This is a genomic window from Cellulomonas sp. URHD0024, assembly GCF_000426185.1.
In the GTDB taxonomy this organism is placed as follows: Bacteria; Actinomycetota; Actinomycetes; order Actinomycetales; family Cellulomonadaceae; genus Cellulomonas.
In genome coordinates this window covers 57,672-516,849 of sequence record NZ_AUEW01000004.1, presented here as the reverse complement: position 1 = coordinate 516,849, position 459,178 = coordinate 57,672, and the positions used below count along the sequence as shown (strand labels likewise).

Sequence of the window (459,178 nt, the reverse complement as noted above, 5' to 3'; positions counted from 1 at the left end):
CCTCGTCTGGATGGGCTCCGTGCGTCCGACCTGCCCGAACGGGACGACGGGCGTGGTGGCAGGTGCCGGAGTCGTGCTCGCGGAGGCCACCTGCCCCGGCCAGGGCGCCGGTCCTGGGTCCAGGCCGAACTCGTCGCCGTGTCTGTCGGTCACCCCAACACTGTCGCACGCGCAGATGTGTTCCGCGCACACGCTCACCCGACGGGCCCCACGAACGCCCGGACGCCATGCCGTTCGTTGCAGCGGCTGGGTGCGACGCCCTAGGGACGCCTTCCGGGTGGGCGGGTCACGACGGGTTCGGCACGTCCTCGAACGTGCTGCGTGGGTTGTGCAGGACCTCGAACCGCGACACCGGCCAGACCGTCACGAACGCCGTGCCGACCACGTTCGCCAAGGGCACCGAGCCGCCGCCCGGCTTGTCCTGGTGGAACCGTGAGTCGAGGGAGTGCTGCCGGTTGTCGCCCATCACCCACATGCTGTCCGCGGGAACCGTGATGTCGAACTGGAGCTGACTCGGGATCGCCCCCGCGGCCAGGTACGGCTCGTCGATCGCGACGCCGTTGACCGTCACAGGCTCACCCGGCCCGGCGCACGCGACGTGATCGCCGGGCAGACCGATCAGACGCTTGACCAGGTGCTGGTTGGCATCCGCGGGGTACAGGCCGACGAAGGTGAGCGCGCTGGTGACAGCCGCACGGACCGGCCCGGGATCCGGCACCACCTCGCCGGTGAGCCAACCACCCGGGTCCTTGAACACGACGACGTCACCCCGGCGCAGGTCCAACGGCCCGGGACGCAGCTTGTCGACGAGGATCCGGTCGTGCCTGATCAGGGTGTCCTCCATCGACTCGCTCGGGATGAAGAACGCCTGCACCAGGAACGTCTTGACGATCAACGACAGGACGAGTGCGCTGACGAGGATGACGACCGTCTCGCGCAGGAGGGATCCCGCACCACCGCGGCGCTTGTCGGCGGCAGGCCGCCGCACCCCGGTCGGGACCGGGCCGAAGCGCGAGACCTGCCCGGGAGGCACGACGGGCACGGTGGGCGCCGCGGCGGGAGTCGGAGCGGCGCCGGTGACCGCCGCCTGCCCCGGCCAGGCGGCCGGTCCTGCGTGCGGGCCTGACTCGTCGGCGTGTCTGTCGCTCACCCCGAGACTCTCGCACGTGCAGATGTGTTGCGTGCGCACGTTCGCCAGCCGGGCACACGAACGGGCGGCCACCGTCAGGTGACCGCCCGTTCGAGGCGTGCTGGAGCGCTGAGGCGTCAGGCCTTCTTGGCCGGGACGAAGTCGCGCTTCTCCTTGATCTTCGCCTTCTTGCCGCGCAGGTTGCGCAGGTAGTAGAGCTTGGCGCGACGGACGTCACCGCGGGTGACGACCTCGATCGACTCGAGGCTCGGGGAGTGCACCGGGAAGGTGCGCTCGACGCCGACCTGGAAGCTGACCTTGCGGACCGTGAACGTCTCGCGGACGCCGCTGCCCTGGCGCGCGATGACGACGCCCTGGAACGCCTGGATGCGGGAGCGGGTGCCCTCGACGACCTTGACGTTGACCTTCAGGGTGTCACCGGCGCGGAAGTCCGGGATGTCGGAGCGCAGCGACGCTGCGTCGACGGAGTCAAGCGTGTGCATGTGATGTCACTTCCTCGCCCTGCCACAGGTCAGGAGCGTCGTCGGGACGACTCGGTCAGGCCGCGTGGGCAGGAACCGGCGTCCGTGGGCTCATGGTCGTACGCGTCCGACTATCTCGGGTGGCCGGTGATCGTCTCCCCTGTGGCAGAGACGCGGCCTTGCGCGCACCAACGGACAAGTCTGCCACACGGACCGGACGGTCAGGTAATCGGGTCGGGAGCGAGGCGCCCGTCGACGGGATGCCAGCCGAGCTCGGCGAGCAGGCGCAGGTCGTGGGTGTCGAGCTGGTCGAGCGGCAGCGCGGCCACGAGGTCCGGTCGGCGTGCCGCGGTGCGCGCCAGCGCCGTGTCGCGCCGCCAGCGGGCGATCTTCGCGTGGTGCCCCGAGAGCAGCACGTCGGGCACCTCCAGTCCCGCCCACGCCGGGGGCTTGGTGTAGACCGGGTACTCGAGCAGCCCCGCCGCCCCGTGCGACTCCTCGACGAGCGACTGGGGGTTGCCGACGACACCCGGGAGCAGGCGCCCCACGGCCTCGACGACGACCAGGGCCGCCACCTCGCCCCCGTTGAGCACGTAGTCGCCGATCGAGAACTCCGTGACCGTCAGGTCCGCGCGCGACCGGTAGTGCTCGGCGACGCGCGCGTCGATCCCCTCGTAGCGGCCGCAGGCCAGGACGAGGTGGGACTGGGAGGCGAGCGCCTCCGCGGTCCTCTGCGTGAACGGCTCCCCCGACGGTGTGGGGACCAGCAGATGGGAACCCGGCGCCAGGACCTCGTCGAGCGCCGCACCCCAGACGTCGGGGCGCATCACCATGCCGGCGCCCCCGCCGAACGGGGTGTCGTCGACCGTCCGGTGCCGGTCGGTGGTCCAGTCCCGAAGGTCGTGGACCCGCAGGTCCAGCAGCCCGGACGTCCGGGCCTTGCCCACGAGCGACAGCTCGAGCGGCGCCAGGTACTCAGGGAAGATCGAGACGACGTCGATGCGCACGTCAGTCGTCGGCCCCGTCGGCAGTGTCAGCGCTGTCGGCCCTACCGGTCGTGTCCTCCTGCGCCACGCCGACCGTCTCCTCGGAGACGACCAGGTTGGCGACGTCAGACGCCAGCAGACCACCTGGCGGGTCGAGCACGACGCGACCGCCGGCCACATCCACGACGGGCACGATCACCCGCACGAACGGGATCAGCGTGCGCGTGCCGTCGAGCTCCCGCAGGACCAGCATGTCGTGCGCAGGCAGGTGCTCGAGCCCGACGATCTCACCGAGCACCGTGCCGTCGACGTGCTCGGCCCGCAGGCCTGCCAGCTCGTGCGGGTACCAGGCGTCGTCCTCGTCGGAGGAGTCCTCCTCCACGACCAGCTCGGTCCCTCGCACGGCCTCGGCCGTGGTGCGGTCGGTGATCTGCGCGAAGGTCACGTACCAGCGACCGTGCTGCATCCGGGTGCTGACCACGGTCAGCGGTCCGCGCGCGGCCGGTTCGGTGCGCAGCTCGGCCCCGATGCCGAAGCGGTCCTCGGGGGTGTCGGTGCGCAGGTCGAGCGCGACCTCTCCGCGCAGGCCGTGGGCACGGCCGATCCGCGCGACGGTCAACAGCATGGGAAACCTCTCGGGTCAGGTGGAACGAGCGAAGGCCCGGTCCCCAGGCTAGGGGACCGGGCCTTGCGCGATCGTGCGGGTGCTCAGCTCAGCGCCGGTCGACGTCCACGACGTCGACCCGCACGGAACCGTCCGTGGACAGAGCGCCGACGACGGTGCGCAGCGCGCGAGCGGTCCGGCCGCCGCGGCCGATGACCCGACCGAGGTCGTCCGGGTGCACACGGACCTCCAGCAGGTCGCCACGACGCAACGTCGAGGCGTTGACCCGCACGTCGTCCGGGTGGTCGACGATGCCGCGCACCAGGTGCTCGAGCGCCTGCGCGAGCATCAGGCCTGCTCGTCCTCGGCCGGAGCCTCGGCAGCAGCAGCCTTGTCGGAGGCCTTCTTCTCGGACGCCTTGGCCTTGGCCTTCTCGGCGTCCAGGTTGGCGGCCTCGATCGCGGCCTTCGGGTCGACCTTGTCGGCCTTGGTGCGCAGGGTGCCCTCGGTGCCGGGGAGACCCTTGAACTTCTGCCAGTCACCGGTGATCTTGAGGAGCACCTGGACCTGCTCGGACGGCTGTGCGCCGACGCCGAGCCAGTACTGGGCGCGCTCCGAGGAGATCTCGATGAGCGACGGCTCCTCGGTGGGGTGGTACTTGCCGATCTCCTCGATCACGCGACCGTCGCGCTTGGTGCGCGAGTCGGCGACGACGACGCGGTAGTACGGCTGACGGATCTTGCCGAAACGCTTGAGACGAATCTTGGTGGCCACGGTGTGGTCTTCTCCTGAGGTCTGCTGAGGTGACGTTCCCGCGCATGGCCCGTGGGGTTGGGCGCGCCGGTTCGGTCGGGACACGGCGAACGCAGGTAGAGGGGCTGCAGACGCCGGGTACAGCCGACCATTGTGCCAGACGCGGAGCCACTCCCCCAACCACACCTCGAGAAGCAGCCCGCGGTCACGCCCGCGCGACGACGTGCCCCCGGAGCACCACGGCGCGCGGGTGCTGGAGCGCGCCGATGTCCAGCCGTGGGTCCGCGTCGAACACGACGACGTCCGCGCTCTGCCCCTCGCCGACACCCGGGACGCCGAGCCACTCCCGGGTCCGCCAGCTCGCGGCGGCCACCACCTCGCGGGCGGGCAGGCCGGCGCGGACCAGCTCGGCCGCCTCGTCGGCGATCCGACCGTGGCCGAGCGTGCCACCGGCATCGGTGCCGACGAGCACCGGGACCCCCGCCTCGTAGAAGTCCCGCACGAGCTGGTAGCGACGAGCGTGCAGCTCGCGCAGCCGTCTCGCGAACCGTGGATAGCGGGCTTCGCCCTGCGCGGCGATCGCCTCGAACTGGGCGATCTGCAGAAGGGTCGCCGTCACCGGGACACCTGCCGCGGCGATGCGGTCGATGTGCTCGGGCGTGGCACCCGTGGCGTGCTCCAGACAGTCGATGCCTGCGTCGAGGAGCGCGTCGAGCGACTCCGTCGCGAAGGTGTGTGCCGTGACCCGAGCTCCGACGGCGTGCGCTGCGGCGACCGCCGCGGCCAGCACGTCCGCGGGCCACAGAGGGGTGAGGTCGCCGTCGGCACCGAGGTCGCGGTCGATCCAGTCCGCCACCAGCTTGACCCAGCCGTCCCCGCGAGCGGCCTCCTCGAGCACCGCTGTCGGCAGGTCCTGCGGCGCGCCGAGCTCGCGGCCGTAGTGCCGCAGGTACCGCTTGGGCAGGGCCAGATGCCGCCCGGCGCGAAGGAGCCGAGGCAGGTCCGCGCGGTCGTGCACCCACCCGGTGTCGGCCGGCGAGCCGGCGTCGCGCACCAGCAGGACCCCGGAGTCGCGGTCGGCGAGCGCCTGGAGCTCCGCGGTGCCGGGATCTACCGGGCCGTCCGCGGCGAGCCCGATGTGGCAGTGCACGTCGACCAGCCCGGGAAGCACCCAGCCGTCGAGGACCGCCGACGGCTCGAGCGTCGGCCGCTGGAACGTGAGGCGGCCGTCGACGACCCAGGCTTCCCCGACCTCGTGCTCGTCGTCGATGACGACCGTGCCACGCAGGTGCAGGACCATCAGGCCGGCCGCCGTCTGACGAGCCGTGGCTCAGCGACCGCCGAGGAAGCGGTCGAGGTCGGCCGGCAGGGTGAGGTCGGCGGGATCGACGTCCACGGGCGCCTTGGGTGCGGCGACCCCGAACGCCGAGCCCGGGGCCGAAGCCGGCCGGCTCGTGATCCCACGCTCCTGCTCGGCACGCTTGGCGGGGTTGCCGGACTTGGCCTTGACCCGACGGACCGGCGCGGCAGTACGACCCTTCGACTTCTTGCCGCCCATGCCCGGCAGGTTCCCCATGCTGCCCGGCATGCCCGGGGGCATCCCGCCGCCCTTGGCCATCTGCTTCATCATCTTCTGGGCGCCGTCGAAACGCTCGAGCAGCTGGTTGACGTCGCTGGGCTGCGTGCCGGAGCCGCGCGCGATACGGGCGCGGCGCGATCCGTTGATGATCTTCGGGGTGCGGCGCTCCGCCGGCGTCATCGAACGGATGATCGCCTCGATGCGGTCGACCTCGCGCTCGTCGAAGTTGTCGAGCGCCTCCCGCATCTGGCCCATGCCGGGCAGCATCCCCATCATCTTCTTCAGGGGACCGGCCTTGCGCAGCTGCTGCATCTGGCTGAGGAAGTCCTCGAGCGTGAGGTCCTGACCCGCGGACAGCTTGCCCGCGAGCGCCTCGGCCTCGCCCGCGTCGAACGCCTTCTCGGCCTGCTCGATGAGCGTGAGGACGTCACCCATGTCGAGGATGCGCGACGCCATGCGGTCGGGGTGGAACACCTCGAAGTCGGTGAGCTTCTCACCGGTGGACGCGTAGAGGATCGGGCGACCCGTCACGCTGGCCACCGAGAGCGCGGCGCCACCGCGGGCGTCGCCGTCCAGCTTGGACAGGACCACGCCGGTGAACCCGACGCCGTCCTGGAACGCCTGTGCGGTGGTGACCGCGTCCTGACCGATCATCGCGTCGATCACGAAGAGGATCTCGTCCGGGTCGAGCGCGTCACGGATGTCGGACGCCTGCCGCATCAGGTCCGCGTCCACACCGAGGCGGCCGGCGGTGTCGACGATCAGGACGTCGTGCAGCTTCTGCGTGGCCGTGGCCAGACCTTCGCGGGCGACCGCGACCGGGTCGGCGTCGGCCGGCAGGACGTCCTCGTGACCCTGGTTCCCCTTGTGCGGCGCGAAGACCGGCACACCGGCTCGCTCGCCGACGACCTGGAGCTGGGTGACCGCGTTCGGGCGCTGCAGGTCGGCTGCGACGAGCAGCGGGGTGTGGCCCTGCGACTTCAGGTGCAGCGCGAGCTTGCCGGCCAGCGTGGTCTTGCCCGCACCCTGCAGACCCGCGAGCAGGATGACGGTCGGTGGGTTCTTGGCCAGGTTCAGCGTGCGGGTCTGCCCGCCGAGGATGGCGACGAGCTCCTCGTTGACGATCTTGACGACCTGCTGCGCCGGGTTGAGCGCCCCCGAGACCTCGGCCGACAGCGCACGTTCGCGCACGGCACCGGTGAAGGAGCGGACGACGGGCACCGCGACGTCGGCGTCGAGCAGGGCGCGACGGATCTCGCGCACCGTGGCGTCGATGTCCGCCTCGGACAGACGGCCCTTGGTGCGCAGGTTCTTGAAGGTCGACGTCAGTCGGTCGGACAGGGTGGCGAACACCTGGCGATCCTCACGTGTTTCGGGGCGTGCTGGACGGACTCACTGACGGCCTAGCGTACCTGCCAGCGCACGGGTGGCCCGCGCCGTCAGGTCGTCGACGAGAGTCGCGCGCCACGTGCTCCACGCGAGCGGCCCGGCAGCGCCGGCGTCCGCCTCCGTGAGTGCGCGCAGCAGGCCGAGCAGGTCCGGACGGTGGTCGACAGCGTCCAGCAGTCGCGCCATCGTCGCCGGGTCGTCGGGGTCGGCGGTCGTGGCCAGCTCGGCGAGCGTCAGGTGCTCGCGCACCAGCCGCGTCACGTCGGCGACGGTCTGCTCGTCGAAACCCATCCGCGCCACGATCGGACCGGCCAGGCGCGCGCCCTCCACCGAGTGGTCGCCGGCGCCGGCCCGCTTGCCGATGTCGTGCAGGAGTGCCGCGACCAGCAGGGTGTCGGCGTTCTCGACCACCCGCTTGTCGCGGCTCGCCCGGGCGACCGTCTCGATCAGGTGCCGGTCCACCGTGTGCCGGTGGACCTGGGAGCGCTGCGGCCGGTTGCGGACGCCGGCCCACTCGGGGATCCAGGTGGTCACGACGCCGGCCAGGTCGAGCGCCTCCCAGATGGGCACCTGCGCCGGACCGGAGCCGAGCAGCTGGAGCAGGTTCGTCCGCGCCGCCTTCGGCCACGGCGTCGGCAGGGCGGGCGTGGACGTCAGGCTCGCGACAGTCACGGGCGAGAGGTTGAGGCCCGTGCGAGCCGCGGTGGCGGCCGCGCGCAGGGAGAGCAGGGGGTCGTCGCCCGGACGCGCGTCGACCGCGAGCACGATCTCGCCGTCGTGCTCGACCAGGTCCTCCGCGATCGAGCGCAGCCGTGGCGCCGCGCGTCGACCGCGCACGAGCCGCGCGGTCCGTGCGGGGCGCTGGAGCGCCTGTCGGGCGTTGCGCACGGTCGTGTCGAGGGCGTAGGAGATGACCCGGCCCGCCTCCGCGATGCTCGCGAGGAGGTCGTCCCGGTCGTCGAAGCCGACGTGGGCAGCCACCTCGTCCTGGTCCGTGAGGAGCAGGCGGTTCGTGTGCCGCCGCGTGACCACCTGGACGGTGTCCCGCACGTCGAGCAGGTGGGCGTACGCCGTGTCGACCGCACCGTGCGGGCGGTCGGTGAGCCAGGTGGCCGCGAGCGCGCTGAGCACGACCGCGTCGCGGATGCCGCCGCGCGCCTCCTTCAGCTCGGGCTCGATGAGGTACGCGAGCTCCCCGTGCCGCTCGGCACGCTGTCGCGTGGAGCTCAGGAGCTCCGGCAGCCGCCGGCGGGCGGCGGAGCGCCAGTCCTCCAGCAGGGCCGACTTGGCGCGCGCGATGACCAGCGCGTCGCCGGCCACCGGTTGCAGGTCCAGCAGACCGACCGCGGCAGGCAGGTCCTTGGAGGCCACCTGGCGGCACTGCGCGAGCGAGCGGACCGAGTGGTCGAGGTCGAGCCCGGCGTCCCAGATCGGGTACCAGATGCGCTGCGAGAGCTCGGCGAGCTCGTCGGGAGGGTGCCCCCGGCCCTCGTGCACGAGCAGCAGGTCCAGGTCGCTCACCGGGCTGGCGTCCCCACGCCCGATGCTGCCGACGGCACCGAGCGCGATGCCCGAGACGTCCTCGCCGTGCGTGGCCAGCGCCCACTGCTCGCCGAGCCGTCGGACCACGAGGTCGACGATCGCCCGGCGTCGACCGATCCCGTCGGATCCCGGACCCGCCAGGCTCGCGGCGAGGTCGAGCCGTTCTGTGCGGAGGTCCCGCACCCCCACCGGGGGGTGCGGGACCTCGGGCGACCCGTTGCCGGCCGCGCCGGCCGCGGGCGGCCGCTCGTGTGTCATGTGCTGGCGCTGACCGTCCTGCTAGCTGGGCCTGTTGTTAGAGAGCATCGTCGCCGTGCTCACCGGTGCGGACACGTGCGACGTCCTCCACCGGCACGACCCAGACCTTGCCGTCACCGATCTTGCCGGTCTGGGCGGCACGGATGATGACCTCGGTCACACCCGCCACGTCCTCGTCGGTGACCAGGACGTCGATCTTCACCTTCGGCACCAGGTCGACGGTGTACTCCGCACCTCGGTAGACCTCGGTGTGGCCCTTCTGACGGCCGTAGCCGCTGGCCTCGCTCACCGTCAGCCCTCGGACTCCGGCGGCCTCGAGGGCCGACTTCACGTCGTCGAGCCTGTGCGGCTGGATGACAGCCGTGACGAGCTTGGTCATCAGTTCACCTCCGTCAGGACCCGGGTTCCACCCAGGGTCTCGTACGCCGTCTCACCGTGCACTGCCAGGTCGATGCCGTTCACCTCGTCGTCCTCGCTCAGCCGCAGACCCGTGATCGCCTTGAGGATGAGGCCGATGACCAAGGTCAGGGTGAACGAGAACACGATGGCGGTCAGAGCGACCACGGCTTGCGACGCCAGCTGGGTGAAGCCGCCACCGTAGAACACTCCCTCCTGTGCACCGTCGGGGAGGAACCCGTTCTGCTTCGTCGTCGCGAAGAGGCCGATGAGCAGCGTGCCCGTGATGCCACCAACCAGGTGGACACCGACCACGTCGAGGGCGTCGTCGTACCCGAACTTGAACTTCAGACCGACCGCGAGGGCGCACACGACACCGGCGATGGCGCCGATGAAGATCGCACCGTAGGTGTCCACCGCGGCCGCTGCCGGGGTGATGGCGACCAGGCCGGCGACGATGCCCGAGGCGGCACCGAGGGACGTCGCGTGACCGTCGCGGACCTTCTCCGTGATGAGCCAGGTGAGCATCGCGAGGCAGGTGGCGACGAACGTGTTGATCCACGCACGGCCTGCGGTGCTGTCAGCGCCGAACTCCGAACCAGCGTTGAACCCGAACCAGCCGATCCACAGCAGGCCGGCACCGAGCATGGTGTAGGGCAGGTTGTGCGGCCGGATCGGCTCCTTCGGCCAGCCCTTGCGCTTGCCGAGCAGGAGCACGAGGGCCAGGCCCGCGACACCGGCGTTGATGTGGACGACCGTGCCACCGGCGAAGTCGATGGGGGTCGACAACCACTTGGAGACCTGACCGCCGATGCCCAGGAACCCGCCGCCCCACACCATGTGTGCGAGCGGGAAGTAGACGACCGTCGCCCACACCACCGTGAAGGCGACCCACGTGCCGAACTTGATGCGGTCGGCGATCGCGCCCGAGATGAGCGCCACGGTGATCACGGCGAACGTGGCCTGGAAGCCGACCGCGACGAGGGCCGGGACGCCCGACAACGCCATCAGGCTCTTCTCGTCGGGCAGGTCGTTCAGGCCGAAGTAGGTGAACGGGCTGCTGACGATCTGCCCGAAGCCCGTGGTGCTCGGGCCGAACGCCATCGAGTAGCCGTACATCACCCAGATGAAGCCGACGGTCCCGACCGCGATGAAGTTCATCATCAGCATGTTCAGGACCGACTTGCTGCGGACCATGCCACCGTAGAAGAACGCCAGGCCGGGGACCGTCATCATGAGGACGATCGCGGCCGAAGTCATCATCCAGGCGGTATTGCCGGAGTCCAGCGTAAATTCCGCGGAAACCAAGGTGGAGCCCATTGCGCGTCTCTCCCTCCGCCGGCCTGGCGGCCGGACGGGTCAACAGTCGGGGAGGCCCGTTTCCTTCGTTCACCAGGCGCGTTACGGCCGTGTGACAAGCAGGGATCCTAGGTAAACGTTCGATTTCGTGGTGAGCGGCCGTCCAGGACGCCCGGACGTGTCAGCCCTCCAGCAGCCCGTCCACGAACGAGGCCGCGTCGAACGGGGCCAGGTCGTCGGGACCCTCGCCGAGGCCGACGAGCTTGACGGGGACGCCCAGCTCACGCTGGACCGCCACGACGATGCCGCCCTTGGCGGTTCCGTCGAGCTTGGTCAGGACGATGCCGGTGACCCCGGCGACCTCGCTGAACACGCGCGCCTGGTTCAGGCCGTTCTGGCCGGTCGTCGCGTCGAGCACGAGCAGCACCTCGGACAACGGTGCCTCGCGCGTGATCACGCGGGTGATCTTGCCCAGCTCGTCCATCAGGCCGGCCTTGTTCTGCAAGCGCCCCGCCGTGTCGACGAGCACCACGTCGACACCGTCCGCCTTGCCCGTCCGGACAGCGTCGAACGCCACGGCCGCGGGGTCGGCGCCGTCGCGGTCCGAGCGGACGGTATGGACGCCGACCCGGGAGCCCCAGGTCTGCAGCTGGTCCGCGGCAGCGGCCCGGAACGTGTCCGCGGCACCGAGGACGACGGTGCTTCCCTCGGCGACCAGCACCCGGGCGAGCTTGCCCACGGTGGTCGTCTTGCCGGTGCCGTTGACGCCGACGACCAGCACGACCGCGGGAACCGGCGAACCGTCGTCGGCGACCGTCGGGGAGGTGTTGATCGACCGGTCGAGCGACGGGTCCACGAGCGCGATCAGCTGCTCGCGCAGGAGGGAGCGCACCTGCGCCGGGTCCTTGAGCCCGTCCACGCGGACCCGGGTGCGCAGGGCCTCGATCAGGTCGCCGCTGGGGCCGGCCCCGACGTCGGCGAGCAGCAGGGTCTCCTCGAGCTCCTCCCAGTCGTCCTCCGTGAGGTGGTCGCGCGAGAGGACGGCAAGCAGTCGCGAGCCGAGCGGGGACCCCGAGCGGGCGAGCCGCGAGCGCAGCCGAGCCAGCCGTCCCGCGACCGGCTCCGGGACCTCGAGGACCGGTGCCTGGGCGGCCTCGTCGGGAAAGACCTCCACGGGTGCCACGTCAGGGACGGTGGCCGTCGCGGCATCGTCGACCGTCCCGACAGACGCGGCGCCGGGCTGGGCAGGAGCGACGGTCGGCTCGGCGGGTGCCTCGTCGTCGAGGCCCGGGCGGCGCCGGCGCACGAGGGCCGTCGCGACGACGACGAGCAGGGCGATCGGGATACCGGCGGCGAGGAGGACCTCGATGCTTTCGTTGGTCACCGGGACAGTCTGTACGGCGGCGGCACCCGGAAGCGAGTCAGTCCGTGAGCCCCACGGTCAGCGTCGCAGGACCCCGGCGGCCTTGGCGCGGGCGTCGTGCAGCGTGGCGGTCAGGTCGTCCACGTGCAGGTAGGGGTCCCCCTCCTCGACCGTGGCGCGCAGGAAGTCCGCGAGCGAGAGGTCGACGGGCTCCGCGGCGGCTGCCTCGCCCACCTCGGCGTCCGGGTGGTCCTGGCCGGTCAGGCCGGCGCGAAGGGCCGCCAGGGGCGACGTGCGCCGGTCACGACGCGTGCTCACGACGCTGGCCACGAGCAGCACGCCACCTGCCACGAGCAGGGCGACGAAGATCGCAACGAGAATCGGCATGTCACCCAGTCTCCGTGGCGATCGACGTCGAGACACGCTCCCACGCCCCCTCGGGAGACAACCGCACACAATCTCCACACGGCGTCCAGCCGTCAGACGGCGACGTCCTCGCGCATCCGCTGGCTGATCACGGTCGTCACGCCGTCCCCGCGCATCGTCACCCCGTAGAGCGCGTCGGCGATCTCCATCGTGCGCTTCTGGTGGGTCACGACGATGAGCTGGGAATCCTCCTGCAGCTCGCGGAAGATCTCGAGCAGCCGGCCCAGGTTGGCGTCGTCCAGCGCCGCCTCGACCTCGTCCATCACGTAGAACGGGCTGGGCCGCGCCTTGAAGATCGCGACGAGCATCGCCACCGCGGTCAGCGACCGCTCACCGCCCGACAGCAGCGACAGGCGCTTGACCTTCTTCCCGGCCGGTCGGGCCTCGACGTCGATGCCCGTCGTGAGCATGTTGTCGGGGTCGGTCAGCACCAAGCGGCCCTCCCCGCCCGGGAACAGGCGCGGGAACACCACGTCGAACGCCGCGGCCGTGTCCCGGTAGGCGTCCGCGAACACCTGCTCCACGCGTTCGTCGATCTCCTTGACGATCTCGAGCAGGTCGGAGCGCGACTTCTTGAGGTCGGCGAGCTGTTCGACGAGGAACTGGTGACGCTCCTCGAGCGCCGCGAACTCCTCGAGCGCGAGCGGGTTCACCCGCCCCAGCAGGGACAGGGCGCGCTCGGCGGCCCGGAGCCGCTTCTCCTGCTGCTCGCGCACGTACGGCACCGCCGTCGGGTCGTCGGAGTCCGGGTCCGGCGGCGGGATGACCGGGACGTCCTGGTGGGGGCCGTACTCCTCGATCAGCACGGCCGGGTCGAGGCCCAGGTCGTCGACCGCGCGGGCCTGCAGGGCCTCGATGCGCAGCCGTTGCTGTGTCCGGGCCATCTCGTCGCGGTGCGCGACGTCGGTGAGCTGGGCGAGCTCGCCGGCCCGGACGTCGACCTCGGCGCGAGCGGCGGCGACTGCCCGGTCGCGCTCCCCGCGCGCGGTCTCGGCGGCGTCCCGCTCGCTCGACGCCCGGCGCAGCGACTCGTCGAGGACGACCAGCGCGCGCTGCGCACCGTCGCGGACGGCCTCGGCGACACCCGCCTGACGCGCCCGCGACCGCTCCCGCTCGGCGGCCCGTTCGCGCGCCACCCGCTCGGCCTGGGCGGCCCGTTCGAGCGACTCCGCGCGTCCCGACAAGGCGCGTGCCCGCTCCTCGCCCGTGCGCAGCGTGAGGCGCGCCTCGGTCTCCCGGGCGCGGGCACCGGACGCCAGCTCGGCCAGGCGGTCGCGACGGGCGCTGCCCTCCACGATCGCCGCCTCGCTCTCGGCGGGCTCGACCTCGGCGGCCGCGAGGCGCTCGGTCAGCTCGGCGAGCTCCGCGGTGTCCGCCTCCAGGGTCTTCGACGCACCGTCGAGCGAGGTCTGCAGGCGGGCGGCCTCGGCGTTCGCCGCGCGTGCCGTCGAGCCCAGGTGTCCCAGCTGCTCGGCGACCGCTGCGAGTGCCGCGTCGGACTCGTTGAGCCGGTCGAGGGTGTTCTCGTGCGCCGTGCGCGCAGCGGCCAGCGACTCGGTCGCGCCGACCAGCGCGAACCGCACGCGCTCCCCCGCGGCCTGCGCCTCCGCGGCACCCGATCGGGCGGCCTCGAGGGCGGCCTGCAGGTGCAGTGCGCTGGGCGCGGTCGCCGAACCGCCGGACGCCCGGTGCTGGGACAGGACGTCGCCGGCACGGGTCGCGACGACGAGGTCGGGGCGGCTCGCGACGATGGCCCGCGCCGCGGCCAGGTCGTCGACGACGACGACGTCGGCCAGCAGCGTCTCGACAGCCCCTCGGACGTGGGCAGGCGCCCGGACGAGGTCGACCGCGCGGTCGGCACCCGCGGGCACGTCGGTGATGGGTGTCGCGCTGTCTCCGGTACCGCTGACGAGGAGCGTCGCGCGGCCCGCGTCCTCCGTGCGCAGGTAGCGGATGGCGTCGACCGCGGCGTCGACCGAGTCCACCGCGACGGCGTCCGCCAGCGATCCGAGGGCTGCCACGATGGCTTCCTCGTCCTTGGGGTCCACCGCGAGCAGCGCCGCGACCGACCCGACCAGCCCGGGCTGACCGTCGGCCGCGAGCAGGGCACCCACGCCGTCCTTGCGCGTCAGGCTGAGCTCGAGCGTCTCCGCGCGCGACTCCAACGAGGCCCGCTCGCGGTCGGCGGTACCCAGCTGCTCCTGGAGGGCTGCGAGGCGTTCGGTCGCCTGCTCGAGCGCCTCGACGGCGGCCTCGTGCTCGGCGTCCAGCCCTTCCTCGCCCTCCTCGACACCCGCGACCTGCGACTCCAGGACGGCGAACTGCGTGGTCGCCTCCTGAGCCCGCAGCTCGGCGGCGGCCAGCGACTCACGCAGCCGCCCGAGCTCGGACTGCGTGGCCTCGACCCGGCTCCGCCGCGCGGCGACCTGACCGGCCAGCCGGGCGACGCCCTCGCGGCGGTCGGCCGCGCCCCGCAACGCGGTCGCCACAGCCTTCTCGGCCGCGGTCGCCTCCGCCTCAGCCTGCTGGCGCGCCGTGACGGCCGCTTCGAGGCCGACCCGCGCGATCTCGACCTCGGCTGCCAGCTCGGCCTCGGCTGCCCGGACGCGCTCGGCCTGGGCCGACAGGTCGTCGGGGTCGGCTCCACCGGAACGCTCCGGGCCGGCGCTGCCGAGCAGCCGCACACGGTCGGCAGCGAGCGACGCCGTCCCCCGCAGCCGCTCGCGCAAGGAGGACAACCGGTACCAGACCTCGCTCGCCTCGCTGAGCGCGGGTGCAGCCTCGGCGGCTTCCCGCTCGAGCGTCGCGAGCCGCGCGCGGACAGCCGCGAGGGCCTGCTCGACCTCCTCGCGACGGACGCGCAGCGCACTCTCGTCGGCGATCTCCTGCTCGAGCGTGGACGTCAGCTGCGCCAGGTCGTCGGCGAGCAGCCGCGCACGCGCGTCGCGCAGGTCCGCCTGGACGGTCTGCGCCTTGCGCGCCACCTCGGCCTGCCGCCCGAGCGGGCCGAGCTGTCGTCGGATCTCGCCCGTCAGGTCGCCGAGCCGCGTCAGGTTCGCCTGCATGGCCTCGAGCTTGCGGAGCGCCTTCTCCTTGCGCTTGCGGTGCTTGAGGACCCCCGCGGCCTCCTCGATGAAGCCGCGGCGCTCCTCGGGGGTGGCCCGCAGCACCGCGTCGAGCTGGCCCTGGCCGACGATGACGTGCATCTCTCGGCCCAGGCCGGAGTCGGACAGGAGGTCCTGGATGTCGAGGAGCCGGCAGCCCTGGCCGTTGATCGCGTACTCGGACCCGCCGTTGCGGAACAGGGTCCGCGAGATCGTGACCTCGGAGTACTCGATCGGCAGCGCGCCGTCGGCGTTGTCGATCGTCAGCGACACCTCCGCACGGCCCAGCGGGGGCCGGCCGGTGGTGCCGGCGAAGATGACGTCCTCCATCTTCCCGCCGCGCAGCGACTTCGCGCCCTGCTCCCCCATCACCCAGGCCAGCGCGTCGACGACGTTCGACTTGCCCGAGCCGTTCGGCCCGACCACACAGGTGACGCCCGGCTCGAAGTTCAGGGTCGTCGCCGAGGCGAACGACTTGAACCCCCGCAGGGTGAGGGTCTTGAGGTGCACGCCCAGAGCCTAGACGGCCGGACGCACCGCCCCGCGGAGGCGGCTCAGAGCGCCGGGAACCAGAGCGCGACCTCGCGGGCGGCGGACTCGGGCGAGTCGGAACCGTGCACGAGGTTCTGGATCACCTTCAGGCCCCAGTCGCGGGCCAGGTCGCCGCGGATCGTGCCGGGGGCCGCGACGGTCGGGTCGGTGGCGCCGGCCAGGGAGCGGAACCCCTCGATGGCACGGTGGCCCTCGACGACGACTGCGAGCAGCGGTCCCGAGCGCATGAAGTCGACCAACGGGGTGAGGAACGGCTTGCCGGCGTGCTCTGCGTAGTGCTCGGCGAGGAGCTCCGGCGAGGCCTCGCGGAGCTCGACGGCGACCAGGGTGTACCCCTTGGCCTCGATGCGGCGCAGGATCTCGCCGGTCAGTCCGCGTCGGACTCCGTCGGGCTTGACGAGGACGAGGGTGCGCTGCGTGGTCGGTGCGTCAGTCATGGCCGTCACCCTAACGGTGCAGCCGGCGTCACGGTCCGACCGCTCCGGGGTGAGCAGCGTCATACTCCGCGCGCTCGCGGTCGATGCGGCCGCCGAGGCTGAGCGCGACCCACCACAGGACCACGAAGATCCCGCCGATGGCGAACATCATGGGGACCAGGAACCCGCCCGCGAGGACGAGCACCTGCCCGACCCAGCCCGCCGTGTAGCCGCCCGGGCGCGAGACGCGGCCCGACAGGAGGATGAGCAGCACCGACAGGGCGCCGCCCACCAGCCAGATCGTCGCCGTCGGGGCAAGGCGCAGGCCGTACGCCACGAGCGTCGCGAAGAACACCAGGAACGCCTCGAGCACGAGGATCGTCTGCGTGAACATGGCCTTCGCGGGGCGCTTGCGTCGCACGGCCGGACCGTCGGCAGTCGAGCCGTTGCCGGCGGTGGAGCTCATGGGCCCAGGCTACCGGCGCGCGGGAGCGCCGATCTCCTGCGCCGGCTCGCGGTGCGGGTGGGGGATGTCCGGGTGAACGGGCGCCGAGAGCTCGTCGAGGACGACCGAACCGTCGACGGTCACCGCGCCCGACCCGTCGGCCGCCAGCGCCTCGCCGCGGGCCACCATGCCGGCCACGTCGGAGAGCGTGACCTCGCGCAGGAAGAGCGCGAGCACGAACCCGAGGAAGACGACCGGGACGAGGTACCAGAACGACGGGGCCAGGGCATGGGTGAACGCGTCGATCACGCCGGTCTTGTACGGCTCGGGCAGGGTCTGCACGGCGGCCGGGGTCAGGCCCGCAGCACCACCGCCGGTCCCCGCCGGCGCCCCGGCGAAGACGTCGGTGAGGTTGTCCGCGAGCTTGGTGGTGAACAGCGTGCTGAACAGCGCGGTGCCGACGGCCGCGCCGATCTCGCGGAAGAAGTTGTTGGTGCTGGTCGCGGTCCCGATCTCGTGCGGGTCCACCGAGTTCTGCACGGCGAGCACGATCGTCTGCATGACCAGGCCCATGCCGACTCCGAGCACGAAGATCATCGCGCCGAACAGGATCATCGACATGTCACCGGTGATCTGCGTGAGCCACGCGACGCCGCCGGTGGTGATCGCCAGACCGACGACGGGGAACAGCTTGTAGTGGCCGGTCTTGGTGATCGCCAGACCCGAGCCGACCGCCGCGACCATGACGCCGACCATCATCGGGAGCAGGAGGAAGCCGGACTGGGTGACGCCGGCGCCGGTCGACATCTGCAGGAAGGTCGGCAGGAACGCGAGAGCGGCGAACATGCCCATGCCGAGGATGAGGCCGATCGCGGTCGCGATGGTGAAGGTCGGGTTGCGGAAGAGCCGCAGGGGCAGCAGCGGCTCCTGCGCCCGCAGCTCCACGAGGATGAAGGCGGCGATCGACACGACGGTGCCGACGACGAGCGCGAGCAGGCCCGGGTTCGTCCAGTCGTAGCCGCGGTTGCCGGTCCAGCTGTCCCAGCTCGTCGTGAGGACCAGGCCGGACGTGGCGACGACGAGGAAGAAGATGCCGGCCACGTCGATCTTCTTGCCCGAGCTGTGCGACGGCAGCTTGAGCGTGAACCAGGCGATCGTGAACGCGGCCGCTCCGATGGGGATGTTGATCCAGAAGCACCAACGCCAGTCGGCGTGCTGGGTGAACAGGCCTCCGAGCAGCGGGCCGACGACGGCGGAGATGCCGAACAGGGCACCCATCGGGCCCATGTACTTGCCGCGCTCCTTGGCGGGCACGATGTCCGCGATGATCGCCTGCGACAGGATCATCAGCCCACCACCACCGAGACCCTGCACGAACCGCCAGGCCACGAGCTGGCCGAACGTGTCGGCGAAGCCCGCACCCGCGGACGCCACCGTGAACAGCCCGATCGCGACGAGGAACGGCCAGCGGCGACCCCAGAGGTCTCCGAACTTGCCGTAGAGCGGCATGACGATGGCGATCGCCAGGATGTAGGCGGTCACCACCCAACCCTGGTGCTCGACCCCGTTGAGCTCTCCGACGATCGTGGGCATCGCCGTGCCGACGATCGACTGGTCGAGCGACGACATGAACATGCCCGCCATGAGCGCACCGAAGATGAGCCACACGGTGCGGGGGGTCAGGACGATCAGCGGCTTGTCTGTCGTCGGAGCCCCAGGAGCGGCGATGGCCATGCGTGAACCTCGTTCTTCGGTGCGTTCGGGCAACTGTCTTCCCGTGGACGGGCGTGCCGCTTTCCGGTGGAGCTGCGGTGGGTCGAGCGATCGCCCGCAGCTCGGCGACCACCGACGCGAGGTGGTTGCCTCCCTGCACATCGGCAGGTGACGTCTCGTTTCGAAGGAAAGCCGCGAACATCCCGAAGGGGGACGGCTCACGCAGCGAGCCCAGGCACCGCGCGGATCCGTCAGATCTCGCCGAAGCCGCCCTCGACCGCCTCGACGAACGCCGTGACGGCGTCGGCCGCCTGCGGGCCCTCGGCCACGACGACCAGCTCGTGCCCCTGCGTGGCGCCCAGCTTCATGAGGGCCAGGACGCTGGCGCCGTTCGCGCCGTCGACCTGCACCTTGGCCTCGTAGCCGGCAAGCATCCGGGCCAGGACGGCCGCGGGTCGCGCGTGCAGCCCGAGCGGGTTACGGACCGTGACGGTCGCGCGGACAGCACCGTCGGCCAGAGTCTCCTGGGGGGCAGCGGCCGAGCCGGCGAACAGGCCCCCCGCCGCTTGGGCCGAGGCGAGGACCGTGTCCAGGTCCGCTCCCCCGTTGGCCGTCACCGCTGCCGCGACAGCGCCCTCGACGAACGGGGCGTCCGCGAGACGTACCCGCTCGACGACGCCGGGATCGGCGAGCTCCAGGACCGACTCGGCGGTGAGGACGGCCGAGCCGAGGTCGGTCAGGACGACCGCCGACCCGCCGTCCGCGGTCGCGGTCGCCAGCGCGGCCTCGACGGCGTCGTAGCTGGTGCCGATGCCCCCGTCGTCCATCCCGCCCGCGGCGATCAGGAGCACGTCCGGCGCCATCTGGCCGGCGAGCTCTGCCGCGCCCTCCGCGAGCGCGCGGGAGTGCGAGACGAGCACGAGCGCGACGCGGCCCTGCTCCGTCACTCTGCGGCCTGGGCTGCAGCCCGCAGGATCAGCTCGGTCGAGCGCGCCCCGGGGTCCATGTGGTGGAGCGAACGCTCGCCCAGGTAGCTGGCGCGCCCCTTCGTCGCGACCAGCTCGACCGTGGCTTCCGCGCCCAGTGCGGCGGCCTGTGCCGCAGCGTCGAGGACAGCTCCTGGCGTGGCGCCCGAGTCGGCGGCGGCGACCGCCGCCTCGACTGCGGGCGCCCACGCGTCGACCATCGTCTTCTCACCGGTGTGGGCCTTGCCGCGCGCGACGATGCCCTCGAGCGCCCCTTCGAGCAGGGCGACGACCCCGTGGCTGTCCAGCTCCGGCACGCCCGTGGCCTTGGCCGCCCGCAGGTAGGCCGTGCCGTAGAGCGGACCGGCCGCGCCACCGACGGTTGACATCAGCGTGGTGGCCACGAGCTTGAGCACGTCACCGATGTCGGCCGGCCGCTCCTCGAGCGCATCGAGCTTGGCGACCACCGCCGTGAAGCCACGGAACAGGTTCTCGCCGTGGTCACCGTCGCCGATCTGCCGGTCGAGCTCGATCAGCTCGGTCCGGTGCTCGGTGACGGTCTGCGCGGAGAGGCGCACCCACTCGATCGCCCACGCGACGTCCAACGTCATACCCACGCTCCCATCGATACCCTGCACGTTGCTCGAGCGCGGACGGGTTGTCGTGCCCAAGAACTCACCTGCTCACCAACGCAGTGCGGTCGTGTGCACGGGGGCGTCCCACAGGGCGGTCAGCTCGTCGTCCAGGCGGAGGACGGTGACCGAGGCGCCCTGCATCTCGAGCGATGTCACGTAGTTGCCCACGAGCGATCGGGTCACGACGACCCCTCGCTCCTCCAGCAACGCGCGGGCCCGACGATAGACGACGTAGAGCTCGGACGCAGGTGTGCCGCCCATCCCGTTGACGAAGAGGAGAACACTCTCACCGGAGGACAGCCCCAGGTCGTCGACCACCGGCGTGAGCAGCATCTCCGTGATCTCGTCGGCGCCGGCCAGGGGGATGCGGTGCCGGCCCGGTTCACCGTGGATCCCGATGCCGATCTCGATCTCGTCGTCGGGCAGGTCGAAGCTCGGCTTGCCGGCGTGCGGCACGGTGCACGCCGTCAGCGCGACCCCCATCGACCGCACGTTCGCGATGACCTTCTCTGCGACCGCCGTCACGGCGTCGAGGTCGTCCCCGCGCTCGGCCGCGGCACCGGCGATCTTCTCGACGGCCACGGTGCCCGCGACACCGCGGCGACCGGCTGTCCACAGCGAGTCCTCGACGGCGACGTCGTCGTTGACGACGACCGAGCGCACCGTGATGCCCTCGGCGTCCGCCAGCTCCGCCGCGGTCTCGAAGTTCAGCACGTCGCCCGTGTAGTTCTTGACGATCGCGAGCACCCCTGCACCGCCGTCCGACGCCTGGAGCGCCGGCGCGATCTGGTCCGGGGTGGGCGACGTGAAGACGGCACCCGGTACGGCCGCGTCCAGCATCCCGACACCCACGAAGCCCCCGTGCAACGGCTCGTGCCCACTGCCACCGCCGCTGACCAGCCCGACCTTGCCGGCGACCGCGCCGCCCGCGCGGGTGACGAACCACGGGTCGCGTTGCACGGAGACCACGTCGGCATGTGCCGCCGCGAATCCCTCCAGCGACTCGGCCACGACGGTCTGCGGGTCGTTGATGAGCTTCTTCACTGCAGCCATCCCTTCCAACGGGTGCCCGCCGTGGGCCCCACGCACCTCCGTCAGTGACCCCTTTGTCCCGACATGTTCACCTTGTGGGTGCCGGTCAGGACCGTCAAGGCGAGAACGTGCGCCACCGGTGCACATTCGTGCACCGTCCCTCGGACGGGTGACGCGTGCTCAGCGACGGCCGAGCAGCAGCCGGGCCTCCGCGACGAGCACGATCGAGCCCGTCACGAGGACGCCTGCGCCACGCTCGGCCTCGCTCTCCGCGCGGGTCACGGCGAGATCGAGGGCGTCGTTGAGGCGCTCGGCCACGTGCACCCGGTCCTCGCCGAAGATGTCGATCGCCACCTCGGCCAGGTCCTCCACGTCGAGCGAGCGCGAGTTCGACGCACGTGTGACCACAACCTCGGCGAGCAGCGGCTCGAGCAACGACAGCATGCCCTCGGGGTCCTTGTCGGCCATCACCCCGACCACGCCCACGAGGCGGGAGAACTCGAAGGCCTCCTCGATCGCAGGGACGAGGGCCTCGACGCCGGCGGGGTTGTGCGCCCCGTCGACGATGATCGTCGGGCTCGACCGCACCACCTCGAGACGGCCCGGGGAGTCGACGTCCGCGAAGGCGACCTCGACGATCGCCGGGTCCAGCGCCCGACCGCCCGTCAGCAACGCCTCGACGGCCGTCAGCGCCAGGAGCGCGTTGTGCGCCTGGAACGGCCCGTGCAGCGGCAGGAAGATCTCGGTGTAGGTGCCGCCGAGGCTCTGCAGCGCGATCAGCTGGCCACCGACCGCGACCTGACGGTCGACCACCTGGATGTCGACCCCCTCGCGCACCACCCGGGCGCCGCGCTCAGCGGCAGCGGCGAGGACGACGCCCTCGACGTCCTCCTGCTGAGCGGCAAGCACGAGCGTGGCGCCGTCCTTGACGATCCCCGCCTTGACGGACGCGATGTCGAGCAGGGTGTCACCGAGGTAGCGCTGGTGGTCCATCGAGATCGGCGTGATGATCGCGACCTCGCCGTCCGCCACGTTGGTGGAGTCCCACAGGCCGCCCAGGCCGACCTCGATCACCGCGACGTCCACCGGGGCGTCCGCGAACGCCGCGAACGCCATGACCGTGAACACCTCGAAGAACGAGAGCCGAGGCTTGCCCTGCTCGGCGGACCGCTGGTCGACGAGGTGCACGTACGGCGCGACGTCCTGCCACACCTCGACGAACTTCTCGTCACTGATGGGTTCACCGTCGATGACGATCCGCTCGTTGACCCGCGTCAGGTGCGGGCTGGTGAACCGGCCGGTGCGCAGGCCGTGCTCGCGGATGAGCCGTTCGACCATCCGCGCCGTGGACGTCTTCCCGTTCGTGCCCGTCAGGTGCACGACGCGATAGGCCTTCTGCGGGTCGCCGAGCAGCTCCATGACCGCGAGCGTGCGGTCGAACGTCGGGTCGATCTCGTGCTCGGGCGCCCGCGCGAGGATCGCCTGGTATACCTCGTCGGCGGCCTCCCGGGCCTCCTTCTCAGCCTGACGACGCACGTGCTCGGCTCCACTGCTGCTCGTTGTCACGCCTCGTACCCTCCACCCTCGACGGCTGCCACGGTCACGCGGAGCTCGGGCGACGCGTTGGCGACCTCGACCGAGATGGCCAGCGTCTCGCGGGCGATCGTGTCGCGGTGTGCCTCCACGGCGGCGAGGTGCTCGGACGGCACGTCGAGCGTGAGCACGATCCGGTCCCCCACCTGCAGCCCGGCGGCCTTGCGCGCGTCCTGAACGGCCCGCACGACGTCGCGGGCGTAGCCCTCGGCGCGCAGGGCGTCGTCGAGCGTGAGGTCGAGGACGACGAACCCGCCGCCGGGCAGCACCGCGGCGGTCCCACCCTCTCCGCCGACCACCGTCGTCAGCTCGTACTCCGAGGGTTCGAGCGCGACGTCGCCGACGACGACCGTCTCGCCCTCGACCCGCCAGTCCCCCGCCCGCGCGGCCTGGATGACCGTCTGGACGTTCCTGCCCAGCCGGGGACCGGCCGCGCGAGCGTTGACCGCGAGCCGCTGCGTGATCCCGAACCGCTCGGCGGTACCGGCGTCCGCGGCGACCAGGTCGACCACCTTGACGTTGAGCTCGGCGGCCAGCAGCTCGGCGTACGGCACCAGCGCGTCCGCGTCGTCGACCGCGACCGTCAAGGTGCGCAGCGGCTGGCGGACGCGCACCCCCGCGGCCTTGCGCAGCCCGAGAGCGGTGGAGGTCACGGCGCGGACCTGGTCCATGGCGCCGACGAGCGACTGGTCGGACGCGCCGGCCGTCGGCCAGTCGGCCAGGTGCACGCTGCGTCCACCGGTGAGCCCCCGCCAGACCTCCTCCGAGACGAGTGGCGCCAGCGGGGCCATGACCCGCGTGAGCACCTCGAGCGAGGTCCACAGGGTGTCGAACGCGTCCGCGTCCTCGGCCCAGAACCGGTCACGCTGGGTGCGGACGTACCAGTTGGTCAGCACGTCCAGGTGCTCACGCACCGACTCGCAGGCGGCCGCGATGTCGTAGGCGTCCATCTGCGCGGTCACGGTCGCGACGAGGTCGTCGGTGCGCGACAGGACGTACCGGTCCATCGGCGCCAGACCAGCGACACGCTCTGCAGAGACGGCCTTCGCGGTGTAGCCCGCGCCGCCGTTCGCTGCGCCCGAGTAGAGCGAGAAGAAGTAGTACGTGCTCCACAGCGGCAGCAGCACCTGGCGGACGCCGTCGCGGATGCCCTCCTCGCCGACGATGAGGTTGCCGCCGCGCAGGATCGAGCTCGACATGAGGAACCAGCGCACGGCGTCGGAGCCGTAGACGTCCCACATCTCGACCGGGTCCGGGAAGTTGCGCAGGCTCTTGGACGCCTTGCGGCCGTCGTCGCCCAGCACGATCCCGTGGCACATGACGTTGCGGAACGCCGGCCGGTCGAAGATCGCGGTCGCCAGGACGTGCAGCGTGTAGAACCAGCCGCGGGTCTGGCCGATGTACTCGACGATGAAGTCGCCCGGGTAGTGGTGCTCGAACCAGTCCGCGTTCTCGAACGGGTAGTGCACCTGCGCGAACGGCATCGAGCCCGAGTCGAACCAGACGTCGAGCACGTCCGGGATCCGACGCATCGTCGAGGCACCCGTCGGGTCGTCCGGGTTCGGGCGCGTCAGCTCGTCGATGAACGGCCGGTGCAGGTCGGGCTCACCCGCCTCGTTCGTCGGGACGCGGCCGAAGTCCGCCTCCAGCTCCGCGAGCGAGCCGTAGACGTCGACGCGCGGGTGGGCGGGGTCGTCGGAGACCCAGACCGGGATCGGCGTTCCCCAGTACCGGTTGCGGCTGATCGACCAGTCCCGCGCGTTGGACAGCCACTTCCCGAACTGACCGTCCTGGATGTGGTCCGGGGTCCAGCTGATCTCCTGGTTGAGCTCGACCATGCGGTCCCGGAACTCGGTGACGCGCACGAACCAGCTGGAGACCGCCTTGTAGATCAGCGGGTTCCGGCAGCGCCAGCAGTGCGGGTAGGAGTGCTCGTAGGTCTCGTGCCGCACGACGACGGACCGCTGTCCTGCGGGCGTGCGCTCCAGCGGCCCGGTGCCCGCTTTGAGGTCCGCCGTGATGGGCTTGTTGGCCTCGAACACCTGCAGGCCCGCGTAGTCGGGCACCTCGGTGGTGAACCGGCCGCGCGAATCGACGGGGACCACCGGCGCGATGCCGGCGGCGTCGCACACCGCCATGTCGTCCTCGCCGAACGCGGGCGCGAGGTGCACGATGCCGGTGCCGTCCTCGGTGGTGACGAAGTCTCCGAGCAGCACCTGGTGCGCGCTCTCGTGCCCGGCGAAGTACTCGAACGGCGGCGTGTACCGACGACCTGCGAGGTCCCGGCCCTTGGCGGTGGCGACGACCGTGGCCTCCCCGAGCTCCTTGGCGTACGCGCCGACGCGAGCGGCCGCGAGAACGACGAGCTCGCCCGCGAGCGCCGAGTCCGGCCCGGGTTCGACCGTCACGTAGTCCACGTCCGGGCCGACCGCGATCGCCAGGTTGCTCGGCAGAGTCCAGGGCGTGGTGGTCCAGATGAGCGCGAGCTCGCCGGTCTCGAGCCGCAGCCCCACCGTCAGCGCGGGGTCCTGGCGGGACTGGTAGACGTCGTCGTCCATGCGCAGCTCGTGGTTGGACAGCGGGGTCTCGTCGCGCCAGCAGTACGGCAGGACGCGGTAGCCCTCGTAGGCCAGACCCTTGTCGTAGAGGCGCTTGAACGCCCAGATCACCGACTCCATGAACGTCGTGTCGAGGGTCTTGTAGTCGTGGTCGAAGTCCACCCAGCGCGCCTGGCGCGTCACGTACTCGCGCCACTCGCCGGTGTACCGCAGGACCGACTCGCGGCACGCCTGGTTGAACGCCGCCAGCCCCATCTCCTCGATCTGGGAGGTGTCCGTGATGCCGAGCAGCCGCTGCGCCTCCAGCTCCGCCGGCAGGCCGTGCGTGTCCCACCCGAACCGGCGCTCGACGTGGTGCCCGCGCATGGTCTGGTAGCGCGGCACGACGTCCTTGGCGTAGCCGGTCAGCAGGTGGCCGTAGTGCGGCAGACCGTTGGCGAAGGGCGGACCGTCGTAGAAGACGTACTCGTTGCTTCCGTTCTCGCCCGCGGGGCGCGCGTCGATCGACGCCTGGAACGTGCCGTCGGCGTCCCAGTAGGCGAGCACGTCCTTCTCGAGGGACGGCAGGTCCGGGGACGCGGGAACGGGGACGGACGGGCGGTGCAACGGGTAGGCCACCGTACGGATCTCCTGTGGTCGGCACCCTTCGCGGGTGCGTCGCTCTCGGCTGCGAGGACGATCGGACCCGGACCGGCCGGGCTCAACCGCGGTACCACCTCGCTTGCCGGCTCCCCTTGCGGGTCGTCGACCACTTCGTGAGGGCTGTGACGGGCCTACCCGTCCGGCTCTACTGAGGCCGTGTTGCCTGACCCGTTCTTCCGGAGGCTCACCGGTGATAGCCGGGTCGATGCCTGTGCGCGTCACAATATCGGGTTTTGCCCGCCGGGGCGGAACCCGGCGGCCGGTGCGCATCGGCACCCACTCGTGGTCGGGTTCGCCGACGGTGTGCAGCACACTCGTGCCCGTGACCCGACCCCTGTGCCTGTTCGACCTCGACGGCACGCTGATGGACTCCGCACCCGGGATCACGGCATCCGCCGCGTCGGCGTACGCCGCCCTCGGCCTGGACGTTCCTCCGCCGGACGTGCTGCGCTCCTTCGTCGGTCCGCCGATCACCGGGAGCTTCGTCGCGCACGGCGTACCGGCAGCACGGGCGCCCGAGGCGGTCCGCGCCTACCGCGCCGAGTTCGTCACGCGGATGATCAGCGGCAACGCCGTGTTCGAGGGCATCTCGACCGTGCTCGTCGAGCTGCGTGCGGCCGGCGTCCTGCTTGCCGTCGCGACGTCGAAGCCCGAGGTCTACGCCCGCCCGATCTGCGACGCGTTCGGCCTCTCTGGACTCCTCGACGGCGTCTTCGGCGCCCCGCTGGACGACACCCCGTCGACCAAGGCCGACGTCGTTGCCGCGGCCCTCGACGCGTTCCCCGGCGCGTCGCCCGTGCTCATGGTCGGCGACCGCGAGCACGACGTGCACGGTGCCGCCGAGCACGGCGTGCCGACCGTGGGCGTGACCTGGGGCTACGCCGCCCCCGGCGAGCTGCGCGACGCCGGCGCGGTCGAGCTCGTCGGCGACGTCGGCGACCTGGCGAGCGTCGTCCTGCGTCGGCTGAGAGCGGTCTGATCCCACGCTTGACCTTGACGTTGCGTCAACTCCTACGGTGGTGGGCATGGAGGCATCGATCCAGCAGGTCGCGCGGCTCACGGGTACGACGAGCCGCACGCTGCGCCACTACGACGCGCTCGGCCTGCTCGAGCCCAGCCGCATCGGCGACAACGGGTACCGCTGGTACGACGACGGCGCCCTGGTGCGCCTTCAGCGGATCCTCCTGCTGCGCGGCCTCGGGCTCGGCCTGCCGGAGATCCGGCGCGTGCTCGACCAGGAGCAGGACGAGACGACCGCGCTGCGTCGCCACCTCGAGTGGCTGCGCGGCGAGCAGCAGCGGCTGGCGCGGCAGGTCGCGTCCGTCGAACGGACCATCACGGCACGACAGGACGGAGGGCCACTCGTGGCCGAGGACATGTTCGACGGGTTCGACCACACGACGCACCGAGAGGAGGTCGAGCAGCGCTGGGGCGCAGCGGCGTATGCGTCGTCCGATGCCTGGTGGCGCGGCATGACCGAGGCGGAGCGCGCCGCGTGGAAGGCACGCAGCGCCGACCTGGTCGCACGCTGGAGGGCGGCCGCGGTGGCGGACGCGGAACCCGGTTCCGACGAGGCCCAGGAGCTGGCAGCCCGGCACGTCGCCTGGCTGGGCAGCATCCCCGGCACGCCCGGGCACGGCACCGGTCCGGTCCGTGAGTACGTCCTGGGGCTGGCCGACACGTATGTGGCCGACGAGCGCTTCGCCGCGAACTACGGGGGCGTCGAGGGTGCCACATTCGTCCGGGACGCCCTGCACGAGTACGCGGCGCGGCACCTGTAGGCGCTCGGCGTGCGCGTCCAGAAGTTTGGCGACAGAGTGTGACACCCGGCGACGACCGGACGGTCGCCCACCCTCCCCCCAGACGGCGCGGCAGGAGTCTCACGATGCGGTGGACAGCACGACGGATCCTGGTGGCACTCGTCGCGGTGGTGGCGCTGGTGGTCTCCCTGGCGGGCCCCGCCTCGGCCGCCGTCGTCGCGGGACCGGCACCGATCGTCGGTGTCGGCTCCGGCCGGTGCCTGGACGTGGACGGCGCGGCGCGGACGGCGAAGACGGGCGTCTCGATCTACGACTGCCACGGTGGCGCCAACCAGGCGTGGTCCCTGACCACGAACGGTGAGCTGCAGGTCTACGACGCAGCGACGTGCCTGGACGTCGCAGGCAACGACACGACGGCCCCCGCGGTCGTGCAGATCTACCCGTGCAACGGCGGGCAGAACCAGAAGTGGGCGCTGCAGGCCAACGGCAGCATCGTGGGCGTGCAGTCGGGTCTGTGCCTGGACGTCTCGGGGCGCGGTACCGCCAACGGGTCCGACGTCATCCTGTGGACGTGCAACGGGCAGACGAACCAGAGCTGGACCACCGCGCTGCGTACGAGCGACACCACCGCGCCGACCGTTCCGGGCAACCCCCGGATCAGCAACCTGACGTGCACCACCGTGACGTTCTCCTGGAACGCCTCGACGGACGCCGTCGGGGTCGCGTTCTACGACGTCTACCACGACGGCCAGCTGATGACGTCGGTCAGCGGCTCCACGCTGTCGGCCAACCTCACGGTCGTCCCGGGCGTCACGTGGGGGCTGTTCGTGAACGCCCGCGACGCCGCCGGCAACGTGTCGCAGGCCAGCACGACCGTTCCCGTCACTCCCCCGCAGTGCCAGGTCGACACCCAGGCGCCGACCGCGCCGGGCAAGCCGACCGCGTCGGTCTCCGGCACGACGGTCACGCTGACCTGGGCGGCGTCCACGGACAACACCGGCGTCCGGACGTACACGGTCCTTCGCGGCGGTGCCGCCGTCGGGACCGTCACCGGGACGGCCACGGTGCCGCCCGCGACCACGTTCGTCGACAGCGGCCTGGCGGCGACGACCGCCTACACCTACTCCGTCGTCGCGCGGGACGCGCAGGGCAACGCCTCCGCCGCGTCGCCGTCCACGACCGTGACGACGGGCGGCGCCTGCGGGACGTCCGTGTGCGGCGTGACCCAGGTCGGCACCGACACCGACATCCCGTGGGGCCTGGCCACCCTTCCCGACGGCTCGATCCTCTACACGCGCCGCGACGCCCAGACGGTCGCCCGCCTGGTCCCCTCGACAGGCGTGACGACGACGGTCGGCACCGTACCCAACGTGCAGAGCACCGACGGCGAGGGCGGCCTCCTCGGTCTGGTCCTGTCCCCGACCTTCGCCAGCGACCACTGGGTCTACCTGATGCACACGTCGCCGAGCGACAACCGGATCGTGCGCATCAAGCTCGAGAACAACGTCCTGGTCACCAGCAGCGAGCAGGTCCTCCTGTCCGGCATCCTGCGCAACAAGTTCCACGACGGCGGCCGCCTGCGGTTCGGGCCGGACGGCAAGCTCTACGCCAGCACCGGTGACGCCCAGAACGGCGACAACGCCCAGAACGTGTCCGGCCTCAACGGAAAGATCCTGCGGCTCAACCCCGACGGATCCGTCCCGTCGGACAACCCGTTCGGCAACTACGTGTGGAGCTACGGCCACCGCAACCCACAAGGCCTCGCGTTCGACTCGCAGGGCCGGCTCTGGGAGCAGGAGTTCGGAAACTCGGTGATGGACGAGACCAACCTGATCACCAAGGGCGGCAACTACGGCTGGCCGGCCTGCGAGGGAACGTCCGGCACCTGCGGGACCGCGGGGTTCATCGCGCCGAAGCGCACCTACCCGACGGCTGAAGGCTCGTGCTCCGGCATCGCGATCGTGCGGGACGTGCTCTACGTCGCCTGCGAGCGCGGCGCCCGCCTCTACCGCGAGGTCATCAGCGGAACGTCCCTCACCGACGTGCAGGTCTTCTTCAACGGCACCTACGGACGGCTGCGGACCGTCGAGCCGGCGCCGGACGGCGGCCTGTGGCTGACCACGAGCACGCTCGGCGACAAGGACAGCACCCCGAACAACAGCAACGAGCGGATCTTCCACGTGACCTTGGGCGGGTAGCGCTCGCAGGTGAGGAGAACGCCGCCAGCCTCCTCACGTCGATCGCTGCAGCGAACGCTGCCAGTCGTCGTACAGGTCGGCGAACCGTCCGCCGGCATCGACCAGCTCGAGGGGCGTCCCGTCCTCGACGATCCGGCCGCCGTCGACGACGAGAACCCGGTCGGCACCCATCACCGTCGAGAGCCGGTGCGCGATCACGACGGAGGTCCGGTCGTCCAGCAGGGTCGCGAGGCCGTCCTGGACGAGAGCCTCCCCCGGGACGTCGAGCGAGCTGGTCGCCTCGTCCAGGATCAGCAGGGCGGGGTCCGCGAGGAACGCCCGCGCGAAGGACACCAGCTGTCGTTGCCCTGCCGAGAGCCGCACACCGCGCTTGTCCACCTCCGTGTCGTAGCCGTCGGGCATGGCCACGATGAGGTCGTGCGCGCCGACCGCACGCGCAGCCGCCTCGATCTCGTCCTGCGCCGCCCCGGGCCTGCCGAGCGCGATGTTCGCACCGACGGAGCCCGAGAACAGGTAGGCCTCCTGGGTCACCATGACGACCGCGCGCCGCAGGTCGGTCGGGTCGATCGTGCGCAGGTCGAGGCCGTCGAGCCGCACCGAGCCGGCGCGGACGTCGTAGAACCGCGCCAGCAGCTTGGCCACCGTCGACTTGCCGGCGCCCGTCTCGCCGACCAGCGCCACGGACTGGCCCGCCGGGATGTGCAGGTCGAGCCCCCGCAGGACCGTCGGTCCCGTGCCGTAGCCGAACTCGACCGCGTCGAACCGGACGTCGCCGCGGGGAGCGGTCAGACGGACCGGGCGGACCGGCTCGGGGACCGTCGGCTCCTCGGCGAGGAGCGCCGCGAGCTTCTCGAGAGCAGCCGTGGCCGACTGGAAGGAGTTGTAGAACATGCCGATCTGGGCGAGCGGGGAGAAGAACCGGCGGGCGTAGAGCACGGACGCGGCGAGCAGGCCGACCTCGAGGCCACCGTCGAGCACGCGCAGTCCGCCGACCAGCAGGACCGCGGCCACCGTGACGTTGCCGATGAGGACCAGGCCGGTGTCGAAGACGCCGTTGAGCCGGATCGCCTCAGCCGTCGAACCGCGATAGGTCTCCGAGAGCTCGCCGTAGACCTGCTCGACGGCCCGCTGACGACGGAACGCCTGCACCGCGCGGATTCCCGTCATCGTCTCGACGAACCGCACGATCAACCGGGCGGCCGCCGAGCGGTTCTTGCGGTACTGCCGCTGCGAGCGCACCTGGAACCACCGCGTGAGCAGGACGCCGGGAACGACGGCGACCAGCAGGACGAGTCCGCTGCGCCAGTCGAGCAGCACCAACGAGACCGCGGTGAGGACCATCGCGAGGATGCCCGTGGCGAGCGTGGTCACGCCGCCGTCGAGCAGCTCGCGCAGCGCCTCGACGTCGGACGTCTGCCGGGAGATGATCCGACCCGACGTGTAGCTCTCGTGGAACTCGAGGCTCAGCCGCTGCGTGTGCCGGAACACGCGGCGCCGCAGGTCCAGCAGCATCGTCTGGCTCACGCGCGCAGAGGCGCGAACCGTGGCCGCGACCAGGACCCCGCCCAGGAGCGCCGCGACGAGGTAGGCGCCGGCGGCGAGCAGGAGCGGGCCACGGTCGCCGTCCTGCAGGGCGGGCAGTCCGTGGTCGATGCCGTACGCGACGAGGGCAGGACCTGCAACAGCGGCAACCTGAGATCCGACGACGAGCGCCGCTGTCCACCACGCTGCGCCGGAGACGGGCGCGAGCAGGGAGGCGAGCAGGGTCAGGGACCGCCTCCGCAGGCGTCGGGACTCGGTTCGCGAGGGGGCGTCGTCGCGGGACTCGTCGTCCGTCACGAGCGCACCTCCTCGTGCTCGGACAGTGCGGTGAGGACGTAGCGGTAGTGCGGGTGGCTCGTCAGGAGGTCTGCGTGGCGTCCGACACCGGTGATGCGGCCGTCCTCGAGCACGGCGACCCGGTCCGCGAGGGCCACGGTGGACGGCCGGTGAGCGACCACGAGGGTCGTCGTTCCTCGGAGCATGGTGCGCAGGCGCCCCGTGACCTCGGCCTCGGTGGTCACGTCGAGAGCGGAGAGCGGGTCGTCCAGCACCAGCACCCGGGGTCGCACGGCGATCGCGCGCGCGAGGGCGATGCGTTGTCGCTGACCGCCGGACAGGCTCAGGCCCTCCTCGCCGATGATCGTCCCGAGCCCGTCGGGGAGTCCGTGGACGAACTCCGCACGCGCGACGGCGAGCGCCTCCTGCAGCAGGGCGTCCGCAGCCGGGCCCGTCACGTCGGCACCGAGAAGCACGTTGTCCCGGACGGAGGCGGAGAACAGGATCGGATCCTCGAAGGCGACGGATACGGCGCGCCGGAGGTCGTCGCGCGTGAGGTCGCGGACGTCGACGCCGTCGATCCGCACCGACCCGGCCGTGACGTCGTGCAGCCGGGGCACCAGCTGGAGCAGGGTCGTCTTGCCGCTGCCCGTGAGGCCGACGAGGGCAAGCGTCTCGCCCGGTTCCAGGCGCAGGTCGACGCCGTCGAGCACGGCAGCGCTCGACCCGCCCGGATGGGCGAAGCCGACGCCGGCGAGCTCCACGACAGAGCCGGCCGCGCCCGCAGCGGGCAGCTTCGCCGGCTCGGCCGGGTCGCGGACGGAGGACCGGGTCGTCATCACCTGCATGTACCGATCCGTGGCAGCCCGGGCGTCCAACGTCATGGCGAGCAGCATGCCGAGGCGCTCGACGGGGTTGTTCACGACGGCCGCCGTGGCGAAGAACGCGACGAGAGCGCCGACGCTCAGCTGGTCGTTCGCCGTCAGGGTCACGCCGATCGCGAGAGACACGGCCAGCACGGCCTCGGGGACGGCACCGAGGGCGAAGGAGACCCGCGACAGGGTCCGAGCCTTGTGCACCTCGGTGGTGCGCAGCGCGTCGGCCTGCCGCGCGAAGTCGTCGAGCGCGTCCTGTCCCCGGCCGAACGCCTTGAGCACGCGGATGCCGTGCACCGACTCCTCGACCGTGGTCGCCAGGTCCCCGGTCTGGTCCCGGGCACGGCGTGCGACGGCCTTGTAGCCCTCCCGGAAGCGGAAACCGAGCCAGATCATGGGCACGGCACCGACGAGGTAGACGGTGCCGAGCACCGGGCTCGTCCAGATCATCAGCGCCACACCGACGAGCACCGTGGTGGCGCTGACCAGGAGCATCACGAGCCCGAACACGGTCCAGCGCCGGATCGTGCTCAGGTCGGACATGATGCGCGAGAGCAGCTGGCCGCCCGGCCACCGGTCGTGGAACTCGACCGGGAGGTCGAGCAGGTGCCGGAACAGGTCGGTGCGCATGTCCCGTTCCACGGCGGTTCCCGGCGTGAGGATCAGTGCGCGCCTGCACCAGACGAGGAACGCCTCCAGCACGCCCAACGCGAGGACGACCAGCGCTCCCAGGACCACGGCCTGCGTCGACCCCTCCGTGAGCAACGGGCCGTTGACGATGACGCGCAGCACCTGCGGAACCGCGAGCGCGAGCAGGCTGGCGCCGAGTGCGGTCAGCCCGCCGAGCGCGATTCTCGGCAGAGCGGGCCGGGCCCAGCGACGCAGCTGCAGCAGGACTGCCGTGGTGGACGCGGCCTTGGCTGGTGGGAGCTCGGTGGAGGGAGCGACGGGCACCCGATAACCCTACGTATCCGGTCGGACATCCGAGGACGCGGACGGGCCCCGGTCCGGAGCAGGGCGGGCGGCTCAGCTCGTCGTTCGGGCGATCTTCGTGTTGCTCGCCTGGGCGCGTGGTCGCACGACGAGCAGGTCGATGTTGACGTGCGGCGGGCGCGACAGCGTCCACGCGATGGCCTCGGCGATGTCGTCGGCGACCAACGGCTCGTAGCCGTCGTAGACCGCGGCGGCCCGCTGCGCGTCACCGTCGAACCGGACCAGCGCGAACTCGTCCGTCGCGACCGCGCCCGGCGCGATCTCCAGCACACGGATCGGTTCGCCGACGATCTCCCAGCGCAACGTCGTGGCGAGCATCCGCTCTGCCGCCTTCGCGCCCGTGTAGCCGGCGCCGCCCTCGTACGGGCCGTACGCGGCGGTCGAGGTCACGACGACCACGTCTCCCCCGCCGTCGGCCCGCAGCTGCGGCAGCAGGGCCTGCGTCACGCGCAGGGTCCCCAGCACGTTGAGCTCGTACATCCGACGCCACTGGTCCAGGTCGGCCTTCTCGACGGGGTCCAGGCCGAACGCGCCGCCCGCGTTGTTCACCAGGGCGTCGAGCGGTCCACCGGCGGCCACGAGCTCCGCGAGCCTCTCGACGTCGGCATCGTCCGTCACGTCCGCGACGACGGTCTCGGCGCCGGTCTCCTCGGCCAGCGCCCCCAGACGGTCGGCGCGGCGGGCCGTCGCGACGACGTCCCAGCCCTCCGTGCGCAGCCGCCGGACGGTGGCCGCGCCGATGCCGGAGGACGCACCCGTGACCAGGGCGCGACGGGGTCGTGTGGTGCTCATGCGGTGTGCTCCTCGGCGGTGCGGTATGTGTCCATGGCACGGGTTCCGGTGACGTCATTCAGACGTCCGCTCCGCTTCCGTCAGGCGACGGTCGCCGCGACCTCGTCGAGTGCCTCTTCCAACAGGCCGAGGCCGGTCCGAGCCTCGTCGGGGGTGACGACGCAGGGCGGGACCACGTGGACGCGGTTGTCGGCGAGGAACGGCAGGAGCCCGCGGGCCAGCGCCGCCGCCTTGACCTTGCCCATCACTGCCGGCTCGACGGGTTGGTGGGTGGCCTTGTCCTGGACGATCTCGATCGCCCAGAACACCCCGAGGCCGCGGACCTCGCCGACCAGCGGGTTCCGGTCCGCGAGGGCCGTCAGGCCCGGGCCGAGCACGTCAGCGCCGATCGTGGCGGCGTGCTCGACGATGCCCTCGTCGGCCATCGCGTCGAGCGTCGCGACGATGGACGCCATCGCCAGCGGGTGCCCCGAGTAGGTCAGGCCGCCCGGGAACACGGCGTCGTCGAACGTCGTGGCGATCGGGTCGCTGAGGATGACGCCGCCCGCCGGGACGTAGCCGGAGTTGACGCCCTTGGCGAAGGTGATGAGGTCCGGGCGCACGTCGAACCCGTCGAACGCGAACCACTGGCCCGTGCGACCGAACCCGCACATCACCTCGTCGAGGATCAGCAGGATCCCGTACCGGTCCGCGATGGCGCGGACGCCCGCGAGGTAGCCCGGCGGCGGCACGAGGACGCCGGCGGTACCGGGGATCGTCTCCAGCAGGATCGCCGCGACGCTCGTCGGCCCCTCGGCCTGGATCACACGCTCCAGATGGTGCAGCGCACGCTCGCACTCCTCCTCGGGCGTGGTCGCCCAGAACTCCGAGCGGTACAGGAACGGGCCGAAGTGGTGCACGTGGCCGCGGGCGTACTCGTTCGGCACCCGTCGCCAGTCTCCCGTCGCGACGACCGCCGCGCCGGTGTTGCCGTGGTAGGAGCGGTAGGCCGAGACGACCTTGTCCCGCCCGGTGTGGAGGCGGGCCATGCGGATCGCGTTCTCGTTGGCGTCGGCACCGCCGTTGGTGAAGAAGACGCTCGAGAATCCTGCGGGCGCGTGGGACAGGATGCGCTCGGCCGCCTGACCGCGCGTGAGGTTGGCGGTGGCGGGCGCGATCGTCGTCAACGTGGCCGCCTGCTCCTGGATCGCGGCCACGACCCGAGGGTGCTGGTGACCGATGTTGACGTTGACCAGCTGGCTCGAGAAGTCCAGGTAGCGGCGCCCGTCGTGGTCCCAGACCGTCGACCCCAGTCCGCCGGCGATCACCAACGGGTCGAGGTGCGCCTGCGCCGACCACGAGTGGAAGACGTGGTCACGGTCGAGCCGGAGCGCCGTGGCGCCGTCCTGCGAGGTCATCTGCGTCGCGCTCCTTCGTCGTGCCGCGGCTCGTCCGCGGGGGGTGGCCGACTCCTCGAGCCACCCTCCGCAGAGCCTGCCCTACTTCCCGCCGGCCTCCAGTGTGACGTCGCTCCGGGCGCGCCGGTGCTCGTCACCAGATCGGTCATCCGGTGGCGACCACCGACGTCGCCATCCCGGGGATGACGTGCTCGCCGTACTGCCGGAGCGTCTCCTCCTTGTTGTCGTGCTGGAGGTACCCCGCGAACTGGGTGACGCCCAGGGCTCGCAGCTCCTCGAGCCTCTCGACGTGCTCGGCGGCGGGGCCCAGGATGCAGAACCGCTCCACGATCTCGTCCGGCACGAAGGCCGCGTGCGTGTTGCCCGCGCGCCCGTGCTCGTTGTAGTCGTACCCCTGACGGCCGGCGATGTAGTCCGTGAGCGCCTTCGGGATCGGGGAGTCGTTGCCGTAGCGGGCGACGATGTCCGCGACGTGGTTGCCGACCATCCCCCCGAACCACCGGCACTGCTCCCGCATGTGGTCACGGTCGTCCCCGACGTACATCGGCGCGGCGATGCAGAACTCGATCGCGTCCGGGTCACGACCGGCTCTCTCGGCGGCGTCGCGCACGACCTTGATCGTCCACGCCGCGATGTCCGGGTCGGCGAGCTGCAGGATGAACCCGTCGCCCACCTCGCCGGCGAGCTTCAGAGCGAGCGGTCCGTACGCGGCCACCCAGATGTCGAGCGCCGACCCCGTCGACCACGGGAACCGCACCTTGGCGCCGTTGACCTCGACCGCTCGGCCGTTCGCGAGCTCGCGGACCACGTGGATCGAGTCGCGCAGCGTCGCGAGGTTCGAGGGTCGGCCGTGCAGCGTGCGCACGGCCGAGTCGCCGCGGCCGATGCCGCAGATGGTCCGGTTGCCGTACATCTCGTTGAGCGTCGCGAACAGGCTCGCGATCACCGTCCAGTCCCGGGTCGCCGGGTTGGTCACCATGGGCCCGACCATGACCTTGCGCGTGGCCGCCAGGATCGCCGAGTAGATGACGAACGGCTCCTGCCAGAGCAGGTGCGAGTCGAACGTCCACACGTGGCTGAACCCGTACGTCTCCGCCTGGCGCGCCAGCTCGACCGTGCGCGAGGCCGGCGGGTTCGTCTGCAGCACCACACCGAAGTCCATGGGCGACCCTTCTGTTGGCGGGCTCTTACAGGAGGTACTGAGTCAGACCACGCGGCACGTACTGACCGTGGCCCGTGCGCCCCCGGTAGCCCGTCTCGTCGACCACCACCTCGCCGCGGGACACCACGACGTCCACGTGCCCGTCGATCTCGAACCCCTCCCACGCGGAGTGGTCCATGTTCATGTGGTGCGTCTTGTCCACCCCGATCGACGTGTGCCCGTTCGGGTCGTACACCACGACGTCTGCATCCGCCCCTGGCGCGATGACGCCCTTCTTGCCGTAGAGGCCGAACATCCGGGCGGGAGTCGTCGACGTCAGCTCGACCCACCGCTCCAGCGTGATCTCGCCCGTCACGACCCCCTGGTACATGAGGTCCATCCGGTGCTCGATCGAGCCGATCCCGTTCGGGATCGCACGGAAGTCGCCCACGCCCAGGTCCTTCTGTCCCTTCATGCAGAACGGACAGTGGTCGGTGGAGACCATCTGCAGGTCGTTGGTGCGCAGCGCCTGCCACATGTGCCGCTGGTGCCCCTCCTCGCGGGAGCGCAGCGGCGTCGAGCACACCCACTTCGCGCCCTCGAAGCCGGGAGCGCCCAGCTGCTCCTCGAGTGACAGGTACAAGTACTGCGGACACGTCTCGCCGAACACGTTCTTGCCGTTGTCACGCGCCCACGCCAGCTGCGCCACGGCCTGCTTGGCGCTCACGTGGACCACGTACAGCGGCGCGTTCGTGACGTCGGCCAGCATGATCGCCCGGTGCGTGGCCTCCTCCTCGAGCTGCCAGGCCCGGGCGATGCCGTGGTAGTACGGGTCGGTCTTGCCCGCCTCGACCAGCTGCGCCGCGAGCACGTCGATCGCGGGCCCGTTCTCGGCGTGCATCATCGTCAGCAAACCGAGGTCCGCGGCCTTCTGCATCGCCCGCAGGATCTGGGCGTCGTCGGAGTAGAAGACGCCGGGATAGGCCATGAACAGCTTGTAGCTGGTGATCCCCTCGGCCACCAGACCCTCCATGGCCTTCAGCGCGTCGTCGTCGACCCCGCCGATGATCTGGTGGAAGCCGTAGTCGATCGCGCAGTTGCCGGCGGCCTTCTCGTGCCAGGCGGCCAACCCGTCCATGACTCGCTCGCCGGTGCGCTGGACGGCGAAGTCGATGATCGTCGTCGTCCCACCCCATGCGGCGGCCCGCGTCCCCGTCTCGAAGGTGTCGCTGGCGTTGGTTCCCCCGAACGGCAGCTCCATGTGCGTGTGCGCGTCGATGCCCCCCGGGATCACGTACTTGCCCGACGCGTCGATCACCTGGTCCACGTTCGCCGCGAGGTCGAAGCCGAGCAACGTCGAGCCCGGGCTGAGCACCGCCGCGACCGTCTCGCCGTCGATCAGCACGTCCGCGGGTGTGCGCCCCGTCGCGCCGACCAGCGTCCCGCCCGTGATGAGCGTCTTCATCGGGTCCTCCTCGCCGTGTTCTGCGTCGTGCCCGTCGTCGTGAAGCCCTGCCGTGCTCCGTCGTCGTGACGCCTTCCCTACCCCCGGTCGTCGGCCGTGTCCGTCGCTCGACGCCGACCGCTCGCCCATCCCACGGGCGGCTACGGCGCGACGATCGGCCCGTACGCCTCCGGCCGACGGTCGCGGAAGAACTGCCACCTCTCGCGCACCACCCGCACCTGGTCCATGTCGAGGTCCCGGATCAGGAGCTGGTTCTCGCTCGAGGACCCGAGCTCGCCGACATAGTTGCCGTCCGGACCGACCGCGTACGACGAGCCGTAGAAGTTCACGGCCTCGTCGCCGTACTCGTTGTCCTCACGACCCACCCGGTTGTTCGCGACGACGAAGTAGCCGTTGGCCACCGCCGCGGCGGGTTGCTCGATCTCCCACAGCTTGTTCGAGATGCCCGGCGCCGTCGCGTTCGGGTTGAACACGATCTCGGCACCGTTCAGGGCGAGCACCCGCCAGCCCTCCGGGAAGTGCCGGTCGTAGCAGATGTTCACGCCGATCCTGCCGACAGCCGTCTCGAACACCGGGTACCCCAGGTTGCCCGGGCGGAAGTAGAACTTCTCCCAGAACTTGGGCAGGTTGGGGATGTGGTGCTTGCGGTACTTGCCGAGGTAGGTGCCGTCCGCATCGATCACCGCCGCGGTGTTGTAGAGCACCCCGGGCTGCTCCTCCTCGTACACCGGGAGCACGATGACGATGCCGAGCTCCTTCGCCAGCGCCGAGAAGCGCTCCGTCGTCGGACCAGGTACCGACTCGGCATAGTCGTAGTACGCCGTGTCCTGCGTGATGCCGAAGTACGGGCCGTAGAACAGCTCCTGGTACGCGATCACCTGGGCACCCTGGGACGCGGCCTCACGGGTCCAGGCCTCGTGCAGGGCGATCATCGACTCCTTGTCGCCCGTCCAGGTGGCCTGGGTGAATGCGACGCGCACGACGGTCATGGAGTGCCTCCGGTCTTCGTCCGCCGAGGGTCGACCCCCAGCTCAGACGCCGGGGCGCCCTCGCCTGGAATGTGACTGTCGGGGTTGAACATTTCAGTGGCGTTACCGCGAGTTTCGTCCGAGCGAACACCCGTGTCGAGCGTGTAAACATCTTGGCCGACGGACGAATCGGACGCTTGCCGGGGCCCGGAAGGGGCCCCCACCTGTAGATACGCAGGCATTCTGACCCGCATGGATCTCGCTGCCCATGTCGACGACCGTAGCCCTCGAGGCATCGCGGCGACCGTGGCGCGGCTCGTCCGGGGCGGTGACCTGCGGCCCGGCGACCGGTTGCCGACGGTCCGCGTCCTCTCCGCCGAGCTCGGCGTGAGCCCCGCGACGGTCAGCGGTGCGTGGCGGGCGCTCGCCGCAGTCGGCATCGTGACGTCCCGGGGCCGATCCGGGACCGTCGTCCTGCCTCCGCCCGCAGCCTGGCTCCCACCGCGGTACCGCGACCTGGCCGGTGGCGCTCCGGCACGTCTCGACCTGTCCAGCGGTACGCCCGACCCCGAGCTCCTGCCGCTCATCGGCCCGGCCCTGACCCGCGTGGCAGCGCAGCGGCCGTCCGCGGAGACCGGTGCCTACCTCGCCTCACCGGTCGTGCCCGCGCTCGAGGCCCTCCTGCGAGAGTCGTGGCCGTTCGCTCCCCAGAGGATCACCGTCGTCGACGGCGCCCTCGATGCGATGAGCCGGACGCTCGAACGGGTCGCCGGTTTCGGGTCGCGTGTCGCAGTCGAGAATCCCGGCTTCCCGCCGCTGTTCGATCTGCTCGACCACCTCGGCCTGGAGCGCGTCCCCGTCACGCTCGACCACCAGGGCATGCGTCCCGACGAGCTGCGCAACGCCCTCGAGACCGGAGCCCGGGTCGTCGTCGTGCAGCCACGGGCCCAGAATCCGACCGCCGTGAGCATGACCGCGACCCGTGCACGCGAGCTCGCCGGCGTCCTTCGTCGGCACGACGCCATCGTGGTGGAGGACGACCACTCGGGCGAGATCGCCTCCGCCCGCGACGTCAGCCTCGGCGTCTTCCTGCCTGATCGCGTGGTGCACGTCCGCTCCTACAGCAAGTCGCACGGCCCCGACCTGCGCATCGCCGCGGTCGGCGGCCCGGCCACCGTGCTCGACGCCCTCGTCGCTCGCCGCATGCTCGGCCCTGGGTGGACGAGCCGGCTCCTCCAGCACGTCCTGGTCGATCTCCTCACCGACTCGACCGCCCTCGAGGCAGTCGCCCATGCCCGTCGGGTCTACTTCGCCCGCCGGCGCGCCCTGCGCGAGGCACTCGCCACCCACGGCGTCCTCGTCGACCCGGGCGACGGCATCAACCTCTGGCTCCCCGTCCACGACGAACGCACCGCACTGGTCCGGCTGGAGGCCGCCGGCGTCCGCGTCGCACCAGGCACCCCGTTCCGTGCCGACACCCCGAGCGGCACCCTCGAGCTCCTCCCGACCGGCAGCGGCAGCGTCCCCGAAACCGCCCGAGCACGCGACTCGGGCACGGGTGACCACGTCCGCATCACCGTCGGACTCCTCGACCGCGAGACCGACGAGGTTGCCCGAGCACTCGCCGTCGCCGCGACCGTCTGATCCGGACGTGGCGAGCCGGCGTCACGGTGTCCCCCGCGATGCGACAAGCCGCCCCGAGGCACCGGCGCGCCCCATGCGACGAGTCGCCGCGCGACGCGGTGAGTCCCGACGGCCATCGGGACGTCGACGTCGGCGGGGCGCCGGCCACCCTGGGCTCAGACCGTAAGCAGCTCCGTCGCATCATCGGTAGGTGACATCCCGGTCGGGACCGGATCCTCCGGCCGACCAGCGGCCCGCCGAGCGGACCCCGCCAGCACCGCACCGCTGGGCAGGCGAAAGACGTAGGTCGGCGGCGGGCCCGCCCCTCCTGCGCGCCCGCGAGCGCCTCCGGCCCCACCGGGCGCAGCTGGGAGCCGCTCGATGGACAGCTGGAACCGGTGGACCTCCTTGTGGTGGAAGACGCAGAGGAGCACGGCGTTGTCCACGCTGGTCGTGCCGCCGTCCCGCGACCACCACCTGATGTGGTGCACCTCGCCCCACCGCGCCGGTTTGCCGCAGCCTGGGTAGACGCAGCACCTGTCGCGTGCGATCACAGCTCGACGCTGGACGCCCGTGTACAGACGCTCCGTCCGCCCGATGTCCATCGGCTCGCTCCCGGCCCGCATGACGACCCGGGTCATCTCGGCATCGCAGAGTGCGCGCAGCGCCTCGGACATCGGCACGGGCATCCCGTCCGGCAGCGTCGCGGGCTCGAACCCAGCCGCGGCGCAGCCGGCGCCCGGTGCGGGCAGCAGGGTCACGGGCACCACGTTGTCGGGAAGGGCCCGGAACGCGGCCCAGGTCTCTTCGGTCACGATCAGCGACACGTGCGGGCGCACGGCCGAACCAGAGCCCGTGTCGGGCATCGAGAGGACCTTCTGCGCAACCGCGCCGAGCGCGTCGGCACGCGCCTGTTCGGGAGAGCGATCGTCACCCGGCGCCTCACCGACGGCCTCGAGCGCGAGGCGCAGCACATGGCCCGTCATACGGTCGAGCCGCCCCCGGACATGCGTGCCGTCCGGTTGGTCCGACAGATGCAGGAAGCGTTCACGCCGCTGCGCCTGGTGGTCGCGTTCGTGCGCGGCCGGATCCAGCGACGCGGCCCACCGCGACACGTTGCGCGCGAACGTCGGCGCGTCCTGCTCGCAGGCCATCGCCACGAGCGTCTGCTGGCCGTGGGGCGAGGCCAGCACGGCAGTGACGTGCTCTGAGGCGGTGGACAGAAGACGGGCGATTCCGTTGAGGTGCTCGACCGGAACGGTGCCTGCACCGACCGCTGTCGCGACGGACGGCAGGACCGCCAGCGCCTCCGCCTGCTGGACCTCACGCCTGGCAGCACCGCTTCCGGACCGAGAGACCGCCGAACGAGCAGCCTCGAGCGAACCGATGCCGGGCCGTCGCCACTCCCCCGAGTCGCGTTCGGCGATGAGCAGCTGCCCTCGGACGGTGGCGATCACACCCTCGAGCACGTCGAGCCTGCCGAGGACGCGAGTCCGCTCGACGCCCATCTCCGGGATCGAGGCGAGACCGCGCAGGCCAGCTCGCGCGCCGCCACCACGACCGCGTCGGCGAGGCCTACGAGATCGGCTTCCGCCGCCCACGCGTCACCCGAGAGACGTACCGGAGGACCCGGGTCCGCTCGCTCGAGTACTACGGCACGCATCGTCGAGGGGCCGTACTCGAGGGCATGGGTGGGATCCAGAGCATCCCCGCGCTCTGGATCACCGCCCATGCCGTCTTCGAACATACGTTCGACTCTACGTGACATGGAACCGCAGGTCAACGAGCCACAGTTCGCTGAGGACGAAACGTCGGCACTTGCACGCAGGGGTCCGGACAGGCCTACTCTGTGCGCGGAACCCGGCCGCATCTGGCTCGGGTCGCGCCGCCCGGCTGTGGGCGGCCCTCCGGAGGCGCGACGTGCGCCCCACCCCCCGACGCCCAGAGGCGCGCACGCGCCCAGCACCGCCCCGGAGCCCCATGCCCGCCACTCGGCGCGTTCTCGTCGCAGCGACCGCAGCGGTCGTCGCCACCCTTGCCGGCTGCTCGACCCAGAGCACCCCGCAGGCGACGTCGGCCGCGACCGTCACGGGCGCCGCGGCCTTCACTGCCGTCACCCTCGACAACTGCGGTACCCACGTCACGGTCGACCAGCCCCCGCGCAAGGTCGTCACGATCAAGTCGACGAGCACGGAGATGCTCCTCGCGCTCGGCCTGCAGGAGGCGATCGTCGGCACGGCGTTCGCGGACGGCCCGTTGCCGGACACGTACAAGGACGCGGACCTCACGGTGATCTCCGACAAGGTCCCGGGCCAGGAGGCGCTGCTCGCGCTCGAGCCCGACTTCGTCTATGCCGGCTGGGAGTCGAACTTCTCGGCCGACGGGGCCGGTGATCGCGCTGGCCTGCAGGAGCTGGGCATCGGCACGTACGTCTCCCCCGCGGCCTGCAAGGAGCCCGGTTACATGCCGGACCCGCTGACCTTCGACAAGGTCGACGACGAGATCCGCGAGGTCGCCGGCATCTTCGGCGTGCCGGACCGAGCCGAACGCCTCATCGCGACCGAGAAGGCAACGCTGGCGAGCGCGAAGAAGCCCGCCGAGAAGACCACCGCCCTCTGGTACAGCTCCGGCGACGACACCCCGTACGTCGGGGCAGGCATCGGCGCGCCGCAGATGATGATGGACGCCGCCGGGCTGACCAACATCTTCGCGGGCGTGCACGACACCTGGACCTCCGCCGGCTGGGAGACCATCGTCGCGGCGGACCCGAGCGTGATCGTGCTGGTCGACGCCAGCTGGAACACCGCGGACAAGAAGATCAAGGCGCTCGAGAGCAACCCCGCCACCGCCCAGCTGAGCGCGGTCAAGAACCACCGCTACCTGACCATCCCGTTCGCGGCGTCCGAGGCCGGGGTCCGCAACGCCGAGGCCGTGAAGTCGCTGGACGACCAGCTGGCGGCCCTCGACCAGTGAAGCCACGGGCACTGTGAAGCGACGCGCTCCGCTGACCCTGCTCGTCACGGTCGGCGTGCTGGCCGTCGTCGCGACGATCCTGGTGGCCGTCACCATCGGTCCGGCGAACCTCGACGTCGGGGAGGTCGCACGCAGCATCGCCGGCCACCTCGGGTTCACCACCAGCGGCGTCCCGAGGCTGCACGACGCGATCGTGTGGGACCTGCGGCTGCCGCGCGTGCTGACGGCGGCGGCGGTCGGGGCGGGTCTCGCGCTGGCGGGTGCGGTGATGCAGAGCCTGACACGCAACCCGCTCGCGGACCCGTACCTCCTCGGTCTGTCGTCGGGCGCGTCGCTGGGTGCGGTGGCGGTCCTGGTGGTCGGAGTGAGCCTGCTGCTTCCGGTCGCGGCCTTCGCGGGCGCGATGCTGGCGCTGCTCGCGACGCTGACCCTGGCCCGCACGGGCGGCACGCTCACGCCGGGCCGAACGGTCCTGGCCGGCCTCGCGGTCTCCCAATTCGCCGCCGCGGGGACGTCGTTCGTCATCTTCTGGACCGCGACCGGCGACTCCTACCACGAGATCCTCAACTGGCTGCTGGGTTCGCTGGCCGGGACGACGTGGGGTGACGTCGCGATCGCGGGGACGGCCACCCTGGTCATCGGCGTCGTCCTGCTGACGAGCGCCACCCGCCTGGACTCGTTCGCGTTCGGAGACACGTCGGCGGCATCCCTCGGGATCGACGTGAACCGCACGCGGTGGACCCTGATGGTCGTCGTCGCCCTGCTCACCGGCGCGATGGTGGCGGTCAGCGGGGCCATCGGGTTCGTCGGCCTGATCCTGCCGCACGCCGTCTCGTCGCTCACCGGGCCGGCGCACCGGCGCCTCCTGCCCGTCTCGGCACTGGCCGGGGCCGTGTTCCTGGTCTGGGCGGACACCATCGCGCGCACCGTCTTCGCCCCGCGCGAGCTGCCCGTCGGCATCGTCACGGCCCTCGTCGGCGTGCCCGTGTTCGCGTTCCTGCTGCGGCGCGGGAAGGGGTCGGCATGGACCTGACCCTCGACGGCGTCGGCACGCGGCTCGGCGGGCGCTGGGTGGTCGACGGGGTCGACGCGACTCCCCCGACCGGCGCCCTGACCGGTCTGCTCGGCCCCAACGGCGCCGGGAAGACGACGCTCCTGCGCATGATCGCGGGACTCGTCGGTCCCGAGAGCGGGGCGGTCCTGGTCGAGGGCGAGAACATCCAGACCATCCCCCGTAGGACCCGCGCCCAGCGGATCGCGCTGCTGGAGCAGGAGTCGACGAGCTCCGTCCCGCTGACCGTCCGCGAGGTGGTCGCCCTGGGTCGCATCCCGTACCGCACCCTCTGGGGCAACGACCCAGACGGCGCGGCCGTCGACCGCGCGCTGGTCAGCGCGCGCGCCGAGCACCTCGCCGACCGCGCGTGGTGGTCGCTGTCCGGCGGCGAGCGGCAGCGCGTCCAGATCGCGCGCGCGCTCGCGCAGGATCCCGACCTGCTCCTGCTCGACGAGCCCACCAACCACCTCGACGTCAGCGCGCAGCTGAGCCTGCTCGCGTTCGTGCGCGACCTGGGCACGACGACGGTCGCGGCGCTGCACGACCTGAACCTCGCGGCCGCCTTCTGCGAGCACGTCCTGGTCCTCAAGGACGGCCGGCTCGCCGCCGCTGGCCATCCGCTCGAGGTCCTGACGCCCGACCTGCTCAAGGCCGTCTACTCGGTGGAGGCCGACGTGCTGAGCAACCCCCGGACCGGCCGACCGGTCATCGCGTTCCACGAACCGGAGCAACCGGAGCACCCATGAAGATCACGGTCCTGTCCGGTGGCGTCGGCGGAGCACGCTTCACGCGCGGGCTGCTCGCGCTCGTCGGCACCGAGCACCAGGTCACGGTCATCGCCAACACCGGCGACGACATGTGGCTCCACGGCGTGCGCGTCTGCCCCGACCTCGACACCCTGATGTACACGCTCGGCGGGGCCGTGCACGAGGAGCAGGGCTGGGGCCGACGAGGCGAGACGAGGCGCGTCAGCGACGAGCTGGCCGGCTACGACCTCGGCTGGGACTGGTTCACGCTCGGCGACCTCGACCTGGCCACCCACCTCGCCCGCACGGAGCTGCTGCGCGACGGACTGCCGTTGTCCCAGGTCACCGCGCGCCTCGCGGCCCGCTGGCGGCCCGGGGTAACCCTCCTTCCGATGACCGACGACGAGGTCGAGACGCACGTGCTCCTCGACGACGGCCGCGAGATCCACTTCGAGGAGTGGTGGGTCCGGCACCGCGCCACGCTCCCGGCGCGCGGGTTCGTGCAGACGAACATCGCCACCGCGACCCCCGCTCCGGGCGTGCTGTCCGCTCTGTCCGATGCGGACGTCGTCGTCGTCCCACCGTCCAACCCGGTCGTCTCCGTCGGGACGATCCTCGCGATCCCGGGTGTGCGTGACGCACTGACCAGCACAGACGCACCGGTGGTGGGCGTCAGCCCCGTGGTCGGCGGCGCGCCGGTGCGCGGGATGGCGGATGCGTGCCTGACCGCGATCGGCGTCGAGACCACGGCTCTCGCCGTCGCCCAGCACTACGGGCGACGCGCGGACGGCGGGATCCTGGACGCGTGGCTCGTCGACGAGGTCGACGCACCGGCGGCAGCAGTCCTGCGGGGGGTCGGCTGGGCGTCCCGCGCCGTGCCCGCCCTGATGACCGACGTCCCGACCGCGGCCCGCATCGCCGCAGACGCCCTATCCCTGGTCGACCGTCGACCCTGAGCCGAGCCCCATCCGGGACAGCGCCGCAGCGGTCCGGCTCCCCACGCCCAGCCGTTCCACCGCGGTGACATCGGCAGGCAGGTCGACGTCCCGTCGCAGCGTCGACCCGGACGGGATGTCCAGCCGGACGTGCCCGCTCGCCTCGTGCAGGGCAGCCGAGCCGGTCCCGAACTGCGGTGTGAACGCGGTGAGCCCGGTCAGCAGGGTGGTGCCCGTGCCGTCGGCATCGGCGACGAACGCGCGGGGATGCCGTTCCGCCAGGACGAGTGCGGCGTGCAGATCGTCGGGCCGCAGCGCGGGCAGGTCGCCCAGGAGCACCGCCACGGTTCCCGTCGCCGCGGCCAGACCCGCGCGCACGGCCGCGTTGAGCCCGCCGCCGGGATCGTCGACGACGAACGGCACCGCCGCTTCGAGCTCGTCGTCGGACGTCACGACGAGGACCCGGGCGACGCCCGGAGTCGCCGCGGCCGCCTGGATCGTGTCGAGCGCCATGGCCCGCGCGAGCGCGGCCCGCTCGCTCGGGCACAGCAGCCCGGCGAGGCGCGTCTTGCCCTCGGCGGCCGGCTTCACCGGCACGACGACGACCCAGTCCACGCCGCACCGCCTTCCGTCCCGGTCGAACCCCGCGAGAGGATGCTGCCATGACCCTCTGGCTCACGGGCGACCCGACCGCCGACCAGCTCCTGACCGACGACCCGTTCGCCCTCCTGATCGGCATGCTGCTGGACCAGCAGTACCCGATGGAGGCGGCATTCGCCGGTCCCGCCAAGATCGCCGACCGGATGGGGGGCCTGGACGTCCACCGGATCGCGGAGGCCGACCCGTCGGAGTTCGCCTCGATGTGCGCCACCCCACCTGCCGTGCACCGCTACCCCGGCTCGATGGCCGGCCGCATCCAGGGCGTCGCCGCGGCGCTCGTCGAGCAGTACGACGGTGACGTCACCCGCCTGTGGAGCGACGGCGACCCCGACGGCCCGACGGTCCTGAAGCGCCTCAAGGCGCTGCCCGGCTTCGGCGACCAGAAGGCACGCATCTTCCTGGCGCTCCTCGGCAAGCAGGTCGGCGTGCAGCCGGCTGGCTGGGCCGAGGCGGCGGGCGCCTACGGCGAGCCCGGTGCACGGCGGTCGATCGCGGACGTCACGGACGCGGCGACCATGGCCCAGGTCCGCGTCACCAAGCAGGCCGCCAAGGCCGCCGCGAAGGCTACGGCTGCCCCCTGAGCGCGTCCTTCCAGCCCTGCGCGTACGCCTCGGCGCTCCCCTGCGCGAACATGTCCTCGTCACCGAGCCGCACCAGCGAACGCGCGCCCGGCCCGTCCGCACCGGTGACGAGATGCCGGAGACCTCGGACGACGGCGAGTGGGCGCCCCTCGGCCTTGCCCTTGACCAGCTCACCGGCCGACGCGATCTCGTCGGCGACTGCGGCCTGTGTCATCACCAGCGGGCGGCCGAAGGTGTCGACCTGACCGCGCAGGTCGTCGAGCACCACGAGCCCCGCGGCGCCGATCGCGATGTCGGTGACGCCCTGCCGCCACGGACGCCCGGCGGTGTCGGTGATGACGACGCCCAACCGGACCCCGAACACCGCGGAGAGCCCCTCGCGCAGTCGTCGCGCGGACGCGTCCGGGTCCACCGGGAGCAGCAGCACGGTCCCCTCAGGCGTGTTGCTCGCGTCGACCCCCGCCGCAGCCATCACCAGGCCGAGCCGGTTCTCGACGATGCGGGTCACGCCCGCCGAGTGTTCGCGGGTCGCGACGACGCGCACGGTCTCGTCGGTGATCGCCTGCTCGCGGTCGTCGGCGGAGACCACGCGGCCCTCCGCCTTGGAGACGACCTTCGACGTGAGCACGAGGACGTCGCCGTCGAGCGGCGGCTCATCGGCCAACAACGCCGCGAGCAGCACCACCAGGTCGTCTCCGGGCGCGATCTCGGGCAGCCCGTCGGGAGCCCACACCTCGAGGCGCGTGGTCATCGGACGAGCTTGGGCAGCACGTCCGCCCCGAACGTCTCGATCCACTCGCGCTGGTTGCGACCGACGTTGTGCAGGTAGATCCGGTCGAAGCCGAGGTCGACGTACTTCTGGATCTCGGCCCGGTGGACATCGGGGTCGGCGGAGATGACCATGCGGCCCTCGAAGTCCTCCGGACGGACCAGCTTGGCCATCTGCTCGAAGTCGAACGGCGACCGGATGTCCGCCTTCGGGAACTTCATGCCGCCGTTGGGCCACTCGTGCATCGCGTTCGCGAGCGCCTCCTCGTCCGTCGACGCCCAGGACAGGTGCAGCTGCAGCACCTTCGGCAGCGTGGCGGGGTCCTTGCCGGCCTCGCGGGCGCCCTCGTCGAACTTGCCGAACAGGCCGCTGATCTTCTCCAGCGGCGCACCGACGGTGATCAGCCCGTCCGCCAGTCGCCCCGCACGCTTGGCCGTGACCGGTCCGGCTGTCGCGACGAGGATCTCGGGAGCGACCTCGGGCATCGTCCACAGACGGGTGGACTCGAGCTTGTAGAACGGACCTGCGTGCTTGACGTCCTTGCCCGCGATCGACGCGCTGAACAGCTTCTTGATGAGCTCGATCGCCTCGAACATGCGGTTGATCCGCTCCGGCGCCTCCGGCCAGTAGCCCGCGACGATGTGCTCGTTGAGCGCCTCCCCGGAACCCAGGCCCAGCCAGTGCCGTCCCGGGTACATCGCGGCGAGGGTCGCGGACGCCTGCGCAACCATCGCCGGGTGCCAGCGGAAGGTCGGAGCCGTGACGCCGGGGCCGATGTCACCCGTCGTCCGCTCGCCCAGGGCCGTGAGCACGTTCCACACGAACGCCGCCTGACCCTGCGCGGGGACCCAGGGCTGGTAGTGGTCCGCGGCCATCACGCCGGAGAACCCGTGGGCCTCGGCGTGCACCGACAGCGCGACCGCCTCCGTGGGGTGGAACTGCTCCAGCATGGCTGCGTACCCGACCGTGAGGCCGGGGGCGGTGACTGTTGACATGCACACTCCCGATCGCGGGGATCTCGCGGTGGTCCGCGACGACGTCCCTGACCACCCTAACGACGCGCCGGGGCACGTCGCTTCCCGGCGGCAGGGGTCGACGGGCTACAGAGCCGACCCCAGGACGACACAGCACCGGTCGGGCCGGGGTTCCAGCCGAGCGACGACCCGGTCACGGCCCACCTCGTCGGCCACCGCGGCGACGAGGCAGAGGTTGGCGTGGCAGACCAGCTCCGTCTGCGTCTGGGCCAGAGCATGGAACGGACAGTTGAGCAGGTGGACCTCGTCCTCGACGCGACGCGGCTCGTAGCCCTCGCCGACGAGGACGTCGGCGGTGACGTCGAGCGGGTCACCCTCCCGCACGGTGGCTGCCCGGCCCGCGGCGGTCCCGTGCGCCGTGAACGCTCGCTCCACCGCGTCGAGCACGGGCGTCCCTGCCCGCGCGGACTCGGCGACCGCGTCGCTCAGGAGCCGTCCGGCGAGCTCGTACCGCCGCTCCGGGAGCGTCACCGAGAACTCCCGGGGTGCGCGGCTGTACAGCTTGGCCGGCCGGCCCGCGCCCGGTCCCGTACGACCCGTCAGCCGTGCGCGGCTGGTGGTCAGCAGACCGTCGGCCTCGAGCCGGTCGAGGTGGAACCGTGCCTGGTGGTGCGGGACGCCGACGCCCTCGGCCGCCTGGTCCCGGCTCACCGGCTCCGGTGCCGCGACGACGAAGCGGTAGAGCGCGAGACGCACGGGGTCCGCGAGGGCACCGATGCTCTCGGCGTCCGCCGCGAACGACGTACTGGGCTCCATGCCCTTGACAATACCCACGCAGATTTCTAATGTACAGAAGTATGTTCGATAGAAACTTGGCGATGTTTCCCGCCGTCGACGACTCCGTCAGCCTCGACGCCGCGGAGGACGCGGCCCGCGCGTTCCTCGAAGCCCTGGGCATCGACTGCGACAGCCCCGGCACCGAGCGGAGTCCCCGCCGGATGGCCGAGGCCTACGCCGAGATGCTCGCGCCGCGCCCGTTCGAGATGACCACGTTCCCCAACGACGAGGGGTACGACGAGCTCGTGGTGGTCCGCTCGATCCCCGTCCAGTCGATCTGCGAGCACCACCTGCTCCCGTTCTTCGGCGTCGCCCACGTGGGCTACCTGCCGGGCAGGCGGATCCTCGGGCTGTCGAAGTTCGCGCGCGTCGTCGAGATGTTCGCCCGTCGCCCGCAGGTCCAGGAACGACTCACGCGCCAGGTGGCGGACTGGATCGAGATGCGTCTCGCCCCGCGTGGCGTCGGCGTCGTCATCGAGGCGGAGCACCTGTGCATGAGCCTGCGAGGAGTCCGGGCCGGCGGTACCGTCACGACGACGTCGGCGCTGTCCGGTCTCCTGCGGGACTCCCCCGCCACCCGTGCGGAGTTCCTCTCCGCCGTTCGTCCCTGACACCCGGAGGTCGTCATGGCAGGAACCGTCGTCATCGGAGCGGGGCTCGCCGCCGCCCACGTCGTCTCGACCCTGCGCGAGGAGGGGGACGACCGGCCCGTCACCCTCGTGGGCGACGAGATCGACCGCCCGTACGAACGACCGCCGCTCTCGAAGGGGTACCTCCAGGGCACCGCGGAACGTGACTCCGTCTTCGTGCACAGCCCCGACTGGTACGCCGACCACGACGTCACCACCCGGTTCGGGACCACCGCGACGCTCGTCGACCGTGCAGCCCGCACCGTCGCCCTCTCGGACGGCACGGAGCTCGGCTACGACCACCTCGTGCTCGCCACGGGGTCGAGCCCACGCTTCCTCGACATCCCCGGCGCCCGGCTCGCCGGCGTGCACACGCTGCGCCGCCTCGCAGACAGCGACGAGCTGCGTGACGAGCTCGCTCACCGGCAGCGCCTCGTGGTCGTCGGCGGCGGGTGGATCGGCCTGGAGGTCACCGCTGCCGCGCGGCTCGCCGGGCTGGAGGTCACCGTGCTGGAGTACGCCGCGCTGCCGCTGCTCCGGGTGCTCGGCCCAGAGCTCGCGACGCACTTCGCGGAGCTGCACCGCGCGCACGGGGTGGACCTGCGGACCGGCGTCGGTGTCGACGGGTTCGACGGCTCAGCCGGCCGCGTCACGGGCGTCCGGGTCGGCGGCGAGGTCGTACCCGCCGACGTCGTCCTGGTCGGTGTCGGAGCCGCGCCCAACGTGGCCCTCGCGAACGCGGCCGGCCTCGCGGCGGACGCGCGGGGCGTCCTCGTGGACGCCCAGCTGCGTACTGCCGACCCGGCCGTCCTGGCCGCCGGCGACGTGGCCAACGCCCACAACACCGCCCTCGGGCACAGCCTGCGCGTGGAGCACTGGGACAACGCGATCCGTCAGGGCGCCCTCGCGGCGCGCTCGATCCTGGGCCGACCCGACGTCTACGACTGGCAGCCGTACTTCTACACGGACCAGTACGACCTCGGCATGGAGTACGTCGGGTACGCCGACGCCGACGACCCGGTCGTCATCCGCGGCGATCGGGCCGGCGGCGAGTTCGTCGCGTTCTGGCTGCGCGACGGACGCGTGCGCGCCGCGATGAACGTCAACGTCTGGGACGTCAACGACCAGCTGCGCGCCCTCGTCGGCCGCGAGATCGACCCGTCCCGTCTCGCCGACGAGTCCGTCCCGCTCGAGGAGCTCTAGCGGGCCGCCCAGACGGGCAGCCGCCGCTCGTAGAGCCACGGGTGCAGCACGGCCGCCACCGGGCGCCCGGACACGAGCTCGGCGCAGACCACGAACTCCTCGGTACTGACCGTGCCGTGCCGGTAGCGGCTCGTCCACGTGCGCAGGACCTCGAAGAACGCCTCGTCGCCCAACGAGACACGCAGGGCGTCCAAGGTCAGGGCGCCGCGCTTGTACAGGCGGTCGTCGAACATCGAGTCGGGACCGGGGTCCCCGATGACCAGGTCCTGCGGCAGCCCTGCCAACCGCGTGTGGGCTGCCCGAGCGTGCTCGGCCGCGCTACGCCCGCCCGATGCCTCGGACCAGAGCCACTCGGCGTAGCAGGCGAACCCCTCGTGGAGCCAGATGTCCCGCCACAGGCCGACGGTCAGGCTGTTGCCGAACCACTGGTGCGCGAGCTCGTGGGCCACGAGCCGCTCCGACCCTCGTCGGCCGTCCATGTGGTTGGCACCGAAGACCGAGAGCCCCTGGGCCTCGAGCGGGATCTCCAGGTCGTCGTCGGTGACCACGACGGTGTAGGCGGCGAACGGGTACGGCCCGAAGAGGTTCTCGAAGAGCGCGATCATCTCGGTCTGCCGACCCAGGTCGTACGCCGCGGCGGCGCGCAACCGTGGAGGGACGACCGCCTCCTCCCGGGGGCCGGTCGCGATCCGCAGGTACCGCCCGACCTGCAGCGTCGCGAGGTACGCCGCCATCGGCTCGGGCTGCTCGTACTGCCACCGGATCCGTCCGGCGCGCGCGGACCGGGACACCAGGTGGCCGTTCGTGACGACCTCGTAGCCCGCCTCGGCGGTCACGGTGAACCGGTAGGTCGCCTTGTCCGCCGGGCTGTCGTGGCACGGGAACCAGCTCGGCGCACCGTCCGGCTGGCCCGCGACGATGACCCCGTCGGAGAGCTCCTCCCACCCGACCGCACCCCACGGACCCCGCACGGGTCCGGGCTGACCGGAGTACCGCACGTCGACGACCAGCGACGTCCCGGGCGCGACCTCGTGCTTGAGCTTGAGAACGAGCAGGTCGCCGCGGTGCGTCCACCGGTCGGGCCGGTAGCCGTCGACGAACACCTGGCTCACCCGGAGCCGGTGCTGGAGCTCGAGCGACACCCGCAGCGTGGACCGCACAGCGGTGGCGTACACCTGGGCGCGACCCTCGAGCCGGTTCGTCGCCACGCGGTAGTCGAGCTCGAGCTCGTACCGGTCGATGTCGAGATCTCCGTCCGGCCGACCGGGCAGGTACGGGTCGGCGGCGGCTGACGTCACGCGGGCACCGGGGCGACGGGGTTGCCGGTCCAGCGCGAGCCCGCGGGGATCGCGTCACCGCGCAGCACGAGCGACGCCGGTCCGACGCTCGCGCCGTCGTCGAGCGAGGCGGCGGGCAGGACGACGCCGTGCGGACCGAGGCTCGCTCCGACGCCCAGCCCCACGGTGTCCATGCTCATCACCCGATCATGGAACAGGTGCGTCTGCAGCACACAACCGCGGTTCACGGTGGACGCGTCGTCGAGGCGGACCAGGTCGGCCTCCGGAAGCCAGTACGTCTCGCACCAGACGCCACGGCCGATCCGGGCCCCGAGCGTCCGCAGCCACACCGTGAGCGCGGGCGAGCCGATCGTCGCCGGTCCCATCCACGGCACCGCGACCGACTCCAGGAACGTGTCCGCCAGCTCGTTGCGCCAGATGAAGGAGCTCCACAACGGGTGGTCCCCCGGGCGCAGCCTGCCGACGAGGAGCCACTTGGCGGCCGTCGCCAGCGCACACGCCACGGCCGCGGCACCGAGCACGACCACCCACGAGACCGCGGCCGCACCGGCCAGCCCCCACGAGTCGAGCGCCGCCTGCAGGACCAGCAGCACGAGGACGGCCAGCCCGAAGGTGCAGATCACGGGGATGATCCGGCAGAGCTCGACCAGGGCACGCGCGACACGCAGGCGGGTCGGCGGCTCGAACGTGCGCGAGTCGTCGCCCTCGCCAGCCACGCGCCGCAGCTTCACCGGCGGCGAGCCGAGCCACGACGTCCCGGCCCGCGCACCTTCCGGGGTGGCCGACAGGACCGCGACGAGTCCGCGCTTGGGCACGGCACGACCGGGCGCGATCATCCCCGAGTTGCCCAGGAACGCGCGCTTGCCCACCTTGCTGCGCTCCACGCGCAGCCAGCCACGGCCCAGCTCGTACGAGCCGATGAGAGTGTCGTCGGCCAGGAACGCCCCCGCGCCGACGGTCGTGAGCGACGGGATCATCAGTGCCGTCGACGCCTCGACGTCCTTGCCGATGTCCGCCCCCAGCGCGCGCAGCCACAGCGGCGTCGCCATGCTCGAGTAGAGGGGGAACAGGCTCGTTCGCGCGTCGTCCATGAGCCGCTGAGTCGCCCAGACCTGCCATCCGTGCCGACTACGGACCGCGTGGTAGCCCTCGCGCAGCCCGATGCCGAGCAACCGGACCGAGACCAGGGTGACGAGCAGCAGGACGAAGCCCATGGTCAGCGCACCCAACGGGACGGCCCGCATCGCGTCGGCTGCCGCATCCCGCCAGCTCTCTGAGCCGCGGACGAAGTAGCCGACGACGAGGAGCCCACACAGTGCCGCGACGACCGGCAGTGCGGCCATGACGGAGGCGGTCACGCCGTAGACGCCCAGCCACAGGCGCCCCCGGGGCGCACGCTCGGCGGGCCACTGGGCGAGTGCTGGACCGACGAACGTCGCGGGGGAACCGACCCACAGCTCGCCGGGTGGTACGGACTGCAGCACGGCCGACCCGGGTGCGATCTCGGCGCCCTGCCCGATGCGGGTCCCGGGTCCGATCGTCGACCGGGTGCCCACGCTGGCCCGCTTGTCGATGCGGATGCGTCCGACCTTGAGGATGTCCCCGTCGAGCCAGTGACCGCGCAGGTCGACCTCTGGCTCGACCGAGCAGCCGTTGCCCAACCGGAGCATGCCGGTGACCGGCGGCGGCGTGTGCAGGTCGACGGACTTGCCGACGGTCGCGCCGAGTGCGCGGGCGTACGCGGCCGTCCAGGGCGCGCACGACAGGTTCTCCGACCCGGCGGCGGCCGCCCAGGACTCCGTGAACCAGATCCGCAGGTGCACCGAGCCACCTCGGGCGTACCAGCCCGGCCGCAGGTCGCGCAGCAGGCGTCGCGCGACGAGCACGGTCGTCCCCATGCGACCGAGCGGGCTGATGAGCGCGACCCAGCCGAGCGCCACCCACCACCAGACCCCGGGGACCACGGGGACCCACGCGGGGTCGGTGGTCGCGTGCAGGACCGCATCCGCGGCGAGCAGCCAGGTGAGCCAGCGCAGGCCGACGAGCAGCGACAACGGCACCGCGAGCAACGTCTGGACCAGCTGCGTCCGGACCGGGGTCGGGACCACCACGCGCTGGTCGGCGACGCCGGCAGGTTCGAACTCGTCGAGCGTGCGGGCGAGGTCGCCGATGCGCGGGTTCTCGTAGACGTCGGCGACGGTGACCGTCGGGAAGCGGTCGCGCAGTGCCGAGACGAGCTGCGCGGCCACGAGGCTGCCGCCGCCCGAGTCGAAGAAGTCGTCCTTCGGCCCGGTCACCGCGACCCCGAGGGCCGCCGTCCAGCGCTGCGCGACCCACGCGGCGGTCTCGGACAGGCCGACCGGCGGGGGTGTGTCGTCGTCGGGTCGCGCGAGGGGCCACGGAAGGGCGTCGCGGTCGACCTTGCCCGAACCCCGGGTCGGGACCTGGTCGACGGGAGCAAGCAGCGGCACGAGGGCCGCGGGCAGCACCCCGCGCAACGCGTCGCGCGACGCGGCGAGGTCGATCTCGACGCCCGGCTCGGGCACCAGGTAGCCGACGAGCACCGACGTCCCTGCCGGTGTGCGGCGGACAGCGGCCGCGGCGCTCGCCACACCGGGTAGCGCCAGCAGCGCGGCGTCGACCTCGCCGAGCTCGATCCGTCGGCCCCCGACCTTGACCTGGTCGTCGGCACGCCCCTGGAACAGCAGGCCCTCAGGCTCGTAGCGGACCAGGTCGCCGCTGCGGTACGCGCGTTCCCAGCCGAGGGTCTCGACGGCCGCGTACTTCTCGGCGTCCTTGGCACCGTCGAGGTACCGCGCCAGGCCGACCCCGCCGATGATCAGCTCCCCGACCTCGCCCTCCGCCACGTGCACGCCGTCGGGTCCGACCACGGCCAGGTCCCAGCCGTCGAGCGCGTGCCCGATCCGGACCGGTCCTGCACCCGTCAGCAGCGCGCCGCACGCGACGACCGTCGCCTCGGTCGGACCGTAGGTGTTCCAGACCTCCCGCCCGTCGCCGACGAGCCGGGCCGCCAGCTCGGGCGGGCACGCCTCGCCCCCGAAGATGAGCAGCCGGACGCCCGCGAGCACCTCCGAACGCCAGAGACCGGCCAGCGTCGGGACCGTGGAGATGACGGTGATCCCCTGCGCGACGAGCCATGGTCCCAGGTCCATGCCCGTACGCACGAGGGCCCGCGGTGCCGGGACCAGGCACGCGCCGTGCCCCCAGGCCAGCCACATCTCCTCGCAGCTCGCGTCGAACGCGACGGACAACCCGGCCAGCACGCGGTCGCCGGGGCCGAGCGGTGCGTCCTGCAGGAACATCCGGGCCTCGGCGTCGACGAACGCAGCGGCCGACCGGTGCGTGACGGCGACCCCCTTCGGCGCGCCGGTGGAGCCCGACGTGAAGATGATCCAGGCGTCGTCGGTGGTGCTGGGCGGCTGCGGCGGGGCGTACCGCTTGGTGAGGACCGCCAGGTCCCCCTCGGTCAGCACCCGCGCGACCCGCGCTTCGGAGAAGACCGTCCGGGCACGCTCGTCGGGGTCGTCCACGTCCACCGGCACGTACGCGGCACCGGCTGCGAGGACGCCGAGGATGGCGGTGTAGAGCTCGGCGGTGCCGGACGGGATCCGCACGCCGACCCGGTCGCCCGGGCCGATCCCCACCGCGGCCAGGCCCGCGGCGACGCGATGCACGGCGTCCCAGAGCTCCCGGTAGGTGAGGCTCGCACTGCCGTCGTCCAGGGCCGGGCTGTCGGCGTGGGCGTCGGTGGTCGCCTGCAGGACGTCGAGCAGCGTCCGCGGGTCGGCGGCGAACCGGGACCGGAGGAACCCCTCGGTCGTCATCCCCACCTCATGTTCCTCGCGCATGCATGACCTCCAGATCATGGCCCCATGACCCGGCGAACGGCGATCCTGCCATCCACCTCCGACAGTGTCGGCACCGTTCATGGACTGGTCACCCACCGTTCACCCGCGCCTCACCTGCGCCGACCGGCCACGGGCGGTGGACGCGAACTCGTCGCCACCGACGATCTGGGAAGATAGGGCCCCATGAGCTCCGACTCCCCTGTGCGCATCACGGCCCCCCGACATGTCCCGGACAAGGTCTCGCTCGACGGGGTCGAGGATCGCTGGGACGCCGCATGGACGGCGCAGGGTCTGCACACGTTCGACCGCACCGCCACGCGCGAGCAGGTGTACTCGATCGACACCCCGCCGCCCACCGTCTCGGGCTCGCTGCACGTGGGCCACGTGTTCTCCTACACGCACACCGACGTGGTCGCGCGCTTCCAGCGGATGCGTGGCCGCGAGGTCTTCTACCCGATGGGCTGGGACGACAACGGCCTGCCCACCGAGCGCCGCGTGCAGAACTACTACGGCGTCCGGTGCGACACGTCCCTGCAGTACGACGCGACGTTCGAGCCGCCGTTCGCGGGCGACGTCCCCAAGGGCGCCCAGCAGGTGCCCGTGAGCCGCCGGAACTTCATCGAGCTCTGCGAGAACCTGACGATCGAGGACGAGCGCCAGTTCGAGGCCGTCTGGCGCCGGCTCGGCCTCTCGGTCGACTGGGACATGACGTACCAGACCGTGTCCGCCGAGTCGCGCGCGGTCGCGCAGCAGGCTTTCCTGCGCAACCTCGCGCGCGACGAGGCGTACCAGGCCGAGGCACCTGGCCTCTGGGACGTGACGTTCCAGACCGCGGTCGCCCAGGCCGAGCTCGAGGCGCGCGACTACCCGGGCGCGTTCCACCGCGTCGCCTTCCACGGTGCGGACGGCCCGGTCTACATCGAGACGACGCGCCCGGAGCTCCTGCCGGCGTGCGTCGCCCTCATCGCGCACCCCGACGACGAGCGGTACCAGCACCTGTTCGGCACCACGGTGCGCTCTCCGCTGTTCGGTGTCGAGCTGCCGGTGCTGGCCCACCCCGGCGCCGAGCCCGACAAGGGCGCCGGCATCGCGATGTGCTGCACGTTCGGTGACCTCACCGATGTGCAGTGGTGGCGCGAGCTCCAGCTGCCCACCCGCTCGGTCATGGGCCGCGACGGTCGCCTGCTGCGCGAGACGCCGGACTGGATCGCCACGGACCAGGGGCGGGCCACCTACGAGGAGATCGCCGGGAAGACCACGTTCTCCGCACGCGAGGCCGTCGTCGCCGGGCTGCGCACCGCCGGCGACCTGGACGGCGAGCCCGTGCCCACACAGCGCAAGGCGAACTTCTACGAGAAGGGCGACAAGCCGCTCGAGATCGTCACCAGCCGGCAGTGGTACATCCGCAACGGCGGGCGCGACGAGTCGCTGCGTGAGGCGCTCCTGGCTCGCGGCGCCGAGCTCGGCTTCAGCCCCGACTTCATGCGCGTCCGCTACGAGAACTGGGTGGGCGGCCTGAACGGCGACTGGCTCGTCTCGCGCCAGCGGTTCTTCGGTGTCCCGTTCCCGGTCTGGTACGCGCTCGACCCGGACGGTGAGCCGCTCTACGACACCCCCCTGGTGCCGAACGAGGACCAGCTGCCGGTCGACCCGTCCTCCGACGTGCCCGAGGGGTACACAGCCGACCAGCGCGGCGTCCCCGGTGGCTTCATCGGCGACCCGGACATCATGGACACCTGGGCCACCAGCTCGCTGACCCCGCAGATCGTCGGCGGCTGGCGCACCGACCCCGACCTGTTCGCGCGGGTGTTCCCCATGGACCTGCGCCCCCAGGGCCAGGACATCATCCGCACCTGGCTGTTCTCGACCGTCGTGCGCAGCCACCTCGAGCACGGCTCGCTGCCGTGGTCGACAGCGGCCATCAGCGGCTGGATCCTCGACCCCGACCGCAAGAAGATGTCGAAGTCCGTCGGGAACGTCGTCACGCCGATGGGTCTGCTCGAGGAGCACGGCTCCGACGCCGTCCGCTACTGGGCCGCGTCCGCACGCCTGGGCACGGACGCCGCGTTCGAGGTCGGGCAGATGAAGATCGGCCGCCGCCTGGCGATCAAGGTCCTCAACGCCTCGAAGTTCGCGCTCTCCTTCGGGGAACCCGACGAGCCGCTGTCGCTCGACCCGTCGCTCGTGACCGCCGAGATCGACCGTGCGATGCTCGGAGGGCTCGCGGACGTCGTCGAGAAGGCCACGGCCGCCCTCGCCGCGTACGACCACACCCGGGCCCTGGAGCTCTCCGAGACCTTCTTCTGGACGTTCTGCGACGACTACCTCGAGCTGGTCAAGGACCGCGCCTACTCCTCCGGGGAGGCAGCCCAGTCCGCCCGCACCGCGCTCGCGATCGCGCTCGACGTGCTGCTCCGCCTGTTCGCCCCGGTGCTGCCGTTCGCGACCGAAGAGGTCTGGTCGTGGTGGCGTGAGGGCTCCGTCCACCGCGCCCCCTGGCCGGACCCCGCTCCCCTGCGCTCGGCCGCCGGATCAGCCGACGCGGGTGTCGTCGCGGCGGCCGGATCCGCCCTGGCTGCCCTGCGCAAGGTGAAGTCCGAGGCGAAGGTGTCGATGCGGACGGAGATCGCGGCCGTCACGCTCGCCGTCCCGGCGGGCCTGCGTCCGGGCGTCGAGGTCGCCCTGGACGACGTCCGCTCCGCCGGCCGCGTCACGGGCACCCTGGCACTCGTCGACGGCGACGCCGAGACGGTCGTCGCCAGCGACGCGGAACTGGTCCCCCCGACCCCGACCGCCTGAACACCCCAGCAACGTCCGCACTCGTGGGGTCTATACCCCCCACGAGTGCGGACGTCGCGGTGTCCGGTGGTGCGTTTGTTAGATGACTGTGCGCAGGCGGGCCTGGTCCGCCGACTGGGTCGGGACCGCTTCGCTCGGGGTGGAGCCGTCCGACCAGCGGAGCACCGCGCCGACGCCGTCGACGAGATCCACCGAGCCGTTCTCCGCGAACGTGAGGCCCGCGTCCTGACCGATCGCCGCGCGCACCAGGGCGACGTCCGCCGCCAGCCGGCGTGCGCCCTCGGAGACGCCGATCGCCGCCAGGTCGTCGGCCGACGTCGCCAGCTGCAACGGCTCCTCACCGACCCACAGCTCCCGGTCCGAGAGCCCTTGCGACAGTGCGTCGACGTGCAGGACCAGCTCCGAGACCTGCCCCCGGCGGAGCACCTCGAGGACGTCGTCCAGGGCGGTCACCGCGCCTTCGCCGCGCCCCTGTGCCTGCCGGAACCGATCCAGGACCGCCGCGCGACGACGTCCGCGGAACCCGCTGAGGGCCTCGGCCACCCGTGCATCGAACACCTCCTGCTTCACGCCCTCGCCGCGCGCACCGCCGGGGACGTCCACGAGGACCTCGCTCACGTGCTGCGCGACAGCGTCACGGACGAGACCGACCGCCCGGCCGTCGCCCGTCAGGAGCACGACGTCGGGGCAGCGCTCCGACACCCGTTTGTCCAGCACAGCGGCCACGGCCTCGGCGTTGCGCTGCCACGAGTCCTCGGCCCGCGTCTGGCTGCGCCGGTCGAGCCCGCCCTCTCGGGTCTTGTGCACGTCGTCGTGCCCGCCCTCGACGGTCTCGACCTCCGGACCGCCGGCGGTCCGGACGCTGCCGCCGGTGGCCCAGGTCAGGTCCGCACCGTTGCGGTCCACCTCCACGAGCAGGTAGCTGACGGTCTGGTCGGCTGCGCGGATGGCCGGCAGCAGTGCCGGGACCGGTCCGTACACGGCGTGCGACTGTGCGGGCGGCTCCGCCAGCACCCGGTCGACGACCACCGACTCGGCGTCCGACACGATCACGCGGCCGTGCGGTCCGCGAACGCCGGTCGGCGTGGCGACCAGGTCTCCGATCTCGTCCAGTACGTGGGCAGGCGCACCGTCGCGCTCCAGCTGACGTCGGACGGCCTTCCAGCGGTCGGCCGCCTCCGCCTCGCCGGCCGCATCAGCACGAGTCACGTCCAGGTAGACGGTCGTGAACGGCGACGGGCGTCCGAGCAGCGGTTTTAGCCAGTGCAGGTCCATGGGCAGGTCCTCCGGGATCGACGCTCCCCAGCGGTCGCGGGTCCCCCCCGTTCGGCCCGCCGGAGCTGACCTGTCTACCTTCCGCCACGTACGGACCGCGCGCTACCCCGGCGGGCGATCACGCACGTCTCAGGAACGGCTCGCGTGGCCCTGCGCGATCTCCTCGTGGTGCCGGATGACCTCTTCGACGATGAACGCCAGGAACTTCTCCGCGAAGACCGGGTCGAGGTCGGCCTCGTGCGCCAGCTGACGAAGGCGTGCGACCTGCTGCTCCTCGCGGCCGGGGTCCGACGGCGGCATGCCCCGCGTCGCCTTGAGGACCCCGACCTGCTGGGTCGCCTTGAACCGCTCGGCCAGCAGGTAGATCAGCGCGGCGTCGATGTTGTCGATGCTGCCTCGCAGCCGAACCAGGTCCGCCGGGATGGGCGTCGGGAGGTCGCTCACGAACGCGATCCTAGGCGGTGGCGCGGGGTGTTCAGGCGCTCTTCTCCCGCGGGGTGCGCTTCTCCCGGGGCGTCTCCCGGGGGATGAGGGTCGGGTTCACGTTCTCCAGGACGACGGCTCGCGTGATCTCCACCCGGGCGACGTCGTCACGGCTGGGGACCTCGAACATGACCTGCTGGAGGACCTCCTCCATGATCGCCCGCAGACCGCGCGCACCCGTTCCGCGGAGCAGCGCCTGGTCCGCGATCGCGGCCACGGCGTCGTCGTCGAACTCGAGGTCGACGCCGTCGATCTGGAACATCCGCTGGTACTGCTTGACCAGCGCGTTCTTGGGCTCCGTGAGGATCCGGACCAGTGCGTCCTGGTCGAGACGTGCGACAGCCGCAACGACTGGCAGTCGTCCGATGAACTCGGGGATCAGGCCGTACTTCTGCAGGTCCTCGGGACGAACCTCGGAGAAGAGGTCACCCTCGTCGACGGACTCGAGCAGCGGCGCCCCGAAACCGACGACGCGCTTGCGGGCCCGGGCCGCGATGATGTCGTCGAGCCCCGAGAACGCTCCCGCGACGATGAACAGCACGTTCGTGGTGTCGATCTGGATGAACTCCTGGTGCGGGTGCTTGCGGCCGCCCTGCGGCGGGACCGAAGCCGTGGTGCCCTCGATGATCTTCAGCAGCGCCTGCTGGACGCCCTCGCCCGAGACGTCGCGCGTGATCGACGGGTTCTCGCTCTTGCGGGCGATCTTGTCGATCTCGTCGATGTAGATGATGCCCGACTCGGCCTTCTTGACGTCGTAGTCAGCGGCCTGGATGAGCTTGAGCAGGATGTTCTCGACGTCCTCGCCGACGTAGCCGGCTTCCGTCAGGGCCGTGGCGTCCGCGATGGCGAACGGGACGTTGAGCATGCGGGCCAACGTCTGCGCGAGGTACGTCTTGCCGGTGCCGGTGGGGCCCACGAGCAGGATGTTCGACTTCGCGATCTCGATCGGTTCGTCGGTCGTCGTGCGACCGGCCTCGCCGGCCTGGACACGCTTGTAGTGGTTGTAGACCGCCACCGACAGCGCTCGCTTGGCCGACTCCTGGCCGATGATGTACTGCTCGAGGAACTCGAAGATCTCCTTCGGCTTGGGCAGCTCGACCAGCCCGACCTCGGTGGCCTCCGCCAGCTCTTCCTCGATGATCTCGTTGCAGAGCTCGATGCACTCGTCGCAGATGTAGACCCCAGGGCCCGCGATCAGCTTCTTGACCTGCTTCTGGGACTTGCCGCAGAACGAGCACTTCAGGAGATCGGCCCCGTCTCCAATTCGAGCCACGTCGATCCCCTCTCTCGTGTCGCCTCCGCCCGGCGGGCGATGCGTCATTGCTGCGCCACCCCGGAGCGTGCGCGTTCCCCCATTGCACACCACACCGGCCGGGATGTCAGCCGAACACACGGGCCGGGGTGCGCCGGGTTGGGAAATCTCCCCGGATGGTCCAGGGACCGGGTCACACGAAGGCGACCCGGTCCCTGGATGGTGGTCCTACTAACTACTTCGGCTGAACTGTCGTCGCGATGACACCTTTTCGGCTCTCGAGAACCTGGTCGACGATCCCGTACTCCTGCGCCTGCTGCGCGGTGAGGATCTTGTCGCGCTCGATGTCCTTGCGGACCAGCTCGATGTCGCGTCCCGTGTGGTGCGCGATCGTGAGCTCGAGCCACTCGCGCATGCGGATCAGCTCGTTGGCGTGGATCTCGATGTCCGACGCCTGGGCGTAGCCGCCGCCCTCCATCGCAGGCTGGTGGATCAGCACGCGAGCGTTCGGCAGCGCCAGTCGCTTGCCCGGCGAGCCCGCGGAGAGCAGCACGGCCGCGGCGGAGGCCGCCTGCCCGAGGCAGACGGTCTGGATCTGCGGCTTGATGTACTGCATCGTGTCGTAGATCGCCGTCAGCGCCGTGAACGATCCGCCGGGCGAGTTGATGTACAGGATGATGTCGCGGTCAGGGTCGGTGCTCTCCAGCACGAGCAGCTGGGCCATGACGTCGTCAGCGGACGCGTCGTCCACCTGCACGCCGAGGAAGATGATGCGGTCCTCGAACAGCTTGGTGTACGGGTCCTGGCGCTTGAAGCCGTAGGCCGTGCGCTCCTCGAACTGCGGAAGGACGTACCGGGCCGCCGGCGACGCCGGCGCCAGGCCACCGGGACCCGCCAGCATCCCGGCGCGGGCCATGAACTGGGACTCCATGCTCACGAGATTCTCCTCAAGATGGTGATGGCTTCGGCGCTTTCCCGGCGGATCAGTTGGTGCCGCCGCCACCGGCGACCGAGTCCGCCTTCTCGACCACGTGGTCGATGAAGCCGTACGCCAGCGCCTCGGGAGCCGTGAACCAGCGGTCGCGGTCTGCGTCGCTGTTGATCTGGTCGACGCTCTTGCCGGTCTGGCCCGCGGTCAGCTCCGCGAGCACGGTCTTCATGTGCAGGATCAGCTGAGCGTTGATCCGGACGTCGGTGGCCGTGCCGCCGATGCCGCCGGACGGCTGGTGCATCATCACGCGGGCGTGCGGCGTGGCGTAGCGCTTGCCCGGCGCGCCGGACGAGAGCAGGAACTGGCCCATCGATGCCGCCATGCCCATCGCGATCGTCGCGACGTCCGGCTGGATGTACTGCATCGTGTCGTAGATCGCCATGCCCGCGGTGATCGAGCCACCGGGCGAGTTGATGTACAGCCAGATGTCCTTGTCCGGGTCCTCCGCAGCCAGCAGCATCATCTGGGCGCAGATGGCGTTCGCGTTGTCGTCGCGCACCTCCGAGCCCAGCCAGATGATGCGCTCACGCAGGAGCCGGTTGTAGATGGAGTCATTGAGGCCGAATGCCGGGGACTCGGCCCGGGCCAGCGTCGGCACGTACTCGTTCACGAAGGCTCCCTCGTCTGACGGTGACATCTGTCCTGCACGCGCGTGGGTGCGGGATGGCCCCGTCCACCTGTGCGATGCAGTGACCCTAACGCGCAGGAACACCCCTCCATGTCCCCGCCGCGAGCGTTTTCGCTGACGGCAGAGCCACAGCCCGGACGCGGAGGGATGCACGAGGGCCCCGCACCGACCACGGTCGGAGCGGGGCCCTGGTGGCGTTCCGGCTCAGGCCTTCGCGTCCTCGGTGAACGCCGAGATGTCGGCGGCCGCGTCGGTGCTCGGCTGGTTCCCCTCGGGGTCGGCCTCGGACTGGACGTCGGCGAGCACGGACGCCTGCTGGGCGAGCTCCTCGGCCGCGTCCTCCTCGTCGGACCCGATGAACTCGCTCAGGTCGACGGCGTTGCCGGCCGAGTCCGTGACCGCGACCCGACGCAGGGCGACCGCGAGCGCCTTCGAACGCGCGACCTCGGCGACCATCGTGCCGATCTGACCCTGCTGGTCGATGGTCTGGATGAACGTGTTCGGGTCCATGCCGTACTGCCGCGACGCGCTGACCAGGTAGTCCAGCAGCTCGGGCTGGCTGACCTTGATCTCCAGGTTCTCGGCGAGCGTGTCCAGCAGGATCTGGTTGCGCAGCGCGGTGGTGGCCTGCTCGCCGACCTCGGCGCGGTGCTCGTCGTCCTCGAGGCGCCCCTCGCCCTCGAGGTGACGGTGCACCTCGGCCTCGACGACCCCCTGCGGGACCGGGATCTCGGTGCTGGCGAGGAGCTGCTCGAGGAGCAGGTCGCGGGCCTGGACGGCCTGGTTCGAGATCTTGGTCTTGGACGCCTGCTCGCGCAGGTCCGCCGTGAGCTCCTCGAGCGTGTCGAACTCGCTGGCCAGCTGGGCGAAGTCGTCGTCGGCCTCGGGCAGCTGGCGCTCCTTGACGGTCGTCGCGGTGACGGTCACCAGGGCGGTCTCACCCTCGTGCTCGCCGCCCGCGAGGGCCGTCTCGAACGTCGTGGTCTCGCCGGCCGACAGGCCGGTCAGCGCCTCGTCGAGACCCTCGAGCATGTTGCCCGAGCCGATCTCGTAGCTGACGCCGCTGACCTGGTCGACCTCCTCGTCACCGATCTTGGCGACGAGGTCCAGGACGACGAAGTCCTTCTCGGCGGCCGGGCGGTCGATGCCGACCAGGGTGCCGAAGCGCTCGCGGAGCGCGTCGAGGCGACCGGTGACGTCCTCGTCGGAGACCTCGACGTCGTCGACCGTGAGCGTGATGCCGTCGAACGCCGGGACGGTGATCTCGGGACGCACCTCGACCTCGGCGGTGAAGTGCAGCTCACCCTCCTCGCCGGCGGGCGACGCCGTCAGGCCGGGCACCTGCGTGACCTCGACCTCGGGCTGACCCAGCGGGCGCAGCTTGTTCTCGCGGACGGCCTCGGCGTAGAAGCCGGACAGACCCTCGTTGATCGCGTGCTCGAGGACCGCGGGACGACCGATGCGCTGGTCGATGATCCGCGGCGGGACCTTGCCCTTGCGGAAGCCGGGAACGGTGACGTCCTGAGCGATGTGCTCGTAGGCGTGCGCGATGCTCGGCTTGAGCTCGTCGTACGTCACCTCGACGGTCAGCTTGACCTTGGTCGGGTCCAGGGTCTCGACGGCGCTCTTCACTTCGATGGTCTCCAACTGATCGGGTCCGGCGCCGGTGACTCCGGCGTTCTCCGTGGATTTCGGGCCGCGCGCAAGCCCGTCGGGCGCACGCTGGCGACCCTCGATATTACGTCACCGCCACGTCGGACCCAAAAGCCGGCACCCCCGCGCTCGGTGCGCACCTCCGCGGTCGTCAGGCCAGGATCCGCCGCGTGGTCTCGACCTGCTCCTCGAGAACCCCGCTGATCGTCACCTGGGTCTCGTTGATCCGCTCGACGAGGTCCTGGATCTGCCCGAGCGAGCCGACGACGGCACCGACCTGGTCCTGGATCGCCGCCACACGTGCGTCGACGTCCAGCGTCGCCAGAGCCGTCGCGTTCGCCAGCTCCTTGACCTCGTTCGCCACGACGGCGAACCCCTTGCCGGCCTCACCGGCCCGTGCCGCCTCGATCGTCGCGTTGAGCGCCAGCAGGTTCGTCTGGGCCGCGATGCGCTGGATGACCTTGACCACGTCCCCGATCTCCGCGCTGGCATCGCCGAGAAGAGCGACCTTCGAGTTCGCGTCACCGGCGAGCTGTCGGCCGTTCTGCGCGACGGCCGCTGCTGCGACCACGTTCCGCTCGACCTTCTCGATCAGCACCGCGAGCTCTCCACCGGCCGTGGCGAGCCGCTCACGGGCCGCGAACCGGGCAAGGGCCTGAGCGAGCAGGAATGCCGTGCTGCGCAGTGCGTCGGCTCGTGCGTCCGACAGCGTCAGGTGCGTCGTCGTGAAGAAGTCCATGGTTCCGATGACCTCTCCGTCGACGATGATCGGCAGGCACACACCGGAACGCACTCCCGCGCGTCGTGCAGCCGGTGCGCGGACGCAGTCCGTGATGTCGGCGAGGTCAGGTACGAAGACGAGATCGCGTGAGCGCCATGCCCGTCCAGAGAGGCCGACTCCCTCCCGGAACGACGCCGTGAGCGTCACCTCGCGGAACTCCTCCCCCGCACTGCCGGACTCCTGGAGGAAGTGCAGAGCCTGGTCGGACGGGTCGACGGCCCAGTACGAGGCGTACTCCCACCCGAAGCCCTCGCGGATCGTCCCCAGTGCGGCGCTGTACGCAGCCTCGTAGGTCCCGGCCGTCGTGATGGCGTGCAGAACCTTGGTCACGGAGGCGAGGTCGCGCGCGGCAGCATCTTGCTCGTCCGCGACCGCCTCGCGCGTCAGCGCCTGCGAGACGAGCACGCCGATGCTGCGCAGCGTCGCACGGCGCAACACGGAGACCTCCCGCTGCTCCATGGACATGAAGTCCATCGTCGCCACGACGTCGCCGTTGACGACGATGGGGAAGCACACCGCGGAGTGCACGCCGACCTTGCGCGCGACCGGTGCTCGTACGCAGTCGGTGACCAGGCCCAGGTCGTCGACGACGACGAGGTCGCGCGTCTGCCAGGCCCTGCCGGACAGGCCGACCCCTTCGGTGAAGGTCGCGCCGGCCGTCACGCGGCGGAACTCCGGGCTCACGTCGCCGGACTCCTGCGCGAACGCCAGGTGCTCACCCGACGCGTCGAGGACCCAGTAGGAGCCGTAGGTCCAGCCGAAACGTGCCCGGACGAGCTCGAGGACGCTGGCGACCTTGGCGTCGCTGGTCCCGGGTTCAGCCAGCGCCCTGACGGCCGCGGTGATGGCGTCGATGTTGGCGCTCGCCTCGTCGTCGGCGACGTGCGACGAAGACGTCGGGGCTTGCTTGCGAAACATGGTGCGACTCCTGGGGTGTGGGGACGAGCGACCGGCCCGCTGCCCCTGATCGACCCGATCGGGTCCCGCCGTCGTCTGCTGAGGGTTCCGGGGGCGCGTACCTGTGCGATCTCGACCGTGGCATCGACGTTCGTACGAATCTGTGTCAGACGGATCGCGGCACGCCCACGTTCTTCACCCGCGGCGATTGGTCCGATTAGTACGCTTCGGCCCGAGGGGTGCGCCGACGTCGGCACATCCCTGCCCCTCCGATGACGCAACCAGAAGGACTTCCCATGCCCCCGAAGCTCCGGACCGCGCTGATCTGGGCAACAGCGATCTTCCTCGTGTACGCCGTCGTCACCAGCCCGGACCGTTCCGCCGACGTCGTCCGGGCAGCCTGGGACGTGGTCGCCGGGGCGTTCGAGAGCTTCGCCGCGTTCTTCGGGAACCTCACCGCATGATCGGCCTCTAGAACATGTCGGGCTGGGACCCGCGGGTGCCGCACCCGAACTTCGAGCGCTACCTCGTACCCGAGGAGCGCGTGGTCGTCGCGGTCCGGCTGCACTGGGCCAAGGTCGTCGAACCCGTGCTCACGGCGCTCGCCGCGTTCGTCGTCGTCGGCTGGCTCGTCGGGCCGGCGACCCGGGCCTTCGGGGACGGCGGGGAGCTGCTGTGGTGGCTCTGGATCGCGGTGCTCGCCCGGTCGGTCTGGCTGGTGCTCAACTGGCGCGCCGAGTGGTTCGTCACGACCGACCGTCGCATGCTGCTCATCTTCGGGCTGGTCACACGCAAGGTCGCGATGATGCCGCTGGGCAAGGTGACGGACATGAACTACAAGCGCTCGCCGCTCGGGCTGCTGCTCGGGTTCGGCGAGTTCGTGCTGGAGTCGGCGGGCCAGGACCAGGCGATGCGCTCGATCCCGTTCGTTCCCCGCCCCAACGACACCTACCGCGAGATCTGCGCGGTGATCTTCGCACCGCAGAACGCCGGCCCGGACAAGCAGGCCCCGGCGCCGGCTCCCCGTGCAGTCCCGCCCTCGTTCCGGCCTTCGTGGCCCCCCGCACCCACGAAGGTGTCGGCCGAGGACCTGACGCAGCCCATTCCCGTCCGCCGGATCAACCCCGTCGATCCGGGGGACGACGCCGGAGTCGGCTGGGCCGTCTCCGAGACCCCGTCCCGGTACGTGGACCTTCGCACCGACGAGACCGACGAGTCCTGAGCCTCATCTCGGTCGGGATGGCGGGATTCGAACCCACGACCTTCCGCTCCCAAAGCGGACGCGCTACCAACCTGCGCCACATCCCGGCACACCCGTTCGGGCCCGAAGGCCGGACGAGTGCACGTTGCGCCCCCATGCACCCGTTACCCTAGGTGCCGCAGTCCGGACTGCTCACGCAGAGCCCGGACCTGTGCGGACGTAGCTCAATGGTAGAGCCCCAGTCTTCCAAACTGGCTACGCGGGTTCGATTCCCGTCGTCCGCTCCGTGGGTGGTTTCGTATTTGCGCTCCCTGCAGTTCCGCAAGGTCTGTCGCGAGTCCCCCATGCCGGAATGGGGTTCGAGGTCGGACCATTGCGGGCGACCTCGGTGGGCGTGCGGTAGGCCAGCTCCGAGTGCACTCGTGGTCGCCGGTGGCGCCGACGTTGCCGCCTTCGCGCAGGACACGCCCGCCTGGACGGAGCCGGCCGGCTCCGTGGCGTCACCCGATCCAGCGAGCTGCGGCCTCGTACGTGGTATCAGGGGTGCTGTTGAACGCGATCGCCGCGTCGGGCGCGTGCCGCCGGATGAGGTTGACGACCTGCTCCAGCAGCTCGACGTTGTCGTCCGAATGGCGCAGGCCTCCCCCCACGACCACGCACTCCCACCGGTACGCCCGCAGCGCGCGGCCAACGACCGCTCCCACGTCGTCGCTCCCGTCGATTCCCACGAGGCAGACCTCGACCCCGACACCGTGGTCGGCGAACGTGGACAGGCCCTGCGCGATCGCCTGGGCGACGGGCGCCGGGTCCCACGGCCCGGGGACCCGGTAGGGATCGAGGCCGATGACGAGAACCCTGGGTGAATCGGTGATGGTGTCGTCCATGTCAGCACGATAGGACTGGACGTGAGCACACGGGTGTCCAGGGCTCGCGCCGTGATCGCCACCGGACGTCGGCCCGTACATCCGCCGTCGACTTCAGAAGGATCAGCGTCGTCGAGTTCGCTGTTGTGCGGCACTCCACCCCACGGTGCGGGTCGGCCGATTCGACGCGTGGCAGCGCGATTCTGCCTGCAGGTCCGGAACGGAGCTCGCCGGTGATCTCCACAACCCGCAGGTCAGGGCACGTGTGGAGCGCGTGACACCACGTGTCTGGAGGTACTCCCCGAATGTCACGGGCGCCGCAGGTCAGACCCCTTTCCGGAACCACCCTCCGTGGTTCCGACCCGCCCGTGCACGCCGGCGCCGGCGTGCGACTCACGCCGGAGCGAACGCGCGCACCCCCGTCGCCGTCCCGACGGCGCGGGCTGCGGCCCCAGCCCCTCCGGCGAGCACGCAGGCGGCGGTGCCGACGGCCGCGAGAGCCAGCGCACCCCCGATACCCAGTGCGGCGCGCGGGCCGAGCGTGTCCGTCAGCCATCCCACGAGTGGCGCGCCCGCCATCGAGGCGAGGGAGCCGACGAGACCCTGGACGGCCAGGACGCGGCCGCGCACATGCCCCGGGGCCAGGAGCTGCACGGTCGTCGACACCGCCGTGTCGTAGACGATGCAGCAGGCAGCCACCGCGAACATGGCCCCGGCGAACACCCATGCCACGGGCGCGGCGCCGGAGCCGGCCTGGAGGAGTCCCGCGGCGGCCGCCGCGCCGAGCAGCACCGGCATCCGCAGGTGGCGCAGTCGCGCGGCCACCGCGGCGCCGACGAGCGCGCCGACGGAGAAGCAGGTGAACAGGCGTCCGTAGAGGCCGGGGCCACCGTGGAAGGTCTGTTCGGCCATCGCCGCCATCGTCACCTGGAAGTGACGGCCCACCGCACCGGTGACCGTGCCCATGAGGAGGACGACGACGAGCTGCCTGCTCGCCAGCACGTGGCGGAGGCCGTCCCGGACCCCGCTCGACCCGCGGGTCGCCCGCTCCATCGGGTGCAGCAGGTCTGTCCGTAGCCGCAGGACCGTGAGCGCGACGACCGTGAACGACACCGCGTCGATGGCGAACACCACCCACGGGCCCGGCCCGGCGAGCACCACCGACCCCGCACCCAGACCCAGCACCCAGCCGGTCGAGTGCGTCACGGAGCCCAGCGCGATGCCGTTCGACAGGTTCTCGCGACCGAGCACCTGGGCCAGCAGCCTGCCGAAGCACGGGCCGTCCAGCACACCCAGGACACCCGTGAGAGCCGCGAACACGTACAGGTGCCACAGCCGCGTGTGGCCGCCCGAGGTCATCATCGCCAGTCCGCCGGCGAGCACCGCGTAGGCACCTTGGGTGAGCGGCAGGACCCGTCGCGCGTCGAGCCTGTCCGCGAGCGCCCCGCCGGCCAGCCCCAGGACGAGCGCGGGCGCCTGCTTGACGGCGACGACGGCCCCGAGCGCGGTGGCCGACCCGGTCATGTCGTAGACGAGCCAGCCGAGCGCGGCGGTCGACATCCACGACCCGACGTTGGACACGAGGTCCGCGAGCGCCCAGCGCCGGTAGTTGGGCAGTGCCAGCGCCCGCAGTGCGACAGGTAGGCGGCTGGCGCCGCCGTCCTTGCGGGCGGAGGGGCGCGGCGGCGCGGCGGGGTGCAGGGTCACGAGCCAGCAATCGGCGCTCGTGGCCGAGCCCTGACCAGGACGAGGTGCCGTGTCCGTCACACTTCAGCGGTGCAGCGGGCGGCCACCGCACCGCGCGCGGGCCGGCCCGGCCGGGCGAGACTGGGGCCATGAGCGACTGGAACCAGCAGATCATCGACGAGTTCCGGACGAACGGCGGTTTCGTGCAGACGAACGGGTTCGGCAAGGGCCTGGTCCTGCTCCACCACCGAGGCGCCAGGTCCGGGACCGAGCGCATCAGCCCCGTGGCGGCCATCCGGATCGACGACGAGGACGCGTGGCTCGTGGCAGCCTCCAAGGGCGGTGCACCGCAGAACCCCGGCTGGTACCACAACCTGCTCGCGCACCCGGACGTGGAGATCGAGACACCGGACGACGGCACCGTGCCTGTGCACGCCACGGAGCTCGTCGGCTCCGAGCGCGACGCCGGGTGGGCCCGGTTCCTCGACCGCTCGGCGGGTTTCCGTTCCTACGAGCAGCGCACCACACGCACGATCCCGGTGCTGCGGCTCGCACGCCGAGACGTCTGACACAGACCAGCCTGTGCCCACTGAACGATGAGGAGCCCCGTGGAGATCACCGTCGAAGTCCAGCCGACCACGCTCGTCGCCGTCCTGCGTGAGCGCGTCGCCATGGATGCACTGGTTGCCTTCTATGACCGCGCCTACCGGCTGGTCGCCGAGGAGGTCGCGGCGGCGGGGCTGACGATCACGGGTCCGGCGTTCGGCTGGTACCGCGACATGCCCACGGACTCCGTCGACCTCGCGGCGGGCTTCGTGGTCGGTGCCGACGTGGTCGAAGACCTCGGCGGCGGCGTCGAGGTCGTCGAGCTGCCGGGCGGTCCCGCCGCGGTCGGGGTGCACGTCGGCAGCTACGACGGCCTCCCGGGCGCATGGGGCGAGCTGCGGACCTGGCTCTCTCAGCACGCGGCGCAGATGCGGGGGGACTTCCTCGAGGTCTACCTCACGGACCCCAGCGAGGTCGCCGAGCCGAGCCAGAACGAGACTCGGCTCGTCCTGCCGGTCATCGCCTGACTCCCGGGGCAGGCGATGTCAGGCTGTGCGCATGCCGCGCCTGACCCTCCCCGAGCCGCGAACCCCTGACCCCATGGATGCGCCCGTCCTGCGCTGGGGCATCCTCGCCCCGGGCCACATCGCCGGGCACTGGGCGACCGCGCTGCGCCAGCACACGCGCCAGCGGCTGGTCGCGGTCGGGTCGCGCTCACCGGAACGCGCCGCGGAGTTCGCCCGCAGGCACGGCGTCGACCGGGTGCACACCTCCTACGAGGCGCTCGTCGACGATCCCGAGGTCGACGCCGTGTACGTCGCGAGCCCGCACAGCCACCACCGAGAGCACGCCCTGCTCGCGCTCGGAGCCGGCAAGCACGTCCTCGTCGAGAAGGCGTTCACGCGCAACGCCGCCGAGGCACGCGAGCTGGTCGCAGCCGCGGCAGGCGTCCTGCTCATGGAGGCCATGTGGACGCGCTACCTCCCGCACACCGACGTCGTCCGCCGGGTGCTCGAGGACGGCCTTCTCGGGCAGGTGCACCGGATCACGGCGGACTACGGCGTGCACGCCGGCCTGAGCCCGACGCACCGGTTGCTCGACCCCGCCCTGGCGGGCGGCGTCCTGCTGGACCTGGGCGTCTATCCCCTGTCGTTCGCCTCGGCAGTCGCGGGCGCCGCCGGTCTTGCCCTGCGTCCGACGAGCGTCCAAGCCGCCGGGACGCTCGCGGCGACCGGGGTGGACGCGCAGGTGAGTGCGCAGATCGGCTACGGCACCGCTCAGGCACAGCTGTTCACGTCGATGCTCACCGCTTCGGGGCACACCGCGCAGGTCTTCGGCTCGCTCGGCCGGATCGAGGTCGACGACAGGTGCTACGTCCCCGCCGGTGTGACGCTGACCATCGGTGAAGCCACCGGCACCTGGGACGCGAACAGCATCCACGGCTACGGCGGGCTGAGCTTCCAGACCGCCGCGCTCGCCACCTACGCCGCGGAGGGGCGGACCGACTCACCGCTGCTCCCCCTCGACGAGACGGTCACGATCCTCGAGACGGCCGACGACATCCGCCGGCAGGTCGGCGTCGTGTACCCGGGCGAGTCCTGACGACGACCGTGCAGGCGCTCGCTGCGCGGGTCCTCAGTGATCGGCGTGCGCCCGTGCTGCCGCGAGGTCGACGAGGACCCGCGGGAGGTCGACCGCGCTACGGCCGTTCGGCGCGACCACGCGATCGAGTCCGGAGGTGTGACGACGTAGGTGCCCTACCGGGTCCCAACGCGTGGTGCGCAAGGTCAGGACGACGAACGGCGCGACGACGATCAGGGCTGCCACCAGGGTGAGGACTGTTCTCATACCTCGAGCGTCGTCCTCGGAGCATGCCCCGGACGAGTGGCAGAAAAGCCGATGATCATCGATTTCCCGCCACGCTCGCGGGAGCGCCGGATCTAGGGCTCAGAACCGCTGAGCGGCGAGCGGTCCCCGACGAACCAGAGGTGGCCGAACGGGTCGACGAAGCCACCCTGCCGGTGGGTCCCCCACGGTGCGTCATGGTCGCGCAGAGGGTGGTCGCCGGCGTCGGCGCCGGCCTCCACCGCCCTGGCGACGAACGCGTCGGGGTCGTCGACGAACACCTCGATCCGCACGGTCGGGTTCCCGACGCTCAGCGGGTCGGCCCAGCCGTTGCCCTCCGGCTCGCCGAGGAACAGTGGAGCCCCGTGCACAGAGAGCCCCACGACGCTGCCGAGGTCCCACAGCCGCGTGGCGCCCATCGCCGCCTCGTACCAGCGGGCCGCGGCCTGCGCGTCGGGCACGGCAAGCATGAGTGACACGACCGGATCGTCGTTCATCGCCACACCACCCGTCCGCCCGTGCCGGGGTTCGGCCTGGTACGCAGCGTCTCACAGGAGCCCAGCGCCGGGCTCCCGGTCGCGCTACGCACGGACCCGCCTCGCGGGGCTTCGCAGGCTGGCCGGTCCTCGGGCAGGGCGAGAAGCGGACGTCCTGTGACGAGACCGTCCGGCCCCGGCAGCGCCGCTCGGACGGTCGGCGAGCCCGACTCCGGGTACGACATCGACTCGTGACGACGGGCGCCGGACGGTGTCGGCCAAGGGGAGCCTGGTGGCAAGGTGAAGCGGGTGCGCCGCACTGGTCGCCCGAACGAGCGATCCACGATCCACAGACGAAGGAGACGCTGCCGTGCCCACGATCCTCAACCCGTACCTCAACTTCCGTTCCAACGCGAAGGAGGCGCTCGAGTTCTATGCGGCCGTCCTCGGGGGCGAGCTGGTGACCAGCACGTTCGGGGAAGGCGGGATGAGCCAGTCCCCCAGCGACGCCGACCTGATCATGCACGGTCAGATCACCAGCCCGTCGGGCCTGGTTCTCATGGCCGCGGACGTCCCGGAGCACATGGAGTGGTCGCCCACCAGCAACATCTCGGTGTCGCTCAGCGGTGACGACCTCGGCGAGCTCACGGGCTACTGGGACAAGCTCTCCGACGGCGCGACGATCACGGCCCCGCTCGAGACGGCCCCGTGGGGCGACACGTTCGGGATGCTGGTGGACAAGTTCGGGGTGAGCTGGCTGGTCAACGTCTCAGCGCCGACCGCCTGAGCCCCGCCGGCGCCGCTAGGGTGGGAATCGTCCCGTCCCGCAGGGGGTGCCATGGGCCCGACGCTCGTCAGGGTGCCGCAGGGTGGCAGGCTGCGTCCGCGCGACCTGGGAGTGCCGAGCGGGCGACCGGTGGTGGCCCTCTTCGGCTCGACGAATCCCCTGGAACCCGAGCTCGCCGCCACCCTCGCACCGCTCGTGCGGGAGCTGTTGCTCGGAACTGCGCTACGCCGCGGGGTCGTCGTGACCGGGGGGACGGACGCCGGCGTCTTCGCCCTGGCCGGCGCGTCCTCGCTCGCCGTCCGCCCTGCGCCGCCGCTGGTCGGTGTCGCGCCGGCTGCCCTCGTCGACTCGGGGGACGTGCAGGGTGGGGTACCGCTGGAACCGCACCACCACGCCGTCGCGCTGGTGGCGGGCACGGACTGGGGCGACGAGCTGCCCGCGATCAGCGACCTCGTCGACGCGGTCGCCGGGCGGCGCCAGGTGGTCGTCTGCGTGCTGGTGGGCGGTGGCCCCGTCTCGCGCACCGAGCTGCGCGAGCACCTGCGCCGCGGCCGGACCGTGCTCGTCGTCGCCGGGTCGGGCCGCCTCGCCGACGACGTGCTCTCCGGGCGCGCGACCGACGGCGATCCCGAGCTCGCCGCACTGCTCGACGCCGGACTGGTGATTCCCGTGGACCGTGCGGGCGGAGCCGATGCAGTCCGCGAGGCGCTCGAGACGGTGCTCGGTCCTGTCCGCCCCGCAGGCCGTGCCGCCGCGTTGGACGCCGTGCCGCGGCGGCGGGTGCGCACCGCACCGGCGACCCATCTGCTCCCGCCCGACGCCGCGGTCAGGTACCCCAACCTGGCGACCGCGATCGCCGTCGCGGAGCAGGTCGTGGCCCCGGCTCTGCGCGTCTGTGACGCGACCGCGTTGCGGGAGCAGAACCGGCACCGCTGGATCGTGACTCTCGGGCTGGTCGGCGGCCTGGCGACGACCACGCTCGGCGCCGTCCAGTCCTGGCTCACGTCGGCCGCGTGGCCCGGCGTCGCCCTCGCGGCGGTCGGCGCGGCGACGTCCGGCCTGCTCACGATCTCCCGCAGGCAGGGCGCCCTCGACTCGTACGTCAGCGCACGGACCAGGGCGGAACGCCTGCGCAGCCTGTACTTCGAGTTCGTCACGACCATGCCGCAGCGCGCGGGCGACGACGCCGTCGCCAAGCTTCGCGAGGAGACTGCCCGTCGCCGGTACGGGCTGCCGGCCGCGCCAGCGTCGAACGCGCAGGCCTCGGCACAAGCGCTGCTCGACGACGCCTCGACCCAGCCTGTCCAGGCCGACGCGCCTCCCCCAGCGCCGGCCGGCACGCCTGCGTCGTGGCCCGCCGAGGCCCTCGATCTCTACCGACGGCACCGGCTCGAGGAGCAGGCGCGGTGGTATGAGCAGCGATCCCGTCGCCTCGAGACCGGCCTGCACCAGACGGTCACCGCGTCGGCGCTCCTGCTCGTGTGTGCCGCCCTCTTCGGGGGACTGGGCGTCGCAGACCCGCTGCATCGCGCGGCGTGGGCCTGCGTCGCGGCCTTCTGCGGCGCGCTCGCCGCCGCGACCAACACGTACGAGGCGATGTCGGGCTTCGGCACTCTCTCCCGCCGCTACGACGACACCGCCGGAGCGCTACGACTCGCTGCGGCACGCGCCTCGTCGATCGACGTCGGCGACGGGCGCGCAGTCGACTCGTTCATCGCCGAGGCGGAGGCGATCCAGCTCGGCGAGGTCGGCACCTGGTCCATGCTGCTGCGCCAGTCCGTCGACGACACGGGGACGACGCCACCGAAGCGCTAGTAGCCCGAGGACGAGCCGGAGTTGGCGAGGATCCCGATCCAGATGAGTGCCATCGGGATCCCGACCACCAGCGAGACCACGAGCGCGGCCGTGGCCATCGGCTCGCGCTTCCGGATGGCGAACACGGCGGGGATGATGCCCCACCAGCCGGTCAGTGACAGGACCATCGCCACGATGGAGAGCGTGTTCGACTTCTCCGGCGGGCGGGCGGGCGGGGGTGAGGGCCGGCCGCCTGGAGCGACCGGGCGGGGCGCTTCGTGCCGGAACTCGGTCCACCGCGCGCCGTCCCAGAAGCGCTGCCCTGTTCCACTCGGGTCGGGATACCACCCGGGGGCCCAGGCCGTCTGCGTCGGCGGTGCGGACGTCTTGCGCTGGTCGTTCGACGCGGGCGCACCCGTCGTCGCACCCGTCGTCGTGTTCGGCGCCGAACGGTTCGCTGGGCCCGCCGTCGCCGTGCTCGCCGTGCTCGCCGTCGCTCCGGTCGGGGTGTTCGAGCTGTTCGATGTCGTCGTGCCCGTCGCGGCCACCGGAGTGGCCCCGGTCGACGCTCCGAGCCCCCCATCGGCCGCCGACCCGGTGTGCACGCTCTGCGCCACCGTCACGGCGAGGACCCGGTCGATGTCCTCGGAGATCCGCACGGCGAGGTCCGGGCGCTTGCGCAGGTCACGCATCAACGTCCGCAGCTCCTCGCCCGCCGACTCGTCGCGCTCGGAGTCGAGCCCGTCGCGAAGCTGCCGGAAGAGGTCGACCTGCTCCGCGTACGTGAGCGACGGCGCCGCGACCTGGGCCGAGAGGTCCCTGAAGATCGCGTACGGCGACGGCGGCCGGGCCGGCGGCGGGTCCGTCGGCGTCCACGGCCGCGCCGACTTCTGCTCCAGCGCCGAGATCAGCTGGATTCCGGCGTTCGCGGCGCGGTCGACGTACGGGATGATGTGCAGGTTCGCGAAAGGGTTGAGCCGCGGGTTCGCGACCGATCCCACCTGGACCGGCAGGACCGGCGCCCCGAGGGCCTGCGCGTACGCGAGCTCGACGCCGCAGGGCTTGGAGCGCAGCGAGTTGTCCGAGAGCGCGAAGATGAACACCTCGCACGTCGCGATCTGGCCGAGGATCTCGTTCCACCAGTCGTCGCCACCGCGCAGCTCCTGGTCGAACCAGACGTCGAAGCGCGTCGGTCCGAGGTCGTCGACCAGTCGTTTTACCGCGGCCAGGTCCTTGCTCGAATAGCTCGCGAACAGCATCACAGCCCCCAGTCAGCCGACCGCACACTCCGTCTTGCGTCGTCCAGCGGCCCTTCTTCTGATGCTCGCAGATCGCCGATATGCCTGAGAAGGCTTGGAATGGGCGAATCCTTCCTCGCCGGAGGGCTACGTCATCGTGAGCTCGCGCCGCCCGACGACGTCGGGGGCCGCTCCAGGGTGCCCGGGAGTCGTCCGACGACAACGGCCCCGGTCCGACGCCACGACTCTCGTCGCGCGCCGTTCCGGGGCCGCTCGTCTGTTCAGCACCGTTCAGCCATCGCCCACCGCGCCCGCTTGTCCTTGTTGCGCGCGGCTTGAACCGCCTCCAGCGCCATTGGAGGCTGTCGATGACCAGCCACCCGGTCAGTGCTCGTCAGTCGCTCTCGTAGCGACGCGTTTCACTTCCGGGCCGGTCGTTCGCGATGGGATGCTGACACCACCACGCAGACCGGGAGATTGATCAATCGCCGACAGTACACGGCAATCGGTCGCCTGTCCAGAACAGGTGTGCGAATCGCTTCGCACGGGACATCGCCACAGGAGCCGGCGCGTACCGCCGCGCCCGGCCCGTCCGCCTGGTGGGGCACCTTTGCGCTGGCCCCGGCGTTGGCACTAGCGTCAACCCGATTGCGGTCCCGACACTCCTGTCAGGCCCGCCCGCCAGGACGTCTCGGCCCGGTCCGGTCATGGAGGATGCGATGCGCGCACACACTGCCGCCCCCGCCGCCCTCCCCCGCGACGGCGCTCCCGCCTGTTGTCGCTGTCTCTAGAGCGCTGGCTCTCCTGAGCGCGAGGGTGCCCTGACCGGGGCGCGCCTCACGCGCCAGCGCTCGCCCCGGGGTCAGCGACGGGCGCCACGCGCCGCACACACCCGCCGCGGACCCTCCGCTGCCACACACTGTGCACGACCCGGGACACACGTGCCCCGGCCCAGCCCATCAGTCCCCCACCCACCGCCGCGTCCGCGGCGGCTCGACCGAAGAGGAACCATGGCACGCATCTACGACGACGCGACGGCGCTCATCGGCAACACCCCGCTGGTCCGCATCAACAAGATCACCGACGGTGCGCCCGCCACCGTCGTCGGCAAGCTCGAGTTCTACAACCCCGCGAACTCCGTCAAGGACCGCATCGGTGTCGCGATCATCGACGCCGCCGAGGCGTCCGGCGCCCTCAAGCCCGGCGGCACGATCGTCGAGGCGACGTCCGGCAACACCGGCATCGCGCTCGCGTTCGTCGGCGCAGCCCGTGGGTACGACGTCGTGCTGACCATGCCGGAGACGATGTCGAAGGAGCGTCGCGCGCTCCTGCGCGCATTCGGCGCCGAGCTCATCCTGACGCCGGGCTCCGAGGGCATGAAGGGCGCGGTCAACCGTGCCGACGAGATCGTCGCCGAGCGCGAGGGCGCCATCCTTGCCCGCCAGTTCGCCAACGAGGCCAACCCCGAGATCCACCGCCGCACCACGGCCGAGGAGATCTGGGCGGACACCGACGGCAAGATCGACATCTTCGTCGCCGGCATCGGCACCGGCGGGACGATCACCGGTGTCGGGCAGGTGCTCAAGGAGCGCAACCCGAACATCCAGGTCGTCGGCGTGGAGCCGGCCGAGTCCCCGATCCTCAACGGCGGAGCCCCCGGTCCGCACAAGATCCAGGGCATCGGCGCCAACTTCGTCCCGGAGATCCTGGACACCACGATCTACGACGAGATCATCGACGTCGACGCCGAGACCGCCGTGGCCGTCGCTCGTCGGGCGGCCGCCGAGGAGGGCCTGCTCGTCGGCATCTCCTCGGGTGCCGCACTGCACGCCGCGACGCTCCTGGCCCAGCGGCCCGAGAACGCCGGCAAGCTGATCGTCACGATCATCCCGTCGTTCGGCGAGCGCTACCTCTCCACGGTTCTCTACGCCGACCTGCTCGACTGACCGTCCTGCACGTGGTCCGGTGCCCGCCGCCACGGCGGGCACCGGGCGTCCCCCTCAGACCCCACAGGACGAAGCCCTCGATGTCCGTACCCCTGCACTTCCTCGCCACGCTCCAGGAAGACCTGCAAGCAGCCCGCGACCGCGACCCCGCGGCCCGCTCGCTCGCCGAGGTGGCCCTGGGCTACCCGGGCGTGCACGCCGTGTGGGTCTACCGCCTCGCGCACCGGATGTGGCAGCGCCCAGGGCTGCAGCTGCCGGCCCGGCTGATCTCGCAGCTCTCCCGGGCGTTCACGGGCATCGAGATCCACCCGGGCGCCCGACTCGGTCGTCGCCTGTTCATCGACCACGGCATGGGTGTGGTGATCGGGGAGACCGCCGAGGTCGGCGACGACGTCGTGCTGTTCCACGGGTCCACGCTGGGCGGCAAGTCGATGCGGCACGGCAAGCGGCACCCCACGGTCGGTGACGGCGTGGTCGTCGGCGCGGGCGCCAAGATCCTCGGCCCGGTCTGGATCGGGGCGGGCGCGCAGATCGGCGCCAATGCGGTCGTGATCCACGACGTCCCTGCCGGAGCGATCGCCGTCGGCGTGCCGGCGCAGATCCGCCAGAGGCCGGCCGCCGCGCCGTTCGACGCCGAGATCGACGATCCCGCGATCTACATCTGAGGTCCTGTCGGACGCCCATCGCCACCCGAACGACGCTAGCGAGGCTCCTGCTTCGCCGTCGGCCAAAGAGCACTTGTTCTAGTTGTAAGCAAACAACTAGGGTGGCGACATGCTCTTGCGGATCGACCCCACCTCTCCCGAGCCGCTGTTCGTGCAGCTGGCCGGCCAGGTCCGCGCGGCCGTCGCACGCGGCGAGGTGACCGTCGGAGAACGCCTCCCCGGCGCCCGCGAGCTCGCAGCCTCGCTCGACATCAACCTGCACACCGTGCTCCGCGCCTACCAGGACCTGCGCGACGAGGGACTGATCGAGCTCCGCCGCGGACGAGGAGCCGTCGTCACGGCCATCCCTGCGGACAACGCCGAGCTGCACGCCGCGATCGACGCGCTCGTCCGCGTGGCACGGTCCCTCGGCATCACGCCCCAGACCACCACAGCCCTCGTCAAGGAGGCCTTCCGATGAGCACGGTCCCGCACCGCACCATGACCACGGTCCTGACCCTGGTCGTCCCCGGTGCCCTGCTGGGCTCCACGCTGGCCGTCGCGGCCGCCTGGTCCGACCAGCTGCCCGATCCGGTCGCCTCGCACTTCGGCTCCGAGGGACCGACCGGGTACTCCTCGCTCGCGGGGCTGCTCTGGCCGACGGTCGCGGTGTCTGCGCTCGTCGCGGTCGGCTCGTGGGTGCTCGCCTTCTTCTGGGGCCGTGCTGCCCTCGTGCGCCGCGTCGCCGCCGGGACGGCCGTCGGGGTGTCCGCCGTGATGGCGACGATCGTGATCGGCATCCTCGACGCGCAGCGCGGACTGACCGACGCCGCGGACACCGGCGACATCGCCGTGGTCACCGTCGTCGCACTGGTCGTCGGGGCGCTCGCGGCAACGCTCGCCGCCGTCGCGATGCCCGGCGACCCGCACCAGCCGGCCGGGCAGGCGGTGCCGGACGACGCTCCACGGCTCGCGCTCGGCGCCGGAGAGACGGCCACCTGGGTCGCGGTCGCGGCCAGCCGCGCGATGCTCGTCGGCGGCTGGGCGGCCGCGGCCTTCGTGCTCGTCGTCAGCGTCCTCACCCAGAAGTGGTCGTTGGCGCTCGCGAGCCTCGCGCTCGTCGTGGTCGTGCTGGCGACCGCGCGGTTCACCGTCGTGGTCGATCGACGGGGCTTCACCGTCCGGTCCGCTCTCGGCTGGCCGCGTGTCGTCGTCCCGCTCGACGAGGTCCTGCGCGCCGAGGTGGTCCAGGTGGCAGCAGTCTCCGAGTTCGGCGGCTGGGGCTACCGCGTGGGCCGGGGAGGCCGCGTCGGGATCGTCCTGCGCTCCGGAGAGGCGCTCCAGGTCGAACGCACGGGCGAGCGCTCGCTCGTCGTCACCGTCCACGACGCTGCGACCGCGGCCGCGCTGCTCAACACGCTCGCCGCGCGTTCGCGCGTCCTGTGACCGCATAGCCTGGCGCTGCGGCGTCGCCGGGCGCCGGTCACGGAGGACGCGCGATGCAGCTGGGCTATCACACGGGCTACTGGTCTGCGGGGCCGCCGCCCGGCGCCCAGGAGGCGGTGCTCGGCGCCGAACAGCTGGGGTTCGACTCCGTCTGGACGGCCGAGGCGTACGGGTCCGACGCCTTCACACCGCTGGCCTGGTGGGGATCGCGCACGTCACGCATCCGGCTCGGCACGGCGATCGCGCAGATCTCGGCCCGCACACCGACCGCGACGGCGATGGCCGCACTGACGCTCGACCACCTGTCCGGCGGCCGGTTCGTGCTCGGTCTCGGGGCCTCCGGCCCGCAGGTGGTCGAGGGGTGGTACGGCCAGCCGTACCCCCGGCCGCTGGCCCGGACGCGTGAGTTCGTCGCCGTCGTCCGACAGGTCCTCGCTCGCGAGGCACCGGTGACGTTCGACGGCCAGTTCTACCGTCTCCCGCTGGGGGCCGACGAAGGGTCGGGGCTGGGCAAGGCGCTGCGCTCCACCGTGCACCCGTTGCGGTCCGACCTGCCGATCCACCTGGCGGCCGAGGGTCCGCGCAACATCGCGATGACGGCCGAGATCGCCGACGGGTGGCTCCCGCTCTTCTACTCGCCGCGCATGGACGGCGAGTACCGGACGCTGCTGGCGGAAGGCTTCGCGAAGCGCCCGACGCCGACGGACGACTTCGAGGTCGTCGCGACCGTGCCCGTCGTCCTCGGCGACGACGTCGAGTCGGCGGCCGACGCCGTTCGTCCGTTCATCGCGCTGTACGCGGGCGGGATGGGCGCGAAGGGTGCCAACTTCCATCGCGACGTGCTCGACCGGCTCGGTTACTCCGAGGCGTGCGACGAGATCCAGGCCCACTACCTGGCGGGCGACCGCACGCGCGCGACGGCGGCGGTTCCCCTGGAGCTGGTGCAGGACATCGCACTGGTCGGGACGGTCGACGACGTGCGAGGCCAGCTGCCCCTCTGGGAGGCGACGGCGATCACCACGATGCTCGTGCAGGCGGACCCGCGCACGTTGCCCGTGATCGCAGCAGCCCTCGCCTGACGTGGACGACGACTACGCCGAGGCGGTCCTGGACCTCGTCGCCCAGATCCCGTCCGGGCGCGCGATGACGTACGGACTGATCGCGGAGATCGTCGGGGACCGGCTCGAGGCCACGGAAGGCAAGCGCCGCGGCGGACCGCGTCAGGTCGGGACCGTCCTCGCCCGCGCCGGCGTCGACGTGCCCTGGTGGCGCGTGGTCAACACGGTCGGGCGACCACCCGAGCACCACCTGCAGCGCGCCCTCGAGCAGCTCCGTGCCGAGCGCACGCCACTGACCTCGGACGGAACGCGCGTCGCACTTCGGACAGCGATCTGGTTTCCGGACGAATGAGCGTGTCTCTTTAGGCGACCGGCACCGCGCCACGTAGCCTGACCGCGCACGAGCGGCCGTGACCCGGCCGCGCGGGTACAGCTGGGGAGATCCATGACCACGACCGGGCGGAGCATCACGCTCGAACGTCCCTCCCCCGTTGCTGCCCCCGCGCCGGTGCGGATGCCCCATCTGCGCGGCCTGGACGGGATCCGCGCCCTCGCCGTCACCGCGGTCGTGATCTACCACCTGGGCGCCCCGTGGATGCGCGGCGGCTTCCTCGGCGTCGACGTCTTCTTCGTCCTCTCGGGCTTCCTGATCACGACGCTGATCCTCGACGAGGTCGAACGGACCGGCCGCTTCTCGCTTCGACACTTCTACGCCCGTCGCGCTCGGCGGCTGCTCCCGGCACTCGGGCTCCTGCTGCTCGTGATGGCTGGGGTCGGGCTGGTCCTGCGCAGCGAGGTGGGTGAGCTCCGCGGGGACATCGTCGCCGCCCTCGGTTACGCCTCGAACTGGTGGCAGGTCGCGGCCGACCGCTCGTACTTCGAGCTCGTCAGCCGTCCGCCGTTGCTCCAGCACCTGTGGTCATTGGCGGTCGAGGAGCAGTTCTACCTGGTGTTCCCGCTGGTCGCTCTGCTCGCGATCCGCTGGGGCCGCGCCCGGGTCGGGCAGCTCGCCGCGCTCCTCGCGATCGCGTCGACCGTGGCGATGGGCGTCATCGCCATCCGTACGTCGAGCCCCGTCCCCCACGACCCGAGCCGCGTGTACTTCGGCACCGACACCCACTCGATGGGACTGCTCGTGGGCGCCGCGATGGCGTCGGTCTGGATGCCGTGGCGGAGCTGGCAACGAGCCGGTTCGTGGACCCACGAGCGAGGCCTGTCGGTGCGCAGGTTCGAGGCGGGCGTCACGGACGTCGTGGGGTGCCTCGCGCTGCTGGCGGTCGTGGCGGCCTTCGTCTGGGTCGACGAGTTCAGCGCGGCGCTCTACCGCGGCGGGTTCCTCGCGTTCTCGGTCATCGCCGCGATCCTCGTCGGCGCCGTCGTGGACCCGGCCGGGCTCCTGGGTCGTCAGCTGGGCCGTCAGCCCCTGCGCTGGGTGGGAGAGCGCTCGTACGGCATCTACCTGTGGCACTGGCCGGTCTTCGTGCTGACCCGGCCGGGTGTCGATGTCCAGGCCTCGCCGTGGCTGGCGACGCCGGTCCGCGTCGCGGTCGTGCTCCTGCTCGCCGAGCTGTCCTACCGGTACGTCGAGCTGCCGATCCGCCGCGGCGCGTTGAGCCGCGCGTTGTTCGCGGTCCGGTGGGGCGGCGTACGACGGCGGTCGGCCATCCTGGTCGGCGCCCTCGCCTCCGTCGTCGTCGCGGTGACGACGACCGTTGCTGTCGCGTTCGCCCAGGTCCCCGCTGCGAGTGCCGTCGGGAACGTGCTGCAGCCCGGCGTCCCCGCGGCCTTGCACCTGGCGCCGAGCCCGGTACCGACCGGCGCTCCTGCGACATCGGCTCCCGACCCGACGCCGGGCATCTACATGTCCTTGACCACGCCTCCGCGAGCAGTCGCCCCGGTGCCCGCCCCGCCGCCGCCTCCTCCGCCGCCCCCTCCCGCGCCGCCGGACCCGATCGGCGGAGCCTCGGCCTTCGGCGACTCCGTGATGCTGGGCGCGGCCGCCGAGCTCAACGCCCGCGGCATCGGCGTCGACGCCGCCGAGTCGCGCCAGTTCGGGGTCATGGTGGACCTCGTGCTCGCGTCGCGGGCAGCCGGGACGCTCGGGCACACCGTGATCGTGCATGGCGGCACCAACGGACCGATCGACGAGGCGACCCTGCGACGGCTGCTGGACAGCACTCGCGATCGCCGGGTGTACCTGGTGAACGTCCACGTGCCGCGCACCTGGGAGGCGTTCAACGACGAGGTGCTCAGCCGGGTCGCGGCCCAGTACCCGAACGTGCACGTGCTGGACTGGTCGACGCTGGCCGCCGGGAACCGTCCCTGGTTGTACTCCGACGACATCCACCTGCGGCCCGGCACCGGCCGGGACGGGTACGCCGACTGGGTCCTCGCCTCGATCCAGCCGTAGGCAGGTCAGTCGCGCCGGATCAGCACCACGGCCCGGTCGTCGTCGTCCCCGGCTCGTACTCCGGTCAGGACCTGTGCAGCGTGCCCACCGCCCGGCGAGAGCACCCGGTCCGCGACACCCATGAGTCGGTCGATGCCCTGGTCGAGGTCGCCGTCGGCACCGCCCTCGATCACACCGTCGGTGTACAGCATCAGGACGTCACCACGTTCGAGCCGGCCAGACCGCGGCGTGCAGACGAAGTCCGCGACGATGCCGAGCGCCGGACTCCCGATGCTGTCCACGACCTCGAAGCGACCCGACCCCGCGTGCCGCTGGACGGCCGGCGGGTGACCGGCCGACGACACCCAGTAGTCACCGCTCGGCAGGTCGACGGCCACGTGGATCGCGGTGGCGAAGCCCTCCTCCCAGTCCTGGTCGAGCAGGTACCCGTTGGCCGCACCCAGGAAGTCCTCGCGCCGCAGCGCGCCGAGAAGGCCACCGAACGCGCCGGAGAGCTGGAGCGACCGGACACCCGCGCCCAGACCTTTGCCCGACACGTCGACCAGGACGAGCTCGAGGAACTTCCCTCCGTCCCGGCTGCCCGCGACCATGAAGTCGCCCGAGAACCCGTCACCGTGCGCGGACCGGATCACGCTGTCGACGTGCCACCCGTCCGGAAGTCGCGGCACCCGGCCGTGGGCCGCGAGGCGGTCCCGCAGGTCGACCAGCATGAGATCTCCGGGAACGCCCTGCAGACCCAGGCGCGACCGCTCACGCGCGAACGCGATCGTCGCCGCCACCGACACGGAGATGACGACGACGATGCCCGGCAGGAGCGTCGGCGTGCCCACCCACCACAGCCAGAACGTCCCGGCGAGCACGACCGAGCCGACGACCACGAGCGGACGCAGCAGGAGGAGGAACGCCGCGACGAGCTCGAGCAGGAGGAGGCTCGACGGCGGGACCCAGTCGGGGTAGAGGCGCACGCCCGCGACGACGAGGACGGCGAAGGCGACCATCGCGGCCGTGAGGACCTGCTGCGAACGCAGACCCCACCGCCGCAGGAGCAGCGACGCGCGCGTGAGCAGCCCCCTCTTCGGCGCTCGCGCAACTCGCACGTCGTGAGCGTATCCGCCGCTCGCACCGACGGAAATCGTGGTGCCGTCGAACCGTGAACCCGGGCACGATGGGTCGATGCGCCCACTGCCTGCCGGATACCGGATCGTCGACGTCGCGGAGTCCCGCAAGGACGAGTTCCAGGAGGTGGACCGCCTCGCGTTCGGGTTCGAGCCCACGCCGGAGACCGACGCGCTGGTGCCGGTCACCGTCACGTGGGATCGGACCGTCGGTGTCGAGTCGGCCGACGGGCGGCTCGCCGCGGTGCACGCCTCCTACGCGTTCCAGCTCCCGGTACCCGGCGCGACGATCCCGTGCTCCGGCCTGACCTGGGTGGGCGCCCGGCCCGACGAGCGACGGCGCGGGCTGCTGCACGCGATGATCGACACCCACTTCGAGCGCTCGCTGGCCCGGGGAGAGCCGGTCTCCGCGCTGTTCGCCGCCGAGCACACGATCTATGGCCGGTTCGGCTACGGCTCGGCCGCCGACGACGTGCGCCTCACGCTCCCCCGCGGCGCTGCCCTCCGCGACGCGACGCCGACCGCCGGCGCGGCGGATCTGTCGGTCCGGCTCGACACGGTGGACGTCGAGCGGCACACCCCGCTCGTCGACGCGGTCCACCGGGCGGCGGGAGCCGGGCGACCTGGCTGGATCACCCGAGACACCCCCGCGCACCAGCGGCGGGCGCTCGCAGACCCGCCCGCCTGGCGCGACGGCGGAGAGCCGCTGCGCATCGCGACGGTGGTCGACGGCGCCGGGGGCGTGCGCGCGTACGCCCTCTTCCGACGCAAGGAGAAGTGGCAGGAGGGCCGTCCGGCAGGCATCGTGCAGGTTCGCGAGGCCGCGGTGGTCGACGCCGCTGCGGCGCGCCTGCTCTGGTCGTTCCTGCTCGACCTCGACCTGACGGGCACGGTCGAGGCTGCGATGCTGCCCGCCGACGACCCCCTCCTGCTCCTGCTCGCGGACCAGCGCGGAGCCGCACCCCGGCTCACCGACAACATCTGGGTCCGGCTGCTCGACGTCCCGACCGCCCTGGCGGGCCGCCGCTACAGCGCGCCGGTGGACGTGGTCCTCGACGTCGCGGACGACCGGCTCCCGGCGAACGCGGGCCGTTGGCGTCTGACCACCGCCGACCGGGACGACGACGGTGCATGGCCATGGCCGGCGTCCGCGACGCGGACCGACGACGAGGCCGACCTGACGCTCGACGTCCGGGTGCTCGGCGCCGCCTACCTCGGTGCGCGATCCCTCACCGCCCAGGGACGTGCTGGGCTCGTCGCGGAGCGGACGACCGGGGCCCTCCAGGCGACCGCAGCGGCCTTCGCCTGGCCCGTCGCGCCGCTGTGCAGCTGGGTCTTCTAGCGCGAGCGCTCGTACTCGGTGAGCAGGTCGATCCGGCGTTGGTGACGCTCACCCTGGCTGAACGGCTCGGCGATGAACGCGTCGACGAACGCGAGCGCCTCGTCCACCGTGTGCTGCCGGGCACCGATCGAGACCACGTTCGCGTCGTTGTGCTGGCGGGCGAGCTGGGCGGTCGCCAGGTTCCACGCGAGCGCCGCGCGCACCCCGTCCACCTTGTTCGCCGCGATCTGCTCCCCGTTCCCGGACCCTCCGATGACCACACCGAGCGAGCCCGGGTCCGCGACGACCGCCTCGCCCGCCGCGATGCAGTACGGCGGGTAGTCGTCGAGCTCGTCGTAGGTGTGCGCCCCGTGGTCCACCACGTCGTGCCCGGCGGCCCGCAGATGCTGGGCGACGGCCACCCGCAGGTCGAAGCCGGCGTGGTCGGAGGCGACGTGGATCCGCATGGGCCCATCCTGCCGTACCCGCCCGGGTCACCGGGTCCGTGTTCACGGGCGTCGTTCGTCCGGCGCGTTTCGCGATCAGCGCAGCCCCCTGGGGGCGTCCCTCCTGGCGGCGTCGGTGGTGATCCGTACGCTGTCCCCATGACGCGCAGTGGCATCGACCTGACCGCACTCGACCCCGACGTCCGTCCCCAGGACGACCTCTACGCCCACGTGAACGGCCTGTGGGCCGCGTCCCACGAGATCCCCGCTGACCGTGCGATGGACGGCTCCTTCCGTGCGCTGCACGACCAGGCGGAAGAGCAGGTCCGGGACATCATCGTCGACGCGGGCAAGGCCGCCGCTGACGGGACCTCGACGGACCCGGTCGAGGCCAAGGTCGGTGGCTTGTACGCGAGCTTCATGGACACCGACACGATCGCCGCACGCGGGCTCGACCCGCTGCGCGTCGAGCTGGCGCTCATCCGCGACGCCACGTCGCAGGCCGAGCTGACCGGCGTGCTCGGCGCGCTGCAGCGCACGGGCGGAGCCGGCGCCGTGGAGTTCTACGTCGACAACGACGACAAGGAGCCCACGCGCTACGTCGTCCTGCTCGGACAGGGCGGCCTGGGCCTGCCCGACGAGTCGTACTACCGGGACGAGCAGTACGCCGGGGTCCTCGCGGCCTACCGGCCGCACGTCGCGACGATGCTCAGGCTGAGCGGTGCGGCGGCGGACGAGGAGGCCGCGGACGAGCTGGCGGGCCGGGTCGTCGGGCTCGAGACGACGCTCGCCGCCGCCCACTGGGACGTCGTCAAGGACCGCGACGCAGACCTGACGTACAACGCGATGACGCTCACGGAGCTCGTCGAACGCGCGCCGGGCTTCGACTGGCACAGCTGGGTGCTGGCGCTGGGCGCACCCGCCGGCGCGTTCGACCGGCTGGTCGTGCGCGAGCCGTCGTTCGCCGTGGCCTTCGCCGGTCTCTGGCAGTCCGAGCCGCTCGAGGACTGGCAGGCCTGGCTCACGTTCCACCTCGTGAGCAGCCGCGCGTCCTACCTGACGGACGACCTGGTCGACGCGAACTTCGACTTCTACGGCCGCACCCTCACGGGAGCGCAGGAGCTTCGCGACCGGTGGAAGCGCGGGGTCTCCGTGGTCCAGGGCGTCCTCGGCGAGGCCGTCGGCAAGGTCTACGTCGAGCGACACTTCCCGCCCGCCCACAAGGCGCGCATGGAGGAGCTGGTCGGCCACCTGGTCGAGGCGTACCGCGAGTCGATCAGCCAGCTGGACTGGATGGGTGAGGACACCCGCGCCAAGGCGCTCGCGAAGCTCGACTCGTTCACCCCCAAGATCGGGTACCCGGTGCGCTGGCGTGACTACTCCGCGCTCGTGGTGGAGCCCGACGACCTGGTCGGCAACATCCGGCGCGCGCACGCGGCCGAGCAGGACCGCGACCTCGCCAAGATCGGCAAGCCGATCGACCGCGACGAGTGGTTCATGACGCCGCAGACCGTGAACGCCTACTACAACCCCGGCATGAACGAGATCGTCTTCCCGGCCGCCATCCTGCAGCCGCCGTTCTTCGACGCGGACGCCGACCCGGCCGTCAACTACGGGGGGATCGGCGCCGTGATCGGCCACGAGATCGGCCACGGGTTCGACGACCAGGGCTCCAAGTTCGACGGCGACGGTCTGCTCGAGGACTGGTGGACGGCCGAGGACCGCGCGGAGTTCGAGACGCGCACCAAGGCGCTGATCGACCAGTACTCGGAGTTCTCGCCGGTGCAGCTGGACGGGAGCCACCACGTCAACGGTGAGCTCACGATCGGCGAGAACATCGGCGACCTCGGGGGGCTGTCGATCGCTCTCAAGGCCTACCGGATCGCCCTCGGCACGCCGCTGTCGCAGGCCCCGGTGATCGACGGCCTCACCGGCGTCCAGCGAGTGCTGCTCGGCTGGGCGCAGGTCTGGCAGGCGAAGGGTCGCGACGAGGAGATCATCCGACGCCTCGCGATGGACCCGCACTCCCCGAACGAGTTCCGCTGCAACGGCGTGGTGCGCAACATCGACGAGTTCTACGACGCCTTCGACGTGGAGCCCGGTGACGCGCTCTACCTCGCACCGGAGGACCGCGTCCGCATCTGGTGACCGTCGACCGGTCACCGGTGACTGTCGGTGACCGGTGACCGTCGGTGACCGGTGATCATTGGTGACTGGTTGGCCGGCGGTCAGTGAACGCGAGGTCGCGAGCAGCTCGTCGCGGCCCGCGCGTCTCGGAACGACGCCTGGGGCGAACGACTCAGGGGATCTCCTTCCAGCTGCCGCTCGCCAGCTGGAAGCCCTTGCCCGATCCGTCGACGCACTGCACGCCGTCCGTGGCGCTCGTGCAGGTGTACTCGCCGACAGTCGTGGTCTTGCCGTACTCGAGGTGCGGGACGTCGTCGCCGGCGGCGGCAGGCGGCGGACCACTGACGCACGAGAACGCGACTCCGTCGGCGTTCAGCACCAGCACGTGCCCGGTCACCTCCGTGCACCCGGCGACCACCGGCGGCGCGTAGGTGTATCGGGCGATCGTGCACGTCACGCCGTCGACGGACATCGCGCACGCGATGTTGCCGCTCGGCATCGCGAACGACGTGATCTTGGTCGATGGCTTCGACGCGCTGACCGACGGGTGTGACGAGGCGCTCGGTCCCCCAGAGGTTGCCGCCGTGTCGTCGCCCCCGTCGCCGTTGCCGCCGCTGCCGCGACTGAGGGCGATCGCCACCAGCAGGACCACGAGCAGGACGTCCAGAACGACGAAGACGACGACGAGCGTGCGTCGGGACCTCATGGCACCTCCGGGGTCGCTACCGACCCGATCGACTGCGCTGACCGTCGACCAGGATCACACGGGACCAACCGGAGAGGCGAACGACGTGACACCGCGCTCCGTTCCGCCTGCGCGCAGCGGGACGCTCAGCAGTCGGTGCCGGCCTCCGTTCGCAGCCGCATCAGAACGACGGGCTGGCCGTCCGCGAGCGCTTGAGCTCGTAGAAGCCCGGCACCGTCGTCATGAGCGCCAGCCCGTCGAACAGCCGACCGGCAGCCTCGCCGGTAGGTGCAGGGGTGATGACGGGTCCGAAGAACGCCACCCCGTCGATGGCCACGACCGGCGTCCCGACGTCCTCACCGACGAGCGAGATGCCCTCCGCATGGGACTCGCGCAGCAGGCCGTCGACCTCGTCGGTGCTCGCGACCGCGGCGAGCGAGGCGGGCAGCCCGACCTCGGCGAGCGACTCGGCGATGATCGCTTCGTTGTCCGAGCGACCGCCCGGGTGCCGGCGCGTACCCATCGCGTCGTAGAGCGGCTTGACGACACCCTGGCCGTGGTCGCGGGCGGCGGCGACGATCACGCGCACCGGTCCCCAGGCCTGGTCCATCATCGCCCGGTAGTTCTCCGGCAGGTCGCGCTTCTCGTTCAGGACGGCCAGGCTCATCACGTGCCAGCGCACGTCCACGTCGCGGATGACGCTCACCTCGTCCATCCATCGTGACGTCAGCCAGGCCCAGGGGCAGAGCGGGTCGAACCAGAAGTCGACGACAGGGCGCGGGGTGCTCACAGGGGGTCCTCCTGGGTGGACGAAAGGGGCCGCCGTCGTCAACCACACCTGTCGCGAGGTTCTTCCCGCTCACGTGCGCGAGACCACGACCATCGCCGCGGCACGACCCGGGATCGCACTGACGCCTCCACCGCGGCGAGCCCCGGCACCGGCCAGCAGGACCCGCGGGTGCGCGGTCTCCACGCCCCAACGGCCCACGTCGTCCTCGTCCTCGGCCCACGGCCAGGACAGGTCGCGGTGGAAGATGTGCCCGCCCGGCAGGGCCACGTCCGCCTCCAGGTCCACCGGGCTGCGCACCTCGAGGCAGGGGGCGCCGTCGGCGTCGGGCAGCAGACAGTCCTCGATCGGCTCCGCCAGCACGCTGTTCACGGAGGCGATCGTGGCGGCGAGCGCCGTCGCTCGGGCGCCGTCGGGGTCGTCGACGAACAAGCGCGCCGGCATGTGCAGGCCGAAGGCGGTGAGCGTGTGCGCGCCGGTCGCGCGCAGCTCCGGGCCGAGGATGGAGTGGTCGGTCAGGGAGTGGCAGTAGGTCTCGACGGGGGGCAGTGCCGGGATGCGACCCGCTGCCGCGTCGGCGTGCGCGGACTCCAGCTGGGTCGCCGTCTCGTTGACGTGGAACGTGCCCGCGAAGGCGATCGCCGGGTCGATGCCCGAGCGCAGGCGCGGCAACCTGCTCAGCACCATGTTGACCTTGAGCTGCGACCCTTCGGGCGCCGGCTCGCTCGGCTCGTCGCCGAGCAGACGCTCGAGCACCGCCGGGGCGCACGCCGCGAGCACGAACTGGGCGCCGGCGCAGTGGGACACGCCGTCGTCGTCGCTCCAGGTGACCTCGGCGGGTCGGTGCCGTCCCCCCGGGTCGACGGTCGTGACCGTAGCCCGCGTCCGCAGGTCCGCGCGCCACGCACGGCCCGCGTCCTCGAGCGCACGCTCGACAGCCCCCATGCCACCGACCGGCACGTCCCAGTCGCCCGTCCCCCCGCCGATGACGTGGTACAGGAAGCAGCGGTTCGCCCGCCCCCGGTCGCGAGTGGAGGCGAACGTCCCGATGAGTGCGTCCGTGAGGACGACGCCGCGGACCAGGTCGTCCCGGAACGTGGCTGCCACGACGTCCCCGATCGGGTTCTCGACGAGATCACGCCAGTCGGCGTCGCCGAGCAGCGCGCGGGCGGCGGCGCTCGAGAGCAACGGCTCCGTCATCGTCGGGAAGAGCCGTGCGGCCAGCGCGGCCGTGCGTGCGCCGAACCCGCGCCAGGCGTCCACGTCGCCGGCCGCACCGACGGACGCGAACGAGGTCGCGGTCGCCGCGTCGTCGCCCGTGTCCACGAGCAGGCCGCGGGTGGGGTCGTGCGGGACGGGCGTGTACGAGGCGTACCGGCGTCGGCGCAGCCGGATCGGGAGCCCGAGCTCGACGAGCACGCGGCGAGGGAGCAACGAGACGAGGTACGAGTAGCGCGAGACGTGGGCATCGACGCCGGCGAACACGCGCTCGGACCGCGTGGCGCCACCGAGGTGCTCACCCCGTTCGAGCACGAGGACGCGCAGGCCCACGCGGGCCAGGTACGCGGCGGCGGTCAGCCCGTTGTGGCCACCGCCGACCACGATCGCGTCGTAGGTGCCGTCCACGCGACGACCCTAGGCCCGTCCACAGCGCCCGACCCGGCTCGCTCGTGCGTGCGATGATCGAGCAGGCTTGTCACCGCACCCCGCGCACTGCTGCGGCCGACCGCTGCAGACCCACGACCCAAGGAGACTCTGCGTGCCTGGAGAGAACCTCACCCGTGCCGAGGCGCGCGAGCGTGCATCCGTCGTGCGGACCGAGTCGTACGAGGTCGCACTCGACCTCACGACCGGGCCGACGACCTTCACCTCCCGCACCACGGCACGGTTCGGCGCCACGCCCGGGGCGAGCACGTTCATCGACCTCATCGCACCGGCGGTCCGCGAGGTCACGCTCAACGGTCGTGCGCTCGACGTGGCCGCGGTGTTCGCCGACTCGCGCATCGCCCTGGCCGACCTCGCCGCCGACAACGAGCTCGTCGTCGTCGCCGATGCCGCCTACACCAACAGCGGCGAAGGCCTGCACCGCTTCGTCGACCCGGTCGACGACGAGGTCTACCTGTACTCGCAGTTCGAGGTGGCCGACTCCCGGCGCGTGTTCGCGGTGTTCGAGCAGCCCGACCTGAAGGCGACCTTCGCCTTCACCGTGACGGCGCCCGCGCACTGGACCGTGGTGTCCAACTACCCGCAGGTCGGCTCACCGGTCCAGGTCGAGGGTGGCAGCAACAAGAACGGCGGCGCCGACGAGGGAACCGCGACGTGGACCTTCGAGGCGACGCCGCGCATCGCGTCGTACATCACCGCGATCATCGCCGGCCCGTACCACGGGGAGCACCAGGAGCTCACGAGCTCCGACGGTCGCACCGTCCCGCTCGGTGTCTACTGCCGCGGGTCGCTGGCCGAGCACCTGGACGCGGACAACATCCTCGACGTCACCCGGCGCGGGTTCGAGTTCTACGAGCGGACGTTCGGGGTGCCGTACCCGTTCGCCAAGTACGACCAGCTGTTCGTCCCCGAGTTCAACGCGGGGGCCATGGAGAACGCCGGGGCGGTGACGTTCCTCGAGTCGTACGTCTTCCGGTCCAAGGTCCCCGAGGCGACGATCGAGCGGCGCGCGGTGACGATCCTGCACGAGCTGGCGCACATGTGGTTCGGCGACCTGGTGACCATGCGCTGGTGGGACGACCTGTGGCTCAACGAGTCGTTCGCCGAGTACGCGTCCACGCTCGCGGCCGCCGACGCGACGCGGTGGACCAGCGCGTGGACGACGTTCTCCTCGCTCGAGAAGAACTGGGCCTACCGGCAGGACCAGCTGCCCTCGACCCACCCGATCGTCGCGGACATGCGCGACCTGGAGGACGTCGAGGTCAACTTCGACGGCATCACGTACGCCAAGGGCGCCAGCGTGCTGAAGCAGCTGGTCGCCTGGGTCGGCCAGGACAAGTTCTTCGAGGGGGTCCGCGCCTACTTCGCCAAGCACGCGTGGGGCAACACCGAGCTGCGCGACCTGCTCGCCGAGCTGGAGACGACGAGCGGTCGTGACCTGGCCGCCTGGTCGGGCCTGTGGCTGGAGAAGGCCGGCGTCACCCTGCTGCGCCCCGAGATCGCGGTCGACGACGCGGGCGTCATCACCTCCTTCGCCGTCCTGCAGGAGGTTCCCGACGAGTACCCGGTGCAGCGCCCGCACCGCCTGGCCGTCGGCGGGTACGACCTCGACCCCGCGACGGGCCGGCTCGTGCGCACAGTGCACGTCGAGCTTGATGTCGACGGTCCTCGGACCGAGGTGCCCGCCCTCGTCGGCGTGCCGCGTCCGGCGCTGATCCTGGTCAACGACGACGACCTCGCGTACGCCAAGATCCGGCTGGACCCGCAGTCGCTCGCCGCCGCGATCGAGCACCTGGGCAAGTTCGACGACTCGCTGCCCCGCACGCTCGTGTGGACCGCCGCGTGGGACGCCACCCGCGACGGGGAGACTCCCGCGCGGGAGTTCGTGCACCTGGTCCTGGGCAACCTCGCCCAGGAGACGGACTCGTCGGTGCTCCTGGTCCTGCTGCGGCAGCTGTCGACGACCCTCGACCTGTTCGTCGCCCCCGAGCACCGGCCGTCCGTCGCAGCCGACGCCGCCGACGCGCTGCTCGAGCTCGCGCGCGCTGCGGCCGCCGGGTCGGACACGCAGCTGCAGCTGGTCAAGTCGTTCGCCGGTCGCGCCGCGACCACCGCGCAGCTGGACGCGATCCGTGACCTGCTGGACGGGCGGGCGACGCTCGAGGGCCTGTCGATCGACACCGACCTGCGCTGGGAGCTGCTGACCTCGCTGGTGGCAGGCGGACGTGCCGGCGGACCCGACATCGCGGCGCAGCTCGCCGCGGACGCGACGGCCACCGGCCAGCGCGCGGCGGCCGCCGCCCGGGCCGCGGTGCCCACCGCCGAGGCCAAGCAGACCGCGTGGAGCGCGGTGGTCGACGGCGACGGGCTTCCGAACGCCATCCAGGCCGCCACCATCTCGGGCTTCGGCCGGGTGCACGACGTGGGGCTGCTGCTGCCGTTCGTCGCGCCGTACTTCGACGGCATCGAGCAGGTCTGGGAGTCCAGGACGAGCGAGATGGCCCAGAACATCGTCGTCGGCCTGTACCCGACGGAACTCGCCGGCGACAGCCGGGTGGACGTCCTCGCGCTGACCGACGAGTGGCTCGACGGGCACCCCGACGCCTCGCCGGCCCTCCGCCGGCTGGTGGTGGAAGCCCGGGACGGCGTCCGTCGCGCTCTCCTGGCCCAGGAGGCCGACCGCCGCGCCTGATCGCTGGACGGCCCTGCGCGCACGTGCGCGCGGGGCCGTTCGTCTCAGAGGGCGGCCATCCGCCGGCGGGCCCCGGTGCCGGACGCCCGGATCAGCACGCGGGGGCCGGCCAGCTGGTGGCGGACGTGCAGGTCACGCGTTGAGGACGGCCGCCAGCGAACGCAGGCGCGAGTTGGTGAACAGGTCGTCGACGAGCACGACGCGACCGGACCCGTCGGCGAGTGGCACCTTCCAGTTCGGGTACTCCTTGTCGGTGCCGGGCTGGTTCTGGGCGCGCCGCTCCCCCACGGCGTCGGCCAGCGAGACGCCGACCAGCACGGACGGTGTGGCCAGGACGTACGTGTGCAGGGCCTCGATGATCTCGCGCTCGGACGGGTCGTCGCCGAGGAGCCCGCGCTGACGCAGCACGTCGAGCATCTGGTCGCGCTCGGCGTTCGCGGCCGCGCGCACCAGCTCCACGGGCTCCGTCAGGAGCCCGAGCCGTTCGCGGATCGCGACGTGCTCGCCGGCGAGGTACCCGGCCGTCGGCGGCAGGTCGTGGGTGGTCACGGTCGCCAGGACGAGCGGCCGGTAGTGCTCCGGCGGCAGCGGGGCGCCGTGCAGGTCGCGCTCGAACCACAGCACGGACGTGCCCAGGATCCCGCGGTCGGACAGGTAGTCGCGGACCCACGGCTCGACGGTGCCGAGGTCCTCGCCGATCACCACCGCACCCGCCCGGTGCGCCTCGAGCGCGAGGATCCCGACGAGCGCCTCGTGGTCGTACCGGACGTAGGCCCCGTCGACGGAGTCGGCGCCCTCGGGGATCCACCAGAGCCGGAAGAGCCCGATCACGTGGTCGATCCGGATGGCGCCCGCGTGCCGGAGCACGGTGCGCAGCATGTCCCGGTACGGCTTGTACGCCGCCCGGGCCAGCGCGTCGGGGCGCCACGGCGGCTGGGACCAGTTCTGCCCCTGCTGGTTGTACATGTCCGGCGGGGCGCCCACCGTGGCACCGCGCGCCAGCACGTCGCCCAATGCCCAGACGTCCGCGCCGTCGGGGTGCACGCCCACGGCGAGGTCGTGCATGATCCCGAGCGCCATACCGCCGTCGAGCGCGGCGCGTTGTGCGGCGGCGAGCTGCTGGTCGGCCTGCCACTGGAGCCACATGTGGAACTGGACGCGGTCGGCCAGCTCGCGGCGGGCCTCCGCGACGAACGCCGACGCCGGATCCCGGGCCTCGGACGGCCACTCCCGGTCCTCGTACCTCTCCGCCAGCGCACACCAGAGCGCGAACGTCTCCAGCCCCGCGCCCTCCTGCTCGACATAGCTGTCGAAGGCGGCCTGCCGTGCGGCGGAACGCGGCGCGGCGAAGACGACCTCCAGGGCCGCCCGCTTCGCCGTCCAGGCTGCGTCGCGGTCGATCGGCCCCGGGTCCCCGTCCGTGGCCAGCACAGGTTCGGCTGCCCACTCGACGAGCGTGCGGTCCGCCGCGGAGAGGTAACCGGCCTCGCGCACGTCCTCGACGCGGATGTACAGCGGGTTGACGAACCGGCGGGTGGTCGGCAGGTACGGCGACGGGGTCATCGGCACCGTCGGCTCGGCCGCGTGCAGCGGGTTGATCAGCAGGAAGTCGGCACCGAGCTCGCGTCCGGCGAGCCAGCCGATCTCAGCGAGGTCCGCCAGGTCCCCGACACCCCACGAGGCGCTCGATCGGACCGAGTAGAGCTGCGCCATGAGGCCCCACGACCGGTGCGTGCGGATCGGTTCGGGGAGGTCGAGGTGCGACGGCGTCACGACGAGCGGGCTGTGCGCATCCACCGACGGGCCACGGGCCACGATCTCGTGCCAGCCGAGCGGCAGGTCGTCGGGGAGCGTGAACGTCGCCCGACCGACCAGGCGCCCGTCGACGCTCCGCGGGTCGACCGGCACGTCAGCCTGCGAGACCTCGCGGCGGCCGCCGCCCACCTCGGGGTCCAGCTCGATCCAGACCTCGACCGGGTCGCCGTGCCGGACGTGCACGGGAACATGCGCGTGCCGACCCTCGCGGACCACCAGGACCGGCGGCAGGACGCGGCGCCACGGCATGTCCTCGACATGCGCGATCGCCAGGTCGATGCGCTCGGGCGACGAGGCGTCCACGCCGAGCGCACGGAGCACGCCCTGCAGGGTCGCCGTGCTGGCGCGGCGGTTCCGACCATGGAAGTCCCAGTGATCGGGCACCACCCCGTAGGCCGTAGCAAGGCGTAGCAGGGCGTCGGACGCAGGTACCGGGTCGTCGGCCACGTCTCGATCCTGCCAGACACACAACGACAGACACGGCCCCATACGCAGCACATACGTCGCGCGCGTGCGTCACACGAGACGTCCACCGGCACGCGACGTAGCCTTGCGGACCATGACGGCCCCCGCTCCACGCCTCTACCCGACGACCCTCCGGCTCGACCTCGTCGAGGACCTTCGCGGCCACCAGGTGTCCGACCCCTACCGGTGGCTGGAGGACGAGACCTCTGCCGAGACGCAGGCGTGGTCGGCGGCGCAGGACGAGCTCTACCAGGCGTACCGGGCCGGGCTGCCCACCGACGGGCCGCTGTCGACCGACGCGTTGACCGCCCGGCTCCGGGAGCTGCTCGGCGCGGGCTTCGTGAGCCCGCCGGCGTGGCGCGGCGACCGGCGGTTCTTCTCGCGTCGCTCCGGTGACCAGGAGCACGCCGTGGTCGTCGTCGCGGAGGGTGATGGCGAGCGGGTCCTGCTCGACCCGATGGTGATCGACCCCGACGGCACGACGACCCTGGACTCCTGGCAGCCGTCGAAGGAGGGCCATCTCGTGGCCTACCAGGTCTCGTCCGGCGGCACCGAGGAGAGCGTCCTGCGCGTCCTCGACGTGACGACCGGCGACGTCGTCGACGGACCGATCGACCGCGCCCGGTACTCCCCTGTCGCCTGGCTGCCCGGTGGCGACGCGTTCTTCTACGTCCGGCGCCTGGCCCCCGAGCTGCTGCCGGCGGACGAGGTCCAGTACCACCGCCGCGTGTGGCTGCACCGGCTGGGCACGCCGGCCGACCAGGACGTCGAGGTGTTCGGCGACGGGCTCGACCACACCAACTACTACGGCGTCTCGGTGTCGCGGGACGGGCGCTGGCTGATCGTCTCGGCGTCCGCCGGCACCGCACCGCGCACGGACGTCTGGATCGCCGACCTGTCGACGACCCCGCTCGAGGCCCCGACGTTCGCCGAGGTCGCGGTCGGGCTCGACGCGCAGACCGGTGCGTGGGTGGGGCGCGACGGGCGGCTCTACGTGCACACGGACCTCGACGCGCCCCGCGGGCGCCTTGCGGTGGCCGATCCCCTCGAGCCGGGAGTCGAGCACTGGACGACCCTCGTCGAGGAGGACCCGACGGCTGTGCTCGAGGATGTCGCGTTCGCCGACGGCGGTGGGGACGACACCACACCGACCGAGCTGTTCGCGTCGTGGCGTCGGCACGCGGTCTCGGAGGTGACGGCGCACGACCCCCGGACGGGCGAGCTGCTGGAGCTCGTGCCGCTGCCGGGGCTCGGGTCGATCTCGGGACTGGTGACGCGTCCCGAGGGCGGCAAGGACATCTGGTTCTCGTACACCGACCACACCTCGCCGTCGACGGTCCGGCACCTCGACGCTGCGACGCGCCGGACCACCCTGTGGGCCGCTCCGCCCGGACTCGTCGCCGATGTCCCCGACGTCGTCGCGCAGCAGATCGACGTGGTCAGCAAGGACGGCACCGTGGTCCGAGCGTTCGTGGTCGCGCTCGAGGACTCCCTCGACGCGACCGGCGCACCGACCAGGCCGGCGCCGACGATCCTGTACGGCTACGGCGGCTTCCAGGTCTCCCTCGACCCCGCCTACTCCGCGACGACCCTCGCGTGGGTCGAGGCGGGCGGCGTCTACGTCGTCGCCAACCTGCGCGGCGGCGGCGAGGAGGGCGAGCAGTGGCACCGCGACGGCATGCGGGGCAACAAGCAGAACGTGTACGACGACTTCCACGCGGTCGCCGAGCACCTCGTCGCGAACGGCTGGACGACGCCCGACGCGCTCGCCTGCTGGGGAGGCTCGAACGGCGGCCTGCTGGTCGGTGCGGCGGTGACGCAGCGGCCGGACCTGTTCGCGGCGGCGGTGTGCTCCGCCCCGCTGCTCGACATGGTCCGCTACCAGCAGTTCGGGCTCGGCGTCACGTGGACCGAGGAGTACGGGGACGCCGAGGACCCGACGGAGCTCGGCTGGCTGCTCGGCTACTCGCCCTACCACCGCGTGGTGCCCGGCACCGCCTACCCGGCCACCCTCTTCACCGTGTTCGAGGGCGACACCCGCGTCGACCCGCTGCACGCCCGCAAGCTCACCGCGGCGCTGCAGGCGGCGTCGACCGGCGACCCCTCGACACGGCCGATCCTTCTGCGTCGCGAGACCGGCGTGGGACACGGCGGCCGCTCGCTGTCCCGGAGCATCGGGCTGTCGGTCGAGCAGCTCCAGTTCGCGGCGGACCGCACCGGTCTGTGGGCCCGCGCGTGATCCGGGCGGCCGACGACGGGGCCCAGACCCCCGCGCAGTGGTTCCTCGGCATCCCGTTGCGCATCATCCTCATCGTCGCGATCAGCTCGATCGCTCTGTGGCTCATCCGGCGATCGATCCGCTCGATCACCAACCACGTCGCCGACGGCACGCCGTGGCTGGAGCGCGAGATGCTCCGGCCGCTCGGCGACAGCCCGGTCGGCGCGGTGCTCGACAGGGCCAACCCCTTGGCCAACGCCCGGCGGGCCCAGCGCGCACGAACGATCGGCTCGGTACTGCGCTCGACCGCGTCGATCGCGGTCGGGTGCACGGCGTTCTTCCTGATCCTGGACACGTTGGGCATCAGCCTCGCGCCGTTCATCGCGTCCGTCGGCATCGTCGGCGTCGCCCTCGGTTTCGGTGCGCAGAGCCTGGTCAAGGACTTCCTCACCGGCCTCTTCATGCTCCTGGAGGACCAGTACGGCGTCGGCGACGTGATCGACGTGGGGCCCGCCAACGGCACCGTCGAGGCGGTCACGCTGCGGGTCACCAAGATCCGCGACGCCGACGGCACGCTCTGGTACGTCCCGAACGGCACGATGCTGCGGGTCGGCAACAAGACGCAGGGCTGGGCGATCGCGGTCGTCGAGATCGACGTGGACTACTTCGCCGATCTCGACGAGGTCCGCGGCCTGCTGGCCGAGGCGGCCGCGCGCGTCGTGGCCGACCCGGTGATCGGCTCGCACATCCTGGGCGAGCCGACGATCACCGGCATCGAGAGGCTCAGCGCCGAGGCCGTCACCCTGCGGCTCAAGGTCAAGACGTCACCCGCGCAGCAGTGGGAGGTCGCACGCGAGCTGCGGATCGCTACGCGACAGGCTCTCGAGCAGGCGCACGTCCCGCTGGCCGGCCAGCGGGACCTGATGGCGACGCATCGCGCGGCCGTGGCGGAGCGGACCGGGACCCGGGACCCGCACGACACGCCGCTCGACGACATCGCCAACGAGCAGGGCGCCCGCGAGGCGGCGTCGTCGGGTCCTGCGGAGGCCTGACGGCCCTGGGGCAGGCACCCCCGGCAATGGCGTCGTCGCGCCTCGAGGACGGCAGCCCACCGCGTTCACGCCCAGTCGAGCAACGGTTCCCCCGCGTGGACAGTGCCCCCCTCGGGCACCAGGACGGTCAGCAGGTCGGGCTCGGCCTGGAGCGCGACGACCGGGCAGATGGTCGCGAGCTGGGCCGCGTGCACGTCGAGCGGCGACCACGTGACCAGGTGGTCGCCGGCACGCACGGCCTGCCCACGCTGGACGTGCAGCGTGAAGCCCGAACCGGCCAGGCTCACCGTGTCGATCCCCAGGTGGACGAGGATGGTGCGCCCCTCGCTCAGCTCGAGCGCGAACGCGTGCGGGTGCAGCGCACCGATGACCCCGTCCGCGGGGGCGACGACCGTCTGGGTCGCAGTGCGCAGCGGCTCGATCGCGAGACCGGGTCCAACCATCCCCTCGGCGAACACCGGGTCGGGCACGGCGGTGACGGGCAGCACGACCCCGGTCAGGGGGCTGAGGAGCCGCACGGAGGCCATCGCCCTGTCCGGGGCGGTGCTCAGCGCAGGGAGTCGAGCTCGGCGGCGAGGTTGTCGGCTTCCGGGCCGACGATCACCTGGACGATGCGACCCGAACGGACCACGCCGAACGCGCCGCTGGCCTTCAGGGCGATCTCGTCGACCAGGTGTGCGTCGGTCACCTCGACGCGGAGCCGGGTGATGCAGGGTTCGAGGTCCACGACGTTCGAGTCCCCACCCAGCGCTGCGAGGATCTGCTCTGCCTTGCTCATGGAACTCCTCAGCTCGCGGGCGCGCTGCGGTACGCGCGACGCAAGAGTAACGCCGTGCGCTGGACACCGGGCTCAGACGCTCGGACGCGTCCGGCTGGCGTTCGGGGACAGGCAGGGCCCACACTTCGATAGGTCGACGAGGAGGTCACGCCGGTGAGTGCCGTGCAAGCCGAAAATCCCACGGTCATCACGGGCATCGGGGTGAGTCCTGGGCGCGTCGTGGCCCCGGCAGTCCTCATGCCGGACCCCGTCGCCGAACCCCCGTCGGGTCGTCGCCTCCCGCCCGGTACCGACTACGCCGCCGCAGCGACCCGCATCGGTGAGGCGTCCGAGGTGGTGCGCGCCGCGCTCGACGCCGCCGCCGACCGCGCCTCGGGCGAGAGCGCCGACCTGCTGCACGCGACCGCGGCGATCGCGGCCGACCCGACCCTGGTCGAGGACGCCGAGCAACGCGTGATCAACGACCGGCTCGTTCCCGAGCGTGCCGTGTGGGAGGCCGCCGAGGCGGTGGCCGAGCAGTTCGAGGCGCTCGGTGGGTACTTCGCCGAGCGCACCCAGGACATCGCCGACGTGCGCGACCGGCTCGTCGCGCAGCTGACCGGCCGGCCGGCGCCGGGCGTCCCCGCGCACGAGGCCCCGTTCGTGCTCGTCGCGGCCGACCTCGCGCCGGCGATCGTCGCGACCCTGGACACGACACGCGTGCTGGCCATCGTGACCGGCACCGGTGGGCCCACGTCGCACACCGCGATCCTCGCCCGCGCACGCGGCATCCCGACCGTCGTGGCGGCACGCGGTGCCGAGGCCGTCGTGCACGCCGAGGGCCTGCTGCTCGTCGACGGGTCGGCGGGCACGGTCACGGTCGACCCGTCCGAGGAGCAGGTCCGTGCCGCACGGGCGCTCGGGCGCTCGGTGCGCACGTTCGACGGGCACGGCCGGACCTCCGACGGGCACGCCGTGGCGCTCCTGGCGAACGTCGGCGACCCGTCCGACGCCGAGCCGGCCGCCGCCGCGGGCGCCGAGGGCGTGGGACTGTTCCGCACGGAGTTCGGGTTCCTCGGTCGCACGGAGGCGCCGACGGTCGACGAGCAGGTGATCGCCTACCGGCGCGTCCTGGCCGCGTTCCCCGCACGCAAGGTCGTGATCCGGACCTTGGACGCGGGAGCCGACAAGCCGCTGCCGTTCCTGACGGACGACCACGAGGTGAACCCCGCCCTCGGCGTGCGCGGTCTGCGCACCGCGGTGCGACACCCGGAGGTGCTCGAGGACCAGCTCACCGCGATCGCGCGCGCGGCCGACCAGGAGCAGGCCGACGTCTGGGTCATGGCGCCGATGGTGTCGACCGTCGACGAGGCCGAGCAGTTCGTGGCCTCGTGCGCCGGGCACGGGCTGGACGTGGCCGGCGTGATGATCGAAGTGCCCAGCGCCGCGCTGCTGTCCGGGCCGATCCTGGCGCACGCGGCGTTCGCGAGCATCGGGACCAACGACCTGACGCAGTACACGATGGCCGCCGACCGCCTGCTGGGCGCCGTCGCCGAGCTGTCCGACCCGTGGCAGCCCGCCGTCCTGCACCTCATCGCTGCCGCCTGCGCGGGCGGCGCGCAGCAGGGTCGGCCGGTCGGCGTCTGCGGGGAGGCCGCCGCCAGCCCTGCGCTCGCCGTCGTGCTCGTCGGCCTGGGCATCACGTCGTTGTCCATGACCCCCCGCGCCCTGCCCGACGTCGCGGCCCTGCTTGCAGTGACGTCGCTCGACCAGTGCCGACGACTCGCACAGCTGGCGCTCGCCGCGGCGACAGCCGCCGACGCGCGGGCCGTCGTGCGCGCCGGGCTCCCGGCGCTGGAGGACCTGGGGCTGTAGGTCAGCGTGTGAGGATGGTCGGCGTGAGACCCGACTCCTTCTACGCCGCGGTCGGCGGGCACGAGACGTTCGTCAGGCTGGTCGACGAGTTCTACCGGGGCGTGGCCGACGACCCCGCGCTGCGGCCGATGTATCCGGAGCAGGACCTGGGACCCGCGCGCGAGCGGCTGACCATGTTCCTCGAGCAGTACTGGGGCGGACCGACCACCTACTCCGACCAGCGCGGCCACCCCCGGCTCCGGATGCGGCACGCGCCGTTCACGGTGAACCCGGCTGCGCGCGACCGCTGGCTCCTGCACATGCGGGCCGCGGTGGACACCCTCGACCTCGCCCCGCTGCACAAGGCCGAGCTCTGGGACTACCTGGAACGTGCCGCGCACTCGATGCTCAACACCTTCGAGGACTGATGACCACCGACCCCATGCGGCCCGTGCTCGACATCCTGCGCCTCGACCCCACCGACCCGGACGTGTTCACCGGGTCGTCCCTCCCCCAGCCGGGCGGGCGCGTGTTCGGCGGGCAGGTGCTCGCTCAGGCCCTGCTGGCCGCCGGCGCGACGGTGCCCGACGGGCGGCTCCCCCACTCGCTGCACGGGTACTTCCTGCGGGCGGGCGACGTCGCCGAACCGATCACGTTCGCGGTCGAGCGCCTGCGCGACGGCCGGTCCTTCACGGCCCGCCGGACGCACGCGCTGCAGGGCGGCACCGCGATCCTGTCGGCGATCACGTCGTTCCAGGAGACGCAGGACGGCGTCGACTACGCCGACCCGATGCCCCCCGGGGTACCGGATCCCGAGGACGTGCCGTCCGCGCTCGACGTGCTCGGCGGCATCGACCACCCGGTCGCGAAGTTCTGGACGCAGGAGGCGGCATTCGACGTGCGGCACGTCGACGGGCAGCTGTACCTGGGACCGGCCGGCGACGCGATCGGTCAGCAGTCCGTCTGGTTCCGGTCTCGGGGCCCGCTCCCGGACGACCAGCTGCTGCACCGTGCACTCCTCGCCTACGCGAGCGACCAGGTGCTGCTCGAACCGATCCTGCGCAGGACCGGGCACTCCTGGGTCACCCGCGGTCTGTCGATCGCGTCGCTGGACCACGCGATGTGGTGGCACCGGGACGTACGAGTGGACGACTGGTTGTTGTACGTGCAGTCGTCGCCGAGCGCGCAGGGCGGTCGCGGGCTCGGTGCAGCGCGGGTGTTCACACGGGACGGCGCCCTCGTCGCGTCCGTCGCCCAGGAGGGCATGGTCCGGTTCCCCGACTGAACCCTCGCCCTCAGCCGGTGCCGGCACGCTCGCCGCGCGCACTGGAGCTCGCCGGGTGAGACTGCGCGCATGGCCCGCCTTCGCCGTGTCCGCATCGACTCCCCCGGCTGGTCGCGTCGCCGCGTCGGGCGCGGGTTCGTGTACCTCGACGTGTCGCGCGAACGCATCGACGACGAGGAGGCGCTGCGCCGCGTCCGGGCCCTCGCCATCCCTCCGGCCTGGCGTGACGTGTGGATCAGCCCCTGGCCGAACGGCCACATCCAGGCGGCCGGCCTCGACGACGCCCGGCGGCGCCAGTACCTCTACCACCAGCAGTGGAGGCTGCGGCGCGACCGTCTGAAGCACGACCGCGTGCTCGACATCGCGCGCCGGCTCCCCGCAGCCCGCCGCAGGGTTCGTCGCGACCTCCGGCTGGAGGGCATGCCACGGGAGAAGGTGCTCGCGCTGGCCTTCCGCCTGCTCGACCTGGCTTACCTCCGGGTCGGCGGCGAGGGCTACGCCCTCCAGCACGGCTCCTACGGGCTGGCCACCCTGCTGCGCACGCACGTCCGGGTGGTCGCGGACGACACGGTGCACCTGCACTTCCCAGCCAAGTCCGGGCAGATCCGGGACACGCTCGTCCAGGACGAGGACGTCGCAGCTGCCATCCGCTCGCTCAAACGCCGCGCGGACGACGGCGAGGAGCTGCTCGCCTGGCGCGACGGCGACACCTGGCACGACGTGACGAGCGCAGACGTCGGAGCGTTCGTGAAGGAGCTGCTGGGCCCGGACGCCACGCCGAAGGACTTCCGCACCTGGCACGCCACGGTGCTCGCCGCACGCGGGTTGGCCGCGGCCGGGCCGCCGCCGGCCTCGGAGCGCGCACGTCGCCGGGTGGTCACTGCCGTGGTCCGCGACGTCGCCGAGGAGCTGGGGAACACCCCGGCGGTGTGCCGCAGCTCGTACATCGACCCACGGGTGATCGACCTGTGGGAGCACGGGCAGACCATCACGCCGACGCGCTCGCAGGCCGTCGCCGAGCGGGAGACGCTCGCACTGCTCTCCTGAGGGGTCCCACAGGCGCAGGGCGTGCGGCGTCGTCGGATCGAGCCCAGACTGCCCACATGACCCCCGACGACCTGCTGCCCGAGCCTGTCGCGGACACGCTCGCGGACCTCGTGCCGGGCCTCGGGGGGGACGGTCGTCCACGCCCCGACGCGCCCCTCGTCGCCGTCACCGGGGTGACCGGGTACGTCGGCGGTCGGCTGGTGCCCGAGCTGCTGGCCGCCGGCTATCGCGTCCGGGCCATCGCACGGGACCCCGACCGGTTGCGTGGCCGGCCCTGGTACGACGAGGTCGAGCTCGCGCGGGCCGATGCCGGCGACCTGCACCAGATCCGCGCGGCGCTGGCGGGCACGGACCTCGCGTACTACCTGATCCACTCGCTCGGCTCCGGCCGGCGCTTCGAGTCGACGGACCGCAGGACCGCACTCATGTTCGCGCAGGCGGCCCGCGAGAGCGGAGTCGGCCGGATCGTCTACCTGGGCGGCCTGTACCCCGAGGGCGAGGACCTCTCTCCCCACCTCGCGTCCCGCACCGAGGTGGGCGAGATCCTGCTGGCCTCGGGCGTGCCGACGACCGTGCTGCGCGCCGCGGTGATCCTCGGGTCGGGCTCGGCGTCCTTCGAGATGATGCGGTACCTGACCGAGCGCCTGCCGGCGATGACCGTGCCCCGCTGGGTGGAGAACCGGATCCAGCCGATCGCGATCCGCGACGTCCTGCGCTACCTCGTCGGGTCGGCGGGAATGCCGTCCGACGTCAACCGCGGCTTCGACATCGGCGGACCTGAGGTCCTGACCTACCGCCAGATGATGCAGCACTACGCCCACGTCGCCGGGCTGAGGCCGCGGGTCATCGTCGGCGTCAAGGTCCTGACGCCGAAGCTGTCGAGCCTGTGGGTCTCGCTCGTGACGCCTGTGCCGTCCGGGCTCGCGCGACCGCTGGTCGAGTCGCTCGTGCACGAGGTGGTGTGCGACGAGCACGACATCGCCGACCTCGTCCCAGATCCGCCCGGGGGGCTGATCGGCTTCGACCGGGCAGTCCGGCTCGCGCTGCGGCGGGTCCAGGACGCCGCGGTCGCGACCCGGTGGTCGTCGGCCGCCGTGCCCGGGGCACCGAGCGACCCCCTGCCGAGCGACCCGGACTGGGCAGGCGGCTCCCTGTACGTCGACGAGCGCCGGGTCGAGGTCGACGCGTCGCGCGAGGCGCTCTGGCGGGTGCTGGAGGCGGTCGGCGGTGAGCGCGGGTGGTACTCCTGGGGGCTCGCGTGGCGCATCCGCGGGCTGGCGGACCGACTCATCGGCGGGCCCGGGCTGCGCCGGGGTCGTCGCGACCCGATGACCCTGCTCGTCGACGATGCCGTCGACTTCTGGCGGGTCGAGGCGATCGACGAGGGTCGGCTGCTGCGCCTGCGGGCCGAGATGCGGGTGCCCGGGCTTGCCTGGCTGGAGCTGCGCGTCGAGGACGGGTCGCCCACGGTCTTCGCGCAGCGCGCGCTGTTCCATCCGAAGGGGCTGCTCGGGCAGCTCTACTGGTGGTCCGTGTACCCGTTCCACGGCATCGTGTTCGGCGGCATGCAGCGCAACATCGCACGAGCCGCCGAGACCGCAGAACGCTCTCGGATCGGTATCACTCGTGGCCCTTCCTGACCGCTCCCCCGGCGCGTCTGCCGAACGTTCCTGACACGCCTACCGACGACGACGGATCGCGACCGGCTCCTCGACGTACGGCTCCCAGGCGGCGCGCTCGTCGGGTCCGATGCGCACGGGAGCACCAGAGGCGGTGCTGACCAGCACGACGGTCGTCGTCGCGCGGGCGTAGACCACCGGCGAGCTCCCCTCCACCAACGGGTCGCGCATCTCGTAGCAGACGTCGAGGCTCGCACCGCCCAGGTGGCCCAGCCACATCTCGACGATGACCGGGGTCCGGCGGTAGCTCAGCGGCCGTAGGTACTCGATCTCCTGCCGCGCGACGAGCGTCGACATCTGGGCGGCCGGGCCCGCGTCGAGCACCGCGGTCGGCCAGGGCGCCAGGTCGCCGGTGGGTGCCCGCCAGAACGCGGTGATCCGCGCTTCCTCGAGCAGCGTCAGCATCGCGGCGTTGTTGACGTGCTGGTACGCATCGAGGTCGGACCACCGGAGCAGGACAGGAACCTCGAGGCGCGCCATCCCTCGATCCTAGGAGAACGTCGTCCGCGCCCGAGCACCCCCGCCGCGCGCCGACGCGGGCGACGCAACGTCCGAGCGCGGGCCATGCGCCCGGACCTCAGCTGGACCCTGCGGATTCGCGACGCAACGTCCGAGCGCGGGCGCGCTACGGCGACCCGCGCTCGGACGAAGCCGTCGTGTGCTCAGTCCCGCCGGAGCTTGCGGTACGTCACGCGGTGCGGGCGGGCGGCGTCCGCACCCAGCCGGTCCACCTTGTTCTCCTCGTAGGACGCGAAGTTCCCCTCGAACCAGTACCAGCTCGCCGGGTTCTCCTCGGTGCCCTCGTAGGCCAGGATGTGCGTGGCCACCCGGTCGAGGAACCACCGGTCGTGCGACACCACGACGGCGCAGCCGGGAAACTCGAGCAGCGCGTTCTCCAAGGAGCCGAGCGTCTCGACGTCGAGGTCGTTGGTGGGCTCGTCGAGGAGCAGCAGGTTGCCGCCCTGCTTGAGCGTGAGGGCGAGGTTGAGTCGGTTGCGCTCACCGCCCGACAGGACGCCGGCGGGCTTCTGCTGGTCCGGTCCCTTGAACCCGAACGCGGCCACGTAGGCCCGCGACGGCATCTCGACGTTGCCGACCTTGAGGAAGTCGAGCCCGTCGGACACGACCTCGAAGAGGGTCTTCTTGGGGTCGATCCCGCCACGCGACTGGTCGACGTAGGAGATGTTGACTGTCTCGCCGACCTTGAGGTCGCCGGCGTCCAGCGGCTCGAGCCCGACGATCGTCTTGAACAGCGTCGTCTTGCCGACACCGTTGGGACCGATGACGCCGACGATGCCGTTGCGCGGCAGCGTGAAGCTCAGCCCGTCGATGAGCACCCGCCCGTCGAAGCCCTTCTGCAGCTTGCTGGCCTCCAGGACGATCGCGCCCAGGCGCGGCCCCGGCGGGATCTGGATCTCCTCGAAGTCCAGCTTCCGGGTGCGGTCCGCCTCGGCGGCCATCTCCTCGTAACGGGCGAGGCGGGACTTCGACTTGGTCTGGCGGCCCTTGGCGTTGGACCGCACCCACTCCAGCTCGTCCTTGAGGCGCTTGGCGAGCTTGGCGTCCTTCTTGCCCTGGATGGCCAGGCGCTCGCCCTTCTTCTCCAGGTAGGTGGAGTAGTTGCCCTCGTACGGGTACAGACGGCCGCGGTCGACCTCACAGATCCACTCCGCGACGTGGTCCAGGAAGTACCGGTCGTGGGTCACGGCGAGGATGGCACCGGGGTAGTCCTTGAGGTGCGCCTCGAGCCAGAGCACGCTCTCGGCGTCGAGGTGGTTGGTGGGCTCGTCGAGAAGCAGGAGGTCGGGCTTCTCCAGCAGCAGCTTGCACAGGGCGACCCGTCGGCGCTCACCACCCGACAGCACACTCACGTCCGCGTCCGGCGGCGGGCAGCGCAGGGCATCCATGGCCTGGTCCAGCTGCGCGTCGAGGTCCCACGCGTCGGCGGCGTCGATGGCCTCCTGCAGGACGCCCATCTCGGCGAGGAGCGCGTCGAAGTCGGCGTCGGGCTCGCCCATCAGCACCGAGATCTCGTTGTACCGGTCGAGCTTGCCCTTGATCTCGGCGACGCCCTCCTCGACGTTGCCGAGAACGGTCTTGGCCTCGTTCAGCGGCGGCTCCTGCTGGAGGATGCCGACCGTGTAGCCCGGGCTGAGTCGCGCCTCGCCGTTCGACGGCTGGTCGAGGCCGGCCATGATCTTGAGGATCGTCGACTTGCCGGCGCCGTTGGGTCCGACGACGCCGATCTTGGCGCCGGGAAGGAAGTTGAGGGTGACGTCGTCGAGGATCACCTTGTCGCCGTGCGCCTTGCGCGTCTTGTACATGGAGTAGATGAACTCAGCCATGCGGCAAACCCTAACGGCTCACTCGGCGCCGACCATTCGCGCACCTACCCCTGCCATCGGCGCGAGCACGCTGCACGTCTCCGGCCAGGTGCCGCCGATCTGGTGCCCGCCGTCCTACCACCGCCGCTCTGCTCGCAGCGCTCCCGAGCGATCGAACCCGTCAGCGGTGACTCATGATCTCCGACGAACCCCTAGGAGACCTTCCAGACGTACGCGTACGGCTGGGGAAGCTGAGTGATCCGGAACGCTCGCACGACCACGGTGCACGGCCCCGGCGGGATGTCGGTCCAGAGCACTTGTTCGACGTTGTTCAGCCGGTCGAAGTCGTCGGTGGTGCCGGCGTTGCCGTGGCGTTCTGTACCGTCCGCCGCTACCACGATCAGGTCGAGGTCGTTCTGCAGCAGGGCGCCTGCCGGGTCCGACCAGACCAGGGAGACCTTGAAGGTCGCGCCTACGCCGGCTGTTCCCGCGTCCTGCTCCCCGCGTCCCGGCGGGATGTCGACCGTGAAGGTGTCTTCCTGGCCCTGGTCCAGCGGCCCACCTTCGCCGAAACCGGAGTCGACCGGATTGCCCGGGAGGATCACGGATCCAGCCAGGTTCACGCGTCCCCACCCGGAGCTGACGTTCGGCGACGCCCCAGCCTCCGTGGGGCTGTACTGACCGGGAAGTGCCTCCGCTCCGTTGATCAGCAGCGCCTTGATGAGTGCGGCGCTCGGCGTCGGCGTCCCGTTCCTCACGAGGGACTCGCGCAGCACCGCCGCACACCCGGCGACGAGCGGCGTCGCCATCGACGTCCCCGAGTCGAAGAAGTACAGCGGGTCCGCCGAGGTACCGAAGGCGGAGTCGTCTCCGGCCTTTCGGGAGCGGGTCGAGAGGATGCTCGTCCCGGGGGCGACGACGTCCGGCTTGATCCGCTGCTCCCGCGTCGGCCCTCGGCTCGAGAACGCTGCCATGCCGTCCACGTCGTCGGCCTGCTGGTCGCTGTTCACCGGATCGACCGGAAACTTGTCCGGCCAGTAGCGGCCCCAGGTCGGCTCGAAGTGCGGCCGGTGGCTCTCGCTCGCCCCGACCGTGATGCAGTTCTTGGCTGCCGATTCCGACCCGATCTGGCCCGGGTCGACCACACCGTCCCCGTCGCGGTCGATGCCGTCGTTCCCTGCGGCGAAGCAGATGACCTGGTCGGGGTGGTTCCAGACGAACTCGTCGATCTCACGTGACGCGGCGCTGTACGGCAGGCCTGGGGTCGTTTCCCCCCACGAGTTGGTGTGCACCCGTGCGCCGCTGTCGTAGGGCGTCCGGAAGAGATCGTTCAGGTCGACGGGGATACCGCCGAGGCCGCCGCCCGAGTCCAGCAGGCTCTGCAGCACCAGGTGCGCCTCGGGCGCCGTCCCCTCGATCGATCCACCCATCGTCGGCGAGCTGCCCTGCCCGAGGACCGAGCCCGACACGTGGGTTCCGTGGCCGTGCGGGTCATCCGTCTGGTCGGGTCCGGTGCGGCCGAGTGCAAGCAGTGCGTCCACGCGTCCGGTGAAGGCGGGGTGCGGGTTCGCCGGGTCGCCCGTGTCGAAACCCGTGTCGGCCACGGCGATGAGCTCGTCGCGACCACGGTAGGCAGTGCCGTTGACGACCACCTCCGCGTTGAGGATTCCGCGCGCGACATTGTTGAACAGGCGACGCTCGGGCACCGGGTGGATCTCGCGCACCTCGTCGATGGACGCGAGAGAGGGCAAGTTGCCCGCCTCGGTCGTGACCCGAAGCTTCGAGGCGGTCGCGACCACCTGGTCGGAATTGACCCCCGCGACTGCCGCCACGCGCTCGACCAATTGGTCCGACGCGGTGATTCCTGGGTGCAGCAGGAGGTCGACCGATTCGAACTGCCGCGCGGGGTGCGGAGTCGCGTCGGCGAGATCTCGCACGCTGCTCGGGTCGACGCTGCGGTCGAGCAGAGACGGCGGAATCTTGAACGCCTTCGAGTACGGTCCCGCCCAGTCGACGAATGGCAGCGCTTCGACCGGGGCGATGTCGGCGGGTCTGTAGGTCGCGAGATACGTGTCAGCAGACACGTACTCGTGCACCTCGGCTCCGGTCGCCGCGATTTCGTCGCGCTGATCCGCCGTGAGCGGTGCAGTCGTATGGATGAGGATGTGGTCCGACGACGCCACGGATGCCGCATCCATCGCCAGCGCCTGCAGGTGCGGCGCGTGCTCTGCCGTGTCGATCGTTATGCCATTGATCGTGATCGAAGGCACCGGGCCACCTCATCATTTCCGAGACCGACGACCACCGGGATCCAGCGGACGGACCACTCAGGACATTGCAGGTTTCGAATCGGCTGAGAAGAACGTATCAAGTCGGGCATGTCGAAAGGAACGGCTCGTGCGGCAGCCTGTCGTTGCTTGTCGGCTGGTGAGTCGGGCTGCGAGCCGTCGAATTCGGATGCCGTAGCTGGTTCAGAGCCGGTTCTAGGGATGCTCCTGACAGCGTCGAGGACGCGATCGGCCGCGCGGCGGGTGCGCGCGGTCCGATCAGCGCCGTTCGGAGGCTGCGCGGCCCCTGGCTAGCCGATCACCGCACTCCGGCAAGTGCCAGCGGCGCGGCCTCGTCGTCAGCGACGTCCTCGGCGGGCACCAGGTTCTCGTCGTTGTCCTCGGGCAGCTCGGCGAGGCCCGTCACGTCGGTGTGCTCCGCGGTCTCGTCGGACGACGACCCCGCCGCCGTGCTCATGGTGCGTGCGAAGTGGCTGCTCCCGAAGGCGAGATCGTGACCGAGAGCGGTCGCCTCGAGGACGAGGGACGTACGCGGTCCCTGCTCGGAGATCCACTCCTCGGTCGACAGCCGGCCCTGCACGATCACCGGGTCACCCTTGCGCAACGAACGCGCGACGTTCAGGGCTGCGGTGCGCCACACCTTCACGGTGAACCACTCGGTCTGGCCGTCCTTCCACGCGCCGGTCTGCCTGTCGAACCAGCGGCGCGTGCTACCGAGCCGGAACGTGGTGAACGGGGTGCCGCCGTCGTTCTCGTGGAAGGTGCGCACCTCCGTGCCGATCCAGCCGACGACGGTCAGGTCCAGGGACTGCGTGCTCATCGATGCCTCCAGGTCCGTGTGCCCCGACGTCTGCGGGGCTCGTGCGGCCAGCCTCCGCTCGCACGTGCCGTCGCGGGTCCTCGCCGGCGGATCGGTGCGACGAGCGCGCAGACCGGTGGCTGTGGACGCGTCAGCCGCGGGCCGACGCGATGAGCTCGCGCACCGTGCGGTGCTCGGCGAGCACCTGCTCCGTCGGCACCGCGAGTCGCGCCCGGGACACCGCCTCGAGCGCCGCACGCCCGTCTCGAAGCACCCGGTCCGAGCGTCGTCGCGCGGCAGCCGACCGCGCCGCCCGACTGGCGACGAATGCGGCTGCGGCACCGACGAGTGCGACCACAGCGACCGCGGGTGTCCACGCGTTCGTCTCGCCCGTGCCCTGTGCCGACCCGACCGCGACCGATCCGATCACCAGCGCGGCGCCCGTCAGGAGGACCGCGACGACGAACAGCCCGAGCGCGAGCGCAGAACGGCGTGCGGTCAGGCTCAGCTCGGCGATCGAGTCGGCGACGGCGATCCGCAGCTCGCCGGTCGAAGCGATCCGGGAGCCGACGTCGTCCGCCCAGCGCTTGGGCAGACCTCGCGTGACGGTCTCGAGCCACAGTCCGCGGGCCAGCGCGACCGCGTCCTCCTGCACGGCACCGAAGCCTTGTGCCGAGGGCGTCCCGCCGCGGACGGCCGTCGCGACGGAACCGGCCACGGCGGAGAGGCCGACCGACCGCGCGAGCGTGTCGACGATCTCCGAGAGGGACGCAGCGGCGGGCTCACGGGCCGCGACCTGCGTCTCGAGCGCCGCGACAGCGTCGTTCAGCTCCGCACCGGCGTGCCGGGCGGCCAGCGACTGCGACGCCACGACACCGGAGAGCGCCACGCGCAGTGCTCTGACGCCTTCACCCGTGGTCGCCGACGCCGACGTGACGGGCACCCCGGTGAGCCCGTCGTCGACGAGCAGGCGTTCGAGGTCCGCGATCAGTGCGGGTCGCACGTCGGGCGACACGGTGTCCACCTGGTTGAGCACGACGACCATCGACGACTCGTGGCCCACGAGCTGGCGCAGGTAGCCGCTGTGCAACGCGTCGTCGGCGTACTTCTGGGGATCGACGATCCACGCGAGCAGGTCCGCCTGCGGGATCAACCGGTCGACGACCTCCCGATGCTCCGGTGCGATCGAGTCGTGGTCGGGCAGGTCGAGGAGCACGAGCCCACGCAGAGAGGCTTCGGAGTCGCCGTCGAGCAGGCTCTCGCGCACGATCCGGCGCTCGGGCACGACGCCGAGCCAGTCGAGCAGCGCGTCCGCGCCGTTGCCCCATACGCACGCGGTGATCTCCGACGTGGTGGGACGCCGCACGCCGACGTCCGCGAACTGCAGACCGCTGATGGCGTTGAACAGGCTCGACTTGCCCGACCCGGTACCCCCGACGAGCGCGACGACCGTGTGGTCGACCCCCAGGGCGAGGCGGGCCCGGACGCCGTCGATCGTCGACGTGATCCGCGCGGACGTCGTGGACGACACCCGGCCGTCGCCGAGCGCCAGGGCACGGTCCAGCGCGTCCACCCGCGCGGTGAGCAGAGCTGTCTCGTCCGTCGTCACGTGAGTCCCTTGAGCACGGCGAGCCGCAGGCGCAGCCGCGAGGCGGCGTCGGCGGCGAGGTCGGGGTCGGCGAGCACCTCGGCGACCGCCGCGCGTTCGAGCGCAGCCTGGGCGGCCGTCCGTTCGACCAGATCGGCGCGCAGCTCGTCGGCGGCCCGCTCGCCCGCCTCGTCGATCAGGGCGACGAGGAGGTCGCGTGCATGCTGCACACCGGCGGCGGCGGCGAGCGCGACGGCAGCCAGGCCGTCGTCGCCCAGAGCACGCTCGGCCTTGCGACGACGGCGTGCGCGCCGCGAGGCGTCGACGTCCGGCGCCACGGCGAGCGCTGCTCGGACCACCCGTGCGCCCTGGGCCGTCCATGCGCGCGCAGCCTGGTCGGCCGGGGAACGCCGATTCGCTCCGGCGGCCCAGGACGCGTCGACCGAGGGCCCACCGTCGGGGCCCTGTGGTGCCAGGAGCGCCGAGCGGAGCACCTGCTCGGCGTGCCCGCCCGCCGCCGTGAGGGTCGCGCTCGCGGAGTGCGCGAGGTCCTCGACGAGCGAGCCGACCCTGGCCGAGCGGGCGCGCCCGTCGCGCGCGGAGCCCCGGATGCGCCCCTTGCCCGTGACGACCCGGTCCAGCGGGCCGCGGGCCGACGTGAGCTCGGACCACCGCGCGCGGACCGCGCCGTCGGCGACCGCGCCCGCACGGATCGCGTCGGCCGACTGCGCGACGGACTCGGCGAGCGCCGCGTCGAGGGTGACACCGATCGCGGCCGCCGCGTCCGACTGCGCCTGCACAGCGTCCGCGAGCTCGTCGACCCACGGGCGGAGGGCGGCCAGCGACCCTCGCAGGGTGCGGCCGATGACGGTGCGGGCCTTGTCCGGACCGGCCAGCATGGACAGCCACCGCTGGATCGGCGCGACGGACGACGCGGGCAACAACCCCTCGTGCGGTCCGAGGTCGGGCACGACGAACAGCGGCGAACCCTGCAACCCGTTCTCCCGCAGCCGCCCGAGCAGGTCACCGCGGACGGTCGGCAGCGACGCAGGCGGGACCCGGTTGAGCACCATCGCGATCGACGCGCCCCGTTCCACGGCACCCTGGAGCACCCGCCAGGGCAGCGCGTCGCCGTACCGGGCGGCGGTCGTCACGAAGAGCCACAGGTCGGCGGCCTCGAGCAGCCGGTGCGCCGACTCGCGGTTCGACTCGAGGACGGAGTCGAGGTCGGGGGCGTCGAGCAGCGCGATCCCGCGGACCATGTGGTCGTCGGCGACGACGGTCACCGACTCGAGGACGGGATGGTGCGAGAGCAGCTCCGTGTCGAGCGGGTGGTGCACGAGCACGGGTCGGCGCGTCGTCGGCCGCAGCACGCCGGCGGTACTGACCTCGCTGCCGACGAGGGAGTTCACGAGCGTCGACTTGCCCGCCCCCGTCGAGCCCGAGACGACGACCACCGCAGGCGCCGACAGCTCCGTGAGCCGCGGCACGAGGTGCTCCCCCAGCTGGTCCACGAGCCGGTCACGCGAGGCGCGCGCTTCCTCGATCCCCGCGATCTCCAGCGGGAAGCCGGTCTTCTCGACGTCGCGCCGCAGATCCTTGACCGCGTCGAGCAGCGAGGTCTGGGCGAGCGGCCGGGCCAGGATGTGGCTCGGGTCGTCGGCGACGTGGCGCGGCGAGCCGACCAGTGGCTGCGCGTACTGCGCGGGCTGCACTGGAGCCGTGCCGGGCTGCGCGCTCACGTGACCATTGTCCCGGTGCGATCTGACCTGGCAAAACGCCACGCGGTGCCGAATCGGGACGGTTCGCCCGGGCGCGTCGCGCGGGCCTGAGGACGACACCCCCGCGATTAGGCTGTGTCCATGCGTGCTCGCACGCACCCGCCCCCGTAGCTCAATGGATAGAGCAACGGCCTTCTAATCCGTAGGTTGCAGGTTCGAGTCCTGCCGGGGGCGCATATCCGCAGGTCGCAGAACCGTCCGGAGAGGCCCACACCTGGGCCGGTCCCCGACGGACACTCGGCGCCACGGCCGCCGAGAGCCCGCAGTCCGGGCTCGCCGGGTCGTGCGCGAGCTGCTCCGGCATGGCGTGGCACGGCGGGGCGCCCTCCGTCGGGGCGCCCCGCCGCGCCGTGGCCTAGGGGCTTGTCAGCTGGTGACCTTGCCCTCAGGCGTGGCGACCGTGGCCGTGGCCGCGTGCTTCTTCACGTGTCCCCCGCCCTTGTGGCTCGAGCTGAACACCTGGGTGTCGTAGGCCATGTGCCCGACCATGTTGGCGAAGGTCTTCGACATCCAGGTGAGGACCACCGGGTCGTTGTTGCTCAGGTTGTCGCACCACCGGAACGGGTTGTCGACGCAGCCTCCGTCGTCGCTCGGGATGTTGCCCTCGAAGTTGCCCTCGTAGCCGCCGAACAGATCGACGTCCGACGCGAGCTTGCAGCAGTCCTGGCCGGTGAGGACACCGCTGGCCGGGATCCCCGCCTGCTGGAACATGAAGGCGTCGGTCCCGTCGGCCGAGAACAGGATGTGGTTCTGCCCGATCGAGTTCAGGTAGTCGATCCCGTAGTCGCGCGCGATCGCGGAGGGAGCCCAGATGCTCGGCGGCATCGGGGTGCCCGGTTCGCGGTCGAACAGGCCGACCCCGTCCTTCGGGTCGAGAACGCCGGCCACGTAGTTCGGTGTGGCGGTGACGTCGGCGTCCAGGTCGAACTTGATCTTCGCCAGCTCGTCGGCCGGGAGCGTGTTGACGTAGTAGTCGGAGCCGAGCAGGCCGAGCTCCTCGCCGCCGAACCAGATGAAGCGCAGCTTGTTGCGCGTGTTCGTGTTCTTCAGCTGCTGGGCGATGTCGAGGATCGTCGCCGAGCCCGAGGCGTTGTCGAGCATCCCGGCGCCGTAGATGGCGTCGAGGTGGGCGTCGATGACGAGGATGTTGTTCGGGTCTCCGCCCCTGGAGTCGGCGATCACGTTCCAGTCGGAGCGGTTCGGGTCGTCGATCGCCTGGACGTCAACGGTCACGACGGGGCCGGTGCCCGGGGTGTACTGCGCCAGGAGCTGGGTGCCGACGTCGTAGGGCGTGAAGATGACGGGGATGGTCTCCGTACCCGCCAGGCTCCCCGAGTAGAGCCCGGTGCGCCCGGGGTTGCCCTCGTTGAAGATGACCGCGGCCGTGGCGCCCGCGGCCTCAGCGTTCGCCACCTTCTGGGCGAAGGTGCAGGTGCCACGCTGGATCAGGGCGATGTTGCCCGGGACGAAACCGCTGAAGTCCGAGGCCGCGCAGCCGCTGGCTGAGCTGGGGGTCGGCGTGGCGGGCACGACGATGCCGCCTGCGGGCTGGACCTTCGCGGTCGTCGTACCGACGGAGGCTCCGGGGTTGAAGTCCGTGCCGACGACGTAGGAGTGCGGCGTCGGCGACTCCTCACGCAGGACCGGCGTCCCGACGAAGCTGAAGTAGTGGAACTTGTACTCCTGGAGCGTCACGTGGTACCCGGCGGCGCGCATGACGTCGGCCACGTAGTCGGCCGAGGCCTTGTAGCCGGGTTCCCCCGAGTTGCGGGACGGATGCCCGTCGGCGCCGGGGTTGGCGTCGGCGATCTGCTGGAACTTGACCATGTGGGCCCAGAGATCGGCCTGGTTGACGCAGTCGACGAGCTTCTTGGGCGTGTTGTTGACCCGATGAGCGCACGCTTTGTGGTTGGCGTCATGGCCGGACGCCGGGGCTGGGGCGCTCGACGCCGCTTGGGGCAAGGCCCAGGTCGCCGCGACAAGTGCTGCAGTGACCAAGGCGAGACGCCCTGCCCGAGCTCGTCTGTGCAAAGAGATCATCGTGTCTTCTCCTCCGTACAGCGGATCCCGCCGGCGTCGTCGTCGACGAGCGTTCCGAGGGTGCTGTCCGGCACTCACCACGCGATCAGCATCCTGGCGAGAGCCACGCACGCATGGAGTCCACCGGTGCCCTGTTGGGCCGACTGGACTCATCGATGAAAACGAACGCATCGACGTTACCGAAGCAGGGCGTCGCTCGCACCACCAAGAAATGCGTGCGACGCCACGCGCAAACGTGCAGGTCAGGGACGTCATGGGACCGTCGGCGCGGCGCCCCTTGCGCGCTCGGGCCGTGACAGCGCCGTCTGCGGGTCGAGCGCCGCCAGGAGAGTCCGTCGCGCTCGGTCGTGGTCACCGCTGCGGACGCGCAGGTCGAGCACCACGCGACCGGGCCGGTCGGACAGCACCACCACGCGGTCGGCCAGGAGCAGCGCCTCGTCGACGTCGTGCGTGACCAGCACGACGGTGCGCGCGTGCGGGCGCCCATGACCCACGAGGTCGAGCCCGGCCAGCCAGGTGTTCATCCGCCGCCGCGTGAGGGCATCGAGCGCCCCGAAGGGCTCGTCGAGCAGCAGCACCGGCCGGCCCGGCAGGCACGTCCGCAGCAGCGCGAGCCGCTGGCGCATGCCGCCCGAGAGCTCGTGCGGCCAGGACCGCTCGAACCCGGACAGCCCGAACTCGTCGAACAGCTCCCGGGCTCGCGCCAGGGCCGACGTCCGGTCGATCCCCGCGATCCGGGCACCGACCAGGGCGTTCGCAAGTGCACGCCGCCACGGGAGCAACCCGTCGCGCTGCGGCATCCACGCCGACGATCCGGTCGGGACCGTGGCTGTCCCGCCGACGGTGGCACCCGACGGCGTCAACCCGGCAAGGACCCGCAGCAGCGTGGACTTTCCGCAGCCCGACGGGCCGACGACGGCGACGAACTCCCCTGCGTCGACCCGCAGGTCGACGTCCCGGAGCGCCACGACCGGCTCGGGGCGCCGACCACCGGCGGTGAACGTGACGGACAGCCCGGCGACCTCGATCGCGGGTGCCACGACGACCGCGGCGTCAGTGTCCGGGGAGGAAGTCATTGGTCCACGCGGCGTCCGTGTCGAACGTCGGCTCGGCGAGCTTGTTGTCCTGCAGGAAGCCCACGAAGCCGTCCCAGACCGTCGCCTCCTGCAGACCCCACCGCTCCGGGGCGTCGGTGTAGCGGGGCGCCAGCCAGGTCGCGCTGCGGTCCAGCAGGTCCCCGTCGACCTCGGGGGCGGCCTGGTGGATGGCCTCGGCAGCGGCCTGCGGGTCGACGATCGCGTCCTGGTACCCGTGGGTCAGGGCGGCGACGAACTCGCGGACCGTCGTGGGGTCGTCGTCGATGTGCTTCTGGGACGTCGCGACGAGCGGGGTGTACCAGTCGGGGATGCAGTCGGTGTGGTCGATGAAGGGCATCGTCGAGACGTCCAGCCCGTCGATGTCCCGCAGCCTGATGGTGTCCCACCCGTCGAACACCCACGCGGCGTCGAACTGGTGCTCCGTGAGGCCGATGCGGAAGTCGTCGCTGGCGAGCGGTGGCATCGTCACGGCGGCCGGGTCGCCACCGTCGCACGCGACGAGCCTGCGGATCAGGGCCTCTTCGAGGTCCGAGCCGTAGGACCCGTAGGAGTGGCCCACGAGGTCGCGTGGCCGACTCAGCCCCGACGACGCCAGGGAGATCAGGCTGGAGGTGTTGTGCTGGATGACGGCCGCCACCGAGACGACCTCGGCGCCCTGCTCCCGGGCCGGCACCAGCCCCTCGGCCACGGAGTAGGCGAAGTCGGCCTTCCCCGCGGCGAGCAGCTGCAGGCCCGAGGTGTCGCCGGGCTGCACGATCGTCACGTCGAGCCCCTCGTCGGCGAAGTAGCCGCGCGCCTGAGCGAGATAAAGGCCCGAGTGGTTGGTGTTGGGCGTCCAGTCCAGGACGACGGACACGGGTCGAAGGTCCGACGAGGGTTCGCTGGACTGTGCTGTCGAGCAGGCGGCGAGCAGCGCGAGGCTTGCGCACGTGGCGAGCAGGCGGGCGTTCACGGAGTGGTCCTTCCCGGACGAGAGGTGGGGGTGGTGGTGCGCTGCCACGGCGTGGCGATGCGGGCGAGGCCGTCGACGAGCAGGAAGAGCGCGCCGGTGAGCACGGAGACCAGAGCGACGGCGACGAGGATCTGGTCCACCTCGTAGCCCTTGCGGGAGCGCTGGATGAAGACGCCGAGACCGCTCTGCCCAGCGAGGTACTCCGCGACGACCGCGGCCCCGATCGCGTAGGTCGCGGCGACGCGCAGTCCGCCGAGCGCGCCGGGCACGGACGCGGGGAGCTGCACCAGCCAGAACTGGTGCCGCCGGGTGCCGCCCAGGCCGGCGACCATCTCCGCGTGCTCGGCGTCGACGGCGGCCATCGCGGTCACCGCGGCGACGAGGACCGGGAAGAAGGCCGTCAGCGCGACGAGCACGACCTTGGGCAGCAGCCCGAACCCCGCCCACAGGATGAGCAGCGGCGCCAGCACGACCGTCGGGATGGTCTGGGTGAGCGTGACCAGCGGGTAGAGGGTGTCGGAGACGAGCGGGAACGCGCCGATGAGCACGGCGAGCAGCAGCCCGACGACGGCGCCCACGAGGAGCCCGAGGCTCGCCTCCGTCAGCGTCGTGACGATGTCAGGGCCGAGCAGGGGTGCGACGTCGACGGCCGTGCGCGCCACCTCGGACGGCGCCGGCAGCACGAACGCCGGAAGGCCGGACACGCGCACGCCGACCTCCCAGCCGACGAGCAGCAGCATTGCGGCCACCGTCGGCGCGAGCACCCGTCGCCAACGGAGCACCTCTCAGGCCCGGAACTTGCCGACGAGGTCCTGGATCGTCGGCCCGTCGTCGTCCTTGCCCTGGCCGACCTTGATGACGCTCGAGACGCCCGCAGCACCGGCCAGCACCGTCGCCTCGTGGACGGCGCGCAGCAGCGGCCACAGCTGGTCGGGGGTGCCCTGGATCGTCGTGCCCATCGCGCCGACCTCGTAGACGAGCCCGGACTGCTGGATGACCGCGATGGCGGCGTCGACGTAGGCGTACCGGTCGTCGTCGGTGCCGCTCGGGCGGGGTGAGACCTGGATCTGTGCGAGCACGATGTTCCTCCGGTGAGGTCGGAACGGGGTACGCAGCGACAGGTCGACCCGTACCGGGGCGACGACGACGGAGGCCTGGTCGCGGCCAGGAGACCGCCCACGCCGCGCTCGGTGGCGCATCCCTCCGCTGGCATTACCCAGTTCAGGTTCTCGGGTCGACCTGCGCTGGCACCCTGCGGTGTCGCGGCACGTCCTCTCAGCCCGGCTGTCCCGAGCTCCCCTGCGTTGGCGGGACGAACCTACCCGGACCGGACGACGCGCGCCCCGGCCTTCTCACCCAGTGGTCTCCCCCGCCTCCTCCCACCGGTCACCCACCCCGGTGCCGGTGCCCTGCCCGGACCCGTGCGCGTGGCCGTGGCCGTGCCGAGCGGACCGGACCCGGCCGACGACGACCGCCACGATCGCGAGCCCCAGGGGCACCAGCAGGTGCCACCCCGCCAGCGCGGCCAGGACCAGCGCGAGCCCGCACGCGACCATCCCGCACCACCAGCCGGCGCTGCCGCGCTCGAGCAGCCGGACGGCGGCCGCCGACCCGAGCGCGTACACGCCGACCATGCAGCTCGTGTGCACGAGCACGAACGGTTCGAGGTCGCCGCCCACGGCCACCACGAGTGCGAAGTACGCGAACGAGAGTGCCGCGACGACGAGCAGCGCCCGACGTGGCACGCCACCGGGTTGCGCGCCGTCGGCGATCCAGCGCGGCAGGTCGCCGTCCCGGCCCAGCGAGGCCCCGAGCTTGGCGAACGCACCGAAGTACGCACCGAGCACCCCGAGCGTCACGATGCCCGCGACGAGCGCCACCGCGACACGCCCGGCACCGGGCAGGCCGACGTCGACGAGGTCCATCAGCGGGACGTCGGACACCGAGCCGTCCAGCGCTGTCACGGCGACGTACTGCAAGGCCAGGTACGCGGCACCGACGACCACCAGGGCGATCGCCGTGGCGCGCGGGATGGTCCGCCGGGGGTCCCGGAACTCCCCCGCGAGGTGCGTCACCGCCTCCCAGCCCGCGAAGGCCCAGACGAACAGGCTCGCGGCGGCACCGACCCCGGACCAGCCGTGCGGCAGGAACGGCCGCAGGGCGGCAGGTTCCGACGACGGCAACGACGCGAGCACGACGAGCACCACGAGGATCACCAGCAGGCCCGTGAGCACGAGCTGCACGGGACCGCTCAGTCGCAGCCCGACGGCGTTGGTGACGAGCGGCGGCAGGAGCAGGACCGCGCCGACCAGGTACACCTGGCCCTGCGACCCACCCAGCATCGCGACGACGTACTGCGCACCGACGAGCGCGACGACCGGCGCCCCGACGCACACGCCGAAGAAGAACCAGTAGCCCGTCGCCCGCGCAGGTGTCGGCCCGAGGGCGAGCCGGACGTAGGTGGCGACACCGCCGGAGTCCGGGTGCCGCGTCGCGAGCGCGGCGAACGCCGAGGCGAGCGGGACGGACACCGTGAGGACGGCGGCCACGGCCAGCAGCGACGCCGGCCCGGCCGCCCGAACGGCGAGCGTCGGCAGGAGCAGGATCCCGGTGCCGAGCACCGCGGCGACGTACAGGGCCGAGCCGAGCACCACCCCGATCCGGCCGGCCGCGACAGGGGGGCTGGTGGGCCGCACGGCGGTGGTCATGCCCTGAGGGTCGTCCCGGGAACGCCCGGACACCAGGTGGCGGAGTGTCCAGGTTCGTCGAGATCTCGCCAACGGCCGGACGTCGACAACGGGTTCTCAGAACCCCCAAAAAGGGCGTGACTCACACCACGCACGCGTGATCGAGTAGCCCCACACCACCACATCGACCCGGGCAACCGCCCTGGCCGAGCCATGTCCAGAGGAGATTCCTGTGCATCCCACCAGCACGTTCGAGCTCCACCGTCAGCAGTACGGTCAGCGCCTCGCCCGCTCCCACCAGGAGCGCGTCGTCGAAGCAGCCCGCGCCGAGAGACAACCGTCCGAGAACACGCGGCGACCTCCTGATCCGTGGCGGGCCGTCGGTCAGTCGGCGTTCTTCGCCGGCGCAGTCAGCGCTCGCTGAACCTCGCACGAGCACCCGACCAGGGCGCGGACCGGACCACGGTCCGCGCCCTGCCGCGTCTGACCCGGCTCGTCGTGCCACGATGACGCCATGCTCGTCGAGAACCCCGGAACGTCCCGCTGATGGGACGGCACGCCTCGGCCGGACCTGAGCCGGAACCGGGTCCCGAACCCGTCACGGCGACAGGCCACCTGGTGATCTGGGCCGAGCGCGTCCTGCTCGGCATCGCGGCAGGCGTGGGCATCCTCGTGGTCCTGCACTGGGCGGGTACACCGTGGTCGTCGTCCCTCTGGATCGCGGCGGTCGTCGCGGTCCTGGTGCCTGCGGCGGCCTGGTTGGCCTCGACCGTCCCCGGGAACGAGCACCATCGTCCCTAGGGGACTCGTCCTGTGTGCCAGCGGTCGACGATCGACACCACCCCGAGCACGGCCACCGCGAGCGCCACGGAGGCCACCACGTCCGTGAGGAAGTGGTAGCCCAGGTACAGGCGGCTCAGCGCCACGAGCACGGTCCCGACGACGGTCGCGGCACCCCAGGCGACGAGGAGGCCCGGCGTGGGCCGGCGGCTGCACACGAGGTAGCCGGCCACCAGCAGCAGGGTCGCCGTGCCGAGCGTGTGCCCGGACGGGAACGACGCGGTGAGCTCGGCGCCGGGGATCAGCATCGTCTCGCTCGGCGGGCGTGGCCGGTCGACCAGCCCCTTGACCGTGAGCCCGAGGAGCGTCGAGGCGACCATGGTGGCGGCGAGCAGGACCGGGCGCCATCGTTCGCGGCGGACACGCGCCCAGATAAGGCACCCGACGCCGACGCCGATCGGCAGGACGAACGGACCCGTGACGAACGTGATCGTCGCCAGCACCGCGGTCCAGGCCGGGGTCCGGTGCGCCACGAGCCAGTCGAGGACCGGCTGGTCGAGGTCCCAGAGGTCGTCGTGCTCGCGCACGGCGTCCAGCACCGCGAAGAACACCGACAGACCCAGCCCGACGAGCACGAGCCCTGGCAGCACCGTCCACACGAGCGTCCGGGAGCGTCGCGAGTCGATGTCGCCACCAGTCATGACGCGACGCTAGCGCGGTCGCGCCCGGACGCATTGCACCGCCGTGACCCCTAGGCTGACCAGCGTGAGCAGCACGCCGACTCCCGCACCCGCACCCACCGGCCATGAGAGCGCCGACCGCATCGTCTGGATCGACTGCGAGATGACAGGCCTCGACCTGGGGGCCGACGCGCTCGTCGAGGTCGCCGCGGTGGTCACGGACTCCGAGCTGACCGTCCTCGGCGAGGGCATCGACGTCATCATCGCCCCGCCGGCCGAGTCGCTCGTGCAGATGAACGACTTCGTCCGCGCGATGCACACGACGTCCGGCCTCCTCGACGAGCTCGCCGGTGGCACCACGTTGGCCGACGCCGAGCAGCAGGTGCTCGCCTACATCCGCGAGTGGGTGCCGGAACCAGGCAAGGCGCCCTTGGCAGGCAACTCGGTGGGCACGGACAAGTCGTTCCTCGACCGCGACATGCCCGAGCTGGTCGACCACCTGCACTACCGGGTCATCGACGTCTCCTCGATCAAGGAGCTCGCACGCCGCTGGTACCCACGCGTCTACTTCGCGTCGCCGCGCAAGAACGGCGGTCACCGCGCGCTGGCCGACATCCTCGAGAGCATCGACGAGCTCCGGTACTACCGCGCGGCGCTGCTGCCCGCGCAGCCGGGACCTGACTCCGCAGCAGCGAAGCGGATTGCCGCCGAGGTCGTCGCGACGTCCGTCAAGGGTGCACTGCTGTCCGAGGGGTGACCCCCGCGCCTTGCGCACGCTCAGGCGGGAACGGCGACGGGCGCCGACCACGGATGGTCGACGCCCGACGCGATGGGGTGGCTAACGGGACTTGAACCCGCGACCCCCTGGACCACAACCAGGTGCTCTACCACCTGAGCTATAGCCACCACGATCCCCCGACGCGTACGCCGGGGCGTCGAGAAGTGTACCTGAGGGGTCGCCGACTTCTGGCATCGGTCCCGCGCCCGTCCATGGGCCGCCGGCTGCGGCTCAGAGACGCGCCGCGACGGCGTCGGCGAACCGCTGCACCGAACCCTCTGCGTGCGCGAAGAACAACGACGGCTCGGTCAGCTCGACCTCGAGGACCACGGGGGTGCCGTCGTCATCGGGGATCAGGTCGACGCGCGTGTACAGGAGCGGCCCGTCGACGCCGGGGATGACATCCGGCAGTGCCGCGACGACCCGGTCGGCCAGTTCGCGCTCTGCGTCGTTCGCCTCTCGCGCGGTCATGATCTCCTGGCGGTACAGCTCGTCCGCGAGCCCCACGCGGTAGGGCCCCTCAAGAAGGGCGTTCTTGCGCACCGAGTGGCTGAACTCACCGTCGACGTAGACGAGCCCGGTCTCGCCGGTCGTGTCGACGTTGCGCAGGTAGCGCTGGATCATCACCCGCCGGCCGACGCCGAGCAGGTTCTTCGCGTGGGTGATCGCCATGGACCGCTGCTGGGTGACGCCCGCGTTGTACCGGCCCGTGTCGCGGGAGCCGGCGCTGACGGTGGGCTTGATGACGAAGTCGCCGAAGGCCGGGAACCGGGTGTGGATGGCGCGGGAGTCGAAGTTGCGCTCCGGGTCGAGCCAGATGGTCGGCACGATCGGCAGACCAGCGTTCTCCAGGTCCCGCAGGTACTGCTTGTCGATGTTCCAGCCGACGACGGTGGCGGGGTTGAGCAGCGTGCTCGTCCGCTCCACCCGGCGGGTCCAGTCGGCGAACTGCGCCGGCCGCTCGGTGTAGTCCCACGTCGAACGGATCAGCACGTGCGTGTACGTGCCCCAGTCGATCGTCGGGTCGTCCCAGACGACCGCCTCGATCGCGACCCCTCGCTCGGCGAGCGCGTCACGCAGTGCGTGGTCGTCCGGGTCGAGATCGGGCAGCTCGGCACAGGTGGCGAGGGCGAGGCGGGCGGTGGTGGGCGTCACGAGCGCACTGTACCGACGGGGGCGTCGGTGAGGTCAGTGACCTGCGTCTCGTCTGGCTGGCCGGAGGTCACCCGGTCGAGCGCCCGGACGACCGTCGCGGGGGTCGCACTGCCGACGACCGTGCCCGTCGCGTCCACGACCGGCACGGTCTGCGTCGCACCGACGAATGCGTGCAGGACGTCGCCCAGCTCCGTGCCGACCGTGACCGGCTCCCCGTGCACGTCGCCCGCCACGGGGGCGAGATCCGCGAGCTCGAGGCGACCGAGCGCGAGCAGCCGGGCCGTGCGCCCGCGCCCGACCAGGTCGGAGACTGCGGCGGACGCCGGACGCGCCACGACGTCGAGCGGCGCGGCCAGCTGCTCGATGTGCGCGCCCGTGCTCAGCACCGCCACGCGGTCCGCCATCCGCACCGCCTCGTCGATGTCGTGGGTCACCAGGATCACCGTGATCCCGAGGGCTCGCTGGATGCGCGCGAACTCCGCCTGCAGGTGCCGTCTGCCGACCGGGTCGACCGCACCGAACGGCTCGTCCATGAGCAGCACGGGCGGGTCGGTGGCCAGGGCGCGCGCGACCCCGACCCGCTGACGCTCACCACCGGACAGCTCGTGCGGGTAGCGGCGCGCGTACCTCTGGGGGGGCAGGCCGACCAGGTCGAGCAGCTCCTCGACGCGCGCCGCCGTGCGCTTGCGGTCCCACCCGAGCAGACCGGGGACCGTCGCGACGTTCTGCGCGACCGTCCGGTGCGGGAACAGCCCGACGTTCTGGATCACGTAGCCCATCCGTCGCCGGAGCTTCACCGGGTCCACGCGCGTGACGTCCTCGCCCTCCAGCAGGATCCGCCCCGACGTGGGCTCGACGAGCCGGTTCGCCATCCGGAGCGTCGTCGACTTGCCGCAGCCCGACGGACCGACCAGGACGAGCACCTCGTGCGGCCGGACCGCGAGGGTCAGGTCGTCGACCGCGGACGCGTCCCTGGCGTCCTGCGTGCGCGCCGAGTACACCTTGCGCACGTGCTCGAAGCTGATCGCGGGTTCGTCGGCCACCTCTGGGACGCTAGTCGGTGCGTGTGCCACCCGCACTGTCGGACGGGCCTCCGGCGCGCAGAGCTGGCCGAGTGCCTGGTGCGCGTGTCAGTGCGTCCCCCTAGGGTTCTGACCATGCTTCTGCGCGAGGCACCACCCAACCCGTGGTTCTCCTGGCAGTACGTCGAGCGCAACAGCGCTGACATCGCGCACGCCCTCGAGCAGCACATCTCGCTGACGCTCGAGGCCGTGGCGATCGCGTTCGTGCTCGCGCTGCCGCTCGCCGCGCTCGCGCACCTTCGCCCGAGGCTGGCCGGACCGGTGCTGGGCGTGGCCGGCGTCCTGTACACGATCCCGTCACTCGCCCTGTTCGCGATCCTCGCGCCGTACACGGGCATCAAGCGCACGACGGTGCTCATCGGGCTCGTCTCCTACGCGCTCCTGGTGCTCACCCGCAACGTGCTCGTCGGGCTGCAGGGCGTGGATCCTGCCGTCCTCGACGCTGCTCGCGGAATGGGATACGGGCGCGGCCGGTTGCTGGTCTCCGTGGAGTTCCCGCAGGCACTTCCGAGCATCGTCGCGGGTCTGCGCCTGGCGACCGTGACCACCGTGGCCCTCGTGACCGTAGGCGTCGTCGTGGGCTACGGGGGCCTCGGGCAGCTGATGTTCCGGGGGTTCCGGAGCAACTACCACGCGGAGATCATGACTGCGACGGTCTTGTGCCTCCTGCTCGCCCTCGTCCTCGACCTGGTCCTGGCCGGAGTCGGCCGCCGACTGACGCCGTGGTCCCGCGTCGAGAGTCCGGTGTGACATGAACGTCTTCCAGGACGCTCTGGCGTGGTTGAACGACCCCCTCAACTGGACCGGTCGCAACGGCGTCCTCGCCCTCACCAAGGCCCATGTCATCGTCTCCGCGCTCGCCGTGCTGCTCGCCGCGGTCGTGTCCATGCCCCTGGCCCTGTGGCTCGGGCATCGCCGACGCGGCGCGAAGATCGGCGTCGTCGTCGCGAACACCACACGAGCGCTGCCGACGCTCGCCCTGCTCACGCTGCTGGCTGCGAGCGGGCTCTTCGGCAACACCGCGACCGTGCTGGCCTGCGCGGTCTTCGCCGTCCCACCGCTGCTGACCAACACGGTGACCGGGCTCGGTGACGTCGACGCCGACGTGCGCGACGCCGCACGGGGGGTCGGGATGTCCGGTGCGCGAAGCCTCTGGGCGGTCGAGGTCCCGCTCGCGATCCCGCTGATCGCCGCCGGCCTGCGCACCGCGTCGGTGCAGGTGGTCGCCACCGTGCCGCTCGCGGCCCTGGTCGGCGGTCGCAGCCTCGGCTCCATCGTCGTCGCGGGCTTCGGCACGGAGAACTACGGTCAGGTGCTTGCCGGCGGCCTGCTGGTCGCCGCGCTGTGCCTGATCGTCGAGGGCCTCCTGGCCCTCGTGCAGCACCTGTCCACCCCGGCCGGGCTGCGCTCGCTCGCCCGCGAGACGTCCACAGGCCGCACGCGGAGCCGGCCGGGCCGATCCTCACCGGTTGCCGAGCCCGTCACCAGCGGATCGAATGGGCCCAGCCCATCCTCCTGACTCATCGGCGACGGCACCACCGCCGCCTCCGGGAACCTTCCCTCCCCGCCCAACAGCCCGAGGAGAGCACCATGCGAGCATCCCGCACAGCCGTCCTGACTCTGGTCGCCGCAGCCACCCTGGTGCTCGGCGCCTGCGGGTCGCCCGGATCCGGTGGAGGCAAGGCCGAGACCACGGCGCCCGGCGCCACCGCCATCGCCGCGTGCGACCCGGTGGCCGGCGACAAGCTCGTCGTCCTCACGGACGACAAGGGTCTGCAGAACGCCGACAACATCATCCCGGCCGTGAACAAGGCGGCCGCAGACGCCAACCCGGCCCTCGTCAAGACCCTCGACACGGTCTCGGCCGCCCTCGACACGGACACGCTGATCCAGCTGAACAAGGCGGTCGACATCGACCGGCGCACGTCGAGCGAGGTGGCCAAGGAGTTCGTGACGAAAGAGAAGCTCGCCGCGCCGGACTCCGCGGCAGGAGCGGGAACCTCGCTGACGGTCGGCGCCGCGAACTTCTCGGAGAGCTCGACGCTCGCCGAGATCTACGCGGAGGTCCTGCGTACGGCCGGCTTCAAGGCGACCGTTCAGACGATCGGCAACCGGGAGACCTACCTGCCCGCGCTCCAGGACGGCACCCTGGCGGCCGTGCCCGAGTACGCGGCCACGCTCGCCGACTTCCTCAACGCGAAGGCCAACGGGGCGGATGCACCGTCGGTCGCCTCCGGGGACGTCGACGCCACGGTCGCGGCGCTCAAGCCCCTCGCCGAGGCCGCAGGCCTCACCGTCGGGACCGCCTCCGCGGCGCAGGACCAGAACGCGTTCGCCGTGACCGACAAGTTCGCCGAGGCGCACGGCGTGAAGACGCTCAGCGACCTGGCCGCGACTTGCGGCGGCCTGGTGCTGGCCGGGCCCGCCGAATGCCCCGAGCGTCCGTTCTGCCAGCCCGGGCTCGAGGACAAGTACGGCCTGCAGTTCGCGGACTTCAAGTCCTACGACTTCGGGCTCATCGGCCAAGCCGTGCTCAAGGGCGACGCCGCGATCGGGCTGGTGCTCTCGAGCGACGGCGCCCTGGCTTCCTGAGAGCCCCCGGCGGGCGGCGCCACCGTCGCCCGCCGGCCCGATGCCGGGTGCCGCGACCGCCGTGCGCGGCTGGCGGGCGCTCGCGCCTCTGGCGATCCCCCGCGAACGACCGAGCGGCCCCATCCGAAGGATGAGGCCGCTGGTCACGTGTGGTGCGCCATCAGGGACTCGAACCCCGAACCCGCTGATTAAGAGTCAGCTGCTCTGCCAATTGAGCTAATGGCGCGCGGAGAGAAAGTTACCAGGCGAGTCGCCCGAACTGCCAATCGGACCCTTCGGTCGTGACGACCGTCACGGTTCCGGATCGTCGGTGGGCGCGGAACCCTCCTCCGGCTCCCACCAGGCGACCTCGGGCAGACCCTCGGACTCGAGGATCTCGGCCGACGTCGACTCCGGCGCGACCAGGTCTACCAGCAGCGCCAGAGGCACGTGCTCGGCGAGGAGGTCCTTCACCGGCTGCGTCGTGTCGTCGGCATCGGTCGCCTGCACCGACGGCTGGGCGTCGTCCTCGCTCATCGTGACCTCCTCCGCGGTCGGTGGTGTTTCGATCCCTCATGGCACCACCACGTCGCGCCTCCGGCAAGGCGCCGCGCGGAGCACCCGGTCGAGCCGGGTCCGGCCCGTCGAGGCCGTCGGACCTGCTGTCTTCGTCCGTCGTACGATGACGACGCATCCACCGCCCGTCACCAGGAGACACCGTGCCCCGCCTCGCCGTCGGCGACATCGCGCCCGACTTCACGCTCACGACCGCCGACGGAGGCAGCGTCACACTGTCGGACCTGCGGGGCCGCCACGTGATCGTCTACTTCTACCCGGCGGCCATGACCCCGGGCTGCACCACACAGGCGTGCGACTTCCGCGACAACCTGGCGTCGCTGCAGGCGGCCGGCTACGCGGTGGTCGGCATCTCCCCCGACGACCTGCCGGCCCTCGAGAAGTTCGTCGAGGCCGAGCACCTGACGTTCCCGCTGGCCTCGGACCCCGATCGGTCGGTGCTGGAGGGTTGGGGCGCCTGGGGTGAGAAGTCGCTGTACGGCAAGACGGTGACGGGCGTGATCCGCTCGACGGTCGTCGTCGACCCCGAGGGCCGCGTCGAGCTGGCGCAGTACAACGTCAAGGCCACCGGGCACGTCGCGAAGCTACGCAAGGACCTCAAGGTGGCGTGATGCTCGGGCCCTCGGGCCCGTCGCGGGAGTGGTGAAATGGCAGCCACGCCAGGTTTAGGTCCTGGTGCCCGAGAGGGCGTGCGGGTTCGACTCCCGTCTCCCGCACCCCACAGCTGGACTCAGCGAACGCTCCGAAGCCATGGTTCGGCTCGCGAGGAGGCGTGCAGAGCGGGCAGCCCGCACGCAGGCAGGAACGACGAAGGCCGGTCGCTCCGTCGGGAGCGACCGGCCTTCGGTGTCGGCTCAGATCAGGCGTTCGCCTTCGCGGCTATCGCCGCTCGGACCTCGTCCATGTCGAGCGCCTTGATGCCCTGGACGACCTGCTCCAGCATCGGTGCAGGCAGGGCCCCAGCCTGGCTGAACACCTGGATGCCGTCGCGGAAACCCATCAGCGTCGGGATCGAGAAGATCTGGAGCTGCATGGCGAGCTCCTGCTCAGCCTCGGTGTCGACCTTCGCGTGCACGATGTCCGGGTGCTCCTCGGACGATGCCTCGAACACGGGACCGAACCGCTTGCACGGACCACACCACTCGGCCCAGAAGTCGATCAGGACGATCCCGTTGTCCCGGATCGTCGGGCCGATCGTCGAATCGGTGACCTCGATAGTCGCCATGACGTTTCCCTCCACTCCTCGTATACCGAGTGGTAGAGCGTCTCGCCGCCGTGGACTATTCCCCGGGCCGGACGTGATGCACACCTCACGAGAGCGAGCGCAGCGCGCCGACAGGCCCCGGCGGCCGCCCGCGGGGTAGACATGGGGCGTGACTGCTTCCGCCGAGTTCCCCCGGGAACCCGAACGCCCCTCCGGCTGGTTGAGCGCCGACGACATCACCCGCGTCCGCTCGCAGCTGCCGATCCTGTACGTCGACGCGATCCCCGTGCGGGTGGACGACTCCGGGGACGTGATCTCCGTCGGTCTGCTGCTGCGGGTCACCTCCGAGGGCGTGATGTCCCGCGCACTGGTGTCGGGACGGGTGATGTACCACGAGCGGGTGCGTGATGCCCTCGTGCGGCACATCGAGAAGGACCTCGGGCCCGTCGCCCTGCCGCAGATCCCCGCGTCGCCACAGCCGTTCACGGTCGCCGAGTACTTCCCGACCCCGGGTGTCACGCCGTACCACGACCCGCGCCAGCACGCGGTGTCGCTGGCCTACGTGGTGCCGGTGCTGGGCGACTGCCGACCGCAGCAGAATGCGATCGACCTCGCGTGGATGACGCCTGAGGAGGCGTGCGCCGAGCAGAACCAGGTCGAGATGCACGGCGGGCAGAGCGTCTTGCTCCGGCAGGCGATGGCTCACGTCGGGCGCCTCCAGTGAGCGGCCGGGAGTAAGTAGCCTGTAGGGAACAGCCGTGGCCTGCCCGCCGTGGTCTGCGTTGCGTGGTCTGCCCGCCGTGGTCTGCCCGTGGCCTTCCCGCCGTTCCGTGGCCTCAGCCGAGGGTGAGCTCGGGCCAGTCGGACAGGTCCGCTCGGAGACGGCGGTCGTGGGTCGCGACGACGACGGCGGCCGACGTGACCCGCAGTGCAGCCGTGAGCTCGTCGACGAGCCCGACGGACAGGTGGTTCGTCGGCTCGTCGAAGATGAGGACGTGCGGCGCGGCCAGCAAGGCGCACGCGAGGTCGAACCGGCGGCGCTGACCTACCGACAGCTCTCGCAGCGGGCGCTCCAGGTCCTCCTCGGTCAGCAGCCCCTGGGCCGCAACGGGAACCAGTCGCGCAGGGTCGAGGGCGCCCGCCTCCAACAGGGTCAGCGCATGGCGCGCGTACGCCTCGAACCCGGTGAGCTCCTCGGGCGGGCCAGCGACGTAGGCGCGCTGCGCCGCGGCCGTCGCGTGCTCCGTCGGGCCCTCCTGCGCGAGCACGCCCAGCCGGACGCCGGGTGCGATGCTCCGCACGCCTCGGTCCATCTCGAGCGTTCCTGCCAGTGCCGCGAGCAGCGTCGACTTGCCCGACCCGTTCGGGCCCGTGACGAGCAGCCGACCGCACGCCGGCACCTCGACACGCACGCCGGGCAGGTCGAGCCGCGACCCGATGCGGGGCGCCCGCAGCTCGAGCAGCGGACCCGGCCGCGGATCGGGCGGGAGCGAGGGCAGGTCGGGGAAGGTCAGCTCGAGCGGCGGCGTCGGGACCTGGACGGACTCCTGCTCGAGCTTCTGGATGAGCCGGTCGGCGGCCTTGACGTGGCCGCGCGCCCGGGTCGCTCGGCGGTGCGTCTGCGACCCCTTGGGCGGTCGCCACTCGTCGGAGAGGTTCTCGTACGTCGAGTCGAGCCGTTCGGCCAGCGCGACGGCACGTTTGCGCTCGGCCCGGTAGCGGCTTCGCCAGCGACGCACCATCTGGCTCTTGAGGAACCGGTAGTCGGAGTACCGGGTGGCCCCGTACAGCGCCGGCCGACCGTCCATCGACGGGTCGAGATCGAGGATCGCCGTCATCACGTCGTCCAGCAGGCGACGGTCGTGGGTCACGATGACGATCGCGCCCGGCCAGTCACGCAGCTGCCCCGTCAGGTACTCGATCCCCGCCGCGTCGAGGTGGTTGGTCGGCTCGTCGAGCAGCAGCACGTCCGCGCGCTCTGCGATCCGGCACGCCAGCCGCACCCGGTAGCGCTCCCCCACGCTCAGCTCGTCGAGAAGCAGCCCTGGGTCACGAGGGGCACCGAACCGGGTCAGCGCCTCGTCCACGCGTCGGTCGGCGTCCCAGCCGGCCAGCTGCTCGTACCGTGCCACCGCGTCCGTCAGCCGGCCCAGGTCACCGCGCTCGTGGTCGAACGACGCGATCACGGCCTCGAGATCGGCCGAGGCCGCGCGCGCACCGGCCAACGCCTCCGAGACGAACGTGCCTACGGTCGCGGCGGGCGGGACGGTCAGCTCCTGGTCGACCACGGCGACCGAGCCGACCCGACGCACGCGTCCCGCCTGCGGCTCCAGGGAACCAGCCAGAACCCGCAGCAGCGTCGTCTTGCCCGCGCCGTTCTCCCCGACCACCCCCACCCGGTCCCCCGGTCCGACGACGAGGTCGACCGCGTCGAGCACCGCGTGGCCGGCGTAGCCGTACGTCACCGACTCGGCGACGAGCTGCACGGCACCGGCCGAGGCAGCCGGGCCGAGCTCACCTGCCTGGGAAGCCGGGCCGAGCTCGCCCGCCTGGGAAGCCGTGCCCAGCCGCCCCGCCCGGGGAGCCGGGCCGAGCCCGCCGACGACACCGCCCTCAGACATGCGTGAGGCTCATCCGCCCAGCACGCGGACCAGCGTCGGCACCAGGGCCCGGAACGCGGTCCCGCGATGGCTGATCGCGTTCTTCTCCTCCGGCGTCAGCTCCGCACAGGTCCGGGTGTCCCCGGACGGCACGAGGATCGGGTCGTACCCGAACCCGTACGAGCCGCGCGGTGCGAGCGCGAGCGCTCCCTCGAGAGTGCCGATCTCGACGTGCTCGAAGCCGTCCGGAGTGACCAGCGCGGCGGCGCAGACGAACCGCGCTCCCCGGTGCTCGGGGGCGATGTCTGCCAGCTGCGCGAGCAGGAGGTCGAGGTTGGCACGGTCGTCGCCGTGCCGCCCTGCCCAGCGCGCAGAGAAGATTCCCGGTGCGCCGCCGAGGATGTCGACGCTCAGACCGGAGTCGTCGGCCACCGCGGGCAGGCCGGTGAACGACGCGAGCGCGCGGGCCTTGAGGAGGGCGTTGTCCGCGAACGTCACGCCGTCCTCGACCGGCTCGGGCGCACCGACGTCACGCGCGCCGACCACCGACGCCGGGTCGAGCCCGGGCAGCACCGGCGCGAGGATGGCACGCAGCTCGCCGACCTTGTGCGCGTTGTGGGTGGCCAGAACGAGCCGCACGCCGCTCATCGGTTCGCGCGCGTGGCCGAACCGTCTCCCGGCGCCTGAGCGAGAGCTGCGACCTGCAGTGCGGTGAGCTGCGCCGACCCGGCGACCGCGAGGTCCAGCAGCGCGTCCAGCTCGGCGCGGTCGAACGGAGCGTGCTCGGCCGTGCCCTGCACCTCGACGAACGTGCCGGAACCGGTGACGACGACGTTCATGTCGGTCTCCGCGCGGACGTCCTCGACGTATGGCAGGTCGAGGACCGGCAGGCCGTCGACGATTCCGACGCTCACCGCCGCGACCGAGTCCCGCAGGACCACCTTGCTCTTCGAGATGTGGCCCTGGGCGACAGCCCACGCGACGGCGTCGGCCAACGCCACGTAGGCACCCGTGATCGAGGCGGTGCGCGTGCCGCCGTCAGCCTGGAGGACATCGCAGTCGAGCACGATCGTGTTCTCGCCGAGCGCAGAGACGTCGATGATCGCGCGCAGCGAGCGCCCGATCAGTCGCGAGATCTCGTGGGTGCGGCCGCCGATCCGCCCCTTGACCGACTCGCGGTCGGAACGGCTGGACGTCGCACGCGGGAGCATCGAGTACTCGGCCGTGACCCAGCCCTCGCCGGACCCCTTCTTCCAGCGCGGCACACCCGGCGTGAACGAGGCCACGCAGAGGACCTTGGTGCCACCGAACTCGACGAGCACGCTGCCCTCGCCCGCCGCCAGGAACCCGCGGGTCAGGGTGACCGGACGGAGCTGATCGGGGGCCCGGCCGTCGGCGCGGACGGCGGGCACGGTGGAGGCGGAGGTCGCAGACGTCATGCGCAGGAGCCTAACCGGGCCGTCCGACAGGGGCCGAGCGTGTCCGGAGCCTCCGATCCTGGAGCTCCGGTGTGGCGGCGCGCGCCCGAGTCCCGAGTCCCGGTTCCGAGTCCCAGGTCCCGAGTCCCGAGCGGCGGGCCGCTGGTCGCGAGTCCCGGGTCAGACGACGTACACCGCGCCCGGGTAGGCCAGCGCGATCGGGCCGTCGTACACGGCACGCGCCTCGGCCTCCGTCACTGCGGGGTCGTTCCAGGCCGGGATGTGGGTCAGGACCATCCGCCGGGCGCCCCCGCGGGCCGCGGCCTGTCCGGCCCGGCGACCCGTCAGGTGGATGCCACGCAGGTGGTCGTCCCGGCCCTCGAGGTACGCCGCCTCCACGAGCAGGAGGTCGACGTCGGTGGCGAGGGCATCCAGTCCGGGACACGTGTCGGTGTCACCGCTGTAGGAGAGCGTCGCGGTGCCACCGTCGGGCAGCGAGCTCGGACCGGTGACGCGCAGACCGAAGGCGGGAACCGGGTGCTCGACGGGGATCGGCGTCAGCGTCAGCGGCCCGACGACGACAGCGGCGCCTGCCTCCCAGGACGCGACGTCGAACTGCTCGCTCGGGTGCTCGGAACCGCTCAGCTGGAGAACGCGGTCCGCGGTCCCGGCCGGACCGAACAACGGAACGGCGGGGAGGGCGCCGGTCGGGTCGTACTTGCGCAGCACGTGCAGCGCCGCCACGTCGGCCACGTGGTCGACGTGCAGGTGCGACACACCGATCGCGTCGAGCCTGCGGGCGTCGCCGTACTTCTGGAGCGCGCCCAGAGCACCGCTGCCCAGGTCGAGGACCACGGACCACGTCCGGCCGTCCTCGTCGTCGGCCTGCACGAGGTAGCCGGACGCGGCGGAGTCCGCACTGGGGAAGGAGCCGGCGCAGCCCAGGATGGTCAGCCTCACAGCAGCACCCCGCTCGTCGCCGCGCCCCGCTCAGCGCAGCGCCCGCTCATCGCAGTGCCGCACGGGATTCGACGGCCTCGACCTCGGGCCCCAGGAACCGTCGGGCCAGGGACTGGAACGCGGCCGGGTCGCCCGTGGCGAGGAACCGGTGGTTCGGCGGACCGGCGTCGGTGGCGCGTTCGAGGTCGTGGGCCACGAGCGTGCGGTACACGTCCTTGGCGGTCTCCTCTGCGCTCGACACCAGGGTGACGTCCTCACCCATGACGTAGGAGATGGCACCCGTGAGCAGCGGGTAGTGCGTGCAGCCGAGCACGAGCGTGTCGACACCTGCGACTCGGACCGGGTCGAGGTACTCGTGGGCCAGCGCGAGAACCTCGGGACCGGAGGTGATGCCGGCCTCGACGAGCTCGACGAACCGCGGGCACGGCTGGGTGGTCAGCTGGACCCCCGGCGCGACGGCGAAGGCGTCGTCGTAGGACTTCGACTCGACCGTCGACTTGGTGGCGATGACACCGATCCGACCGGTGCGGGTGGCCGCGACGGCACGCCGGGCAGCGGGCAGGATCACCTCGACGACGGGGATGCCGCGCCGCAGCGTGTACCGCTCGCGCGCGTCGCGCAGCATGGCCGAGGACGCGGTGTTGCACGCGATGACCAGCAGCTTGACGCCGGCGTCCACCAGGTCGTCCATCACCTCGAGGGCGTGCGCACGGACGGCGGCCAACGGCTTGCTGCCGTACGGCGTGTTCAGCGTGTCGCCGATGTAGATCGTGGACTCGTGCGGCAGCTGGTCCAGGATCGACCGCGCCACTGTCAGCCCGCCGACACCGGAGTCGAAGATCCCGAGGGGGGCGTCGTTCACGCGGTCGAGCCTATCCGCTCGGCGGACGCTCCCCCGCCGGGGGCCGGCCGGGCGGGGTGTCGTGTCCGCCACCGGACGCGCGCAGGTCGGTGAGCAGGGCCTCGACGAGTGACTCCTGCAGCCAGCTCAGCGCCCCGTAGACCGCGACGAGGTAGCGCCGCGTCGCGGGATCGAGGCCGTCCGAGACCGGCTCCTCCAGCTCGGCCGTGGGCGAGGTGAGCAGCAGGTCGTAGAGGCGCTCGGCCTCGCCGTCGGTGCGGATGTCGAGGCGTTCGGCGAGCACGAGCCGGACGTCGGTCAGCGCCGCCGCGACGTCTTTCGCGTCGCTGGGCTCGATAGCGAAGGCGTCGGCACGCTGACCCTCGCTGGGCGTCGTGAGCGCGGTCCACAGTCGGCTCAGACGCGCGATCTTGCCCGCTCGGATGTCGTCCTCCGTCAGGCGCCGGAACTCGGCGGAGACCTCCGGGTCGTCGCGCGACGCGTCGGGCAGCAGACGCCTGACCGCGGGGTCGCTGGGCGGCGGGACGGGTTCGAGCTGGAGGCGGGGCGACCCGTCACGCGTGGCCGACACGGGATCGTCGGCGCTCTCCTCGTCGATCCGGCCCCCGCCGAGGAGCTCGACGACGTCGGCCACCAGGGCCGCGATCACGCCGCGCTCGTCGTCGTCCAGGCGTGCGACGTACAGGCCGCGGCGACGCCGGAACGCGCGCATCACTGCCCGCTTCGCTGCAGCGTGGCCCAGAGGCCGAACTCGTGCATCGCCTGCACGTCGACCTCCATCGCCTCGAGGGACCCGGTGGACACCACGGCCCGCCCCTGTTCGTGCACCTGCCGCATCAGCCGCTCGGCCTTCGCCCGCGGGAAGCCGAAGTACGACTCGAACACGTACGTCACATAGCTCATGAGGTTGACGGGATCGTTCCAGACGATCGTCACCCACGGGTCTGCGACCACCGTCGCGTCCTGCGCCTCGACGCTCCGGTCGGGAAGGGTCTCCACAGGCACAGGCCAACTGTACGGGCGGGCGTGCACTCGGGTCCCCGGCTGCCTACGTTGGCGCCATGACGACCGCTCCGGGCACCGGACCGAGCACGGCACCGAGCACGGCACCGAGCACGGCACCACGCACGACACCGGGTACGGCGCCCCCCACCGGCCCCAGCACCGCGCTGCTGACCGACCGGTACGAGCTCACCATGCTGCAGGCCGCCCTGGCCGACGGGACCGCGCGGCGACGCTGCGTCTTCGAGGTGTTCACGCGTCGGCTGCCGCCGGGGCGGCGGTACGCGGTGCTGGCCGGGACGGGGCGCGTGCTGGAGGCGATCGAACAGTTCCGGTTCGGCACGGCGGAGCTCGACTTCCTGGCCGACGAGGGCGTGGTCGACGACGCGACCCTCGACTACCTCGCCGGCTACCGGTTCGGGGGATCGATCGTCGGGTACGCCGAGGGCGAGACGTTCTTCCCGTCGTCCCCCGTCCTGGTCGTGGAGGGGACCTTCGCCGAGGCGGTCATCCTCGAGACGCTGGTGCTCTCGATCCTGAACTTCGACTCGGCGGTCGCCTCGGCCGCCTCCCGGATGACCAGCGCGGCGGTCGAGCGTCCGGTCCTGGAGATGGGCTCACGGCGCGCGCACGAGGAGGCAGCCGTCGCCGCGAGCCGCGCGGCCGTCATCGCCGGATTCGCTGGGACGTCCAACCTGGAGGCCGGGCGCCGGTACGGGCTGGCGACGATCGGCACAGCCGCGCATGCGTTCACGCTGCTGCACGACGACGAGCGGGCGGCCTTCGAGGCTCAGGTCGCCTCGCAGGGCGTCGCGACGACGTTGCTCGTCGACACCTATGACGTGCAGCGCGGGGTGGACAACGCCCTGGCAGTCGCCGGGGCCGACCTCGGAGCCGTCCGCCTCGACTCCGGCGACCTCGGTGTTCTCGCCGACGAGGTCCGCCACCGCCTCGACGCTGCGGGCGCCCGGGCCACCAAGATCGTCGTGACGTCGGACCTGGACGAGTACGCGATCGCTGCGCTCGCTGTGGCTCCGGTCGACAGCTACGGCGTCGGGACCTCGGTGGTGACCGGGTCCGGGGCGCCGACGTGCGGCATGGTCTACAAGCTCGTCGCCCGTGAGGGCTCGTCCGGGGCGCTCGAGCCGGTGGCGAAGGCGTCGCAGGCCAAGTACGGCGTGGGGGGCCGCAAGGCGGCCGCTCGACGCCTCGACGCCGAGGGGCGGGCGTCGGAGGAGGTCCTTGTCACGGGCCCCGACGACGACGTCAGCCGCTGGCGGTCCGACGACCCGACGCTCCGGGCGCTGCACGTCCCGCTCGTCACCGACGGCGAACCGGACCAGAGCTGGATGGGGGCGGCCGGCGTGCGGGCCGCCGTGGGTCGGCATCGAGCCTCGCGGGACGAGCTGCCGCGGGGGGCGAGGCGCTTGTCCGCGGACGAGGCCGCGGTGCCGACGGTCACGCTACGGATCGGGGACTGACGCCCGCGTGCGGGCGACGCCGAACCCGGTGGGGCCCGCAGCTGCGCCCGACCGGGTGAGGTCCGTCGCGGACGGGTGAACGAGCGACCGAACGCCCACGCAGGGCTCGGTCCTGTTGGCACGATTCGCCCGGCCGGGGGGTAGATCGTTCCCCGACTCGCTCGTCGTCGGAGGACATCGTGAACGCGTTCGGACCCCGCATGCTCCGTCTCGTGGTTGCCACGGTCGCTGCGGTCAGTGTGACCCTGGTCGGACCCCTGGCCGGAGGTGCTTCGGCGCTGGGGCAGGCCGCCGCCGCCGCACCGGTGTCAGCCCCGGGTGCGTGGCGGCAGGTCGACCCGACCCTCGCCTGGGGCGGCCTCCTGGGGACTGCGGTCGCGACGGGCGAGCGGCGCGACGCGACCCTGGCGCTGGGCAACGCCGTGCCGAGCGGCGTCCGTTCGCTCGTGGTCCAGGTCGACGTCCTCACCGCGACGACTGCCGGCACGGTCACCGTGTGGCCCAGGGGCGGGACCGAGCCTGCCGGGTCGACCGTCTCGTTCTCCCGCGGCGTCTCGTCGGCGACCACCTTGGTGACCACCGACGCGACGCGGGGCGTCTACGTGCGGTCCTCGTCGGCCGCGCGGCTCGCACTCACGGTCGTGGGATACGTCACCGGCGACGGTTCCATCCCGGTGGGCGTCGGCGGGACCACGGTGACGTCGACCCGTCCAGTCGTCGACCAAGCGACGGGCGCCGGCGGGACGGTCCCGCCTGTCGGCGTGACCTCGACGATCCCGGTCGCGGGCCTGGCCGGTGTGCCGGTCCACGGCGCCCGGGCCGTGTGGCTGTCGGTGCAGACCCAGGGCACCGGCAGCGGAACGGTGTCGTTCACGGGTGCCCCGAGCGTGGCCTACGGCCCGACATGGTCGACGTCGCTGGTCCTGGCCCCCCTGGACGATGACGGCTCGTTCGCGTACACCCTGGCCGGGTCGACCACGGCTGGGCTGCGGATCGCTGTGGTCGGGTGGCTTGCCGGTCAGTCCGCCGACGTCGCGCGCAGCCCCGTGCCGGACGGCCTGGTCGCGATGCCCGCGCGGTCCTTGAGCGGCACGGCAGCCTCGAACGGCACCCGGACTGTGATGGTCTCGGGCGTCCCGACGGCCGCCAAGGCCGCCGTCCTGCAGGTCACGGTCCGAGCCGGGGTGCTGCCCGGGCTGCTGCTGTCCGGCTCGAGCGCGGCCCGCGCGCTGCTCGGTAGTGCCGGGGGTGCGTTCGTCCCCGCCCTGACCACGACGAACCTCACCGTGCTCGCACCGCTCAGCAACGGTCAGACGTTCCTTGCCGCGCCCTCGGGCAGCACGATCACCGCGATCGCCGCCACCGGCTACCAGACGGGCCCCGTCGCGGCGTCCGCGGACACCGTCGCGCCGACCCTGGCCGTGACGACGCCGACGCAGAACGCCACGATCAACCAGGCGGACTCCCCTGAGCTGACGATCGCCGGGACCGTCTCGGACGCCGGTTCGGGCGTCAAGAGCGTCACGGTGAGCGTGAGCGGCGACGTCGTCGGCACCGCCCAGATCACCGGCTCAGGCTCGGGCGCGCAGCACTGGACGGTCGTCACGCCCGCCCCCGAAGGCAGCGCCACGTTGGCGGTGAAGGCGACGGACTGGGCTGGTCGCACCACGACCGTCACCCGTGCGATCACGATCACCGCCGCCCCGGCGGACGAGCCCGTGATCGCACCGGAGACGCACGTCCTGACGGCAGCCGAGGCCGACGCGATGACGAGCGTCCAGCCGGCGACCGTGACCTTCGAGGGTCCCGCGCCGGTCGTCCCGGGCGACATCCTGGCCAGCGGCGCCACGCCGATCGCGCCGGACGGTCTGCTGCGTCGGGTCGAGGCCGTCGAACGCGTCGGGAGCACCTCGGTGGTCCACACGACCCAGGCCGCGTTGACCGACGCGATCCTGCGGGCCGACGTCGAGACCGTCGAGACCGAGCTGACCGGCGGGTATGTCGTCGTCCCTGACGCAGCTCCGGCGCCGCCCGTCACGGGTCGGTTCTCCGCGCCGACCGCCCTGGCGGGTCTGCTGTCGGCGGGCGACGACACGTCGCTCGGGTTCACGCTCAACGGGCCTGACCTGCCGAGCCGGGACGGGCTGGTCGACGTCAAGCCCTCGATCTCCGTGCGGCCGTCGTTCTCCGTGTCGATCCACATCGCCTGGCACGTGACGTGGGGGTTGCTCCAGCCCGAGCTCAAGTCGTTCTCCGTGGCCGAGACGATCAAGACGTCCCTCAAGGTCACCGCAACAGTGAGGCGGTCGACGCCCGAGCTCGAGATCTCGCACGACTTCCCGGACATCAAGCTCGGGACCGCCATGTTCCCGATCGGGCCGGTGCCCGTCATGATCGTCTTCACCCTGACGCCCAGCATCTACGCGACCGTCGCGGCGAGCGACACCGTCACGGGGACCTTCACGTTCAGCTCCTCGAACACGCTCGGGGTGGCCTGGACCGAGGCAGACGGCTGGAAGGCCATCAACAAGCACGACGCATCGTCGAAGTTCTCCCTGAGCGACATCAGCGCGGCCACCACCCTCAAGGTCGGCGCAGGAGTCGGCGTCGAGCTCCCGATCGCCATCTACGGGTTCTTCGGGCCCTACGCGATGGCAACACTTGGCTTCGAGCGCGAGATCGAGTCCGACAGTGCCGAGCACACCGTTCGGGTGCAGGACTCCGTCGCCGTCACCGGCAGCGTCGGCGTCAAGGTGGACCTGGGCGAGATCCTGCACATCGGTTCGCTGTCTGCGCGCTGGAACGTCCCGCTGGTCAGCTGGCGCTGGGGTCTGCGTGACGAGACCTACCAGTCGGGCAGCTGGACCACCCCCGGCGACGGTGACGACGGAACTCCAGGCGATGGCACGCCCGGCGACGGCACGCCCGGCGACGGCACGCCCGGCGATGGCACGCCCGGCGATGGCACGCCCGGCGACGGCGGGACCGACCCAGGTGACGGCGGGACGGATCCCGGCGACGGTGGGACCGACCCCGGCGACGGCGGCATCGGCACCGGCGGCGGCACCCCGAGCGTCATCGAGGTGTCCGCCTCGATGGACCTGGATCCGTTCGGGAGCGGCAAGGCGCGTGCGTTCGCCACCGACGGCACGTCGATCGTCGTGACGGACACCGAGGGCAACTTCGGTGTGTACAGCCGCTCGGGCGGCGCCTGGACGCTGGACAGCGTCACACCGTTCGACGGTGGAGATGCGGACAGCCCGGCAGGCCAGCAGGTCGCCATCTCCGGCGACACGATCCTGGTCACCTCGGGTGCGTACCAGCCGGGGCCGTATGAGCTGTGGCTCTACACCCGCAGCGGGAACACCTGGGTGCGGACGCAGACGTTCACCGCGTCAGGCAGCACGTGGGAGTTCGGGGGCATCGGCTACCAGCTGGCCATCGACGGTGACACGTTGATGTTCACGGACGCCGTCCGGGACGAGAACTACACCATGTCGCGCGTGGTCCGCGTGTACCAGCGCACCGGCCAGAGCTGGACGCACACGCAGGACCTGAGCTCGTCCGGGACCGACTACTGGACCTACGCGACCGGTGACATCGACCTCAGCGGCGACGTCGCGGCCGTCGGGTCGTCCTGGGGAGCCAACCCCCAGCACGCCGTCCACGTGTACCACCGGGACGGCGACGGCACGTGGACCGAGGAAGGTCAGTGGAGCGACGACGTCCGGTACACGCCGCTGGGCGGGACGGTCGCCGTCGAGGGCGACACACTCGCCTTCGGCTACGGACCCACGGATGCTGCCGGCAAGGTGCGGGTCTTCACCCGGTCCGGGACGTCCTGGGTCGAGCAGAGCCCCCTGACCGCCCCCGACGGCACCGGTGACTCGTTCGGGATCGATGTCGACATCACCGAGGGCCGCGTGCTCGTCGGCCAGCCCTACGCCGACGGCTCGACCGGCCGTCTCGTCAGCATTGGCACGAGCGATTCACCGGTGCGGTCCTACCTGTTCGGCACCATGCAGACCGCCGGCTGGTTCGTGGAGGCAGCCGAGGGGATTGCCGTTGTCGGCGGAGGTTCTCAAGGATCGAACCTCTGGGAGTGGCCCCGCGTCGTCACAGTCAGCTGAGGTCCAGCTGACGTCCGTACCGGCCTGCTCGCACAGTCCCGTGCGCAGTCCTCAGTGCGCGGGCCGTGGACGCCGGTCCGTAGTACTGCCGCGCCCGGCAGTGCGCGCGCCGACGGCGCGCGCACTGCCGGGCGACGGGGTCGGTACTGCCGGTGGGTCGGCACCGCGTGCCTCGCGGGACGAGCTGCCGCGGGGGCGAGGCGCTTGTCTGCGGGCGAAGCCGCGGTGCCGACGGTCAGGCTACGGATCGGGGGCTGACGCCCCGGGTGCTATACCCGACGACCCCGACCGACCAGCCCGAGGATCAGGCTGATCACCAGTACGGCGATGCCGATCCAGATCAACCAGTGAGCGGCCGTGACGGCGACACCGAGGATCAGGAGCACGACACCGACGATGATGAGGATGAGCCAGCTAGGCATGAGGGAGCCTTTCGGTTCGAGTCACCGTGCCCGGTCCCCGGGGGTACCCGGGCCGTTCGGCGACACCAGAAACGCTGCCAGGACTGCACGTGATTCGCCCGCTGAACGCCGAGTTGCGCAGGGCCCCCGGCTGTGGGTGGTCGCACGTCCAGCGCGCTGACCTGCGCAAACACGACCTTCACAGGCTGTCCACATTGCGAGACGCCCCTTGTGTTTCCGTCGCCCGAAGGGGTGACTACTTCTTCCCGACGAACCAGCCCCGGACCATGGCGACCCGATCGGTCAGCTGGTCAGGGTCTGCAAGGGCGACCTCCGGTCCCCCGCAGCGCCGACGAAGCTCGTTGTGCACCGACCCGTGCGGCTGCCCGCTCTTGCGCGCCCAGGCACCCACGAGCTGGGAGAGCTCCTTGCGCAGCTCGGCCTGCTTGCGGTGGTCCATCGGCGCGGCTTCCTCGACCGGCGCCCTCTTGCGACCGCTCAGCTGGTCGGCCTGACGCTGGCGCAGGAGCGCGGACACCTGGTCGGCATCGAGCAGGCCGGGCAGTCCGAGGAAGTCGAGCTCCTCGTCGGACCCCATCTCCGCGCCGGTCCCGAACTCGCCACCGTCGAACAGGACGCGGTCGAACGACGCCTGAGCCTCCAGGGCCTCGAACGCACCCTGCTTGCCGTCCGGTCCCACCGCGTCAGGACCGTTGCGCTCGGCGTTCGCGGCCTCCATCAGGGCTTCCTCGGGGTTGAACCCCTCGCCCAGCTCCTCGGCGGTCTTGGGGCGGTCCAGCGCGTGGTCGCGCTCGAGCTCGAGGGTGTTGGCCAGCGCGAGCAGCTGCGGGACGCTCGGCAGGAAGACCGAGGCGGTCTCTCCGCGGCGCCGGGCGCGCACGAACCGGCCGACGGCCTGCGCGAAGAACAGCGGCGTGGCGGTGCTCGTCGCGTAGACGCCGACTGCGAGCCGCGGGACGTCCACCCCCTCGGACACCATGCGCACGGCGACCATCCAGCGCGAGGTGCCTGCGGAGAACTCGTCGATCCGGTCGCTCGCACCGTCGTCGTCGGAGAGCACGACCGTCGGCGACCTGCCCGTGAGCCGCGCGAGATGACCGGCGTAGGCGCGGGCGTCCGTCTGGTCGGTCGCGATGACCATCGCACCCGCGTCCGGGACTGTGCGTCGAACCTCCGTGAGCCGGCGGTCGGCGGCAGCCAGCACGCTCGGGATCCACTCACCCTCGGGGTCGAGCGCCGTCCGCCACGCCTGCGCGGTCATGTCCTTGGTGAGAGCCTCACCGAGACGTGCGCTGATCTCGTCGCCGGCCTTCGTCCGCCAGCGCATCGAACCGCTGTAGGACAGGAAGATCACCGGCCGCACGACGTGGTCGCGCAGCGCGTCGCCGTAGCCGTACGTGTAGTCCGCGACGCTGCGCCGGATGCCGTCGCGATCGCGGTCGTACCGCACGAACGGGATCGCTGCGGTGTCCGAGCGGAAGGGCGTACCCGTGAGCGCGAGGCGTCGTGTCGCACCCTCGAACGCCTCGCGGACCGCGTCGCCCCAGCTGAGCGCGTCGCCGCCGTGGTGCACCTCGTCGAGGATCACGAGCGTGGGCGCCGCAGCGGTGCGCGCCGCGTGCAGCGCAGGCTTGCTGGCGACCTGGGCGTAGGTCACCGCGACGCCGTCGAAGCCGTGCCCGTGCCGACCCTGCGCGTTGCTGAAATTAGGGTCGAGCGTGATGCCGACGCGCGCAGCCGCATCGGCCCACTGCCGCTTCAGGTGCTCGGTCGGCGCGACCACCGTCACCCGCCGCACCACCTTCGCCTCCAGCAGCTCGGTGGCGATCCGCAGCGCGAACGTCGTCTTGCCCGCACCAGGCGTGGCCACCGCGAGGAAGTCCCGCGGGTTGCTCACGCGGTACTGCTCGATCGCCTCCGCCTGCCACGCACGCAGCTTGTTCGCCGTCCCCCACGGCGCACGGGCGGGGAACGCCGGCGGCAGCTGGGAGGCGGCAGAGGACGACGCGTGGCTGCTCGTGACAGAAGCGGACGGGACGACGGACGGGCGCGGGGCGGCCGTCACGAGCCGCCGTTGGTCGAGCCGGCCGACGAGCCGAACGTGCCGGTCGAGGTGGCATCGCCCCCGGAAGCACCGGAGTCGCCCGAGCCACCGGACGGGTTGCGGCCGAAGCCCCAGCGCCGGCCGCCGGACTTGCCCTCGCCGTTGCTGTCGCCGTCCTGCGGCTCGCGCAGGCCCTCGTAGATCTCCTTGCACATGGGGCAGACCGGGAACTTGTTCGGGTCCCGACCGGGCACCCAGACCTTGCCGCAGAGGGCGATCACGGGCTTGCCGGTGAACGCGGACTCCGTGATCTTCTCCTTGCGCACGTAGTGCGCGAACCGCTCGTGGTCCCCCGGTTCGACCTGCTCCGTCGTCTCCTGGCGTTCCAGGACACTGGTCGACGTGCCCTGGTCCGGTCCGGACGGGTCGTCGGGCGCGGAAGGCATCGGGAACGGCTCACTCATGGCGTCGAGTGTACGTGGCGGTTCCGACACGAGCCCGGCCCGACGCCGCCGTTCGCACGCGTCCGGAGGGCAATGTCACCCGCGTCAGAGACCCTGCCACGCCGGCTTCGCCAGATACGTCTCCCGGTAGTAGTCGGCGAGCTGCAGCCGGCTTGCGGCGGCGTCGTCGACGAGGACCGTGACGTGCGGGTGGTGCTGCAGGATCGTCGCGGGCCACATCGCACTGACCGGGCCCTCGACCAGCTGGTGCACGGCCTCGGCCTTGCCCCTGCCGGTGGCCAGCAGCACGATGTGCCGGGCCGACATGATCGTCGCCAGGCCCTGGGTCAGGCAGTGCGTCGGCACCTTGTCGACGTCGCCGTCGAAGAACCGCGCGTTGTCCTCGCGGGTCTGGCGCGTCAGCGTCTTGATCCGGGTGCGCGACGCCAGGGACGACCCGGGCTCGTTGAACGCGATGTGGCCGTCGGTCCCGATCCCGAGGATCTGCAGGTCGACACCGCCGACCGCCGCGATCGCCTCCTCGTAGGCGCGGCAGGCGACCACGAGGTCCTTGGCCAGTCCGTCAGGCCCCTGCACCGCACCGGGGGCGAGATCGACCCGGGTCGCGATGTCCTTGTCGATGACGTTCCGGTAGCGCTCCGGGTGGTCCTCCTCGAGGCCGACGTACTCGTCGAGCATGAACGCCCTGGCACGCGCGAACGACAGACCTTCCTCGTCGTGCCGACGAGCGAGCTCGTCGTAGACGACCAGCGGGCTGGACCCGGTGGCCAGCCCGAGAACCGCGTCGGGCTGCGCGCGCAGGAGGAGCGCGATCGCGTCCGCGGCGAGCCGTCCCAGCTCCGGAGCGGGACCGATGACGACCTCCATCAGAAGTACTCCCCTCGTCCGAGCAGCGCCGCTCCGACCGCGCCGACCGGCACGTCCGCGGGTGCCAGGCTGACGCGTGCGGGCAGACCCATCGACGCGAGGAACGGCGACGCCCCGGCCTGCCGCTCCAGCTCGGCACGCACCGCCCGCAGCAGGGGCTGCCCGAGCGCGCTGACGCCGCCGCCGATCACGACGATGTCGACGTCGGTCGTGAGCACGAGGATGCGCACCGCCGCGGCGACCGCCCACGCGAACCGGTCGCGGACCTCGATCGCCCGGGGGTCGCCGTCCGCGGCCGCGCTGAACAGCTCGGCGGGCGCGGGTCGGCCGAACGTGCTCGGCCACGCGACGTCGAGCGCCGATCCGGAGGCGTACTGCTCGAGGCAGCCCAGCTGACCGCACTTGCACGGCAGCCCGTCGGGGACCAGCGTCAGGTGGCCGATCTCACCGGCACCTCCGTGCGAGCCTCGCCGCAACCGGCCCTCGAGCAGCAACCCCGCGGCGAGGCCGGTGCCGAGCGCCAGGAAGGCGACATCGTGCACGCCGTGCTCGCTGGAGGCCTGTGAGCCGTCGACCGTGTGCGCAGCGCCGACGACGGCGACGGTGAGGTCGTTCTCGACCCGCACCTGAACGCCGAGCCGCTCGGACACGAGGGAGGCGAGCGGCGTGCTCTCCTCGATCCCGAGGTTCACCGCGTGCTCGACCAGGCCCTTGTCGGCGTCGACGACGCCGGGCAGCCCGATGCCGACACCGGCGAGCTCGGACACCGGCAGCCCCACGCGGCCGGCGAGGTCCTCGACCACCGCGACGGCGACGTCGACGAGCCCTTGCACACCCGTGGCGCTGGCGAGCCGGACCTGGTGGCGCACCACGCCGTCGCCGTCGAGCGCCACACCGAGCACCTTGGTGCCCCCGATGTCGAGCCCGACCGACCACGGGCGCGGCCCGTCGGCCGACGCGAGCGTCGGAATCCCCTGCAGGCTCACCGTCAGCCCTTCACGGCACCCGACACGAGGCCGGACGTCAGTCGACCCTGGACGAACAGGAAGAAGATGATCACCGGCACTGCGATGAGCGACGACGCCGCCATGACCTGGCCCCAGTCGATGTCCTTGGTGGAGCTCGTCTGGACGAAGCCGCGCAGCCACAAGGGCAGTGTCCTCGAGGTGTCGGTCTGCAGCACCACCAGGGCCACCGTGAACTCGTTCCAGGCCTGAAGGAACGCGAACACGCCCGACGCGATCAGTCCAGGGGCGAGCAGCGGGAACGTGATGCGCAGGAACGCCCGGGTGCGGCTGAGCCCGTCGACCATGGCCGCCTCCTCGAGCTCGGCGGGCACGCCGGCGACGAAGCCGCGCAACATCCAGATGGTGAAGGGCACCACCGCGGCGACGTAGATCATCGTCACGCCGATCACCGAGTTCATCAGGTGCAGCGAGCCGACCAGCTTGTACTGCGCGATGAACAGGCCCTCGGCCGGGAGCATCTGGATGAACAGCACCGCGAGGATGAACGACTTGCGACCCCTGAACTTGAACCGGCTGATCGCCAGGGCACCCAGGAACGCGAACATGATCGTGATGATCACGGTCAGCACCGTCACGGCGATGCTCATCCGGAGCGCGGTGTAGAACGTGCCCGACTCGAGCACGGCCCGGTAGTTCGCCAACCGGGCTCCGGTCGGGAAGAAGATCGGCTTTCCCGACGAGAGCCGCACGTTGGGCAGCAGCGACGAGCTGATCATGAAGTAGACGGGGAACACCCAGGCGAGGGCGACGCCGACACCGACCAGGCTGAGCACGACCTTGGTGACCGACCGACCCGAGATCCGACTGCGGTTCGGGACGGTGGCCGCATGTCCGGCGCCGGCCGAGACGCCGGTCAGCCCGCCGCTCGCCCCGCCCGTCGCCAGGCCGGTCGTGATTCCGCTGAGCTCACTCATGATTCGTCCTCCCGGAGCAGCGTGCGGACATAGCCCCAGCTCAGTGCGATCGTCAGCACGAGCACGAAGATGGAGACTGCCGACGAGAGACCGAAGTCACCCGATCCGATGCCGAGCTGATAGATGTAGGTGCCGAGGAGGTTGGTCTCGCTCGGCGTGCCGCCGGCGTCCTGCAGCAGCTTGATCTGCGCGAACACCCGCAGGTCCCAGACGAGCTGCAGCAGCAGGACGATCGCGAGGACCGGTCGGACGATGGGGAGCGTGATCCCCCAGAAGCGCTGCCAGCCGTTCGCACCGTCGATCGCCGCGGCCTCGAGGACCTCGTCGGGAACCTGCGTGAGACCCGCGAAGACCGAGAAGGCGACGAACGGGACGGCGCCCCAGACGACGATGACGGCGGCGACGAAGAAGAAGGAGAGCGGGTTCTCGAGCCAGCTGTGGCCGACGAAGTCGAAGCCCATCTGGGTCAGGACGTAGTTGACGGCGCCGCGGCGGTAGTCGAACAGCCAGCGCCACACGGTCATCGACGCGACGACCGGCATCGCCCAGGCGAGCAGCATCGTGATCTGCAGGAACAGGCGGACGGGCTTGTGGACGTTCTTCATCAGCAGCGCCACACCGACACCGAGCACCATGGTGGCGGCCGCACAGACCACGCAGAACACGATCGAGCGGACGATCACCTCCCACAGGTACGGGTCGGTGACGAGCTTCGCGTAGTTGTCCAGGCCGACGAACTTGGCGGGAAAGCCGAACTGCTGCTTGAGCCCGAACTGCTTGGTCGAGGTGACGACCTGCCAGAAGAGCGGGTAGCCCAGCGCCAGCGCGAGGATCGCGATCGACGGGATCAGCAGGAGGTACGGAACCTTCGGGGTGCGCCGGCGGCGCAGGACCAGCGGGGCGGGGACCGGCGCCGTGGTCACCCGAGAGGCGGCTTGCGGGTCGTCGTCCGGTGCGCGGACGTCGCCGTCGTGCCGGGTGCTGCGGGACATGCGTCGTCTCCTTCGTACGCCGACGGCGTGGCCTCGGGTCGGTCGGACCCGGTGCGGGTCGGTGGGTCCGCGGGCCCCGGCTCGTGGCCGGGGTCCCGCGGACCGTCCAGCAGGTGGGTCAGCTGGCCGTGCCGTTGAGGATCGGCGTTGCCTCGTCGTCGAACGCCTTGGCGGTCGCCTTGATGTCCGCACCCTCGGAGATCTTCTGGAAGAACTCCTCGAGCTTCTTCGAGTTCTCGAGCGACGCCCAGCCCGGGGCTGCCGGGGTGAGCTTGGCCGAGAGAGCCGAGTCGACGAGCGCCTTGGCGAACTGGTCGGTGCCCAGCGAGTCCGTGTAGGTCACGTTCGACGGGCCGAGGCCGTTCTTGCCCATGAGGTTCTGGAACTCGGGCGTGTAGAACAGCTTGAGCAGGTTCTTGGCGAGCTCGGGGTGCTTCGTCGCAGCCGAGATGCCCACGTTGGAGCCGCCGGCGAAGACCGGAGCAGCACCGCCGTCGACACCGGGCAGCGGGAAGACGCCGAACGTGTTGTCGTTCCAGACGCGCTTGTCGTCGACCAGGTCACCGATCGACCAGTGCGCCCAGCCCGGCGCCATGATGGTGGCGGCGTCGAGCGAGTACGGCGTGACGGTGCCGTCTGCCGCCTTCACGGAGTCGGCGTCGTTGATGTGGTTGTACGTGTTGGCGTCCGTCGCGTCACGGGGAGCCTTGGAGGCAGACTTCCAGATCTCCTGCAGCTGCTCGAGGCCCTTGATCGACTTCGGGTCCGACATCGTGGACTTCCACTTGTCGCCGTCCTTCACGGCAAGCTCGCCGCCGTTGGCGAAGATCCAGGAGATGGCGTTGCGCCAGTCCTGGCCACCGATCCAGAAGCCGGAGAGGTTCGGGATGGCCTTGGGGTCGGCCGCGGCGATGGTCGCGACGTCCTTGTTGTAGTCGGCGAGCGTCGTCGGCGGCTCCGTGATCCCGGCCGCGGCCCACAGGTCCTTGCGGTAGAAGACGTACCGCGAGCCGAAGTAGTACGGCAGCGTGAAGTTCTTGCCGTCGACCTTGCCGGCCTCGACGAAGCCGGGCAGCAGCTTGTCGCCACCGAGCTCGTCGTACATGTCGGAGATGTCGAGGAACGCGCCGACGTTGGTGAACGTCGAGGACTGCGTGTTGCCGATCTCCGTGACGTCCGGAGTGTTGCTGGCGTCGGGCAGCGACGTCGTGAGCTTGGTGACCAGGTCACCCCAGGGCTGGTACTCGATGACCAGCTTGGAGCCCGGGTTCTGGGACTCGAACGTCGTCTTGAGGTAGTCCTGCATGTCCTGGGGCGTGTCCTTCTCGGTGCCCGCGAACCACAGCTTGATCGTGGCCGCTTCGGGCGTGCCCGAGGCGCTCGGCGTGTCCGACGACGAGTCGCCGTTGCTGCAGGCGGCGAGCGCGAGCGTCGCCGCCACGCCGACGGCCGCGAAACGTAGGATCTTCACGTTGGGGTTCCTCCCGTGAGCGAGACGATCGCCAGACGGCGTCGCCGGGGGTTTCTTCCGACCTGCAGTAGCCGGCTGGGGGTCGTCACGAGACCCCCAGCTGGCCTGACAGGACGAGGACGGCCGCACCTGCGAGCGCCCCGTCCTCGTCGAGCGATCCCATCCGCATGGCCAGCCCGTGCCCGATGACAGGCATGGTCCGCGCGCGGACGGTGGTGAGCGCCGCGTCCCGCAGAGGTCCGTCCAGCAGCTCCGGCGGACCGGAGAGCAGGACCTCGGCGAGGTCGAGCGCACTGACGACCGGTGCCAGGGCGATGCCCAGCAGCCGTCCGACCGACGCCAGTGCGGCGTCGGACTCTTCAGGGTTGAGACCCGCGATGCGGCGGCGCAGGGCCGGCACGCTCAGCACGGTCTCGAGGCAGCCGGAGCGGCCGCAGGCGCAGTCGAGCGCCGGCACGTCCCGCAGGTCGCCGTCCAGCACGGTCAGGTGGCCGATCTCGCCTGCGGCGTGGTGACGTCCCAGCACGAGCGCACCGTCGACGACGATCCCGGCACCGACGCCCTGGCCGACCGTGACCACCATGCAGCCCGAGCCGGCGGCCGAGCCGTAGGTGAACTCGCCGAGCGCGCGCGTGTTGGCGTCGTTGGCGACGTGCACCGGGACACCGAGGCGCTCGGAGAGCCTGCCCCCCAGCGGGACGTCGTACCAGCCACGGTTCGGGGCCTGGACGACCGTGCCGTCGAGGTCGATGACGCCCGGCGAGGCGATGCCGACGCCGATGACGGGCCGGGTCGCGGAGGCGAGCAGGTTGCGGCACAGGGACTCGAGCAGGTCGACGGCGGACTCCCCCGTCCGCCCCTCGAGGGCCACGGACTGGCGGAGCACGACGTCACCCACGAGCGTCATCACCGCACCGTGGAGGCGGCTGTCGTCCGTGAGGTCCACGGCGACGATCTGGAACGCCTCCGTCCGCATCCCGACCAGGGTCGCCGGCTTGCCGACCTTGCCCTCGCTGCGGATGCCGAGCTCCTCGACGAGCCCCTCGCTGATCAGGACGGCCATCAGACCGGAGACCGTGACACGGGTCAGACCCGTGCTGCGAGCAATGTCGGCGCGGGATGCGGGACCGACGTGGAACAGGTGCCCGAGAACCAGCGACCGGTTGTGCGCACGTGCGTGCTCGGGGAGCACCTTGCCGGTGGGCCGCAGGGCCCGACCGACTCCCCGTGCCGCGGCGGGCGGCTGTGTGGTCGCTGTCACGTTTGTTAGTAGACGTTCCTTACTAATCGCTGTCAACCAACTCCCGTGACCGTGATCACATCGTGACCCGACGTTCACACGTCCGTTTCGTCCGATGACTTGTGGACCGGCGCCGCGTGATCGCTCACACACGGTTCGCGCCCGGTGCTTCTCTGACCTGCACATCTGTCGTCGAACCCGGTCGACCTGCGGGAACACGGCGATCACTCGATGCGTTCGCACGAGAATGGAACTCGGGATGTACACGTTCGGCGACGTCCACCCCGACCCCGTCACCGGCGAGGTCACCAGCCCGGGCCAGCGCATCCGTGACGTCCTCGAACGCATCCGCCTTGTCGAGGAGGTGGGCCTCGACTACGTCGGGATCGGCGAGCACCACCGGCCCGACTACGCCATCTCGTCGCCGTCCACGGTCATCGCCGCGGCACTCGCCCAGACCTCCCGGATCACCGTGGGCAGCGCTGTGACCGTGCTGTCCACCGAGGACCCGGTCCGGGTCTACCAGCAGTTCGCGACCATGGACCTGCTCTCGCAGGGTCGTGTCGAGCTGCTCGCGGGACGCGGGTCGTTCATCGAGTCCTACCCGCTCTTCGGGGCGTCTCTGGACGACTACGACGAGCTGTACGACGAGAAGATCCGGCTGCTCCTGGAGATCGACGCCGCCGAGCGCGTGACGTGGACCGGCCGGTTCCGGCCCGCGCTCGACGACGCGCTGGTCCTCCCCCGTCCGTTCGACCGCCCCGGTCGCGGACCGCACCTGACCATCGCCGTGGCCACCGGTGGCAACCCGCAGTCGTCGGTCCGCGCCGGCGTGCTCGGACTGCCCGTCAGCTACGCGATCATCGGCGGCCAGCCGGCGTCGTTCGCTCCCCTGGTCGACGTCTACCGCCGCGCGCACGAGCAGACCGGGCACGACGCGACCGCGCAGTTCGTCTCGGTGGCAGGCATGGGCTACTTCGCCGAGGACGGCAAGGCCGCACGGGACTTCTACTACCCGTACTGGCTCGAGTCGATGCGCCGGATCTCCGCCGAACGCGGGTTCCCGATGCCCAACCGGATCTCGTACGAGTCCCAGGCCTCCCGCGGCGGGGCCTACTTCGTCGGGGAGCCGGAGCAGATCGCCGAGCGGATCGTCGCCCTGCACGACGTGCTGCACCACGACCGTCAGTCGTTCCAGATGGACCTGTCCGGGGTGCCGCAACGCGAGTCGCTGAAGTCGATCGAGGTGCTGGGCACCCAGATAGCTCCCCTGGTGCGCGAGGCGCTGGGCACGGCCTGACGAGCGGCCCGCCGTGCGGCGAGCCACATGGAATCGACGCGCCAGGCGGGCGTCCGTCCGCTACTCGCTCTCAACCGCCCCGGCTCGCTCGACCGACCCCGGCTCGCTGAACCGACCCCGGCTCGCTGAACCGACCGCGCTCGCTCAACCGACCGACCGCGCTCGCCCAACCGACCGCGCTCGCCCAACCGACCGCGCTCGCCCAACCGACCGCGCTCGCCCAACCGACCGCGCTCGCCGAACCGACCGCGCTCGCCCAACCGACCGGGCTCGCCCAACGACCGGGCTCGCCCAACCGACCGGGCTCTCCCAACCGACCGGGCTCGCCCAACCGACCGACCGCGCTTGCCCAACCGACCGCGCTCGCTCAACCAACCGACCCGGGCTCGCTCAACCAACCGCTGTCACCAGGTCTCGACCGTGGCGATCGACGAATCGCCATCTCCCGCCAGCTCCTCGGCACACCTCGATCCCCCGGTCGTGGACTACCTGGTGGTGGTGCCAACAGATGAGCGCCCCGGTCTGGACGTTGGTTTCCCCGCGGTCGCGGAGCCAGTGATCGGTGTGGTGCACCTCGGACATCGCGGGCGGTGCGGAACACCCGGGGAACTGGCAGAACCTGTCCCGCGCAATGATCGCGCGCCGCTTCGCTCCGGTGTAGGTGCGCTCGGCACGCCCCACATTGAGCACCACGGAGTCCGCGCCGAACACGACCCGGGTGATCTGGCTGTCGCACGCCAACCGCGCGAGCACCGAGTCGGGGATCGGCCCGGTCCCGATCAGCTCGGCCACCGAGAACCTCTCGATGTCGACCACTCGTTGGCCACCATCTCGGTCGACATCGATCACCACCGGCGAGTCCGCCTCCCGTCCGTGCGGCGGATCCGCCGCGTCCCAGCCGGGCGGCGAGTCCACGTCGCATCCGAGCGGCGAGTGCACGTCGCATCCGAGCGGCGAGTGCACGTCGCATCCGAGCGGCGAGTGCACGTCGCATCCGAGCGGCGAGTGCACGTCCGGCCTGTGCCGTGAGTCCACATCCATTCTCTGCGCGGGATCGTCGTATGCCATCTCGCTGGACGCTGGCCTTGGCGATGAAGAGCGCAGGGCCTTGAGTGGACCGTCTTCAGGTGCACGTGCGTCTCGGCCAGATCCACGTGTCGTCTCGGAGCTCGAGCATGAGTCGAACGCGATGGCAGTCGACTCGCCATCCGAGCGCCCGGAGCACTCGGAGCACCCGCTCGGCCGTGCCGTCACGCGATCGGTCACCTCTCGCGCGAGGGCGCGGTTGAGCGTCGCCAGATCGGTGACCACCGTGAGCTGTGGTCTGTGGTCGCCCGTCGCGCCCGTGAGGTCGCGATCCAGGACGGTGCGCACCACGTTGTTGAGGGCGGTCGCACGTCGTCGACCTGCGGGCTGCCCCGCCTGGTCGGCTGAGCGACCAGCCATCGCCTCCAGCGCGGCGGTCAGGGCGTGGCCATGATCGGTGCTGAGGAAGCCGCTCAGGTGCCAGCCGTCGGTGGTGTTGGCGAGATCGAGGAACTCGCGCGCCGACGCCTCCCGATAGCCACGCTCGTCGGCGTCGGGGTCTGCGTGGCTGGCCCACCGACGGGCGAGGACGCGGAGCTGACCGACCGACAGTTCCCGAGCATGCTCGACCAGGAACGCCTCGCCGCAGTCCTGCGCGGACGCGGCGAGGGCGGCCTTGCGCGCCGGGGTGGTCGTCACCGTCGCCAGGACGTGCGCCGCCTCGATGCTCACCTCACCGGAGACGGCCTCGACCGCGGTCACCGGAAGGTCGTCCCGCAGCGCCCGACCCAACCGGACGAGGCGCGCGGCCTGTCCGTGCGAGACGCGACCGTTCGCTGCCACCCACGTGGTGACCGACCGCGCACCCTCGAGCGACCACCAGCCGTCGGCCTCCACGATCGGCATGGCGCGTGCAGCGACGGCCGAGAGCCGACCGGCGAGGGCGAGGGCGCCCGTCACGATGGACGCTGCATCGGCCCTCTCAACCCTGGGACATGCCGTCGGATCGGCCAGCCCAGCCAACCGGTCGACGGCCTCGGCGAGGGCAGCAAGGGCGTCCTGAACGTGGTTGCGCGAACGCGGCCCAATGCTCGTCATTTTGCCGCCTCCCGCCGGCCGGTGTGGAATGTGATCCGCGATTTCCGCTGGGGATCATTGTGCACCCGACCACTGACACGGGTCCGCGACGATGATGTTCATGACCTGGACACATGCCGGTTCGCCGGGCTGCGAACATTGCGCATTCCATGCGTCGAGCCGTCCACAGCCCCCGAGTCGACTGGCGTATTGGCGACGTTGTGGAAAATGCACTCCGCCGCTCACGATTCGATCAGAATGGCGCTGGTGCACTTTGCATCCGACCGCGACGATGGGAGTTGAGTGGACAGCCGAACACGCACCGCGTCGTCGCGAAGCGTCCGGTGCAGGCGTCACCCAGGCGACGAACGCCCGGCGCTCCGTCCGGCGCGACCGACACTCCGCCTTCAACCGGCCCTACGCTCCGTCCGGCCCTACCGACACTCCGCCCTTCAGCCGGCACGACCCTTCAGCCGGCCCGACCGACACTCGGCCTTCAACCGGCACCGACCTTCGCTCCCCTCGAGCCGGGCGCGACTGACAGCGCTCTCAGCCCTTCAGTCGGCCCGTCTCGTACGCCCACATCGCCAGCTCGACACGGTTTCGCACCCCGAGCTTGCCCATGAGGCTTGCGAGGTGGGTCTTCACGGTGCTCATGCTGATGTGCAGCTCGTCGGCGATCTCTGCGTTCGTCCGCCCCCGCGCCACCGTGATGAGCACGTCCTCCTCGCGACCGGTCAACGGCGTGATCGGCTGGGAAGGCGGACCGCCACGCGCGTCGGCGAAGACGGCGAGCAGTCGGCGCGTGATGCTCGGGGCGATCAGGGCGTCCCCGTCCGCGGCCGCGTGGATCGCCTGGACCAGGAGCTCCGGGCCCGCGTCCTTGAGCAGGAACCCGCGGGCTCCGGCCTGCAGCGCGCCGTGGACGTACTCGTCGAGGTCGAAGGTCGTGATGACGACGATCGCCATCGGCTCGGCGACGGCCGGTCCGGCGAGCTGGCGGGTCGCCTCGATGCCGTCGATGCCCGGCATCCGGATGTCGAAGAGGCACACGTCCGGCCGCAGGCTGCGGGCCAACGCCACCGCGGACCGCCCGTCGACCGCCTGACCGACCACCTCGATGCCCGGCTGGGCGTCGAGGATCATCGACAGTCCGGTGCGGACCAGCTCCTGGTCGTCCGCCACCAGGACCCGGATGCTCGTCGAGGCGCTCCCGGCGGTGCTCGTCGCGGTGCTCGTCGGCACGCTCATCATCGGGACGCTCCTGACTTGGGCAGGACGGCGTCCACCGTCCAGCCGCGTTCCGCGCCGGGACCGGCCGCGAGGGTTCCACCGAGCAGGGCGGCCCGCTCCGTCATGCCGATCAGCCCGTAGCCGGTCCAGCCGCGCCCGGTCACGTGCGGTTCGCCGTCGTCGGTGACGACGAGCCGGACGGTGTCGTCGGATCCCGTCACGTCCACGGTGATCCGGGTGGCGTGCCGGGCATGCCGCACCGCGTTGGTGATCGACTCCTGGGCGAGCCGGTACACGGCGGCCCCGACGGTGGGTCGCAGGTCGTCGAGGGGCCCCCGCAGCGAGACGGCGACAGGAGGTACCGAGCCGAACGCGAGGCGCTCGATGTCGTCCACTCCGCGCTGGGGAGCGAGGTCGACCTCGTCGCCCTCACGCAGCGTCCGCACCATGAGCCGCATCTCGCTGAGCGCACGGGTCGCCTCCGCCTCGATCACGCCGAGCGCATCCAGCGCGGCGGTGGGGTCCGAGGCCGCGACGACCCGGCCGGCCTGCGCGCGGATCGCGATCGCGGAGACGTGGTGCGCGACCGTGTCGTGAAGCTCCCGCGCGAGCATCTCGCGCTCCCTGAGCTTGACCTGGTCCGTCTCGCGCAGCCGCGCGGTCGACGCCAGCCGGACGACACCGCCGAGCACGCACGGGAAGAGGAAGAAGACGGCCTCCCCGACCGTCTCGCCGATCGTCGTGTAGTGGGCGGAGACGCCGGCCACGCCCGTGAGCACGATCAGGACCATGCCGAGCGTGACCTCCCGACCGCTCCCCCAGCGACACAGCGCATAGGACAGGACGAGGATCGAGGTGGTCGTGTAGAACCCGATCGAGTCGTCGAAGCGGGACCAGCTCGCGATGTTCACCGCGAGGACGGCGCCGTACGCCACCCCGACGGCGAGCAGCGGGCGCGTACGACGGAACAGCAGCGCACCGATCGCGAGCAGCGCCATCGGGATCGACACCGGCAACCACACGATCGCGCGGGTGGCCAGCTCCACAGCCGAGAGCACCAGCAGGATGCCGACGAGCCACCAGTCCCGCCAGACGCGCGCCGGCGCGCCGGGGCTGCGGGGGGCGGCCCAGAGGCGACGGAGGGCGGTGATCACGTCTGCAGCCTAGGCATCCGCGCCTGACCTGCGGATCGGCCGATCGAGGTGGATCTGGTCGGCCGTTCGGACGAGGTCGGGACCGCGGCTCCTCAGTGCCCGACCCAGCCGAGCGCGCCGCGGTGCCGGACCGACTCGGACGCCTGCTGCACCCCGTCGCGGATGGCTTCGAGGATGTCGACTTCCCGGGCCAGGGCCGCCGCGATCGCACCATGCAGCACGTCGCCTGCACCGAGGGTGTCGACGACGTCCCCGACCGGGACGACGGGCGGCAGGACCTCGGACCGGACGACCGGCGAACCGCTGAGGCGGATCTGGACCGGACCGGCACCGGCCGAGCGCGCGACGGTCCGCGGACCGAAGGCGGCAACCACGTCCAGGACGTCGCCGTCGAGGGTGCCGGGCACCGCGAAGTCAGCCGAGAGCACCGCGTGATCGACGTGCGCGAGCAGCCGTTCCAACCCGGGCTTCCAGCTGCCACCGTCGAGCAGCACAGGGACGGCAGCGCCAGCGGCGAGCACCGCGGCCGCTGCACGGTGGTGACCGTCGACGAGCAGCGCGGTCGCGTCGTCGAGCACGTGGGCGACCGACCGCGCGGCCTCCTGCAGGTCGGCGGTGCCCGTCGCGTTCACCGAGACCACGGCCCGCTCACCGCTCGACCGCGTCACCAGCACGGTCGAGACGGCCGGCGACCCGAGGACACCGTCCAGCAGGTCCACGACCTCGATGCCCGCCGCGACGAGTCGCGCGCGCACCAGCTCGCCGACCGACCCTGCCCCGAGGGCGGTCACGAGCGTCGTCGGCACGCCCAGCGCGACTGCCGTCGCCGCGGCGTTCGCGGCCGGACCGCCGAACGTCACGGTCAGGTCCTGGGCGACCAGCTTTTCGTTCGGTCCCGGGACATGGTCGACCACCTGGACGACGTCGAGGGTGGCAAGCCCGCAGCAGACGAGGTGGGCGGCAGAGCTCATGGCTCAGACCGTGGCGTTCAGCGCACGTACCGGCCGCCGGTCGACCACCGCGTACGTCACGCCGGCGAGCACCAGAGCGACGAGGACGACCGACGGCCAGGCGCCGAGGTGGGGCGCCAGCAGGTGGGACGCGACGAAGCACCCAGCACCGGCGAGCACCACGATCGACAGCCGCCACCACCCCGCCGACCGCGCCCGCACGACGCACCAGGCGACGCCGGCGAGCAGCACCGCGCCGCCGAGGGCGCGGACGCCCGTGGCCTGCGCGACGGCGAACCCCACCACGAGGGTCAGTCCGGCAAGGAGGGCAGTGGGGACGCGAGCCATGCCGCACACCCTAGGCACTGTGACCGACCCCGCTCGGACGCCGTGTGCAGCACCACCGGCGCGCGCAATAGGTTGGTCTTCGACCCGACGCCGCGATCAGCCATCCATCGGTCGCGAGCAGACACATTCGGCGAACGCCCGTAGAGAGGGAACCACCGTGCCCACGCCCCCCGTCGATGCCACCGCAACCGCCGCCTGGCAGGACCTCAGCGCGCACGAGTCGACGCTGACGCCGGACCTGCGCGGGTGGTTCGCCGACGACCCCGAGCGCGCCACCCGGCTGACGTTCCCGCTCGCCGACCTCACGGTCGACCTGTCGAAGAACCTGATCACCGACGACACGGTCGCGCTGCTCCTGCGGCTCGCCGACGAGGTCGGTCTGGCGGACCGCCTCCAGGCCCAGCTGCGCGGCGACCACATCAACGTCACCGAGGACCGCGCGGTCCTGCACACGGCGTTGCGTCGTCCGGCGGGGTCGGCACCGGCGCTCGTCGTCGACGGCCAGCAGATCGACGTCGACGTGCAGGCCGAGCTCACCAAGATGTACGCGTTCGCCGACCAGGTGCGCTCTGGCGGGTGGACGGGCGTCACCGGCGAGCGGGTGAAGACGGTGGTCAACATCGGCATCGGCGGTTCCGACCTCGGCCCCGTCATGGCGTACGAGGCGCTCAAGCCCTACGTGCAGGACGGCCTCGAGGTGCGGTTCGTCTCCAACATCGACCCGACGGACCTCGCCGAGAAGGTCAAGGGCCTCGACCCGACGACGACGCTCTTCATCGTCGCGTCGAAGACCTTCGGCACGCTGGAGACGCTCACCAACGCTCGCCTCGCGCGCGCCTGGCTCTGGGAGCAGCTGGGTACCGCCGACGACGACGAGTCGCGAAACGCCGCCGTCGCCAAGCACTTCGTCGCCGTCTCGACGGCCCTGGACAAGGTCGCCGCGTTCGGGATCGACCCGACCAACGCGTTCGGCTTCTGGGACTGGGTCGGGGGCCGCTACTCGGTGGACTCGACGATCGGCACGTCGCTCGCGATCGCGATCGGTCCGGACGGGTTCCGTGACTTCCTCGCCGGCTTCCACGCGGTCGACGAGCACGTGGCCAGCACGCCGTTCGCGCAGAACGTGCCCGTCCTCATGGGCCTGCTGAACATCTGGTACGTCAACTTCCTCGGCGCCCACACGCACGCCGTCCTGCCGTACGCGCAGTACCTGCACCGCTTCCCGGCCTACCTCCAGCAGCTGACCATGGAGTCGAACGGCAAGTCGGTCCGCTGGGACGGGACGGCCGTCACGACCGACACCGGCGAGGTGTTCTGGGGCGAGCCGGGCACCAACGGCCAGCACGCCTTCTACCAGCTCATCCACCAGGGCACCCGGCTGATCCCCGCCGACTTCATCGCCGTCGCCAACCCGGCGCACCCGCTCACCGACGGCGGCGTCGACGTGCACAGCCTGTTCCTCGCCAACTACTTCGCGCAGACCAAGGCACTGGCGTTCGGCAAGACGGCCGACGAGGTCCGTGCCGAGGGAACGGCCGAGGACATCGTCCCCGCCCGCGTGTTCTCGGGGAACCGCCCCACCACGTCGATCCTGGCGGGGTCACTCACGCCGTCGGTGCTCGGACAGCTGATCGCGCTCTACGAGCACATCACGTTCGTGCAGGGCGTGGTGTGGGGCATCGACTCGTTCGACCAGTGGGGCGTCGAGCTCGGCAAGCAGCTGGCGCTCGCGGTGGCCCCTGCCGTCCAGGGCGACGCCGCCGCGCTCGCCGCCCAGGACCCGTCGACGAAGGCACTCATCACGAAGTACCTGGAGCTGCGCGACTGACGCACCGATACGCGGAGTCGGGTGGCCGGGCCGTGGCGGCCTGGCCACCCGCGCGTGAGAGGCTCGCCCGGTGAGCGAGGTGACGCGTGCGCGGGTGGACGCCTGGACCTGGGCGGTCCGCCTCTTCCCGACGAGGTCGGCGGCCGGTGCCGCCTGCAAGGCAGGCCACGTCCGCGTGAACGGCGAGCGCGCCAAGCCGGCGACGATGGTGGTGCCCGGCGACGAGGTGCACGTCCGCGGTGGTGAGCGCGAACGGATCGTCGTCGTGCAGAGGACCGTCGTGAAGCGCGTCGGCGCGCCCGTGGCGGTCGCCTGCTACCTCGACCGGTCCCCTGCGCCGCCGCCCAAGGAGCACATTCCCGCCGGCACCCGCGACCGCGGCGCCGGGCGTCCCACCAAGCGCGACCGCCGTCTGATCGAACGCCTCCGAGGGCACTGAGCCGACTCTGCGCCGACACTGAGCCGACACTGGGCCGACTCTGAGCCGACACTGGGCAGGCTGCGGGCCGGCGCTGTGCCGACAGTGACCATGCACTGACCCGCCTCCGCGCCGGCCGGTCAGGGTCTCGGCCCGACACCCAGCCGGGCCGCGAGCGCCATCGCGTCGTACGGCGCGCGGACCTTGATGTCGTTGTCGAAGTAGACGAACACGTCCCGATCGGCGACCGGGGGCACGGCCGGACCTGACAGCCGCTTCGCGTCCGCCGGCTCGCCGCCGTCCGCCCAGACCCGCACGCGCGCCGCCCAGCGGTCCAGCGACGCGTCGTCGTACCCGCTCGCGTAGAGCTCCTTGTCGCCGTGCAGCCGGAGGTAGACGAGGTTCGAGGTGACGTCCTCGATCACCGGCCACCGTCCGCCGGCGTCCGCGACCACGATCCCGACGTCGTGCTCGCGCATCAGCTCGACGAACGACGGGGTCTCGAACGTGGCGTGCCGGACCTCGAGCACGTGTCGCAACGGTCGGTCCGCGTCGGTCGTCGTCCAGGCCCGGCCGTCCAGCCGCTCGTCGTGCTCGGTCGCCATGGCGGCGGCAGCCGCGGTGCTACGGGGAAGGAGGTCGAAGAACGAGGTCAGCCGGTCGGCGTCGTACCCGAGGTTCGGCGGCAGCTGCCACAGCATCGGACCGAGCTTCGGGCCGAGGGCGAGCACGCCGCTGGCCAGGAAGTTGGCCACCGGCGTGCGGACGTCGGCCAGCTTCTTCATGTGGGTGATGAACCGCGGCGCCTTGATCGAGAACAGGAAGTCGTCAGGCGTCTGCGCCGACCACGCCTGGAAGTTCTCCGGCTTCTGGAGCGCGTAGAACGACCCGTTGATCTCGATCGACGTCAACCGGCTCGCCGCGTACTCGAGCTCGCTGCGCTGCGGGAGGCCGGCTGGGTAGAACACACCGCGCCACGGCGCGTAGCGCCAGCCCGAGATGCCCGTCCGGATCGTCATGCAGGCATCCTCGCGCAACCGGCGCATAGTGGGAGGCGTGACCTCGACAGTTCCCCTCGCGGAGCCGCTCGCCACCGTCTACCGACCCACGGCACCCCTCGACCTGCGGCTCACCCTGCGCGCCCTGCGACACGGCGGCGGCGACCCGTGCTGGTCGTTCGCGCCCGACGGCAGCGTCTGGCAGGCCACCCGCACGCCGGACGGGCCGGTCACGCGACACCTGGTCCGACGCGCTGACGGCGTCCACGTGACCGCCTGGGGTCCCGGCGCGGAACGCGCGCTCGCGCAGACGCCGGACCTGCTCGGCGCGCGGGACACCGCCGACGGCTTCGACTCTCGCCTGCACCCCGTCGTCCACGACGCGCACCGACGCCTGCCGGGCCTGCGGATCCCGCGCTCGATCAACGTCCTGGAGGCGCTCGTCCCGGCCATCCTGGAGCAGAAGGTGGTCGGCCTGGACGCGCAGGCCTCCTGGCGCCGGCTGGTCGTGCAGCACGGGACCCGGGCGCCGGGCCCCGGTCCCGGGACCCTGCGCGTCCCTCCCGATGCGGCCGGCTGGCGCGCCGTGCCCGTGTGGGACTGGCGGCTCGCGGGCGTCGACCAGCAGCGGGCGGGCACCGTCCAGCGCGCTGCGACCGTCGCACACCGCCTGCAGGAGTCCGCCGACCTGCCGATGGCCGAGGCCTACCGACGACTGCTGACGGTGCGGGGGGTCGGGCCGTGGACGGTGGCGGAGGTCGCGTCACGGGCGCTCGGCGACACCGATGCGGTCTCGGTCGGCGACTTCCACCTCGCCCACCTGGTCGGCTGGGCGTTGACGGGCCGACGCACCGACGACGCCGGGATGCTCGAGCTGCTGGCACCGTGGGCCGGCCAGCGTCAACGGGTCGTCCGGCTGATCGAGCTCACCCAGACGTCGTCGGCACCGCGCTACGGCCCTCGGGCGCCACGTGCCCGCCCGATGCGCTGAACTCTCGTCGTACATCTGCTCGTCGAACCGTGTCGGACCAGAGTGTCGATCCGGTGCGCACGTCCGCGTCGTGGCGGTGAAGGATCTACCCCGACAACCCGCTGGAGGACACCATGCAGTTCCTGATGCTCGTCTGGACCGACCCGACCGCGGACGCCTACGTGGCTGCCGACGACAACATCGAGGCCTGGGTGGCGGAGAACGACGCCGCGGGACGACGCCGCGACGGCGACCGCCTGCAGGCGGCGCAGGACGGCCGCACGGTCCGGGTGCGCTCGGGCAGGCTCCTGGTCACCGAGGGGCCGTTCGTGGAGACGCAGGAGCAGATCGCCGGTTTCGACCTGCTCGAGTGCGCCGATCTGGACGAGGCGGTCAAGGTCGCCGCCGACCACCCGATGGCGAGGTTCGGCACGCTGGAGGTCCGGCCCCTCTGGATCTGGAAGGACTGAGCGCAGGCACAGTCCTCCGGCAAGCAGGAGGACCGAGCCCGCACGGGGTGCCCGCGTCGTGGCGCGGGCACCCGCAATCCGCTGACCACTGGCTAGGCTGGCTTCAGTCGCAGCTGATCGAGCGTGCGGACGACACCGGAGGACACCCATGAGCCAGCCGCTGATCCAGCACCGCGAGGACGAGACCAAGTCCCCGGGCCGCGCGATCTCGTTCGTCTTCCCGATGATCTTGTTCCTGGGCGGCCTGGCGCTCTTCACCGTCGCGTTCAACTACCCCGACTGGACGGGCTGGCTCTTCGTCGGGGGCATCCTGGCCGTCGCGCTCGCCTTCGCGATCCCGACGACGATCCTGCCGGCGCTCGAGGACCGCGAGTAGCGCTCACCGCCACCAGGAGCGTCGTCGCGTCCCCACGTCGGGCGCGGGCTCGGGCACGGCGCGGCGGGACGCCCACGCCGAGACCTCCCGCTCGACGTCCCGCAGCGGGGTCACCACCGGCGGCCCACCCATGAGCTGACGGCGAGCGGCGACGATCCGGGCGTTGAACTCGGTCAGTGCCTCCCGGACCTGTGACTCGTCGCGCAGGCCGTCCAGCCGCTCGTCGAGCACCGCGTCGTCCTTGCGCAGCTGGATCGCTTCCGGGAGCACCCCCGAGATCTGCTCGCGCTCGATGAGCGCCTTGAGCCACCAGTCCGGGTCGTGGTGCGCTCCGATCCCCGGGATCGGTTTGCCCGCCAGCGGCAGGTTGTCGAACTCTCCCCTGGCGATCGCCTGGTCGACCACGCGGTCCACCCACGCGGTGCGGAACTGCATGCGGCCGGCCATCGGAGCCGGCCCCGCAGGCATCTGGGCACCGTCGCCCTGCTCGCCGTCGCCCTGCTCGCCGTCGTCCTGCGCAACGTCGTCCTGCGCAACGTCGCCCGGCTCGCGGCCCGCGCGGTCCCGTGCGGCGTCCCGGTCGGCCACGTAGCGGGCCACGTCCAGCGGCACATCACGCACGGGGTCACGGCCGGCGTCGATCGGATCGGGCTGGGGCATCGGTCACCTCCGGCGGTCGTCGAGAAACCACCGTACGACGACGTTCCGACGAGCCGCACGGGCTGCTGGAGGCGGGCGCGCGAGGCTCGACGCGGGACGGGGTGACTCAGCTGACCGGAACCCGCAGCTCCGCGCGCAGCCCGCCGAGCGGTGACCGCGACAACCTGATGTCGCCGCCCTGCTCACGGGCCACCTCCCGGGCGATCGCCAGCCCGAGACCACTCCCGCCCGCGTCCCGCTCGCGCGCGTCGTCGAGTCGCACGAAGCGCTCGAACACCCGCTCGTAGTCCTGCTCGGCGAGGCCGGCGCCGTCGTCGTCGACCACGACGAGCCCGTCGGCGACGGTCACCCTGACCTGGGCCGTCGCGTGTCGCAGAGCGTTGTCGACGAGGTTGCGCACCACCCGCCCGACCAGCGCCTCGGCGGCGAAGGCGCGACCCGATCCGTCGACGACGAGGGCCACCGCCGTCATCGGCACCACGTCGCGCACCACGGCGGCGAGGTCGACGTCCGTGCGCGCCGACGGTGCCGAGCCGACGCGTGCGAGCAGCAGGAGGTCGTCCACGAGCGCCTGCATCCGTAGCACCTCGGCCTCGAGATCGGAGGCGAGCTCGGCGGTGTCGTACGACTCGGGGTGCAGACGCGCGACCTCGATGCTCGCCCGGAGCGTGGCCAGCGGGGAGCGCAGCTCGTGCGCGGCGTCGGCGACGAACCGTCGCTGTCGGGCAGCACCGGCCTCGAGCCGGTCGAGCATCGAGTTCAGCGTCCGCGCCAGCGCGCCCAGCTCGTCGTCGCGTCGCGGCACCGGCAGCGAACCGGGACCGCCCGTCGAGGCGACCTGCGCGGCGCCGCGACGCAGCTCCTCGACGGGTCGCAACGCGCGTCCGAGGATCAACCAGACGACCAGCCCGAGGAGGAGGGTCAGCACCGGCACGACCATGACGAGCGCCAGGCGCAGCGCGTCCAGCACGCTCTGGACCTCGGTGATCGGGACGGTCGCGACCACCGTCACCGGCTCGCCGCGGTACGTGGACGAGCGCACCGCGATCCGCGCCTCGTCGTCGTAGGCACTCTCGCTGGTACTGCCGACCGCGGTCCCACGGCCGACGGCGACGGTGTCGAGCGGCACGACCGGGAGGGTCCGGCTCGCGTTGGGGGACGTGGCCAGGACTCCGCCGCGCGCATCGAGCAGCTGCGCGATCTCCCCCGGTTCCGCCACGGGCAGCTCGTCGGGCAGCCGGTCGTCCTCCACCAGCACGGCGATCGTCGCGACACGCTCCCGGACCACCGTGTCGAGTGCGTCGATCCGCGTACGGCTCAGCACCGTGGTCAGGGCGAACGCACCCACGACCAGCGCGACGAACAACGCGCCGGAGGCGATGAGCGTCAGACGCATCCGCAACGACGGGCCGTGCCAGGGGTGCTCGTGCTTGGTACGCCGCATGCCTAGGACGCTCGCCTAGCCGGCAACGCGATACCCCGCGCCGCGGACGGTCTCGACCGACTCGCGACCGAGCTTGCGACGCAGGTAGGACACGTAGACCTCGACCACGTTCACGTCGTCGCCGTCGCCGTCCCACACGTGGTCCCGCAGCTCGACCTTGCCGACCACGCGGTCGGCGTGGTGCATGAGGTACTCGAGCAGCGCGACCTCCCGAGCGGTGAGCGGCACGGACTCGCCCGCACGCGTGACCTTCCGCGTCGACGGGTCGAGGGCGATCTCGCCGACCGTCAGGATCGGGGGGCGCGCCTGCATCTGGCGCCGGAGCAGGGCCCGGAGCCGGCTGACGAGCACGACGAACGCGAACGGCTTGGTCAAGTAGTCGTCGGCCCCCACGTCGAGCCCGTCGGCCACGTCGTACTCGCCGTCCTTGGCGCTCAGCATGAGCACCGGCGTCCACACGTCACGCTCACGCAGCGCGGTCACGACGTCGTAGCCGTTGCGCCGCGGGAGCATCACGTCCAGCACGATCGCGTCGTAGTCGTTCTCCGACGCGAGCTCCAGACCTGTGTCGCCGTCCAGCGCGACGTCCACCACGAACCCCTCGGCGGTCAGGCCGCGCTTGAGCGCGCGCACCAGGCCGCGCTCGTCGTCCACCACGAGAACCCGCATGTCGCGAGCATGCCACCCGGCACGCCCCGCGGACGGCCTGCCGCCTCACCCCGCTCTCAGGGTCCGCTCAGCGACGATGACGCACAGTGGTGCCATGACCGAGCAGCCGATGCCGCAGATGCCCACCACCAGTCGCCGCCGCGGCCTGTCGAACCGGGCCCGTTGGACCGTTCCGTTGGTCGCCGCGGCCGCCGTCGGGATCGCGTTCGCCGCCCCGCCCCTGCTGGCCAGCGCCGACAGCTCCGGGCTGCCGACCATCTCGCCCGAGCAGCTCGCAGCCCAGGTCGCAGCCGCACCCCAGCAGCCGCTGTCCGGCACGGTCGTCTACACAGCACGGCTCGGCCTGCCCGCGCTCCCGTTCAAGGACGTCGGCGGTGCCAACCCCGTGTCGCTGCTCGGTGGCAGCTCGACGATGCGCGTCTGGACGGATGGCGCCGAGCGCTCGCGCGCCGCTCTGCTCGGCGACGTCTCCGAGTACTCCGTCGTGCAGGACGGCCCGCAGGCCTGGACGTACTCCAGCACCGACAACGCGGTCGTGCACTACACCCTGGACGCCGCCGACACCGCGCGGTACGACGACCTGAGCGCCAAGGCCGCAGCCGGCGATCTCCCGGTGACGGGCGACCTGCCGACCCCCGCGGAGGCCGGCCAGCAGGCCGTCGCGATGGCCAAGCAGTACTCGACGGTCGCACTCGACGCGCAGACGACGGTCGCGGGACGCGACGCCTACCAGCTCGTCGTGACCCCGAAGAGCCAGACCACCCTGATCGGGAGGATCGTGGTGGCGGTGGACGCCAAGACCAGCACGCCGCTGCGACTGCAGGTCTGGAGCCGCTCGGACACCAAGACGCCGTCGCTCGAGCTCGGGTTCACCGACGTGTCGTTCGGGACGCCCGCCGACTCCGTGCTCAGCTTCTCGGCCCCGCCCGGGGCCAGCACCAAGGACGTGGTCGTGCCCCTGCCCGAGGAGGGCGCACAGGCCCCGGCGGTGCCCGGCACGCTGCCCGAGGGTGTGACGGTGTCCGGCACGGGCTGGGACAGCGTCGTGCAGGCGTTCGGGGTCGACGTCCCGGGCCTGCTCGCCGGCGACCCGGCGGCGGCGACATCCCTGCCCGGCGCGAAGCGCCAGTTCGACTCGAAGGGCGCTCAGCAGCTCTACGACCAGTTCGCCCCCGAGAACAAGCGCGGCAGCGGCTCGCCGATCGGGTCGCTGGACACGTCGGCGCTCTACGACCAGCTGACGACCGTCGTCCCGGAGGGTCACCTGCTGACCTCGGCGCTGCTGTCCGTGCTGGTGACCGACGACGGCCGGGTGCTCGTCGGCGCCGTGCCGGGCGCGACCCTGCAGGCCCTGGCCCGATGACGGACCCGCTGCCCGTTCCCGCATCCTCGACCGGGGGTGCGGGCACGGGCGACCTTGCAGGCACGGCCGACCTTGCAGGCACGGGCGGCCTTGCGGGCACGGACCTCGCCATTCGCACCGAGGGCCTGACGAAGCAGTTCCGCTCCGGGCAGGTGGCCGTCGACGGGATCGACCTGCGCGTCCCCCGGGGCGCGGTCTACGGGTTCCTCGGCCCCAACGGGTCGGGCAAGACGACGACGATCCGCATGCTGCTGGGCCTGGTCCGGCCGACGAGCGGGCACGCCGAGCTGCTCGGGGGTCGGATGCCCGAGTCCGGCGCCGACGTGCTGCCGCGGGTAGGCGCGCTCGTCGAGGGGCCGGCGTTCCACCCCTACCTGACCGGTCGGGCGAACCTGGCGCGCCTCGACGCGAGCGACGCGACCGCCGACCCGCGCACGTCCCGCCTCCGTGCAGGCGAGGCCCTCGAGCGGGTCGGACTCACAGCGGCCGCATCGAAGCCGTACCGGCAGTACTCGCTCGGCATGAAGCAGCGGCTGGGACTGGCCGCGGCGCTGCTGCGACCGCGCGAGCTCCTGGTCCTCGACGAACCGACCAACGGGCTCGACCCCCAGGGCACGCGCGAGGTCCGGCACCTCGTGCGCGACCTCGCGCAGGCCGGGTCGACCGTGCTCGTGTCGTCGCACCTGCTCGCCGAGATCGAGCAGGTCTGCTCGCACATCGGGATCATGGGCAAGGGCCGGTTGCTCCTCCAGGGCGACCGCAGCGAGCTCACGGCGCGCGGGGCGGCCCGCATCCTGGTGACTACGTCCGTCGACCACGTCGGCGCGGTGGCCGAGGTGCTCGGCGGGCTCGGGATGGCCGACGTGTCCGTGGACGGCACGACCGTCGCTGCCCTGCTCGACGACACACCGCCCGAGAAGGTGTCGGCGGCGATCGTGCACGCCGGGGTCGACCTGCTCGGCCTCGAGGTCCGGCGGCCGAACCTCGAGCACATCTTCGTCGAGCTGACCGGGGAGGGCTTCGATGTCGCTCGTTGAGAGTCCGTCGGCCGTCGCCGCTCAGCCCGTCCGCGGCGCCCTGGGTCGCCTGGCCCGCAGCGAGCTCCGGCTCGTCTTCGGGCGCCGCCGCAACATCGTCCTGCTCGTGGGCCTCTCCCTGGTCCCCCTGCTGCTCGGCCTGGTGCTCTTCCTGACGCAGGACAGCGCGCTCGGCGGTCAGGGCCCCGGGTTCATCGGGAACGTCACCGGCAACGGGCTGTTCCTCGTAGTCGCGGCGCTCTTCATCTGCCTGCCGTTCCTCCTGCCGCTGACCATCGGCATCGCCTCCGGCGACGCCGTCGCGGGCGAAGCCTCCGCGGGGACGTTGCGGTACCTGCTCGTGGTGCCCGTGTCCCGCACCCGGCTGCTCGGCGTGAAGGCGATGGGCGCGCTCCTGTTCGCCGGTGCAGCCGTCCTCTCGATCGCGATCGTCGGCCTCGTGGCCGGGGCGGCGTTCTTCGGGCTGCGCGACATCACCTTGCTGTCCGGCACGACGGTGCCGTTGCTCGACGGTGTCGTCAGGGTGGCGGGTGTCGTCGCGTACGTCGCGCTCTCCATGACAGGGCTCGTCGCGGTCGGGCTGTTCTTCTCGACGCTCACCGAGGTACCCGTCGGCGCGATGGCCGCGACCGTCGTCGTGGCGATCGTGTCGGGGGTGCTCGACCAGCTGCCGGCGTTGCACGCCATCGCACCGGCGCTGCTGACGCACCACTGGCTCGGGTTCGCGGAGTTCCTCCGGCTCGAACCTGACTGGCACGTGCTCGGGCAGGGACTCGCGCTGCAGGCGGCGTGGGTGGTCATCTTCGGCGCGCTCGCGTGGAGCAGGTTCACCACGGCAGACGTGTCGTCGTGATCGGCAGGCGTTCGTCCGTCCGCTGACGGCAGAAGGCCTGCCGGCCGTCGCCGGTGGTTCGCGGGCTACCGTGACGAGGACCGCGATCACCCCCGGAGGCTCCGATGACGCAACCGATCAGCACGCTGGGCCGAGCCGTCGCGCCGCGTCCCGTCGAACCACTGCTCCGGCACCTGGTCGGCGCGATCCTGCGAGCACGACGCGAGGGTCAGAGCCGCACCCTGCGGGACGTCGCCGAGAGTGCACGGGTCTCGGTGGCGTACCTCTCCGAGGTCGAGCGCGGTCGCAAGGAGCCGTCGTCGGAGGTGCTCGTCGCGATCTGCCGGGCCCTCGGACTACGGCTGGTCGACCTCGTCGGCGCAGCGCATGCCGAGCTCGCCCGCGCCGAGGGCCGCGTGGTCGTCGACCTGACGGCACCAGCCACCGCAGACCTCGTCGCGACGAGCACCGAGCACGAGCTCGCGACGGTCACCCGGCTCACGGTCCGCACCGCCTCGACGACGCCCGTCCTGCTCGCCGCCTGACCGCTCGCCGCGCGACTGCTCGCCGCCTGATCGCTCGCCGCCCGACTGCTCGCCGCCTGACTGCTCGCCGCCTGACTGCTCGCCGCGTGACCACTCGCCGCCTGACTGCTCGCCGCCGGACCCCGCCTGACGACTACCCGGCGACCGCTGCGGGCACCTCCTTGAGGGTGCGGACCACCCGGTCGGCCAGGCCGTAGTCGACCGCCTGCTGCGCCGTCAGGATCAGGTCCCTGTCGGTGTCGAGCCGGAGCTTGTCGAGGGGCTGGCCCGTGTGCCGGTGCAGGATGTGCTCGACCTCCTCCCGGAGCCGCAGAACCTCCCGCGCCTGGATCTCCAGGTCCGCCGCCGTCCCCTCCCCACCGCCCGACGGCTGGTGCAGCAGCACCCGCGCGTGCTCGAGCACGTGCCGACTACCGGGTGCGCCCGCCGCCAGGAGCACCGCAGCGGCGGAGGCAGCCTGCCCCAGGCAGAACGTCGCCACGGTCGGCTTGATGTACGAGATGGTGTCGTACACGGCCAGCAGGGCGGTGATCGAGCCCCCGGGCGAGTTGATGTACAGGTGGATCGGCGAGTCCTGGCTCTCGGACTGCAGGTGCAGGAGCTGCGCGATCACCACGTTGGCCACACCGTCGTCGATCTCCGTGCCCAGGAAGATGATCCGGTCGCCGAGCAGCCGCGAGTAGACGTCGGACGCGCGCTCGCCGTTCGGCCGCTGCTCGACGACGACGGGAATCGTGTAGCTGGCCATCACAGACCGACCTTCCGGGGGCTGTCGGGGCGGACGTCGTCCAGCTGCTCGACGACCTTGTCGACGAACCCGTACTCGAGCGCCTCCGCCGCGGTGAACCATCGGTCGCGGTCGGCGTCTGTCTCGATCGTCTCTATCGACTGGCCCGTGTGCTCGGCGGTCAGAGACTGCATCGTGCGCTTCACGTGCGCCATGTTCTCGGCCTGGATCGCGATGTCGACCGCGGTCCCCCCGATCCCGCCCGACGGCTGGTGCATCAGCACCCGCGCGTGCCGCATGGCGTACCGCTTGCCGGGCGTGCCGGCGCTCAGCAGGAACTGACCGGCGCTCGCGGCAAGTCCCATGGCGAGCGTCGACACGTCGTTGGGGATCAGCCGCATGGTGTCGTACATGGCCAGAGCGGCGCTGATCGAGCCGCCCGGAGAGTTGATGTAGAGCGCGATGTCGCGGCGCGGGTCCTCGGCGGACAGGAGGAGCAGCTGCGCGCAGATGCGGTTGGCGACCGGGTCGTCGACCTCCTGGCCGAGCACGACGATCCGCTGGTGCAGCAGGCGCGTGGACAGGTCGTCGTCGAACGGGCGCAGAGTGGGCGGGGCGGCGGTGCGGGCCGTGGGGTACATGCGGAACCTCCGGGTGGTCGACGTGCTGACCACTCGAACGTCGCACGCCGACGCCCGCCTGGGCCCCTGCTCTGCCGTCGGCAGATCCGCCACCGGCAGACACCGCGGGGCATCGGCCCGGACGCACCGCATGCGAGCCCTCGGTGCCACCGACTCGAGCGAGGAGACACTGGCTCACCCCGTACCGGGTGGCGCAGACTGCACAGGGTGACCACGGACCGCAGCGACGCCGACGATCGGGTCCCCGTGGAGCGCGACCTCGTGCAGCGCAACGTCGTGCAGAGCGACCGCGAACCCCTCGACCCCGTGCAGCGCGACGTCATGGGTCTCGATCTGCGCTCGGACTGCTCCCGGTGCGTCGGCCTGTGCTGCGTGGCCCTAGGGTTCACGCGCTCGTCGGCGTTCGCCTTCGACAAGCGCCCGGGCACGCCGTGCCAGAACCTCAGCGGCGACCACCGCTGCCGCATCCACACCGAGCTGCGGGAACGCGGGATGACCGGGTGCACGGTCTACGAGTGCTTCGGCGGAGGCCAGAAGGTCAGCCAGCTGCTCTACGCAGGCCGCAGCTGGCGCGACGACCCGGCGACGGCGAGCGCGATGTTCGCGGACTTCCATGCCGTGCAGAACCTCCACGAGCTGCTCTGGTACCTGACCGAGGTCCTGACCATCGAGGCAGCCGAGCCGATCCACGGTGACGTCACCGTGCTCGTCGACGAGCTGACAGGTGCGACCGGCGACCTCGACGCGCTGCACTCGGTCGACCCGCTCGCGATGCCGGACGTCGTCGGACCGCTGCTGGAGAAGGCCGTGGCCCTGGCGCGGCCGACGGGACCGGACCATCGTCGTGCCGACCTGGCCGGACGGCGCCTCACCGACCTGCGCGCCGCGGACCTGCGGAGCGCGAGCCTCATGGGCGCCGACCTGCGCGGCGCGGACCTGCGCGAGGCCGACCTTCTGGGTGCGGACCTGCGGGGCGCGGACCTGCGGGCGGCGGACCTGTCGACCGCCTTCTTCGTCACCCCGAGCCAGGTCGCCCCGGCCCGCGGCGACGCGACGACCCGGCTGCCCGGACGTCTCGGCGCCGCGCCCTCCCACTGGGTCTAGCCGAGCTCGGCCAGTGGGCCCACCGCCGGCGCGACGTGGTCGCGGACCCAGGCCGACAGGCTCGTGGCCGGCGGGCGCAGGATCACGGTCTCGACGCCGAGATCTCGGTACGGCGTGATCTCCTCGACGAAGGCGTCGACGTCACCGTTCAACAGGTCCGCACCGCCGTGCAGCATGGTGACGCGGATGTCGCCGGGGTCGCGACCGACGTCGGCGCAGTGCCCCCGCAGCACCTCCAGCTTGTGCGCGATCAGCTCCGGCGTGGTCGCGAACAGGTTGCAGGCGTCGCCGTACTGAGCCACGAGACGCAAGGTCTTCTTCTCTCCGCCGCCGCCGACCATGATCTCCGGCGCGTGCAGGGGCTGCGGCGAGCAGAGGGTCTCGGCCAGCTGGTAGTGGGTGCCCTCGTACGGCCCGTCGTTCGAGGGGTCGAACATCTGGCGGCAGATCTGCAGCGCCTCCTCGAGCCGCTCGAACCGCTCACCCAGCGGCGGGTACGGGACCCCGAACGCCTGGTGCTCCTCCTCGTACCAGGCGGCGCCGATCCCGAGGGTGGCTCGCCCGCCGCTGAGCACGTCCAGCGTGGCGACGATCTTGGCCAGGAGGCCCGGGTGCCGGTACGTCACCCCGGTGACCAGAACGCCGAGCTGAACGCTCGAGGTGACGCCGGCCAGGTAGCCGAGGGTCGTGTACGCCTCGAGCATCGGGTCCTCGCGCGGGAAGCCCGCCGCGATCATCTGGAAGTAGTGGTCCATGACCGAGACCCACGCGACCCCGGCGTCCTCGGCCGCCACGACCGTCTGGGCGAGCTCCTGGCGCAGGTCGGAGGCAGGCACCGAGTCGAACCGCATGAGATGGATTCCGACGCGCACAGCAGACTCCTTCGACGAGAGGACAGGACACCCAGCAGCGTGCCCCTTCGAGCGCACTCGAAGTCAAACGCTCGCCGACGCCTCAGCGCGGCACCACCCAGTCCGAGAGGACGAGCAGGACGACGTCGACGCCGGCCACCGCGATCGCCGCGGAGAACGGCAGTCGGCTACGGCCCCCGTTGAGCGCGATCGTCGTGCCCAGGATCGTCAGCCCCAGCGCGACGACGAGCGCCGCGGCCGCGCCGATCGACGGCACCCCCGGCGGCGCCAGGACCACGAGGACCGTCGCCGCGACGAGGGCGAGCGCGGAGCCGATGCTCGTCGCGGTGCCCCCGATGCGGTGCGGCAGCCCCCGCACGCCCGTGCTCCGATCGTCCTGCAGGTCGGGGACGACGTTGGCCCCGTGCGCACCGAGACCCAGCAGCGCACCGCCGAGCACCGCCCACCACGCCGCGACGGGGTATCCCGGCAGGGCCAGGGCGACCGCCATCGGCAGGAAGCCGAACGAGAACGCGTACGGCGCCCACGACCAGACGGTGCTCTTGAGCCGGACGTTGTACGACCACGCCGACGCGACGGTCGCCAGGTGCACGAGCCCGGCCCGCCACCCCAGCGCCAGCGAGAAGGCGACACAGGCCGCCAGCGCGACGAGGGCTGCCCGGCGGACCGACGAGGCGGTCAGGCGGCCGTCGCCGACGGGCTTGTCGGTGCGACCGACGGCGGCGTCCCGAGCCGCGTCGATCCAGTCGTTCGACCACCCGACCGACAGCTGCCCGGTGAGGATCGCCGCCCCGACCAGGGCGGTCGTCGTGGCCGGAGCCTCGGCGCCGACCGCCATCGCCACCGCGAACAGAGTGACCGCCAGCGTCGGACCCGGGTGGCAGGCCAGCGCGAAGTCGCGCGCACGACCCGTGCCGGCCCGTCGCAGTTCGTCGACCATCGCGCTCCTTCGCTCCACCCGCGCCATCGTCGCAGGTCCGAACCAGCCCGCGCCCTGTGCCGGGACCGTCCCCGTGGCACGATGCGCGAATGGTGCGAATCGCCTCGGTCGCCGCCGTCCTGCCCGAGCACGTCCATGCCCAGGGACACATCGCCGACGTGCTCGCCCCGCTGCTGACCGACGACGAACGGCTCTGGCCGACGATTCGTCGCGTCCATGCGGCCGAGGGCATCGAGACGCGGCACCACGCGCTCGCGCTCGAGGAGTACGCCTCGTTGACCACGTTCGGCGCGACGAACGACGCCTTCCTGCGGGTCGGCACCGACCTCGCGGCGACGGCAGCCCGGCGCGCACTCGCCGACGCCGGCCTCACCGCGACCGACGTGGACTACGTGTTCTTCACGTCCGTCACCGGCATCGGTGCACCGTCGATCGACGTGCTGCTCGCGGACCGGCTCGGCATGCGTCCCGACGTCAAGCACGTCCCCGTGTTCGGCCTGGGCTGCGTGGGCGGGGCGGCCGGGATCGCACGGGTACGCGACTACCTGCAGGGGCACCCGCACGACGTCGCGCTGCTCGTCTCCGTCGAGCTCTGCTCCCTCACCCTGCAGCACGATGACGTCTCGATGGCCAACATCGTCTCGAGCGGGCTGTTCGGTGACGGCGCCTCCGCGGCCGTGATGGTGGGTTCCGGCCGGCCCGAGGAGGGCGTGGAGGTCGTCGACACGCGCAGTGCGCTCTATCCCGACACGCTCGACCAGCTGGGCTGGGACATCGGCGGCAGCGGGTTCCGGATCGTCCTGTCGCCGAGCATGTCCGACATCGTCGAGGAGCATCTGGGCGCGGACGTCGTGGACCTGCTCGCCGCGCATCAGCTGAAGGTCAGCGATGTCGGCACGTGGGTCGCGCACACCGGGGGCCCCCGCATCCTCGAGTCCGCTGCACGGGCCCTCGGGCTTCCCGACGAGGCGCTGGCAGCGAGCTGGGCATCGCTCGCGCGGGCCGGGAACCTCTCGTCGTCCGGCGTCCTGCACGTGCTGGCCGACGAGCTGGACGCGGGCGGTCAGCTGCCGGGGTCCTTCGGCGTCGTGTTCGCGTTCGGCCCCGGAGTCTGCGCGGAGCTGGTGCTGCTGCGCTGGCCGGAGAGCCGCCCGCAGAGCCGCCAGGAGGAGGTCCGATGACCTGGTACGTCGTCCTGGTGCTCGCGGTCGGCATCGAGCGCCTCGCGGAGCTCGTCGTCGCCCAGCGGCACGCCACCTGGGCGTTCGCGCACGGTGGCATCGAGAGCGGCCGGCGCCACTACCCGCCCATGGTCGCGCTGCACACCGGGCTGCTCGTCGCGTGCCTGGTCGAAGCCGAGGTGGCCGACCGACCCTTCCTCCCGCTGCTCGGCTGGACCGCGTTCGCTCTGGTCCTGGCGTCTCAGGGTCTGCGCTGGTGGTGCATCGCGACGCTCGGAAACCTCTGGAACACGCGCATCATCGTGGTGCCGGGCGTCGCACTCGTGCGCCGCGGACCGTACCGCCGGCTGCAGCACCCCAACTACATCGCCGTCGCGGTGGAGGGTGCCGCGCTCCCCCTGGTGCACACAGCCTGGGTCACCGCGCTGTGCTTCACCGTGCTCAACGCGATCCTCCTGCTGCGTTTCCGCATCCCGGCCGAGGAGCGCGCCCTTCGATCGGTGGCTGCGCCCGTATGACAGGCCGCCCGGTATGACGGGGCGCCCCGCATGACGGGCGCGACACCCGACGTCGACGTCCTGGTCGCCGGGGGCGGCCCCGTCGGGCTCGCCGTGGCGATCGAGGCGCGTCTGGCCGGGCTGCGGGCGGTGGTCGTCGAGCCGCGTTCGACCCCGATCGACAAGGCCTGCGGCGAGGGCCTCATGCCCGGCGCGGTCGCGGCGCTCGCTCGTCTGGGGGTCCACCCAACCGGACACCTGCTGACGGGGATCCGGTACGTCTCCGGCGACCGGGTCGCCGACCACCTGTTCACCGGCGCGACCGGGCTCGGGGTTCGGCGCACGGCACTGCACCTCGCGCTCGCCATGCGCGCGCAGGAGCTGGGCGTCGAGGTCCGGTCCGGCAAGGTCGACACCATCGCGCAGGACGCGCAGTCCGTGACGGCCGCCGGCGTCCGAGCGAACTGGCTCATGGCATGCGACGGCCTGCACTCGTCGGTCCGCCGCCAGACCGGGCTGGACCGGCCCGCGCGGAACGTGCATCGACGCTTCGGCATCCGGCGGCACTACCGGGTCCCGCCGTGGAGCGACCTGGTCGAGGTGCACTGGGGACGGCACGTCGAGGCGTACGTGACCCCCGTGGCGGACGACGTCGTCGGCGTCGCGATGCTGGGTCCGCCGAACTACGACTACGACCGCAGTCTCGCCGGTTTCCCCGCCCTGGGCCGGCACCTCGGCGCGGCGCCGACCCTCGGTCCGCCGCGCGGCGCCGGTCCGCTGCTGCAGCGCACCCGCGCGCGGACGGCCGGCCGGGTCCGGCTCGTCGGCGACGCCTCCGGCTACGTGGACGCACTGACCGGCGAAGGCGTCCGCGTCGGGCTGGCGCAGGCCGCCGCGGCCGTGCGCACCCTCGGGCCGGACGTCGAGCGGTCGTCGGCGGCGTACGAGAAGGCATGGACCGCCGCCACGCGCGACTACCGGCTGATCACGAGCGGGCTGGTCATGGCCGCCGGTTCGCCGTTGCGGCGCAGCATCGTGCCGATCGCCACCGCGGCGCCCGGTCTCTACGGCGGGATCGTCGAGCGGCTCGCGCGGTAGCAGTCGTCGTGCCTCGGCGGTGTTCCGGCTGTCGAGGTCACCACGGCACGACGCCGGTCGCGTCCGTGAACGTTCCGGTTGGTGCGCCGGGCTCCAGCGTGGCCGCCCGGACCGTCGACTCGGCCCCCTGCTCCACCGTCTGCGTGCCGCGGAAGCCGTTGAACTCGGTCGACGTGTAGCCCGGGTCGACCGCGCTGACCTGGTAGCCGGTGAGCGACTTGGCGTACTGCGTCGCGATCATGTTGAGCGCGGCCTTGGAGGACGTGTAGGTGAGCGCGTGCAGCGTGGACTCGAAGCGGTCCGGGTCCGAGGTGATGCCGAACGAACCCATGCCGCTGGAGACCATGACGATCCGGGGCTGCGACGAGCGGTCGAGCAGCGGCAGGAACGCGTGCGTGGTGCGCACGGGGCCGAGCACGTTCACGCCGTAGACCGGCAGGAAGTGCGCCGCCACCGTCACGCGCGGCGACACGAAGCCGCCGGGCACGCCGGCGTTGTTGACGAGTACGTCGAGGCGGCCGCACGCCCGCTCGATGGTGTCCGCTGCCGCGGTGACCGAGGCGTCGTCGAGGACGTCGAGCCCCACGACCCGGACGTCCCCCGGGATGTCGGCCGCGACGGCCGCTCCCTGTTCTGCGTCCCGGGCGCCGAGCCAGACGGTCCACCCCAGAGCGGCGAGCCGACGGACCGTCTCACGGCCGATGCCCCGGGTGGCGCCCGTGACGAGGGCGATGGTGGTGGAGGTTGTCGTTGCTGTTGTCATGCCTCCACGGTGCGTCCGGGGCGGGACCCGTCGCCAGGACGAGCGGAGCCTAGGACCGGCGCTCCTACGCTCTGCCGCCGCAGACACGGCATCCTGGACCGATGGACCGCCCTGAGCTGGCGCGCGTACTCGTCCAGGCCCGGACCGCGCTGACCCCGCAGGACGTCGGGCTGCCTGCGGGCAGCCGTCGCCGTGTGCCGGGTCTCCGTCGGGAGGAGGTCGCGCAGCTGGCGGGCGTGAGCGTCGACTACGTGGTCCGCCTCGAGCAGGGGCGCGGTCCCCAGCCGTCCACGCAGGTGCTCGCGGCCCTGGCGCGGGCGCTGCGGCTGGACGACGACGCCCGCGACGAGCTCTTCCACCTGGCGGGTAGCGCTCCTCCACGGCCCGGTCGGGTGGACGAGCACGTCCGCCCCAGCGTGCAGCGGCTCCTCGACCGGCTGTCCGATCTCCCGACGATGGTGCTCAGCGCTCGCGGCGACATCCTGGCGTGGAACGCGATGGCGTCGGCGCTGCTGGGCGACTGGTCGGTGGTCCCGCGTCGGCAGCGGAACATCATCTGGCAGCGGTTCCTCGGCAGCCCCGATCCGCGGCGGAGCCGGGTGGCGATGTCCGACGAGGAGCGCGCGGAGACCGCCGCGCAGTCCGTGGCCAGCCTGCGCACGACCGCGGCCCGCTACCCGGACGACCCGAGCGTGCGTGAGCTCGTCGCCGAGCTCCGGCGCGGGAGCCCGACGTTCGACGAGCTCTGGCGCACTGGCGGCCCGGGCGCGTGGCAGATGAGCCGCAAGACCATCGAGCACCCGAGCCTCGGGCCGATCACGCTCGACTGCGACGCCCTGCACGTCGTCGACAGCGACCAGAAGGTGATCGTCTACTCAGCGGAAACCGGGTCCCCGGCGGCCGAGGCGCTCGCCCTGCTGCGCGTCCTGGGGACGCAGTGGATGTCGTCGGAGGACCCGGCAGCACAGTCAGAACTCGAAGTCGGCCGGCCCGTCAGGCCGTAGCGCACGCTCGATCCGGGACCGCATCTCCGACGACATCGGCGGCAACCCGTCCAACGGGAAGAACGCCGCCTCGGTGTTCTCCTCGTCGCCGGGTGTCGGCTCCCCCGAGACCCAGCGGAACCGGAACGTGTGGTCGAGGTACTGCGCCTCGTCGCCGTTCGCGTACCGCATCGGCGCGAGCGTGTTCACCCAGGCCAGCCGCTCCGGCACCGCCACGACCGATGCCTCCTCGAGCACCTCTCGGGCCGCCGCGACGGCGGGCTGCTCACCCGGGTCGATGATGCCCGTGACCGGCGTCCAGGCACCCGTGTCCGAGCGCCGCACCAGCAGCACCTGCTCGACGGCCCCCACCTCGCGCAGGACGACGGCGGTGACGCCCGAGAGCCACAGCGGGCGATGACCGACCGCGGCGCGCAGGTCGACGACGAAGGACGGGATGGCCATGCGCCCGATCCTAGGCAGGCGCAGGTTCCGTCCCCCCGCTCGTCGACGGACGACATCCCCCGCGAGCGGCCAGGGCGCCGCAAAGGGACGGAGATCACTCGGACGACCCCTCGGTACAGGGCACCGAGGCTGACGAGAGGGGGACAATGGACGTTCCGCCGAGCACCGAAGGACGTCAGCCGTGAACCAGCCCCGCATGAACGTCGAGTCGTTCAACCTCGACCACCGCACCGTCGTCGCGCCGTACGTCCGGCTCGCCGACACCAAGCGACTGCCCGCCGGCGACGAGCTGAGCAAGTACGACATCCGGTTCACGCAGCCGAACGTCGCCCACCTCGAGATGGCGACCGTGCACTCGCTCGAGCACCTGTTCGCGGAGCACTCGCGCAACCACTCCGAGCGTGTCGTCGACTTCTCCCCGATGGGCTGCCAGACGGGTTTCTACCTGATCCTGCAGGGCGTCTGGACGTACGACGAGGTGCTCGACCTGGTGCAGTCCACGCTGGAGGACATCCTGACGGCCACCGAGGTTCCGGCCGCCAACGAGATCCAGTGCGGGTGGGGCGCCAACCACACCCTGGAGGGCGCCCAGGAGGCCGCGCGGACCTTCTTGAGCGCCCGCGCGGACTGGAGCACGGTGACCGCGTGATCGCCGTCGACGCGGTCGTCGTGACCGCGATGGCCGACGAGTCGGCACCGTTCATGGAACGGGCCGACGTCGTGGGCGACCCGACGCAGATGGGTCACGCCGTGCACCGGTTGCTGACCGTCGGTGCACGGCAGGTCCTCCTGGTGCAGTGCGGTATCGGCCTGGTCAACTCGGCCACCGCCGGCGCGGTCGCCATCCAGGGCACGCACCCGCGCGCGGTCATCAGCGCGGGAACTGCAGGCGGCGTCGGGCTCGACGTGCGGGTGGGTGACGTCGTCGTCGGCTCCGAGTACGTCTACTCGGGCGCGGACGCCCGCGCCTTCGGGTACGAGCTGGGCCAGGTGCCCGGCATGCCGGAGGTGTACGAGGCCGAGCAGGTCCTCCACGAGGCCGCGATCGGCGCCGACGTGGACCTGCGCGTGCTCACCGGAACGGTGCTGTCCGGCGACGCCTTCGTCGACGCCACCCGGGTCGAGCGGATCCGCGCCGCGTTCCCGACAGCCGTCGCCATCGACATGGAATCCGCAGCGCTGGCCCACACGGCACACCTGTACGGCGTGCCCTTCCTGTCCGTGCGCGGCATCTCCGACCTCTGCGGCCCGGTGGCCGGCGCGGACTTCCTCACGCACGTGGACGACGCCGCGGACCGGTCCGCCGCCGTGGTCCTCGAGGTCCTGCGGCGGCTGGCCGTGGGCGACATGGCCCACGCGCGCTGAGCTCGGAGCCGGCTGTCAGTGGTCGGTGGGACGGTTGCGGCATGGAGATCACCTATCCGCAGCCGGCCGGCCTCGTGGTGAGTCCGGCATTCAGCCATGTCGCCGTCGTGCCTGCGGGCGCGACGACCATCTACGTCGGCGGCCAGAACGGCGTCGACGGCTCGGGCGCCGTCGTCTCGGCTGACGTCGCCGAGCAGTCCGTCCGTGCGGTCGAGAACGTGAGCACGGCCCTCGAGGCCGCCGGCGCCACGCTTGCCGACGTCGTGCAGTGGACCGTGCTCATCGCCGCGGACGCGGACCTCGGCGCGGCCTACGGGTCGATCGCGCCGCGCCTCGCACGGGCCGGCGCTCCGCCGCTGGTCACGGCGGCGCGTGTCGCCGGACTGGCCGTTCCCGGTGCGCTCATCGAGGTCGCCGCGACCGCCGCCGTCGTGCCGGTCTGAGGTCCCGTCCCGTGCGCGAGTCGATCCGTTTCCGTCTCCGCGACCACGAGCGCGCGTCGGAGCCGACGGCCGACAGCGACGACCCGCTCGTCGGTGGGGGTCTCGGCAAGCGAGAGTCCGATCCAGATCCTGAGGACGAGTTCTCGGTCGTCGGCGGCCCAGCATGGCCGTACGGCCCGGGACCGGGCCACCGACACCCCGTCGACACCCTTTCGTCAACCTCGGGTTGACGTTCTCCGATGCGTCAACCTACGGTTGACGCATGCCTACGACGCGCCTCCCGAAGACCGTCCGCCTCGACGACCTGATCGATGCCATCACCGCCCACGAGGACGACGTCCTCTCGCGACTGTGCACAGCGGTGCAGACCGCCCAGCACCTCGACGGCATCGCCGACCACCTGATCGGGCACTTCGTCGACCAAGCTCGTCGGTCCGGCGCCTCCTGGACCGAGATCGGCGCCAGCATGGGCGTCACCAAGCAGGCGGCCCAGAAGCGCTTCGTCGCCAAGGAGCCCGACCTCGACGCACAGCAGGGGTTCGCGCGGTTCACCGCCGCCGCAGCCAACGTCGTCGTCGCGGCACAGGAGGAGGCGCGGGCCGCCGGCAACGACCACACGACCGCGGCGCACCTCGTGCTCGGTCTGCTGGCCGAGCCGACGGAACTCGGCCCCCGGGCACTGCTGGCCGCGGGTGCGGGTGCGACGCCCGACGCCGTCCGCGCCGCGGTCGTCCTGCCGCCCTCGGTGGCCGACGTCCCGCCGCTGATCCCCTACGACGCGACCGCGAAGAAGGTCCTCGAGCTGACGTTCCGTGAGGCGATCCGGCTCGGCGCCGAGCACGTGGGAACCGAGCACGTGCTGCTCGCACTGCTCGAGGTCGAGAACGGCAACGGCCCTCTCTCGTCGCTGGGGGTCACCAAGGACGCGGTCGACGGGTTCGTCGCCGGCAGCTGATCAGCCTCCGGAGGACGCCGTGTTCGTGTGCTCTGCCGGCGCGAACACCACGATGACGTGCAGCTCCTCGACGACGTCCACGAACCGGTGCTCCTCGAGCGCAGGCACGAACGCGATCGAGCCAGGGCCGACCTCGACCGTCCGGTCGGGCGTCCACAGCTTCGCCCTGCCCTGGGTCACCACGTAGATCTCGTCCTCGGTGTGCGGATGCTGACCATCGGCGGCCCCGACCGCGAGCACGGCTGTGCCGACGCTCATCGAGGGGACTCGCAGGTGCTCGGTGTACGACACGTTTGCGTCGGAGCCGGTCGCGACAACGAGGTGCATGTGCCCATGCTCGTGGACGTCGTCCCGTGCCGCGAGGTGTCCGGTCGAGCGTCGCGGACGACGACGGAGGCCTCGACCGAGGATGATGCTCCGGGTGAGCACATCGAGCGTGACCTCCGCGAACCGCCCCGAGACCGGTCGCAGGTTCCGAACCGCCCTGTTCGTCGACTTCGACAACGTCTACATCGGCCTGCAGCGGCTGGACCCCGTGGCTGCCGAGGCCTTCGCGACCGATCCCGCTCACTGGCTGAGCGAGCTGGAGAGCGGGACGGACTCGGAGGGTGACTTCTCGCGGCGGTTCCTGATCCGCGCGTGCTACCTGAACCCGTCGAAGTTCGCGACCTTCCGGCCCAACTTCACGCGAGCCGGCTTCCAGGTGGTCGACTGCCCGTCGCTGACGCAGCAGGGCAAGAGCAGCGCCGACATCAACCTCGTCCTCGACGCCGTGGACGCCCTCGCGGCTCCCACGCACTACGAGGAGTTCGTCATCGTGTCGGCCGACGCCGACTTCACTCCCCTGGCGCTGCGCTGCAGGGCAGCGGACCGCCGGGTCACGATCATGACCGCGAGCCCGGCTGCGGCGGCGTACCGCGCGGTCGCCGACCACGTGATCACCGCGGACGACCTCGCCGAGCTGGTCACGAGCACCGCGTCCACCCTGAACGTCGAGGCGCCGCGGACGCCCGTGGTGGCACCGACCACCCGAGGGCGTTCCAGGCAGGCAGGCAAGGTCGAGCAGCCCGAGAAGCTCGACGAGCCGCCCGCGGCGACCGCGGTCGTCGACGCGAGCGAGGCCGCGCACAAGGCGATCCTGCAGCGCGTCCGCACGGCGGACCGGCCGGTCACGCTCGGCGCGGTCGCCGGCGCCGCGCAGAAGGCCGACCCGAGGTTGACCGGATCGAGCTGGGGGGGCGCCGGCGGGTTCCTGCAGTGGCTCGCACGCAACGTTCCCGAGGTCGCCTCGTCGCCGCGCCCACCGGGCTACGTCTGGGACCCGAAGCGGTTCGGCGAGGCCGACCTTCCGGGCGCCGTCGCCGAGCCCGACACCGATCCGAGCGCGCTGCAGCGCCAGGTCACCGCCGTCACCGACACTCCCGGCCTGAGCCGGTCGAACTACCGGGTGCTCCTCACGGCACTCGCCGCCGATCTGGCGTCGCACCCGTTCGACCGGGCGGAGACCTCTCGGCGCGTGCGCAACGCCTGCCAGGAGGCCGGCGCCGCCGTGGGCCGCTCGACCGTCAACTTCGTCATCTCGGGCGCCCTGTACGGCGGTCAGCAGCTCACGTCGAAGACCACGGCACAAGACCTCGCGGCCGCATGGGCCGACAACGTGGTGGGCCTGTGCCGGGGCGCTCGCATGGAGCTGAGCAACGGCGACGTCGCCGCGATCCGGGAGTGGGTGGGCGGCGGCCTGCTCAAGGAGGCGCCTCAGCGGTCGTAGTCGAAGCGCAGGCGCAGCCGGTCGCCGCGGAACACGATCGAGCTGTACTCGAACGGGCGGTTGAGGGCGTCGAAGATCACGTCCTGCAGCTGCAGGGCCGGCTCGCCGCGACGCATGCCCAGGTGGCGGGCCTCGGAGGTGCTCACGGCGACCGCCTCGAGGTCCTCGCGCACGTGCTTCATGGGCAACCCGTAGTGCTCCTCGAGCACGACGCACAGCTGGTTCGCGACGACGTCGTGATCCGCGAGCCCGGGCGCCAGCCGGGCAGGGACGTAGGAGCGGTGCAGGCTGATCGGCTCCCCCTGCACGGATCGGACGCGGACGACGAGGTACGTCTGGTCGTCGGCGGCCAGCGACAGTCGCTCGCGGACGCCCGACGACGGCGTCTCGAGGGTGAGCGAGATGAGCTGCGTCGACGTCTCGTAGCCCTGGGACTCGAGCTGCTCGCGCACACCGCGATACGCCGGCGAGACCGCGCTGATCTTGGGTGTCGCCACGTAGGTGCCCTTGCCCGGCACCCGCACGAGCAGCCCGTCGCCGACGAGCTTGGTGAGCACCCCGCGCACCGTCATCCGGCTCAGGCCGAACATCTTGTTGAGCTCGTTCTCGGACGGGATCCGCTGCCCGGGCGCCCACTGCCCGCCGACGATCCGCCCGTGCAGGATCTGCTCGAGCTGGGCGTAGAGCGGGGTTGCGGAGTCGCGCTCCAGGACGTCGGTCATGGATCACAGACTTTCACGGATGCCACTCGACTGGTCGCGCATGAGTAGACCTGTCTAGACTGCCGAATCGGACATATCGATCCGAGGGTCTCGGTCGGACGTTCTCGATCCGGGGCCGAGGCCGAGGGCCGGAGGCCGGAGAGCCGGGCACATGATCGCGTCGACGCTGACGATGACACAGGACGCCCGAGCGCGCGGCTACGCGGTCCCCGCGGTCAACATCCTCGACGACCTCAGCCTGCGCGCCGTGATCGCCGCAGCCTCCCGGGCGCGGTCCCCGTTGATCGTGCAGGTGTCCGTGAAGACCGTCCGCTCGATCGGCACGGACCTCATGACGACGATGTTCCGCTCCGCCGCCGGCACGGCCGACATCCCGGTCGCGCTGCACCTCGACCACTGCCCCGATCGCGCGGTGATCAGCGACGTCGTGCGGGCCGGCTGGTCGTCGGTGCTGTTCGACGCGTCCGACCGGTCGCTCGCCGACGCCGAGCGGGAGACCGCCGAGGTCGTCGCCGAGGCGCACGCGAACGGCGTCGACGTGGAGTCCGAGATCGAGAACATCGTGGGGGTCGAGGACGGGGTCGGCTCCGACGTGGCCCTGCACGCCTACGACGTCGAGACGCTGGCGGCCGTCGCGGAACGGACGGGCGTCGACCTGCTCGCCCCCCAGCTCGGCACGGCGCACGGCGAGTACAAGGCCAAGCCGGTCCTGCGGCCGGACCGCGTCCGCGAGCTCGCCCAGCGAACCGACCGCCCGATCGTGCTGCACGGCGGGACCGGGTTGTCGCGGGAGGACTTCCGGGCGTTCATCGAGGCCGGCGTGTCCAAGATCAACATCTCGACCGCGGTGAAGGTCGCCTACATGCGCTCCGCCGAGACGCACCTCGCGGGCGCCCGCGAGCGCGGCAGGTGGGACCCCCCGAGCATGTTCCGGGACATCTCGGCCGCCGTGACCAGCGCGGTCGCGGAGTGCATCGACGAGTTCGGCTCGGCGGGGCGCACATGACGCGCGCCCTGATCTTCGACTGCGACGGCGTGCTCGCCGACACGGAGCGCGACGGGCACCTGCCCGCGTTCAACCGGACGTTCGCGGACGCCGGCGTCCCGATCCACTGGTCGCAGGAGGAGTACGGGCACCTGCTCGCGATCGGTGGCGGCAAGGAGCGGCTGGCGTCGGTGTTCACGCCGGTCTTCGTCGAGACCGCGGGTCTGCCCGCCGACCCGGACGAGCAGAGGACCCTCATCGCCGCCTGGCACAAGACCAAGACCGCCCACTACACCGAGATGGTGGCGGCGGGGCTCCTGCCCGCTCGCCCGGGGATCGCCCGGATCGTCGAGGAGGCGGCTGCGCATGGCTGGCGGCTGGCGGTCGCATCGACGTCTGCGGAGGCGTCGGTGCACGCCGTGCTCGAGCACGCGGTCGGAGCGGACCGCGCCCGCGACTTCGCCGTCCTCGCCGGGGACGTCGTGCCCGCCAAGAAGCCCGCTCCGGACATCTACCTGCTCACGCTGGAGCGGCTCGGGATCGGCCCGGACGAGGCGCTGGTGATCGAGGACAGCGCCAACGGTCTGCGTGCGGCGCTCGGGGCCGGTCTGCGCACGGTCGTCACGGTGAGCAGCTACACCGCCGAGGAGGACTTCACGGGGGCGTCGCTCGTCGTCACGACCCTCGGTGACCTGCCGGACCATCCGGCGGAGGTGCTCGCCGACCCGCACCACACGAACCCCGCCGGCGAGGTCGACCTCACCCATCTCGAGCACCTCCTGAACGAGAGCGAGCAGTCCCGTGTCCCCTGACGTCCCCCGCGTCGAGTCCGTCGTCCGCACCATCGCCGACACCTGCATCGAGAACGAGAAGTACTTCGGGGACCTGGACTCCGTCGTGGGCGACGGTGACTTCGGGTTCTCGCTGGCCCGCGGGTTCGAGAACGTGGTCGCGCAGTGGGACACGTTCGACCGGTCCGACGTCGGCACCTTCCTGCAGAAGATCGCGATCGTGATGACCGGGCGGATCGGCGGCACCTCGGGGCCGATCTGGGGTACCGCGTTCCTGCGCGCGGCCGCCGTGGTGAAGGGCAAGCCGGACGCGACGGGCGAGGACGTCGTCGCGATGCTGCGCGCCGCGATCGAGGGCATCAAGGCCCGCGGGGGCGCGGACCTGGGCGAGAAGACCCTGCTGGACGCGCTCGCACCGATGACGGACACGATCGAGGCGAACCTCGGCGCCGAGCCGAAGGACGTCGCGAAGCGGGCTGCCGAGTCCGCTCGGGCGGCCGCGGAGGCGACGAAGTCCATGCAGGCCCGCCGGGGCCGCGCGTCCTACACCGGTGAACGCAGCATCGGCTCGGTCGACCCGGGTGCGATCGCGGTGGCCGTGCTCGCCGAGAGGGTCGCCGAGACCTGGTGACCTCGGCGCGACGCAGACGTCCGCGCCCCGGGGGCGACGCGGCGACAGGAGACAGACCGACACGACGATGTGTGGAGGCACTTGTGATGAAGAAGTTCGTGAACGACCCCAAGAACTTCGTCCCGGAGATGCTCAAGGGGATCGCGCTGGCCAACCCGGACACGCTCCGCTACGTGCCCGAGTACAACCTCATCATGCGGGCCGACGCCCCGAACCACGCCAAGGTCTCGATCGTCCAGGGCTCCGGCTCGGGGCACGAGCCCGCGCACGTGATGGTGGTGGGCAAGGGCATGCTCGACGGCGCCTGTCCTGGTGACGTGTTCGCCGCGCCACCGATGGAGTACGTCCTGGAGACCGCGAAGCTCCTCGCGTCCGACAAAGGCGTCCTGCTGCTCGTCAACAACTACACCGGCGACAAGATGGCGTTCGAGATGGCCGCCGAGCTCGCCGAGGCCGAGGGTCTGAACGTGCGGACGCTGTTCATCAACGACGACGTCGCCGTGAAGGACTCGACCTGGACCGTGGGGCGTCGCGGCGTTGCGGGCAACTTCTTCGTCATGAAGGCCGTCGGTGCGGCCTCCGAGGCGGGCGCCGACCTGGACGAGCTCGTGCGCATCGGGGAGAAGGTCAACTCGGTCACACGCACCATGGGCATCGCCCTGACCCCGTGCACGCCGCCGGCCAAGGGCTCCCCGCTCTTCGAGCTCGCCGACGACGAGATGGAGGTCGGCGTCGGCATCCACGGCGAGCCCGGACGGCGACGCGCCACGCTGGTGAGTGCCGACGAGATCGTCGACGAGCTGCTGGGCGCGGTGGTGCCGGACCTGCCGTACGCGAGCGGCGACGAGGTCGCGCTCATGATCAACGGCCTGGGTGGCACGCCGATCAGCGAGCTGTACCTGCTCTACGGCGCTGCGCACGAGAAGCTCGCCGCCCAGGGCATCACGGTCGGACGCAGCTACGTCGGCGAGTACTGCACCTCGCTCGACATGGCCGGCGCGTCGCTCACGCTGGTGAAGCTCGACGACGAGATCACGCAGCTGCTGCTCGCACCCGCGGAGATCGCCAACCGAGTGTTCTGAGATCGCCCAGAGGTGTCCTGAGAGTGCCGGCCGAGTGTGCTGGGATCGCCCGGGCGCCACGGCCGCGCTCTTTTCCTTACCGGTACACCTTGCGCAGACGTGTCCGATTCGTCATGATCTGGGGACGGCTGTGGGAGCGCTCCCCTGCCAACCGCGAGAACTGTCATCCGACAACGACGTAGGAGACTTCCGTGACCCATCCCCTGGTTCGAACGCGCTCGAGAGCGCTGGCGGCTAGCGCCGTGGTAGCGCTCTCACTCGGCCTGGCGCTCGGCACAGCCGCCCCCGCCAGTGCCCACGACGGCCACCAGCCCCCGGCGACGCGTCTGTTCACTCCGCCGCCGGACAAGGGCGCGGTCAAGCAGATCACCCAGCTGGCCAAGGCCCACCAGTGGTCCGACGCCCTCGCCCTGGCCACGATGGCCGCGACGCCCCAGGCGGTCTGGTTCACCGAGGGCACGCCGGCCGAGGTGAAGAGGTCCGTGCAGAAGACGATGCGCCAGGCGAGGCTCACGCACACGATCCCGGTGCTCGTCGCGTACAACCTGCCGTTCCGCGACTGCTCCCAGTACTCCGCCGGCGGCGCCGCCGACACAGCGAGCTATCTGGCGTGGATCGACGGGTTCGCGGCCGGGATCGGATCCAGCAAGGCGATCGTGCTGGTCGAGCCCGACGGCCTGGGCATCATCCCCTGGTACGTCCCGATCACGGACCCGAAGCACCTGCCCGAGTGGTGCCAGCCGGCGTCGCTCGACCCGGCCACCGCCGCGGCCGACCGGTTCACGCAGCTCAACGGCGCGGTCGACCGGCTCACGGCGCTGCCCGACACGAAGGTCTACCTCGACGGGACCCACAGCGGCTGGCTGGGCTCGGGCGACATCGCCGACCGGCTGCACAAGGCCGGCGTCGAGAAGACGGACGGCTTCTTCCTCAACGTGTCCAACTACGAGACGAGCGAGCGGCAGGCGAAGTACGCGTCGTGGATCTCGCAGTGCCTCTGGTACGGGACCAACCCGGCGGAGGGTGGCTGGCGCCTCGGACACTTCGACTACTGCGGGAGCCAGTACTACCCGGCGACGGCGAGTGACTTCAGCACATGGGGCCTGACCGACCAGTGGTACCTCGACAACGTGACCAACGCGGCGAACCCGCCCAGCGGACCCGAGGTGCTGAAGCACGCCGTGGTGGACACGAGCCGCAACGGTCAGGGCCCGTGGACCGCCCCGGCAGGGAGCCCGTCGGGTGACCCGCAGGTCTGGTGCAACCCGCCGGGTCGCGGGCTGGGCCTGAAGCCGACGTTGAACACCGGCAACCCGTACGTGGACGCCTACCTCTGGGTCAAGATCCCGGGCGAGTCCGACGGCCAGTGCACCCGGTGGGCGCCCGACGGCGGCATCGACCCGGTCCGTGGCTACGCGGACCCGGCCGCCGGCGACTGGTTCCCGCAGATGGCTCTCGAGCTCGTGCACAACGCGAACCCGAGCCTGTAGAGGACCGGCTGACCGGGGCGGCACATCCCGCCGCCCCGGTCAGCCGTGGGCCGGGTCTCCGCGCCGAGCACGCGGCTGGGGTCGACTACGCGCCTTCCCGACGGCGCGCCACGGCGCGGGCGATCTTGCGGGCGTCCAGACGAAGCTCGCGGAACATGCCGCTGATCGGGTTGGTGAACCCCGTGAAGTAGAGGCCGGGAACGGAGCGCTCGGGCACTCCGCGCTCGTCCAGCACGCCCAGGTCCCCGACCAGCGGTTCGAGGCCGCGCCGGTACCCGGTGGCCAGCAGGACGACGTCCGGGGTCACCCGGGCCCCGTCGGCAAGCACGACGTCCGAGCCGTCGAACGACGTCACGGCCGCGACCGGCTCGACGAGTCCGGCCTTCACCGCCGCGATCAGCCCGACGTCCTGCAACGGCACCGAGCCCTCGCTCACGCGCGAGAGGAGCCCCGTGGTCGGCCGGGGCAGCCCGTACGACGAGAGGTCGGGCACCTCGACGCGCGCGATCAGGGAGGCGACGAGGTCGATCACCCGCACGGGCATGTGGCGCACGAGGATGCCGGTCCCCTGCGCCGGCCAGCCGAAGTTGGAGCGACGGACGATGTGCGGCGCAGTCCGCACGGCGAGCCGGACCCGCGAGGCGCCGCCCTCGGTCAGGTCGACCGCGATCTCGGCGCCGGTGTTCCCGACGCCGACCACGAGCACGTCGCGGCCGACGTACGGCCCGGCGTTCCGGTAGGTCGACGCGTGCACGACCTCGCCCTCGAACACGCCGGGCCAGGCAGGTGGGACCGGGGTGTGGTTGTAACCGGTCGCGACGACCACCTCCGGCGCGCTCATGACGCCCGCACTCGTGTCGAGGAGCCACCGGCCGTCGTCGTCCTGCGAGATCCGGGTGACCTCCACGCCCGTCCGCACCCGCAGGTGGTGATGCTGCGCGTACTCCTCCAGGTACGTGACCACGTCGTCGCGAGCCACCCACCTGCCGTACCGGCGCGGGATCGGCATGCCACCGAGCCGCGAGAGGTGACGCGTGGTGTGCAGGTGCAGCCGGTCGTAGTGCCGCCGCCACGACGCGGCGACCGCGTCGGACCTCTCGAGGACGAGCGCCGGGATGCCACGGCGGTGCAGCGCAGCCGCGGCGGCCAGACCGGCGGGACCGCCGCCGACGACGAGAACAGGGTCGATTGCCATGCGCATTGATAACGCACCGGGACCTGAGTCGCGCGGTGCGCCGCGCGATCGACCGTCCAGACCGGGTGCCGCCTCGGCGAGACGGGCACGACTCCCGAGATCCTGGTGGTGACGCCGCGTCAGGCCCGTTCCAGCAGGGTCAGCACCTCGTAGTGCGTGGTCTGCGGGAACATGTCGAGCAGCTGCGCGCGGGCCGGCCGCAGCGACGGCATCGCGGCCAGGTCGCGGGCCAGCGACTCGGCGTTGCAGCTGGAGTAGACGACGTGGCTCGCCGACGACGCCTCCAGGTACCTCGCCAGCTCCGCACCGATGCCGCGCCGAGGCGGGTTCACGATGACGAGCTCCGGAGCGTCGTGCGCGAGGGCGAACGCGGTCGCGTCGGCCGCCTCGAAGCGGACTCCGTCCATGCCGTGCGCAGACAGGCAGGCGCTCGCGACCGCCTCGACGCTCGTCTCGATACCGACGACGTCGCGGTGCTCGTCGGCGACGTGCAGCGCGAACCCGCCGACCCCGCAGTACAGGTCCCACACGCTGCCCGGGTCGACGTCCTCGACCCACTGCGTCGCCTGCCGGTACAGCGCCGCGGCGACCAGGGTGTTCGTCTGGAAGAAGCTCTGCGGCCGCAGGTGCAGGTCGATGTCGTTCACGCGCATCCGCAGCGTCTCCTGGGTGGTCAGCAGGATCTCCCGCTCCCCCTCGAGCACGGCCTTGTGGTCGGGCAGCAGGTTCACCGACACGACCCGCAGGGACGGCAGCGCATCGAGCAGCGCGGGCAGGTGCTTGCGGATCCGTGTCACGGGCTCCTGCGACCGTACGACGAACCGCACCATCAGCTCGCCGTCCGGCGACTGGGTCACCAGCAGGTTCTTCAGCTCGCCGCTGCGGGCTGCCAGGTCGTAGGGCGTGATGTTCGCGTGCGCGACGAAGGCCGCGAGAACAGGGAACGCCGCCTGCAGGCTCGGCCCGTACAGCCCGCACTCGCGCAGGTCGACGCCGTGACCGGCCGCGTCGAGGATGCCCAACGTCGGCTTTGCAGCGGTCCCCGTGACCACCATCTTCGCCTTGTTGCGGTAGCCGGACTCCTCGCTGGCGAACGGCGGCAACCACTGCGGGCCGGTGGGAAGCAGCGTCTCGACGTGCGCCTGCTTGGCGGCCAGCTGGTCGGCGTAGGGCCGGCCCATCCACGTGCACGAGCGGCAGACCTCGGCATCGAAGTAGGCGCAGCGCATGCGGTCGAGCCTACGTCGCGCGCTGCAGCAGCCCTCGCACGAAGGACGCCTGACCGGCGTGCTGGAGGCTGTCGCCGATGATGCTCACGAGCCGGACGCCGAGCGTCACCGGCGGGTCCCACCCAGCGTCGACCACGCGGTCGAGGTCCGCCTCGGTGAGCCCGGCCAAGAACTCGTGGGTGGCCTCCGCGACCGCGTCGTAGTAGCCGAGCAGCTGCTCCGCGGTCGCCTCCACCTCGCCGACCTCGGTGCTGCTCTGGCCGTAGCCCGTCGCGTCGTCGTCGAACGGCAGCGCGAACCGTCCCGACCAGTCCTGCGCGGTCCACACCTGCGGCGTCCCGGCCACGTCGGCGACCTGGGAGTCCTCGCCGCGGGCCGCGTGCCACGCCAGCCACGCGATCGTGTTCGCCTCGGGGTCCGCCCGCCAGGTCAGCTGGACCGCGTCCAGCCCGCCCACGGCCCGGTGCAGCACCCCGCCCACACGGCCGTGCGACTCGATCAGCAGCTCGGTCACGTCCATGGCACCACTCCCCCTCCGGCGCGGCCGCTCCGTCCGACCGCCGTTCCGACGCTAAGGGAACCGCGGCGTCGTCGCCCGCTGTGGGGCGAAATCGACCCCGCCCGGTATCTGCCCATTCGCGCCGGGGCTCCTCTCAGTGCACGTGCGCAGAGGCACGGGCACACCGACAGAGGGGGATCCATGAGAGCGACCTTTGGCGTCGAGGCCATCCGGCACTTCGGCAACGCCCGAGCGAACGGCGTCTCGACAGCGCCCGACCTGACGTACACCTTCAACCGCAGCAACGGCTTCGACCAGCAGCTGCGCAACGCGGGGCACACCCGCTCCTTCTACTGGGCCGAGCGCGACGTCTGGGAGAACGACCTCCAGGACAACGACTTCGGCGGCAGCGACCAGACGTGGGCCGACTCCGTCGACCTGTTCTGGATCGAGACCCACGGCAACCACGAGTCGGACGGCCGCGCGCGGCTGCTCTACGACACCCCGCAGGACCAGTGGCGGACGTGGTCGGACACCTGGCAGCTCGGCGAGGACTGGAACGCCGAGTGGATCATGGCGTACGCCTGCGAGACCGCTCCGCTCGGCACCCTCACGGGGCTCTGGAACATCTTCGACCGGCTCCACCTGTTCTGCGGCTCCTGGGAGAACATGTGGGACGCCTGGACCACGGACGAGTGCGGCGAGGACGTCGCCTCCGACCTGACCGACGGCGACACCGTCAGCGACGCGTGGATCGACGGCGTCTCCGACTGGGCCACCGACAACCACCCGATGGTCGTCGGACCCGCGACGAGCCAGACCTGGAACGGCGGCAACGTCGTCTGGGCGCTGAGCCCGCACAACCGCGACCACCTGCACGGCGAAGGCACCGTGTCGCCCGATCTCCCGCCGTCGCAGCAGGGCTGCCTGCTGTGGCGCTGGGCCGAGGGCTGAGAGGACGAGGACATGACCACCACGAAGGAGCTCACCGAGAAGCTCGTCGAGCAGCTGCGCGACGTGCCGCACATCACCGAGATCGTCGAGCTGGCGACCCCGTCGCCCGAGGAGTTCGTGCGCCGCAACGAGCTGCTGATCGAGGGCTTCGCGGACGCGACCGGCGCGCGGATCGACCCGGGCAAGAGCGTCCGGGAGAAGGAGCGCACGGTCTACCGGTTCGAGGACGGCGGCCGCGCGGTCACGTTCCACGCCTCCGGCGCCCTCAGCCTCCGGACCGGCGTCGAGTCCCTCGACGACCTGTTCGGCCAGATCCCCGCCGACGAGGAGCTGCGCGCACTCGTCGAGAAGGCGGGTGCCAGGCTCGCCCTGTCGGGTCTCGTCGACCGTGACGACGCCTTCGGCTTCGAGCGGCTCTGGAAGCTGAAGGCGGCCGGCAGCGACCGCGACGGCACCTTCAGCGACCCGGTGCTCACCCGGGCCGTCGGCGCGTACCGGCACGTCGTGCGCGACCTGCCGGTGCTCGGCCGGGCGTCGGCCAGTGTCGAGGTCACGGGCAGCGGGCAGGTGTCGGCGTTGTCCGTGTCGCTTCGTCGGTTCGCGGGCGACGCCGGCGGCGCGACCCTCGACAAGGTCCGGACCCGGTCCGTCGAGGAGGCCGCCACCGAGGTCGCGGGCCGCCTGTCGAAGGCGCTCGGCGGCCGGGAGGAGGACGTCACGCTCGACGCGCGAGGCTTCGCCTTCGGGTACCTGAGCCTCGGTCGGCGCCGGTCCCAGGGCCTGCTGGCGCCGATGTACGTCGCGTCGGTGAGCGTCGACGGCGACGAGAAGGGCGAGCGGTCGGCCCACATGGTCGCGGTTGCCGGAACGCAGGAGACGTACCTGCGGCTCCCCGTGGGCGGCCGCCCGGCGTCGATCCGTCGCGCTGCGTGAGCCGTCGGGACGGCCCGGCCTCCTGCGAGGTCGGGCCGTCCCTGTGGCGGTCGGTATCTGCGCCCGTTCGTCGCTCTCCTTCTGACATCACGGAGGAGGCGCAGCATGGCACTCTCGACCCGCGGCCAGACCACGCACCTGGTCGTCGTCACCCCGGGGCCGGACGTCGGTCGGCACATCGAGCTTCCCGAGCACCGGATCGTCGTCGGCCGCGCTCCGGACTGCGACGTGTGCCTGAGCGACCCGCGCGTCAGTCGCTCCCACGCGATGCTCGACCGCCGCGGCACCCGCGTCTTCGTCGAGGACCTCGGGTCGACGAGCGGCACGTACGTGAACCACGTCCGGCTCTCGTCTGCCTGTGAGCTGCACGCCGGCGACGTCGTCGCGTTCGCCGCCGTCGAGGCGCAGGTCCAGGCCGATCAGCCTGAGACCGCCGCCGCCCGCTACGACATCGGTACCCAGCAGGGCGGCACGATCAACAACGTCGGACGCGACCAGTTCAACCAGCACATCCACCAGCAGCGCGAGAGCTTCCTGCGGGAGGTGGCGGCGACGAGGTCGAAGGCCCGGGCGCTGGTCTGGTTCGGGGTGCTGACGTTCGTCGTGGGCTTCGGGCTCTTCGCCTACGGCGTGCTGTCGTTCATCGGCGGCATCGCCAACATCGCCCAGCAGTCCCAGTTCGAGTCTGAGAGCGGACTCGGGCTCTCGCCGTTGGGGCCGCCGGTCTTCGGGGTTCCGCTGGGCATCATCGGGTGGGGGCTCGCGGCGATCGGCGCCCTGCTCCTCGTCCTCGGCATCGTCCTGCACGTGGTCGCGACCTCGCGGCGCAAGCGTGTCGAGCGTGAGTTCCCGTCGTTCCCCGGTCGTTGAAAGAGGCGTACGTCATGGGCATCCACATCGGCTCGCAGAACGCGGGCACCATCAACAACGTCGACGGTGACCAGACCATCTACGGCGGCCAGCAGGGCACGCTCGTCCTCCTGCACGATGCGCGGCTCGCCGCGTCGTCGTTGCGCCACGTCGTCGGCACCCTGAGCCTGGACCCGGCGCAAGCCGCGGCGGCGCGGGCCGACGTCGAGCAGGTCAGCACCGCACTCGAGGAGCCTCAACCCGACCGTTCCAGGATCGCCGGAGTCCTCGAGCGCCTCACCCGGCTGCTGAAGGGCGCGGGCTCGCTCGCGGCGGCGGGAGCGGCGCTCATCGGGCCGATCTCCACGGTCGCGGCGTGGCTCGGGCACCTCGGCGCACCCGTGCTCGGTCTGCTCGCGCTCTGACCGCGGCCCGCGGGTGCCGAGTCAGCCTGCGAACCGGCGGCACTCTTCCAGCCGTGACGCGCGAAAACCGTCGATGGATGTCTCGACCATCGCGTTCGGGTCCGTCGCGCCGAGATCCACAGCGATGGCGTTGCCCCTCGCCGGCCACTGATCGAACGCCGCCGTGGACAAACCGTCGCCATACCTGACCCGGACGAAGAACGGCAGACCGAGCTCGTCGAGATGCTCGTCCGAGTCTTCCTCGAAGGTGAGGCTGTCCGGCATCGTGTTGTCGCTGAGATTCAGCGCCCACGGGCCGGAAACGTCGGGGTCAGCAGAAAGCCGTGCGGTCGCGGTGCCCCACCAGTCGTCACCCGGACCAAGAACGAGCCCCTCGGTGTCGTCGGCGGGGCACGCCTCCACGAGCAGCAGGTGGTTCCCGGTCTCGTCGGTGGCGATTCCGATGCTCCTCGAGGCCGACCCTGGTTCGCCGCAGGCCGTCAAGGTGAGCGCAGCACTCACGAGGGTGAGCACTCCGAGCACACGTCTGCTCACGACGCTGAGCACCTCCATCGGTCGCCGCGGCCCTGGCCGTCCGTCGCTCAGGGAGCGCGGTGACCCGTCCAGCGGGCACCGTCCCAGTACTCCTGCCCTTGCGTGGTGGGCGCCGCGTACCAGCCGGCAGGGACCGAGGGCTTGCTGGTGTCGTGCTTGGTCAGGAGGACCTTGGGCGGCGACGGAATCTCCAGTGGCGGCCGCTCGTCGGCCGGTCGGGCCTGCACAGCGGGCGGCTGGGTGTAGCTCGCCTGGACGTGCCCGACGAACACGGCCACCGGCGCGGCCACGACCTGGTGCGCGGAGCATGCCATGACGAGCGCGACGATCCACCCGACGAAGGTCCAGCCGAGCAGCAGGTTCACGACACCCACCGCCGCCTGGTTCGACCTGCCACGGGTCGCGGCGACCGCCCACGGAAGCATGTAGAACGACGTCAGCAAGGCGCACACCCACGCGATCGCGACGACCGCGCCGTTGGGCGTCTGCTGGTCGGTGCGGACAGGGACCTGCGGCGCGTACCCGTGCTGATAGCTCATGTCCTCTCCATCGGCCGAGCTGGCGCGCGGATGAGCGTGGCGATCGTGCCGGCGTCCTTCACCCGGACGCGCACGTCGATGCCCCACGCGACGTCACGGTGACCGCTACGTTCGCCTGTGTTCCAGCGAGACGACACGAGGGGGTTCGGGTCATGGGTCGGGGAGTAGCTCCACCGCGTGGCACGACCGTCCGGACGCCGGCCCGGGTCAGGGAGGCGCCCGTCAGCACGTCAGATCAGGTCTGCCAGCATCGCCGCCGCCCGAGCAGCCCCGTCGGTCGCCACGGGCCGGTACCGCACGTCGCGACCGGCCTCCTTGACGATGGCCTCCGCGAGCGCGTCGGGGTCGAGGGCGTCCTCGTACGCCAGGTGCCGGCCCGCCTCGTAGCGGTCGAGCCGGCGGCGGACGTGGAAGTTCTGCTCGAAGTGGTGGCGCAGCGGCACGTAGACGAACGGCTTGTTCAGCGCGGTGAGCTCCATGGTCGTCGTGAGACCGCCCTGCACCACCGCCACGTCGCACGCCGCGAGATGCCGGAACAGGTCGGGGACGTACCCGAGCACCGTTGAGCCGTCGTACGCGGGCAACGACGACGGGTCGATCCGCGGACCCGTGACGAACGCGAACCGCACCTCGGGGGCGATCGCGCGGACGAGGGGCACGACGTCCATGACGCGGCGCAGGAGCGACGTGCCGACGCCCGAGCCGCCGACGGTGACGAGGCACAGGGTGTCGCCCGGAGCGACGCCGAGTCCGGCCCGGATCCGTTCCGTCCCTTCCACCGCGGCCGGGTCGAAGCCGGTCACGTAGCCGGCGAAGTCGAAGTTGTCCTCGGTCCAGGTGCGGATGCTCGGCAGCCCGGGCCCGAAGTCGTCCTCGACCACGTCGTCCGGGTCGCCGACGAACACCGACCGGTCCCGGATGCGCGCGAACCGGGCGCGCTGCTCGATCATCTCCGCGTTGTAGTCCGCGGTGAGCGCGGCCTCGCGGGGGCCGCCGTCCGGCATCGGGAGCCAGCCGACGAAGTCCGTCAGCCACGCGAACGCGAAGCGCTTGAGCTCGGGGTTCTCGTGCAGGAAGTAGTCGACGTCCCACGCCTCGTCGCCGATCACCAGGTCGTAGTCGCCGTCGGCCACGACCTCGTCGAACACCATGAAGTTGTGCACGAGGATCTCGTCCATCCGACGGATCGTCTGGAACGCGTGCAGGTCGTGCTCCCCTGCCTCGTGCTCGAGGTGCCCGGACTCGTTGCGCAGCCACGCCGACGCGGGGTGAACCCGCTCGTCGTGCTGCCCGAGCACGCGGGTCACCGGGTGCTGCGCGAGCCAGTCGATCTGCAGGTCCGGCCGCCGGGAGCGCAGCTCGGCCGCGATCGCCACGTCGCGCTGTGCGTGGCCCAGCCCGACAGGGCTCGAGAGGTACAGCGCGCGCTTGGGCCGGGCGGCGGCCCGGACCCATCGGGGCTTCGCCGGCCGGGGATGGAGCCGGTCGACGAACTGTGCGATCAGGTGGTTGACCCTGACCGGGTCGCGGGCGGACGGACCGTGGCCGGCGCCGTCGAGCAGGACCAGGTCGCCGCCCGTGAGCTCGGCGAGCCGCTCGCCGAACGGATGCGGTCGGATCCGGTCGTCGGTGCCGTGCACGACGAGGACCGGGCACGCCACCTGGCGGGTGAGCGGAACGAGCGGCTCGCACACGGCCCCGTGGCAGCCGAGCCTCCCGGACGTGCTGTCCGCGAGGGTCTGCGGTGTCAGCTCGTGCGACCAGCCGATGCAGTCCTCGATCTGCTTGGTCGAGTGCGGCTCGGGGAACATGCGCCCGAAGAAGAAGCCGACGAAGTCGTCGTACCCACCGCCGAGCCAGTAGTGCTCGTTGTACTTGGCCCAGCCGCGGGTGGTGTCCAAGGGCTGGTCGAACGGGACGTCGTCGCGTCCGGGCGTGGGCACGTCCAACCCGCACGACGGCGCGATGGCCAGCAGGCCGGAGACGCGCGCGGGGTGCTTGGCGGCGACGTGCACCGCCCACGACGCCCCGCACGATTCGGTGACCAGCACGGCCCGGTCCGTCCCGGACGCGTCGAGGACCGCCACGATGTCCGCCGCGTACTCGCCGTCCGTGTAGGCGGCGGCGCCTGCCGGGCGACCCGACAGCCCGCTGCCCCGGCCGTCGAACGTCACCACGCGGTAGTGCCGTGCGAGGAAGCCGATCTGCGCCTTCCAGAACCGTGACGGGACGATCGCCCAGGTCGGGACGAGCATGACCGTCGGCGCGGCCGGGACGGCGTCGTAGATCTCGTAGGCGAGCTCGACACCGTCGCGCACCGTCGTCCCGACGACGTCGGGATCCGCAGACCTGCTCGGGTGCGTGCGCACCCGAGCAGTGTCCGCCTGGAGGAGGTCCGCAGTCACGGACGGATCTCGAACACGTTGTTGAACGGCGTGGTCGCCGCGGTCCGGAACGCGGTGAACCCCGCCGCGGTCGAGACGTCGCGGATCTTGGCCGGGCCGGCCTGGGTCCCCAGTGCGAGGCCGACGTCCTGGCTCAGCGACGCGGGCGTGCACAGCAGCGTCGAGAAGCCGTAGAACGCGCGGCCGACCGTGTTCAGGTTGTCCTCGACGTGGTCGCCGGCCATCGGCTCGACGACCATCCACGTGCCGTCGTCGGCGATCGCGCTGCGCACCTGCCTGGCCGCGCCCACCGGGTCGCCCATGTCGTGCAGGCAGTCGAACATCGCGACGAGGTCGAAGTCGGTGCCGGAGAAGTCGCTCGCCGAGGCGAGCTCGAACGTCACCCGGTCGTCCACCCCCGCCGCAGCGGCCCGCTCACGCGCGATCGCGATGGACTCCGGGTGGTAGTCCGATCCGACGAACGTCGCCCTCGGGAACGCCTGGGCCAGCAGGATCGTCGACGCGCCGTGCCCGCAGCCCACGTCGGCCACCCGACCGCCTGCCTCGAGCTTGGCCGCGACGCCCTCGAGGGCCGGGATCCACTCGGTCAGGAGGTGACCGTTGTACATCGACCGGAAGAACCGCTCGGTCCCGTGGTGCACGTCGGTGTTGTGCGCGTGCCAGCCGACGCCGTCTCCCACGCGAGCGGCGTCGTAGATGTCCGGGGCGTCGCGGACGGTGCCGTGCGCGATCTGGAAGAAGCCCGCGAGGTACGCGGGGCTCGTCGGGTCGGCGAGCGCGACCGCGTGCTCGGCCGGCAGGGTGTACCGACGCTCCTGCGGGTCGTAGTCGACGAAGCCGCCGGCCGCCTGGTTGTTCAGCCACTCGCGGGCGTAGGGCTCGTAGGTGCCTGTCTGCTCGGCCAGCTCGGCCGGGGTGATCGGTCGGCCGTCGGCCATCGCGGCGTAGTAGCCCAGCTTGTCGCCCATCACGACGAGGGCGGTGTTCAGGGTCGCGCCCACCTCGTCGACGGCGCGGAACACGAACGACATGAGCTTGTCGGGGTCGATGGTCCGCTGGGGCAGGGTCTCGGTCATGGTGCTGCAGCTCCTTGGGTGTGCCTGTCGTGCTGTTGGATATGTCGCTCTCGACCTTCGTCGAACCGATGCCGCCGTCGAATCAGGGGACCCCCCTGGTCTGCTCCCTAGACTCGGGACGTGCTGGTCGGCCGCGAGCGCGAACGCCAGGTCATCGCGACGCTGGTGGCCGGCGCGCGGGTGGGCGAGAGCGGCACGCTCGTGCTCACCGGCGAGGCCGGCATCGGCAAGAGCGCCCTGCTCGAGGACGCCGCCGCCGCGGTGACCGACGCCGGGATGCGGGTGCTGCGCGCCGCGGGCATCGACGCCGAGCAGGAGGTGCCGTTCGGCGGTCTGCTGCAGCTCCTGCGCCCGGTCCTCGACCACCTCGACGCGATCCCGGCGCCCCAGGCCGGGGCACTCGGCTCCGCCCTCGCCCTGACACCTGGGTCGGGTGGAGAGCGGTTCGCGGTGGGTGCGGCCGTGCTCAGCCTGCTCAGCCGCGTGGCGGAGGACGGACCGGTCGCCGTCCTCGTCGACGACGCCCACCTGCTGGACCCACCCTCCGCACAGGCGTTGTGCTTCGCCGCTCGACGGCTCACCGCCGACCCCGTCGTCGTCCTTTTGGCCGTGCGCGACGAGGCGCCGTCGGTCGTCGGCTCGGCCGGGCTGCCGATGTTCCCGGTCGAGGGCCTGGGCGCAGCCGACGCGGCCGAGCTCGCAGGCCGACTCGGCAGCCGCCTGTCCGACGATGCGCGGGCGCGGCTGCTCGCGGCGACCGGTGGCAACCCCCTCGCGCTGCTCGAGCTCACCGACGACGGCGTCGGAGCGCTGCCTCCTGACGCACCCGTGCCGGTGCCCGCATCCCTCGCGCGGACGTTCGCGCGCCGCGCGGACATCCTGTCGCCGGGAGCGCGCACCGCGGTGATCGTCGCGGCGGCGGCCGGCGGCGACCTGGCCGTCGTCGCCAGGGCCTGTGAGCTGCTCGACGTCAGCCTCGCGGACCTGGACGAGGCGGCGGCGGCACACCTGCTGACGATCGGCACGACCCACGTCCGGTTCCGGCACGACCTGGTCCGCTCGGGCATCTACGCGGAGGCCACCCCCGCGACCCGACGCGCCGTCCACGCGGCGCTCGCCGAAGCGGTCCCCGTCGACGACCTGGACCGCCGGGCGTGGCACCTCGGCGAGGCCACGAGAGCACCCGATGCCGTCGTCGCGGCGGTCCTCGACGAGGCCGCGAGGCGTGCGCACGCCCGGGGTGCGCACGCCGTGGCGGCCGCCGGCTTCGAGCGCGCCGCTCGGCTGTCGCCCGACGCCGCAGACCGCGTGAAGCGGTTGGTCTCGGCCGCGGAGAGCGCGTGGGGCGCGGGCGCTCCCGACTCCGCGACGGACCTCCTGGGCCGAGCCGCGACCTTGCCGCAGACCCCCGACCTGCGCATCCGCGCCGCCGCCCTCGACGGCGCCGTCGCGTTGCGCACCGGATCGGTCGAGCGGGCGCGGGACGTGCTCGTCGCGGCCGGAGCCGCCGCCGCCGACGAGGACCCCGACGCTGCCGTCCTGCTCCTCGCGGACGGTGTGGAGGCCAGCCTCTTCGGCGGAGACATCGCCACCGCTGCTCGGGCCGCCGACCTGATCCAGCGGATCGAGCCGCGGACCGGGCGCGCACGCTGGGTGGGCACCATGGCCGTCGCGGTCGCCGCCGTGCTTGCCGGTCGCGGCGGGCTCGACCTGCTGCGGGCAGCCATGGCCGAGGCCGACGACTTCCTCGACGACCCGCAGCTCGCACCGTGGCTGGTCTTCGGTCCCCTCTTCCTGCGGGAGAGCGCCGTGGGCCGCGACGTCATCCCCGCGGTCGTCGCCCACACCCGCAACCGCGCCGACATCGGCGGTCTGCCGCTGCTGCTGTTCTACGTGGCCCGAGACCAGGCCACGACCGACGACCGCTGGGACGACGCTGTCGCCGGCTACACCGAAGGCGTCGCTCTGGCGCGTGAGGCGGGCCAGTCCACGGACCTCGCCGCCTGCCTCGCCGGCCTCGCCTGGCTCGAGGCGCGCCAGGGTGCCGCCGCAGCGTGCGCCGCGCACGCGGCGGAGTGCCTCGACATCACCCGCGCCCACCACCTCGGCTTCTTCCAGGCATGGGCGATGACCGCGCTGGCCGAGCTGGATCTCGGGCTGGGCCGCACCGAGAGCGCGCTGGAGCGGTTCCGTGCGCTGGAAGGGCTCCTGTCCGACCTGGGCCTGCAGGACGTCGACCTGTCCCCCGCTCCCGAGATGGTGGAGGCGCTCGTGCAGCTCGGCCGCGACGACGAGGCGGCGGCTCTCGCGGTGACGCTCACCCGGCGCGCGGAGGTCAAGGGTCAACCGTGGTCGCTGGCCCGCGCCGCGCGGGCCGCCGGGCTGACCTGCCCCGACGCCGATGTCGACGTCACCTTCTCGGTCGCGCTGGCCTACCACCAGCACACGCCCGACACGTTCGAGACGGCTCGGACCCAGCTCGCCTACGGCGCCCGGCTGCGGCGGCTGAAGCGTCGGGTCGACGCCCGCGGTCCCCTGCGCTCGGCGTTCACGACGTTCGAGGAGCTCGGCGCCGGACCCTGGGCGGACCGTGCGGCCGCGGAGCTGCGCGCCACGGGCGAGACCGCCCAGCGGCGCAGCACGACGGGCCTCGGACACCTCACGCCGCAGGAGCTCCAGGTCGCCCGCATGCTCGGCGGCGGTCGGACCACCCGCGAGGCTGCCGCCGCCCTGTTCCTCAGCCCGAAGACGATCGAGTACCACCTCCGGAACGTCTACCTGAAGCTCGGGATCCGCTCGCGCGGCGAGCTCGCGGACGCCGTCAGTGGGCGTCCCTAGGCTGTCGGCGTGACGTACGAGTTCGACGCCCCGCTCTGGCGCTGGTCCGCGCGCACAGAGACGTGGACCTTCGTCAGCGTGCCGCCGGAGATCTCTGACGAGATCCTCGACCTCGCCGGCCCCGCCGTCCGCGGCTTCGGCTCGCTCCGCGTCGAGGCGGAGATCGGACCGAGCACCTGGCGCACCTCGATCTTCCCCGGCGAGTCCGGGTACGCGCTCCCGGTCAAGAAGGCGGTCCGGACGGCGAACGCGGCGGACGTGGACGACGTCCTGCACGTCCGGCTGACGGTGCTCGACCTCTGAAGTTCCGGTTCGCCTGCGCCGATGCACCCTTGTGTTCCTCACCCTGGTGCTGATCGGGTTCCTCGCCGTCGCGACGATCGTCTCGGTCCGGTGGGTGCTCACCCGCGTGGACGTGCTCGGTCGGGTCGGGCCCTTCCCGAAGATCAGCGTCGGCCTGTGCCTCGCCGTCGCGGTCGGGTGCGCCGTCCCGCTCGGTCTGCACGCGCGCCTCGAGCACCGGTTGCAGGATGGCGCGTCACAGGTCGCCGGCGGGTCCGTCGCCGTGCACTGCCAGACCGCGGGCGAGACGTGGACCGATCTCGGGTCCGAGCTCGGCTATGTCCGGTGGACTGCCGAGGGCGTACCCGAGCGCAGGACCGTGATCAAGTACCGCGTCTGCGGCGACCTGCGCTCGTGGCTCTCGTCGGACAAGCGGGACCCGGGCGAGGACCAGGTCGTGGCGGTGCACGTGCTCAGTCACGAGACGATGCACATGGTCGGGATCGACAACGAGGCACAGGCCGAGTGCGCGGCGCTGCAGAGGGACGCCGAGATGGCCGAGGCGCTCGGCGCGACACCGACCGAGGCGCAGGCGCTCGCCCACCGCTACTGGGTCGAGGTCTACCCCCGGATGCCCGACGGCTACACGGGCGGCTGCGGACCGGACTCGCGGTGGGACGAGCACCTGGCACTCGCACCCTGGTAGCTGACGCCCTAGCGTGGTGGCGATGAACGAGGCCATCGCCCTGATCCCCGGCGCAGGCGGCCAGGGCTGGCTCTGGCACCTCGTCGAGGCCGACCTGCGCGCCCGTGGGTTCGACGCCGTCGCGATGGACCTGCCCGCGGCCGACCCGGCGTGCGGCCTGCCGGCGTACGCCGACACCGTCGTCGCGGCGATCGGCGACCGGACCGACGTGACGCTCGTCGCGCAGTCGATGGGTGGGTTCACCGCTCCCCTGGTCTGGCAGCGCGTGCCCACCCGTGGCGTGGTGTTCGTGAACGCGATGATCCCCGTGCCGGGCGAGACGCCGGGTGACTGGTGGGGGCACGTCGGGTCCCACGATGCCCTCGTGGCGGCGGCCCACGAACGCGGCTACACCACCGAGTTCGACGACGACGTCTACTTCTACCACGACGTCCCGCCCGACCTCGTCGCGTTCATGAAGGCGAATCCGTCCCCCGAGACCGACACCGTCTTCGGTGATCCCTGCACCTTCACCTCGTGGCCCTCAGAGATCACCGTCGTCGCCGGCCGCGACGACCGGCTGTTCCCGCTCGAGCTGCAGCAGCGGGTCGCCCGCGAGCGTGTGGGCCGCGAGCCGGTGGTGGTCCGTGGGGGCCACCTGGCGGCCCTGAGCCACCCGGCAGAACTGGCCGACGCGATCGCCGGCTCGATCGGCCGAGCCGGCCGCTGACCCGGCAGGCCCTGCGCAACCGGATGCGCGGAGTCGTGGTCACCCATCCAGCCCCTGCCGTCCGGGGTGCCATATGGATATCGTCCCGCGTGTGCCGTTTGCGAAGATCGATGATGCGCTCCCGTCGCCGCAGTCCTACCTGAGGGCGGGGCTCCCGCGACCGTCGTCCGGCCGCCGCCTGTCGTCCTTCAGTCGGCATGAGACCGGAGACGCCGACGCCGCGCACCGCCTCATCGACGTACCTGGCGAGGCACTGATCGGCCCTCGGTCGGTGACTGTCCTCGACGCATCGGGTGCACCCTGCGCGGTCACCTGGGCGACATCCGGGCAGTACCTGACCTATCCGCAGCTCGACTCCGGAGCCGAAGGTGATCTGTTCTCGGTCTCGCGGTCGGCCAGCGGCCTCCTGAGCCTCTCGATGGGACCCGCTGAGAGCGCCAGAGGCGCGGTGATCCCGTCAGCCGTGGACACGTCCTCGGCGAAGGTGGTGACGATCGACATGTCCGTGATCCATGCACGGATAGATCCGGCGAAGTTCGCGCCGAACGATGCGCTGTTCGTGAGCGCCGCCATTGCGATCGAGCTCGCAGTCTTCTTCAGGCGTCGGACCCGGGACGGCCGCATCATCCGATCGATCGTGTTCGACCCGTGGCTCCTCACGGAGCCGGTCCCCGTCGACAGCACCGTGCTGCGGATCTACGGGCACATCGCCGACCTTGCCGAGCCAGACCTGGACGAGACCGAGATTCTGGACAGAACCGACCTCCTGTGTGCTGCCACCGCGATCGCGTACGACGCGCCGCTCTACACGACGAAGCCCGAGGCGTACAAGCCGCTCCGGACCGGGCTGCGGCTGATCCCCTACGGTCCCGTCCGGAACAAGGCCGCGCTGACCGAGGCCACGTCGACGGCACCGCCGCTGCCCACGATCGCCGTCCCGGTTGGCGGTGCAGACCTGGTGAAGTACTACCGGGCGGGCGGGGACTTCGACGCTCGAGCCGAGCAGCTCCTCCAGGCCGGGCTCGCAGATCCCTCGAAGCTCGCCGATGCCATCACCACGATCCTCGAGGACGTGACCACGAACGCCGACCCCACCTGGGTGGCCGCGATTCTCGCGCGCGCCGAGGCCCTGGCACCCGTCGTCACCCGGGCCGCGGAGGAACACCACGATCTCCTTCTCGCTGTCGCGCAGATCAACAGCATGCGATCAGCGGTCGGCGACGAGCTCGCCGCCGCACTGGTCGCGTACGCGCGCTGGGGCGTGTGGCCGCAGGACGCGGACGACGAGGGCCTGGAGCTGATCGCGGACGCCGGCAACGACGTGTTCGCGCTCCGCTGGTACGAGGTTTACCTCCGGATGGCAGGGGTCCCCGACCCGATCGTCGCCGAGGAGCTCCGCACGGTGCAGTCCGGCGAGGTGGAACCGTCCCTGGCGCGGCTGGAGTCCCTTCGCCCGTGACGGCTCGTGAGGCGGCGTAACGTCCGTGACATCGAGGTAGGCAACACTCGGGGGCCTCATGGACCTGACGTCACTGGACCACATCCGCACGCCGCGTAGCCGTTCTGACCTGGTGCTCGGCCCCGGCAGCGCGCCCCTGGCCGGCGGCACGTGGCTCTTCTCCGAGCCACAGCGCGACCTGTCCGAGCTGGTGGACCTGACCGGGCTGGGCTGGGCGCCGTTCGAGGTGGGCGAGGGCTTGACGATCGCCGCGACGTGCACCCTGCGACAGCTCGCGGACCTGCCGGCCGTGCCGGGATGGCGGTCGCAGAACCTGGTCGTCGAGTGCCTGCGCTCGCTCGTGATGTCGGAGAAGGTCTGGGACCTCGCCACCGTCGGGGGCAACATCTGCCTGGCGCTCCCGGCCGGCTCGCTGATCACCCTGGCCGTGGCACTCGAGGCGACCGCGGTGGTCTGGACACCTTCCGGCGAGTACGAGCTGCCCGTCCTCGACCTCGTGACCGGGGTGCGCTCGACCGCACTGGGTCCGGGGGACGTGCTCCGTTCGATCACGATCCATGCCGACGCGCTCGCGTCGCCCTCCGCCTTCGGCCGGGCCGCGCTCACCCGGCACGGGCGGTCCGGCGCGATCGTCGTCGGCCGTCGGGACGGGGACGGGCTCGTCGCGACGATCACCGCGAGCGTCCCGCGGCCGTACCGGTTCGCGTTCTCGTCGTACCCGTCGACCGGTGCGGTGGCCGAGGCGGTCGACACGATCGAGGACTGGTACGACGACCCGCACGGTGCCCCCGACTGGCGTCGCGCACAGACGCTTCGGCTGGCGGAGCAGGTCCGAAGGGAGCTCGCGTGAAGCTCGAGGTGAACGGCGCACAGCTCGACGTCGACCCGGCGCCCGGGCAGGTGCTGCGCACGGTGCTGCGCGACCATGGGCACACCGAGGTCAAGAAGGGCTGCGACGCGGGCGACTGCGGCGCGTGCACGGTGCTGCTGGACGGCCGCCCCACCCACTCGTGCCTGGTTCCGGCGTTCCGGGCGGAGGGTCGGTCGGTGACCACGGCCTCCGGGCTCGGGACGGTCGAGTCGCTCCATCCCGTGCAGGAGGCGTTCGTCGACGCCGCCGCGTTCCAGTGCGGGTTCTGCACGGCGGGCTACGTCACGACCGTCGCGGGTCTGGGCCTGTCGGGCGAGGTCACGCAGGACGTGGCGCGGGCTCTGAAGGGGAACCTCTGCCGGTGCACCGGTTACCGGTCGATCTGCGACGCCGTCCGCGGCACGTCGAACACCGTCGATGCGCTCGCCGGCCAGGACGCGGGACGCTCGGTGCGGGCGCCCGCGGCGCGACGGATCGTCACCGGCACCGAGCCCTACACGCTCGACGTGCCGGACGTGGACCTCGCGCACCTCGCGGTGCTCGGGAGCCCGCACGCGCATGCGCGCATCGTGTCCATCGACGCCCGGAAGGCGTCGCAGGCGCCAGGCGTGCTCGCCGTCCTCACCTACGAGGACTCCCCAGCACACCACTTCTCGACCGCCCGGCACGAGAGCCGGCTCGACGACCCCGACGACACGCTCGTCCTGGACCGCGTGCTCCGGTTCCGGGGACAGCGGGTGGCCGTCGTCGTCGCGGACTCGTTGCGCGAGGCCGAACGGGCCCGCGCCCTGATCGAGGTCGAGTACGAGGTCCTGCCGGCCGTCGTCGACCCGGACGCGGCGCGACGGCCCGGTGCGCCGCTCGTCCACGGCGACAAGGGGCCGGAGGCGCGTATCTCCGAGCCGGGACGCAACGTCGTCGCGCAGCTCCACGCGGAGATGGGCTCCGTCGCCGCGGGCCTGGACGCTGCGGCCCACCGCGTGCACGGGACCTGGTCGACGAGCCGGGTCGCGCACGCGTCGCTCGAGACCCACGCCACGCGTGGCTGGCTCGACGAGGACGGCAGGCTGGTCCTGCGCACCAGCACCCAGGTGCCCTACCTGACCCGAAAGGAGATCGCGCACCTGTTCGACCTCGACCACTCCCAGGTGCGCGTCCTCACCGGGCGGGTCGGTGGCGGGTTCGGTGGCAAGCAGGAGCTGCTCACCGAGGACCTCGTCGCGCTCGCCGTCCTGCGGACCGGGCGGCCCGTGCAGTACGAGATGACGCGGGCCGACGAGTTCACGGTCGTGCCCAGCCGGCATCCCTTCCGCGTCACGGTCGACCTCGGTTCCGACGCGGACGGCGTGCTCACCGCCCTCAAGATCGACGTGCTCGCCAACACCGGCGCCTACGGCAACCACGGTCCCGGCGTCATGTTCCACGGCGTGAACGAGTCGGTCTCGGTGTACCGCTGCGCCAACAAGCGGGTCGACGCCGAGTCCGTCTACACGCACACGATGCCGTCGGGTGCCTTCCGCGGGTACGGGCTCGGGCAGGTCCAGCTCGCGATCGAGTCCGCCATGGACGAGCTCGCGCGCCTCGTGGGGATCGACGCCTTCGAGCTGCGGCGGCGCAACGTCGTGGTGCCCGGGGACCGCCTGCTGGTGACCGATCCCGACGAGGTCGGCGACCTCGACATGCACTCCTACGGCCTCGACCAGTGCGTGGACCTGGCACAGGCAGCCCTCGCCGACCGGTCGCTGGACGCACCGACGCCGGCAGGTGCCCTCGTCGGCGAGGGCATGGCCATCGCCATGATCGCGACGATCGCGCCGCGCGGGCACTACGCCGAGGCGTCGGTCCGGCTGCTCGACGACGGCCGCTACGAGGCTCGTGTCGGCACCACGGAGTTCGGCAACGGGACCACGACCGTGCACGCGCAGCTCGTCGCGCAGGCACTGGGCACGACGGTCGACCGCGTGGTCGTCAGGCAGTCCGACACCGACGTGACCGGGTACGACACGGGCGCGTTCGCGTCCGCCGGCACGGTGGTCGCGGGTCTGGCCCTGCACCGCGCGGCGCTGCAGCTCCGGGGCAAGATCCTCGCCGCGGCCGCCGCGCTGCGTGACCACCCGTCCGACGAGCCCCGCACCTGGGACGGCTCCGTGCTGGGTGTCGACGTCGCCGACGGGGTGCGACTGGTGGACATCGCCGCCGCTGCGCCCGGGCTCACCGGGCAGGGCACGCACGACGGCTCCCCGCGGTCGGTCGCGTTCAACGTGCACGCGTTCCGGGTGGCCGTCCGTCCGGACACCGGCGAGGTCACCATCCTGCGCTCCGTGCAGGCGGTCGACGCCGGCACCGTCCTGCACCCCGAGCAGCTGCGCGGGCAGGTCGAGGGCGGGGTCGGCCAGGCGATCGGCACCGCGCTGTTCGAGGAGCTCCGGCTCGACGACGAGGGCCGCGTGACCACCGCCTCGTTCCGGGCCTATCACGTGCCGCAGATGATCGACCTGCCGCACACCGAGGTCCTGTTCGCGCAGACCACCGACTCCCTGGGCCCGCTCGGCGCCAAGTCGATGAGCGAGGCGCCGTACAACCCCGTCGCCCCGGCCCTCGCCAACGCGATCCGCGACGCCCTCGGCGTCCGCCCCTACGAGCTCCCGATGACCCCCGACCGCCTCTGGCGCCTCACCCAACCGAGCTGACCCAGCCTCCCCCACCGTCCGCGCACGTGGGCGCTATAGCCACCACAAGTGCGGACGCTGCCCAGCCTCATCCGCAACGTCCGCGCACGTGGGCGCTATAGCCACCACAAGCGCGGACGCTGCGCAGCCACTTCCCACAGCCTCTCCGTCAACGGCCTCCCCAGAACGTCCGCGCACGTGGGCGCCATAGCCACCACGAGTGCGGACGCTGCCCAGCCTCATCCGCAACGTCCGCGCACGTGGGCGCTATAGCCACCACAAGTGCGGACGCTGCGCAGCCACTTCCCACAGCGTCGCCGTCAACGGCCTCCCCGAACGTCCGCGCACGTGGGCGCTATAGCCACCACAAGTGCGGACGCTGCGCAGGCCTCCCCACAGCCTCGCCGTCAACGGCCTCACCGAACGTCCGCGCAGGTGGGCGCTATAGCCACCACGAGTGCGGACGCTGGGGCGGTGGTGGTGGGCGGAGGTCGAGCGGAGGGCGGGGCTCAGCTACGTCGGCGTCGTCGTGGGCCATGCCGGGGCCGGGCGGTGGATCGGGCCGACCGTGCGGGTCAGCGGGCGGCCGGACGCGTGCGCGCGGGCCGCCAGGACCTCGGCGAGCACCGAGACCGCGGTCTCCGCGGGGGTCGATGCCCCGATGTCGAGGCCGATCGGCGCGTGCAGCAGGGCGAGCTCGTCGGCGGTCGCACCGCGTTCCAGCAGCGCGACCGTGCGGCGGTCCTGCGTGCGTCTCGACCCCATCGCCCCGACGAAGCCGGCGCCGGACCGCAGGGCTGCCAGCACGAGGTCGGCGTCGAAGCGCTCGTCGTGCGACATCACGGCGACGACGTCCCGCGGCCCCAGCGACAAGGTCGCCAGGTGCCGGACCGGCCAGTCGACGACTACCTCGTCGGCCCCGGGGTGCCGCCGAGGAGTCGCCAGGACGGCGCGCGCGTCGCACACCGTGACCCGGTACCCGACCGCCCGCGCGGCCGACGACAGGGCCGCGGAGAACTCGAGCGCGCCGTAGATCACCATGCGGGACGGCGCGTCCGAGACCTCCACGAACACCTCGACGCCGCCGTCCGGCCCGGTGAACCGCACGATGCCTGTGCGGTCCGGCAGCTCCCGACCGGTCGGGAGGACTCCGGACAACGGCACCACCACGCGGGCAGCCGCACCGTGGGCGGCCGCAGAGAGCGCCGGCAGATCCGCGGGACCGAGCTCGCGTGCGTGCACCCGCAGGACGCCGCCGCACGTCAGGCCGACCGCGAACGCGTCGTCGTCGGTGACGCCGTACTCCTGGATCCCCGGTTCCGTCCCCGCCAGGACCGACGCGCAGAGCTCGTACAGGGCACCCTCGACGCACCCGCCCGCGACGCTCCCGATGACCGCCCCGGTGTCGTCGACGGCCATCGACGTCCCGACCACGGTCGGCCCGCTGCCGCTCATCGAGATGACGGTGGCGACGGCGACCCGGTGCCCGTCGGTGAGCCGTGCGAGCAACCGATCAGCGATCTCGAGCATCCAGGTCACCTCCTCGACACGTGCAGGTGCTAGCAAGTCCTCCATGCTGACACTCACCGGCGCCCGAGCCATCGTGGTCGACGAAGGCACGCAGACCACGGGCGACCTGCACGTCGTCGACGGGCTCGTGAGCGCGACGCCAGCACCGGACGCCGACCGGCTCGACGTCGACGGCTGCGTGATCACCCCCGGGCTCGTGAACGCCCACCACCACCTGCTGCAGACGGCGTTCCGCACCCTGCCCGGCACCCGCGGCGTCCCCATGACGACGTGGCTGCCGACGATGGCTTCCGCGTACGCCGACGCCGGGCTCGACGGTGAGCTGAGCACCGTCGCGGCGGCGGCGGGGTTGGCCGAGGCCGTCCTCGACGGGGTGACCACCGTGGCCGACCACCACCTCACGTGGCCGTCTGACTCCGACCGGTGCCTCGAGATCGCGCTCGGCACCACCCAGGCCGCCCAGCGGCTGGGTGTGCGGCTCGTCTTCGTGCGCGGCACCGCCCGGGACGACCCCGAGGCAGCCGCGATCTCGGCGTCCCAGATCGCGGCTGTCGTCGCTCAGAGCGACATGCTCCAGCTCGCGGTCGGACCCGCGGGGGTGCACAGCGACGCACCCGAGACGTTCCGGCTGCTGGGCGAGGTCGCGGCGCGGTTCGGGCTGCGTCGGCGGACCCAGGCGAACGAGCAGGTGGACGTCGCGATCGCGCTGGAACGCTACGGCCGGCGCCCGCTGGACCTGCTCGAGGAGTGGGGCTGGCTCGCCCCCGACGTCACGCTCGCGCACCTGTGCGGCGTGACGGACGACGAGATCGCCCGGGTCGCCACGTCCGGTGCCACGGCGACCCACGCACCCGGCTGCGACCTGCCGATGGGTTGGGGCATCGCACCGGTCGCCGCCCTGCGAGACGCCGGTGTCGCGGTCGGTCTGGGCACCAGCGGCGGCGGCAGCAACGACGCCGGCCACCTGCTCGCCGACGCACGCCTGGCCATGCAGGTGGCCCCGCTCGTCGGCCGGCCGCTGGCCGCGCGCGAGGTGCTCGCCATGGCGACCTCCGGGTCGGCGGCGGGCCTGGGCCGCTCCGACCTCGGCCACCTGCGCACCGGCGCCGCGGGCGACCTGTGCGTGTGGGACGTCTCCGGGGTGGCCGACGCGGGCGTCGCCGACCCTGTCGCCGGCCTGCTGTGGGCCTCGCCCGGACGTCGGCCGCGGCACGTCGTCGTCGCGGGGCGCGTCGTGGTTCGTGACTACGTGCTGCAGACCGCCGACGAGGCGACGATCGTGGCCGACCTGCGACGTCGGGTCGGCCGCTAGGGCGGGCGCCATCGCGCTCACAGCTCGAGCACCAGGCTCGGACCGGCGGCTCGTGAGACGCAGATCATCATCGTCTGGCCGGCTCCGCCCGGCCCGATGACCGAGTCGCGATGCTCCACGGAGCCCTCCAGCACCGGCGTCTCACAGCTCCCGCAGGTGCCCACCCGGCACGACGAGACGACGACCGCCCCGCTGTCCTCGACCGCGTCGAGGATGCTCTCGCCAGGCTGCACGCGCAGCGTCGACCCGCTGAGCGCCAGCTCGATGTCGAACGCGTCCGGCCACACGGGTGGACCGAACTCGCGTGCCTCGAACCGCTCGGTGTGCACGGTCCAACCGTTCACCGAGAGCGCGTCGACGGCGTCGACCAACCGGCGCGGGCCGCAGCAGAACACGCGTCCTGCCGGCCCGTCCACGAGCGACGCCACGTCGAGCCGTCGCCCCTCGTCCGCCGCATAGACGTGCACACGGTCCGGCTGGCCGGCGAGCTGGTCGAGGAACGCCATCGTCGCCCGCGAGCGCCCCGCGTAGTGCAGCGACCAGTCGGCGCCGGCCGCGTCGGCTGCCTGGACCATCGACAGCAGGGGCGTGATCCCGATGCCACCCGCGACGAACACCGTCCGCTGGTTCCCGCCGGGGTCGAACGGAAAGTGGTTGCGCGGACCCCGCACCCGGAGCGTGTCCCCGACGGCGAGGACGTCGTGCACGAACGCGGACCCGCCCCGACCGTCCGGCTCGCGCAGCACGGCCACGCGGTAGGACCCGCGGTCCGCGGGGTCGCCGCAGAGCGAGTACTGCCGCTCCACACCGCCGGGAAGCAGCAGGTCGACGTGCGAGCCGGGCGTCCAGGGCGGTAGCGGTCGGCCGTTCGTCGGGGCCAGGTCCAGGGCGAGCACACCCTCGACGAGCTCCCTTCGGGCCTGCACCACGACCGGACGTTGGATGTCGCTGAACACGCTCACGGAGCCTCCTGTGCACACGACCAGATCTCGTTCCGAGCACCGTACGAGGCTCGTGTTAACAGCAGCGCAAACACCGTCACGTGGAAGGACCGCTCCCGTTACACACGGGAAACGGCAGGTACCTAGCGTGCGTACCCAGCAGGAGATATAGACCCCGCGACGGCGCACCCGCCCCGGGTGAGCCACGCGCTCCCCGGAGGAGGTTCGCGATCACCACGTTGCCCCGCCCCATCGAGAGGCTCCTGCACGCTCGCCTCGTGGACGGCACGGTGGTCGACGTCCGGCTCGACGGCGGCAGCATCGGGGCGGTCGTCCCGGGAGGCACCCTCGGTCCCGGAGACCCGGACTCGACCCTGGAGCTGGACGGCTTCCTGCTGCTGCCGGCGCCGGCGGACCCGCACGCGCACCTCGACAAGGCGCTGTCGTGGGGCGCGATCCGGCCGCCGATGGGCGACCTGCGGCTCGCGATCGAGTCGTGGCACGCGTACTCCGACCAGATGACCGTCGACGAGATCGCGGACCGCGCCCGGGCCCAGGCGCTGACCATGCTCGCGCACGGCACCACCGCCATCCGCAGCCACGTCGACCTCCTGCCCGGACCTGACCCGTTGCGCGGCGTGCACGCACTGGTCCGGGTGCGCGACGAGCTGCGCGGGCTGCTCGATCTGGAGCTCGTGACGCTCGGCGGCTACCTGACCCCCGCCGAGGACCACGAGGCCGCGCTCGCGGCCGGTGTGGATCTCGTGGGCGGCGCGCCCCATCTGGCACCGGACGCGCCCGCCGAGCTGACCCGGCTGCTGGAGATCGCCCGGCAGCGCGGCGTCGGCGTCGACATCCACACCGACGAGAGCCTCGACTGCGACGTGACGCTCGACGTGCTCGCGCGGGCGGTCGTCGGATGGACGGCCCCCGTCAGCGCGGGCCACTGCGTCCGGCTCGGCACGTTGGACGGCCCTCGTCGCGACCAGGTCATCGCCGACGTGCTCGCGGCCGACGTCGGCGTCATCGCGAACCCCATCACCAACCTGTACCTGCAGGGCTGGGACTCCGACGTCGCGACGCCGCGAGGGCTGACCGCCGTCCGGGCCCTCGTCGACGCGGGGGTGCGGTTCGCGGCCGGCGCCGACAACGTGCGCGACCCGTTCAACCCGCTCGGACGCAGCGACGCGCTGGAGACCGCGATGCTCCTGGTCGTGGCCGGGCACCTCAGTGTCGACCAGGCGTATGCCGCCGTCAGCACCGGCGCGCGCGACGTCATGGGCCTCCCGCCGGCCCGCATCGAACCTGGTGCCCGGGCCGAGCTCCTCGCCGTGCGCGGGGACGACCTGGTCGAGGTCGTCGCCACGGCGAGCCTCGACCGCTACGTCCTCCACGCCGGACGTCTCGTCGCCCTCAGCGAGACGCACTCCCGGGTCGCCGCCCCGGCGCTCCTGCCCACCTACCCCGAAGCGAGGTGACCGTGTCCACGACGACATCCACCACCCTCCCCGACGTCACCGTGCGGGAACCCAGCCCACTGCTCGGGTTCGAGGACGTCGCCATGACCTTTCCTGGCGGGACGGTTGCGCTCTCCGGGGTCGACCTCACCGTCGGCCGCGGCGAGTTCGTCTCCGTCGTCGGGCCCTCGGGCTGCGGCAAGTCCACGCTGCTGCGGATCGCGTCCGGCCTGGAGACGGCGAGCGCCGGCACGGTCTCGCTGGCCACCGACCACATCGCCTACGTGTTCCAGGACGCGACGCTCCTGCCGTGGCGCAACGTGCTCGGCAACGTCGAGCTGCTGGCCGAGCTCAAGGGCCGCGGGCCGAAGATCCGCCGGGCGAAGGCACGCGAGGCGATCAAGCTCGTGGGGCTGGAGGGCTTCGAGAAGCACCTGCCCAAGCAGCTGTCCGGCGGGATGAAGATGCGCGCCTCGCTGGCCCGCTCGTTCACGCTCGACCCCGAGCTCTTCCTGTTCGACGAGCCCTTCGGCGCGCTCGACGAGATCACGCGCGGCCGCCTGCAGGACGAGCTCCTCAAGCTGTTCAGCGAGCAGCACTTCGCGGGGCTGTTCATCACGCACTCGGTGGCCGAGGCCGTCTACCTGTCCACCAAGGTCGTGGTCATGTCCGGCCGGCCCGGGCGGCTGGTGCAGTCCTTCGACATCCCGTTCCCCATGCCCCGCGACCCCGACATCCGGTACTCCCCCGAGTTCACCGAGGTCGTCGGACAGGTCTCGCACGCCCTGAAGGAGGCGCACAGCTGATGGCTGCCACCACGATCGAGGGCGTCACCGCCGAGGCGCGCGTCGTCACGCCCGTCGCGCCCCGACGCCGCAAGCGCTCGACCATCTCCTGGCTCGGACCGATCGTCGTCTTCGTCCTGATGATCGGGCTCTGGTACGCCCTCGCCTACTACTACGCGCAGCGCGGCCTGCCCTACTTCGTGCCGTACCCGCACGAGGTCGTGGAGGCGATCTTCTCGGACGGCGAGTTCGCCATCCTGATGACCGCACTCCTGCACAGCACGCAGGTGGCGATGACCGGCCTGGCGATCGCGATCGTCCTCGGCGTGACGTGGGCCGTCCTCATGGCGCAGGCCACCTGGATCGAGCGGTCGCTCTTCCCGTACGCCGTCGTCCTGCAGTGCATCCCCATCCTCGCGCTCGTCCCTCTGATCGGGATCCTGTTCGGGTACAACTTCCAGGCCCGCGTGATCGTCACGGTCCTGATCGCCCTGTTCCCGCTCGTCGCGATGACACTCTTCGGGCTGCAGTCGGTGGCCAAGCAGCAGCGCGAGCTGTTCCAGCTCCAGGGCGTCAGCCGCGCGACGATGCTGATGAAGCTGCAGTTCCCGGCGGCGCTGCCCTCCATCTTCGTCGGCCTGCGGACCTCGGCCGGGCTCGCGGTGGTCGGTGCCGTCGTCGGAGACCAGTTCTTCCAGCGCGGCAACCCGGGCCTCGGCGTCCTCATCCAGCTGTACGCCAACCGCCTGCAAGGCCCGGACCTCTACGCCGCGATCATCGTCGCCTCCCTGCTCGGCGTGACCGTGTTCGTGGTCTTCGGCCAGCTGGGGCGGCTCGTCGTCGGCCGTTGGTACGACTTCTCTTAACCCTTCTGTACCGATCCCGTCGACGGCCACCCCCGCGGCCGCCGGCACGTCCGCCAACCGAAAGAGAGCACCATGCGCACTCCGAACCGCACCGTCGTCGCCGCAGCTGCCGGCATCGCGTTGACCGCCTTCGGCCTGACTGCCTGCGCGGACGGCTCAGGCGACACCGACGCGGTCGCCGCTGCCACCGCGGCGGCGGGCAGCCTCGACCTGTCCGACGTCTGTCCGGCCACCGTCGTCGTGCAGACCGACTGGAACCCGGAGGCCGACCACGGACACCTCTACGAGCTCGTCGGGCCCGGCTACACCGTCGACGCCAACCAGAAGACGGTGAAGGGCGACCTCGTCGCGGGCGGGAAGCCGACGGGCGTCAAGATCGAGGTCCGTGCGGGCGGCCCGGCCATCGGCTTCACCCAGGCGTCCGCGCAGATGTACACCGACAAGGACATCACCCTCGGCTACGTCTCGACCGACGAAGCCGTCCAGCTCTCGGACAAGTTCCCGACGACGGCGGTGTTCGCCGAGAACGACAAGTCCCCGATGATGATCATGTGGGACCCGGCCACGTACCCGGACGTCACCGACATCAAGGGTCTGGGCACCGCGCTCAAGGACTCGGGCGGGGTCATCCGGTACTTCAACGGTGCCGCGTACATGAGCTACCTGATCGGCTCGGGGATCCTCGACGAGTCGGTCACCGACGGCAGCTACGACGGCACCCCGGCCAACTTCGTCGCCGCGGGCGGCAAGGACGCGCAGCAGGGCTTCGCGACCGCCGAGCCGTACATCTACGAGAAGGAGGTCCCGGCCTGGGGCAAGCCCGTGAAGCTGGAGACCATCCACGACACCGGGTTCCCGCTCTACCCCGAGGCCATGTCGGTCCGCTCTGCCGACCTGGCGTCCCTGACCCCGTGCCTCAAGAAGCTCGTCCCCGTCATGCAGCAGGCGGACGTCGACTACATCACCGACCCGGCCACGACGAACGCCCTGATCCTCGACCTGGTGAAGCAGTACAACAACGGCTGGGTCTACTCCCAGGGCGTCGCCGACTTCGCCGTCACGCAGATGAAGGACCTCGACATCGCGTCGAACGGCGACAACGCCTACGTCGGCGACATGGACGAGGCCCGGGTCCAGAAGATCATCGACACGATGACGCCGATCTACACCGAGGCCGGCGCGCCCCCGAAGTCCGGCCTGGTCGCCACCGACCTGTTCACCAACGAGTTCCTCGACCAGTCGATCGGCTTCTGAGCACTCCGTCCATCGACAGATCGTTCCCAGACGGCGGCGGGCGCTGGCTCCGGCCGGGCCCGCCGCCGTCGTGATCGAGAGGTACCCCCGTGGAGACCACCACCGCTCTCGACGCCCTGATCGCCGACCTGCGCGGCATCCTCGGCGACGACGGCGTCAGCACCGACCCCCGCGTCCGCGAACGCGTCAGCGTGGACGGCTCCAAGATGTCCCCCGTCATCCTCGAGCTGCTCCCCCTCGGCCTCGCCGACGTCGTGGCCTTTCCGACGAACGCCACGCAGATCGCCGCGTGCGTCGCGGCCGCCGTGACGCACGGCGTGCCGGTCACCCCGCGCGGCAAGGGCACCGGCAACTACGGCCAGGCGATCCCGATGGAGGGCGGACTGGTCCTCGACCTGACCCGCGCCCGGGCGATCGTCGAGATCGGCGACGGCTGGGTCACCGCCGAGGCGGGCGCGACGATGGTCGCGATAGAGGCGGCGGCCCGCGAGACCGGCCAGGAGCTGTGGATGTACCCGTCGACCGCCCAGTCGACGATCGGTGGCTTCCTGTCCGGCGGGTCCGGCGGGACGGGCACGATCGTCCACGGCGCCAACCACCAGGGGTTCGTCGTCGCCCTGGACGTGGTCCACGCGCTGCCCGGTGCCTCCCTGGTCCACGTCGAGGGCGAGGCCGCCCAGGCCTACGTCCACAACTACGGCACCGCCGGCATCCTGGCCCGCGTCACCGTCCGCCTGGAGCCGCTCCAGGACTGGCGCGGGTTCTACGCCTCGTTCGACGACCAGCACGCCGCGTTCCGGGTGCTGCGCGACCTCGGGCGTCTCACCCCGGCGCCGCGGCTGGTCTCCGCGGATCCCGCGCCGATCGCCGAGGCCCTGCCGCCGGACGACGCCCTGCCACCGGGCCGTGCGAGCCTGCGCGCGATCCTGGACCCGGGCGCCGTGGAGGCGGCCACGACCCTCGTCCTGGAGGCCGGCGGAACCGTCGAGGACCTTCGCGACGGGCCCCAGGCGTCCCTCAAGCTCTCGGTGCTCTCCTACAACCACCCCGTCGAGTGGCTGCAGACGTCGGATCCGGGCACCTACGTGCACCTGGAGGTCGGCGGCGAGGCGCTCGTCGACCGGCTCGACGAGGTCCAGGCCACGATCCCCGGCGGCCTCCTGCACCTCGAGGCCGGCCACACCGTCCCGATCGGCATGCTCGCCGGCGTCTACGAGGGCCCGGAACGACTGGCGTCCGTGATCGCCGCCCTGGGTGCCCTGGGCGTGGGCGTCCACAACCCGCACCAGTGGAACGTCGACTTCGAGGTCGAGCGCACCGTCGCCCTGGCGGCGGTCACCGACCCGTCGGGCCTCCTCAACCCCGGCAAGCTCGACCCCGACTACGCCGGCCCCCGGAAGGGAGCGATCCGATGAGCCGTCTCCTCGCCGAGCTCGCCGGACCCGCCACGGCCCGGGTCCTGGGCCCGGACTCGGTCCTCGTCGTCCCCATCGGTGCGATGGAGCACCACGGGCCGCACCTGCCGCTGATCACCGACGCCCTGATCGCCGAGAGCGTCGCCAGCGCCGCGATCGAGCAGGCGGCCGCGGAAGGTCTGGACGTCTGGCAGCTGCCGACGCTCACCTACACCAAGTCCGACGAGCACTCCTGGGCGTCGGGAACCGTGTGGATCAGCGCAGGCACCCTGTTGGACACCCTCGTGGACCTCGGTCGCTCGGTGGCGACGACACCCGCCCGGCGCCTCGTCTTCCTCAACGGCCACGGTGGCAACACCGCGCTCCTCGGCGTCGCCCTGCGCGAGATCCGTCGGCTCCACGGGCTGATGACGTTCTCCATGCCCGCCGGCCTGCAGATCGCCGGCGCCGGCGGCCTCGACGAGCCCGACGAGCACGGACTCGGCATCCACGCCGGCTACGGCGAGACGTCGCTGGTCCTGCACCTGAGACCTGACCTCGTCGACATGGCCCACGCTCGACGTACCGTCCCGGAGCACATCGCCGCGATGACCCACCTCGGATTCAACGGCACCACCGCCCAGTTCGGCTGGCTCAGCAACGACTTCGGGCCCGACGGGGTCATCGGCGACCCGACCGGCGCCACCGCTGCGGCGGGCGCCGTCCTGTTCGACGCCTCGGTCCGCCGGGCGGTGGACGTCCTCACCGAGATCGCCGTGTTCACCCACTCGAGCCCCGAGTGAGCACAGGGTGAGCCCGGAGTGAGCACCGCCCGCCCGGCCGCGCCGTCGACGTGCGCACGCCGCCGGTTCCCAGCACAGTGGGCGCCGTGATCCCGCAGGTTCCCGACGAGACCTGGCAGCTGCTGCAGGACTGGTTGCCCGACAACACCGACCCGGACCGACCCGTGATGACGCTCGCCACGGTCGACGAGTCGGGCGACCCCGACGCGCGGTCGGTGCTGCTCAGCGAGTACGACCGCACCGGCCTCTACCTGCACACCGACGCGAGGACGCGTAAGGTCGCCCAGCTCGACGCCCGTCCCGTCGCCGCCCTCGTCCTGCGCTGGCCCGAGGCGATGCGCCAGCTCGTCGTGCGCGGGGCCGTCGAACGGGCCGACCGGGCGGAGTCGGACCGCGCGTTCGCCGACCGGTCGGCCTATCTCCAGCGTCTCGCCTGGCTGAACACGCCGGAGGTCGCCCAGCTCACGCCGGAGGGACGTCGAACCACGTGGGCCGACTTCGGCGCCATCCACCCCGTGCTCGACCCTCCGGACACCTGGATCGGGTACCGCGTCCGCCCGACCAGCCTGACGTTCTGGACCGGGGCCGCGGACTCCGTGAGCCATCGCCGCGAGTACCGTCTGGACGCGTCCGGCTGGCGGCGCAGCGAGCTGCCCGGGTGAGCGCGAACATCGGTTGTCCTGCGGAAACGCGCCCGTCATCTGACCGAGGCAGACTGCCGACATGACGGCCCGACTGCAGTCCCACCAGTACGGCAAGGCCGAGACGCGCGTCGTCCGGATCGTTCGCGACACTCCTCGGCACGAGATCCGCGACCTCAACGTCTCCTCCGCGCTGCGCGGCGACTTCGAGGCGGCGTACCTGACGGGCGACCAGTCCGCGGTGCTGCCCACGGACACCCAGAAGAACATGGTGTTCGCCTACGCCAAGGCGCACGGGATCGAGTCGCCCGAACGGTTCGGCATCCTGCTGGCGGAGCACTTGGTGACGGACATCGAGCCGGTCGCCGGTGCCCGCGTGGACGTCGAGGAGTACGCGTGGGTGCGCGCGGTCGTCGACGGCGCCGAGCACGACCACACCTGGGTGCGCAGCGGCCAGGAGGTCCGGACCGCCTCGGTCACGGTCGACGACGGCGCGACGACCGTCATCGCCGGCCTCAAGGACCTGACGGTGCTCAAGTCCACCGGCTCGGAGTTCACGGGCTTCCTCAAGGACGAGTACACGACCCTCCAGGAGACGACCGATCGCATCCTCGCCACGTCCCTGATCGCGCAGTGGCGGTACGCGGGCACCGACCTCGACTTCGACGCCACCTACGCCACGGTCCGCGCGATCATGATCTCGACCTTCGCAACCTTGCACTCGCTCGCCCTCCAGCAGACGCTGTGGCACATGGGGACGCAGGTCATCGACCAGGTGCCGGAGGTCGTCGAGGTCAGGTTCGCCGCGCCCAACAAGCACCACTTCCTGTCGGACCTGAGCCCCTTCGGCCTCGAGAACCCGGGCGAGGTCTTCTGGGCCGCCGACCGCCCCTACGGCCTGATCGAGGCGGCCATCGTCCGGGAAGGGGCGACGCCCGCCGAGGCAGCCTGGACGCGCTCGGTCGGTGCCCCGTGAACAGGACGGGCAGCGGCGCAGGCTCCCGGCAGCACGACGACGACCGCTGGCTCAACCAGGCCGTCGCCCTGGCCACCGCCAACGTCGCCGAGGGCGGTGGCCCCTTCGGCGCGGTGATCGTGCGCGACGGCGTGGTGATCGGCACCGGCCAGAACCGCGTCACCCGCGACAACGACCCCACTGCGCACGCCGAGGTCGTGGCGATCCGCGCGGCGTGCAACGCGCTCGACGACTTCTCCCTCGCCGGCGCCACGCTCTACGCCTCCTGCGAGCCGTGCCCCCTCTGCCTCGCAGCATGCCTCTGGTCCCGCCTGGAGCGGGTCGTCTACGCCGCCGACCGCGACGACGCCCGCCGCGCCGGATTCGACGACTCCCGCTTCTACGACCTGCTGGCCACCGACCGCGCCGCCTGGCCGATGCCGGTCGTCGCCAACCGCATCGCGACCACATCCGACCCCATCGACGCGTGGCTCGCCCGCCCCACCAAGGTCGAGTACTGACGCCTGTCAGGACGTGCCGTCAGCTGGCGGCGTGCCGTAGCGAGCCGCCGTCTCGACGGCGTCCTCGTCCCAGTTCTCGCCGGTCTGCAGCACCCAGAACACGACGAACAGCACGAGCAGGACCGCCTCGACCACGAACAGCGTGTAGGGCCACTGCTGGCCACCCCGCAACCAGCCGACGAGCCCCGCCACGCCGGCCGCGACGACGGTGACGGACATGAACAGGCTGATCAGCCGGTACGCCCTGCTGTACGACTCCGGCGACATCCCCTTGGGCCGGCCGACGGGTGGCTCCACCACGTGCCGGGCGGCGTAGGCGGCTGCGCCGGAGATGCACGCGAAGAGCACCACGGCCGCCACGTAGTGCGCCCGGAGCAGGAACGAGGCGTGCCCCGCGACGAACCACACGCCGAACGCCAGCCAGACGACGGTGGTCACGACCAGTCCCGCCCGTCCGGCGGCGCTGGACCCGCGCCCGCGGTTCCGCCAGGCGAACGCCAGCACCGCAGCACCGACGAGCAGCAGGGCGGTGACGTTGTTGTCCACCGCCGGGACGAGGTCGGACGGCAGACAGGGTCCGGCGTCGCCGCAGCCGCCCGGCACGGGGTCGAACGGGACGGGCACGAACGCGACCAGCGGGATGACCATCCCGGCGATGTCGAGGAGCGAGTCCTCCCAGCCGGCGCGCCCCTTGATCGCGATGAGGGCCGGGCCCGTCGCGACGAGGGTCCCGACCAGGACGTTGCGCACCGGCGAGTAGAAGTAGCCGCTGATGGAGCCGAACCGCTGGCCCTCGCCCCAGAGGACCTCGATGACGATCGAGATCGCCAGCAGCAGTGCCATGGCCACGATCGCCACGCGCAGCGAACGGTACGTGGCACGGATGGGCGACGCCAGGGCCTCGACCACCGCTTCGGGCGCCGGCCGGCGTGGACCGGCTGGTGCCTGCGGTGCGGAGTCGGGTGGCCCGGGGTTCGGGTCCGCCTCGTCGTCGGTCATGGTCGCCCCTGCCTGTCGTACGCGTCGTGCCGGGCTCAGCTTCCCCGATAGGTGGAGTAGGCGAACGGGCTGAGCAGGACGGGGACGTGATAGTGGCTCGAGTCGACGACGTCGAACACGACCACCACCTCCGGCAGGAACGAGGCCCGGTCGGTCGAGGCGAAGTAGGCCGCGGTGTCGAACACGAACCGGTAGGTCCCGACGGGCACCGACGCGGGCGCCAGGGACCGCGCTCGCCCGTCGTCGTCGGTGGTCCCGGAACCGACGAGCATCCACTCGCCCTCGACTCGTCCCGACAGGACGACCGGCACCCCGACCGCGGGCCTGCCGAGCGCGATGTCGAGCACGTGCGTGGTCAGCTGACTCATGAACGCTCCCCAGGAGAGGACACGGACGAGGGGGTCCCGAACAACGTCCGCAGCCGCAGCAGCGCGATCTCGCGCAGCTGGTCGGCCACCTCACGGTCCTCGTCGGCGGGCGACAGCGCCAGCCGCCGGTGCAGCTCGGCGAGGATCTCGGGCCGCGTCCGCCCGGCGGCCCGGATGAGGAAGATGCGCCCGAACTGCTCCTCGTAGGCGGCGTTCCCGGCCGCCATGGCCGCCACCAGGGCGGGATCGTCCGTGGTCGACGACGCCTGCTCCGCGCGGCTCAGCGAGGCCGTCGAACCGGAACCCTGCGAACCGATCCGCGGGTGCGACGCCAGCGCCTCGTCGACCTCGGCCGGGGACAACGCCCGGGCGGCGAGGTCGGCGACGTCCAGGAGAGCGGCGACGGACGGGTACGGACACCCGGACGCGACCTGCGACACCCATCGAGAGACGTGCAGCGCCGCCTCGAGACGCTCCCGGGTCTGCGCATCGTCCTGGATCATGAGCCCACTCTCGTGGCACGGTACGGGGCGTGCCAGTGATCAGCGGGATCGTGCTCGCCGCAGGCGCGGGAACTCGCCGCGGCGGCCCGAAGGCCCTCGTGCCCGGCTGGCTCGACGGGGCGACGCGGCTGCTCCTGGAGGCGGGCTGCGAGCGGGTCGTGGTCGTGCTCGGCGCGGGCGCCGACGAAGCGCGGGGACGGCTCTCGCCCGACCCGCGCATCGAGATCCGCACGGCGATCGACTGGGCGCAGGGCATGGGTGCGTCCCTGCGGGAAGGGCTGAGGCACGCCACCGGCGATGCGGCACTGATCACGCTCGTCGACCTGCCAGGCACCCCGGCCACCGTCGTGGACCGCGTCCTTTCCCCCTCGACGAGCAGCCTGCGGGTCGCCCTGCGTCAGGCGACCTACGACGGCCGCCCAGGCCACCCGGTCCTCGTCGGCGCGGACCACTGGCAGGCGCTGAGCGACGCGCTCGAGGGCGACCGCGGCGCCCGCCCGTACCTGAGGACGCACGGCGTCGCGGAGGTCGAGTGCGGCGACCTGCACCACGGTCGCGACGAGGACACCTGACACGCCCGTCACTCCGCCTCGATCGACGTCAGCGGCAGCTCGCGACCCCACCGTGCGGCGGCGGCCGTCATCCGCGACCGGAGCTCTCCGGACGCCCGGGCCGCGAGCGGCGACGTCGACCGGCCGCCCTCGCTCACCAGCACTCCTCCGACGTACACGTGCGACAGGTTCCGCAGCCCGCAGGCCATCACGTAGGTGGCGAGCACGTCCCACACGGGCCCGGTGTCGGGAGCGCGGTGGTCGACGACGAGGAAGTCCGCCATCTTGCCGACCTCCAGCGACCCGACGCGGTCCGCGACACCGAGCACCTCGGCGGACCCGAGAGTGTGCAGACGAAGGACGTCGGCGGGCATCATCACCGAGGCGTCGGTGTACATCGCGCGGGTGGTGTAGAGCCCGATGCGCATGTTGCCCCAGGGGTCGGAGATGTCGGTGCACGACTGGTCGTCGAGCCCCATCCCGACGGGGATCCCGGCCCGCTGGAGCCGCACGACGTCGGCGAACCCGGACCCGAGCCGACCGTTCGACGTCGCCTGCCAGACGACGCCGCAGCCCGTCTCGGCGGCCCGGGACACCATCGCGTCGGTCGGGTGCACGAAGTGGCCGAAGAGGAACGACGGGCCGAAGGCGCCGGCGGCGTCGTACCAGGCGAACTTCTCCCGCTGCGTCTCGATGCCTTCGGCGGTCTCGACGAAGTGCGCCTGGTTGCCGATCCCGTGCGTCCGCATCATCGCCACCTCGAGCTCGGCCGACCGCGGCGCGGACGCCCACTGCACGGCGCCCATCACGGACGCCCCGAGGTGCTGCGCGGCCGGCGTGCGCGCACAGGACTCCGCGACCATGTCGGCGAACACCCCGACGACCTCGTCCTCCGGACCGGCCTCGTCGTTGAGCCTGATCGCGTTCATGACCCGCAGACCGGCATCGGCCGCACCGTCGATCTGCCTCGTCGCGAACTCCACGGGCGCGATCCGCCCGAGCACCGGGGACGCCGTCACCGGGTCGTAGCGCCAGGTCACGCGCGGGTGCATGAAGTTGTAGGCGCTGGTCACGCCGTTCGCCAGGAAGTCCAGCGCGCCGTGCAGGGTCGACCAGTACAGGTCGTCCGGCTCGCACTTGTCGAGCACCTCGACCATCGACATCACCCACGGGTAGAGCGTCGAGCCGGGTGAGATGCCGCGCATCCCCGAGGTGAACAGGTGCGAGTGGGCGGACACGAACCCCGGCGCCACCATCGCGCCCCCGACGTCGAGCAGCCGCAGCCCGCCGCCGTCGCTGCGCGCCACCAGGGACTCGTCGGGCTCCCCCGGGCCCAGGGCCTCGATCCGACCGTCGTCGCCGACGAGCAACCACCCGGCGAACCACGACGGACCCGCGTCGGACACAGGGAGGACCAGCGCGTTGTGCACGAGGAGCCGCATGGCCGCCATCGTGCATGCTGCGTGTGACGGGCCCGTTTCGTTCGTGCGGCGCAGGATGTCGAGAGACGGCGAGCCCCGACGTCATGGAGGCACCGGACCGACGAAGGAGACCGCCATGAAGTACGTCATCCTCATCCACGCCAACCCGGAGCCGTGGGACCACCCGACTGCGCGCTTCACCGCTGAGGGCAAGGCTCTGTCCGCAGACGAGCACGCCGAGCTGGATCGCCGGTTCGACCTCCTCTTCGACGAGATGCAGACCCGCGGCGAGCTGGTCGACGCTGAGGCCCTCGCAGCACCGTCGACGAGCACGGTGTTCCGCTGGCGCAGCGACGCGACCGAGGGCCCGTTCACCGAGACCGCCGAACAGCTGGCGGGCTTCTTCCACATCGACGTCGAGAGCCACGAGCGAGCGGTGGAGATCGCGTCGCAGTTCGCCGGCCCCGGCAGCCCCGCCGAGCTGCGCCCGTCCATGTGGGTCGACCCGCGTCGCCAGCAGAAGTGACGCCCCTGGCGAACACCGGCATATCCGCGTGGGGCGCACCGCTGTACGTGCCATGACGGATGACGAGGCTCTCGACGCCTACTCCCGGGCCGTGGTCTCGGTGGCGGAGAAGGTGCTGCCGAGCGTCGCGAGCCTGAGCGTCCGGACGGCGCAGGGCGGCGGGGCCGGCAGCGCGAGCGTCATCACGGCCGACGGCTACCTCCTGACCAGCGCACACGTCGTGTCGGGTGCCGCCGTCGCCGAAGCCTCCTTCGCCGACGGGACGACGGTCCGCGCCGACGTCGTGGGTCGCGACCCGCTCTCGGACCTCGCCGTGCTGCACGCCCGCGGCGACACGCCCCCGCCGGTGCCCTTCGGCGACGCAGCCGCCCTGCGCGTCGGCCAGCTCGTCATCGCGCTCGGGAACCCGCTGGGCCTGGCCGGCAGCGTGACCGCGGGCATCGTGTCCGCGCTCGGGCGCTCCCTGCCCACAGGGTCGGGACGCGTCATCGACGAGGTGGTCCAGACGGACGCCGCGCTCAACCCGGGGAACAGCGGCGGCGTCCTCGCCGACAGCGCCGGCCGGATGGTCGGCGTCAACACGGCGGTCGCGGGGATCGGCGTCGGGCTGGCCGTGCCGATCAACGCCACGACGCGCGACATCATCACCACGCTCATGACCCGTGGCCGCGTCCGTCGGGCCTGGCTCGGCATCGCCGGCACGCAGGCGCCCCTGCCGCCGCACCTCGCGGAGCGCCTGGGCTCCCCCACCGGCCTGATGGTCGCGGGCGTCTCACCCGGATCCCCCGCCGCGCTCGCCGGTCTGCACCGCGGCGACATGGTGGTCGAGCTGGACGGCAACCGCGTGGTCACGACGACGGCCGTGCAGAAGCTCATGGTCGAGGACGCGATCGACCGCCGGATCGAGATCACCGTCTGGCGCAACGGCGCCCTGGTCGACGTGATCGTCTTCCCGCGCGAGCTCTCCGCCTAGTTCACGACGAACCGTCCCATCGCCCCCGACTGGGCGTCCTGCATGACGTGCGAGACGAACGGGTAGGTCCCCGCGGCCGGGAACGTGAGCTCGACGAACCCGCCCTCGGCGGGCGCCAGGGACAGCACCTGCGAGCCGCCGGTCCCGGTCGAGCCGCCGTCGTGCAGCAGCCAGTCACCCTCGCGGTACGCGGTGTCGAACTGGGCGCCGACCACGTGGAAGGAGCTCGGTCTGCCCGGTCCCGCGTCGAGCACCCAGAGCCGGACGCGTTCCCCGGCCACGGCGCGCAGCGGGCGGTCGCGGTACTGGTTCGCGTACCCGTTGAAGACGACGAGGTCCGGGGTGCCGGCGTCGACCTTCGCGGCGTCCGCGATGCCGCCCTGGGCGCCGAGGTAGAGCTCGGACTGCACGAGGACGTACTCGCGGTCGACGACCGGCAGGCCGGGCGGGTCGACGATGACCGCCCCGAACATGCCGTTGGCGATGTGCAGGGACATCGGCATGGTCGAGCAGTGATACATCCAGATGCCGCTGCGCGTCGCGGTGAACGCGTAGGTCAGCGACGCGCCGGGCTGGATGGTCCGCATGACGTCGTCGGGGGCGAGCGCGCCCGCGTGGAAGTCGATCGAGTGGCCGATCGACCCGTCGTTGACCAGCGTGATCTCGAACCTGTCGCCGACCGCGCCACGCAGCACCGGCCCGGGCGCCTGGCCGTCGAAGGTCCACAGCCGCTGCCGCACGCCTGGGGCCACCTCCCGCTCGACCTCACGAACCGTCAGAGTCCTGCGGTGGGTCGTCGGTCCGGGGGCGGGCGCGGGCGGTGTCGCGTCGTGCGCCATGACGCCGGCGTCCGGGGTCGCCATGAGATCAAGGGCGTCGGCGGCGCTCGGCGTGGTCCGGTCCGACCCGGTCGGACCATCCGTGGGCCCGTCCATGCCGGGCATGGACCCGTGCAGGCCGGTCGCGTGCGCGTCGGTCGCGTGCGCGTCGGTCGCGGCGGCAGCGTGCTCGCCGTCGACGTCGATCCGCAGCGTCATCCCCATGAGGCGATGCCCCGCCACGGGGCACCAGCCGTCCAGCGAGGTGCCGACGACGCCCACGTCGACGGATGCGCGCTCCCCAGGCGCCAGCCGACCGGTGGTCGCGCCCGTCTCGATCGTGAGCTCGTGCACGTCGTCGTCGGCGTTCGTCACCTCGATGACCAGGCGGTCACCCCGCGGCACCGACACCACGGCAGGGCTGAACCGCATGGACTCGGCCCGCAGCTGGACGGTCGTCGTCCGACCCGTCGCCACCGCCTGGTCACCGGCCGCGACCGTGCCGATGCCCGCCGCGGGCGGGTCGACCGCGACGCCGAGCGCGACGGCGAGCACGAGGCAGCCGACCGCGACGACAGCTGCCCCGCTCCGCGCGGGGACCGGCGTCGCCGGCTCGACCGCCGCCGGTTTCCGCCAGACCAGGACGGCGCGCGTCAGCAGGACGAGGAACGACGTGAGCGCCCCGAGCACGACGAACGACGCGGCGACCCGGACGGCGCTGGGCACCGGCGCGACGAACACGACAAGGCCACCGTTGACGAGAACGAGCCGGACGACGGCCCCGCGGTCGAGCTCGGCGGCCGTCCGGCGCGCCATGGAAGGGCCACCGCCGAGCACGACCGGTACGAGGTACGACAGCGACCCGACGAGCACCTGTGCCACGAACCCGACCGCGAACGGTGCCACGAGCACCGCCAGTCGCTCCGGGACGACCGCCCAGCCAGGCGCGCCGACCACGATCACGGCGAGCGCCAGGGCGCTGACGGCGAACCACGCCACGCTCGCCGCGAGGCTCCACCCCGCGTAGGTGCGCGGCGGGGCCGAACGGGCCTGCCGAACCATGGCGTGCACCACGACGAGGATGCCGCCGGCGACGGTCGCGGCACCGACCGCGACGAGCGGCCGCCAGGACGTGACCGGCCCTGCCGCGAGGATCCCCAGCCCCACGAGGACCACGGGCAGAGCGTGCCGCCCGGCGCGCTCGTCGGCCGGTTCGATCCGAACGTGCAGCACGGTCGGCCACAGGACCAGGAGCGTCCCGAGCACCGTGAGGCCCACCCAGCCGAGCAGGAGGAGCGTCACGTGACCGACGTACAGGCGTCCGTGCACGCTCTCTGGAACGCGTCCGTGCGCCATCGCGACCCCGAGCGCGACCCCCACCGGGAGCAGCAGCCCCGCGGCCACGTAGTACCGCACCGCGTGCCCGAACCGCGACGGGAGGGCGGAGCGTCGCTGCACGACCATGACGAGCACCTGAGCGAACGCGGCGCCGGCGACGAGGACCGCCCCGACGACGATCGGAGGCGTCAGCGACGCCGCGACGCCGACCGCGACCGCGAGCGTCCCGACGGTGTGCGCGACGAGACGCACCGTGTGACCGGGCCGACCGCCGGGAGCCGGGCAGCGCAGCAGCGTGTCGGCGAAGTGCTGGCTCCACACGAGGATCGCGCTGCCGGCGCTGCCGAGCAGGAGCAGGTGCACGAGCAGCCACGGAGCCGCGGGAACGGACCGGTGCCCAAGAGCGAGCGCGACGGCCGCCACCATCCACGCGACCGCCAGCGCGTTCGCGCGCAGGTGCCACGAGGCGCGGGTCACGAGGTCACCGCCGCGACGGCGACGTGCGGCACGGCGGCCCGGGGCGGCCGTCGCGCGACGACGATGCTCCCGACCGCCACCCCGAGGAACCCGAGCACCGCGACGATGTTCGCGACCCCACCGGCCTGGACGGCCGGCCCCACCGCCCACGCGTCACCGACGAGCAGCCGCACGGCCAGGGACGCGTGCAGCAGGACCAGCGGCCCGTACATGAGCGGCCGGTAGGGCAGCGGTCGTCGGATCACCGCCGGGAGGATCACCGGCGCGTGCGCCATGACCATGGAGATCACGAACCCGAGGAACACGGCGTGCAGCACGGCGTCGTACCCCGGACCCGCGACCACCGTGCCCATGGTGAGCCAGATCCCCCCGGCCACGGCCAACCAGCCGAAGCCGGCGAGCATCGCCACCGCCATGAACCGCCGCTGCCCGTCGGCGCGGACGGTCCGGCGTGCGACGTCGTGCCGCAGCAGCAGCGCCGACAGCACGAGCAGCGACACCCCGAGCACCGCCCCACCCAGTCGCGGGGACAGGAGGGCGATCGCCGCGCCCGCGAGGAGGGCGAGAGCCGTCCCGAGGAGCGTGACCTCGACGGACGTCGGAGGGGCCGCGACGCGCATGAGCTCGAGACGCTCCCCGGCGACCGTGAGCACGAGGAAGACCACCAACCACGGCGCCAGCACCGGGACAGGGACTCCTGCACAGGCGAGCAGCGCCGCCCCGACGGCGGCGAACGCGCCAGCCGCCTGCACCGCGACGGCGCGCGCGGCCTGTCGACGCCAGACCGCGCGGTAGAGCGCGAGCAGCGCCACCGTCCCGCCGAGCTGCAGGACGCGACCGACGACGAGCGGCGCCGGGCTCAGCAGCGCGACCGCGCCCGCGCCGAGCAGCGCGGGCGCCAGGTACGCGGACCGTCGGCCCACGGCGACGGCGCGTTCGAGCGCGACCAGCGTGCCGACGAAGCCCAGCACCATGAGCTGACCGTGGACGGCGGGCAGCCGGTCGAGCCGGACCGGAGCGGGCAGCCCGAGCAGCGTCAGCGCGGCGTCGAGACCGGCCAGCAGCGCAACACCTGCGGGAATCAGGAACACGAGCCGCACCGGCGCCCCGAACCGGTTTTCCACGGCGACCTGCCCTATTTTCACGATGCCAGCGTGGGCGAGGCGCGTCGCCACAACTAGGGGCGGAAGTCCCGGTCGTGCCGCGGGGTCGCCGACCTACGCTCGACCCATGTCCATCCGGCGCACCGCGGCAGCGCGCACCCTCGCGTCGGGCAGCCGCGTGGACCTCCTGCACCTCCTGCAGGACGGGGCCGAGCACACCATCAGCGAGCTCGCCTCGGCGACCGGGCTGCACGAGAACACGACGCGCGAGCACCTCCAACGGCTCGTCGCGGACGGGTACGCCCGGCGCGAGCCGGAGCACCGCACGGAGCGCGGCCGGCCACGGATGGTCTACCGCCTGGTCTCTGCCGACGACGTCCGCGCGGACCCCGACGCGACCCGCCGGATCGAGGAGTCGATCGCCCGCGTCGCGCTGACCCGGGTCCTGCTCGAGGGCTATGGGCGGGAGGTCGCGTCGACGACGGAGGCTGCCGAGGCCGCAGGTCGGGCACTGCTCGACGACCCGGCAATCCGGCCCGAGCCTCGGGCGTCCGCGGCGGACGCGGCGGACGCGGCGGACGCGACCGGGTCCGACCGGCAGATCGACGCGCTCGAGGCGCACCTGGACCGGCTCGGCTTCGACCCTGAGCTGGACCGCTCGCAGATGGCGTTCCACCTCTACCGCTGCCCGTTCCTGGACCTGGCGCGTGCGCGGCCCGAGGTCGTCTGCCACGTGCACCTCGGGCTCGCGCAGGGTGTCCTCGACACCGTCCCGGGGCCGGTCGCGGCAGGACGGCTTCTGCCGTTCGTCGGGCCGGAGCACTGCATCCTCCAGCTGAACCACAGGCCCGACCTCCCCGATGCGTGACCCGAACGGGTTTTCCACGGTGTTTTCACGCGACTCCCGGACATCCCCGCACGGATGCTCGTCGCAGGCCCGATGACGGGCCGACGACCAGCACCAGCGGGAGGTCCTGATGTCCACCCTCGCCCTGCGCACGCCAGATCTGTCGCACTGGGACCCGGAGAACGCTGACACGTGGGACAAGCGCCTGGCGTGGCGGACGCTCTGGATCACGACGTACAACCTCATGCTCGCGTTCGCGGTCTGGTACCTCGTCAGCGCCGTCGCGCCGCGGCTCAACGACATCGGGTACGACCTGACGAAGGGCCAGCTCTACTGGCTCGTCGCGATCCCGGGTCTCGCAGCCGGCACCGCCCGGCTGATCTACATGTTCCTGCCGCCGGTGCTGGGCACCCGCACCCTCGTCGGCGGGTCCGCAACCCTCCTGCTGCTGCCGATGGTCGGCTGGGTCCTCGCCGTGCGCGACACGACCACGCCCTACGCGATGCTCCTGCTGCTGGCGGCGGCGTCCGGCATCGGCGGTGGCGCGTTCGCCGGGTTCATGCCGTCGACCAGCTACTTCTTCCCACGCCGGATGGCCGGGACAGCGTTGGGGCTCCAGGCGGGGATCGGCAACTTCGGCGTCAGCCTGATCCAGCTCCTCGTGCCGTGGGTCGTCGGCTTCGGGCTGCTCGGCACCGCCGCGCTCACGCCTCAGCAGCGCGAGGACGGCTCGTCGATCTGGTTGCACAACGCCGGACTGGTGCTCATCCCGTGGGTGATCCTCGGCGCCGTGATGGCCGCGATCTGGCTCCGCCGGGTGCCGGTGAAGGCGAACTTCCGGGAGCAGCTCGACATCTTCAACGAGCGGCACACCTGGTACATGACGGCCGTCTACGTGATGACGTTCGGCGCCTTCTCCGGCTTCGCCGCCCAGCTCGGCCTGCTGATCAAGAACATGTACGCGGGCATGGAGGGCGCGCCCGACCCGCTCAAGTACGTCTTCCTGGGCCCGCTCCTCGGCTCGATCACCCGCGCGGCGTGGGGACCCCTCTGCGACAAGTTCGGCGGTGCGATCTGGTCGTTCGTCGCCGGGATCGGCATGACGGTCGCGACCGTGTTCACCGCCTTCTACCTCGACCCGACCGACACCAGCACGTTCGGGCTCTTCCTCGGCGGGATGCTCGCGATCTTCACGTTCGCCGGGATCGGGAACGCCGGCACGTTCAAGCAGATGCCGATGATCTTCGACCGGCGTCGCGCCGGCGGCGTCATCGGGTTCACGTCCGCGATCGCGGCCTTCGGTCCGTTCCTCGTCGGTGTCGGCCTCTCGCTCGTGGCACCGCAGGCGTTCTTCATCGGGGCGGCGGTCTACTTCGCCCTCTGCACGCTGCTCGTCTGGCGCCAGTACGCCCGGCCCGGAGCTCCCCGCCCGTGCTGATCTACTCGAGGAGTACGTGGTGACCACCCCCGGTACCGACAACCCCGCCGTCGACGTCCTGCTGCGTCTCGGCTCCGCGCTCCGCCCGGGTACGGTCTCGCCCGACCTGCGCGCCCTCTTCCTCGAGGGCGGGCGGTCGGGCGACGCGTTCTACCGGGACCGGTGGTCGCACGACAAGGTCGTCCGCTCGACGCACGGCGTGAACTGCACGGGGTCCTGCTCGTGGAAGGTGTACGTCAAGGACGGCATCATCACGTGGGAGACGCAGCAGACCGACTACCCGTCCGTCGGGCCGGACTCCCCCGAGTACGAGCCGCGCGGCTGCCCCCGCGGCGCGGCGTTCTCCTGGTACACGTACTCCCCCACGCGGGTCCGGTACCCCTACGTCCGCGGTGCGCTCCTGCGGGCGTACCGCGCAGCGAAGGAGCGCACGGGCGACCCGGTGCTCGCCTGGGCGGAGGTCACCGGCGACCCCGAGACCGCGCGCTCGTACAAGTCGGCCCGTGGCAAGGGCGGGCTCGTCCGCGCCACCTGGGAGGAGGCCGCGGAGATCGTCGCGGCGGCCCACGTGCACACGATCAAGACCTACGGCCCCGACCGCGTCGCGGGCTTCTCTCCGATCCCTGCGATGTCGATGGTGTCGCACGGTTCGGGCGCCCGGTTCGTCTCGATGCTCGGCGGCACGATGCTGTCGTTCTACGACTGGTACGCGGACCTGCCCGTCGCGTCCCCGCAGGTCTTCGGCGACCAGACGGACGTCCCCGAGTCGGCGGACTGGTGGAACGCGAGCTACCTCATGATGTGGGGCTCGAACGTGCCGGTGACCCGCACGCCGGACGCGCACTTCATGACCGAGGCGCGCTACCGCGGCCAGAAGGTCGTGACCGTCTCCCCGGACTACGCGGACAACACGAAGTTCGCCGACGAGTGGCTCGCACCGCACCCCGGCACCGACGGCGCGCTTGCGCTGGCCATGGGCCACGTGGTCCTGCGGGAGTTCCTCGTCGAGCGACGCACCGAGCGGTTCGCGGACTACATGTCCAGGTTCACCGACGCGACCCACCTGATCACCCTGCGCCGGCGCGGCGACGCGTGGGTGCCCGACAAGTTCCTCACTGCCGACGCGCTCGACGGCCCGGTCGCCGGCGCCGACGGCACCCCTCGGGACACGCACGGCCGGGACGCCGCGTTCATGACCGTGGTGCTCGACGAGGACGGGTCGCCGCGCGTCCCCAACGGCTCGCTCGGACACCGGTTCGACCCGGAGAAGGCCGGGTCGTGGAACCTCGACCTCGGCACGATCAAGCCGGTGATGTCGATCGCCGACCTGGACTCCCATGACGGGTCCGCCGTCGCGGTCGACCTGCCCCGCTTCGACGTGGCCGGGAGCGAGCACACCGGCGGGGCGGGCGTCGTCCGTCGTGGTGTGCCCGTGCGGCGCCTCGGCGACACGCTGGTCACGACCGTCTTCGACCTGCTGCTCGCCCAGTACGGCGTCGGCCGCGACGGCCTGCCGGGCACCTGGCCGACCGGGTACGACGACCCCAGCACTCCAGGGACGCCGGCCTGGCAGGAGGAGATCACCGGGGTCCCGGCCGCCGCTGCCGAGCGGATCGGCCGCGAGTTCGCACAGAACGCCGAGGTGTCGGGCGGCCGCTCGATGATCCTCATGGGGGCGGGGACCAACCACTGGTTCCACTCCGACACGATCTACCGCACGTTCCTGGCCCTCGTCACGATGACCGGCTGCCAGGGCGTCAACGGCGGCGGGTGGGCGCACTACGTCGGTCAGGAGAAGTGCCGCCCGGTGACGGGCTGGGCGCAGTACGCGTTCGGGCTCGACTGGGTGCGGCCTCCGCGCCAGATGATCGGCACCGCGTTCTGGTACCTCGCCACGGACCAGTGGCGGTACGACGGGCTGCCCGCCGACGCGCTCGCGTCCCCGCTCGCCGAGGGCCTCTTCGCCGGCCGGACCACCGCCGACTGCCTGGTCGAGTCCGCGAAGCGGGGCTGGATGCCCAGCTACCCGACGTTCAACCGCAACCCGCTCGAGCTGGTCGACGAGGCTCGGGCGGCGGGCAAGGACCCGGCGGCGCACGTCGTCGACGAGCTCCGCGAGGGGCGGTTGAAGTTCGCCGTCGAGGACCCCGACGACCCGGTGAACTTCCCGCGCGTGCTGACGGTCTGGCGGGCGAACATCCTGGGCTCGTCCGGCAAGGGCAACGAGTACTTCCTGCGTCACCTGCTCGGCACGAGCGCAGCCGTGATGGCCGAGGAGTCCGGTCCGGAGAGGCGTCCCGCCAGCATGACGTGGCGCGACGAGGCCCCGCGCGGCAAGCTCGACCTGCTCGTCACCAGCGACTTCCGGATGACCTCGACGACCCTGTTCTCGGACGTCGTCCTGCCGGCGGCCACCTGGTACGAGAAGCACGACCTGTCGACGACGGACATGCACCCGTTCGTGCACTCGTTCAACCCCGCGATCGCACCGCCGTGGCAGACGCGCACGGACTTCGACATCTTCGTGACCCTGGCGAAGGCCGTCTCGGCGCTGTCGGTCGGGCACCTCGGCAAGCGCGAGGACCTCGTCGCGGTGCCGCTGATGCACGACACCCCCGACGAGATGAGCACGCCGCACGGGACGGTGAACGCGGTCGAGGACCTCATCCCCGGTGTGACGATGCCGAAGCTCGTCGTCGTCGAACGGGACTACACCACCCTCGCCGACCGGCTCACGTCGCTCGGCCCGCTCACTGCGAGCGTCGGCATGGTGACCAAGGGCGTGACGTTCATGCCCGACCAGGAGGTCCCCGAGCTGGGCCGGTTGAACGGCGTCGTCTCGGACGGGTTCGCCGCCGGTCGGCCGAGGCTGACGACCGCGCAGCACGTCTGCGAGACGATCCTCGCGCTGTCCGGGACCACCAACGGGCGTCTCGCGGTCCAGGGGTTCGAGAACGTCGAGAAGCAGACCGGCACCGAGCTCGCCTGGCTCGCGCGCGAGCACGAGGGCAAGCGCATCACGTTCCCCGACGTGCAGGCCCGGCCCGTGCCGGTCATCACGTCGCCCGAGTGGTCCGGCTCCGAGCACGGCGGTCGTCGCTACACCGCGTTCGCGATCAACGTCGAGCAGCTCAAGCCGTGGCACACCCTCACGGGCAGGCAGCACTTCTTCCTCGACCACGACTGGATGAGCGAGCTGGGCGAGAACCTGCCCGTCTACCGCCCGCCGCTCGACCTGGGCCGGCTGTTCGGCGACCGTCGCCCCGGCTCGACGGAGCCGTCGGGCGCCCCCGGTTCCGAGGGCCACGCGGAGGTCACCGTGCGCTACCTGACGCCGCACTCGAAGTGGTCGATCCACTCGGAGTACCAGGACAACCTGTTCATGCTCTCGCTCTCGCGAGGCGGTCCGACGATCTGGATGTCACCGCAGGACGCCGCGACGATCGGGGTCCGTGACAACGAGTGGGTCGAGGCCTACAACCGCAACGGCGTCGTCGTCGCCCGAGCGATCGTCAGCCACCGCATGCCGCAGGGCACGGTGTTCATGTACCACGCCAAGGACCGCACGGTGGATGTCCCCCGGTCCGAGACGTCGGGCCTGCGTGGTGGCATCCACAACTCGCTGACCCGGGTCCTGCTCAAGCCGTCGCACCTCGTCGGCGGCTACGCCCAGCTCTCCTTCGCCTTCAACTACCTGGGCCCGACGGGGAACCAGCGCGACGAGGTCACGACGATCCGGCGCCGCTCGCAGGACGTGACGTACTGATGTCCGGCTCCGAAGGGAACGTCCGATGAAGGTCATGGCGCAGATGTCGATGGTGATGAACCTCGACAAGTGCATCGGGTGCCACACGTGCTCGGTGACGTGCAAGCAGGCGTGGACCAACCGCACCGGCGTCGAGTACGTCTGGTTCAACAACGTGGAGACCCGGCCCGGCGTCGGCTACCCGCGGATGTACGAGGACCAGGAGCGCTGGGGCGGCGGCTGGGTGCGGAACTCACGCGGCCGGCTCAAGCTGCGCTCCGGCGGGCGCTTCAGCAAGCTCGCGCACATCTTCTCCAACCCGAAGCTGCCGACGATCGACGACTACTACGAGCCGTGGACGTACGAGTACGACGCGCTGCTGTCCTCGCCGCAGGGCGAGCACACCCCCGTCGCCCGGCCGATGTCGCTGCTCACGGGCAAGGCCATGCAGATCCACTGGTCGGCCAACTGGGACGACAACCTCGGCGGCTCGATGGAGACGATGCAGGACGACCCGATCCTCCAGCAGATGAGCCAGAGCGTCACGGCGGAGCTCGAGCAGGCGTTCATGTTCTACCTGCCGCGCATCTGCGAGCACTGCCTGAACCCGTCGTGCGTGGCGTCCTGCCCGTCGGGCGCGATGTACAAGCGGGTCGAGGACGGCATCGTGCTCGTCGACCAGGACCAGTGCCGCGGCTGGCGCATGTGCGTCTCGGGCTGCCCGTACAAGAAGGTGTACTTCAACCACAAGACCGGCAAGGCCGAGAAGTGCACGATGTGCTACCCGCGGCTCGAGGTCGGGCTGCCCACGGTCTGCTCCGAGACGTGCGTCGGCCGGCTGCGGTACCTCGGGCTCGTCCTGTACGACGCCGACCGGGTCCTGGAGGCCGCCTCCGTCGAGGACCCGACCCAGCTGCTCGACGCGCAACGGTCCGTGATCCTGGACCCGTTCGACCCGGCCGTCATCGCCGGCGCCGAGCGAGAGGGGATCCCCCGCGACTGGATCGACGCCGCCCAGCGCTCCCCGATCTGGTCGCTCATCAGCACCTACCAGGTGGCGCTGCCTCTCCACCCCGAGTACCGCACCATGCCGATGGTCTGGTACATCCCGCCGCTGTCGCCCGTGGTGGACGTCGTCACCGGCTCCGGCAACGACGGCGAGGACGCTCGCACCCTGTTCGCCGCCATCGACCGGCTGCGCATCCCCGTCGAGTACTTGGCCGGGCTCTTCACCGCAGGTGAGACGGCACCCGTGACCGCCGTCCTGCAGCGGCTCGCGGCCATGCGCGCGCACATGCGCAACATCAACCTCGGCACCGAGCAGGACCCACGGATCGCGTCGTCGGTCGGCATGACTGCCGAGGAGGTCGAGGGGATGTACCGGCTGCTCGCCATCGCCAAGTACGAGGACCGCTACGTGATCCCCGCCGCGCACGCCGAGAGCGCGCAGGCGCTGGAGGAGACCGCCACAGGCTGCTCGCTCGACGTCGACGGCGGCCCGGGCATGGGCGGTCCGGGGAAGTTCGGGTCCTCGTCGGGACGACCGGTCCGTGCGGCCGTGGAGACGTTCCACGCGCTGCGCAACCGCCAGACCGCGGACAAGCCGGCGGGAGCCGAGCAACCCGCCCGCGTGAACCTCCTGAACTGGGACGGCAACGGCGCCCCGCCGGGGCTGTTCCCCCCGGAGCCCGGAGACCTGGGCTACGGCGAGGGCCCGGAGGCGGACCGATGAGCCGCCGCCGCACAGGCATCGGCAAAGCCCCGTCGCTGCCGTTCCTCGAGGCCGTCGACGCGCACCCACGGGAGCGCGCCGTCGCGCACATGGCCGCGTCCCTGCTGCTGGAGTACCCGACACAGGAGCTGCGCGACCGGCACGCCCTCCTGCGGGATGCGACCGGCATCCTGTCCGACCCGGTCGCCGCCGCGTTCGCGCGCTACCTCGACGCGGCCGACGCGCTCGACCTGGACGCCCAGCAGGCCCACTACGTCGAGACGTTCGACCTGCGCCGCCGGTGCGCCCTGTACCTGACCTACTACGCGGCGGGCGACACCCGTCGCCGAGGCATGGCGCTGGTGACGTTCGTCGAGGCCTATCGCGCGTGCGGGTGGGTGCCGCGGGACGACGAGCTGCCCGACTACCTGCCGACGGTCCTGGAGCTGTCGTCGCGGGAGCAGTCCCACGAGCAGAGCGCTGTGGCGGACACCCTGCTCGGCAGCCACCGCGCCGGGATCGAGCTCCTGCGCTCGGCGCTGCACCACGTGCAGACGCCCTACGCCGAGGTCCTCGACGCGGTCTGCCTCACGCTGCCCGCCGTCGACGAGGCCACGGCGGCACGGTTCGCCGAGCTCGTCTCGTCCGGCCCACCGTCCGAGACCGTCGGGCTGTCCGCCCCGCTGCTCCCCTTCCCCACCGTCCGCTCGGAGGTACCGGCATGAGTACCCGCGACATCCTGCTCTGGGTGGTCCTGCCCTATCTCGCAGGCACGGTGTTCGTCGTCGGCCACCTGTGGCGGTACCGGTACGACCGCTTCGGCTGGACCACCCGCTCGTCCCAGGTCTACGAGTCGCGCCTGCTGCGGGCCGGCTCGCCCATGTTCCACGTCGGGATCCTCATGGTGATCGGCGGGCACGTGGTCGGGCTGCTGATCCCCCGCGCCTGGCTGGAGGCCGTCGGTGTGCAGGAGCACGCCTACCACCTCGTCGCCACGCTCGGGGGGACGGTCGCGGCCGTGCTCACGCTCGCCGGGCTGGCGATCCTCGTCTACCGACGGCGCACCGTCGGTCCGGTGTTCCTCGCGACGACGCGCATGGACAAGCTCATGTACGTGGTTCTGAGCGCGGTGCTCCTGTTCGGCACGACGGCGACCGTGATGTTCCAGCTGCTGGGCGACGCCTACGACTACCGCGGCTCCATCTCCCCGTGGATCCGCAGCCTGCTCACGTTCCAGCCCGACCCGGCGCTCATGGCTCACGTCCCGCTGGCGTTCCAGCTGCACATCCTGTGCGCCCTCGGCCTGTTCGCGCTGTGGCCGTTCACCCGGCTCGTCCACGTGTTCTCGGCGCCGCTCGGCTACCTCACCCGGCCGTACATCGTCTACCGGACCCGTGACGCCCACGGCCTCGGCAGCCGAGGCCCCCGCCCTGGCTGGGAGCGCGCCGAGCGCCCTGGCGCACCCCGCTGAACCCGTCCCCAACCGAAGGAGAGACCCATGTCCGCCGAGCACGTCGAGATCCTCGCCGCCCCCCAGCCCGCCGAACCGCACTCGTGCGGGTGCGGAGGTCACGACGAGGCCGACCCCGTCCTCGACGTGCGGCCGATCCCGCACGCGATCCGGCACGCCGCCGTCTTCGGCGCGTTCTCGGCCATCCCCCGCGGCGGGTCCTTGGTCCTCGTCGCGCCGCACCTGCCGCGGCCGCTCATCGCGCAGCTGCGCGAGCGCGCCGAGATCGACGTCGAGGTCCTCGTCGACGGCCCCGACGCCTGGCACGTCAGGCTCACCCGCCTCGGGTAGGAGCCGGCGCCCGGCTCGCCGTGCACGGGGAGCCGGGTCCCAGCCGGTCGTCCGATGTCAGTGGTCGGGTCGAACATACGTTCGTGCCCGAGAGACGATCGACCATCCTGCACGCCGACCTCGACGCGTTCTACGCCTCCGTCGAGCAACGCGACGACCCCCGCCTTCGCGGACGACCGGTCGCGGTCGGCGGCGGCGTCGTGCTCGCGGCCTCCTACGAGGCCAAGCGGCGGGGCGTGCGCACCGCCATGGGCGGCCGGCAGGCGCGCGCCCTGTGCCCCAACCTGATCATCGTCCGGCCACGGTTCGACGCGTACGTCGAGGCGAGCAAAGCGGTGTTCGAGCTGTTCCGCCGTACGACGCCGCAGGTGCAGGGCGTCTCGATCGACGAGGCGTTCCTCGACGTCGCCGGACTGCACCGCATCGACGTCCCGCCGATCGAGATCGGCGCGCGGCTGCGGACGTGGGTCCTCGACGAGGTCGGCCTGCCCATCACGGTCGGCGTGGCCCGCACCCCGTTCCTGGCCAAGGTCGCCAGCCGGGTGGCCAAGCCGGACGGCCTGCTGCTGGTCCCGCCGGACGCCGAGGAGGCGTTCCTCTACCCGCTGCCGCTCGAGCAGCTGTGGGGGGTCGGCGAGATCACGGCCGCCAAGCTCCACGCGTACGGCCTGCGGACCGCGGGCGACGTCGCGGCGCTCCCGCAGTCCGTGCTCGCGGGAACGCTCGGTCCGGCGGCCGGGCGGCACCTCTACGCGGTCGTGCACGGGCAGACTCCGGCCACGGTGATCACCGGGCGGCCTCGCGGGTCGATCGGTGCGCAGCGCGCGATCGGCCACGGTCCCCACCAGGACGCCTTCGTCCGCGCCGCGCTGCTGGGACTGGTGGACCGGGTCTGCCGGCGGATGCGCACCGGTCACCGCACCGCCCGCACGGTCGTCCTGCGCCTGCGCTTCGAGGACTACACGAAGGCCACCCGGTCGCGGTCCATGCCGCAGGCGACGGCGTCGGGCGAGGACATCGCCACGGCCGCGCTGCTGCTGCTGGACGCCGCCGGCCCGCTCATCCGGTCCCGCGGCATCACGCTCGTCGGCATCGCGCTCACGGGTCTCGAGTCCGACGAGTTCTACCAGATGGTGCTCCCCCTGGACGGCCCCGACCGCAGCGGTCTCGACGCCGCGCTCGACGGCGTCTCGGCGCGCTTCGGCACCTCGGCGCTGCGGCGCGCCAGCCTCCTGCGCACCGGCGAGGGGTTCGCCACGCCGCAGCTCCCCGACTGATTGCCCGGAGGAATCGACTCGACCGTGCGTCTGTTATGTCATACGAGAACGATTCTGAGGACGAGGTGGAGATGTCGACAAGGAAGGGCCGGGTCGAGTTCGAGGACGACAACGGCAGCATGGTGCGCTACGACCGGCACGCGAGGGGCGGCGGGCTCGTCTCGCCGGGCGCCCGGGTGAGCGCAGAGGCGACGATCGCCCGGACCGCCTACGTCGAGGCTGGCGCGACCGTCGGCGACCAGACGCGGGTGGACGAGTGGAGCTGGATCGACCGCGACGTGTCCGTCGGGGCTGACGTCACCGTCGGGGCGCACGTGCACGTCGGACGGGGGTCACGCGTGGGCGACCGCGCCCGGATCGGCAGCCGGGCGCGACTGGGCGCCGGCGTCGTCGTCGAGATGGGGGCGCGGATCGAGGAGGACACGATCGTCGACGACCACGCGGTGGTCCCGGGCCGTCGCCGCACCCGCCGCGGCGATGAAGGGCTGGCGGCGTAGCACCAGCCCGTCCGGACGTCGAGGGACCCGCGGGCGGGGGTTCCGGGGGGGGCAGACGCCCCCCGGCCCCGCCCGCCGAGCCGCTGCCCTCCGGCGGTCCACCGCCGAGAACACTCCTCTGCGAGCGTCGGACCTGAAGTTCACCCTCGTCGAGCGGGCACCGTGCGGCATCATGTGGCGGGTCACTCGATGAGGAGGGGCGCGCTGATGGACGAGCTGGTCAGCCGTGCGTACGAGTGTCGCACCCGTGCCACCGCCGGGCGTGTGTGGTCGGCGCTGATCGATCCGGAGCAGACACCCACCTACCTCTACGGGTTGGCGCTCGTCTCGTCGTGGGCCGACCAGGCCGCGGTGCATGCCGCCCACCCCCTCGGGCACGCCCTGAAGGGGCAGGTCCTGTGCTGCCGCCTCGAACAGCGGCTCTCGTACGTGCTGCAAGGCGCAGCCGACGACCCACCGGTCTACCTGACCTGGCTGATCACGCCGGACTCGGACGGCTGCACGGTCCGGCTGGAGGTCGACGAGCTCGAGGGTGCCGACGACGCCGACGACGCGTGGCAGCCCGTCCTGACACGGCTCGTCGAGCTGCTCGGTCCGTGATGCCCGGCCGCGGCAAGGCGGACGGCGCTCCCCGACCGGATCCGCACAACGGCCCGCGAAGGACCACCTGCTGATCGGATCGGGGAGGGCCGTCCGCCTGGGTGGGTGGATCAGCCGACGGCGCCCGAGGCGATGTCGGGGTTGTCGCTGAAGACACCGTCGATCCCGGCCGCCTGGAAGACGCGCACCTCGCCGGCCAGGTCACCGACCGCGTTCGGGTCCGCGTTGCTGCGGAACTCGGCCGGCAGGAACTGGTTCTCCCGGCGGAAGGTCCAGCCGTGCACCACGAGGCCGACGCGGTGCGTGTCGTGGATGACTGTCGTCGGCGCAGCGAGCGTGCCGTCCGGGTTGCGCGGGATCATCAGGTCCTTGCAGAGCCCGACGCCGTCGGCGTAGCGGGAGATCTGCTCGAGCCCCTTCTTGGTGACGAGGTCCTTGTAGGTCCGGGGGTCACCGGACGCGACCAGGTCGTAGGGCGCGCCCGAGCAGTCGACCAGCTGGACGAGCGGGAGGTGCGTCAGCGTGTGGAGCTGGCGCAGGTTGCCGGTCTCGAAGCTCTGGATGAACACCGGGGACCGGCGCCCGTCGAGGCCGTTGGCGGCGAGCTGCGCGAGCAGCGGCTCCTCGAGCGACAGCCCGACCGAGTCGAAGTACGTCGGGTGCTTGGTCTCGGGGTAGACACCGACCGGCTTGCCGTCGCAGGTGAGTGAGTGCCGCGCGAGGTCGAGCACCTCGTCGAACGTCGGGATCTCGTACAGCTTGTCGAAGGTCGCGTTGGCGGGCCGCACCTGAGGCAGGCGCTCCTTGGCGCGCAGGGTCTTGAGCTCGGCGAGCGTGAAGTCCTCGGTGAACCAGCCCGTGATGCTGTGCCCGTCGATCGTCTTCGTGGCCTTGCGGGCCGCGAACTCGGGGTGGTCGGCGACGTCCGTGGTGCCGCCGATCTCGTTCTCGTGCCGAGCGACGAGCACCCGGTCCTTCGTCGAGACGAGGTCCGGCTCGATGTAGTCGGCGCACAGCCGGATCGCCAGCTCGTACGACGCGAGCGTGTGCTCCGGTCGGTAGCCGCTGGCGCCCCGGTGCCCGATCACGGTGACGTCGCTCGGGTGCTGTGCTCGCACGTGGCGCAGGTCGACGATGTCCAGCTCCGTGTCGTCCGGCGTCCCCGGGATGCGGGCGGCATTGCCTGGGTAGTTGTTGTCGTTGGCGATGAGCAGGCGCCCGTCGTGCAGCTGCACGATGGTCTCGAACGACTGCACCGGCAGGGAGAACGGGTCGTCGGTGCCGTAGCCGTCACCGGCGCCGAGGTGGTCGGGGTTGGCGATCTTCAGCGCGTCCAGCACGAACGACTTCTCGACGAACCCGTCGGCGTCGACCTTGTTCAGGTCGATCCGGTAGACCCGCTTGATGACGGACGCCTCGCCCTGGAAGTTGTCGCGCTCGGCGACGAGCATCTCGTGGGGGCCGGTCATGAAGGCGTCGGAGGCGAGGTTGGCGTCCTGGTCCGTCTGGTAGTCCCAGGTGCGGCCGGTGTAGCGATTGATGGCCGTGTCGAACTCGGAGATCGTGCGGCGGCGCAGCACCGGGTCGTCGACGAACGCTCCCTCGGTGATCGGGTAGAGGAAGCGGCCGTCGCGCGAGCCGGCCATGGCCTCGAATCCGTTGCTGCCCTTGAGCCGAGGCGTCTCCCCCGGCTGGAGGTAGGGGTTCTGCGGCGACTTCGCGGCCGGGAACGGCACCGGCGCCGCCAGCAGCTTTCCGGTCCGGTCGACGTGCAGGAGGAACGGCCCGAACTCCTCGCCGATCCAGAAGCTGCCGTCCTTGACGCGCACCACGGACTCGACGTCGAAGTCCGCGCCGGTCAGGAGGCGGTCCGATGTCGCAGCGTTGACGATCGGGAAGTCGATGCGATGGTCGGGGTCGCGCAGCGCCAGGAAGTCGTCGACCTGGATCTGCCCGTCACCGCCGGCGGCCGTCTGCCACCTGGGCGTGACGTGGTAGAGCCGGAGCAGGTAGTCGGCCGAGTTCGACTTGGCACCGAAGCCGTTGTCGGGCAGGGCCCAGAACGTGCCGTCACCGGCGTCGATCATGGCGGAGAACCCGGGGATGACCTGACCGGGGAACGGGCCCTGCCGTCCGTTGGCCGGGGTTGCCAGCGCGCCGGAGGGCGGGCCCGGGGCGAGGTAGTCGGCGGACAGCGTCGCGCGGGCGACGAGGGTCGGCTGGGTGATCGTCCGGCGACCGGGCCGGTCGTCGTGACCGCCCGCCAACGCCGGGGCCGGGGTGAGGAGGGCGACCGTGAGGGCCGTCGCCAGGACGGTGAGCGCTGCGGTTCTTCTCATACGTTCGAGTGAAGGCGGGCGATCCGACGACCGGGCGATGCCCGGGTGTCGGGCGGGTGAATCTCACAGGGACGTCAGGGCAAGCGCACGGGAACCAGGCGGCAAGGACCTGCGATCCGTCTCGATCGGCGAGCGACCTTCCGCACCCCGAGCCTCCCGCAGCCGTCGGGACAAAGCAGCGCCCCCGACCGATCGTGCCGGGCGGGGGCGCTGCAGTGTCGGGCTCAGTGCGCGAGCGCGGGCGCCTCCTCAGCGGAGGCGTCGGCGGCCGGTGCGGCGGCCTCGAGCCGGGCGGCCCGGTCCGCGCGTGTCCGGAACAGGGTCGCGGTCAGGATCGCCCCGAGCACGAAGATGCCTGCGGCCCACGTGTAGGCCACGGAGAACGAGTGGATCGCACCGGCAGCCATGACCTCCGGCCCCGCGGGCTGGTGGTCGGCGACGTACGCGGTGGCGGCGGTCGCGGCGATCGTGTTCAGGAGGGCCGTACCGATCGCGCCACCGACCTGTTGGCTCGTCGAGACCATCGCCGAGGCGGCGCCCGCCGACGAGCGGGGCACGCCGAGGGTGGCCGCCTGGAAGGACGGCGGCATGATCGAGCCCATCCCGATGCCCATCGCGACCAGGCCGAGCAGCACGTGCCCGTAGCCGCTGGTCGCCGTGAGCTGCGAGAACCAGAGCATCGCGCCGGCCCCCATCACCATGCCGAACGGGACGATGAGCTTGGGCCCGAACCGCGGGACGAGGAGGTTCGTCTGCAGTTGCGCGGTGATGACGATCGCGACGACCATCGGCAGGAAGGCGAAGCCCGTCTGGATCGGCGAGTAGGCCTTGGTGAGCTGCAGGTAGTAGGTGAGGAAGAGGAAGACGCCGAACATGCCGGAGCCGGCGACGAGGATCGCGAGGAACGACGAGCCGCGGTCGCGGTCCTGGACGATCGACAGCGGCAGCAGCGGGAACTTGGCGGTGCGCTGCCGGATCACGAAGCCGACCAGCAGGATCACGCTGACGGCGAGGGACCCCCACACGACCGGCGAGTCCCAGCCCTTGGGCTCGGCCTGGGAGAACCCGAACACGAGCAGGAACAGGCCGCCCGACGCCAGCAGGATGCCCGACAGGTCCAGGTGGTTGTGGTGCCGCACGACCGTCTTGGACAGGAGGATGCTGCCCACGACGAACGCGATCGCCGCGATGAACACGTTGACGTAGAGGTTCCAGCGCCAGTTGAAGTTCTCCGTGAGGAAGCCGCCGAGGATCAGGCCGATCGCGCCGCCCATGCCGGCGATCGCGCCGAACACGCCGAAGGCCCGCGCCCGCTCCTTGGGCTGGGTGAACGTCGTGACCAGCACGGAGAGGGCGGCGGGTGCGAGGACCGCGGCGAAGGCGCCCTGGAGCGCCCGGGCCCCGACGAGCATCTCGAAGCTCTGCGCGGCGCCACCGAGAGCCGAGGCGACCGCGAAGCCGACCAGGCCGATGAGGAACATGCGCCGGCGGCCGAACATGTCGGCCAGCCGCCCGCCGAGCAGCAGCAGGCTGCCGAACGCGAGCGCGTACGCGGTGACCACCCACTGGCGGTCGTTGTCGCTGAATCCGAGGTCGGCCTGGGCCGACGGCATGGCGATGTTCACGATGGTCGCGTCGAGCACGACCATGAGCTGCGCGAGGGCGACGGTGGCGAGAACCCACCAGCGGTGTGTGGTCTCTTCTACGACTTGGGTCGACATGGTGGTGCTCCGGGGGGACGTCGGGGTCGGTGGTTCGACACTAATACAGAACTCGCCAGTTCCGGAACCCCCGGGTATCGTTACATCTGTCATCGAGTGCTGGGCGTCGACGAAGGGGTCATGTGGACACGACGGTTGCGCGACGCCCGGGCAGACGCCGCGACGAGTCGAAGGACGACGCGATCCTCGAGGCCGCCCGCGAGCTGCTCGTGGAGCGCGGTTTCGACGGCATGACGATGGACGCGGTCGCCGATCGCGCGGGCGCCGGCAAGGCCACCGTCTACCGACGCTGGCCGTCCAAGGTCCAGCTCACCGTCGAGGCCGTCGTCTGCTCGCGCGGCATGTCGGCGACCGTCGACGAGATCCCCGACACCGGCTCGCTGCGCGGCGACCTGCTGGCCGTCCGCTTCGGCCGCCCCACCGACGACGCCACCGAGCTCATGTCCGGCATCATGTCCGCGGTCCGGGAGAACCCCGAGGTCGCGGCGGTGTTCCACGAGCAGTTCGTGCGTTCACGCGTGCGGCTCATGCGTGGGCTGCTCGAACGCGCGCAGGCCCGCGGCGAGCTTCGGCCGGACGTCGACCTCGACATCGTGTCCGCCGTCGCGCCCGCGATGATCTCCTACCGCAAGCTGGTCGCCGGCCTGAAGGTCGACGACGAGTTCGTCGTCAGCATGATCGACTCAGTGATCCTGCCGCTGGTGATGGCCCGGCCTGCCGACCAGAACGGCACACCCGACGACTAGCGCGAGGCCGACCGCGAGGAACGGCCAGGGGCTCCACGCGTCCAGGCAGGTGGTCTGGGTCGCCGACACGGTGCACACCCGACCCGGCCCCCCGCGGTTGAGCCATGCGACGTACAGCGGTGCGACGGCGAGCCCACCGACGACGCCGAGCGCCGACCGGTTCCGCAGCCTGGCCACGAGCACCCCGACCACGGCCAGCACCAGGGCGAGCGCGAGGAACGCGGCGCCGACCGTGAGCGCGCCGGCGACACCGATCCCCGTCAGGGCGCCCACGAGCACCCACCAGCCGTAGGCCCACGGTGCGACCCGCTCGGTACGAGCGTCCACCAGCCGGCTCGATGTCACCATCGGCTCGAATCCCCCCGACTCGGCGGCGTGCCCGCCTACCGCGACAGTAGCGACCCACCGGCGTCCACGGCTGGTCGACCAGCGGTTTCCTCCTCGCCGGAACTGCGGCACGCTGTCGGGTGACGAGCAGCCGCAGCGGACCAAGGAGTCGAGATGACCACACCCGAGGAACGCACGAAGCGATCGCTGAACCTCCGACGCGCGCTCAAGCTGATCTCGTACGCGTTGCTGGTGGCGGCAGTGGTCAAGGAGGTGCGGACGCCACCGCAGGACAGGACCTGGAACGGCGTCGTCGTCGGCTTCGTCCCGTACGACCTGCGCTTCCCGACCCTCGAGCGGGTCAAGGAGCGGATGTGGAACCCGTCGAGCACCCGGCTCTTCAACCCGAGGGTGTTCGGAGTCGGCTGGACGCTCAACGTCGGCCGGCTCGTCGCCCTGGGCCGCGCGCGGATCGAACGCTGACGCCCCCCGTCCTACGTCGAGCGTTCACGTTGAGGTCACGCGAATAGTTCGCGCGGCGTCGGAATCGTCCGTAGTGTCCGGGACACCTACCCGAAGGAGTCCCCGGCATGGGCACGATCACCACCACCGACGGCGTCGAGATCTTCTACAAGGACTGGGGCTCGGGCCAGCCGATCGTGTTCAGCCACGGCTGGCCGCTGTCGAGCGACGACTGGGACGCCCAGCTGCTGTTCTTCCTCGACCACGGCTACCGCGTGATCGCCCACGACCGTCGCGGGCACGGTCGCTCGACCCAGACCTCCGACGGCCACGACATGGACCACTACGCGGACGACCTGGCGGCGTTGACCGCGCACCTCGACCTGCACGACGCGGTCCACGTCGGTCACTCGACCGGCGGCGGCGAGGTCGTCCACTACATCGCCCGGCACGGCGAGAGCCGCGTGGCCAAGGCCGTGCTCATCGCCGCCGTGCCGCCGATCATGGTGCAGACGGAGTCGAACCCCGGCGGGCTGCCCAAGGCCGTGTTCGACGGGCTCCAGGAGCAGGTGGCCACCAACCGGTCGGCGTTCTACCGCGACCTGCCGTCCGGCCCGTTCTACGGCTTCAACCGAGACGGCGTCGAGCCGGTCGAGGCGATCATCGCGAACTGGTGGCGCCAGGGGATGATGGGCGGCGCCAAGGCGCACTACGACGGCATCGTCGCCTTCTCGCAGACGGACTTCACGGAGGACCTGCGCGCCATCACCGTCCCCACGCTGGTCATGCACGGTGACGACGACCAGGTCGTCCCCTACGACGACTCCGCTCCCCTGTCGGCTGCACTCCTGCAGAACGGGACGCTCACGACCTACGCGGGCTTCCCGCACGGGATGCCGACCACGCAGGCTGCGACCATCAACGCCGACCTGCTCGAGTTCATCCGGTCGTGAGGCGACGGGGCGTGGCGCCCGCTCCCCCGGGCCGGGCGCCACGCCGCACGTCGGGTCGAGGCAGCTCGGACAGGTCTTTCCGCTGGTAGGAGCCTCGTGTGGAGGACCGGCGGCTCCTGTTGGCGGCCCTGGCTAGAGTGCCGGACGTGACTGGTCTGCGGGTGCACGTGGCCGAGCGAACGGACGTGCTCGTCGACGCGCTCGCCGGGATCCTCGCGACCGCGCCGGCCGACCCTTTCGCCCCCGACGTCGTCGCGGTGCCGACGCGCGGCGTCGAGCGGTGGGTCGCGCAGCGGCTCTCGCACCGGCTCGGCACCGACGCCGGCGACGGCATCTGCGCCAACGTGCTGTTCCCGTCGCCGTCCCGCTTGGTGTCGGACGCCCTCTCGCGCGGCGCCGACGAGGATCCGTGGAGTCCGGAACGCCTCCCCTGGCACGTCCTTGCGACGCTCGACGCGCACCTCGACGAGAGCTGGCTGGCCGTGGTCCGCCGCTACCTCGGTACGGAGTCCGACGAGGTCCGACGAAGCCGCCGGTTCCGCCTCGCGCACCGGCTGGCCCGGCTGTTCGGCTCGTACGACACCCAGAGACCGGCGATGCTGCGTGCCTGGGCGCAGGGTCGCCACGAAGACGGACTCGGAGAGGCGCTTCCCGACGACCTGGCCTGGCAGGCCGCACTGTGGCGCCGCGTGCACGACGCCATCGAGGTGCCGGCGCCCGCTGAGCGGCTCGACGAGGTGGTGGAACGGCTGCGGGCGGACCCCTCGACCGTCGACCTGCCGCTGCGCCTGTCGGTGTTCGGGCCGACCGCGCTGCCCGACGGCCAGCTGCGGGTGCTTGACGCGCTCGCGATGCACCGCGAGGTCCACCTGTGGCTGCCGCAGCCGTCCCTGGCGCTGTGGAGCCGGCTGCGCACGGCGGGGCCGCGTCGGTCGTCGCTGCCCGGTGTCGCGCGTCACCCCCTGCTGGCATCGATGGCCGGTGACGCCGTCGAGCTCGGCACGCGCGTCCTGGCACTGCAGCCCGAGGTCACGGTGCTCCCCTCCGCCGCACGGCCGGACAGCGCGCTCGGTGCGCTCCAGCGCCGGATCGCCGAGGACCGCACCGACAGTCCTCCTCGAGTGCTCGACCCGACCGACCGCTCCGTCCAGGTGCACGCCTGCCACGGCCGCTCCCGCCAGGTCGAGGTGCTCCGCGAGGTCGTCGTCGGCCTGCTCGCCGACGACCCGACCCTCGAACCGCGAGACGTCATCGTCATGTGCCCCGACGTCGAGGCGTTCGCCCCGCTCGTGGAGGCGGCGTTCGGTCCGGCCGCGGGCACCGACGACGACGCGCCCGAGCACCCCGGCCGCACGCTCCGGGTGCGGATCGCCGACCGTGCGCCGGCACGAGCGAACCCCGTGCTGGCCGTCGTCGCCACGCTTCTCGAGCTCGCCGACTCGCGGGTCGGGGCGTCGGCGGTGGTCGACCTCGCGGGCCAGGCGCCCGTGCGCCGCCGGTTCGGGTTCGACGACGAGTCGCTGGACCGCATCCGCACCTGGGCGATCGAGTCGGGGGTCCGCTGGGGCGAGGACCTCGCGCGACGTGAGAGGTACCAGCTGGGCTCGTTGGCGCAGGGCACCTGGTCGACGGCCCTCGACCGCCTCCTGCTCGGGGTCGCGATGGCCGAGGAGGACCAGAGGTTCGTCGGCACCGTCCTGCCGGTCGACGACGTCGGATCGACCGACGTCGACCTGGTCGGGCGACTGGCCGAGCTCGTCGACCGGCTCGCCGGCACGCTCGCCGTCCTGTCCGGCGCCCACCCGGCACCCGAGTGGTTCGACGCGCTCGACCGTGCCGTCGTCCTGCTCACGGATGTCGCCCCGGCGGATCGCTGGCAGCAGGCGGAGGCCGCTCGTGTGCTCGCTGCGGCGCGCGACGCGGCCGGTGGATCGACGCTCCGGCTGCCCGACGTGGTGGCGCTGCTGGAGCCGCAGCTCGTCGGCCGCCCGACCCGGTCGGGCTTCCGGACCGGCGCCCTGACCGTCTGCTCGCTGGCGCCGATGCGCGCCGTGCCGCACCGGGTGGTCGCGTTGCTGGGCATGGACGACGGCGCGTTCCCCCGCGGGTCGGGCAAGGACGGCGACGACATCCTCGCCCGGGACCCCCTCGTCGGTGAGCGCGACGCCCGGCAGGAGGACCGTCAGCTCTTCCTCGACGCCGTGACCAGCGCGCAGGAGCACCTGGTCGTCCTGTACTCGGGCGCCGACGAGCGCACCGGCGCCGCCCGGCCGCCCGCCGTACCCGTCGGCGAGCTGCTCGACGCCCTGGACGCGGCCACCGAGGGCGACGCCGGGGAACGCGTGGTGCGCCATCCCCTCCAGACGGTCGACGAGCGGAACTTCGTGACCGGCGCGCTCGGGCGTCCCGACGCGTTCAGCTTCGACGTCCTCGACCTCGCCGCAGCGGTCGCCGGCCGTGGCACCCGGCCGGCCGCGCCGCCGTTCGTCGCGACGCCGCTCGCGCCACCTCCGGGCGACACGATCGACCTCGACGACCTCGCCTCGGCCCTCGAGCATCCCGTCCGCGCGTTCGTCCGGGGCCGGCTCGGCGCCAGCCTGCCCGGCGACGAGGCGCAGCTCGACGACCGCCTGCCGCTCGAGCTCGGCGGGCTCGAGAAGTGGCCCATAGGCGACCGGCTGCTGCAGGCCGCGCTGAAGGGTGTGCCCCTGAGCGACGCGGCGGCCGCCGAGCGCCGCCGAGGTCACATGCCGCCTGCGACCTTGGGCGGAGCCGCCCTCGCCGCTCTTCAGGCCCAGGTCGAGCCGCTGCTCGCGGCGTCGGAGCGGTACCTGGTCGATCCGGCCGTCAGCGTGGACGTCACGGTCCCGCTGCCCGACGGCCGCGCGGTCACGGGCACGGTCAACGGCCTGCGCGGCGACGTCCTGGTCCGCACGGTGTTCTCACGCCTCGGCCCCAAGCACCGGCTGCGCGCATGGGTCCAGCTGCTCGCGCTGACCGCGGCGTTCCCGGACCGCACGTTCACCGCGGCGACCGTCGGCCGCGGCGTGGGGCTGCGGTCCCGGGTCGCGATGCTCACCGCTCCCCCGGCGCACGACGCCCGCACGATGCTCGCCGGCCTCGTCGCCCTGCGCGACCAGGCGCTGTGCGCCCCGCTCCCGCTCCCGCTCGGGGCGAGCTACGCGTACGCCCACCACCGCGTGGGCGGGGGTGACGAGTCGGACGCCCTCGACGCGGCCCGGACCGAGCTCGGAACGGCCGCCGACGCCGAGGCCGGGCGCGGTGGCTTCGAGTCCGTCGACCCCTACCTCCTGCTCGCGTTCGGCGACCCGTTCACGTTCGACCGGCTCCCCGCGCTGGAGTTCGGTGCCCTGTCGGTGGCGCTGTGGTCGGCCGTCGTCGCGCACGAGGAGGTGGCGTTCGCGTGAGTGAGCCCGCCCCGTTCGACGTCTGCGGCCCGTTGCCGGTCGGCACGGTCGTGCTCGAGGCGAGCGCCGGGACGGGCAAGACGACGACGATCGCCTCCCTCGCGGCCCGGTACGTGGCGGAGGGCGTGGCGCGGCTGCCGGAGCTGCTGCTCGTGACGTTCAGCCGGCTGGCCACCTCGGAGCTGCGCGAGCGCGTGCGCGACCGGCTCGTCGAGGTCGAACGGGCGCTGCGCACGGGAGACCTGCCGGACGACGATCCGGTGATCACCCTGCTCGCCGGATCGCAGCGCGCCGAGCGCGCGGCCCGCCTCACCGTCGCCTTGGCCGAGTTCGACGCCGCCACGATCACCACGACGCACGGGTTCTGCCAGCAGATGCTCGTGTCGCTCGGCACCATCGGGGACGTCGAGCCCGACGCGCGACTGGTCCCCGACATCGCCGACCTGGAGGCGGAGGTGGTCGACGACCTCTACCTGCGCAAGTACAAGGACACCGCCGCGCCCCTGCTGACCGTGACCGAGGCGCGGCGGATCGCGCACGAGGCGATCAGCGACTCGGCCGCCGGGCTGGAACCGACGGACGCACCGGACGCGTCTCGTGCGAGGGATGCCTACGGCCTGGCGGTCGCTGCCCGCGCCGAGCTGCTGCGCCGCAAGCGCGCCCAGCACGTGCTCGACTACGACGACCTGCTGGTGCTTCTGCGGGACGCCCTCACGGACAGCCCGGTCGCGGCGGAACGCGTCCGGTCCCGGTACCGCGTCGTGATGGTCGACGAGTTCCAGGACACCGACCCGGTGCAGTGGGACATCCTGCGGATCGCCTTCCACGCGCACCGCACGCTCGTGCTGATCGGCGACCCGAAGCAGGCGATCTACCGGTTCCGGGGCGCGGACGTCGCCACCTACCTGCGCGCCCGCGCCGACGCGACGACGCAGACCCTGCACCGGAACTGGCGCGCCGACCCGGCGGTGCTCGACGGGCTCGCACCGATCCTGACCGGCACCGCGCTGGGCGATCCCCGGATCACCGTCCGACCGATCGAGCCCGCCCGCACGGGCCGACGCCTGAGCGGCGGCGCGGCCGTCCGCATCCGGCAGGTGACCCGAGCAGCCCTGAAGGCACCGGACGACGCCAAGACCCCACCCGTCGCGCGGGTCCGCGACTTCATCCACGCCGACGTCGCCGCGCAGGTGCTGTCCACGCTCCGCGACGAGCAGATCGCCGACGGGGACGGCTGGCGACCGGTCCAGCCGGGTGACATCGCCGTTCTCACCCGCGTCAACGCGCACGCCGTCGCCGTCCAGCGCGCGCTCGCGTCGGCGGGCGTGCCGGCCGTGATCTCGATGCTCTCCAGCGTCTTCGACACGCCCTCCGCCCGCGACTGGCTCATCCTGCTCTCCGCGCTCGCCCGCCCCGGCGTCGCCGGCTTCGTCTCCGCTGCCGCCCTCACGCCCTTCGTCGGCTGGACCGCCACCGAGCTCGCCTCGGCGTCCGACGAGGACCTCGACCAGCTGGGCGCGCGGTTGCGTTCCTGGTCGCGGGTGCTCGACGACCACGGCGTCGCCTCGCTGCTCGAGGCCACTGCCGCCGCGGGCCTGCGGGAACGGCTCGTCCGGGTGGCCGACGGCGAACGGCGGCTCACGGACGTCCGGCACGTTGGAGAGGCGCTGCACGTCGCGGCCATGCAGGACGGCCTCGGCCCGGCCGCGCTCCTCGAGTGGCTGCGTGGGCGCGTCGACGAGGCCGGCAGCGACTACACCGAGGAGCGCAGCCGACGCCTCGAGACCGACGCCGCGGCCGTCCAGGTGATCACGATCCACGCGAGCAAGGGGCTGCAGTTCCCCGTCGTCCTCGTCCCGTACCTCTGGGACCAGTTCGTGCCGGAGTCGCCCGCCACGATCGGCTACGACCGCGACGACCGCCGGTACCTGCACGTCGGCGGCAAGGGCAGCCCGGGGTACGACGAGGCGGCGAAGGCCGGCGCGGCGGCAGACGCCGGCGAGAGCCTGCGCCTCGCGTACGTCGCGCTCACCCGGGCAACCAGCCAGGTCGTCGCCTGGTGGGCGCCGTCGCGGAACTCGGTCCGTGCGCCGCTCACCCGCCTGCTGCTGGGCGGTCGTGACGCGGCGGGGAACCCCGACGAGCTCGTCAGGTCGACCACCGACGCCAAGACGACCGCCGCCCTGCGCACGTTGGCCGGCGAGGCGTTCGCGCTGGAGGTGGTGACGTCGGCGTCCGAGCCGCTGCCGTGGTCGCCCACCGTGTCCCCCACGGTCGACCTGCACGCCGCACGACTCGGCCGCCGCCCGGACGTCGTCTGGCGCCGCACCTCCTACTCCGCGCTCACGGCTGCCGCTCACGACGCCAAGCGGGTCGGGTCCGAGCCCGAGGCGCCGGGAGTCGAGGACGAGCCCGAGTCGGCGGGGGTCGGTGCCGAGCCCGGGGTCGCGTATGCGGCGGACCGGGAGGCCGCGTTGCGGGCCCTGGCGTCCCCGATGGCCGACCTCCCGGCCGGCACGCTCTTCGGCACGCTCGCGCACCGGGTGCTGGAGCTCGTCGACACCTCCGTGCCGGACCTCGTCACCGAGCTGGCCCAGCAGTGCGCCGCGGCAGGCGCGCCCGACCTGGCCGAGGCGCTGCTGCCCGCGCTGCGCACACCGCTCGGCCCGCTGGCGGGCGACCTGACGCTCGCCGACATCGCCACGCGCGACCGGCTGGCCGAGCTCGACTTCGAGCTTCCTCTGGCGGGCGGCGACGAGCAGCCGGGCGGCCGCGCTCCCTCGTCCCGGACGATCCGCGCGGTCGCGGACCTGCTGCGCGAGCACCTGCCGCCCGACGACCCGTTCGCGCCCTATGCCGACCACCTCGACTCCCTGCTCGGCTCGCCCCTGCGGGGCTACCTGACGGGTTCCATCGACGCGGTGCTGCGCGTGCCCGACGCCACGGGAGGCCACCGCTACCTCGTCGTCGACTACAAGACGAACCGCCTGGGCGCGTTCGACGAGCCCCTCTCGATGTGGCACTACCGCCCCGAGGCGACCCGCGCCGCGATGATGGACGCGCACTACCCCCTGCAGCTCCTGCTCTACTCCGCGGCGCTGCACCGCTACCTGCGCTGGCGCCTGCCGTCCTACGACCCCGCGACGCACCTCGGCGGAGGCCTCTACCTTTTCCTGCGCGGGATGGCGGGCCCGGGGACCCCAGCCGTCGACGGGGTGCCGTTCGGCGTCGTGTCGTGGCGTCCGCCCGTCGCGCTCGTCGTCGCCCTGTCCGACCTGCTGGCGGGGAGTCGCTCATGACCGTGCTCAGGGAGGTCGAGGGGGCGCCCACCACCCCGTGGCGGGTCACCGGGCTGCTCGCGCCCTTCGTCACGACCGGGATGCTCACCTCCGGGGACGTGCACGTCGCCCGACGTCTCGGCGTGATCGGCGGCGAGACCGACGAGCGCGTGCTGCTCGCCGCAGCGCTCGCCGTGTCCGCACTGCGCGGCGGATCCGTGTGCGTCGTGCTCGACGACGTCGACGAGCCGGACCTGCCCTGGCCGTCGCTCGACGGATGGCACACCGCGCTGCGCCGGAGCCCGCTCGTGGCGGACGGCCCGGACGGGCCCGCGGACCGGCCGCTGCGCTGGGTGGACGGCCGCGTGTACCTGGACCGGTACTGGCGCGACGAGCAGACGGTCCGTCGCGCGATCACGCTCGCCGGACCCGCGGCCGCCGACCTCGCGGCCCTGCGCTCGACGGCAGCGCGTCTCTTCCCGCTGCCCGGCGACTCCGCTCAGCGTGCCGCTCTGGAGACGGCCGCCACCTCGCACCTGACCGTGCTGACGGGTGGCCCTGGCACCGGGAAGACGACCACGGTCGCCCGACTCGTCGCGGCACTCCAGTCCGCGGCGGGCCCCGGCCTGCGCGTCGCGCTGGCGGCCCCGACGGGCAAGGCTGCCGCACGCCTCCAGGAGTCGGTGAACGCCGAGGTCGCGCTTCTCGACGAGGCCGACCGCGCCGCCGTCGGCGCCTTGCACGCGATGACGATCCACCGCCTGCTCGGGTGGCGGCGCGACTCCACGACCCGTTTCGCGCACGACCAGGGACACCGCCTGCCGCACGACGTCGTCATCGTGGACGAGGCCTCCATGGTCTCGCTGCCGCTGATGGCCCGGCTCGTCGATGCCCTGCGGCCGACCGCGCGGCTGGTCCTCGTCGGCGACCCGGACCAGCTCGCGAGCGTCGAGGCCGGTGCGGTCCTGGGCGACCTCGTCGCCGCCCTCCCCCGCGGCGTCGTCCGCCTGACCCACGCGCATCGCTACGGCGCCGCCCTGGCCGAGCTCGCCGAGGCGATCCGCACCGGCGACGCCGACGCGACCCTGCGCCTCCTGCGAGCGGGCGACCCGCACCGCTCGTGGGTGGAGCCGGCCGAGGATCGACTCGGCCCGTCGGACGTCGCGGCCCTGCGCACGTCCCTGGAGACGACGGGCGTCGCCCTGACCGAGGCGGCGCGCGCGGGCGACGCCGCGGGAGCGTTGCGAGCACTGGGCACCCACCGCCTGCTCCTCGCGCACCGGGAGGGGCCGTTCGGCGTCGCCCACTGGGCTGCGACCGCGGAGGCCTGGGTCGCCGCCGCGACGGGCGCGCCGACGACGGGCACGTGGCCTCTGGGCCGACCGCTCCTGGTGACCGAGAACAACCGCGCGGTCGGCCTGTACAACGGCGACACCGGCGTGGTGGTGGCCGACGGCGCCGGCGTGGCGGTGGCGTTCCGCGACCCGGACGACCCTCGGCTGGTCCGCCCGCACCAGCTCCCGGCCGTCCAACCGGTCCACGCGATGACGGTGCACCGCGGCCAGGGCAGCCAGTTCGCCCGGGTGACCGTCCTGCTCCCGCCGCAGACGTCGCCGCTGCTCACCCGCGAGCTCCTCTACACGGCGGTCACCCGGGCCCGCGAGCACGTCCACATCATCGGCACCGAGGCCGCGATCCGGACCGCGGTCGAGCGACCGGTCCGCCGCGCGAGCGGCCTGCGTGAACCCCGCTGAGTCGAGAGGCAGGGACGATCGGCTCGGCACGAGGTCCAGCACAGACCACGGAGAGGACAGCGACGATGCGCGACGTACCGCCCGAGCTCGCCGCCCTGACGCTCGACCAGGCCGACCCGCCGTCCTGGGGCCCGACGCCCGACGACGCCACCACGCTCGTCCGTCGCGTCCACCGCCTCCGGACCGTCCCTGTGGCGCAGCTCGGCGTCGAGGACCTGCGTCTGCTCGTCGCGCAGGACGTCGCCCGTGAGCTCCTCGTCCCGCTCGCCGTCGCCATGCTGCGCGACCGACCCCTGCTGGAGGGCGACTACTACCCGGGCGACCTGCTCATGGCCGTGCTGCGGGTGCCCGAGGCGCACTGGGCGGCGCATCCCGACCGGCTCGCGGCCCTGCGGGAGGTTCTCGACCGCCTCGACCCAGAAGATCCCGACTACCCGACGTTCGACGACGACGAGCTCGAGACGGCGATCGCCCGCGCCCGCGCGTGGTGATGCTGCACGGCCGCTCCCGTGCACGCGCGACGGGCGAGGCGCCCTGCCGACCTGAGCCGCAGAACCGGGCAGGGCAGCCACGACGGCCGCACCGGCCTCGGGTCGTCCCGGCTAGATCGAGACGAATGCGCCGATGAGCAGAAGGCTCAGACCCACCAGGGGAACAAGCACTGCCAGGACCCAGGCGGTGCGGGTTCTCGGAGTCAGGACCAGTGAGATCAACAGCCCGAAGCCGAGAATCACCGTGCCGTTCGCCACCAGGGTCGACGTGAAGACCTCCCCGCGTGTCCCCGTCGTACGGACGTTTCCGATGTTGACGACGACGATCGCGACGACGGCCGCAAGAAGGCCCGTCATGGTCAGAACCTGGCCCCGAGCACCCTCGATCTCGGCACGGGCCTTCTCGACCTCCTGCGCCAGGTGCCGGCGTAGGCAGATCGTCTCGACCCGCGCCGCGACGCTCTCGTACTGGGCGATCCGCGCCGCGTAGTCCCAGCGTTCGGACGACTCCAGGTCGATCGCCCGACGCACGTCAGCCAGCCCCTCGAGCCTCTGCCCCCGATACGCGCGAAGCACCCCGCGGTGGGCGAAGTACTTTCCGTACTCGTAGCCGGACAGCTCGAGCGACCGCGTGTTCGCGCTCTCCGCCTGTTGGAGCACGTCGTCGACGTCGGTGTCGCGGGCGTCGAGGACGTGGAGGCAGATCTCGACCATGAGGTTCTGGGCGCCATGGTGCCTCGCGAACCGGGGTAGCTGCGCCGCGCAGAGTGCCCTGGCCCGATCCAGGGAGTACTCGCTGCCGATCTCCGACTCGTACATCAGAGACTCCGCCAGGAGCATCTGGAACTGCGGCAGGTGGCCAAGTCGTCGGGTGATCTCCGGCCCGTGCATGAACTCGACGAACTTTCCGAAGTTTCTGACTCGCCGGTCGATGGTCGTGACTCCGAGAACGCCCGCCACTGCCCAGAGCTCGGGAACATCCGCACTGGTCGCGACCGATTCCCAACGCTCTCGACTGTCCGACCCGTAGAGCGCAACCAGCCTGAAGACGGCATCGGAGAGCGCTCCGTCATAGAACGACTCGTCGGTGAGGGGAGCCATCTCGTCTGCGAGGGCGAGGTCCCAGTCGCGTTCCGTCACCACCGGTCCCTCCGTCGAGCAACGCCGGACGGGCGGCGAGGACACCACCGCGGATCCGCGCAGCGTGGACCCGGCACGCGGGGTGCGGCGTCGGAGCGCACGTCGGCGCGAGCGACCTGCACCAGGTCACCATCCGGTCCGTTCACCACTTCTCCGCCAGCCGCGAGCGCCGCATCGAGTACCCGAAGTAGACGACGAACCCGAGCACCAGCCACACCACGAACCGCAGCCACGTCTCGACCGACAGGTTGAGCATCAGGTACAGGCAGATCGCGGCGGAGACGAGCGGGAGCACCGGCATCCACGGCACCTTGAACGAGCGCGGCAGGTCGGGACGCTTGCGGCGCAGGACCAGGACGCCCACGCTGACCAGGACGAACGCGCTCAGGGTGCCGATGTTGACCATCTCCTCCAGCACGCCGACGGGCGTCAGGCCGGCGACGAGCGCCACGACGACCGTGACGAGCGCGGTGATCACCCACGGCGTCCGGAACGTCGGGTGCACCTTGGCCAGAGCGACGGGCAGCAGGTGGTCGCGGCTCATCGCGAAGATCACGCGGCTGCCGCCGATCATCAGGGTGAGCACGACGGTCGTCAGGCCGGCGACGGCGCCCGCGGAGATGACCGTCGCCATCCAGTCCTCGCCGTGCGCGGTGAACGCGTTGGCCAGCGCGGCCTCCGGGTCGAGCTTGTCGTAGCTCACCATGCCGGTGACGACGACGGACACGGCGCAGTACAGGATCGTGCAGATGATGAGCGAGCCGATGATGCCGATCGGCAGGTCCCGCTGCGGGTTGCGCGTCTCCTCGGCCGTCGTCGCGACGACGTCGAAACCGATGAACGCGAAGAACACGAGCGCCGCGCCCGCGACGACACCGCCCCACCCGAACGTCGAGGGCTCCACCCCGGCGAGCGCCTGCAGCAGCGGCTGGGTCAGTCCGGTGGTCGTCTCGGTGGCCTGCGCGGGCGGGATGAACGGGTGGTAGTTCTCCGTCGAGATGAACTGGATGCCGGCGATGATCACGAACAGCACGACGAACAGCTTCAGCGCGACCAGCACGAGGTTGACGCGCAGGGACTCCTTGATCCCGAGGGTGATGAGCACCCCGAGCACGACGACGAGAACGATCGACGGGACGTCGACGACCCCGCCGTACCCGATCGACTCGGGGATCGAGAAGCCCAGGTTCTCGAACAGCACCCCCAGGTAGGCGCTCCAGCCCTGCGCGACGACGCTGGCACCCAGGAACATCTCGAGGATGAGGTCCCACCCGATGATCCACGCGAAGATCTCGCCCAGGCTCGAGTAGCTGAACGTGTACGCCGACCCCGAGACCGGGACGGTCGAGGCGAACTCGGCGTAGCACATGGCCGCGAGCGCACAGCAGATCGCGGCGGCGACGAACGACAGGACGATCCCCGGCCCGGCGACGTCGTGCGCCGCCCGCCCGGTGAGCGTGAAGATGCCGGCGCCGATGACGACCCCGACGCCGAACACGATCAGGTCGAGCGCGCTCAGCGAGCGCTTGAGCTTGAACTCCGGCTCTTCCGAGTCGGCCATCGACTGCTCGACGGGCTTGGTGCGCAACACGCTCATGGCCGGTCCCCTGACGTCGCCCGAGTGGTCAGCAAAGTCTGGCGGAACGTCGCAGGTGGCGCGCGGTGTGAGCGGTCCGGGGGTGTCGCTAGTCTCCGTGTGTCCGTTCCACGCCTGGAGGAGCTCCCGTGTCGTACGTCGTCGATTTCACCGAGGTGTCCACGGTCGGGCTCGAGTCCTCGCCGGTGGCCGATGCGCTGGCCGGCCTGCGGGCCAACGAGGCGCGCTACTTCACGAACAAGTTCGACCACACGTTCACGGTCGAGCCTGCGAGCGAGGCGAGCGAGACGGTGGACTGGGTCCACTCGGTCCTGAAGGACGAGCGCGACATCGTGATCGCCTCCCGCCCGCTCGAGGCCACGTCCTTCGTGGTGGACGGCACGCGGATGGCCTACGTGTTCTACGAGTCGGGCCTGTCCATCAACGTGATGTACGGCCTCGAGGACGGGAAGAAGCGCGCGGTCGGGTTCAAGCTGTCCGACGGCATGGAGGTCCCCGAGGAGCTGGCGTCGCGCTTCAAGTTCGCGAGGCAGAAGTCGAAGCTGGCCGGCACGATCCGCGGCTCGTTCTTCGTCATCAAGGGCGAGCACTAGCACCACGCTCGTCAAGATGCCGAACGGCCCTGGTCGCGCGGCTGTGGCTGACTACCGTCGTCAACGCCGACCGATCGTCAGGACGGCGCCCACACGGTAGGAGACGCCGATGGCCTTTCTCGACGGCAGGACGATCCTGGTGACAGGGGTGCTCACGGAAGGCTCGATCGCCTTCCACGTCGCCCGGCTCGCCCAGGAGCAGGGCGCGCAGGTGGTCCTGACGTCGTTCGGCCGCCAGCAGAGGCTGACCGAGGCGATCGCCCGGCGGCTGCCCGACCGGGCACCGGTGGTCCGGCTCGACGTCACGTCGACCGCGGACCTGGCCGCCCTGGCGGGGGCCGTGGGTGAGCATGCGGACCGCCTGGACGGAGTGGTCCACTCGGTCGGGTTCGCTCCGCAGTCGGTGCTCGGCGGGCACTTCCTCGACGGGGAGTGGCCGGACGTGGCGACCGCCCTGGAGGTCTCGGCGTACTCGCTCAAGGCCCTCGCGGTCGCCGCGCGGCCGCTGATGCAGCGAGGCAGCGCGCTCGTCGGCCTGACGTTCGACGCAACGGTGGCGTGGCCGGTCTACGACTGGATGGGCGTCGCCAAGGCGGCGCTGGAGTCGACCGCGCGCTACCTCGCGCGGGACCTGGGACCCGACGGGATCCGCGTGAACCTGGTCGCCGCGGGACCGGTCCGGTCGACCGCGGCGAAGGCCATCCCGGGCTTCGAGTCGATCGAGGGCGGTTGGGACCCGCGCGCACCGCTCGGCTGGGACGTCCGCGACGCCGACCCGACGGCCCGCGCCGTGGTCGCGCTGCTCTCGGACTGGTTCCCGGCGACGACCGGCGAGATCGTGCACGTCGACGGCGGGGTGCACGCGATGGGGCTGTGACGACCCGCCGCCGTCCCCCAAATCTGGAGACCCCGATGTCGACATCCCCGCCCGTGCCGTCGCTGCGACGTGCACTCCCGACGATCATCCAGGGTGGGATGGGGGTGGCCGTCTCGTCCTGGCGGCTGGCGTCGTCCGTCGCCCGACGCGGACAGCTCGGCGTCGTCTCGGGTACCGCGCTCGATCTCGTGCTGACGCGTCGGCTCGAGGACGGTGACCTCGACGGCTCGGTCCGTCGGGCGATGGCTGCGTTCCCCGTGCGGGCGATCGTCGAGCGCGTGCTCGCGCGGCACCTGCGGCCCGGCGGGCGAGCACCGGGGGTGGCATACACCCCGGTGCCGCGGCTCAGCATGCGACCCCGTCGAGCCGTCCAGGAGCTGACCGTCCTGGGCAACTTCGTCGAGGTGTGGCTGGCCAAGGAGGGTCACGACGGCCCGGTCGGCATCAACTACCTGGAGAAGATCCAGATGGCCCTGCCGGCCGCGGCGTACGGGGCGATGCTCGCCGGTGTCGATGCCGTGCTCGTCGGCGCCGGTATCCCGCGCCATCTGCCGCACCTCCTGGACGAGCTCGCGGCCCACCGCCCGACCCGGATGCCCGTCGACGTCCTGGGCGACCCGGGCGGCGACCACGGCGTGGACATCGATCCGCCGGACCTTCTCGGACCGGGACTGCTGCCACTGAACCGGCCGGTGTTCCTGGCCATCGTCTCCAGCGAGGTCCTCGCCGCCTACCTGACCCGCGACCCTGCGATGCGGCCCGACGGCTTCGTCATCGAGGGGCCGAGGGCCGGAGGGCACAACGCGCCCCCGCGGGGTCGACCCACGAGGGACGAGCGCGGCCAGCCAGTGTTCGGCGCCCGCGACCAGGCGGACATCGCGAAGGTCGCGGCTGTCGGTCTGCCGTTCTGGCTCGCCGGCTCGCTCGGCACACCCGAGGCGGTGCGGGCGTCGGTGGCGGCCGGCGCGACGGGTGTACAGGTAGGGACGGTCTTCGCGCTGAGCACGGACTCGGGGCTGACCCCGGAGCTCCGTGCTCGGCTCCTGGCCGGGCTGCGTGCCGGCGATCTCGAGGTCCTCACCGACGGGGACGCCTCGCCGACCGGCTTCCCGTTCAAGGTCGCCCAGCTCGACGGCACGCTCTCCGACCCGGCCGTGCGGGAGGCCCGGCCTCGGCTGTGCGACCTGGGCTTCCTGCGGTCGCCCTACCGCAAGGTCGACGGCGGCGTGGGGTACCGGTGCCCCGCGGAGCCCGTCGAGATGTTCGTCCGCAAGGGCGGGTCCGCCGACGACGCCGCGGGCCGGGCGTGCCTGTGCAACGCGCTGTCGGCCGACGTCGGCCTCGGCCAGACCCGACCCGACGGGCGCACGGAGGAGGCACTGGTCACGCTCGGCGCGGACCTCACCGGCGCGAGCCGGCTGGCTGAGCTGCACCCCGACGGGTGGTCGGCCGACGAGGTGCTCGACTGGCTCCTGGCCCCCGCATGACCGCGCGGGGCGAGCACGACCGTCAGGAGCCGAGGCGTCGCTGCAGGTCGGCGTAGCCGATCACGCCGTCGAGGAAGGTGAGCGTCCCGGTGTCGAGCAGCTCCCGGCCGGCCCGCTCCAGAGTGCTGAGCGCGGCGCGAGCCAGGCTGCCGCCGAGGCTGACCCTCGTCACTCCCAGCGAGAAGAGCGTGGGCGCGTCGATGGTGTTCGCCAGCCCCGCCACCACGTTGAGCGGGCCCGGGATGGCGGCGGCGAGCCGACGGATGGTGTCCGCCTCGACGACCCCCGGCACGAAGACGCAGTCGGCCCCCGCCTCGACGAAGCGGACCGCCCGCTCGACCGTCTCGTCGAAGATCGCCTCGTCGGAGATCGCCTCGTCGGAGCGATCTCCCGTCGCGCCTGTGAAGTAGGTGTCCGTGCGGGCGTTCAGCACGAAGGTGGCCGTCGGGGCCGCGGCTCGGGCGGCCGCGATGCGGTCGGTCGCCTCGTCGATGCCGAACAGGCCGCCCGCTCTGGCGTCCTCGAGGTTGGCACCCACGACTCCCAGCTCCACCGCCTGAGCCACCGTGCGGGCGACGTCCTGCGCGGTCTCGCCGTACCCGGCCTCCAGGTCTGCGGTCACCGGGACGTCCACCGCGGCCACGATGCGCCCGACGTGCCGGAGCATCGTGTCGCGGTCCAGCGCGCCGCCGTCCGGGACCCCGCACGACCACGCGATGCCCGCGCTCGTCGTGGCGATGGCCGGGAAGCCGACCTCCTCGAGGATGCGGGCGGACCCGGCGTCCCACGCGTTGGGGAGCACGAAGCCGGGCCCCGCGTGCAGGGCACGAAAGGTGGCCGCCTTGTGGTCCGGCGCTCCGCTGGGCACCACGCCATCATGGCCGGACCACCGCGCAGGGGACAGCCCTGCCGCCCGACAGGGTCCAGGGTCCGTAGAGGGGTACGGCGGTGGAGCCATTACGCTTCCGCCATGGCCGACCCCCGGGGTTTCATGCGAACCCGCGACCGCGAGCTCCCGTCCGACCGTGCCGTCTCGGTGCGCATCCAGGACTGGCGAGAGATCCACCACCATCCCGTCGGCGACGCCGCGGCCCTGGAGTCGCTGCACCGCCAGGCCGGTCGGTGCATGGACTGCGGCGTGCCGTTCTGCCACCACGGGTGCCCGCTGGGCAACCTCATGCCGGAGTGGAACGACCTGACGTGGCGCGGGATGTGGGCGGATGCGTCCGAGCGGCTGCACCTGACCAACAACTTCCCCGAGATCACCGGCCGGATCTGCCCGGCGCCGTGCGAGACCTCGTGCGTGCTCGGGATCAACCAGCCCGCCGTGACGATCAAGAACATCGAGCTGTCCATCGTGGAGGAGGCCTTCGACCGAGGGCTCGTGCACCCCGCGGTGATCGACCGGCACACGGAGTGCACCGTGGCCGTGGTCGGCTCGGGGCCGGCCGGTCTCGCCGCAGCGCAGCAGCTCACGCGGGCGGGGCACACCGTCACCGTGTACGAGCGGGCGGACGCCCCGGGCGGGCTGCTGCGGTACGGCATCCCCGAGTACAAGCTTCCGGCGGACGTGATCGAACGGCGGCTGGACATCATGCGCGCCGAGGGGACCGTGTTCCGCTCCGGCGTCGACGTCGGCCGTGACGTCACCGGCGAGGACCTGCTGGCGAGCTTCGACGCCGTCGTGATGACCACCGGCTCGACGATCCCCCGCGACCTTCCCGTGCCCGGCCGCGACCTGGCCGGCGTGCTGCCGGCGATGGACTACCTCGTCCCCGCCAACCACGCCGCACTGGGCGAGCCGGTCGCCGACGCCCTGGTGGCGACGGGCCTCGACGTCGTCATCGTCGGAGGCGGCGACACCGGTGCGGACTGCCTCGGGACCGCCGTCCGCCAGGGCGCACGCTCCATCACCCAGCTCGAGATCCTCGCCGAGCCGTCGCGTGAGCGCCCGGCCGGGCAGCCGTGGCCGACGTACCCGGCGATCTTCCGCGTCTCGTCCTCGCACGAGGAGGGTGGCGAGCGGGTGTTCGCCGTGAGCACCGTCTCGTTCCTCGGCGACGACGACGGTCGTGTCGCTGGTCTGCAGGTCGTGGATGTCGAGCAGGTCGCGGGGCGGTTCGAGCCCGTCCCCGGGACGGAGCGGGTGCTGCCGGCACAGCTCGTCGTGCTCGCGCTCGGCTTCGTCGGCCCGGAGCGCGAGGGGCTCGGCGAGCAGCTCGGGCTCGCGACGGACGGGCGCGGCTCGTTCGTGCGCGGCGAGGACTTCGCGACGTCGACCCCCGGGGTGTTCGTCGCGGGCGACTGCGGACGCGGTCAGTCGCTGATCGTCTGGGCGATCGCCGAGGGCCGGTCCGCTGCCGCCGCGGTCGACCGCTTCCTCACGGGCCGGACGGAGCTCCCGTCACCGATCAGCGCGAGCACGGTGTCCTTGCGCGCGTAGTGGCGTGGAGGGTGCGGACGGCCGAGGCCGCCCGGCGGGCTGGATCTCGAGCGCGTGCTCACGCACGTGGTCGAGAGCCCGCTTGACGGCACCGACCGTCACGACGTCGCGGCCCAGCGACGACGCCAGGACCTCCATGCCCGGCGGGTCGACGTACCGGTCGAGATCGCTCCGGACGAGCTCCAGCAGCGGTTCACAGGACTCCGCGACTGCACCAGCGATGATGACGCGCTCCGGGTCGTAGATGCTCGCGAACGTCGCGACGACCCGGGCGAGGAGCGCCGCCACGTGCTCGACGACGCTCACGGCGAGGGGGTCGCCCGCACGGGCCGCTGCGAGGACGTGCGTGGCCTCCAGCATCCCCGGGTCCAGGTCCTGCAGGGACGATCCGGCGCCCCGGGCCAGGCGGCGCAGCTGGGCACGGGCGTCCTCACGCACGAGCGCCGCGATACCCGTGGCCGAGCCGACCCCGTCGACGAGGTCCAGGTAGCGCATCTCCCCCACGCCGCCGTGGGCGCCCCGCAGCAGTCGGCCGTCGTCGACCACGCCGGCGCCGAACCGCTCACCGGCCAGCAGCGTGACCTGGCACCGAGCCGTCGCACCGTGGCCCCGCCACTGCTCGGCCACGGCCGCGAGGTTGGCGTCGTTGTCGGTGAGGGCCGTCCACCCGTGGCGGTCGTGGAGGTGGGTGGCGATGTCCGGGTTCATCAGCTCCCAGAACGGGTTGTCCCGGAACGTGGTGCGGCCGTCGCGGTCCACCGGCGCCGGGACCCCGACAGCCACCGCCAGCACGGTTCCGGGTGGCGCGCCCGCGTCCGCCAAGGCCGACAGCGTGCCGTCCTCGATCAGGGCGAGCCGCCGGTCGGCGGTGCCGTCCCGCACGGGGACCACGGGCAGCACCGTGCGGGAGAGGGTGACGCCCCGCAGGTCGGCGACCGTCGCGCTGATGCGGTGCTGACCCGCGTCGACGCCCACGACCACCCCGGCGCGAGGATCGAACGCGTAGCGGCGCGCCGGCCGGCCGGTGCGGTGGTCGTCGCCGACCCGAAGGCTCTCCAGCTCCGTGGCCCAGCCGCGTTCGACGAGCCCCTCGCAGACGTCGTGCACGGTCGCCCGGGAGAGTCCCGTGGCGTCGATGAGCGCCGATCCGGTGACCTCGTCGACGTCCCACAGGTGCTCGAGGACGAGCCGGGTGCTGGCATCGCGAAGATGCCGGGACGACACCGGGACCGGAACCACCACTTGACCTCCTCCGCCAATGGCGCCACTCTAGTGTCGCGACCTAAATTTAAGCCCTACATAAACCCGGAGGATGCGTTGACAGCCCTGTCGGAATTCGGCAGCACGGCACCCGGCCCGAGCCAGCAGGACACGGCATGGTGGCGGCAGGCGGTCGTCTACCAGGTCTATCCGCGCAGCTTCGCCGACGCGAACGGCGACGGCATCGGCGACCTGCGCGGCATCACCGGCAAGGTGGGCTACCTGCGAGAGCTCGGGGTCGACGCCGTCTGGCTCAGCCCCTTCTACCCCTCGGCGCTCGCCGACGGTGGCTACGACGTCGACGACTACCGGGCCGTCGACCCACGGATCGGGACGCTGGAGGAGTTCGACGAGCTCTGCGCCACCCTGCACGCCCAGGGCATCCGGCTCATCGTCGACATCGTCCCGAACCACACCTCGAACCGGCACGTCTGGTTCCAGGAGGCGCTCGCCTCCCCGCCCGGCTCCCGGGCCAGGGAGCGGTACGTGTTCCGCCCGGGCCGCGGCGAGGACGGCGAGCTCCCACCGAGCGACTGGACCTCGACCTTCGGCGGCCCGGCCTGGGAGCCGGTCGGCGACGGCGAGTGGTACCTGCACCTGTTCGCCCCGGAGCAGCCCGACCTCAACTGGGCCGACGACGAGGTGCGTCAGGAGTTCCTCACGACGCTGAAGTTCTGGGCCGACCGGGGGGTGGACGGCTTCCGCATCGACGTCGCGCACGCACTCGCGAAGGACCTCACCGAGCCGCTCGCCAGCCAGGCCGAGCTCGACGCCGCCCTCTGGGGCGGTGCGCACCCGCTCCAGGACCGCGACGAGGTCCACGACATCTACCGCGAGTGGCGGCGCCTGTTCAACCAGTACGACCCGCCGCGCACCGCGGTGGCGGAGGCCTGGGTCCCGGCGCACCGGCGGTCCCGGTACGCCTCCCCCGAGGGTCTCGGGCAGGCCTTCAACTTCGACCTGCTCGAGGCGCAGTGGGATGCGGCGATGTTCGCCTCGATCATCGAGGAGAACCTCGCGCTGGCCCGCGAGTCCGGGACGTCGTCCACGTGGGTGCTCTCGAACCACGACGTGGTGCGCCACGCCACCCGGTACGCGCTGCCGGAGGGCACCGACCTGCACGCCTGGCTCAGCACCGACGGCGCCGACCCGCAGCCCGACGAGGAACGAGGCCGTCGCCGGGCGCGTGCGGCGACGCTGCTCACCCTCGCCCTTCCCGGCTCCGCCTACCTCTACCAGGGCGAGGAGCTGGGGCTGCCGGAGGTGGCGGACCTGCCCGCCGACGCCCTCCAGGACCCGACGTACGTCCGTTCCGGCGGTGAGCACAAGGGCCGCGACGGCTGTCGCGTGCCGCTGCCCTGGGCGACGCAGGGGCCGACGCTCGGCTTCGGTGACCAGCTCGCGCACCTCCCGGTCCCCGCAGACTTCGCCCGCTTCGCCGTCGACAGCCAGGAGGACGACGAGACGTCCACCCTGAGCTTCTACCGACGGGCCCTGGCCGAGCGGCGGCGCCTGCAGAGCGGTGAGACGCTGGACTGGCTCACGGACATGCCCCCGGCGGTCGTCGCGTTCACGCGGCCCGGCGGCTGGATCTCCGTCACGAACTTCGGCACCACGCCGACACCGATGCCGGCGGGCTCGGTGATCGTGTCGAGCTCCGCTCTCGACGGGCCGCAGGTGCCCCCGGAGACGACGGTCTGGCTGCAGCAGAGCGGCCCACACCAGGACTGACCAGTTGCGGACAGCGGCTTGGGCGGCTGTCCGGGTTTGCGGCGACCCTGCCGTGAGGTGACTTCGACCGATGGAGGCGAAGGCATGACGTCCGAGACACCCCTCATGTCGGCGGAGCTCAGCCGACGAGGATTCCTGACAGGTATCGGGCTCGCGGGCGCCGGCCTCGCCCTCGCGGCCTGCGGGAGCAGCTCCGGCTCCCGACCCACCGAGATCGTCTTCTACCAGTCGAAACCGGAGGTGATCGGCTACTTCGACACGCTCATCGAGCAGTTCCACCAGAGCCAGTCCCGCGTGCGGGTGCGTCACGACTCGGCGTCGAACCTGGCCGGAACCTTCGTGCGGGAGGCCCCACCGGACATCGGCTGCCTCAACTACAACTTCGAGGTCTCGCGCTACGTCGATCGCGGCGCGCTCAGCGACCTCGGCGACATGCCGGAGGCGGGTCGGATCATCGACGAGCTCCACCCGCTCATCGACGTCACCGCCAGCTACCCCGACCGCACGAGCGTGATCCCGTACTCGCTCATGGCGGCAGCGGTGCTCTACAACCGGACGATCTTCTCCCAGCACGGCCTGCGGCCGCCGACCACCTGGGACGAGTTCATCGCCGTGTGCACGACGCTCGCGTCCGCGGGCGTCACCCCGATCTACAGCACGTTCAAGGACCCGTGGACGATCGCCCAGGGCCACTTCGACTACGCGGTCGGCGGCACGGTCGACACGACGAAGTTCTTCAACCAGCTCAAACGTCAGGGCACGAACGTCGATGCGGACTCGCCGGTGTCCTTCGAGAAGCAGTTCCTCAAGCCCGTCGAGCAGATGCAGCAGTTCGTCCCGTTCTCGAACGACAACGCGGCGAGCCGTGGCTACGGCGACGGAAACCTCGCCTTCGCCAGCGGCGAGGCGGCCATGTACCTGCAGGGTCCGTGGGCGATCGGGGAGATCGCGAAGTCGAACCCCGACCTCGACGTCGGCGCGTTCCCGCTGCCCATGACGAACGACCCCGACGACCGCAGGGTCCGGGTCAACATCGACCTCGCCCTGTGGATCCCCGAGGGCTCCACGAAGAAGGACGCGGCCCGGGAGTTCCTGGCCTTCCTGATGCAGCCCGAGGTCATCGACGCCTACAACGCGCACGCTCTGGGCTTCGGGGTGACGAAGGACGCTGCCCCGGTCACCAACGAGACGCTGGTCGAGCTGAAGGAGTACTACGACCGCGCCGCCTTCTACGTGGGCGCCTCCCAGCTCGTCCCGCAGTCGATCCCGCTGCAGAACTACGCGCAGTCGCTCGCGGCCGGTGACAAGCCGGAACCGGTCCTGCGGACCCTCGACGCCGACTGGCGTCGCCTGGCCTTCCGTTCCTGAAGACCTCCGCCTCACACCACCAACGGAGACAGCTCATGGCCACAACCGCTGCCCCCCGGACCAGGAGCCGCGACGACGCGACACCAGGACCGATGAGAGCAAGCCACCCTCGCGCCAACAGGACGTTCTACCTGTTCCTGCTGCCCACGCTCGTCCTGTTCACGCTCTGCATCACGCTGCCGGCGATCATGGGCATCACCCTGAGCTTCACCAACTCCGTCGGTTTCGGGGAGTGGCAGTTCACCGGCCTGACCAACTACCTGGCCCTGTTCTCGGATCCCGCGATCCGCGCGTCGTACGCGTTCACGATCGGGTTCGCGCTCGTGACGGTCGTGCTGGTCAACATCGTCGCGCTGCTCCTCGCCGTCGGCCTGACGGCAAAGATCCGGGCCAAGGTCGCGCTCCGTGCGGTGTTCGTGCTGCCCATGGTGATCTCGGGCATCGTCATCGCCTACGTCTTCAACTTCCTGTTCTCCAACTCGCTGCCGCAGGTCGGGCAGACGTTGGGGATCTCGTCGCTCGAGACGAGCCTGCTCGCCAACCCCAACCTGGCCTGGGTGACCATCGTCATCGTCACCGCGTGGCAGGCGATCCCCAGCGCCCTGCTCATCTACATCGCGGGGATCCTGTCCATCCCGGGCGAGGTCTACGAGGCGGCGTCGATGGACGGCGCCTCGTCGCTGCGACGCCTGTCCTCCATCACCCTGCCGCTCCTCGCCGGGTACGTGGTCATCAACATGGTCATCGGCTTCAAGAACTTCCTCAACGCCTACGACATCATCGTCGGCCTGACCAACGGCGGTCCGGGAACCTCGACCCGCAGCGTCGCGATGACGATCTTCACCGGCTTCACCGGCGGCGACTACGCCTACCAGATGGCCAACGCGACGATCTTCTTCCTCATCGCCCTCGTGCTGGCCGTCATCCAGCTACGCCTCAACCGTGGAAGGAGCGCCTTCTGATGACTGCTCAGACGCTGGTCACCACGACCCCCGCCCAGGTAGCGGTCCGTCGTCGCCGACGCTTCCTCGGCCGCAGCGGCGGCGACCGTCCGACCTGGGGCGTCACCGTCGTGCTCGTGCTGTGCACGCTCGCCGTCTTCGTGCCGCTGTACGCGACGCTCTCGATGGCGTTCAAGACCACCGCACAGTCGGTCGACGGCAAGATCTTCTCGCTGCCCGCCCCGTTCAGCATCGACGGGTTCGTGCAGGCGTGGAAGCTCACGAACTTCCCCCGCGGGTTCGCCATCTCGGTGTTCGTCACCGCGGTGACCGTCGTCGGCACCGTCGTGCTGGCGTCGTTCGCCGCCTACGCCATCGCACGCAACTGGGACCACAGGTTCTTCCGGTGGTCGTTCTTCTACCTGCTCGCCGCGATGTTCCTGCCGTTCCCGGTCCTGGCACTCTCCCAGGTCAAGCTCACGGGAATGGTCGGACTGGCCAACCCCGTCGGCGTCGCGCTCCTGCACGTGATGTTCGGGCTGTCGTTCAGCGTCCTGCTGTTCACGGCCTTCATCCGGGGTCTGCCCGAGGAGCTCGAGGAGAGCGCCCGTCTCGACGGGGCCACGACCTGGATGGTGTACCGGCACATCGTGTTCCCGATGATGGCGCCGATGAGCGCGACCGTGGCGATCTTCGCGTTCCTCGCCTCGTGGAACGACTTCATGATGCCGTCGCTGATCACCGCCGACTCCACGCTGCAGACCCTCCCGGTGCTGCAGAACATCTTCCAGACCCAGTTCAGCAGCAACTACAACGTCGCGTTCGCCTCGTACCTCATGGCCATGACGCCTGCGATCGTCGTGTACCTGTTCACCCAGCGCTGGGTGATGGCGGGGGTGACGCAGGGCGCCATCAAGTAAGGGGCCGCGACCGACAGCGACGACGCCGACACCTGCGCGCGTATCACGGGCCTGGTCGGTGCGGTCCTACAGGACGACCGCACTTCGGCCGGAGAAGCCCTCCGGCTCCTCGTCCGCTCCGCCCGGTGCCGCGAAGCGGAGACGAGCACTCGTCTCGGGGGCACCCGACGTGAAGCAGGTGAGCACGATGTCGGACGAGAGCCAGGCGAGCCGCACCAAGGTCACGGCCCCGCCTCCCCAGGGGTTCGATCCCACCACGGCGGGAGTGAAGGACCTGGTCAGGTACCGGGTCCCGCGGCGCCCCGACCCCCAGACCGATCCGGGCCTGACCGCCCTGTGGGACCGGCTGGCGCGTCGGTACGCGGGATTCGAGCACCTGCAGACCGAGGTGCAGCCGCCGACGGCGACCGGTGACGCCGCGCTGGCGTTCGGGCTGGAGCCGACAGAGGACTGCGGCTACGAGCTCACCAGCTTCGGTCAGCCGTTCACCGCCCACTTCGTCACGTGGACCGTCCCCAACCTCCGGTTCGTCGCCGGCCCGCAGGGCGGACCGGTCCGGTTCCAGACCTTCGTCGGCCTCGGCTTCCTCGACGTCCACGTCGAGATGTCGGTCGACGCGGCACAGAACGTCACCGCCGCCGTCACGGTGCAGGGCGGCCCGTCGGGACTGCCCGTCGCCCCCGGCGAGGTCCTGCGTGCGTCGCTGTGCCTCGACACCTCGCCGCCCGGCCGCGCCAACATCGTGCTGGCCAACGAGACGCGCGGCCAGACCGTGAACTTCAGCTTCGACAGCGGCTTTCCCCCGGCCGTCACGATCAACGCCGGGGTCAGCCGCAGCGCGCTCAACGTCCCGTTCAACCCGCTGGCGCAGTTCGGCATCGTCTACTTCGACGAGATCTCTGCCTACAGCACCGGCGGGTTCCGCTCCTTGACCAGCGGCAACGCAGTGGCGATGGTGGACCGCAACGGCAAGGTCATCGCCCGACCGCAGAGGCTCACGGACTTCACGTTCCGCGCCGAGCACCTCGGTTGACATCGGCGGACTCAGAACAGCCATTCTCGGGAGCCGGTCATGGTGTCGCGTTCCACAAGCTCGACGGATGACGTCGGCAGCGCTGACGACCCGGTGCCCGCGTCGTTCGTCGATCCTGAATACGTCGTGGACTCGATCTACACGGAGGCCGCGTCCGCCGCTCTGGAGATCGAGGACATCGCGAGCGCCGCGGCCGACGTCGACACCGCGCGACTCCAGGAGATCACCTATCAGCAGAGAGCCCCCCTCACAGATCCGAACCGCGCCGACGTCGCCACAGTCGTGGCGGCCGAGCTGGCCTGGCACAGGTTCGCCTTCTCTCTCCTGAGCGACGACGCCGCCACGAAGGTCGCAGCAGCCGCGCTGGGCGGAAACGGCTTCGAGCTCAGAATCGCCTGGATCGATGCCGGCCCAGAGCTGGAGGGCAACCCGAGTGCCGAGCTGGCCCAGCTCGAGGCGGCTCGCCGCACAGCCTCGACCGCCCTGAAGAACGCGATCGTCACCGAGCTCGAGGATCGTCTCCGGCTCGAGGTGAACCGCCTTCTGGGCGACGCGAGCTACGACCCGTCGTGGAGCTGGGAGGCCACACCGGGCCTACGGCGTTCGGTGGTCGACGCCGAGTTCTTTCCCAAGACGATCGTCACCCAGGGGATGCGCGACCTCCAGAGCGTCGTGTCCACGATGGACGGCGGTTCGATCGGGCTGGCAGGTCCGCGCGGGATCGGGAAGAGCACAGTCCTGCGCTGGCTCGCGAAGTCGATGGACGAGGACGCCCCGCCGGGCCGTCGAGCCGTCTCGGTCATCGTCTCGGCGCCCGTGAACTACGACCCCCGGGAGTTCCTGCTCCACCTCTTCTCCGAGACCTGCTTGGCCTTCCTCCCCGAGCGGGACCTCTCGCAGACCGCCCTGGACGCGCTGGCGGACGACGAGCGCGAACCGGGCCGCGAGCCCCGCGCACGACGTCGGATCGACGCCGTCGTCTCGCGGTGGGCACGATCGAATCTCGTGTTCGCGGTCCCCCTGCTCTTTCTGGCGGTGGCGGCCTATCTGTTCGGCGGGTCCCCGCTCGCCGCCCTCGTGCTCGGGGGCGCCACACTGTGGTGCGCCGCGGTGTTCCCGGTGGGGTTCCGGATGCGAGCGGCCCTGGTCGTCCTCGCCGTCGGCTGCGCGTTCGGCGGCATCCTCTTCGCGGACGGTAGGCCTTGGGCACTCGTCATCGGATGTGTCGGCTGTGCACTCGTGGTGGGCACGTGGTCGCCCCTAGACCTCCGAGAGGAGCTGTACAGCAGTCGCTACCGACGTGGGATCGACCGCGTGGGACCGAGCCTGCCGGTGCTCGGACGAGTGGGCACCGCGCTCGTCGCCATCGGACTGGCCCTGGTGTGCCTCGCCTTCGTCGACGTGGCGCTGACACTTCTCGACTCGCCCGACACACCGGTCCTCGACCCGTCGGCCCTGCTGCCGGTCCAGGACCCTGACCTCGCGACGATCCTCCTCGCCGTTCTCGCGCCGGTACTGGGCGGCGTGGGGAGATCGGTACGCCGTGGCGAGTTCCAGCGGACGGTGCCCTACAGCTACAGCGACTACAGGCTCCGTGACGAGAAGGACCTCGCTCAGCTCCGTGCAGTCGCCGAGCTGCGCGAGGTCCGGCTGCAGCAGTCGTTCACGAGCTCCCACGAAGGTTCCGTGACGTTCTCGCCCGTCAGCCTGTTCTCCGCCTCGGCGAAGCGGGCGTCCGAGGAGACGGTCGCGCCGCACGTCGAGGGATATGCCGAGCTCGTCGGCCGGTTCCGTCGTCTCCTTCGAGACCTGGGCGAGAACTGCTCGATCCTCGTCGCCATCGACGAGCTGGACAAGCTCGAGGACGTCGACGACGTCGCCGAGTTCCTCAACAACCTGAAGGGCATCTTCGGCGTGCCCGGCGTCCTCTACATCACGACGATCTCGCTGGAGGCCGCGGCCAGCTTCAAACGCAAGGGCGCACCCTTGCGCGAGGCCTTCGACAGCTGCTTCGACGAGGTCGTCGTTCTCAACGCGCTCGGCTACCAGGACACCCGGCGGCTGCTGAACTCGCGGGTGGTCGGGATGCCGCGACCGTTCAAGGCCCTCCTCCACGGGCTCTCCGGGGGGCTCCCGAGGGAGATCGTCCGGCTGGCTCGTCGACTCCAGGTCACCGCCGACTCGAACCAGAAGATCGACCTCGAGTCGGCGGCCGCGACGCTGGCACGCGCAGACCTGCAGGGCCGCCTCGACGTCCTGGACCTGCTGGGCCTCCTCTCCGATCCCGAGTCGGCCCTGTCGCGGGTGGTCGCGGTCGCCCGCTCCGCACTCGAACAAGCCGGCCCGGGATCACGCCTCACCGCACAGGACGAACGCGGCGCGGTCGTCGCGCGACCGGCGTCCGGCGCGCCCGAGGACGACGTCGGGGCGAACACGGCTCGGGTGGCAGCGGCATTCGGCGTCGCCTGGGCCGTGATGGCACGATTCACGAACAGCCTGGACGAGCCGGGCCGCCGCGACCTGGAGTGCGAGGACTCGGCGGACGGGATCGAGGCCCTGGCACAGGCTGCCCGCCTGGTGAACCTCTCGCCCATCCACAGCTGGCGCCTCGCCGAGTCCTATCGCCTGCGCAGCGCCGGCACCTGACAGAATTCCCAGCCGGCCGGCACGATCCGCGGCACGTTCGTCGTGATCACGGGACGAGCGCCCCTAGAGGCTCAGACCCCGGGCGATCGGGACGCCGGGCCGGTAGGCCAGGTGCCGGTGGCTCGGGGCGTCGAGAACCGCCAGGTCGGCGCGGGCGCCCACGCGCAGGTGCCCGACGTCGTCGCGGCGCAGGGCGTGCGCGCCGCCCAGCGTCGCCGCCCGCAGCGCCTCCGCGACCGTCATACGCACCTCGCGGACGGCGAGAGCGATCATCAGCGGCATCGACGTCGAGAAGCACGTCCCCGGGTTGCAGTCGCTGGCCAGCGCGACCTCCACCCCCGCGTCGAGCAGCCGGCGGGCGTCGGGGTACGGGGACCGCGTCGAGAACTCGACCCCCGGCAGCAGCGTGGCGACCGTCGTGCCGTCGGCGAGGGCCGCGACATCCGCGTCGGTCAGGAACGTGCAGTGGTCGACGCTCGCGGCGCCGAGCTCCACGGCGAGGCGGACCCCGGGGCCGTGTCCCAGCTGGTTGCCGTGCACGCGCAGCCCGAGCCCGGCCGCTGCCGCGGCCTCGAGCACCGTCCGGGCCTCGTCGCCGTCGAACGCCACCGGGCTGGCGGGCTCGCAGAAGACGTCGGCCCACCGGGCGTGCGGCGCGCACGCGACGAGCATCGGGCCCGTGACCAGTGCGACGTAGTCGGCGCGGTCGATCCCGGGCGGGACGACGTGCGCGCCCAGGAACGTCGTCTCCACCGTGACCTCGCGGGCCAGCCGGAGCAGGCGCTCCTCCGTCGGGACGTCGAGGCCGTAGCCGCTCTTGATCTCGACCGTCGTCGTGCCCTGCCCGCGTGCCTCGTCGACGAGCCTTCCCAGGCGCCCGCGCAGCTCTCCGTCGGAGGCCGCGCGGGTCGCCGCGACCGTCGCCGCGATGCCACCGCCCGTGTACGGGGTGCCGGACATGCGGGCCTCGAACTCCCCCGCTCGGTCGCCGGCGAAGACGAGGTGCGTGTGGGAGTCGACGAAGCCGGGGACGACGGCTGCGCCCGCGAGGTCCGTGCGGCGGTCCGCGGCCGGCGCGTCCGCCGCCGGACCCACCCAGGCCACCCGGCCGTCCTGCGCGACGAGCGCGGCATCGAGCAGCGGGCCGTCGAACCGCGGGTCGTGCGTGACCAGCTCGCCGATGCCCGTGACCAGGTGCGCGGTCATAGGACCGCCTCCGTCGTCATCGCGTCGTCTCCCACGCCGCGCGGATCGCCGCGCCCAGCATCGCGCCGACGTCGCCGAGCACGTGGCGCCCGCCCTCGACACGCACGACGCCGCCCACCACGACGGTGTCCACGTCGGCGCTCCCGGCGACGAGCACCAGCTGAGCCGGGTCGGCGCCCGCGGTCCGCGGGGTGTCGGTGCGGACCGCGACGAGGTCGGCGGGCGCCCCGGGTGCGAGGCGGCCGCCCGTCGGGTCGCCCAGGCACGTGTGGCCGCCGGCGGTCAGCAGGGTCATCAGGTCACGGGGCGTCAGCACCCCGCGCGTCTCGCCCGCGAGCCGCTCGTGCAGCTCGACCGACCCGGCCTCGGCCAGCAGGTCCGTGCGGACGTGCTGGTCGCTGCCGACCGCCAGCCGGGCGCCGGCGGCGTGCAGCGCGGCCGCGGGGGCGATCCCGTCACCGAGGTCCTGCTCCGTGGACGGGCACAGGCACACACCGGTGCGGGTGGATCCGAGGGTAGCGACGTCCTCCGGCGTGACGTGCACCGCGTGGACGGTCGTCGTGGCGGGACCGAGGGCACCGGCGTCGGCCAGGACGCGGGTCGGGCTCGCCCCGAACGTCCCCAGCGCCTGCTCGTTCTCGAGGCGCTGCTCGGACAGGTGGACGTGCAGCGGGCGGCCCGTCGCGTGCGCGGCGATCGTCGGGAGGTCGTCGAGCGGGACCGCGCGGACGGAGTGGATCGCGGCGCCGACGGTCAGGGTGTCGTCGGGCCGGATGGCGGCGACCCGGGCGGCCCACGCGTCGGCGTCGTGGTCCCCGAAGCGCAGCTGGGGGCCCTGCAGCGGGGCGTCGATGCCCCCGGTGAGGTAGGCCGTGTCGAGGAGGGTGATCCGCAGCCCGGCGTCGCGTGCGGCGGTGCGCAACGCCTCCGCCATGACGTTCGGGTCGTCGTACGGCGTGCCGCCGGCGGCGTGGTGCAGGTAGTGGAACTCCCCCACCGCCGTGACCCCGGCGAGCACCATCTCGGCGTACGTCGCACGTGCGAGGTCGAGGTACGCGTCGGGCGTCAACGTCGCCGCGAGCGCGTACATCTGCTCGCGCCACGTCCAGAACGTGCCGCCGCGGTCGTGGGTCCGACCGCGCAGCGCCCGGTGGAACGCGTGCGAGTGGGTGTTGGCGAAACCCGGCAGGACGACGCCGGGCAGCCGGTGGTCACCCTCCTCGGCGCGTGCGCCGACGGTCACGGCGGTGAACCTGCCCGCCGTCTCGGTGAGCCGCACGTCGTCGGCCAGCCCGTCCGGGAGCCACGCGTGCGCGGCCCAGTACGTGGTCACGCCAGCAACCGTTCCAGAGCGGCGGCGAGCGCGTCGACGCCCGCGAGGCAGTCGGCCTCCTCCGCGTCCTCGGCGGGGGCGTGCGAGATGCCTGACGGGTTGCGCACGAAGATCATGGCGGTCGGGATGCCGGCCGCCGCGAGGATGCCCGCGTCGTGCCCCGCGCCCGTGCTCAGCCGCGGAGAGCCGCCGAGCGCGTCGGCGACCGTGTCCGCCAGGTCGGCGTCGAACATCGTCACGGGCGTCCACGAGTCCTGGTCCGGGGCGTAGTCCGCCAGGGCCGCCAGGACCCCGTGCACCGCGGACTCCGACTCCGCCCGGACGTCGAGCCACGCCGTGACCCGGGACGGGATCGCGTTCACCCCGTTCGGGTCGACCTGCAGCTTCCCGACGGTCGCGAGCGCGCCGGCCTGGACGGCAGCAACGCGCACACGACGCAGGAGCCCCGCCAGGTCGAGCATCGGGTCGCGGCGGTCGGCCAGCGGGGTGGTACCGGCGTGGTTGGCCTCGCCGCGCAGCTCGACCCGCCAGCGGCCGTGCGGCCAGATCATCCGTCCGACCCCGACCGCATCGCCGGTGTGCACGAGCCCGCGGCCCTGCTCGACGTGCAGCTCGACGAACGACGCGATCCGTCGCAGCGCCTCGTCGTCGCGACCGAGCGCGCTCGGGTCGCGGCCCGCCCTGCTCAAGGCATCCGCCAGCGTGCCCCCGTCGGCGTCCCGGAGACCGCGGGCCCTGTCGGCGTCGAGCGCCCCGGTGATCAGTCGGGAGCCTGCGCAGGCGACGCCGAACCGGGCGCCCTCCTCGTCGACGAAGTTCGCGATGCCGAGGGGTCTGGCGGGCTGGATCCCTCTCTCGCGAAGCAGGTCGAGCGCCGCGAAGGCGCTGATCACCCCGAGCGGCCCGTCGAACGCGCCGCCACCCGGCACGGAGTCGAGATGGCTGCCGGTGACGACGCCAGGGGTTGCGTCCGGAGCTCCCCACCACGCCCACTGGTTGCCGGCACGATCGGTGACCAGGTCCAGGCCACGGACCGACGCCTCCCCCGCGAACCACTCGCGGAGCACCTGGTCCTCGGCGCTCCACGCGAACCGCCGGTAGCCGCCGTCGCCGGCGCGTCCGACAGGCAACAGGTCCGACCACATCCGAGCGAACGTCACGGGCGCCCCTCCCGCATCGGCACGCGCAGGCCGTGCGCCGTCGCGACCTCGTCGGCCACGGGGTAGCCGGCGTCGACGTGCCGCAGGACGCCCATGCCGGGGTCGTTGGACAGCACCCGCGCGAGCTTGCGGGCGGCCAGCTCGGTGCCGTCGGCCACCGACACCTGCCCGGCGTGGATCGAGCGCCCCATGCCGACCCCGCCGCCCTGGTGGATCGACACCCAGGTGGCACCCGAGGACGCGGCGACGAGGGCGTTGAGCAGCGGCCAGTCCGCGATGGCGTCGGACCCGTCGGCCATGCCCTCGGTCTCGCGGTACGGCGACGCGACAGAACCGGCATCGAGATGATCGCGGCCGATGACGAGCGGGGCGCTCACCTCTCCGGCGGCGACGAGCTCGTTGAACCGCAGCCCGGCGCGGTCCCGCTCGCCGTGCCCGAGCCAGCAGATGCGCGCCGGCAGCCCCTGGAACGCCACCCGTTCCTGGGCCGCGCGGATCCAGCGGTGCAGGTGGTCGTCGTCCGGGAACAGGTCGAGCACGGCCTGGTCGGTCGTCGCGATGTCGCGGGGATCGCCCGACAGCGCCGCCCAGCGGAACGGCCCCTTGCCCTGCGCGAACAGCGGCCGGATGTACGCGGGGACGAAGCCCGGGAAGTCGAAGGCACGCTCGTAGCCCCCCTGGCGTGCCTCGTCGCGGATCGAGTTGCCGTAGTCGAAGACCTCGGCGCCGGCGTCCTGGAAGCCGACCATCGCCTCCACGTGCCGCGCCATCGACTCCCGCGCGCGCTCCGTGAACTCCTCGGGCTTGCCTGCGGCGTAAGCCGCCCAGTCGGCCACGTCGATCCCGACGGGCAGGTAGGACAGCGGGTCGTGCGCAGAGGTCTGGTCCGTCACCACGTCGACGTCCACGCCCCGGCGCAGCAGCTCGGGCAGGACGAGCGCCGCGTTGCCGACGACGCCGACGGAGAGGGCCGTCCTCGAGGCCTTGGCCGCGAGAACCAGCGTGATCGCCTCGTCCAGGTTCGTCGCGACGCGGTCCAGGTAGCGCTCGCGGACTCGCCGGTGCAGGCGCGCGCCGTCCACGTCCACGATGAGGCAGGCGCCGCCGTTGAGCGTCACGGCGAGCGGCTGGGCACCGCCCATGCCACCGCAGCCGCCGGTCACGGTGAGGGTGCCGGCCAGCGTGCCGCCGAACCTCGATGCCGCCACGGCCGCGAGCGTCTCGTACGTGCCCTGCAGGATCCCCTGCGTGCCGATGTAGATCCACGAGCCCGCGGTCATCTGCCCGTACATCGTGAGCCCGAGCTGCTCGAGCCGGCGGAACTCGGGCCAGGTCGCCCAGTCGCCCACGAGGTTCGAGTTGGCGATGAGCACGCGCGGCGCCCACTCGTGCGTGGTGAGCACGCCGACGGGCTTGCCGGACTGGACCAGCAGGGTCTCGTCGTCGCCGAGGGTGGTGAGCGTGCGGACGATCGCGTCGTAGGCGTCCCACGACCGGGCCGCCCTGCCGGTGCCGCCGTAGACCACCAGGTCGTCGGGGCGCTCGGCGACCTCGGCGTCGAGGTTGTTCATGAGCATCCGCAGCGGGGCCTCGGTCTGCCAGCTGCGGGCGGTCAACGTGGTCCCGCGGGGGGCGCGGACGGGGCGAGGTCCGTTCACGAGCGAGCTCCTTCCAGCGCGGCTTCCACGACGGCTCCCGATCCCACGGCCGCAGCCGCCGTCTCGAGGTCGGGCGAGAGGTAGGTGTCGGGCCCGGGGCCGGGGATGCCCCGCGCCCGGAGCAGGTCGCGCACCGCGGCGGTGGCCGGGGACGGTGTCAGTGGCGCCCGCAGGTCCATCGCGCGGGCCGCGGTGAGGACCTCGATGCCGAGCACGCGGGTGAGGGCGTCGAGCGAGCGGCGCAGCTTGCGAGCCGCGTGCCAGCCCATCGAGACGTGGTCCTCCTGCATGGCCGACGACGGGATCGAGTCGACGCTCGCCGGCACGGCGAGCCGCTTGAGCTCCGAGACGAGGCCGGCTGCGGTGTACTGCGCGATCATCAGGCCGGAGTCGACGCCCGGGTCGTGGGCGAGGAACGGTGGCAGGCCGTGGTTGCGGGCGACGTCGAGGAACCGGTCGGTGCGGCGCTCGGACATGCTGGCGACGTCGGCGACGGCGATCGCCAGGAAGTCGAGCACGTACGCGACCGGGGCGCCGTGGAAGTTGCCGTTGGACTCGACGCGGCCCTCGGCCGTGAGGACGGGGTTGTCGACCGCGGCGGCCAGCTCACGCTCGGCGACGAGGCGGGCGTGCTCCAGGGTGTCGCGGGCGGCGCCGTGGACCTGCGGTGCACAGCGCAGCGAGTACGCGTCCTGCACGCGAGTGCAGTCCGGCGTCTTGTGGCTCGCCATGATCCCCGACCCGTGCAGCACGGCACGGATGGTCGCTGCCGACACCGCCTGGCCGGGGTGCGGCCGCAGACGCTGGAGGTCGTCCGCGAAGACGGCGTCGGTGCCGAGCAGCGACTCGACGGACATCGCGGCCGCGACGTCGGCGGTGGTCAGGAGCAGCTCGAGGTCGTGCAGCGCGAGCGCCAGCATGCCGAGCATGCCGTCCGTCCCGTTGATGAGCGCGAGCCCCTCCTTCTCGGAGAGGGTCACCGGCGTCAGCCCCGCCTGCGCGGCCGGCATGAGCGTCCCCGCGGCGTCGCGGACCTCTCCTTCGCCGATGAGCGCGAGGGCGCAGTGCGCCAGCGGAGCGAGGTCGCCCGAGCAGCCGAGCGAGCCGTGCTCGCGGACCACCGGCGTGACGCCGGCGTCGAGCATCGCCGCGTACGCCGTCGCGACCTCGGGTCGTACGCCCGTCCGGCCGGTCGCGAGCGTGGACAGCCGGAGCAGCATGAGCGCGCGGACCACCTCGCGCTCGACCTCGGGGCCGGTGCTCGCCGCGTGCGACCGGACGAGACTGCGCTGGAGGTCGCGTCGTCGCTCCGGCGGGATCGACAGCGTGGCCAGGGCGCCGAAGCCCGTCGAGATGCCGTAGTGCGGCTGCGTGTCGACTGCCAGCCGCTCGACGACCGCGCGACCGCGGGCGACGGCGTCGAGCGCCTCGCCCGACAGTCGGACCCCCGCGCCCAGCCGTGCGACGGCGACCACCTCGTCGATCGAGACCGGCCCGGTGCCGACGACGACGGTGCCGACCGCTCCGACGGCGCTGGCAGTGCTGGTGGTGATCGTGCTCATGCCTCATGACACCGCTCCGCGCGTGTTCCGCCACAGGTCCTGCGGGTGGATAGTGTCTGGGATCCCAGACAGGAGGTTCCATGAGCTCGGTGCCCGCCGCTGACGCCACGCTCCGGCTGCTGCAGCACCTGTCCCACACCGGACCCCTGCCCGCCGCCTCGCTCGCCGCCGCGCTCGACCTCCCCCGGTCGACGACGTACCACCTGCTCACGGTCCTCACCGAGCACGGCTTCGTCGTGCACCTGCCCGAGGAGCGCCGCTTCGGGCTCGGGCTGGCGGCGTTCGAGCTCGGCTCCGCCTACTCGCGTCAGGCGCCCCTGGCCCGCGCGGCCCGGCCGGTCCTCGCACGGCTCGTGGACCAGGTCGGCGAGAGCGCCCACCTCGCCGTGCTGCACGGCCGGGACGTGCTCTACGTGGTCGAGGAGCGCGCCGCCGGACGGCCCGTGCTGGTCACCGACGTCGGCGTGCGACTGCCCGCGCACCTCACGGCGAGCGGGCGCGCGATCCTCGCCGACCTCCCGTCCGCGCAGGTTCGCGCGCTGTTCCCGGGGCGCGAGGCGTTCGTCGACCGCACCGGCGTCGGACCGCGGCGGCTCTCCGAGCTCCGCACGGTCCTCACCGAGGTGCGGCGGGCCGGCTGGGCGCAGGAGCACGGGGACGTGACCGTCGGCTTCGCGTCCGTCGCGGTCGCCGTGCGCGACCACACCGGACACCCCCTGGCCGGGCTCGCCGTGACGTTCGCCCAGGGGCAGGACGCCGCTGGGTTGGTCCGCGCGATCCGCGCGGCGGCCGCCGAGCTCGCCCGACGGGTGTAGCAGTCCTTACCAGTGGTCCGCAGCTAGCAGGACACGATCGTGATCGTCGCCCAGTCGCTGAAGTCTTTGCTCGTCGCGGCGATGGTCACCGTCTGAAGGTCCTTGCTGTCCACGTGGACCAGACCGTCGGCGTCGACCGTGGCAGTCGACGGGTCGTCGGACTTCCAGCTGACGGAGTCGAGCGGCACTGGAGCCCGGCTGTCGGCTCCGACCCCTCGAGCCGACAGCTGCACGTCACTCTCGCCCTGGCACACGTCGGTGTGCTCCGGGTCCACGGCGATCCCCACCAGAGCAGCGGGGCGTACGACCACTGTGACGGTCGACGTGCCGGTCTTGTCCTGCCAGGTCGCCGAGACAGTCGTCGACCCGTCGTCGACCGCCTTCGCGAGCCCTGCTTCGGGGCGGCTGATGACCGAGGTCTCGCCGGTCTCCCAGGTGGCTTCGGCGGTGACGTCCTTGGTCGTGTCGTCGGAGAAGCGTGCGGTAGCCGTGAACCTGACGGCGTCGCCGGGGGCCGCCGCGACCTCCGACGGATCGACCGAGACCGATTCGAGGACCACCCTCTTCTTCAGTGCCGGGACGACCGTGAGCTCCGTGGACGCCTGGTGGCCCTGGTAGTCGAGGTTCACGGTGGCTCGGCCCCGAGCCAGGCCGCGCGCCTGACCGGTAGCGTCGACGCTGACGACCTCCTCGCGGCTGCTGGACCAGGCGAGATCCCCCGTGAGAGGCGCGGTCGTGTCGTCCGAGTACGTGCCGGTGGCCGTGAGCGCGACGGTCTCGCCGACGGCCAGCTCCGTGTCGTGGGGCGCGATCGCGACCGAGACGAGCGTGACCGTGACCGTGACCGGGCCGACGACGACCTCCGCATGGGCCGTCCGGCCGTCGTAGTTCGCCGTGATCGTGGCGGCTCCGACGCTGACCCCCACGGCACGTCCGGGCTCGTCGATGCGCACCTTGGCCGGGTCGCTCGACTCCCACAACGCGTCGTCCGTGACGGTCCTGGTCGTGCCGTCGGAGAACGTCGCGACCCCTGCCAGCTGGACGCTGTCGCCCGGGTGGAGGGTCGTCCTGGCGGGGCTCACCACGACCGCGGTCGTGGCCGGCCGTTCGTCGACACCGCGCGCGGCCGTCCCGATACCCACGGACAGGACGAACGCGAGGACCGTTCCCACGATTGCCGCGACGTCGACCCGGCGGACCCGGCGCCGGACCGCGCGCGAACCGTCCGTCAACGCGCGTTCGAACCTCGACGGGTTCCGCGCGGCATCGGCGCGCGCCTGCGCGCGCAGGAGCTCGCGGGTCTCCGGCGTCATGGCGCACCCCGAGCCGTGATCCTGAGACCCCCGGCGCGGAGCGCCTCGCGCACGTCCTCCACCGGGCGTCCCGTCACCTGCGCGATCAGGCCCGAGGGCAGGCCGGCGAACTCATGGAGGACCACGGCCGCACGTTCGTCAGGCGGAAGCTCGGCGAGGGGCGACCGCGCGACGTCGACTGTCGGCGCGGCACCTGTCACCCACCGCTCGTGCGAGCCGACGAGGTGCACGAGGGCGCACAGGACGTAGATCCGCAGGGCGTCGTCGGCCGGACCGCGCCACGCCACAGCGGCCTGCGACCACGCCGCCTCGAGCAGCTTCGCAGCGGTGGCAGGGTCGTCGCACAGCAGCTGCGCACACAGCTCGAGGTCGCCGCGCTGCTGCTCGAAGGCGTCCCGCAGGTCGGTCTCGCGGGCGTGCACCGCCGCCGTGACCTTGAGGCCCACCGGCAGGCCGAACTCGATCTCGTTGATCGTCGGCAGGAGCAGGGCGAGGAGGAACAGCGCCGCACCGAAGACCAGGAACCCGACGCCGACGGCGTCACTGATGACCAGGCCGACCGTGATCGAGGCGAGAGCCGCCAGACCGAACACGATCCGGCGCGCGGAGAGAGCGTCCCGCCACGATCGGGCCGGCACCTCGCACACGCTTCACCCCTCCACTCCTGGCAGCCGGTGATACCACGATGACCCGCAAATGCGGGGGCTGATACGTCGCCGCCCTCACGATCTCACTGAACAGGGGGCGAGCTCGGATCGGCCTGGGACGAAGGTGGTCACGGATGTCCGTGGCGTAGACCCGCGAGCCGTCCGCGCGTAGTGCTGCGCCTACACGTTCCGAGCGGAGCGCGTGGGCGACATCGATCAGGCTCGGCCGACGACCCCGGCCCGCGCCAGCACGTGCTCCGCGTGCTTGAGGATCGGACCGTCGACGAGCTTCCCGTCCCACCGGAACGCGCCGTGCTGTCCCGCCGCGGCCTCCAGAACCTCCCTCGCCCACCGCACCTCGTCGTCGGACGGCCGATAGGCCTGCCGGACCACCGGCACCTGCGCCGGGTGGATGCAGGCCGTCGCGGCGAACCCGCTCGCGGCCGCGTCGGTCGCCTCGGTCGCGAGCCCGTCGAGGTCGCCGATGTCCAGGTGAATCGCGTCGATCGCGGCCTTGCCGCACGCGCCGGCGGCCAGGAGCACCGCCGACCGCGCGTGCGACGCCACGGACCGGTACGCGCCGGACGGGCTGCGGCTCGACGTGCCGCCGAGGGACGCGACCAGGTCCTCGGCACCCCACATCAGCGCGACGACGTTCGGCCTGGCGGCGATGGACGCGGCGTTGACCACGCCGGCCGCCGTCTCGACCAGCGCGACCACGTCGTAGCGGGCGAGCGGCAGGAGGTCCGACGCGGTCGCGGTCTTGGCCAGCATGACCGTCCGGTACGGGGTCCGCGTCAACGCATGGAGGTCCTCGTGCAGGTCGTCGGTGTCCGCGGGGTTGAGCCGGACGATCGTGCGGGCGGGATCCAGCGCGACCTCGGCGAGGCTCAGCCGGGCCGCCGGCTTGGCGTCGGCGGACACCGCGTCCTCGAGGTCGAGGATCACGGCGTCGGCCCGGGTCGCGGCCTTCTCGTAGCGGTCCGGTCGGTCGGCGGGGCAGAAGAGCAGTGCCGGACCCATCACGAAGCCGGTCATCGGGCGGCACCTCGGCACCAGAACAGGACCGTCCGCACGGCGGTCGCGACGACGACGTCGTCCTGGTTGCGTCCGGTGTGCTCGAGGGTCACCACGCCCTGTCCCGGCCGCGACGCCGAGAGTCGCTTGTCCAGCACCACCGTCGAGGAGTAGAGCGTGTCGCCGTGGAACAGCGGGTGCGGGAACCGCACGTCGGTGAACCCGAGGTTGGCGACGATCGTGCCCTGCGTGAGCTGGTCGACCGAGCTGCCGACCAGGACGGCCAACGTCATCATCGAGTTCACCAGCCGCTGCCCGAAGGGCTGGTCCGCGGACCAGGCTGCGTCGAGGTGCAGCGCCTGGCCGTTCATGGTCAACGTGCTGAACAGGACGTTGTCCGCCTCCGTCAGGGTGCGTCCCGGCCGGTGCAGGTACCGGGTGTCCAGCTCGAGCTCCTCGTAGTACAGCCCGCGCTGCCGCACCTCCCGCGTCATCGAGGAGCTCCGGCGAACCCCAGCTCGCGCGCGATCACCATGAGCTGGATCTGCGTCGTCCCCTCGCCGATCTCCAGGATCTTCGAGTCGCGGTAGTGCCGGGCCACCGGGTTCTCGTTCAGCACGCCGTTCCCACCGAAGATCTGCGTCGCGTCGCGGGCGTTGTCCATCGCGGCCTCGCTGCCGATCATCTTGGCCAGGCTGGCCTCGAGCTTGAACGACTGCCCGGCGACCAGCCGGTTCGCGGCGTCGAACCACGCTAGGCGAGCGGAGTGCACGCGGGCCTCCATCCGCGCGATCGTGAACGCGATGTGCTGGTTCTCACCGAGGGGGTGCCCGAACACGTTCCGGGTCCTGGCGTAGCGCATCGCCTCGTCGAGACAGCCCTGCGCGGCGCCGGTGCACAGGGCGGCGAACGCGACGCGGCCCTCGTCGAGGGTCTGGATGAACGACGCGAAGCCGCGCCCGCGCTCCCCCAGCAGGTTGTCCGACGGGACCCGGACGTCCTCGAACCGCAGCGGATGCGTGTCCGAGGTGTGCCAGCCGACCTTGTCGTAGGCCGGCAGGACGGTCAGGCCGGGCGTGCCGCTGGGGACCAGGATCGCGGTGAGCTCCTTCTTCACGGACCCGTCGGCACGCACGCTCTGACCGGTGACGGCCGTGATGGTCACCAGCCGCGTGATCTTGGTACCGGAGTTGGTGATGAACTGCTTGGTGCCGTTGATGACCCACTCGTCGCCGTCCAGGACGGCCGTGGTCCTCGTCCCGGCCGCGTCCGAGCCGGCGTCGGCCTCCGTCAGCCCGAAGGCCGCGAGCGCGGTGCCCCGCGCGAGCATCGGCAGCCACTCCCGCTTCTGCGCCTCGGTCCCGTTCCGGAACACGGGCATCGCTCCGAGGCCCACACCGGCCTCGAGCGTGACCGCGATGGACTGGTCGACGCGCGCCAGCTGCTCGACCGCCAGGCAGAGGTCGACGTAGTCCCGGCCCTGGCCGCCGTACTCCGTCGGGAAGGGCAGGCCGAAGAGCCCCAGCTCGCCCATCTGGCCGATGATCTCGTAGGGCAGCTCCCGCAGCGTGTCGTACTTGTAGGCCGCGGGGGCGACGACGGTGTCGGCGAACTCGCGTACCTCGTCGCTCAGTCGCTGCTGCTCAGGGGTCAGTCCGTAGCTCATTCCGGGTCCCTTCGTGGGGGGTTCCAGTGACGGTGGCGACCACTCGGTCGAGGGTCACCTGCTCGGCCGGTCGGACCGAGAGCGTGACGACGCCGTCGCACGGCGCGGTGATCCGGTGCTCCATCTTCATGGCCTCGATCGTGAGCAGGACCTGGCCCGCGACCACGTCGTCGCCCGTGGTCACGTCGATCGAGACCACGGTCCCGGGCATCGGGGAACGGACCTGCGGGTCGGCCGTCCTGGTGCCGCGCGTCCGCATCGCCAGGGCGTCGGCCAGCTGCTCCAGGCGGCTCCTGATGCGGAGCTCGAACGCCGACCCGGCCTCAGCCACCCAGGTGACGCGTCCGTCCGACGCCAGGCGCAGGCGGTGCACGACGCCGTCGAGCTCGACGCCGTCCGGTCGCACGTCGACCACCACGGGCGGTTCGTCCCCCACGGTGACCGTCGTCCCGAGCACGCCGACCTCGACGCCGCCGACGTCGTACCGGACCGGGCGCGGGTCGCCGAGGCGCCAGCCGTCGGAGCGCCAGGCGCCGTGGCCCGCCTCGTGGCGCGACAGCGCGGCGGCGGCGTAGGCCGCACTCGAGGGGGTCCGCGGGGTCAGCCGTGGGATCAGGCGCCCGAGCAGCCCCGTGTCGAGCCGACCGTCGAGCACGTCGTCGTCGGCCAGGACGTGGCGCACGAACTCGACGTTGGTCCGGACGCCGAGCACGGTCGTCCGGGACAGCGCGCCGTCCAGCCGGGCGATCGCCTCGCCGCGGGTCGGCGCCCACGCGATCACCTTGGCCAGCATCGGGTCGTACGCGGAACCGATCACGAGCCCGGGGACGAGAGCGCTGTCGACGCGGATGCCCTCGCCGGTGGGCTCGTCGAGCAGGAGAACCGTCCCGGCGGACGGCAGGAAGTCGCGCGCGGGGTCCTCGGCGTAGACGCGGGCCTCGACCGCGTGCCCCGTCAGGACCACGTCCTCCTGCGCGATCGTCAGGCGCTCGCCGGCGGCTATCCGCAGCTGCCACTCGACCAGGTCGAGCCCGGTGACCAGCTCGGTGACGGCGTGCTCCACCTGCAGCCGCGTGTTCATCTCCATGAAGAAGAACTCCGTCGGCGCCTCGTCGGACACGAGGAACTCGACGGTCCCCGCGCCGACGTAGCCGACGCTGCGCGCGACGTCGCACGCAGCGTTGCCGATGCGGGCTCTCGTCGACGCGTCGAGCAGCGGCGACGGCGCCTCCTCGACGACCTTCTGGTGCCGCCGCTGCACGGAGCACTCGCGCTCGCCGAGGTGGACGACGTGCTCGCCGTCGTCGGCCAGCAGCTGGACCTCGATGTGCCGCGGTGCCCGCACCAGGCGCTCCAGCAGGAGCGTGTCGTCCCCGAAGGCCGCCGCGGCGACCCGGCGGGCACCGGCGAGCGCGTCGGCAAGGTGGGCGGACGTCTCGACCACCTCCATGCCCTTGCCGCCCCCGCCGGCCGACGGCTTGACCAGCAGCGGGTACCCGACCCGGTCGGCCGCGTCCTCGTCGGCGACACCGGTCAGCGCCACCCCGGGGATCACCGGCACGCCCGCGGCCGCGACGTGCTCCTTCGCGCGGATCTTGTCGCCCATGACCTCCAGCGCCTTGACCCCAGGTCCGACGAACACCAGACCGGCCGCCTCGCAGGCCCGCGCGAGGTCCGCGTTCTCCGAGAGGAAGCCGTAGCCGGGGTGGATCGCCTGCGCGCCGGTGGCGGTCGCCGCGCCCACCACCGCGTCGATGGAGAGATAGCTGTCGACCCGCACCGCGTCGTCGGCGAGCCCGACGTGCTTGGCGAGGCGGTCGGCCTCCGAGTACACCGCGACGGCGCGGATCCCGAGCCGGTGCAGGGTCGCGATCACCCGGCAGGCGATCTCTCCGCGGTTGGCCACGAGCACGGTCCGGAACATGGTGCTCACATCCGGAACAGGCCGAGACGCGGCTCGCCGAGGGGCACGCGCGCGCAGACGTCGAGGGCCATGCCGAGGATCCGGCGGGTGTCGGCGGGGTCGATGATCCCGTCGTCCCACAGCCGCGCCGTCGCGTAGTACGGGCTGCCCTGCGTCTCGTACTGCTCGCGCAGCGGCGCCTTGAAGGCCTCCTCGTCGGCGGCGGACCAGGAGTCGCCGAGCTGGTCGCGGCGGATCGTGGCCAGCACGGAGGCCGCCTGGGGTCCGCCCATCACGGAGATCCGGCTCGCGGGCCACATCCACAGGAACCGCGGGCCGTAGGCGCGCCCGCACATGGAGTAGTTGCCCGCGCCGAACGAGCCGCCGATCACCACGGTCAGCTTGGGCACGCGCGTCGTCGCGACCGCCGTGACCATCTTGGCGCCGTGCTTCGCGATGCCGCCCGCCTCGTAGTCCCGGCCGACCATGAAGCCGTTGACGTTCTGCAGGAACACCAGCGGGATGCCGCGCTGGTCGCACAGCTCGACGAAGTGGGCCCCCTTGAGCGCGGACTCGCTGAACAGCACCCCGTTGTTCGCGACGATGCCCACGGGGTGCCCGTGCAGGCGCGCGAACCCGGTCACCAGCGTGGTCCCGTACTCGCGCTTGAACTCGTGCAGCTCGCTCCCGTCGACCAGCCGAGCGATGACCTCGTGCACGTCGTAGGGTGTCTGGAGGTCCGTCGGGACCACGCCGTAGAGCCCGGCCTCGTCGACCTTCGGGGGCCTCGTCGGTTGCACGTCCCACGCGGCGCTCCGGGGCACCGGCAGCGTCGCGACGATGTCCCGGACGATCTGCAGCGCGTGCCCGTCATCCTCCGCCAGGTGGTCCGTGACCCCGGACCTGTGCGCGTGCAGGTCGCCACCGCCGAGGTCCTCGGCGGTCACCACCTCGCCGGTCGCCGCCTTCACCAGCGGCGGTCCGCCCAGGAAGATCGTCCCCTGGTCGCGCACGATCACGGTCTCGTCGCTCATCGCCGGCACGTACGCGCCGCCGGCCGTGCAGGAGCCCATCACGCAGGCGATCTGCGCGATGCCGTCGGCGGACATCCGCGCCTGGTGGAAGAAGATGCGACCGAAGTGGTCGCGGTCCGGGAACACCTCGTCCTGCTTGGGCAGGTACGCGCCGCCGGAGTCCACGAGGTAGACGCACGGCAGCCGGTTCTCGAGGGCGATCTCCTGCGCCCGAAGGTGCTTCTTCACGGTCAGCGGGTAGTAGGTGCCGCCCTTCACCGTCGCGTCGTTGGACAGCACCATGACGTGCCGGCCGTGCACGAGGCCGATCCCCGCGATGACGCCCGCTCCCGGTGCCTCGCCGTCGTAGAGCCCGTCGGCGGCCAGCGGTGCGATCTCCAGGAACGGGCTGCCGTCGTCGAGCAGCACGTCGATCCGCTCGCGCGGCAGCAGCTTGCCGCGCGCCACGTGCCGCTCCCGGGACCGTTCCGGTCCGCCCAGCGCCGCGGTGCGGAGCCGGTCGTGCAGCTCCCCGACGAGAGCGCGTTGGGCCGCGTCGTTCGCCTGGTACGCAGCGGTCGTGGGGTCGGCCGCGGTCGTGAGCATCTCCATCGACGCCGTCTCCAATGGGTGGCTGGAGAGCGAATCTCAGTTAGGGATCGCTAACTGAAATGAGGCTACAGTGCTCCCATCGCGATGTCCACGAAGGAGCACGATGGCCGAGACGCTGGAGACGGGGCCCACCGCCCGCGGTCGCGCGAAGGCCGAGCGCCGCACCGCCCTCCTGACGTCCGCCGCGCACCTGTTCGCGACCCGCGGCTTCGACGGCGTCTCCCTGGAGGACCTCGGCGCGTCGGTCGGGATCAGCGGACCCGCGGTGTACCGCCACTTCGCCAGCAAGCAGGCCGTGCTGGCCGCCCTGCTCGTCGGGGTCAGCGAGGGCCTGCTGGTCGGTGGCCGCTCGGTGGCGCAGGACGCCGAGGACGACTCCGCCGCACTGCGGGCCCTGGTCCGCTTCCACATCGACTTCGCCCTTCGCGAGCCCGACGTCATCCGCGTGCAGGACCGAGACCTGGCCGCGCTCTCCACCCAGGACCGCGAGTCCGTCCGCGACCTGCAGCGTCGCTACGTCGACCTGTGGGTGGACGTGCTCCACCGGCTGAGCCCGTCGACCGACCGCGCCGAGCTCCGCCTGCGCGCGCAGGCCACGTTCGGACTGCTCAACTCGACGCCGCACAGCGCGCGCTCGGTGAGCATGTCGCGTACGCGGGCACTCCTGCAGGAGATGGCGCTGGCCGCGCTGGGCAGTTAGTCACGACTCTCTCGTGACCGCGAGTGGCTCCCAGCGCCCTCGGATGACCCCGTCGTCGTCGGGGTTCACGGCCTCGATGAGCGGCGCGAACCCGTCGATGTAGCTCGTCCGCCACCAGACGGCCGATGCGGCATCGAGGTCTCGACGGATACGCGGTAGGTCCTCTCCGGACAGCGTGTCGCCGTGGAGGCGACCGTCCGTCGACTGCCAGACGATCGTGCCGTCGATGTCGTCCGGATCGTCTACGCCCAGGCGGGACAGCGCGGTGTCCTTGCTCGCCGTCAGATCCGGCCAGACCCACACTCGGCAGCGCGGACGCAGTTCGGGCCGCGCTCCTCCTGGGACCACACGGTGCCATCGGGTCCACGCGGCGCGCTCCTCGAGGAGCGCGCCGCCGTGGGTCCGGACCAGCTCATCGACGCGCGCCCAGAAGGCGTCGTCGACTGGCGCGTGCACTGAGCGCCACGCCTCGAGCTCCGCCTCGTCCGGTGCGTAGGGCGAGGCATGCCCATACTCCTCCGGGAAGAGTCCCGCCTCGGTTGTCGCCGCTGCGGCCTCGGGGCACGGGCTGACGTGGAGATGAACATGTAGACGTCCCAGCCGACGTGAACGGCCATGCGCCCCTCGGCTTCCAGCCGGCACCAGACCGACTTCGGGGCCTCGCGCAGCATGCCTCGAACGATCTCCCGCGCTGCGGGGATGTCGACGGTCGCGCCGTCGTACAGACCTGTCAGATGCGCACCGAAGATCTGGGTGAGGGTGTCCTCCGTGCCATACGGGGTGCCCTCGGGACTCTCGGCGCTGGGGTCTCGCACGCTCAGATGGGTCACTCCGAGTTCGCGAGCGAAGTTCTCTACGGCGTCCAGGTAGGCGGCCTCGAGGGTGCCCCGGTCACTGATGTTGTCGACCTCGCCGGTGTACGAGCCTGCCGAGTCGCGGTCCCGCGGGTCGTACTGCGTGATCCGGTACGTGTGAGGAAGGGGCACAGTCAGCGGCAATCTGTGAGGTCGAGCGACTCTGGAGCCGTCGCCGTGACGGCATTGCGGGTACCCGCCCGTCCATCATCCGCCGCCGGCGTCGATCCCGTATCGCGGGTCCGGGCGACGCGGACCGCTGGACGCGCCTCGGGTCCCCCCGCAGCGAGCCGCTGAAGTCGATCGAAGCGCTGGGCACCAGGATCGGGCCCCTGGTCCGCGGCGCGCTCGGCACCAACTAGGCCGCCTCAAGTGGCACGGCACGAGCTCTTCGGTCGCCGCTCACCCGCAACCTTTCCTCACCCCCGCTCGCCGCCCACCGGCTCACCCGATCGGGCCCGCGAGCTCACGGCCTCGGCGGTCGACGAAGCGCCACGCCCCGCTTGGGCCCCGGCGGACCTCGATCCCGCGGTCGTGGATCAGACCGTGGTGGTACCAGCAGATCAGGACTCCGGTGTGGACGTTCGTCTGGCCCTGGTCGCGGAGCCAGTGGTCGATGTGGTGCACTTCGCCCATGGCCGGCGGCGCGGAACAGCCCGGGAACCGGCACTGCAGGTCCCTCGCGACGATCGCCCGCCGCTTCGCACCCGTGTAGGTGCGTTCCGCACGCCCGACGTTGAGCACGACGGAGTCCGCGCCGAACACGACTCGCGTGATCTGGCTGTCGCACGCCAACCGGGCGAGCACCGAGTCGGGGATCGGACCTGTGCCCACAAGCTCGGCGACACCGAACCGCTCGACATCTGTAGCCGCTCAGGGCGGGCTCGACCCACCACTCGGCTCAACGACGGAAGACCGCTCCCCGTCGCTCACCCATCTCGGCGGGCTCGACCCACCACTCGGCTCAACGACGGAAGACCGCTCCACGTCGCTCACCAGTCCCGGCGGACTCGCCCCGCTCGGCTCAACGACAGAAGACCGCTCCACGTCGCTCACCAGTCGCGGCGGACTCGCCCCACCGCTCGGCTCGACGACGGCGGACCCCCCGACGTCTGTGGTCGATCTCGAGGCGCCGCGCGTATCGGGCACGGCCGACCCGACCTCACGTGCGCCTGCCGACCGAAGGACGGGCTGCGACATCGCGCGGTCAGGCACGGCGCCACCCAGCGCCCGGTTCAAGCTCGCCAGGTCGGTTACCACGGTGACCTGAGGGCGGTGGTCGCCGGTGGCTCCGGACAGGTCCCGGTCGAGGACCGTGCGCACGACGTTGTTCAGGGCAGTCGCGCGTCGGCGTCCGGCGGGCTGACCGGCCTGGTCGGCGGAGCGGCCGGACATCGCCTCGAGCGCGACGGTCAGGGCGTGGCCGTGCTCGCTGGTGAGGAACCCGGTCAGGTGCCAGCCGTCCGTGGTGTTCGCCAGATCGAGGAACTCGCGCTCGGTCGCTTCCCGGTAGCCACGCTCGTCGGCCTCCGGGTCAGCGTGGCTGGCCCAACGCCGGGCGAGGACCCGCAGCTGGCCGACGGAAAGCGCCCGCGCATGCTCGACCAGGAACTGCTCGCCGCAGTCCTGAGCTGACGCTTTGAGCGCCACCTTCCGCGCGGGGGTGCTGGCCACCGTCGCCAGGACGTGCGCCGCTTCGACGCTCACCGCACCGGCGACGACCTCGAGCGCGGTTGTCGGCAGATCGTCGCGAAGCGCCCTGCCCAGCCCGACCAGTCGCGCCGCCTGCCCGTGCGACACGCGACCGTGGGCCGCGACCCACGAGGTGATCGAGCGCGCGCCCTCGAGCGACCACCACCCGTCGGCCTCCACGACCGGGATTGCCCGGGCAGCGACGGCCGAGAGCCGACCCGCGAGGGCCAGCGCACCCGTCACTACCGACGCCACCTCCGCCCCCTCGACCCGCGGCGCGGCACCCGGGTCCGCAAGCGCCGCCACCCGGTCGACGGCTTCGGCCAACGCACGCAGAGCATCCGCGACGGGGCTCAGCGGCGACTGATCCACGATTGCCATACGCCCTTTCTCCTTGCTCCGCGCGGCCATTCTTCGGTGATTTCCGTTGACCACCAGTATTCACCCGACCACTGACACGCACTCTGGCTGGGGCGAGAATCGAGGAACCGTGGCGCAGGTCGATGAACTGCACAGACGGCGGGCAGCACCACGCAGGCGAACATTGGTGCCAGCGAATTCGCCGAGCCGTCCACAGCCCCAGGGAATGCGCGAGCAGGCAACCCAGAAACACGTTCGACCCGTCCAGGACATCACAGCCCCGAGCCTCCCGCAGTTCCCAAAGGGTTTCTGTCTGCTCATTCCAGGCGACCACATGCCGATGCTCAAGCCTTCAGACGACGCGGGCCTGCTCGTTCACGGCATCGGGCGGTTCCCGCCATGCTCGGACCACGAGGTTGGCTGCCGGCGTGACGTCCTGAGCGACCTGGACGGCCCCGATGGACTCCCGGCCGGGGACGGGTCAGGCTGCTCGACCAGCAACGCGAAAGCTGAACCACCGGCTTGTCGTCCGAAGCCTGTGCTCGTGAGGTGTGTGAGGTCACACCATCCTGAGGACGCTGCCGGGGCGCGCGAGGATCGCGCCGACGTCCGTGAGGAAGTGGGCCGCCTCGGCGCCGTCGACGAGGCGGTGGTCGAAGGACACGCTCAGCGTCATGACGTGCCGGAGCGCGATGGCGTCCTGGAACTCCCAGGGGCGTCGACGGACCGCGCCCATCGCCAGAATCGCGGCCTGACCGGGCACGAGGATGGGCGTCCCGGTGTCGACGCCGAGCACGCCGATGTTGGTGATCGTGATGGTCCCCCCGGCCAGGTCGGCCGGTGTCGTCGTGCCCGCCCGGGCGGCCTCGGTGAGGGCCCCGATCGCGTCGGCCAGCTCGGCGAGCCGCAGTCGGTCGGCGTCCTTGACGTTCGGCACGAGCAGCCCACGCCGGGTGTCCGCGGCGATGCCGAGGTTCACGTACCCGTACTGGACGATCTCCCCCACGGCCTCGTCCCAGCGCGCGTTGAGCGACGGGTTGAGCCCGATGGCGATCGTCACTGCCTTGGCGGCCAGCGTCAGGATCGAGATCCGATGTCCCGCGAGCGCGGGGTCGCCCCGGAGCTGCTCGAGCAGCTCGAGCGTCGGCGTGACGTCGACCGTCAGCGACGTCGACGCGTGCGGGGCGGTGAACGCGCTCGCGACCATCGCCGCCGCCGTCGCCCTCCGGACGCCTGCGACGGGGACCCGGACCTCGCGCGCCGCTCCTCCTGCCGACTGGCCGGCGCCGGATCCGTGAGCCTTCGTCGGCAGAGCCGCCGGCGGGCGCGCGGCCTGTCCCCGAGAGGTCGTCGCACCGCCTGTCGGCTGGTCCGAGTTCTCCGCCGGGTCGAGCTCGCTCGCGGCGGTCGACGACGGGGCCCTCCCGCCGGTCGTCGTCGCCCGAGCCCGCGAACGGGCGACCGCCGCGGACAGGCCAGGACGCTGGACCACCGGCGTGGACCCGGTGCCCGACACCACGTGCAGGACGTCCTCGCGCGTGATCATGCCGTCGTGGCCCGTGCCCTCCACCTTGTTCAGGTCGACTCCGAGATCGTGCGCGAGCTTACGCACCGGAGGGAGCACCTTCGGACCGATGCGACGAGCCGCGAGCGCCACGGCCGTGACGTCGTCGCCGACCGCGTGCGCGGCCACCCACTCCGGCGACCGCGAGCGCCGCCGAGGCCGCGCCGAGCTCTCGGCCAGCGGCCCGTACCCGACGAGGACGGAGGTCCGGGCGGGCGCCGCCTCGGTCGCGGTCTCCGAGAGCTCGGTGGGTGGGTCTGGCGTCTGGGTGGTCGCGACGACACTCGGCTCGTCGACCGTGACTCTCATGAGCGGAGCGCCGACCTGGACGGTCGCGCCCGGCTCGACGAGGAGCTCGGCCACCACCCCGGTGTACGGCGACGGCAGCTGGACCAAGGCCTTCGCGGTCTCCACCTCGGCGACGACCTGGTTGAGCTCGACGGTGTCGCCGACCGCGACGGTCCACTCGACCAGGTCCGACTCGGTCAGGCCCTCACCGAGGTCGGGCAGCGTGATCGTCTGGATCATGACGCCCTCCAGCCGCTCAGCGAGTTCGCTCTGCCCATCACGCGGTCGACGGCGTCGAGCAGCCGGTCGAGGTCGGGCAGGAAGTGGTCCTCGACCTTGGCCGCGGGGTACGGGGTGTCGAACCCGGTGACGCGCACGGGGGCGGACCTGAGCGCGTCGAAGCAGCTCTCGGTGATGCTCGCCGCGACCTCCGCAGCGAGGCCGCCGTTGCGCTGTGCCTCATGCGTGACCACCAGTCGGCCGGTCTTGCGCACCGACACCTCGAGCGTGTCGAGGTCGAGCGGCGCCAGCGAGCGCAGGTCGACGACCTCGACGGACAGCCCGTCGTCCGCCGCGGCGAGCGCCGCGTCCCGCGCGGTCACGACGAGCGGGCCGTAGGCCGCCACCGTGACGTCGGTCCCCTCGACGACGACCCGCGCGCGGTCGAGCGGCAGGGCGCCGTCGAGGTCGTCGGAGACCTCGCCCTTGACCCAGTACCGGCGCTTCGGCTCGAAGAAGACGACCGGGTCCTCGCTGGCGATCGCCTGGCGGATCATCGTGTGCGCGTCCTGCGGGTTGGCGCAGGTCACCACGCGCAGGCCGGGCGTGTGGGCGAAGTAGGCCTCCGGCGACTCGGAGTGGTGCTCGACCGCGCCGATGCCGCCGCCGTACGGGATGCGCACGGTGATCGGCATCCGGACCGTGCCGCCGGTCCGGTAGTGCGTGCGGGCCACCTGGGTGACCAGCTGGTCGACGGCCGGGTACACGAACCCGTCGAACTGGATCTCCACGACCGGGCGGTACCCGCGGTACGCGAGGCCGACAGCGACGCCCATGATCCCGGCCTCGGCCAGCGGGGTGTCCATGACGCGGTCGGCGCCGAAGTCGCGCTGCAGCCCGTCGGTCACCCGGAACACTCCCCCGAGCCGGCCGATGTCCTCGCCGAGCAGCACCACGGTCGGGTCGTCGTCGAGCGCGTGCCGCAGGCCGTCGTTGAGGGCCCCGGCCATCGTCATCATGGTCATCAGGCCTCCCCGAACATCGCCAGGTAGGCGGCGTACTGGCTCCGCTGCCGTTCCAGGGGTGCGGTCGGTTCGACGAACACGTGGTCGAAGACGCTCAGCGGCGCCGGCTCGGGCAGGCCGAGGCAGGCCTCGCGCATCGCCGTCGCGAACGCGTCCGCCGCCTGCCTGATGTCGTTGCGGCGCTCGTCGGAAGGCCGCAGGAGGCGTTCCAGCCGGGTGATCGGGTCCTTCGCAGCCCACTGCTCCCTGTCCGACGGGTCGACGTAGCGGGTCGGGTCGTCGGACGTCGTGTGCGGGCCCATCCGGTAGGTGACCGCCTCGATCAGGGTGGGGCCGTCCCCTCGTCGCGCTCGGTCGAGGGCGGCGCGCGTCGCGGCCAGGACCGCGAGGACGTCGTTGCCGTCGACCCGGACGCCGGGGATGCCGTACCCGGCCGCCCGATCCGCGATCGGGCGCTGGGTCTGCAGGCCCACGGGTTCGGAGATCGCCCACTGGTTGTTCTGGCAGAAGAAGACGACCGGCGCCTGGAAGCTCGCGGCGAAGACCATCGCCTCGTGCACGTCTCCCTTGCTGGTCGCACCGTCCCCGAAGTACGCGACGACGGCGGAGTCCACGCCGTCCTTGAGGCAGCCGAGCGCGTACCCGGTGGCGTGCAGCGTCTGGGCACCGACCATCACCTGCGGCGTCGCCATGCCGATGGTCCGCGGGTCCCATCCGGCAAGGGCGTTCCCGCGCCAGACGCGCATCAGGTCCCGGGGCTGCGCTCCGCGGCAGTACGCGACGCCGTTCTCGCGATAGCTGGTGAAGACGAAGTCGTCGTCACGCAGGGCGCGTGCCGAGCCGACCTGCGCGGCCTCCTGGCCGAGCAGAGGCGGCCACAGGCCGAGCTGACCCTGACGCTGGAGGGCGATCGCCTCGGTGTCGAAGCGACGCACGACGACCATGTCCTCATAGAGGCCGGTCAGCTGCTCGTCGTCGACGTCGGCGACCACCGGGTCGTACACGGGGTCTTCGCGACGGATACCGTCGGGCGTCACGAGCTGGAGGAGATCGTCGGTTCGAGGCCGTGCCGCCGGCCGGGCACGACTGGGGGACACATCTGCACGCAACATGTTTCGCTCCGTTTTTATGGCGGAGCCGTCGCTCTTGTGAAGCTGGGCCCCATTGCCTGATGCCCTGCCAATGTAAGTCCGCGGCTCCCCGAGCGCGACCCTCGACGCGTCGGCGCAGAATGACCTCATCGACAGGAGGCAGCGATGGACAAGGTCGTCCGATCCGCCGTCGAGGCGGTAGCCGACATCCCCGACGGGGCGACCCTCGCGGTCGGAGGATTCGGCTTGTGCGGTATCCCGAGCGTGCTGATCCACGCTCTGCTCGACTCCGGCGTCCAGGACCTGGAGGTCGTCAGCAACAACTGCGGCGTGGACGACTGGGGGCTGGGTCTGCTCCTGCAGGAGCACCGGGTGCGACGCGTCGTCGCGTCGTACGTGGGCGAGAACAAGGAGTTCGCGCGGCAGTACCTGTCCGGGGAGCTCGAGGTGGAGCTGACCCCGCAGGGCACGCTGGCGGAGCGCCTTCGTGCAGGTGGCAGCGGGATCGCCGCCTTCTACACGCGGACGGGTGTCGGGACGCTGGTCGCCGAGGGTGGCCTGCCGTGGCGCTACGACGCCGACGGTTCGGTGCTCGTCTCGTCGCCTCCCAAGCCCGTCTCGACCTTCACCGTGCGCGGCGTGGAGCACGCGTTCGTGCTCGAGGAGGCGATCACCGCCGACTACGCGCTGGTGCGGGCCGCTGCCGGCGACCGGCTGGGGAACCTGGTCTTCCACGCGTCCGCCCGCAACTTCAACCCGCTCTGCGCCGCGGCCGGCGCCGTGACGATCGCGGAGGTCGAGTCGTTGGTGCCGGTCGGGGCGCTGGATCCCGACGCGATCCACCTGCCGGGCATCTTCGTCGATCGGGTGGTCGAGCTTTCACCCTCCGAGGCCGCCGACAAGCGGATCGAGCGGAGGACCGTCTCATGAGCCTGACGCGGGAGCAGATGGCGGCTCGCGCCGCCCTGGAGCTGGTCGACGGCGCCTACGTGAACCTGGGGATCGGGCTGCCGACGCTCGTGCCCGGCTTCGTCCCGCCCGGCATCGAGGTGGTGCTGCAGTCGGAGAACGGCGTGCTCGGGGTGGGGCCGTACCCGTCGGACGACCGCGTCGACGCCGACCTCATCAACGCCGGCAAGGAGACGATCACGCTCGCACCCGGCGCCTCCTACGTCGACTCGGCCCTCTCGTTCGCGATGATCCGGGGCGGCAAGGTCGACGTCGCGATCCTCGGGGCGATGCAGGTCTCCGCGGCCGGGGACATCGCGAACTGGATGATCCCCGGGAAGATGGTCAAGGGCATGGGCGGCGCGATGGACCTGGTCCACGGGGCGCGACGCATCGTGGTGCTGATGGAGCACCTGGCACGCGACGGGTCGGCCAAGATCCTCGCCGAGTGCACGCTGCCGCTGACCGGGGTCGGGGTGGTCGATCGGGTCATCACCGATCTCGCGGTGCTGGACGTCACGGCCGAGGGACTCGTGCTGCGCGAGTGCGCGCCGGGGGTGTCCGTGGCCGAGGTCGTGGCCGCTACGCCCCAGGTGACCCTGGTGGTCGCCTCCGACGTCAGGGAGATGGTGCTGTCATGAGTCTCGGTCGCGAGGTGGTGATCCTGTCGTTCGCCCGCACGCCGATGGCGCGTCTGAACGGCTCCCTGTCCTCCCTGTCGGCCGCGACCCTGGGCGCCGCCGCCATCGGCGGCGCACTCTCCCGAGCGGGCGTCGACGCCGCGGACGTCGACCAGGTCCTCATGGGACAGGTGGTCCAGGCCGGCGCCGGCCAGAACCCGGCCCGGCAGGCGGCGGTCCTGGCGGGCATCCCGTGGACCGTGCCGTCGACGACGATCAACAAGGTCTGCCTCAGCGGGCTCACCGCGATCATCGACGCCGCCCGGATGATCCGGCTCGACGAGGCCTCGGTGGTGGTCGCCGGCGGCCAGGAGTCGATGAGCCAGGCGCCGCACCTCCTGCCAGGCTCGCGGCGCGGGTGGACCTACGGGGACATCCAGGCCGTCGACTCGCTGGCCTTCGACGGGCTCACCGACGCGTTCGACCGCGAGTCGATGGGGTCGTCGACCGAACGCGGCAACAAGGCCCTGTCGATCTCACGCGAGGCTCAGGACCTGGTCGCCGTGGAGAGCCACCGGCGCGCTGCCGCAGCCGTGCAGTCCGGGGTGTTCGCCGAGGAGATCGTGCCGGTCGAGGTCCCACAGCGACGAGGGTCGCCGGTGGTCGTGTCCCTGGACGAGGGGATCCGGCCCGAGAGCTCCCTGGAGTCGTTGGCGACGCTGCGCCCGGCCTTCTCCGCCGACGGCACCATCACCGCGGGCAACGCCTCCCCCTTGACCGACGGGGCTGCAGCCGTCGTGGTGGCGGCACGCGACGTCGCCGAGGCGCGTGGCCTGACGTGGCTCGCGTCCGTCGGCGCGTCCGGGCAGGTGGCCGGCCCGGACAACTCCCTGCACTCGCAGCCGTCGGCGGCGATCTCTGCGGCGCTGTCCCGCGGGGGCTGGGACCTGGCGACCCTCGACCTGGTCGAGATCAACGAGGCCTTCGGGTCCGTCGTCGCCCAGTCGCTCCTCGACCTCGGTTACCCGCTCGCGCAGACGAACGTGCACGGCGGCGCGATCGCCCTCGGCCATCCGATCGGTGCCTCGGGCGCGCGGCTGGCCGGCACCGCGGCGACGGAGCTGTTCCGCCGGCGCCACGGACGAGCGGCCGTCGCGCTCTGCGGCGGTGGCGGGCAGGGCGAGGCGCTGCTCCTCTGGCGGGCCGCCTGACCAGCGCGGCGGGCGTCCCTCCCTCCACCCAGGACGCCCGCACAGCGCGGACCTCTGGCTACCCCAGCAGGGGCGTCAGGGCGCCGATCAGCGTGTGGCTGTTCGAGTCCTGGCTGATCTCCCACGCCATCGCTCCGCGCAGGTGCAAGGCCTTGATGAGCTTGGTCCGCTCCCCGATGGAGCGGGGGCTGGAGTAGGCGATCATCGTCGGGACCGTGGCGGGACCGGTGGTCAGCCCCGGGTGGGCCGCCGCCGGGTTGAACAGGTACGGCTCTCCGGCCAGCCGGTTCCAGTAGGCCGTGTACCCGGCGCCGCCGGTCACGCCTGCGGCATCCACGTACCCGCCCTCGTCGACCAGCGCGTGGTAGCTCGGCTGCGGCGTCACGTCGACGGTCAGCACGTCGGAGTCCGTACCGGCGTTGTCGAACGCCTGGTAGAGGCCGTGGTTCGCCGTCCCGGTGCGCAGGTACTGCTGGCCGTAGAACGGCACGCCCACGACGATCTTGTTCGCCGGCACGCCGTGGAGCAGGTAGTAGGCGACGGTGCCGGCCGTGTTCCAGGTCAGGTTCGCGGCGTTCGGATCCCTCGGGTCCGGGGTGAACAGGGTGTTGGGCGACGCCTTCGGCCCGCTGGGAACGTTGAAGTCGTACGTCATCACGTTGTCCCAGTCGAGGTACCTCGAGAACTCCTTGAGCTCGTAGTACGTCGTCGAGCTGGTGGCCGCCGGGAGCGCCGCGGTGAGCAGGTAGTGCTTGCCGGTGCCGACGCCGTACGCGTCGAGCTGCCTGCGGAACTCGGCGGCCAGCAACGTCGCGTTGTGCCGATCCGCCGGGCTGACGTCGACGTTCCCGCCGGCCACCTGCGTGGGGTACTCCCAGTCGAGGTCGATGCCGTCGAACAGGCCGGCCGCGGCCCCCGGCCCGCCCGCGCCCGCGGGCCAGCCGCCGCCCGGCAGGTTGCCCTTGATGAACGTGTCGATGCAGGAGGCGACGAACGACTGCCGCAGCTGCGGGGTCGCCGCGAGCGAGGAGAACCACGTCGACTTGGTCCAGCCGCCGAGGGAGATCTCGACCTTGAGGTTCGGGTGGGCGGCCTTGAGCTTGCGCAGCTGGTTGAAGTTGCCGAACAGGTGCTGGTCCAGGTCGTCCGGGTTGTCCGCGACCCCGTCCACCGTGTTCTCGCCCGTCCAGTAGACCTGCTGGTAGTCGGCCCACGGGTCGAGGACCTTGCAGCTCGCCGCGCCGGTGGTCGGGTCGAGGTCCGGGACGCCGAAGGCGTACTGGATGACGTTGAGCTTCGTCGCCGGGATGTCCTTGACGAAGTAGCCGCGGCTGTAGACGTCCCAGTCGGCGAAGTACGCCGACACCACCGTGCCCGGGACGTCCGGCGCCGTGGGCGGGGAGGCCTGCGCGGGCAGCGGCGCAAGGAGTGCCATGCTCGCGCCCAGGGCGACGGCCGCGGACACGGACAACCGGCGGGAACGACGCATGAGGCTCTCCAGAGACTGTGAAGTCGGACCGTAGATTTGTAAGTAACCCTATCAAATGGCAGTACCCCTACCCTATGACCCGATGTCCGATCCGCGTCAAGAGTGCGGATCTGTCGGGCACGAAGCCCGCCCGCATCCCAGGAGAATCGCGCCATGACGCCGACCGCCCGACGCTGTCCCGATCCAGACTGCCCGCAGCACGACATCGACACCGGTGCCCCCTTCTGCTCGGACTGCGGCACCCGTACCGAGCTGCCCTCCGCGGCCGCACGCGCGCAGGACCCCCGGTTCCTGCCCGCGGACGTCATGGCCGGTCTGTCGCCGACCGATGCCCCGAGCCCGTACGGCACGTCCGGTGTTCCCAGCCCGTACGGCACGTCAGGTGTTCCCGGCCCGTACGGCACGTCAGGTGTTCCCGGCCCGTACGGCACGTCCGCGAGCGGCGCGTCCGCACCTGTAGGGGCGCCGCCCAGCACCGCGGTGACCATCCTCGTCACCCTGCTGTTCGGCCTCTACGGCCTGATCCCTGCGGCGATCACCAGCACGAACGAGGCCGTCGCGGGCCGCCCCACCAACCGGTACTGGGCCGCGTTCGGCTGGACGCTCGGGGCCACGATCGCGTTCTGGTCCTTGCTGGCGATCCTGGTCGTCGCGGCGCGCTGACCAGGCGGCCGGTCAACGGTCGCCTCCCGATCCGCGACGAAGGCCGGACCGCCCCCGACCGGGCCTCCGTCCCGGCGCGACGACGTGACAAGGTGGGCGCATGGGGAAGGGATCGGAAGGCCCCCCGCGGCTGCTGCGCATGGTCATCGCAGGCGCAGTCGCGCTCGCAGCCGCGGCCGGATGCTCGACCCCCGGCGCTCAGCCCGCAGACCCACCGCCCGTGGTCGTACCGGCCACGGTCAGTGCCTCCAAGGTCCCGGCCCCGGCTGTCGTCGGCCCGGCAGGACCGCCGGCCGTCGACACGTCCGCACTGGTCCAGATCAGCCCGTTGACCGTCGTCCCGGGGCTGCCCGGGGTCGGGGACGCCACGCCCCGCCACGTCGACGGCGCGTCCAGCGGTCCGTGGCAGACAGTGACGCTCGCGCGCGACACGGTCGCGTTCGACGGGTATCGCGATCCGCACCCGGTCGGACTGATCCCGCAGACGACCCTGAAGCAGGTCCCGACGGTCCTGCCGGTGCTGGACGACCGCGGGAACGGGTGGTTGCGCGTCATGGTCGCGACCCGCGGCGCCCTGCCCTCGCAGGACCGCAACCAGGTCAACGGGCGCACCGCCTGGATCAACGCGGCAGACACCAGCCCCTCGAGCACCGCATGGTCGGTGCACGTCGACACGACCGCCCAGACCATCACGGTCGACGACGGCACCGGACCGCACGTCTACCCGGTGCGAGCGACCGGCGCACCCGCGACCCCGACCCCGCCGGGTCTGTCGTTCGTCGTCGGCACGTTCTGGGACGAACCCGGGACCTACACCCCGCGGGTGATCCTCCTGTCCACCCAGTCCGAGGCGATCGACCACTGGGACCGCCCGACCGGCACCGCCGTGACGGCCATCCACACCTCCCTGCTGCACGGGACCGGGGCCGTGTCCAACGGGTGCGTGCGCGTCAGCGACGAGGTGCTCGACGTGCTCTGGCACCGCGTGCCGGCGGGAACCGTCGTGACGGTGACCTGAGCCGGGATGCGGTTCACCCGGGACGCCCCCGTGCCGCGACCGGCCGCCTGTGCCAGTTTGGTCCCGTGCACCTGTCCGCGCTCCCGGCGCTCCGCTCCAGGTGGCACCTGCGTCGCGCCACCGTGTCGGGGGTTCGCCTGCCTGCGATCACAGCCGGTCGCACCGAGCTCGGCTGGTTCCTGACCGGGCCGCAGCGCGGCAACGACGCGACGCGCCTGCGGCCGTGGACCGACGGCAACGCGGTACGCCCGCTCGTGCACGGCGGCCCGTACTTCGGCGCTCTCGCCGAGGCACTGGCGCGGACCGGCCCGGGCGACCTCGTGCTGTTCAGCGACTGGCGCGGGGATCCGGACGAGCGCCTGTCGGACCACGGCGCGACCGTCTCGGAGGCGCTCGCCGACGCCGTGCTTCGCGGCGCCCTCGTCAAAGGGCTGATGTGGCGCTCGCACCTGGACCGGCTGCGCTTCTCGAACCGGGAGAACCGCAGCCTCTCCGAGAGGGTCAACGACGTCGGCGGTGAGGTGCTGCTCGACCAGCGCGTGCGTTCCGTCGGCAGCCACCACCAGAAGTTCGTCGTCATCCGCCACCACGGGCGCCCCGTCGACGACGTCGCGTTTCTCGGTGGTGTCGACCTGGCGCACGGGCGGCGCGACGACGCCGACCACCAGGGCGATCCGCAGGCCCAGCCGTTCGCCCACCAGTACGGTCCCACCCCGCCGTGGCACGACGTCCAGATCGAGCTCCGCGGCCCCGCCGTCCGTGAGGTCGAAGAGGTCTTCCGCGAGCGCTGGGACGATCCGGCGGCCCTGTCCAGACTGCCGTGGCAGGTGCTGCCCGACGAGGTGCACGGGGAGGACCGAAAGCCCGGCCCGCTGCCCCCGGAGGCGCCGGACCCACCCGAAGCGGGCACGTGCGCGGTCCAGCTCCTGCGCACCTATCCGCAGCGCCGCCCCGGCTACCCGTTCGCGCCGGACGGGGAACGCAGCGCCGCCCGCGGGTACGCCAAGGCGCTGCGGCGAGCCCGTCGCCTCGTCTACGTGGAGGACCAGTACCTGTGGTCGGCCGACGTGGCGCAGGTCTTCGCCGCCGCGCTGCGCCGGGAGCCGGGGCTGCACCTCGTCGCGGTCGTCCCCCGGTACCCGGACCAGGACGGCCGGCTCGCCGTGCCGCCCGTCCGGCTGGGCCACGCGCGCGCCCTGCAGATCGTGCGCGCCGCCGGCGGGGACCGGGTCCAGGTCCTCGACGTCGAGAACCGTGACGGTGTGCCCGTCTACGTGCACGCGAAGGTGTGCGTGATCGACGACGTGTGGGCCACCGTGGGCAGCGACAACCTCAATCGCCGCTCGTGGACGCACGACTCGGAGCTCACCGCTGCGGTGCTCGACCGGCGCCTGGACGGACGCGAGCCGCGCGACCCCGCGGGCCTCGGCGACGGAGCTCGCGGCTTCGCGCGCGAGCTGCGCCTGGAGCTGTGGCGCGAGCACCTCGACCGCGACGACGACGACGGTCTGCTCGATCCGGGCGAGGCGATCGAGGCCGTGCGGTCGAGCGCGGCCGCCCTCGACGCGTGGCATGCCGGCGGGCGCTCCGGGCCTCGTCCGCCCGGCCGGCTGCGGGTGCACAGGGTCGCGCCGCTGCCGCTCTGGCAACGTCTCCTCGCAGCCCCGGCGTACCACGCCATCGTCGACCCCGACGGCCGGCCGACGCGACTGAAGGTCCGCGGACAGCACTGAACGCGGCCGGCGTGCCCCGTCACCGATGCAGGACTAGCGTCCAAACGTCCTGCCTACTCCCCAACCCCAGGAGCTGTCATGCGAGCACTCACCCGACGGTCGACCATCGTCGCGGCGGCAGTGGTGGCGACCGTCGTCGCCGCCGGCGCCGGCTATGCAGCCACGGCACAACCCGCCATCACGACCTCCACCCCGCACTCCGCCGACCAGATCACCAACATCGACGTCCTGCGGCAGCAGATCCGCAACTACTACGGCGATCCGCTCGGCACCGGCGTGTTCGACCCGGAGGGCAACTACGCCGAGGAGGCCTCCTCGGTCGCCCGCTCCGGTGCCCGCTGGCTCGCGGCCCGGCAGCATGACCACGGCAAGGGCTACAAGCATGGCGTCGCGACGAAGGCGATCGTGCTCGACGTCGACGACACGACCCTGACGACGTGGAACTACGAGATCGCGAGCAACTGGGCCTACAACCCGACGACCAACGCCGCCTACGTCACCGGCCAGCTGTTCCCCGCGACGCCGGGCATGGTCGACATGGCCACCGACGCAGCGGCGGAGGGCTACGCGATCTTCTTCCTCACCGGCCGCCCCACCTCGCAGGAGCCCGCGACGCTCGGCAACCTCACGTCCGACGGCATCGGCGTCGACGCGGGCTACCCCACGCCGACAACGCTGCCGGACGGCGAGGACGGCCTGTTCACCAAGCCCGACGTCACGGCGTACCCGGACTACCTCAAGGTGGCCTGTGCCGACGACCCGGGCGGGAAGTGCACGACCATCCACTACAAGTCCGCGACCCGCGCCCACATCGAGTCGCTGGGCTACGACATCGTCGCGAACTTCGGCGACCAGTACAGCGACCTCAAGGGCGGCTCAGCCGACCGCACCTTCAAGATGCCGAACCCGAACTACTTCCTGCCGTGAGGCCGTAGGCGCGTGGGACCGCTCCGCGCTCGGAGCGGTCCCACGTCGCACGCGGGCGACGTCAGCAGAGCCCGCCGGACCACGAGACCGCGACGGGCGAGCCGACGGCCGCCTCGCCCGAACCGCTGGTGACGATGTCGAGCTCAGCCCCGCCGGCGATCTGGGCGGCGCCGAGGGTGAACCGCAGCGAGCCGTCCGCCTTCACGAGCGCGATGCCGCAGGCGGCGGCGTCGCCGTCCGACGTCGTGCGCGCCTCCCCGTCGGCCTGCGTGAAGCCGGGCTGGTACGTCACGGCAGCGCGAACGCCGTGCGCGGCGAGGTCGCGTTCCAGTCCGCTCGCGTCGACGAGGTCGTGGATCGTGACGACCACGTCACCGTCGGGCTCGGACTCGACGGCGTAGGCGGCGCTCGCGCTCGGGCCGACGATGCCGGTCGCGACGCTGACCGCGACGACGCCGGCGGCAGCGGCCGCGAGCCCCGCCACGGCGACGCGCGCGATCCGTGACGGACGGTGACCATGCTCGGCCGGCCCACGTGCGACGACGTGCTGGCGAAGCTCGTCGAGCAGGGACTGCTCGAAGGTGTCGAGACTCATGAGAGGACCTCCTGTGGTCGTGGGGTGAGCTGGGACTGGACCCGGGCGCGGCTGCGGTGGAGCCGGACCCGCGCGGCGCCCGGCGTCACCCCCAGCACGGCAGCGGCTTCGATGACGGTGAGCCCGTCGAGCGCGACGAGCTCCATGAGGGCTCGGTCACGCGGCGAGAGGCACGCGAGTGCGGCATAGAGCGTCCGGGCCTCCCGTTCGGCATCGATCCGTTCCTCGATGCGGGCGAGGGAGTCGGCGTCCAGCAGGCGCCGGCCCGAGATGCGCCGCACCACCGCACGGTCGCGCGACTGTCGGCGGAACTCGGTCGCCAGGACGTGGCGGGCGACTCCGACGAGCCAGGCGGCCGGCGCACCCCGGTCGGGGCGGTACGACGAGGCCGAGTCGACGGCCGCGAGGAAGACCTCGGCGGTCAGGTCCGCGGCGAGATGGGGGTCGGCGACCCTGCGGGTGACGAAGCGCTGCACCGTCTCGAGGTGCTCGCGGTAGAACACCTCGAAGGCGTCAGGGTCCCTGGCGATCGAATCGACGTCAGGGTGTGCGGGAGTGGTCATGTCTCTCATTGGTCACCCGGGTCCTCGACGTTACAGGTGCGACCTGTTCTCGACACCGACCGGGTCCGAGCTGCGGTGACGGCGCGCGTCAGGTGCCTAGGCTCCGTGCATGGCCACAGTCCTCCTCGTCCGGCACGGTCGGAGCACCGCGAACGTCGCCGGCATCCTGGCCGGGCGCACCGCCGGGGTCAGGCTCGACGCCGTCGGGCGCAGCCAGGCCGAACGCGCCGGGCAACGGCTCGCCGAGGTGCCGCTGGTCGCGCTGATCTCGAGCCCTCTCGCACGGTGCAGGCAGACGGCGCGGATCATCGGAGAGCACCAGGGCGCAGCCGTTCGGACCCGGATCGAGGCAGGCATCGTCGAGTGCGACTACGGGCAGTGGCAGGGTCGCCCGCTCCGTGAGCTCGCCAAGGAGCCGCTGTGGGCGGTGGTCCAGACGCAGCCGTCCGCGGCCGTGTTCCCCGGCGGCGAGTCGTTGGCCGCCATGCAGGGCCGGTCGGTGGCGGCGATCCGTCGGCACGACGCAGCGCTGGAGGCGGAGCACGGAGCCGGCGCGGTGTGGGTGGCGGTCACGCACGGCGACATCATCGCGACCGTCCTCGCGGACGCGCTGGGCATGGGTCTCGACCTCTACCAGCGCCTCGTCGTCAATCCCGGATCGGTCTCGATCATCCGGTACGGGCCCGCTCGCCCGGACGTGGTGGCCACCAACACGGACTCCGGCGACCTGCAGTGGCTGCGCACCGTCGCTCCGGTCGGCGACGCGCAGGTCGGGGGCGGCGCCGGCCCCGGAGCGGCCGCGCAGGACGGCTCGTAAAGTGGGCGGCATGCCGACACTCGTCCACCGGTTCGACTGGCCCGAGCGTGTGATCGTCGGAACGGTGGGGCGCCCGGGTGAGCGAACCTTCTACCTGCAGGTTCGCGACGGAGCCCGCAGCACCAGCGTCGCCCTGGAGAAGGAGCAGTCAGCCGTGCTCGCCGAGAAGATCGACGAGATCCTGGACGCGCTCATGACCGACGAGGGCAACCGGTTCAGCGTCCCGGTGGACACGCCCGTCGAGCTCGTCGACGACGACCCGCTGGACCAACCGGTCGAGGAGCAGTTCCGCGCCGGGCTGATGCGCCTGGGCTGGGATCCGTCCACGGCGCAGGTGGTCGTCGAGGCGTTCCCGTTCGACGCGACCTCCGACGAGGAGGAGGAGACCGAGCCGAGCGAGCCGAGCGAGATGCTGCTGGTCCGGATGCCGGTCGGGACCGCGCGGGCGTTCGTCCAGCGCACCCGGCAGGTCGTCGCGTCAGGTCGTCCCCTGTGTCCGCTGTGCGGCAGGCCGGCCGACGTGGGCCATGTGTGCGGCGCGCCCGAGGCGTGACCGGCGACGACGTCGACCTCGTCGCCGGTGAGCTCGAGCTCGTCGGGCGCATCACGGTCGCCTCGAACGCCACGTTCCTCGCGACGATCGGCGACGACCGCGTCGTCTACAAGCCCGTCGCCGGCGAGAAGCCGCTCTGGGACTTCCCGGACGGGACCTTGGCCAACCGAGAGGCGGCGGCCTACCTGGTCTCGGAGGCGTTCGGTTGGGACGTCGTGCCGGCCACCTGCCTGCGCGACGGCCCGCTCGGTCCCGGCATGGTGCAGCTCTGGCAGGAGCCCGACCCCCAGCAGGACCCGGTCGACGTCGTCCCGGCACAGGCCGTGCCGCCGCACGGCTGGCGCGCGGTCTTCCAGGGGATCGACGACGACGACGAGCCGATGGTCCTGATCCACGAGGACTCCGCCGCGCTGCGCCGGATGGCCGTGTTCGACGTCGTGGTGAACAACGCCGACCGCAAGGGCGGCCACATCCTCCCGACCGGGCAGGGTCACCGCTACGGCGTGGACCACGGTGTGACCTTCCACGAGGAGCACAAGCTGCGCACGGTCCTGTGGGGCTGGCGGGGCGAGTCGCTGGAGCCCGACGAGGTGGCCGGCGTGCACCGGGTGCGTGCGGACCTCGACGGCGACCTCGGTCGGCGACTGGCCGGGCTCCTCAGCGATGGCGAGCTGGCGGCGCTGGCTACCCGCTGCGACCGGCTACTTCGCCGAGCGGTCTTCCCCGGCCCGCGCGGAGACATGCCCGCGTTCCCGTGGCCCATCTTCTGATCCGGTCGTCCCGTACCTCGACGACCTCGTCGCTGACCGCCTGCTCACCACTCGTCGTCGCGGCCCCAGCCACCGAAGGCGCCGCTGCGGCGTGAGCTCAGGTAGGAGTCGATGACCGCGGCCCCGAGGTCGTCGCTCTCGGGCGTCACGACGGTGCCGCCCGCCCGCCGGGCCATGGCGTCGACGAACCGCGCGAGGCCGGGGTCGTCGCCGAGGCGGAAGAAGGTCGTGCGCGCGCCCAGCCGCGCCGAGCCGTCGAGCTCGCGCACCGCGAGGGCGATCGTCACCGGGTTCGGCGGGTAGTCGAAGAAGACCTCGCCGTTCGACTCCAGGTGGGAGGTCGGTTCGCCGTCCGTGACGACGAGGAGCACGGGTTGGGCGTTCGGGTGCTTGCGGAAGTGCCGGTTGGCGAGCAGCAGCGCGTGGTGCAGGTTCGTGCCCTTCTCCCACCGGGCGTCGAGCCCGACGAGCTGCTCGATCTGCATCACGGACGCGCTGCGGCCGAACCCGATCAGCTGCAGGTCGTCCCCGCGGAACCGGCTGGTGACCAGGGTGTGCAGTGCCAGCGCGGTGCGCTTCATCGGCACCCAGCGGCCGTCCATGGCCATCGAGAACGACGTGTCGACGAGGAGCGCCACGCACGCCTGCGTCCGCGCCTCGGTCTCCTGGACCTCGACGTCGTCGATCTGGATGGTGACCCTGCCCCCGTCTGCCGGCGCCCGGACCAGCGCGTTGGTGATCGTCCGCGTCACGTCCCACGGCTCGGTGTCGCCGAACGCCCACTCCCGGGTCGACCCCGAGGGCTCCCCGGCGGCGCCGGAGCGGCGGACGTCGTGGCCGCCCGTGCGACCGGACATCGTGTCGGCGACGGCGCGAAGGACGGACCTGCCGAGCTGGCGCATGGCCTTGGGCGTCAACGCGAGCTGGCCGTCCGAACCCCGCCGCACGGTGCCGGAGTCGCGCAGGGCCTCCTCCAGCCGCTGCAGGGTGCGCGCGTCCACCGCCGCGTCCGGTCCGAGCTGGCGCGCCAGCTTGTCGAGGTCGAGGTCGTCCAGCCGCGAGCCCTGGTAGGACTGCGCCAGCTGCTCGGCCAGGGCGTCGAGGTCGGCGAGGTCCTGGAAGACGCCGGTGCCATCGCCCAGCCCGAGCCCGTTCTCGCCGGTCAGACGCTGCGAACCGCCCCAGTCCTCGCCGGGCCGCAGCGAGCGGAGGCTGTCGTCGAGCTGGCTCAGCTCGCTCATGAGGTCCGACGAGCCGAAGGCCTGCTGGGCGAGCGCGTCGAGCTCCTCGCGCTGCTCGCGCGTCATCGAGTTGCGCATCCGCTGCGCTGCAGCCGCCCTGCTGGCCAGGGCGTCCAGGAGCTCGTCGAGGTTCTGCGGCCGCTCGGGGAAGTAGTCGCCGTGCTTGGCCATGAAGTCGTCGAACTGCTCCTGGGTGTCCTCGCCGCGCTTGCGGCTCTCCAGGAGACCGTTGAGGTCGGCCAGCATCTCGTTCAGGGCGGCGCGGTCCTCGTCGGTCGCGTTCTCCAGCGCCTGCTTGAGGCCGGCGAACCGCTGGTCGAGGACCTCCCGGCCCAGCAGGTCCTTGATCTTCTCGAACTCCTCGCGCGCCTCGCCGCTGCGCCACTCGTACCCGTTGAGCTCGCTGACCGCGGCCGCGGGAGAGGCGGGGAGGTTGTCGAGCTGCATCTGCGCCAGAGCACGGTCGCCCTCGTCCATGTCGACGTCGCGCGCCAGCTGCTTGCGCTCGGTGAGGACCGCCCGGTCGAGCAGCTCCTTGACCTCCTGCAGCGTCCCGTCGAGGTTGTTCGTGCGGGTCAGCTCCCTGCGCCTCTCGGCGACGCGCCTCGCCAGCTCGTCCATGCCGACCTGGTCCCTGCCGCCGCGCCGCAGGAACTCCCGCATCGCGTGCTCGGGCGACGAGCCCGCCATCACGTCCTGCCCGATCGCGTCCAGCGCCTCCGCCAGGTCCACCGGCGGCGCGAGCGGGTCCGGACCGTCGACGTACGGGGTGTACCGCTTGGTCAGTCGACGGTTGGCCCTAGCCATAGATCGTCTCGCCGCCCCCCGACTCCTTGCTGATCCGACGCGACAGGTACAGACCCTCCAGCGCGAGCTCGATCGCAGCGGCCCGCTCGCCGTCGTTCGTGGCGTCCAGACGGGCGCAGATCTCGTCGTACAGCTCCGACTCGCCCAGCGCGGGCAGGCCGGTCAGCACGTCGCGGGCGCTGACCTGCTCACCGGTGGTGACGACCGCCCCTCGTGCGATCGCGTCCACGAGCACCGTGAAGTCGATGCCTCGCAGGTGCGCGCGGACCGTCTCGGCCGTCGCGGTTCGCAGCAGGTGGTCGAGGATCTCGTCCTCTCGCCCTTCCTCCCCCGACTCGAACTCGATCTTGCCCGCGAGGACGTCGACGGCGGTCTCCAGGTCGACCGGGCGGGCCACGGCGTGATCCTCGCCCTGCCGCGCTGCGCGGTGCAGGGCCGAGGCCGCGACCGTCTCCGCGCCCGCGATCGCGAAGCGGGCGCTCACCCCGCTGCGCTGGTCGACCGCGCTCGACTCACGCAGCGCGCGCGTGAACCTGGCCAGGATCTCGACGACGTGGTCCGGGACCTCCGCCTCGAGCGACGCCTCCTGACGGACCACCGCGATCTCGTCGGCGAGCGCCGTCGGGTAGTGCGTGCGGATCTCGGCCCCGAACCGGTCCTTCAGCGGCGTGATGATCCGCCCGCGGTTGGTGTAGTCCTCCGGGTTCGCGGTGGCCACCACCAGGACGTCCAGCGGGAGACGCACGACGTAGCCGCGGATCTGGATGTCCCGCTCCTCCATCACGTTCAGCATCGCGACCTGGATGCGCTCGGCGAGGTCGGGCAGCTCGTTGATGGCGACGACCCCCCGATGACCCCGCGGCACCAGTCCGAAGTGGATCGTCTCGGGGTCACCCAGCGCACGCCCCTCGGCGACCTTCATGGGGTCCACGTCGCCGATCAGGTCCGCGACGCTCGTGTCCGGCGTCGCCAGCTTCTCCACGTACCGCTCGTCGCGGTGCCGCCAGACGACCGGAAGAAGGTCCCCGAGCTCCTGTGCCCGCCGGCGGCTGGCGGCCGTGATGGGCTCGTACGGGTGCTCCCCCAGCTCGGAGCCGTCGATCACCGGGGACCACTCGTCGAGCAGGCCGACCAAGGTCCGCAGGAGTCGTGTCTTGCCCTGACCTCGCTCGCCGAGCAGCACGATGTCGTGCCCGGCGATCAGCGCCCGTTCGAGCTGCGGGACCACCGTCTCGCCGAAGCCGTGGATGCCCGGCCAGGGGTCGCGGCCCTCCCGGAGCGCCGCGAGGAGGTTGGCACGGATCTCGGCCCGTACCGACGTGTGCACATGCCCCGAAGCGCGGAGCTCGCCGACAGTTGCCGCAGTTGGACGCATCATCCCGACGAGCGTAAGCCTGGCTGCTGCAGATGCACCTCCGCGGGGCTCAGTGCGCGCCCTCCGCGACCAGCGGTGCGGCATGCCGTTCCGAGCGCAGGTCGAAGAGCGCGTACGCGGCGACGACCGCGAGGCAGACGGCGGGCACGATGAAGCCGCGTGCGGTGCCGGACGAGTCCATGATCAGGCCCATGACGGGCGGCAGGAGAGCACCGCCGAGGATCGCCATCACCAGACCGGCGGCACCGAACTTCGTGTCCGGGCCGAGGCCCTGCAGGGCGACGCCGTAGATCGTCGGGAACATCAGGGACAGCGAGACCGAGATCCCGACGACCGCGACCAGTCCGACCATGTTCGGCACGAGCACCGCGGTGAGCGCGAGCACGACCCCGAGCAGCGCCATGACGAACAGGAGCTTCGTCGGCCGGACGATGCCGAGCAGGTACGTCATCACGAAGCGCGAGATCAGGAACAGGATGAGGCTCGCCTGCAGGTACCACCCGGCGTGCGAGGCGGGGACGCCGACGACGTCCTGGGCGTACTGGATGGTGAAGCTCCAGGCGCAGACCTGCGCGCCGACGTTGACGAACTGGGCGACCACGCCGAACCGGTAGTGGCGGTTGCGCCACAGGCGCGCGAACGCTCCCCCCGACCTCTGGTCCACCCCGAAGTGGACGTGGTCGTCGGGCACGTTGATCCTGCGGAAGGCGATGAGCAGCCAGATCAGCAGCAGTGCCAGCGCGATGCCGGTGTACGGCCCGAGCACGAGCGACAGGTCGTTCTCCTGGGCCTGCTCCAGCTGCTGGGCCGACATGGTGGCCTTCTCGGCCTCCGAGGTGATGTTCGGCAGGATGAGCACGGCACCCAGCAGCACGCCGATGTTCGCGCCGACCGGGTTGAACGCCTGGGCGAGGTTGAGCCGCTGCGTCGCGCTCGCCTCCGGGCCCATCGAGATCACGAAGGGATTCGCCGACGTCTCCAGGATCGACAACCCGGCCGCCAGCACGAACAGGGCGATCAGGAAGAACCCGTACTCGAGCAGCCTCCCGGCCGGGATGAACAGGAACCCGCCGACCGTCGCCAGTCCCAGCCCGGTCAGCACCCCGGTCTTGTACCCGAACCGCTTGTTGATGAGGGCGGCGGGGATGGCCAGCGCGAAGTAGGCGCCGTAGTAGGCGAACTGCACCAGCGCGGACTGGAAGTTCGACATCAGGAAGATGTGCCGGAACACCCCGACCAGCACGTCCGTCAGGTTGGCCGCCGACCCCCAGGCGGCGAAGCAGGTGACGACGAGGATGAACGGGATCGTCAGGCCCGGGTAGACCAGGCGCTTCTTGCGCGCGGTCGCGAGCTCTGGCTCTGGCTGGATGACTGTCGGTCGGTCCATGGCGATCCCCTTGCCGGGGCGTGGACTAGGCATTTCTCGTCTAGTCACACCGACGTTATCCCGGTGTCAATAAGGCGACCACTCGTGCCGGCCGGTCGTCCTCATGTCACGTCTCGTCTCACTTCTCGTCGAACAGCCGCAGCTCCGAGGGTTCACGAAGGCGGTCCTCGAGCAGGACGTTGCCCTCCGTGTTGTACGGCTGCCGCATGTGCTCGTCCCACGCGGCGCGGGACCGGAACATCTCCAGCATCACCCAGGAGTCCGGGTCGTCCTGCGGCTGCACGAGGTGCATGAACACGCAGCCGGGTTCCGTGAGGGTGTTCCGCCGCATGGACTGCAGCTGGGCCTCCGCCTCCGCGAGCCGGTCCTTGCGAGGCCTGATGGTGACGACGAGGAAGAGGGGTCGGTCCTGTTCGTCGGGTGCGCTCGTATCTCGTCGTACACCCGTTCTGCCCCGACCCCACGGACGTGCTAGAACGGAGAGGACCTGACGCCGCGCAGGCGCCGGCCGGACCAGCACCGGAGGGACATCATGCGGCGTTACGCGATCGTGGCGAACCAGACCCTCGACAAGGACCAGCTGCTCAGGGTGGTCCGGGAACGGGCTGCCCAGGGCCCGGCCGACTTCTGGCTGGTCGTGCCGGCCACGCCGGTCAAGGACCTGGCCTCCAACGCCGTCGCCGTCCCGATGCCGGTGATGGGCGGGACCCTCGCGCTCCCTCATCCGCCCGCCGAGGCACGCAGGCTCGCGCAGAACAAGCTCGACGCGGCCCTCGAGAAGCTGGCGGCCGCCGGCGTGACGGCCGACGGAGCGGTGGCCGACCCCGACCCGCTGCGAGCGGTGGAGTCGGCGCTCGCCGGCCGCACGTTCGACGAGATCGTCGTCGTGACGCTCCCTACGCGCTTCTCGCTCTGGATGCACCAGGACCTGCCCGACCGCCTCGCCCACCACTTCCACGTGCCCGTCACGGCGGTGGCCACCGAGGACGTCTGAGGTCCTACGGGACGTTCGCGCCGCCGTTGACGTTGATGACCTCACCGACGACGAAGCTGGACTCCGGCGAGGCGAGGAAGACGTAGGCCGGCGCCTGCTCGACCGGCTGGCTCGTGCGGCCGAGCCAGGACGACTCCCCGAAACCGTCGAGCTTCTCCGTCGGCTGGCCGTCCGAGACCTGCAGCGGCGTCCAGACCGGCCCGGGTGCCACGGCGTTCACCCGGATCCCGCGCGGCGCGAGGTCGGCCGCGAGCGCTTTGGTGAAGCCGATGATCGCGAACTTCGTCGACGCGTAGTTGATGATCATCGGCGACGGGTTGTACCCCTGGACCGAGGTGCTGTTGATGATGGTCGACCCGGGCGGCAGGTGCGGCAGGGCGTCACGCGTGATCCAGAACATCGCGTAGACGTTCGTCTGGATCGTGCGATGCAGGTCGTCCTCGTCCAGCTCGTCGAACGTCTGGTGGTACACCTGGTGCGCCGCGTTGTTCACCAGGATGTCGAGCCCGCCCAGCCCGTCCACCGCGCCGGCCACCATCTCCCGGCAGAACCCGCGGTCCCGGATGTCTCCGGGCAGCAGGACCACCGTCCGACCGGCCGCGCGCACGTGCTCCGCGATCGCGTCCGCGTCGACCTGCTCCTCCGGCAGGTAGCTGAGGGCCACGTCCGCACCCTCCCGGGCGAACGCGATCGCGACCGCCGCACCGATGCCCGAGTCACCGCCCGTGATCAATGCCTTGCGACCGGGCAGTCGGCCCGTGCCGCGGTAGCTCGTCTCGCCGTGATCGGCCTGGGGGTCCAGCTCCGCGTCCAGGCCCGGCACCGGCTGCCACGACGCGTGCGGCCTGATGTGCGAGTGGCGCTCGACGGGGTTGTCGAACGTGAGCTGGTCGCGCGACATGGTGATCTCCTTCGCGGGAAAGCCGTCAGGATGCCCAGTCGCACCGGAGCGCCATCGATCCTGTCCGAGACGATACCCGTGGCCGGGAGATCGGCGGTTGCCTCAACGCGCATCGCCGCCCTTGTCGTCGGCGTGCTGCTCCGCGCGCAGGTAGAGCTCGGCGGGCTTGCCGCGGGCTCCGCCCCGCGACTCTCCCACGGCCCGCAGGTGCGGGAGCATCGTCCGCCGGAAGGTGTCCGCGACGAGCCGTTGCCCCAGGACCAGCTCGTGCAGCAGCCGGAGATCACGGACCGTGAACGGGCCGTCCGGGAGGAGGGCGGCCGGGTCCGGCCACCTCCGGTAGTCGGACCGCAGTGCTGCGACGGCGGATCGGACGATCTCGTCGTGGTCGTACTTCAGCGGCGGCAGCTCGTCGACGGGGACGAGCGTGGCCTGCTCGTGCGCGGGGATCCGGTCGGCGCGCACCGCGTCGAGGTGCGCGACGGAGACCACCCAGCCGCGGTCGTCCCGGTCGGGCGCGTCGAAGACGTGCAGCTGGCGGGGGCGCAGCCCGACGACACCCGCCTTCAGCTGCAGCGAGCGGAGCACGGCGCGAACCAGCGTCTCCCCGGGGTGGACGAACGTCCCGGGCAGGCGGGTGTCGCCGGCAGCGCCGGTCGTACGCGCCAGCAGGACGCAGAGCCGCTCGTCGGCGACCGTGAGGACAGCGGTGTCCACGGCGAGCGACGGTCGCGGATAGTCCTCGAGGGTCCGTCCGTGACTGTCGCGGTAGGGACTCGACATGGCGCCACTTTAGACGGAACTTGCGTCAATGTCGGTGGCGTGGCCCATACTGGGCGCAGTCTGATAAAGACGACTCTTGCGCAAAAGCACCCGCGAGCCGGAGGGACAGCACATGATGACGCAGGCACTCGACGACCCGTTCGCACAGGTCGCGCTCGCCGCAGCGATCGCGCGGGAGGCGCACGCCGGGCAGGTCGACAAGCTCGGCGTGGAGTACGTCCGGCACCCCCAGGCCGTCGCGTCGGCGTTCGACCCCGAGACCCAGCCCGTCGAGTGCGCCGGCGCCTGGTTGCACGACGTCCTCGAGGACACCGACATCGACGCCGACGACCTGCGCTCCCGCGGCGTCCAGGAACCGGTCCTGTCGGTCGTGGACCTGCTGACCCGTCGCGACGACGTGCCGGACGACACCTACTACCGACGGATCGCTGCGCACCCGGTCGCCCGCGCGGTCAAGATCGCCGACATCGCCCACAACCTGCACCCCGACCGCGTCGCCGCACTCGAGCCGGACGTCCGCGAGCGCCTCGCCCGCAAGTACGACACGGCACTGCGGGCGTTGGGCGTCCGCGGCCTCGAACCTGCTCCCTGAAGGGGTCCCAGATGAACCTGACTTCCACCCAGCTCGATCGCGCGGTCGGCGCCGTCGTCGCTTCCGCAGCCGGCGACGCGCTCGGCTCGCAGTACGAGTTCCAGCGGGTGCCGCCCGACGACACGGCCCTGCGGTTCGGCCGCGGAACGTTCGGGCACGGCGTCGGCGAGTGGACCGACGACACGTCGATGGCCCTGCCCGTCCTGCAGGCGCTCGCACGCGGCGAGTCCCTGACGGACACCGCGACGCTCGGCACGATCGTCGGCGACTGGCTGACCTGGTCCCGCGATGCACTCGACGTCGGCAGCCAGACCCGGGCCGTGCTGTCCGGCCTGCGCGGCGTCACCACGGAGGAGTCCGCGCTGCGGTCCGCTCGGGCGGTGCACGACGGCGCCGGGAGGAGCGCCGGCAACGGCTCGCTCATGCGCACCGGCCCGGTGGCCCTCGGCTACCTCGACGACGGCCAGGAGCCCGCACTCGTCCAGGCGGCGGGCCGCATCGCCGCGCTGACGCACTGGGAACCCGACAACGCCGACGCGTGCGCGATCTGGTGCCTGGCCGTCCGGCACGCGATCCGCACCGGCGAGCTCGACGTCCGCGGCCAGGTCCGGTGGATCCCGGAACCCCGTCGCGAGCGCTGGCTCGGCCTGATCGACGAGGCACTCGCCCCGGAGACCCACCCCCGCGACTACGAGCCGCAGAACGTCTGGGTCGTGAAGGCCTTCCAGGGAGCGCTCGCCGCGATCGCCGGCGCAACCTCCCTCGTCGACGCGCTCGAGCGTGCCGTTCGCGGCGGCCGTGACACCGACACGGTCGCCGCGATCGCCGGATCCTTGGCGGGCGCCGTGCACGGCGCGACCGCCGTCCCCCTGTCCTGGCAGCGCCTCCTGCACGGCTGGCCGGGCCTGCGCGTGAACGACCTGACCTCGCTCGCCGTCCTCGCCGCACGGGCAGGACAACCCGACAGCGCCTAGGATCCTGTCCGAGTCGCTGGGAGTCGGGAGGCACCCGCATGACGCACCCGGGTGCCGGCAGCGCCTCGAGCGTGCAAGGCCGCGCCCAGCACGCCGCCGACCGGGCGCCCCGGGCCACGCAGCCGGTCCTGCTGATGAACCCGCGATCGGGCGGCGGCAAGGTCGCGAGGTTCCGGCTCGAGGAGCGCTGCCACGACCTCGGTATCGAGGCCGTCGTGCTCGGTCCGGGCGACGACCTCGTCGCTCTGGCGGAGGGCGCCGTCGCGCGCGGCTGCGACCTGCTCGGCATGGCCGGCGGCGACGGCTCGCAGGCCCTGGTCGCCACCGTGGCCGCCCGACACGGCATCCCGTTCGTCGTCGTGCCGGCCGGCACCCGCAACAACTTCGCCCGCGACCTCGGCGTCGGCACGGGGGTCGTCGGCTCTCTCACGGCGTTCGTCGACGGCTTCGACGTCCGCATCGACCTGGCCGAGGTCAACGGTCGCGTGTTCGTCAACAACGCGTCGATGGGCGCGTACGCGCAGCTGGTCCGCTCGCCGCGGTACCGGGAGGCGAAGGTCCGCACGACCGTCGGGCTGCTGCCCGAGCTGGTCGGCCCGTCGGCCGCATCCGTCGACCTTCGGTACGAGCTGCCCGGCGGCGGGCAGGCCACGACGGCCCAGGTGCTCCTCATCTCGAACAACCCCTATGACCTCTCCGCCTCGCCGCGCGGCGCCCGTCCGCGGCTCGACGGCGGCCGGCTGGGCGTCACCTCGGTGCGCGTCCTGGACGGCGGGGAGGCCAAACAGCTCGCCGCGCTGGCCGCCGCCGGTCACAGCGAGCTGTTCCCCGGCTGGCACGAGTGGACGGCCACGCAGCTCGAGGTCACGTCCGCGGAGCCCATCGCCCTGGGCGTCGACGGTGAGGCGATCACCCTCGATCCCCCGCTCCACTTCCTGACGCGCCCGGGTGCCCTGATCGTGCGCGTCGCCCGAGCGCGGGCCGGACGCAGGTCCATGCCGCTGGCCCTCGGCGGGCCGCGACCCTTGCCGTTCTCCGCGCTGTCGCGGTTGATGTCCGGACGAGGGGGCTGACATGGCCGAGCCGCTCGGCGGAGGCCCTCCGCCGGCCGCGGACGGGTCGACGACCGACGCCCGGGAGCCGGTCGAGGACTGGCTGGCCCAGCGGATCGCCGACGCCGTGCCGGGCGAGCAGCCGGAGGCGCTGCTGCGCGCCCTGCGCACGCTCGGCCGCTGGGATCGGCGCGCCTACGAGTCGGTCGCCGGGTGGTCGACGCCGCTGCTCGACGAGCCGATGCGACTCGTCGCCCAGGTGGCGAACCACTCCAAGCCCTGGATCGCGACGGCGGCCGTGCTCGCGACCTTCGGCGGGCGCCGCGGGAGGACCGCTGCGCTGGCGGGTCTGGCGGCCGTCGCCGCGACGTCCTTCGTCGTGAACCAGCCGATGAAGCGCGCCGGGGACCGACGCCGACCGGACCGGCACGCGCTGCAGGTGCCGGTCCCGCGGTGGGTGCCGATGCCGACGTCGACGTCCTTCCCGTCCGGGCACTCGGCGTCCGCGGCCGCGTTCGCCGCGGCAGTCGGGCACGTCCTGCCCGAGCTGCGGATCCCGTTGCGCGGCGCCGCGGCGTTGGTGGCCCTGTCGCGCGTCTACACCGGCGTCCACTACCCCGGCGACGTCGCGGTCGGGGCCGTGACGGGTGCGGTAGTCGGGCGTTCCGCTGCGGGCCTCGTGGTGAGAGTGACGACCTCGAGCTGAGGACCACTGAGGACCACCGACGGCGATCAAGGCGTTGATCGATGCACCGAACGGGCGCTCGCTCGCGCGGTCTACCTGCCGCACTCCGGGCAGAACACGGTGCCCAAGGTCGGACCTCGGCCGCTCTTCAGCTCGGCTCGGCTGACGATACGTTCGTCGAGAGGCGATTTTGTCGAGCCGATCTCGACGAGCCGGACCGTGAAGACCTCGGACGCTGAATCCGTCTTCAGGGAATAGCTGAACTCGCAGGTCAGATTACCGATCCCGTACTCGTCGACGGTCCGCTCGACCATCTTTCCGTTCGCGGGACTGGCCAAGCCGATGCTCGCGTTCGCGCCGTCCAGCAACACCACCTGGTAGCTGATGGCCGGGCCCGAGCAGTCTGTGGGGATCGGGCCGAGCGCGGTCGTCAGCGTCCACCCGGAGGTGAGCTTGCCGGAGAAGGAGAGTGACTTGGCAGCTTCTGCTGCTGCCTGCGCGGCCTGGGCTTCCGCCGCCACCCGCGCCGCCTCGGCCTCCGCCGCAACTCGCGCCGCCTCGGCCTCCGCCGCAACCCGTGTGGCCTCGGCCTCCGCCGCGGCCCGGGTCTGCTCGGCGTCGTAGGCGACGACCGCGTCGTCCACCGCCTTGCGGGCCCCGGTGACCTCGGTCGACGCAGCGGCGATGTCCGCGTCCGTCTCCGACCCCAGTGCGGCACCGAGACGATCCAGGGCGCTGGAGAGCGCGGCACGAAGCGCCTCGTCGGCCTTTCCCACGGAGGTCTGGAGACTGGCGGCGCCCGACGCGGAGAGTGTCGAGCCCGAATCCACGAGCGCTACGTGGGCGGCCTGCTCCCGCGCCTCCTGGGCGTGCGCACGGGCAGCCTTGTCCTCTTGAGCAGCACGGGCTGCGGCGGCGCGATTCTCGCTCGCGGTGTGCGCGCTGGCACCCACCGCGATACCACCGACAAGAAGAACCGCTGCAGCCGCGCACACCAGGACGCGACTCTTCGTCGTCCCCAGGAACCTCGCGAGCGGACGCTGGCGTCCGACGGTTGCTACGAAGACCTCCGACTGGGCTCCGGTGGGGTCGCTCGGGCTCCTCGCAGGCTCATTGACGGCGGGAACCAGAGCCGGGAGCACTGAGGGAGCGCTCTGGGGCTCCGGAGCGAGGCGTTGGGTCCACTGGCGGCCGTCCCACCATCGCGAACGCCCCTCAGGGTCCGGGTAGAAGCCCGGCGGAGGGGTCGTCGTCCGGCTGTTCTGGGGCTCCACGCCTTCTAGATCGGCAGGTCACGGGCCGACTTGAGGCCCTGGCCGACGAGACGCCCGTCGGAGGTTCAGGCGTTCGCGAATGCCAGCGCGGGATCTGTCACGACGACCTGGTGCAGGCTCGCCGCCGCGGCGACCAGACCGATCACGAGGCCGACGCCCAGCGCGGTCACGCACTGCCCAACCGTCACGCTGACCGGCAGCGGGAACGCGGGAACCAGCAGGACGGCGGCGACGACGGCGACCACGACGGCAAGACCCGCGAGGAGCACGCCTTCGAGCGCGACCCCGCCGACGAGCCGCCACGTGGGCACGCCGATCGACGTGAGCACAGCGACGTCGCGCCGCCGGTCGAGGCCGCAGACGTAGCAGACGAACGCGACGATCCCCGCGGCGACCAACCAGAGCAGGGCGGACAGGAGAGCCAGGGTCCGGGTCGCGACGGCCAGGGGTCGACGCATGTCGTCGCGGACCTCGGTGGGCGTCATGGCGGTCAGGCCGGCCGCGATCACCGGCGTCCCGCGCACGACGAACGCACCGTCAGGGTGTCAGGACGATCCGGCCGAACACGTGGCCGTCGTCCATCCGACGGTGTGCCTCGGCCGCCGCGTCGAGAGGGAGAACGGCGTCGACGACGGCAGCAAGCTCCCCGCGCGCGGCTGCGGTGAAGGACTCCGCGCGGACCTGGTCGCGGGCTGCCACGGGCACGGTGTTCAGGCTGAACGTGGAGAACGAGCGCGACTGCTGGAACGCCTCCAGCAGTCGCATGCCCAAGTCCGCCGGCGGCAGTCCCGCGACCATGCCGACAGCCACCAGGCGGCCGTTGGGCGCGAGCCGGTCCAGGAAGGCCGGGAGGCGGGACCCGCCGACGATGTCGAGGATCACGTCGTAGGACGCCGGTGCCGTCAGGTCGCCGTCCCCGGCACGGTCGAGGACGTGCGTCGCGCCGAGCGCACGCAGCGCGGAACCGCGCGGCTGCGACGAGGTGGTGACGGCAACGGCGCCGGCGCCGCCGCGCACAGCGAGCTGGACGGCGGCGATCCCTATGCTGCCCGCCGCCCCGCGCACGAGGACCGACTCCCCGGGAGCGAACCGGCCGTGCGCCAGAGCGAAGTGCGCGACCGGCGCTGCGCTCCCGAGTGTGACCGCATCGACCGACGACAGCCCGTCGGGAAGGGTCACCGCATCGTCGACGGCCGCGACGGCCTGCTCGACGTACCCGCCGCCGACGCCGGTGAAGGCCCAGACGCGACGGCCGATCCAGTCCGGGTCGACGGCTTCGCCGACGCGCATCACCGTCCCGGCGACCTCGCTGCCGGGCACCATGCCCGGGCGGAACCCGTACCCGTCGAGCGTCCCCCGCCGGATCATCGCGTCGACCCCACCGACGCCGATCGCCTCCGTCTCGATCACGACCTGCCCGGCCGCCGGGCTCGGGGTCGGCAGGTCGACGACCTGCAGGCCGCTCGGGTCGCCGAAGTGCTGGATCGCCACTGCTCGCACGGTTGACTCCACCCTGTCTTTCCCCTGCGGTACGGTCAGGACGCTAACGGACGCCTGCGTCCACTTCGGCGGAACTGAGAGTCATGCCTGAGCGACCACCTCACATGCTGCGTTCCGACGCGCGCGACAACCGCGACAGGACTCTCGAAGCGGCGCGCGAGCTGTTCGCCGACCTCGGACTGGCCGTGACCATGCGGGACATCGCCAGGAAGGCCGGGGTCGGCCCGGCGACGGTGTACCGACGGTTCCCCACCAAGCAGCACCTGGTCGTGGAGGTGTTCACCGACGAGATGCGGGTGTGCCGCGCCATCGTGGACGACGCGTGCGCCGACCCTGACCCGTGGCGGGGGTTTCGCACGGTCGTCGAGGAGCTGACCGCGCTCAACGTCGAGAACCGCGCGTTCGTCGAGGTGTTCCTGGCCGGGGGCGCCGATGTCGAGATGCTCGCGGACCACCGCGCGGATCTCGTGCGGGAGCTGGCCGGCCTCGCTGCGCGCGCTCAGGCGGTCGGCGCTCTGCGCAGGGACTTCGTCATCGACGACCTCGTCCTGGTCCTCCTGGCCGCACGCGCCCTGTCGTCCGCGCGCTCGGCCGATCCGGCGGCTGCCGCCCGCCGACTGGCGGCGCTGGCCATCGACGCCTTTCGCACGTCTGACGTGAACGGAGCCCTGCCGCCGGCACCCCGGCTCACCACGATCGTGCAGCAGCTCTGAGGACTGCCGAGCCCGGCGTCCCCCGAGCGAGCTACACGCGAGTGTCCACCGGGCGGTGACGTGCGGGAGGACCTGCAAGACCGTGTGCGCGCCGTCGTCTACGCCTACCTGCGCGGCTCGGTGACCTGAAGTCTCCGGCGGGCCGTCCTCGACCCTCAGGCCCACCCAGGCCGGTGCGCGGAGGCGGGCTGCTCCCTCGAAGGGTCAGCGTTCGCCGACGAGGGCCTTGGCATAGGCGCTCACGTCCAGCTTGGCGCGTCCCGCTGCCCCGGACAGGTGCCTGCGGGCGGTGTCGGCGTCGATCCCGTCGCGTGCCATGAGGTACCCGACGGCGACTTCGATCGCCTCCCGGTCCGCGAGGCGATCGGGGCATGCGCGGGCGTCCTGCAGACCGCGCATCGGCAGGTCGTGGTTCAGCACCGCCGTCTGCGTCGGGGCACCGACCAGCGCGAGCAGGACATTGGTGTGGGCGGTGAAGGCGTCGGACCGGGTGGCGTAGGCGCTGAGCTGCCAGCCGACGCGCTCCGCCTCGTAGAGCGCCATAGCGATGCTCGACGTGCAGCGGGCATCCTCGTCGCCGGCTCGTTCGTGCTGCCAACGACGCTCCGACAACAGGTCGCCGACGTCCGGCCGGTCCGCGCTCGACGGGGGCAGCGCCAGATCGGCGGCGGGGTCGGCCAGCGCCACGGTGAGTCCCGACGGCTGGACGGTCAGGCAGATCGCGATGCACGAGGGCACCAGCTCGACGACCACCGTGGCCCGCACCGCCAAGGCCTCGCCCAGGCCTGTATCGCCCCCGGCCTCCAGCATGTCCAGGACGCGCCGGCTCTCAGGAATGAGACGCATCGCGGCCCACCGCCCGAGGGCGCGTCGCGGTCCTGCAGAACGAAGGGTCGGTGTGCATGGAACCCCCTTCCCGGCGGACCGCGATCGCCCGGCGCATAGCCGTTCCATCGCAGACGGTCCACTCAATGGAGCGGGCTCAAGGGAGCCGACGACCCTCCCAGCATGCGCGCCTGTGTCAAGTGCTCCGCCCGGCGCCGGCCGCCGAAGGAGGTGCGCCGGTCACCGCCCGCCGCCACTTCCCGAGGTCGCCGGCTCGGCGCGTCCGCGGTCGAGCAGCTGGGCGGCGGACGACGTTCCCCTGGGCTCGTTCAGGATGATGTGCATGCTGATGCCCTTGGCCTCGCAGCGCCGTCTGGCCGCTGCGACGACGGCACGGGTGACGCGCCCTAGGTGGTCCACCCCTCGCAGGTCGACCGCGACATCGCCGCTCGCGCCCGCGGTGGCGAGAAGCTGGGACAGCGCGGCAGCGAGCTGCGCCATGGAGGACAGGTCGACGGGTCCGGCCACGCGCAACGTCGGGGTGGCTCCGCTGCGCACGACGGAGAGCTCGAGAGGAGCGCGGTGCTCGGGTTGGTGGCGCGGTAGCCCGCCGTCGAGGATGGCCATGAACAGCTCGTCCATCGAGGCTCGCGTCTGGGGGCCGAGGCCGCCCGCGAACTGGACCGATGTGACGAGCCCTTCGGCGATCGTCCGCAGTCGCACGTTGCGCTCCTGGGACGCTCCGCGGAGCAGCTGGAAGGCGATCTCGGGCTCGACGCCGTAGACGAACATCAGCACGCCCTTGGCCTGGTCGATGATCGCGTGCGACTCCAGGGCTCTGTGCAGCTCGGCGTTGACGCCCTGGGCCACAGCCTGGCGCTCGCGTTCCGAGTCGTCGATGAGGAAGCCCCGCACGCCGCCGTCCTGGCCACCATCCTGCGGGGCCAGTGCCAGGGTCACGTCACGGGCCTCCCCGGCCAGGTCGACCAACCGGTAGTGGCAGCACATCGGTCGGCGGTCGATGGCGCACGCGTCGAGAGCCAGGTCGACTCTCGCACGGTCGTCTGGCTGGACATGGCTCAAGAAGAGAGCCCTGGTGGGGACGACGTCTCCTGGCGACATGCCGTGCAGCACGAACATGTCGTCCGACCAGGCCCACCGGGGCGCGGACGCCGAGAAGTGGAACTGGCCCATCGTCGGCTCTGAGGTAGTCACAAGTTCCTCCGACGCGACTGACCCGTGGGCTGCTCCTCGGGCGCCAGGGCTCGTCGGCTGAACCCCCTGAGAAGCGTCCAGGCCGACCAGTGACCGGGTCAACCAGAGATGCGCGTGCTGGAAGGCTAGACGCGGCGCCGCCCCGCCGCGACACGGACGTCCCCGCCCGGCAGGCGCGGGACGGGTGAGGATGCCTACGATCAGGTCGTTGGCCGACGTCCTGGGCCATCCCGCGGGTGCAGTCTTGCCGTGCGGCAGGCTGCTGGCGGCGGAGGTGGGGCCCGTGGGCGATGATCGGGTCACAGTCCTGGCCCAGCTGGCTCGTGTCATTGCGGCGAACCCGGCCGACGAGCCGCTCGCCGTCCGGCTGTGCCGTGCCTGCGTGGAGGTTCTCGGAGCCGAAGGTGGTGCCGTGACGCTGGCGTCGACTTCCACCGAGCGACTCACCCTGACCTCGTCGAACGGCGTCTCCAAGCAGATCGAGGAGCTGCAGGACGTGCTCGGCGAGGGGCCCGGACAGGACGCCTACCGCAGCGGACACGCCGTCGTGACCGACGTCGACGGGCTCAGCGACCGCTCGTTCCCCATGTTCTCCGACCTCGCCGGGCAGCTCGCTGGTCCGCTGACGGTATGGGCGATCCCCATGCAACCCGGCGGCACGACCATCGGGGTGATCACGGTGTACCGCCGGAAGGGGAACTTGTCGTACTCCTTGGAGGACGGTCAGTTCCTCGCGGACGCCATCGGTGCAGCACTACTCGACGACCCGGGCATGTACGGCCTGGCTCCCTTCGCCGGCTGGTCGGATCGAGCCATGGTGCACCAAGCCACCGGCATGGTCGTCGCCCAGCTGAGCATCGGGCCTGAGGACGCTCTGGCGATCCTGCGAGCGCACGCGTTCGCCGAGGCCGTAGGGCTCGCACGCATCGCCGCCGCCGTCATCGACCGGCGGCTCAGCTTCACCGACGCCGACAGCGGCGTCGGTCACGCTCCGACACCCCCGGACGAACCGACGAAGGACGGTGAGACATGAGCAGCCGCACCAGCGAGCGGAGTCTCGCCGACGTGCTCGGCGCGCTCGTGAGCGACCACGAGCCGACGGACCTGCTTGCCGACCTCGTGGCCACCTGCGCAGCGCTGCTGCCGGCGGACGCGGCCGCCCTCCTCGTCGACGACGGGCACGGCCGGCTCGAGCTCCTGAGCGCCACCTCGCACCGCGCCGCCGAGCTCGAGCTCTACCAGGCGCAGCAGGACAGTGGCCCGTGCGTCGACGCGGTACGCACCGGCGAAGCGCTCAGTGCGGTCGGCGAGGCCGACATCACGGGCCGTTGGCCGGACGTGGGGGCCGCCATCGTCGCCGCCGGTTTCCTTGCCGTGCACGCCTTCCCGATGACGTGGCGGGGGCAGGCCCTGGGCGGGCTGAACGTCTTCTCCCAAAACCCCCAGGAGCTCGCTGCCTCGTCGCGGGCGGTCGCACGGAGCCTCGCCGACGTCGCCACCCTCGCCCTGACGCAACCCGCCGAGCTCGGCAACGAGGAGCTGGCCGACCGGGTGCAGGCCGCCCTCGAAGGTCGGGTCGTGGTGGAGCGCGCCAAGGGCGTGCTGGCCCAGACCCTGGACCTCGACATGGAGACGGCGTACGACCACCTCGTGCACCGGGCCCTGGAGACGCACTCGACGCTGAGCCAGACCGCGCGACAGGTCGTCCACGACGCGCACCATCCCTGACCCCGTTGGCCGGCCAGCACCGGCGGCGCCCTCGCCACCGCGATGTGCGATGGTGGAAGCGTGCTGGTCCGTCGACGTCCTGCATCACACGACCTTCCGCGACCGACCTGAGACGGTGACCAAGACAGGAATCCGATGAGCGAACATCTGGATCTGAGCGGAAAGCTGCAGGCCGAGGCAGCGGTGGCCGAGTGGTGTCTCACCGACTTCGCCATCCGCGCGGCCGCGCACCTGGGCATGAGCACCGAGTGCAGCATCACCCTGCGCCGCGCGGGGTATGCGCACCGAGCGGCGAGCAGCAGCGCACGCGCCGCCACCTGCGACGACGTCGAGAACCGCGAGATGGCGGGCGGGTGCATCCAGGCCATGGACGACCTGAGCGTGGTCCTCGTCCCCGACCTCGGCCTCGAGGACCGCTGGCACGACTGGACCGACGCCGCGTTGGCCGCCGGCTTCCGGTCAGCGGCCGCCTTCCCTGCCTACGCCGGACCCGGCGCCGAGGTCGCGTTCAACGTGTACTCCGAGTCGCCCGACCCCTGGACCCGCGACACGATCGTCCGCGCCGACATGTACGCCCAGCAGATCGGTCTCGTGATGGGCCTGGTCCTGAACGTCAGCGACCTGCCGGCGAAGCTGGACGCGCTCCAGACGGCTCTCGCCGCACAGGCCGCCATCGACCAGGCGATCGGAGCCCTGATGATGACGCAGGGCTGCAGCGCCGAGGAGGCGCTCGCCTTCCTGCGCAGCGCCGCAGACAAGCGCAACGTCGACCTACCCGACGAGGCCACGGCGGTCCTGCAGAGCCTGGGCCGAGGCACCGGCTAGGACTCGTCGAGGTCGTGGCGGTCACGTGGCGCGACGCGGGTACTGGCCGCCGTGGCGCCGCGGTCCCTACCGTGAGCGGATGAGGATCTCAGCGTGACGTTCTCCCTGGTGGCCCGGGACGCAGACGGTCACACCTTCGGCGTGGCGACGTCCTCGAAGTACCTCGCGGTCGGCTCCACCGTGCCGGCCGTCGCCGCGGGGGTCGGCGCACTGGCCACGCAGGCTCTGACGAACGTCGCGTACCGGGAACGCGGGCTCCGGTCGTTGCGCGCCGGACTCACGGCGTCACGCACGGTGCACGCCCTGGTCGAGGCCGACGAGGACCGTGACATCCGCCAGGTGGGCGTCGTCGCCGGGACGGGTCTGCCCGCGGCCTGGACGGGCTCCGCGTGCTGGCCGGACTCCGGCGAGCTCGTCGGCGACGACTGCGTGGCCGTGGGCAACTTCCTCGCCGGCGAGCAGGTCCTGTCTGCCATGGTCGAGGCCTTCGAGGAGGCGGACGGCACCCTCGCCCGGCGGCTTCTGGCAGGGCTGGCCGCGGGTCAGGGCGCCGGTGGCGACCGGCGTGGGCGGCAGAGCGCCGCCTTGCTCGTCGCGTCCGGGGAGGGGGTGGTCCGGCTCCGCACCAAGGCGCGCGTCGACCTGCGGGTGGACGACCATCGCCACCCTGTCACCGAGCTCGAGAGGTTGCTGACCAGGTTCGAGGTCCTCGTCGCCGATCCCGACACCGCAACCGCGGTGCCGCTCGACGGTCCCACGGCCCGCGTCGTCGACGAGGCGCTGCGGACGCTCGGCGTGGTCGACGGGGACCTGCCCACGCGGCTCCGTGCCTGGGCGATCACGGAGAACCTGAACCACCTCCTCCTCGACGGCTCGGCCGACCGGCTGCTGCTCGCCGAGCTCCGTGCGCACGCGGCGGACTGCGCGAGCTGAGCCGACGCGCCAACTGCGGTTCCGCGTGCGAGCCTTGCGGTAGACAGGTCAAGCCCCCGGCCGAAGAACCCGGCCGAGGAGGCGCGCGTGTGCGGCATCTGTGGCGAGATCACGTTCGACGGAAGCCCTGCCGACGCGCAGGCCGTCGAGCGGATGTCCAAGGCGCTGGCAGGGCGAGGCCCCGACGGGGACGGCCTGTGGCACGACGGCCGGGTCGCGTTCGGTCACCGACGCCTGGCGATCATCGACCTCAGTGACGCCGGCCACCAGCCCATGGTCGACGACGACCTCGGCCTGGTGTGCGTGTTCAACGGGATCATCTACAACTACCGCGAGCTGCGGACGCAGCTGCGTGGCGAGGGGTACCGGTTCGCGTCCGGCTCGGACACCGAGGTGGTCGTCAAGGCCTACCACCGATGGGGCCCTTCCTTCGTCGAGCACCTGGTCGGCATGTTCGCGGTGGTGCTGCTGGAGCGGGCGAGCGGCCGGGTGGTGCTGGCGCGCGACCGGCTCGGGATCAAGCCGTTGTACGTGTCCCGCACCGCCGACCGGCTGAGGTTCGCCTCGACGTTGCCGGCGGTGCTGGAGGCGGGTGACGTGGACACGACGCTGGATCCGGTCGCGCTGCACCACTACCTGTCGTGGCGCGCGGTCGGACCGGCGCCGCGCGCGATCGTCCAGGGCGTGCGCAAGGCTCCACCGGCCACCGTCCGCGTGGTCGAGGCCGACGGCAGCGAGCACGACCACACCTACTGGGCGCCGGACCACGTACGCCGACCGGAGCGCAGCTCCTGGGACGAGCACGACTGGGTGGACGCGGTGCACGAGGCGCTGCGGACCGCCGTCCGGCGACGCATGGTCGCCGACGTCCCCGTCGGGGTGCTGCTCTCGGGCGGCCTCGACTCCAGCCTGATCGTCGCGCTGCTGGCGGAGGCCGGACAGGCGGACCTGGCCAGCTTCTCGCTGGGATTCCGCAGCGCGGCCGGCGCGGCCGGCGACGAGTTCCGGTACTCGGACGTCGTCGCCAAGACGTTCGGCACGGACCACCACCGGGTCACCGCCGCGGCCGACGACGTCGTAGCCACGTTCCCCCACACAGTCGCCGCGATGTCCGAGCCGATGGTCAGCCACGACACGGTCGCGTTCGACCTGCTCGCCCAGGAGGTCAGCAGGCACCTGCGCGTGGTGCTCTGCGGCCAGGGTGCCGACGAGGTCTTCGGTGGCTACCACTGGCAGGCGCCGGTGGCCGGCGTCCCCCTCGAGGAGGCTGCCGAGGCGTACGCGTCCCGGTACTTCGAGCGCGACCACGCCGACATGGCCCGCCTCCTGGCACCGGACTGGCAGCTGCCGCAGGATCCGTCGCGGGCTCTGGTGGCCGAGCACCTGGCCCGCCCGGGGGCGCAGACCACCGCGGACGCCGTCCTGCGCGTGGACACCGAGGTCATGATGGTGGACGACCCGGTCATGCGGCTGGACAGCATGGCGATGGCGTCGGCGCTCGAGGCACGGGTGCCCTTCCTCGACCACGAGCTGGTCGAGCTGGCCGCCGCCTGCCCGCCCGAGCTGCACCTGGCCGAGGGCAGCAAGGGTGTCCTGAAGTCGATCGCCCGACGACTCCTGCCTCCCGAGCTCGTGGACCGACCGAAGGGCTACTTCCCCGTCCCGGCCGTGACGCACCTCGACGGGCCGGTGCTCGAGCTGGTGCGCGACGTGCTGACGTCCCCGACCGCCCGGGAACGAGGGCTGTACCGGTCGGCGTACGTCGACGACCTGCTCGCCCAGCCGCGGGAGATCACCGGACCGACGGGCGTCAACCGGCTCTGGCCCCTCGCGGTGCTCGAGCTGTGGCTCCAGACGCACGGGATCCGCTGATGGCCACCGACACCTCCCAGGCCGCCGCCCCGCCGCCGATCACCGGCCCGCCGCGTCTGCGCACGCTCGGCGTGGAGGAGGAGCTGCTGCTGGTCGACCCCGCCACCGGCGCCACCGTCGCGGCCGGTCACGCCCTGCTGGCCGCCGCCGAGCACCTGCCGGTCGGCGGCCTGGAGTCCGAGCTGCAGCAGCAGCAGATCGAGACCGCGACCGTCCCGGTCCGCACGATGGAGGACCTCGGGGCCGACCTCCTGGCACGCCGCCGAGACGCCGACGCCGCCGCACGAGCGGTCGGCGCGCGCGTGGCGGCGCTCGGCACCTCGCCCCTGCCGGCCGAGCGGAGCCTGAGCGTCGGGACGCGGTACCGCGCGATCCACGACCAGATGGGGATGACGGCGTGGGAGCAGCTGACCTGCGGGTGCCACGTGCACGTCGCGATCGACGGTGCCGAGGAGGGCGTCGCCGTCCTGGACCGGATCCGGCCGTGGCTGCCGGTGATCACGGCCCTGGCGGCGAACTCACCGTTCTGGGAGGGGCGCGACACGGCCTACGCCAGCTACCGCACGCAGGCGTGGAGCCGGTGGCCCGGCACCGGACCGACCGACGTGTTCGGCTCCGCGGCGGCCTACCGGGACGTCGTCACGCAGATGCTCGCCACCCGGACGCTGCTCGACTCCGGGATGGTGTACTTCGACGCCCGCCTGTCCTCCCGCCACCCGACGGTCGAGATCCGCGTGGCCGACGTCTGCCTCGACGTGCGCGACACCCTGCTCGTGGCCTCGCTGTGTCGAGCGTTGGTGCAGACGGCCGCTGACGAGTGGCGCGCGGGCATCCCCCCGTTGCCGGTCCCGACCGTCCTCCTGCGCCTCGCGGCCTGGCGCGCCAGCCGGTTCGGTCTCGCCGACGACCTCGTCCACCCGCTCGACAACACCCCCGTCCCCGCACGCCAGGCCGTGGACGCCCTGGTGCGCCACGTCGCCGGAGCGCTGGAGGACGCCGGCGAGCTGACCTGGGCGCGCCACCGACTGGCCGACCTGTTCGCCCGGGGCACGGGGGCGGCACGCCAGCGCGCCGAGCGCGAGCGCCGCGCAGATCTTCGATCCGTCGTCGCCCACGCGGTCGACGTGACGGTCGCCGACCCGTGGACCTGACCCAGACCGCCGAAACAGAGGGGAAGCACATGGACCACACCCGGGTACCCATGGTCGAGGCACTGGTCGACTTCCGACGCCGGGGGGACGTCGCCTACGGGCCGCCGGGACACCGCAAGGGCCGCGGTGTCGACCCGCGGCTCCTGGAGGTGCTGGGCAAGGGCCTGTTCGCGGCCGACGTGCTGAGCCTGAACGGCCTCGACGACCGCCGGCAGTCCAACGGCATCCTCGAGCAGGCGCAGGACCTCATGGCCGACGCGGTGCACGCCGAGCACGCGTTCTTCTCGACCTGCGGCAGCTCCCTGTCGGTCAAGAGCGCGATGATGTCGGTGGCCGGGCCCGGCGAGGAGCTCCTCGTCTCCCGCAACGCGCACAAGTCCGTGGTGTCGGCGCTGATCATCGCGGGCATCCGGCCGGTCTGGGTCCACCCGCACGCCGACGAGGAGCTCCACCTCGTCCACCCGCCCGAGCCCGACGACGTCCGGCGCGCACTGGCCGACCACCCCCGGGCCAAGGGCATGCTGCTCATCACGCCCACGGACTGGGGCACGTGCGCCGACATCGCCGGTGTGGCGGCGGTGTGCCACGACGCCGGCGTCCCACTCATCGTCGACGAGGCCTGGGGTGCCCACCTGCCCTTCCACGAGGACCTGCCGACCTGGGGCATGGACGCCGGAGCCGACGTCGTGGTGACCAGCGTGCACAAGATGGGAGCGGCGATCGAGCAGAGCTCCGTCTTCCACCTCCAGGGCGATCTCGTCGACCCCAGCGTCCTGAAAGCCCGCGAGGACCTCCTGGGCACCACCAGCTCCTCCAGCCTCGTCTACCTCACCCTCGACGGCTGGCGGCGCCAGATGATGGAGCAGGGCCACGAGCTCCTCTCCGCGGCGATGTCCCGGGCGGACCGCATCCGCCGGGCCGTCGAGAAGCTCGAGGGGTTGTCGGTCATGGGCCGCGAGGTCGTGCGGCCGCAGGGCGCCTTCGACCTCGACCCCCTCGTCCTGACCATCGACGTCCGAGGCCTCGGCATCACCGGGTACTCCGCCACCGAGTGGCTGCGAGACACCTGCCACGTCGACCTCAGCGCCGCCGACACCTGCCGGATCAGCGCCCGCATCACGCAGGGCGACGACGACCGCACCGAGGACGTCCTCGTCGCCGCGCTCGACCAGCTCGTCGCCCGGTCCGACGAGATCGACCGCGCCCCCGAGGTCGCTTTCCCACGCCCCGGCGCCCTCGAGCTGGAGACCGTCATGCGACCCCGCGACGCGTTCTTCGGTCCCGCCGAACAGGTGCCCACCGAGCAGGCCGTCGGGCGCATCGTGGCCGAGATGATCTCGCCCTACCCGCCCGGCGTCCCGGTCCTGGTCCCGGGCGAGCGCATCACCGCGGAGGTGGTCGAGTACCTGCGCACCGGCAAGGCGGCCGGGATGCTGATCCCGGACTCCGCCGACCCGGAGTTCAGCACCCTGCGGGTCGTGGCGTAGACGGCTCCTTGACACGGTGGTTCTCTGATCGGCACGTCGCCGATCAGAGAATCCGTCGCTCACGACCCGGTCGCGGCCGTTCTGGTGGCGTGGTCGACCCGACCGCTCCGGCAGCGAAGCTGCACGCTCACCGCCTCGCCTGGCAGTCCGGCGGGTCGGTCGTCAGTCCCACCACACGGTCCAGGGAGCGTCCGGGGTGCTCGGGGGGCGCAACTCGTCGGGCGTTGCCGAGGCGTCGTCGATCCCGAGCTCCTGCACCCGTAGCCAGGCCCGGTCCAGGTCCCCCGCGCCGAGGTGCGCCAAGACCGGGTCGTCGTAGATGTGCACCCCGTCCACCGTCACCCGCTCGTCCTCACGGGCAGGACCGACGGCATGGCCGGTGAGCCGGACGACGCCTGGATGCCCCGCGGCGGCACGCAGAGCCGTCCGCAGGGTGGGGCCCGGGCCGACCCGGTGGTCGAGCACCTCGGCGGGCAGACGATCCAGCAACGCTCCCGCGGCCTGTGCCCCGAGTCCCTCGAACATGATCAGGTCGCCCGAGAACGCGGTGGCGGACTGCACGACCGCGTCGGGGACGGCGGCCTCCACGGTGAACCCGACCGGTCCGAACGCCCCGCGCAGCCTGCCCGCCGCGCGCGCGGCGTCCGCGTCCGCCCCCCAGGCAGCATGGACCCCCTGGACCGTGCTCGGCGGCTCGGCCACTCGTGGCGAAGCGACCCAGCGCACGCGCGGCGCCGGGAACGCCGGCTGCAACGCCGCATGCAGGCCCCACATCGTCTCGTCCGTCACCGCTGACGGGTCGTCACCCAACGTCACCCACACCCGACCGCCCGGCAGGTCGTGCACCTCGGCACCCGCGACACCGGTCAGGACACCCACCCCGCCGATCCGCTCCAGGTGCGACGGCGACAGCAACGTCCCCCACCCGAACCCCCACAGGTCCGGCTCGGAGCCGAAGCCCGCCACCGGGACCGTGCTGTGGAGCTCGAGAGGGCTCTCGGTGTCCGAAGCCCGCACGCGGTCGAGGATCGCGTACCCGCTGTCGGCGCCGATGACCTCGGTGCTCTGCTGCACCCACGGGCCGGCCGGTCCCGCGATCCAGCGCATGTTCTCGCCCGAGCCGTACATCGCCCACCGCTGCACCGAGACCGTCACCGACATCCGGCCGACCTCGCGTCCCTGACCGGCCACGAACACGGGGAACCGGGCAGACACCTCGGCCACCACATGGTCCGGGCGCCACGGGAACGGCTCCAGCTCCGTGCAGACGGCGGTCAGGCTGATGGTCTGCGCCATGCCGGGCCTCGACGACGCGAACTCCCAGTCGAGCCCGGGTCGAGTCATCTTCTTCATCGACGTGCCCGGGTCGTCCGCATCCACAGACACGAACGTCGACCACGTCACGTCCACACCGACCCACCCGGCAGCCAGATCCACGGCGCGTCGCACGGTCTCGATGGCGACGTCACGATCGATGCGAGCCGGAGCGGAGACACCGACGAAGAACGTCGGAAGCACCTCACTCTGCTTCTGCCACGGTTGCGGGTCGGCATTCACAACGGTCCACTCCTCATCGATCCGCCGGCACCCGTCAGGCCGCGGGCGCGAACGCCGAGCCGAGCATGCCCCAACCCCTCACCGACGCCGCCCGCCCCAGCACCGATCCGCAGTGGGTCGTCCAAAGCCCCACGCCACGGTGACGACGTCGTCGGCAATGGTGCCACCGATCAGAAGCACGTTGTCGACGACCAGGAGTCCACACGGATGACGGCGAAGCATCCGCGCCCCTCGCAGTCTCTAGTTACCAGCCGTGTCGGTCGTCGACGGCCCACTCTCGGAGCGGACCCATCTCCAGTAGGCGGCGGCGCCCAGCCAGGTGAGCAGGAAGAGCCCTACGATCACGAATCCAGCGTGGTCGAGAGGGATGGCTCCGATCGCGCTCATCGGACCTGTGCTCGCGCCCGTCTGATCGGCGAGGACCCCCACGAGCTCGATGGTGCCGACGACCAGTGCGACCGCGACGGAGACCGTGGTGACCGTCAGGTTGTAGTAGATCTTCCGCGCGGGGCGCCCGAACGCCCAGCCGTAGGCGGCGTTCATGAAGACGCCGTCGATCGAGTCCATCAGGCACATGCCGCTGGCGAAGAGGACCGGCAGCACCACGATCGCGTACACGGGCAGGTGGAAGGCCGCGACACCCCCGGCGAGCACGAGCAGGCCGACCTCGGTGGCGGTGTCGAATCCGAGGCCGAACAGGAGGCCCACCGGGTAGATGTGCCACGGCTTGCGCACCGAGCGGGTGACCCCGCCGAGCACTCGGTTCATGAGGCCGCGGCGTTCGAGATGGCGGTCGAGCGCGGCCTCGTCGAAGGTGCCGGCCCTCAAGTGGCGGAAGGCCCGCACGATGCCAGCCAGTGCCACGAGGTTCACCAGGCCGAGCACCCACAGGAACAGGCCTGAGACGGAGGCGCCCACGACCCCGGTGATCTCGTGCAGTCGCGAGTCGTCCACCTCGAGCTGGCCCGCCAAGCTCCTGACGCCGAAGGAGAGCAGCACCGCCAGGCCGAGCACGATCGATGAGTGTCCTAGGGAGAACCAGAAGCCCACGGAGAGGGGGCGCGGGAGGTTCGGGTCCACGGCGCGGTCGTTGAGCAGCTTGCGGGTCGTGTTGTCGACTGCCGCGATGTGGTCGGCGTCGAACGCGTGCCGCAGCCCGAACGTGTAGGCGAGCAGGCCGACGCCCACCCCGAAGACCGGATGATCGCCGCCCAGTGGCAGGTGCTGGGGAACCACGACGCCGAACAGCAGACCGAATCCGACGAGGTGCAGGGCGAGCACGACGGTGCCCATCGCGATCAGGCTGCGGCGGTCGGCGCGGGCCAGGGTGCGCGCGAACGCTTCAGGGCGAGGTGCGCCCCGAAGCTCGGTCAGCTGGCTCATCGCGGTCTCCTGTCCAGGGTTCGGTGCTGGGCACATTCGATGGCGGGCCGTCGTCCTCCCGCAGCGTCGCCCGCCAGGCCGCCCATACCGCGTCCAGATCTGACGCGTGGGTGTGCTGACCGAGACGTCGGGCCACCGCCCCGGGCTGCTCGAGCACGAGGTCGCCGGGGACGGTCGGCGGGCGGTAGCCGAGGGCGATCACGGAGTCGATCACGCGGTGCGTGCCCAGGACACCCGGACCCGGGAAGGCGCCCGAAGCCACCAACCGCTCGACCAGGAGCGGGCCTGTGCGCGTGGCGGTGAGCCCGGCATCGATGCGGCCGCCGATCTCGCCGTGACGGCCGAGCACGAGGGTCTCCCGGATCAGCGCGGCGGCACCGGGGCCGAGCACGATCTCGGTGCGACGCCGTGAGTCGCCGTCGGCGGTCACGACGAACGGGAGCCCTCGCCAGAGCAGTCGTCCGCCCGCTCCGACGCGGGCACGGACCTCCCACGACGAGGTGCCGGGGTACGCAACGGTGCCGCCGACGTCCTCGATGTCGAGGGTGCACCCCGGTCCGACCTCGATCTCGATCAGCACGGCGTCGCCGTCGAGCAGAAGCATCTGCGCGGCCGCGATGGCCACCGTCGCCGAGGAGGTTCCGCGGTCGATCAGCCGCGGGGCGAGCGGGCCCGTGACGAGTCCGACGCGGACGCGCGTCTCACCGGGGTGGACACTGATTCGCGTCGGCTCAGCCGTGGGCGTGGTCGCCAGCGTGGTCATGGTGCTGCCCGTTCGAGTGATCGTGCACGTGGCCGCCGTCGTCGTCGGCGTGGAAGTGCGGTGCCATCGGTCCCGGGTCCTGGGGCACGTGGGTGCCGGAGCGATGCGCCGCGAGCATGCCGAGCACCCACGCCCGCAGGGTGGCGATCGAGGCCGCGTCCTGGCGGGACAGGGCGAGAACGGCGCCGCCGTCGCGCGCTGCCTGGGCGTCCGCGACCATGAGCGGCACGTCGACACCCACGTACGGCGCGAGGTCGGTCTTGTTCACGACGAGGAGATCGGCGCGACCGATCCCCGGGCCGCCCTTGCGAGCGACGTCGCCACCCCCGGCCACGTCGAGGACGAAGATCTGTGCGTCGACGAGGGCCGGGGAGAACGTCGCCGTGAGGTTGTCGCCTCCGGACTCGATGAGCACGACGTCCAACGGGGCGAAGTCACGCTCGAGGTCCTCGGCGGCGATGAGGTTGGCTGTGATGTCGTCACGGATGGCGGTGTGCGGGCAGGCGCCGGTCTCGACGGCGCGTATGCGCTCCGGTTCGAGCACGCCAGCCGACCGCAGGAACCGCGCATCCTCGTCGGTGTAGATGTCGTTGGTGATCACGCCGAGCCGGAGCTCGAGGGCGAGTGCCCGGCAGATCGTCGCGATGAGCGTCGACTTGCCGGTGCCCACGGGGCCGGCTACCCCGAGCCGGAGCGCGCGTGCACGAGTAGTGGATTCGTCAGCCACGGAAGAGCCTCCTGTGTGTTGCGGCGTGCTGTTCGGCCCACGCCTCGGCCTGCGGCGCGGCGAGCGAGGGGATGTCGTCAGGTGACCAGATCCCGGCCACCGGGGCGAGAAGCGGCTCGACGGAGGCGCAGGCGCCGAGCACCAGGGTGACTCCGTCGACCGGATCGCGCGGGTCGAGCTTGAGCAGGGCGGCGACCGCGCTCGCGATGTCGTCGTACACGGCGAGGCGCACGAGGTCCTCCGCCCCCATCCCGACCTCCGCGGCGATCACCCCGAGCACCAGGGGCCGTGCAGGAGCGCCGCCGAGCGCGTCGATCCCCTCAGCTGTCGGCCAGATGCGCCGGGCGAGGCGCAGCAGCCCCCGGCCGAGATCGCGCGAGGCGGTCCGCATCGCGAGGCTCGGGGTACGCGCCGCCCAGGCCGTCTCGACCGCGGCGAGCCCGGACCCCTGAATGAGAGACCCGTCGAGCACAGCGCGCATCGCCGCCACCGCCGTGCCTGCGTCGACGAGCGCCGTGGTTCGCGCGCGCAGCGCCAAGAACTCCGCCGAGGCCGCCGGTGGCATCCCGCCGAGCAGCGCAGGTTCCATCCCCGAGGAGTGCGCGTGCCCGCCGCTGGGCAGGCGTGCGTCCGCGAGCATCATCGCGACGGTTCCGGCGGAGGGGGTCATGCAGGTCAGAAGAGGTTGTAGAGCTGGGTGAGCGGCAGGGACACGGCCGGTGCGGGTACCACGAGCTCCCCGTCGATGGAGATCTCGAACGTGTCCGGGCGCACCGCGATCTGCGGGAGCGCGGAGTTGTTCTTCAGGTCCGCCTTGCCGATCGCGCGGGTCGGTGCGATCGCGCGCAGTCGGCGCCTCAGGCCGAGCTCGTCGCCCAGCCCGGCGTCGATCGCTGCCGGGGAGACGTACGCGAACGAGAGGTCGGCCCCGATGGCGTGGCCGAACGCCGGCCGCATCAGAACCGGTTGCGGCGTGGGGATCGACGCGTTGGGGTCGCCGAGCGCGCCCCAGACGAGTGCGCCGCCCTTCATCACCACCGCCGGCCGCACTCCGAAGAACCGCGGGTCCCAGAGCACGAGGTCGGCGAGCTTGCCGACCTCCACGGAGCCGATGTCGGCGTCGATGCCGTGCGCGATCGCCGGGTTGATCGTGTACTTCGCGACGTACCGACGGACGCGCTCGTTGTCCGCGGGCAGACCGCCGCCCAGTGCGCCGCGCCGATCCTTCATCACGTGGGCGACCTGCCAGGTGCGGGTGATGACCTCGCCGATGCGTCCCATCGCCTGCGAGTCCGAGGAGGTGATCGAGAGCGCACCCATGTCGTGCAGGATGTCCTCCGCCGCGATCGTGGTCCCGCGGATCCGAGACTCCGCGAAGGCGAGGTCCTCGGGCACCGCAGGGTTCAGGTGGTGGCAGACCATCAGCATGTCGAGGTGCTCGGCGACCGTGTTCACGGTGTGGGGCAGGGTCGGGTTGGTCGACCCCGGGATGATGTGCGGCAGACCGGCGATCGTGAGGATGTCGGGAGCGTGCCCGCCGCCCGCTCCCTCGACGTGGAACGCGTGGATCGAGCGGCCCGCGATGGCGCGCAGGGTCGAGTCCACGTAGCCGGCCTCGTTGAGGGAGTCCGAGTGCAGGGCTACCTGGAGGCCCCACTCGTCGGCTGCCCGCAGCGCGGCGTCGATGGCCGCCGGCGTGGCGCCCCAGTCCTCGTGGATCTTGTACCCGCCGGCACCCGCGAGAGCCTGCTCGCGCAAGGCCTGCGCCGAGACGGTGTTGCCCTTGCCCAGGAGGAGCACGTTGACAGGCAGGGGGTCGAGGGCGCGCAGCATCGTCGTGAGGTGCCAGGCACCCGGGGTGACTGTCGTGGCCTTGGACCCCTCGGAGGGGCCCGTGCCGCCACCGATGATCGTGGTGATGCCCGTTGCCAGCGCCTCGTGGATCTGGGAGGGCGAGATGAGGTGCACGTGCGAGTCGATCGCACCGGCCGTCACGATGCGGCCCTCACCGGAGATGACGTCGGTCGACGGACCGATCACCATGTCGATGCCGTCGCTGACATCCGGGTTGCCCGCATGGCCGATCCCGACGATCAGCCCGTCGCGGATGCCGATGTCCGCCCGGATGACACCCCACCAGTCCACGATGATCGCGTTGGTGATGACGGTGTCCAGCGCGCCGTCGGCGCGCGAGGTCGTGGCCTGCGCCATCGACTCACGGATGGACTTGCCCCCGCCGAAGACCGCCTCCTCTCCGCCGAACGTGCGATCCTCCTCGATCTCGATCCACAGGTCGGTGTCGCCGAGCCGCACCTGGTCGCCGGTCGTCGGCCCGTAGATGGCGGCGTAGCGGGAGCGGTCGATCCACACCATCAGAGGGCACCCGTCCCGTCGGAGCGGATCTGGATGCCCGGCACGACCCGCTTGCCGCGGATCGCGACGGCGTCGAGCTCGCGAGAGGCACCAGGCTCGAAGCGCTGGGACGTGCCCGACGGGATGTCGAAGCGGAACCCGTGCGCGGCGGCACGATCGAAGTCGAGGGCGCTGTTCGCGTCAGGCAGGTGGATGTGGGAGCCGACCTGGATGGGCCGGTCGCCGGTGTTGAGGAAGACCAGGCGGATCCGCTCGGCCGCCGTGCGGTCGGCGTTGAGCTCGACCTCGCCCGGCTGGATGCGGGAGGAACCGGGACCCGTGCTGGATGCGTGCGCCACGATCGGCCCTTCAGTCGATGGGGTGGTGGATCGTCACGAGCTTGCGACCGTCGGGGAACGTCGCCTCGACCTGGATGTCGACGAGCATCTCGGGAACGCCGGGCAGAACCTGCTCGCGACGCAGGACGCCGCGGCCGGCGGACATGAGTTCGGCGACGCCGCGTCCCTCGCGGGCACCCTCCAGCACCCAGGTCGCGATGAGGGCGGTGGCCTCGGGGTGGTTCAACGGGACACCGCGGGCGAGCCGATCGCGCGCGACCATGCCGGCGACGGCGAGGAGCAGCTTCTCCGTCTCCGCTGGTGTGAAGTGCATGAGGCCTCCGCTCGGCTGCGCCGGTTCGCTGACATCGCATCACCCGCCGGTGCCCGGCCGGGTGTCAGAAGTGTGCCATGCGCGATGACCGAACTCGGGCCAAGCGCCTGTTCCGGGCGGACATTTAACGCGATCGACACGCCTCAGCAATGGCAGGGCAATGCCAGCGACTCAAGGTGTGTCATCGCAGCAGCCGACAGGATCCTGGCGGCGGCTGGGCTTGGTCGAGTCGTCTGCCGCAACGACGGCTCGCTCGGCAGTACCGCGGCAACGCGCACCCGGCACTCGGACCGGATCGCGGTCGTCGCGGATTCTCGGCCCTGAAACCGATCCTGCCCGGACTCGCATCACACCCCCTCGAATGGAGTTCTCCATGCGCATCACCAGCAGACGGCGCGGCACGACGGTCGTGGCCGCCACAGGCGCGCTCGCCGCGATCACTGCGCTCGCGCTCTCCGGTTGTGGCGACCGCGCCGACAGCACGGCGGAGCCCGGAGCGACCGCCACCTCCACGAGCTGCATCGACACCTCCGGAGACACCATCAAGCTCGGCTTCCTCAACTCGCTGACCGGCGGCATGGCGATCTCGGAGAAGACCGTCTCCAACGTGCTGCACATGGCTGCGGACGAGATCAACGCTGACGGCGGCATCCTCGGCAAGAAGATCGAGTACGTCCAGGAAGACGGCGCCACCGACTGGCCGACGTTTGCCGAGAAGACCGACAAGCTGCTCACCCAGGACTGCGTCGGCGCGATCTTCGGCGGCTGGACCTCCTCCTCCCGAAAGGCCGTCAAGCCAGTCGTCGAGGAGAACAACGGTCTGTTCTTCTACCCGGTCCAGTACGAAGGTCTCGAGTCGTCGCCGAACATCTACTACACCGGCGCCACCACGAACCAGCAGATCCTCCCGGCGATGGACTTCCTCGCCTCCCAGGGTGTGAAGACCCTGTTCCTGGCCGGGTCGGACTACGTGTTCCCGCGGACGGCCAACGCGATCATCAAGCTGTACGCGGCGGAGCTCGGCATCAAGATCGTCGGTGAGGAGTACGTGCCGCTCGACAAGGACGACTGGACCACCCAGGTGGCGAAGATCGCCGAAGCGAAGCCCGACTTCATCTTCAACACCATCAACGGCTCGTCCAACGTCGGCTTCATCAAGGCCTACTACGACGCCGGGCTCACCCCGGCGACGACCCCGATCATCTCGGTCTCGATCGCCGAGGAGGAGGCGCCGTCCATGGGTCACGAGGTCACGGGCAACTACGCGTCGTGGAACTACTTCCAGTCGATCGAGAGCCCGGCGAACGCGAAGTTCATCGAGGACTGGAAGGCCTACCCCGGAAGCAGCGGGGTGACCTCCGACCCGATGGAGGCGGCCTACATCTCGCTGTACCTCTACAAGGCCCTGGTGGAGAAGGCCGACTCGTTCGAGGTCGACGACATCAACGCCGCTGCCGCGGCCGGCGGCATCACGATCGACGCACCCGAGGGCCCGGTCGCCCTGGACGGGGAGAACCACCACATCTCGAAGGTGGGTCACATCGGGAAGATCAACGCCGACAACCAGTTCGACATCGTCTGGTCGTCGGACGCCCCGATCGAGCCGGACCCGTACCTCAAGAAGTCGGACTGGTTCCCGGCCGACGTCCGCGACGCCCTCGTGGCTGCGGCGGGCTGATCACCAGCACCTAGCCGGCAGCCTGCGCGTCCGGCGGGACCCACCGGACGCGGGGGCCCGTGCCCTACGGCACGGGCCCCCGCGCTCCGAGGGGTTCTGCTCACCCACCACCCCACCCACCGCACGGAGGGAGACCCCACGTGGACGCATTGATCGCGCCGCTGCTGAACGGCAGCGCGGCGGGTGCACTGCTCCTGCTCGCGGCGCTCGGACTCACCCTGACCTTCGGGCAGATGGGGGTGATCAACATGGCCCACGGGGACTTCATCATGGCGGGCGCCTTCATCGCGTACCTCACCCAGCTGGTCATCACCTCCAGCAACATCTCGATCCCCGTGGCGCTGCCGCTGGCGTTCCTGGGGGCGGGGCTCCTCGGCCTTCTGCTCGAGGTCGGCATCATCCAATGGATGTACAAGCGGCCTCTCGACACCCTCCTCGTCACCGTCGGGGTGAGCCTGATCCTCCAGCAGATCGCCCTCCAGATCTTCCCGGCACAGGGCGTCCCGGTGGAGAAGCCGAGCTGGCTGGACGGCCAGCTCGACGTCCTCGGCTACGAGTGGCCGCTGCGCCAGGTGTTCACCATCGTGCTCGCGATCCTCTGCGTGACCGCGCTGGCTGCCTGGCTCAGGTACACGTCGTTCGGCCGGCGGATCCGCGCCACGGTGCAGAACCGCGACCTGGCCGAGACGAGCGGCGTGAACACGCGCACCGTCGACCGGATCACCTTCTTCGTGGGATCGGGCCTGGCCGGCGTCGCCGGCGTCGCGGCATCCCTGATCGGCGGCACCAACTCCCAGATGGGCACGCGCTACATCATCCCGGCCTTCCTCGTCGTCGTCGCCGGCGGCATCGGGCAGATCAAGGGCACCGTGATCGCCGCCTGGGGCGTGGGCGTCTCGCTGGCGTTCTTCGCGGACTGGACGACGGGCAGCATGGCCCAGGTACTGACCTTCGTGCTCGTCGTGGTCTTCCTCCAGTTCCGTCCCCAGGGCCTCTTCACCGTGCGCACGAGAGGGTTGACATGACCAAGGTCCGACCGTGGCTCCCCCTCATCGGCATCGGGGTGTTCGCCGTCCTCCTGCTGCTCGTCGTACCCGCGACGCTCTCGATGCACTGGATCAACAACCTCGGGAAGTACTGCTGCCTGGCGATGGCAGCCGTCGGCATCGGCCTGGCCTGGGGTCGCGGCGGGATGCTGGTCCTGGGCCAGGGCGTCTTCTTCGGGCTCGGCGCGTACTGCATGGCGATGCACCTGACGCTGGAGACCGCGGGGCCCGGCAGGCTCCCGACCTTCATGATCCTCTACGACCCCCTCGGAGACCTCCCGGCATTCTGGGAGCCGTTCCGCAGTGAGCTCTTCACGTTGCTCGCCATCGCCTTCCTCCCCGCGATCGTCGCCTCGGTCCTCGGCTACGCCCTCTTCAAGCGCCGGGTCAAAGGTGCCTACTTCGCCATCCTCAGCCAAGCCCTCGCGGTGGCACTGGCCGTCCTGATCAGCTCCACCATCCGGGAGACCGGGGGTGACACCGGGCTCAGCGACTTCAAGTACTTCTTCGGTTTCACCCTGAGCGACGACACGAACAAGCTGATGGTCTATGCGATCGCGGCCTCGCTGCTGATCGTGTGCCTGCTGGTGGCGTGGCAGCTTCGCCGGAGCCGCCTCGGCGAACTGCTGGTGGCGACGCGGGACGCCGAGGAGCGGGTGAGGTTCCTCGGCTACGACCCGGCAGACGTGAAACTGGTCGCCTACGTGGTCGCGGCCGTGATGGCGGGAGTCGGCGGGGCGATGTTCGTGCCGATCGTCGGCATCATCACCCCCGCGGAGCTCGGAGCCTCGGCATCGATCCTGATGATCGCTGGGGTCGCCCTCGGCGGCCGGGCGTCGCTGTTCGGGCCGGCACTGGGAGCGATCGCGGTCGGGTGGGGGCAGTCGAGCCTCGGCTCCACCTGGCCCGGCGGCTGGGTCTATGTCCTTGGTCTCCTCTTCATCCTCGTGACCCTCTTCATCCCGGGAGGGTTGGCGTCGGTGTTCAGCAGGGTCTGGAGCGTGAGGCGCCGCCCACGTCCGGCACCCGTCGCCGTTCCGGAGGTGGTGCTCCGGTGAGCGTCACTGACGGATCGCTGGTGGTCACCGACCTGCGGGTCGAGTTCGACGGGTTCGTCGCCGTGGACGGCGTCTCGTTCGACGCGCACCCCGGGGAGGTCCGCTTCCTCATCGGCCCGAACGGCGCGGGCAAGACGACGTGCATCGACGCCGTCACCGGCCTGTCCGCTGGGACCGGATCGGCGACGCTCGGCGGCACGGAGCTGCTCGGCACGCCCGCCGAGAAGATCGTCCGGCTCGGTGTCGGTCGCACCTTCCAGACCGCAAGCGTGTTCGCGGAGCTCACCGTGCTCCAGAACCTCGACATCGCCGCGGGCCTGCACCGGTCGGCACTCTCCCTGCTGCGTGCCCGACGCGGGATCGACCCAGCGATCGAGCGGGCGCTCGACCAGTCCGGTCTCCAGCAGGAGCGGGAGACGCCGGCGGGGATCCTGTCCCACGGCCAGAAGCAGTGGCTGGAGATCGCGATGTTGCTGGTGCAGGACGCGAAGCTGCTGCTCCTCGACGAGCCGGTCGCGGGCATGAGCCAGGACGAACGCACCGCCACCGGGGAGCTGCTCGGGAGGGTCGCGGAGGACCGGGCGGTGGTGGTGGTCGAGCACGACATGGACTTCATGCGCAGGTTCGCCACCCGGGTGACCGTGCTGCACCAGGGACGGGTGCTGAGCGAGGGCTCGGTCGCCGAGGTGCAGGCCGATCCGCGCGTGCAGGCGGTGTACCTCGGCACCACGGGGGCAATCTCGACCACCAAGGAGGCCGACTGATGCTGGAGATCATCGACGTGCACGCCGGCTACGGCCGCACCAGCGTCCTGTACGGGGTGTCGATCCCTGGGTCCGCCAAGGTGGTCGCCGTCCTGGGCCACAACGGCGCCGGCAAGTCCACGCTGCTGCGCGCCACGATCGGCCTCGTCCGCCCGACCCACGGCACTGTGCTGTTCGACGGCGAGGACGTCACCCAGCTGGCACCTCACCGTCGCGTCCAGCGCGGGATGGCCTACGTGGCCCAGGGCCAGCAGTCCTTCGGGCAGCTGACGACGATGGAGAACCTTCAGCTCGTCGCCGACGGCCGCAGCAACGGCAGGGCGAAGATCGCCGAGATGCTGGAGCGGTTCCCGGCGCTCGCACAGTTCGCCACCCGGAAGGCCGGGCTGCTCTCCGGTGGCCAGCGCCAGCAGCTCGCCATCGCCCGGGCGCTGATCACCGAACCGAAGCTCCTCATCCTCGACGAGCCGACCGAGGGCATCCAACCCACCATCGTCGCCGAGATCGAGGCGACGATCATGGACCTGGCCGAGGGTGGTCTCAGCGTGCTGCTGGTCGAGCAGCACATCGGCTTCGCTCTCGAGGCCGCGGAGAAGTACGTCGTGCTCGCCTCCGGCCGCGTGACGCAGACGGGCTTCGGCGGCAGGGCCTCCCTGGGTGCCGTACGCGACGCGATGGTGATCTGAGCCTGATCGAGTCCTGACGGCAACACGCGCGAAACACGCCGTCGACAGAGTACGGACATCGCGCAGGGTGGAGGTGGAATGGGTGGATCGAGCGGATGACGCGCGCGCAGCCGCCGAGGACAGTCTTGAGGACTATGCCTTCCGCTTCGTGCCCCGCTCGTTCCGACGCTGGAGCGCCCTGGCCGTCGGGGGCACCGCGCTCGGGTCCATCGCCTTCCTCGCGGACTTCTCCATCGGGGCGAGCGTCGGGCTGGCGCACGGGACGACGAACGCTGTGCTGAGCATCGCGCTGGCGTCCGTCATCATCTTCGCGGTCGGGTTACCGGTGGCGTTCTACGCTGCGCGGTACAACCTCGACCTCGACCTGATCGCGCGCGGATCCGGCTTCGGGTACTACGGGTCGATCATCACCACCATCATCTTCGGCTGCTTCACCTGCATCTTCTTCGCCCTCGAGGGCGCGATCATGGCGCAGGGTCTGCAAGCAGCCATCGGATTGCCGCTGCCTGCCGGCTACGTCGTCTCGACGGTCGTCGTGATCCCCATCGTCGTCTACGGCATGCGGGCGCTCGAGCGACTGCACTTCTGGACGACCCCGCTCTGGCTCGCGCTGGCGCTCCTGCCGCTGGTCTGGATCGTGGTGACGCAGCCAGGAACGGTGAACATGTTCCTGGAGTTCTCGGGCGAGTCGGGCGGGGCCGTCACCTTCCGTGCGGTCGTCGCTGGCGCCTCGGTGTGCTTCGCCCTCACCCCGCAGCTCGCCGAGCAGATCGACTACATCCGGGTCATGCCTCCACGCACGGCTGCCAACCGACGATCCTGGTGGGCGGCGTTCCTGTTCAGCGGCCCCGGCTGGGTCGTGTTCAGCGGCACGAAGCAGGTGATCGGGGTGTTCCTCGCGGCCTACCTGGTCGTCAAGATCGATCCCACGATCGGCGACGGGGCGGTGCAGCCGGTCCAGCAGTTCCTCGGCGTGTACGAGTCACTGTTCCCGGACTGGCTCGCCCTGGTGCTCGTCATCGTCCTGATCGTCGTCGCGCAGGTCAAGATCAACGTGACGAACGCCTATTCGGGTTCCCTGGCCTGGTCGAACGTCTACAGCCGGGTGCGCAAGCGCTATCCCGGCCGATCGGTCTTCGTGGCCTTCAACCTGCTCATCGCCCTCGCGCTCATGGTCATGGACGTGTTCAGCCTCATGTCGTTCGTCCTGAGCCTGTACGCGAACGTGGTGATGGCCTGGCTGGTGACCATCTCGGCCGACATCGTGATCAACAAGTACGTGCTGAAGATCTCCCCTCGCTTCCCGGAGTTCCGCAGGGGGATGCTGCACAGCTGGAACCCGGTCGGGCTCACCTCGGTCGCCCTCGCGTCGGCGCTCTCGCTGGTGTGCTTCTTCGGGCTGCTCGGCCCGGGGATGCAGCCCTACTCGGTGCTCATCGCGATCGGCGTCGCCGTCGTGGTCACGCCTCTCATGGCGATCCTCACCCGCGGCCGGTACTACTTGCGGCGCCGCAGCGACGGCATCCCGACGCCGATCCTGGACGAGGACGGCAACCCGTCCGCGGAGCGGCTGCGCTGCCATGTCACCGGCTACCGTTTCGAGCGACCGGATATGCTGGCGTCCACGCCAGGCCCGAACGGTGAGATCCAGTACGTCTCCTCGCTCGCACTGACGCTCGACAGATCCGGCCGCTACCTCCTTCCGCCGGATCCCGACCCGGTCTCCGGTGCCGAGGGGAAGGACTCGTGGTGGAAGAACCGGTCGACACCCCGGGTGCGATCCTGACGAGTGCCGTCGCACTCCTTCGCGAGCGCACCTTCGAGGACATCACCTATCTCGATCTCGCTGAGGCCACCGCCGTCTCCGAACGGACGATCTACCGCCGCTTCCCGACCCGGTCGCACCTGCTGGAGGCACTGGCCCGCTGGATCGAGGCCGAACGGTTCCCACTGGCGGAGTTCGGCACACCGGAGCAGTTCCGCGATGCCGTGCGCGACCGTTTCCGCCGCTACTGCGCCGAGCCGGCCTACGCGTTCGTCGCCGCCCGCGGGGCCGCGCTGTCGCCCACGACGGAAGCGTCCGCATCGCCGCTCACCGCCACCATCGTGCGCATGCTCGATGAGGCCGCACCCACGCTGAATCGTCGCGACAAGCAGCGCATCGCCGCGGCCGCGCGCTACTTCGCCTCCCCGATCTTCTGGGCCCGGATGCGCGCCGGGTTCGACATGAACGCCGACGAGACGTTCGACGCCTTCGATCGCGCCCTCTCCCAGGTGCTCGCGACGACGCCGGAACTGAGCTGGGCGACCTAGTGCTCGAGTCGGACCCCGTCGCTGAGCTCACCTCGACCCAGAAGGCGATCCTCACGGCGTACTCCGAGCTGATCGACGAGGTCGGCACCGACGACGTCTCCTTCCGGCTCATCGCCGCGCGCGCGGGAATCGGGGAGCGAACGGTCTTCCGGTACTACGCGACACGGGTCGACCTCCTGCTGGCCACCTCCGCGTGGATCGAGGGCACGATCTTCGCCCGGCAGGATTCGGAGTCGATCTTCGACGTGCCCCTCGCGATCCGCGAGGCCATGGAGGCGTACGACCGGCGCCCGGAGCTGGCCCATGTCGTCGCCGAGACGGCGATGCGGGGCGTCAACGGGTCAGAGCCCGCACCGCAACGGCACCGGTTCGACGCGTTGCTGCGCAACGAGGTGCCCTCGCTGGACGCGCCCGAGCGACGCCAGCTCGTCGCCGCCCTGTGCCACCTCGACTCGTCGACGACGTGGGTGACCATGCGACGCGAGCTCGGCATGAGCGGACGGGACATTGCCGACGCAGCCATGTGGACCGCCGAGGCCCTCCTCGACCCGATCCGCGACCGCACTGCTCGGTGATCGACCGGGGATCGCCGGGGCAGGGGCGCCGTCGGCGGCAGCCTGCGGGCGGCCAACCGCATCGTGCCTTCGGACCGAGCCAGTCACGGTTGATCCAGAGTGTCAACGACACCGCCGCGAAGAGAGCCGACGCCGACCTCAAGATCGCGTTCGCGCGGCGCAGGTCCCGGTTCTCTCGCTCGCACTCGGCCAGGCACTGCCCATCGCTGGTCATTTTCCCGGCCGTTCACAGGCATCCGGATCGCCCGCTCCCGAAGCCCGTCGCGGTACTCCTCGGCGCTCCCCATGACAGTCATCCATAGCGGGGAATGAGCCTCCATCAGGATCGGGGCGAGACAGTACCGAGTGGAGTACCTCGCGATCAGCCGACGGACGAAGCGGCGGAGCTCGGGAGGCTTTGTGTCTGCGGCGTATTCGTCGATCGCCAGGGTGCAGCTCGCGGCCCGGGTTGGCGCAGTGTGCTGGACGCTTCGCCAGCCCGCTGGCACGATGCGACGATGCGATCAGGTCGATCAGGGCGATCAGGTCGACCAGGTCGACCAGCTGAGGAGTAGCAGCCGATGAGCGCTCTGCCGCCTGACGTCGTGCCCGGCTCCATGCTCGCGCGGTACTGGGACGCGCCGGTCAGCAGGCTTGTCGAACCACCGACTCATCAGATCTCGGTTGATGAGGCGGAGCGTCTCACGATCGCCTCGCTGGTCGTCATGGCGTTGATCGACGGGTACTGGAACGGCAATAAGTCTGGCGCCTTGGGGCGGTACCCCTGGCGCGAGAACCAGCGGGTCGAAGACGGCAGGTACGCGGGCGACGCGCTCGGCGACCGCTACCTGGGCCACAACATCGCCTGTATCGCGGTGGATGAGAACGGATCGATCCTCGACTTCGAGTTCAACCATAACGAAATCTTCAACAGCTCCGCCGAGCATGCCGAGGCTCGCCTCATCCGACGCCTGTTCTTGCTGAACCAGAGCTACAACGATTGGCAACGGTTCGACGCCGAGCAGGCTGAGTTCGTGAAGTACGGAAACACGATGAACGGTGTGACCATTTACACGAGCTTGGAGTCGTGCGCACAGTGTTCCGGGATGATGACTCTCGCGGCATGCGGGCGTGTGGTGTACCTGCAGACTGATCCAGGTCAGTACCGCGTGGGCAACATCTTGTACAACCTCTCGAAGCCTCCTCCCGCGTCCACGACTCACCCGACGGTCGTCGCTCGACCGCATCCCGCTCCCAAGTACTGGGCGCCGGAGCCTATGGCAGCCGCAGCGTTTGGGTTCGGGCCGATGGAGGAGCTCGACCGCGCCTACCTGGCGTTCGTGGCCGGGGTGCAGTCGGACCCGACATCGCGATACTTCTTCGAGTCACCTGGCGGCAAGAGGGACCAGTCGAGCAGCATCACGTCCTTCCTGTGCACCGACGCAGCCCGTGCCGTCTACTCGCGCGCGGCGTCGGCGCTCGCCTCGCTGAGCCTTGCCCAACCGGACTATCGACCGCCGCGGTCGGACGGCCAGAGGGAAGGGGTGCGGTCGAACGGCGAGATGCTCGACCATGCGCGCAGGTTCGTCAGGCACGCCCTCGTCGAGGCCCGGCGCGGAACACCGCATCACTGACAACCCGCAAGGGAACAGACAGCGCCGGGTCACACGTCGAAGCCGGCAGATGCGTGCCCCTTGCGCGGCCGCAGGTCGATGTTCCCGCGGAACATAGTCCGTTCAACGGTGTGGCTGGTAACCCGTCTGGACCCGTCGACCACATTCGTCGGCTGGCGCATGAGTACTCGGTAGAGCCCGCTGGCGCGGACTGCATCGCGACGCGGGCGCTCACGGATGCTCGCCAAAATAGCCACCCGAGTCAACGGATGGCCATTCCTGGTCAGCAAGACCAACGTTTCCGCAGGTCAGAGCAGTAGTGGAGGTGTCGGGAATCGAAAGCGATTCCGCCAGTCCCGACGGGCGATCGCGAACGTCTGATCTGCACGTGTGCGATCGCGGATCCGTCGGTCAACGCGACCGTGCGGCGTGCGTCCACAGCAAGGTTGTACTCGTCGTCACGACGACTCCCGGAGCGCGACGAGCGTCCGTGCGCAGGATCCAAGGGTGGCACCGCGCCGACGCTCCACTGGTCTACAGGGGTTGCACGATCAAGCCCTTGCGTTCATTATTGGGCCATGTTCATTCAGGATGAACACGATGAGAACCTGAACACGGTGATCGCCGACGTTACCCAGGCTCTCCGCGACGTCGGCGTGAGAGTCACGCTCACACCGGCCGAGCCTCAGACCTCGATCGCCGACTTTCGCCTCAGCCTCGACACCGGCGCGCGCGGTCGGGTCGAGTACCCGACGGTGCTGAAGACGGGTCGCTTGGACCGCCGTGTCGCAACGGCCATCGCTCTGCCGCCAGAACGCCCCCTGCTGCTCATCGCACCGTACATCTCCGACTCGGTCGCCGAGATCCTGACCGCTCGCGGCGTCGACCATGCCGATGCCGCCGGCAACATGAGGCTCGCGTGGGACGGCATGCTCGTCGACGTTCGTGGTCGCCGCCCCAGGACGGCCACGACCGCGCGACCTCGCGACGCGACCGCGGCACGAGCGTTCACGCGCACCGGCACCATGGTCGTCTTCGCTCTGCTCGCCTGGCCGGAGCTCGCGGCGAAACCGGTGCGCGAGATCGCGACCGTCAGCGGCGCGGCCGTCGGCACAGTGCATACCGTGATGCTCGAGCTCACTACTGCTGGGTACCTGCGCGACGGTTCGGCCGGCCGGAGCTTGAACCGTGCCGGCGAGCTCCTCGACCGATGGGCCGAGGCCTACACCATCAACCTCGCGCGACGCCTTCCGATCGCATCGTTCACCCTGGACGAACCCGACCGACTCGCCGAGTTGGAGGTCGACCTGGAAGCCGAGGGCGCGCAACTGGGTGGCGAGCGCGCCGCGAGCAGGATCGACCCCCACCTGTATCCGACGAGCGCGACGTTCTATCTAGGCGGAGTCCCGGCTTCGCTGGTCGCGCGATACAAGATGCGCCGCGACGACGACGCCGGGTCGATCCATCTGCGCCGGCGCTTCTGGCGTCGCCCGCAGGACACGAGTCCGCTCGTTCCCTCACCGCTCATCTACGCCGATCTGGTGTCGTCGGGCGATCCGCGACAACGCGAGCATGCAGAGAGGATCCGCCGTGTCGACGATCGACTTGTCGAGCTCGACCGACTCTAGGATCGCGGTCGCCGGCCAGGTGCTGGCGATGCTGCAAGAGACCGCTGGCAGCCACTCCGTCCCGCTGATGGTGATCGGTGCGACGGCGCGCGACATCCTGTCCGTCGCGATCGCTGGCACTCCCCCGGCCCGGGCCACTGCGGATGTCGACATCGCGGTCGCAGTTCCGTCCTGGCAGGCCTTCGAGGCACTGACGTCAGACCTGGAACGCGTCGGCCGGCGCCGGCACACATTTCTCGTCTCGGGCACGCACGTTGACGTCGTCCCGTTCGGCGACCTCGAGACGAGCGGACGCGTGATCGACTGGGGCGACGGCAGCGCAATGAACACGCTCGGTCTGCGCGAAGCGCACGCCGCGAGCCTTCCGGCGTTGCTCCCGGGTGGCACGACGGTGCGGGTCCCCTCTGTCGCGGGGCTTGTGACGTTGAAGCTCATCGCGTGGTCGGACCGGCGACTCGAGACCCGACGCGACGCGGTCGATCTGCAGACGATCATCGGATGGACCACGACCGGCGCACTGCTCGACGACCTCTACGCGACCGGCGTCGCGCTGCTCGAGGCCTACGAGTTCGATCCTGACCTTGCAGCGGCGCACCGCCTCGGTCACGAGATGTTCGAGCTCCTCGGCTCCGCGGCTCCACAGGTGCTCGCACTCGTGGACGACGACAACCTCGCGCGACTGGCTGCGGACATGCCGACCTCGGTCGTCGACCCGGCACCCGCGCTCCGCGCGCTGCGCACCGGACTCAGCGGTCGACCGACGCCGGACATCACCAGCTAAATTCACGTCTTGTTGCCGAACCAATACCGCGCGCGTGTCCCCCAGACCTACCCGCGCAGTCGCGAGCGCGTTCGCTTGACCTCATTCTCGTCAGCGGCGCGCCGGTAGCCTGCCTCGGTGACGGATTCCGACGAGCACGAGCTGCGCCGCTGTTTCGAGGCCGTGACCGGCGGCCAGGACCTGGACGGCCTGCGCGATCTGGGGTCCGTCGACGATCGGGAAACCCTGCGCCGCGCGCCGCTGGACGACAGCCGGATCCTGCGTGTCCGCGTGGAGCTGATCAACACCGAGACGCCGATAGTGCGCACGCTGGACCTTCGCTCGGACACCACGTTGGCGACGGTGCACCTCGCGCTGCAGGCCGCCTTCGGATGGTCCGACTCGCACCTGTACCGGTTCGCGCTGGGAGGGGGCCCGTTCGACCCGCGCAGCGAACTGTTCCTGTGCCCGGAAGACGTCGAGGAGGGGCGAGGACGAGGGGACGCCAACCGATGCCGTCCGCGTTGATGAGGTCTTGCAGACTCCGGGCGACACCCTGCGGTACGTGTACGACTACGGCGACTCGTGGAACCTTGAGCTCCGCCTCACCCACGTGCTCGAGGCGCCCACCGGAGCACGGCCCGCGGTCTGCGTCGACGGCGAAGGCTCCATGCCGGGCGAGGACGGCTCGATGCCGACCGTGTTCAACCTCGGCGAGGTCAACCGGGCACTCGATGACCCGGTCCTGCACCTGCCGGACCTCGGCTTCACCGCAGAAATCGTGGCTCTCGCAACCCGTCTACGCGGCACACCGCAGTTCGTCGCCCTGCTCGCCGACTCACCCCGGCCGCAGACCCCGAACACCGACCAGATCACCGCTGCAACGAGCGCCATCCGCTGGTTCCTCGACCGTGCCCGCGGCGGCGGCATCCCCCTGACCGCCGCGGGATACCTCAAGCCAGACGACGTCGCGGCCGCCAGCCTGGTGCTCCCGGCGATGCGCAGCTGGATCGGCAAGAACAACCGCGAGGTCCTCGCCGTCCCCGTGCTGGAGTTTCGGACGTGGCTGCAATCTGCCGGCCTGCTGCGCAAGTACCGCGGGCGACTGCTTCTCACCCGTCTCGGCGCAGCTGCACAGCGCGATCCCACCGCGCTTTGGGCTGCCCTCGCCGCCAAGCTGGTACCCGCCCACGGCTTCGCCCAAGAGGCCACACTCGTGACCCTCGCCCACATCGCCGCAACCAGCGGGCGCGCGGTCCCCTACGACCAGATCGCCTCGACGCTCGCCGACCTCGGATGGCGCCAGAGGGACCGCTCGGCGCCGGACTGGCACTCGCTCGTCCGACTCGGCGCCCTGGCGCTTCTGCGGTCCCTGGATAAGCCAGCCGACGAGCCACGCTCGCCCGCCGAGTTCGGACCGATGGCCACGGCACTTGCTCAAGCGACGCTACGGCGCACTCCGGTCTGACCGGCCCGACCCACCAGGGATGTCGATGGCGCTGAGGTCCACGACCTTGGCGAGCTCAGGGTTGCACTCAAGCGAGTCGCTTGGCGGCCGCCCCGTTGACGGCGCGTTGACGGAGCCATTGACGGCGTCAACCATTAGCACGTTCGTAACGTGCATTTGCCCAGGTCAGAGGCGCGCGATACGTGGAGGTGGCGGGAATCGAAGGCGATAAGGCCGCTGTCGACGCCAACTCCTGCGGGCCTGATCTGCAGATTTGCGACGAGCTATGCGACGCCGGCGAGCGATCTGCGGCCGCTTCGTTGACATCGTCAACGCGAGGCGACCGGGAGGAGCAGCATCGAACGTCAGCCCTCCAACCCGGCGGCCCTGGCGCGCAGTCGAATCGCGCACATGGGGCCGACCTCCATAGCACGCCGAGCCGCATCCTCTCGATCGCAGCCCTGCGTTAGGGCTCGAGACATCGGAGCCGGGCGGCCTCGGCCCTCAACGCCCGCTAGCCACGTCCAAATAGAGCCCGTGTGGCGACCATGACTTGGATCAGACGGGACGAAGCCGAGGCCGAACAGGCGCGGCACCGCAGTACGGGTGAACCGATGTACGACGCCGCGACGACGACAACCGTCTCGCAACGTGCTGAGTCGGTAAGTTCACCTACGTGGATTCATCACTCGCCGGTCCGCGCCCGGGCTCCCCGGTCGCACTCGGCCTCCCCACATCGGTGCGAGGCGCCTGGCGTCGCCTTACAACCGTCCGGACGCCATTCTCGCTAGTCAGCGTTGAGATCCGCGGCTCTGATCTGTTTGCTGACCAGCTGATCGAAGTCCCACCGACGCTCGCCGTCGTGGGACGTCATGGCAGTGGAAAGAGCGCGTTCTTGACGCTGCTCCGATCAGCACTCGGTGGGTGGGAGGGCAACAATCTGAGGCCGGAGGTGCGTCCACGGCAAGGAGATCGGTTCGGGTTGCGGGGCTCGGTGGCCCTCACCTTCATTGTGGACGGCCGCGAACAGACGCGCACGATCGATCTCGAGTCTCCGTGGGAGTCGAAGCAGGAAGCTTGGTCCGAACTTGGCGATGCACGCCCGCGACCGTGGCTCATGAGTTCATTGTCGGCCTTTTCGGAGTACGTCTTCTTGAACCAGGACTGGGATTTCTATCACGAGAATAGAACCGCCGTGAAACTCCGAGACCACACCGCCGATGATCTTCGGGGCCTGCGCCGAGTGCTTGGGAAGCAGTACGAGAGCCTGTCGACGTACTACTTCGATCCCGATGATGACGCCGGGGAATGTCCGCTCATGCGAGGCACGCTAGACGGCGCGGAGATCACCAATGCTGACATGAGCCACGGAGAGTTGTGGGCTCATTACATGCTCAGCTACGCGTTGCGCTTTGAGCAGACGGGTCCGGTATTGCTCGATGAACCGGAGACACTGATAGCTTCCGCCAATCATCGGGCATTGGCCGATGAGTTGTCCCGGCTTGCCGTACGGCAGCAAGTTCAACTGATTGTCGCGACGCACTCGCCCGACATTATCGGGCGCTTCGGAGCTGAGAACCTCCTGCTCATGACCAGGTCAAGTGACGGCTTTATTCTGGAGCCCCCGTCGAGCCTGGAAGTCGCGTACGATTACCTGGCGGTTCCTCGCTCTATCCAATCTATTGTCCTCGTCGAGGACGCGTTGGCCGCCCGGTTGGTGGCCGAGCTTGCGAGCCTGCTCGGCTGGCGTTGGCCCTCAACGTGCGAGGTGGTCGCTGTCGGCGATGCGGCAGCCGTGAAGTTCATGGCGGATCGCCTAGGGCCGGGCCTGAGAGGTATGGAGTGCCTCGGTGTCGTTGATGGCGACCAGCGCTTGTCGCTGTCCGCCCCTCATGCTTGGATCGCCTGTCTACCTGGTACGCGCGGGCCCGAGGACGAACTCTTGGCGGCCGCCAGACAGAGGCCAGCGTCCGTGGCGTCTCGCCTCGATAGAAGTGCAGGTGAGGTGCGAATTGGGCTCGATTCGGTGTCCGCTCTGGATCATCAATACCTCCTGCAGGCACTCGCGCGAACACTCAACGCCTCCGAACACGCGCTGCTCCGTGCACTGTGCGAGTGCTGGCTCGAGGACGAGGACATCGCGGTGCAGGCAAGCGAACTAATGACACGTATCGACCGACATGTGCGAGAGGATCGCTAGACAGAAGTGAGCGGCTGGAGCGGCGCGCTGTGGCAAAGACAGCTCACACCATCGCGGGTCACGGATGGGCGCTCCGGCCAACAGGACAAGGCATTTTACATGTCCGAGCAGTGACAGTGGCGAGAATCGAAAGCGATCCGGCTTGTCTTGACAGCACCTCGCGGTCGCCTCATCTGGAGGTTTGCTCCGGCACCTCGCACGCCACCGGCCGATCTGGAGCGGTTTCGTTGACACGGTCAACAGCGCGGGTCAGAACCGAGCTCTGCCGTTCGGCCAACCCGCTTGAGAAGCGATCCGCGTTTGGCAGCGAGCGAATCCGACGCGACCGAACGACCTCTCGGGTCGGCCGTCACCAACCACGCAGCCAAACTACCGACCGAGAAACCCGTCATTCAAACACGGGCGGCGCGGCGCTCCAACCGATCTCTGGACCAGCCCGAGATGCGCCCACCTAGAGCACCGCAACTCAGGCATAGCCATCACGACTCACAATCGTGCAGGAACGTTAATACTGACACTCCCGGCTCACCAGATTGCAGATCCCGCAGCCCGAAACCGTGTTGGCCCAGCGCCGCGAGGTCAAGATAGAACCACCCTCCTTGACGGCTCACCAGATTCCCCGTCATCAAATGATTGAGAATGCGGAGTCGATGCGGATTGTCCTTGACGATCTTCCCTTCGAGCTTCGCCGCTATAACGGAGAGTCCACCCTTAGTGCTTGATCGGAACGCCGTTAGGATTGTTCGTAGGTCGAGGTACCGCTGAAAGGGAATCGCGCTCTCGTGGATCTGGAGCGTCCCTTGGAATGAACGGAGTCGCGGAGGCGGCTCGGCCGTAAAAACACGCAGATCCGTCGGGCCGGCTTCAATCTTCGACAGGTAGTTCGCGGTAATCGACTCGGCCGCTAGAGCGGCCCCGTTGGTTAGCCCTCGGTCGGTCTCAACCCGAAGCGTTTCCGCCTCTATCGTAATCTCGTCCGCCAGAACGATAACCTGGGGACCCAACATTAGGTGCTTCCCAGAGTCACCCAGAATGACGCCTTGGTCGGTTACAATAGTCGCCCGCTTGAGCGGGCGGCGGATCTGAAAGGCGCCCGACAAGTCGACCACCTCAAATTCGAGCTCCGCCGGCTCGTTGTGGGCGACCTGCGATTCCCGCCGACAAGCCAGCGTAGCCTCGGCTCCCGTGACCCAGAAGGTGACCTCGCTTTCGCTAGATCGGACCAGATCTGCCTCCTGGTTCCAGGACGAAATAACGTGCTCCACGAGCATCTCGTTGATGGCCACAATGCCACCGGGCCCGTCGGCTAAGAAGCGAGCAAAGAACGGGCCGACCCTCTGAATGCCGCGCTCAGGCGAAGTGGACAACGCCGCTCGTATTTCGAGCGAGCGACATGCAACAGACGTCACGTAATCACCAAAAACCACGCTAGCGAATCGCTTCGAACTGACGAATGGGTGGTCTGGCAGGAATGTGCGAACAGCCTCCTCATAGGCCACTCGAACTCCGTTCGGTAATCCCGCGGGTAGCGACATCGCGAGTTCCTCACCGGTGACGAGACCGATGAGCCTCGCGCATTGTTCGGTGGACGTGTACATCGAGGACGCCACGATTTCGACATCTTCGTTGGCCGGCAGAAGCGCCTGGAGCTTTGGCTGCATGTGTTCGCTGAACTTGCGCTGCTCCCGCCTTGAGATGTTTTCAATTATCTCGCGCAGAAGGTTGCTCTGATCCTGTGCCGCCAGGTGCGGATTTTCCGCGGATGGATTTGTCACGGCCAAGGCTTCAGCCATTGCGATAAGTACCGGGGTATACCCGAGAAAATCCCTTACCCGATCCCAGTCACGAACGATCTCCACATCGGACGTCCGGAGCAGCACCGTCGCAATCTGCCTGAAGCGACTGTCTCGTAGTCGCTCGAATGGTCCAGGCGATGCAAATGGCACGTTATACTCTGGCCGGCCGGTCTCAGAGGACCTCTGGGCCATGTACGCGCGAAGAAATTCCAGTGCGCCAGTTCTGTCAAAGAAGTCAAGCCTGACGTGTGCCACCGGAACGTTGGCATCTAGGAAGGCGAGCCGAACAAGTTCGGCAGTGTCAGAACGTGACAAGAGAACAACACTAGGCTTGCGGGTGCTATCCGGCACGGACGCCCCCGACACCTTCCATACATTGTCGAGGAACGCAAGAAAGTTTTCGGTCCCCGCCCTGAAGTGAGCTTCATCGAGGGAGTCAATGACGACCCCAGCGTCCCCAGTGGCAACCTCCGAAATAAATGTACTGGTGAACCCAAGGGCGTCCTGAATCAGCCCGGAGAGCGAGTACGAACCGACTTGTGCTCGTTCGGCTCGAACGAGCGGCCAGTTCAGCTTCTCGGCGATTGCCAGGCCCGCGGCCGACTTGCCGACTGCGCCCGCCGCCTCTACGAGCACGACTGAAGCGCCGGCCGGCCAGTCGACTGAAGTAATCGTGGGATACACGTAGCCCTCGACCGCTTTCGGAGACACGTCAAACGCGTCCGCGAGCGCTGCGGCAGGCGATAGCGGACTCGGCATTGCCGGTAGTTGCGCGAGGAAGGCCTCAAATCGCACGTGCACGACTCCTTCTGACCGGGACATTCACCCCAACCTAGCGCAATGAAGCGGTCCTGGTGAGCGGTCTAGGGGCGATTGGCCCCACGATCGCCCACACCACCACTGCACTGAGCCGGCGAGTTCGGGTCAAGAGTCCAATCGTCACCTATGCCGTTGCTTTCGAAAGCAATCTCGTTCTCCGCCAGCGGGCGCGCGTCCGCGGAGACAACGGCGCGTCCGACGAACCCGCCCGCTCCCGAGCGCCAGAAGTAGATGACGTCCAGCCCGGATCGCTCGGCTGGTGCGCATGTCTCAAGGCACATGCTCCTGGCGATGTCCCAGTGGTGCTCGAAATCCCCGCTAATGGGCAGTGCCCAACTCGTCACGACACGCCTCGTCCCATCCGGGTGGGTCGGAGGCATGTCCGGAAGGGGAAGCCTGTCGCACCGCAGCTATCTAGTTGCGAAAGCGTGCAATCTATTGCGCGGCGCCCGTCAGCTCACGCAACTTCGCGCGAGTCTCCGGGTCGGTCGAATACAGGATGGTGCCGACCATGCCCCAAGTGAGCAAGACCTTGTAGACGTGCCGAAGCAGGCGATCGAACGTCGCGTCGTCCACCGTCTTGATCGAGCGGAAGTCGGGATCGGGTTGAACTCGCGCCGGGCGACCCACCGGTCAGTCCGCCACACCAGATCGGGCCCGATGATTACGCCGTTACGAGTACTCGAACCCCTGGGCCGTGTAGACGCAGCCGACCTGGTCGAAGCCCCCCTTCGCCGGTGGCCCACAGAGCGGAGGGCGGAGCGCCGCCGACCGACCTCTCGCCCCGGAGATTCCAGGGCTTCTGCCAGTCGCCGATGACCACATCTGGGACGAGCGTGCCGTCCGAACGTGGGTCACTCCACGGCCAGCAGTAAGCCGCCGTAATGCGCGCATCTTGTCCTCGGGCGATCTCCTCGACGAGTCCCGCCTCGAGATCGGCAGCGGTATCGGCGACTTCAACCGTGAAGGCCTCCTCATTGCGCCAGCCGATCGGCCCATCGCCCCGAAGTCCCAACAGCCTCAAGACCCAGTCGAGGTACGCCTCGCTCCCGCCAGCTCTGTACTGCGCATGCAAGTCGATCTGCTTCACGGAGAGATTGCGGGCGGCGGCGTGCGCCTCGATCTCTGCGACCGAGACCATCTCGCCCGGTCGCACGGAGCGCCACCGACCGCCCATGTCCCGGTGTCAGACGCGAAGCGCAGGGAAAGTAGTCGAGAGGATTCGGACGAGTTCGCGGGCTCGATCCTCGTCTAGTTGCAGGGATTGGCTGATCGTCCCCGTGTCCTGTCGGTCCGCGGAACCGTACGTGTCGAGTTGGACCACGACGGCGCCGTCGCGCTTAGTCAAGTGCCAACTGCACTCTGTAGTCCTGTGCACTCGCCGTGCTTCCCGCGCATCGAGGTGAAAGAACCGAGTGACGTATGCCATGAAACTCTCCTGTTGCATCGAAGCGTAGAACAACGGGTGGGAACCTGCGCGCATGATTACCTCGTTCGCCAGGCATGCTCATCGTGGCAAGCACCTCGAGGGGCGAGGGTAGCAATTCCTGACGATTAGCGTCGAACCATCAAAAAGGGATCGCAACCCGTAACTCCAACGGAGGCGTGTTCTCGCAGTCGACACGGAGCCGAACCGATTCGATGGCGGGATCGAGCTCTTCGCGCACTCTGGGCACGTCTTCCGCACGGAATAGCCGCAGAGACTTCACCGCTTGTGCTCTGTCCCACCTCAACACGGACGTCCCCTGCAGCCAATCGTCGCCGAGGGTCTCGGCAACAAGTTGCCAGACCTTCAGAACGAGATCAACGCGCGTCGTGATGTGCAGCTGCAACTCCTCGACGAGCTCGCCGAGGCTGGTGCCGGCAGCCGTGGCAGTCGAAATGATGCTGACGACCCGAGTATCGGCGCCGTCGACCGGCAACAACTGGTCGAGATTGAAGTCGTGAGATCGCCGTGCGCCTTCAGTTGTCTTGACTTCAATGCGCGCCGCAGGTACCGCGAAGTCAAACCGCTCATCGATCTCAACGTGCCACGCCTCGACCATGGCCGGAACGTTCGACGAAGTCAGGATCGTTACGAGCTCACCCCAAAGGCCAAGAACACTTCCACGGCGGCCGGCGCGCGGTTCGAAGAGCCGGACGACGTGACGAAGGGCCGTTCGAACGGAGCCTGGCGCCGGAGCGTCGCCAATGAGATCCACGACGGTCGCAGCAATACCGCAGAAGGCAGGAACTAGATCGTCTGAGAGGCCGCGCAGTTCGACCAGACCAACGGTCTCCGCGAACTCCACCGTCCCAGCCGACTCGATCGTGATCGACGCACGCGGGTGCACGGTCAGCCGCCGCAGACGGACCGGTGCGCCGACTCCGTCCTCCACCTCCGGTGGAGTGAGCAGTACAACCGACCCATCCGGACCGCGCCCAACGCGAAAGCCGGGTGCGTTCGCCACGACCTCCACGTCGTACCCGTCGCCCAAAGGCAGTACGACGCCGCTCAGAGTCTCTGCAATGTCGCGAGCTGTCGTCATTTTGAGGGCTCCACGAGTGCGCCCCCTGCCAGGTGACGCGGAACCCACACGGCGAGCCCACGGAGGTCCGGCGCGACGAGCTCCTTCGTCTGCTTATCGATCGCATTCACGTTGTAGATTTGCAGCGTCAGGCGTTCGGGCTCCCGAAAGGCCGAATCTCCGACGAATCCGTCTCCTCGGTCCCCGGGCCTGTGCCCCTCCTGCAGATTGAGCACGAGGCCCTCGTCCTGTGACAATAAGCTGCGTTCACGCGCGGTTCCCGCGCGCATCCAAATAACGTCCACCATCTCACCGGGAGCATCGTCCAGCCTGGCGCTCAATACCAGGAGGAGTTGATTGAGCGCTGCCCTATCGATCGGATGTGCCGCCCACGACGCTAAGAAACGGTCCAGGACGTGCACAAGCGGTGCCGTCGCCACCTTGTGCCGGTTTGTAGATCTCGTATCGGCAGAGTGCTCGATCCACCCAAGGCCGCCCTCGGTTACCAACCGACTAACCAACTGGCGATTTCCCTCGGTTTCAGTCGCGCCCAAGTGGGCAATCCGCTCGAATCGCATCCATTTCTCGCCCGGGACACGCGAATGTAGGTAAGGCAGACCGACCACGGCGCGCCGGCACGGCTTCAGTTCAGGAGCAAGGAGCATCTTGCGCTTCCAGCCCTTTAGGCCTTTCCCCTCCTTCTCCAGGCCTGCCAGCTCCTTGCGGAGGTAGCGCTCGTGCTCGACGTAACGGCTGAATGCGAGTTCCGTCTCCGGAGCGAGCCATGCCCGGCAGAACTCGGCATAGGGCCGCTTGTAGCCAAAGAAGCGAGCGCGCTGCTGTATGGTGTCGGCGTTCCCCACGCCGGTTCCCCGGGGCATGTACGTGACTGAGAGCCCCTCCACGGTGAAGCCGCGGTCGAGCTTGTTGCCGCCGACCAAAACCCACGCGGGCGACGAGCCCCATTGGATTCCCTCTTCCTCGGGCACCTCGCTGTTGACGACGCGCACCTGCACCTTCAGCAGATAGTAAGGAAGGGACCGGATGACCTCTTCAAGCGGGATGACAGGCGCGCCAGCAAGAGCCAAGGCGCGCCAGGCCGGTTCAATGATCTCCGTGACGAGCTCGGCGCGGTCCGGGCCCGGCTCGCCCAATGTTAGGCGCCAAGCGTCCAGGGCCCCGGTCACCCACTGCCGATATCGGTTGTGCAGGTCCTTCGTGTGCGAGGGATGCACCAGCATCGCGAGTTGGCGCTTTCCCTGCTGTGAGACGACGCCGACCAGGAAGGTGGCCAGCGCGTCCAGCAAAGATGAAGGTGGTGCCTGTGTGTCAAGATCTATCGCAGCGAGAGTCTCCGACTCCGGAATCGGCTCAACGAATGACGCACGGTGTTCCACGAAGAAGTACTCGCCACCGGTATAGTCGCCGCCGGCGTCCAGGACCCTCACGAAGTCAGGCGACAGGGTGTCGGCGAGATTGAGGAGGAGCGGGGCCTGGGGCGTCGCCGTGTACATGAGGTATGTATGGGCGGGCAACGACCGCCTCATCCGCATGATCGCGGCGTAGGTCGCCGTCGGGTCATCCGCACTCGCCGCGTTCAAGCCCGCTTGGTCCGCTTCGTCATCCACTATCAGCACGGGCGACTTCGCAGTCAGAATTCCCTGCTGAACCATGTGATGGATCGCAGTTGTGACGGCGTCGAGCCGCGTTGCGTTCTTCATCACGGTGATGACCACGGTTTGGCGAAAGGCCTCTGGAACCCCAATCGCTACCGAGGTGGCAACCGCCTTCGCGACGGACTCCGCATCTTGGCCGCCAGCCTTCGGGTTCTCGACCAGCAACCACGGCGACATGCCGCCCTCCCGCTCGACCTCAAGGTCTTTGCGAAGTCGACGGGACGTCTGGCGATGAAGGTTCGTCTTGGTCCCCGCGAGCAGCACGACGAGTGCGTACCCGTTGTCGCGTGCCAGGGCGGTCACGGTGGTGAACGAAAGGGTCTTTCCGCTCTGTACGTAGCCGATGACGAGTCCCGTGCGGCTGCCGGCAGCAGTCGGAGGTAGGCACGACGCCAACACGCCGACGGACTGGTCCTCGACGCGATCGCGCGACTCGTCGTCGAGTTTCGCCGAGACTAGGAGCCGACTCGTCTCTGGCCCGATTGACGGCGACCAGAGCCAACCCGGTGCACCCGGATCGCTCACAACCTGGACATGCTCGACCACGTGACCTCCTCGTTGAAACGGGCCGTCATACGGGCTGAGCCGCCAGAACCCGCACGAGAGCGTTCACAGCCTGCGTGACGTAGTTCGGGAACTTCGCGCCTCTGGACCTAGCGACTTCCTGGGCTATGCCGATAGCCACCGCGACGCGCCAGACCGGTTCCAGTTCCTGTGCTGGCATTTCGCAAAACGCCCTCATGAACGGGTGAGCTGAGTTCACCTTCACGGAGACGCGTGGTGCAACAGACTCCGCGGCGCGGAGCACCGTGAGCCACTCCTGAACCGCCGGCTCGTCCACCAGTTCAAGATCTGCTGTCCAGGTGACGCCATCGTGAACGAGTTCGAGGCTGCGATTGACGAGCGCCGGCACCCTTACATCGCCCAGGTCCACGTCGAGCGTTGAGTCTGGCGAGGGCCAAGCCGCGTCGGCCGAGAACCAGAGGTCTCCAATGTCACCGGCATCACGGAGCAGTTGCGACGTACGGTCGGCAACGGCGTCGAGTTGAGCCCGGGGTGCCTCCTCCGGCTTGCGGGCGCGATACCCCTGCGCCTGCTTCAGAATTGGCATCGGCTCTGTCTCGAGAAGCCGCTTCAGAGCCTCGATGACGTCGTCCTCTTCGTCGAACCAGACGAGATTGTCCTTTGTATACGTGACTGCGAAGTCACTCATATCCAACTCACCGAACAGGCGCTGCGACTCGAACGAGTTCCCCGAGCCGAAAATTGCGCTGGGCTTGTAGAGATCCTCGCCCGCTCCAGTAACGACCTTCCCGCGGTAGAGAAGCGCCAGACCGACCTCTCGTTGCCGGCCAGTCTCTCTGATCGCGACCCACCCGGTGACGCGGCGCCCCGACTCGAGGGCGACTTCGACGTCCTTTATCCACTTGACCGAATCGCCGTCGGGAGACGCGAAGTACGGAGCGACGAGGACGGGATGCTCCTCGAACTCGAGCGGCACACCGTTGTACGTGATGACTACGTCTCCGCTCCGAAGGAAGGTGCGGTAAATGCTTGCTAGGTGCTCCTTGATCTTGCCGATGGTGCGACCACGCGGTACACGGTGCAGGTCCCACAGGCGAAGTTCGGTCCAGTGGTCAGAGGTGCTCGCGACTGTCTCGTGGACGACTAGCTCTTCCGTGCCCTCCGCCAGGATCGCAGGTACGTCGAACTGGACTTCCCGTTCGAGCGGTTCACCTAGTGCGGAGGTTCGAAGGGACCACCTTCGGGCGAACCAGCACGACGCCGCCTTCATGCCCACACCGAACTGTGAAAGTCCCGTCGCGTCGCTCGGCGGCTCCGCCACCTGGAAGGCTCGTCCCCAGTCCTTTCCAGCGATTCCGGCGGCGTTGTCGCGAATCGTGATCAGTCCACCGTCCGACGGATCGACGGTGATGTGGATCTGGAGCCGATAGCCCGGCCCGTCGACCTCCCGGAGGCGCAGCCGGTTGCTGATCCAACTCTGCAGGCTGTTGTCGACCAATTCACCGATCGCGTACCACTCGCGATACCGCATGTGGGGGAAGAGCCCGAGCATGCGCACACCAGGGCGGATGCTGACGTTGTCTGACACTCGTGCCTCTCTGACCTCGCTAGACCACGCTTATCCTTCCCTATCGGCACGAGATCCGTGCGACTGACACATGATCCGAGGAAGTTGCTCGACCGCGAACTGGTTGAGAGCTTCAGTGCATGGCCCGGGAGGATGCGTTTGGACGGGAACTCGGTGTCCGTTAGCGAATCCGTCGACCAGCTGCGGGCGCGTGTGGAGTCGCTTATGCTCGCTCCCCCATCGGACCCAGCCGCGCACGGCGACGCTCTGACGACTCACCAGGTGAGCGAGTTACTGGGTGTTGATCGCACGGCGGTGACCGAGACTTGGCGCGCGATCGCCGCCGACCACGTCCCACGCGCCCTGCGGATCGGCTGGCCCTCGGCGCTCGCGACGGCTCTTGATGCCCTCGAGGGCATCGGAACGCTACGCGAAGTCGCTTCTGCCTGCGGCAGTGCGGTGGGCGCGGGGAATCGCGCCTACGAACTGACGAGAGTCACCCTCGAAACATCGCTAGCCGACGGCATTGCGTGGAGGCGATCAGGTGTAACTGTGCTGGTCAGCGCGCGACGCAGCGCTGCGGACCCGTACGAGTTCATGGAACATGCGAGTGAGTTGCGCCACGTGGTCTCAGGTCTGGTTGCGCACGGCGAAGTCGTCAGCATCAGTCGCCTCGAGGGTGCCGTGGCAATCTCGCCAGAGCTCAAGTCACTTGGCGTGGTAAGCGGTAGCCGCCTGGCGGACCTCGCTGCGGCGCAGATCCCGTACGTTCTTACCAACCGACGGAGCGATCTCTACCTCTCTCACTTGAAGCCGATGTACGCACTGGCAGCTGTCGCCGACACCCTCCCCCTGCGGGAGGTCACTGTTGACGAGTTGCAGCGACGGGTACGAGGTCGGTTCCCTGGGGCACTCCCCCTACCGAGTGGCACCGCGCTAGACGAAGCCGTCCTGAGCGGCACTGGCCGCACGTGGGGCATCGGCGGGTATGGGTTCCGCGATGAAGGGTGAGGAGCCGTCTCGCGTGAGGCCGACTGAGCGCGTCAGCCGACGCTTCTCAGTGCAGCGCCGGACGGGAACCGAGCCCGAGTTGCTGTTGCGGCGCGAATTGCACCGTCGGGGGCGCCGGTTTCGCGTCCATTATCTAATCCCAGGAGTTCCTCGACGACGGGCCGACCTGGTCTTCACACGCTGGCGGGTCGCCGTTTTTGTCGACGGCTGCTTCTGGCACGCATGCGCAGAACACGGCGTCAAGCCCAACACCAACAGCGACTGGTGGCAATGGAAACTCGACAACACCCGCGCCCGCGACCGGGACACCGACCAGCGACTCAGCGCGTTGGGCTGGACGGCTGTGCGCGTCTGGGAACACGAAGCCCCGGCGTCAGCCGCCGACCGGATCGAGAACCTGTTGAACCAATTGGCCCTCGGTCGCGTGTAGTGGCTTCGGTACGAGAGGCGCGACCGGCGAGTTGGCAATGGCGTCCACAAGCGCATGCCCCAGCGGGAGATCCTCGAGGTCTGCACGGTCCCGTAGCACGTGTTCGCGCAGCACAAAGTAAACGGCCCCAACGTTCACCGCATTGCCCAGTTGCTTGTAGGTCAGGGCCTCACGTTGGTCGCCAAAGTCGAACCAATCAGGAAAGCCCTGCAAGCGCGCGGCTTCCCGAGGAGTCATCCGTCGCCCCCAGGGACCGACGACGGGCGTCTGTGCCATCGCTACGAGCGCCGGGGCGTAGGACAACTTCTTGGCCCGAATACCGGACGGGCGTAAGTGCAGGAGGCACGAACGCAAGTCTCGCGGTGCGTCCTGTGCTTGCCACTCTAGTTTTTGACGACTCGCTGGAAACGACCGCAGTTCAGGGTTGGACTTGAGCCAGGCAACGATCGCACGTCGATTCGCCTTGTAGAACGCGATGTTCTTTGCTTCGAAAGCCTGCTTCCAGTCCGGTGCCGTCGCGTCTACGACGGCTTCATCCCCCCAGAAGGAGCTCCATAGCGGGAATCCGGGGAGCTTGACATCACGCGTGCGATGCAGGAAGTCGTTCCACACGCGGATCCAGTCCCGCTCCTCACGGCTCAGTAGGTAGCGGTCTCGGTTCGCGATCGCGTGCTCGGGCTCGAGCACGTCGCGCTGCAGGTCCCAGCGGTCAGGTGTCCAGTCATCAACGCGCGTGCGCGGCGTCACGATAGGTTCGATCGAAGTCTCGTTCCAAGCCCGTTCGCGGCCGACGAACGTTCCCATGATGTACACGCGTTCTCGAACCTGCGGTGCGCCTCCCCGGTCTGGCGGGAGGAGGTGCGGGCTGAATACAGCGGGGACGCTGGGCACCCTGTAGCCAGCGTCCCGCAGGCCGCTTACCACCGCCTTCCACACCTCGCCCTGTCGCGGGCCTGCGATATTGCGAACGTTCTCGAGCATCACCACTGGCGGCTTGTGCACCTCGAGAATTCGCAAGACTTCGTTGACCATGCGGCCTCGGAGCTCCGACATCCCGCGCTGATGCCCCGACTTGCTGAACGGTTGACACGGGAATCCCCCTGCCAAGACCGCGTGCTCGGGCACTAGGCGCTGGGGATCGGCGGCCAGCAGCGTCACGTCACCCGCGGGTGCCAAACCCCAGTTCCGCGTGTACGTCGCGGCCGGTGCGCTGTCGACCTCTGAAGCCAGGACGGCGTGCCCTCCCGCGGCGCTTAGCGCTGCGTGGAAACCGCCGATCCCGGCGAAGAGGTCAACGAAGGTGAATGTCACGACGTCAGGGTAGATGGTGGCTCGGACAGAGTCGGTCAACACTCCCGGCGGTGTGGCACTCAGTCTCATGCGCGCCGCACCGCGACCCGCTGGTCCGCGCGCATCGCCTTCCTGACCTCGGCGAGCACCAACTCGAATGCGACATTCCGTCAGCGGTTCGAATGCTGCCGACGTTGCGGCAACTCGATCTAATCACGTCTCACCCGAGGCCTCCTCTAGCCACGGTGCCAGAGGAGTCAACACCCCTGAAACCTCCGTTGTCGGCCCCAGCGTGGGCCTGGTCGCCGCCAGCACCGCCGGCACCTCGCAGCCTTGGGTCGTCGCATCTTGCGCCGATCGCCGCATACCTGCCGTCGAGGGAGGTGATCGGGATGGGACGACGGGACCTGATCCGACGGGAGCGCGCGAAGCTGGCGGCGGCCGAAGCGCGCGACGCGGCGTCAGGTCCGGCAGCAACATTGCCAGCATGGCTAGGGACCGGCGGGACGGTCGCGTCGGCGGAGACGACCTGGTTGAGGTCCGAACCGTCACGTACGACCTCGACGCCGCAGCCTCCGCGACCGAGGCCCCGACGGGGCCCGGTGGCACAACGCTTGACTGACCGACGGCCGGACTTGCCCCCGTACGAGGGTGCTCCCTTGCGGGACCTCGTCCGGCGCCGCGACGAAGCCCGGGCAGCCGTGCGGGCGCTCGACACCGAGATCGCCAACGAGGTTGAGCGGGCGCGCGTGGTGGGTGCGCCATGGACGGTCATCGCTCAATGCCTGGCGATCACACGGCAGGGCGCTCGTCAGCGGGTACGGCACCGGCGGCACACACGCTCACCCGATGCGGACGTGGTCCACAGATCACAGTTAGTGGCTTGCGGCGTCGCTCGCGACGCGCCGTGATGAGTTCGGGAGGGAGTAACGATGACCATCGGGTACACGGCGGCTACCCCGCAGGAGGTCGCGGAGTCGTTCGGCATCTCAGTCGAGTGGGTGCACGAGCAGGCGCGGCGCGGTCGGGTGCCACACCTGAAGTTCGGGAGGGGCAAGATCCGTTTCCTTCCCGAGCACATTGACGCGCTCGTACGGCTTGCGACGGTCGACGGCGTCGACCCCGAGGCGGAACCGCCGGCTGAGGCGTCAGCCGATCTCGGTTCGCTCGGGGCCACGGTCCGATCGCTGCGAGCGCACCAGCGTCGCCCGCACGTGCAGGGCGACCCGCAGATGTTCTGACAGGCCGGCCGTCGCGGTTTAGCCGCTCCTGCAAGTCTGGGGCGTTCAGGACGGCGGCGAAACTGCCGATGCACAGGCATGGCGACAAGTGGCGGCGAGTCGCTCCCCGGTCCCAAGACGATGCGCCTGCGCTACGCCGGGACGTGCCGCGCATGCGGGACGTCGCTTGCGGCCGGGTCCACGGGCGTCTACGACCGGAGCACGAAGTCGGTCAAGTGCGTGCGGTGCCCGGCCCCTGCGCCACTGGAGACGGCACCCGGGGACACCCTGCCCGAGCCCCCTCCCCCGCCGCCTGCCAAGGTTGAGGCCGGGTTAGCAGGTAGCTCGGCGCGGCGAGAGTTCGAGCGTCGCAGCGGGGCCCGCGAGACGCGCATCCGCGAAGCACACCCGCGCCTCGGCGGGCTCATACTCGCGGTCTCGGAGCAACCGCAGAGCACGACCGCGTGGGCGCGCGCGCCAAGGGTGAGGAGATGCTCGGGCGCGGGCTGGACTCGCTCGCCGACAAGGGCGTCCGCATGCTGCACGACCGTCGGATCCCTCGCACCAGGGCCAACATCGACCACATCGCCGTGGCACCCTCAGGCGTTTACGTCATCGACGCCAAACGCTACGCCGGGCGACCGACGCTGCGGATCGAGGGCGGCATCATGCGTCCGCGCACGTCCCGGCTCGTCATCGGCTCCCGCGACGGCACCAAGCTCGTCGAGGGCGTTCTCAAGCAGGTCGGGCTCGTCGGGGACGCGCTCGCCGCTGGGGGTCACGATGACGTCCCAGCGCGCGGCATGCTCTGCGTCGTCGACGCCGACTGGCCGCTGTTCGGCGGCTCGTTCCAGATCGATGGCGTCGACGTCCTCTGGCCGCGGAAGGCCTACGAACGACTGACCGCTCCAGGCGCGCTCGCGCCGACGATCGTCGACGAGATCCATCGGCGCCTGGCGGAGGCGTTCCCGATCGCCTGACGAACGGCCGATGACGGCCGCGCTCTACACCGTGCCAATAGACACGGCAATGACGCGACCATCACGCTGCGCGCGTCAACCGTCATGCGGCTGAATGACGAGCCCGGTCAACGCCCTCCCCGCAGCGGCCGCCGCGGCGGCCTGCTGGTCCGGCAGCAGGTGCGCGTACGTCTCGGTCGTCGTTGTGATCGACTCGTGCCCGAGCCGCCGCTGCAGGATGAACAGGTCTACGCCGGCCGCGATCATCCACGACGCGTGCGTGTGCCGCAGGTCGTGCACCCGGGGCCGCTTGGTCAGCCGGGGCGCGTCAGGGTCGGGCGACCCGTCCGGCCGCAGCGGGTTCATCACGGCCTCGAGCGCGGGCGTCCACGTCTGCGTCCAGAAACCTTAAGGACGAGAGCTGACTGCCGACGGTGTTCGGGAACACGAGATCTCCCGGAGCCTTGCTGGCGATGACGCCGCGGAGAACGCCGACGAGGTCGTCGGGAAGCGAGACGGTGCGTCGCGCCCGCCTGGTCTTGGTTGGGCCTACGTACCCAGTGACGGTTCTCGTCGCGCTTCCACGCCTTCGTGACGCGCACGGTCGCGGGCGTCGACGTCAGGTCGAGGTCGGCGACGGTGAGCGCGGTCGCCTCCCCCCAGCGCAGCCCGGAGGCAACGAGCAGCAGGACGAGGGGCCGGTAGAACTCGGCGACCTTCGACAGCAGCAGCGCGAACTCGCTGCGCGTGAGCACGGTCATCTCGTCATGTGTCGACTGCGACTTGGGCAGCTCGAACCCGGCACACGGGTTGTCGTCGCGGTACCCGAGCCGCACGGCCGTCGTCATCGCCGCGGAGAACAGCCCGTGCACGTTGGCGATCGTCTTGGGTGCGTAGCCGCGGTCCGTCATCGTGCGCACCCACTCGGCCACGTGGCGGTAGGTGATCGACTTGACGGCATAGGGGCCGAGAACGGGCGAGATGTGCGTGGCGAGCTGCTGGCGGTAGTGCGCGCGGGTGTCTCGGCCGACCGACGTCAGCAGGTCGATGTGTTCGGAGATGACGTCGTCGACGGTCGGGCCGCGATGACGCACGGCGTCCGCAATCCGCGCGGCCTCGGCGGCGTATCCGCCAGCCGCCTCGATGAGCTGACGAGCGACCGTGGCGTCACGCAGATCGTCATACGTGAGCGAGGTCTGGCGTCCGGTATCCGGGTCGCGCCACAATACGGCGAAGGCCCTCGTGCCATCGCGACGCCGGCGCTCGCGGATGCTCGCCATAGACACAAAAATAGCCATTCGATTCAACGAATGGCTATTTCTGGTCAACAAGACCGACGTTTCCGCAGGTCAGAGCTGTGGAGGTGGCGGGAATCGAACCCGCGTCCGGTGACGCAGTACCAGGGATTCTCCGGGTGCAGCCTGCTGTGATTTTCTCGGCCCCCACGCTCACACAGGCATGTACGTGGACGGGCCCAGTCGGCTAAAAGTCCCGGAAACCCCACCGACGAGGATTTCCAGCAGTGGCTCTCTAGATGACGCTGGTTACTGAGTCGAGAGCGTACTCAGGCCAACGGACTTCGGGGCTCGCTCAGGCGGCGAGGGCGAAGTCGGTGCGGTTTGTATTGGCACCTATGGTTTTGCACGGAGCGTTGACGAGATAACCGTGCGTCCTCGACCCGCTTCTCCTGGTTCGACGATCACCGTCGAAACCGATCACCCCCATGTTCAGTTATCAACATCGTCCCCGCCGAGGCGGGGGCGACACAGCCCAGCCTACTGCCCAACGACGGCGAGGTGGTGCAGATTCCCGGACGCGAAGCCTGTGGACAACCCGCGACGACGACCAGGGTCGCGCTGTTACGGTCCCCGCACTCGACCTCAGGGGGATCTCGGATGCGTCTTCTCATGGCTTGGCCCGTCGCCCTCGCCCTGCTCCTGACCGGCTGCTCGTCACCGGAGGTCGTCGTCGAGCCGAGCGCGGGGGCGCCGGATGCGACCAGATCGGCGGCGCCGACGGCAGGACCGCCCGCCGTGATCACCCACGACGAGATCTCGCCCATGCTCCGCGACTACGACGCCCGCAACAACGCGGCGATCGCGCTCGCCGACACGCAGCTGGACCCGTCCGGCTGGGCGGCGGCGGACTCGGGCGCCGTGCTGCGGATCGACGAGTTCGAGACCGCGTACGCGCGGGCGGCGGGCGCCGTCACCTCTCCACACACGTTGACGACGACGCCGCAGCAGCTCTACGCGCCGGCGTTCGACGGGTACCTGAGGTGGTTCATGGCGGCGGTGACGATGACGCCAGGCGGCGAGGCTGAAGCGGACCAGGGACAGCGGCTCCTGGTCTTCGAGCAGCAGACGGCGCAGGACGCGTGGCGCATGGATACCGCCATGGATCTGCCGGGCGCGGCGCCCGAGTCCCGTGACGCAGGCAGCACGGCGTCCGCGGCGCAGGTCGCAGCCGCCCGCAGGGCACTCGAGGGCATCCAGGCGTACCTGGGGACCGGCGTGCCGACGACGATCCAGCCCGACCAGTCGCTGAACGAGTTCCAGTCGGCGCCGTACGACCAGACGAAGCCCGGGCTGGTCGGCGAGCCGCAGACGATCACCCCGTTCCGCGGTCAGGACGGATCCGACGACTCCGTCCGGGTCGTCAGGGTGGAGGGTGGCGCGCTGGCCATCCTCACCTTCGAGTACCACCGACGATTCACCGTGGAGAAGCGGGGCGACGCGATCTGGCTCGACGATCCGGTCCTCGCCAAGACGCTGCACCAGGAGGGAAAGCGGGTCTCCGTCGTCGCCTCGGGCGTGCTCTTCGTCGCCGTGCTGCTGCCCGACGGCGGACCGCCGCAGGTCCTCACCTCGGATTCGTACAAGACCCTCTGACGTCAGGCGGCGGGGCCCTCGATCAGGGTGACGGTGGCGGAAGACGACGTGCCGTCGAGCGCGCTCCACGTCAGTGCCAGTCTGTCGCCCGGCTGGTGGGCGGCGATCGCGGCGGACAGCTCGGACGCAGACGCGACCGCGGTGCCGTCGACGGTGGTGATCGTGTCGCCGGCGGCCAGGCCGGCCGACTGGGCGGGGGTGTCCTGGACGACGCCGGCGAGGGTCGACGACCCGTCCGGCGCGAGGGAGACGCCCAGGAACGGCGGGTAGCCCTGCACGATGTCGGCGTTGTCGACGCCCTGCTCGATCTGGATGGCGATGGCCAGCGCGTCGGAGATGTCGATCGCGAAGGCCGTGACCGTCGACTGCGCGCTGGACGCTGCGGTGGTCATGCCGACCACCTCACCCTCGGAGTCGACGAGGGCACCGCCGGAGTCGCCGCCGACGACGGCCGCAGAGAACTCGATCAGCCCCGTCAGGTTCTCGGGGTTGGTGCCGGCGTCGCTCGTCGCGGTCATCGACTGGTCCGTGGCCAGGACCGTCCCCGCGGCGGCGACCAGCGAGCCGGTCCCCTGCGCGTTGCCGACGGCGGTGACGGTGTCGCCCGTGCTCACGCCGTTGTCGTTGTCCAGGGTCACCGGGGTGAGGTCGCTCGCGTCCTGCAGCTGGAGCAGCGCCACGTCGTGGGTGGCGTCCGTGCCGACGACCTTCGCGACGTACGTCTGGCCCGTCGTCTCGTCGGTCGCCTGGATCGACGTCGACCCCTCGACCACGTGGTTGTTGGTCAGCACCAGACCGTCGGCGGACAGGATCATGCCGGTCCCGGCGGCGGCCGCGCCCTGGTAGCTGAGGACCGTGTCGATGGTGACCATGCCGACCTGCTGGTCCGCCGACGCCGCGACCGCGGGAGCCTGAACGGCGTCAGCAGATCCGCTCGAGCCGGTCGAGCCGGACCGGCCGAACGCGGGCGGGAAGAACGACGCACCCCGGAGGGACTCCCCCGTGGCGGTGACGGGCGCGACCGACGCGCGGGTCTCGAGGGCGTACGCCGTGCCGCCGCCCGCGACCAGGCCGAGCACGAGAGACCCGCCGGCAAGGCCCAGGAGCAGCCGGTGGTGGCGCAGGCCCGTCGCGGGAGTGACAACGCTGATCTCGTCCATGGTCCTGGCCTCCCGACAACACCACCTCGGTGGTGGCTACTGGGACCAGACAACAGCGCGCACCAGGAAGGGCACTGGGCGCTGCCCGAGAGGAACCTGTGCGTCGTCAGGCTGAGAGCACGTCCGCCAGGTCGTAGCTGACCGGCTCCTCGAGCTGCGCATAGGTGCAGGACGTCGGTGAGCGGTCCGGACGCCAGCGTCGGAACTGGGTGGTGTGCCGGAAGCGCTCGCCCTCGAGGTGGTCGTAGGCGACCTCCACCACGAGCGTCGGCTCCAGCGGAACGAACGACAGGTCCTTGCCGCGCGACCAGCGGCTGCCCTCGGCTTCCCGCGGGGTGCGCCCCTCGGCGGCGTAGTTCCAGGGGTGGCCCTCCAGCGACGTCACCAGCGGAGCCAGCTCGGTGACCAGGGATCGCCGACGAGCCATCGGGAACGACGCCGCCACGCCCACGGACGCGAGTACCCCCTCGGACGTGTACAGCCCCAGCAGCAGGGACCCGAGCGCATCCGGCCCGGACGCGTGCGGCCGGTACCCCGCGACCACGCAGTCGGCGGTCCGCTCGTGCTTGATCTTCTGCATGGTCCGCTTGCCCGGCTCGTACAAGCCAGCGGGATCCTTCGCGACGATCCCGTCGAGCCCCGCTCCCTCGAACTGCGAGAACCATTGCGTCGCCAGCGCGAGGTCGGAGGTCTGCGCCGTCACCGAGACCGGCCCGGAGCCGCGGACGATCGTCTCCAGACGCTCCCGACGGGAAGCGAACGGCAGGCCCGTCAGATCCTCGTCGCCCAGCGCGAGCAGGTCGAAGAGCACCAGCCGGGCGGGGGTCGTCTCGGCGAGCAGCCGCACCCGCGACTCCGCGGGGTGCACGCGCTGCAGCAAGGCGTCGAAGTCCAGCCCGGTGTGCGACGACGACGGCACGATGATCTCCCCGTCGACGACGCATCGTTCAGGAAGGTGCTCGAGGACCGCGGAGACGACCTCCGGGAAGTACCGCTGCATCGGCTTGGTGTTCCGCGACCCGATCTCCACGGAGTCCCCGTCGCGGAACACGATGGCCCGGAACCCGTCCCACTTGGGCTCGTACAGCTTGCCGGCCGGGATGGACGGCACCGACTTGGCGAGCATGGGGTCCACGGGCGGCATCACAGGCAGCGTCATGGCACCCAGTCTTACCAGCCGCCACCCCCACCGCCGCCGACGCCGCCACCGGAGAACCCGCCGCCGCTGAACCCGGAGCCGCCGGACGAGCCGGGCGTGGGGGCAGAGATCGACTCGGTGGCGATGCTGGAGAAGCGGTCGAGGGACGACGCGAAGGCCGAGGCCCAGTAGATGTTGCTGCCCGGGTAGTAGCCGCCGACGTACCAGCCGGGTTGGGCGATCGAGCGCCCCTGCGCGGCGAGCTCGCTGAACACGCGGGCCCAGCGGTCGGCCAGGCCGAAGACGATCGCGTACGGCAGGTAGCGGCTGAAGATGTCCTCGCCCTCCTCGAACCGCAGCTGGTTGGCCTCGGCGGTCGCGAGGTACCGGCGGAAGCCCATGGACTGGGCGAGCGCGGCGGTCCCGTCGGCGGTGCGGGCGGGCGCCGCGTTGGACATCGTGAAGACGGCGACCCCGATGATGCCGATCGCGATGGGGATCAGGAGGCTGCCGCGGACGTCGGCGAGCACCTTCAGCGCGATGAAGCCGAGGATGCCGGCGACGACGAGAAGCGTGATCCCCGCCGCCTTCCACAGCGCGCGCACCGACTTCGGGTTGGCCCGGAACCAGCCCTTGGCGGTCACGTCGTCGTAGAGCCCGTCCTGGACCTTCGCCATGGACGACGCGAACGTGGTGCGGAGGTCGGACAGCTGAACGGAGGTGCGTCCGGCGAAGAGCGACATCAGCAGCGTGTCCTCGAACGGCAGCAACGACCCGTCGCGGTTCTTGAGCTGCACCAGGGTCCAGTCCTTGGCCTTCTTGTTGGGGTTGGACCGCGGCACCTCCTCGATGCGCAGCCACCCCTTCACGGCCAGGTCCACGAGCGTCGCGGTGACGTCGACGGGATCGGCTTTCTCGTCGACGAGCGTGCCGACCTCGCCGGGCACCATGCCCGCGGGCGGCTCGAACTGCACCGACACCGGGCCCCGCTTGTCACGGAAGCCGGTGTTGCCGGGCTGGCCGTCCGCGGGCCGCAGACCGGGTGTCAGGCCGAGGTACGCCTGGTCACGACCGGCCCGGCGGACTCGTCGGACCGCGAAGGCGACACCCGCCACGAGCACCACCAGCGCCCCGATGCCGAGCGGCGTCACGGGCTGGACCGGGGCGAGCGGGTCGGGCTTGGCGACGAGGATCGGCTCCACCCCGGGGAACGTCCCGCCCGGCCAGCCGGTGACGGTGGTGAGCTCGTCGCCGACGGGGACGAGGTCCTGCGTGAACGCGGCGCCGTTGCCGTTCGGGACCGCCGAGGTGCACGGGGTCGTCGAGCCGTGGGGGCCGGCGAAGCAGATCGCGTCCTGCACGGCGGCCGGGCCGGTGACCTGGACCGTGACGGCACCGATCGGGACCTCCCAGCCGGGACCGATGACGTTCCAGTACAGCTCGTCGCCGGAGTGCTGGGGGTTCGCGGGGTTGACCCAGCCGTCGACCAGGAACTGCACGTGGTACGTCTGCACCCCGGACACGCTGTCGTTGTTCGGGTCACCGATCCGCAGGATCAGCGCCGAGTCGGTGGTCTCCTTGTTGACCTGCGCCGGCGCGCCCGTCGAGCTCGACGCCGTGACGTTCGAGTACTCGAACGCCCGGTCGTGCTGGTCGTCGTAGTGCACGCGTGTGACGAACGTCAGGTACGGGCCGTGACCCGGGTCGTCGCCGAAGTCGAAGTCGAAGTCGAGGTCCACCGTCGTGACGCCGTCGGCGGCGATCGTCGCCGTGACGTCGTACCGCGTGATCTCGCGACCGGACGTCTGGTCGGGGGCAGCGAACGCGGGTGCAGCCACCGCGAGCAGCGCCACCAGGGCCAGCAGGATGCCGGCGAGCCGCGCCCTCACCGGTCACGCTTCTGGCGCATGGCGCGCGTGGCCTCCAAGTTGTCCTGCCTCTCCCGCAGCGCCTGGCGCTTGTCGTACTCGCGCTTGCCACGCGCGAGGGCGATCTCGACCTTCGCGCGTCCGTCGAGAAAGTACAGCGACAGCGGGATGATCGTCTGCCCCTTCTCGCGGGTCTTCGACTCCAGCCGGTCGATCTCCTCGCGGTGCAGCAGCAGCTTGCGCTTGCGGCGCGGCGCGTGGTTGGTCCAGGTGCCCTGGCTGTACTCGGGGATGTGCACGCCCTCGAGCCACAGCTCGTGGTTGGTCACCTCGCACCAGCCGTCGACGAGCGACGCGCGACCCATCCGCAGGGCCTTGACCTCGGTGCCCGCGAGCACCAGCCCGGCCTCGAACACGTCCTCGATGACGTAGTCGTGGCGTGCCTTGCGGTTCGAGGCGATGAGCTTGCGCCCGGACTCCTTGGCCACCGTCGTCGAACCTCGATCCTGAAGTCGTGCGAGGGCACTCGTTGTGCCGCCGCCCGAGCCTACCCGTGCGCCGCCAGCGGATTCAGTGCACGACGACGGTCGGCGAGGCGGCCCCAGATCGTCGCGACGCCGACGGACGCCCCCACCAGGACCAGGCTCCCGACGATGTCGAGCACGTAGTGGTTCCCGGTGGTCAGCACGACCGCCGACATCACGAGCGGGAACAGCCACGCGAGGAGCGCCAACCGGGGGTGCACCGGCCGGAGGGCGAGCCACACGGCGTAGGCGCACCACGCGGACAGCGCCACGTGGTTGCTCGGCATGGCGGTGTAGCCGTCCGGGCGGTGTCCCGCGACCACGTCGTGCTCCGCGACGACGTCGACGACGCCCGGCAGCGCGAACCGCGGCGGCGACATCGGCATCGCCCAGTACACCGGCAGGATCAGCACCAGCATCGCGACCAGGGTCCGACGAACGACGCGGTAGATCTCGGCGTGCCGCACGTACACCCAGACGAGCACGCCGAGGACGGCCAGGTAGTAGGAGCGGTAGACGAGGACCGCCAGGGTGATGAGCACCGGCTGCCCGACCAGCCACGCGTTGACGGGCAGCACGATGTCGATGCCGAGGGTCCGCTCGAGCGTCTGCAGCGTCCGCGCGTGGATCGCGGCCGCCGAGAGGTCATGGCCGGTCGCGGCGTGCAGGCGCAGGAACACCAGGACCACGAGCACGAGGAAGGCCAGCTCGACGAGCGGGGCGGGACGTCTGCGCGGCGAGGCCACGCCGGTCACGTTAGCCGTCAGAGGCCGAGCAGCGGCCGCGGGTTCGTCGTCGCGCCGTTCACGTAGACCTCGAAGTGCAGGTGGCACGCCGCCGAGGTACCGGTGTTGCCCGAGTGCCCGATGAGCGTCCCCTGGTCGACGTGCTGCCCGGCCCGCACCGCGAAGCTGGTCAGGTGGTTGTAGCTGGCGGACAGGGCGTTGCCGTTGACGAAGCCGCTGTCGATCATCACCTGGTTGCCGAAACCGAAGCGCCGCTTGGTCCAGGTGACCGTCCCCGCACGACCCGCGTAGATGGGGGTGTTGCAGTACGTGCGCAGGTCGATGCCGGCGTGCAGGCGCACGTAGTGCAGCGTCGGGTGCATGCGCATCCCGTACTCGGAGGTCACGTGGATGGGGTTGACGCTCGTCGGGTTGGCGAACAGCGCACGGCCGATCGGTCCGGCAGGTCCGTGCGGCTTGCCCGCGGCCGCGTCACGCGCCTTCTGAGCGGCGATCGCCGCGACCAGCTCGTTCTGCACGGCCGCTGCCTCGGCATCCGCGGCGGCGAGCTGGGCCTCCAGGGCCGCCTTCTGCGCGTCGAGGAGCTGCTGCTGCCTGACCTGCTGGGCGAGGAGGTCGTCGAGCGACTTCTTCGCCGCGGCCGCAGCCGCCTTCGCCGAGTCCGCCTCCACCACCTTCTGGTCGGCGTCGGCCTTGAGCTCGGTGATCTTGCCCTTCACGGCCGTCAGCCGCGCCTCGGCGTTCTTGTTCAGCGCGTCCGTCGCCTTGAGCTCGTCGAGGATCTGCGACTGCGTCCGCAGCGCCGTCGACAGGAGGCCGTACCGTTCCACGAAGTCGTCGGTGCTCTGCGAGTCCAGGATGACGTCGAAGCCCGAGACGCTCCCCGCCCCACCCTTGTACGCCTCGCGCGCCATCTGGCCGATGGCCGCGCGCATCGCGTCCGCGTTCGCAGCGTCGGTCGTGATCGTCGCCGAGATGGCGGTCTGCTGGTCCTTGGCGTCCGTGAGCCGTGCCGCGATGATCGCCGCCTCGCGCTGCGCCTTCTCCAGGGCGGCCTGCGCGGCGTCGACCGCGGCCTGCGCAGGAGCGATCTTCGCCTGCGTGTCGACCAGCTGCAGGGCGAGCGCCTGCAGGTGCGCGTCTGTGCCCTCCATCGCGGCCTCGAGGTCGCCGCGCGCCTTGGCCACCGCGGCCTGGTGCGCCTCCGCCGCCTTGCGACGGTCGTCGATGCTGTCCGCCGACGCGGGGCCGGTGAAGACAGCAGTGATCGCCAGGACCAGCACCGCGAGGATCGACAGACGCTTCAGCTGCATGTCACACCTTGGTGTAGCGGGACAGGGTGACCAGCGAAGAGATCGTCGCCAGCAGGATGGCGATGACGATGAGGATCGGCGCCACCGTCAGCACGTCTGCGGTGTCGACGTAGGGGATCCAGTTGACCGACTCGGAGAGCCAGTCGCTGACCAGGTACTCGACGCCGAGCCACAGACCGCCGACCGCCAGCAGGGCGCCCACGGTCGCCGCGATCGCGCCCTCGAGCATGAACGGCAACTGGATGAAGAACGTCGAGGCGCCGACGAGGCGCATGATCCCGGTCTCGCGTCGTCGTGAGAGGGCCGAGAGCCTGATCGTCGTCGTGATCAGCAGCACCGCCGCGAGCAGCATCACCGCGGCCAGACCTCCGGCCAGCAGGGTCGCGTGGTTGAGGACGGAGAAGAGCTTGTCGAACAGCCGCTGCTGGTCCTGGACGTCCTCGACGCCCGCCCTCCCCGACACCACGTCGGACACGAGCTGGTACTTCTGCGGGTCCGTCAGCTTGATGCGGAACGAGGAGTTCATGTCGTCGACCGTCACCGCGGCCGTCCACGCCTGGTCCTTGAACTGCTTCTCGAAGGCCTTGAACGCCTGGTCCTTGGTCTCCGTGTAGACGTGCTCGACGTACGGCTTGATCTCCGGCGACGCCAGCGCCGTCTCGATGTCCGCCCGCTGGTCTGCGGTGACCTCGCCGCTGGCGCACGTCGGTACCGACGAGTTCTGCGGGCACAGGAAGACCGACACCTCGACCTTGTCGTACCAGTCGTCCTTCATCTTGCCGATCTGGATCTGCAGCAGAGCGGCCGAGCCGACGAAGGTCAGCGACACGAACGTCACCAGGATGACCGAGATCGTCATCGACAGGTTGCGACGAAGACCTTGCCCGATCTCCGAGAGGATGAACTGGAGACGCATCAGCGGTCCGAACCGTAGACGCCGCGGGACTGGTCGCGGACCAGCTCGCCCGTGGACAGCTCGATGACGCGCTTGCGCATCTGGTCGACGATCTCGTCGTCGTGCGTCGCCATGACGACCGTCGTGCCCGTGCGGTTGATCCGGTCGAGCAGGCGCATGATCCCCAGGCTGGTGGTCGGGTCGAGGTTTCCCGTCGGCTCGTCGCAGAGCAGGATGTTGGGCCGGTTCACGAACGCGCGCGCGATGGCCACGCGCTGCTGCTCACCGCCGGAGAGCTCGTGGGGACGACGCTTCTCCTTGCCCGCCAGGCCGACCATCTCGAGCGTGTCCGGCACGGTCGTCAGGATGTGGTGCCGCGGCTTGCCGATGACCTGCAGCGCGAACGCCACGTTCTCGAACACCGTCTTGTTGGGCAGCAGGCGGAAGTCCTGGAACACCGCGCCGATGTGCCGGCGCAGCTGCGGGACCTTCCACGACGAGAGCGTGCCCAGTTCCTTGCCCGCGACGAACACCCGCCCTGCCGAGGCGCGTTCCTCACGCAGCACGAGACGCAGAAAGGTCGACTTGCCGGAACCGGAGGCGCCGACGAGGAAGACGAACTCCCCGCGCTCGACGTCCAGGGAGACGCGGTCGAGGGCCGGCCGGGCGCCTCGCGCGTAGACCTTGGTGACGTTCTCGAATCTGATCACGGTGCTCGTGGCCAGTGTTCGGGGACGACGGAGGGGTCTAGCGCTGGCCTCGTCGAGAGTAGGCAGCGCCGCGGTCGTTACCCGGTGGTGACACGCCGACGGTTGCCTGTGAGTACCGGGCGGGCGTGGCGATATGCCCGCATCCGTCCGGTCCTCACCCGCCGTGCCGGTGGATCCGGTGCACCTCGCCGCGCTCCTCGGCGCTCGGGTCCGGCTGTTCTCGGCGCGCCTCCAGGGTGCCCGCAGGGTCCTCCAGCACGTCGGCGAACCCGACCTCGGCCGCCCCCAGCAGCTGCGCGTCCGACCCGAGGTCGGACCGCAGGACGTGCGCCTGCTCACGGTTGGGCCCGAGCGTGCGGGCATAGGACTGCGCGAGCGTCGGCTCCATCGTCGGGTAGAGGGCACCCAGCGTCCCGCCCAGCACCACGACCTGCGGGTTGAACAGGTTCACCAGGCTCGCGAGCCCGAGGCCCACCCACTCCCCCGTCTTGCGCACACCCGCGATAGCGCGCCGGTTGCCGATCGCGACGTCGCTGACCACGTCCTCGATCTCCGCCTCCCGGGGGTCACGGCCGACCGCGCGAATGATCGCCGCGTCGCCGATCTCCGCCTCCCAGCACCCGCGCGCGCCGCACGAGCACACGCGACCGCCCGGCTTCACCAGGAGGTGCCCGACCTCGCCGGCGTACCCGCCGGAGCCCTTGAGCAGCTCGCCGCCGACGACGACACCCCCGCCGACGCCGACCTCACCGCGCACGTACAGGACGTCCTGGGACCCACGGGCAGCCCCGCGCAGGTACTCGGCGACGACACCGAGGTCGCCGTCGTTGCCGATCGTGATGGGGTACTCGTCACCCACCGCCTCCCGGAGCAGGTCGGCCAGGGGCACGTCGTACCAGCCCACAGGGGGCGAGCGGCGCACCAGCCCGTCCGGCTGGCGCACGCTGCCAGGGACGGAGACGACCAGACCGAGGCAGAGCGAACCCGGGGTCGCACGGGCCTGCATCTCCCTGGCCAGCGTCGCGATCAGGTTCACGACCCCCGGCACGTCGTGCGGCGGGGTGCTGTGCAGTCGACGCCGGACCTGGAGCAGGTAGCCGCCGAGACCGACGCGCGCCGCCCCCACGCTCGAGGCTGTGACATCGAACGCGAGCACGTGGGCGCTGGTGCTGACCGGCTCCACCACGTTCGACGGTCGACCCTTGCCACTGACGACGCCGGGTCGCTCACGCACGAGCCCGAGCTTGACGAGCTCGGAGGTGAGCGACCCGACGGTCGAGCGGTTGAAGCCGGTGCTGGCCACCAGCTCGGACCGGGTGGCCGGTCCGTCGAAGTGCAGCAACCGTAGGACGGCCGAGAGGTTGGCGCGCCGGACGTCGTCCTGCGCGGAAGCATCGGCTCGTCGCACGGGCGGACCAGCCCCGAGCCGCACGAGAATCTCCCCCTGGTGTCGGTCAGTACTGCTAGCCGCGGCCCGTCGATCGAGCCTGTCGGCGAGACAGGGCGTCCACGGCGGCGGCCGCTGCCAGCACGGCACCGGTGACGACGTACCTGACGCCCGACGAGTACCCGAGGAGGCCCATGCCGTTGTCGATGACCGCGATGACCGCGGCACCGATGAGGGCGTCGATGATCCGGCCCTTGCCACCGAACAGCGAGGTACCGCCGATGACGGCCGCCCCGACCGCGTAGAGCAGGACGTTCGAGCCGCCCGCGTTCGGGTCCACCGAGGTGGCACGCGAGGCCGCGAAGATGCCGGCCACTGCCGCCATCGAGGAGCAGATCATGAAGCAGGCCATCCGCACGCTGGCGACCCTGATGCCCGCGCGACGCGTCGCCTCGGCGTTGCCGCCGACGGCGTAGATGTGCCGGCCGAACGCCGTGCGGGTCAGGAGGAAGCCGAGCCCCAGCGCGATGGTGACGATGACCGGCACCACGATCGGCACGCCGATGATCGAGACCCGCAGCGGGTGCAGGCTCCGCTCCTGGTTGAGGATCGCGATCATGCCGAGCACGAGGACGGCGATCGCAGCGATCTTGATGGCGATGACGCCGACGGGTGCGGCGAGCAGACCGCGCTGGCGGCGCAGCTGCCAGGTCCGCAGGCTCGAGACGCCGTACGCGACGACGGACAGGATCCCGATGGCCCAGCCCAGCAGGGGCGGCACGTTCTTGTTCTGGATCGCGACGATCACCGGGTCGTGGATCGAGATGTTGCCACCGGTGCCGATGATCAGCAGCACGGCGCCCTGCAGGGCGAGGAACATCGCCAGGGTGACGACGAACGACGGGATGCCGAGCCGCGCGACCAGCGTGCCGTTGATCAGGCCGACCACGAGGCCGGTGATCAGCGCGCCGATGACGGCCACGTACCAGGGAGCCCCGTTCTTGGTGAGCAGCGTGGCCAGCACGGCGCCGCTGACGCCGGACGTGAAGCCGGCCGACAGGTCGATCTCGCCGAGCAGGAGCACGAAGACCAGGCCCATGGCGATCGTCGCGACGACGGCACCCTGCTGGAACAGGTTGGCGATGTTGAGCGCCGACGGGAACGTCTCCGGCTTCATGACGACGAAGATCGCGAGCAGCACGAGGAGCGCCAGGATGGCCGGCAGCGACCCCATGTCGCCGCCGCGCACCTTGCTCACGTAGTTGTTGACGGCCTCGCCGAAGGTCGGCTGCTCGACCGAGCCGGCCAGGAGCGAGGGCGGGGCGTCGTTGCGGTCGTTGCGGGAGACGGTGGGCGTGCTCATGCGGGGGTGCTCCCGTTCGGTGCGTCGTTGATGGTCGAGGCCGAAGCCACGGGAGGAGCCCCAAGGGCGGCCGAGCCGCTGGTGATGAGCTCGATGATCTCGCTGCGCGACGTGTCCTGGGCGCGCACCTGCGCGGCCGTCTGGCCCAGGTAGAGGACGTTCACGGAGTCGGCGACCTCGAGGACCTCGTTCATGTTGTGCGAGACGAGCACGACCGCGAGACCGGCGTCGGCCAGGCGTCGGACCAGCTGCAGCACCTGCTCCGTCTGCGCGACGCCGAGGGCGGCGGTCGGCTCGTCGAGGATGACGAGCTTGGAGTTCCACAGCACCGCGCGCGCGATGGCGACGGTCTGCCGCTGGCCACCGGAGAGGCTGGCGACGTGCTGGCGGATCGACCGGACCGTGCGGACCGACAGCGATGCCAGGACCTCGGCGGCACGCGTCTCCATGGCGGACTCGTCGAGGCGGAAGCCCTTCTTGAGCTCACGTCCGAGGAACATGTTGTGCACGATGTCGAGGTTGTCGCACAGCGCCAGGTCCTGGTACACGACCTCGACACCCAGGGCGTTCGCGTCGCCGGGGGACGAGATGTGCGTCGGGCGGCCCTCGAAGAAGACCTCGCCGGCGTCGAACGGGAAGATTCCCGCGATGCACTTGATCATCGTCGACTTACCGGCGCCGTTGTCGCCGACGAGGGCCGTGACCTCACCGGCTCGGGCGACCAGGTCGACACCTCGCAGCGCGTGCACCGCGCCGAAGTTCTTGCGGCCTCCGCGCACCTCGAGCGTCGGGGGCGGGGCCAGGTCGGGTGCGTAATGCGCTGCTTGGGTCATCGTCCACCTCGTCGTGTCACTCGGTTCACCCCGCATCGTCGCGGGTCTGTGCGTTCTGTCCTGTGCACAGGCCGGGGCCGGTCGCTCGCGCGGACCGGCCCCGCCTGTGACCGGGGTGGCCGTGTTCGGCCACCCCGGCGCCGTACTCAGGAGATGCCGGCCTCAGTGCACTTGGCGGCGTAGTCCGCGGTGCAGACCTTCTCCTTGGTGGTGTAGCCGTCAGCGATGACGTCCTTGACGTTCTCGAAGTAGATGGCCTGGGGGTCCAGCAGGACCGCGGCGACCTTCCCCTTCGTCTCGGAGTCGTCGACCGAGCCGGTGGCCAGGCTCGACGTGTCGTCGCCCTTCGCGGCCGCAATGGCGAGCGCGGAGGCAGCGTCGGCTTCCTTCTTGACCGCCTTGTAGACCGTCATGCACTGGTCGCCCGCGAGGATGTTCTGCAGGCCCTGGTCGGTCGCGTCCTGACCGGTCACCGGGACGGTGCCGTTCACGCCGTTCTTCTTCAGGATGGCGATCGCGGCGTTGCCGAGACCGTCGTTGGCCGCGAGGACACCGTCGATCTTGCCGCCCTGCTCGGTGTACATCTGCTCGAAGATCGTGCCGGCCTGCTGGTTGTCCCAGTCCGGAACGGCCTGGTCGGCGACGCGGGTGTAGTCCTTGCTGTCTTCCTTCGGCTTCAGCGCCTTCTCGGCACCGGCCTTGAACAGCGTGGCGTTGTTGTCCGTCGGCGAGCCGTTGAGGTAGACGATGTTCGCCTTGGTCTTGTTGTCGTCGGTGAGGCACTTGGTGAGGCCCTCACCCTGCAGCTCGCCGACCTTGGTGTTGTCGAACGAGACGTAGAAGTCAGCCCCGCCGCCCAGCGTGAGACGGTCGTAGTCGATCGTCTTGATGCCCTGGTCCTTGGCCTTCTGGAGCACGGCCTTGCCCGAACCGGAGTCCAGGTTGACGATCATGAGGACGTCGACGCCCTCCGTGATCATGCCGTCGGCGATCGTCTGGAACTGCGTCTTGTCACCCTGGGCGTTCTGGATGTCGTAGTCGACGCCGGCTGCCTCGAAGGCCTCCGTCAGGTACTTCTTGTCAGCCGTCTCCCACCGAGCCGAGGACTTCGTGTCCGGAAGGATCACGCCCACCTTCGGCTTGGCCGCAGAGCCGGTCGAATCGCCGCTTGCACTCGTGTTGTCGCTCGGCTTGTCGCTGCTGCCACAACCGGCCAGCAGGAGTCCGGAGGCCATTACGGCCGCCGACGCCAGAATCATGCTCCGTCGCATTGTGCTCCCTCTCGTGACGACGCTCCGTCGCGCTCGTCTCCACCCGGCGCTTACGGGCGCTCGGACTATGTTGCGGGCGACAACATATGCGGACGGCCGCACAAGTCACAAGGTCAGCACCGCCATTGGTGGCCAAACTGTGATCTTGTCACCCTTCCGTGACCTAGCACGGGGCCACTCGGGGCAACTCGTGTGCGGCCCTGATCGACAATGTCTGATCCGGCAACAATCAGATCTCGGCCGTTCAGGACGCAGACTTCTCCGCAGAACGCCGCCAGCGGATGCCCGCCTCGATGAAGTCGTCGATGTCCCCGTCGAAGACGGCCGCCGGGTTGCCGACCTCGTGCTCGGTCCTCAGGTCCTTGACCATCTGGTACGGCTGCAGGACGTACGAGCGCATCTGGTCGCCCCAGCTGGCCTTGACGTCGCCGGCGAGCGCCTTCTTCTTGGCGTCCTCCTCGGCCTTGCGCACCAGCAGCAGCCGGGACTGCAGCACCCGCAGCGCGGCCGCACGGTTCTGGATCTGCGACTTCTCGTTCTGCATCGAGACGACGATGCCCGTCGGGATGTGCGTCATGCGCACGGCGGAGTCGGTCGTGTTGACGGACTGGCCGCCGGGACCCGAGGAGCGGAAGACGTCGACCTTGATCTCGGACTCGGGGATGTCCACCGAGTCGCTCGACTCGATCAGCGGGATCACCTCGACGGCCGCGAAGCTCGTCTGCCGGCGACCCTGGTTGTCGAACGGCGAGATGCGGACCAGCCGGTGCGTGCCGGCCTCGACGGACAGGTTGCCGAAGGCGTACGGCACCTTCACCTCGAACGTCGCCGACTTCAGACCCGCCTCCTCGGCGTAGGAGGTGTCGAGCACCGTCGTCGGGTAGCCGTGCCGTTCCGCCCAGCGCAGGTACATGCGCAGCAACATCTCGGCGAAGTCCGCCGCGTCCACGCCGCCCGCTCCGGAGCGGATGGTGACGACGGCCTCGCGCTGGTCGTACTCGCCCGCCAGGAGCGTCCGGACCTCGAGCTCGCCCAGGTCCTTCTTGATCTTGAGCAGGTCGGCCTCGGCCTCGGCGAGGGTGTCCTCGTCGTTCTCCTCGGCCGCCATCTCCACCAGCGTCTCGAGGTCGTCGATCCGGCCGCTCAGCTTGCTCATGCGGTCCAGCTCGGCCTGGGTCGACGACAGGGCGCTCGTGATCTTCTGCGCCGCGTCCGGGTCGTCCCACAGGTCCGGTGCCGACGCCTGCTCCGAGAGCTCCGCGACCTTCGCCTCGAGCGCCGCCGGGTCGCTCACCGCCTGGATGGTGCCGAGGGTGGTGCGCAGGTCATGGATCGCGGTGCTGAAGTCGGTGGTGGCCACAACCGTCCAGGCTACCGGAGGGCGTCTGTCGCCCGCGCCGTGCATCGTGCGGGAACACGGGGATCGCAGGTCGGCATCGGGCCCTTCGCCGTCAGGACGACCGCGCCGTCGACTCCGCCTCCAAGGCGATCCCGTCCTGCCACGGTGCGAGCACCCAGCTCAGCAGGACGGGGTGCGTCACCGCGCCCAGGTGCACGTGTGCCGACGTGCCGTCGGGTGTCGTCGCGGACAGCACCGTGAACTGGTCCCACTGCGCGGTGGCGTCGGGGTTGTCTCGCAGGTACTCGTCGACACTGCGCCGCACGGCAGCGTCCGTGAGCGGCACCCCGGCCTCCCGGTCCGCGCCAGGCGCGTAGTAGCGGTCCGCGCCGACGGCGTCGGACCCCTCGAGCGCCAGGACGTCCGCGAGCGCGAGCAGGCGCTTGCGTTCGAGGTGCACGTGCGCGGCCGACGCTACGACGGTGATGAGAAGCAGCGCGATCACCACGAACCCGAGCGTCAGGATCATGATCTGGCCGTCGTCGCCCGCGGCGCCGGCCCTCGCCGTGGGGGCCCTCACCCGTGCGCCCGGTAGGCGTCGACCGGCGCAACCCGCTGCGCGCTGACGGGCACCTCGAGCGGGACGACGGAACGCACGAACCCCGGGACGAAGGGCAGCGGCACCATCAGGTCGATGCGCGCGGCCACGTCGCTGCCAGGCTTCAGGCAGGGTGTCGACGAGCACCGCAGCGTCAGCGCGTCGACCGGGTCGTCGTCGAAACCCTGGTCCCGCAACGCGATGCCGGCCGCGGCCGCTGCTCGAGCCGAGCCCTGCTCGGACGTGTCGGCGGCGACGTACGTCCGCGCAGCCTCGCGCGCGGCGCCCTCGGCGGCGAAGGACGCGGCCTCCAGTCGGCCGAGCACGAGGACCAGGTACACGAGCGGCACGAGGAGGACGAGGGCCAGACCCAGGAACTCCACCACCGCGTTGCCGCTGTCGTCGCCCGGCTGGATCCGGAGGCGGCGCCGCAGCGTCATGGCGTCTCCGCCAGGGCGTGCCCCTGGACGGTCAGCGACCCTGCGGGGCCGAGGAGCCCGAGCAGCGGCAGCGGCGCCACGACCTCGACCTCGATCTCGTCCAGCCCGTCGATGCGTGTCGTCGTCGCGGTCACACCGTGCGTGTAGGAGTCGGCGAGCGACTGCCCGACCAGCTCTCGCGTGCGCGCCGCGCCGTCGGCGGGCACGTGACCCGACTGCGCCGCGTAGCGCGCGCCCTCCGACGCCGAGTCGATGAGCGTGTTGCGCACGTGCAGGACGATCGTCAGCTGGAGGACCCCGACGAACAGCACGGTGACCAAGGCTCCGACGAGCGCGAAGTCGACGATCGCCGACCCGTCCTGCGCCGTGGACCCGGTCAGGGACCGCTGACGCTTCCGATCGCCTGCGAGAACAGCTTGGACAGCGCCTGACCGGCGACGAGCCACAGAGCGGTGACCAACCCGGCCGTCATCAAGGTCACGAGCACCCAGCCGGGCACGTCCCCGCGTTCGGGGTCTTCGCCCCCGACCCGCTCCAGCAGCGCACCCCACAGGCGACCCCCTGCGTTGGTCTTCATCGGTCGTCCTCTCGTCGATCTGAGTTCGCTCCCGGATCCGGGGGCGAAAGTGCGGGTGGCTCACAGGCCGACCCGCAGCACCACCATGCTCGGGAAGACGGCGAAGACGACGGTGATCGGAAGGATCAGGAACACGACCGGAACCATCATCGCCACCTCCTTGCGTCCGCCGGCCTCCATGAGCTCGCGCCGGCCCTCCTCGCGGACGTCCTGCGCCTGTGCCCGCAGGACGTCGGCCAGGGGCGTCCCCCGCTCGACCGCCACCGCGACACCCTCCGCGAACCGGGCGAGCGCCGACAGCCCGGTGCGGTCGGCCAGCCCGTCGAGCGCGGCAGTGAGCGGCATGCCTGCGCGTGCGTCGGCGAGGGTCCGCGCGAGCTCCCCGGTCAGCTCGCCGTGGGTGGTCCGAACGACCCGCTCCAGGGCCCCGATCGCTCCCTCCCCCGCGCCGACCGCGAGCGCCAGCAGCTCCGCGACGGTGGGCAGCTCGGCCATCATCCGCGACTCTCGGGCCCTGATCTGCCGGGTGAGCAACCAGTCCCGGACGAGCACCCCGGACAGCCCGAAGACGGCGACCAGCAGGATGAGCGCCACCGGGCTGCCGCCGCGGGTCGTCGCTGTCACGAGCGCGAGAGCGAGCCCGGCCGCCAGCGACAGCACTCCCCAGACGACCTGCCCGGCGCGGAACTGCTCGACCGACTCGGTCCGTCCCGCACGCAGGAGCCGGCGGCGCAGCTCGGCGGCGGGCGAGCCCAGCCGGGTCACCAGCCGGACCGCGTCGGACATCAGCGGGGAGACGAGGCGCTCGATCGTCGAGAAGGGACCGCGGGCCGTCGGCAGCCGCAGGAGACCCGACGACGTCCGCTGCGGACGCAGGTACGGGGCGAGCCTCTGGTCGAGGCTCACCCGCCGCGATCGCAACCGCGCGACGACCATCACCAGCCCGAGGCCGCCGAGCAGCCCGATGAGCGCGCCCTGCAGCGCCGGGCTCATCGCAGGACCCGCGGGTCGTCGGGGAGCCGGGCGATGCGCAGCATGAGCAGGTAGGCGACGACCGTGCAGGCGGCGCCGCCCACGAGGACCGCGGCGCCGGTCGGCGTGTTGTAGGCCGCGGCCGCCTCGGGCCGCGTGGACAGCAGGGCGAGCACGATCCACGGCGCGGCCACTGCCAGCCGAGCGGCGTTCACTGTCCAGCTCTGTCGTGCCTCCAGCTCCCCGCGCGTGCGCACGTCGTCGCGCAGGAAGCTGGCCAAGGTCCGCAGGAGCCGGCCCAGGTCGGTGCCGCCGACGTCCCGGGTCAGCCGCAAGGCCTCGATGATCCGGTCCGCGACGGGGTCGGCCAGTCTCGACTTCAGGGCGTCCAGGCAGTCGCCGAACCGCCCGGTCGCGCGATAGTCCTCGGCGAACGCAACGAACGCGGGCCGCAGCTCGACCGGTCCGCGCTCCCCGATCTGCGCGACGGCCTCGGGCAGCGCCAGGCCGGCCCGGATGCCTGAGCCCAGGTGGTCGACGACCTCGGGCCAGAGCTGCCGCAGCCGCGCCCGCCGACGACGAGCCCGACCGCGCACGAGCGCCCACGGGCCCGCCGACACGAACGCGGCGAAGCACAGGGCGATCGACGGCGTGCGCGTGAGCCCGAGCGCCACGACGAGGACGACCAACCCGACGGCGGCGCACGCGGCGACGAGCCCGCCGGGTGTGGCGCCGGTGACGCCGGCCTGGACGAGCATGTCCTGCGTCCGAGCGTGCCAGCCGTCACGCTTGCGCCCCGGCTGATCAGTGGGCCGGACCCAGAACGACGACCAGACGCAGGCGACGCCCGCGCCGAGGAGGAGCCCGACGACGACGCCCATCAGCTGCGCCCGCGCAGCAGCGCCGCCAGGTCGGTGCCGGTCCGGGCGAAGCGCTCGGCGTGCGGCGGGAACCCGTCGGCCCGGACGAGGTGACCGTTGCGCGTGGTGAAGACGTCGGCCGTCTCGACGACTCCCTGCTCGACCCGTCCGGGTACCGCGACGATCTCGCGCACGACCCGTCGCCCGGAGACGTCGACGTCGAGGTGCAGGACGAGGTCGACGGCGGACGCGACCGTCGGCACCACGAACCGGTCCGAGATGTTCTCGCCGGCCAGCAGCGGCAGCGTGCAGAGCTTGGTGAGCGCCTCGCGCGCCGAGTTCGCGTGGATCGTGCACATCGCGGGGACGCCGGCGTTGAGCGCGATCAGCAGGTCGAGCGCCTCGGCCTCCCGCACCTCGCCGACCAGCAGCCGGCTCGGCCGCATCCGCAGCGCCTCCTTGACCAGCCGGCGCAGCGGGATCTCCCCGGTGCCCTCGAGGCTCGGCTGGCGGCACTGCATGGCCACCCAGTCACGGGCGACGAGCCGGAGCTCGAACACCTCTTCGCAGCTGATGATCCGCTCGCGCGCCGGGATCGCACCGGCCAGCGCGTTGAGCATCGTCGTCTTGCCCGCCTGCGTGGCCCCGGAGACCAGCACGTTCAGCCCGGCCCGGACCGCCGCATGCAGGAACGCCGCGGCCTGTGGCGTCAGCGAGCCGAGCCCGACCAACTCGTCGAGGTTGGTCGCGCGCACGACGTACTTGCGGATGTTCACCGACCAGTGCCGCCGGGTGACGTCCGGGATCACGGCGTGCAGACGCTCCCCGCCCGGCAGCGACGCGTCGACGAACGGGCTGCTCAGGTCCAGGCGACGCCCCGACACCTTCAGCATCTGCTCGACGAGGTCGCGCACCTGCCCGTCCGTCAGGATCGTGTTGGTCAGCTCAGGCTCACCGCGGCGCGCGACGAAGACCTGTGTCGGGGCGTTGATCCAGATCTCCTCGATCTCGGGATCGTCCAGGTAGCGCTGCAGCGGGCCCAGCCCGGCCACCGCGTCCAGCACGGCCTTGTGGGCCGCGACGGGGTCGATGAGCGGCGGGACCGCACCGACCACGGACCGCTCGTCGTAGTCCGCGATGACGTCCGCGACGAGCGCCACGACCCCCGGTCGATCGCGCACCGGGTCCATCCCCCGGCGGCGGATCAGCTCGCGGACCTCGGTCTCGAGGATGGCAACACTGTCCACCGTGTGCCCCCTTGATGTCCGCGTCGGTGCCTGATTCGTCCGTCATGTCCCATCGCACGATGGCCGGAACCCTAGGGGATACGACACGCATCCCGCAGCCACTTGTGCACAGGCGAGACTCGTTCACCCGTCCGGGAGCGGTGGTTCGTCTGGGGCGAGAGGCCGCGGCCGACTAGCGTGTTGCGGTGGCCCCGACTCCCCCGCCTCCCCTGCCCACCGGCCGACAGCACGTGCTGGAGCTCGACGATCAGCGTGCGGTCGTCGCCGCGGTCGGTGCGAGCCTGCGTGAGTACGCGGTCGGTGGACGCGACGTGGTCCTGCCCTACGCGCAGGACGCGATGGCGCCGGCGTTCTCCGGCACCGTCCTCGCTCCCTGGCCGAACCGCCTGCGCGACGGGGAGTTCCGGTTCGAGGGCGTCACCTACGAGGTGCCGCTGACCGAGCACGACCGGCAGACCTCGTTGCACGGCCTGGTCGCGCACACGACGTTCACGACCGTCGACGAGACCCCGAGCTCGGTCACGCTCGAGCACGTCGTCGTGCCGACGACCGGCTACCCGTGGCCGGTTCGCCTGCAGGTGACGTACACCCTGACCGGGGCGGGCCTGCGCGTGAGCACCGACGTCACCAACCTCGGCACGTCGACCGCGCCGTTCGGGCTCGGCTTCCACCCCTGGCTCTCGCCCGGCGACGGGCCCGTCGACGAGACCACGTTGCAGGTCGATGCGGCGCGGCACGTCACCGTCGACACCCGACTGCTGCCCACCGGCACCGAGGCGCTCGCCGGCCGCTACGACCTGCGTGCTGCGACTCCGCTGCGCGGGATCGCGCTCGACGACGCCTGGGTACAGCCGATCCGCGACGAGGACGGCCTGACGTGGGCGCGCTTCGGTGGGGCCGACGGGCGCACGGTGGCCATGTGGGCCGACGCGAGCTTCCACGCGTGGCAGGTGTGCACGGGCGACCTCGTGCCGCCGATCAAGCGTCGTGGCGTCGCGATCGAGCCGATGACCTGCATCGCGGACGCGTTCCGCACCGGTGACGACCTGATCCGGCTGGCGCCGGGCGAGAGCCGCGAGCTCACCTGGGGCCTGCAGCTCGTCTGACGACGAGGTCCGCAACGCGCCGGGTCGTCATCCGAAGGTCGGCCGATCAGCCGTCGTAGTACTCGCCGTCCTGCTGGACGCCCTTGACGTACTCCCAGTGCCACTTCTCGTGCGGCCCGCTGCCGCCCGGCTTGGCCCACTCCGGGTTGGCCCAGCCGAACGCCGGACCGTTCTCGTTGAGCCAGGCCCACTTCGCCCCGGCCGTCTGCTCCTGGCACAGGTCGACCGCCAGGCCCCAGCCGTGGTTGCTCTTCCCGGGCGCAGCCGCGAGGCCACCCTTCTGCGCCTTGACCGCGCGCTGCTCGCCGAGGGTCCGGTAGCCGGAGGCCAAGCAGAGGTCGGCTCCGAACCGGGCGGCGAACGCCTGGTTGAACTCGGCGAGGGACACGGCGGCATCCGCGCGCAGCTGCGTGTGGTTGTCCCAGAGGGTGCACAGGTCCACCTGCTTGAGCTGCCCGTTCTGGCCTGCCTCGCGCACCGCTCCGTCACACCCCGGAAGGCTGGAGCGAAGGTCGCTGCGGCTCGCACCGGTGGTGACCTCGCGGTCCCCGAGTGCCCCGTCGGCCGAGACCAGCGACGCCGGCGGCAGCTCGGACAGCTGAGAGCCGGCGAGCGCCGTGACCGTGCTGGGCAGCGTGGAGTCCGCGAGCGCGTCGGACCCGAAGGCGACCGGGCCCGCGACGACGCCCTGGCTCACCGGGATGATCACCGTGATGCCGGCCAGCACGCTCAGGACGCCGAGCCGAGCTGCGACCCGCGTCGGGCGCCCGGACCGCCGGGTCGCCATGCCTCGCGACACGGCGTCCGAAGGTCGTTGCGTGGGCACCTCGCCCGTGTCTGCGAGCTCCCAGGGTTCCGGGTCGGCCGTAGGGCCCGCGGGCACGACCGCTGTCTGCTCAGCGGGGGCCACGGCCCGGACCGCCCGGCTCGCCTTCACGAGGACGGGCTCAGGCAGGACGGGTGCCACAGGCGCGACGGGTGCCACAGGCGCGACGTCGGCGGCGGTCGCAGTGTCGACGACTCGTGCCGCCGGGAGGACCGCAGTGGCGTCCGGCTTCGCGGGCTGCGCGACACGAGGCGCCGGAATCGACGGCTGCGCGGCCACCGGCACGGGCGCTGCCGTCTGCGGAGCCGGCCGGCTCGCGGGAGCGTGGGAGAGCAGGACGCTGGTCGAGCGCGCCGGCTGCGTGTCGGCCGGTCGTCCGTCGGGAGCTGTCGGGACCGGCTGTTCCGTCGGCGTGACACGGTCGGGCAGGACGGGGATGGCCACCGAGCTGTGCGCCTTGGGGCGGGCACGACGCAACGGCGGTGCAGAGTCTGCAGCCTCGGCAGGCGACTGCGTCGCGCGAGCTGCCCGGCGGGAGGTCGGTGCGGCTGCCGGGGCACTCGTCGGCAACGACCTCCCGGCGGCGGCCGTTTCGGCCGGTGCGGAGGAGGGAGCACCGGACGGAGAGCCAGCGGTCGCGTGAGCACCGGACGCCGAGGCAGCGGTCCCCTGAGCACGGGGTGCGGGGGCGGTTGCGTGAGCGGCACGCCTGGAGGCAGCTGGCGCGGGGCCAGCGACCGCGGCCTCGGACGGCGCCACCGCGGAGGACGGGTCAGCAGCTCGAGCCGCACGACGACCGCTGGGCGGCGACGTCGGCCCGCTGGGCGGCGCCGTCGGGGCGGCCTGCGCGGCCGTCGGTCGCACGGGGCTGACGTCGGCGGGCTCGACGGACGGGCGGGACACATATCGCGAGGCGAGCCGGGCGGTCGGCGCATGTCCTGCACGGGCATCGGCTGCGGGCGCCGGCACCGGCCCGGCGTCGACGCTGCGAGGGGCGCTCGGCGACGGCGCAACAGCCGGCGTCGACCCGCTCCGCACGGACACCGGCGAGTGCGGGTCGGGGCGCGTGGTCGACGCGGCACGCACGTCGGGCGCGGGATCTGCGGTGCGGTTCGCCTCACGGAGGCGGCGGCGGGTCAGCGGGGCGGCTTCAGGCTCGACGCTGTGCGATCCCACGACACCTCCCGTCCACCGTGCGTTGTCGATCCGTGTCGCAAAGATTGGAGCGCGCGACCGCGGTCACGAAACCATAACGGGTGAGAGCGAGGCATCCAAGTCCCTGGACGAATGTCCAGTCCACCTACCGGGACAACAGTGGCCGACACGCGGCACAACTGCCGGGAAAACCCCGGATCAGGACATCTGCTCCCGCTGCATCGCGTCGCGGACCTCGCCGACGAGCTCCTCCAGGATGTCCTCCAGGAAGACGACGCCCACCGTCGACCCCGCCGAGTCGACGCGCGCGAGGTGCGAACCGGAACGCTGCATCGCCGCGAGCGCCTCCTCGACCTCGTCGTCCGGACCGACGACGGCCAGCGGACGGACACGCCACTGTGGTACGGGGACGGCCCGGTCTGCCTCCTCGGCGTACAGCACGTCCTTGAGATGCAGGTAGCCGGTGGGCACGCCCTGGTCGTCCAGGACGGGGAACCGGCTGAACCCCGTCTTGGCGACCAGCCGCTCGATCTCCTCGGGAGTGCTCCCCGCCCCGACGGTGACCAGCTCGTCCGGCGCGATCATCACGTCGGCGGCGGTGCGGTCCGAGAACTCGATCGCGCCGGTGAGCAGGCCCTGCTCGTCGTCGAGCAGACCCTCCGCCTGGGAGCGCTCCACGATCGAGTGCACCTCCTGTGCCGTGAACGCCGACGACACCTCGTCCTTGGGCTCGACGCCCGCCGCACGCAGGGCGTGGTTGGCGAGCCAGTTGAGCAGCGTGATCACGGGCCGGACCACCCGGGCGATCCACACGAGCGGCGGGCCGAACCACAGGACCGCTCGCTCCGGGCCGGCGACCGCGAGGTTCTTGGGCACCATCTCGCCGAATACGACGTGCAGGTAGACGACGATCGCCAGGGCCCCGAAGAAGGCGATCACGTGCACCATCTCGGGGCTCACACCCCACGACTCCAGCGGTGCCGCGATGAGGTGCGCGATCGCGGGCTCGGCCACGACGCCGAGGCTGGTCGAGCAGACCGTGATGCCGAGCTGCGCGCACGCGAGCATGAGCGACACGTGCTCCATCGCCCACAGGACGGTGCCGGCCCGACGGTTGCCCGCGCGGGCGAGCGGCTCGATCGACGAGCGCCGCGCCGAGATGATGGCGAACTCGGCACCGACGAAGAACGCGTTCGCCGCGAGGAGCAGCGCCGCGATCGCGGAGGCCACCCCGACGCTCATCGCTCGACCTCCTGGTCGTCGACGGGGGGCAGCTCGGCGACGCGGACGCGCTCGACCCGTCGGCCCGCCATGGCGTCCACCTGGAGGCGCACGCGACCGACCGTGACGTGGTCGCCCTCGACCGGGATCCGGCCGAGCACGAACATCAGCAGCCCGCCGAGCGTCTCGTAGGGACCGTCGGCGGGGACCTCCAGACCGGTGGTCTCGGTCAGCTCGTCGGGTCGGGTGACGCCCGGCAGCAGCCAGGAACCGTCCGCGGTCCTGGCCGCGGTCTGGCGACGACGGTCGTGCTCGTCCGCCACGTCACCGACCAGCTCCTCGACCACGTCCTCGAGCGTCACGACGCCCGACGTCCCGCCGTACTCGTCGACGACGACGGCCATCTGCAGTCCCTGCTCTCGCAGCCCCACCAGCAGCGGACCGAGGTGCACGGTCTCGGGAACCTGCGGCGCCTCGACCATCAGCGCGCCCGCGGGTACGTCCGCGCGACGCTCGTACGGCACGCCGATCGCGCGGCGCAGGTGCACCAGGCCCACGATGTCGTCGCTGTCGTCCCCGATCACCGGGAACCGCGAGTGCCCGGTCCGCCGGGCCAGGGCGATCACGTCGGCCGCGGAGTCGCCCCTGCTCACCACCACGAGCCGCAGGCGGTCGGTCATGACGTCGACCGCGGTGAGCTGGGTGAAGTCGATCGAGTTGGTGAGCAGCGTCGCGGTCGACGAGTCGAGGGTGCCCACCTCGGCGGAACGCCGGACCAGCGCGGCGAGCTCCTGGGGTGACCGCCCGCCGGACAGCTCCTCGCGCGGCTCGACGCCGACCCGTCGCAGGAGCGCGTTGGCCGTCCCGTTGAAGAACGTGATGAGCGGCCGCAGCGCGCTCGTGAACGCGCGCTGCAACGGCACGACGGAGCGGGCGGTCGCCAGCGGCCGACTGATGGCGAGGTTCTTGGGGATGAGCTCCCCGACGACCATCGAGAAGCCGTTGACCAGCACGATCGCGAGCAGCGCCGCGACGACACCTCCCACCACGGCTCCGAGGGCCGAGTCCTCGAGCGGAATCCGCAGGAGACGCACGACGGCGGGCTGGGTGGTGTACCCGAGCAGGACGGTGGTCAACGTGATGCCGACCTGAGCGCCCGAGAGCTCGGTGGACAGCCGGCGCAACGCCTTGAGCACGGACTGGCTGCGACGGTCGTCGGTCGACGTCTGCTTCTCGACGACGCCCGGGTCGAGCGTCACCAGGGAGAACTCACTGGCGACGAACACGGCCGTTCCGAGCGTCAGCAGAACGCCCAGCGCGACGAGGAGCCATTCGGCGATCACGCGGTCGCCCTCGGTTGAAGCGGAACGCCGACCCGCGGGTCGGCGTCGAGGTGGGGCTGCAGAACGAGCTGGGCAAGGACCTGCGGGTGGCCGGCACACGCTCCGCCGGGTCTGAACCGGTGAAGACGCCGGCAGCTACTTGAGCTGCTCATGGTGGGGCACATCATACGGTGACGGCCACGCGCCGCGCAGGGTCGGGCGGCGGGGTGCGAGCGTCATTTCGGGCGCCGTGTGCCACTCTGGCGGCATGGCGAACGTGAACGGTGGGCCGACGACGGCGCCCGGGGCAGGTGCCTCCACGACGGTGCTCGTGGTGGAGGACGAGCCGGCCATCGCGCAGGCGATCGTGCACCGGCTCTCGGCAGAGGGCTGGTCGGTCGAGTCGGCCGGCGACGGACTGGCCGGGGTCGCCGCGGCGAGCCGCCTCAGGCCCGACGTGGTGGTGCTCGACGTGATGCTGCCCGGCATCGACGGTCTCGAGGTGTGCCGACGGATCCAGGCGGAGCGGCCCGTGCCGGTGCTCATGCTCACGGCCCGCGACGACGAGACCGACATGCTGATCGGCCTGGGTGTCGGCGCGGACGACTACATGACCAAGCCGTTCTCGATGCGAGAGCTCGTCGCGCGCACGAAGGCGCTCCTGCGGCGCACCGAGCGGGCTGCGCGGGCGGTCGAGATGGTCGCCGCGGAGCAGCCCGATCCCCCGCTCGTGTTCGGCGACGTCACCGTCGACCGCGCGCAGCGACGCGTGACACGCGGTGACACCGAGGTGCACCTGACACCGACCGAGTTCGACCTGCTGCTGGCGCTCGCGGCGTTCCCGCGCACGGTCCTCACCCGTGAGCGCCTGCTCGCCGAGGTGTGGGACTGGGTCGACGCCAGCGGGACACGCACGGTCGACTCGCACATCAAGGCGCTGCGCCGCAAGCTCGGTGCGGACCTGATCCGCACCGTGCACGGCGTCGGGTACGCGTTCGAACCGATCGAGGGCACGGCCACCGGCGACGCGGCGACGCAGGGCGCGTGAACGCACCGCGGCACGTGCGCGGCGAGGCGGGCCGCTCGCGGATCCCCGACGTGCGCCCGCTCGACAGCTTCCGCTCGATCAAGATCAAGCTCGGCATCCTCGTCGCCGCCAGCGTGACGCTCGCCGCAGCCATCACCTGGTGGGGCCTGACGCAGAAGCACCTCGGCCCCTCCCGGACGCTGCCGCTCGCGATCCTCGCGTCCCTGATCGTGACCCAGCTGCTCGCCCGCGGCATGACCTCGCCACTGCGCGAGATGACGCACGCGGCGCAGCGGATGGCGTCCGGCGACTACAGCCAGCGGGTGCGGGCGACGAGCATGGACGAGGTCGGTCAGCTGGCCAGCGCCTTCAACACCATGGCCGACGACCTCGAGCAGTCCGACACGTTCCGGCGCGAGCTCATCGCGAACGTCTCCCACGAGCTGCGGACGCCGGTCACCGCCCTGCAGGCGCAGCTCGAGAACATCGTCGACGGCGTCAGCGTGGCCGACCCGACGACCATGCAGGCGGCGCTCGCGCAGACCGAACGCCTCGGCAGGCTCGTCACCTACCTGCTCGACCTGTCGAGGCTCGAGGCCGGGGACGTCACCCTCGAGCTGACCGACCTGCGCCTGCGCGGGTTCCTCGAGGAGGCCGCCGAGGGGGCCATGCTGGTCGGCTCGGCCAAGCGCCTGCGTTTTCCGGTCGTCGTCGTTCCCGAGGACCTCACCGTCCCGGCCGACCCTGACCGTCTGCACCAGGTCGTCGCCAACCTGTTGCACAACGCGGTCCGGCACTCGCCCGACGACGACGAGGTCCGCCTCGAGGCGTCCGTCGTGGGCGGAGAGGTCCGGATCGACGTCGTCGACCACGGACCCGGCATCGCGCGGGACCAGCGGGCCCACGTGTTCGAGCGGTTCGTCCGCGGGAACAGCCCCGCGCTCACCGGTCAGGGCTCCACCGGCGGGACCGGGCTGGGGCTCGCGATCGTGCGCTGGGCCATCGACCTGCACGGCGGTCGTATCGAGGTCGCCGACTCCGACGTCGGGTGCACGATGCGCATCACGCTGCCGGCGACGAAGCCCTGACCCGGCGGCCGTCGATTCGTCCCGTTCACGCCGTATGCACGATCGTGCGATCGCATGACCTCGCAGGGCCGCCGACAACCTCGCCTTGAAGTCCCCCGAACTGCCTCGTTGCCCCGTGTTGACCCGGTGGTGTCGGCAAGGTGAAGACGCGTGCGGATCCCGTCCGGGGACCCCTCCTGAGGCAGGTCAGGAGGCACCTAGGCCGTAGTGTTGTCATCGACAGAACGCGCATGTGAGCCGACATGCGAACCAGCAGAGACGCGGTCGCGGACCGCATCGGAAGTGGGCGATCCCAGCGTGACCCAGAAGGCCGATCCCGACTCGGTGCGCGCCGTCTTCGGAGCGAACGAGTGGCTCGTCGACGAGCTGTACCAGCAGTACCTCAAGGACAAGAACGCGGTGGACCCCGCGTGGTGGGACTTCTTCGAGGGCTACAAGCCCGAAGAGCCCGCCACCAACGGCACCCAGGCCCCAGCACCGGCTGCCACCAACGGCGCAGCTGTCGGTGCCGAGGGTCGCGTCTCCGTGAGGTCCACGCCGCTCGTCGCGCCCGCGCAGATCCCGCCGCCGCGCCAGCAGGGCGCCCATGTCGCGCCGTCCTCCGCGCCTGCCGCTCCGTCGTTCGTCGAGCCGCCCACGACCACCTCGCCGATCGCGACCGCCCAGCCGTCGACGGCGCCCTACGCGCAGGTCGCGCAGCGCCCGCAGCACGACGACGCAGCGCAGAGGGACGCCACGGACGACGTCCAGAAGCTGCGGGGCCCGGCCGCGCGGGTCGTGACGAACATGGAGGCCTCGCTCGACGTCCCGACCGCGACCTCCGTGCGTGCCGTGCCCGCCAAGCTGATGGTCGACAACCGGATCGTCATCAACAACCACCTCGCCCGGGGGCGCGGCGGCAAGATCTCGTTCACGCACCTGATCGGCTTCGCGATGGTCGAGGCGCTGTCCGAGATGCCGGCGATGAACGCCTCCTTCACGGTCGCCGACGACAAGCCGAGCATCCTGACGCCGGCGCACGTGAACGTCGGCATCGCGATCGACCTGGCCAAGCCGGACGGCACACGCCAGCTGCTGGTCCCGTCGATCAAGAAGTGCGAGACCCTCGACTTCGCCGGCTTCTGGGCCGCGTACGAGGACGTCGTGCGCCGGGCGCGCGGCAACAAGCTCTCGGTCGACGACTTCGCGGGCACGACGATCTCGCTGACCAACCCGGGCACGATCGGCACCGTCCACTCGGTCCCCCGCCTCATGCAGGGCCAGGGCACCATCGTCGGCGTCGGCGCCATGGACTACCCGGCCGAGTTCGCGGGCACCTCCGAGGAGGCGCTGAACAAGATGGGCGTCTCGAAGGTGCTGACGCTCACCTCGACGTACGACCACCGGATCATCCAGGGTGCGCAGTCGGGCGACTTCCTGCGCATCATCGCCCGCAAGCTGCTCGGCGAGGACGGCTTCTACGACCGCGTCTTCGCCGCCCTGCGCGTGCCGTACGAGCCGGTGCGTTGGGTCCGCGAGTCCAACGACCCGGACGCCGAGGCGATCAAGCCCGCCCGCATCGCCGAGCTGATCCACGCCTACCGTTCGCGCGGCCACCTGATGGCGGACACCGACCCGCTCGCCTACCGCCAGCGCAAGCATCCCGACCTGGACGTGCAGACCCATGGCCTGACGCTCTGGGACCTGGACCGCACCTTCCCGACCGGTGGGTTCACGGGCAAGCCCCGGGCCAAGCTCCGCGAGGTCCTGGGTCTGCTGCGCGACTCGTACTGCCGGACCGTGGGCAGCGAGTACATGCACCTGCAGGACCCGCGCCAGCGGCGCTGGCTGCAGGAGCGGCTCGAGTCCGGGTACACCCGCACGCCCCGTGAGGACCAGCTGCGGATCCTGCGCCGGCTCAACGCGGCGGAGGCGTTCGAGACGTTCCTGCAGACCAAGTACGTCGGCCAGAAGCGGTTCTCGCTCGAGGGCGGGGAGTCCGTCATCGCGCTGCTCGACGCAATCCTGTCGAAGGCGGCCGACAACGGTCTGGACGAGGTCGGCATCGGGATGGCCCACCGTGGCCGCCTGAACATCCTGGCGAACATCGCCGGCAAGTCCTACGGGCAGATCTTCCGCGAGTTCGAGGGGAACCAGGACCCGAAGTCGGTCCAGGGCTCGGGCGACGTGAAGTACCACCTGGGCACGGAGGGCACGTTCACGGCCCAGTCCGGCGCGACGACGTCGGTCTACCTGGCCGCCAACCCGTCCCACCTGGAGGCCGTCAACCCGGTCCTCGAGGGCATCGTCCGCGCCAAGCAGGACCGCATCGACCTGGGTGGCGACGGCTTCTCCGTGCTGCCGATCCTTATCCACGGCGATGCCGCGTTCGCGGGGCAGGGAGTCGTCTTCGAGACGCTCAACCTCGCGCAGCTGCGCGGGTACCGCACCGGCGGCACCATCCACGTGATCATCAACAACCAGGTCGGCTTCACCACCGGGCCGTCGTCGTCACGCTCCTCGCAGTACGCGACCGACGTGGCCAAGGGCCTGCAGGTGCCGGTCTTCCACGTGAACGGCGACGACCCCGAGGCGTGCGTCCGGGTGGCCGAGCTGGCGTTCGAGTACCGCGAGCAGTTCGACCGCGACGTCATCATCGACATGGTCTGCTACCGCCGCCGCGGTCACAACGAGGGCGACGACCCCTCGATGACCCAGCCGCTCATGTACAACCTGATCGAGGCCAAGCGCTCGGTGCGCAAGCTCTACACCGAGACGCTGGTGGCGCGCGGCGACCTGACCATCACCGACGCCGAGCAGGCGCTGCAGGACTACCAGAACCAGCTCGAGCGCGTGTTCGCCGAGACCCGTGACGACAGCTACGCGCCGCCGGACCAGGCCGTGAAGGGCCTGGAGCGTCCGGAGTCGCAGCTCGAGGACGCCGGGGTGATGGTCGGCTGGAAGACCGCCGTCGACGCCGGGATGCTGGAGCGGATCGGCCGGGCGCACGTGCGTCCGCCGGAGGGCTTCACGGTCCACCCCAAGCTCGCACAGCTGCTGGCCAAGCGGGAGCAGATGAGCCGCGAGGGCGGTATCGACTGGGGCTACGGCGAGCTCCTCGCGTTCGGGTCGTTGCTGGTCGAGGGCACGCCCGTCCGGCTCGCCGGCCAGGACTCGCGTCGCGGTACGTTCGTCCAGCGCCACGCGGTCATGCACGACCGCGAGACGGGCGCCGAGTGGACGCCCCTGCTCTACCTGTCTGCCGACCAGGCGAAGTTCTGGGTCTACGACTCCTCCCTCTCGGAGTACGCGTGCCTCGGCTTCGAGTACGGCTACTCGGTCGAGCGGCCCGACGCGCTCGTCCTCTGGGAGGCCCAGTTCGGCGACTTCGTCAACGGGGCGCAGACGATCATCGACGAGTTCATCTCGTCGGCCGAGCAGAAGTGGGCGCAGAGCTCGTCGGTCGTCCTCCTGCTGCCGCACGGCTACGAGGGTCAGGGACCCGACCACTCGTCCGCGCGCATCGAGCGGTTCCTGCAGCTCGCGGCCGAGGACAACATGGTGATCGCGCAGCCGTCGACGCCGGCGTCGCACTTCCACCTGCTGCGTCGTCAGGCCTACGACCGCCCGCGCAAGCCGCTCATCGTGTTCACGCCGAAGTCGATGCTGCGGCTCAAGGCCGCCTCGTCGCCGATCGAGGACTTCACCACCGGCACGTTCCGGACCGTGATCGGCGACGACCTCGCCGCCGCCAAGGCGGGGCAGGTCGACCGCGTCCTGCTCTGCTCGGGCAAGGTCTACTGGGACCTGCTCGCCGAGCGCGTGAAGTCGGGAGACGAGCACACCGCGATCGTCCGGCTCGAGCAGCTGTACCCGCTCGACGTCGACGCGGCCCGCGCCGCGGTCGCGCCGTTCGAGGGAGCCGAGCTGGTCTGGGTGCAGGACGAGCCGGGCAACCAGGGCCCCTGGACGTTCCTGTCCATGCACCTGCCCCAGCTGCTCGGCCGCACGCTGCGCGTGATCTCCCGGAAGGAGTCGGCCTCGCCGGCGGCCGGCTCGGCCAAGAAGCACCAGGCGCAGCAGGCCACCCTGGTGGAGACCGCCTTCCGGCGCTGACGCTCGACGACGACGGCCGCGCCCTTCGGGGGTGCGGCCGTCGTCGCGCTCAGCCGACCGGGCTGAGTGCGAAGGTGCGCCGGTAGGCCTGCGGGCTGGTGCCCAGGGTGCGGGCGAAGTGGTGACGCAGGACGGCCGCCGTGCCGAAGCCGCACAGCCGCGCGATCTCCTCGATGCTCGCGTCCGAGCGCTCGAGCATCTCCTGGGCACGCACCACGCGTTGCCGGGTGACCCACGCGGCCGGCGTCGTGCCGGTCTCCGCGCGGAACCGGCGGGCGAACGTGCGCTCCGAGACGAACGCCCTGGCAGCCAGGTCCGGAACGCTCAGCTCGGTCTCGAGGTTCTCCACCATCCACGCGAGCAGCGGCGCCAGCGTGTCCGCGTCGCACGGCAGCGGGGTGTCGACGAACTGCGCCTGCCCGCCGTCGCGGTGCGGCGGCACGACCATCCGACGGGCCACCGCGGCGGCCATCGAGGCGCCGAGCTCACGACGGATCAGATGCAGGCAGGCGTCGATGCCCGCGGCCGTCCCGGCGCTCGTGATGACGCGGTCGTCGTCCACGTACAGCACCGCGGGGTCGATCTGCGCGGCGGGGAACCGCCGACGCAGCTCGTCGCTGTGCATCCAGTGGGTCGTGCACCGGCGACCGTCGAGGAGCCCGGCCTCCCCCAGGGCGAACGCGCCGCTGCAGATGCTCAGCACCCACGCCCCGCGCGCGTGGGCCGCGCGCACGGCATCGAGCACGGCGGCAGGGACCGCGCCCGAGCCGTAGGCGGGCACGATGACCAGGTCGACGTCCGCGGTCGACTCCAGCCCGTGCTCGACCGTGATCGAGTAGAGACCGCCCTTGGTGGTGACCAGGCCCGGCTGCTCGGCGCAGACGACGAAGTCGAACGACGGGCCGCCCGTGTCGGCGCGATCGATGCCGAACACCTCGCAGGCGACCCCGAGCTCGAAGGGAGCGACGTTGGGCAGAACGATGGCGGCGACGGAGCGGAGCATGACTCCAGCATGCGGAGGCTCGTGGCAGAAAGTCAACGATCGCCAGGACTTCTGCCATCCGCGGCGCATGACACCGGCACCGGTCCCGGACGCCCGGCACTCGCGCGACGGCGCTGACCGCGCGGGGCGTCGTCGCGAGCCGCCGGCGCGTCGCGCTCACCCGCGACAGGCCCGGCGATGAACCCGGGTCCGCGTGCACGCCCTGAGACACTGGGAGCGCGGTCGCCGGTGGCGGTCGCGTGACCGGTCCGGCGACGAGAGGTGACACCTGTGGGCGAGCTGCCGCTGAGGTTGGCGGTGGTCGGCGACGAGCTCGTGGCCGGCGCGGGCGACCCGAAGGGACTGGGCTGGTTGGGTCGCGTGGCCGCCCGCACCCCGACCCCGACTCCCCTGATCGCCATGGCGCTCGCGGTGCCCGGCGAGACGAGCACGGGCCTGGGCGCCCGCTGGGACGACGAGGTCACGCGGCGCTTCTCCGCCGACGCCGACAACCGGCTGGTCGTCGCACTGGGTCGGGCAGACGTCGCTGCGGGCCTGTCGCTCGCCCGCAGCCGCCTGAACCTGGCGAACATCCTCGACGTGGCCGAGCAGCGCCGGATCCCGGCGTTCGTCGTCGGCCCGCCGCCGGGAAGCACGGCCGAGTCCGAGAAGCTCGGTGACCTGTCAGCGGCCTTCGCGGACGTCGCCACCCGGCGTCGCGTGCCGTTCGTCGACACGTTCACCCCGCTCGCCTCGCACGACCAGTGGCTCGGCGACCTTGCGGCGGGCGACGGGACGCTGCCCGGTCAGGCGGGCTACGGGCTCATGGCCTGGCTGGTGCTGCACACCGGCTGGCACTCCTGGCTGGGCCTGCCGGACGACGGCGGCGCCTGACCACCACCGCCCCCACCGGGTCGTCGCAGACCCGGGTCACCGCAGAGTTCCACGGACGGCGGTCAGCGCGGTGTCGAGCACGGTCCGCAAGGTGTCGACGGTGAGCTGCTCGACCTTGCCCTGCGCGTCCGCCTTGCGCAGCTCGGCGCGGATCTCGTCGCAGAACCGCTGCAGCATGACCTCGGCATCGGCCCAGCGCACGTGGGACGCGGTGCGGGCGTCGCCCGAGGTGGAGGCCGTGCGGGGCACCGCCTCGGCGCGGGCACGCTGAGCCGCCGCGGCCAGGTCCGCACGGAGCCCACGCATGGACCCTCGGACGTCGTCGCGCACCTGCGCGGCCCGTTCGCGGACCGACTCGGCGATCCCCTCCTCGAGCGAAGCCAGGTCTCCACGGCGCGCCTCGAGCTCGGCGCGGCCGGCGTCGGTGAGGGCGTACGTGCTCTTGCGCTCCTCGTCGACACGCACGACCAGACCCTCCTCCTCGAGCCGGGCCAGGCGCGGGTAGACCGTTCCGGGGCTCGGCCGGTAGGTGCCGCCGAAGCGGTCCGACAGGTCGGTGATCAGCTCGTAGCCGTGCTTCGGCCCGGACTCCAGGAGGGACAGCAGGTAGAGCCGCAGCTGTCCGTGCGCGAAGACCGGCGCCATCATCAGGCCACCCCGCCGGCGACGCCGGAGCCGCGCAGGACGGTGACGTGACCGGACACCGTGCTGGCCGAGACGAAGCAGGCGCCGTCACCGTTGCACAGGTCGATCTTGCGCTGGCCGGGCGCGGAACCCTTGTACTCCTCGCCGTCCACGACGAGCCTCCCGGAGACCGACTGCGCCTTCACGTGGACACCCTTGCCCTGCGGGAGTCGCACGGTGACGTCGCCGGACACGCTCGAGGCGGTGACGCTGGAGGTGCCGGTGCGGACGTCGAGCGTCACCGAGCCGGACACGGTCTTCGCCTGCACCAGGCTCAGCTCGCCGGAGGCGGCGAGCTCCCCGGAGACCGAGTTGAGCCGCAGGTCGCCCTGGTGGTCGCGCACGACGATCTCGCCCGAGACCGTCTTCGCCGACAGACGGCCGCGAGTGCTGTCCGTGATCAGCGTGCCGGACACCGTGGAGACCGAGGCGTCCTCCACGACACCGGCGAGCAGTCCGTCCGCACTCACGGTGCCGACATTCGACCCGACGTCGCGCGGGACGGCGATGTGCACGTCCGCGCGGTCCTTGCCGCCGAAGTTGCGGAACCTCTCCAGGAAGCCCTCCCAGCCGCCGAGCGTGAACTGGTAGCCGACGCGCAGCTCGCCGCCGGAGAGCGTGATCTCCAGGGGCCTCCCGTCGACGGCGTGCACCTCGATCCGCGCTCCCGGCCCGTCGTCGTGCGCGACGACGTCGACCCGTCCCCCCGCCAGCTGGACCTGCACGGCGCTGATCGCCTCGATCTCGATGATCTGCGGGCCGGCGACGACCCACGACTCGGTTGCCATGACGTTCTCCATTCGCGATATATCTCGTTTCTGAGAACACGTTATATCGCGTGTCGCGAATGACAACCGGCACGGAGAGACGAACGAGCCCGAACCCCCGTACGGGTCCGGGCTCGTGCGTGTCAGAGGATCAGCTGACCAGACCGGCCTGGCGCAGCTCGACGGTGAGGTCGTGCGGGCTGGTCGACGCGGTCAGCGCCTCGTCGAACGTGATCGCGTCGTCGCGGACCAGCTGGAACAGGTGCTGGTCGAAGGTCTGCATCTTGTAGAAGTCGCCGTCGCGGATCAGGTCGATGAGCGGCGGCGCATCTGCCGGCTCGAGGATGGCGTCGCGGGTGCGACCGGTGTTGACCATGACCTCGATCGCCGGGCGACGACCCGTGCCGTCGGCCAGCCGGACGAGGCGCTGCGAGACGATCCCCCGCAAGGACTGCGCGAGCGCGATGCGCACCTGCTTCTGCTCGTGCGGCGGGAAGAAGTCGATGATGCGGTTGATCGTCTCGGCCGCGTCGATCGTGTGCAGCGTGGACAGCACGAGGTGACCGGTCTCGGCGGCGGACAGGGCCGCCCGGACGGTCTCCACGTCGCGCATCTCACCGACGAGGATGACGTCGGGGTCCTGCCGCATGGCGGCACGCAGCGCCACGGTGAAGTCGGCCGTGTCCTGACGAACCTCACGCTGCGAGACGATCGCCTTCTTGTCCTGGTGCAGGATCTCGATCGGGTCCTCGATCGTGACGATGTTGACCTCTTTGTACGTGTTGATGAGGTCGACCATCGACGCCAGCGTCGTCGTCTTGCCCGATCCGGTCGGGCCGGTCACCAGCACGAGACCGCGAGGCTCGAGGGCCAGCTGGCCGACCACCTCGGGCAGCGCCAGGTCACCCAGCGACTGCGCGCCGACAGCGACCCGCCGGAACACCATGCCGTACGTGCCACGGGCCTGGTACGCGTTCACCCGGAACCGGCCGACGCCGGGGATCGAGTACGCGAAGTCCGCCTCGTGGTTCTCGCGGAAGTGGTCCACGAGGTCGTCCGGGATGACCTCCTCGAGCATGCGCTCGGTGTCCGCCGGCTTGAGGTCCGGCACCTGGAGCTTGCGCAGGCGGCCGTCGACCCGGACTCGAGGCGCGGACCCGACCTTGCAGTGCAGGTCGGAGCCACCGTTGCTCGAGAGGGCGTGCAGGAACGGGATCACTGACTGTGTCGGCTGGCTCACCCCGTAGTCATCGGACGTACGACGACGTGACTTGAGCACCCGCAGGATGTGGGACCATGGAACGAGTCCGGCGCGCACGCACCTCACGACATCGCGTCGGCCCCCCAGGTCTGTCGAAGATTGGAAGATCCCATGAGCAAGCGAGGCCGCAAGCGCCGTTCCCGCAAGGGCAGCGCCGCGAACCACGGCAACCGTCCGAACGCCTGACGGAACGGACAAGGCCCGGTGCATCTGCACCGGGCCTTCTTCATGCCCTGACGCGCAGCGTCCTGCGGGGTCAGTCGAGAGACGTGGTGACCCGCATGACCGTGAGCTGCTCGTGGATCCGCATGCGCAGCGCGTCCGGTGCGACCTCCTGGCAGCCCCGGCGCACGAGGTTCTTCACGACGACCTCGACGTCGTACTCCTCGAGGCAGCCCTGGCACTCCGACAGGTGCGCTCGGACGACGTCCGAGTCGGGAGCCTCCAGCTCCGCGTCGAGGTACTCCCACAGCCGGTCGAGCGCGTCGGCGCAGTTGTTGCCGCAGCTCCCTGCGTGCATCGCCGGCAACGTCGCCGACTCGTCAAACTCGCTCATCACGAACCCTCCGGCGTGGTGGGCGCCGCGGCGACAAGACCACGGCCACGCGCATAGTCCGACAACATCTCGCGGAGCTGGGCTCGCCCGCGGTGCAGCCGGGACATCACCGTCCCGATCGGCGTTCCCATGATCTCCGCGATCTCCTTGTACGCAAAGCCCTCGACGTCGGCCAGGTACACCGCGATGCGGAACTCCTCCGGGATGCGCTGCAGAGCGTCCTTCACGTCGGAGTCCGGCAGGTGGTCGAGCGCCTCCGCCTCGGCGGACCGGAGCCCGGCCGACGTGTGCGACTCCGCACGGGCCAGCTGCCAGTCCTCGATCTCCTCGGAACGGGACTGCTGCGGCTCGCGCTGCTTCTTGCGGTAGGAGTTGATGTAGGTGTTCGTCAGGATCCGGTACAGCCACGCCTTGAGGTTCGTGCCCGGGCGGTACTGGTGGAACGCCGCGAAAGCCTTGGCGAACGTCTCCTGGACCAGGTCCTCGGCGTCCGCCGGGTTGCGCGTCATGCGCAGGGCAGCACCGTAGAGCTGGTCCAGGTAGACCAGCGCCTCAGCCTCGAACCGCTCGGTGCGGGCCGCGTCGTCCTCGGCCTCGGGGGCGCGGTTGGTGTCCTCGCTCATCGCGGTCGAGCCTAGTCCGGCAGCGGCCGGGCCACCGACCGGCGTGGGCCACGCCACAGTGACGGGGTCCGGGACACCGAGGGCCCATCCGGTCGTGAGGGGTGTGCTGGATCGCGTCTCGAGGGCGGCGCAGGTCATGGGAGGCACAACGGCCCAGGCCCGCGAGCCATTCCCCGCTGCCCCCGCCGGCGGGCCGCGGGCACGACCGGGACGCTGGACAGCGTCCGGTTCGGCGTCGCCGAACGGCCTGACCGGCACTAGCGTGGCGGACATGACGACCATCTCGGACGACTCCACCTACCTGCGACTGCTGCGAGAGCAGATCGGCCACGAGTTCGACGCCCACCAGCAGTACGTCGCGATCGCCGTCTGGTTCGACGGCCAGGACCTCCCGCAGCTGGCCTCGCACTACTACCGGCAGGCCCTCGAAGAGCGCAACCACGCGTTGATGATCGTGCGCTACCTCCTCGACCGGGACCTCGCCGTCGAGATCCCGGCCGGCAGCCCCGTGCGCAACGACTTCCACAAGGTCACCGAGCCGATCGCGCTCGCGCTCGCGCAGGAGCAGCAGGTGACCTCGCAGATCGAGGCGATCTTCCGGGCGGCCCGCGCCGAGAACGACGCGCTGGGCGAGCAGTTCCTGCTCTGGTTCCTCAAGGAGCAGGTCGAGGAGGTCTCCTCCGCGACCACGCTGCTGACCGTCGCCACCCGTGCCGGCGACAACCTGTTCGACCTCGAGAACTACGTCGCCCGCGAGCAGATCGGTGACGGTGGCGTCTCCACCGACGCACCGGCCGCCGCCGGCGGCGCGCTGTAGAGGAGGCCTCCCGTGCTGCTGCGCCGTGTCGTCCGACCGCTGTTCGCGTCGTGGTTCGTCTCCGAAGGTCTCGACGTGGTCCGTCACCCGTCGTCCCACGCTGCCGAGGCGCGTGGCGCGCTGACCACCCTGCTCGACCGTCTGCCCGCGCCGGTCCGGCAGGGGCCCGCGGGTGAGGTGCTCGGCTACGAGCTGTCCGACCGGCAGCTGACGACCGTCGTCCAGGTGCACGGCGTCGCCCTCGCGGGTGCGGGCATCCTGCTCTCGATGAACAAGGCGCCCCGAACGGCGGCATTGGCGCTCGCCGCCCTCACGGCTCCCCTGGTCCTGGTCAACCTCCCCCGCAGACGAGGCACCGAGAGCAAGGCGGAGCGGCAGGCACGACGCGAGCGGTTCGTCCGCGCGCTGGCCTTCACGGCCGGTGCGATCCTCGCGGCGGCGGACTACGAAGGGCGGCCGGGGGTCGCCTGGCGGGTCCACCGGGCGCGCCTCGTGCGTTCGAAGGCCGACTAACCTGGGCGCATGACGTCTGCACCCTCCGTCGACCTCTGGTCGGCGCCGGTCACCACCGGCCCCCTCGCCGCACGCGTCGAGGTGCCCGGGTCGAAGTCGCTGACCAACCGGTACCTCGTGCTCGCCGCGCTCGCGGACGCCCCCGGACGCCTGCGCGGCGCGCTGCGGTCGCGGGACACGCACCTGATGGCTGCTGCGCTCGGCGCACTGGGCGCCGAGATCGACGAGGACGGCAACGACTGGACGGTCACACCCGGTGCGCTGCGCGGCGGCGCGACGATCCAGTGCGGGCTCGCCGGGACCGTCATGCGCTTCCTGCCCGCGGTGGCGGCGCTCGCCGACGGGCCGGTGCGGTTCGACGGGGACACGGCGGCGCTGGCCCGTCCGATGGGTCCGGTCGTGACGGCGCTGCGGACGTTGGGCGTGCGTGTCGAGGAGCACGGCGAGCCGGGGCACCTTCCGTTCACGGTCCACGGGCGCGGCAGCCTGGCCGGTGGCCAGGTCGACATCGACGCGTCCGAGTCCAGCCAGTTCGTCTCCGGCCTGCTGCTCGCCGCGGCGCGCTTCGAGCGCGGCCTGACGCTGCGGCACACCGGCCGCACCCTGCCGAGCCTGCCGCACATCGAGATGACCGTCGCCCTGCTCCGTGAGGCCGGCGTCGAGGTCGACGACTCCCGGCCGGCCATCTGGCAGGTCGCCCCCGGACCGATCGCCGGCCGAGACGTGCGTGTCGAGCCGGACCTGTCGAACGCCGCGCCGTTCCTGTGCGCGGCACTCGTCTCCGGCGGGTCGGTGAGCGTTCCTGGTTGGCCCACGCGGACGACGCAGCCCGGCGGCCTGCTGCCCGGGATCCTCGAGCGCATGGGGGCGCGCACCGCCCTGGACGGTGACGTGCTCACCGTGACCGGGACCGGCGCGATCCACGGCGTGGACCTCGACCTGCACGCCGCTGGCGAGATCGCCCCGACGATCGCGGCGCTGGCCGCGCTGGCCGACTCCCCCACCCGCCTGCGTGGCATCGCGCACCTGCGCGGTCACGAGACCGACCGGCTCGCCGCTCTCGCCGCCGAGATCACCCGCGTCGGTGGGCAGGCGGAGCAGACGTCGGACGGCCTGGTCATCACACCCCGACCGCTGTCGGGCGCGGTCTGGCGGACCTACGAGGACCACCGGATGGCCACGGCCGGCGCCCTCGTCGGGCTGCGGGTCCCGGGCATCGAGGTCGAGGACGTCGCGACGACCGCCAAGACGCTGCCCGACTTCGTCGGCCTCTGGTCGGACATGCTGCTGGGGACGCGGACGCCCGTCTGATGGCTCAACGGCGCTACGACGAGCGAGACGTCCGCATCCGTCCCGGTCGAGGTTCGCGCCCCCGTACCAAGCAGCGCCCCGAGCACGCCGACGCCGAGGTGGCCCTGGTCACCGCCGTCGACCGTGGGCGGTACGCGATCCTCGTCGACCCCGACGGGCCCGACGAACGCGTCGCTATCGCGATGAAGGCCCGGGAGCTCGGCCGTGACCGTGTGGTGCCCGGGGACCGCGTCGACATCGTCGGCGACACGTCCGGCGCCGACGGCTCCCTGTCCCGGATCGTGCGCATCCAGGAGCGCAAGACGGTGCTGCGCCGCACGGCCGACGACACCGACCCGGTGGAACGGATCATCGTCGCCAATGCCGACCAGCTCGTGATCGTGACCGCGCTGGCCGACCCCGAGCCGCGCACCCGGATGATCGACCGCTGCGTCGCCGCCGCGTACGACGCCCGCATGGACGCCCTGCTCGCGCTGACCAAGGCGGACCTGGCCGACCCCGCGACGCTGGTGGACATGTACGCGCCGATCGGGGTGCAGGTCGTGGTCAGCAGCCGCGGGGACGGGCGCGTCATCGACGGCCTCGAGGCTGTGCGCGACGCCCTGGACGGCCGGACGTCGGTGCTCGTCGGGCACTCGGGCGTCGGGAAGTCGACGCTCGTGAACGCGCTCGTGCCGGGCACCGGTCGCGCCGTCGGCGTCGTGAACGACGTGACCGGTCGCGGTCGGCACACCTCCAGCTCCGCGGTCGCGCTGCGGGTGCCCGGGACCCGCGAGCCGACCTGGGTGATCGACACCCCAGGGGTGCGGTCGTTCGGCCTCGCGCACGTGGACCCCCAGCACCTGCTCGGGGCGTTCGCGGACCTGGCGACCGTCGCCGACGAGTGCCCGCGCGGCTGCACGCACGGCGACGACGCCCCGGACTGCGCGCTCGACGCGTGGGTGCAGGAGGCACCCGACGACTCGTCGAGAGCGGCGCGCGGGGCACGCGTCGAGTCGTTCCGGCGGCTGCTCGCCAGTCGGTTGGGCACCGGGGAACCCGAGCAGCGGGAGACCGCGCGCCCCTGACGTGCGGCGTTGGTCCAGCCGATACCGTGTCGGCCATGAGTATTCGCCCCGGGTACGACGACGACCTGCGCCTCGCCCACGTCATCGCCGACCAGGTGGACTCGATCACGATGGCCCGGTTCAAGGCCCTCGACCTGCGCGTCGAGACGAAGCCCGACCTGACGCCCGTGTCCGACGCCGACAAGACGGCCGAGGAGGCCATCCGGGGCCAGCTGTCCCGTGCGCGTCCGCGGGACGCGGTGCACGGCGAGGAGATGGGCGACACGGGCCATGGGCCGCGCCGGTGGGTGGTCGACCCGATCGACGGCACCAAGAACTTCGTCCGCGGGGTGCCCGTCTGGGCCACCCTCATCGGGCTCCTCGACGGCGACCAGGTGGTGCTCGGCCTGGTCAGCGCCCCGGCACTGGGCAGACGCTGGTGGGCCGCTCAGGGATCGGGCGCGTGGACGGGCAAGTCGCTCGCCGCCGCCAGCCGCCTGCAGGTGTCCGCCGTGGATCGGCTGTCCGACGCCTCGCTGTCCTACTCCAGCCTGTCGGGGTGGGAGGAGCGCGGGCTGCTCGACCCGTTCCTCGACCTCACGCGTCGCACCTGGCGCACCCGCGCGTACGGCGACTTCTGGTCGCACGTGCTGGTCGCGGAGGGTGCGGTGGACCTCTCCGCCGAGCCGGAGCTCGCCCTGCACGACATGGCCGCGCTGGTGCCGATCGTCACGGAGGCCGGTGGCACGTTCACCTCGATCCGCGGTGTGCCCGGACCGTTCGGCGGGTCGGCGCTGGTGTCCAACGGCCGGCTCCACCAGGCTGCGCTCGACGTGCTGGACCCGCTGCCGCAGGCTTGAGCATGTGAGCACGGACGAGGGCAGCACCCCAGACCGGCGTACCGACGACCGGGCCGCGCGCGCCTCCTCGTTCGACGCGGGCGCGTCCGTCTACCGCGAAGTCCGCCCCAGCTATCCCGACGAGGCGGTCCGCTGGTCCGTGCCGGACGGTGCGCGCGACGTGCTCGACCTGGCCGCCGGCACAGGCAAGCTCACCGAGCGCCTGGTCGCCCTCGGGTACACGGTGGTCGCGGTCGAGCCGTCGGACGCGATGCGCGCCGAGCTGACCGTCCTGCTGCCGTCCGTCGATGCGCGCCGAGGGACCGCCGAGCACACCGACCTTCCCGACTCCTGCGTCGACGCGGTGACCGTCGCGCAGGCCTGGCACTGGGTGGACCCACCGGCGGCCGCGGCCGAGATCGCGCGTGTGCTGCGCCCCGGCGGGCAGCTGGCCGCGATCTGGAACATCCGCGACGACTCGGTCGACTGGGTGGCCCGCTGGACGGAGATCGTGCACCGCGGCGACGAGCTCGGCGGCGGCCTGCGGTACGACGCCCCGGACCTTCCCGAGCTGTTCGGCGACGTCGAGCACGCCACGTTCCACTGGGCGCAGACCATGCGACCGGCCGACCTCCGGCTGCTGGCGGCCAGCCGCAGCCACCTCATCCTGCTTCCCGACGACGAGCGTGCGGTGCTGCTCGACGCCGTCGACGAGCTCGTCGCGACGCATCCCGACCTGCGGGGACGCGACCTGGTCGACGTGCCGTACCGCACCGAGTGCTACCGGGCGCGGCTGCGGGCCTAGCGGCCGGCTCGTCGTCCAGGCTCTGCAGCCCGGCCTCCAGGCCGGCGACGGTCTCCGCGGCACGACGCGCCCCGCCCGTCGCTGCTGCGGCACCCGGTCTGACATGGCGTCGGGACGTGCCTACGCTTGTCCGGGAGCCCGCGTACGGGCGCGCGGGCGGTCGACCGGGAGGTCGAGGATGGCGACGACGACGGAGCGGACGGCGCACGAGTACCGCGCGGAGGACCTGAGCCGCGAGATCTACGAGCAGGGCATCACGGTGGTCCGTGGGGCGTTCCCGCCGGACTGGGCCCGGGACCTCGACGCGGACCTCGCCCGAGAGTTCATGGACGCGCTGCGCAGCCCCGGCGGAGCGGCGCCACGTGGCTGGAACCGGTTCTACTTCGAGCCGTACGCCGAGCGGGTGCGTGGTTTCTGGGACCTCGCGACGCATCCGGTCGTCACGTCGCTCGCCGAGCACATGTTCGGCCCGGACTGGCAGATCGTCGAGCTGGGGTCCGACATCCCTCTGCCGGGTGCCGAGAACCAGCCGTGGCACCGCGACTTCCCCATGCCGGCCGCGACGCGCGACGAGGGCCGCCTGACGTCGATCGCGGTGAACGCCTCCGCGGTCGACGTCGTGGACGGACCGTTCCAGGGCGTCCTCGGGACGCAGCTCGACCCGGGCGAGGACTTCGAGGGCGCGATGTTCCCGCCCGACGAGCGGACCCCCGAGTACGACGCGCGCCTGCAGGCGTTCTTCGCCAAGGGCGGCAACTTCTCGGTCCGGTCCGGCCTGATGCTGCACCGCGGCTCAGCGATGGGCAACGGCTCCCGCATGCGCCCGGTCATGATCCTCGGCATCGTCTCGCCCGACGACCGCGCGATCGTCGACCGCCTCCGAGACCCCGACGACCCGCACCCGCCGCGCATCCGGCTGTCCGCCGAGGCCTACGACCGCGTGGACCCGACCCTGCGCCCGCACCTCAGCCACGAGATCGTCGCCGAGACCGAGGCCGAGCTGCCGCGACATCACACCGAGCACTCGTTCGAGGGCCTGAAGATGGACCAGCGCAAGTCCTGAGTCACCGCAGTCCCTTGGTCAGGGCGAGGAGCGCGGCGCACGCACGACGAACGCCGCCATCGCGACGCCGTACAGCGTCGCAGCCACCGCGAAGGCGATGGCGCTGCACGTGGGATCGATGGCCACGGCCCACCACAGGCGGCCGCCACGGTCGGCGCCCCCGAACTGCATGGCGACAGTGGTGTAGAGCAGCGGGCCGAGCCACGCGAGCGAGGGTCGGCCCGCCACCACCGCCGCGAGCGCGAGCGCCGTGCACAGCAGCACGTTCCGGACGACCGCCGCCGGTTGGACCGCGGCCGCTCGGGCCGCCGGCGCGACCGCGAGCGCAGCCGACGCCGTGAGGCCGACGACCCACGCGCCCCGGGCCGCTCGCGCCCGCGGCGGGTCCGGCAACCGGAGCCGCCGACCCACGCACCCCACGGCGACGGCCACCCCCGCGAGGACGGGGAGCAGCAGCACGACCGCAACGGGATTGACCAGGGGCTGCGCCCCCACCCGATCGACGACGAGCGCGCGGGTCAGGGCGGCGGCGAGCGCCGTCGCCAGGAGCAGGACCGCCGCAGGGCGCCACAGGTGCACCCCGACCCACGACCGCCACACGCTCACGGCGTCACGTCGAGCTCGCCCCGGGCGAACGCGGACTGCACCGTCGCCACCTGCTCGGGCGTCAGGGCCGTGAGCCCCTCGGCCATGGGGTCGTACGGCACCCCGACCAGACCCGCCCAGGTGTGGATCAGACGCGTGCTCGTGCGCGCACACCACCAGAACGTCGCCAGCTGTGCGAGCACGGCGAGCGCGACGGGACCGCTGCGGGCTAGATCCCGAGCAGGCCGGGGAGGTCGTCGAGCGACGAGATGACCAGCACGCCCGCGGCCACGATCTCCTCGTCCGTGACCGGCAGCCGGCGCGCGCACGGTCGGTCCAGCCAGATTCCGATCAGGCCTGCCCGACGAGCCGCCGCGGCGTCCACGTCGAGCTCGTCGCCGACGTAGGCGGTGCGCCCCGGGTCCGTACCCAGCAGGCGGCAGGCCTCGGCGAAGACCCGCGGGTCCGGCTTGCCGAAGCCGAGGGTGTCGAGCGCGACCAGCAGAGGCATGCGGTCGGCCAGGCCGGTGCGTTCGAGCTTGTCGGTCTGGTAGGCCGTCGCGGCGTTGGTCAGGGCGCCGAGGTGCAGGCCCGCGTCGAGGAGACGTCCCAGGACCGCGTCGACGTCCTCGTGCGCCGACCATGCCTCCCGGAACGTCGAGTCGAACACGCCGTCCCAGGCCGCGAAGCCCTCGTCGTCGAGGGCCGGGCCGCCGAACCGCTCGTGCAGCTCGTTGGCGCGGGACATCCGCTGCTCGACCTGGCCGATCTCCCCGCGCGTGTAGCGCCCGAAGTGGTCGCTCGCGTCGGCCCGCCAGAACGACACCACGTCGGCGTCCTGGTCCGGCGTGACGTCCGGCAGGTACCGCCGGGCGATCGTCGCCAGCGCGGTGCCGAACGCCGCGCGTGTGTCGACGAGGGTGTCGTCGATGTCGAACAGGATGCCGTCGATCTGGTGCGGACTCACGGCGCCAGGCTAGTCACGAACCGTTCGTGGTCGCGCCCGGGGAGGACAGCACCCGGGCTGCGCTCCGGTGGCCCGCGTCGCATGCCGTCCGCAGGTCGCGGCCCACCACGAACGCGGCCAGGAACCCGGCGGCGAACGCGTCCCCGGCGCCGGTGAGGTCACGGACGTCGGGCACCGGTGGCACAGGGATCTCGAGGCGTGCACCGTCCGGCAGGTGCACGACCGTCGGGTCGGCGCCCGCCTTCACCACGACCGTCGTGCGCGGCGAGATCTGCATGCCGAGCAGCGCCGCCTCCGACGCGTTCGCGAGCAGGAGGTCGGGGGCCAGGTCGGCCAGGAGCGCGCGGAAGGCGTCGACGCCGTAGTGCGTGAGCATGCCGGTCGAGGACGCGTCGACGGACACCGGGATTCCGCGGACCCGGGCCTCCCGGATCGCCGTGTCGACGGAGGCCGCGGTCGGCCCGCCCTCGAACGAGTAGCCGGGGACGTGCAGCAGGTCGAGCCCGTCGAGCCACGCCGACGGGATGTCGTCCAGGAGCGCGGACGCCGCCCGGTCCGGGAACATCGTGCGCTCGCCGGTCTCGTCGATCAGCAGCACGACCGTCCCGGTCCGTCCGGTGCGGCGCACGCGCACGTCGACGCCGGCGGCGGTCAGCTCGTCGACGAGCGCGTCCCCGGTCCGGTCCGGGCCGACGCAGCCCAGGAACCTCGTCGGGACCAGGCCCGCGGCGAACCGGGCGACGTTCGCCCCGCTCCCCCCGGGGGTGCGGAACACCTGTGCGCGGGCGTCCGTCCCGTGCCGCAACGGTTCGGCGAGCCAGACGACGACGTCCTCGACGAGGTCGCCCGTGACGCCGAGCACGGTGTCGACCCGCTCAGCTCGCGAGAGCCGCGGCCACCTGGCCGCCGAGCGCCACGTTGCCGCGGTAGACCTCCACATTGACGTCCAGGCTGCGCCCGCCCGTGTCGCGCTGGATGAAGTCGAGGAGGAACGGGGTGGTCGCGTTGCCGGTGATCCCCTCCGCGGCCGCCTGCGTCCAGGCCCGGTCGAGGATCGCGTCGAGCTCCTCGGGCGGCAGCTGCTTGTCTTCTGCCACCGGGTTGGCCAGCAGGATCGCCTGCGGCAGGGCGAGCGCGTCGCGCGCCTGGATCACCGCGGCGACCTGCTGCGGCGTGTCCACCGAGTAGCCGATCGAGTGACCGGAGTCGGAGACGTAGAAGCCCGGGTAGCGGGTGGTGCCGTACCCGAGCACCGGGATGTTGAGCGTCTCGAACCGCTCCAGCGTCGCCGCGACGTCCAGGATCGACTTCACCCCGGCGCTGATCACCAGGATCGGGGTGGCCGCCAGGACCGTCATGTCCGCCGACTCGTCGAACGACTCCGCCGCGCCATGGTGCACGCCGCCCAGCCCGCCGGTCGAGAAGACCCGGATGCCCGCGCGATGCGCCAGGAACGCCGTCGCCGCGACCGTCGTGCCGCCGTGCAGGCCGAGCGCGATCGCCACCGGCAGGTCGCGCAGCGACACCTTGTCGATGCCGTCGGTGTACGCGAGCTCGGAGACCTCCGGCGTGCTGAGCCCGACGGTCGGGACGCCGCGGAAGACGCCGATCGTCGCAGGGACGATTCCCTGCGCCCGCAGGCTCGCCTCCGCCTCCAGCGCCACCTCGAGGTTGCGCGGCCTCGGCAGGCCGTGCGTGAAGATCGTCGACTCGAGTGCCAGGACGGGCCGCCCGTCGCGGATCGCGTCGGCAACCTCGTCGGACACCCGGATCGTCGTCATCTCACACAGCCTCTCGCAGCGACCTCAGCCGCGCGAGCGTGGCGTCCTGGCCGAGGATCTCCATCGACTCGAACAGCGGCGGCGAGATGCGCCGGCCGCTGATCGCCACGCGCAGCGGCGTGAACGCGAACCGTGGCTTGAGCGCCAGACCACCCTCGTCGACGAGGGCGGCCTGCAGGGCGGCCTGTGTGGCCTCCGTCGTGAAGCCGTCCGCCGGGATCGCGGCGAGGGCGGCGAGCGACGCGTCCAGCACGGCCGGCGTCTCCTCGCGCAGCGCCGCTCGCGCATCGTCGGCGATCTGCAGGGCGTCGTCCGCGACGAACAGGAAGCCGAGCATGCCCTCGACCTCACCGAGGAGCGTGATCCGCTCCTGGATGAGCGGCGCGCCCGCGTCGAGCAGGGCGCGGTGCGCGGGTTCGAGATCGGCGTAGGAGTCCGTGGGGACGATGCCGGCGCGGTGCAGGTAGGGCACAAGACGATTCCGGAAGTCGTCGGGCGCGAGGAGCCGGATGTGCGCCGAGTTGATGGCCTCGGCCTTCTTCTGGTCGAAGCGCGCCGGGTTCGGGTTGACGTCGGCGACGTCGAACGCCGCGGTCATCTCCGCCATCGTGAAGATGTCGCGGTCGGGCCCGATCGACCAGCCGAGCAGCGCCAGGTAGTTGAGCAGGCCCTCCGGCGTGAAGCCGCGGTCGCGGTGCAGGAAGAGGTTGGCCTCCGGCTCACGCTTGGACAGCTTCTTGTTGCCCTCGCCGAGCACCGACGGCAGGTGGCCGAACACGGGCATGACGCTCGCGATCTCCAGCTCCAGCAGTGCGCGGTAGAGCGCGATCTGACGGGGGGTCGACGAGAGCAGGTCCTCGCCGCGCAGCACGTGCGTGATGCCCATGAGGGCGTCGTCGACCGGGTTGACCAGCGTGTACAGCGGCTGACCGTTGGCGCGCACGATGACGAAGTCGGGGACCGAGCCCGGCTGGAACGTGATCTCGCCGCGGACCAGGTCCGTGAACGTGATGTCGTCGTCGGGCATCCGCAGGCGCAGCGTGGGCTCGCGGCCCTCCGCGCGGAAGAACGCCTTCTGCTCGTCGGTCAGGTCGCGGTCGGCGCCGTCGTAGCCGAGCTTCGGGTCCCGACCGGCAGCCCTGTGCCGCGCCTCGATCTCCTCGGGCGAGCTGAAGGACTCGTACGCGTACCCGCCCTCGACGAGTCGACGCACGACGTCCTTGTACAGGTCCGAGCGCTGCGACTGCCGGTAGGGCTCGTGCGGGCCCCCGACCTCGACGCCCTCGTCCCAGTCCAGGCCGAGCCACCGCAGCGCGTCGAGCAGCTGCAGGTACGACTCCTGCGAGTCCCGCGCCGCGTCGGTGTCCTCGATGCGGAACACGAACGTGCCCCCGGTGTGGCGCGCGTACGCCCAGTTGAACAGAGCCGTGCGGATGAGGCCGACGTGCGGCGTTCCGGTGGGCGAGGGACAGAAGCGGACACGCACGGCGGGGGAGGTCACGGGCTCCAGGTTAGTCGGGCGGTGCGGTCAGGCCCGCCGCCTGGTCATCCGTCCGCTCGGCGGTCAGCGGCGCCGCAGGACCGGGTTGCGCAGGACACCGATCTCCTCGACCTCGACCTCGACGATGTCGCGGTCGACGATCGGGCTGACGCCTGCGGGGGTGCCCGTGAGGATGAGGTCACCGGGCAGGAGCGTGAACACCTCGGAGACGTACGACACGAGGAAGGCGGCGTCGAACACCATCTGCGACGTGCGGCCGTCCTGCTTGAGGTCGCCGTTGACGCGGGCGCGGACGTAGAGGTCGTCGACGTCGAGACCCGGGACGATCCACGGGCCGATCGGGCAGGAGCCGTCGAACCCCTTGCCGCGCGTCCACTGGCTGTCGGCGCGCTGGGCGTCGCGGGCCGTGACGTCGTTGGCGACGGTGAACCCGAAGACGTGGTCGAGCGCGCGGTCCGCGGGGACGTCCTTGGTGACCTTGCCGATCACGATCGCCAGCTCGGCCTCGTGCTCGACGTGCTCGGTCCAGTCGGGCAGGACGATCGGGTCGTCGGGGCCGATCACGGACGTGTTGGGCTTGAGGAAGAGCAGCGGGGCCGACGGCACCTCGTTGCCCAGCTCGGCGGCGTGGTCGGCGTAGTTGCGGCCGACGCCGACGATCTTGGACCGCGGGATCACGGGTGCCAGCAGACGGACGCTGTCGTCGTCGAGCCGGATCTGCTCGCCGGTCGGCTGGACCGGCGTGTACAGCGGGTCCCCGGTGATGACGACGAGCTCCTCGGAGCCGGGATCACCCTGGACGACTGCGTAGCGGGGGTCCTGGCCGGTGGTGAACCTCGCGATGCGCACGACTCATCGTATTCGACCGCTTACGTCCACCTGGACGGTCGGGATTTCACCCTGGTCCGACGGACGTCACACCTCATGAGGCCCGACACCGCCCGATCACATGGGTACTAGCACCTAGGTTTTGTCAGATCCTGAACAGTTTCCACGCTCACAAGGCAGGACAGCACTCATGAGAACCCGCGCAGCACACCGATCCGATCGGCGTCCGCGAAAGCCCATCGGCTCGACGAAGGCCGCCGCCTCGGCGGTGCTCGCGGTCGCACTGCTCGCCGCGGGTGTGACCGCAGCCAACGCGGCCGGGGCGCCGGGCGGCGGCACGACGCTGGGAATGTGGGACTTCAAGACCGGCGCCGCACCGGCCGGCTACAGCTTCCTCGACCGGGCCTGCCTGACCGAAGCCGAGAACACCGACCGGCTGACGTGCCAGAACGCCCACTCGGACGACCGCGACCTCGATCCCGGCCCCATCCCGCTGCCGTCGGCCAGTCGCGACTCTGGGTGGCTCCAGCTGACCGCCAAGACCACGGGTCGCGCGTGGGAGGGCGTCGCAGGCTCGCTCCTGTACGACAAGCCGCTGCCGGCGTCTGCGGGGCTCGTCGTGACGTTCGACCAGGTCCAGTACGGCGGTACGGGTGCCGACGGCATCGCGTTCTTCCTCACTGATGGCACCTACAACCTCATCAACCCTGGCGGCTCCGGCGGTTCGCTCGGCTACGCACAGCGCGGTGCGGACGACAACGCCTCGAACGGGCCGATCGCCCCCGGCGTCGCCGGTGGGTATCTGGGCGTCGGCCTCGACGCGTACGGGAACTTCAGCAACGACAACGAGGCCCGAGGGCGGGGGTGCGAGTCGCGCGCCATCCAGTCCTCGGTCCCGGCCGAGTACCTCAGCCCCAACGCTGTGTCGCTGCGGGGCCCGGGACGCCTCAAGACCCAGTCTCCGATCGACGGCGACACCTACCCCGCGACCGACTGGGTCAACGGCTACTGCCTCCTCGCCTCGACGAACCTTTCTACCGCCCCGGGGCTCCCCGTCGGGGCGTCGCTGCGGAGCACGCTGCCTGGGCCCCCGTCCGACACGTCGGGCACGACGGCCGCGATGCAGCGGCGGGTGCAGGTGTCGATCACGCCGCAGCCCGACAACAGCACCACGGGGCCTGCCGTCACCGTGAGCATGGACTTCGGGTCGGGAACCTTCGTCCAGGTCCTGACCGCGACCATGCCCACCCCCGCGCCCCCGACGTACAAGTTCGGGTTCTCGGCCTCCACGGGCGGCCAGACTGACGTGCACCTGGTGCGCAACGTGCACGTCGACACGCAGGTGCCCCTCAAGGAGCTCAGCGTCACCAAGCAGATCCCGAACGGTGGGGCGCACCCCGGGGGCTATGTCATCGGCGAGACGATCCCCTACGAGTACGTCGTCTACAACACCGGGGCCAGCACGGTCACGGAGCTCGGCATCGACGACCCGTCGGTCGCGGCGCCGAGCTGCCAGACCTCCGTGCTGCTTCCCGGCGCCTCCACCATCTGCACAGGGACGCACGTCGTCACCGCGCAGGACCTCCAGGACAGCGTCGACGCCGCAGTCACCCCCGGAGACCCCCTCGTCTACTCCGAGCCGGCGACCGCCCACGGCAAGGTGCCCGGCGAGACGCTCATCTCCCCCGAGTCCTTCGCCCCCGCGACGCTGACGGCGCCGCACGGGACCATCACGACGACGGCGACGCTCGTCTACGACGCCGACAACGACGGCCTGGCCGACATCGGCGACGTCGTGCACTGGACCTACACCGTGGTGAACGACTCCGCCGTCGACCTCCACGACGTCACCATCCAGACGGCGAACGGCGACGTCCTCGCCTGCGGCACGGTCGACCTGGCCCGAGGAGACACCTTCACCTGCGACGAGCCATCCGTCGTGACGCTGGTGACTGACGACGACATCGCCAACGGCACGGTCTCCAGCACGGCGTGGGCGCGTGGTTCCGTCGCCGGCGTGGGGACGACGGTCACGACCGCGCCGAGCACGGCCTTCGTCACCGTGGACCCGCCCGCGGTCCCGACCGACCCGACCGACCCGCCCACGGGCCCGACCGACCCCAGGGACCCGCCCGCGGACCCGACCGACCCGCCCGCGGTCCCGAGCGACCCGACCGCGGGCCCGACCGACCCGCCCGCGGTCCCGACGGACCCGACCGACCAGGCTTCGGCGGACGACCCGACCGCGCAGGCCTCGGCGGACGACGACCTCGCCAACACCGGTTCGGACCTGACGCCGGGGTTCGTCGGCGCTGCCGCGCTGCTCCTCGGCGCGGCGGCCGTGGCCTTCTCCCGGCGACGCCGGGCCTGACCGTCGAGGTGCTCGCCCGCCGGTCGGTAGATCAGGCGCGGGCGAGCACCTCGCCGTGCAGCACGGCGAACCAGCCCTCGGGCTGAGCACCCCACTCGCGCCAGGCGTCGGCGAGCAGCTCGAGGCCGACCTCGTCGGCAAGGCCGTGCGCGATGGCCTGCGCCGCGAAGTTCGACGCGACGGAGCGGTCGGCCCACAGATCGGCCCACCAGGTGCGGTCCTCGGGGGTGGCGTAGCACCAGACACCAGCGCTCGGCACGATGCCCGCAGGGTCGAACCCGGCCTCGCGGACCCACGACAGCAGCCTGCGCCCGGCGTTCGCCTCGGCGCCGTTGGCCTGCGTGACCTCGTGGTAGAGCGCGAGCCAGTCGTCCAGGCCGTTCGACTGCGGGTACCAGGTCATGCCGGCGTAGTCGGCGTCGCGGACCGCGACGATCCCGCCCGGGCGCGCGACCCGGCGCATCTCCTGCAGGGCGGTGACGGGGTCGTTGAGGTGCTGCAGGACCTGGTGCGCGTGCACGATGTCGAACGAGTCGTCCTCGAACGGGAGCTCGTAGGCGTCGGCGACCTGGAACTCGACGTTCGTCGCACCGGCGTCCGCGGCGGCCTTCTGGGCGATCTCGACGACGGCCGACGAGGTGTCGACGCCGACCACCGACCCGGTGCCCAACCGTGCGGCGAGGTCGATCGTCACGGACCCCGGACCGCACCCCACATCGAGCAGCCGAGAGCCCGGCACGAGTGCCGGCAGGAGGTACGCGGCGGAGTTCTCGGCCGTGCGCCAGCGGTGCGACCGCAGCACGGACTCGTGGTGTCCGTGGGTGTAGACGTCAGGGTGCGCCGGAGAGTTCACATCGAACTCTAATCATCTCGGGTGGTCAGATTTCAACAACCGGAACAAAACGTTTCGACATGCGAGATTCCGACGCACTACGCGCACTCGTAGACGATCTGCTGGGCGTCCGACCGCATGACGAGGAACCACTGCCCGTCGGGCCCGGAGACCGCGTAGAGCGCGCGTGCGGCGAGGAACGACTCGTCGGTGGGGAACGCGTAGCCCGCGTCCGCGCCGGTGACCATGCCGCCCACCTCCTCGGAGTAGGTCCACGAGTTCGACTCCTGCCAGGCCCGGACGGCTCGTGAGGTCGGGTTCCCACCGTCGACCGGGAGATAGACCGACAGCCCGTCGGCACTGGTACCCGCCCGGCGCCACTGCGTCGGGTCGTGGGCACCGTCCACCGCGTACCGCGCCGGCAAGCACAGACCGGCACCGGGCGAGTAGGTGACGACCGGCTGGCCCTGCTTGTCGACGGAGCCGGGGTCGACCCCGTCGTCCCACCGGATGCTCGCGAAGTCGCCCGCCGGGACATCGTTCGCCTCGAGCCGCACCTGGGTGCCCAGCGGTGTGGTGAACGCGTACCAGAGGTTCTTCAGCCCGGATACCTCGGACCCCCACGTCACAGCCACGAGGTCGAGCGCCCCGAGGTCGCGGAGCGGGTCGACCTGCTCGTCCGATGCTGTCGCGTCCCGGTTCGGCAGGCTGCCGTACGGCTGGCCGTAGGTGCCGTTCAGCTCCCGGGTGGCCGCGGTCGTCAGCTCGAACCCGGGAGCGAGCGAGACCTTCGCGGGCAGCGTGAGCGAGTCGTAGAAGGTCGACTCGTCCCGAGGGATCGTCGGCAGGGAGTTCGCCGCGAGCACGCACGGATCGCCCGACCGCGCGCTCGGGCACGCGATGAGGCGGACCCCGGACGCATCACGCTCGTAGAGACCCGTCACGGTGTCCCCCCAGGCATAGCCCGGGCCCGACACCGTCATGAAGATCTCGGCGTCGCCACGCGTACCCATCCGGTAGGCCGTGTCGTAGCTGCCGATCTGCGTCGCGAACTCGGGCGCCGCCGTGGCGGGCGCCCAGACCTCTCCGGTCCGGGGGTGCTGCAGGTGAGCGACGACGTCCGAGTCCCTGAGGTCCGCCGCCCGGACCGGCGGGCCCGCGAGGGTCGGCGTCGGCGTCGGCGTCGCCGTGGGCGTCGCTGTGGGCGTCGGCGCCGGGGTCGGCGTCGCCGGAGTCGGTGTGGGCGTCCGCGTCACGGCGGGCGGTACCGGAGCCGGGTCGTCCCGGAGCTCGGCGCCCAGCGTCACCACCAGCGCGAGCACCGCGACCGCGGCCACCCCCGCGAACGACTGCGTCGTACGGCGCTGCACCCGGTGACGCCGCGCGACGCTCCGGATCCGCTGCACCGACAGGGCATCCAGCGGCGCGGCCGTCCGCTCGATCTCGTGGGCCGCCTCAGAGAGGCGCGCCTGCAGGTCATCGCTCATTGCGCACCTCCGTAGGTGTCTGCTGCACGTCGATCCGCTCGACCGGCGCCGAGGTGGTGCCGAGCGTGGCGTTGAGCCGCGCGATTCCGTCCGACGTGTACCGCTTGACCGCGCCCTCGCTGAGACCGAGGGCCGCCGCTGTGTCGACCACGGAGAAGTCCTCCATCATCCGGAGCACGACGCACGCCCGCTCACGCGGGCTCAGCGCCGCGAGCGCGCGGACGACGTCGGCGCCGGGCAGCCGGTCCTCCACGACGGCGACCTCCGTCGCACGACCCGCCGCTCGTGCCATCAGGCGCGCCTCGCGGGCCCGCTGCCGGGACGCGTCGATCGCCCGCGTGGCGATGGCCCGTCGGACGTAGGCCTCGGCCTGCTCGACCGAACCGAACCGGGCCTTCCCGGAGAACGCCGCGATCAGCGACTCCTGGACCAGGTCCTGGGCATCGGCGCGCGACGCGCTGACGAGCGTCGCGTGCGCGAGCAGCCGTTGGTACCGCTCACGCACGACCTGCTCGAGCAGGTCCTCCCAGTGTCTTGCCACGATGCCCCTCGTCCCATCGACGTCCTGCACAGACAACGACTGTCGCGCTGTCCGACGTTGGGGGTCCGTCCGTCGGGAACGTCAGGCGATCAGGGTGACGACGGCGAGAACCACCGCGAGCAGCGGGAACAGGCCCTGTGTCACCGCGGCCCGTGCCATGCGTCGGTCGGCCGTGACCAGGACCACTGCCGCGGCGAGCATCGACCCGCAGCCGAACAGGACCAGCGCAAGCCCGACATCCTCCTGGCTGAAGGCGAACGCCACCCCGACCGTCGTCCCGATCGCGAGGAACAGGTTGTAGAAGCCCTGGTTGTACGCCCAGGGCCGCACGGCAGGCACGTCCTGGGTCCGCGTGCGGAACCGCGCGTGCACCGCGGGCCGCTCGAAGAGCACCGACTCGTACGCGAAGAACAGGACGTGCACCAGGGCGGCGAGCACGGCGAAGATCGCGGTGGCGATGAGCATCGGGTCAGTCTGCCTACCCTGGTGAGATGACCACCAGTGCGCCGCGCCGAGGCATCGTCCTCGAGCAGGACACCTGGCAGTCGTTCGCCGACGAGCACGCTGCCCGCGCCGACGCGTTCACGGCTGGTCGTCGCGCGCGCAGGTCACGGCACGAGACGCACGCGATCGAGGACTTCCTGTTCGAGTACTACCCGGTCTCCCCGGGCGCACTGCGCCGCTGGCACCCCGGCGCCGGTGTCGTCCTCGCTCCGGGCCCCGTCCCCCACGCACAGTGGCGCTGGTACGCGACCGATCCCGACGGCCTCGTCAGCCTGGACGTCGAGAGCTACCTGGCCGAGCGCGGCGACTCGCTCCGGTTCATCGCCGGTCTGCTCGGCGCGACCAGCTCGCGTCCCGCGTTCGTCGGCTGCTTCGGGCTCCACGAGTGGGCGATGGTCTACCGCGAGGGGGACGACGAGCACCGACACCCGCTGCCGCTGCGCCTCGGCGCCGCCGGCACCGACGCGGTCGTCGAGTCGCACCGCATCCGCTGCACGCACTTCGACGCCTACCGGTTCTTCACGCCCGAGGCGGTCCCGCTCAACACGCTGCACCCGACGCGCGCGAACCAGGTCGACCTGGAGCAGCCGGGCTGCCTGCACGCGGGGATGGACGTCTACAAGTGGGCCACCAAGCTCGGCCCGGTGGTGCCGGGCGACCTTCTTCTGGACTGCTTCGAGCTCGCCCGCGACATCCGCACGCTCGACATGCAGGCGTCTCCGTACGACGTCTCCTCGTACGGGCTCGACCCCGTCGCGATCGAGACCGCGGAGGGCAAGGCGACGTACGCCGCGGCGCAGAAGGTGTTCGCGGAGCGCGGCAACGTGCTGCGCGGACGGTTGCTCGCGGTGTGCGGCTCGGTCCAGGACGGAACCGTCCGAAGCTCGGGCTAGGGGCTCGTCAGGGGCGTCCGCCGCCGGCGACGCGGCGGGCGTCGTCCGGGCCCAGCATCCAGCGGATCAGTCGCGTCACTGCCCCACCCGCGACACGCGCGCCGGCGCGGCCGACCGGTCCGGGGTGCCGCACGCCGAGCTGCTCGCACGCCCACAGCGGCAGGGACGCGACGGCCGCCCGTGCAAGCCCGGCGTAGGCGGGCCGCAGCGTCCGGGGAACGGGCGGTTCGTGCAGGAGGAAGTCGGCGGCCTCGCGTGCGGCGGCGGACGGCCCGAGGGCCGTCCGGAACTCCCGCAGGGCGAAGGCCAGCTCGGTGACGGAGGTGGGCACCCGTTCCGCGCCCAGGGCGACGGCGACCCGAGCGGCCTGGGCGACGTACCGGTCGGCGTCGACCGCGTCGATCCGGTGCTGCCCGTACAACCGGTAGGCGCGCAGGAAGCTGTCCACCTCGGCCACGTGCACCCAGCGCAGGAGCGTCGGGTCGGACGCGACGTAGGCGATCCCCTCCGGCGTGGTGCCACGGATGCGCTCGTGGACGGCGCGGACCCGGTCGATCGCGGCCTGCGCGTCGTCGGCCGTGCCGAACGTCGTGACCGCGAGGAAGGTGCTCGTCCGGGCGAGCCGGCCCCAGGGGTCACCCTTGTACCCGGAGTGCGCGGCGACGGCCGCCATGGCCGCCGGGTGCAGCGACTGCAGGAGCAGGGCCCGCATGCCGCCGACGAACATCGAGGCATCGCCGTGCACCGTGCGGATCGGCGAGCCGGGCAGGTACCAGCGCGGGCCGGGGGTCAGGTGGATCCGGTCGCGCTGGGCAAGGCCGTCGGGTCCGGCGACGCGCAGGAAGAGCTCCGTGCCGGCCCGGTCACGCACGCTCGACAGGCTCACGGACATCTGTTCCACCGCCTCTCGGTCGCGGGCCGACGCAACGTTCGCCGTCCGACGGCTCGATGGTAGGTCGACGCTCGGCCGGGCGCCGTCTCAGTTCTGTGCTGGTTCCCCGGGCAACCGGCTGGGCTCCGACACGATGCCGACATGACCGCACCGACACTCACGCACATCGGCGGACCGACCCTCCTCATCGAGATCGAGGGCTGGCGTCTGCTCACCGACCCGACGTTCGAGGCGCCGGGTCGGACGTACTCGATGGGCTACGGCGCCCGGGCCCGCAAGCTCAGCGGCCCTGCGCTCCAGCCGTCGGACCTCGGCACGGTCGACGCCGTACTGCTGTCCCACGACCAGCACCACGACAACCTCGATGCCGCGGGTCGGACCTTGCTGCCGTCGGTCGCCCGGGTGCTCACCACCGTCTCGGGCGCCCGCCGCCTCGGCGCCGGTGCCGAGGGACTCGCGCCCTGGGCCACAACCGTCCTGGAGGCACCCGGTCGACCGACCCTGACGATCACCGCGACCCCCGGTCGGCACGGTCCGCGGTTCAGCCAGCCCATCGTCGGGGACGTCGTCGGGTTCGCCGTCCAGGTCGAGGGTTCCGACGACGTCGCCGTGTGGGTGTCCGGTGACACGGTGCTGTTCGACGGCGTCCGGGAGGTCACGTCGCGGCTGAAGGTCGACGTCGCGGTACTGCACCTGGGCGCGGTGAAGTTCGGGGTGACCGGCCCGGTGCGGTTCACGTTCGACGCCTCCGAGGCCGCCGAGGTGGTGAACCTGCTGCAGCCACGTGTCGTCGTCCCGGTGCACTACGAGGGCTGGTCACACTTCCGGGGGCGGGACACCTTCGAGCCGGCACTGGCCGCGACGGGCGCCGACGTCCGCTGGCTCGACCTGGGGACGCCGACCCCCGTCGACTGACTGCTCCCTGCGCTGATCGGGTGACCGCCGGGACGGTCGCCGGGACCGGCCGCCACAATGGCGCGTGCCCATCATCCGCAGGGTCGCGGTTCCCGTCGTCGGCCTGGTGCTGACCGGCGTCGCGGCGTTCGTCTGGACGAGTCGCGAGCCAGCCCCACCGCCACTGCCACCGCTCGCCGTGGAGACCCTGAGCCCGCCGACCGGCATCGACCTGCCCGTCCGGGTCGTCGGCCACGGCGAGCGTGGGGACCTCTACTCCTTCGACGCCCCGGTCGAGGGCAAGCAGGAGGAGACGATCGTGACCGTGCAGCTCGCACCACGGCCCGAGTGGTCGCAGTTCGGGGTGGTCGAGGAGATGCCCCAGGCCGGCTCCCTGGACGAGTTCACGGACCGGCAGCGTCGGCACCCCGCGGACTCGCACATCGCCGGCGATCCCGTCGTCGAGCACAGCGCGCTCGGCGATGCGGTGCGCAAGGACCTGCGCATGAGCGCGAACGTGACAACGACGCAGTGGGCCGTCGAGCACGACGGCCACCTGTTCGTCGTCGAGTGGATGCACAGCCCCGACGACCCCCGGCGACCGACGGTCGAGGCCATGATCGCCTCGTGGCGCTGGAGCTGACCGCCCTTTCCTGCGCGCGTGGGACCATCGACCCACGATGAGCACCCCGACGCTGACCGAACGCATCCCGGCAGACCCCACAGACCCCGACGCTCTGTACGAGGCGTTCACCGGCTGGGCGCAGGACCAGGGGCTCGCCCTCTACCCGCACCAGGACGAGGCGCTGCTCGAGCTGGTGACCGGCGCGCACGTGATCCTGTCGACCCCGACCGGGTCGGGCAAGTCGCTCGTCGCCGTCGCGGCCCACTTCGTGGCGCTGGCGCAGGGTCGCCGGACCTACTACACCGCCCCCCTCAAGGCCCTGGTGAGCGAGAAGTTCTTCGCCCTCGTCGAGGCGTTCGGGTCGGCGAACGTCGGCATGATGACCGGCGACTCGGCCGTCAACCCGGGCGCGCCGATCATCTGCTGCACGGCGGAGATCCTGGCGAACGTGGCGCTGCGGGACGGGGACGACGCCGACGTCGGCCAGGTCGTCATGGACGAGTTCCACTTCTACTCCGACCCGCAGCGCGGCTGGGCGTGGCAGGTGCCGCTGCTCGAGCTCAGCACGGTCCAGTTCGTGCTCATGTCCGCGACGCTCGGCGACGTCGCCTTCTTCGCGGAGGACCTGACCCGCCGGACGCACCAGCCCGTGGCCGTCATCGCGAACGCCGAGCGCCCGGTGCCGCTGACGTTCACCTACGCGATCGAGCCGCTGCACGAGCTGCTCGACGAGCTGGTGAAGACCCGCCGCGCCCCCGTCTACGTCGTGCACTTCACGCAGAAGGAGGCCGTCGAGCGCGCGCAGACGCTGTTGTCCACCCCGTTGGCCAGCCGTGAGCAGCGCGACCGGATCGGCGACGAGATCGCGGGGTTCCGGTTCGGTCCCGGATTCGGCCGCACGCTCAACCGGCTGCTGCGGCACGGGGTCGGCGTGCACCACGCGGGCATGCTGCCCAAGTACCGGCGGGTCGTCGAGCGGCTGACGCAGAAGGGGCTGCTGCCCGTGGTCTGCGGCACGGACACCCTGGGCGTCGGCATCAACGTGCCCATCCGCACGGTCCTGCTCACCAGCCTCGTGAAGTACGACGGCGTCCGGATGCGGCACCTGTCGGCGCGGGAGTTCCACCAGATCGCCGGGCGCGCGGGCCGGGCCGGTTTCGACACGGTCGGCGAGGTCATCGTGCTGGCACCCGAGCACGTCATCGAGAACCGCAAGCTGCTCGAGCGGGCCGGCGACGACCCGAAGAAGCTCAAGAAGATCGTCCGCAAGAAGGCTCCCGAGGGGCACGTCAACTGGACGGACAAGACGTTCGAGCGCCTGCGCGACGCCCCGCCCGAGCCGCTGACCAGCAGCTTCGCCGTGTCGCACGCGATGGTCCTGAACGTGCTGGCGAGGCAGGCGAAGGGCACGGACGCCGTCGCCGCGATGACGAGGCTGCTCACCGACAACCACGAGCCCGCCGGAGCCCAGGGCAGGCACGTGCGCCGCGCCGTCGCCGTCTACCGGTCCCTGAAGGCGGCCGGCGTCATCGAGCGACCCTGGATCGACGACGGCTTCGGGCACCGTCACCGGGGCCTGAGCCTGACCACGGACCTGCCGCCGAACTTCGCGCTGAACCAGGCGCTCTCCCCGTTCGCGTACGCGGCCCTGGACCTGCTCGACCAGGAGGATCCGGCGTACGCGCACGACGTCGTGTCGGTGCTGGAGTCGACCCTGGACGACCCCCGCCAGGTGCTGTCGGCGCAGGAGAACAAGGCCCGCGGCGAGGCGGTCGCCGCGATGAAGGCCGACGGGATCGAGTACGACGAGCGCATGGCCCTGCTGGAGGGCGTCAGCTACCCCAAACCGCTGGCCGAGCTGCTCGAGGCCATGTTCGTCACGTACCGGCAGACCAACCCGTGGGTCGCGGACCTGGCCCTGTCCCCCAAGTCGGTCGTCCGCGACATGCACGAGCGCGCCATGAGCTTCGCCGAGTACGTCGCCTACTACCAGCTCGACCGCACCGAGGGCGTCCTTCTGCGCTACCTCGCCGACGCCTACCGTGCCCTGCGCCAGACCGTTCCCGAGGACGCGCGGACGGAAGAGCTCTGGGAGCTCATCGAGTGGCTGGGCGACCTGGTCCGGCGTACGGACTCGAGCCTGCTCGACGAGTGGGAGCGGCTGTCCAACCCGCTGGACGAGCACGGTGCCGATGCGCCCGGCGGTCTGGACGAGGACGTGCCCGAGCCCATCACGGCGAACCCGCGCGTGTTTCGCGCCCTCGTCCGCGGTGCGCTGTTCCGGCGTGTCGAGCTGGCCGCCCGCGAGTTCTACGGCGGGCTGGCGCAGCTGGGCGACCTGGACGCCGACGGCGAGCCGTGGACGGTCGACCGGTGGCGCGACGCGCTGGACCCGTTCTACGACGACCACGACGAGATCCTCACGGGATCGCCCGCGCGCGGACCGGCGTTGTTCCAGGTGACGCCCAGCCGGGCCGCGTGGACCGTCCGCCAGCTTCTCGACGACCCCGAGGGCGACCACGACTGGCGTATCGACGCCGTCGTGGACCTGGCGGGGTCCGACGAGACGAGCGAGGTCCAGCTGCGGATCACGGCTGTCGGACCGTTGTGACAGTCTTGCCGATGTGTCCAAGCACGCACCGACCGGCACGCCTGCCCTCGTCGCCCTGACCGCCGCGGGCGTCGAGCACACCGCGCACGCCTACGAGCACGACCCGGCCTCCGAGCTCGGCTACGGCCTCGAGGCGGCCGCGGCGATCGGCGTGCCGCCCGAGCAGGTGTTCAAGACGCTCATGACGACGGTGGACGGCACGCTCACGGTCGCTGTCGTGCCGGTGACCGGCCAGCTCGACCTGAAGGCCCTCGCGCACGCCGTGGACGGCAAGAAGGCGGCGATGGCGGACAAGCAGGCGGCCGAGCGCGCCACCGGGTACGTCGTCGGAGGCATCTCGCCCCTGGGCCAGCGCAGCGCGCACCCGACGGTCGTCGACGAGACCGCCTGGCTGTTCGACACGGTGTTCGTCTCGGGGGGTCGACGCGGGCTCGACGTGGAGCTCTCCCCGGACGACCTGGTCCGCCTGACCGGCGCGACCGTCGCGGACATCGCACGAGCGTCGGCCTGATTCCGATGGCCACCTTCGAGGACGTCGCCGCGATCGCCTCGGCGCTGCCCGAGACGACACAGGACGGCCTCGTCTGGTCGGTGCGGGGCAAGGTCGTCGTCAAGGAGCGACGGCTGCGACCGGCGGACCTCAAAGCCCTCGGCGACGCGGTGCCGGAGGGTCCGATCCTCATGGTGCACACCGGGACGCTCGACGCGAAGGACGAGCTCCTGGCGCGCCGGCCCGATGCCTACTTCGTCACGCCGCACTTCAACGGCTATCCCGCGGTGCTGGTCCGGCTCGACGACATCGACGTCGACGAGCTCACGGACGCGGTCGCTGAGGCGTGGCTGGCGACCGCCCCGAAGACGCTCGCCACGCAGTGGCTGGACGAGCACCCGGACGGGCCCGAGAGCCCGTAGTGCATCCAGGGTCATCCGTTCGTCGGCCCACCCTGGTCTGGCAGGAGCTTCAGCAGCAGGGCCACGAGCTGGCGGCGCTGGGCAGGGCTCAGGGGGCGGAGGACCTGCTCCTGCACCGCGTCGATGACATCGTCGAGCGCCAGGAGCTGCTCGGCTCCCGCAGGCAGCAGGCTGACGATGTTCCGACGCCCGTGCTCGGGGTCGGCAGACCGCGCGACGAACCCACGCGACTCGAGCTCGGACACGGCTGCGGTGACGTCGCTGCGATCGATCCCGGTCCCGCGGCCCAGGTCCGCCTGGCTCGCCGGACCCCACTCGTCGAGCGCGGCCAGGATGCGGTAGTGGTAGCTGCGCAGGCCGCTGCCGGACGACTCGAACGCGGCGGCGAGCAGGCCCGAGGAGCGGGCGAAGGCACGGCTGATGAGCCAGGTCGGGCGGTCCTTCACGCGGGCAGGCGTGCGGCTCTGTTGATCGTGGATCGGCACGTCCCGACGCTAGCAGTTGTTGGCCGCGCCAACATGGATTATGTTGGCAGCGCCAACATCTTCCAAGGAGCCCGCGCGATGGACGATCCAACCACCGGCCGAACCGAACGGGTGCTGGTCATCGGGAGAAGCCCGGGCGTGATCCTCGACGCCGTGGACATCCTGCGGCGCACGGGCTTCCGCGCCGACGCGACCAACCAGTTCGACGACGTGCTGGCGGACTACGACCCCGCCGACCTCGACGTCGTCGTGTTCGGAGGCATGGTGCCACCGGGCACGAAGCAGTACCTCCGGGACCAGATCTCGACCGTCAACGACAGCGTCACGTTCGTCCAGGGGCTCGCGGGGATCCCCGGCCTGATCGCGCGTCAGGTCGAGGGCGCGACCGGGAATGGCGACGGTGGTGCGGCATACGACCCCGCGACGAGGACCGTGCGGCTGGTGCTGGGAGAGCCGGCTCAGGTGGTCGTCGACGCCTGGTGGGCCACCTCGCTCACACCACCCGAGCCGACGAGCACCTCGATGCGTGTGGTCGACTCCCGGTTCGACGCCGGCACGTCCGTCGTCCAGGTCCCCGACGAGGTCCCGGCCGTGGCGTCGTTCCTCACGGTGTCGGTCGGTCCAGCCGTCAGTGCATTCACCGTCGGCCCCCTCCCGGGTGCGGTCTCCCGGATGGTCCCGACCAGGGCCACCGCGCTCCCGCCCGTCCGAGCCGTGTCCACCCACCACGATGACTGACCGACCGCCGACCCCGACGGCACGGACGATCCGCGGTCAGCGACTGGTGAACCTGGTCGTCCGAGGCCTGCTGCGCATCCCGGGCCTGAACCGGATCGTCGGCGGGCGGCTGGTCACCCTGTACGTCGTGGGACGACAGAGCGGGCGCCGGTACGCCGTTCCCGTCTCCTACCTGGCCGACGGTCCCGACCTCCTCGTCGGCACCAGCTTCGGCTGGGCGCGCAACCTCCGGACCGGCGACCGCGTGGCCGTCCGGCTCAAGGGCCGGCTCGCCTGGGCAGACGTCGAGACGTCCACCGAGGAGGCGGACGTCGTGGGCACCTTCGCGCGCATGGCGGCCGCGAACCCGGCGTTCGCCCGGTTCAGCAGGGTTCGGGTGGGCCGGGACGGAAGCGCGGACCCGACGGACCTGCACGCGGCGTGGGCCGGGGGCGCACGGGTCGTCCGACTCACGCCCCGGTGATGCCCAGGTCCCGCGCGCGCATCACGCCTCGTCCCGGACGATCTGCTTGCCGAGCGGCGCCAACGAGATCGGCACCATCTTCCAGTTGGCCAGGGCGAGCGGGATGCCGATGATGGTGACCGCCTCCAGCAGGCCCGTGACGAGGTGCATCAGAGCGAGCCACCAGCCCGCGACGAGGAACCAGACGACGTTGCCGATGAACGCCAGCGCGCCGGACGTCGGCTTGTCGACGACCGTCCGGCCGAACGGCCACAGCGCGTAGCTCGCCATCCGGAACGACGCGATGCCGAACGGGATGGTGAGGATGAGGATGCAGCACACGATCCCCGCGAGGACGTAGCCGAGCGCGAGCCAGAACCCGGCGAGCACCAACCAGATGATGTTCAGCAGCGTCTTCACGACCTCAGAGTGCACCACGAGCGCCGGATAGGGTGGCATCCCATGACCGTCGACCCCGCCGCGGTGGCCGACCGGCTCGCCCGCCTGCGAGCCCGGATCGCCGCCGCCGAGAGCGCCGCCGGCCGTCCCCCGGGTTCGGTGCGTCTGCTGCTGGCCACGAAGACCCAGGACGCCGAGACGATCCGGGCGGCGGTCGTTGCCGACGCGGGCGCCCCGCACCCCGTGCTCGTCGGGGAGAACCGCGTCCAGGAGCTCGTGGCCAAGGGACCCCAGCTGCGCGACCTGGGCGTGACGACGCACCTCATCGGCCCGTTGCAGTCGAACAAGGTCAACGCGGCGCTGCGGTGGGCGTCGTGCATCGAGTCCGTCGCGTCGCTGGACCTGGCGCAGCGCCTGGCCGCACGGGCCAGCGGCGTCGAGGTGTACGTGCAGGTCAACGTGTCGGGTGAGCCGACGAAGCACGGGGTCGCTCCGGGCGACGCCGTCGAGCTCGCCCGCGCGATCGGTGCGCTGGACGGGCTGCGGCTGGGCGGGTGGATGACCGTAGGCGCCAACTCCCCCGACGCCTCGGTGGTGAGCGCCGGCTACGCACTGCTGCGAAGCCTGCGCGACGAGGTGGTCGCCTCGGGCGCCCCGGGCACCGCCGACGCGCGCGAGCTGTCGATGGGCATGAGCGGCGACCTGGAGCTTGCGGTCGCGGAGGGCGCGACCCTGGTGCGCGTCGGTAGCGCCCTGTTCGGGGCGCGTCCGGCCTGAGCTCAGGACGCGAGGCGTCGCGACGACGTCCGACCGCCGCCCCGGAGCACGACGGCCCGAGCCGCGGCCGACCGGGCACTGCTCGTGCGGCGGCGAGCGTTCGCCAGCTCGCGGGCATGCAGGACGCTCATGCGCCGGATCTCGCGGTCCAGGCTCGTGTCGGCGGTCATCTCGTTCTCCTTCGTCGCAAGGAAGGAGGAGCCTGCCCTCGCCCAGATACGTCAAGGTCGCTTGACATCGACACGCATGTCAAGCACCCTTGTCACGTCAAGGTCGCTTGACACACCGGACCGGGGGGAACCGCTCGATGGACGCCACACTCACGCACCTCCAGGGGACCGACCTGCTGACCACCAGTGGCGTGCCGACCGTCGTCGGTGTCGGCTCCGCGCTGCCCACCGTGCGCACGGTCGTCGCGACATGAGGAACGAGATCCGTCGCCTGCGCGAAGAGTCGGGACTGTCCCAGGCCGCCCTCGCCGAGGCGCTCACCGTGTCGCGGCAGACCGTGAACTCCCTCGAGACCGGCCGCTACGACCCTTCCCTTCCCCTGGCCTTCAGCATCGCCCGCCACTTCGGGCTCACCATCGAGGAGATCTTCCATGTCGACGTCCCGTGACGAGCGCCGGCCCCGCTGGTCGTTCACGACCCTGATCGCGCTGGTCTGCGCCGCCGTCGGGCTCGCGGTGGTCTGGGCGATACTGACGGCGGCCGACGAGCACGACGCCGCATCGGGCGCGCTCCTGGGCGGCGGGATCGCGCTGGCCTTCCTCGGCGGCGCCGCGCTGCGAGCGCGCCGCCGACCGGATACCGGCGGCACGACCGGTCGGACGATGACGGGCACCGCCGACGAGCGTGACAAGGCGATCCTGCGGGGCGCGCTGATGTGGACCGGCGTCACTGCCCTCGTGGCGACGACGGCCGCGGGCGTCGCCATCACGCTGGGGGTCGACTCCGTCGCCGTGATCGCCTCCACCCAGATCCTGCTGCTCGCAGTGCTCGTCGGCGCGTTCGTCGTGCTCAGCCGCCGTTCCTGAGACGAAGATGGGCACGTGGCCGACGACAAGCGATTTCCCCGGTGGGTGTACGGCGTCGGCACGGACCCCGACGCGCGGTTCTCGTTGGCCAACGAGCGCACGTTCCTCGCGTGGATCCGCACGTCGCTCGCGCTGCTCGCGGGTGGTGTCGCGCTCGAGGCACTGGACCTGCCGATCGAGGAGCACCTGCGCTTCTCGGCGGCGATCGTGCTCGTGGTCGTCGGGCTCGTCGCGCCGGTGACGGCGTGGATCGGGTGGGCGCAGGCCGAGCGGGCCGTCCGGCTCGGCACCCACCTGCCGTCCCCGTCCGCGTTCGGGCTGCTGATCGTGGGAGTGTGCGTGGCGGGCCTGCTCGTCCTGATCGGGTTGGCCACAGGATGACCGAGGACGCCGCTACCGGCCTCGCGGCGGAACGCACCCACCTCGCCTGGCGCCGGACCGCTCTGGGGCTGACCGCCGGGTCCGTCGCGGCCGCGCACCTGCTGCAGGACTTCGGCGGTCCCGCGGCGTGGAGCCTCGCGGCAGTCGGTGCGGTCCTCGCATCCGCCCTCGCGATCACGTCCCGGCGCCGGCACCTGGATGAGAAGGCGGACACCGCCCGCATCGACGGACGCCTCGTCACGGTCTGCGCGTGCGGCCTCGTCCTGCTCGGAGCCGGCGCCGTCGCGTTCGTCCTGCTCACCGGCGCCTGAAGACGCCGAGACGCCCTAGGGAACGCGCGCCGTCCACAACGGATCCGCGAACTTGGTGTCCACCAAGGTCTGTGCACGCTCCAGCTCCTCGGGCCGCAGTGCACCGTCCACGGTCGGGTACTGGCGACGGAAGTGGGCGACGAACGCGTCGATCACCGCCTCGCGCGGCAGGTTCGTCTGCGAGCGCACGGGATCGACGCGCTTCGCGGCGCTGGCTGTCCCCTTGTCCGAGAGCTTCTCGCGCCCGATCCGCAGGACCCGCATCATCTTGTCCGCGTCGATGTCGTAGGACATCGTCACGTGGTGCAGGACCGCTCCCCCGACCACCCGCTTCTGCGCCGAACCCGCCAGCTTGCCGGCCGGCGACGAGACGTCGTTCAGCCCGGTCAACGTCGCCTGCACGCCGACGTCCGCGAGCGCCCCCAGGACCCACTGGTTGAGGAACGCGTAGGACTCCTCGAACGTCAGGCCGTCGACCAGCGAGGCGGGCACCACCAGCGAGAAGGTGATGCAGTTGCCGGCCTCCATGAACATGGCCCCGCCGCCCGAGATCCTCCTGACCACCGTGATGCCCAGCTCGGCCGCGGCGGCCAGGTCCACCTCGTTGCGCAGCGACTGGAACGACCCGATGATCACGGCCGGCTCGACCCACTCCCAGAACCGCACGGTGGGCCCGCGCCGCCCGGCAGCGAGCTCCTCGGTAAGGACCTGGTCGAGAGCTGCGTGCAGGGCCGGCGGAAGCGGACCGGGGTGGATCAGCTCGAAGGTGTGGTCGCTCCAGACGGTCGAGTAACCGAGTGCGCGCCGCACCGCGGTCGCCACGGCACGCGCATCGAAGCCCACCATCGTCACCGGCACCGGGAACCAGCGCAGCGCCTCCGTCACGCTCTGCGTCAGCACCGAGGTGCTGGCATCGAACGGGAGCCCGTCGAGAGACGCCGACAACACCTCCAGGGCCTCGTCCGGGTCGAGGAAGAAGTCCCCGCTGACGCTCACGTCGCGCAGGAGGCCGTCCACCACGTCGAGGTCGACCGCGACGAGCTTGCCACCGGCCACCTTGTACTCACCATGCACCCCCTGAGCCTAGGCACCGCGGCGGCCTGGGCGGTCACCCGAGCGCCCGGACCGCCAGCTGAGCGCGCCCCTGCACCATCGCGGACAGCGAGGCGGGATCCCCCAGGGTGGCGAGCGCGGCCTGCGGGGTCTCCGCCGAGAGCGCCTGCGCCGTCCACGACACGATGGTGTTGCCGACGAGCATCCGGCCCTGGTAGCCGGGCACGGTCGTCCCGTCGACGGTCCGGTCGATCCGCAGCACGACCGACGGGTAGACCCCTTGCCCCTCGATGGCCGGCTGCGCCGCCCAGTGGGCACCGTCGACGCCGTCGGCGATCTCGCGGTACGTCGGGCACGCGTCGATCGTGGTGACGAGCTCCCGGAACGCCTCCTGGGCCGCCGCCGGATCGGGCAGGACGGTCACCGACTGCCGGAAGTCCATCCCCGGGTTCCCCCAGCCTCGGACGTCGAAGAAGGAGGGCGGGGATCCGACGACGGTCACGGCGAGCACACAGGACGCCGGCTCCACGACCGTCCCCGCGGGCAGACCCCAGGGCACCTGCCCGGAGGTCACCAGCTCGTCCACCCCGGGTTTGGCGGCGGGCACGTCCTCGACGAGGTCCGCCGCCGTCACGAACAGTCCCAGGCTCGTCGTCGCGTCGAAGATCTCCGTGGAGCCGGGAGGCGCGACGGAGACCGAGGGCGTCGCGGACGGCTGCGGCAGGGTCGCGGACGGTGACGACAGGGCCGGCTCGGTCGGCGTGGGTTCCGTCTGGACCGACCACGGCTCCGCCACGAGCAGGATCAGGAGGGCGAACGCCGCGAGGGCGCCGACGAGCCACCACCACCCGCGGGCGGGGGGTGGTACCCGGGACGGGTCTGCGCCCTCCGGATCCGCCGGCAGCGAGGTGGATCCGGACACGACGGCCCCCTCTCGCAGTCGAGGCCGCACTCCGCGGCCGTCAGGTCCCGAGGTTAGCCGCGCCGATGATCCGGCAGGGACGAAACGTCAGCGCGGAGCGATGCCGTGGTGGTACAGCCCCCAGATGGCAGAGTCCGTGAGCGCCTCCCACGAGGCCTCGAGCAGGTTCGGTCCCACACCGACCGTGCTCCAGACGTCCTTGCCGTCACTCATCTCGATGAGCACGCGCGTGACCGCGTCGGTGCCGTACATCGAGTCGAGGATCCGGACCTTGAAGTCGATGAGCTCGAACTCCTCGAGCTCTGGGTAGACGCGGAGCAGCGCCTGCCGCAGCGCGTGGTCCAGGGCGTTGACCGGTCCGACGCCCTCACCGGTGCTGACGATCCGCTCACCGCCGGCGTGCAGCTTGACGGTCGCCTCCGCCGTCGCGGGCGTCCCACGTGGTCCGCGACGCTCGACGATCGCCCGCCACGACTCGACGGTGAAGTACTGCGCGCGCTGGCCGTTGAGCTCCTCGAGCAGGAGCAGCTCGAAGGACGCGTCGGCCGCCTCGTAGGTGTACCCGTTGGCCTCGGCGTCCTTGACCCGGTCGGTGACCCGCCCGAGCACGTCCGGCCGGTCGGACAGGTCGAAGCCCAGCTCGCGACCCTTCAGCTCGATCGACGCCCGACCTGCCATGTCCGAGATGAGCATCCGCATGTCGTTGCCCACTGCTTCGGGGTCGATGTGCTGGTAGAGGTCGGGGTCCACCCGGATCGCCGACGCGTGGATCCCGGCCTTGTGCGCGAAGGCGCTCGCTCCGACGTAGGGCGACCGGGCGAACGGCGAGATGTTCGTGATCTCGCTGATCGCGTGCGCGATGCGCGTCAGGTCGCGCAGGCCGCCCGGGTGACCCTCGGCGGTCTTCAGCACCGGCAGGTCGTACTTGAGCTCCAGATTGGCGACGACGGCCAGCAGGTCGGCGTTGCCGGTCCGCTCGCCGTACCCGTTCACGGTGCCCTGGACGTGCGTGCAGCCCGCCTCGACCGCGGCGAGAGTGTTGGCCACCGCGCAGCCCGAGTCGTTGTGCGCGTGCATCCCGAGGATGGCGTCCGGCCCGACCGCGTCACGGATCTCGAGCACGATGTCCGCCACCCAGGCAGGAACCATCCCGCCGTTGGTGTCGCACAGGCAGACCACCTCGGCGCCCGCCTCGAAGCCCGCCAGAACGGCTGCCCGCGAGTAGGCCGGGTCGAACCGGTAGCCGTCGAAGAAGTGCTCCGCGTCGACGATCACCCGGCGCCCCTCGCCCACGAGGAACGCGACCGTGTCCGCGATCATCGCGACGTTCTCCTCGCCGGTCGTGCGCAGAGCGCGCTCGGCGTGCCGGAGGTCGTGCTTCGCGACGAGAGTGACGACGGGAGCCTCCGAGTCGACGAGCGCCCGCACCTGCGGGTCGTCGACCGCACGCGTCCCGGCCTTGCGGGTGCTGCCGAACGCGGCCAGCTCCGCGTTGCGGAAGTCGAGCTCCTTGGCGGCGCGCTTGAAGAACTCCGTGTCCTTCGGCACCGCGCCCGGCCAGCCGCCCTCGATGAAGCCGACCCCGAGCTCGTCGAGCAGGGGCGCGATCAGCAGCTTGTCCGCGACGGAGAGGTTCATGCCTTCCTGCTGGGCGCCGTCGCGCAGGGTCGTGTCGTAGACCTGGAACGACGAGGAGTTCAGTGCGGGGACGGACACGATGGGCTCTCTTCGGTGCGTGCTGCGTTCGGACGACGTCGGTGCTGCGGTGGTGCTCACGACCGGCGGGGGTGTGCCGGTGCAGTCGACGCTAGCCGGGGCGGAGGTGGTGCCTCGACCAACAAAAAGACCCCCCGGGGTACGGGAGGTCTGCGCGTCAGCGGGTGTGCCGACGCGCTACTCGATAATGAGGGTGGTGCTGTTCACCCTGGCATCGTGGCACACGTCACGTGCCGAGGTCACGCGTTCCACCCTTTGGACAGTCTGTCCGTGCCCACGCGCCCGGCGCGTGCCGGATCGCACGGTATGTCCCGTCGTCGCTAGCGTGGGGTCGTTGCGGCCGTCCGGCCGTACGTGGGACGAGCACCAGGAGACCGCATGTCGATCCCCAACCCGCCGCCCGACCGCCACTCCGCCTACCAGACCGGCCAACCGGCCGCGTCGGTTCCCCCGGCCTCCGCGGTCCCGCCCAACCTCGCCGGCCCTGCCGCGCCTCAGCCCGCCGTGCCCCCGCCGGCGCCCCAGCCCGCACCCGTGGCCATGCCACCCGCGGTCGCCCCTGTCGCCGTACCCGGTCCCCCCGTTCCGGCACGTCCCGCCTCCCCGTCGGTGGACAACGCGCGCTACTGGGCGGGCGTGGCCGCGACGGCGGTCGTCGCCGCGCTCGTGGGACTGGTCGGCGTGGTGATCGTCGACCAGATCCTCAAGATCGAGCTCGGTGGCGCCGTCAAGGACGTGTTCGGCACGGACTCGGTCGCCGCGGCCTACGCCGTGGGCGGCGTGCTGTCCACCGTCGTCGCCGGCGCGCTGCTGCAGCTGCTCGTGATGACCACGCCCCGGCCCCGGGCCTTCTTCGGCTGGATCATGTTCCTCGCCATCGTCGTCGCGACCCTGATCCCGCTGACGTGGACCGACGTCACCAAGTCGGCCGTCGCCGCCGGTGTCATCAACCTCATCGTGGGCATCGCGATCTGGTCGCTGCTGTCCAGCGTGCTGGCGCGGACGCTGCGCCCCGGCATCGTCATCGAGTAACGCCGCTGCACGACGAACGGCCGGGCGCCCCGTGCGGGAGCCCGGCCGTCTCGTGTGCGTGCTGCTCTACGCGAGCCGGTGCAGCCAGCCGTGACGGTCCGCCGCGCGACCGTACTGGATGTCCGTGAGCTCGGCGCGGATCGTCGTCGTGACCGGGCCCGCCGTGCCGTCGCGGACGCTCAGGTCGAAGCCCTCGCCGGCGAGCCGGCCGATCGGGGTCATCACGGCGGCGGTGCCACAGGCGAACACCTCGCTGACCGATCCGTCGGCCAGCCCGGCCTTGAGGTCGGCCAGCGGGATCGGGCGCTCGAAGACCTCGTGCCCGGCGTCCGCGAGGAGCCGCAGGATCGACGAGCGCGTGACGCCCTCCAGGATCGAGCCCGAGACGGGAGGCGTCGCCACGCTTCCGTCCGCGTACACGACGCAGACGTTCATGCCCCCGAGCTCCTCGAGATACGTGTTGGTCGACGCGTCGAGGAAGCACACCTGCTCGAAACCCTTGGCGTAGGCCTCCTGCTGCGGGAGCAGGCTCGCCGCGTAGTTGCCTCCGCACTTCGCGTCGCCGGTTCCACCGGCACCAGCGCGGTGGTAGTCCTCGGCGACCCAGATGTCCACCGGTCGCACGCCGCCCGCGAAGTACGGACCGACCGGCGACGCGATGACGAGGAACTCCGCTTCGAGCGAGGGGCGCACGCCGAGGAACGTCTCGGACGCGTACATGAAGGGACGCAGGTAGAGGCTGGTCTCCTCGCCACCCGGCACCCACGCGACGTCGGTCGCGACGAGGGCCTGGATCGCACCCAGGAAGTCGGTCTCGGACAGCTGCGGGAGCGCGAGCCGGTGCGCGGACTTGGCGAACCGGGCGGCGTTGGCCTGCGGACGGAACGTCCAGACGGAACCGTCGGGGTGCCGGTAGGCCTTCAGGCCCTCGAAGATCTCCTGGGCGTAGTGCAGGACGGCGGTGGCCGGGTCCATCTGGAGCGGGCCGTACTTCTCGACGCGCCGGTTGGTCCACCCGGTGTCCTGCGCGTACGAGATGCGGGCCATGTGGTCGGTGAACACGGTGCCGAACTTCGGCGCGGCGAGCGCGGCTTCGCGCTGGGCGTCGGGGACGGGTGTGTCCGTCCGCGTGATCTCGAAGGAGTCGGCGGACGTGGAGGTTGCGAGAGTGCTCATGATCGGGGGCCTTTCACCAGAGTCGGAAACGACGGTACCGGTGAGGACGGCCGGGGGGACAGCGCCGGACGGCTACGCCGTCGAGCGGTAGGGCTCAGCCCGCGATGCGCGCGGCGAGGTCCTTGCCCACCTCGGCCGTCGACCGTACTCGCTCGGCGTTGCCACGGTCCGCGATGTCGTCGGCCACGGCCTTCTCGACGCGCGCAGCGGCGTCCGCCAGACCGAGGTGCTCGAGCAGGAGGGCGACCGACAGCACAGTGGCGGTCGGGTCGGCCTTGCCCTGGCCCGCGATGTCCGGCGCGGAGCCGTGCACGGGCTCGAACATGCTCGGCGCCGTGCGGTCCGGGTTGATGTTCGCCGAGGCCGCCAGGCCGATGCCACCCGTGATCGCCGCCGCGAGGTCCGTGAGGATGTCGCCGAACAGGTTGTCGGTGACGATCACGTCGAACCGGGACGGGTTGGTGACGAGGAAGATCGTCGCCGCGTCGACGTGCAGGTAGTCGACGGTCACGTCGGGGAACTCGGCGTTCACGGCCTCGACCGTCCGACGCCACAGGTGGCCGGCGTGGACCAGCACGTTGTGCTTGTGCACCAGCGTCAGCTTCTTGCGCGGGCGGGCAGCGGCGCGGGCGAACGCGTCACGCACCACGCGCTCCACGCCGAACGCCGTGTTCACGCTGACCTCGTTGGCGACTTCGTGCGGGGTGCCGACGCGGATGGCGCCGCCGTTGCCGACGTACGGACCCTCGGTGCCCTCGCGGACCACCACGAAGTCGATCTCGCCCGGGTTGCCGAGCGGCGACGTCACGCCCGGGTACAGACGGCTCGGGCGCAGGTTGACGTAGTGGTCCAGGGCGAAGCGCAGCTTGAGCAGCAGCCCGCGCTCCAGCACGCCGGACGGGACGCTCGGGTCACCGATGGCGCCCAGCAGGATCGCGTCGTGCGTGCGGATCGCCTCGAGGTCCGCATCTGTCAACGTCTCGCCCGTCGCGTGCCAGCGGCGCGCACCGAGGTCGAAGTCCGTCGTCGACACCGTGACGCGGCTACCGCCAGCGGCGTCCAGCACGGTGTTCAGTGCCAGAAGGCCCTGCTCGACGACCTCCGTGCCGATGCCGTCGCCTGCGACGACGGCGAGGTTGATGTGCTGGGCAGCAGAGGTCTCGACCATGGGTCGAGCGTAAACCCCGTCCCACGGCTCGGGACGAGCGTCTCAGATGGTGGCTCCGGCAGCGCCCCGCACGGCCGTCAGTCGACGGCGGGCGTCGGGCCGCTCGTCGGGTAGATGATCTCGAACCGCTCCAGCACCACCTCGGTCGCCGGCGAGAACCCGTCGCCGAGCACCTCGCCGAACGACACCTCGTGCTCGGCGACCCAGGACTCCAACGACGCGTCGGACCCGCCCTCGGCGGACGCGTGCTCTGCGGTGACCTGGTCGAACGGGACCACCTCGACGTCCGAGGTCCGCAGCACCGCCTTCGGCTCGCCCGCGCCGTCCGTGACGATCGACAGGTCCCCCACGCGTGGCGCCTCGAGACCGGCGCCCTCCAGCTGCGCGAGCAGGGTCGCCGTACCGGTCTTGGCGCCGGAGAGCACGCGACCCAGCAGCTCGTCGGCCTCGGGGCCCGGGCCGTACGACCACGAGGGCGGCGGCACGACGTCGTCCGGGGTACCGCCCATGACCGCGTCCATCTTGCCGAGTCCGACGTGGCCGCGGGCCGCCTGCCAGAACGCCGCGATCCGCAGATCCTCGACCTCTCCGGCCGCTGCCTGCGTCGGTGCCTGCTCGTCGGTCATCGTCGTCCCTCCGTCGTCGGTACGCCCTCTGTGCGCACGCCCAAGCAGACCCTAACGGGCCGCCACACCCCCGCGCCTCCACGCACTTCGCCGCCGACGGCGCCGTCCCTCCCGGCGGCACGCGCTGCACCGGGCGCCGTCGCGGCGTTCGGGCGCCGCGGCCCGGGAACGCGAACGGCACCGCGGCCGGAGCCTGCGGTGCCGTTCGTCGTCGAGAGGAGGATCAGCGCGCGGCGGTGCCCTCGAACCTGTGGTCGGGTCCCCCGCTGTGCGCTGCCTCCGGCACGTGCCACCCTTCGGGCGGCCCGTACCTCCGTCAGCGCGCCGCGGAACCCTCGAACCTGTGGTCGGGTCCCCCGCTGTGCGCTGCCTCCGGCACGTGCCACCCTTCGGGCGGCCCGTACCTCCGTCAGCGCGCCGCGGAACCCTCGACGTAGTCGGTCTCCGAGGGCTTCACCCACGCGAACAGCTTGCGCAGCTCACGGCCGACGGGCTCGATCGGGTGGTTCTGGCCCTTCTCCCGCAGCTCCTTGAACTCAGGGGCGCCGGCGTCCTGGTCGTTGATGAACCGCTCCGCGAAGGCACCCGACTGGATGTCCGCGAGGACGGCCTGCATGTTCGCCTTGACGTCCGGGGTGATGACCCGCGGGCCGGACACGTAGTCGCCGTACTCGGCGGTGTCGGACACCGACCAGCGCTGCTTGGTGATGCCGCCCTCGAAGATCAGGTCGACGATCAGCTTCAGCTCGTGCAGGACCTCGAAGTAGGCGACCTCGGGCTGGTAGCCCGCCTCGGTGAGGGTCTCGAAGCCGTACTGGATCAACTGGGAGACGCCACCGCACAGGACGGCCTGCTCGCCGAACAGGTCCGTCTCGGTCTCCTCGGTGAAGCTCGTCTTGATGCCGGCGGCGCGCAGGCCACCGATCGCCTTGGCGTAGGACAGCGCCAGAGGCCAGGCGGCACCGGACGCGTCCTGCTCGACGGCGACGATGACCGGGACGCCACGACCGTCGACGTACTCGCGGCGGACCAGGTGGCCCGGGCCCTTGGGGGCGACCATGAGGACGTCGTGCTGCGCGGCCGGCTTGATGTAGCCGAACCGGATGTTGAAGCCGTGGCCGAAGACCAGCGCAGCGCCGTCCTTCAGGTTCGGCTCGATCTCGTCGCGGTAGACGATGCGCTGGACCTGGTCCGGCGCCAGGATGACGACGACGTCGGCCTCACGGACGGCGTCGGCCACCGAGGCGACCTTGAGGCCCTGGTTCTCGGCCTTGGCGCGGGACGCCGAGCCCTCGCGCAGGCCCACCGTCACGTCGACACCGGAGTCGCGCAGGTTGAGGCTGTGCGCGTGCCCCTGGCTGCCGTAGCCGATGACGGCGACCTTCTTGTTGGCGATGATCGACAGGTCGGCATCGTCGTCGTAGAACAGCTCGGCCACGGTGAAATCTCCTCGGTAGGAAGGGGTTCTTCTCGGACAGGAAAAAGGGAAGTCGGACGGTCTTTCAGGCAGATCTGTTGACCCGCTCCAGCGCACGGTCGGTGATCGAGCGGGAACCGCGCCCGATCGCCACCGTGCCGGACTGCACGATCTCGCGGATCCCGAAGGGCTCCAGGGCGGCGAGCAGGGCGTCGAGCTTGCCCGGCCCGCCGGTCGCCTCGATGACGACGGTGTCCGGCACGACGTCGACGACGTGCGCGCGGAAGAGCTGGACGACCTCGAGCACGCTGGTGCGCTGCGCGGTGTCGGCCTTGACCTTGACCAGCAGCAGCTCGCGCTGCACGGAGGCCGCGTCCTCGAGCTCCACGATCTTGATGACGTTGATCAGCTTGTTCAGCTGCTTGGTCACCTGCTCGAGCGGGTGCTCGTCGACGTCGACGACCACCGTGATACGCGAGATCTCGTCGTGCTCGGTGGGACCGACCGCGAGCGAGTGGATGTTGAACGACCGCCGCGCGAACAGCCCGGCGACGCGCGTGAGCACGCCGGGCTTGTTCTCGACGAGGACCGACAGCGTGTGGCGGGACATGGCTCAGTCCTCTCGGTCCCACGCGGGGCTGATCCCACGCGCGTACTGGATCTGGTCGTTGCTGACACCCGCGGCGACCATCGGCCACACCATCGCGTCGCGCGACACGGTGAAGTCGACCACCACGGGCTGGTCGTTGATCTCGAGCGCGCGCTTGATCGTCGCGTCGACGTCGGCTGCGGACTCGCAGCGCAGGCCGGCGCACCCGTAGGCGTCGGCCAGCTTCACGAAGTCCGGGATCCGCACGGTGCCGTGCCCGGTGTTCAGGTCGGTGTTCGAGTAGCGGGACTCGTAGAACAGGGTCTGCCACTGGCGGACCATGCCGAGCGAGGAGTTGTTGATGATCGCGACCTTGATCGGGATGTCGTTGATCGTGCAGGTGGCCAGCTCCTGGTTGGTCATCTGGAAGCAGCCGTCACCGTCGATCGCCCACACGGTGCGCGACGGGTCGCCCACCTTGGCGCCCATGGCGGCCGGAACCGCGTAGCCCATGGTGCCCAGGCCACCGGAGTTCAGCCAGGAGTTGGGCCGCTGGTACTTGATGAACTGTGCCGCCCACATCTGGTGCTGGCCGACGCCCGCCGCGAAGATCGACTCCGGTCCGGACAGCTCGCCGATGCGCGAGATCACGTGCTGCGGCGAGAGGTGACCGTCGGCCGGCTCGTCGTAGCCGAGGGGGAACGTCGCGCGCCACTCGTCCAGCTGGCGCCACCAGCCCTCGAGGTCCGGCTTGCCGTGCTGGACGTGCTCGCGGGCGAGCTCCGGCAGCAGGTCGGCCATGACCTCCTTGAGATCCCCGACGATCGGCACGTCGGCGACCCGGTTCTTGCCGATCTCGGCAGGGTCGATGTCCGCGTGCACGATCGTCGCGTTCGGCGCGAAGCTCGACAGCTGTCCGGTGACGCGGTCGTCGAACCGCGCGCCGAGCGCCACGATCAGGTCGGCCTTCTGCAGCGCGGCGACCGCGGCGACCGTGCCGTGCATGCCGGGCATGCCCAGGTGCTGCGGGTGGCTGTCGGGCAGCGCGCCACGCGCCATGAGCGTGGTCACGACGGGCGCGCCGGCCGCCTCGGCCAACGTGGTGAGCTCGGCTGCCGCACGTGCGCGGATCACGCCGCCACCCACGTAGAAGACCGGCCTGCGCGACGTCGCGATGAGCCGCGCCGCCTCGCGGATCTGCTTGGCGTGCGGCTTGGTCACCGGGTGGTAGCCGGGCAGGTTCAGGTCCTGCGGCCAGGAGAACGTGGTGTTCGCCTGCATGGCGGACTTCGAGATGTCGACGAGCACCGGGCCGGGGCGGCCGGTCGAGGCGATGTGGAACGCCTCGGCGATGACCCGGGGAATGTCGTCGGGGTCGGTGACGAGGTAGTTGTGCTTGGTCACCGGCAGCGTGATCCCGACGATGTCCGCCTCCTGGAAGCCGTCCGTCCCGATCAGCGACGAGACGACCTGCCCGGTGATCGCGACCAGCGGCACGGAGTCCATGTGGGCATCGGCGATGGGGGTCACGAGGTTGGTCGCCCCCGGGCCCGAGGTCGCCATGCAGACGCCGACCCGACCGGTCGCCGCCGCATAGCCCGCAGCCGCGTGGCCGCCGCCCTGCTCGTGGCGCACCAGGATGTGGCGGACGCGCGTGGAGTCCATCAGCGGGTCGTAGAGGGGCAGGATCGCGCCGCCGGGGATGCCGAACACGACCTCGACACCCGCCTCCTCGAGCGAGCGGACGATCGACTTGGCACCGGTGACCTGCTCGGGACCGATCGCGCTCGTGCCGGCAACGGCAGGTACGCGGGGGCTCGTCACGTTCGCGGTCGGGGCGTGCGCGGGCGTGCGCGGCGGTGCCGGGTGTGGACCCTGGACCATCGATGTCTCCCTGGGTGGTGCTGCTCAGTCGAGCTGACAACTGCTGCCTGGTGCCGAACACAGAAAAGCCCCTCGAGCCACGGAACGGGCTGGACGAGGGGCGAGCGCGCTGACGGGGCCTGGACGGGGAGGCCTCAGCCGGCGCGCTCAGGAAGTACTACGAGGGTGGTCTGCACGCCGACGAGACTACGCCCACGTTTCGCGCATGTCACGTCGCCCCCGTGGTGTCTCACATCGTGGTTCACGTGATCAGTGGGCGGACACATCCGTGGGCTCCGCCGGCGACGGATCCATGTCGAACGCCGGGAGCCCGTCGATGCTCGTCCGGTTCTTGAGCCGCCTGTAGTCGGCCCGACCTTCGACGCCCTTGCGCTCCATGTAGGGCGGCAGCAGGTCGCGCTCGCCCTCCACGGTCATCAGCGGGACGCCGTAGCCGCACGAGTCGGAGACGCGTTCCACGTCGACGAGGATCACCGCGCGGGCGCCCGCCGTGGGAGGGAACAGCGCCGACAGCTCGTCGAAACCCTCGTCGTAGAGCGTGACGAAGCGGCCGTGGCCGTGCAGCCGGACGATGTTGGGCGGGCCCTGGAACGCGCAGAACATGATCGTGATACGGCCGTTGTCGCGCAGGTGAGCGATCGTCTCGGACCCGCTGGCCGTGATGTCGAGGTAGGCCACGCGGTGCTCGTCGAGGATGACGAACGTGCCGCCGATCCCCTTGGGCGAGACGTTCACGTGACCGTCCGGACCGCTCGGGGCGGTCGCGACGAAGAACACGGGCTGCGCCTCGATGAACGCACGCAGCCGGTCGTCGATCTTCTCGTGCACCTTGCCCACGGCGACTCCTTCCTCCCCCGCAGAGCCTACAAGTCGTGCCGTGGCGAGGTGCAGCCGGCGAGATCACGCCCCTGGAGCGTGCCATCGGCCCCCGATCAGACCGCGGCCACCGACGTGAGGCGGTACGACGGCAGCCCTCGACGGCGG

General features: G+C 71.4%; 426 protein-coding genes, 6 tRNA genes, 1 other RNA gene, 3 pseudogenes and 1 riboswitch (2 of these 437 only partly in view). Of the genes and pseudogenes, 197 read left to right on the top strand and 239 right to left on the bottom strand.

Features of this window, described 5'->3' with window-relative positions:
* The 23 genes from lepB (I847_RS22460) to ileS all read right to left on the bottom strand — a co-directional run.
* Positions 1–153 carry the 5' portion of a signal peptidase I gene (lepB, locus tag I847_RS22460; RefSeq protein WP_369751714.1) on the bottom strand. Its footprint begins 702 nt before the window's first position, so only the first 153 of its 855 coding nucleotides appear in the window; it begins with the start codon at positions 151–153; its stop codon lies beyond the left edge, outside the window.
* A 133-nt stretch (positions 154–286) separates the two neighbouring features.
* Positions 287–1,150, bottom strand: coding sequence for a signal peptidase I (gene lepB, locus I847_RS22455; protein WP_369751713.1), 864 nt, complete (start codon positions 1,148–1,150; stop codon positions 287–289).
* A gap of 116 nt (positions 1,151–1,266) precedes the next feature.
* On the bottom strand, positions 1,267–1,632 hold the full coding sequence (gene rplS, locus I847_RS0107540) for a 50S ribosomal protein L19 (RefSeq protein ID WP_028047047.1): 366 nt from the start codon (positions 1,630–1,632) through the stop codon (positions 1,267–1,269).
* Between the two features lie 200 nt (positions 1,633–1,832).
* Positions 1,833–2,618 carry a tRNA (guanosine(37)-N1)-methyltransferase TrmD gene (gene trmD / locus I847_RS0107535; protein ID WP_034609358.1) on the bottom strand — a complete coding sequence of 262 codons (786 nt, stop codon included), beginning with the start codon at positions 2,616–2,618 and terminating at the stop codon, positions 1,833–1,835.
* Between the two features lies 1 nt (position 2,619).
* Positions 2,620–3,222, bottom strand: coding sequence for a ribosome maturation factor RimM (gene rimM, locus I847_RS22450; RefSeq protein ID WP_051274558.1), 603 nt, complete (start codon positions 3,220–3,222; stop codon positions 2,620–2,622).
* An 88-nt stretch (positions 3,223–3,310) separates the two neighbouring features.
* Positions 3,311–3,550: an RNA-binding protein gene (locus I847_RS0107525; RefSeq protein WP_028049218.1), complete on the bottom strand. Its 240-nt coding sequence runs from the start codon at positions 3,548–3,550 to the stop codon at positions 3,311–3,313.
* Entirely contained in the window at positions 3,550–3,975 is a 426-nt protein-coding gene (rpsP, locus tag I847_RS0107520; RefSeq protein ID WP_028049217.1) for a 30S ribosomal protein S16, read from the bottom strand. Before rpsP ends, I847_RS0107525 begins: the two co-directional genes overlap by 1 nt.
* A gap of 184 nt (positions 3,976–4,159) precedes the next feature.
* On the bottom strand, positions 4,160–5,254 hold the full coding sequence (locus tag I847_RS0107515; protein WP_034609357.1) for an amidohydrolase family protein: 1,095 nt from the start codon (positions 5,252–5,254) through the stop codon (positions 4,160–4,162).
* A 30-nt stretch (positions 5,255–5,284) separates the two neighbouring features.
* A complete protein-coding gene (gene ffh / locus I847_RS0107510) occupies positions 5,285–6,886 on the bottom strand; it encodes a signal recognition particle protein (RefSeq protein WP_028049215.1) in 1,602 nt (533 codons plus the stop codon).
* 39 nt (positions 6,887–6,925) lie between these two features.
* Positions 6,926–8,722: a [protein-PII] uridylyltransferase gene (locus tag I847_RS0107505; RefSeq protein ID WP_028049214.1), complete on the bottom strand. Its 1,797-nt coding sequence runs from the start codon at positions 8,720–8,722 to the stop codon at positions 6,926–6,928.
* A gap of 37 nt (positions 8,723–8,759) precedes the next feature.
* A complete protein-coding gene (locus I847_RS0107500) occupies positions 8,760–9,101 on the bottom strand; it encodes a P-II family nitrogen regulator (RefSeq protein WP_028047055.1) in 342 nt (113 codons plus the stop codon).
* Positions 9,101–10,438 (bottom strand): ammonium transporter, encoded by a 1,338-nt coding sequence (locus tag I847_RS0107495; protein ID WP_034609356.1) that lies wholly within the window; start codon positions 10,436–10,438, stop codon positions 9,101–9,103. Before I847_RS0107495 ends, I847_RS0107500 begins: the two co-directional genes overlap by 1 nt.
* A 160-nt stretch (positions 10,439–10,598) precedes the next feature.
* Positions 10,599–11,801, bottom strand: coding sequence for a signal recognition particle-docking protein FtsY (gene ftsY, locus I847_RS0107490; protein ID WP_028049212.1), 1,203 nt, complete (start codon positions 11,799–11,801; stop codon positions 10,599–10,601).
* Between the two features lie 57 nt (positions 11,802–11,858).
* Positions 11,859–12,167, bottom strand: a complete 309-nt coding sequence (locus I847_RS0107485) for a hypothetical protein (protein ID WP_028049211.1) — start codon at positions 12,165–12,167, stop codon at positions 11,859–11,861.
* Positions 12,168–12,259: 92 nt separating this feature from the next.
* Positions 12,260–15,820: a chromosome segregation protein SMC gene (gene smc / locus I847_RS0107480; RefSeq protein ID WP_028049210.1), complete on the bottom strand. Its 3,561-nt coding sequence runs from the start codon at positions 15,818–15,820 to the stop codon at positions 12,260–12,262.
* Between the two features lie 44 nt (positions 15,821–15,864).
* Entirely contained in the window at positions 15,865–16,299 is a 435-nt protein-coding gene (gene ndk / locus I847_RS0107475; RefSeq protein ID WP_028049209.1) for a nucleoside-diphosphate kinase, read from the bottom strand.
* 28 nt (positions 16,300–16,327) lie between these two features.
* The gene (locus I847_RS0107470; protein WP_028049208.1) at positions 16,328–16,744 is read right to left on the bottom strand and encodes a DUF4233 domain-containing protein; all 417 of its coding nucleotides are present in this window, start codon (positions 16,742–16,744) and stop codon (positions 16,328–16,330) included.
* Between the two features lie 9 nt (positions 16,745–16,753).
* Complete coding sequence (locus I847_RS0107465; RefSeq protein WP_028049207.1) at positions 16,754–18,457, bottom strand: MDR family MFS transporter; 1,704 nt, start codon at positions 18,455–18,457, stop codon at positions 16,754–16,756.
* 230 nt (positions 18,458–18,687) lie between these two features.
* Entirely contained in the window at positions 18,688–19,383 is a 696-nt protein-coding gene (gene dhaM, locus I847_RS0107460) for a dihydroxyacetone kinase phosphoryl donor subunit DhaM (RefSeq protein ID WP_028049206.1), read from the bottom strand.
* A complete protein-coding gene (gene dhaL / locus I847_RS0107455; RefSeq protein WP_028049205.1) occupies positions 19,380–20,012 on the bottom strand; it encodes a dihydroxyacetone kinase subunit DhaL in 633 nt (210 codons plus the stop codon). Before dhaL (I847_RS0107455) ends, dhaM begins: the two co-directional genes overlap by 4 nt.
* A gap of 72 nt (positions 20,013–20,084) precedes the next feature.
* Positions 20,085–21,080 (bottom strand): dihydroxyacetone kinase subunit DhaK, encoded by a 996-nt coding sequence (gene dhaK / locus I847_RS0107450; protein WP_028049204.1) that lies wholly within the window; start codon positions 21,078–21,080, stop codon positions 20,085–20,087.
* A 168-nt stretch (positions 21,081–21,248) separates the two neighbouring features.
* On the bottom strand, positions 21,249–22,634 hold the full coding sequence (locus I847_RS0107445) for a folylpolyglutamate synthase/dihydrofolate synthase family protein (protein ID WP_028049203.1): 1,386 nt from the start codon (positions 22,632–22,634) through the stop codon (positions 21,249–21,251).
* The gene (gene ileS / locus I847_RS0107440) at positions 22,631–25,837 is read right to left on the bottom strand and encodes an isoleucine--tRNA ligase (RefSeq protein ID WP_028049202.1); all 3,207 of its coding nucleotides are present in this window, start codon (positions 25,835–25,837) and stop codon (positions 22,631–22,633) included. The genes I847_RS0107445 and ileS overlap by 4 nt, the downstream gene beginning before the upstream one ends.
* Before the next feature lie 346 nt (positions 25,838–26,183).
* Here ileS and I847_RS0107435 point away from each other — a divergent pair, with 346 nt between their 5' ends.
* From I847_RS0107435 to I847_RS0107425, 3 genes are all read left to right on the top strand, one after another.
* Positions 26,184–26,840, top strand: coding sequence for an HAD hydrolase-like protein (locus tag I847_RS0107435; protein WP_034609499.1), 657 nt, complete (start codon positions 26,184–26,186; stop codon positions 26,838–26,840).
* Between the two features lie 46 nt (positions 26,841–26,886).
* Positions 26,887–27,642: a MerR family transcriptional regulator gene (locus I847_RS0107430; protein ID WP_028049200.1), complete on the top strand. Its 756-nt coding sequence runs from the start codon at positions 26,887–26,889 to the stop codon at positions 27,640–27,642.
* Positions 27,643–27,746: 104 nt separating this feature from the next.
* A complete protein-coding gene (locus tag I847_RS0107425) occupies positions 27,747–29,819 on the top strand; it encodes a PQQ-dependent sugar dehydrogenase (protein ID WP_028049199.1) in 2,073 nt (690 codons plus the stop codon).
* Positions 29,820–29,852: 33 nt separating this feature from the next.
* Here I847_RS0107425 and I847_RS0107420 read toward each other — a convergent pair whose 3' ends face one another.
* The 7 genes from I847_RS0107420 to I847_RS0107390 all read right to left on the bottom strand — a co-directional run bounded on the left by I847_RS0107420 (position 29,853) and on the right by I847_RS0107390 (position 39,289).
* On the bottom strand, positions 29,853–31,658 hold the full coding sequence (locus I847_RS0107420; RefSeq protein WP_028049198.1) for an ABC transporter ATP-binding protein: 1,806 nt from the start codon (positions 31,656–31,658) through the stop codon (positions 29,853–29,855).
* Positions 31,655–33,466, bottom strand: coding sequence for an ABC transporter ATP-binding protein (locus I847_RS0107415; protein ID WP_028049197.1), 1,812 nt, complete (start codon positions 33,464–33,466; stop codon positions 31,655–31,657). The genes I847_RS0107420 and I847_RS0107415 overlap by 4 nt, the downstream gene beginning before the upstream one ends.
* A gap of 72 nt (positions 33,467–33,538) precedes the next feature.
* Positions 33,539–34,297, bottom strand: a complete 759-nt coding sequence (locus I847_RS0107410; protein ID WP_028049196.1) for an SDR family oxidoreductase — start codon at positions 34,295–34,297, stop codon at positions 33,539–33,541.
* Between the two features lie 80 nt (positions 34,298–34,377).
* On the bottom strand, positions 34,378–35,694 hold the full coding sequence (locus tag I847_RS0107405) for an aspartate aminotransferase family protein (RefSeq protein ID WP_028049195.1): 1,317 nt from the start codon (positions 35,692–35,694) through the stop codon (positions 34,378–34,380).
* Positions 35,695–35,839: 145 nt separating this feature from the next.
* Positions 35,840–36,856 carry a TIGR03842 family LLM class F420-dependent oxidoreductase gene (locus I847_RS0107400; RefSeq protein ID WP_028049194.1) on the bottom strand — a complete coding sequence of 339 codons (1,017 nt, stop codon included), beginning with the start codon at positions 36,854–36,856 and terminating at the stop codon, positions 35,840–35,842.
* Positions 36,857–36,881: 25 nt separating this feature from the next.
* A complete protein-coding gene (gene hydA, locus I847_RS0107395) occupies positions 36,882–38,300 on the bottom strand; it encodes a dihydropyrimidinase (protein ID WP_028049193.1) in 1,419 nt (472 codons plus the stop codon).
* Positions 38,301–38,440: 140 nt separating this feature from the next.
* On the bottom strand, positions 38,441–39,289 hold the full coding sequence (locus I847_RS0107390; protein ID WP_028049192.1) for a nitrilase-related carbon-nitrogen hydrolase: 849 nt from the start codon (positions 39,287–39,289) through the stop codon (positions 38,441–38,443).
* Positions 39,290–39,520: 231 nt separating this feature from the next.
* Between I847_RS0107390 and I847_RS0107385 the strand changes: the two genes are divergently transcribed.
* The gene (locus I847_RS0107385; RefSeq protein WP_028049191.1) at positions 39,521–40,912 is read left to right on the top strand and encodes a PLP-dependent aminotransferase family protein; all 1,392 of its coding nucleotides are present in this window, start codon (positions 39,521–39,523) and stop codon (positions 40,910–40,912) included.
* A 155-nt stretch (positions 40,913–41,067) separates the two neighbouring features.
* On the opposite strand, the gene I847_RS25475 is transcribed toward I847_RS0107385, so the two are convergent.
* On the bottom strand, positions 41,068–42,399 hold the full coding sequence (locus I847_RS25475) for an HNH endonuclease signature motif containing protein (RefSeq protein WP_051274556.1): 1,332 nt from the start codon (positions 42,397–42,399) through the stop codon (positions 41,068–41,070).
* Positions 42,400–42,871: 472 nt separating this feature from the next.
* On the opposite strand from I847_RS25475, the gene I847_RS0107375 reads away from it, so the two are divergent.
* From I847_RS0107375 to cofD, 4 genes are read left to right on the top strand one after another with little or no spacing between them, the layout of a single operon-like run.
* A complete protein-coding gene (locus I847_RS0107375) occupies positions 42,872–43,864 on the top strand; it encodes a putative F420-0 ABC transporter substrate-binding protein (RefSeq protein WP_028049190.1) in 993 nt (330 codons plus the stop codon).
* A gap of 13 nt (positions 43,865–43,877) precedes the next feature.
* The gene (locus I847_RS0107370; protein ID WP_028049189.1) at positions 43,878–44,897 is read left to right on the top strand and encodes a putative F420-0 ABC transporter permease subunit; all 1,020 of its coding nucleotides are present in this window, start codon (positions 43,878–43,880) and stop codon (positions 44,895–44,897) included.
* Positions 44,888–45,664, top strand: coding sequence for a putative F420-0 ABC transporter ATP-binding protein (locus I847_RS22440; protein WP_034609354.1), 777 nt, complete (start codon positions 44,888–44,890; stop codon positions 45,662–45,664). The genes I847_RS0107370 and I847_RS22440 overlap by 10 nt, the downstream gene beginning before the upstream one ends.
* The gene (gene cofD, locus I847_RS0107360) at positions 45,661–46,620 is read left to right on the top strand and encodes a 2-phospho-L-lactate transferase (RefSeq protein ID WP_028049188.1); all 960 of its coding nucleotides are present in this window, start codon (positions 45,661–45,663) and stop codon (positions 46,618–46,620) included. Before I847_RS22440 ends, cofD begins: the two co-directional genes overlap by 4 nt.
* Here the strand turns inward: cofD and cofC are convergent.
* Positions 46,594–47,214, bottom strand: coding sequence for a 2-phospho-L-lactate guanylyltransferase (cofC, locus tag I847_RS0107355; protein ID WP_028049187.1), 621 nt, complete (start codon positions 47,212–47,214; stop codon positions 46,594–46,596). The genes cofD and cofC overlap by 27 nt on opposite strands.
* Before the next feature lie 47 nt (positions 47,215–47,261).
* Between cofC and I847_RS0107350 the strand changes: the two genes are divergently transcribed.
* Positions 47,262–47,840: an HhH-GPD-type base excision DNA repair protein gene (locus tag I847_RS0107350; protein WP_028049186.1), complete on the top strand. Its 579-nt coding sequence runs from the start codon at positions 47,262–47,264 to the stop codon at positions 47,838–47,840.
* On the opposite strand, the gene I847_RS0107345 is transcribed toward I847_RS0107350, so the two are convergent.
* The 3 genes from I847_RS0107345 to I847_RS0107335 all read right to left on the bottom strand — a co-directional run bounded on the left by I847_RS0107345 (position 47,824) and on the right by I847_RS0107335 (position 50,399).
* Complete coding sequence (locus tag I847_RS0107345) at positions 47,824–48,591, bottom strand: coenzyme F420-0:L-glutamate ligase (protein ID WP_028049185.1); 768 nt, start codon at positions 48,589–48,591, stop codon at positions 47,824–47,826. The genes I847_RS0107350 and I847_RS0107345 overlap by 17 nt on opposite strands.
* Positions 48,588–49,604 carry a TIGR03557 family F420-dependent LLM class oxidoreductase gene (locus I847_RS0107340; protein WP_028049184.1) on the bottom strand — a complete coding sequence of 339 codons (1,017 nt, stop codon included), beginning with the start codon at positions 49,602–49,604 and terminating at the stop codon, positions 48,588–48,590. The genes I847_RS0107345 and I847_RS0107340 overlap by 4 nt, the downstream gene beginning before the upstream one ends.
* Before the next feature lie 105 nt (positions 49,605–49,709).
* Complete coding sequence (locus I847_RS0107335) at positions 49,710–50,399, bottom strand: metalloregulator ArsR/SmtB family transcription factor (protein ID WP_028049183.1); 690 nt, start codon at positions 50,397–50,399, stop codon at positions 49,710–49,712.
* A 62-nt stretch (positions 50,400–50,461) separates the two neighbouring features.
* On the opposite strand from I847_RS0107335, the gene folE reads away from it, so the two are divergent.
* The gene (gene folE / locus I847_RS22435; RefSeq protein WP_034609352.1) at positions 50,462–51,031 is read left to right on the top strand and encodes a GTP cyclohydrolase I FolE; all 570 of its coding nucleotides are present in this window, start codon (positions 50,462–50,464) and stop codon (positions 51,029–51,031) included.
* 15 nt (positions 51,032–51,046) lie between these two features.
* A complete protein-coding gene (locus I847_RS0107325) occupies positions 51,047–52,252 on the top strand; it encodes an NAD(P)/FAD-dependent oxidoreductase (protein ID WP_028049182.1) in 1,206 nt (401 codons plus the stop codon).
* Here the strand turns inward: I847_RS0107325 and I847_RS0107320 are convergent.
* Positions 52,249–53,550, bottom strand: coding sequence for a M1 family metallopeptidase (locus I847_RS0107320; RefSeq protein ID WP_028049181.1), 1,302 nt, complete (start codon positions 53,548–53,550; stop codon positions 52,249–52,251). The two genes, I847_RS0107325 and I847_RS0107320, sit on opposite strands and share 4 nt — an antisense overlap.
* Positions 53,547–57,419, bottom strand: coding sequence for a Pls/PosA family non-ribosomal peptide synthetase (locus I847_RS0107315; protein WP_231384124.1), 3,873 nt, complete (start codon positions 57,417–57,419; stop codon positions 53,547–53,549). Before I847_RS0107315 ends, I847_RS0107320 begins: the two co-directional genes overlap by 4 nt.
* Before the next feature lie 183 nt (positions 57,420–57,602).
* Here I847_RS0107315 and valS point away from each other — a divergent pair, with 183 nt between their 5' ends.
* A complete protein-coding gene (gene valS, locus I847_RS0107310; protein WP_028049179.1) occupies positions 57,603–60,218 on the top strand; it encodes a valine--tRNA ligase in 2,616 nt (871 codons plus the stop codon).
* 78 nt (positions 60,219–60,296) lie between these two features.
* On the opposite strand, the gene I847_RS0107305 is transcribed toward valS, so the two are convergent.
* The 8 genes and pseudogenes from I847_RS0107305 to I847_RS27545 form a co-directional block, all read right to left on the bottom strand.
* Positions 60,297–61,493, bottom strand: a complete 1,197-nt coding sequence (locus I847_RS0107305) for a hypothetical protein (protein ID WP_028049178.1) — start codon at positions 61,491–61,493, stop codon at positions 60,297–60,299.
* A 129-nt stretch (positions 61,494–61,622) separates the two neighbouring features.
* Positions 61,623–61,937, bottom strand: a complete 315-nt coding sequence (locus I847_RS0107300; protein WP_028049177.1) for a chorismate mutase — start codon at positions 61,935–61,937, stop codon at positions 61,623–61,625.
* Positions 61,938–61,968: 31 nt separating this feature from the next.
* On the bottom strand, positions 61,969–63,249 hold the full coding sequence (gene clpX / locus I847_RS0107295) for an ATP-dependent Clp protease ATP-binding subunit ClpX (protein ID WP_028049176.1): 1,281 nt from the start codon (positions 63,247–63,249) through the stop codon (positions 61,969–61,971).
* A 214-nt stretch (positions 63,250–63,463) separates the two neighbouring features.
* Positions 63,464–64,165 (bottom strand): ATP-dependent Clp protease proteolytic subunit, encoded by a 702-nt coding sequence (locus tag I847_RS0107290; protein ID WP_028049175.1) that lies wholly within the window; start codon positions 64,163–64,165, stop codon positions 63,464–63,466.
* A 46-nt stretch (positions 64,166–64,211) separates the two neighbouring features.
* On the bottom strand, positions 64,212–64,829 hold the full coding sequence (locus I847_RS0107285; RefSeq protein WP_028049174.1) for an ATP-dependent Clp protease proteolytic subunit: 618 nt from the start codon (positions 64,827–64,829) through the stop codon (positions 64,212–64,214).
* 222 nt (positions 64,830–65,051) lie between these two features.
* Positions 65,052–66,479 carry a trigger factor gene (tig, locus tag I847_RS0107280; protein ID WP_028049173.1) on the bottom strand — a complete coding sequence of 476 codons (1,428 nt, stop codon included), beginning with the start codon at positions 66,477–66,479 and terminating at the stop codon, positions 65,052–65,054.
* A 172-nt stretch (positions 66,480–66,651) separates the two neighbouring features.
* Positions 66,652–67,071, bottom strand: coding sequence for a methyl-accepting chemotaxis protein (locus I847_RS27680; protein WP_369751715.1), 420 nt, complete (start codon positions 67,069–67,071; stop codon positions 66,652–66,654).
* A 90-nt stretch (positions 67,072–67,161) separates the two neighbouring features.
* Positions 67,162–68,199, bottom strand: a pseudogene (locus I847_RS27545) (GAF domain-containing protein); the annotation flags it as partial.
* Between the two features lie 275 nt (positions 68,200–68,474).
* Between I847_RS27545 and I847_RS27060 the strand changes: the two are divergent.
* The gene (locus I847_RS27060; protein ID WP_196804503.1) at positions 68,475–68,642 is read left to right on the top strand and encodes a hypothetical protein; all 168 of its coding nucleotides are present in this window, start codon (positions 68,475–68,477) and stop codon (positions 68,640–68,642) included.
* A gap of 14 nt (positions 68,643–68,656) precedes the next feature.
* On the top strand, positions 68,657–69,400 hold the full coding sequence (locus tag I847_RS25470; protein WP_051274553.1) for a PH domain-containing protein: 744 nt from the start codon (positions 68,657–68,659) through the stop codon (positions 69,398–69,400).
* Between the two features lie 12 nt (positions 69,401–69,412).
* On the opposite strand, the gene I847_RS0107260 is transcribed toward I847_RS25470, so the two are convergent.
* Positions 69,413–69,486 (bottom strand) — tRNA-Pro (locus I847_RS0107260).
* Between the two features lie 106 nt (positions 69,487–69,592).
* Between I847_RS0107260 and I847_RS0107255 the strand changes: the two genes are divergently transcribed.
* Positions 69,593–69,663, top strand: a tRNA-Gly gene (locus I847_RS0107255).
* Between the two features lie 216 nt (positions 69,664–69,879).
* On the opposite strand, the gene I847_RS0107250 is transcribed toward I847_RS0107255, so the two are convergent.
* Together I847_RS0107250 and I847_RS22425 are read right to left on the bottom strand one after the other, a co-directional pair.
* The gene (locus tag I847_RS0107250) at positions 69,880–70,263 is read right to left on the bottom strand and encodes a hypothetical protein (protein ID WP_028049171.1); all 384 of its coding nucleotides are present in this window, start codon (positions 70,261–70,263) and stop codon (positions 69,880–69,882) included.
* Between the two features lie 372 nt (positions 70,264–70,635).
* Complete coding sequence (locus I847_RS22425; protein WP_051274552.1) at positions 70,636–71,949, bottom strand: MFS transporter; 1,314 nt, start codon at positions 71,947–71,949, stop codon at positions 70,636–70,638.
* 128 nt (positions 71,950–72,077) lie between these two features.
* On the opposite strand from I847_RS22425, the gene I847_RS0107240 reads away from it, so the two are divergent.
* From I847_RS0107240 to I847_RS0107230, 3 genes are read left to right on the top strand one after another with little or no spacing between them, the layout of a single operon-like run.
* On the top strand, positions 72,078–72,497 hold the full coding sequence (locus I847_RS0107240; protein ID WP_028049170.1) for a nitroreductase/quinone reductase family protein: 420 nt from the start codon (positions 72,078–72,080) through the stop codon (positions 72,495–72,497).
* Between the two features lie 39 nt (positions 72,498–72,536).
* Positions 72,537–73,001, top strand: coding sequence for a GyrI-like domain-containing protein (locus I847_RS0107235; RefSeq protein ID WP_034609348.1), 465 nt, complete (start codon positions 72,537–72,539; stop codon positions 72,999–73,001).
* Positions 73,002–73,032: 31 nt separating this feature from the next.
* On the top strand, positions 73,033–74,076 hold the full coding sequence (locus I847_RS0107230; protein ID WP_028049168.1) for a Gfo/Idh/MocA family protein: 1,044 nt from the start codon (positions 73,033–73,035) through the stop codon (positions 74,074–74,076).
* A gap of 33 nt (positions 74,077–74,109) precedes the next feature.
* On the opposite strand, the gene I847_RS0107225 is transcribed toward I847_RS0107230, so the two are convergent.
* Both I847_RS0107225 and I847_RS25465 read right to left on the bottom strand, forming a co-directional pair.
* Positions 74,110–74,322 (bottom strand): hypothetical protein, encoded by a 213-nt coding sequence (locus I847_RS0107225; protein ID WP_155856046.1) that lies wholly within the window; start codon positions 74,320–74,322, stop codon positions 74,110–74,112.
* Positions 74,323–74,414: 92 nt separating this feature from the next.
* Entirely contained in the window at positions 74,415–74,816 is a 402-nt protein-coding gene (locus tag I847_RS25465) for a glyoxalase/bleomycin resistance/extradiol dioxygenase family protein (RefSeq protein ID WP_155856045.1), read from the bottom strand.
* 349 nt (positions 74,817–75,165) lie between these two features.
* Between I847_RS25465 and I847_RS0107215 the strand changes: the two genes are divergently transcribed.
* Together I847_RS0107215 and I847_RS25460 are read left to right on the top strand one after the other, a co-directional pair.
* The gene (locus I847_RS0107215; protein WP_028049166.1) at positions 75,166–75,582 is read left to right on the top strand and encodes a VOC family protein; all 417 of its coding nucleotides are present in this window, start codon (positions 75,166–75,168) and stop codon (positions 75,580–75,582) included.
* A 51-nt stretch (positions 75,583–75,633) separates the two neighbouring features.
* A complete protein-coding gene (locus tag I847_RS25460; RefSeq protein WP_051274550.1) occupies positions 75,634–77,397 on the top strand; it encodes an SLATT domain-containing protein in 1,764 nt (587 codons plus the stop codon).
* On the opposite strand, the gene I847_RS22410 is transcribed toward I847_RS25460, so the two are convergent.
* Positions 77,394–78,635, bottom strand: a complete 1,242-nt coding sequence (locus I847_RS22410; RefSeq protein WP_034609345.1) for a TIR domain-containing protein — start codon at positions 78,633–78,635, stop codon at positions 77,394–77,396. The two genes, I847_RS25460 and I847_RS22410, sit on opposite strands and share 4 nt — an antisense overlap.
* A 989-nt stretch (positions 78,636–79,624) precedes the next feature.
* Here I847_RS22410 and cysK point away from each other — a divergent pair.
* From cysK to I847_RS22405, 7 genes are all read left to right on the top strand, one after another.
* Positions 79,625–80,560: a cysteine synthase A gene (cysK, locus tag I847_RS0107200; RefSeq protein WP_028049165.1), complete on the top strand. Its 936-nt coding sequence runs from the start codon at positions 79,625–79,627 to the stop codon at positions 80,558–80,560.
* Positions 80,561–80,640: 80 nt separating this feature from the next.
* Positions 80,641–81,225 carry a serine O-acetyltransferase EpsC gene (epsC, locus tag I847_RS0107195; protein WP_028049164.1) on the top strand — a complete coding sequence of 195 codons (585 nt, stop codon included), beginning with the start codon at positions 80,641–80,643 and terminating at the stop codon, positions 81,223–81,225.
* Between the two features lie 109 nt (positions 81,226–81,334).
* Entirely contained in the window at positions 81,335–81,685 is a 351-nt protein-coding gene (locus tag I847_RS0107190) for a GntR family transcriptional regulator (RefSeq protein WP_028049163.1), read from the top strand.
* Positions 81,682–82,650 (top strand): DUF1648 domain-containing protein, encoded by a 969-nt coding sequence (locus tag I847_RS0107185; RefSeq protein ID WP_028049162.1) that lies wholly within the window; start codon positions 81,682–81,684, stop codon positions 82,648–82,650. The genes I847_RS0107190 and I847_RS0107185 overlap by 4 nt, the downstream gene beginning before the upstream one ends.
* A 53-nt stretch (positions 82,651–82,703) precedes the next feature.
* Positions 82,704–83,729 carry an LLM class F420-dependent oxidoreductase gene (locus I847_RS0107180; RefSeq protein WP_028049161.1) on the top strand — a complete coding sequence of 342 codons (1,026 nt, stop codon included), beginning with the start codon at positions 82,704–82,706 and terminating at the stop codon, positions 83,727–83,729.
* Position 83,730: 1 nt separating this feature from the next.
* Positions 83,731–84,060 carry an MGMT family protein gene (locus I847_RS0107175; protein WP_028049160.1) on the top strand — a complete coding sequence of 110 codons (330 nt, stop codon included), beginning with the start codon at positions 83,731–83,733 and terminating at the stop codon, positions 84,058–84,060.
* 93 nt (positions 84,061–84,153) lie between these two features.
* A complete protein-coding gene (locus I847_RS22405; protein WP_081680581.1) occupies positions 84,154–86,118 on the top strand; it encodes an acyltransferase family protein in 1,965 nt (654 codons plus the stop codon).
* Between the two features lie 5 nt (positions 86,119–86,123).
* Here I847_RS22405 and I847_RS0107165 read toward each other — a convergent pair whose 3' ends face one another.
* Positions 86,124–87,215 (bottom strand): PP2C family protein-serine/threonine phosphatase, encoded by a 1,092-nt coding sequence (locus I847_RS0107165; RefSeq protein ID WP_028049159.1) that lies wholly within the window; start codon positions 87,213–87,215, stop codon positions 86,124–86,126.
* 76 nt (positions 87,216–87,291) lie between these two features.
* Between I847_RS0107165 and I847_RS0107160 the strand changes: the two genes are divergently transcribed.
* The gene (locus I847_RS0107160; protein WP_028049158.1) at positions 87,292–88,575 is read left to right on the top strand and encodes a GNAT family N-acetyltransferase; all 1,284 of its coding nucleotides are present in this window, start codon (positions 87,292–87,294) and stop codon (positions 88,573–88,575) included.
* Here I847_RS0107160 and I847_RS0107155 read toward each other — a convergent pair.
* Positions 88,572–89,021 (bottom strand): ribose-5-phosphate isomerase, encoded by a 450-nt coding sequence (locus tag I847_RS0107155; protein WP_028049157.1) that lies wholly within the window; start codon positions 89,019–89,021, stop codon positions 88,572–88,574. The genes I847_RS0107160 and I847_RS0107155 overlap by 4 nt on opposite strands.
* Before the next feature lie 138 nt (positions 89,022–89,159).
* On the opposite strand from I847_RS0107155, the gene I847_RS0107150 reads away from it, so the two are divergent.
* The gene (locus I847_RS0107150; protein WP_028049156.1) at positions 89,160–91,148 is read left to right on the top strand and encodes a M13 family metallopeptidase; all 1,989 of its coding nucleotides are present in this window, start codon (positions 89,160–89,162) and stop codon (positions 91,146–91,148) included.
* Between the two features lie 151 nt (positions 91,149–91,299).
* Here the strand turns inward: I847_RS0107150 and I847_RS0107145 are convergent, their stop codons facing one another.
* From I847_RS0107145 to I847_RS0107135, 3 genes are all read right to left on the bottom strand, one after another.
* The gene (locus tag I847_RS0107145) at positions 91,300–91,833 is read right to left on the bottom strand and encodes a DUF6636 domain-containing protein (RefSeq protein WP_028049155.1); all 534 of its coding nucleotides are present in this window, start codon (positions 91,831–91,833) and stop codon (positions 91,300–91,302) included.
* Between the two features lie 160 nt (positions 91,834–91,993).
* Positions 91,994–92,602 (bottom strand): DsbA family protein, encoded by a 609-nt coding sequence (locus I847_RS0107140; RefSeq protein ID WP_028049154.1) that lies wholly within the window; start codon positions 92,600–92,602, stop codon positions 91,994–91,996.
* Positions 92,603–92,671: 69 nt separating this feature from the next.
* Positions 92,672–94,225, bottom strand: coding sequence for an NAD(P)/FAD-dependent oxidoreductase (locus I847_RS0107135; RefSeq protein WP_028049153.1), 1,554 nt, complete (start codon positions 94,223–94,225; stop codon positions 92,672–92,674).
* Positions 94,226–94,358: 133 nt separating this feature from the next.
* Here I847_RS0107135 and pepN point away from each other — a divergent pair, with 133 nt between their 5' ends.
* The gene (gene pepN, locus I847_RS0107130) at positions 94,359–96,956 is read left to right on the top strand and encodes an aminopeptidase N (protein WP_028049152.1); all 2,598 of its coding nucleotides are present in this window, start codon (positions 94,359–94,361) and stop codon (positions 96,954–96,956) included.
* 132 nt (positions 96,957–97,088) lie between these two features.
* Here pepN and malQ read toward each other — a convergent pair whose 3' ends face one another.
* Positions 97,089–99,218: a 4-alpha-glucanotransferase gene (gene malQ, locus I847_RS0107125; RefSeq protein ID WP_028049151.1), complete on the bottom strand. Its 2,130-nt coding sequence runs from the start codon at positions 99,216–99,218 to the stop codon at positions 97,089–97,091.
* 112 nt (positions 99,219–99,330) lie between these two features.
* On the opposite strand from malQ, the gene I847_RS0107120 reads away from it, so the two are divergent.
* Together I847_RS0107120 and I847_RS22400 are read left to right on the top strand one after the other, a co-directional pair.
* On the top strand, positions 99,331–101,475 hold the full coding sequence (locus I847_RS0107120; protein WP_028049150.1) for a prolyl oligopeptidase family protein: 2,145 nt from the start codon (positions 99,331–99,333) through the stop codon (positions 101,473–101,475).
* Positions 101,460–102,506: a mechanosensitive ion channel family protein gene (locus tag I847_RS22400; RefSeq protein WP_051274548.1), complete on the top strand. Its 1,047-nt coding sequence runs from the start codon at positions 101,460–101,462 to the stop codon at positions 102,504–102,506. The genes I847_RS0107120 and I847_RS22400 overlap by 16 nt, the downstream gene beginning before the upstream one ends.
* 65 nt (positions 102,507–102,571) lie before the next feature.
* Here the strand turns inward: I847_RS22400 and I847_RS0107110 are convergent, their stop codons facing one another.
* Complete coding sequence (locus I847_RS0107110; protein ID WP_028049149.1) at positions 102,572–103,033, bottom strand: glucose PTS transporter subunit IIA; 462 nt, start codon at positions 103,031–103,033, stop codon at positions 102,572–102,574.
* 20 nt (positions 103,034–103,053) lie between these two features.
* The gene (locus I847_RS0107105; RefSeq protein ID WP_028049148.1) at positions 103,054–103,284 is read right to left on the bottom strand and encodes a glucose PTS transporter subunit EIIB; all 231 of its coding nucleotides are present in this window, start codon (positions 103,282–103,284) and stop codon (positions 103,054–103,056) included.
* 162 nt (positions 103,285–103,446) lie between these two features.
* On the opposite strand from I847_RS0107105, the gene ptsP reads away from it, so the two are divergent.
* From ptsP to I847_RS22395, 5 genes are all read left to right on the top strand, one after another.
* On the top strand, positions 103,447–105,138 hold the full coding sequence (ptsP, locus tag I847_RS0107100) for a phosphoenolpyruvate--protein phosphotransferase (protein ID WP_051274573.1): 1,692 nt from the start codon (positions 103,447–103,449) through the stop codon (positions 105,136–105,138).
* 23 nt (positions 105,139–105,161) lie between these two features.
* The gene (locus I847_RS0107095; protein ID WP_028049146.1) at positions 105,162–105,545 is read left to right on the top strand and encodes a globin; all 384 of its coding nucleotides are present in this window, start codon (positions 105,162–105,164) and stop codon (positions 105,543–105,545) included.
* A complete protein-coding gene (locus I847_RS0107090) occupies positions 105,545–106,402 on the top strand; it encodes an acyl-CoA thioesterase II (RefSeq protein ID WP_028049145.1) in 858 nt (285 codons plus the stop codon). Before I847_RS0107095 ends, I847_RS0107090 begins: the two co-directional genes overlap by 1 nt.
* Positions 106,403–106,471: 69 nt before the next feature.
* Positions 106,472–107,449: a DNA topoisomerase IB gene (locus I847_RS0107085; RefSeq protein ID WP_028049144.1), complete on the top strand. Its 978-nt coding sequence runs from the start codon at positions 106,472–106,474 to the stop codon at positions 107,447–107,449.
* 56 nt (positions 107,450–107,505) lie between these two features.
* The gene (locus I847_RS22395) at positions 107,506–109,089 is read left to right on the top strand and encodes an SDR family oxidoreductase (RefSeq protein WP_034609342.1); all 1,584 of its coding nucleotides are present in this window, start codon (positions 107,506–107,508) and stop codon (positions 109,087–109,089) included.
* A 39-nt stretch (positions 109,090–109,128) separates the two neighbouring features.
* Here I847_RS22395 and I847_RS0107075 read toward each other — a convergent pair whose 3' ends face one another.
* The 6 genes from I847_RS0107075 to I847_RS0107050 all read right to left on the bottom strand — a co-directional run bounded on the left by I847_RS0107075 (position 109,129) and on the right by I847_RS0107050 (position 117,869).
* On the bottom strand, positions 109,129–109,608 hold the full coding sequence (locus I847_RS0107075) for a thioesterase family protein (protein ID WP_028049143.1): 480 nt from the start codon (positions 109,606–109,608) through the stop codon (positions 109,129–109,131).
* 182 nt (positions 109,609–109,790) lie between these two features.
* Positions 109,791–111,473 (bottom strand): energy-dependent translational throttle protein EttA, encoded by a 1,683-nt coding sequence (gene ettA, locus I847_RS0107070; RefSeq protein WP_028049142.1) that lies wholly within the window; start codon positions 111,471–111,473, stop codon positions 109,791–109,793.
* A 191-nt stretch (positions 111,474–111,664) separates the two neighbouring features.
* On the bottom strand, positions 111,665–113,722 hold the full coding sequence (locus I847_RS0107065) for a S8 family serine peptidase (protein WP_028049141.1): 2,058 nt from the start codon (positions 113,720–113,722) through the stop codon (positions 111,665–111,667).
* A 316-nt stretch (positions 113,723–114,038) separates the two neighbouring features.
* Positions 114,039–114,560, bottom strand: coding sequence for a single-stranded DNA-binding protein (locus I847_RS22390; protein ID WP_051274547.1), 522 nt, complete (start codon positions 114,558–114,560; stop codon positions 114,039–114,041).
* Between the two features lie 130 nt (positions 114,561–114,690).
* A complete protein-coding gene (locus tag I847_RS0107055; protein WP_028049140.1) occupies positions 114,691–116,148 on the bottom strand; it encodes a GTPase in 1,458 nt (485 codons plus the stop codon).
* A complete protein-coding gene (locus tag I847_RS0107050) occupies positions 116,145–117,869 on the bottom strand; it encodes a dynamin family protein (protein ID WP_028049139.1) in 1,725 nt (574 codons plus the stop codon). The genes I847_RS0107055 and I847_RS0107050 overlap by 4 nt, the downstream gene beginning before the upstream one ends.
* A gap of 140 nt (positions 117,870–118,009) precedes the next feature.
* Between I847_RS0107050 and I847_RS0107045 the strand changes: the two genes are divergently transcribed.
* Positions 118,010–118,082 (top strand) — tRNA-Arg (locus I847_RS0107045).
* Positions 118,083–118,274: 192 nt separating this feature from the next.
* Here the strand turns inward: I847_RS0107045 and I847_RS22385 are convergent.
* The 6 genes from I847_RS22385 to I847_RS22370 form a co-directional block, all read right to left on the bottom strand.
* Positions 118,275–119,948, bottom strand: a complete 1,674-nt coding sequence (locus I847_RS22385; RefSeq protein ID WP_231384123.1) for a M28 family peptidase — start codon at positions 119,946–119,948, stop codon at positions 118,275–118,277.
* Between the two features lie 251 nt (positions 119,949–120,199).
* Positions 120,200–121,024: an ABC transporter ATP-binding protein gene (locus I847_RS22380; RefSeq protein WP_051274545.1), complete on the bottom strand. Its 825-nt coding sequence runs from the start codon at positions 121,022–121,024 to the stop codon at positions 120,200–120,202.
* The gene (locus I847_RS0107030; RefSeq protein WP_028049138.1) at positions 121,002–121,997 is read right to left on the bottom strand and encodes an ABC transporter substrate-binding protein; all 996 of its coding nucleotides are present in this window, start codon (positions 121,995–121,997) and stop codon (positions 121,002–121,004) included. The genes I847_RS22380 and I847_RS0107030 overlap by 23 nt, the downstream gene beginning before the upstream one ends.
* Positions 121,994–122,737: an ABC transporter permease gene (locus I847_RS22375; RefSeq protein WP_081680607.1), complete on the bottom strand. Its 744-nt coding sequence runs from the start codon at positions 122,735–122,737 to the stop codon at positions 121,994–121,996. Before I847_RS22375 ends, I847_RS0107030 begins: the two co-directional genes overlap by 4 nt.
* A 45-nt stretch (positions 122,738–122,782) precedes the next feature.
* A complete protein-coding gene (locus I847_RS0107020; RefSeq protein ID WP_028049137.1) occupies positions 122,783–123,076 on the bottom strand; it encodes a thiamine-binding protein in 294 nt (97 codons plus the stop codon).
* 115 nt (positions 123,077–123,191) lie between these two features.
* Positions 123,192–123,301: riboswitch (TPP riboswitch) on the bottom strand.
* A gap of 48 nt (positions 123,302–123,349) precedes the next feature.
* The gene (locus I847_RS22370) at positions 123,350–124,705 is read right to left on the bottom strand and encodes an APC family permease (RefSeq protein ID WP_081680573.1); all 1,356 of its coding nucleotides are present in this window, start codon (positions 124,703–124,705) and stop codon (positions 123,350–123,352) included.
* 211 nt (positions 124,706–124,916) lie between these two features.
* Between I847_RS22370 and I847_RS22365 the strand changes: the two genes are divergently transcribed.
* Together I847_RS22365 and I847_RS0107005 are read left to right on the top strand one after the other, a co-directional pair.
* Complete coding sequence (locus tag I847_RS22365) at positions 124,917–125,108, top strand: hypothetical protein (protein ID WP_034609340.1); 192 nt, start codon at positions 124,917–124,919, stop codon at positions 125,106–125,108.
* Positions 125,109–125,230: 122 nt separating this feature from the next.
* Positions 125,231–125,485, top strand: a complete 255-nt coding sequence (locus I847_RS0107005) for a hypothetical protein (RefSeq protein WP_028049136.1) — start codon at positions 125,231–125,233, stop codon at positions 125,483–125,485.
* Here the strand turns inward: I847_RS0107005 and I847_RS0107000 are convergent.
* Positions 125,482–126,165, bottom strand: a complete 684-nt coding sequence (locus I847_RS0107000; RefSeq protein WP_028049135.1) for a phosphatase PAP2 family protein — start codon at positions 126,163–126,165, stop codon at positions 125,482–125,484. The genes I847_RS0107005 and I847_RS0107000 overlap by 4 nt on opposite strands.
* Positions 126,166–126,229: 64 nt before the next feature.
* Here I847_RS0107000 and orn point away from each other — a divergent pair, with 64 nt between their 5' ends.
* The gene (gene orn, locus I847_RS0106995; protein ID WP_034609338.1) at positions 126,230–126,901 is read left to right on the top strand and encodes an oligoribonuclease; all 672 of its coding nucleotides are present in this window, start codon (positions 126,230–126,232) and stop codon (positions 126,899–126,901) included.
* Positions 126,902–126,974: 73 nt separating this feature from the next.
* Here the strand turns inward: orn and I847_RS0106990 are convergent.
* The 3 genes from I847_RS0106990 to I847_RS22360 all read right to left on the bottom strand — a co-directional run bounded on the left by I847_RS0106990 (position 126,975) and on the right by I847_RS22360 (position 129,120).
* Positions 126,975–127,050: transfer RNA gene (locus I847_RS0106990), tRNA-His, on the bottom strand.
* A gap of 103 nt (positions 127,051–127,153) precedes the next feature.
* On the bottom strand, positions 127,154–128,077 hold the full coding sequence (locus I847_RS0106985) for a RimK family alpha-L-glutamate ligase (protein WP_028049133.1): 924 nt from the start codon (positions 128,075–128,077) through the stop codon (positions 127,154–127,156).
* On the bottom strand, positions 128,074–129,120 hold the full coding sequence (locus I847_RS22360; RefSeq protein WP_081680571.1) for an ABC transporter ATP-binding protein: 1,047 nt from the start codon (positions 129,118–129,120) through the stop codon (positions 128,074–128,076). The genes I847_RS0106985 and I847_RS22360 overlap by 4 nt, the downstream gene beginning before the upstream one ends.
* Before the next feature lie 114 nt (positions 129,121–129,234).
* Between I847_RS22360 and I847_RS0106975 the strand changes: the two genes are divergently transcribed.
* From I847_RS0106975 to I847_RS0106965, 3 genes are all read left to right on the top strand, one after another.
* Complete coding sequence (locus I847_RS0106975) at positions 129,235–129,909, top strand: ABC transporter permease (RefSeq protein ID WP_028049132.1); 675 nt, start codon at positions 129,235–129,237, stop codon at positions 129,907–129,909.
* Position 129,910: 1 nt separating this feature from the next.
* Positions 129,911–130,678 (top strand): ABC transporter permease, encoded by a 768-nt coding sequence (locus tag I847_RS0106970; protein WP_028049131.1) that lies wholly within the window; start codon positions 129,911–129,913, stop codon positions 130,676–130,678.
* A 71-nt stretch (positions 130,679–130,749) separates the two neighbouring features.
* Positions 130,750–131,751, top strand: a complete 1,002-nt coding sequence (locus I847_RS0106965; protein ID WP_028049130.1) for a glycine betaine ABC transporter substrate-binding protein — start codon at positions 130,750–130,752, stop codon at positions 131,749–131,751.
* Positions 131,752–131,901: 150 nt separating this feature from the next.
* On the opposite strand, the gene I847_RS0106960 is transcribed toward I847_RS0106965, so the two are convergent.
* Positions 131,902–131,977: transfer RNA gene (locus tag I847_RS0106960), tRNA-Lys, on the bottom strand.
* A gap of 65 nt (positions 131,978–132,042) precedes the next feature.
* On the bottom strand, positions 132,043–132,267 hold the full coding sequence (locus tag I847_RS0106955; protein WP_028049129.1) for a hypothetical protein: 225 nt from the start codon (positions 132,265–132,267) through the stop codon (positions 132,043–132,045).
* Positions 132,268–132,449: 182 nt separating this feature from the next.
* On the opposite strand from I847_RS0106955, the gene bcp reads away from it, so the two are divergent.
* Positions 132,450–132,917, top strand: a complete 468-nt coding sequence (gene bcp / locus I847_RS0106950) for a thioredoxin-dependent thiol peroxidase (protein ID WP_028049128.1) — start codon at positions 132,450–132,452, stop codon at positions 132,915–132,917.
* A gap of 22 nt (positions 132,918–132,939) precedes the next feature.
* Positions 132,940–133,022: transfer RNA gene (locus tag I847_RS0106945), tRNA-Leu, on the top strand.
* 143 nt (positions 133,023–133,165) lie between these two features.
* Here I847_RS0106945 and I847_RS0106940 read toward each other — a convergent pair.
* A complete protein-coding gene (locus tag I847_RS0106940) occupies positions 133,166–133,531 on the bottom strand; it encodes a co-chaperone YbbN (protein ID WP_028049127.1) in 366 nt (121 codons plus the stop codon).
* A 148-nt stretch (positions 133,532–133,679) separates the two neighbouring features.
* On the opposite strand from I847_RS0106940, the gene I847_RS0106935 reads away from it, so the two are divergent.
* Positions 133,680–134,234 (top strand): NUDIX hydrolase family protein, encoded by a 555-nt coding sequence (locus I847_RS0106935; RefSeq protein WP_028049126.1) that lies wholly within the window; start codon positions 133,680–133,682, stop codon positions 134,232–134,234.
* A 112-nt stretch (positions 134,235–134,346) separates the two neighbouring features.
* Here I847_RS0106935 and I847_RS0106930 read toward each other — a convergent pair whose 3' ends face one another.
* The 7 genes from I847_RS0106930 to clpS form a co-directional block, all read right to left on the bottom strand.
* Positions 134,347–135,996, bottom strand: a complete 1,650-nt coding sequence (locus I847_RS0106930; RefSeq protein WP_028049125.1) for an ABC-F family ATP-binding cassette domain-containing protein — start codon at positions 135,994–135,996, stop codon at positions 134,347–134,349.
* 144 nt (positions 135,997–136,140) lie between these two features.
* Positions 136,141–136,758 (bottom strand): RdgB/HAM1 family non-canonical purine NTP pyrophosphatase, encoded by a 618-nt coding sequence (gene rdgB / locus I847_RS0106925; RefSeq protein WP_028049124.1) that lies wholly within the window; start codon positions 136,756–136,758, stop codon positions 136,141–136,143.
* On the bottom strand, positions 136,755–137,549 hold the full coding sequence (gene rph / locus I847_RS0106920; RefSeq protein ID WP_028049123.1) for a ribonuclease PH: 795 nt from the start codon (positions 137,547–137,549) through the stop codon (positions 136,755–136,757). Before rph ends, rdgB begins: the two co-directional genes overlap by 4 nt.
* A 159-nt stretch (positions 137,550–137,708) precedes the next feature.
* Positions 137,709–138,488, bottom strand: coding sequence for an MBL fold metallo-hydrolase (locus I847_RS0106915; protein WP_028049122.1), 780 nt, complete (start codon positions 138,486–138,488; stop codon positions 137,709–137,711).
* 46 nt (positions 138,489–138,534) lie between these two features.
* Positions 138,535–139,350, bottom strand: coding sequence for a glutamate racemase (gene murI / locus I847_RS0106910; RefSeq protein ID WP_028049121.1), 816 nt, complete (start codon positions 139,348–139,350; stop codon positions 138,535–138,537).
* A gap of 10 nt (positions 139,351–139,360) precedes the next feature.
* A complete protein-coding gene (locus I847_RS22355) occupies positions 139,361–140,062 on the bottom strand; it encodes a DUF2017 domain-containing protein (RefSeq protein WP_081680567.1) in 702 nt (233 codons plus the stop codon).
* The gene (gene clpS, locus I847_RS0106900) at positions 140,062–140,355 is read right to left on the bottom strand and encodes an ATP-dependent Clp protease adapter ClpS (protein ID WP_028049120.1); all 294 of its coding nucleotides are present in this window, start codon (positions 140,353–140,355) and stop codon (positions 140,062–140,064) included. The genes I847_RS22355 and clpS overlap by 1 nt, the downstream gene beginning before the upstream one ends.
* A 56-nt stretch (positions 140,356–140,411) precedes the next feature.
* Here clpS and I847_RS0106895 point away from each other — a divergent pair, with 56 nt between their 5' ends.
* Positions 140,412–141,833 carry a nicotinate phosphoribosyltransferase gene (locus I847_RS0106895; protein ID WP_081680563.1) on the top strand — a complete coding sequence of 474 codons (1,422 nt, stop codon included), beginning with the start codon at positions 140,412–140,414 and terminating at the stop codon, positions 141,831–141,833.
* A gap of 200 nt (positions 141,834–142,033) precedes the next feature.
* Positions 142,034–145,963, top strand: coding sequence for a hypothetical protein (locus I847_RS25455; RefSeq protein ID WP_155856042.1), 3,930 nt, complete (start codon positions 142,034–142,036; stop codon positions 145,961–145,963).
* A 269-nt stretch (positions 145,964–146,232) separates the two neighbouring features.
* Here I847_RS25455 and I847_RS27055 read toward each other — a convergent pair whose 3' ends face one another.
* The 9 genes and pseudogenes from I847_RS27055 to I847_RS0106845 all read right to left on the bottom strand — a co-directional run bounded on the left by I847_RS27055 (position 146,233) and on the right by I847_RS0106845 (position 155,426).
* Positions 146,233–146,385, bottom strand: a complete 153-nt coding sequence (locus I847_RS27055; protein ID WP_196804500.1) for a hypothetical protein — start codon at positions 146,383–146,385, stop codon at positions 146,233–146,235.
* Between the two features lie 235 nt (positions 146,386–146,620).
* The gene (locus tag I847_RS0106880) at positions 146,621–148,450 is read right to left on the bottom strand and encodes a DEAD/DEAH box helicase (protein ID WP_028049117.1); all 1,830 of its coding nucleotides are present in this window, start codon (positions 148,448–148,450) and stop codon (positions 146,621–146,623) included.
* Positions 148,451–148,548: 98 nt separating this feature from the next.
* Positions 148,549–148,893, bottom strand: a pseudogene (locus I847_RS22345) (DUF3039 domain-containing protein); the annotation flags it as partial.
* An 84-nt stretch (positions 148,894–148,977) separates the two neighbouring features.
* Positions 148,978–149,760 (bottom strand): glucosamine-6-phosphate deaminase, encoded by a 783-nt coding sequence (gene nagB, locus I847_RS0106870; RefSeq protein ID WP_028049116.1) that lies wholly within the window; start codon positions 149,758–149,760, stop codon positions 148,978–148,980.
* Positions 149,760–150,746, bottom strand: a complete 987-nt coding sequence (locus I847_RS22340) for an ROK family protein (protein WP_231384122.1) — start codon at positions 150,744–150,746, stop codon at positions 149,760–149,762. Before I847_RS22340 ends, nagB begins: the two co-directional genes overlap by 1 nt.
* 2 nt (positions 150,747–150,748) lie before the next feature.
* On the bottom strand, positions 150,749–151,702 hold the full coding sequence (locus I847_RS0106860; RefSeq protein ID WP_081680560.1) for a carbohydrate ABC transporter permease: 954 nt from the start codon (positions 151,700–151,702) through the stop codon (positions 150,749–150,751).
* Positions 151,699–152,694: a carbohydrate ABC transporter permease gene (locus tag I847_RS0106855; protein ID WP_081680557.1), complete on the bottom strand. Its 996-nt coding sequence runs from the start codon at positions 152,692–152,694 to the stop codon at positions 151,699–151,701. The genes I847_RS0106860 and I847_RS0106855 overlap by 4 nt, the downstream gene beginning before the upstream one ends.
* Positions 152,695–152,812: 118 nt before the next feature.
* Positions 152,813–154,165 carry an extracellular solute-binding protein gene (locus I847_RS0106850; RefSeq protein WP_028049113.1) on the bottom strand — a complete coding sequence of 451 codons (1,353 nt, stop codon included), beginning with the start codon at positions 154,163–154,165 and terminating at the stop codon, positions 152,813–152,815.
* Positions 154,166–154,250: 85 nt separating this feature from the next.
* On the bottom strand, positions 154,251–155,426 hold the full coding sequence (locus I847_RS0106845; RefSeq protein WP_028049112.1) for an ROK family transcriptional regulator: 1,176 nt from the start codon (positions 155,424–155,426) through the stop codon (positions 154,251–154,253).
* A 238-nt stretch (positions 155,427–155,664) separates the two neighbouring features.
* On the opposite strand from I847_RS0106845, the gene I847_RS0106840 reads away from it, so the two are divergent.
* The gene (locus tag I847_RS0106840) at positions 155,665–156,705 is read left to right on the top strand and encodes an LLM class flavin-dependent oxidoreductase (RefSeq protein ID WP_231384120.1); all 1,041 of its coding nucleotides are present in this window, start codon (positions 155,665–155,667) and stop codon (positions 156,703–156,705) included.
* A gap of 390 nt (positions 156,706–157,095) precedes the next feature.
* Here the strand turns inward: I847_RS0106840 and I847_RS0106835 are convergent, their stop codons facing one another.
* The 5 genes from I847_RS0106835 to I847_RS0106815 all read right to left on the bottom strand — a co-directional run bounded on the left by I847_RS0106835 (position 157,096) and on the right by I847_RS0106815 (position 162,493).
* Positions 157,096–158,691, bottom strand: a complete 1,596-nt coding sequence (locus I847_RS0106835) for an HNH endonuclease signature motif containing protein (RefSeq protein WP_028049110.1) — start codon at positions 158,689–158,691, stop codon at positions 157,096–157,098.
* Between the two features lie 666 nt (positions 158,692–159,357).
* On the bottom strand, positions 159,358–160,059 hold the full coding sequence (locus tag I847_RS0106830; RefSeq protein WP_051274543.1) for a response regulator transcription factor: 702 nt from the start codon (positions 160,057–160,059) through the stop codon (positions 159,358–159,360).
* A complete protein-coding gene (locus I847_RS0106825; RefSeq protein WP_028049108.1) occupies positions 160,059–161,195 on the bottom strand; it encodes a sensor histidine kinase in 1,137 nt (378 codons plus the stop codon). The genes I847_RS0106830 and I847_RS0106825 overlap by 1 nt, the downstream gene beginning before the upstream one ends.
* A 92-nt stretch (positions 161,196–161,287) precedes the next feature.
* Positions 161,288–162,166, bottom strand: a complete 879-nt coding sequence (locus I847_RS0106820) for a PfkB family carbohydrate kinase (protein ID WP_028049107.1) — start codon at positions 162,164–162,166, stop codon at positions 161,288–161,290.
* A gap of 3 nt (positions 162,167–162,169) precedes the next feature.
* Complete coding sequence (locus tag I847_RS0106815; protein ID WP_028049106.1) at positions 162,170–162,493, bottom strand: hypothetical protein; 324 nt, start codon at positions 162,491–162,493, stop codon at positions 162,170–162,172.
* Positions 162,494–162,650: 157 nt separating this feature from the next.
* Here I847_RS0106815 and pgi point away from each other — a divergent pair, with 157 nt between their 5' ends.
* A complete protein-coding gene (gene pgi / locus I847_RS0106810; RefSeq protein ID WP_028049105.1) occupies positions 162,651–164,321 on the top strand; it encodes a glucose-6-phosphate isomerase in 1,671 nt (556 codons plus the stop codon).
* A 70-nt stretch (positions 164,322–164,391) separates the two neighbouring features.
* Positions 164,392–164,760 carry an RNA-binding S4 domain-containing protein gene (locus I847_RS0106805; protein ID WP_028049104.1) on the top strand — a complete coding sequence of 123 codons (369 nt, stop codon included), beginning with the start codon at positions 164,392–164,394 and terminating at the stop codon, positions 164,758–164,760.
* 119 nt (positions 164,761–164,879) lie between these two features.
* On the opposite strand, the gene I847_RS0106800 is transcribed toward I847_RS0106805, so the two are convergent.
* Complete coding sequence (locus tag I847_RS0106800) at positions 164,880–165,758, bottom strand: DUF72 domain-containing protein (RefSeq protein ID WP_028049103.1); 879 nt, start codon at positions 165,756–165,758, stop codon at positions 164,880–164,882.
* Positions 165,759–165,795: 37 nt separating this feature from the next.
* Here I847_RS0106800 and I847_RS0106795 point away from each other — a divergent pair, with 37 nt between their 5' ends.
* The 3 genes from I847_RS0106795 to I847_RS0106785 all read left to right on the top strand — a co-directional run bounded on the left by I847_RS0106795 (position 165,796) and on the right by I847_RS0106785 (position 167,553).
* Positions 165,796–166,728 carry a DNA-3-methyladenine glycosylase gene (locus I847_RS0106795; protein ID WP_051274570.1) on the top strand — a complete coding sequence of 311 codons (933 nt, stop codon included), beginning with the start codon at positions 165,796–165,798 and terminating at the stop codon, positions 166,726–166,728.
* 113 nt (positions 166,729–166,841) lie between these two features.
* Positions 166,842–167,177, top strand: a complete 336-nt coding sequence (locus tag I847_RS0106790) for a YciI family protein (RefSeq protein WP_028049101.1) — start codon at positions 166,842–166,844, stop codon at positions 167,175–167,177.
* A 148-nt stretch (positions 167,178–167,325) separates the two neighbouring features.
* The gene (locus I847_RS0106785; protein ID WP_028049100.1) at positions 167,326–167,553 is read left to right on the top strand and encodes a hypothetical protein; all 228 of its coding nucleotides are present in this window, start codon (positions 167,326–167,328) and stop codon (positions 167,551–167,553) included.
* A gap of 3 nt (positions 167,554–167,556) precedes the next feature.
* Here I847_RS0106785 and I847_RS22335 read toward each other — a convergent pair whose 3' ends face one another.
* The 3 genes from I847_RS22335 to I847_RS0106770 all read right to left on the bottom strand — a co-directional run bounded on the left by I847_RS22335 (position 167,557) and on the right by I847_RS0106770 (position 170,326).
* Entirely contained in the window at positions 167,557–168,213 is a 657-nt protein-coding gene (locus I847_RS22335; protein WP_051274542.1) for a DUF1992 domain-containing protein, read from the bottom strand.
* 106 nt (positions 168,214–168,319) lie between these two features.
* Entirely contained in the window at positions 168,320–169,657 is a 1,338-nt protein-coding gene (locus I847_RS0106775; RefSeq protein WP_028049099.1) for an ATP-binding protein, read from the bottom strand.
* A gap of 15 nt (positions 169,658–169,672) precedes the next feature.
* A complete protein-coding gene (locus I847_RS0106770) occupies positions 169,673–170,326 on the bottom strand; it encodes a response regulator transcription factor (RefSeq protein ID WP_028049098.1) in 654 nt (217 codons plus the stop codon).
* A gap of 94 nt (positions 170,327–170,420) precedes the next feature.
* Here I847_RS0106770 and I847_RS0106765 point away from each other — a divergent pair, with 94 nt between their 5' ends.
* The 4 genes from I847_RS0106765 (at position 170,421) to I847_RS22325 (ending at position 174,103) form a co-directional block, all read left to right on the top strand.
* Entirely contained in the window at positions 170,421–171,689 is a 1,269-nt protein-coding gene (locus I847_RS0106765) for a hypothetical protein (RefSeq protein WP_028049097.1), read from the top strand.
* Entirely contained in the window at positions 171,686–172,726 is a 1,041-nt protein-coding gene (locus I847_RS22330) for an ABC transporter ATP-binding protein (RefSeq protein ID WP_081680552.1), read from the top strand. Before I847_RS0106765 ends, I847_RS22330 begins: the two co-directional genes overlap by 4 nt.
* On the top strand, positions 172,713–173,579 hold the full coding sequence (locus I847_RS0106755; RefSeq protein WP_028049096.1) for an ABC transporter permease: 867 nt from the start codon (positions 172,713–172,715) through the stop codon (positions 173,577–173,579). Before I847_RS22330 ends, I847_RS0106755 begins: the two co-directional genes overlap by 14 nt.
* Positions 173,580–173,683: 104 nt before the next feature.
* The gene (locus I847_RS22325) at positions 173,684–174,103 is read left to right on the top strand and encodes a helix-turn-helix domain-containing protein (protein ID WP_081680551.1); all 420 of its coding nucleotides are present in this window, start codon (positions 173,684–173,686) and stop codon (positions 174,101–174,103) included.
* Between the two features lie 133 nt (positions 174,104–174,236).
* Here I847_RS22325 and I847_RS0106745 read toward each other — a convergent pair whose 3' ends face one another.
* Together I847_RS0106745 and I847_RS0106740 are read right to left on the bottom strand one after the other, a co-directional pair.
* Positions 174,237–174,851: a ClpP family protease gene (locus I847_RS0106745; protein ID WP_028049095.1), complete on the bottom strand. Its 615-nt coding sequence runs from the start codon at positions 174,849–174,851 to the stop codon at positions 174,237–174,239.
* On the bottom strand, positions 174,851–175,471 hold the full coding sequence (locus I847_RS0106740) for a ClpP family protease (RefSeq protein ID WP_028049094.1): 621 nt from the start codon (positions 175,469–175,471) through the stop codon (positions 174,851–174,853). Before I847_RS0106740 ends, I847_RS0106745 begins: the two co-directional genes overlap by 1 nt.
* Before the next feature lie 207 nt (positions 175,472–175,678).
* Between I847_RS0106740 and I847_RS0106735 the strand changes: the two genes are divergently transcribed.
* The gene (locus I847_RS0106735) at positions 175,679–176,575 is read left to right on the top strand and encodes a pentapeptide repeat-containing protein (protein WP_231384119.1); all 897 of its coding nucleotides are present in this window, start codon (positions 175,679–175,681) and stop codon (positions 176,573–176,575) included.
* Here the strand turns inward: I847_RS0106735 and I847_RS0106730 are convergent.
* The gene (locus I847_RS0106730; RefSeq protein WP_028049092.1) at positions 176,572–177,447 is read right to left on the bottom strand and encodes an LLM class F420-dependent oxidoreductase; all 876 of its coding nucleotides are present in this window, start codon (positions 177,445–177,447) and stop codon (positions 176,572–176,574) included. The genes I847_RS0106735 and I847_RS0106730 overlap by 4 nt on opposite strands.
* A gap of 82 nt (positions 177,448–177,529) precedes the next feature.
* On the bottom strand, positions 177,530–178,387 hold the full coding sequence (locus I847_RS0106725) for a UbiA family prenyltransferase (RefSeq protein ID WP_028049091.1): 858 nt from the start codon (positions 178,385–178,387) through the stop codon (positions 177,530–177,532).
* Between the two features lie 89 nt (positions 178,388–178,476).
* On the opposite strand from I847_RS0106725, the gene I847_RS22320 reads away from it, so the two are divergent.
* From I847_RS22320 to I847_RS0106710, 3 genes are read left to right on the top strand one after another with little or no spacing between them, the layout of a single operon-like run.
* The gene (locus I847_RS22320) at positions 178,477–179,568 is read left to right on the top strand and encodes a type III polyketide synthase (protein WP_034609332.1); all 1,092 of its coding nucleotides are present in this window, start codon (positions 178,477–178,479) and stop codon (positions 179,566–179,568) included.
* Positions 179,565–180,086 (top strand): isoprenylcysteine carboxyl methyltransferase family protein, encoded by a 522-nt coding sequence (locus I847_RS0106715; RefSeq protein ID WP_028049090.1) that lies wholly within the window; start codon positions 179,565–179,567, stop codon positions 180,084–180,086. Before I847_RS22320 ends, I847_RS0106715 begins: the two co-directional genes overlap by 4 nt.
* A 30-nt stretch (positions 180,087–180,116) precedes the next feature.
* Positions 180,117–181,163: an NAD(P)/FAD-dependent oxidoreductase gene (locus I847_RS0106710; protein ID WP_028049089.1), complete on the top strand. Its 1,047-nt coding sequence runs from the start codon at positions 180,117–180,119 to the stop codon at positions 181,161–181,163.
* A gap of 37 nt (positions 181,164–181,200) precedes the next feature.
* On the opposite strand, the gene I847_RS0106705 is transcribed toward I847_RS0106710, so the two are convergent.
* Positions 181,201–181,926, bottom strand: coding sequence for an SDR family NAD(P)-dependent oxidoreductase (locus I847_RS0106705; protein ID WP_034609330.1), 726 nt, complete (start codon positions 181,924–181,926; stop codon positions 181,201–181,203).
* A 101-nt stretch (positions 181,927–182,027) separates the two neighbouring features.
* Here I847_RS0106705 and I847_RS0106700 point away from each other — a divergent pair, with 101 nt between their 5' ends.
* A complete protein-coding gene (locus tag I847_RS0106700) occupies positions 182,028–182,930 on the top strand; it encodes a helix-turn-helix transcriptional regulator (protein WP_028049087.1) in 903 nt (300 codons plus the stop codon).
* Here the strand turns inward: I847_RS0106700 and I847_RS0106695 are convergent.
* Positions 182,895–183,374 carry an NUDIX domain-containing protein gene (locus I847_RS0106695; protein WP_028049086.1) on the bottom strand — a complete coding sequence of 160 codons (480 nt, stop codon included), beginning with the start codon at positions 183,372–183,374 and terminating at the stop codon, positions 182,895–182,897. The two genes, I847_RS0106700 and I847_RS0106695, sit on opposite strands and share 36 nt — an antisense overlap.
* A 196-nt stretch (positions 183,375–183,570) precedes the next feature.
* Here I847_RS0106695 and I847_RS0106690 point away from each other — a divergent pair, with 196 nt between their 5' ends.
* The 4 genes from I847_RS0106690 (at position 183,571) to I847_RS22315 (ending at position 186,137) form a co-directional block, all read left to right on the top strand.
* Positions 183,571–184,023: an S-ribosylhomocysteine lyase gene (locus I847_RS0106690; RefSeq protein WP_028049085.1), complete on the top strand. Its 453-nt coding sequence runs from the start codon at positions 183,571–183,573 to the stop codon at positions 184,021–184,023.
* Positions 184,020–184,739 (top strand): 5'-methylthioadenosine/S-adenosylhomocysteine nucleosidase, encoded by a 720-nt coding sequence (gene mtnN / locus I847_RS0106685; RefSeq protein WP_028049084.1) that lies wholly within the window; start codon positions 184,020–184,022, stop codon positions 184,737–184,739. Before I847_RS0106690 ends, mtnN begins: the two co-directional genes overlap by 4 nt.
* Before the next feature lie 41 nt (positions 184,740–184,780).
* Positions 184,781–185,182 (top strand): RidA family protein, encoded by a 402-nt coding sequence (locus tag I847_RS0106680; RefSeq protein WP_028049083.1) that lies wholly within the window; start codon positions 184,781–184,783, stop codon positions 185,180–185,182.
* 262 nt (positions 185,183–185,444) lie between these two features.
* Positions 185,445–186,137: a Clp protease N-terminal domain-containing protein gene (locus I847_RS22315; RefSeq protein ID WP_034609328.1), complete on the top strand. Its 693-nt coding sequence runs from the start codon at positions 185,445–185,447 to the stop codon at positions 186,135–186,137.
* Here the strand turns inward: I847_RS22315 and I847_RS0106665 are convergent, their stop codons facing one another.
* Positions 186,138–186,464, bottom strand: coding sequence for a cupin domain-containing protein (locus I847_RS0106665; RefSeq protein WP_028049081.1), 327 nt, complete (start codon positions 186,462–186,464; stop codon positions 186,138–186,140).
* A gap of 94 nt (positions 186,465–186,558) precedes the next feature.
* Between I847_RS0106665 and I847_RS22310 the strand changes: the two genes are divergently transcribed.
* Complete coding sequence (locus tag I847_RS22310; RefSeq protein WP_051274541.1) at positions 186,559–187,905, top strand: NYN domain-containing protein; 1,347 nt, start codon at positions 186,559–186,561, stop codon at positions 187,903–187,905.
* On the opposite strand, the gene I847_RS0106655 is transcribed toward I847_RS22310, so the two are convergent.
* Complete coding sequence (locus I847_RS0106655; protein ID WP_028049080.1) at positions 187,893–188,627, bottom strand: GntR family transcriptional regulator; 735 nt, start codon at positions 188,625–188,627, stop codon at positions 187,893–187,895. The genes I847_RS22310 and I847_RS0106655 overlap by 13 nt on opposite strands.
* Before the next feature lie 172 nt (positions 188,628–188,799).
* Here I847_RS0106655 and I847_RS0106650 point away from each other — a divergent pair, with 172 nt between their 5' ends.
* From I847_RS0106650 to I847_RS0106630, 5 genes are all read left to right on the top strand, one after another.
* Positions 188,800–189,633: a class II fructose-bisphosphate aldolase gene (locus I847_RS0106650; protein WP_231384118.1), complete on the top strand. Its 834-nt coding sequence runs from the start codon at positions 188,800–188,802 to the stop codon at positions 189,631–189,633.
* Positions 189,630–190,424: an HAD-IA family hydrolase gene (locus I847_RS0106645; RefSeq protein WP_028049078.1), complete on the top strand. Its 795-nt coding sequence runs from the start codon at positions 189,630–189,632 to the stop codon at positions 190,422–190,424. Before I847_RS0106650 ends, I847_RS0106645 begins: the two co-directional genes overlap by 4 nt.
* A complete protein-coding gene (dhaL, locus tag I847_RS0106640; protein WP_028049077.1) occupies positions 190,414–191,034 on the top strand; it encodes a dihydroxyacetone kinase subunit DhaL in 621 nt (206 codons plus the stop codon). The genes I847_RS0106645 and dhaL (I847_RS0106640) overlap by 11 nt, the downstream gene beginning before the upstream one ends.
* An 86-nt stretch (positions 191,035–191,120) precedes the next feature.
* On the top strand, positions 191,121–192,116 hold the full coding sequence (dhaK, locus tag I847_RS0106635) for a dihydroxyacetone kinase subunit DhaK (protein ID WP_028049076.1): 996 nt from the start codon (positions 191,121–191,123) through the stop codon (positions 192,114–192,116).
* A gap of 242 nt (positions 192,117–192,358) precedes the next feature.
* Positions 192,359–193,606, top strand: a complete 1,248-nt coding sequence (locus tag I847_RS0106630) for a glycoside hydrolase family 6 protein (protein WP_231384117.1) — start codon at positions 192,359–192,361, stop codon at positions 193,604–193,606.
* An 85-nt stretch (positions 193,607–193,691) separates the two neighbouring features.
* Here the strand turns inward: I847_RS0106630 and I847_RS0106625 are convergent, their stop codons facing one another.
* The 3 genes from I847_RS0106625 to I847_RS0106615 form a co-directional block, all read right to left on the bottom strand.
* Positions 193,692–194,801, bottom strand: coding sequence for an NAD(P)/FAD-dependent oxidoreductase (locus I847_RS0106625; RefSeq protein ID WP_196804498.1), 1,110 nt, complete (start codon positions 194,799–194,801; stop codon positions 193,692–193,694).
* A gap of 119 nt (positions 194,802–194,920) precedes the next feature.
* A complete protein-coding gene (rlmC, locus tag I847_RS0106620) occupies positions 194,921–196,030 on the bottom strand; it encodes a 23S rRNA (uracil(747)-C(5))-methyltransferase RlmC (RefSeq protein WP_028049073.1) in 1,110 nt (369 codons plus the stop codon).
* A gap of 10 nt (positions 196,031–196,040) precedes the next feature.
* Positions 196,041–196,550 (bottom strand): DUF664 domain-containing protein, encoded by a 510-nt coding sequence (locus I847_RS0106615; protein WP_028049072.1) that lies wholly within the window; start codon positions 196,548–196,550, stop codon positions 196,041–196,043.
* A 180-nt stretch (positions 196,551–196,730) separates the two neighbouring features.
* On the opposite strand from I847_RS0106615, the gene I847_RS0106610 reads away from it, so the two are divergent.
* The 4 genes from I847_RS0106610 (at position 196,731) to I847_RS0106595 (ending at position 199,690) form a co-directional block, all read left to right on the top strand.
* Positions 196,731–197,483: a DUF6345 domain-containing protein gene (locus tag I847_RS0106610; RefSeq protein WP_028049071.1), complete on the top strand. Its 753-nt coding sequence runs from the start codon at positions 196,731–196,733 to the stop codon at positions 197,481–197,483.
* A gap of 12 nt (positions 197,484–197,495) precedes the next feature.
* Positions 197,496–198,416, top strand: coding sequence for a hypothetical protein (locus I847_RS0106605; RefSeq protein ID WP_028049070.1), 921 nt, complete (start codon positions 197,496–197,498; stop codon positions 198,414–198,416).
* A gap of 105 nt (positions 198,417–198,521) precedes the next feature.
* Positions 198,522–199,286 (top strand): FHA domain-containing protein, encoded by a 765-nt coding sequence (locus I847_RS25450; protein ID WP_051274540.1) that lies wholly within the window; start codon positions 198,522–198,524, stop codon positions 199,284–199,286.
* A 14-nt stretch (positions 199,287–199,300) separates the two neighbouring features.
* On the top strand, positions 199,301–199,690 hold the full coding sequence (locus tag I847_RS0106595; RefSeq protein WP_028049069.1) for a hypothetical protein: 390 nt from the start codon (positions 199,301–199,303) through the stop codon (positions 199,688–199,690).
* A 21-nt stretch (positions 199,691–199,711) separates the two neighbouring features.
* Here the strand turns inward: I847_RS0106595 and I847_RS0106590 are convergent, their stop codons facing one another.
* The 4 genes from I847_RS0106590 to I847_RS0106575 form a co-directional block, all read right to left on the bottom strand.
* The gene (locus I847_RS0106590) at positions 199,712–200,203 is read right to left on the bottom strand and encodes a hypothetical protein (protein ID WP_155856041.1); all 492 of its coding nucleotides are present in this window, start codon (positions 200,201–200,203) and stop codon (positions 199,712–199,714) included.
* 68 nt (positions 200,204–200,271) lie between these two features.
* Positions 200,272–200,763, bottom strand: a complete 492-nt coding sequence (locus tag I847_RS26125) for a superinfection immunity protein (protein ID WP_081680549.1) — start codon at positions 200,761–200,763, stop codon at positions 200,272–200,274.
* Between the two features lie 230 nt (positions 200,764–200,993).
* Positions 200,994–203,168: an alpha/beta hydrolase gene (locus I847_RS0106580; protein ID WP_081680548.1), complete on the bottom strand. Its 2,175-nt coding sequence runs from the start codon at positions 203,166–203,168 to the stop codon at positions 200,994–200,996.
* Complete coding sequence (locus tag I847_RS0106575; RefSeq protein WP_028049066.1) at positions 203,165–204,244, bottom strand: trans-aconitate 2-methyltransferase; 1,080 nt, start codon at positions 204,242–204,244, stop codon at positions 203,165–203,167. The genes I847_RS0106580 and I847_RS0106575 overlap by 4 nt, the downstream gene beginning before the upstream one ends.
* A gap of 120 nt (positions 204,245–204,364) precedes the next feature.
* Here I847_RS0106575 and I847_RS0106570 point away from each other — a divergent pair, with 120 nt between their 5' ends.
* From I847_RS0106570 to I847_RS0106540, 7 genes are all read left to right on the top strand, one after another.
* The gene (locus tag I847_RS0106570) at positions 204,365–207,082 is read left to right on the top strand and encodes a helix-turn-helix transcriptional regulator (RefSeq protein WP_028049065.1); all 2,718 of its coding nucleotides are present in this window, start codon (positions 204,365–204,367) and stop codon (positions 207,080–207,082) included.
* Positions 207,083–207,091: 9 nt separating this feature from the next.
* Complete coding sequence (locus I847_RS0106565) at positions 207,092–207,385, top strand: DUF1905 domain-containing protein (RefSeq protein ID WP_028049064.1); 294 nt, start codon at positions 207,092–207,094, stop codon at positions 207,383–207,385.
* A 31-nt stretch (positions 207,386–207,416) separates the two neighbouring features.
* On the top strand, positions 207,417–208,070 hold the full coding sequence (locus tag I847_RS0106560) for a hypothetical protein (protein ID WP_028049063.1): 654 nt from the start codon (positions 207,417–207,419) through the stop codon (positions 208,068–208,070).
* Between the two features lie 22 nt (positions 208,071–208,092).
* Positions 208,093–208,779 carry an alpha/beta fold hydrolase gene (locus I847_RS0106555; protein WP_034609324.1) on the top strand — a complete coding sequence of 229 codons (687 nt, stop codon included), beginning with the start codon at positions 208,093–208,095 and terminating at the stop codon, positions 208,777–208,779.
* 271 nt (positions 208,780–209,050) lie between these two features.
* On the top strand, positions 209,051–210,238 hold the full coding sequence (locus I847_RS0106550) for a PIN domain-containing protein (protein ID WP_155856040.1): 1,188 nt from the start codon (positions 209,051–209,053) through the stop codon (positions 210,236–210,238).
* Between the two features lie 58 nt (positions 210,239–210,296).
* Positions 210,297–211,088: an FAD binding domain-containing protein gene (locus I847_RS0106545; RefSeq protein WP_028049060.1), complete on the top strand. Its 792-nt coding sequence runs from the start codon at positions 210,297–210,299 to the stop codon at positions 211,086–211,088.
* Positions 211,085–213,799: a molybdopterin-dependent oxidoreductase gene (locus I847_RS0106540; RefSeq protein WP_028049059.1), complete on the top strand. Its 2,715-nt coding sequence runs from the start codon at positions 211,085–211,087 to the stop codon at positions 213,797–213,799. The genes I847_RS0106545 and I847_RS0106540 overlap by 4 nt, the downstream gene beginning before the upstream one ends.
* A 492-nt stretch (positions 213,800–214,291) precedes the next feature.
* Here the strand turns inward: I847_RS0106540 and I847_RS0106535 are convergent, their stop codons facing one another.
* On the bottom strand, positions 214,292–215,308 hold the full coding sequence (locus I847_RS0106535) for an XdhC family protein (RefSeq protein ID WP_028049058.1): 1,017 nt from the start codon (positions 215,306–215,308) through the stop codon (positions 214,292–214,294).
* A gap of 43 nt (positions 215,309–215,351) precedes the next feature.
* On the opposite strand from I847_RS0106535, the gene I847_RS0106530 reads away from it, so the two are divergent.
* Positions 215,352–216,620, top strand: coding sequence for an amidohydrolase family protein (locus I847_RS0106530; RefSeq protein WP_028049057.1), 1,269 nt, complete (start codon positions 215,352–215,354; stop codon positions 216,618–216,620).
* Positions 216,621–216,637: 17 nt separating this feature from the next.
* On the opposite strand, the gene I847_RS0106525 is transcribed toward I847_RS0106530, so the two are convergent.
* Positions 216,638–217,582, bottom strand: a complete 945-nt coding sequence (locus I847_RS0106525) for a PDR/VanB family oxidoreductase (protein ID WP_028049056.1) — start codon at positions 217,580–217,582, stop codon at positions 216,638–216,640.
* A gap of 257 nt (positions 217,583–217,839) precedes the next feature.
* Here I847_RS0106525 and I847_RS0106520 point away from each other — a divergent pair, with 257 nt between their 5' ends.
* The 9 genes from I847_RS0106520 to I847_RS0106480 all read left to right on the top strand — a co-directional run bounded on the left by I847_RS0106520 (position 217,840) and on the right by I847_RS0106480 (position 226,237).
* Positions 217,840–219,039: an amidohydrolase family protein gene (locus tag I847_RS0106520; protein WP_231384116.1), complete on the top strand. Its 1,200-nt coding sequence runs from the start codon at positions 217,840–217,842 to the stop codon at positions 219,037–219,039.
* 2 nt (positions 219,040–219,041) lie between these two features.
* Complete coding sequence (locus I847_RS0106515; RefSeq protein WP_231384115.1) at positions 219,042–219,824, top strand: ABC transporter ATP-binding protein; 783 nt, start codon at positions 219,042–219,044, stop codon at positions 219,822–219,824.
* On the top strand, positions 219,824–220,669 hold the full coding sequence (locus I847_RS0106510; protein WP_034609323.1) for an ABC transporter permease: 846 nt from the start codon (positions 219,824–219,826) through the stop codon (positions 220,667–220,669). The genes I847_RS0106515 and I847_RS0106510 overlap by 1 nt, the downstream gene beginning before the upstream one ends.
* Positions 220,670–220,741: 72 nt before the next feature.
* Complete coding sequence (locus tag I847_RS0106505) at positions 220,742–221,923, top strand: hypothetical protein (protein ID WP_028049053.1); 1,182 nt, start codon at positions 220,742–220,744, stop codon at positions 221,921–221,923.
* 89 nt (positions 221,924–222,012) lie between these two features.
* Positions 222,013–223,338, top strand: a complete 1,326-nt coding sequence (locus tag I847_RS0106500) for an FAD-binding oxidoreductase (protein WP_028049052.1) — start codon at positions 222,013–222,015, stop codon at positions 223,336–223,338.
* Positions 223,335–224,120, top strand: a complete 786-nt coding sequence (locus I847_RS0106495) for a creatininase family protein (RefSeq protein ID WP_028049051.1) — start codon at positions 223,335–223,337, stop codon at positions 224,118–224,120. The genes I847_RS0106500 and I847_RS0106495 overlap by 4 nt, the downstream gene beginning before the upstream one ends.
* Before the next feature lie 86 nt (positions 224,121–224,206).
* Positions 224,207–224,782 (top strand): pyridoxal 5'-phosphate synthase, encoded by a 576-nt coding sequence (locus I847_RS0106490; RefSeq protein WP_028049050.1) that lies wholly within the window; start codon positions 224,207–224,209, stop codon positions 224,780–224,782.
* A 61-nt stretch (positions 224,783–224,843) separates the two neighbouring features.
* Entirely contained in the window at positions 224,844–225,737 is an 894-nt protein-coding gene (pucL, locus tag I847_RS0106485) for a factor-independent urate hydroxylase (RefSeq protein WP_028049049.1), read from the top strand.
* Positions 225,734–226,237 (top strand): nucleoside deaminase, encoded by a 504-nt coding sequence (locus I847_RS0106480; protein WP_028049048.1) that lies wholly within the window; start codon positions 225,734–225,736, stop codon positions 226,235–226,237. The genes pucL and I847_RS0106480 overlap by 4 nt, the downstream gene beginning before the upstream one ends.
* Before the next feature lie 6 nt (positions 226,238–226,243).
* Here the strand turns inward: I847_RS0106480 and I847_RS0106475 are convergent, their stop codons facing one another.
* From I847_RS0106475 to uraD, 3 genes are read right to left on the bottom strand one after another with little or no spacing between them, the layout of a single operon-like run.
* Positions 226,244–227,236, bottom strand: a complete 993-nt coding sequence (locus tag I847_RS0106475; protein WP_028049047.1) for a hypothetical protein — start codon at positions 227,234–227,236, stop codon at positions 226,244–226,246.
* Positions 227,237–227,271: 35 nt separating this feature from the next.
* Positions 227,272–227,604 carry a hydroxyisourate hydrolase gene (gene uraH / locus I847_RS0106470; RefSeq protein WP_028049046.1) on the bottom strand — a complete coding sequence of 111 codons (333 nt, stop codon included), beginning with the start codon at positions 227,602–227,604 and terminating at the stop codon, positions 227,272–227,274.
* Entirely contained in the window at positions 227,601–228,107 is a 507-nt protein-coding gene (gene uraD, locus I847_RS22295) for a 2-oxo-4-hydroxy-4-carboxy-5-ureidoimidazoline decarboxylase (protein ID WP_051274537.1), read from the bottom strand. The genes uraH and uraD overlap by 4 nt, the downstream gene beginning before the upstream one ends.
* A gap of 29 nt (positions 228,108–228,136) precedes the next feature.
* Between uraD and I847_RS0106460 the strand changes: the two genes are divergently transcribed.
* Positions 228,137–228,679: an NTP transferase domain-containing protein gene (locus I847_RS0106460; RefSeq protein WP_196804497.1), complete on the top strand. Its 543-nt coding sequence runs from the start codon at positions 228,137–228,139 to the stop codon at positions 228,677–228,679.
* 8 nt (positions 228,680–228,687) lie between these two features.
* Here I847_RS0106460 and I847_RS22290 read toward each other — a convergent pair whose 3' ends face one another.
* Positions 228,688–230,100, bottom strand: a complete 1,413-nt coding sequence (locus tag I847_RS22290) for an amidohydrolase family protein (protein WP_051274536.1) — start codon at positions 230,098–230,100, stop codon at positions 228,688–228,690.
* Between the two features lie 115 nt (positions 230,101–230,215).
* Between I847_RS22290 and I847_RS0106450 the strand changes: the two genes are divergently transcribed.
* Positions 230,216–230,605 carry a YciI family protein gene (locus I847_RS0106450; protein WP_028049044.1) on the top strand — a complete coding sequence of 130 codons (390 nt, stop codon included), beginning with the start codon at positions 230,216–230,218 and terminating at the stop codon, positions 230,603–230,605.
* A 52-nt stretch (positions 230,606–230,657) separates the two neighbouring features.
* Positions 230,658–231,578 carry a S1C family serine protease gene (locus I847_RS0106445; RefSeq protein ID WP_028049043.1) on the top strand — a complete coding sequence of 307 codons (921 nt, stop codon included), beginning with the start codon at positions 230,658–230,660 and terminating at the stop codon, positions 231,576–231,578.
* Here I847_RS0106445 and I847_RS0106440 read toward each other — a convergent pair.
* Both I847_RS0106440 and I847_RS22285 read right to left on the bottom strand, forming a co-directional pair.
* Positions 231,575–234,211, bottom strand: a complete 2,637-nt coding sequence (locus I847_RS0106440) for a multicopper oxidase domain-containing protein (protein ID WP_028049042.1) — start codon at positions 234,209–234,211, stop codon at positions 231,575–231,577. The genes I847_RS0106445 and I847_RS0106440 overlap by 4 nt on opposite strands.
* Positions 234,208–235,356 (bottom strand): hypothetical protein, encoded by a 1,149-nt coding sequence (locus tag I847_RS22285; protein ID WP_231384113.1) that lies wholly within the window; start codon positions 235,354–235,356, stop codon positions 234,208–234,210. The genes I847_RS0106440 and I847_RS22285 overlap by 4 nt, the downstream gene beginning before the upstream one ends.
* Positions 235,357–235,441: 85 nt before the next feature.
* Between I847_RS22285 and I847_RS22280 the strand changes: the two genes are divergently transcribed.
* The 10 genes from I847_RS22280 (at position 235,442) to I847_RS0106385 (ending at position 247,230) form a co-directional block, all read left to right on the top strand.
* Positions 235,442–236,182 carry a metalloregulator ArsR/SmtB family transcription factor gene (locus tag I847_RS22280; RefSeq protein ID WP_034609310.1) on the top strand — a complete coding sequence of 247 codons (741 nt, stop codon included), beginning with the start codon at positions 235,442–235,444 and terminating at the stop codon, positions 236,180–236,182.
* A gap of 109 nt (positions 236,183–236,291) precedes the next feature.
* A complete protein-coding gene (locus I847_RS0106425; protein WP_028049041.1) occupies positions 236,292–237,599 on the top strand; it encodes an MFS transporter in 1,308 nt (435 codons plus the stop codon).
* 19 nt (positions 237,600–237,618) lie between these two features.
* Positions 237,619–241,365 carry a nitrate reductase subunit alpha gene (locus tag I847_RS0106420; RefSeq protein ID WP_196804496.1) on the top strand — a complete coding sequence of 1,249 codons (3,747 nt, stop codon included), beginning with the start codon at positions 237,619–237,621 and terminating at the stop codon, positions 241,363–241,365.
* A gap of 25 nt (positions 241,366–241,390) precedes the next feature.
* Positions 241,391–243,076, top strand: a complete 1,686-nt coding sequence (narH, locus tag I847_RS0106415) for a nitrate reductase subunit beta (protein WP_028049039.1) — start codon at positions 241,391–241,393, stop codon at positions 243,074–243,076.
* A complete protein-coding gene (gene narJ / locus I847_RS0106410) occupies positions 243,073–243,780 on the top strand; it encodes a nitrate reductase molybdenum cofactor assembly chaperone (protein ID WP_028049038.1) in 708 nt (235 codons plus the stop codon). The genes narH and narJ overlap by 4 nt, the downstream gene beginning before the upstream one ends.
* The gene (narI, locus tag I847_RS0106405) at positions 243,777–244,526 is read left to right on the top strand and encodes a respiratory nitrate reductase subunit gamma (protein ID WP_028049037.1); all 750 of its coding nucleotides are present in this window, start codon (positions 243,777–243,779) and stop codon (positions 244,524–244,526) included. Before narJ ends, narI begins: the two co-directional genes overlap by 4 nt.
* 27 nt (positions 244,527–244,553) lie before the next feature.
* On the top strand, positions 244,554–244,856 hold the full coding sequence (locus I847_RS0106400) for a DUF2249 domain-containing protein (RefSeq protein ID WP_028049036.1): 303 nt from the start codon (positions 244,554–244,556) through the stop codon (positions 244,854–244,856).
* 83 nt (positions 244,857–244,939) lie between these two features.
* The gene (gene dinB, locus I847_RS0106395) at positions 244,940–246,133 is read left to right on the top strand and encodes a DNA polymerase IV (RefSeq protein WP_028049035.1); all 1,194 of its coding nucleotides are present in this window, start codon (positions 244,940–244,942) and stop codon (positions 246,131–246,133) included.
* A gap of 71 nt (positions 246,134–246,204) precedes the next feature.
* Positions 246,205–246,630 (top strand): transferase, encoded by a 426-nt coding sequence (locus I847_RS0106390; protein ID WP_028049034.1) that lies wholly within the window; start codon positions 246,205–246,207, stop codon positions 246,628–246,630.
* Between the two features lie 207 nt (positions 246,631–246,837).
* A complete protein-coding gene (locus I847_RS0106385; protein ID WP_028049033.1) occupies positions 246,838–247,230 on the top strand; it encodes an SRPBCC domain-containing protein in 393 nt (130 codons plus the stop codon).
* 110 nt (positions 247,231–247,340) lie between these two features.
* Here the strand turns inward: I847_RS0106385 and I847_RS0106380 are convergent, their stop codons facing one another.
* Positions 247,341–249,569: an esterase-like activity of phytase family protein gene (locus tag I847_RS0106380; RefSeq protein WP_028049032.1), complete on the bottom strand. Its 2,229-nt coding sequence runs from the start codon at positions 249,567–249,569 to the stop codon at positions 247,341–247,343.
* 224 nt (positions 249,570–249,793) lie between these two features.
* Positions 249,794–251,290 carry an MFS transporter gene (locus tag I847_RS22275; protein WP_051274535.1) on the bottom strand — a complete coding sequence of 499 codons (1,497 nt, stop codon included), beginning with the start codon at positions 251,288–251,290 and terminating at the stop codon, positions 249,794–249,796.
* Positions 251,291–251,412: 122 nt separating this feature from the next.
* On the opposite strand from I847_RS22275, the gene I847_RS0106370 reads away from it, so the two are divergent.
* Positions 251,413–252,036 (top strand): TetR/AcrR family transcriptional regulator, encoded by a 624-nt coding sequence (locus I847_RS0106370; RefSeq protein ID WP_028049031.1) that lies wholly within the window; start codon positions 251,413–251,415, stop codon positions 252,034–252,036.
* On the opposite strand, the gene I847_RS22270 is transcribed toward I847_RS0106370, so the two are convergent.
* On the bottom strand, positions 251,974–252,363 hold the full coding sequence (locus I847_RS22270; RefSeq protein WP_231384111.1) for a hypothetical protein: 390 nt from the start codon (positions 252,361–252,363) through the stop codon (positions 251,974–251,976). The genes I847_RS0106370 and I847_RS22270 overlap by 63 nt on opposite strands.
* Before the next feature lie 174 nt (positions 252,364–252,537).
* Between I847_RS22270 and I847_RS0106360 the strand changes: the two genes are divergently transcribed.
* The 6 genes from I847_RS0106360 (at position 252,538) to I847_RS0106335 (ending at position 262,729) form a co-directional block, all read left to right on the top strand.
* On the top strand, positions 252,538–252,846 hold the full coding sequence (locus I847_RS0106360) for a DUF5808 domain-containing protein (protein WP_051274533.1): 309 nt from the start codon (positions 252,538–252,540) through the stop codon (positions 252,844–252,846).
* 107 nt (positions 252,847–252,953) lie between these two features.
* On the top strand, positions 252,954–253,778 hold the full coding sequence (locus I847_RS0106355) for an alpha/beta fold hydrolase (protein ID WP_028049029.1): 825 nt from the start codon (positions 252,954–252,956) through the stop codon (positions 253,776–253,778).
* A 146-nt stretch (positions 253,779–253,924) separates the two neighbouring features.
* Positions 253,925–257,206 carry an exodeoxyribonuclease V subunit gamma gene (recC, locus tag I847_RS0106350; protein ID WP_231384110.1) on the top strand — a complete coding sequence of 1,094 codons (3,282 nt, stop codon included), beginning with the start codon at positions 253,925–253,927 and terminating at the stop codon, positions 257,204–257,206.
* Positions 257,203–260,505 (top strand): UvrD-helicase domain-containing protein, encoded by a 3,303-nt coding sequence (locus I847_RS0106345; RefSeq protein WP_028049027.1) that lies wholly within the window; start codon positions 257,203–257,205, stop codon positions 260,503–260,505. The genes recC and I847_RS0106345 overlap by 4 nt, the downstream gene beginning before the upstream one ends.
* On the top strand, positions 260,502–262,238 hold the full coding sequence (gene recD, locus I847_RS0106340; protein WP_081680545.1) for an exodeoxyribonuclease V subunit alpha: 1,737 nt from the start codon (positions 260,502–260,504) through the stop codon (positions 262,236–262,238). The genes I847_RS0106345 and recD overlap by 4 nt, the downstream gene beginning before the upstream one ends.
* Before the next feature lie 65 nt (positions 262,239–262,303).
* The gene (locus I847_RS0106335; RefSeq protein WP_028049025.1) at positions 262,304–262,729 is read left to right on the top strand and encodes a contact-dependent growth inhibition system immunity protein; all 426 of its coding nucleotides are present in this window, start codon (positions 262,304–262,306) and stop codon (positions 262,727–262,729) included.
* Positions 262,730–262,840: 111 nt separating this feature from the next.
* Here I847_RS0106335 and I847_RS0106330 read toward each other — a convergent pair whose 3' ends face one another.
* The gene (locus I847_RS0106330) at positions 262,841–263,869 is read right to left on the bottom strand and encodes a hypothetical protein (protein ID WP_155856038.1); all 1,029 of its coding nucleotides are present in this window, start codon (positions 263,867–263,869) and stop codon (positions 262,841–262,843) included.
* Between the two features lie 142 nt (positions 263,870–264,011).
* Positions 264,012–265,466, bottom strand: a complete 1,455-nt coding sequence (locus I847_RS0106325; protein ID WP_028049023.1) for an amino acid permease — start codon at positions 265,464–265,466, stop codon at positions 264,012–264,014.
* Between the two features lie 128 nt (positions 265,467–265,594).
* Here I847_RS0106325 and I847_RS0106320 point away from each other — a divergent pair, with 128 nt between their 5' ends.
* From I847_RS0106320 to I847_RS0106310, 3 genes are all read left to right on the top strand, one after another.
* A complete protein-coding gene (locus I847_RS0106320) occupies positions 265,595–266,059 on the top strand; it encodes a hypothetical protein (RefSeq protein WP_028049022.1) in 465 nt (154 codons plus the stop codon).
* A 109-nt stretch (positions 266,060–266,168) separates the two neighbouring features.
* Positions 266,169–266,936, top strand: coding sequence for an enoyl-ACP reductase FabI (fabI, locus tag I847_RS0106315; protein WP_028049021.1), 768 nt, complete (start codon positions 266,169–266,171; stop codon positions 266,934–266,936).
* A 35-nt stretch (positions 266,937–266,971) separates the two neighbouring features.
* Positions 266,972–268,423: a nitronate monooxygenase gene (locus I847_RS0106310; RefSeq protein WP_034609307.1), complete on the top strand. Its 1,452-nt coding sequence runs from the start codon at positions 266,972–266,974 to the stop codon at positions 268,421–268,423.
* Positions 268,424–268,445: 22 nt separating this feature from the next.
* Here the strand turns inward: I847_RS0106310 and I847_RS0106305 are convergent, their stop codons facing one another.
* On the bottom strand, positions 268,446–269,291 hold the full coding sequence (locus tag I847_RS0106305) for an isocitrate lyase/phosphoenolpyruvate mutase family protein (protein ID WP_034609430.1): 846 nt from the start codon (positions 269,289–269,291) through the stop codon (positions 268,446–268,448).
* 102 nt (positions 269,292–269,393) lie between these two features.
* On the opposite strand from I847_RS0106305, the gene I847_RS0106300 reads away from it, so the two are divergent.
* A complete protein-coding gene (locus I847_RS0106300) occupies positions 269,394–270,866 on the top strand; it encodes a glutamate synthase subunit beta (protein ID WP_028049018.1) in 1,473 nt (490 codons plus the stop codon).
* On the opposite strand, the gene I847_RS22265 is transcribed toward I847_RS0106300, so the two are convergent.
* Positions 270,828–272,108 (bottom strand): ROK family protein, encoded by a 1,281-nt coding sequence (locus I847_RS22265; protein WP_051274532.1) that lies wholly within the window; start codon positions 272,106–272,108, stop codon positions 270,828–270,830. The two genes, I847_RS0106300 and I847_RS22265, sit on opposite strands and share 39 nt — an antisense overlap.
* 75 nt (positions 272,109–272,183) lie before the next feature.
* Between I847_RS22265 and I847_RS0106290 the strand changes: the two genes are divergently transcribed.
* The 6 genes from I847_RS0106290 to I847_RS0106260 all read left to right on the top strand — a co-directional run bounded on the left by I847_RS0106290 (position 272,184) and on the right by I847_RS0106260 (position 280,765).
* On the top strand, positions 272,184–273,857 hold the full coding sequence (locus I847_RS0106290) for a glycoside hydrolase family 13 protein (protein WP_034609305.1): 1,674 nt from the start codon (positions 272,184–272,186) through the stop codon (positions 273,855–273,857).
* Between the two features lie 84 nt (positions 273,858–273,941).
* Positions 273,942–275,225, top strand: a complete 1,284-nt coding sequence (locus I847_RS0106285) for an ABC transporter substrate-binding protein (RefSeq protein ID WP_028049016.1) — start codon at positions 273,942–273,944, stop codon at positions 275,223–275,225.
* A gap of 92 nt (positions 275,226–275,317) precedes the next feature.
* Complete coding sequence (locus tag I847_RS0106280) at positions 275,318–276,187, top strand: carbohydrate ABC transporter permease (protein WP_051274531.1); 870 nt, start codon at positions 275,318–275,320, stop codon at positions 276,185–276,187.
* Complete coding sequence (locus tag I847_RS0106275) at positions 276,187–277,086, top strand: carbohydrate ABC transporter permease (RefSeq protein ID WP_028049014.1); 900 nt, start codon at positions 276,187–276,189, stop codon at positions 277,084–277,086. Before I847_RS0106280 ends, I847_RS0106275 begins: the two co-directional genes overlap by 1 nt.
* Before the next feature lie 187 nt (positions 277,087–277,273).
* The gene (locus tag I847_RS0106265; RefSeq protein WP_028049013.1) at positions 277,274–278,119 is read left to right on the top strand and encodes a G1 family glutamic endopeptidase; all 846 of its coding nucleotides are present in this window, start codon (positions 277,274–277,276) and stop codon (positions 278,117–278,119) included.
* Positions 278,120–278,158: 39 nt separating this feature from the next.
* Positions 278,159–280,765, top strand: a complete 2,607-nt coding sequence (locus I847_RS0106260) for a P-loop NTPase fold protein (protein ID WP_034609303.1) — start codon at positions 278,159–278,161, stop codon at positions 280,763–280,765.
* A 63-nt stretch (positions 280,766–280,828) separates the two neighbouring features.
* Here I847_RS0106260 and hutI read toward each other — a convergent pair whose 3' ends face one another.
* Genes hutI through hutH form a run of 5 tightly spaced genes read right to left on the bottom strand, consistent with a single transcriptional unit; the run spans position 280,829 to position 287,684 of the window.
* Entirely contained in the window at positions 280,829–281,971 is a 1,143-nt protein-coding gene (gene hutI, locus I847_RS0106255) for an imidazolonepropionase (protein ID WP_028049011.1), read from the bottom strand.
* A 16-nt stretch (positions 281,972–281,987) separates the two neighbouring features.
* A complete protein-coding gene (locus I847_RS0106250) occupies positions 281,988–283,304 on the bottom strand; it encodes a formimidoylglutamate deiminase (RefSeq protein WP_028049010.1) in 1,317 nt (438 codons plus the stop codon).
* Positions 283,301–284,449, bottom strand: a complete 1,149-nt coding sequence (locus tag I847_RS0106245) for an allantoate amidohydrolase (protein ID WP_034609427.1) — start codon at positions 284,447–284,449, stop codon at positions 283,301–283,303. The genes I847_RS0106250 and I847_RS0106245 overlap by 4 nt, the downstream gene beginning before the upstream one ends.
* An 11-nt stretch (positions 284,450–284,460) precedes the next feature.
* Positions 284,461–286,122, bottom strand: coding sequence for a urocanate hydratase (gene hutU, locus I847_RS0106240; RefSeq protein WP_028049008.1), 1,662 nt, complete (start codon positions 286,120–286,122; stop codon positions 284,461–284,463).
* Positions 286,119–287,684: a histidine ammonia-lyase gene (hutH, locus tag I847_RS0106235; RefSeq protein ID WP_051274530.1), complete on the bottom strand. Its 1,566-nt coding sequence runs from the start codon at positions 287,682–287,684 to the stop codon at positions 286,119–286,121. The genes hutU and hutH overlap by 4 nt, the downstream gene beginning before the upstream one ends.
* Positions 287,685–287,764: 80 nt before the next feature.
* Between hutH and I847_RS0106230 the strand changes: the two genes are divergently transcribed.
* Positions 287,765–288,499, top strand: coding sequence for an IclR family transcriptional regulator (locus I847_RS0106230; RefSeq protein WP_028049006.1), 735 nt, complete (start codon positions 287,765–287,767; stop codon positions 288,497–288,499).
* A 23-nt stretch (positions 288,500–288,522) separates the two neighbouring features.
* Here I847_RS0106230 and I847_RS25440 read toward each other — a convergent pair whose 3' ends face one another.
* The 7 genes from I847_RS25440 to I847_RS0106195 form a co-directional block, all read right to left on the bottom strand.
* Positions 288,523–289,812: an Ig-like domain-containing protein gene (locus I847_RS25440; protein WP_051274529.1), complete on the bottom strand. Its 1,290-nt coding sequence runs from the start codon at positions 289,810–289,812 to the stop codon at positions 288,523–288,525.
* Positions 289,809–290,450 (bottom strand): sigma factor-like helix-turn-helix DNA-binding protein, encoded by a 642-nt coding sequence (locus I847_RS0106220; RefSeq protein WP_155856037.1) that lies wholly within the window; start codon positions 290,448–290,450, stop codon positions 289,809–289,811. Before I847_RS0106220 ends, I847_RS25440 begins: the two co-directional genes overlap by 4 nt.
* Before the next feature lie 225 nt (positions 290,451–290,675).
* Entirely contained in the window at positions 290,676–291,497 is an 822-nt protein-coding gene (locus I847_RS0106215) for a CoA ester lyase (protein WP_028049004.1), read from the bottom strand.
* Positions 291,494–291,970 (bottom strand): MaoC family dehydratase, encoded by a 477-nt coding sequence (locus I847_RS0106210; protein WP_028049003.1) that lies wholly within the window; start codon positions 291,968–291,970, stop codon positions 291,494–291,496. Before I847_RS0106210 ends, I847_RS0106215 begins: the two co-directional genes overlap by 4 nt.
* Entirely contained in the window at positions 291,967–293,142 is a 1,176-nt protein-coding gene (locus tag I847_RS0106205) for an acyl-CoA dehydrogenase family protein (protein ID WP_028049002.1), read from the bottom strand. The genes I847_RS0106210 and I847_RS0106205 overlap by 4 nt, the downstream gene beginning before the upstream one ends.
* Positions 293,120–295,066, bottom strand: coding sequence for a biotin carboxylase N-terminal domain-containing protein (locus I847_RS0106200; RefSeq protein WP_051274566.1), 1,947 nt, complete (start codon positions 295,064–295,066; stop codon positions 293,120–293,122). The genes I847_RS0106205 and I847_RS0106200 overlap by 23 nt, the downstream gene beginning before the upstream one ends.
* A gap of 5 nt (positions 295,067–295,071) precedes the next feature.
* On the bottom strand, positions 295,072–296,670 hold the full coding sequence (locus I847_RS0106195) for a carboxyl transferase domain-containing protein (protein WP_028049000.1): 1,599 nt from the start codon (positions 296,668–296,670) through the stop codon (positions 295,072–295,074).
* A 103-nt stretch (positions 296,671–296,773) separates the two neighbouring features.
* Between I847_RS0106195 and I847_RS0106190 the strand changes: the two genes are divergently transcribed.
* Positions 296,774–297,370 (top strand): TetR/AcrR family transcriptional regulator, encoded by a 597-nt coding sequence (locus tag I847_RS0106190; RefSeq protein WP_034609302.1) that lies wholly within the window; start codon positions 296,774–296,776, stop codon positions 297,368–297,370.
* Here the strand turns inward: I847_RS0106190 and I847_RS25435 are convergent, their stop codons facing one another.
* The 6 genes from I847_RS25435 to pdhA form a co-directional block, all read right to left on the bottom strand.
* The gene (locus I847_RS25435) at positions 297,371–297,673 is read right to left on the bottom strand and encodes a hypothetical protein (RefSeq protein WP_051274528.1); all 303 of its coding nucleotides are present in this window, start codon (positions 297,671–297,673) and stop codon (positions 297,371–297,373) included.
* 995 nt (positions 297,674–298,668) lie between these two features.
* Entirely contained in the window at positions 298,669–299,058 is a 390-nt protein-coding gene (locus tag I847_RS0106180; RefSeq protein ID WP_028048998.1) for an HNH endonuclease signature motif containing protein, read from the bottom strand.
* A 39-nt stretch (positions 299,059–299,097) separates the two neighbouring features.
* On the bottom strand, positions 299,098–300,297 hold the full coding sequence (locus I847_RS0106175) for a DUF222 domain-containing protein (RefSeq protein ID WP_028048997.1): 1,200 nt from the start codon (positions 300,295–300,297) through the stop codon (positions 299,098–299,100).
* A gap of 538 nt (positions 300,298–300,835) precedes the next feature.
* Entirely contained in the window at positions 300,836–302,368 is a 1,533-nt protein-coding gene (locus tag I847_RS0106170) for a dihydrolipoamide acetyltransferase family protein (RefSeq protein WP_028048996.1), read from the bottom strand.
* On the bottom strand, positions 302,365–303,372 hold the full coding sequence (locus I847_RS0106165; RefSeq protein WP_028048995.1) for an alpha-ketoacid dehydrogenase subunit beta: 1,008 nt from the start codon (positions 303,370–303,372) through the stop codon (positions 302,365–302,367). Before I847_RS0106165 ends, I847_RS0106170 begins: the two co-directional genes overlap by 4 nt.
* Entirely contained in the window at positions 303,372–304,484 is a 1,113-nt protein-coding gene (gene pdhA, locus I847_RS0106160; protein WP_028048994.1) for a pyruvate dehydrogenase (acetyl-transferring) E1 component subunit alpha, read from the bottom strand. Before pdhA ends, I847_RS0106165 begins: the two co-directional genes overlap by 1 nt.
* A 144-nt stretch (positions 304,485–304,628) precedes the next feature.
* Here pdhA and I847_RS0106155 point away from each other — a divergent pair, with 144 nt between their 5' ends.
* The 3 genes from I847_RS0106155 to I847_RS0106145 are packed head-to-tail and all read left to right on the top strand — an operon-like array spanning position 304,629 to position 307,242.
* Positions 304,629–305,393: a CoA transferase subunit A gene (locus I847_RS0106155; RefSeq protein WP_028048993.1), complete on the top strand. Its 765-nt coding sequence runs from the start codon at positions 304,629–304,631 to the stop codon at positions 305,391–305,393.
* On the top strand, positions 305,390–306,052 hold the full coding sequence (locus I847_RS0106150) for a 3-oxoacid CoA-transferase subunit B (RefSeq protein WP_028048992.1): 663 nt from the start codon (positions 305,390–305,392) through the stop codon (positions 306,050–306,052). The genes I847_RS0106155 and I847_RS0106150 overlap by 4 nt, the downstream gene beginning before the upstream one ends.
* Positions 306,049–307,242 (top strand): acetyl-CoA C-acetyltransferase, encoded by a 1,194-nt coding sequence (locus tag I847_RS0106145; protein WP_028048991.1) that lies wholly within the window; start codon positions 306,049–306,051, stop codon positions 307,240–307,242. The genes I847_RS0106150 and I847_RS0106145 overlap by 4 nt, the downstream gene beginning before the upstream one ends.
* Before the next feature lie 58 nt (positions 307,243–307,300).
* Here I847_RS0106145 and I847_RS22250 read toward each other — a convergent pair whose 3' ends face one another.
* On the bottom strand, positions 307,301–308,731 hold the full coding sequence (locus I847_RS22250) for a glycoside hydrolase family 18 protein (protein ID WP_081680538.1): 1,431 nt from the start codon (positions 308,729–308,731) through the stop codon (positions 307,301–307,303).
* 153 nt (positions 308,732–308,884) lie between these two features.
* Between I847_RS22250 and I847_RS0106135 the strand changes: the two genes are divergently transcribed.
* From I847_RS0106135 to I847_RS0106120, 4 genes are all read left to right on the top strand, one after another.
* Positions 308,885–309,394 carry a hypothetical protein gene (locus tag I847_RS0106135; protein WP_028048990.1) on the top strand — a complete coding sequence of 170 codons (510 nt, stop codon included), beginning with the start codon at positions 308,885–308,887 and terminating at the stop codon, positions 309,392–309,394.
* A 100-nt stretch (positions 309,395–309,494) separates the two neighbouring features.
* The gene (locus tag I847_RS0106130) at positions 309,495–310,412 is read left to right on the top strand and encodes a L,D-transpeptidase (protein ID WP_231384109.1); all 918 of its coding nucleotides are present in this window, start codon (positions 309,495–309,497) and stop codon (positions 310,410–310,412) included.
* A 65-nt stretch (positions 310,413–310,477) separates the two neighbouring features.
* Entirely contained in the window at positions 310,478–312,145 is a 1,668-nt protein-coding gene (locus I847_RS0106125; RefSeq protein WP_155856035.1) for a phospholipase D-like domain-containing protein, read from the top strand.
* A gap of 78 nt (positions 312,146–312,223) precedes the next feature.
* Entirely contained in the window at positions 312,224–313,072 is an 849-nt protein-coding gene (locus I847_RS0106120; protein WP_028048987.1) for an HAD family acid phosphatase, read from the top strand.
* Between the two features lie 61 nt (positions 313,073–313,133).
* On the opposite strand, the gene I847_RS25430 is transcribed toward I847_RS0106120, so the two are convergent.
* Both I847_RS25430 and I847_RS0106110 read right to left on the bottom strand, forming a co-directional pair.
* The gene (locus I847_RS25430) at positions 313,134–313,667 is read right to left on the bottom strand and encodes a hypothetical protein (protein ID WP_051274525.1); all 534 of its coding nucleotides are present in this window, start codon (positions 313,665–313,667) and stop codon (positions 313,134–313,136) included.
* Positions 313,664–314,230, bottom strand: a complete 567-nt coding sequence (locus I847_RS0106110) for an RNA polymerase sigma factor (RefSeq protein WP_034609301.1) — start codon at positions 314,228–314,230, stop codon at positions 313,664–313,666. Before I847_RS0106110 ends, I847_RS25430 begins: the two co-directional genes overlap by 4 nt.
* 109 nt (positions 314,231–314,339) lie before the next feature.
* Here I847_RS0106110 and I847_RS0106105 point away from each other — a divergent pair, with 109 nt between their 5' ends.
* The 3 genes from I847_RS0106105 to I847_RS0106095 are packed head-to-tail and all read left to right on the top strand — an operon-like array spanning position 314,340 to position 316,370.
* Entirely contained in the window at positions 314,340–315,047 is a 708-nt protein-coding gene (locus I847_RS0106105; protein WP_028048985.1) for an MSMEG_4193 family putative phosphomutase, read from the top strand.
* A gap of 10 nt (positions 315,048–315,057) precedes the next feature.
* Positions 315,058–315,600, top strand: coding sequence for a DUF3090 domain-containing protein (locus tag I847_RS0106100; RefSeq protein ID WP_028048984.1), 543 nt, complete (start codon positions 315,058–315,060; stop codon positions 315,598–315,600).
* Complete coding sequence (locus tag I847_RS0106095; protein WP_231384108.1) at positions 315,579–316,370, top strand: SCO1664 family protein; 792 nt, start codon at positions 315,579–315,581, stop codon at positions 316,368–316,370. Before I847_RS0106100 ends, I847_RS0106095 begins: the two co-directional genes overlap by 22 nt.
* A 44-nt stretch (positions 316,371–316,414) precedes the next feature.
* On the opposite strand, the gene I847_RS0106090 is transcribed toward I847_RS0106095, so the two are convergent.
* The 4 genes from I847_RS0106090 to I847_RS22240 form a co-directional block, all read right to left on the bottom strand.
* Entirely contained in the window at positions 316,415–318,418 is a 2,004-nt protein-coding gene (locus I847_RS0106090; RefSeq protein ID WP_028048982.1) for a VWA domain-containing protein, read from the bottom strand.
* Positions 318,411–319,796, bottom strand: a complete 1,386-nt coding sequence (locus I847_RS0106085; RefSeq protein ID WP_028048981.1) for an AAA family ATPase — start codon at positions 319,794–319,796, stop codon at positions 318,411–318,413. The genes I847_RS0106090 and I847_RS0106085 overlap by 8 nt, the downstream gene beginning before the upstream one ends.
* A gap of 46 nt (positions 319,797–319,842) precedes the next feature.
* Positions 319,843–321,180: an L-fucose:H+ symporter permease gene (fucP, locus tag I847_RS0106080; RefSeq protein ID WP_081680536.1), complete on the bottom strand. Its 1,338-nt coding sequence runs from the start codon at positions 321,178–321,180 to the stop codon at positions 319,843–319,845.
* 118 nt (positions 321,181–321,298) lie between these two features.
* A complete protein-coding gene (locus I847_RS22240; RefSeq protein ID WP_196804495.1) occupies positions 321,299–321,700 on the bottom strand; it encodes a putative quinol monooxygenase in 402 nt (133 codons plus the stop codon).
* Between the two features lie 12 nt (positions 321,701–321,712).
* Here I847_RS22240 and I847_RS0106070 point away from each other — a divergent pair, with 12 nt between their 5' ends.
* Entirely contained in the window at positions 321,713–322,174 is a 462-nt protein-coding gene (locus I847_RS0106070) for a hypothetical protein (RefSeq protein ID WP_028048979.1), read from the top strand.
* Positions 322,175–322,178: 4 nt separating this feature from the next.
* On the opposite strand, the gene I847_RS0106065 is transcribed toward I847_RS0106070, so the two are convergent.
* Together I847_RS0106065 and I847_RS22235 are read right to left on the bottom strand one after the other, a co-directional pair.
* Positions 322,179–323,075: an SDR family oxidoreductase gene (locus tag I847_RS0106065; protein WP_028048978.1), complete on the bottom strand. Its 897-nt coding sequence runs from the start codon at positions 323,073–323,075 to the stop codon at positions 322,179–322,181.
* Positions 323,076–323,177: 102 nt separating this feature from the next.
* On the bottom strand, positions 323,178–323,858 hold the full coding sequence (locus I847_RS22235; protein WP_051274524.1) for an NUDIX domain-containing protein: 681 nt from the start codon (positions 323,856–323,858) through the stop codon (positions 323,178–323,180).
* Between the two features lie 112 nt (positions 323,859–323,970).
* Between I847_RS22235 and I847_RS0106055 the strand changes: the two genes are divergently transcribed.
* Genes I847_RS0106055 through I847_RS22220 form a run of 4 tightly spaced genes read left to right on the top strand, consistent with a single transcriptional unit; the run spans position 323,971 to position 327,182 of the window.
* Entirely contained in the window at positions 323,971–324,450 is a 480-nt protein-coding gene (locus I847_RS0106055) for an HD domain-containing protein (protein ID WP_051274523.1), read from the top strand.
* 11 nt (positions 324,451–324,461) lie between these two features.
* Positions 324,462–325,424 (top strand): ADP-ribosylglycohydrolase family protein, encoded by a 963-nt coding sequence (locus I847_RS22230; RefSeq protein WP_051274522.1) that lies wholly within the window; start codon positions 324,462–324,464, stop codon positions 325,422–325,424.
* 38 nt (positions 325,425–325,462) lie between these two features.
* The gene (locus tag I847_RS22225) at positions 325,463–326,497 is read left to right on the top strand and encodes a diacylglycerol kinase family protein (RefSeq protein WP_051274521.1); all 1,035 of its coding nucleotides are present in this window, start codon (positions 325,463–325,465) and stop codon (positions 326,495–326,497) included.
* A gap of 1 nt (position 326,498) precedes the next feature.
* The gene (locus I847_RS22220; protein WP_081680534.1) at positions 326,499–327,182 is read left to right on the top strand and encodes a phosphatase PAP2 family protein; all 684 of its coding nucleotides are present in this window, start codon (positions 326,499–326,501) and stop codon (positions 327,180–327,182) included.
* A gap of 71 nt (positions 327,183–327,253) precedes the next feature.
* On the opposite strand, the gene I847_RS22215 is transcribed toward I847_RS22220, so the two are convergent.
* From I847_RS22215 to I847_RS0106025, 4 genes and pseudogenes are all read right to left on the bottom strand, one after another.
* On the bottom strand, positions 327,254–328,114 hold the full coding sequence (locus tag I847_RS22215) for a hypothetical protein (protein ID WP_231384107.1): 861 nt from the start codon (positions 328,112–328,114) through the stop codon (positions 327,254–327,256).
* Positions 328,115–328,318: 204 nt separating this feature from the next.
* Positions 328,319–328,435: pseudogene (locus tag I847_RS27675) on the bottom strand (DUF2510 domain-containing protein); the annotation flags it as partial.
* Positions 328,436–328,500: 65 nt separating this feature from the next.
* Positions 328,501–328,959 (bottom strand): FtsX-like permease family protein, encoded by a 459-nt coding sequence (locus I847_RS0106030; RefSeq protein ID WP_028048975.1) that lies wholly within the window; start codon positions 328,957–328,959, stop codon positions 328,501–328,503.
* 13 nt (positions 328,960–328,972) lie between these two features.
* A complete protein-coding gene (locus I847_RS0106025; RefSeq protein ID WP_028048974.1) occupies positions 328,973–329,935 on the bottom strand; it encodes a zinc-dependent alcohol dehydrogenase family protein in 963 nt (320 codons plus the stop codon).
* A 104-nt stretch (positions 329,936–330,039) separates the two neighbouring features.
* On the opposite strand from I847_RS0106025, the gene I847_RS0106020 reads away from it, so the two are divergent.
* Entirely contained in the window at positions 330,040–330,648 is a 609-nt protein-coding gene (locus tag I847_RS0106020) for a TetR/AcrR family transcriptional regulator (protein ID WP_196804494.1), read from the top strand.
* Positions 330,649–330,852: 204 nt separating this feature from the next.
* Here I847_RS0106020 and I847_RS0106015 read toward each other — a convergent pair whose 3' ends face one another.
* Both I847_RS0106015 and I847_RS25425 read right to left on the bottom strand, forming a co-directional pair.
* Positions 330,853–331,494, bottom strand: a complete 642-nt coding sequence (locus I847_RS0106015; protein ID WP_028048972.1) for an ANTAR domain-containing protein — start codon at positions 331,492–331,494, stop codon at positions 330,853–330,855.
* Between the two features lie 219 nt (positions 331,495–331,713).
* Positions 331,714–332,688 carry a PAS and ANTAR domain-containing protein gene (locus I847_RS25425; protein ID WP_196804493.1) on the bottom strand — a complete coding sequence of 325 codons (975 nt, stop codon included), beginning with the start codon at positions 332,686–332,688 and terminating at the stop codon, positions 331,714–331,716.
* Positions 332,689–332,971: 283 nt separating this feature from the next.
* On the opposite strand from I847_RS25425, the gene I847_RS0106005 reads away from it, so the two are divergent.
* The 7 genes from I847_RS0106005 (at position 332,972) to I847_RS27605 (ending at position 340,684) form a co-directional block, all read left to right on the top strand.
* Positions 332,972–333,721 carry a GAF and ANTAR domain-containing protein gene (locus I847_RS0106005; protein WP_034609296.1) on the top strand — a complete coding sequence of 250 codons (750 nt, stop codon included), beginning with the start codon at positions 332,972–332,974 and terminating at the stop codon, positions 333,719–333,721.
* On the top strand, positions 333,718–334,416 hold the full coding sequence (locus I847_RS22205) for a GAF and ANTAR domain-containing protein (protein WP_051274519.1): 699 nt from the start codon (positions 333,718–333,720) through the stop codon (positions 334,414–334,416). Before I847_RS0106005 ends, I847_RS22205 begins: the two co-directional genes overlap by 4 nt.
* 135 nt (positions 334,417–334,551) lie before the next feature.
* A complete protein-coding gene (locus I847_RS0105995; protein ID WP_028048970.1) occupies positions 334,552–335,241 on the top strand; it encodes an ANTAR domain-containing protein in 690 nt (229 codons plus the stop codon).
* A 93-nt stretch (positions 335,242–335,334) separates the two neighbouring features.
* The gene (locus I847_RS0105990) at positions 335,335–336,174 is read left to right on the top strand and encodes a DUF1028 domain-containing protein (protein WP_028048969.1); all 840 of its coding nucleotides are present in this window, start codon (positions 335,335–335,337) and stop codon (positions 336,172–336,174) included.
* Positions 336,175–336,261: 87 nt separating this feature from the next.
* Positions 336,262–338,046 carry an N-acetylglutaminylglutamine amidotransferase gene (locus I847_RS0105985; RefSeq protein ID WP_028048968.1) on the top strand — a complete coding sequence of 595 codons (1,785 nt, stop codon included), beginning with the start codon at positions 336,262–336,264 and terminating at the stop codon, positions 338,044–338,046.
* Entirely contained in the window at positions 338,046–339,197 is a 1,152-nt protein-coding gene (locus I847_RS0105980) for a glutamate--cysteine ligase (protein ID WP_051274518.1), read from the top strand. Before I847_RS0105985 ends, I847_RS0105980 begins: the two co-directional genes overlap by 1 nt.
* Positions 339,198–339,226: 29 nt before the next feature.
* Positions 339,227–340,684: an aminotransferase class I/II-fold pyridoxal phosphate-dependent enzyme gene (locus I847_RS27605; RefSeq protein WP_028048966.1), complete on the top strand. Its 1,458-nt coding sequence runs from the start codon at positions 339,227–339,229 to the stop codon at positions 340,682–340,684.
* Between the two features lie 162 nt (positions 340,685–340,846).
* On the opposite strand, the gene I847_RS25420 is transcribed toward I847_RS27605, so the two are convergent.
* The 8 genes from I847_RS25420 to I847_RS0105935 all read right to left on the bottom strand — a co-directional run bounded on the left by I847_RS25420 (position 340,847) and on the right by I847_RS0105935 (position 348,138).
* On the bottom strand, positions 340,847–342,202 hold the full coding sequence (locus I847_RS25420; RefSeq protein WP_155856033.1) for a hypothetical protein: 1,356 nt from the start codon (positions 342,200–342,202) through the stop codon (positions 340,847–340,849).
* A 279-nt stretch (positions 342,203–342,481) separates the two neighbouring features.
* Complete coding sequence (locus tag I847_RS22195) at positions 342,482–343,624, bottom strand: HoxN/HupN/NixA family nickel/cobalt transporter (RefSeq protein WP_034609294.1); 1,143 nt, start codon at positions 343,622–343,624, stop codon at positions 342,482–342,484.
* A complete protein-coding gene (locus I847_RS22190; RefSeq protein WP_051274516.1) occupies positions 343,584–344,387 on the bottom strand; it encodes an urease accessory protein UreD in 804 nt (267 codons plus the stop codon). Before I847_RS22190 ends, I847_RS22195 begins: the two co-directional genes overlap by 41 nt.
* The gene (gene ureG / locus I847_RS0105955) at positions 344,356–345,114 is read right to left on the bottom strand and encodes an urease accessory protein UreG (RefSeq protein WP_028048965.1); all 759 of its coding nucleotides are present in this window, start codon (positions 345,112–345,114) and stop codon (positions 344,356–344,358) included. The genes I847_RS22190 and ureG overlap by 32 nt, the downstream gene beginning before the upstream one ends.
* On the bottom strand, positions 345,107–345,784 hold the full coding sequence (locus tag I847_RS0105950) for an urease accessory protein UreF (RefSeq protein ID WP_028048964.1): 678 nt from the start codon (positions 345,782–345,784) through the stop codon (positions 345,107–345,109). Before I847_RS0105950 ends, ureG begins: the two co-directional genes overlap by 8 nt.
* Positions 345,785–345,789: 5 nt before the next feature.
* Complete coding sequence (locus tag I847_RS0105945) at positions 345,790–347,487, bottom strand: urease subunit alpha (protein WP_028048963.1); 1,698 nt, start codon at positions 347,485–347,487, stop codon at positions 345,790–345,792.
* Positions 347,487–347,825 carry an urease subunit beta gene (gene ureB, locus I847_RS0105940; RefSeq protein WP_028048962.1) on the bottom strand — a complete coding sequence of 113 codons (339 nt, stop codon included), beginning with the start codon at positions 347,823–347,825 and terminating at the stop codon, positions 347,487–347,489. The genes I847_RS0105945 and ureB overlap by 1 nt, the downstream gene beginning before the upstream one ends.
* Positions 347,826–347,835: 10 nt before the next feature.
* Positions 347,836–348,138: an urease subunit gamma gene (locus tag I847_RS0105935; RefSeq protein ID WP_028048961.1), complete on the bottom strand. Its 303-nt coding sequence runs from the start codon at positions 348,136–348,138 to the stop codon at positions 347,836–347,838.
* 373 nt (positions 348,139–348,511) lie between these two features.
* Here I847_RS0105935 and urtA point away from each other — a divergent pair, with 373 nt between their 5' ends.
* The 14 genes from urtA to I847_RS0105870 all read left to right on the top strand — a co-directional run bounded on the left by urtA (position 348,512) and on the right by I847_RS0105870 (position 363,885).
* Complete coding sequence (urtA, locus tag I847_RS0105930) at positions 348,512–349,816, top strand: urea ABC transporter substrate-binding protein (protein ID WP_028048960.1); 1,305 nt, start codon at positions 348,512–348,514, stop codon at positions 349,814–349,816.
* Positions 349,817–349,956: 140 nt separating this feature from the next.
* On the top strand, positions 349,957–350,841 hold the full coding sequence (gene urtB, locus I847_RS0105925) for an urea ABC transporter permease subunit UrtB (RefSeq protein WP_028048959.1): 885 nt from the start codon (positions 349,957–349,959) through the stop codon (positions 350,839–350,841).
* Positions 350,838–351,920, top strand: coding sequence for an urea ABC transporter permease subunit UrtC (gene urtC, locus I847_RS22185; RefSeq protein ID WP_034609292.1), 1,083 nt, complete (start codon positions 350,838–350,840; stop codon positions 351,918–351,920). Before urtB ends, urtC begins: the two co-directional genes overlap by 4 nt.
* Positions 351,917–352,684, top strand: coding sequence for an urea ABC transporter ATP-binding protein UrtD (gene urtD / locus I847_RS0105915; RefSeq protein WP_034609290.1), 768 nt, complete (start codon positions 351,917–351,919; stop codon positions 352,682–352,684). The genes urtC and urtD overlap by 4 nt, the downstream gene beginning before the upstream one ends.
* On the top strand, positions 352,684–353,370 hold the full coding sequence (locus tag I847_RS0105910) for an ATP-binding cassette domain-containing protein (protein ID WP_028048957.1): 687 nt from the start codon (positions 352,684–352,686) through the stop codon (positions 353,368–353,370). Before urtD ends, I847_RS0105910 begins: the two co-directional genes overlap by 1 nt.
* Positions 353,371–353,452: 82 nt before the next feature.
* The gene (locus I847_RS22180; protein ID WP_231384106.1) at positions 353,453–355,156 is read left to right on the top strand and encodes a cytosine permease; all 1,704 of its coding nucleotides are present in this window, start codon (positions 353,453–353,455) and stop codon (positions 355,154–355,156) included.
* Positions 355,120–355,683 (top strand): TetR/AcrR family transcriptional regulator, encoded by a 564-nt coding sequence (locus tag I847_RS22175; protein ID WP_034609287.1) that lies wholly within the window; start codon positions 355,120–355,122, stop codon positions 355,681–355,683. Before I847_RS22180 ends, I847_RS22175 begins: the two co-directional genes overlap by 37 nt.
* Positions 355,683–356,258 carry a TetR/AcrR family transcriptional regulator gene (locus tag I847_RS0105895; protein WP_028048956.1) on the top strand — a complete coding sequence of 192 codons (576 nt, stop codon included), beginning with the start codon at positions 355,683–355,685 and terminating at the stop codon, positions 356,256–356,258. The genes I847_RS22175 and I847_RS0105895 overlap by 1 nt, the downstream gene beginning before the upstream one ends.
* 560 nt (positions 356,259–356,818) lie before the next feature.
* Complete coding sequence (locus I847_RS0105890; protein ID WP_028048955.1) at positions 356,819–357,871, top strand: hypothetical protein; 1,053 nt, start codon at positions 356,819–356,821, stop codon at positions 357,869–357,871.
* A 425-nt stretch (positions 357,872–358,296) separates the two neighbouring features.
* On the top strand, positions 358,297–359,478 hold the full coding sequence (locus I847_RS0105885) for a type IV toxin-antitoxin system AbiEi family antitoxin (RefSeq protein ID WP_231384105.1): 1,182 nt from the start codon (positions 358,297–358,299) through the stop codon (positions 359,476–359,478).
* Entirely contained in the window at positions 359,441–360,259 is an 819-nt protein-coding gene (locus tag I847_RS0105880) for a nucleotidyl transferase AbiEii/AbiGii toxin family protein (RefSeq protein ID WP_028048953.1), read from the top strand. The genes I847_RS0105885 and I847_RS0105880 overlap by 38 nt, the downstream gene beginning before the upstream one ends.
* A 117-nt stretch (positions 360,260–360,376) precedes the next feature.
* Positions 360,377–360,766, top strand: coding sequence for a hypothetical protein (locus I847_RS27535; protein ID WP_051274515.1), 390 nt, complete (start codon positions 360,377–360,379; stop codon positions 360,764–360,766).
* A gap of 7 nt (positions 360,767–360,773) precedes the next feature.
* The gene (locus I847_RS22165; RefSeq protein ID WP_051274514.1) at positions 360,774–361,706 is read left to right on the top strand and encodes a hypothetical protein; all 933 of its coding nucleotides are present in this window, start codon (positions 360,774–360,776) and stop codon (positions 361,704–361,706) included.
* A 655-nt stretch (positions 361,707–362,361) separates the two neighbouring features.
* Positions 362,362–363,885 carry an ATP-dependent endonuclease gene (locus I847_RS0105870; RefSeq protein ID WP_155856031.1) on the top strand — a complete coding sequence of 508 codons (1,524 nt, stop codon included), beginning with the start codon at positions 362,362–362,364 and terminating at the stop codon, positions 363,883–363,885.
* A 479-nt stretch (positions 363,886–364,364) separates the two neighbouring features.
* Here the strand turns inward: I847_RS0105870 and I847_RS26635 are convergent, their stop codons facing one another.
* The 6 genes from I847_RS26635 to I847_RS22150 all read right to left on the bottom strand — a co-directional run bounded on the left by I847_RS26635 (position 364,365) and on the right by I847_RS22150 (position 372,760).
* Entirely contained in the window at positions 364,365–366,476 is a 2,112-nt protein-coding gene (locus I847_RS26635; RefSeq protein WP_155856030.1) for a hypothetical protein, read from the bottom strand.
* Between the two features lie 459 nt (positions 366,477–366,935).
* Positions 366,936–367,130 carry a hypothetical protein gene (locus I847_RS27045; RefSeq protein WP_196804491.1) on the bottom strand — a complete coding sequence of 65 codons (195 nt, stop codon included), beginning with the start codon at positions 367,128–367,130 and terminating at the stop codon, positions 366,936–366,938.
* Positions 367,131–367,164: 34 nt separating this feature from the next.
* Positions 367,165–367,677: a DNA/RNA helicase domain-containing protein gene (locus I847_RS27670; RefSeq protein WP_051274513.1), complete on the bottom strand. Its 513-nt coding sequence runs from the start codon at positions 367,675–367,677 to the stop codon at positions 367,165–367,167.
* A 391-nt stretch (positions 367,678–368,068) separates the two neighbouring features.
* Positions 368,069–369,028: a PD-(D/E)XK motif protein gene (locus I847_RS26120; RefSeq protein WP_081680525.1), complete on the bottom strand. Its 960-nt coding sequence runs from the start codon at positions 369,026–369,028 to the stop codon at positions 368,069–368,071.
* The gene (locus I847_RS22155; RefSeq protein ID WP_051274511.1) at positions 369,025–371,229 is read right to left on the bottom strand and encodes a Z1 domain-containing protein; all 2,205 of its coding nucleotides are present in this window, start codon (positions 371,227–371,229) and stop codon (positions 369,025–369,027) included. Before I847_RS22155 ends, I847_RS26120 begins: the two co-directional genes overlap by 4 nt.
* A gap of 25 nt (positions 371,230–371,254) precedes the next feature.
* Positions 371,255–372,760, bottom strand: a complete 1,506-nt coding sequence (locus I847_RS22150; protein ID WP_051274510.1) for an ATP-binding protein — start codon at positions 372,758–372,760, stop codon at positions 371,255–371,257.
* A gap of 93 nt (positions 372,761–372,853) precedes the next feature.
* Here I847_RS22150 and I847_RS0105830 point away from each other — a divergent pair, with 93 nt between their 5' ends.
* Together I847_RS0105830 and vsr are read left to right on the top strand one after the other, a co-directional pair.
* Positions 372,854–373,786: a hypothetical protein gene (locus tag I847_RS0105830; RefSeq protein ID WP_155856029.1), complete on the top strand. Its 933-nt coding sequence runs from the start codon at positions 372,854–372,856 to the stop codon at positions 373,784–373,786.
* Positions 373,764–374,216 (top strand): DNA mismatch endonuclease Vsr, encoded by a 453-nt coding sequence (gene vsr, locus I847_RS26115; protein WP_081680523.1) that lies wholly within the window; start codon positions 373,764–373,766, stop codon positions 374,214–374,216. The genes I847_RS0105830 and vsr overlap by 23 nt, the downstream gene beginning before the upstream one ends.
* Here the strand turns inward: vsr and dcm are convergent.
* Entirely contained in the window at positions 374,160–375,527 is a 1,368-nt protein-coding gene (gene dcm / locus I847_RS22145; RefSeq protein WP_231384103.1) for a DNA (cytosine-5-)-methyltransferase, read from the bottom strand. The two genes, vsr and dcm, sit on opposite strands and share 57 nt — an antisense overlap.
* A gap of 911 nt (positions 375,528–376,438) precedes the next feature.
* Here dcm and I847_RS22140 point away from each other — a divergent pair.
* Positions 376,439–376,747, top strand: coding sequence for a helix-turn-helix domain-containing protein (locus tag I847_RS22140; protein WP_034609283.1), 309 nt, complete (start codon positions 376,439–376,441; stop codon positions 376,745–376,747).
* A 443-nt stretch (positions 376,748–377,190) separates the two neighbouring features.
* Positions 377,191–377,706, top strand: coding sequence for a nuclease-related domain-containing protein (locus tag I847_RS27350; protein WP_231384101.1), 516 nt, complete (start codon positions 377,191–377,193; stop codon positions 377,704–377,706).
* A gap of 75 nt (positions 377,707–377,781) precedes the next feature.
* On the opposite strand, the gene I847_RS0105805 is transcribed toward I847_RS27350, so the two are convergent.
* From I847_RS0105805 to ssrA, 3 genes are all read right to left on the bottom strand, one after another.
* Entirely contained in the window at positions 377,782–378,051 is a 270-nt protein-coding gene (locus tag I847_RS0105805) for a tyrosine-type recombinase/integrase (RefSeq protein ID WP_028048946.1), read from the bottom strand.
* Complete coding sequence (locus I847_RS0105800) at positions 378,051–378,965, bottom strand: site-specific integrase (RefSeq protein ID WP_155856028.1); 915 nt, start codon at positions 378,963–378,965, stop codon at positions 378,051–378,053. Before I847_RS0105800 ends, I847_RS0105805 begins: the two co-directional genes overlap by 1 nt.
* 75 nt (positions 378,966–379,040) lie before the next feature.
* Positions 379,041–379,408: a transfer-messenger RNA gene (ssrA, locus tag I847_RS26110) on the bottom strand.
* A 172-nt stretch (positions 379,409–379,580) separates the two neighbouring features.
* Here ssrA and I847_RS0105795 point away from each other — a divergent pair.
* Positions 379,581–380,576, top strand: coding sequence for a hypothetical protein (locus tag I847_RS0105795; protein WP_196804489.1), 996 nt, complete (start codon positions 379,581–379,583; stop codon positions 380,574–380,576).
* A 2-nt stretch (positions 380,577–380,578) separates the two neighbouring features.
* On the opposite strand, the gene I847_RS0105790 is transcribed toward I847_RS0105795, so the two are convergent.
* The 20 genes from I847_RS0105790 to I847_RS0105695 all read right to left on the bottom strand — a co-directional run bounded on the left by I847_RS0105790 (position 380,579) and on the right by I847_RS0105695 (position 399,817).
* A complete protein-coding gene (locus tag I847_RS0105790) occupies positions 380,579–381,736 on the bottom strand; it encodes a S1C family serine protease (RefSeq protein ID WP_051274508.1) in 1,158 nt (385 codons plus the stop codon).
* Positions 381,737–381,842: 106 nt separating this feature from the next.
* Positions 381,843–382,895, bottom strand: a complete 1,053-nt coding sequence (locus tag I847_RS0105785; RefSeq protein WP_028048942.1) for an ATP-dependent DNA ligase — start codon at positions 382,893–382,895, stop codon at positions 381,843–381,845.
* Between the two features lie 11 nt (positions 382,896–382,906).
* The gene (locus I847_RS22130; RefSeq protein ID WP_051274507.1) at positions 382,907–384,763 is read right to left on the bottom strand and encodes a DUF2207 domain-containing protein; all 1,857 of its coding nucleotides are present in this window, start codon (positions 384,761–384,763) and stop codon (positions 382,907–382,909) included.
* Complete coding sequence (smpB, locus tag I847_RS0105775; protein WP_028048941.1) at positions 384,760–385,230, bottom strand: SsrA-binding protein SmpB; 471 nt, start codon at positions 385,228–385,230, stop codon at positions 384,760–384,762. Before smpB ends, I847_RS22130 begins: the two co-directional genes overlap by 4 nt.
* Positions 385,231–385,289: 59 nt before the next feature.
* Positions 385,290–386,012 carry a phosphatase PAP2 family protein gene (locus tag I847_RS22125; protein WP_034609392.1) on the bottom strand — a complete coding sequence of 241 codons (723 nt, stop codon included), beginning with the start codon at positions 386,010–386,012 and terminating at the stop codon, positions 385,290–385,292.
* Positions 386,013–386,029: 17 nt separating this feature from the next.
* Positions 386,030–387,325, bottom strand: coding sequence for a peptidoglycan DD-metalloendopeptidase family protein (locus I847_RS0105765; protein WP_034609282.1), 1,296 nt, complete (start codon positions 387,323–387,325; stop codon positions 386,030–386,032).
* A 1-nt stretch (position 387,326) separates the two neighbouring features.
* Positions 387,327–388,241, bottom strand: coding sequence for a permease-like cell division protein FtsX (gene ftsX / locus I847_RS0105760; RefSeq protein ID WP_028048939.1), 915 nt, complete (start codon positions 388,239–388,241; stop codon positions 387,327–387,329).
* A complete protein-coding gene (ftsE, locus tag I847_RS0105755) occupies positions 388,241–388,930 on the bottom strand; it encodes a cell division ATP-binding protein FtsE (RefSeq protein ID WP_028048938.1) in 690 nt (229 codons plus the stop codon). The genes ftsX and ftsE overlap by 1 nt, the downstream gene beginning before the upstream one ends.
* Before the next feature lie 154 nt (positions 388,931–389,084).
* A complete protein-coding gene (locus I847_RS22120) occupies positions 389,085–390,338 on the bottom strand; it encodes an ROK family transcriptional regulator (protein ID WP_051274506.1) in 1,254 nt (417 codons plus the stop codon).
* A gap of 55 nt (positions 390,339–390,393) precedes the next feature.
* The gene (locus tag I847_RS0105745; protein ID WP_081680517.1) at positions 390,394–391,680 is read right to left on the bottom strand and encodes a sugar ABC transporter permease; all 1,287 of its coding nucleotides are present in this window, start codon (positions 391,678–391,680) and stop codon (positions 390,394–390,396) included.
* Entirely contained in the window at positions 391,677–392,513 is an 837-nt protein-coding gene (locus I847_RS0105740) for an ATP-binding cassette domain-containing protein (protein ID WP_028048936.1), read from the bottom strand. Before I847_RS0105740 ends, I847_RS0105745 begins: the two co-directional genes overlap by 4 nt.
* A gap of 146 nt (positions 392,514–392,659) precedes the next feature.
* Positions 392,660–393,772, bottom strand: a complete 1,113-nt coding sequence (locus tag I847_RS0105735; protein WP_231384099.1) for a sugar ABC transporter substrate-binding protein — start codon at positions 393,770–393,772, stop codon at positions 392,660–392,662.
* A gap of 256 nt (positions 393,773–394,028) precedes the next feature.
* A complete protein-coding gene (gene prfB, locus I847_RS0105730; RefSeq protein ID WP_028048934.1) occupies positions 394,029–395,144 on the bottom strand; it encodes a peptide chain release factor 2 in 1,116 nt (371 codons plus the stop codon).
* A 91-nt stretch (positions 395,145–395,235) separates the two neighbouring features.
* On the bottom strand, positions 395,236–395,703 hold the full coding sequence (locus I847_RS0105725; RefSeq protein ID WP_028048933.1) for a hypothetical protein: 468 nt from the start codon (positions 395,701–395,703) through the stop codon (positions 395,236–395,238).
* A complete protein-coding gene (locus tag I847_RS0105720; protein ID WP_034609280.1) occupies positions 395,700–396,161 on the bottom strand; it encodes a pilus assembly protein TadE in 462 nt (153 codons plus the stop codon). Before I847_RS0105720 ends, I847_RS0105725 begins: the two co-directional genes overlap by 4 nt.
* Entirely contained in the window at positions 396,158–396,607 is a 450-nt protein-coding gene (locus I847_RS0105715; RefSeq protein ID WP_369751708.1) for a TadE family protein, read from the bottom strand. Before I847_RS0105715 ends, I847_RS0105720 begins: the two co-directional genes overlap by 4 nt.
* Positions 396,538–396,738, bottom strand: a complete 201-nt coding sequence (locus I847_RS0105710; RefSeq protein ID WP_034609279.1) for a hypothetical protein — start codon at positions 396,736–396,738, stop codon at positions 396,538–396,540. Before I847_RS0105710 ends, I847_RS0105715 begins: the two co-directional genes overlap by 70 nt.
* 60 nt (positions 396,739–396,798) lie before the next feature.
* The gene (locus I847_RS0105705) at positions 396,799–397,731 is read right to left on the bottom strand and encodes a type II secretion system F family protein (RefSeq protein WP_028048929.1); all 933 of its coding nucleotides are present in this window, start codon (positions 397,729–397,731) and stop codon (positions 396,799–396,801) included.
* Complete coding sequence (locus tag I847_RS0105700; protein WP_028048928.1) at positions 397,728–398,591, bottom strand: type II secretion system F family protein; 864 nt, start codon at positions 398,589–398,591, stop codon at positions 397,728–397,730. Before I847_RS0105700 ends, I847_RS0105705 begins: the two co-directional genes overlap by 4 nt.
* Positions 398,591–399,817 (bottom strand): CpaF family protein, encoded by a 1,227-nt coding sequence (locus I847_RS0105695; protein WP_028048927.1) that lies wholly within the window; start codon positions 399,815–399,817, stop codon positions 398,591–398,593. Before I847_RS0105695 ends, I847_RS0105700 begins: the two co-directional genes overlap by 1 nt.
* A 185-nt stretch (positions 399,818–400,002) precedes the next feature.
* On the opposite strand from I847_RS0105695, the gene I847_RS0105690 reads away from it, so the two are divergent.
* Positions 400,003–400,923, top strand: coding sequence for an aldose 1-epimerase family protein (locus tag I847_RS0105690; RefSeq protein ID WP_028048926.1), 921 nt, complete (start codon positions 400,003–400,005; stop codon positions 400,921–400,923).
* Between the two features lie 46 nt (positions 400,924–400,969).
* Here I847_RS0105690 and I847_RS25410 read toward each other — a convergent pair whose 3' ends face one another.
* The 3 genes from I847_RS25410 to I847_RS22110 form a co-directional block, all read right to left on the bottom strand.
* Positions 400,970–402,193 carry a D-alanyl-D-alanine carboxypeptidase family protein gene (locus I847_RS25410; RefSeq protein ID WP_051274504.1) on the bottom strand — a complete coding sequence of 408 codons (1,224 nt, stop codon included), beginning with the start codon at positions 402,191–402,193 and terminating at the stop codon, positions 400,970–400,972.
* A gap of 909 nt (positions 402,194–403,102) precedes the next feature.
* Positions 403,103–404,146 (bottom strand): hemolysin family protein, encoded by a 1,044-nt coding sequence (locus tag I847_RS0105675; RefSeq protein ID WP_028048924.1) that lies wholly within the window; start codon positions 404,144–404,146, stop codon positions 403,103–403,105.
* On the bottom strand, positions 404,143–405,468 hold the full coding sequence (locus I847_RS22110; protein ID WP_196804488.1) for a hemolysin family protein: 1,326 nt from the start codon (positions 405,466–405,468) through the stop codon (positions 404,143–404,145). The genes I847_RS0105675 and I847_RS22110 overlap by 4 nt, the downstream gene beginning before the upstream one ends.
* Positions 405,469–405,715: 247 nt before the next feature.
* On the opposite strand from I847_RS22110, the gene I847_RS22105 reads away from it, so the two are divergent.
* From I847_RS22105 to I847_RS0105650, 3 genes are all read left to right on the top strand, one after another.
* Positions 405,716–406,495 carry a response regulator transcription factor gene (locus I847_RS22105; RefSeq protein ID WP_051274503.1) on the top strand — a complete coding sequence of 260 codons (780 nt, stop codon included), beginning with the start codon at positions 405,716–405,718 and terminating at the stop codon, positions 406,493–406,495.
* Positions 406,492–407,562, top strand: a complete 1,071-nt coding sequence (locus tag I847_RS0105655; protein WP_028048923.1) for an ATP-binding protein — start codon at positions 406,492–406,494, stop codon at positions 407,560–407,562. The genes I847_RS22105 and I847_RS0105655 overlap by 4 nt, the downstream gene beginning before the upstream one ends.
* A gap of 297 nt (positions 407,563–407,859) precedes the next feature.
* A complete protein-coding gene (locus tag I847_RS0105650) occupies positions 407,860–411,657 on the top strand; it encodes a multifunctional oxoglutarate decarboxylase/oxoglutarate dehydrogenase thiamine pyrophosphate-binding subunit/dihydrolipoyllysine-residue succinyltransferase subunit (protein ID WP_028048922.1) in 3,798 nt (1,265 codons plus the stop codon).
* 49 nt (positions 411,658–411,706) lie between these two features.
* On the opposite strand, the gene I847_RS0105645 is transcribed toward I847_RS0105650, so the two are convergent.
* Complete coding sequence (locus I847_RS0105645; RefSeq protein ID WP_028048921.1) at positions 411,707–412,660, bottom strand: GlxA family transcriptional regulator; 954 nt, start codon at positions 412,658–412,660, stop codon at positions 411,707–411,709.
* Positions 412,661–412,930: 270 nt separating this feature from the next.
* Here I847_RS0105645 and I847_RS0105640 point away from each other — a divergent pair, with 270 nt between their 5' ends.
* Positions 412,931–413,533 carry a GDSL-type esterase/lipase family protein gene (locus I847_RS0105640; RefSeq protein ID WP_028048920.1) on the top strand — a complete coding sequence of 201 codons (603 nt, stop codon included), beginning with the start codon at positions 412,931–412,933 and terminating at the stop codon, positions 413,531–413,533.
* 36 nt (positions 413,534–413,569) lie between these two features.
* On the opposite strand, the gene I847_RS0105635 is transcribed toward I847_RS0105640, so the two are convergent.
* The 3 genes from I847_RS0105635 to I847_RS0105625 form a co-directional block, all read right to left on the bottom strand.
* Entirely contained in the window at positions 413,570–414,181 is a 612-nt protein-coding gene (locus I847_RS0105635) for a PadR family transcriptional regulator (RefSeq protein ID WP_231384098.1), read from the bottom strand.
* Entirely contained in the window at positions 414,181–415,005 is an 825-nt protein-coding gene (locus tag I847_RS0105630; protein ID WP_028048918.1) for a DUF4097 family beta strand repeat-containing protein, read from the bottom strand. Before I847_RS0105630 ends, I847_RS0105635 begins: the two co-directional genes overlap by 1 nt.
* Positions 415,006–415,135: 130 nt before the next feature.
* Positions 415,136–416,224, bottom strand: a complete 1,089-nt coding sequence (locus I847_RS0105625) for a type IV pilus twitching motility protein PilT (RefSeq protein WP_028048917.1) — start codon at positions 416,222–416,224, stop codon at positions 415,136–415,138.
* A gap of 132 nt (positions 416,225–416,356) precedes the next feature.
* Here I847_RS0105625 and I847_RS27665 point away from each other — a divergent pair, with 132 nt between their 5' ends.
* Complete coding sequence (locus I847_RS27665) at positions 416,357–416,431, top strand: 50S ribosomal protein bL37 (RefSeq protein WP_155859599.1); 75 nt, start codon at positions 416,357–416,359, stop codon at positions 416,429–416,431.
* Between the two features lie 70 nt (positions 416,432–416,501).
* Here the strand turns inward: I847_RS27665 and rsrA are convergent, their stop codons facing one another.
* Together rsrA and I847_RS0105615 are read right to left on the bottom strand one after the other, a co-directional pair.
* On the bottom strand, positions 416,502–416,801 hold the full coding sequence (gene rsrA, locus I847_RS0105620) for a mycothiol system anti-sigma-R factor (protein WP_028048916.1): 300 nt from the start codon (positions 416,799–416,801) through the stop codon (positions 416,502–416,504).
* The gene (locus I847_RS0105615; RefSeq protein WP_028048915.1) at positions 416,801–417,562 is read right to left on the bottom strand and encodes a sigma-70 family RNA polymerase sigma factor; all 762 of its coding nucleotides are present in this window, start codon (positions 417,560–417,562) and stop codon (positions 416,801–416,803) included. Before I847_RS0105615 ends, rsrA begins: the two co-directional genes overlap by 1 nt.
* A 133-nt stretch (positions 417,563–417,695) precedes the next feature.
* Between I847_RS0105615 and I847_RS0105610 the strand changes: the two genes are divergently transcribed.
* The 7 genes from I847_RS0105610 to I847_RS22100 all read left to right on the top strand — a co-directional run bounded on the left by I847_RS0105610 (position 417,696) and on the right by I847_RS22100 (position 423,818).
* Positions 417,696–418,241 (top strand): ferritin, encoded by a 546-nt coding sequence (locus I847_RS0105610; RefSeq protein WP_028048914.1) that lies wholly within the window; start codon positions 417,696–417,698, stop codon positions 418,239–418,241.
* 12 nt (positions 418,242–418,253) lie between these two features.
* The gene (locus I847_RS0105605) at positions 418,254–418,754 is read left to right on the top strand and encodes a hypothetical protein (RefSeq protein WP_028048913.1); all 501 of its coding nucleotides are present in this window, start codon (positions 418,254–418,256) and stop codon (positions 418,752–418,754) included.
* 9 nt (positions 418,755–418,763) lie between these two features.
* Positions 418,764–420,065 (top strand): 3-phosphoshikimate 1-carboxyvinyltransferase, encoded by a 1,302-nt coding sequence (gene aroA / locus I847_RS0105600; RefSeq protein ID WP_028048912.1) that lies wholly within the window; start codon positions 418,764–418,766, stop codon positions 420,063–420,065.
* Entirely contained in the window at positions 420,065–421,132 is a 1,068-nt protein-coding gene (rsgA, locus tag I847_RS0105595; RefSeq protein WP_028048911.1) for a ribosome small subunit-dependent GTPase A, read from the top strand. The genes aroA and rsgA overlap by 1 nt, the downstream gene beginning before the upstream one ends.
* A 35-nt stretch (positions 421,133–421,167) precedes the next feature.
* Positions 421,168–421,971: a histidinol-phosphatase gene (gene hisN, locus I847_RS0105590; RefSeq protein ID WP_028048910.1), complete on the top strand. Its 804-nt coding sequence runs from the start codon at positions 421,168–421,170 to the stop codon at positions 421,969–421,971.
* 4 nt (positions 421,972–421,975) lie between these two features.
* Positions 421,976–422,755: a class I SAM-dependent methyltransferase gene (locus I847_RS0105585; RefSeq protein ID WP_028048909.1), complete on the top strand. Its 780-nt coding sequence runs from the start codon at positions 421,976–421,978 to the stop codon at positions 422,753–422,755.
* Positions 422,756–422,933: 178 nt separating this feature from the next.
* Positions 422,934–423,818: a phytanoyl-CoA dioxygenase family protein gene (locus tag I847_RS22100; RefSeq protein ID WP_051274502.1), complete on the top strand. Its 885-nt coding sequence runs from the start codon at positions 422,934–422,936 to the stop codon at positions 423,816–423,818.
* Between the two features lie 18 nt (positions 423,819–423,836).
* On the opposite strand, the gene I847_RS0105575 is transcribed toward I847_RS22100, so the two are convergent.
* The 7 genes from I847_RS0105575 to I847_RS0105545 form a co-directional block, all read right to left on the bottom strand.
* The gene (locus tag I847_RS0105575) at positions 423,837–424,424 is read right to left on the bottom strand and encodes a hypothetical protein (protein WP_028048908.1); all 588 of its coding nucleotides are present in this window, start codon (positions 424,422–424,424) and stop codon (positions 423,837–423,839) included.
* Positions 424,421–424,606: a hypothetical protein gene (locus I847_RS0105570; protein WP_028048907.1), complete on the bottom strand. Its 186-nt coding sequence runs from the start codon at positions 424,604–424,606 to the stop codon at positions 424,421–424,423. Before I847_RS0105570 ends, I847_RS0105575 begins: the two co-directional genes overlap by 4 nt.
* Before the next feature lie 26 nt (positions 424,607–424,632).
* Entirely contained in the window at positions 424,633–425,370 is a 738-nt protein-coding gene (locus I847_RS0105565; RefSeq protein ID WP_028048906.1) for an HAD family hydrolase, read from the bottom strand.
* Positions 425,371–425,383: 13 nt separating this feature from the next.
* The gene (locus tag I847_RS0105560) at positions 425,384–426,232 is read right to left on the bottom strand and encodes a carbohydrate kinase family protein (protein WP_028048905.1); all 849 of its coding nucleotides are present in this window, start codon (positions 426,230–426,232) and stop codon (positions 425,384–425,386) included.
* Positions 426,233–426,245: 13 nt separating this feature from the next.
* The gene (locus I847_RS0105555) at positions 426,246–427,151 is read right to left on the bottom strand and encodes a pseudouridine-5'-phosphate glycosidase (protein ID WP_028048904.1); all 906 of its coding nucleotides are present in this window, start codon (positions 427,149–427,151) and stop codon (positions 426,246–426,248) included.
* Position 427,152: 1 nt separating this feature from the next.
* Positions 427,153–428,652 carry a glutamate--tRNA ligase gene (gene gltX, locus I847_RS0105550; protein ID WP_028048903.1) on the bottom strand — a complete coding sequence of 500 codons (1,500 nt, stop codon included), beginning with the start codon at positions 428,650–428,652 and terminating at the stop codon, positions 427,153–427,155.
* Between the two features lie 63 nt (positions 428,653–428,715).
* Entirely contained in the window at positions 428,716–429,501 is a 786-nt protein-coding gene (locus I847_RS0105545; protein ID WP_028048902.1) for a fumarylacetoacetate hydrolase family protein, read from the bottom strand.
* A gap of 169 nt (positions 429,502–429,670) precedes the next feature.
* On the opposite strand from I847_RS0105545, the gene I847_RS0105540 reads away from it, so the two are divergent.
* Entirely contained in the window at positions 429,671–431,851 is a 2,181-nt protein-coding gene (locus I847_RS0105540; RefSeq protein WP_155856026.1) for an LPXTG cell wall anchor domain-containing protein, read from the top strand.
* 31 nt (positions 431,852–431,882) lie between these two features.
* Here the strand turns inward: I847_RS0105540 and I847_RS0105535 are convergent, their stop codons facing one another.
* The 4 genes from I847_RS0105535 to I847_RS0105520 form a co-directional block, all read right to left on the bottom strand.
* Positions 431,883–432,704: a methyltransferase domain-containing protein gene (locus tag I847_RS0105535; RefSeq protein ID WP_028048900.1), complete on the bottom strand. Its 822-nt coding sequence runs from the start codon at positions 432,702–432,704 to the stop codon at positions 431,883–431,885.
* A gap of 77 nt (positions 432,705–432,781) precedes the next feature.
* On the bottom strand, positions 432,782–434,170 hold the full coding sequence (locus tag I847_RS27035) for a hypothetical protein (protein WP_028048899.1): 1,389 nt from the start codon (positions 434,168–434,170) through the stop codon (positions 432,782–432,784).
* A complete protein-coding gene (locus I847_RS0105525; RefSeq protein ID WP_028048898.1) occupies positions 434,160–434,711 on the bottom strand; it encodes an RNA polymerase sigma factor in 552 nt (183 codons plus the stop codon). Before I847_RS0105525 ends, I847_RS27035 begins: the two co-directional genes overlap by 11 nt.
* 81 nt (positions 434,712–434,792) lie before the next feature.
* Complete coding sequence (locus I847_RS0105520; RefSeq protein WP_028048897.1) at positions 434,793–435,176, bottom strand: DUF1304 domain-containing protein; 384 nt, start codon at positions 435,174–435,176, stop codon at positions 434,793–434,795.
* A gap of 26 nt (positions 435,177–435,202) precedes the next feature.
* Between I847_RS0105520 and I847_RS0105515 the strand changes: the two genes are divergently transcribed.
* Positions 435,203–436,108, top strand: a complete 906-nt coding sequence (locus I847_RS0105515) for a hypothetical protein (protein ID WP_034609277.1) — start codon at positions 435,203–435,205, stop codon at positions 436,106–436,108.
* 7 nt (positions 436,109–436,115) lie between these two features.
* Here I847_RS0105515 and I847_RS22095 read toward each other — a convergent pair whose 3' ends face one another.
* Complete coding sequence (locus I847_RS22095) at positions 436,116–437,000, bottom strand: oxygenase MpaB family protein (RefSeq protein WP_034609276.1); 885 nt, start codon at positions 436,998–437,000, stop codon at positions 436,116–436,118.
* A 141-nt stretch (positions 437,001–437,141) separates the two neighbouring features.
* Here I847_RS22095 and I847_RS0105505 point away from each other — a divergent pair, with 141 nt between their 5' ends.
* The 5 genes from I847_RS0105505 (at position 437,142) to I847_RS0105485 (ending at position 442,042) form a co-directional block, all read left to right on the top strand.
* Positions 437,142–437,915: an MBL fold metallo-hydrolase gene (locus tag I847_RS0105505; protein ID WP_028048895.1), complete on the top strand. Its 774-nt coding sequence runs from the start codon at positions 437,142–437,144 to the stop codon at positions 437,913–437,915.
* A gap of 64 nt (positions 437,916–437,979) precedes the next feature.
* Positions 437,980–438,537, top strand: coding sequence for a hypothetical protein (locus I847_RS0105500; protein ID WP_028048894.1), 558 nt, complete (start codon positions 437,980–437,982; stop codon positions 438,535–438,537).
* Positions 438,538–438,574: 37 nt separating this feature from the next.
* Entirely contained in the window at positions 438,575–441,130 is a 2,556-nt protein-coding gene (locus I847_RS0105495; protein ID WP_028048893.1) for an RNA helicase, read from the top strand.
* A gap of 13 nt (positions 441,131–441,143) precedes the next feature.
* The gene (gene ybaK, locus I847_RS0105490; RefSeq protein ID WP_028048892.1) at positions 441,144–441,641 is read left to right on the top strand and encodes a Cys-tRNA(Pro) deacylase; all 498 of its coding nucleotides are present in this window, start codon (positions 441,144–441,146) and stop codon (positions 441,639–441,641) included.
* 5 nt (positions 441,642–441,646) lie between these two features.
* Positions 441,647–442,042 (top strand): MmcQ/YjbR family DNA-binding protein, encoded by a 396-nt coding sequence (locus tag I847_RS0105485; protein WP_028048891.1) that lies wholly within the window; start codon positions 441,647–441,649, stop codon positions 442,040–442,042.
* 11 nt (positions 442,043–442,053) lie between these two features.
* On the opposite strand, the gene I847_RS0105480 is transcribed toward I847_RS0105485, so the two are convergent.
* On the bottom strand, positions 442,054–442,527 hold the full coding sequence (locus I847_RS0105480) for a MarR family winged helix-turn-helix transcriptional regulator (RefSeq protein ID WP_028048890.1): 474 nt from the start codon (positions 442,525–442,527) through the stop codon (positions 442,054–442,056).
* Between the two features lie 78 nt (positions 442,528–442,605).
* Here I847_RS0105480 and I847_RS0105475 point away from each other — a divergent pair, with 78 nt between their 5' ends.
* Together I847_RS0105475 and I847_RS0105470 are read left to right on the top strand one after the other, a co-directional pair.
* The gene (locus I847_RS0105475) at positions 442,606–443,265 is read left to right on the top strand and encodes a hypothetical protein (RefSeq protein WP_028048889.1); all 660 of its coding nucleotides are present in this window, start codon (positions 442,606–442,608) and stop codon (positions 443,263–443,265) included.
* The gene (locus tag I847_RS0105470; protein WP_196804486.1) at positions 443,258–443,728 is read left to right on the top strand and encodes a nitroreductase/quinone reductase family protein; all 471 of its coding nucleotides are present in this window, start codon (positions 443,258–443,260) and stop codon (positions 443,726–443,728) included. The genes I847_RS0105475 and I847_RS0105470 overlap by 8 nt, the downstream gene beginning before the upstream one ends.
* Positions 443,729–443,749: 21 nt before the next feature.
* On the opposite strand, the gene I847_RS0105465 is transcribed toward I847_RS0105470, so the two are convergent.
* Positions 443,750–444,127, bottom strand: a complete 378-nt coding sequence (locus I847_RS0105465) for a YccF domain-containing protein (RefSeq protein WP_028048887.1) — start codon at positions 444,125–444,127, stop codon at positions 443,750–443,752.
* A gap of 42 nt (positions 444,128–444,169) precedes the next feature.
* Here I847_RS0105465 and I847_RS0105460 point away from each other — a divergent pair, with 42 nt between their 5' ends.
* On the top strand, positions 444,170–444,883 hold the full coding sequence (locus tag I847_RS0105460; protein WP_028048886.1) for a YggS family pyridoxal phosphate-dependent enzyme: 714 nt from the start codon (positions 444,170–444,172) through the stop codon (positions 444,881–444,883).
* Positions 444,884–444,885: 2 nt separating this feature from the next.
* On the opposite strand, the gene I847_RS26620 is transcribed toward I847_RS0105460, so the two are convergent.
* Positions 444,886–445,053, bottom strand: coding sequence for a hypothetical protein (locus I847_RS26620; RefSeq protein WP_155856025.1), 168 nt, complete (start codon positions 445,051–445,053; stop codon positions 444,886–444,888).
* Positions 445,054–445,303: 250 nt separating this feature from the next.
* On the opposite strand from I847_RS26620, the gene I847_RS0105445 reads away from it, so the two are divergent.
* Genes I847_RS0105445 through I847_RS25400 form a run of 4 tightly spaced genes read left to right on the top strand, consistent with a single transcriptional unit; the run spans position 445,304 to position 446,611 of the window.
* On the top strand, positions 445,304–445,501 hold the full coding sequence (locus I847_RS0105445) for a helix-turn-helix transcriptional regulator (RefSeq protein WP_028048885.1): 198 nt from the start codon (positions 445,304–445,306) through the stop codon (positions 445,499–445,501).
* Positions 445,485–445,919, top strand: coding sequence for a hypothetical protein (locus tag I847_RS25405; RefSeq protein ID WP_051274501.1), 435 nt, complete (start codon positions 445,485–445,487; stop codon positions 445,917–445,919). Before I847_RS0105445 ends, I847_RS25405 begins: the two co-directional genes overlap by 17 nt.
* A 15-nt stretch (positions 445,920–445,934) precedes the next feature.
* A complete protein-coding gene (locus I847_RS0105435; RefSeq protein WP_028048884.1) occupies positions 445,935–446,300 on the top strand; it encodes a YidH family protein in 366 nt (121 codons plus the stop codon).
* Positions 446,297–446,611, top strand: a complete 315-nt coding sequence (locus tag I847_RS25400) for a DUF202 domain-containing protein (protein ID WP_028048883.1) — start codon at positions 446,297–446,299, stop codon at positions 446,609–446,611. Before I847_RS0105435 ends, I847_RS25400 begins: the two co-directional genes overlap by 4 nt.
* Before the next feature lie 15 nt (positions 446,612–446,626).
* On the opposite strand, the gene I847_RS0105425 is transcribed toward I847_RS25400, so the two are convergent.
* The 3 genes from I847_RS0105425 to cimA all read right to left on the bottom strand — a co-directional run bounded on the left by I847_RS0105425 (position 446,627) and on the right by cimA (position 450,305).
* Positions 446,627–447,685: a lipoate--protein ligase family protein gene (locus I847_RS0105425; protein ID WP_028048882.1), complete on the bottom strand. Its 1,059-nt coding sequence runs from the start codon at positions 447,683–447,685 to the stop codon at positions 446,627–446,629.
* Positions 447,686–447,719: 34 nt separating this feature from the next.
* Positions 447,720–448,586 (bottom strand): hypothetical protein, encoded by an 867-nt coding sequence (locus tag I847_RS0105420; protein ID WP_028048881.1) that lies wholly within the window; start codon positions 448,584–448,586, stop codon positions 447,720–447,722.
* Between the two features lie 87 nt (positions 448,587–448,673).
* Positions 448,674–450,305, bottom strand: a complete 1,632-nt coding sequence (cimA, locus tag I847_RS0105415; protein ID WP_028048880.1) for a citramalate synthase — start codon at positions 450,303–450,305, stop codon at positions 448,674–448,676.
* A 375-nt stretch (positions 450,306–450,680) separates the two neighbouring features.
* Between cimA and I847_RS0105410 the strand changes: the two genes are divergently transcribed.
* Positions 450,681–451,334, top strand: coding sequence for a DUF6069 family protein (locus tag I847_RS0105410; protein WP_028048879.1), 654 nt, complete (start codon positions 450,681–450,683; stop codon positions 451,332–451,334).
* A gap of 66 nt (positions 451,335–451,400) precedes the next feature.
* Here the strand turns inward: I847_RS0105410 and I847_RS0105405 are convergent, their stop codons facing one another.
* From I847_RS0105405 to I847_RS0105370, 8 genes are all read right to left on the bottom strand, one after another.
* Positions 451,401–452,510: a branched-chain amino acid aminotransferase gene (locus I847_RS0105405; protein WP_028048878.1), complete on the bottom strand. Its 1,110-nt coding sequence runs from the start codon at positions 452,508–452,510 to the stop codon at positions 451,401–451,403.
* A 94-nt stretch (positions 452,511–452,604) separates the two neighbouring features.
* Positions 452,605–453,678: a 3-isopropylmalate dehydrogenase gene (locus tag I847_RS0105400; RefSeq protein ID WP_028048877.1), complete on the bottom strand. Its 1,074-nt coding sequence runs from the start codon at positions 453,676–453,678 to the stop codon at positions 452,605–452,607.
* Between the two features lie 77 nt (positions 453,679–453,755).
* Entirely contained in the window at positions 453,756–454,304 is a 549-nt protein-coding gene (locus tag I847_RS0105395) for an ASCH domain-containing protein (protein ID WP_028048876.1), read from the bottom strand.
* 409 nt (positions 454,305–454,713) lie between these two features.
* Positions 454,714–455,742: a ketol-acid reductoisomerase gene (gene ilvC / locus I847_RS0105390; protein ID WP_028048875.1), complete on the bottom strand. Its 1,029-nt coding sequence runs from the start codon at positions 455,740–455,742 to the stop codon at positions 454,714–454,716.
* Between the two features lie 64 nt (positions 455,743–455,806).
* Entirely contained in the window at positions 455,807–456,331 is a 525-nt protein-coding gene (gene ilvN, locus I847_RS0105385) for an acetolactate synthase small subunit (RefSeq protein ID WP_028048874.1), read from the bottom strand.
* 3 nt (positions 456,332–456,334) lie between these two features.
* Complete coding sequence (locus I847_RS0105380) at positions 456,335–458,194, bottom strand: acetolactate synthase large subunit (RefSeq protein ID WP_028048873.1); 1,860 nt, start codon at positions 458,192–458,194, stop codon at positions 456,335–456,337.
* 249 nt (positions 458,195–458,443) lie between these two features.
* Positions 458,444–459,031, bottom strand: coding sequence for a pyridoxamine 5'-phosphate oxidase family protein (locus tag I847_RS0105375; RefSeq protein ID WP_028048872.1), 588 nt, complete (start codon positions 459,029–459,031; stop codon positions 458,444–458,446).
* A 95-nt stretch (positions 459,032–459,126) separates the two neighbouring features.
* Positions 459,127–459,178 carry the end of a DUF2306 domain-containing protein gene (locus tag I847_RS0105370; RefSeq protein ID WP_028048871.1) on the bottom strand. Its footprint extends 683 nt past the window's final position, so only the last 52 of its 735 coding nucleotides appear in the window; the start codon falls outside the window, past its right edge — the gene reads right to left on this strand; the stop codon is at positions 459,127–459,129.

Coding starts and splice junctions, on each gene's coding strand:
- recD (WP_081680545.1), top strand. CDS start 260,502: ATGACCGTGCTCAGGGAGGTCGAGGGGGCGCCCACCACCCCGTGGCGG.
- aroA (WP_028048912.1), top strand. CDS start 418,764: ATGACGTCTGCACCCTCCGTCGACCTCTGGTCGGCGCCGGTCACCACC.
- I847_RS0106105 (WP_028048985.1), top strand. CDS start 314,340: ATGGCCACAGTCCTCCTCGTCCGGCACGGTCGGAGCACCGCGAACGTC.
- I847_RS0107505 (WP_028049214.1), bottom strand. CDS start 8,722: ATGACACACGAGCGGCCGCCCGCGGCCGGCGCGGCCGGCAACGGGTCG.
- I847_RS0105790 (WP_051274508.1), bottom strand. CDS start 381,736: ATGGACGAGATCAGCGTTGTCACTCCCGCGACGGGCCTGCGCCACCAC.
- I847_RS0105610 (WP_028048914.1), top strand. CDS start 417,696: ATGACGACCATCTCGGACGACTCCACCTACCTGCGACTGCTGCGAGAG.
- I847_RS22230 (WP_051274522.1), top strand. CDS start 324,462: ATGAACCTGACTTCCACCCAGCTCGATCGCGCGGTCGGCGCCGTCGTC.
- I847_RS0106285 (WP_028049016.1), top strand. CDS start 273,942: ATGACGTCCGAGACACCCCTCATGTCGGCGGAGCTCAGCCGACGAGGA.
- I847_RS0105635 (WP_231384098.1), bottom strand. CDS start 414,181: ATGATGGCGCCGGTCTTCGCGCACGGACAGCTGCGGCTCTACCTGCTG.
- I847_RS22390 (WP_051274547.1), bottom strand. CDS start 114,560: ATGAGCACGCAGTCCCTGGACCTGACCGTCGTCGGCTGGATCGGCACG.
- I847_RS0105630 (WP_028048918.1), bottom strand. CDS start 415,005: ATGGCAACCGAGTCGTGGGTCGTCGCCGGCCCGCAGATCATCGAGATC.
- I847_RS0106785 (WP_028049100.1), top strand. CDS start 167,326: ATGAGCCAGCCGCTGATCCAGCACCGCGAGGACGAGACCAAGTCCCCG.
- uraH (WP_028049046.1), bottom strand. CDS start 227,604: ATGAGTCAGCTGACCACGCACGTGCTCGACATCGCGCTCGGCAGGCCC.
- I847_RS0105765 (WP_034609282.1), bottom strand. CDS start 387,325: ATGCAGCTGAAGCGTCTGTCGATCCTCGCGGTGCTGGTCCTGGCGATC.
- I847_RS0107230 (WP_028049168.1), top strand. CDS start 73,033: ATGCCGCGCCTGACCCTCCCCGAGCCGCGAACCCCTGACCCCATGGAT.
- I847_RS27055 (WP_196804500.1), bottom strand. CDS start 146,385: ATGCCTAGCTGGCTCATCCTCATCATCGTCGGTGTCGTGCTCCTGATC.
- I847_RS0106975 (WP_028049132.1), top strand. CDS start 129,235: ATGCTTCTGCGCGAGGCACCACCCAACCCGTGGTTCTCCTGGCAGTAC.
- I847_RS0105945 (WP_028048963.1), bottom strand. CDS start 347,487: ATGGTGTGGATCGACCGCTCCCGCTACGCCGCCATCTACGGGCCGACG.
- I847_RS0107085 (WP_028049144.1), top strand. CDS start 106,472: ATGGCCCGCCTTCGCCGTGTCCGCATCGACTCCCCCGGCTGGTCGCGT.
- I847_RS0105735 (WP_231384099.1), bottom strand. CDS start 393,772: ATGATTCTGGCGTCGGCGGCCGTAATGGCCTCCGGACTCCTGCTGGCC.
- hutH (WP_051274530.1), bottom strand. CDS start 287,684: ATGAGCACGATCACCACCAGCACTGCCAGCGCCGTCGGAGCGGTCGGC.
- urtC (WP_034609292.1), top strand. CDS start 350,838: ATGACCAAGGTCCGACCGTGGCTCCCCCTCATCGGCATCGGGGTGTTC.
- I847_RS0105800 (WP_155856028.1), bottom strand. CDS start 378,965: ATGGCGAGCATCCGCGAGCGCCGGCGTCGCGATGGCACGAGGGCCTTC.
- I847_RS22355 (WP_081680567.1), bottom strand. CDS start 140,062: ATGCGCGCGTTCCGGCGTCGCCGCGGCCTGTACGTCGCACGCCTGGAC.
- I847_RS0107525 (WP_028049218.1), bottom strand. CDS start 3,550: ATGCTCGCGCAGGCGCTCGAGCACCTGGTGCGCGGCATCGTCGACCAC.
- I847_RS0105460 (WP_028048886.1), top strand. CDS start 444,170: ATGACCGTCGACCCCGCCGCGGTGGCCGACCGGCTCGCCCGCCTGCGA.
- I847_RS0106155 (WP_028048993.1), top strand. CDS start 304,629: ATGGACAAGGTCGTCCGATCCGCCGTCGAGGCGGTAGCCGACATCCCC.
- I847_RS0106400 (WP_028049036.1), top strand. CDS start 244,554: ATGTCCGCCGAGCACGTCGAGATCCTCGCCGCCCCCCAGCCCGCCGAA.
- I847_RS0105515 (WP_034609277.1), top strand. CDS start 435,203: ATGACCACCAGTGCGCCGCGCCGAGGCATCGTCCTCGAGCAGGACACC.
- I847_RS0106165 (WP_028048995.1), bottom strand. CDS start 303,372: ATGACCATGATGACGATGGCCGGGGCCCTCAACGACGGCCTGCGGCAC.
- I847_RS0106655 (WP_028049080.1), bottom strand. CDS start 188,627: ATGACCGACGTCCTGGAGCGCGACTCCGCAACCCCGCTCTACGCCCAG.
- I847_RS0105705 (WP_028048929.1), bottom strand. CDS start 397,731: ATGAGCCCGGCGCTGCAGGGCGCGCTCATCGGGCTGCTCGGCGGCCTC.
- I847_RS0106310 (WP_034609307.1), top strand. CDS start 266,972: ATGTCGACATCCCCGCCCGTGCCGTCGCTGCGACGTGCACTCCCGACG.
- I847_RS0107090 (WP_028049145.1), top strand. CDS start 105,545: ATGACCACCGACCCCATGCGGCCCGTGCTCGACATCCTGCGCCTCGAC.
- I847_RS0106380 (WP_028049032.1), bottom strand. CDS start 249,569: ATGAGAAGAACCGCAGCGCTCACCGTCCTGGCGACGGCCCTCACGGTC.
- I847_RS0105405 (WP_028048878.1), bottom strand. CDS start 452,510: ATGAGCACTCTCGCAACCTCCACGTCCGCCGACTCCTTCGAGATCACG.
- I847_RS0107375 (WP_028049190.1), top strand. CDS start 42,872: ATGCCCGCCACTCGGCGCGTTCTCGTCGCAGCGACCGCAGCGGTCGTC.
- I847_RS0105475 (WP_028048889.1), top strand. CDS start 442,606: ATGGACGATCCAACCACCGGCCGAACCGAACGGGTGCTGGTCATCGGG.
- I847_RS22250 (WP_081680538.1), bottom strand. CDS start 308,731: ATGCGTCGTTCCCGCCGGTTGTCCGTGTCCGCGGCCGTCGCCCTGGGC.
- I847_RS0106645 (WP_028049078.1), top strand. CDS start 189,630: ATGACGCGCGCCCTGATCTTCGACTGCGACGGCGTGCTCGCCGACACG.
- I847_RS0106625 (WP_196804498.1), bottom strand. CDS start 194,801: ATGGCAATCGACCCTGTTCTCGTCGTCGGCGGCGGTCCCGCCGGTCTG.
- I847_RS0106130 (WP_231384109.1), top strand. CDS start 309,495: ATGGGGAAGGGATCGGAAGGCCCCCCGCGGCTGCTGCGCATGGTCATC.
- I847_RS0105615 (WP_028048915.1), bottom strand. CDS start 417,562: ATGACCTGCGCCGCCCTCGAGACGCGATCCAGCACACCCCTCACGACC.
- epsC (WP_028049164.1), top strand. CDS start 80,641: ATGTCCGTACCCCTGCACTTCCTCGCCACGCTCCAGGAAGACCTGCAA.
- I847_RS0106830 (WP_051274543.1), bottom strand. CDS start 160,059: ATGAGCGTGCCGACGAGCACCGCGACGAGCACCGCCGGGAGCGCCTCG.
- hydA (WP_028049193.1), bottom strand. CDS start 38,300: ATGAAGACGCTCATCACGGGCGGGACGCTGGTCGGCGCGACGGGGCGC.
- uraD (WP_051274537.1), bottom strand. CDS start 228,107: ATGATCCAGGACGATGCGCAGACCCGGGAGCGTCTCGAGGCGGCGCTG.
- hutI (WP_028049011.1), bottom strand. CDS start 281,971: ATGACCGCGCACCTGGTCACGGGCATCGGCGAGCTGGTCACGCACGAC.
- I847_RS22410 (WP_034609345.1), bottom strand. CDS start 78,635: ATGCTGTTCGCGAGCTATTCGAGCAAGGACCTGGCCGCGGTAAAACGA.
- I847_RS0106385 (WP_028049033.1), top strand. CDS start 246,838: ATGGACGAGCTGGTCAGCCGTGCGTACGAGTGTCGCACCCGTGCCACC.
- I847_RS0106495 (WP_028049051.1), top strand. CDS start 223,335: ATGAGCCGTCTCCTCGCCGAGCTCGCCGGACCCGCCACGGCCCGGGTC.
- I847_RS0106610 (WP_028049071.1), top strand. CDS start 196,731: ATGAGAGCGACCTTTGGCGTCGAGGCCATCCGGCACTTCGGCAACGCC.
- I847_RS22140 (WP_034609283.1), top strand. CDS start 376,439: ATGACCATCGGGTACACGGCGGCTACCCCGCAGGAGGTCGCGGAGTCG.
- cofD (WP_028049188.1), top strand. CDS start 45,661: ATGAAGATCACGGTCCTGTCCGGTGGCGTCGGCGGAGCACGCTTCACG.
- I847_RS0105980 (WP_051274518.1), top strand. CDS start 338,046: ATGGCCACCGACACCTCCCAGGCCGCCGCCCCGCCGCCGATCACCGGC.
- rsgA (WP_028048911.1), top strand. CDS start 420,065: ATGGCTCAACGGCGCTACGACGAGCGAGACGTCCGCATCCGTCCCGGT.
- I847_RS26125 (WP_081680549.1), bottom strand. CDS start 200,763: ATGAGCTATCAGCACGGGTACGCGCCGCAGGTCCCTGTCCGCACCGAC.
- narJ (WP_028049038.1), top strand. CDS start 243,073: ATGAGCCGCCGCCGCACAGGCATCGGCAAAGCCCCGTCGCTGCCGTTC.
- I847_RS0106475 (WP_028049047.1), bottom strand. CDS start 227,236: ATGACCGACGACGAGGCGGACCCGAACCCCGGGCCACCCGACTCCGCA.
- narH (WP_028049039.1), top strand. CDS start 241,391: ATGAAGGTCATGGCGCAGATGTCGATGGTGATGAACCTCGACAAGTGC.
- I847_RS0106605 (WP_028049070.1), top strand. CDS start 197,496: ATGACCACCACGAAGGAGCTCACCGAGAAGCTCGTCGAGCAGCTGCGC.
- I847_RS0107470 (WP_028049208.1), bottom strand. CDS start 16,744: ATGAGCTCCACCGCCGGCAACGGCTCGACTGCCGACGGTCCGGCCGTG.
- I847_RS0106450 (WP_028049044.1), top strand. CDS start 230,216: ATGAAGTACGTCATCCTCATCCACGCCAACCCGGAGCCGTGGGACCAC.
- I847_RS0107180 (WP_028049161.1), top strand. CDS start 82,704: ATGCAGCTGGGCTATCACACGGGCTACTGGTCTGCGGGGCCGCCGCCC.
- I847_RS0106575 (WP_028049066.1), bottom strand. CDS start 204,244: ATGACCGAGACCCTGCCCCAGCGGACCATCGACCCCGACAAGCTCATG.
- valS (WP_028049179.1), top strand. CDS start 57,603: ATGAGCTCCGACTCCCCTGTGCGCATCACGGCCCCCCGACATGTCCCG.
- I847_RS0107485 (WP_028049211.1), bottom strand. CDS start 12,167: ATGCCGATTCTCGTTGCGATCTTCGTCGCCCTGCTCGTGGCAGGTGGC.
- I847_RS0106145 (WP_028048991.1), top strand. CDS start 306,049: ATGAGTCTCGGTCGCGAGGTGGTGATCCTGTCGTTCGCCCGCACGCCG.
- I847_RS0106665 (WP_028049081.1), bottom strand. CDS start 186,464: ATGCACCTCGTTGTCGCGACCGGCTCCGACGCAAACGTGTCGTACACC.
- I847_RS0106275 (WP_028049014.1), top strand. CDS start 276,187: ATGACTGCTCAGACGCTGGTCACCACGACCCCCGCCCAGGTAGCGGTC.
- ndk (WP_028049209.1), bottom strand. CDS start 16,299: ATGACTGACGCACCGACCACGCAGCGCACCCTCGTCCTCGTCAAGCCC.
- I847_RS0106755 (WP_028049096.1), top strand. CDS start 172,713: ATGTCGCTCGTTGAGAGTCCGTCGGCCGTCGCCGCTCAGCCCGTCCGC.
- I847_RS0106530 (WP_028049057.1), top strand. CDS start 215,352: ATGCTGACACTCACCGGCGCCCGAGCCATCGTGGTCGACGAAGGCACG.
- I847_RS0106940 (WP_028049127.1), bottom strand. CDS start 133,531: ATGGCGACTATCGAGGTCACCGATTCGACGATCGGCCCGACGATCCGG.
- I847_RS0106210 (WP_028049003.1), bottom strand. CDS start 291,970: ATGACGCGGGAGGTGCGGCAGCGCGGGCTGTACTACGAGGAGCTCGAG.
- I847_RS0105470 (WP_196804486.1), top strand. CDS start 443,258: ATGACTGACCGACCGCCGACCCCGACGGCACGGACGATCCGCGGTCAG.
- I847_RS0105935 (WP_028048961.1), bottom strand. CDS start 348,138: ATGCACTTCACACCAGCGGAGACGGAGAAGCTGCTCCTCGCCGTCGCC.
- I847_RS0106815 (WP_028049106.1), bottom strand. CDS start 162,493: ATGGCTCGCGTCCCCACTGCCCTCCTTGCCGGACTGACCCTCGTGGTG.
- I847_RS22330 (WP_081680552.1), top strand. CDS start 171,686: ATGACGGACCCGCTGCCCGTTCCCGCATCCTCGACCGGGGGTGCGGGC.
- I847_RS0107305 (WP_028049178.1), bottom strand. CDS start 61,493: ATGGACCTGCACTGGCTAAAACCGCTGCTCGGACGCCCGTCGCCGTTC.
- I847_RS0106690 (WP_028049085.1), top strand. CDS start 183,571: ATGAACGTCGAGTCGTTCAACCTCGACCACCGCACCGTCGTCGCGCCG.
- rlmC (WP_028049073.1), bottom strand. CDS start 196,030: ATGCGCTGCGCCTACTTCGATGCCGAGGTCTGCCGCTCGTGCACGTGG.
- I847_RS25465 (WP_155856045.1), bottom strand. CDS start 74,816: ATGAACGACGATCCGGTCGTGTCACTCATGCTTGCCGTGCCCGACGCG.
- I847_RS0106505 (WP_028049053.1), top strand. CDS start 220,742: ATGCGCACTCCGAACCGCACCGTCGTCGCCGCAGCTGCCGGCATCGCG.
- urtA (WP_028048960.1), top strand. CDS start 348,512: ATGCGCATCACCAGCAGACGGCGCGGCACGACGGTCGTGGCCGCCACA.
- folE (WP_034609352.1), top strand. CDS start 50,462: ATGTTTCCCGCCGTCGACGACTCCGTCAGCCTCGACGCCGCGGAGGAC.
- I847_RS0107390 (WP_028049192.1), bottom strand. CDS start 39,289: ATGACCGTCGTGCGCGTCGCATTCACCCAGGCCACCTGGACGGGCGAC.
- I847_RS0106555 (WP_034609324.1), top strand. CDS start 208,093: ATGAACGAGGCCATCGCCCTGATCCCCGGCGCAGGCGGCCAGGGCTGG.
- I847_RS0105700 (WP_028048928.1), bottom strand. CDS start 398,591: ATGGGCGTCGTCGTCGGGCTCCTCCTCGGCGCGGGCGTCGCCTGCGTC.
- I847_RS0107075 (WP_028049143.1), bottom strand. CDS start 109,608: ATGGCGCGCCTCGAGGTTCCTGTCCTGCTCCGGTGGTCCGACCTCGAT.
- I847_RS0107400 (WP_028049194.1), bottom strand. CDS start 36,856: ATGGACTTCGGTGTGGTGCTGCAGACGAACCCGCCGGCCTCGCGCACG.
- I847_RS0106020 (WP_196804494.1), top strand. CDS start 330,040: ATGCTGCGTTCCGACGCGCGCGACAACCGCGACAGGACTCTCGAAGCG.
- I847_RS0106650 (WP_231384118.1), top strand. CDS start 188,800: ATGACACAGGACGCCCGAGCGCGCGGCTACGCGGTCCCCGCGGTCAAC.
- I847_RS0107345 (WP_028049185.1), bottom strand. CDS start 48,591: ATGACCACGCGCCTCGAGGTGTGGGCTCCCGACGGGCTGCCCGAGATC.
- I847_RS0106765 (WP_028049097.1), top strand. CDS start 170,421: ATGACCGAGCAGCCGATGCCGCAGATGCCCACCACCAGTCGCCGCCGC.
- I847_RS0106245 (WP_034609427.1), bottom strand. CDS start 284,449: ATGTGGTCGGACCTGTTGCCTGTCGGACGCGCCGGCGACGGCGGCTAC.
- I847_RS0106055 (WP_051274523.1), top strand. CDS start 323,971: ATGATGACGCAGGCACTCGACGACCCGTTCGCACAGGTCGCGCTCGCC.
- I847_RS0107240 (WP_028049170.1), top strand. CDS start 72,078: ATGAGCGACTGGAACCAGCAGATCATCGACGAGTTCCGGACGAACGGC.
- I847_RS26120 (WP_081680525.1), bottom strand. CDS start 369,028: ATGACGACAGCTCGCGACATTGCAGAGACTCTGAGCGGCGTCGTACTG.
- I847_RS0106150 (WP_028048992.1), top strand. CDS start 305,390: ATGAGCCTGACGCGGGAGCAGATGGCGGCTCGCGCCGCCCTGGAGCTG.
- I847_RS22095 (WP_034609276.1), bottom strand. CDS start 437,000: ATGTCCGTGAGCCTGTCGAGCGTGCGTGACCGGGCCGGCACGGAGCTC.
- I847_RS0105950 (WP_028048964.1), bottom strand. CDS start 345,784: ATGACCCCCTCCGCCGGAACCGTCGCGATGATGCTCGCGGACGCACGC.
- I847_RS0106700 (WP_028049087.1), top strand. CDS start 182,028: ATGGACCGCCCTGAGCTGGCGCGCGTACTCGTCCAGGCCCGGACCGCG.
- I847_RS0107150 (WP_028049156.1), top strand. CDS start 89,160: ATGACGCGCAGTGGCATCGACCTGACCGCACTCGACCCCGACGTCCGT.
- vsr (WP_081680523.1), top strand. CDS start 373,764: ATGGGTTCCGCGATGAAGGGTGAGGAGCCGTCTCGCGTGAGGCCGACT.
- rplS (WP_028047047.1), bottom strand. CDS start 1,632: ATGCACACGCTTGACTCCGTCGACGCAGCGTCGCTGCGCTCCGACATC.
- I847_RS0106100 (WP_028048984.1), top strand. CDS start 315,058: ATGCCGACACTCGTCCACCGGTTCGACTGGCCCGAGCGTGTGATCGTC.
- I847_RS0106015 (WP_028048972.1), bottom strand. CDS start 331,494: ATGCGTCTCATTCCTGAGAGCCGGCGCGTCCTGGACATGCTGGAGGCC.
- I847_RS0105645 (WP_028048921.1), bottom strand. CDS start 412,660: ATGCTCCGCTCCGTCGCCGCCATCGTTCTGCCCAACGTCGCTCCCTTC.
- I847_RS22335 (WP_051274542.1), bottom strand. CDS start 168,213: ATGCCCCAGCCCGATCCGATCGACGCCGGCCGTGACCCCGTGCGTGAT.
- I847_RS0106790 (WP_028049101.1), top strand. CDS start 166,842: ATGCAGTTCCTGATGCTCGTCTGGACCGACCCGACCGCGGACGCCTAC.
- I847_RS0105505 (WP_028048895.1), top strand. CDS start 437,142: ATGACCGCACCGACACTCACGCACATCGGCGGACCGACCCTCCTCATC.
- I847_RS0106710 (WP_028049089.1), top strand. CDS start 180,117: ATGACGGGCGCGACACCCGACGTCGACGTCCTGGTCGCCGGGGGCGGC.
- I847_RS22325 (WP_081680551.1), top strand. CDS start 173,684: ATGACGCAACCGATCAGCACGCTGGGCCGAGCCGTCGCGCCGCGTCCC.
- pdhA (WP_028048994.1), bottom strand. CDS start 304,484: ATGTTGCGTGCAGATGTGTCCCCCAGTCGTGCCCGGCCGGCGGCACGG.
- I847_RS0106745 (WP_028049095.1), bottom strand. CDS start 174,851: ATGGCCAGCTACACGATTCCCGTCGTCGTCGAGCAGCGGCCGAACGGC.
- I847_RS0106325 (WP_028049023.1), bottom strand. CDS start 265,466: ATGAGCGTGTTGCGCACCAAGCCCGTCGAGCAGTCGATGGCCGACTCG.
- I847_RS0106335 (WP_028049025.1), top strand. CDS start 262,304: ATGCGCGACGTACCGCCCGAGCTCGCCGCCCTGACGCTCGACCAGGCC.
- I847_RS0105740 (WP_028048936.1), bottom strand. CDS start 392,513: ATGACCCAAGCAGCGCATTACGCACCCGACCTGGCCCCGCCCCCGACG.
- I847_RS22105 (WP_051274503.1), top strand. CDS start 405,716: ATGGCGAACGTGAACGGTGGGCCGACGACGGCGCCCGGGGCAGGTGCC.
- I847_RS0106770 (WP_028049098.1), bottom strand. CDS start 170,326: ATGCGGGTTCTCGTGGTGGACGACGAGCGCGGCCTGGTGCGCGCGCTC.
- I847_RS0106545 (WP_028049060.1), top strand. CDS start 210,297: ATGGACCTGACGTCACTGGACCACATCCGCACGCCGCGTAGCCGTTCT.
- pucL (WP_028049049.1), top strand. CDS start 224,844: ATGACGGCCCGACTGCAGTCCCACCAGTACGGCAAGGCCGAGACGCGC.
- nagB (WP_028049116.1), bottom strand. CDS start 149,760: ATGGAGGTCGTCATCGGTCCCGCTCCGGAGCTGGGACGGCTCGCCGCG.
- fucP (WP_081680536.1), bottom strand. CDS start 321,180: ATGGACCGACCGACAGTCATCCAGCCAGAGCCAGAGCTCGCGACCGCG.
- I847_RS0105675 (WP_028048924.1), bottom strand. CDS start 404,146: ATGAGCGTCGGGGTGGCCTCCGCGATCGCGGCGCTGCTCCTCGCGGCG.
- rsrA (WP_028048916.1), bottom strand. CDS start 416,801: ATGAGCGAGTTTGACGAGTCGGCGACGTTGCCGGCGATGCACGCAGGG.
- I847_RS22205 (WP_051274519.1), top strand. CDS start 333,718: ATGAGCAGCCGCACCAGCGAGCGGAGTCTCGCCGACGTGCTCGGCGCG.
- I847_RS25460 (WP_051274550.1), top strand. CDS start 75,634: ATGGGCCCGACGCTCGTCAGGGTGCCGCAGGGTGGCAGGCTGCGTCCG.
- I847_RS0107000 (WP_028049135.1), bottom strand. CDS start 126,165: ATGACTGGTGGCGACATCGACTCGCGACGCTCCCGGACGCTCGTGTGG.
- I847_RS0106300 (WP_028049018.1), top strand. CDS start 269,394: ATGGCCGACCCCCGGGGTTTCATGCGAACCCGCGACCGCGAGCTCCCG.
- I847_RS0106615 (WP_028049072.1), bottom strand. CDS start 196,550: ATGGACGTGACCGAGCTGCTGATCGAGTCGCACGGCCGTGTGGGCGGG.
- ftsX (WP_028048939.1), bottom strand. CDS start 388,241: ATGCGTCTCCAGTTCATCCTCTCGGAGATCGGGCAAGGTCTTCGTCGC.
- I847_RS0107495 (WP_034609356.1), bottom strand. CDS start 10,438: ATGGGCTCCACCTTGGTTTCCGCGGAATTTACGCTGGACTCCGGCAAT.
- I847_RS25440 (WP_051274529.1), bottom strand. CDS start 289,812: ATGACGCCGGAGACCCGCGAGCTCCTGCGCGCGCAGGCGCGCGCCGAT.
- I847_RS0106085 (WP_028048981.1), bottom strand. CDS start 319,796: ATGATGCGTCCAACTGCGGCAACTGTCGGCGAGCTCCGCGCTTCGGGG.
- I847_RS0107120 (WP_028049150.1), top strand. CDS start 99,331: ATGACGGCCCCCGCTCCACGCCTCTACCCGACGACCCTCCGGCTCGAC.
- I847_RS22275 (WP_051274535.1), bottom strand. CDS start 251,290: ATGTCGACCCAAGTCGTAGAAGAGACCACACACCGCTGGTGGGTTCTC.
- I847_RS0106195 (WP_028049000.1), bottom strand. CDS start 296,670: ATGGAGATGCTCACGACCGCGGCCGACCCCACGACCGCTGCGTACCAG.
- I847_RS0107325 (WP_028049182.1), top strand. CDS start 51,047: ATGGCAGGAACCGTCGTCATCGGAGCGGGGCTCGCCGCCGCCCACGTC.
- I847_RS22235 (WP_051274524.1), bottom strand. CDS start 323,858: ATGTCGAGTCCCTACCGCGACAGTCACGGACGGACCCTCGAGGACTAT.
- I847_RS0107405 (WP_028049195.1), bottom strand. CDS start 35,694: ATGACCTCGCAGGACGGCGCCACGGCGCTCCGGCTCGACCGTGACCAC.
- I847_RS0105785 (WP_028048942.1), bottom strand. CDS start 382,895: ATGACGCTGCCTGTGATGCCGCCCGTGGACCCCATGCTCGCCAAGTCG.
- rimM (WP_051274558.1), bottom strand. CDS start 3,222: ATGCTGTTGACCGTCGCGCGGATCGGCCGTGCCCACGGCCTGCGCGGA.
- I847_RS0106855 (WP_081680557.1), bottom strand. CDS start 152,694: ATGTCCCGCAGCACCCGGCACGACGGCGACGTCCGCGCACCGGACGAC.
- I847_RS0106820 (WP_028049107.1), bottom strand. CDS start 162,166: ATGAGCTCTGCCGCCCACCTCGTCTGCTGCGGGCTTGCCACCCTCGAC.
- I847_RS0105910 (WP_028048957.1), top strand. CDS start 352,684: ATGCTGGAGATCATCGACGTGCACGCCGGCTACGGCCGCACCAGCGTC.
- I847_RS0107160 (WP_028049158.1), top strand. CDS start 87,292: ATGCGCCCACTGCCTGCCGGATACCGGATCGTCGACGTCGCGGAGTCC.
- I847_RS0107145 (WP_028049155.1), bottom strand. CDS start 91,833: ATGAGGTCCCGACGCACGCTCGTCGTCGTCTTCGTCGTTCTGGACGTC.
- I847_RS0107425 (WP_028049199.1), top strand. CDS start 27,747: ATGCGGTGGACAGCACGACGGATCCTGGTGGCACTCGTCGCGGTGGTG.
- I847_RS0105890 (WP_028048955.1), top strand. CDS start 356,819: ATGAGCGCTCTGCCGCCTGACGTCGTGCCCGGCTCCATGCTCGCGCGG.
- I847_RS25450 (WP_051274540.1), top strand. CDS start 198,522: ATGGCACTCTCGACCCGCGGCCAGACCACGCACCTGGTCGTCGTCACC.
- dhaL (WP_028049205.1), bottom strand. CDS start 20,012: ATGACGTTGGACGTCGCGTGGGCGATCGAGTGGGTGCGCCTCTCCGCG.
- I847_RS0107105 (WP_028049148.1), bottom strand. CDS start 103,284: ATGAGCAAGGCAGAGCAGATCCTCGCAGCGCTGGGTGGGGACTCGAAC.
- I847_RS27605 (WP_028048966.1), top strand. CDS start 339,227: ATGGACCACACCCGGGTACCCATGGTCGAGGCACTGGTCGACTTCCGA.
- I847_RS0106895 (WP_081680563.1), top strand. CDS start 140,412: ATGACGACCGCTCCGGGCACCGGACCGAGCACGGCACCGAGCACGGCA.
- rdgB (WP_028049124.1), bottom strand. CDS start 136,758: ATGAGCGGCGTGCGGCTCGTTCTGGCCACCCACAACGCGCACAAGGTC.
- I847_RS25430 (WP_051274525.1), bottom strand. CDS start 313,667: ATGAGTCTCGACACCTTCGAGCAGTCCCTGCTCGACGAGCTTCGCCAG.
- I847_RS0106535 (WP_028049058.1), bottom strand. CDS start 215,308: ATGCTCGAGATCGCTGATCGGTTGCTCGCACGGCTCACCGACGGGCAC.
- I847_RS0107410 (WP_028049196.1), bottom strand. CDS start 34,297: ATGAGCACCACACGACCCCGTCGCGCCCTGGTCACGGGTGCGTCCTCC.
- I847_RS0105485 (WP_028048891.1), top strand. CDS start 441,647: ATGGCCACCTTCGAGGACGTCGCCGCGATCGCCTCGGCGCTGCCCGAG.
- I847_RS22385 (WP_231384123.1), bottom strand. CDS start 119,948: ATGATCTCTTTGCACAGACGAGCTCGGGCAGGGCGTCTCGCCTTGGTC.
- I847_RS0106280 (WP_051274531.1), top strand. CDS start 275,318: ATGAGAGCAAGCCACCCTCGCGCCAACAGGACGTTCTACCTGTTCCTG.
- I847_RS25405 (WP_051274501.1), top strand. CDS start 445,485: ATGTCGACGTCCCGTGACGAGCGCCGGCCCCGCTGGTCGTTCACGACC.
- I847_RS0105995 (WP_028048970.1), top strand. CDS start 334,552: ATGAGCGAACATCTGGATCTGAGCGGAAAGCTGCAGGCCGAGGCAGCG.
- I847_RS0106445 (WP_028049043.1), top strand. CDS start 230,658: ATGACGGATGACGAGGCTCTCGACGCCTACTCCCGGGCCGTGGTCTCG.
- I847_RS0107515 (WP_034609357.1), bottom strand. CDS start 5,254: ATGGTCCTGCACCTGCGTGGCACGGTCGTCATCGACGACGAGCACGAG.
- I847_RS25470 (WP_051274553.1), top strand. CDS start 68,657: ATGTCGGGCTGGGACCCGCGGGTGCCGCACCCGAACTTCGAGCGCTAC.
- I847_RS22370 (WP_081680573.1), bottom strand. CDS start 124,705: ATGACCACCGCCGTGCGGCCCACCAGCCCCCCTGTCGCGGCCGGCCGG.
- I847_RS0106110 (WP_034609301.1), bottom strand. CDS start 314,230: ATGACCACTCCCGCACACCCTGACGTCGATTCGATCGCCAGGGACCCT.
- I847_RS0107465 (WP_028049207.1), bottom strand. CDS start 18,457: ATGGCCATCGCCGCTCCTGGGGCTCCGACGACAGACAAGCCGCTGATC.
- hisN (WP_028048910.1), top strand. CDS start 421,168: ATGAGTATTCGCCCCGGGTACGACGACGACCTGCGCCTCGCCCACGTC.
- I847_RS22190 (WP_051274516.1), bottom strand. CDS start 344,387: ATGACCACGCTGGCGACCACGCCCACGGCTGAGCCGACGCGAATCAGT.
- I847_RS22395 (WP_034609342.1), top strand. CDS start 107,506: ATGACCCCCGACGACCTGCTGCCCGAGCCTGTCGCGGACACGCTCGCG.
- I847_RS0106510 (WP_034609323.1), top strand. CDS start 219,824: ATGGCTGCCACCACGATCGAGGGCGTCACCGCCGAGGCGCGCGTCGTC.
- I847_RS0107350 (WP_028049186.1), top strand. CDS start 47,262: ATGACCCTCTGGCTCACGGGCGACCCGACCGCCGACCAGCTCCTGACC.
- narI (WP_028049037.1), top strand. CDS start 243,777: ATGAGTACCCGCGACATCCTGCTCTGGGTGGTCCTGCCCTATCTCGCA.
- I847_RS25475 (WP_051274556.1), bottom strand. CDS start 42,399: ATGGGCGTCGAGCGGACTCGCGTCCTCGGCAGGCTCGACGTGCTCGAG.
- I847_RS0106265 (WP_028049013.1), top strand. CDS start 277,274: ATGTCGGACGAGAGCCAGGCGAGCCGCACCAAGGTCACGGCCCCGCCT.
- I847_RS0106355 (WP_028049029.1), top strand. CDS start 252,954: ATGGGCACGATCACCACCACCGACGGCGTCGAGATCTTCTACAAGGAC.
- I847_RS0106170 (WP_028048996.1), bottom strand. CDS start 302,368: ATGATCCAGACGATCACGCTGCCCGACCTCGGTGAGGGCCTGACCGAG.
- I847_RS0107005 (WP_028049136.1), top strand. CDS start 125,231: ATGGGACGGCACGCCTCGGCCGGACCTGAGCCGGAACCGGGTCCCGAA.
- I847_RS0105400 (WP_028048877.1), bottom strand. CDS start 453,678: ATGGTCGAGACCTCTGCTGCCCAGCACATCAACCTCGCCGTCGTCGCA.
- dhaK (WP_028049076.1), top strand. CDS start 191,121: ATGAAGAAGTTCGTGAACGACCCCAAGAACTTCGTCCCGGAGATGCTC.
- I847_RS0106215 (WP_028049004.1), bottom strand. CDS start 291,497: ATGACCGGCTTCGTGATGGGTCCGGCACTGCTCTTCTGCCCCGCCGAC.
- I847_RS25400 (WP_028048883.1), top strand. CDS start 446,297: ATGACCGAGGACGCCGCTACCGGCCTCGCGGCGGAACGCACCCACCTC.
- I847_RS22220 (WP_081680534.1), top strand. CDS start 326,499: ATGGCCGAGCCGCTCGGCGGAGGCCCTCCGCCGGCCGCGGACGGGTCG.
- I847_RS0107340 (WP_028049184.1), bottom strand. CDS start 49,604: ATGTCAACAGTCACCGCCCCCGGCCTCACGGTCGGGTACGCAGCCATG.
- I847_RS0106595 (WP_028049069.1), top strand. CDS start 199,301: ATGGGCATCCACATCGGCTCGCAGAACGCGGGCACCATCAACAACGTC.
- I847_RS0107250 (WP_028049171.1), bottom strand. CDS start 70,263: ATGGACGACACCATCACCGATTCACCCAGGGTTCTCGTCATCGGCCTC.
- I847_RS0106715 (WP_028049090.1), top strand. CDS start 179,565: ATGACCTGGTACGTCGTCCTGGTGCTCGCGGTCGGCATCGAGCGCCTC.
- I847_RS0106680 (WP_028049083.1), top strand. CDS start 184,781: ATGGAGATCACCTATCCGCAGCCGGCCGGCCTCGTGGTGAGTCCGGCA.
- I847_RS22280 (WP_034609310.1), top strand. CDS start 235,442: ATGTCCATCCGGCGCACCGCGGCAGCGCGCACCCTCGCGTCGGGCAGC.
- I847_RS0106135 (WP_028048990.1), top strand. CDS start 308,885: ATGACGCCGACCGCCCGACGCTGTCCCGATCCAGACTGCCCGCAGCAC.
- I847_RS0107385 (WP_028049191.1), top strand. CDS start 39,521: ATGGATCTCGCTGCCCATGTCGACGACCGTAGCCCTCGAGGCATCGCG.
- I847_RS0106970 (WP_028049131.1), top strand. CDS start 129,911: ATGAACGTCTTCCAGGACGCTCTGGCGTGGTTGAACGACCCCCTCAAC.
- I847_RS0106965 (WP_028049130.1), top strand. CDS start 130,750: ATGCGAGCATCCCGCACAGCCGTCCTGACTCTGGTCGCCGCAGCCACC.
- I847_RS0107225 (WP_155856046.1), bottom strand. CDS start 74,322: ATGAGAACAGTCCTCACCCTGGTGGCAGCCCTGATCGTCGTCGCGCCG.
- I847_RS0106860 (WP_081680560.1), bottom strand. CDS start 151,702: ATGAGTGAGCTCAGCGGAATCACGACCGGCCTGGCGACGGGCGGGGCG.
- cysK (WP_028049165.1), top strand. CDS start 79,625: ATGGCACGCATCTACGACGACGCGACGGCGCTCATCGGCAACACCCCG.
- I847_RS0106175 (WP_028048997.1), bottom strand. CDS start 300,297: ATGGCAATCGTGGATCAGTCGCCGCTGAGCCCCGTCGCGGATGCTCTG.
- I847_RS0106360 (WP_051274533.1), top strand. CDS start 252,538: ATGACCACACCCGAGGAACGCACGAAGCGATCGCTGAACCTCCGACGC.
- rph (WP_028049123.1), bottom strand. CDS start 137,549: ATGACGTCTGCGACCTCCGCCTCCACCGTGCCCGCCGTCCGCGCCGAC.
- I847_RS22320 (WP_034609332.1), top strand. CDS start 178,477: ATGGTGCGAATCGCCTCGGTCGCCGCCGTCCTGCCCGAGCACGTCCAT.
- I847_RS0107110 (WP_028049149.1), bottom strand. CDS start 103,033: ATGGCCTCCGTGCGGCTCCTCAGCCCCCTGACCGGGGTCGTGCTGCCC.
- I847_RS27035 (WP_028048899.1), bottom strand. CDS start 434,170: ATGAGCGATGACCTGCAGGCGCGCCTCTCTGAGGCGGCCCACGAGATC.
- I847_RS0105805 (WP_028048946.1), bottom strand. CDS start 378,051: ATGAACCCGCTGCGGCCGGACGGGTCGCCCGACCCTGACGCGCCCCGG.
- I847_RS22195 (WP_034609294.1), bottom strand. CDS start 343,624: ATGAGCCAGCTGACCGAGCTTCGGGGCGCACCTCGCCCTGAAGCGTTC.
- I847_RS0106390 (WP_028049034.1), top strand. CDS start 246,205: ATGTCGACAAGGAAGGGCCGGGTCGAGTTCGAGGACGACAACGGCAGC.
- I847_RS0106190 (WP_034609302.1), top strand. CDS start 296,774: ATGGCCGAGACGCTGGAGACGGGGCCCACCGCCCGCGGTCGCGCGAAG.
- I847_RS0106425 (WP_028049041.1), top strand. CDS start 236,292: ATGTCCACCCTCGCCCTGCGCACGCCAGATCTGTCGCACTGGGACCCG.
- I847_RS0106070 (WP_028048979.1), top strand. CDS start 321,713: ATGCGGCGTTACGCGATCGTGGCGAACCAGACCCTCGACAAGGACCAG.
- fabI (WP_028049021.1), top strand. CDS start 266,169: ATGGCCTTTCTCGACGGCAGGACGATCCTGGTGACAGGGGTGCTCACG.
- I847_RS0105720 (WP_034609280.1), bottom strand. CDS start 396,161: ATGACGCTGCGGCGCCGCCTCCGGATCCAGCCGGGCGACGACAGCGGC.
- I847_RS0106200 (WP_051274566.1), bottom strand. CDS start 295,066: ATGTTCCGGACCGTGCTCGTGGCCAACCGCGGAGAGATCGCCTGCCGG.
- I847_RS0105745 (WP_081680517.1), bottom strand. CDS start 391,680: ATGAGCACGCCCACCGTCTCCCGCAACGACCGCAACGACGCCCCGCCC.
- ettA (WP_028049142.1), bottom strand. CDS start 111,473: ATGGCTGAGTTCATCTACTCCATGTACAAGACGCGCAAGGCGCACGGC.
- I847_RS0105710 (WP_034609279.1), bottom strand. CDS start 396,738: ATGAAGACCAACGCAGGGGGTCGCCTGTGGGGTGCGCTGCTGGAGCGG.
- I847_RS0106065 (WP_028048978.1), bottom strand. CDS start 323,075: ATGTCGCGCGACCAGCTCACGTTCGACAACCCCGTCGAGCGCCACTCG.
- I847_RS0106800 (WP_028049103.1), bottom strand. CDS start 165,758: ATGACGATCCGGACGGGCATCTCGGGCTGGCGCTACGCGCCGTGGCGC.
- I847_RS0105795 (WP_196804489.1), top strand. CDS start 379,581: ATGCGTCTTCTCATGGCTTGGCCCGTCGCCCTCGCCCTGCTCCTGACC.
- I847_RS0105395 (WP_028048876.1), bottom strand. CDS start 454,304: ATGACCGACGAGCAGGCACCGACGCAGGCAGCGGCCGGAGAGGTCGAG.
- I847_RS27060 (WP_196804503.1), top strand. CDS start 68,475: ATGCCCCCGAAGCTCCGGACCGCGCTGATCTGGGCAACAGCGATCTTC.
- I847_RS0105380 (WP_028048873.1), bottom strand. CDS start 458,194: ATGGTCCAGGGTCCACACCCGGCACCGCCGCGCACGCCCGCGCACGCC.
- I847_RS0105495 (WP_028048893.1), top strand. CDS start 438,575: ATGAGCACCCCGACGCTGACCGAACGCATCCCGGCAGACCCCACAGAC.
- I847_RS0107500 (WP_028047055.1), bottom strand. CDS start 9,101: ATGACCAAGCTCGTCACGGCTGTCATCCAGCCGCACAGGCTCGACGAC.
- I847_RS0105540 (WP_155856026.1), top strand. CDS start 429,671: ATGAGAACCCGCGCAGCACACCGATCCGATCGGCGTCCGCGAAAGCCC.
- I847_RS0105555 (WP_028048904.1), bottom strand. CDS start 427,151: ATGACGACGATCCGGGTGTCCGACGAGGTTGCCGACGCGATCCGCGAC.
- I847_RS0106695 (WP_028049086.1), bottom strand. CDS start 183,374: ATGGCCATCCCGTCCTTCGTCGTCGACCTGCGCGCCGCGGTCGGTCAT.
- I847_RS0106775 (WP_028049099.1), bottom strand. CDS start 169,657: ATGCGGCGTACCAAGCACGAGCACCCCTGGCACGGCCCGTCGTTGCGG.
- I847_RS0107430 (WP_028049200.1), top strand. CDS start 26,887: ATGGAGGCATCGATCCAGCAGGTCGCGCGGCTCACGGGTACGACGAGC.
- I847_RS26620 (WP_155856025.1), bottom strand. CDS start 445,053: ATGACCGCCGACACGAGCCTGGACCGCGAGATCCGGCGCATGAGCGTC.
- I847_RS0107315 (WP_231384124.1), bottom strand. CDS start 57,419: ATGCGCGAGGAACATGAGGTGGGGATGACGACCGAGGGGTTCCTCCGG.
- I847_RS27670 (WP_051274513.1), bottom strand. CDS start 367,677: ATGGGCGGTCGGTGGCGCTCCGTGCGACCGGGCGAGATGGTCTCGGTC.
- I847_RS22225 (WP_051274521.1), top strand. CDS start 325,463: ATGACGCACCCGGGTGCCGGCAGCGCCTCGAGCGTGCAAGGCCGCGCC.
- I847_RS0106705 (WP_034609330.1), bottom strand. CDS start 181,926: ATGACAACAGCAACGACAACCTCCACCACCATCGCCCTCGTCACGGGC.
- I847_RS22150 (WP_051274510.1), bottom strand. CDS start 372,760: ATGCTCGGGCTCTTCCCCCACATGCGGTATCGCGAGTGGTACGCGATC.
- I847_RS0106090 (WP_028048982.1), bottom strand. CDS start 318,418: ATGGCTAGGGCCAACCGTCGACTGACCAAGCGGTACACCCCGTACGTC.
- I847_RS0105445 (WP_028048885.1), top strand. CDS start 445,304: ATGAGGAACGAGATCCGTCGCCTGCGCGAAGAGTCGGGACTGTCCCAG.
- I847_RS0106725 (WP_028049091.1), bottom strand. CDS start 178,387: ATGGTCGACGAACTGCGACGGGCCGGCACGGGTCGTGCGCGCGACTTC.
- I847_RS0106740 (WP_028049094.1), bottom strand. CDS start 175,471: ATGTACCCCACGGCCCGCACCGCCGCCCCGCCCACTCTGCGCCCGTTC.
- I847_RS0106230 (WP_028049006.1), top strand. CDS start 287,765: ATGAGCTCGGTGCCCGCCGCTGACGCCACGCTCCGGCTGCTGCAGCAC.
- I847_RS0106260 (WP_034609303.1), top strand. CDS start 278,159: ATGGTGTCGCGTTCCACAAGCTCGACGGATGACGTCGGCAGCGCTGAC.
- I847_RS22315 (WP_034609328.1), top strand. CDS start 185,445: ATGCCTACGACGCGCCTCCCGAAGACCGTCCGCCTCGACGACCTGATC.
- I847_RS0106955 (WP_028049129.1), bottom strand. CDS start 132,267: ATGAGCGAGGACGACGCCCAGCCGTCGGTGCAGGCGACCGATGCCGAC.
- I847_RS22380 (WP_051274545.1), bottom strand. CDS start 121,024: ATGACTTCCTCCCCGGACACTGACGCCGCGGTCGTCGTGGCACCCGCG.
- I847_RS0106205 (WP_028049002.1), bottom strand. CDS start 293,142: ATGAGCTACGGACTGACCCCTGAGCAGCAGCGACTGAGCGACGAGGTA.
- I847_RS0107335 (WP_028049183.1), bottom strand. CDS start 50,399: ATGGAGCCCAGTACGTCGTTCGCGGCGGACGCCGAGAGCATCGGTGCC.
- I847_RS0107155 (WP_028049157.1), bottom strand. CDS start 89,021: ATGCGGATCCACGTCGCCTCCGACCACGCCGGCTTCGACCTGCGGGTG.
- I847_RS22440 (WP_034609354.1), top strand. CDS start 44,888: ATGGACCTGACCCTCGACGGCGTCGGCACGCGGCTCGGCGGGCGCTGG.
- I847_RS25455 (WP_155856042.1), top strand. CDS start 142,034: ATGCTCCGTCTCGTGGTTGCCACGGTCGCTGCGGTCAGTGTGACCCTG.
- I847_RS0107190 (WP_028049163.1), top strand. CDS start 81,335: ATGCTCTTGCGGATCGACCCCACCTCTCCCGAGCCGCTGTTCGTGCAG.
- ilvN (WP_028048874.1), bottom strand. CDS start 456,331: ATGTCCCGCCACACGCTGTCGGTCCTCGTCGAGAACAAGCCCGGCGTG.
- I847_RS0105520 (WP_028048897.1), bottom strand. CDS start 435,176: ATGCTCATCGCCACCGCGATCTTCGCCGTGCTCGCCGCCCTGGTGCAC.
- I847_RS0106840 (WP_231384120.1), top strand. CDS start 155,665: ATGTACACGTTCGGCGACGTCCACCCCGACCCCGTCACCGGCGAGGTC.
- I847_RS0105410 (WP_028048879.1), top strand. CDS start 450,681: ATGTCGATCCCCAACCCGCCGCCCGACCGCCACTCCGCCTACCAGACC.
- I847_RS22375 (WP_081680607.1), bottom strand. CDS start 122,737: ATGCTGCTGCTCGTCGGCTGGGAGGTCGGCGTGCGCGTGTCCGGCCTT.
- I847_RS0107185 (WP_028049162.1), top strand. CDS start 81,682: ATGAGCACGGTCCCGCACCGCACCATGACCACGGTCCTGACCCTGGTC.
- I847_RS0106120 (WP_028048987.1), top strand. CDS start 312,224: ATGCGAGCACTCACCCGACGGTCGACCATCGTCGCGGCGGCAGTGGTG.
- I847_RS22290 (WP_051274536.1), bottom strand. CDS start 230,100: ATGCGGCTCCTCGTGCACAACGCGCTGGTCCTCCCTGTGTCCGACGCG.
- I847_RS22405 (WP_081680581.1), top strand. CDS start 84,154: ATGACCACGACCGGGCGGAGCATCACGCTCGAACGTCCCTCCCCCGTT.
- I847_RS22100 (WP_051274502.1), top strand. CDS start 422,934: ATGGCGACGACGACGGAGCGGACGGCGCACGAGTACCGCGCGGAGGAC.